Origin of the sequence: Streptomyces sp. NPDC098101, assembly GCF_044760185.1 — a bacterium.
Lineage (GTDB): Bacteria > Actinomycetota > Actinomycetes > Streptomycetales > Streptomycetaceae > Streptomyces.
Genome location: NZ_JBIWAS010000002.1, coordinates 334337 through 726064, shown reverse-complemented (window position 1 = coordinate 726064; position 391728 = coordinate 334337). Strand labels below are relative to the sequence as shown.

At 73.0% G+C, this 391728-nt stretch carries 328 protein-coding genes, 9 tRNA genes, 2 pseudogenes and 1 riboswitch; of the genes and pseudogenes, 147 read left to right on the top strand and 192 right to left on the bottom strand.

What is annotated here, in order from left to right; genetic code table 11:
• Positions 1 to 984: trypsin-like serine protease (locus ACIQVI_RS10325; RefSeq protein ID WP_403593549.1), on the bottom strand; the 984-nt coding region annotated here is incomplete at its 3' end.
• A gap of 153 nt (positions 985 to 1137) precedes the next feature.
• A complete protein-coding gene (locus ACIQVI_RS10320) occupies positions 1138 to 1644 on the bottom strand; it encodes a hypothetical protein (protein ID WP_403593546.1) in 507 nt (168 codons plus the stop codon).
• Positions 1645 to 2190: 546 nt separating this feature from the next.
• Here ACIQVI_RS10320 and ACIQVI_RS10315 point away from each other — a divergent pair.
• Together ACIQVI_RS10315 and ACIQVI_RS10310 are read left to right on the top strand one after the other, a co-directional pair.
• Positions 2191 to 5541: an ALF repeat-containing protein gene (locus ACIQVI_RS10315; protein ID WP_403593543.1), complete on the top strand. Its 3351-nt coding sequence runs from the start codon at positions 2191 to 2193 to the stop codon at positions 5539 to 5541.
• A 93-nt stretch (positions 5542 to 5634) separates the two neighbouring features.
• Positions 5635 to 5991 (top strand): hypothetical protein, encoded by a 357-nt coding sequence (locus ACIQVI_RS10310; protein ID WP_403593540.1) that lies wholly within the window; start codon positions 5635 to 5637, stop codon positions 5989 to 5991.
• A gap of 128 nt (positions 5992 to 6119) precedes the next feature.
• Here the strand turns inward: ACIQVI_RS10310 and ACIQVI_RS10305 are convergent, their stop codons facing one another.
• Positions 6120 to 6500 carry a hypothetical protein gene (locus ACIQVI_RS10305; RefSeq protein ID WP_403593537.1) on the bottom strand — a complete coding sequence of 127 codons (381 nt, stop codon included), beginning with the start codon at positions 6498 to 6500 and terminating at the stop codon, positions 6120 to 6122.
• A 92-nt stretch (positions 6501 to 6592) separates the two neighbouring features.
• On the opposite strand from ACIQVI_RS10305, the gene ACIQVI_RS10300 reads away from it, so the two are divergent.
• Positions 6593 to 7438 (top strand): hypothetical protein, encoded by an 846-nt coding sequence (locus ACIQVI_RS10300; protein WP_403593534.1) that lies wholly within the window; start codon positions 6593 to 6595, stop codon positions 7436 to 7438.
• Here the strand turns inward: ACIQVI_RS10300 and ACIQVI_RS10295 are convergent.
• Genes ACIQVI_RS10295 through ACIQVI_RS10285 form a run of 3 tightly spaced genes read right to left on the bottom strand, consistent with a single transcriptional unit; the run spans position 7416 to position 8939 of the window.
• Positions 7416 to 7826 (bottom strand): hypothetical protein, encoded by a 411-nt coding sequence (locus ACIQVI_RS10295; RefSeq protein ID WP_403593531.1) that lies wholly within the window; start codon positions 7824 to 7826, stop codon positions 7416 to 7418. The two genes, ACIQVI_RS10300 and ACIQVI_RS10295, sit on opposite strands and share 23 nt — an antisense overlap.
• A gap of 20 nt (positions 7827 to 7846) precedes the next feature.
• Positions 7847 to 8128 (bottom strand): DUF397 domain-containing protein, encoded by a 282-nt coding sequence (locus ACIQVI_RS10290; RefSeq protein ID WP_403593528.1) that lies wholly within the window; start codon positions 8126 to 8128, stop codon positions 7847 to 7849.
• Positions 8088 to 8939: a Scr1 family TA system antitoxin-like transcriptional regulator gene (locus tag ACIQVI_RS10285; RefSeq protein WP_403593525.1), complete on the bottom strand. Its 852-nt coding sequence runs from the start codon at positions 8937 to 8939 to the stop codon at positions 8088 to 8090. Before ACIQVI_RS10285 ends, ACIQVI_RS10290 begins: the two co-directional genes overlap by 41 nt.
• Before the next feature lie 135 nt (positions 8940 to 9074).
• Here ACIQVI_RS10285 and ACIQVI_RS10280 point away from each other — a divergent pair, with 135 nt between their 5' ends.
• Complete coding sequence (locus ACIQVI_RS10280) at positions 9075 to 9431, top strand: ATP-binding protein (protein WP_403593522.1); 357 nt, start codon at positions 9075 to 9077, stop codon at positions 9429 to 9431.
• A 46-nt stretch (positions 9432 to 9477) separates the two neighbouring features.
• On the top strand, positions 9478 to 10107 hold the full coding sequence (locus ACIQVI_RS10275) for a class I SAM-dependent methyltransferase (RefSeq protein ID WP_351973907.1): 630 nt from the start codon (positions 9478 to 9480) through the stop codon (positions 10105 to 10107).
• A 64-nt stretch (positions 10108 to 10171) separates the two neighbouring features.
• Here ACIQVI_RS10275 and ACIQVI_RS10270 read toward each other — a convergent pair whose 3' ends face one another.
• The gene (locus tag ACIQVI_RS10270; protein ID WP_403593519.1) at positions 10172 to 11836 is read right to left on the bottom strand and encodes a hypothetical protein; all 1665 of its coding nucleotides are present in this window, start codon (positions 11834 to 11836) and stop codon (positions 10172 to 10174) included.
• Between the two features lie 555 nt (positions 11837 to 12391).
• On the opposite strand from ACIQVI_RS10270, the gene ACIQVI_RS10265 reads away from it, so the two are divergent.
• On the top strand, positions 12392 to 13291 hold the full coding sequence (locus ACIQVI_RS10265; RefSeq protein WP_403593516.1) for an N-acetylmuramoyl-L-alanine amidase: 900 nt from the start codon (positions 12392 to 12394) through the stop codon (positions 13289 to 13291).
• A 114-nt stretch (positions 13292 to 13405) separates the two neighbouring features.
• Positions 13406 to 14254 (top strand): DUF5336 domain-containing protein, encoded by an 849-nt coding sequence (locus ACIQVI_RS10260; protein ID WP_351971847.1) that lies wholly within the window; start codon positions 13406 to 13408, stop codon positions 14252 to 14254.
• 74 nt (positions 14255 to 14328) lie between these two features.
• On the opposite strand, the gene ACIQVI_RS10255 is transcribed toward ACIQVI_RS10260, so the two are convergent.
• From ACIQVI_RS10255 to ACIQVI_RS10240, 4 genes are all read right to left on the bottom strand, one after another.
• Positions 14329 to 14889: a hypothetical protein gene (locus ACIQVI_RS10255; protein WP_403593513.1), complete on the bottom strand. Its 561-nt coding sequence runs from the start codon at positions 14887 to 14889 to the stop codon at positions 14329 to 14331.
• Positions 14890 to 14989: 100 nt separating this feature from the next.
• Positions 14990 to 16081 (bottom strand): prenyltransferase, encoded by a 1092-nt coding sequence (locus tag ACIQVI_RS10250; protein WP_351971845.1) that lies wholly within the window; start codon positions 16079 to 16081, stop codon positions 14990 to 14992.
• Positions 16078 to 16812: a class I SAM-dependent methyltransferase gene (locus ACIQVI_RS10245; protein WP_351971844.1), complete on the bottom strand. Its 735-nt coding sequence runs from the start codon at positions 16810 to 16812 to the stop codon at positions 16078 to 16080. Before ACIQVI_RS10245 ends, ACIQVI_RS10250 begins: the two co-directional genes overlap by 4 nt.
• A 67-nt stretch (positions 16813 to 16879) precedes the next feature.
• Positions 16880 to 18208: a glycosyltransferase family 4 protein gene (locus ACIQVI_RS10240; protein WP_351971843.1), complete on the bottom strand. Its 1329-nt coding sequence runs from the start codon at positions 18206 to 18208 to the stop codon at positions 16880 to 16882.
• 207 nt (positions 18209 to 18415) lie between these two features.
• On the opposite strand from ACIQVI_RS10240, the gene ACIQVI_RS10235 reads away from it, so the two are divergent.
• A complete protein-coding gene (locus ACIQVI_RS10235; RefSeq protein ID WP_403593509.1) occupies positions 18416 to 19042 on the top strand; it encodes a TetR family transcriptional regulator in 627 nt (208 codons plus the stop codon).
• A 115-nt stretch (positions 19043 to 19157) separates the two neighbouring features.
• On the opposite strand, the gene ACIQVI_RS10230 is transcribed toward ACIQVI_RS10235, so the two are convergent.
• On the bottom strand, positions 19158 to 19700 hold the full coding sequence (locus ACIQVI_RS10230; protein WP_403593506.1) for a hypothetical protein: 543 nt from the start codon (positions 19698 to 19700) through the stop codon (positions 19158 to 19160).
• A 221-nt stretch (positions 19701 to 19921) separates the two neighbouring features.
• Positions 19922 to 20001, top strand: a riboswitch (cobalamin riboswitch).
• A 92-nt stretch (positions 20002 to 20093) separates the two neighbouring features.
• Here ACIQVI_RS10230 and ACIQVI_RS10225 point away from each other — a divergent pair.
• From ACIQVI_RS10225 to ACIQVI_RS10190, 8 genes are all read left to right on the top strand, one after another.
• The gene (locus ACIQVI_RS10225) at positions 20094 to 21347 is read left to right on the top strand and encodes a prenyltransferase/squalene oxidase repeat-containing protein (RefSeq protein ID WP_403593503.1); all 1254 of its coding nucleotides are present in this window, start codon (positions 20094 to 20096) and stop codon (positions 21345 to 21347) included.
• Positions 21344 to 22024 carry an SCO2322 family protein gene (locus ACIQVI_RS10220; protein ID WP_403593500.1) on the top strand — a complete coding sequence of 227 codons (681 nt, stop codon included), beginning with the start codon at positions 21344 to 21346 and terminating at the stop codon, positions 22022 to 22024. The genes ACIQVI_RS10225 and ACIQVI_RS10220 overlap by 4 nt, the downstream gene beginning before the upstream one ends.
• Positions 22021 to 23148 carry an energy-coupling factor transporter transmembrane component T gene (locus ACIQVI_RS10215; RefSeq protein ID WP_403593496.1) on the top strand — a complete coding sequence of 376 codons (1128 nt, stop codon included), beginning with the start codon at positions 22021 to 22023 and terminating at the stop codon, positions 23146 to 23148. Before ACIQVI_RS10220 ends, ACIQVI_RS10215 begins: the two co-directional genes overlap by 4 nt.
• On the top strand, positions 23145 to 25088 hold the full coding sequence (locus ACIQVI_RS10210) for an ABC transporter ATP-binding protein (protein WP_403593493.1): 1944 nt from the start codon (positions 23145 to 23147) through the stop codon (positions 25086 to 25088). Before ACIQVI_RS10215 ends, ACIQVI_RS10210 begins: the two co-directional genes overlap by 4 nt.
• Positions 25085 to 25921 (top strand): ECF transporter S component, encoded by an 837-nt coding sequence (locus tag ACIQVI_RS10205; protein WP_403593490.1) that lies wholly within the window; start codon positions 25085 to 25087, stop codon positions 25919 to 25921. The genes ACIQVI_RS10210 and ACIQVI_RS10205 overlap by 4 nt, the downstream gene beginning before the upstream one ends.
• Positions 25922 to 26228: 307 nt before the next feature.
• Positions 26229 to 26630, top strand: coding sequence for a transglycosylase SLT domain-containing protein (locus tag ACIQVI_RS10200; protein WP_351972900.1), 402 nt, complete (start codon positions 26229 to 26231; stop codon positions 26628 to 26630).
• Positions 26631 to 26756: 126 nt separating this feature from the next.
• Positions 26757 to 27872 (top strand): DUF2330 domain-containing protein, encoded by a 1116-nt coding sequence (locus tag ACIQVI_RS10195; protein WP_403593486.1) that lies wholly within the window; start codon positions 26757 to 26759, stop codon positions 27870 to 27872.
• Positions 27869 to 28537 carry an O-methyltransferase gene (locus ACIQVI_RS10190; protein ID WP_403593483.1) on the top strand — a complete coding sequence of 223 codons (669 nt, stop codon included), beginning with the start codon at positions 27869 to 27871 and terminating at the stop codon, positions 28535 to 28537. The genes ACIQVI_RS10195 and ACIQVI_RS10190 overlap by 4 nt, the downstream gene beginning before the upstream one ends.
• Here the strand turns inward: ACIQVI_RS10190 and ACIQVI_RS10185 are convergent.
• A complete protein-coding gene (locus ACIQVI_RS10185; RefSeq protein ID WP_403593480.1) occupies positions 28534 to 29655 on the bottom strand; it encodes a serpin family protein in 1122 nt (373 codons plus the stop codon). The two genes, ACIQVI_RS10190 and ACIQVI_RS10185, sit on opposite strands and share 4 nt — an antisense overlap.
• Before the next feature lie 11 nt (positions 29656 to 29666).
• Here ACIQVI_RS10185 and ACIQVI_RS10180 point away from each other — a divergent pair, with 11 nt between their 5' ends.
• Genes ACIQVI_RS10180 through ACIQVI_RS10170 form a run of 3 tightly spaced genes read left to right on the top strand, consistent with a single transcriptional unit; the run spans position 29667 to position 31878 of the window.
• Complete coding sequence (locus ACIQVI_RS10180; protein WP_383415957.1) at positions 29667 to 29993, top strand: antibiotic biosynthesis monooxygenase family protein; 327 nt, start codon at positions 29667 to 29669, stop codon at positions 29991 to 29993.
• Between the two features lie 59 nt (positions 29994 to 30052).
• Entirely contained in the window at positions 30053 to 30556 is a 504-nt protein-coding gene (locus ACIQVI_RS10175; protein WP_403593476.1) for a GNAT family N-acetyltransferase, read from the top strand.
• A gap of 41 nt (positions 30557 to 30597) precedes the next feature.
• Positions 30598 to 31878 carry a hypothetical protein gene (locus ACIQVI_RS10170; protein WP_403593474.1) on the top strand — a complete coding sequence of 427 codons (1281 nt, stop codon included), beginning with the start codon at positions 30598 to 30600 and terminating at the stop codon, positions 31876 to 31878.
• A gap of 23 nt (positions 31879 to 31901) precedes the next feature.
• Here the strand turns inward: ACIQVI_RS10170 and ACIQVI_RS10165 are convergent, their stop codons facing one another.
• Positions 31902 to 33959, bottom strand: a complete 2058-nt coding sequence (locus ACIQVI_RS10165) for an MFS transporter (RefSeq protein ID WP_351972907.1) — start codon at positions 33957 to 33959, stop codon at positions 31902 to 31904.
• Between the two features lie 171 nt (positions 33960 to 34130).
• Here ACIQVI_RS10165 and ACIQVI_RS10160 point away from each other — a divergent pair, with 171 nt between their 5' ends.
• The 5 genes from ACIQVI_RS10160 (at position 34131) to ACIQVI_RS10140 (ending at position 39269) form a co-directional block, all read left to right on the top strand.
• A complete protein-coding gene (locus tag ACIQVI_RS10160) occupies positions 34131 to 35252 on the top strand; it encodes a peptidoglycan-binding protein (protein ID WP_403593471.1) in 1122 nt (373 codons plus the stop codon).
• A gap of 227 nt (positions 35253 to 35479) precedes the next feature.
• Positions 35480 to 36148, top strand: a complete 669-nt coding sequence (locus tag ACIQVI_RS10155) for an HAD-IA family hydrolase (RefSeq protein ID WP_403593468.1) — start codon at positions 35480 to 35482, stop codon at positions 36146 to 36148.
• A 724-nt stretch (positions 36149 to 36872) separates the two neighbouring features.
• Positions 36873 to 37523, top strand: coding sequence for an HNH endonuclease family protein (locus ACIQVI_RS10150; protein ID WP_351972643.1), 651 nt, complete (start codon positions 36873 to 36875; stop codon positions 37521 to 37523).
• Between the two features lie 183 nt (positions 37524 to 37706).
• Positions 37707 to 38288, top strand: a complete 582-nt coding sequence (locus ACIQVI_RS10145) for a DoxX family protein (protein WP_351972644.1) — start codon at positions 37707 to 37709, stop codon at positions 38286 to 38288.
• A gap of 345 nt (positions 38289 to 38633) precedes the next feature.
• A complete protein-coding gene (locus tag ACIQVI_RS10140; RefSeq protein ID WP_403593463.1) occupies positions 38634 to 39269 on the top strand; it encodes a DedA family protein in 636 nt (211 codons plus the stop codon).
• On the opposite strand, the gene ACIQVI_RS10135 is transcribed toward ACIQVI_RS10140, so the two are convergent.
• Positions 39229 to 39528, bottom strand: a complete 300-nt coding sequence (locus ACIQVI_RS10135) for a DUF2277 domain-containing protein (protein WP_351972645.1) — start codon at positions 39526 to 39528, stop codon at positions 39229 to 39231. The two genes, ACIQVI_RS10140 and ACIQVI_RS10135, sit on opposite strands and share 41 nt — an antisense overlap.
• 54 nt (positions 39529 to 39582) lie before the next feature.
• On the bottom strand, positions 39583 to 39816 hold the full coding sequence (locus ACIQVI_RS10130) for a hypothetical protein (RefSeq protein WP_351972646.1): 234 nt from the start codon (positions 39814 to 39816) through the stop codon (positions 39583 to 39585).
• 188 nt (positions 39817 to 40004) lie between these two features.
• On the opposite strand from ACIQVI_RS10130, the gene ACIQVI_RS10125 reads away from it, so the two are divergent.
• The gene (locus ACIQVI_RS10125; RefSeq protein ID WP_403593460.1) at positions 40005 to 40763 is read left to right on the top strand and encodes a GntR family transcriptional regulator; all 759 of its coding nucleotides are present in this window, start codon (positions 40005 to 40007) and stop codon (positions 40761 to 40763) included.
• A 72-nt stretch (positions 40764 to 40835) separates the two neighbouring features.
• Here the strand turns inward: ACIQVI_RS10125 and ACIQVI_RS10120 are convergent, their stop codons facing one another.
• The gene (locus ACIQVI_RS10120; RefSeq protein WP_403593457.1) at positions 40836 to 41639 is read right to left on the bottom strand and encodes an MBL fold metallo-hydrolase; all 804 of its coding nucleotides are present in this window, start codon (positions 41637 to 41639) and stop codon (positions 40836 to 40838) included.
• Positions 41640 to 41776: 137 nt separating this feature from the next.
• Here ACIQVI_RS10120 and ACIQVI_RS10115 point away from each other — a divergent pair, with 137 nt between their 5' ends.
• Positions 41777 to 42226 carry a lamin tail domain-containing protein gene (locus tag ACIQVI_RS10115; protein ID WP_351972648.1) on the top strand — a complete coding sequence of 150 codons (450 nt, stop codon included), beginning with the start codon at positions 41777 to 41779 and terminating at the stop codon, positions 42224 to 42226.
• A gap of 68 nt (positions 42227 to 42294) precedes the next feature.
• Here the strand turns inward: ACIQVI_RS10115 and ACIQVI_RS10110 are convergent, their stop codons facing one another.
• Positions 42295 to 42918, bottom strand: coding sequence for a DUF4231 domain-containing protein (locus ACIQVI_RS10110; protein WP_403593454.1), 624 nt, complete (start codon positions 42916 to 42918; stop codon positions 42295 to 42297).
• A gap of 275 nt (positions 42919 to 43193) precedes the next feature.
• Here ACIQVI_RS10110 and ACIQVI_RS10105 point away from each other — a divergent pair, with 275 nt between their 5' ends.
• The 3 genes from ACIQVI_RS10105 (at position 43194) to ACIQVI_RS10095 (ending at position 44625) form a co-directional block, all read left to right on the top strand.
• The gene (locus ACIQVI_RS10105; protein WP_403593452.1) at positions 43194 to 43601 is read left to right on the top strand and encodes a hypothetical protein; all 408 of its coding nucleotides are present in this window, start codon (positions 43194 to 43196) and stop codon (positions 43599 to 43601) included.
• Between the two features lie 62 nt (positions 43602 to 43663).
• Positions 43664 to 44146, top strand: coding sequence for a GNAT family N-acetyltransferase (locus tag ACIQVI_RS10100; RefSeq protein ID WP_403593449.1), 483 nt, complete (start codon positions 43664 to 43666; stop codon positions 44144 to 44146).
• A gap of 89 nt (positions 44147 to 44235) precedes the next feature.
• Positions 44236 to 44625, top strand: coding sequence for a GNAT family N-acetyltransferase (locus ACIQVI_RS10095; RefSeq protein ID WP_403593446.1), 390 nt, complete (start codon positions 44236 to 44238; stop codon positions 44623 to 44625).
• Between the two features lie 89 nt (positions 44626 to 44714).
• Here ACIQVI_RS10095 and ACIQVI_RS10090 read toward each other — a convergent pair whose 3' ends face one another.
• Together ACIQVI_RS10090 and ACIQVI_RS10085 are read right to left on the bottom strand one after the other, a co-directional pair.
• Positions 44715 to 44990 (bottom strand): hypothetical protein, encoded by a 276-nt coding sequence (locus tag ACIQVI_RS10090; protein ID WP_403593443.1) that lies wholly within the window; start codon positions 44988 to 44990, stop codon positions 44715 to 44717.
• 492 nt (positions 44991 to 45482) lie between these two features.
• Complete coding sequence (locus ACIQVI_RS10085; protein ID WP_403593440.1) at positions 45483 to 45701, bottom strand: hypothetical protein; 219 nt, start codon at positions 45699 to 45701, stop codon at positions 45483 to 45485.
• A gap of 310 nt (positions 45702 to 46011) precedes the next feature.
• Between ACIQVI_RS10085 and ACIQVI_RS10080 the strand changes: the two genes are divergently transcribed.
• Together ACIQVI_RS10080 and ACIQVI_RS10075 are read left to right on the top strand one after the other, a co-directional pair.
• Entirely contained in the window at positions 46012 to 46944 is a 933-nt protein-coding gene (locus tag ACIQVI_RS10080; protein ID WP_403593437.1) for a response regulator, read from the top strand.
• Positions 46945 to 47283: pseudogene (locus ACIQVI_RS10075) on the top strand (IS5/IS1182 family transposase); the annotation flags it as partial.
• 10 nt (positions 47284 to 47293) lie between these two features.
• Here the strand turns inward: ACIQVI_RS10075 and ACIQVI_RS10070 are convergent.
• Together ACIQVI_RS10070 and ACIQVI_RS10065 are read right to left on the bottom strand one after the other, a co-directional pair.
• On the bottom strand, positions 47294 to 47812 hold the full coding sequence (locus ACIQVI_RS10070; protein ID WP_403593434.1) for a hypothetical protein: 519 nt from the start codon (positions 47810 to 47812) through the stop codon (positions 47294 to 47296).
• 172 nt (positions 47813 to 47984) lie between these two features.
• Positions 47985 to 48056: transfer RNA gene (locus ACIQVI_RS10065), tRNA-Val, on the bottom strand.
• Between the two features lie 266 nt (positions 48057 to 48322).
• Here ACIQVI_RS10065 and ACIQVI_RS10060 point away from each other — a divergent pair.
• From ACIQVI_RS10060 to ACIQVI_RS10050, 3 genes are all read left to right on the top strand, one after another.
• The gene (locus ACIQVI_RS10060) at positions 48323 to 48985 is read left to right on the top strand and encodes a DUF4097 family beta strand repeat-containing protein (protein ID WP_403593431.1); all 663 of its coding nucleotides are present in this window, start codon (positions 48323 to 48325) and stop codon (positions 48983 to 48985) included.
• Between the two features lie 78 nt (positions 48986 to 49063).
• Entirely contained in the window at positions 49064 to 50425 is a 1362-nt protein-coding gene (locus tag ACIQVI_RS10055) for a hypothetical protein (RefSeq protein ID WP_403593428.1), read from the top strand.
• Between the two features lie 46 nt (positions 50426 to 50471).
• Complete coding sequence (locus tag ACIQVI_RS10050) at positions 50472 to 50690, top strand: zinc ribbon domain-containing protein (protein ID WP_403593424.1); 219 nt, start codon at positions 50472 to 50474, stop codon at positions 50688 to 50690.
• 17 nt (positions 50691 to 50707) lie between these two features.
• On the opposite strand, the gene ACIQVI_RS10045 is transcribed toward ACIQVI_RS10050, so the two are convergent.
• The 3 genes from ACIQVI_RS10045 to ACIQVI_RS10035 all read right to left on the bottom strand — a co-directional run bounded on the left by ACIQVI_RS10045 (position 50708) and on the right by ACIQVI_RS10035 (position 55305).
• Positions 50708 to 51505, bottom strand: coding sequence for an HAD family hydrolase (locus tag ACIQVI_RS10045; RefSeq protein WP_403594511.1), 798 nt, complete (start codon positions 51503 to 51505; stop codon positions 50708 to 50710).
• Positions 51506 to 51597: 92 nt separating this feature from the next.
• Positions 51598 to 54123: a phosphoribosyltransferase gene (locus ACIQVI_RS10040; protein ID WP_403593421.1), complete on the bottom strand. Its 2526-nt coding sequence runs from the start codon at positions 54121 to 54123 to the stop codon at positions 51598 to 51600.
• An 18-nt stretch (positions 54124 to 54141) separates the two neighbouring features.
• Positions 54142 to 55305, bottom strand: a complete 1164-nt coding sequence (locus ACIQVI_RS10035) for an HpcH/HpaI aldolase/citrate lyase family protein (RefSeq protein ID WP_351973580.1) — start codon at positions 55303 to 55305, stop codon at positions 54142 to 54144.
• 187 nt (positions 55306 to 55492) lie between these two features.
• Between ACIQVI_RS10035 and ACIQVI_RS10030 the strand changes: the two genes are divergently transcribed.
• On the top strand, positions 55493 to 56347 hold the full coding sequence (locus ACIQVI_RS10030; RefSeq protein ID WP_403593418.1) for a TerD family protein: 855 nt from the start codon (positions 55493 to 55495) through the stop codon (positions 56345 to 56347).
• A 21-nt stretch (positions 56348 to 56368) separates the two neighbouring features.
• Here ACIQVI_RS10030 and ACIQVI_RS10025 read toward each other — a convergent pair whose 3' ends face one another.
• From ACIQVI_RS10025 to ACIQVI_RS10000, 6 genes are all read right to left on the bottom strand, one after another.
• On the bottom strand, positions 56369 to 57106 hold the full coding sequence (locus tag ACIQVI_RS10025; protein WP_351973578.1) for a Tellurium resistance: 738 nt from the start codon (positions 57104 to 57106) through the stop codon (positions 56369 to 56371).
• A gap of 101 nt (positions 57107 to 57207) precedes the next feature.
• Entirely contained in the window at positions 57208 to 58347 is a 1140-nt protein-coding gene (locus tag ACIQVI_RS10020; protein ID WP_351973577.1) for a DUF475 domain-containing protein, read from the bottom strand.
• 29 nt (positions 58348 to 58376) lie between these two features.
• Positions 58377 to 58952, bottom strand: coding sequence for a TerD family protein (locus ACIQVI_RS10015; RefSeq protein ID WP_030210759.1), 576 nt, complete (start codon positions 58950 to 58952; stop codon positions 58377 to 58379).
• A gap of 84 nt (positions 58953 to 59036) precedes the next feature.
• Positions 59037 to 59612, bottom strand: a complete 576-nt coding sequence (locus ACIQVI_RS10010) for a TerD family protein (RefSeq protein WP_030210761.1) — start codon at positions 59610 to 59612, stop codon at positions 59037 to 59039.
• Between the two features lie 150 nt (positions 59613 to 59762).
• A complete protein-coding gene (locus ACIQVI_RS10005; protein ID WP_403593414.1) occupies positions 59763 to 60221 on the bottom strand; it encodes a peroxiredoxin in 459 nt (152 codons plus the stop codon).
• 144 nt (positions 60222 to 60365) lie between these two features.
• Positions 60366 to 60788, bottom strand: coding sequence for a DUF3052 domain-containing protein (locus ACIQVI_RS10000; RefSeq protein ID WP_121831117.1), 423 nt, complete (start codon positions 60786 to 60788; stop codon positions 60366 to 60368).
• Between the two features lie 415 nt (positions 60789 to 61203).
• Here ACIQVI_RS10000 and aceE point away from each other — a divergent pair, with 415 nt between their 5' ends.
• Positions 61204 to 63936: a pyruvate dehydrogenase (acetyl-transferring), homodimeric type gene (gene aceE, locus ACIQVI_RS09995; RefSeq protein WP_403593411.1), complete on the top strand. Its 2733-nt coding sequence runs from the start codon at positions 61204 to 61206 to the stop codon at positions 63934 to 63936.
• Between the two features lie 101 nt (positions 63937 to 64037).
• Here the strand turns inward: aceE and ACIQVI_RS09990 are convergent, their stop codons facing one another.
• Positions 64038 to 64478: a peptidase inhibitor family I36 protein gene (locus ACIQVI_RS09990; protein ID WP_403594509.1), complete on the bottom strand. Its 441-nt coding sequence runs from the start codon at positions 64476 to 64478 to the stop codon at positions 64038 to 64040.
• Positions 64479 to 64655: 177 nt separating this feature from the next.
• Positions 64656 to 66149, bottom strand: coding sequence for an MFS transporter (locus tag ACIQVI_RS09985; protein WP_403594507.1), 1494 nt, complete (start codon positions 66147 to 66149; stop codon positions 64656 to 64658).
• Positions 66150 to 66431: 282 nt separating this feature from the next.
• Here ACIQVI_RS09985 and ACIQVI_RS09980 point away from each other — a divergent pair, with 282 nt between their 5' ends.
• The 7 genes from ACIQVI_RS09980 to ACIQVI_RS09950 all read left to right on the top strand — a co-directional run bounded on the left by ACIQVI_RS09980 (position 66432) and on the right by ACIQVI_RS09950 (position 74562).
• Entirely contained in the window at positions 66432 to 67079 is a 648-nt protein-coding gene (locus ACIQVI_RS09980) for a TetR family transcriptional regulator (RefSeq protein WP_351974001.1), read from the top strand.
• Between the two features lie 424 nt (positions 67080 to 67503).
• Positions 67504 to 68724 carry an alpha/beta hydrolase gene (locus ACIQVI_RS09975; RefSeq protein ID WP_403593407.1) on the top strand — a complete coding sequence of 407 codons (1221 nt, stop codon included), beginning with the start codon at positions 67504 to 67506 and terminating at the stop codon, positions 68722 to 68724.
• Between the two features lie 56 nt (positions 68725 to 68780).
• Positions 68781 to 69734 carry a DUF4429 domain-containing protein gene (locus ACIQVI_RS09970; protein WP_403593404.1) on the top strand — a complete coding sequence of 318 codons (954 nt, stop codon included), beginning with the start codon at positions 68781 to 68783 and terminating at the stop codon, positions 69732 to 69734.
• A 391-nt stretch (positions 69735 to 70125) separates the two neighbouring features.
• Positions 70126 to 71505 (top strand): sensor histidine kinase, encoded by a 1380-nt coding sequence (locus ACIQVI_RS09965; RefSeq protein ID WP_403593401.1) that lies wholly within the window; start codon positions 70126 to 70128, stop codon positions 71503 to 71505.
• Entirely contained in the window at positions 71502 to 72182 is a 681-nt protein-coding gene (locus tag ACIQVI_RS09960) for a response regulator transcription factor (protein WP_121830555.1), read from the top strand. The genes ACIQVI_RS09965 and ACIQVI_RS09960 overlap by 4 nt, the downstream gene beginning before the upstream one ends.
• A gap of 188 nt (positions 72183 to 72370) precedes the next feature.
• Positions 72371 to 73351: an alpha/beta hydrolase gene (locus ACIQVI_RS09955; protein WP_403593398.1), complete on the top strand. Its 981-nt coding sequence runs from the start codon at positions 72371 to 72373 to the stop codon at positions 73349 to 73351.
• Positions 73348 to 74562, top strand: coding sequence for an acyltransferase (locus ACIQVI_RS09950; RefSeq protein ID WP_403593395.1), 1215 nt, complete (start codon positions 73348 to 73350; stop codon positions 74560 to 74562). The genes ACIQVI_RS09955 and ACIQVI_RS09950 overlap by 4 nt, the downstream gene beginning before the upstream one ends.
• Positions 74563 to 74579: 17 nt before the next feature.
• Here the strand turns inward: ACIQVI_RS09950 and ACIQVI_RS09945 are convergent, their stop codons facing one another.
• Together ACIQVI_RS09945 and ACIQVI_RS09940 are read right to left on the bottom strand one after the other, a co-directional pair.
• Positions 74580 to 75605, bottom strand: a complete 1026-nt coding sequence (locus ACIQVI_RS09945) for an aldo/keto reductase (RefSeq protein ID WP_403593392.1) — start codon at positions 75603 to 75605, stop codon at positions 74580 to 74582.
• On the bottom strand, positions 75602 to 76006 hold the full coding sequence (locus tag ACIQVI_RS09940; protein ID WP_351971387.1) for a MerR family transcriptional regulator: 405 nt from the start codon (positions 76004 to 76006) through the stop codon (positions 75602 to 75604). Before ACIQVI_RS09940 ends, ACIQVI_RS09945 begins: the two co-directional genes overlap by 4 nt.
• 60 nt (positions 76007 to 76066) lie before the next feature.
• Here ACIQVI_RS09940 and ACIQVI_RS09935 point away from each other — a divergent pair, with 60 nt between their 5' ends.
• Positions 76067 to 76897 carry a serine hydrolase domain-containing protein gene (locus tag ACIQVI_RS09935; protein ID WP_402441778.1) on the top strand — a complete coding sequence of 277 codons (831 nt, stop codon included), beginning with the start codon at positions 76067 to 76069 and terminating at the stop codon, positions 76895 to 76897.
• Positions 76898 to 76947: 50 nt separating this feature from the next.
• A complete protein-coding gene (locus tag ACIQVI_RS09930) occupies positions 76948 to 77220 on the top strand; it encodes a hypothetical protein (protein WP_121830561.1) in 273 nt (90 codons plus the stop codon).
• Between the two features lie 4 nt (positions 77221 to 77224).
• Here the strand turns inward: ACIQVI_RS09930 and ACIQVI_RS09925 are convergent, their stop codons facing one another.
• The 5 genes from ACIQVI_RS09925 to ACIQVI_RS09905 all read right to left on the bottom strand — a co-directional run bounded on the left by ACIQVI_RS09925 (position 77225) and on the right by ACIQVI_RS09905 (position 83210).
• Positions 77225 to 77830, bottom strand: coding sequence for a hypothetical protein (locus ACIQVI_RS09925; protein WP_403593387.1), 606 nt, complete (start codon positions 77828 to 77830; stop codon positions 77225 to 77227).
• On the bottom strand, positions 77827 to 79323 hold the full coding sequence (locus ACIQVI_RS09920; protein WP_403593384.1) for an ATP-binding protein: 1497 nt from the start codon (positions 79321 to 79323) through the stop codon (positions 77827 to 77829). The genes ACIQVI_RS09925 and ACIQVI_RS09920 overlap by 4 nt, the downstream gene beginning before the upstream one ends.
• Positions 79320 to 80003 (bottom strand): response regulator, encoded by a 684-nt coding sequence (locus ACIQVI_RS09915; protein WP_403593381.1) that lies wholly within the window; start codon positions 80001 to 80003, stop codon positions 79320 to 79322. The genes ACIQVI_RS09920 and ACIQVI_RS09915 overlap by 4 nt, the downstream gene beginning before the upstream one ends.
• A gap of 31 nt (positions 80004 to 80034) precedes the next feature.
• On the bottom strand, positions 80035 to 81630 hold the full coding sequence (murJ, locus tag ACIQVI_RS09910; RefSeq protein ID WP_403593378.1) for a murein biosynthesis integral membrane protein MurJ: 1596 nt from the start codon (positions 81628 to 81630) through the stop codon (positions 80035 to 80037).
• Between the two features lie 401 nt (positions 81631 to 82031).
• Positions 82032 to 83210, bottom strand: a complete 1179-nt coding sequence (locus ACIQVI_RS09905; protein ID WP_351971392.1) for a peptidoglycan bridge formation glycyltransferase FemA/FemB family protein — start codon at positions 83208 to 83210, stop codon at positions 82032 to 82034.
• A gap of 205 nt (positions 83211 to 83415) precedes the next feature.
• Here ACIQVI_RS09905 and ACIQVI_RS09900 point away from each other — a divergent pair, with 205 nt between their 5' ends.
• From ACIQVI_RS09900 to ACIQVI_RS09875, 6 genes are all read left to right on the top strand, one after another.
• Entirely contained in the window at positions 83416 to 84576 is a 1161-nt protein-coding gene (locus ACIQVI_RS09900) for an Ig-like domain-containing protein (protein ID WP_403593375.1), read from the top strand.
• 123 nt (positions 84577 to 84699) lie between these two features.
• Positions 84700 to 85524, top strand: a complete 825-nt coding sequence (locus tag ACIQVI_RS09895; protein WP_351971394.1) for a DUF5753 domain-containing protein — start codon at positions 84700 to 84702, stop codon at positions 85522 to 85524.
• Complete coding sequence (locus ACIQVI_RS09890) at positions 85508 to 85702, top strand: DUF397 domain-containing protein (RefSeq protein ID WP_351971395.1); 195 nt, start codon at positions 85508 to 85510, stop codon at positions 85700 to 85702. The genes ACIQVI_RS09895 and ACIQVI_RS09890 overlap by 17 nt, the downstream gene beginning before the upstream one ends.
• Positions 85703 to 85788: 86 nt before the next feature.
• Positions 85789 to 86277, top strand: coding sequence for a hypothetical protein (locus ACIQVI_RS09885; protein WP_403593371.1), 489 nt, complete (start codon positions 85789 to 85791; stop codon positions 86275 to 86277).
• 124 nt (positions 86278 to 86401) lie between these two features.
• Positions 86402 to 86857, top strand: a complete 456-nt coding sequence (locus ACIQVI_RS09880) for a hypothetical protein (protein WP_403593368.1) — start codon at positions 86402 to 86404, stop codon at positions 86855 to 86857.
• Positions 86854 to 89628, top strand: a complete 2775-nt coding sequence (locus tag ACIQVI_RS09875) for a tetratricopeptide repeat protein (RefSeq protein ID WP_403593365.1) — start codon at positions 86854 to 86856, stop codon at positions 89626 to 89628. The genes ACIQVI_RS09880 and ACIQVI_RS09875 overlap by 4 nt, the downstream gene beginning before the upstream one ends.
• Before the next feature lie 75 nt (positions 89629 to 89703).
• Here the strand turns inward: ACIQVI_RS09875 and ACIQVI_RS09870 are convergent, their stop codons facing one another.
• On the bottom strand, positions 89704 to 90363 hold the full coding sequence (locus tag ACIQVI_RS09870) for a pirin family protein (RefSeq protein WP_403593362.1): 660 nt from the start codon (positions 90361 to 90363) through the stop codon (positions 89704 to 89706).
• 93 nt (positions 90364 to 90456) lie between these two features.
• On the opposite strand from ACIQVI_RS09870, the gene ACIQVI_RS09865 reads away from it, so the two are divergent.
• From ACIQVI_RS09865 to fabF, 5 genes are all read left to right on the top strand, one after another.
• Positions 90457 to 91638 carry a helix-turn-helix domain-containing protein gene (locus ACIQVI_RS09865; RefSeq protein WP_351971397.1) on the top strand — a complete coding sequence of 394 codons (1182 nt, stop codon included), beginning with the start codon at positions 90457 to 90459 and terminating at the stop codon, positions 91636 to 91638.
• Between the two features lie 89 nt (positions 91639 to 91727).
• The gene (locus tag ACIQVI_RS09860) at positions 91728 to 92648 is read left to right on the top strand and encodes an ACP S-malonyltransferase (protein ID WP_121830571.1); all 921 of its coding nucleotides are present in this window, start codon (positions 91728 to 91730) and stop codon (positions 92646 to 92648) included.
• Between the two features lie 18 nt (positions 92649 to 92666).
• Positions 92667 to 93698 (top strand): ketoacyl-ACP synthase III, encoded by a 1032-nt coding sequence (locus ACIQVI_RS09855; RefSeq protein ID WP_351971398.1) that lies wholly within the window; start codon positions 92667 to 92669, stop codon positions 93696 to 93698.
• A 55-nt stretch (positions 93699 to 93753) separates the two neighbouring features.
• A complete protein-coding gene (locus ACIQVI_RS09850; protein ID WP_121830573.1) occupies positions 93754 to 94002 on the top strand; it encodes an acyl carrier protein in 249 nt (82 codons plus the stop codon).
• A gap of 79 nt (positions 94003 to 94081) precedes the next feature.
• Positions 94082 to 95344, top strand: coding sequence for a beta-ketoacyl-ACP synthase II (gene fabF / locus ACIQVI_RS09845; protein ID WP_351971399.1), 1263 nt, complete (start codon positions 94082 to 94084; stop codon positions 95342 to 95344).
• A 72-nt stretch (positions 95345 to 95416) separates the two neighbouring features.
• On the opposite strand, the gene ACIQVI_RS09840 is transcribed toward fabF, so the two are convergent.
• A complete protein-coding gene (locus ACIQVI_RS09840; protein ID WP_351971400.1) occupies positions 95417 to 95911 on the bottom strand; it encodes a DUF3145 domain-containing protein in 495 nt (164 codons plus the stop codon).
• A 258-nt stretch (positions 95912 to 96169) separates the two neighbouring features.
• On the opposite strand from ACIQVI_RS09840, the gene ACIQVI_RS09835 reads away from it, so the two are divergent.
• A complete protein-coding gene (locus tag ACIQVI_RS09835; RefSeq protein ID WP_403594504.1) occupies positions 96170 to 97057 on the top strand; it encodes an SGNH/GDSL hydrolase family protein in 888 nt (295 codons plus the stop codon).
• Between the two features lie 66 nt (positions 97058 to 97123).
• Here the strand turns inward: ACIQVI_RS09835 and ACIQVI_RS09830 are convergent, their stop codons facing one another.
• Positions 97124 to 99685, bottom strand: coding sequence for a beta-glucosidase (locus ACIQVI_RS09830; protein WP_403593356.1), 2562 nt, complete (start codon positions 99683 to 99685; stop codon positions 97124 to 97126).
• Between the two features lie 141 nt (positions 99686 to 99826).
• On the opposite strand from ACIQVI_RS09830, the gene ACIQVI_RS09825 reads away from it, so the two are divergent.
• Together ACIQVI_RS09825 and ACIQVI_RS09820 are read left to right on the top strand one after the other, a co-directional pair.
• On the top strand, positions 99827 to 100402 hold the full coding sequence (locus ACIQVI_RS09825; protein WP_053647235.1) for a TetR/AcrR family transcriptional regulator: 576 nt from the start codon (positions 99827 to 99829) through the stop codon (positions 100400 to 100402).
• Between the two features lie 34 nt (positions 100403 to 100436).
• Positions 100437 to 101156, top strand: coding sequence for a carbon-nitrogen hydrolase family protein (locus ACIQVI_RS09820; RefSeq protein ID WP_403593353.1), 720 nt, complete (start codon positions 100437 to 100439; stop codon positions 101154 to 101156).
• An 81-nt stretch (positions 101157 to 101237) separates the two neighbouring features.
• On the opposite strand, the gene ACIQVI_RS09815 is transcribed toward ACIQVI_RS09820, so the two are convergent.
• Positions 101238 to 103448, bottom strand: a complete 2211-nt coding sequence (locus ACIQVI_RS09815; protein ID WP_403593350.1) for a M4 family metallopeptidase — start codon at positions 103446 to 103448, stop codon at positions 101238 to 101240.
• A gap of 226 nt (positions 103449 to 103674) precedes the next feature.
• Between ACIQVI_RS09815 and ACIQVI_RS09810 the strand changes: the two genes are divergently transcribed.
• Positions 103675 to 104682: a LysR family transcriptional regulator gene (locus ACIQVI_RS09810; protein ID WP_403593346.1), complete on the top strand. Its 1008-nt coding sequence runs from the start codon at positions 103675 to 103677 to the stop codon at positions 104680 to 104682.
• On the opposite strand, the gene ACIQVI_RS09805 is transcribed toward ACIQVI_RS09810, so the two are convergent.
• The 4 genes from ACIQVI_RS09805 to ACIQVI_RS09790 all read right to left on the bottom strand — a co-directional run bounded on the left by ACIQVI_RS09805 (position 104673) and on the right by ACIQVI_RS09790 (position 107983).
• On the bottom strand, positions 104673 to 105521 hold the full coding sequence (locus ACIQVI_RS09805; protein WP_403593343.1) for a pectate lyase: 849 nt from the start codon (positions 105519 to 105521) through the stop codon (positions 104673 to 104675). The two genes, ACIQVI_RS09810 and ACIQVI_RS09805, sit on opposite strands and share 10 nt — an antisense overlap.
• 12 nt (positions 105522 to 105533) lie before the next feature.
• Positions 105534 to 106373: an EI24 domain-containing protein gene (locus ACIQVI_RS09800; protein WP_403593340.1), complete on the bottom strand. Its 840-nt coding sequence runs from the start codon at positions 106371 to 106373 to the stop codon at positions 105534 to 105536.
• Between the two features lie 101 nt (positions 106374 to 106474).
• Positions 106475 to 106897 carry an organic hydroperoxide resistance protein gene (locus ACIQVI_RS09795; RefSeq protein ID WP_125665179.1) on the bottom strand — a complete coding sequence of 141 codons (423 nt, stop codon included), beginning with the start codon at positions 106895 to 106897 and terminating at the stop codon, positions 106475 to 106477.
• Between the two features lie 72 nt (positions 106898 to 106969).
• Positions 106970 to 107983, bottom strand: a complete 1014-nt coding sequence (locus ACIQVI_RS09790; protein ID WP_351972451.1) for an NADP-dependent oxidoreductase — start codon at positions 107981 to 107983, stop codon at positions 106970 to 106972.
• Positions 107984 to 108088: 105 nt separating this feature from the next.
• Here ACIQVI_RS09790 and ACIQVI_RS09785 point away from each other — a divergent pair, with 105 nt between their 5' ends.
• Positions 108089 to 108523, top strand: coding sequence for a MarR family transcriptional regulator (locus ACIQVI_RS09785; protein WP_351972452.1), 435 nt, complete (start codon positions 108089 to 108091; stop codon positions 108521 to 108523).
• A gap of 67 nt (positions 108524 to 108590) precedes the next feature.
• On the opposite strand, the gene ACIQVI_RS09780 is transcribed toward ACIQVI_RS09785, so the two are convergent.
• Complete coding sequence (locus ACIQVI_RS09780; RefSeq protein ID WP_403593335.1) at positions 108591 to 109475, bottom strand: hypothetical protein; 885 nt, start codon at positions 109473 to 109475, stop codon at positions 108591 to 108593.
• 437 nt (positions 109476 to 109912) lie between these two features.
• Between ACIQVI_RS09780 and ACIQVI_RS09775 the strand changes: the two genes are divergently transcribed.
• The 4 genes from ACIQVI_RS09775 (at position 109913) to ACIQVI_RS09760 (ending at position 115657) form a co-directional block, all read left to right on the top strand.
• Positions 109913 to 110986 (top strand): rod shape-determining protein, encoded by a 1074-nt coding sequence (locus ACIQVI_RS09775; RefSeq protein WP_351972454.1) that lies wholly within the window; start codon positions 109913 to 109915, stop codon positions 110984 to 110986.
• A 54-nt stretch (positions 110987 to 111040) separates the two neighbouring features.
• On the top strand, positions 111041 to 112654 hold the full coding sequence (locus tag ACIQVI_RS09770; protein WP_403593332.1) for a GAF domain-containing protein: 1614 nt from the start codon (positions 111041 to 111043) through the stop codon (positions 112652 to 112654).
• A 124-nt stretch (positions 112655 to 112778) separates the two neighbouring features.
• Entirely contained in the window at positions 112779 to 113963 is a 1185-nt protein-coding gene (locus tag ACIQVI_RS09765; protein WP_351972457.1) for a NarK/NasA family nitrate transporter, read from the top strand.
• A gap of 233 nt (positions 113964 to 114196) precedes the next feature.
• Positions 114197 to 115657 (top strand): acyl-CoA synthetase, encoded by a 1461-nt coding sequence (locus tag ACIQVI_RS09760; protein ID WP_403593329.1) that lies wholly within the window; start codon positions 114197 to 114199, stop codon positions 115655 to 115657.
• Between the two features lie 68 nt (positions 115658 to 115725).
• Here the strand turns inward: ACIQVI_RS09760 and ACIQVI_RS09755 are convergent, their stop codons facing one another.
• From ACIQVI_RS09755 to ACIQVI_RS09745, 3 genes are all read right to left on the bottom strand, one after another.
• Entirely contained in the window at positions 115726 to 119427 is a 3702-nt protein-coding gene (locus ACIQVI_RS09755) for a S8 family serine peptidase (protein ID WP_403593326.1), read from the bottom strand.
• Positions 119428 to 119619: 192 nt separating this feature from the next.
• Positions 119620 to 120876, bottom strand: coding sequence for an MFS transporter (locus ACIQVI_RS09750; protein ID WP_403593323.1), 1257 nt, complete (start codon positions 120874 to 120876; stop codon positions 119620 to 119622).
• Positions 120873 to 121325, bottom strand: a complete 453-nt coding sequence (locus tag ACIQVI_RS09745; RefSeq protein WP_351973358.1) for a GNAT family N-acetyltransferase — start codon at positions 121323 to 121325, stop codon at positions 120873 to 120875. Before ACIQVI_RS09745 ends, ACIQVI_RS09750 begins: the two co-directional genes overlap by 4 nt.
• Before the next feature lie 594 nt (positions 121326 to 121919).
• On the opposite strand from ACIQVI_RS09745, the gene ACIQVI_RS09740 reads away from it, so the two are divergent.
• Complete coding sequence (locus tag ACIQVI_RS09740; RefSeq protein WP_403593319.1) at positions 121920 to 122366, top strand: NUDIX domain-containing protein; 447 nt, start codon at positions 121920 to 121922, stop codon at positions 122364 to 122366.
• A 106-nt stretch (positions 122367 to 122472) separates the two neighbouring features.
• Positions 122473 to 124041, top strand: coding sequence for a prenyltransferase/squalene oxidase repeat-containing protein (locus tag ACIQVI_RS09735; RefSeq protein ID WP_403593317.1), 1569 nt, complete (start codon positions 122473 to 122475; stop codon positions 124039 to 124041).
• Here ACIQVI_RS09735 and ACIQVI_RS09730 read toward each other — a convergent pair.
• Complete coding sequence (locus ACIQVI_RS09730) at positions 124038 to 124571, bottom strand: MarR family winged helix-turn-helix transcriptional regulator (RefSeq protein WP_403593315.1); 534 nt, start codon at positions 124569 to 124571, stop codon at positions 124038 to 124040. The two genes, ACIQVI_RS09735 and ACIQVI_RS09730, sit on opposite strands and share 4 nt — an antisense overlap.
• Before the next feature lie 155 nt (positions 124572 to 124726).
• Here ACIQVI_RS09730 and ACIQVI_RS09725 point away from each other — a divergent pair, with 155 nt between their 5' ends.
• The gene (locus tag ACIQVI_RS09725) at positions 124727 to 125143 is read left to right on the top strand and encodes an organic hydroperoxide resistance protein (protein ID WP_403593312.1); all 417 of its coding nucleotides are present in this window, start codon (positions 124727 to 124729) and stop codon (positions 125141 to 125143) included.
• Between the two features lie 233 nt (positions 125144 to 125376).
• Complete coding sequence (locus tag ACIQVI_RS09720) at positions 125377 to 127431, top strand: phosphocholine-specific phospholipase C (RefSeq protein ID WP_403593309.1); 2055 nt, start codon at positions 125377 to 125379, stop codon at positions 127429 to 127431.
• Between the two features lie 886 nt (positions 127432 to 128317).
• Here the strand turns inward: ACIQVI_RS09720 and ACIQVI_RS09715 are convergent.
• From ACIQVI_RS09715 to ACIQVI_RS09705, 3 genes are all read right to left on the bottom strand, one after another.
• Positions 128318 to 128394, bottom strand: a tRNA-Ile gene (locus ACIQVI_RS09715).
• Positions 128395 to 128560: 166 nt separating this feature from the next.
• Positions 128561 to 128633, bottom strand: a tRNA-Asn gene (locus ACIQVI_RS09710).
• Between the two features lie 5 nt (positions 128634 to 128638).
• Positions 128639 to 128711: transfer RNA gene (locus ACIQVI_RS09705), tRNA-Asn, on the bottom strand.
• Between the two features lie 170 nt (positions 128712 to 128881).
• Between ACIQVI_RS09705 and ACIQVI_RS09700 the strand changes: the two genes are divergently transcribed.
• The 4 genes from ACIQVI_RS09700 (at position 128882) to ACIQVI_RS09685 (ending at position 134469) form a co-directional block, all read left to right on the top strand.
• Positions 128882 to 129193 (top strand): YtxH domain-containing protein, encoded by a 312-nt coding sequence (locus ACIQVI_RS09700; RefSeq protein WP_351970853.1) that lies wholly within the window; start codon positions 128882 to 128884, stop codon positions 129191 to 129193.
• Positions 129194 to 129220: 27 nt separating this feature from the next.
• Positions 129221 to 130660, top strand: coding sequence for an FGGY family carbohydrate kinase (locus ACIQVI_RS09695; protein WP_351970852.1), 1440 nt, complete (start codon positions 129221 to 129223; stop codon positions 130658 to 130660).
• A gap of 147 nt (positions 130661 to 130807) precedes the next feature.
• Positions 130808 to 132541 (top strand): ABC transporter ATP-binding protein, encoded by a 1734-nt coding sequence (locus tag ACIQVI_RS09690; protein WP_351970851.1) that lies wholly within the window; start codon positions 130808 to 130810, stop codon positions 132539 to 132541.
• On the top strand, positions 132541 to 134469 hold the full coding sequence (locus ACIQVI_RS09685; protein ID WP_403593305.1) for an ABC transporter ATP-binding protein: 1929 nt from the start codon (positions 132541 to 132543) through the stop codon (positions 134467 to 134469). Before ACIQVI_RS09690 ends, ACIQVI_RS09685 begins: the two co-directional genes overlap by 1 nt.
• Positions 134470 to 134511: 42 nt before the next feature.
• Here the strand turns inward: ACIQVI_RS09685 and fxsT (ACIQVI_RS09680) are convergent, their stop codons facing one another.
• The 8 genes from fxsT (ACIQVI_RS09680) to ACIQVI_RS09645 all read right to left on the bottom strand — a co-directional run bounded on the left by fxsT (ACIQVI_RS09680) (position 134512) and on the right by ACIQVI_RS09645 (position 146389).
• The gene (gene fxsT / locus ACIQVI_RS09680; protein ID WP_403593302.1) at positions 134512 to 137760 is read right to left on the bottom strand and encodes an FxSxx-COOH system tetratricopeptide repeat protein; all 3249 of its coding nucleotides are present in this window, start codon (positions 137758 to 137760) and stop codon (positions 134512 to 134514) included.
• A 5-nt stretch (positions 137761 to 137765) separates the two neighbouring features.
• The gene (locus ACIQVI_RS09675; protein ID WP_403593299.1) at positions 137766 to 138134 is read right to left on the bottom strand and encodes a trypco2 family protein; all 369 of its coding nucleotides are present in this window, start codon (positions 138132 to 138134) and stop codon (positions 137766 to 137768) included.
• A 95-nt stretch (positions 138135 to 138229) separates the two neighbouring features.
• Positions 138230 to 139321: an RNA polymerase sigma factor gene (locus ACIQVI_RS09670; RefSeq protein WP_403593296.1), complete on the bottom strand. Its 1092-nt coding sequence runs from the start codon at positions 139319 to 139321 to the stop codon at positions 138230 to 138232.
• 74 nt (positions 139322 to 139395) lie between these two features.
• Positions 139396 to 141285 carry a DNA primase gene (gene dnaG, locus ACIQVI_RS09665; RefSeq protein ID WP_403593293.1) on the bottom strand — a complete coding sequence of 630 codons (1890 nt, stop codon included), beginning with the start codon at positions 141283 to 141285 and terminating at the stop codon, positions 139396 to 139398.
• A gap of 26 nt (positions 141286 to 141311) precedes the next feature.
• On the bottom strand, positions 141312 to 142574 hold the full coding sequence (locus ACIQVI_RS09660) for an FAD-dependent oxidoreductase (protein WP_351970847.1): 1263 nt from the start codon (positions 142572 to 142574) through the stop codon (positions 141312 to 141314).
• A gap of 127 nt (positions 142575 to 142701) precedes the next feature.
• Positions 142702 to 144024, bottom strand: a complete 1323-nt coding sequence (locus ACIQVI_RS09655; RefSeq protein ID WP_403593289.1) for a deoxyguanosinetriphosphate triphosphohydrolase — start codon at positions 144022 to 144024, stop codon at positions 142702 to 142704.
• A gap of 36 nt (positions 144025 to 144060) precedes the next feature.
• Complete coding sequence (locus ACIQVI_RS09650; protein ID WP_403593286.1) at positions 144061 to 144873, bottom strand: sirohydrochlorin chelatase; 813 nt, start codon at positions 144871 to 144873, stop codon at positions 144061 to 144063.
• Positions 144874 to 145915: 1042 nt separating this feature from the next.
• Positions 145916 to 146389 (bottom strand): GNAT family N-acetyltransferase, encoded by a 474-nt coding sequence (locus ACIQVI_RS09645; protein ID WP_403593283.1) that lies wholly within the window; start codon positions 146387 to 146389, stop codon positions 145916 to 145918.
• Positions 146390 to 146465: 76 nt separating this feature from the next.
• Here ACIQVI_RS09645 and ACIQVI_RS09640 point away from each other — a divergent pair, with 76 nt between their 5' ends.
• The 3 genes from ACIQVI_RS09640 to ACIQVI_RS09630 all read left to right on the top strand — a co-directional run bounded on the left by ACIQVI_RS09640 (position 146466) and on the right by ACIQVI_RS09630 (position 150119).
• Positions 146466 to 147188 carry an aquaporin gene (locus ACIQVI_RS09640; protein ID WP_403593279.1) on the top strand — a complete coding sequence of 241 codons (723 nt, stop codon included), beginning with the start codon at positions 146466 to 146468 and terminating at the stop codon, positions 147186 to 147188.
• 34 nt (positions 147189 to 147222) lie between these two features.
• On the top strand, positions 147223 to 147912 hold the full coding sequence (locus ACIQVI_RS09635) for a vancomycin high temperature exclusion protein (RefSeq protein WP_403593276.1): 690 nt from the start codon (positions 147223 to 147225) through the stop codon (positions 147910 to 147912).
• A 104-nt stretch (positions 147913 to 148016) separates the two neighbouring features.
• Entirely contained in the window at positions 148017 to 150119 is a 2103-nt protein-coding gene (locus tag ACIQVI_RS09630) for a molybdopterin oxidoreductase family protein (protein WP_403593273.1), read from the top strand.
• Here the strand turns inward: ACIQVI_RS09630 and cutA are convergent.
• Genes cutA through ACIQVI_RS09610 form a run of 4 tightly spaced genes read right to left on the bottom strand, consistent with a single transcriptional unit; the run spans position 150106 to position 155053 of the window.
• On the bottom strand, positions 150106 to 150828 hold the full coding sequence (gene cutA / locus ACIQVI_RS09625; protein WP_403593270.1) for a divalent cation tolerance protein CutA: 723 nt from the start codon (positions 150826 to 150828) through the stop codon (positions 150106 to 150108). The genes ACIQVI_RS09630 and cutA overlap by 14 nt on opposite strands.
• A complete protein-coding gene (locus tag ACIQVI_RS09620) occupies positions 150825 to 152696 on the bottom strand; it encodes an ABC transporter ATP-binding protein (RefSeq protein WP_403593265.1) in 1872 nt (623 codons plus the stop codon). Before ACIQVI_RS09620 ends, cutA begins: the two co-directional genes overlap by 4 nt.
• The gene (locus ACIQVI_RS09615) at positions 152693 to 154426 is read right to left on the bottom strand and encodes an ABC transporter ATP-binding protein (protein ID WP_403593262.1); all 1734 of its coding nucleotides are present in this window, start codon (positions 154424 to 154426) and stop codon (positions 152693 to 152695) included. Before ACIQVI_RS09615 ends, ACIQVI_RS09620 begins: the two co-directional genes overlap by 4 nt.
• Before the next feature lie 12 nt (positions 154427 to 154438).
• Complete coding sequence (locus ACIQVI_RS09610; RefSeq protein WP_351970838.1) at positions 154439 to 155053, bottom strand: NAD(P)H-dependent oxidoreductase; 615 nt, start codon at positions 155051 to 155053, stop codon at positions 154439 to 154441.
• A 117-nt stretch (positions 155054 to 155170) separates the two neighbouring features.
• Here ACIQVI_RS09610 and ACIQVI_RS09605 point away from each other — a divergent pair, with 117 nt between their 5' ends.
• From ACIQVI_RS09605 to ACIQVI_RS09595, 3 genes are all read left to right on the top strand, one after another.
• Positions 155171 to 155980, top strand: a complete 810-nt coding sequence (locus ACIQVI_RS09605; RefSeq protein ID WP_403593258.1) for an aminotransferase class IV — start codon at positions 155171 to 155173, stop codon at positions 155978 to 155980.
• 265 nt (positions 155981 to 156245) lie between these two features.
• Entirely contained in the window at positions 156246 to 156758 is a 513-nt protein-coding gene (locus tag ACIQVI_RS09600; protein ID WP_402441829.1) for a hypothetical protein, read from the top strand.
• A gap of 176 nt (positions 156759 to 156934) precedes the next feature.
• Entirely contained in the window at positions 156935 to 157552 is a 618-nt protein-coding gene (locus ACIQVI_RS09595) for a class F sortase (protein ID WP_403593255.1), read from the top strand.
• A 30-nt stretch (positions 157553 to 157582) separates the two neighbouring features.
• On the opposite strand, the gene ACIQVI_RS09590 is transcribed toward ACIQVI_RS09595, so the two are convergent.
• From ACIQVI_RS09590 to ACIQVI_RS09580, 3 genes are read right to left on the bottom strand one after another with little or no spacing between them, the layout of a single operon-like run.
• The gene (locus ACIQVI_RS09590) at positions 157583 to 158368 is read right to left on the bottom strand and encodes a sulfite exporter TauE/SafE family protein (RefSeq protein WP_403593252.1); all 786 of its coding nucleotides are present in this window, start codon (positions 158366 to 158368) and stop codon (positions 157583 to 157585) included.
• A 37-nt stretch (positions 158369 to 158405) separates the two neighbouring features.
• On the bottom strand, positions 158406 to 158702 hold the full coding sequence (locus ACIQVI_RS09585; RefSeq protein WP_403593249.1) for a hypothetical protein: 297 nt from the start codon (positions 158700 to 158702) through the stop codon (positions 158406 to 158408).
• Positions 158695 to 160110: a ferric reductase-like transmembrane domain-containing protein gene (locus ACIQVI_RS09580; RefSeq protein ID WP_403593246.1), complete on the bottom strand. Its 1416-nt coding sequence runs from the start codon at positions 160108 to 160110 to the stop codon at positions 158695 to 158697. Before ACIQVI_RS09580 ends, ACIQVI_RS09585 begins: the two co-directional genes overlap by 8 nt.
• A gap of 271 nt (positions 160111 to 160381) precedes the next feature.
• Between ACIQVI_RS09580 and ACIQVI_RS09575 the strand changes: the two genes are divergently transcribed.
• The 5 genes from ACIQVI_RS09575 to ACIQVI_RS09555 all read left to right on the top strand — a co-directional run bounded on the left by ACIQVI_RS09575 (position 160382) and on the right by ACIQVI_RS09555 (position 166003).
• Positions 160382 to 161605 carry an NAD(P)/FAD-dependent oxidoreductase gene (locus ACIQVI_RS09575; RefSeq protein ID WP_403593243.1) on the top strand — a complete coding sequence of 408 codons (1224 nt, stop codon included), beginning with the start codon at positions 160382 to 160384 and terminating at the stop codon, positions 161603 to 161605.
• A gap of 1 nt (position 161606) precedes the next feature.
• Entirely contained in the window at positions 161607 to 164138 is a 2532-nt protein-coding gene (nirB, locus tag ACIQVI_RS09570; RefSeq protein ID WP_403593239.1) for a nitrite reductase large subunit NirB, read from the top strand.
• 89 nt (positions 164139 to 164227) lie between these two features.
• Entirely contained in the window at positions 164228 to 164518 is a 291-nt protein-coding gene (gene nirD, locus ACIQVI_RS09565; protein ID WP_373682719.1) for a nitrite reductase small subunit NirD, read from the top strand.
• Between the two features lie 37 nt (positions 164519 to 164555).
• Positions 164556 to 165140: a TetR/AcrR family transcriptional regulator gene (locus tag ACIQVI_RS09560; RefSeq protein ID WP_403593236.1), complete on the top strand. Its 585-nt coding sequence runs from the start codon at positions 164556 to 164558 to the stop codon at positions 165138 to 165140.
• A 98-nt stretch (positions 165141 to 165238) separates the two neighbouring features.
• Positions 165239 to 166003 carry an SDR family NAD(P)-dependent oxidoreductase gene (locus ACIQVI_RS09555; protein ID WP_403593233.1) on the top strand — a complete coding sequence of 255 codons (765 nt, stop codon included), beginning with the start codon at positions 165239 to 165241 and terminating at the stop codon, positions 166001 to 166003.
• A 16-nt stretch (positions 166004 to 166019) separates the two neighbouring features.
• Here the strand turns inward: ACIQVI_RS09555 and ACIQVI_RS09550 are convergent, their stop codons facing one another.
• Both ACIQVI_RS09550 and ACIQVI_RS09545 read right to left on the bottom strand, forming a co-directional pair.
• On the bottom strand, positions 166020 to 166433 hold the full coding sequence (locus ACIQVI_RS09550) for a VOC family protein (protein ID WP_403593230.1): 414 nt from the start codon (positions 166431 to 166433) through the stop codon (positions 166020 to 166022).
• A 136-nt stretch (positions 166434 to 166569) separates the two neighbouring features.
• Positions 166570 to 167025: a group III truncated hemoglobin gene (locus tag ACIQVI_RS09545; RefSeq protein WP_403593227.1), complete on the bottom strand. Its 456-nt coding sequence runs from the start codon at positions 167023 to 167025 to the stop codon at positions 166570 to 166572.
• A 303-nt stretch (positions 167026 to 167328) separates the two neighbouring features.
• Between ACIQVI_RS09545 and ACIQVI_RS09540 the strand changes: the two genes are divergently transcribed.
• Complete coding sequence (locus ACIQVI_RS09540) at positions 167329 to 168483, top strand: alkaline phosphatase PhoX (RefSeq protein WP_403593224.1); 1155 nt, start codon at positions 167329 to 167331, stop codon at positions 168481 to 168483.
• On the opposite strand, the gene ACIQVI_RS09535 is transcribed toward ACIQVI_RS09540, so the two are convergent.
• The 4 genes from ACIQVI_RS09535 to ACIQVI_RS09520 form a co-directional block, all read right to left on the bottom strand.
• Complete coding sequence (locus ACIQVI_RS09535; RefSeq protein ID WP_351972600.1) at positions 168453 to 169478, bottom strand: helix-turn-helix domain-containing protein; 1026 nt, start codon at positions 169476 to 169478, stop codon at positions 168453 to 168455. The genes ACIQVI_RS09540 and ACIQVI_RS09535 overlap by 31 nt on opposite strands.
• Before the next feature lie 635 nt (positions 169479 to 170113).
• Entirely contained in the window at positions 170114 to 172825 is a 2712-nt protein-coding gene (gene ppdK, locus ACIQVI_RS09530) for a pyruvate, phosphate dikinase (protein ID WP_351970916.1), read from the bottom strand.
• 368 nt (positions 172826 to 173193) lie between these two features.
• Complete coding sequence (gene dusB, locus ACIQVI_RS09525) at positions 173194 to 174330, bottom strand: tRNA dihydrouridine synthase DusB (protein ID WP_403593220.1); 1137 nt, start codon at positions 174328 to 174330, stop codon at positions 173194 to 173196.
• Between the two features lie 150 nt (positions 174331 to 174480).
• Positions 174481 to 174735 carry a DUF6243 family protein gene (locus ACIQVI_RS09520; protein WP_403593217.1) on the bottom strand — a complete coding sequence of 85 codons (255 nt, stop codon included), beginning with the start codon at positions 174733 to 174735 and terminating at the stop codon, positions 174481 to 174483.
• Positions 174736 to 174937: 202 nt separating this feature from the next.
• On the opposite strand from ACIQVI_RS09520, the gene ACIQVI_RS09515 reads away from it, so the two are divergent.
• On the top strand, positions 174938 to 175996 hold the full coding sequence (locus tag ACIQVI_RS09515) for an aldo/keto reductase (protein WP_403593214.1): 1059 nt from the start codon (positions 174938 to 174940) through the stop codon (positions 175994 to 175996).
• Between the two features lie 37 nt (positions 175997 to 176033).
• Positions 176034 to 176621: a TetR family transcriptional regulator gene (locus ACIQVI_RS09510; RefSeq protein ID WP_121829459.1), complete on the top strand. Its 588-nt coding sequence runs from the start codon at positions 176034 to 176036 to the stop codon at positions 176619 to 176621.
• Positions 176622 to 176716: 95 nt separating this feature from the next.
• Here the strand turns inward: ACIQVI_RS09510 and ACIQVI_RS09505 are convergent, their stop codons facing one another.
• A complete protein-coding gene (locus ACIQVI_RS09505; RefSeq protein ID WP_403593211.1) occupies positions 176717 to 178099 on the bottom strand; it encodes a glycine--tRNA ligase in 1383 nt (460 codons plus the stop codon).
• 176 nt (positions 178100 to 178275) lie between these two features.
• Here ACIQVI_RS09505 and ACIQVI_RS09500 point away from each other — a divergent pair, with 176 nt between their 5' ends.
• From ACIQVI_RS09500 to ACIQVI_RS09485, 4 genes are all read left to right on the top strand, one after another.
• Positions 178276 to 179283 carry a metal ABC transporter solute-binding protein, Zn/Mn family gene (locus tag ACIQVI_RS09500; RefSeq protein WP_351970920.1) on the top strand — a complete coding sequence of 336 codons (1008 nt, stop codon included), beginning with the start codon at positions 178276 to 178278 and terminating at the stop codon, positions 179281 to 179283.
• A gap of 26 nt (positions 179284 to 179309) precedes the next feature.
• Positions 179310 to 180113, top strand: coding sequence for a metal ABC transporter ATP-binding protein (locus tag ACIQVI_RS09495; RefSeq protein ID WP_351970921.1), 804 nt, complete (start codon positions 179310 to 179312; stop codon positions 180111 to 180113).
• Position 180114: 1 nt separating this feature from the next.
• Complete coding sequence (locus ACIQVI_RS09490; protein WP_351970922.1) at positions 180115 to 181017, top strand: metal ABC transporter permease; 903 nt, start codon at positions 180115 to 180117, stop codon at positions 181015 to 181017.
• A gap of 72 nt (positions 181018 to 181089) precedes the next feature.
• Positions 181090 to 181500 carry a Fur family transcriptional regulator gene (locus tag ACIQVI_RS09485; RefSeq protein ID WP_403593206.1) on the top strand — a complete coding sequence of 137 codons (411 nt, stop codon included), beginning with the start codon at positions 181090 to 181092 and terminating at the stop codon, positions 181498 to 181500.
• Between the two features lie 103 nt (positions 181501 to 181603).
• On the opposite strand, the gene ACIQVI_RS09480 is transcribed toward ACIQVI_RS09485, so the two are convergent.
• From ACIQVI_RS09480 to ACIQVI_RS09460, 5 genes are all read right to left on the bottom strand, one after another.
• On the bottom strand, positions 181604 to 182110 hold the full coding sequence (locus ACIQVI_RS09480) for a YcxB family protein (protein ID WP_351970924.1): 507 nt from the start codon (positions 182108 to 182110) through the stop codon (positions 181604 to 181606).
• A gap of 26 nt (positions 182111 to 182136) precedes the next feature.
• Positions 182137 to 182961, bottom strand: coding sequence for an isoprenyl transferase (locus tag ACIQVI_RS09475; RefSeq protein WP_351970935.1), 825 nt, complete (start codon positions 182959 to 182961; stop codon positions 182137 to 182139).
• Positions 182962 to 182984: 23 nt separating this feature from the next.
• A complete protein-coding gene (recO, locus tag ACIQVI_RS09470) occupies positions 182985 to 183734 on the bottom strand; it encodes a DNA repair protein RecO (RefSeq protein ID WP_121829452.1) in 750 nt (249 codons plus the stop codon).
• An 88-nt stretch (positions 183735 to 183822) separates the two neighbouring features.
• Positions 183823 to 184038, bottom strand: coding sequence for a hypothetical protein (locus tag ACIQVI_RS09465; protein ID WP_053646480.1), 216 nt, complete (start codon positions 184036 to 184038; stop codon positions 183823 to 183825).
• Positions 184035 to 184271, bottom strand: coding sequence for a hypothetical protein (locus ACIQVI_RS09460; protein ID WP_351970925.1), 237 nt, complete (start codon positions 184269 to 184271; stop codon positions 184035 to 184037). Before ACIQVI_RS09460 ends, ACIQVI_RS09465 begins: the two co-directional genes overlap by 4 nt.
• Before the next feature lie 117 nt (positions 184272 to 184388).
• On the opposite strand from ACIQVI_RS09460, the gene ACIQVI_RS09455 reads away from it, so the two are divergent.
• The 3 genes from ACIQVI_RS09455 (at position 184389) to ACIQVI_RS09445 (ending at position 186985) form a co-directional block, all read left to right on the top strand.
• A complete protein-coding gene (locus ACIQVI_RS09455) occupies positions 184389 to 185222 on the top strand; it encodes a Scr1 family TA system antitoxin-like transcriptional regulator (protein ID WP_403593201.1) in 834 nt (277 codons plus the stop codon).
• On the top strand, positions 185204 to 185470 hold the full coding sequence (locus ACIQVI_RS09450) for a DUF397 domain-containing protein (RefSeq protein ID WP_403593198.1): 267 nt from the start codon (positions 185204 to 185206) through the stop codon (positions 185468 to 185470). The genes ACIQVI_RS09455 and ACIQVI_RS09450 overlap by 19 nt, the downstream gene beginning before the upstream one ends.
• Positions 185471 to 185614: 144 nt before the next feature.
• Positions 185615 to 186985: an FAD-dependent oxidoreductase gene (locus tag ACIQVI_RS09445; protein WP_403593195.1), complete on the top strand. Its 1371-nt coding sequence runs from the start codon at positions 185615 to 185617 to the stop codon at positions 186983 to 186985.
• Positions 186986 to 187070: 85 nt separating this feature from the next.
• On the opposite strand, the gene ACIQVI_RS09440 is transcribed toward ACIQVI_RS09445, so the two are convergent.
• Together ACIQVI_RS09440 and leuA are read right to left on the bottom strand one after the other, a co-directional pair.
• Positions 187071 to 187763, bottom strand: a complete 693-nt coding sequence (locus ACIQVI_RS09440; protein WP_403593192.1) for a TerB family tellurite resistance protein — start codon at positions 187761 to 187763, stop codon at positions 187071 to 187073.
• A gap of 243 nt (positions 187764 to 188006) precedes the next feature.
• On the bottom strand, positions 188007 to 189770 hold the full coding sequence (leuA, locus tag ACIQVI_RS09435) for a 2-isopropylmalate synthase (RefSeq protein ID WP_403593189.1): 1764 nt from the start codon (positions 189768 to 189770) through the stop codon (positions 188007 to 188009).
• A 295-nt stretch (positions 189771 to 190065) separates the two neighbouring features.
• Here leuA and ACIQVI_RS09430 point away from each other — a divergent pair, with 295 nt between their 5' ends.
• Entirely contained in the window at positions 190066 to 191118 is a 1053-nt protein-coding gene (locus ACIQVI_RS09430; RefSeq protein ID WP_351970931.1) for a M4 family metallopeptidase, read from the top strand.
• A gap of 19 nt (positions 191119 to 191137) precedes the next feature.
• Positions 191138 to 191407: a protealysin inhibitor emfourin gene (locus tag ACIQVI_RS09425; protein ID WP_403593186.1), complete on the top strand. Its 270-nt coding sequence runs from the start codon at positions 191138 to 191140 to the stop codon at positions 191405 to 191407.
• A 14-nt stretch (positions 191408 to 191421) separates the two neighbouring features.
• Here ACIQVI_RS09425 and era read toward each other — a convergent pair whose 3' ends face one another.
• From era to ACIQVI_RS09410, 3 genes are all read right to left on the bottom strand, one after another.
• On the bottom strand, positions 191422 to 192372 hold the full coding sequence (gene era / locus ACIQVI_RS09420; protein WP_403593183.1) for a GTPase Era: 951 nt from the start codon (positions 192370 to 192372) through the stop codon (positions 191422 to 191424).
• 72 nt (positions 192373 to 192444) lie between these two features.
• Positions 192445 to 192807 (bottom strand): cytidine deaminase, encoded by a 363-nt coding sequence (locus tag ACIQVI_RS09415; protein ID WP_121829442.1) that lies wholly within the window; start codon positions 192805 to 192807, stop codon positions 192445 to 192447.
• 42 nt (positions 192808 to 192849) lie between these two features.
• The gene (locus tag ACIQVI_RS09410; RefSeq protein ID WP_351970936.1) at positions 192850 to 193668 is read right to left on the bottom strand and encodes a helix-turn-helix transcriptional regulator; all 819 of its coding nucleotides are present in this window, start codon (positions 193666 to 193668) and stop codon (positions 192850 to 192852) included.
• A 206-nt stretch (positions 193669 to 193874) separates the two neighbouring features.
• On the opposite strand from ACIQVI_RS09410, the gene ACIQVI_RS09405 reads away from it, so the two are divergent.
• On the top strand, positions 193875 to 195260 hold the full coding sequence (locus tag ACIQVI_RS09405; protein ID WP_351970934.1) for an MFS transporter: 1386 nt from the start codon (positions 193875 to 193877) through the stop codon (positions 195258 to 195260).
• A gap of 22 nt (positions 195261 to 195282) precedes the next feature.
• Here the strand turns inward: ACIQVI_RS09405 and ACIQVI_RS09400 are convergent, their stop codons facing one another.
• The 5 genes from ACIQVI_RS09400 to ACIQVI_RS09380 all read right to left on the bottom strand — a co-directional run bounded on the left by ACIQVI_RS09400 (position 195283) and on the right by ACIQVI_RS09380 (position 199812).
• Positions 195283 to 195636, bottom strand: coding sequence for an MmcQ/YjbR family DNA-binding protein (locus ACIQVI_RS09400; RefSeq protein ID WP_403593179.1), 354 nt, complete (start codon positions 195634 to 195636; stop codon positions 195283 to 195285).
• Positions 195637 to 195672: 36 nt separating this feature from the next.
• Entirely contained in the window at positions 195673 to 196977 is a 1305-nt protein-coding gene (locus tag ACIQVI_RS09395; RefSeq protein WP_403593176.1) for a hemolysin family protein, read from the bottom strand.
• A 5-nt stretch (positions 196978 to 196982) separates the two neighbouring features.
• Positions 196983 to 197480, bottom strand: a complete 498-nt coding sequence (ybeY, locus tag ACIQVI_RS09390) for an rRNA maturation RNase YbeY (RefSeq protein WP_030211030.1) — start codon at positions 197478 to 197480, stop codon at positions 196983 to 196985.
• 13 nt (positions 197481 to 197493) lie between these two features.
• Entirely contained in the window at positions 197494 to 198540 is a 1047-nt protein-coding gene (locus ACIQVI_RS09385; protein WP_351974104.1) for a PhoH family protein, read from the bottom strand.
• 153 nt (positions 198541 to 198693) lie between these two features.
• Positions 198694 to 199812 carry a carbohydrate kinase family protein gene (locus ACIQVI_RS09380; protein WP_351974105.1) on the bottom strand — a complete coding sequence of 373 codons (1119 nt, stop codon included), beginning with the start codon at positions 199810 to 199812 and terminating at the stop codon, positions 198694 to 198696.
• 259 nt (positions 199813 to 200071) lie between these two features.
• On the opposite strand from ACIQVI_RS09380, the gene ACIQVI_RS09375 reads away from it, so the two are divergent.
• Positions 200072 to 201403 (top strand): MFS transporter, encoded by a 1332-nt coding sequence (locus ACIQVI_RS09375; RefSeq protein WP_403593171.1) that lies wholly within the window; start codon positions 200072 to 200074, stop codon positions 201401 to 201403.
• A gap of 260 nt (positions 201404 to 201663) precedes the next feature.
• On the opposite strand, the gene ACIQVI_RS09370 is transcribed toward ACIQVI_RS09375, so the two are convergent.
• The 5 genes from ACIQVI_RS09370 to ACIQVI_RS09350 form a co-directional block, all read right to left on the bottom strand.
• The gene (locus tag ACIQVI_RS09370; protein ID WP_403593168.1) at positions 201664 to 202668 is read right to left on the bottom strand and encodes an adenosine deaminase; all 1005 of its coding nucleotides are present in this window, start codon (positions 202666 to 202668) and stop codon (positions 201664 to 201666) included.
• A 2-nt stretch (positions 202669 to 202670) separates the two neighbouring features.
• Positions 202671 to 203576: a ribonuclease Z gene (locus tag ACIQVI_RS09365; RefSeq protein ID WP_403593165.1), complete on the bottom strand. Its 906-nt coding sequence runs from the start codon at positions 203574 to 203576 to the stop codon at positions 202671 to 202673.
• 3 nt (positions 203577 to 203579) lie between these two features.
• Positions 203580 to 203939, bottom strand: coding sequence for a histidine triad nucleotide-binding protein (locus ACIQVI_RS09360; protein WP_403594499.1), 360 nt, complete (start codon positions 203937 to 203939; stop codon positions 203580 to 203582).
• 92 nt (positions 203940 to 204031) lie between these two features.
• Positions 204032 to 205156: a tetratricopeptide repeat protein gene (locus tag ACIQVI_RS09355; protein ID WP_403593162.1), complete on the bottom strand. Its 1125-nt coding sequence runs from the start codon at positions 205154 to 205156 to the stop codon at positions 204032 to 204034.
• Entirely contained in the window at positions 205153 to 206472 is a 1320-nt protein-coding gene (locus ACIQVI_RS09350; RefSeq protein ID WP_403593159.1) for an AAA family ATPase, read from the bottom strand. The genes ACIQVI_RS09355 and ACIQVI_RS09350 overlap by 4 nt, the downstream gene beginning before the upstream one ends.
• Before the next feature lie 88 nt (positions 206473 to 206560).
• On the opposite strand from ACIQVI_RS09350, the gene ACIQVI_RS09345 reads away from it, so the two are divergent.
• Positions 206561 to 206917 carry a hypothetical protein gene (locus ACIQVI_RS09345; protein WP_403593156.1) on the top strand — a complete coding sequence of 119 codons (357 nt, stop codon included), beginning with the start codon at positions 206561 to 206563 and terminating at the stop codon, positions 206915 to 206917.
• 29 nt (positions 206918 to 206946) lie between these two features.
• On the opposite strand, the gene ACIQVI_RS09340 is transcribed toward ACIQVI_RS09345, so the two are convergent.
• The 4 genes from ACIQVI_RS09340 to hrcA all read right to left on the bottom strand — a co-directional run bounded on the left by ACIQVI_RS09340 (position 206947) and on the right by hrcA (position 211027).
• Positions 206947 to 207690, bottom strand: coding sequence for a 16S rRNA (uracil(1498)-N(3))-methyltransferase (locus ACIQVI_RS09340; RefSeq protein WP_403593153.1), 744 nt, complete (start codon positions 207688 to 207690; stop codon positions 206947 to 206949).
• Entirely contained in the window at positions 207687 to 208769 is a 1083-nt protein-coding gene (locus tag ACIQVI_RS09335; RefSeq protein ID WP_403593150.1) for a nitronate monooxygenase, read from the bottom strand. The genes ACIQVI_RS09340 and ACIQVI_RS09335 overlap by 4 nt, the downstream gene beginning before the upstream one ends.
• Before the next feature lie 101 nt (positions 208770 to 208870).
• Positions 208871 to 210007 (bottom strand): molecular chaperone DnaJ, encoded by a 1137-nt coding sequence (gene dnaJ, locus ACIQVI_RS09330; protein WP_056559063.1) that lies wholly within the window; start codon positions 210005 to 210007, stop codon positions 208871 to 208873.
• Positions 210008 to 211027 (bottom strand): heat-inducible transcriptional repressor HrcA, encoded by a 1020-nt coding sequence (gene hrcA / locus ACIQVI_RS09325; RefSeq protein ID WP_403593146.1) that lies wholly within the window; start codon positions 211025 to 211027, stop codon positions 210008 to 210010. It lies immediately after the preceding gene.
• A gap of 147 nt (positions 211028 to 211174) precedes the next feature.
• On the opposite strand from hrcA, the gene ACIQVI_RS09320 reads away from it, so the two are divergent.
• Both ACIQVI_RS09320 and ACIQVI_RS09315 read left to right on the top strand, forming a co-directional pair.
• The gene (locus ACIQVI_RS09320; protein WP_351969096.1) at positions 211175 to 211903 is read left to right on the top strand and encodes an MBL fold metallo-hydrolase; all 729 of its coding nucleotides are present in this window, start codon (positions 211175 to 211177) and stop codon (positions 211901 to 211903) included.
• A 10-nt stretch (positions 211904 to 211913) separates the two neighbouring features.
• The gene (locus tag ACIQVI_RS09315; protein ID WP_351969097.1) at positions 211914 to 212714 is read left to right on the top strand and encodes a DUF3097 domain-containing protein; all 801 of its coding nucleotides are present in this window, start codon (positions 211914 to 211916) and stop codon (positions 212712 to 212714) included.
• Between the two features lie 40 nt (positions 212715 to 212754).
• Here ACIQVI_RS09315 and ACIQVI_RS09310 read toward each other — a convergent pair whose 3' ends face one another.
• Complete coding sequence (locus tag ACIQVI_RS09310) at positions 212755 to 212952, bottom strand: hypothetical protein (RefSeq protein ID WP_403593141.1); 198 nt, start codon at positions 212950 to 212952, stop codon at positions 212755 to 212757.
• Positions 212953 to 213081: 129 nt separating this feature from the next.
• Here ACIQVI_RS09310 and fxsT (ACIQVI_RS09305) point away from each other — a divergent pair, with 129 nt between their 5' ends.
• Positions 213082 to 216966 (top strand): FxSxx-COOH system tetratricopeptide repeat protein, encoded by a 3885-nt coding sequence (gene fxsT / locus ACIQVI_RS09305; RefSeq protein ID WP_403593138.1) that lies wholly within the window; start codon positions 213082 to 213084, stop codon positions 216964 to 216966.
• Positions 216967 to 217078: 112 nt separating this feature from the next.
• On the opposite strand, the gene hemW is transcribed toward fxsT (ACIQVI_RS09305), so the two are convergent.
• The 3 genes from hemW to lepA all read right to left on the bottom strand — a co-directional run bounded on the left by hemW (position 217079) and on the right by lepA (position 222384).
• Entirely contained in the window at positions 217079 to 218311 is a 1233-nt protein-coding gene (gene hemW / locus ACIQVI_RS09300; protein ID WP_351969100.1) for a radical SAM family heme chaperone HemW, read from the bottom strand.
• A gap of 89 nt (positions 218312 to 218400) precedes the next feature.
• Complete coding sequence (locus ACIQVI_RS09295; protein ID WP_351969101.1) at positions 218401 to 220278, bottom strand: long-chain fatty acid--CoA ligase; 1878 nt, start codon at positions 220276 to 220278, stop codon at positions 218401 to 218403.
• Positions 220279 to 220515: 237 nt separating this feature from the next.
• Positions 220516 to 222384 (bottom strand): translation elongation factor 4, encoded by a 1869-nt coding sequence (gene lepA, locus ACIQVI_RS09290; RefSeq protein WP_351969102.1) that lies wholly within the window; start codon positions 222382 to 222384, stop codon positions 220516 to 220518.
• 186 nt (positions 222385 to 222570) lie between these two features.
• On the opposite strand from lepA, the gene rpsT reads away from it, so the two are divergent.
• Together rpsT and ACIQVI_RS09280 are read left to right on the top strand one after the other, a co-directional pair.
• Positions 222571 to 222837 (top strand): 30S ribosomal protein S20, encoded by a 267-nt coding sequence (gene rpsT / locus ACIQVI_RS09285; RefSeq protein ID WP_053647457.1) that lies wholly within the window; start codon positions 222571 to 222573, stop codon positions 222835 to 222837.
• Positions 222838 to 223042: 205 nt separating this feature from the next.
• On the top strand, positions 223043 to 223357 hold the full coding sequence (locus tag ACIQVI_RS09280; RefSeq protein ID WP_403593131.1) for a hypothetical protein: 315 nt from the start codon (positions 223043 to 223045) through the stop codon (positions 223355 to 223357).
• A 51-nt stretch (positions 223358 to 223408) separates the two neighbouring features.
• Here ACIQVI_RS09280 and holA read toward each other — a convergent pair whose 3' ends face one another.
• Complete coding sequence (holA, locus tag ACIQVI_RS09275) at positions 223409 to 224401, bottom strand: DNA polymerase III subunit delta (RefSeq protein WP_121829326.1); 993 nt, start codon at positions 224399 to 224401, stop codon at positions 223409 to 223411.
• Between the two features lie 77 nt (positions 224402 to 224478).
• On the opposite strand from holA, the gene ACIQVI_RS09270 reads away from it, so the two are divergent.
• Positions 224479 to 224721: a hypothetical protein gene (locus ACIQVI_RS09270; protein WP_121829327.1), complete on the top strand. Its 243-nt coding sequence runs from the start codon at positions 224479 to 224481 to the stop codon at positions 224719 to 224721.
• Here ACIQVI_RS09270 and ACIQVI_RS09265 read toward each other — a convergent pair.
• The 8 genes from ACIQVI_RS09265 to ACIQVI_RS09230 all read right to left on the bottom strand — a co-directional run bounded on the left by ACIQVI_RS09265 (position 224718) and on the right by ACIQVI_RS09230 (position 235850).
• Positions 224718 to 225608, bottom strand: a complete 891-nt coding sequence (locus tag ACIQVI_RS09265) for a YceI family protein (RefSeq protein WP_403593126.1) — start codon at positions 225606 to 225608, stop codon at positions 224718 to 224720. The genes ACIQVI_RS09270 and ACIQVI_RS09265 overlap by 4 nt on opposite strands.
• A 99-nt stretch (positions 225609 to 225707) precedes the next feature.
• The gene (locus ACIQVI_RS09260; RefSeq protein WP_403593123.1) at positions 225708 to 226712 is read right to left on the bottom strand and encodes an arylamine N-acetyltransferase; all 1005 of its coding nucleotides are present in this window, start codon (positions 226710 to 226712) and stop codon (positions 225708 to 225710) included.
• Positions 226713 to 226787: 75 nt separating this feature from the next.
• On the bottom strand, positions 226788 to 229370 hold the full coding sequence (locus ACIQVI_RS09255; protein WP_403593120.1) for a ComEC/Rec2 family competence protein: 2583 nt from the start codon (positions 229368 to 229370) through the stop codon (positions 226788 to 226790).
• Between the two features lie 14 nt (positions 229371 to 229384).
• Entirely contained in the window at positions 229385 to 230131 is a 747-nt protein-coding gene (locus tag ACIQVI_RS09250) for a helix-hairpin-helix domain-containing protein (protein WP_403593117.1), read from the bottom strand.
• 519 nt (positions 230132 to 230650) lie between these two features.
• A complete protein-coding gene (locus tag ACIQVI_RS09245; RefSeq protein WP_351969107.1) occupies positions 230651 to 231496 on the bottom strand; it encodes a DegV family protein in 846 nt (281 codons plus the stop codon).
• Positions 231497 to 231647: 151 nt separating this feature from the next.
• Positions 231648 to 232406 carry a hypothetical protein gene (locus tag ACIQVI_RS09240; RefSeq protein ID WP_403593114.1) on the bottom strand — a complete coding sequence of 253 codons (759 nt, stop codon included), beginning with the start codon at positions 232404 to 232406 and terminating at the stop codon, positions 231648 to 231650.
• Between the two features lie 210 nt (positions 232407 to 232616).
• Positions 232617 to 235487, bottom strand: a complete 2871-nt coding sequence (gene leuS, locus ACIQVI_RS09235) for a leucine--tRNA ligase (protein WP_351969109.1) — start codon at positions 235485 to 235487, stop codon at positions 232617 to 232619.
• Positions 235488 to 235777: 290 nt separating this feature from the next.
• Positions 235778 to 235850: transfer RNA gene (locus tag ACIQVI_RS09230), tRNA-Ala, on the bottom strand.
• A 121-nt stretch (positions 235851 to 235971) separates the two neighbouring features.
• On the opposite strand from ACIQVI_RS09230, the gene ACIQVI_RS09225 reads away from it, so the two are divergent.
• Positions 235972 to 237321, top strand: a complete 1350-nt coding sequence (locus tag ACIQVI_RS09225) for a glycosyltransferase 87 family protein (protein ID WP_403593109.1) — start codon at positions 235972 to 235974, stop codon at positions 237319 to 237321.
• Here ACIQVI_RS09225 and ACIQVI_RS09220 read toward each other — a convergent pair.
• From ACIQVI_RS09220 to ACIQVI_RS09185, 8 genes are all read right to left on the bottom strand, one after another.
• On the bottom strand, positions 237300 to 237533 hold the full coding sequence (locus tag ACIQVI_RS09220) for a hypothetical protein (RefSeq protein WP_015033559.1): 234 nt from the start codon (positions 237531 to 237533) through the stop codon (positions 237300 to 237302). The genes ACIQVI_RS09225 and ACIQVI_RS09220 overlap by 22 nt on opposite strands.
• A gap of 230 nt (positions 237534 to 237763) precedes the next feature.
• Positions 237764 to 237836 (bottom strand) — tRNA-Ala (locus tag ACIQVI_RS09215).
• Positions 237837 to 237941: 105 nt separating this feature from the next.
• The gene (locus tag ACIQVI_RS09210) at positions 237942 to 238595 is read right to left on the bottom strand and encodes a histidine phosphatase family protein (protein WP_351969135.1); all 654 of its coding nucleotides are present in this window, start codon (positions 238593 to 238595) and stop codon (positions 237942 to 237944) included.
• A complete protein-coding gene (rsfS, locus tag ACIQVI_RS09205; RefSeq protein WP_053647475.1) occupies positions 238592 to 239059 on the bottom strand; it encodes a ribosome silencing factor in 468 nt (155 codons plus the stop codon). The genes ACIQVI_RS09210 and rsfS overlap by 4 nt, the downstream gene beginning before the upstream one ends.
• Before the next feature lie 83 nt (positions 239060 to 239142).
• The gene (locus ACIQVI_RS09200; RefSeq protein WP_403593104.1) at positions 239143 to 240954 is read right to left on the bottom strand and encodes an LCP family protein; all 1812 of its coding nucleotides are present in this window, start codon (positions 240952 to 240954) and stop codon (positions 239143 to 239145) included.
• Between the two features lie 19 nt (positions 240955 to 240973).
• The gene (nadD, locus tag ACIQVI_RS09195; protein WP_351969112.1) at positions 240974 to 241594 is read right to left on the bottom strand and encodes a nicotinate-nucleotide adenylyltransferase; all 621 of its coding nucleotides are present in this window, start codon (positions 241592 to 241594) and stop codon (positions 240974 to 240976) included.
• A gap of 51 nt (positions 241595 to 241645) precedes the next feature.
• Entirely contained in the window at positions 241646 to 241807 is a 162-nt protein-coding gene (locus tag ACIQVI_RS09190) for a hypothetical protein (RefSeq protein ID WP_163013787.1), read from the bottom strand.
• Positions 241808 to 241890: 83 nt separating this feature from the next.
• Positions 241891 to 242229: a hypothetical protein gene (locus ACIQVI_RS09185; RefSeq protein ID WP_403594564.1), complete on the bottom strand. Its 339-nt coding sequence runs from the start codon at positions 242227 to 242229 to the stop codon at positions 241891 to 241893.
• Between the two features lie 128 nt (positions 242230 to 242357).
• On the opposite strand from ACIQVI_RS09185, the gene ACIQVI_RS09180 reads away from it, so the two are divergent.
• Complete coding sequence (locus ACIQVI_RS09180; protein ID WP_403593100.1) at positions 242358 to 243536, top strand: M48 family metallopeptidase; 1179 nt, start codon at positions 242358 to 242360, stop codon at positions 243534 to 243536.
• Here ACIQVI_RS09180 and ACIQVI_RS09175 read toward each other — a convergent pair.
• The 7 genes from ACIQVI_RS09175 to ACIQVI_RS09145 all read right to left on the bottom strand — a co-directional run bounded on the left by ACIQVI_RS09175 (position 243521) and on the right by ACIQVI_RS09145 (position 250445).
• Positions 243521 to 244606 (bottom strand): hypothetical protein, encoded by a 1086-nt coding sequence (locus ACIQVI_RS09175; protein ID WP_403593097.1) that lies wholly within the window; start codon positions 244604 to 244606, stop codon positions 243521 to 243523. The genes ACIQVI_RS09180 and ACIQVI_RS09175 overlap by 16 nt on opposite strands.
• A gap of 172 nt (positions 244607 to 244778) precedes the next feature.
• The gene (locus ACIQVI_RS09170) at positions 244779 to 245336 is read right to left on the bottom strand and encodes a hypothetical protein (protein ID WP_351969115.1); all 558 of its coding nucleotides are present in this window, start codon (positions 245334 to 245336) and stop codon (positions 244779 to 244781) included.
• A 110-nt stretch (positions 245337 to 245446) separates the two neighbouring features.
• A complete protein-coding gene (locus ACIQVI_RS09165) occupies positions 245447 to 246730 on the bottom strand; it encodes a glutamate-5-semialdehyde dehydrogenase (RefSeq protein WP_403593095.1) in 1284 nt (427 codons plus the stop codon).
• Between the two features lie 112 nt (positions 246731 to 246842).
• Positions 246843 to 247364, bottom strand: coding sequence for a hypothetical protein (locus tag ACIQVI_RS09160; protein WP_053647490.1), 522 nt, complete (start codon positions 247362 to 247364; stop codon positions 246843 to 246845).
• Positions 247365 to 247592: 228 nt separating this feature from the next.
• Entirely contained in the window at positions 247593 to 248696 is a 1104-nt protein-coding gene (proB, locus tag ACIQVI_RS09155; RefSeq protein ID WP_351969136.1) for a glutamate 5-kinase, read from the bottom strand.
• Between the two features lie 124 nt (positions 248697 to 248820).
• A complete protein-coding gene (locus ACIQVI_RS09150; RefSeq protein ID WP_365538985.1) occupies positions 248821 to 249243 on the bottom strand; it encodes a GtrA family protein in 423 nt (140 codons plus the stop codon).
• Between the two features lie 206 nt (positions 249244 to 249449).
• Positions 249450 to 250445 carry a glycosyltransferase family 2 protein gene (locus ACIQVI_RS09145; protein WP_351969118.1) on the bottom strand — a complete coding sequence of 332 codons (996 nt, stop codon included), beginning with the start codon at positions 250443 to 250445 and terminating at the stop codon, positions 249450 to 249452.
• A 251-nt stretch (positions 250446 to 250696) separates the two neighbouring features.
• Between ACIQVI_RS09145 and ACIQVI_RS09140 the strand changes: the two genes are divergently transcribed.
• Positions 250697 to 252274 carry a DUF6056 family protein gene (locus tag ACIQVI_RS09140; protein ID WP_403593092.1) on the top strand — a complete coding sequence of 526 codons (1578 nt, stop codon included), beginning with the start codon at positions 250697 to 250699 and terminating at the stop codon, positions 252272 to 252274.
• A 129-nt stretch (positions 252275 to 252403) separates the two neighbouring features.
• Here the strand turns inward: ACIQVI_RS09140 and galE are convergent, their stop codons facing one another.
• The 27 genes from galE to ACIQVI_RS09005 form a co-directional block, all read right to left on the bottom strand.
• Positions 252404 to 253396 (bottom strand): UDP-glucose 4-epimerase GalE, encoded by a 993-nt coding sequence (galE, locus tag ACIQVI_RS09135; protein WP_403593089.1) that lies wholly within the window; start codon positions 253394 to 253396, stop codon positions 252404 to 252406.
• Between the two features lie 108 nt (positions 253397 to 253504).
• Positions 253505 to 254662, bottom strand: a complete 1158-nt coding sequence (locus ACIQVI_RS09130) for a glycosyltransferase (protein WP_403593086.1) — start codon at positions 254660 to 254662, stop codon at positions 253505 to 253507.
• Positions 254655 to 257438, bottom strand: coding sequence for a CDP-glycerol glycerophosphotransferase family protein (locus ACIQVI_RS09125; protein ID WP_351973833.1), 2784 nt, complete (start codon positions 257436 to 257438; stop codon positions 254655 to 254657). Before ACIQVI_RS09125 ends, ACIQVI_RS09130 begins: the two co-directional genes overlap by 8 nt.
• Positions 257439 to 257645: 207 nt before the next feature.
• A complete protein-coding gene (locus ACIQVI_RS09120) occupies positions 257646 to 259283 on the bottom strand; it encodes a glycosyltransferase (RefSeq protein WP_403593083.1) in 1638 nt (545 codons plus the stop codon).
• A 405-nt stretch (positions 259284 to 259688) separates the two neighbouring features.
• Positions 259689 to 261128 (bottom strand): GTPase ObgE, encoded by a 1440-nt coding sequence (gene obgE, locus ACIQVI_RS09115; protein WP_403593079.1) that lies wholly within the window; start codon positions 261126 to 261128, stop codon positions 259689 to 259691.
• Positions 261129 to 261243: 115 nt separating this feature from the next.
• Positions 261244 to 261498 (bottom strand): 50S ribosomal protein L27, encoded by a 255-nt coding sequence (gene rpmA, locus ACIQVI_RS09110; protein WP_010041940.1) that lies wholly within the window; start codon positions 261496 to 261498, stop codon positions 261244 to 261246.
• A gap of 13 nt (positions 261499 to 261511) precedes the next feature.
• Positions 261512 to 261832, bottom strand: coding sequence for a 50S ribosomal protein L21 (gene rplU / locus ACIQVI_RS09105; protein WP_015033583.1), 321 nt, complete (start codon positions 261830 to 261832; stop codon positions 261512 to 261514).
• 290 nt (positions 261833 to 262122) lie between these two features.
• Positions 262123 to 262620, bottom strand: a complete 498-nt coding sequence (locus tag ACIQVI_RS09100) for a hypothetical protein (RefSeq protein ID WP_403593076.1) — start codon at positions 262618 to 262620, stop codon at positions 262123 to 262125.
• 24 nt (positions 262621 to 262644) lie between these two features.
• Complete coding sequence (locus ACIQVI_RS09095; RefSeq protein WP_403593073.1) at positions 262645 to 269610, bottom strand: RHS repeat-associated core domain-containing protein; 6966 nt, start codon at positions 269608 to 269610, stop codon at positions 262645 to 262647.
• Between the two features lie 109 nt (positions 269611 to 269719).
• Positions 269720 to 273331, bottom strand: coding sequence for a LamG domain-containing protein (locus ACIQVI_RS09090; RefSeq protein ID WP_403593069.1), 3612 nt, complete (start codon positions 273329 to 273331; stop codon positions 269720 to 269722).
• Positions 273331 to 274866 carry an FG-GAP repeat protein gene (locus ACIQVI_RS09085; RefSeq protein ID WP_403593066.1) on the bottom strand — a complete coding sequence of 512 codons (1536 nt, stop codon included), beginning with the start codon at positions 274864 to 274866 and terminating at the stop codon, positions 273331 to 273333. The genes ACIQVI_RS09090 and ACIQVI_RS09085 overlap by 1 nt, the downstream gene beginning before the upstream one ends.
• 390 nt (positions 274867 to 275256) lie before the next feature.
• A complete protein-coding gene (locus ACIQVI_RS09080) occupies positions 275257 to 279177 on the bottom strand; it encodes an Rne/Rng family ribonuclease (protein WP_403593064.1) in 3921 nt (1306 codons plus the stop codon).
• A 233-nt stretch (positions 279178 to 279410) separates the two neighbouring features.
• Positions 279411 to 280202: a TIGR03936 family radical SAM-associated protein gene (locus tag ACIQVI_RS09075; protein ID WP_351972043.1), complete on the bottom strand. Its 792-nt coding sequence runs from the start codon at positions 280200 to 280202 to the stop codon at positions 279411 to 279413.
• Between the two features lie 123 nt (positions 280203 to 280325).
• Entirely contained in the window at positions 280326 to 281693 is a 1368-nt protein-coding gene (locus tag ACIQVI_RS09070) for a hypothetical protein (protein WP_403593060.1), read from the bottom strand.
• Positions 281694 to 281757: 64 nt separating this feature from the next.
• Positions 281758 to 283821, bottom strand: a complete 2064-nt coding sequence (locus ACIQVI_RS09065) for a restriction endonuclease (protein ID WP_403593057.1) — start codon at positions 283819 to 283821, stop codon at positions 281758 to 281760.
• 209 nt (positions 283822 to 284030) lie between these two features.
• Positions 284031 to 284492 carry a DUF2199 domain-containing protein gene (locus tag ACIQVI_RS09060; RefSeq protein WP_403594494.1) on the bottom strand — a complete coding sequence of 154 codons (462 nt, stop codon included), beginning with the start codon at positions 284490 to 284492 and terminating at the stop codon, positions 284031 to 284033.
• A gap of 276 nt (positions 284493 to 284768) precedes the next feature.
• Positions 284769 to 286697 carry a TIGR03960 family B12-binding radical SAM protein gene (locus ACIQVI_RS09055; RefSeq protein ID WP_403593054.1) on the bottom strand — a complete coding sequence of 643 codons (1929 nt, stop codon included), beginning with the start codon at positions 286695 to 286697 and terminating at the stop codon, positions 284769 to 284771.
• Positions 286698 to 286784: 87 nt separating this feature from the next.
• Positions 286785 to 288293, bottom strand: coding sequence for a CHAD domain-containing protein (locus tag ACIQVI_RS09050; protein WP_403593051.1), 1509 nt, complete (start codon positions 288291 to 288293; stop codon positions 286785 to 286787).
• 60 nt (positions 288294 to 288353) lie between these two features.
• Positions 288354 to 289553, bottom strand: a complete 1200-nt coding sequence (gene rodA, locus ACIQVI_RS09045; RefSeq protein ID WP_351972039.1) for a rod shape-determining protein RodA — start codon at positions 289551 to 289553, stop codon at positions 288354 to 288356.
• A 4-nt stretch (positions 289554 to 289557) separates the two neighbouring features.
• Positions 289558 to 291765 carry a penicillin-binding protein 2 gene (gene mrdA, locus ACIQVI_RS09040; RefSeq protein WP_351972038.1) on the bottom strand — a complete coding sequence of 736 codons (2208 nt, stop codon included), beginning with the start codon at positions 291763 to 291765 and terminating at the stop codon, positions 289558 to 289560.
• Positions 291766 to 291784: 19 nt separating this feature from the next.
• Complete coding sequence (gene mreD, locus ACIQVI_RS09035) at positions 291785 to 292453, bottom strand: rod shape-determining protein MreD (protein WP_121830243.1); 669 nt, start codon at positions 292451 to 292453, stop codon at positions 291785 to 291787.
• Positions 292450 to 293457 carry a rod shape-determining protein MreC gene (mreC, locus tag ACIQVI_RS09030; protein WP_403593045.1) on the bottom strand — a complete coding sequence of 336 codons (1008 nt, stop codon included), beginning with the start codon at positions 293455 to 293457 and terminating at the stop codon, positions 292450 to 292452. Before mreC ends, mreD begins: the two co-directional genes overlap by 4 nt.
• Before the next feature lie 111 nt (positions 293458 to 293568).
• Entirely contained in the window at positions 293569 to 294588 is a 1020-nt protein-coding gene (locus ACIQVI_RS09025; protein WP_053645475.1) for a rod shape-determining protein, read from the bottom strand.
• Between the two features lie 277 nt (positions 294589 to 294865).
• A complete protein-coding gene (ndk, locus tag ACIQVI_RS09020; protein ID WP_351972473.1) occupies positions 294866 to 295279 on the bottom strand; it encodes a nucleoside-diphosphate kinase in 414 nt (137 codons plus the stop codon).
• Positions 295280 to 295345: 66 nt separating this feature from the next.
• Entirely contained in the window at positions 295346 to 295708 is a 363-nt protein-coding gene (locus ACIQVI_RS09015; RefSeq protein ID WP_351972474.1) for a DUF4233 domain-containing protein, read from the bottom strand.
• Positions 295709 to 295713: 5 nt separating this feature from the next.
• A complete protein-coding gene (locus ACIQVI_RS09010; protein ID WP_403593040.1) occupies positions 295714 to 297282 on the bottom strand; it encodes a bifunctional folylpolyglutamate synthase/dihydrofolate synthase in 1569 nt (522 codons plus the stop codon).
• A 156-nt stretch (positions 297283 to 297438) separates the two neighbouring features.
• Positions 297439 to 298575 (bottom strand): ATP-binding protein, encoded by a 1137-nt coding sequence (locus ACIQVI_RS09005; protein WP_351972476.1) that lies wholly within the window; start codon positions 298573 to 298575, stop codon positions 297439 to 297441.
• A 101-nt stretch (positions 298576 to 298676) separates the two neighbouring features.
• Between ACIQVI_RS09005 and ACIQVI_RS09000 the strand changes: the two genes are divergently transcribed.
• From ACIQVI_RS09000 to ACIQVI_RS08985, 4 genes are all read left to right on the top strand, one after another.
• Entirely contained in the window at positions 298677 to 299819 is a 1143-nt protein-coding gene (locus ACIQVI_RS09000) for an ATP-binding protein (protein ID WP_403593036.1), read from the top strand.
• On the top strand, positions 299816 to 300541 hold the full coding sequence (locus ACIQVI_RS08995) for a response regulator transcription factor (protein WP_403593033.1): 726 nt from the start codon (positions 299816 to 299818) through the stop codon (positions 300539 to 300541). The genes ACIQVI_RS09000 and ACIQVI_RS08995 overlap by 4 nt, the downstream gene beginning before the upstream one ends.
• 168 nt (positions 300542 to 300709) lie before the next feature.
• Positions 300710 to 301885 (top strand): non-hydrolyzing UDP-N-acetylglucosamine 2-epimerase, encoded by a 1176-nt coding sequence (gene wecB / locus ACIQVI_RS08990; protein WP_403593030.1) that lies wholly within the window; start codon positions 300710 to 300712, stop codon positions 301883 to 301885.
• 43 nt (positions 301886 to 301928) lie between these two features.
• Positions 301929 to 303266 (top strand): glycosyltransferase family 2 protein, encoded by a 1338-nt coding sequence (locus ACIQVI_RS08985; RefSeq protein WP_403593027.1) that lies wholly within the window; start codon positions 301929 to 301931, stop codon positions 303264 to 303266.
• Between the two features lie 57 nt (positions 303267 to 303323).
• Here the strand turns inward: ACIQVI_RS08985 and ACIQVI_RS08980 are convergent, their stop codons facing one another.
• A complete protein-coding gene (locus tag ACIQVI_RS08980; protein WP_403593024.1) occupies positions 303324 to 305945 on the bottom strand; it encodes a valine--tRNA ligase in 2622 nt (873 codons plus the stop codon).
• Between the two features lie 138 nt (positions 305946 to 306083).
• Here ACIQVI_RS08980 and ACIQVI_RS08975 point away from each other — a divergent pair, with 138 nt between their 5' ends.
• Complete coding sequence (locus tag ACIQVI_RS08975; protein ID WP_403593021.1) at positions 306084 to 307022, top strand: hypothetical protein; 939 nt, start codon at positions 306084 to 306086, stop codon at positions 307020 to 307022.
• A gap of 71 nt (positions 307023 to 307093) precedes the next feature.
• Here the strand turns inward: ACIQVI_RS08975 and clpX are convergent, their stop codons facing one another.
• The 5 genes from clpX to ACIQVI_RS08950 all read right to left on the bottom strand — a co-directional run bounded on the left by clpX (position 307094) and on the right by ACIQVI_RS08950 (position 311759).
• Positions 307094 to 308377 (bottom strand): ATP-dependent Clp protease ATP-binding subunit ClpX, encoded by a 1284-nt coding sequence (clpX, locus tag ACIQVI_RS08970; protein ID WP_030210686.1) that lies wholly within the window; start codon positions 308375 to 308377, stop codon positions 307094 to 307096.
• A 157-nt stretch (positions 308378 to 308534) separates the two neighbouring features.
• Positions 308535 to 309194 carry an ATP-dependent Clp protease proteolytic subunit gene (locus ACIQVI_RS08965; RefSeq protein ID WP_121830265.1) on the bottom strand — a complete coding sequence of 220 codons (660 nt, stop codon included), beginning with the start codon at positions 309192 to 309194 and terminating at the stop codon, positions 308535 to 308537.
• Positions 309195 to 309256: 62 nt separating this feature from the next.
• A complete protein-coding gene (locus ACIQVI_RS08960; protein WP_053645462.1) occupies positions 309257 to 309874 on the bottom strand; it encodes an ATP-dependent Clp protease proteolytic subunit in 618 nt (205 codons plus the stop codon).
• A 255-nt stretch (positions 309875 to 310129) separates the two neighbouring features.
• Positions 310130 to 311512 carry a trigger factor gene (tig, locus tag ACIQVI_RS08955; RefSeq protein ID WP_383417841.1) on the bottom strand — a complete coding sequence of 461 codons (1383 nt, stop codon included), beginning with the start codon at positions 311510 to 311512 and terminating at the stop codon, positions 310130 to 310132.
• Positions 311513 to 311682: 170 nt separating this feature from the next.
• Positions 311683 to 311759 (bottom strand) — tRNA-Pro (locus tag ACIQVI_RS08950).
• A 133-nt stretch (positions 311760 to 311892) separates the two neighbouring features.
• On the opposite strand from ACIQVI_RS08950, the gene ACIQVI_RS08945 reads away from it, so the two are divergent.
• A tRNA-Gly gene (locus ACIQVI_RS08945) sits at positions 311893 to 311966 on the top strand.
• Positions 311967 to 312041: 75 nt separating this feature from the next.
• Here ACIQVI_RS08945 and ACIQVI_RS08940 read toward each other — a convergent pair.
• Both ACIQVI_RS08940 and ACIQVI_RS08935 read right to left on the bottom strand, forming a co-directional pair.
• On the bottom strand, positions 312042 to 312236 hold the full coding sequence (locus ACIQVI_RS08940; RefSeq protein WP_030210679.1) for a hypothetical protein: 195 nt from the start codon (positions 312234 to 312236) through the stop codon (positions 312042 to 312044).
• Positions 312237 to 312386: 150 nt separating this feature from the next.
• Entirely contained in the window at positions 312387 to 313532 is a 1146-nt protein-coding gene (locus ACIQVI_RS08935; RefSeq protein WP_351971473.1) for a PP2C family protein-serine/threonine phosphatase, read from the bottom strand.
• Positions 313533 to 313649: 117 nt separating this feature from the next.
• Between ACIQVI_RS08935 and ACIQVI_RS08930 the strand changes: the two genes are divergently transcribed.
• Entirely contained in the window at positions 313650 to 314879 is a 1230-nt protein-coding gene (locus ACIQVI_RS08930) for a GNAT family N-acetyltransferase (protein WP_403593015.1), read from the top strand.
• Between the two features lie 10 nt (positions 314880 to 314889).
• On the opposite strand, the gene ACIQVI_RS08925 is transcribed toward ACIQVI_RS08930, so the two are convergent.
• Both ACIQVI_RS08925 and ACIQVI_RS08920 read right to left on the bottom strand, forming a co-directional pair.
• Entirely contained in the window at positions 314890 to 315699 is an 810-nt protein-coding gene (locus ACIQVI_RS08925; RefSeq protein WP_403593012.1) for an Fpg/Nei family DNA glycosylase, read from the bottom strand.
• The gene (locus ACIQVI_RS08920) at positions 315699 to 316193 is read right to left on the bottom strand and encodes a ribose-5-phosphate isomerase (RefSeq protein ID WP_351971470.1); all 495 of its coding nucleotides are present in this window, start codon (positions 316191 to 316193) and stop codon (positions 315699 to 315701) included. Before ACIQVI_RS08920 ends, ACIQVI_RS08925 begins: the two co-directional genes overlap by 1 nt.
• Positions 316194 to 316389: 196 nt before the next feature.
• Here ACIQVI_RS08920 and ACIQVI_RS08915 point away from each other — a divergent pair, with 196 nt between their 5' ends.
• Entirely contained in the window at positions 316390 to 317826 is a 1437-nt protein-coding gene (locus ACIQVI_RS08915; RefSeq protein WP_403593009.1) for an amino acid permease, read from the top strand.
• 70 nt (positions 317827 to 317896) lie between these two features.
• Here ACIQVI_RS08915 and ACIQVI_RS08910 read toward each other — a convergent pair whose 3' ends face one another.
• Positions 317897 to 318487, bottom strand: a complete 591-nt coding sequence (locus tag ACIQVI_RS08910; RefSeq protein WP_351971468.1) for a biotin transporter BioY — start codon at positions 318485 to 318487, stop codon at positions 317897 to 317899.
• A 261-nt stretch (positions 318488 to 318748) separates the two neighbouring features.
• Here ACIQVI_RS08910 and ACIQVI_RS08905 point away from each other — a divergent pair, with 261 nt between their 5' ends.
• From ACIQVI_RS08905 to ACIQVI_RS08895, 3 genes are all read left to right on the top strand, one after another.
• Positions 318749 to 320155, top strand: coding sequence for an amino acid permease (locus ACIQVI_RS08905; RefSeq protein WP_403593006.1), 1407 nt, complete (start codon positions 318749 to 318751; stop codon positions 320153 to 320155).
• Between the two features lie 224 nt (positions 320156 to 320379).
• Positions 320380 to 321792: an amino acid permease gene (locus ACIQVI_RS08900; RefSeq protein ID WP_403593003.1), complete on the top strand. Its 1413-nt coding sequence runs from the start codon at positions 320380 to 320382 to the stop codon at positions 321790 to 321792.
• Between the two features lie 172 nt (positions 321793 to 321964).
• Entirely contained in the window at positions 321965 to 322609 is a 645-nt protein-coding gene (locus ACIQVI_RS08895) for a superoxide dismutase (RefSeq protein ID WP_351971465.1), read from the top strand.
• A gap of 124 nt (positions 322610 to 322733) precedes the next feature.
• Here the strand turns inward: ACIQVI_RS08895 and ACIQVI_RS08890 are convergent, their stop codons facing one another.
• Positions 322734 to 323369 (bottom strand): DsbA family protein, encoded by a 636-nt coding sequence (locus ACIQVI_RS08890; protein WP_403592998.1) that lies wholly within the window; start codon positions 323367 to 323369, stop codon positions 322734 to 322736.
• 146 nt (positions 323370 to 323515) lie between these two features.
• On the opposite strand from ACIQVI_RS08890, the gene pepN (ACIQVI_RS08885) reads away from it, so the two are divergent.
• Complete coding sequence (pepN, locus tag ACIQVI_RS08885; RefSeq protein WP_403592995.1) at positions 323516 to 326065, top strand: aminopeptidase N; 2550 nt, start codon at positions 323516 to 323518, stop codon at positions 326063 to 326065.
• 182 nt (positions 326066 to 326247) lie between these two features.
• Complete coding sequence (locus tag ACIQVI_RS08880; protein ID WP_403592992.1) at positions 326248 to 327258, top strand: hypothetical protein; 1011 nt, start codon at positions 326248 to 326250, stop codon at positions 327256 to 327258.
• Between the two features lies 1 nt (position 327259).
• Here the strand turns inward: ACIQVI_RS08880 and ACIQVI_RS08875 are convergent, their stop codons facing one another.
• From ACIQVI_RS08875 to ACIQVI_RS08865, 3 genes are all read right to left on the bottom strand, one after another.
• Positions 327260 to 328414 carry a serine hydrolase domain-containing protein gene (locus ACIQVI_RS08875; protein WP_403592989.1) on the bottom strand — a complete coding sequence of 385 codons (1155 nt, stop codon included), beginning with the start codon at positions 328412 to 328414 and terminating at the stop codon, positions 327260 to 327262.
• A gap of 110 nt (positions 328415 to 328524) precedes the next feature.
• Positions 328525 to 329013 carry an NUDIX hydrolase gene (locus ACIQVI_RS08870; RefSeq protein ID WP_403592986.1) on the bottom strand — a complete coding sequence of 163 codons (489 nt, stop codon included), beginning with the start codon at positions 329011 to 329013 and terminating at the stop codon, positions 328525 to 328527.
• 73 nt (positions 329014 to 329086) lie between these two features.
• On the bottom strand, positions 329087 to 329968 hold the full coding sequence (locus tag ACIQVI_RS08865; protein ID WP_403592983.1) for a pyridoxamine 5'-phosphate oxidase family protein: 882 nt from the start codon (positions 329966 to 329968) through the stop codon (positions 329087 to 329089).
• Positions 329969 to 330149: 181 nt separating this feature from the next.
• Here ACIQVI_RS08865 and ACIQVI_RS08860 point away from each other — a divergent pair, with 181 nt between their 5' ends.
• The gene (locus ACIQVI_RS08860) at positions 330150 to 330692 is read left to right on the top strand and encodes a CGNR zinc finger domain-containing protein (protein WP_403592980.1); all 543 of its coding nucleotides are present in this window, start codon (positions 330150 to 330152) and stop codon (positions 330690 to 330692) included.
• Between the two features lie 175 nt (positions 330693 to 330867).
• A complete protein-coding gene (locus ACIQVI_RS08855; RefSeq protein WP_403592977.1) occupies positions 330868 to 334188 on the top strand; it encodes a S8 family serine peptidase in 3321 nt (1106 codons plus the stop codon).
• Between the two features lie 65 nt (positions 334189 to 334253).
• On the opposite strand, the gene ACIQVI_RS08850 is transcribed toward ACIQVI_RS08855, so the two are convergent.
• The 5 genes from ACIQVI_RS08850 to ACIQVI_RS08830 all read right to left on the bottom strand — a co-directional run bounded on the left by ACIQVI_RS08850 (position 334254) and on the right by ACIQVI_RS08830 (position 337430).
• Entirely contained in the window at positions 334254 to 334628 is a 375-nt protein-coding gene (locus ACIQVI_RS08850) for a hypothetical protein (RefSeq protein WP_403592974.1), read from the bottom strand.
• A 2-nt stretch (positions 334629 to 334630) separates the two neighbouring features.
• Entirely contained in the window at positions 334631 to 335155 is a 525-nt protein-coding gene (locus ACIQVI_RS08845; RefSeq protein WP_403592972.1) for a hypothetical protein, read from the bottom strand.
• A 56-nt stretch (positions 335156 to 335211) separates the two neighbouring features.
• Entirely contained in the window at positions 335212 to 335943 is a 732-nt protein-coding gene (locus tag ACIQVI_RS08840) for a hypothetical protein (RefSeq protein ID WP_403592969.1), read from the bottom strand.
• Between the two features lie 207 nt (positions 335944 to 336150).
• Positions 336151 to 336903 (bottom strand): hypothetical protein, encoded by a 753-nt coding sequence (locus tag ACIQVI_RS08835; protein WP_403592967.1) that lies wholly within the window; start codon positions 336901 to 336903, stop codon positions 336151 to 336153.
• A gap of 2 nt (positions 336904 to 336905) precedes the next feature.
• A complete protein-coding gene (locus tag ACIQVI_RS08830) occupies positions 336906 to 337430 on the bottom strand; it encodes a sigma-70 family RNA polymerase sigma factor (RefSeq protein ID WP_403592964.1) in 525 nt (174 codons plus the stop codon).
• 174 nt (positions 337431 to 337604) lie between these two features.
• Here ACIQVI_RS08830 and ACIQVI_RS08825 point away from each other — a divergent pair, with 174 nt between their 5' ends.
• From ACIQVI_RS08825 to pepN (ACIQVI_RS08815), 3 genes are all read left to right on the top strand, one after another.
• Positions 337605 to 338621: an aspartate-semialdehyde dehydrogenase gene (locus tag ACIQVI_RS08825; RefSeq protein ID WP_403592961.1), complete on the top strand. Its 1017-nt coding sequence runs from the start codon at positions 337605 to 337607 to the stop codon at positions 338619 to 338621.
• 90 nt (positions 338622 to 338711) lie between these two features.
• Positions 338712 to 339953, top strand: coding sequence for a TerD family protein (locus ACIQVI_RS08820; protein ID WP_403592958.1), 1242 nt, complete (start codon positions 338712 to 338714; stop codon positions 339951 to 339953).
• Between the two features lie 53 nt (positions 339954 to 340006).
• Positions 340007 to 342583, top strand: a complete 2577-nt coding sequence (pepN, locus tag ACIQVI_RS08815) for an aminopeptidase N (RefSeq protein ID WP_351973441.1) — start codon at positions 340007 to 340009, stop codon at positions 342581 to 342583.
• A gap of 75 nt (positions 342584 to 342658) precedes the next feature.
• Here the strand turns inward: pepN (ACIQVI_RS08815) and alc are convergent, their stop codons facing one another.
• Genes alc through ACIQVI_RS08800 form a run of 3 tightly spaced genes read right to left on the bottom strand, consistent with a single transcriptional unit; the run spans position 342659 to position 345777 of the window.
• Positions 342659 to 343783, bottom strand: coding sequence for an allantoicase (gene alc / locus ACIQVI_RS08810; protein WP_403592955.1), 1125 nt, complete (start codon positions 343781 to 343783; stop codon positions 342659 to 342661).
• A gap of 59 nt (positions 343784 to 343842) precedes the next feature.
• Positions 343843 to 344769 carry a LysR family transcriptional regulator gene (locus ACIQVI_RS08805; RefSeq protein WP_403592952.1) on the bottom strand — a complete coding sequence of 309 codons (927 nt, stop codon included), beginning with the start codon at positions 344767 to 344769 and terminating at the stop codon, positions 343843 to 343845.
• 9 nt (positions 344770 to 344778) lie between these two features.
• A complete protein-coding gene (locus ACIQVI_RS08800; RefSeq protein ID WP_403592949.1) occupies positions 344779 to 345777 on the bottom strand; it encodes an EamA family transporter in 999 nt (332 codons plus the stop codon).
• A 143-nt stretch (positions 345778 to 345920) separates the two neighbouring features.
• Between ACIQVI_RS08800 and ACIQVI_RS08795 the strand changes: the two genes are divergently transcribed.
• Positions 345921 to 346439 carry a MarR family transcriptional regulator gene (locus ACIQVI_RS08795; protein WP_351973445.1) on the top strand — a complete coding sequence of 173 codons (519 nt, stop codon included), beginning with the start codon at positions 345921 to 345923 and terminating at the stop codon, positions 346437 to 346439.
• 99 nt (positions 346440 to 346538) lie between these two features.
• Here the strand turns inward: ACIQVI_RS08795 and ACIQVI_RS08790 are convergent, their stop codons facing one another.
• Genes ACIQVI_RS08790 through ACIQVI_RS08780 form a run of 3 tightly spaced genes read right to left on the bottom strand, consistent with a single transcriptional unit; the run spans position 346539 to position 349118 of the window.
• Positions 346539 to 346766, bottom strand: a complete 228-nt coding sequence (locus tag ACIQVI_RS08790; protein ID WP_121831297.1) for a hypothetical protein — start codon at positions 346764 to 346766, stop codon at positions 346539 to 346541.
• Positions 346767 to 346786: 20 nt separating this feature from the next.
• On the bottom strand, positions 346787 to 348919 hold the full coding sequence (gene malQ / locus ACIQVI_RS08785) for a 4-alpha-glucanotransferase (protein ID WP_403592945.1): 2133 nt from the start codon (positions 348917 to 348919) through the stop codon (positions 346787 to 346789).
• Position 348920: 1 nt separating this feature from the next.
• Entirely contained in the window at positions 348921 to 349118 is a 198-nt protein-coding gene (locus ACIQVI_RS08780; RefSeq protein ID WP_351968624.1) for a hypothetical protein, read from the bottom strand.
• Positions 349119 to 349352: 234 nt separating this feature from the next.
• Here ACIQVI_RS08780 and ACIQVI_RS08775 point away from each other — a divergent pair, with 234 nt between their 5' ends.
• Positions 349353 to 352511 (top strand): beta-N-acetylglucosaminidase domain-containing protein, encoded by a 3159-nt coding sequence (locus tag ACIQVI_RS08775; protein ID WP_403592943.1) that lies wholly within the window; start codon positions 349353 to 349355, stop codon positions 352509 to 352511.
• A 113-nt stretch (positions 352512 to 352624) separates the two neighbouring features.
• Here ACIQVI_RS08775 and ACIQVI_RS08770 read toward each other — a convergent pair whose 3' ends face one another.
• Complete coding sequence (locus ACIQVI_RS08770) at positions 352625 to 353188, bottom strand: HNH endonuclease (protein WP_403592940.1); 564 nt, start codon at positions 353186 to 353188, stop codon at positions 352625 to 352627.
• 243 nt (positions 353189 to 353431) lie between these two features.
• On the opposite strand from ACIQVI_RS08770, the gene ACIQVI_RS08765 reads away from it, so the two are divergent.
• The 18 genes and pseudogenes from ACIQVI_RS08765 (at position 353432) to ACIQVI_RS08680 (ending at position 380711) form a co-directional block, all read left to right on the top strand.
• A complete protein-coding gene (locus ACIQVI_RS08765; protein WP_403592937.1) occupies positions 353432 to 354508 on the top strand; it encodes a mechanosensitive ion channel family protein in 1077 nt (358 codons plus the stop codon).
• Between the two features lie 194 nt (positions 354509 to 354702).
• Positions 354703 to 355917 (top strand): ROK family transcriptional regulator, encoded by a 1215-nt coding sequence (locus ACIQVI_RS08760; RefSeq protein ID WP_403592934.1) that lies wholly within the window; start codon positions 354703 to 354705, stop codon positions 355915 to 355917.
• A gap of 39 nt (positions 355918 to 355956) precedes the next feature.
• Positions 355957 to 357303 carry an ABC transporter substrate-binding protein gene (locus tag ACIQVI_RS08755; RefSeq protein WP_351968627.1) on the top strand — a complete coding sequence of 449 codons (1347 nt, stop codon included), beginning with the start codon at positions 355957 to 355959 and terminating at the stop codon, positions 357301 to 357303.
• 16 nt (positions 357304 to 357319) lie between these two features.
• The gene (locus tag ACIQVI_RS08750) at positions 357320 to 358318 is read left to right on the top strand and encodes a carbohydrate ABC transporter permease (RefSeq protein ID WP_403592931.1); all 999 of its coding nucleotides are present in this window, start codon (positions 357320 to 357322) and stop codon (positions 358316 to 358318) included.
• 2 nt (positions 358319 to 358320) lie between these two features.
• On the top strand, positions 358321 to 359193 hold the full coding sequence (locus ACIQVI_RS08745; protein ID WP_403592928.1) for a carbohydrate ABC transporter permease: 873 nt from the start codon (positions 358321 to 358323) through the stop codon (positions 359191 to 359193).
• Between the two features lie 7 nt (positions 359194 to 359200).
• The gene (locus ACIQVI_RS08740) at positions 359201 to 360466 is read left to right on the top strand and encodes a 6-phospho-beta-glucosidase (protein ID WP_403592925.1); all 1266 of its coding nucleotides are present in this window, start codon (positions 359201 to 359203) and stop codon (positions 360464 to 360466) included.
• Positions 360457 to 361455: a BadF/BadG/BcrA/BcrD ATPase family protein gene (locus tag ACIQVI_RS08735; protein ID WP_351968631.1), complete on the top strand. Its 999-nt coding sequence runs from the start codon at positions 360457 to 360459 to the stop codon at positions 361453 to 361455. Before ACIQVI_RS08740 ends, ACIQVI_RS08735 begins: the two co-directional genes overlap by 10 nt.
• 328 nt (positions 361456 to 361783) lie before the next feature.
• Positions 361784 to 363211, top strand: coding sequence for a hypothetical protein (locus ACIQVI_RS08730; RefSeq protein WP_403592922.1), 1428 nt, complete (start codon positions 361784 to 361786; stop codon positions 363209 to 363211).
• 11 nt (positions 363212 to 363222) lie between these two features.
• The gene (locus tag ACIQVI_RS08725) at positions 363223 to 364266 is read left to right on the top strand and encodes a glutamate ABC transporter substrate-binding protein (protein WP_351968633.1); all 1044 of its coding nucleotides are present in this window, start codon (positions 363223 to 363225) and stop codon (positions 364264 to 364266) included.
• A 59-nt stretch (positions 364267 to 364325) separates the two neighbouring features.
• Complete coding sequence (locus ACIQVI_RS08720; protein WP_403592918.1) at positions 364326 to 365621, top strand: hypothetical protein; 1296 nt, start codon at positions 364326 to 364328, stop codon at positions 365619 to 365621.
• A 59-nt stretch (positions 365622 to 365680) separates the two neighbouring features.
• The gene (locus ACIQVI_RS08715; protein ID WP_403594491.1) at positions 365681 to 368215 is read left to right on the top strand and encodes a tetratricopeptide repeat protein; all 2535 of its coding nucleotides are present in this window, start codon (positions 365681 to 365683) and stop codon (positions 368213 to 368215) included.
• A 2-nt stretch (positions 368216 to 368217) separates the two neighbouring features.
• The gene (locus ACIQVI_RS08710; RefSeq protein WP_403592915.1) at positions 368218 to 369540 is read left to right on the top strand and encodes a PP2C family serine/threonine-protein phosphatase; all 1323 of its coding nucleotides are present in this window, start codon (positions 368218 to 368220) and stop codon (positions 369538 to 369540) included.
• 55 nt (positions 369541 to 369595) lie between these two features.
• The gene (locus tag ACIQVI_RS08705; RefSeq protein WP_403592912.1) at positions 369596 to 370924 is read left to right on the top strand and encodes a VWA domain-containing protein; all 1329 of its coding nucleotides are present in this window, start codon (positions 369596 to 369598) and stop codon (positions 370922 to 370924) included.
• Between the two features lie 533 nt (positions 370925 to 371457).
• A pseudogene (locus tag ACIQVI_RS08700) lies at positions 371458 to 372531 on the top strand (FHA domain-containing protein); the annotation flags it as partial.
• 72 nt (positions 372532 to 372603) lie between these two features.
• Positions 372604 to 373008, top strand: a complete 405-nt coding sequence (locus tag ACIQVI_RS08695) for a globin (RefSeq protein WP_403592909.1) — start codon at positions 372604 to 372606, stop codon at positions 373006 to 373008.
• A gap of 235 nt (positions 373009 to 373243) precedes the next feature.
• On the top strand, positions 373244 to 376588 hold the full coding sequence (locus tag ACIQVI_RS08690; RefSeq protein ID WP_403592906.1) for an FtsX-like permease family protein: 3345 nt from the start codon (positions 373244 to 373246) through the stop codon (positions 376586 to 376588).
• A gap of 308 nt (positions 376589 to 376896) precedes the next feature.
• Entirely contained in the window at positions 376897 to 379725 is a 2829-nt protein-coding gene (locus ACIQVI_RS08685; RefSeq protein WP_403594488.1) for an FtsX-like permease family protein, read from the top strand.
• On the top strand, positions 379722 to 380711 hold the full coding sequence (locus tag ACIQVI_RS08680; protein WP_403592903.1) for an ABC transporter ATP-binding protein: 990 nt from the start codon (positions 379722 to 379724) through the stop codon (positions 380709 to 380711). Before ACIQVI_RS08685 ends, ACIQVI_RS08680 begins: the two co-directional genes overlap by 4 nt.
• 23 nt (positions 380712 to 380734) lie before the next feature.
• Here ACIQVI_RS08680 and ACIQVI_RS08675 read toward each other — a convergent pair whose 3' ends face one another.
• The 7 genes from ACIQVI_RS08675 to ACIQVI_RS08645 all read right to left on the bottom strand — a co-directional run bounded on the left by ACIQVI_RS08675 (position 380735) and on the right by ACIQVI_RS08645 (position 389860).
• Positions 380735 to 381406 carry a hypothetical protein gene (locus ACIQVI_RS08675; protein WP_403592900.1) on the bottom strand — a complete coding sequence of 224 codons (672 nt, stop codon included), beginning with the start codon at positions 381404 to 381406 and terminating at the stop codon, positions 380735 to 380737.
• Positions 381403 to 381828, bottom strand: a complete 426-nt coding sequence (locus tag ACIQVI_RS08670) for a thioesterase family protein (protein WP_351968643.1) — start codon at positions 381826 to 381828, stop codon at positions 381403 to 381405. The genes ACIQVI_RS08675 and ACIQVI_RS08670 overlap by 4 nt, the downstream gene beginning before the upstream one ends.
• Before the next feature lie 7 nt (positions 381829 to 381835).
• A complete protein-coding gene (gene ettA / locus ACIQVI_RS08665) occupies positions 381836 to 383500 on the bottom strand; it encodes an energy-dependent translational throttle protein EttA (protein ID WP_053648792.1) in 1665 nt (554 codons plus the stop codon).
• 370 nt (positions 383501 to 383870) lie between these two features.
• The gene (locus ACIQVI_RS08660) at positions 383871 to 385343 is read right to left on the bottom strand and encodes an LAETG motif-containing sortase-dependent surface protein (protein WP_351968644.1); all 1473 of its coding nucleotides are present in this window, start codon (positions 385341 to 385343) and stop codon (positions 383871 to 383873) included.
• A 225-nt stretch (positions 385344 to 385568) separates the two neighbouring features.
• A complete protein-coding gene (locus tag ACIQVI_RS08655; RefSeq protein WP_403592895.1) occupies positions 385569 to 386135 on the bottom strand; it encodes a single-stranded DNA-binding protein in 567 nt (188 codons plus the stop codon).
• A gap of 190 nt (positions 386136 to 386325) precedes the next feature.
• Positions 386326 to 388248, bottom strand: a complete 1923-nt coding sequence (locus tag ACIQVI_RS08650; RefSeq protein WP_403592892.1) for a GTPase — start codon at positions 388246 to 388248, stop codon at positions 386326 to 386328.
• A 1-nt stretch (position 388249) separates the two neighbouring features.
• Positions 388250 to 389860, bottom strand: coding sequence for a dynamin family protein (locus ACIQVI_RS08645; RefSeq protein ID WP_351968646.1), 1611 nt, complete (start codon positions 389858 to 389860; stop codon positions 388250 to 388252).
• Between the two features lie 302 nt (positions 389861 to 390162).
• Between ACIQVI_RS08645 and ACIQVI_RS08640 the strand changes: the two genes are divergently transcribed.
• Positions 390163 to 390235: transfer RNA gene (locus tag ACIQVI_RS08640), tRNA-Arg, on the top strand.
• Between the two features lie 537 nt (positions 390236 to 390772).
• On the opposite strand, the gene ACIQVI_RS08635 is transcribed toward ACIQVI_RS08640, so the two are convergent.
• Positions 390773 to 391537 (bottom strand): TetR/AcrR family transcriptional regulator, encoded by a 765-nt coding sequence (locus ACIQVI_RS08635; RefSeq protein WP_403592887.1) that lies wholly within the window; start codon positions 391535 to 391537, stop codon positions 390773 to 390775.
• Positions 391538 to 391728: the final 191 nt, after the last annotated feature.

Here is a 391728-nt window from a genome sequence, read left to right as displayed (position 1 = left end):
CACCGCCACGTTGCCGTCCGTACCGTGGACGATCAGATCGGCCTTGCCGTCACCAGTGATGTCCGCGAAGTACAGGCGACCCATGTCGGTACCGGTCAGGAAGCGGCCCCAGCCGGTCGACATGACGGTGCCCGGACCGAAGGTGGTGCCGAGGTTGCGGTGGACGACGACGGAGCCGTCGATCCGCTGGAGGACGAGGTCGTCCTTGCCGTCGCCGTCGATGTCGGCGGGCGTGACCTTCTCGCGGCTGACGACCTCCTTCACCCATCCGGCCAGGTCGTCGACGCGGGTGTCGACCGCTCCCGTGCGGGTCTCGGCGGGGTCGATGCCGAGGCAGCCGCCCTGCCAGGACCGGGAAGTGACGCTCACGAGCTGGGGAACGCCGTTGACCGTGCGCAGGGTGGGCCCTCCGGCGTCGCCCTGGCACACCGTCGCGGTGTCGGAGCCGTCGAGGTTGACCGCCGTGCCCGTGGCGGAGGCCATGGTGAACTTGCCGGCGTGCAGCTTGTTGGGCACCCACTCGGTCTTGGTGCGCCCGAAGCCCGCCTTCGTCAACTGCTCGCCGTCCGCGGCGGGGGCGGAGGCGATCTGCACGGGCTTGACGGCCGTGCCGGCGATCCGGGTGCTGAGCCGGACGAGGACGAGGTCGCGGTCGGCGTGCGGGACCAGGGCGAGGGCCGGCTGCACGCTGCCGCCCGTCTGCGTCAGGTCCGTGCGGCCGACGGTGACCGTCGTGGCGAGTGCGGGCTTGCCGCTGGTGGAGATGCCGGCGGAGCTGAAACAGGACGCAGCGGTGAGGACCCACTGCTCGGCCACGAGCGAGCCGGTGCAGGCGGTCTTGTCCCCGACGTTGATCTTGGCGACGAAGTTCAGTCCGGTGGTGGCGTCGGCGCCGTTGAGGGCGTTCGCGGGAGCCGTGGTGAGGACGGCGGCGAACGCCGCCACCGCACTGGTGACCCACAAGGACTGCGAGCGCTTGGTCATGGTGAGTGTTCCTTCACAATGAGGCGTCCCGCGAAGAGGGAGCGTCTCGTCAAATGGGTTGGTGGGACCGGGAGTCGGCGCCGCGCGTCGGCATGGACGCCGGTCGGCGCCCGGCCGGCCGGCCCGGGTGTCGCCGGGTGTCGGTGAGGCCCGTCAGCGCTTCGCGGTGATCTCCACGAGGGCGTGGTCGCGGCCCTCGGGGTCGGTGGCCTCCCCGACGGAGGTCCAGGCGTTCTTGAGGAGGTCGAAGGACTTCTGCTCGGCGCCCACCGTCATGTCGACCGAGGTGCTGTAGTCGTTGCCCTTGATGGCGAAGACGGCCGGGATGTCCAGGCTGAGGAAGCCGCTGCTGCCGGTCACCTTGAAGCAGACCTTGTCGCGGTCACGCGCCCACACTTCGAGGAGATCGGTCCCGCTTCCGCACGGGGCGAGGAGGATGTGGCCGTCGCCGCGCTTCAGGGTGATGCCCTGCTCGGCCAGGATCTTCGCGGCGTCGGGGTAGGAGAACGTCTCCACCGCGTACCCCGGGGCTTCGTCGGCCACCGGCGTGACGCGGAGCTGATCGGCGGGCTCGGCACCGCCCACGGCACCGGTCGCGAACAGACCGAGAGCGGCTCCCACGGCCGCGGCCGCGACCACTGCGCGACGAATGAACTTCATGACTGTCTCGTTTCTTGAATTCCCGATGAATGCCGGAGGGAACTGAGCAGGCATGAACATCCTGAGACTCCCCCGGTGCCACGATAAGCGCATCGGCACACCCGCGCCCCCACGCGGTTAATTATGCCGGGATCCGGGCACTGGAAATTCTCCCAGAAACCGGATCGGGACCTTCTGCGGCCCGCCCATGAAAGCTTCGCAGGGCCACCCCCGTCCACTGATAGTTCGTCAAGTCGACCGCAAAGAAGCTCGTCAACCATGGTGATCTCCACCACAAGGCGTGATGGTTGTGGAGAATTTCGTGAAGATCTTGCGGAAGCACCGACTGCTTGGCGTGTACATTTACCTTTTGGGTGCCGATGTGAGCACTCCCCCCTTCGTCGCCTTCCCGACCTTTTGTTTCATGCGATTCCATTCCTTCCCTGGACCTGACATCGCTTGATTGAAATACCGGGGATCCGAACGTAGGTTGGGTGCGCCGAATCGCCAGACATGTGGCGGTCATTGTCATGGGCTCATATCGCGGCCCAGGGGGGCATTACCCATATGCAGAACACGTTTTGGAGCAGGCGACGCTTCGTCGGTGTCGCGACCGCCGTCGCGGCCGCCGCCGCCTCTCCCCTGTCGCTCGCACCCGTCGGTCACGCGGCCGACGGCGGGGCCGGTACGCCGGAGCCCCTCGCGCTGCCGGACACCGAGCGCGCCAAGGTGGTCAAGGCGTGGATGCTGGGAGGGCGGGCCGTCAAGGCAGCGGCGGCCGAGGCCCTCTACGGCTCGGACGCCGACGTGCAGGCCTTCCTCCTCCAGACGTTGCCGAAGGCGACCCAGCAGGACAACTACGTCGCCCTCTTCACCTACCTCGCGACCGCGGGCAAGGGACTGCGCCGCGAGGCGACCGCCGCCATCGACGGCGGCGACAGCGCCATCAACGCCTTCGTCGCCGGCGGGTTCAAGACCGCGGTCCTGGAGGACCTCCGGGTGGCGACGTCCACCGTGTCCAGCACCGGCGGCCGGGGAGTCAAGAGGGAGGCGTCCAAGGCCCTGGACGCCGACACCCGGACGGCGCTGGAGGCCTTCCTCACCGACGGCCAGTACACGGCGCACCTGGAGGACATGCGCGTCCAGGTCTCCACCCTGATGTTCAACGCCGGTCCGGAGGTACGGAAGTACGCGGACCGCGCCCTCAGCGGCACCGAGACGGACGTCCGCTGGTTCCTCGACACCGGTCAGCACATCGCCCGCGCCCGTGACCAGGAGTCGGCCACCATCGAGGAACTCGTGGCCGTGGTCCAGCGGGAGGGCAAGCGGGCCCAGGCCGAGACCAACCTGGCCGTGGAGGCCTCCGAGCGCGCCCAGACCGCGGCCGAGAAGGCGAAGACCGCCGCCCAGAACGCGGCGGCCGAGGCCGCGGCGGCCGGAACGGACGTGACCAAGGCCAAGGCCGCCGCCACCAAGGCCGCCAAGGCGGCCTCCGGTGCCGCCGACGCGGCCCGCAACGCCATCAGGGCCTCCCACGCCGCGGTGACAGCGTCCCGGCGCGCCTCCTGGGCCGCCACCGCCGCCTCCCAGGCGGCCGCCACCGCCGGACACGCCGCCTCGGTGGCCTACAGCTCGGCGATCGCCGCGTCGCAGGACGCGGGCAAGGCGCAGGCCGCGAAGAACGCCGCGGTCGCCGCACGCAATGCCGCGGCCCAGGCCCGGTCGGCCGCCCAGGCCGCCGACTACGCGGCGACCGCTTCGGCGCAGGCCGCCGGCGCGGGCTCCGCGGCCGCCTCCGCGGCCCGCAACGCGGCCGCCGCCGCCAATGCCTCCGCCCAGGCCGCCCAGGCCTCGGGCGTGGCCCAGAAGGAGGCCGCCGAGGCGAAGCGTCAGGCGCAGATCGCGAGCAACGCCGCCAACCTGGCCACCAACGCGGCCTCCACCTCCAAGGCCCTGGCCGAATCGGCCGCCACGGCCGCCCGCACGGCCCGTGACGCCGCCAACTCGGCCGCCACCCACGCGGAGAAGGCCGCGGCCGCCGCGGAAGAGGCGGCGAAGTACGCCGGTCAGGCGATCGACTTCGCCAACAAGTCCACCGCCCATGCCGCAGCGGCGGTCCAGGCGGCCAACGCCGCCACCAAGGCGGTCGAGCAGGCGATCGCGGTCGAACAGGCCGCCCGGAACGCGGAGTCGGCCCGCCTCAACGAGCAGAAGCAGCAGGGCTTGGAGGAGGCCCGGCTGCTCGCCCAGATCGAGGCGGAGGAGCAGGCCGAACTCGCGCGGAAGCGGACCCAGGCCCAGCAGACCGAGCAGGCGCTCCAGACCCTGATCACCCAGGCCGAGCAGGCCCTCGCGGGCAACGACCTGACGCTGGCCGTCACCCTCGGCCGCAAGGCCGCCGTCGGCCTGCTGAACGCGAAGGGGGCCTGGACCCGGGAGGCCGCGCAGTTCGCGCTGTGCGGCACGGAGGCGGACGTCCGGGCGTGGATCGACACCGACCGGGGCCTCGCCCAGGACCAGGACGACAGGGAGACCGCCCTCTACCTCGCCCAGGTGTCGGCCCCCGCGATCGGCACGGCGGCGCACCAGGCGCTGGCGAGCACCGACACCCGGGCGACGCGCGCCTTCCTGACCTCCGGTCTGCTCGAGGCCGCGGCGTCCGACAACCGGGTCCAGATCTCCCGGATCATCAGCCGTTCCCCCGGGAAGGCCGTGCGGGCGGCGGCCGAGGCCGCGCTCAACGCCGACACCTCGACGGCTCTCCAGGACTTCTTCGAGAACACCTACCCGGCCGCGGTGCGGGAGGACGACGCGGTCACCGCCGCGACCCTGCTCAGCGGCGGCGGCCAGTACACCAAGGCGTACGCGGAGGTGGCTCTCGAGGGCCCCACGTGGATGCGGCGGAACTTCATCGAGCTCCAGCGGCACAAGGCCTCACAGCTCGACCACGACTCCGTGGCCCACATCTCCGCGATCCGCGGGGCCATCGCGGCGGCCGCGAAGATCGCCCACAAGGCGCAGCAGAACGCGGCCCTGGCCTCGAAGGTGGCGGCGGAGGCCCGCAAGGCGGCCCAGGAGGCCTCGGAGTGGGCCGACAAGGCCCAGATCGCCGCCGACACCGCCGAGGCGTACGCGTCGCAGGCGAAGGCCCACGCCGACGCCGCGGACAAGTCCGCCGCGGACGCCAAGGCGTCGGCGGCGACGGCCGGCGCCGCCGCGCAGACCGCGCGCGGTGCCGCACGCTCGGCCAACTACTCCGCGAACAAGGCGGTCGACGCGGCACGCAGGGCCCTGAGCTCCTCGTACAGCGCCCAGTCCTCGGCGGCGAGCGCCCGCCAGTCCGCGCTCACCGCCGGCCAGAACGCCCAGGTGGCAGCCGCCGCCGCGACCGACGCCCGCCGGATCGCCAGCCAGAAGCGACAGGCCGAGATCGCGGAAGCCGCCCGGGTGGCCGCCGTCCAGGCCCAGCGGGACCGGGACAGGAACACCGACCCGGCCGACAGCCCCACGCACGACCAGGTCAACCCGAACGGCAGCAACACCGGCGGCGAGAAGTGGTACGAGGATGCCAAGTGGTGGGCCGACGCGGCCAACTACGTCAGCATCGGCACCGGCTTCCTCGCCGCCGGCCTCGGCATCGCGAGTCTGGTCGTCCCGCCGCTTGCCGTCGCCGCCACCGCCTTGAGCTACGTTTCCCTCGGTGCCGGTGCCCTCAGTGCCGTGTTCACCGGCATCGAGTACGGGTTCACCAGCGGCGAGTTCGCCGCCTCCGCCGGCAGTGCCGTCCTCGGCCTGCTGACGTTCGGCCAGTCCAAGTGGATCGGTGCGCTCGGAGGCAGCAAGGTCGCGACGAAGGTCACCCAGTTCGGCCACGATCTCGTGTCACCCATCATCGGTACGCTGAGCACATGGTTCTGACCTGGGCCGGAAAGTAGACGTGCCCGCGGGGGCCCGTGTTCCGCACGGGCCCCCGCATCCCGTCCCCCGCAGGTCGCGAAAGGAGAACCGCCCTTGTTCCCGTCCCTCGACGGCACGTGGTGGTGGCTGATCGCCGCGGCGGCGACCGTGATCCACTGTTCCGCGATGGCGGCGTGGATCCCCGTACGACGGTTCCGGCTCGTCTACCCGGCCGTCGTCATCGGGTGCGGGGTCCCCGTCGTGGCCGTGGCCGACCTGGCCCTGTACGCCTTCGCCCTGATCGGGCTGACGATCGGGCTCTTCCCGACGCGTACACGGCTCACCCGGTGGAGCCACGAGATCAACCGGGGAGTGACGCGCGAGCGGTACGACTGGCCGCCCTCCCACCTCGTCTTCTGCGTCGTCTGTGTCGTCGGCGCGATCCTCGCCGCGATGGCGTTGACTCACTGACGCCTGCCCGCCCTCCCGGCCCGCCTGTGCCCGGGGGCCGTCAGAACCCTCCTCAGCCGTCCAGCGCCTGCGGTTCGCCGCCGACGAACCTGTGCGGGGAGAAGTCCGTAGCCCACCGCCGGGAGCCCTCAGCCCCGGCCGAGGGCGCGGCGCAGGCGGCCCCGGGGCGGGGGTTCGGCGGGCGGGGGCTCGTGGGCGTGTTCCAGTACGGCGGCGGAGACGCGGACGTGGGTGGTCGTCGTGGCGGGGCGTCCGGTGGACTCGTCCCAGCGGGAGCGGGTGATCTCCACCAGCCGGCTCGTCTCCGAGACGCGGAAGACGCGGCGGCCCACGGCCTCGGGGTCGTCGGAGTCACCGCCGGAAGCGTCGCAGGTGCGGGCCAGTTCGGCCGCCCGCGCGAGGGCCCGGTCGCGGTCGCCGTCGACCGGGACCGTGCGGACGAGTTCCCATTCACGGTGGGTCCAGGTCGTCGTCTCGACCAGGATCCACCAGCTCCCGACACCGTCCACGCCGCCTCCCCCTCGTCGCGGCCGAGCGTAATCGACGGCCCCCGGGAACCCGAAGGCCGAAGCGGCCGACCGGAGTTCGTTACGCTCCCGGCATGGCGAGCATCCGAGGGGCCGGACCGTGGCGCGCGTCCGTCGTGGACCACCGGCGGACGGAGGGCCTGCCCCCGTACGAGGGGGCCCGGCCCGCCGGTGCGCCCCTCGCCCGCCGGGGCGGCCTCGCCGTCCACGGCTCCCCCGGATCGGTCGCCCTCCACGACGCCGACGGGCACACCCGCTGGACCCGTTCCTTCGCCGGGCGCCCCAACGCCGCCCACCTCTCCGGCGACCGCGTCCTCGTCACGACCAGCTCCCTGGAGTACACCCCGTGGGGCCTCCTCGGTCCCACGCTCCTCCTGGACCTCGCCGACGGCCGCCTCGTCGCCGAACTCCGCGGCGAGCGCGCCGCCGCGCGGGGCGGCGGACGGTTCGTCCTCGGCCTGGAGGGTTACGGGGAGTTCGTGACGCGCGCGTACGACCGCGAGGGCGCCGAGACCGACCACTGGCCCTCGTACGGGCACTATGTCGTCGGCACCGGGCTGCGCGTGGTCGAGGCCGACCGCCGGCTGCCGACCCAAGGCCGTGTCGTCCGGCTCCTCCCCGGCGGCACTGTCGTCCCCGGCCCCGCCCTGAGCGACCCCCAGCCCCCGAAGCCGGTCGTCCTCCCCGACGGAACGATCCTCCTCCTCGACGGGCCGGCCGTCCGCGCCGTCGACCGGGACCTCGACACGTACGTCCTCGCCGACCTCGGCCCCGCCGCCGGTCCGCGCACCGCCCCGACCGTACGGGCCCTGCGCCGCGACGGCGACGGCCTCGTGGCCGTGGTCGCGGAACAGCACGCCGCCGAACCGACCCGCTACACCGTCGACACCTGGACCCTCACCCTGCGCGCCTGCGCCTGACCGCGAACACGACGCTCGCGGCCGTCGCGCCGACGGCGGTCACCGCGAGGACGAGCAGCCCCGGGTTCACCCACCACGGCACGATCTCCGTCCCCCGGCACACCAGGCTGACGGGGAGCGCGCTGCTGGAGTCCGGGTGGACCTTCGCCCCCGCGTTGAACCAGCAGGCGTCCTCAGGAAAGAGGAACGGCATGTACGAGAGCCCGTACATGTACAGCGCGCCACCGGCCAGGTAGGCGGACGCGGCGATCCAGGCGGCCTTCTTCGCGCGCGTACGAGGGGGCCCCGGCAACCGGGGCGCGGGCAGTTCGTCGCCCCTGCGGGCCCGAACGAGGCCCACATACGTGATCCCCGCCCAGGTCGGCAGGACCAGGGCGAGGATCACCATTCCTATGAGGGTCGCCACCGTCAGCGGCCGACGCGCCCCTCGGCGGCGGCCGTCACGAAGGCCGTGAAGGCGGCCGGCGACGCGAGGAAGGCGGGGCCTTCGGGGTTCTTGGAGTCCCGCACGGCGACGTGGGCGGTGAGGTCGGCGACCTCGATGCACTGCCCGCCGGTGTCGCCGCTGTACGAGGACTTGCGCCAGGTGGCATTGCCGAGCGGAGCGCACTCGACGCACTGGCCACCGGTGTCCGAGCTGTACGAGGACTTACGCCAGCGCGCGCCCGTCAGATTCTGGTTGGTCCCCATACTGCTCCTCCAAGATGCGGGCGATCAGTTGAGCCGATTCCTCTACGGAGAGGGCAGCCGCTCGCAGGTGATCGTAACGGAGGAACCCCTCCCGGACGGCGGACGGATTGGCGGTCATGTGCCCCTGGACGAAGTCCTCGGTGTAGACGATGTCCGGGTCGTCGTCAAAGCGCAGCAAGTTGAAGGAGCCCGGCATCCCCGCGTGAGCACCGGCTGCGAACGGAAGGATCTGGATCTTCACCCACTCCTGCTCCTGCATACGCAAGAGATGGGCGAGTTGGGCTCGCATGACCTCGCGTCCGCCGACCTCCTGGCGGAGAACCGCCTCGGTCATCACCACCCAACACAACGGGGGCGTGTCACGCTCCAGCACTCGCTGCCGCTCGATGCGAGCGGCGACCTTGGCGTCAAGGTCCTCCCCCTCCGACCGAGTTCGCAGAACCTCCCGCGCGTACTCCGGTGTCTGGAGCAAGCCGTCCACCACACCGGCCTGGAAGGAGTAGATGTACGTCGCCCGCGCCTCCATGTCCGCATACGGCTGGAACCACGTAGGCAACTGACTCTTCAGCACGAGGCCCACCAGCCTCGTGAACGTCCCGCCCGTCATCAACGCGGCGTCGAGTTGTTCCGAGAACCGCCTCGTCGGGACCTTCTTGGCCGTCTCTATCTGGCCGATGAGCGAACCCGTGCAGTAGACGACGGCACCGAGCTGGGACTGGTTCAGCCCTGCGTCCTCCCTCAGACGGCGTAATTCCGCTCCGTAGTAGTCCAGCGGCGAAGCGCTGGGATCGAGGCTGCGGACGTTGACCACGACGAGGTCACCCCCAGATCGACGCGACGAGGCGTTGTATTCAGGCCGTAGCCGAGCGTAACGAAAAGCGTCCACTCTGGTGGCATGAATCAGGCAACAGACCTCTACCCTGCGGAACTTGCGTCGAGTTATCGCATGGGTTTCACCGTGGGTGAGCACTCGGCCGGTCACATGCGCCGCATCCTGCACATGTTCCTCACGCGGTGGGAACTCGTCCGATTGTCCGACCCCGCGTCCCTCGCGCTCACCGAGCTGGTCGCGAACGTCGTCCGGCACGTGCCGGGCCGCAGGTGTTCCGTGCTGATCCTGCGCGAGCCGCACGGGCTGCGGGTGGAGGTGGCGGACGGGGTGCCCGGGACCGTGGTCGCGAAGGCGGGCGGGCCGCTGGACGAGGGCGGGCGGGGGCTCGTCCTGGTGGAGGCCGTGACGGACCGGTGGGGGGTCGAGGAGCGGGCCGGCGGGAAGACGGTGTGGTTCGAGTGCGACGCGTAGGGCACGATGGGCGCCCGTACCGCCGTACCCGTCAGTAGGAGCCACCATGTCCGAGCCCAGCCCCGAGATCCTCGCCGCCTTCGAGGCCGCGAAGGGATTCATGCCCGCCGGGGAGGGGCTCGCGCTGTACGGGGCGGCCGCCGAGGCCGCGAAGCTGGGGCTCCCGCTCCTGGAGGTCGGGACGTACTGCGGGCGGTCCACGATCCTGCTCGCGGACGCGGCCCGGCGGGCGGGGACGGTCGCGGTCACCGTGGACCACCACCGGGGCAGCGAGGAGCAGCAGCCCGGGTGGGAGTACCACGACCCGACCGTGGTGGACCCCGAGGTGGGGCTCATGGACACGCTGCCGACCTTCCGGCGCACCCTGCGCAGGGCGGGCCTGGAGGAGCACGTGATCGCGGTCGTCGGGCGCTCGCCGCAGGTCGCGAAGGTGTGGGCCGGGCAGCTCGGGTTCGTGTTCATCGACGGCGGGCACACCGACGAGCACGCCGTGAACGACTACGAGGGCTGGGCCCCCAAGGTCGCCCCCGGCGGTCTGCTCGTCATCCACGACGTCTTCCCGGACCCGGAGGACGGCGGCCAGGCCCCGTACCGGATCTACCTCCGCGCCCTGGAGTCGGGCGACTTCGAGGAGGTCTCGGTCACCGATTCGCTGCGGGTGCTGCGCCGCCGCTGAGGCCGGAACGGCCGGTGGCCGCCCCCTCGTCCGAGGAGAGCGGCCACCGACCGGGAGGATCGGGTCAGAACCCCGACGTCACGTACAGGCAGTTCGTGTAGCTGTAGCCCGGTTCGATCTTCGCCTTGCTCGTCTTGGTGTCCCCCGCCGACGACGTGCCGGTGCCGGCCCGCTTCTGGAGGAAGTGGTAGTTGCCGGCGGGCAGCAGCAGGGTCGCCTTCGGATACTTGGAGGACGGGCCGGTGCACGCCTTGATCTTCTTCGAGCCCTCGAAGATCGGGTTCGGGTACTTGGTGCAGGTCGCGCACGCGTTGAGCGTGATCCTGCCCGTGGTCGGGCCCGTGTAGAGCAGCTCGACCGAGCCGGGACCGTCGTTGCTCACCACCATGACCATCCGGGAGCCGCCGGGGGCCTTCGCCGGGGGCAAGCTCTTGCCGGCCTCGGCCTCCTCGTCCGCGATCTCGGCGGCGATGGCGATCGAGCGCGCGTGCGCGGCCTTCGGGCTGCTCGGGTGGTCCTTGGCGAACTGCGTCATGGTCGTGACCGCGTCGTCGAAGTCCTTGCTCCTGAACTGCGAGGTCCCGCAGGCGAAGTCGCCCTTCTCGATGGCCGCCGAGGTCTCCCGCGCGGCACCGTCGAAGTCGGCGCCCGGCAGGGCGTTCACGGAGGTGCGGATCGTGCGCAGCTCCACGGCGGCTTCGCAGGGGGCGGCGCCGTCGACGGCGGTGGACCGGGTCTTGACCGCCGCCCGGACGGCCGGCTCGACGCGGGTCGCGTGGTCCGACTCCGGGAAGGTGTCGAGGAGCGCGTTCAGGCTCTTCTCGGCGGGCGGGTCGGCCGACTGCACACCGAGCGCGCCCGTCCCGCACTCGTAGAGCGACTCGGCCAGCGGCTCGTCCGTCTTGGCCGGGCGGGTGCCGAGCAGGCCCTTGTCGACCGCGCCCGACAGGCCACGCAGGTGCGTGAGCGGCGCGACCGCCCGGCAGTAGTCCTTCTTCGCGTACGGGGCGGAGAGCTGCTCGTAGTACGCGTCGAGGCGCGCGGGGACCAGCTTCCCGGCCCGCGACCCGGCGTGCTTCGTGCCGAGGTCCTGGTAGGTGGCGAGCGCCAGGCGGTAGAGCGGCTCGGCCCGCTCGAAGAGGAGGCCCTGGCCGGACTTCACCCGCTCGTCGGCGGTGGTGAGGCGGGCGAGCAGGGCCTGCTCCTTCGCCTCGTCGCGGGCCGCCCCGTACGCCAGGGAGCCCCCGGCGGGCACGGCGAGCAGCACCAGGGCGAGCGGCAGCGCCAGGCGCCGGAAGGCGGTGCCGATCCGGAGGGTGGCGCGCAGGCCGCGCCGGAAGCCGTCGGCGGCGGCCGCGAGCAGGAAGACGCCGTAGCCGACGAGGACGCCGAAGGGCACGCCGTCGACGTCGGCGGGCAGCGCGACCACGAGCAGGGCGGCGGTGGCGAGCCAGCAGAGCGCGGCGCCGATCCAGTTGCGCAGGAGCACGTACCCCAGGCCGAGGCCGGAGAGGTTGAGCAGGCCGATCGCGGCGGCCTGCGCCGGGTTCGCGGGGCCGGGCGGCTGGGCGGGGGGCTGCGCCCCGTAGCCGGGCGGCGGGCCGTAGCCGGGAGGTCCGTATCCCGGCGGTCCGTAGCCCGGCGGCGGGCCGTAGCCGGGCGCGGTCGCGGGGCCGGACTGCGGGTAGCCGTAGCTGTAGTCGGGCGTGGCGCCCGCCCCGACGGGCACCGCGCCGGAGGGCTCGCCCGGGGCCCGTCCCGGCTGCCGGCCGAACGGCTGTCCCGGGTTCTGCCCGGACGGCTGTCCGGCGGGCTGTCCGGACGCCTGCGGCGGCGGGCCGAAGGCGAGCGTGGGCGTGGCGGGCGGCTGCGCAGGCGGGGGCGGGGCCGCCGAGGTCCCCGGAGACCCCGGGGCCTCCGGGGCTCCGGGAGACCCCGGGGCCTCCGGGGCCCGGCCCGCCGGGGGCACGGGGGCCCAGGGCGGTGCCTCAGACGCCGGGGCCACGCGCGGGTCCGGGGCCGCCGGGCCCCGGTCCCGGGCCCGGTCCGGCCGGTTCGGTGCGTCCCCGCCCGGGATCCTGTCGGCCGGCTCGGGACGTGCGTCGTTCGGTTCTTCCCCCACCACGGTCCCCCTCGTGGGTCCATGCGCGGTGACACGCCACCGTCGCCTCTTGTGACTACCCTTCACCGTCCCCGCACACGCGTCCACCGTTCTCCGGAGGCGGTGACCAACCTGCGACGTACCCGTGCGGGTTTTCGCCGCGCGAAGGCCTAAAGTCGCGGGGTGCCGAACGACCACGGGAAGACCGCCCGCCGTACCCTCGCCCTCGTCCTCGCCGCCACGGGCTGCTGCGCCGCGCTCGCCGGGTGCGGGGCCGCCCCGGACCCGGCCGACCCGCCGTCCGGGAAGGGTCCGGAGCGGTCGGCGGCCCCCAGCACCCCGAGCACCCCGAGCACCCCGCGGCCGAGCCGTACCCCCTCCTCCCCCGCCCCCTCGGCTCCGGAGGGCCGGTCCCTCGCCGGGCGGACCGTCGTCGTCGACCCCGGGCACAACCCCGGGAACTTCCGGCACTCCAAGGAAATCAACCAGAAGGTGAACATCGGGACGAACCGCAAGGAGTGCGACACCACGGGCACGTCGACGAACGACGGGTACACCGAGGCCTCCTTCACCCTCGACGTCTCCCACCGGCTGCGGGACCTGCTCACCGCGCGCGGGGCGACGGTGGTGTTCACCCACGACGCCGACCGCCCCTGGGGTCCGTGCATCGACGAGCGGGCCCGGACCGGCAACGAGGCCCGCGCCGACGCCGTCGTCTCCGTCCACGCGGACGGTTCGGCCGCCGGGCACCGCGGATTCCATGTGATCCTCCCCGCACGCGTGCGGGAGGGCGCCGCCGACACCGCGAAGATCGTCGGACCCTCCCGTGAACTGGGCGAACGGATCGCGGACCGGTTCGCCCGCGCCACCGACACCGCGCCCTCCAACTACCTGGGAAACGGTACGGGGTTGGACGTACGGGACGATCTCGGCGGACTCAATCTCTCAACCGTCCCCAAGGTCTTCGTCGAATGCGGCAATATGCGTGATCCGAAGGACGCGCAGCTGCTCGCGTCGGCGGCGTGGCGGCAGAAGGCGGCGCAGGGGATCGCGGACGGCATCGCCACCTACCTCCAGGGGTAGAACCGGCGGGCGATAGATTCTCCGTACGATGGGGCCGCCCCCCTGCCAGGACTTGAGCGCCACCCCGACGCGACGACGACCGACGCGACGACGACCCGACGAAGGACTTCTCACGTGAATATCCGCTCCCTCACCCGAGGCGATGGCGTGCTGATCGGTGCAGCGGTGGTGCTGTTCATCGCCTCGTTCCTCGGCATCTCCGGCTGCGAGGGCCCCGCCTCGTTCTGCGACCAGTACAGCGCGCCGAACTCGTGGGAGGCGTCGCCGCTCGGCTGGGGCTCCTTCTTCCTCGGCATCGCCGGCGCCGGTCTCGTCATCGCCTCCCGCGCCCTGCCGCAGCAGCGCAAGGTGGCCGGTCTGGAGCTCGGCCAGGTCGGTGCCGCGTTCACCATCGCCTCCGCGTGGACCCTGCTCATGTGGATCTTCGAGGCGACCAACGCCGGTGCCGGTCTGATCCTCGGCCTGATCGCCTCCCTGGTCCTGGCCGCCGCCGCGGTCGCCGGTCCGCTGGTCCCGGCCCTCAAGGCCCCGCTGGTGGGCGCGCCGCGTCCGCAGGCCCCGCAGCCGTACGGCGTGCAGCCGGGCCAGCCCGGCCCGCAGGGCGTCCCCGGCGGCTACGGCTACCCGGGTGCGCAGCAGCAGCCGTACGGGGGCGCGCACGACGCCTCGCACGGCGGCCAGCCCTTCGGCGCGCAGGCGCCCGCCCCGCAGCCGCAGGCCCCGAAGCAGCCCGAGCCCCAGCAGGCCCCGGCGCAGCCGGCCTCGGACTTCGCCCCGTTCTGGTTCGCGGTCCCGGTCGCCCGTCCGCTGTACGCGGAGGACGGCGGACAGGCCCCGATCGCCGAGCTGGCGCCGGGCACCTGGTACCTGGCGGTCGAGCAGCGCGGCCAGGCCCTGGTCGCCCAGACGCAGGACGGGCGCCGCGGCGTCCTCCAGGACACCACCGGCATCCAGCGCGGCTGACCGGTCCCGTACACAGCGCGCGGCCCCCGTCCGGATCCTCGGTCCGGACGGGGGCCGTCGTCGTTCCCCGGCCGTCACCCTCCGAGCTGGGACGTGCTGGGCACCTGGTCCTTGACCTCCGCGCCCGCGCTCCTCCCCGCCTCCTTGACGCTGTTGATCACGCTCTCGAAGGCGCCGACGTCCCCCTCGCCGACCTCCCCCTTGCGGAACTTGGTGCCGAGGTCCTTGAGCGAGTCGATCCCGGCGGTGAGCGGCGCGACCGCCTTGGAGAGCAGCGGGTCGCCCTTGGCGTTGTCCGCCGCCGCCTTGAGCCGGTTGTAGGCGAACGCGCCCGCGAGACCGGCCTTCACCAGGGCGAAGGTGCGCCCGTCCGCGCCCTTCTTGAACGTGCCCGCGCGGTACGGCTTCACGATCCACTGGTACGTGGCGCCCGCGGCGAGACCGGCGTTGGCCACGAACCGGGTCTTGGCCAGTCTCTGCCGCTCGGCGCTGCCCGACGGGGCCGGGGACGCCGACGGGTTCGCGGAGGCGCTCGCGCTCCCCGCGTCGTCGTTCCCGCCGCAGGCGGCGGTGGTCAGGAGCAGGGCGCAGCACAGCGGCAGCGCCACGGCTCCGCGCGTAAGGGTTCCGGGCACGGCGGGACCTCCCTGGGGGCTGTGGCGCCAGCCTCGCCCCCGGGCCGTACGGGCGCCAGCGGGGCGACTCCGTACGGGTACCGGTCCTTCGGGGAGGGGGTCAGTCCCCGCAGCAGTCCGGCGCGAGGCCGACCGGGAGGCGTTCGCCGCCGAAGACGGCGACCGTGGCCTCCTCGCCGCCGAGCGCGGCCACCGCGAGCAGCAGGGACCCGGCGGTCCAGCTGGTCTGCTCCTCGGGCCACATCGCCTTGTCGGCGTCCGTGTCGCCCTCGAAGACGTACCCCGTCCAGTACATGCCGTTCGCGGCCCGCAGGTGCTGGACGTCCTGGAGGATCGTCAGGGCCCGGTCGGACTCCCCCACCGCCCAGAGGGCGAGGGCGAGTTCGCAGCTCTCGCCGCCGGTCACCCACGGGTTGGGGACCACGCAGCGCACGCCGAGGCCGGGCACGACGAACGCGTCCCAGGACGCGTCGATCCGGGCCCGCGCCTCCTCGCCGGTGACCGCGCCGCCGAGGACCGGGTAGTACCAGTCCATCGAGTAGCGGGACTTGTCGAGGAAGCGCTCGGGGTGGCGGCGGATCGCGTGGCCGAGGGCCCCGGCCGCCAGCTCCCAGTCCGGCTGCGGCTCCTCGCGGGCCTCGGCGATCGCGAGGGCGCAGCGCAGGGCCTGGTGGATCGAGGAGCTGCCGGTGAGGAGGGCGTCGGCGACGGGCTCGCCGGACGGCTCCCGCTTCCAGCCGATCTGGCCGCCGGACTGCTGGAGCCCGAGGACGAACTCCACGGCCGCGTAGACGACGGGCCACATGCGGTCGAGGAAGGCGTCGTCGCCGGTGGACAGGTGGTGGTGCCAGACGCCGACCGCCACGTACGCGACGAAGTTGGACTCCCGGCTCCGGTCGGTGACCCGCTCCGGGTCGCCGTCGTGGTAGGCCGCGTACCAGGAGCCGTCGCCGTTCTGGTGCCGGGCGAGCCACTCGTAGGCGCGGGCGGCGGCGGCGTGCTCGCCGGCCGCGTCCAGGGCCATGGCGGCCTCGATGTGGTCCCAGGGGTCGAGGTGGTGGCCGCGGAACCAGGGGATGGCGCCGTCCTCGCGCTGGACGGCGAGTATCCCGGCGACGGTCTCGGCGGCCTGCTCGGCGGTGAGCACCCCGGGCAGGACGAGGTGTTCCGCGATCCGCTCGGGGCTCGTCACTCGGCATCGGCCTTCGGGAGGTGCGGCTTGGTCGCGTACGCCACGAAGCTCTTGCCGACGACCGGGTTGAGCAGCTGCTCGGCGACCCGGGTCAGGGCGGGCTTCTTCATGATGTCCCAGACCAGGAGCTTGTGGTACGCCCGGACCGGCAGCGCCTTGTCGTTGTCGACGCCGAAGGCGCACTTGAGCCACCAGTACGGCGAGTGCAGCGCGTGCGCGTGGTGGGTGCCGTACGGCCTGAGGCCGGCCTGCCGGATCTTGCCGAGGAGCTCGTCGGCCTTGTAGATGCGGATGTGGCCGCCCTCGACCTCGTGGTACGCGTCGGAGAGCGTCCAGCAGACCTTCTCGGGGCCGTAGCGGGGGACGGTGACGGCGATCCGGCCGCCCGGCTTGAGGACGCGGACCATCTCGGCGAGGACGCCCTTGTCGTCCGGGATGTGCTCCATGACCTCGGAGATGATGACGACGTCGAAGGACGCGTCGGGGAAGGGCAGGTTGAGGGCGTCGCCCTCCATCGCGGTGGCGGTCGCGCCGGCGGGGGCCTCCCCGGCCTCCTTCATGGCCGCGAACCACTTGGCGACCTCGCGGATCTCCTCGGCGTTCCGGTCGAGGGCCACCACCCGGGCCCCGCGCCGGTAGCACTCGAAGGCGTGCCGGCCCGCACCGCAGCCCAGGTCGAGCACGCGGTCGCCGGGGGCGAGCGGGAAGCGGGTGAAGTCGACGGTCAGCACGAGGGCCTGCCTTCGCGGTCGGGACGGGGGCGGTGCGGGTGGAGGTGGTGCGGGGCGTGCGCGGTGGTCACCGGCGGGCGCGTGGGGAGGCGGCGCCCCGGCGGGCGATCGCCTCGCGGTAGAGCTCGGCGGTGCCCCGGGCCGCGCGGGCCCAGGTGAAGCGGTCCAGAACCCGGTCCCGTCCGGCGGCGCCGAGCCGGGCGCGCAGCTCCGGGTCGCCGAGGACCCGGCCGAGGGCGGCGGCGAGCGCGCCCGCGTCGCCGGGCGGCACCGCGAGGCAGGTCTCGCCGTCGGGGCCCGCGACCTCGGGGATCGCGCCGCCGGTGGTGGCGACGAGCGGGGTGCCGGTGGCCATGGCCTCGGCGGCGGGCAGCGAGAAGCCCTCGTAGAGCGAGGGGACGCAGGAGACCTGGGCGGAGCGGACGAGGTCGACGAGCTCGGCGTCGCTGATGCCCTTGACGAACTCGACGGCGCCTTCGAGGCCGTACCGCTCGATGGCCCGGGCGACCGGGCCGTCCTCGGCGCGCCTGCCGACGACGACGAGGTGCGCGTCGGGGTTCTCGGTGCGGAGCTTGGCGAGCGCCTCGATCAGGTGGATCAGGCCCTTGAGGGGGACGTCGGCGCTGGAGGTGGTGACGATCCGGCCGGGGACCTCGGCGACCGAGGGGTCCGGGGACCAGAGGGCGGTGTCGGCGCCGATGTGGACGACCCGGATGCGGTCCTCCCGTACGCCGAGGTGCTCGACGATCTCCTGGCGGGAGGTGCCGGAGACGGTGAGCACGGACGGCAGGCGGCGGGCGACCCGCTTCTGCATGGTGGTGAAGGCGTACCAGCGGCGGACCGAGAGGCGGCGCTTCCAGCCGTCGGCGGCGTCGAGTTCGAGGCCCCGGTCGACGGTGATGGGGTGGTGGATCGTGGTGACCAGGGGCGCGCCGAGCGCGCGGGGGCCGCCCAGGAGTCCGTACCCGAGGGTCTGGTTGTCGTGGACGACGTCGAAGTCGCCGCGGCGGGCGGCGAGCATCCGCCGGGCCCGCAGGGAGAAGGTGAGCGGCTCGGGGAAGCCGCCGGTCCACATGGTGGCGACTTCCAGGGCGTCGATCCAGTCGCGGTACTCGTCGCGCTTCGGGGTCCGGAAGGGGTCCGGGGAGCGGTAGAGGTCGAGGCTGGCGATCTCGGTGAGCGGCACGCCCTCGTCGAGGGTCGGGTACGGCTGGGAGCCGATGACCTCGACGGTGTGGCCGAGGCGGGCGAGCTCGCGGGAGAGGTGCCGGACGTAGACGCCCTGGCCTCCGCAGAAGGGGTTCCCCTTGTACGTGAGGAGAGCGATCCGCAACGGACCGTCACCGGGGTCGGTGACGGCCTGTCGGGGGCCTGCCTCTACGGCCTCGGCGGTCATGCGCGGCCCCCTTCGAGCGTGCGTTTCGCCGGAGCGTAACCGCTGGCGTTAATCTAGAACAAGTTACAGACTCGGCCGTCGTCAGGTCGTCCGGGAAGGACAGAATCTACCGGCAGGTAGCGCCGCGGTGAGATCCGGAGCGGGTGATTCGCGCCACGGCGACGACGCCGCCATACTGTCGCTCCCCACCGCACGGAACGGGACTCCATGACCGCAGACAACAGGGCGGAGCACGGCACCGCCGCGCCCCTCACGGAGCGCCAGGAGGCGCGGCGGCGGCGCATCCTGGACGCCAGCGCGCGGCTCGCGTCGCGGGGCGGGTTCGACGCCGTGCAGATGCGGGAGGTGGCCGAGGAGGCGGGCGTCGCGCTCGGCACGCTGTACCGCTACTTCCCGTCGAAGGTCCACCTGCTCGTCGCGGTGATGCAGGACCAGCTGCGACATCTGCACACCACCCTGCGCAAGCGGCCCCCGGCGGGCGCGGATCCGGCGGAGCGGGTCGCGGAGACCCTGATGCGGGCCTTCCGGGCGCTCCAGCGGGAGCCGCAGCTCGCCGACGCGATGGTGCGGGCGCTGATCTTCGCGGACCGGGGGGCGAGCGCCGAGGTGGACGAGGTCTCCCGGCTGACGACCGCGATCATCCTGGACGCGATGGGCGCCGGGCACCCGACGCCGGCCCGGCTCTCGGTGGTCCGGGTCATCGAGCACACCTGGCACTCGGCGCTGATCACGTGGCTGTCGGGGCGGTCCTCGATCGCGCAGGTGAAGATCGACATCGAGACGGTGTGCCGGTTGATCGGGATGGAAGCGGGGGCGGGGGTGGCCGCCGGCTGAGGGGTGAGGGGTGAGGGGTGGGCCCTCGGGCCGGGGCTTCCTTCCGGGGCTTCCTTCCGGGCCGGGCTTCCGGGCGCGCCCCGCACGAGCTGGTGGGGGCGCGCCCGGGGCCGGGTCAGGACTTCGTGTTCTTCTCGTTGTCGGCCTTGATGGCCGCCTCGCACTCGGGACCGGCGTCGGTGGCGACGAACATCACCAGCTTCATCGGACCGGCGGAGTGGTTGCTGGCCTGGAGCTGCCAGGTGCCGTTGGCCAGGGACTTGATCTCCGAGCCGTTCTGCTCGAAGGTCCGCGTCTCCTTCCAGCCGCCGCCCGTCAGGGTCCCGATCGTGTCCGCGAAGGACTTCTTCGGGTCCGCGGCCTTCGCGCCGTCGGCCGTCCAGGTGACCATGCACTCCTTGAGCCCGTCCGGTACGGCCTCGCCGGAGGAGTCCTGCGTGAAGCCGGCCCCCGTCGCCGCGTCGCCGATCGCCTTGCTCACGGCCGTCGCGTCCAGCTTCGCGCCGCCCGAGCCGCCGGACCCCGAACCGCCCGAGGCGCCCGAGGCGCCCGAACCCGCCGAGGACGAGCCGCCCTTGTCCGTACCGCCCCCACCGCCGCAACCGGCGACCAACAGCACCGCACCGGCGGCCGCGGCCACCCACTTCGCCTTGCGCACAACACTCCCCGTGTCCACGCACGGAGGCCCGTCGCCCCCGTGACCGAGGGCATAGTTTTGCACGCGGGAACGACAACTCCCGCCCTCCGCAGGGCCGTACGGCCGGTGCGGCGGGGCCGGGCCGGACCGGCGGCGGGCCCGGCGGTGTGAGCCGCCTCGCACCACCGTGAGCAGCGCGTACGGGCCGGTACAGTAAGCGGGTCGTCATCATGCCCGTACGGGGGGAAACCGGTGGAAATCCGGTACTGACCCGCAGCCGTGTACCCGCCTTCCTTCGCGAAGGCGGCACGTCGGAATGCCCCGGACGGGACGTGACCGCCGGCACCGTCGAGGAACACGGAGCCGGAGCCCGGTGCCTGAGGCGTGCCGTGCCCGGCCGCAGGAGAGGGCCCCATGAACACCGTCCGCCGCGCCGCCGCCGCCGCGCTCGCCGCCGTCGCCGTACTCGGCACCGGAGCAGCCGGGCAGGCCTCCGCCGCCCCCTCCCCGACCCCCTCCACCGGGAAGCTCCCGGCCGGTCTGTACGGCACGAAGGACCCAACCTACGACGGCGTCTGGCGCCAGTCGCTCTCCTTCCTCGCCCAGCGCGCCACCGGCTACCAGCCCGCCGACCAGGCCGTGGAGTGGCTCCTCGGCCAGCAGTGCGACGACGGCGCCTTCCCCTCCTACCGCGCCGACGCCGCCAAGGCGTGCGACGCGAAGACGATGCGGGACACCAACGCCACCGCCGCCGCCGTCCAGGCGCTCGCCGCCGTCCGCCGCCAGAGCGCCGCCCCCGAGAAGGCCGACCAGGCCGTCAAGGCCGGCACCGACTGGCTGAAGTCCGTACAGAACAAGGACGGCGGCTGGGGCTACAGCGCGGGCGGCGCCAGCGACGCCAACTCCACCTCCGTCGTCGTCGGCGCGCTCGCCGCGACCGGCGTGCGCCCCGGCGAGTTCACCTCCGCCGAGGGCCGCTCCCCCTACGACGCGCTCCTCGCCTTCGCGCTGCCCTGCACCGACAAGGAGGGCCCCGGCGCCTTCGCGTACCAGCCCGACAAGGCCGGGAAGCTGTTCGCCAACGCCGACGCGACCGCCGCCGCCACCCTCGCCGGGCTCGGCAAGAGCATGGTCGCCACCAAGGCCTCCCCCGACCAGGCGCCCGCCTGCACGGACCTGTCGAAGCCGACCCCCGAGCGGGCCGCCCTCAACGGCGCCTCCTACCTGGCGAAGACCCTCGCGAAGACCCACCACCTCGTCCAGCCGCCGATGCCGGGCGCCACCGACACCACCGAGCAGCCCGACTTCGGCAACACCGCCGACGCCGTCGTCGCCCTCTCCGCCGCCGGCGCCTCCAAGCAGGCCCTGCCCGCCCTGGAGTGGCTGGAGAAGAACTCCGCCTCCTGGGCGAAGGAGAGCGGCCCGGCCGCCTACGCCCAGCTGATCCTGGCCGCCCGCGCGACGGAGACCGACCCCCGCAAGTTCGGCTCGGTCGACCTGGTCGAGCAGCTCAACGCCGCCGGACCCGCGCCCAAGAGCCCCGACACCTCCGCCTCCTCCACCACCAGCGACGACGAGGACTCCGGCTTCGACGTCTGGTGGATCATCGGCATCGGCACGGTCGTCGGCGTCGGCATCGGCTTCCTCGTGAGCGGCCGCAAGAAGTGACCGCCACCGCCGTCAGGACCACCACCAGGGTCGCGGGCGCCGCGGCCGGGGCGCTGCTGACCCTCGCCGGGGTCGCGGCCGCCCCGGCGCACGCCGCCGGCTACCGCTACTGGTCGTACTGGGAGAGCGACGGCGGCAAGCCCTGGGCCTACGCCGCCCAGGGCCCGGCGACCGCCCGGCCCGCCGACGGCGACGCGGTCGGCTTCCGCTTCGCGGTCAGCCAGGAGGCCGACGACACCGCCAAACCCACCGCCGCCCCGGACTTCGCCCGGATCTGCGCGGACGTGGCGGCGAAGGACGACACGAAGCGGATCGCGGTCGTCATCGACTTCGGCGGCCCGGCCGACGCCCCGCCCGGCGAGACCCCGCCCGCGAAGCGGGTCACGACCGGCTGCGCGCAGGTCCGCCCCGACGCGACCGGCGCGGAGGCGCTCGCCGCCGTGGCGAAGCCGCTGCGGTACGGCAGCGGGGCCATGCTGTGCGGGATCGCGGGCTACCCGGCGCGGGGCTGCGGCGAGGAGGTGGGCGAGGAGCCCACGTCCACGGCCACGGCCTCCCCCACCGCCGCGAAGAAGCAGGACGACGGCGGCGGCCCGTCCGTCGGCGTGCTCGCCGGCGGGGCGGCCGTCCTGGCGCTCGGCGGGGCGGCGATCTGGAAGGCCCGCCACCGCGGATGAGCACCGCCCCCGCTCACCGTGCCTTCCGCAGCGCGCTCACGGCTCCCGTCGCGACCCGGGCCAACGCCCTGCACGCGGGGGCCTGGTGGCTGTGGGCGCTCGGCCTGGCCGTCGCCGCCTCCCGGACCACCAACCCGCTGCTGCTCGGCCTGATCGTCGGCGTCGCGGGCTATGTCGTCGCGGCCCGCCGCACGGACGCGCCCTGGGCCCGCTCGTACGGCGCGTTCGTGAAGCTGGGCCTGTTCGTGGTGGCCCTCCGCGTCGTCTTCTCCCTCCTCCTGGGCTCCCCGATCCCGGGCACCCACCTCCTCTTCACCCTGCCCGAGGTGCCGCTGCCCGAGTGGGCGCAGGGAGTGCGGATCGGGGGCCGGGTGACGGCCGAACAACTCCTCTTCGCGGTGTACGACGGCGCCAAGCTGGCGACCCTGCTGATCTGCGTGGGCGCCGCGAACGCGCTCGCCAACCCGGCCCGGCTGCTCAAGTCACTGCCGGGGGCGCTCTACGAGGCGGGGGTCGCCGTCGTCGTGGCGATGACCTTCGCGCCGAACATGGTCGCCGACGTGGTCCGGCTGCGGACCGCCCGCCGGCTGCGGGGCCGCCCCACGGGCGGGGTCCGGGCGGTGCTCCAGATCGGCCTGCCGGTCCTGGAGGGCGCCCTCGAACGCTCCGTCGCGGTGGCGGCCTCCATGGACGCGCGGGGCTACGGGCGGACGGCCCACGTCCCGGCGTCCGTACGCCGCACCACGAACGTCCTGACCCTCGGCGGGCTCCTCGGCATCTGCGCCGGTTCGTACGGGCTGCTCGCGGCGCAGGGCGCGGGGTACGGGCTCCCGCTGCTCGGCGCCGGGCTGCTCGCCGCCGTCGCCGGGCTCCGGCTCGGCGGACGCCGGACCGTACGGACCCGGTACCGGCCCGACCGCTGGGGCGCCCGGTCCTGGCTGGTGGCGGGGTCCGGGGTGGCGGTCGCGGTCCTGATGATCCGGGCGAACGCGTACGCCCCGGAGGCACTGCACCCCGGGGTGGTCCCCCTGCGGGCCCCCGAGCTGCCGCTGCTGCCCGCGCTGTCGATCCTGGTGGGCCTGGTGCCGGCGTTCGTGGCCCCCGTACCCGAGGAGAACCCGTGATCCGCTTCGAGAACGTCTCCGTGAGGTACGAGGAGGACGCCGAGCCGACCCTCCGGAACCTCGACCTCACGATCCCGGAGGGGGAGCTGGTCCTCCTGGTGGGCCCCTCGGGCGTCGGCAAGTCGACCCTCCTCAACGCGGTCTCCGGCCTGGTCCCCCACTTCACGGGCGGCACGCTGACCGGCCGGGTGACCGTCGACGGCCGGGACACCCGCACGCATCCGCCGCGCGAGCTGGCGGACGTGGTGGGGACGGTGGGGCAGGACCCGTCGGCCCACTTCGTCACCGACACCGTCGAGGACGAGCTCGCGTACGGGATGGAGTCCCTGGGGCTCGCGCCCGGCGTCATGCGGCGCCGCGTCGAGGAGACCCTCGACCTCCTCGGCCTCGCCGAACTCCGCGACCGTCCGATCGCGACGCTCTCCGGCGGGCAGCGCCAGCGGGTCGCGATCGGCTCCGTCCTCACCCCTCACCCCAAGGTCCTCGTCCTCGACGAGCCGACCTCCGCGCTCGACCCCTCGGCGGCGGAGGACGTCCTCGCGGTCCTCCAGCGCCTGGTCCACGACCTCGGCACGACGGTCCTCCTCGCCGAGCACCGCCTCGAACGCGTCGTCCAGTACGCCGACCAGGTCCTCCTCCTCCCGGACGCGGTCCTGGGCCCCCCGTCCACCATCATGTCCGTCTCCCCCATCCACCCCCCGGTCGTCACCCTGGGCCGCCTGGCGGGCTGGACCCCCCTCCCCCTCACGGTGCGGGACGCCCGACGCAGGGCGGGGGGCCTGAAGGAGCGCCTGGAACCCCTGGTCTCCACGGGGATCCCTGCGGGGCCCTTTCCCCACCCCGCCCCTTCCCACAACCGGGGCTCCGCCCCGGACCCCGGTCCTCAAACGCCGGACGGGCTGAAAGCGACGGCCACAGGGCCCACCCAGCCGCACGGGCGGACTACGGCCGAGAGCCACCCGACACCCCCCTCCGAGGACGAGACCCCCATCCCAGCCCCGCCGGCGTTTGAGGCGCGGGGGTCCGGGGGCGGAGCCCCCGTAAAGGGGGGTGCCAGGGGCGCAGCCCCTGCAAACCGGGGGTCCGGGGGCCCCGCCCCCGGTTTCGGGAAGGGGCGGGGTGGGGGATTCTCCCTCTTCTCGCGACGGCGGCGGCCGCAGGGCGAGGAGCACCCCACCACCCCCCTCGTCCTCACCGCCTCCCTCCACGTCCGCCGCGCCCGCGTAGAGGCCCTCCGCAAGATCGACCTCCGCGTCGACCCCGGCGAGACCGTCGCGCTCATGGGACGGAACGGCGCCGGGAAGTCGACCCTGCTGTCCGCCCTGGTCGGCATGATCGCCCCCACCTCCGGCACCGTCCGGATCGCGGGCCGGACCCCGCACGCCACCGACCCCCGGGAGCTGATCCGGCAGGTCGGCCTGGTGCCGCAGGAGCCGAGGGACCTGCTGTACGCGGACACCGTCGCCGCCGAGTGCGCGGCGGCCGACGCGGACGCGGGCGCGGCGGACGGCACCTGCCGGGCCCTGGTGTCCGAGCTGCTGCCGGGCGTCGCGGACGACACGCACCCCCGGGACCTGTCCGAGGGCCAGCGCCTCGCCCTCGCCCTGGCCGTCGTCCTGACCGGCCGCCCCCCGCTGCTGCTCCTGGACGAGCCGACCCGGGGCCTGGACTACGCGGCCAAGGCCCGTCTGGTCGAGCACCTGCGGAGCCTCGCGGCGGACGGGCACGCGATCGTGCTCGCCACGCACGACGTGGAGCTGGCGGCCGAGCTGGCCCACCGGGTGGTGATCGTCGCGGACGGCGAGGTGGTCGCGGACGGCCCGACGGCCGAGGTCGTGGTCTCCTCGCCCGCGTTCTCGCCGCAGGTGGCCAAGATCCTGGCCCCGCAGCCGTGGCTCACGGTCGAGCAGGTGGAGCGGGCCCTGGAGGCAGCGCCGTGAGCGCCCTCCGTCTCGGGCCCCGCTCCGTCGCCGCCCTCGCCCTCGTCTCCCTGATCGGGATCGGCGCCTTCTGCTGGCCCCTGTTCGCGGACGCCGGCTCGGCGGTGACGTCACACGCCGGTGACGCTCCGTGGCTGTTCGCGGCCCTGCTGCCGCTGCTCGTCGCGGTGGTGGTGGCGACGATCGCGGACTCCGGCATGGACGCGAAGGCGGTCGCGATGCTGGGGGTGCTCGCCGCCGTGGGCGCGGCGCTGCGCCCGCTGGGCGCGGGGACGGCCGGCCTGGAGCCGATGTTCTTCCTGATGGTGCTGAGCGGCCGGGTCCTGGGCCCGGGCTTCGGCTTCGTCCTCGGCGCGGTGACGATGTTCGCGTCCGCGCTGCTCACGGGCGGCGTGGGCCCCTGGATGCCGTTCCAGATGCTGGCGATGGGCTGGTTCACGATGGGGGCGGGGCTGCTGCCGGGGCAGCGGACGCTGCGCGGCCGGGCCGAGCTCCTGATGCTCTCGGCGTACGGCTTCGCGGCGGCGTTCGCGTACGGCACGATCATGAACCTCCAGGGCTGGGTCCTGCTCCAGGGCCTGAGCAGCGGGATCTCCTTCCAGCCGGGCGCCCCGCTCCAGGAGAACCTGGTCCGCTTCCTCGCCTACGTCACCGCCACCTCCCTCGGCTGGGACCTCGGCCGGGCCGTGCTCACCGTCGTCCTCACGCTCACGGTCGGCGGCACGCTCCTGAGGGCGCTGCGGCGGGCGACGCGGCGGGCGAACTTCGAGGCCCAGGTCACATTCGAGGGCCCGGAAGGGGCCTCCGCGAGTGAGGCGCCCCACAGGACCTAGGTCACGTACGAGCCGGAATAGTAGACGTACAGAACCGCCCAAAGGCCCCCTCAGGCCCCCATAACCTGCGGAAACGTACCCCGTCCCGACCCCGGGACGTTCCTCCCGGGTCCGAACCTTCCTCGTACAGGGGGTCGTTGCATCGGCGTTCCGGCCCTGCTTCTCTGGTGGACGTCGCCAGGCAGCCGGTGCTCACCGCAGCGCCTCAGGCAGACCGGTTCCCCCAGTCCCCGGGTCTCCCGGGCCCTGGTTCCGGCTTGCCGAAAACGCCCGGCGCGACCCCTGTCCCCGAAGTTAGGTAGAAACCTTGATCCGCTCGCTCACCACTCGTGTCGCCGCCCGCAAGAAGACCTTCGCCGCCTCCGCAGCCGTGCTGCTGGGTGCGTCGGGTGCGGTGCTCGGCACGACGGGCTCGGCCTCGGCCGCCAGCCCGCAGGATGTCGCGCGACAGATCGTTCCCGCCTCGCAGTACGCGTCCTTCAGCAAGATCGTGGCCCACGAGTCCGGCTGGAACCACAAGGCCACCAACTCCTCCAGCGGCGCCTACGGCCTGGTCCAGGCCCTGCCGGCCTCGAAGATGTCCTCGGCCGGTACCGACTGGAAGACGAACCCCGCCACCCAGATCAAGTGGGGTCTGAACTACATGAACGAGCGCTACGGCTCCCCGAACGCCGCCTGGGCGTTCTGGCAGGCCAACGGCTGGTACTAAGAGTCCCGCCACCGCACAGCGCGCACCACGCAAGGCCCCGCCCTCCTCACGGAGGGGCGGGGCCTGCGGCGTTCCCGGAGGTCCCGCCCGAGGAACCGGATCCTCCCCCCGGACGTCTGAGCTGCCATGCGGGGGACACACGGCATCCTGATCAGAAGAATCCTGACGGCCTTCGTCGCGCTGCTCGCGCTCCAGGCCGGCTCGCTCGTCGCACCGGCGTACGCCTGCGGCTGCGGCGCGATGATCCCGGACGCGTCGCGGCGGATCGGCGTCGACCGCGAGGAGTCGGCCGTCCGCTGGGACGGGCGCACCGAGACGATCGTGATGCGCTTCCGCGTGCACGGGGACGCGGAGCGGGCGGCCTGGATCATGCCGGTGCCGAGCCGGGCCGACGTCTCCCTCGGCGACCCGGAGCTGTTCGACGAGCTCGACCGGCTCTCCGCGCCCGAGCGGCGCGACCGCTCCTACTTCTGGCCGCGCGAGGACGACTGGCCGTTCGACACCGGTTACGGGGACGGGACGGCCGGGGCCGCGCCCGGCGGGGGCACGGGCGTCGGCGTCGTCGGGCGCGAGCGGCTCGGCCCCTTCGACGTGGCCCGGCTGACCGCCACCGACCCGGACGCGCTCGGCGACTGGCTGCGCACGAACGGCTTCGAGCTGCCCGACCGGCTGACCGGCGCGCTCCGGCCGTACGTCGAGCGGAAGTGGGAGTACGTCGCGGTCCGCCTCGCGCCCGAGAAGGAGGGCTCCGTCCTCCGGGGCGAGCTGACCCCGCTGCGGATCGCCTTCGCCTCGCCCGAGCTGGTCTACCCGATGCGGCTCTCGCGGCTCGCGCAGACGCCCCAGACCCTCGGCCTGTCCGTCCTCTCCGACCACCGGATGGAGCCCCGCTCCGCCATCGGCGGCGACCGGCCCGAGGTGACCTTCGCGGGGCGGATCGAGCGGCCCGGGGGCGCGGTGGCCGCGCTCGCGGGCGACCGGCCGGTGCATCTGACGGTCCTGGAGCAGGAGTTCCCGAACCCGGGGCGGATCGACGACGACCACCACCTGCGGCGGGTCGCGGACACCCCGTACCGCGAGGTGATCTACACCGACCGGCTGCTGACCGTCGCCGGGGGCGTCCCCGTCTGGCTCCTGACGGTGGGCGGCGGCCTCCTGCTCGCGGCGGTGGCGACGCTCCTGGCCGTACGGGCGTCACGACGCCGCCGGACCCCTGTGGCAGGTGTACGTTCGACCGCATGACCACCTCTGAATGGACCGACGTCGACGCCTACTTCACCGAACTGCTCGCCCCGGCCGACGAGGCGCTGTCCGCCGCGCTGACCGCCTCGACGGCGGCCGGACTGCCGGAGATCGCCGTCGCCCCCAACCAGGGCAAGCTGCTCCACCTCCTCGCCCGGGTGCAGGGCGCGCGGAACGTCCTGGAGATCGGCACCCTCGGCGGCTACAGCACGATCTGGCTGGCCCGCGCGCTGCCCGCCGACGGGCGCCTGGTCACCCTGGAGTACGACCCGGCGCACGCGGACGTCGCCCGCTCCAACATCGCCCGCGCCGGCCTCGACGGGGTCGTCGAGGTCCGCACGGGCGCGGCCCTGGACAGCCTGCCGAAGCTGGAGGCGGAGGGCGCCGGCCCCTTCGACTTCGTCTTCATCGACGCGGACAAGGTCAACAACCCGCGGTACGTGGAGTGGGCCCTGAAGCTCTCCCGGCCGGGCACGGTCGTCGTCGTCGACAACGTGGTGCGGGGCGGCAAGGTCGCCACCGACCACCCGGACGACCCGGCCGTCACCGGCACCCGCGAGATGTTCGACCTGGTCGCCCGCGAGCCGCGCCTGGACGCGACGGCGTTCCAGACGGTCGGCGCGAAGGGCTACGACGGCCTGCTGGTCGCCCGCGTGGTGTCCTAGCCCCCGGTGGACGGCGCAGTCCGCCGCCACCCCACGAAGAGCGGCAGCTCCCCTTCGGCGTCTTCGGTGTCTTCGGCGTCTTCGGCGTCTTCGGCGTCGAGGACGACGACGCCGAAGGGCCGGTCGAAGGCGATCCGCTCCACGGTCCCGTGACGGGGCGGGGCCGCGCTCCGGGCCATCCTGACCTGGGTGACGGCCGCCGCCTCGACGCCCTCCTCGGCGACCTCGACCAGCGCCTCCTGCACCACCTCGTCGACGAAGAGGTCCTCCGGGGAGAGGCCGGAGAAGTCGGCCCCGGGGCGCAGGGCCAGATCGAGGCCGAGCGCCGCCAGGTGCGCGGCGGCCTCGGTCTTCGTCCGGAGGGTGAAGCGCGGCAGGAGGAGGTCGACCGAGTCGGCGCCGAGCGGCTCCCGGTCCCCGGCCCAGGCGGCGGGCAGCACCTCGCCGGGCCCGGCCCCTTCCGCGCCGAGCACGAACCGCACCCGGGCGGCCCGCTCCCCCGCGCAGGCCAGTTCCACGACGGTGGTCCCGCCCACGGACCAGACCGAGGCGGACGGGATCCGCCGCCGCATGGTCGGCACGGACCGGGTGACGCCGTCCCCACCGGTGAAGGGTTCGTCACGGGTGAGGTGCCGGGGGAAGGCAACGGCCCAGGAGGCCTTCAGGGCAAGGGCGTTGAGCAGAACCAACTCCTCGGAGCCGTCGAGCCCGAGCGGCAGCCCGTCGATCCGCCCGCCGGTGGCCTCCCGCACCCACGCGTCGAGCTCCCCCTGGGCGCCCCCGCCCAGCTCCCCGAACCGCACGCCGGGCAGCCCCCGCCGGAACTCCTCGCGAACCGGCACCCGGGCCCACACCCCCGTGGCCACCGCGAGCCCGTCCGTCCCCGCGAGCCGCCGTCCGACCCCGGCCACGGCCCCGGCGGCCGCCTCCCCCTCCACCCCGAGCAGCCCCCGCAGCTCCTCACCGGTCCGCCCCCGCGCCCCGACCGCCACGGCCCCGAGCGCCAGCCACAGCCCGACCGGCGAGACGACGAAGTCCCCGTCCCCGAGGAGGGACAGCCAGCGCGCGGCCAGGGTCCGTACCGTGTCCGCCCGGAGAACGGGGGGAGTGCGGGTCATATCCTGCCTCCATGAGCATCGTGAAGATCAACGTCCTGACCGTGCCGGCCGAGCAGCGTGAGGTCCTGGAGCAGCGGTTCGCCTCGCGGGCCGGGGCCGTGGAGGGGTCCGACGGGTTCGAGTGGTTCGAGCTGCTGCGTCCCCTGGAGGGCACCGACCAGTACCTGGTGTACACCCGCTGGCGCAGCGAGGAGGACTTCCAGAACTGGATGAACGGTTCCATGCGGGCCGCCCACCAGGGTGGCGGCGAGGGCGGGGGCGAGCGGCCGAAGCCCGCCGCGTCCGGGTCGACCCTGTGGTCGTTCGAGGTCGTCCAGCAGGCCTCTCCGAAGGGCTGAGGCCCCAAGGGCCGGGGCCGGAGAAACCCGGGTGCGGCGGCGGTCGCGCGCGGCCCACAATGGCGCGCGTGACCTGGACCTTCTCCCCCGAGCGCGTCGACACCCCCGACGCCACCGCCCTGCGCCGCGACTACTACGACGAGGTCGCGAGCCGGTACTGGAAGCGGCCCGCGACGGCGGCCGAGATCGACGAGGGGCTGACGGACGACGGGGCCGTACTGCTCGCCCCGCCGACCGGGGACTTCCGGGTCGCCCGGTTCGGGGGCGAGCCGGCCGGATGCGGCGGGGTGCTCCTCCTCGAAGGGGACCGGGCCGAGCTGACCCGGATCTATCTGCGGCCCGCCTTCCGGGGCCGGGGCGGCGCCGCCCTCCTGCTGGACGCCCTGGAGGACGCGGCCCGCACGCTCGGCGCCCGCCGGATGGTCCTCAACACGCGCCTGGACCTGATCGAGGCGCGGACCGTGTACGTCCGGCACGGGTACACGGAGACACCGGCGTACTGCACCGGGCCGTACATGGACGTCTGGTACGGCAAGGAGCTGCTTCCGGCCGGGGCGGTGTGAAGGACAGGAGGCCCGGCCGTCGTGACGGGGGAAGGGGAGGCGTGGACGGGAATCCGCTCGTCGCAGCGGTGCTGAGCGGGGACGAGTGCCACGTCAGGAACCTGTTGGAGGACGGCGCGGACCCCGAGTCCGCCGACGAGCGGGGGACGTCCGTGCTCTGTCTGGCCGTCACGGGGTTCAAGTCGCTGGTCGCCGGGCAGCTGAAGTACGCCGGTGCGGACGCGCTCCGCAGGCTGGACGACGGGAGCACCCCGCTGCTGCGGGCCGTCGACAGCGGCTCCGTCGGTCTCGTCCTCAGCCTGCTCGACGCGTCCCTGCTCGACGGGGCCGCCCGCGCGGAACTGCTGGCCCGTGCCCGGGAGTGGCACGAGAGGGGTCCGGTCGCCGTGCTGCGGGAGCGGACCGGCTCTCCCGGCCCGGTGGAGACCGTGCGGGTCCGGGACGGGGAGTGGTTCACCGAGTACCACGAGATCCGGCTCGGCGGGACGACCGTCCGCGACGGCCACACGGGGGTCCTCACCCTCCTGGAGAAGCACTTCGGGCTGCGCCCGGGCTTCGACGAGCTGGCCGCACGCGCGTGCGCGCTCGACCACCCCGACGGCGAGTACGCCTCCTGGTGGGAGATCACCTCCACTCTCGCCGAGCGGCAGGACGAGCGGACGTGGGAGGCCGCGGCGGCGCTGCGGGCCCATCCCGATCCCCTGTACCGGCGCTTCGGCGCGGACGTCGTGGGTTTCCTCGGCACCTGGGACCAGGAGTCCGACGACCCGGCTCCTTTCGGGCGGCGCAATCTGGAGTTCTTCCTCGACTGGGCGGCGGAGGAGGAGCACCCGGAGGTCCTGGCGGAGGTCCTGGCCTGCCTGAGCGACCACGAGGACCCGAGGATCGAGCCCCTGGGACTCTCCCGCCTCGCGCACCCCGACCCGCGGGTGCGCCGCGCGGTGCCCAAGCTCCTGGAGCGCCGGGCTCCGGGCGACCGGGGCGAGTGGGCTCACGCCACTCCCGAGGGGCTGGACGCCATGCTCGTCCTGGCCCGGGACCCCGACTCCGCCGTCCGCGGGCTCGTCGCGCACGACCTCGCGACGGGCGGCGATACCGCGCCCGCCGTCGGGGACGCGCTGGCGGGGCTCGTCGGTGACGAGGAGCAGACGACCCGTATCTGGGCGGTCTTCGGGCTGGCCGTGCGGGACGATCCGCGCTGTGTCGACGGCGCCGCCCGTGTGGGGCCCGTCGCCGAGTACGCCGCCTGGTCGTGGATCCTCGACGCGCCCGACCGGTACGAACAGCGCAGGAGGGACCGGGCGGCGGCAGAGGCCGGGTGACGGGCGGCCACCGTGTCACGCGTTCACGCGTGGTGGTCGCGGGGCGGTTCCGACGTCCGGGGGCGTTCCGCGTCCGAGCCGCTGAGTTCGGCCGTCAGTTCCTCCACGAGTTTCACCAGGTCGGTGGGCCGTTCGGGTCCCCACCAGTCGCCGAGGAGTTCGGCGAGCGAGTCCTCCCGCGCCTTCGCGAGCCGGGTGGACACCCGTACGCCCTCCTCGGTGAGGATCAGCTGGAGGCCCTCGCGGGTGACCAGGTGCCGTTCCTCCACCTGGCGGGAGGCCTCGGTGATCGCCCGCAGCGGTACGGGGGTGGTCTCGGCCAGCCGGGCGGGCTCGACGGTGCCGTGCCGGCGGATGCGCAGCAGCAGCCAGCTCGCGGCGGGCAGCAGGTCGAGACCGGCGCGTTCGGTGATCTTCACGTAGACCGCCTTGCGGCCCTCGCGGGAGCCGAGGACGGACAGCGCGCGGGCGCACTCGTCGTACGAGGAGCGCTCGACCGGGTTGGAGGCCAGGGTCTGCGTGGTGTCGGGCGCGGTGACCGAGGTGCGGAGCCGGTCCTCCTTGAGGAACCAGGCGACGACGAAGGCGACGAGGACGACGGGCGACGCGTACAGGAAGACGTCGGTGATGGACGTGGCGTACGCGTGGAGCACGGAGGGGCGCAGTTCGGGCGGGAGCTGGGCGACGGCGCGCGGGTCGGCGGCGACCCGGTCGGGCCCGGTGCCCGGCGGGAGGGGTCCGGCGGCGGCGAAGACGTCCTCCAGTTTGGAGGTGAGCCGGTTGGTGAAAATCGTGCCGAAGACGGCGACGCCGAAGGACGCGCCGATGGAGCGGAAGAAGGTGGCTCCGGAGGTGGCGACGCCGAGGTCCTCGTAGGAGACGGCGTTCTGCACGACCAGGACGAGGACCTGCATGACCAGGCCGAGTCCGGCGCCGAAGACGAAGAAGTACGCGCTCATCTCCCAGGTGGAGCTGGTCTCCGTGAGCCGGTGGAGGAGGAGCAGGCCGATGGCGGTGAGGGCCGTTCCGGCGATGGGGAAGACCTTCCAGCGGCCGGTGCGGCTGACGACCTGGCCGGAGGCGGTCGAGGTGAGCAGCAGGCCGAGGACCATGGGCAGCATGTGGACGCCGGACATGGTCGGGGTGACGCCCTGCACCACCTGGAGGAAGGTCGGCAGGTAGGTCATCGCGCCGAACATCGCGAAGCCGACGACGAAGCTGATGACCGAGACGAGGGTGAAGGTCCGGATCCGGAACAGTTTGAGCGGCAGCACGGGCTCGGCCGCCCGCCGCTCCACCCGCACGAACCAGACGAGGAGTACGGCCCCGAGGACGGCGAGGCCGATGATCTGCGGCGAGCCCCAGGCCCAGGTGGTGCCGCCGAGGGAGGCGACGAGGACCAGGCAGGTGGCGACCGAGGCGATGAGGAAGGTGCCGAGGTAATCGATGGTGTGCTTCGTGGAGCGGACCGGGATGTGGAGCACGGCGGCGATCACGAAGAGGGCGACGACCCCGATCGGCAGGTTGATGTAGAAGACCCAGCGCCAGGAGAGGTGCTCGGTGAAGAGGCCGCCGAGGAGCGGGCCGAGGACGCTGGTGGCGCCGAAGACGGCGCCGAAGAGGCCCTGGTACTTGCCGCGCTCCCGGGGCGGAACGAGGTCGCCGACGATCGCCATGGACAGGACCATGAGCCCGCCGCCGCCGAGGCCCTGGACCGCGCGGAAGGCGATGAGCTGCGGCATGTTCTGGGCGATGCCGCAGAGGGCGGAGCCGATGAGGAAGATGACGATGGCCGCCTGGAAGAGCTTCTTGCGCCCGTACTGGTCGCCGAGCTTGCCCCAGAGGGGGGTGGCGGCGGTGGACGCCAGCATGTAGGCGGTGACCACCCAGGAGAGGTGCTCCATGCCGCCGAGCTCGCTGACGATGGTCGGCAGGGCGGTGGAGACGATGGTCTGGTCGAGCGCGGCGAGCAGCATCCCGAGCAGCAGCGCGCCGATCGCGACGAGGACGGTGCTGTGGCGCTGCCCGTCCCCGGGCGCGGGGGCGCCGCCGGGCGGGGACGGGCGGAGGTCCTGGGCCATGGGCGTCTCCTCGGCGGGTCGGGGGCCTGTCGGGCGGCTCTTCTCCTCGGGCAGCTTCTCCATCCTGATCCGAATGTCCGGTTATGGCCTGCGGAAGGGCACGTCTGTTCCCCCGCCGGGAGGGGGTGGGCTGCATAATCGCTCGCAGTTGTATCGGGGAGGGGACCCATCATGACCGGACACGTCTGTCCTGAATGCGGTGTACACAGACCTGGCTGCGCCTGCGCCCGGGCGGAACTGGCGGCGGCCGAGGACTTCGACCCGCTGCGGATCCGGCCGTACGTGACGCTGGACGCGGCGGAGGACGCGGACGTGTCGCAGCGGGGCACGGGGGCGGGGTCCTTCGGGACGGAGGGCTTCGGGACGGAGGGCTTCGGCGGGGGGCCGGGAGCGGGGGCGTACGGCGGGGGAACGGAAGCGGGGGCTTACGGCGCGGAGGCGGGGGCGTACGGCGCGGGGGGCGCCGACGCCGATCCGCCGACCGCCCGGCTGGCGGCGGTCCGCCCGGAGGAGCACCCCGGAGGCCGTCCGGAAGGCCACCCGTACGGGGCCGGTGCCGGGGGCGACCCGTCCGAGACGATGCCGCTGCTGCTGCGCGGGGTCGGCGAGGTGCCGCCCCCGCCCGGCGGGGGCCGGTCCCGGGGCCGCAGGCGCGGCGCGGCGATCGCGGCGGTGGCCGCCGTCGCCGTGGCAGGCACGGCGGCCCTGGCGGCGGCCGCCCTCGGCGGGAGCGGGACGGACGACCGGGCGGCCGTGCCCGAGGTGACGACCAGCGCGTCCCTGAACCTGTCCGTGTCCGAGGAGCCGTCCCCCTCCTCCACCGGGAGCCCGGAGCCGACGTCGTCGTCCCCGACCCCGCGCCGGACGTCCGCGTCGCCCTCGGCGTCCCCGTCCGCCACGGCCGACCCCTCCGCCTCGGCGTCCGAGACCACCGCGAGCCCCGGCGCGTCGACCGGTCCGGCCGCCCCGCCCTCCGTCACGACCTCCGCGTCGCCGACGACCGCGCCGCCGGCGACGAGCGCGGCGCCCTCACTGGCCCCGGAGGAGACGGAGGAGCCCGAGCCGGAGGTCACCACCCTCAGCTACGGCGACCGGGGGCCCGAGGTCGAGGACCTCCAGTGGCGACTGCGGGCCGCCTGGGTCTACTTCGGCCCCGTGGACGGCCGCTACAGCAACAGGGTCCGGGAGGCCGTGGAGGAGTTCCAGCGCTGGCGTTCGATCCAGGGCGATCCGCTGGGCGTGTACGGGCCGAGCACGCGCGCGGTACTGGAGCGGGAGCAGCCGGGGAACTGAGCGGAGGGGGGTCCGGGGCTGCGGGCCCGGTCGTACAGGCGGCGGGTCCGAGGGTCCGGGGGCCTGAACGGCTCCGGCGGCGGTCCCAGGATGCGGACGGGGAGCGGGCCGGTTGGCCAAGACCGCCCCCGGTTTTGTATCGTTGAAAAACAAAGTGGCCCCGCCCGCACTCCCTGACCGGTGGGCGGGTCCGCCTTGTTCTCCGCGCCACCCCTTCTGGAGACCCGATGCCTGCCACCACCCCGGCAACGCTCACCGCCCGCGCCCTCCTCCTCGACATGGACGGCACCCTCGTCAACTCGGACGCCGTCGTCGAACGCTGCTGGCGCCGCTGGGCCGAGCGGCAGGGTCTCGACGGGGACGCCGTGATCCAGGTGGTCCACGGCCGCCAGGGGTACGCGACGATGGCCGTGCTCCTCCCGGACCGCCCGATGGAGCAGAACTACGCCGACAACCGCGTCATGCTCGCCGAGGAGACCGCCGACCTCGACGGGGTCGTGCCCGTCTCCGGCGCCCCCGCCTTCATGGCCGCGATCGCGGACCTGCCGCACGCCCTGGTGACCTCGGCGGACGAGGCCCTCGCCCAGGCGCGCATGGGGGCGGCCGCGCTGCGCGTGCCGGAAACCCGGGTCACGGCCGAGAACGTCGGGGCGAGCAAGCCGGACCCGGAGGGCTTCCTGAAGGGCGCGGCCGCGCTGGGCTTCGCCCCGGCGGACTGCGTGGCCTTCGAGGACTCCGAGGCCGGCATCCAGGCGGGCCGCGCGGCCGGGATGCGCGTCGTGGGCGTGGGCCCGCGCGCGGCGGCCTTCGCACCGGACGCGTACGTGCCCGACCTCACCCACCTGCGGGTCGAGGCGGCACCGGACGGCACGATCACCCTGACGACCGTGCCGTAACCTCCCCCTCTCCACCACCCACAGCCCCGCTCGCGCGCGGCCGGAGTTCGTCATCCGGCCGCGCGCGAGCGCGTTAGGGGACGGGGCCGGCGGGGGGTACGGGGGGCGCCTTAGAGTTACGGGTCGGGGCGCAGGCACCTTGAGACACGGGGCCCGAGTGCGGACGCCCTGAAGTACGGGGCCGGAGTACGGACGCCCTGAAGTACGGGCCCAGAGCACGGGCACCCTGAGGTACGGGTCCGGAGCGCGGGCGCTTTGAGGCACAAGGCCGGAGTGCGGGCGTTCTGAAGTACGGGCCTGGGGCACGGGCACCCCAAAGCACTCCCTCGGCGCGGGCACCTTGCAGCACAGGCCCGCAGCACAGCCCCGCAGTACAGGCACCCTGAAGCACTGCCCCAGCACAGGCGCCTCGAAGCGCAGCCCCAGAGCCCGCCCCCGCAGCGCGGACAGTCCGGGACGCGGGCCCCCAAACCACCCCCCTCCCGCCTCCCCGCGCACGCAGCGCCCCGCACCCCCCGGGCGCACCGCCCCCCAACCCCCGACCGCCGAGCGGAATCTGGCGCTCCGTCAGTACACGCACACCCCTTGATGTGACGTGCCCATGTCGTCACCCTGTTACCTGGCGCACCCCGTACGGAAACCTGGCGCCGCCACGATGACCGGGCCGCCGCCCGGCGCCCCACGGGGACGGCCGCCAAGGTCCCCCCACGTCAAGGGAGTTCACATGACCGTCCGCAATGTCTACGCGCGTCGACTCGCCGTGCTCGCCACCTCGGCCGCCCTCACCGTCACCGGCCTCCTCGCCACCGCGCCCGCCGCCCAGGCCGCCATGCCCACCCCGGTCAGCGCCGCGACCGCGCGCACCTACCTGGCCGCCCTCACGGTGAAGGCGGAAGGTTCCACCTCGGGGTACAGCCGGGACCTCTTCCCGCACTGGATCACCCAGTCCGGCGCCTGCAACACGCGCGAGACCGTGCTCAAGCGGGACGGCAAGAACGTCGTCACGAACTCCAGCTGTGCGGCCACCAGCGGCAGCTGGTACTCCGAGTACGACGGCGCCACCTGGACCGCCGCCTCGGACGTCGACATCGACCACATGGTCCCGCTCGCCGAGGCCTGGCGCTCCGGCGCCAACTCCTGGACCACCGCCCAGCGCCAGTCCTTCGCCAACGACCTGACCCGGCCGCAGCTCATAGCCGTCACGGACAACGTCAACCAGGCCAAGGGCGACCTCGACCCGGCGAAGTGGATGCCCTCGCGGACGGCCTACCGCTGCACGTACGTCAGGGCCTGGGTGCACGTGAAGTACCACTGGAACCTCAGCGTCGACTCCGCCGAGAAGAGCGCCCTGCAGTCCGCCCTCAACGGCTGCTGACGCCACCACCCTTGAAGAGACGTCACACCAGGATTGCCGGGAAGTGAACATGTCCGCACACTTCCCGGTGGTCCGATGTTGAACTTGCAAGTACTAGTGAGGTAACCCTAACCTACGGTCTCATCGGTTCCGTCCCCCACCTCGTTCGCCGACGGACGAGGCCAGACCGAAGGAGTCCACCCCATGAGCACCACCAGCAATCCCGGCAACCCAGCCAAGACCGGAGAGACGGCCGCCCCGAGCACCGGCACCGGCACCGGCACCGGCACCGAGGGGACGGCCGGCCTCGTGGCCCGCCTGAACCAGGCCCAGCCGTACGCGCTCGGTCTCTTCCGGATAGTCGTCGGCCTGCTCTTCGCCTGCCACGGCGCCGCCTCGCTCTTCGGCGTCCTCGGCGGGGCCCACGGCGGCGGCACGGTCGAGGCGGGCACCTGGCCCAGCTGGTACGCGGCGGTGATCCAGCTCGTCGCGGGCGGCCTGGTCCTGCTCGGCCTCGGCACCCGCAGTGCCGCCTTCCTCGCCTCGGGCTCGATGGCGTACGCGTACTTCAAGGTCCACCAGCCGGAGTCCCTCTTCCCGCTGCAGAACGGCGGCGAGTCCTCGGCCCTGTTCTGCTGGGTCTTCCTGCTGCTCGTCTTCACCGGCCCGGGCGCGCTGGCCCTGGACCGGCTCTTCGGAGCCGGGGCCCGGAACGGCGCGGCCGTGACGGCGCGGGAGAAGAAGACCGAGGAGCGCGAGGAGCAGGCCACGCCGGTCACGGCCTGAGCCCCCGGCCCGGAAGGCGTCCCCGGGACACGGTCCCGGGAGACGGGTCCGGAAGGCGCCCCCGGGAGACGAGTCCGGGAACCGCATCCGGGAGACGTACAGGACCGGGAGGCTCCACAAGTCTCGGTGTCCTACCGGAAAGGACCGGTTTCCACAGCACGGATTCCGGCCTTTCCCGCGCGCGGCGCGCGTCCGGTGCCGACCCCCGTACCGGACGATTCCCTTCAGGTTCCCGCACGTTCCCGCACGTCCGAACACCGGCGCCGGACAGCCCCTCCGGGCGCCGGGGCCGGGCCGGGCACCCACCCGGCGGCGGGACCCCGATCCCGCGTAGGCTCTGGCCCTGTGAATCTGCTCGACAGCCTGGGCTCGCTGCGGTCGCTCACCGCCGGTCCATGGATCTACCCGGTGGTGGCGACGTCGATCCTGCTCGACGTCTTCCTGCCCGTGCTGCCGAGCGGCTTCCTGGTGATCACCGCGGCCACGGCGGCGACCGCCGCGACGGCCACCGCGGCCTCCCCGGACGTGCCGTCGCTCCTCCCCCTGCTGCTCTGCGCGGCCACGGCCTCGGTGCTCGGGGACTTCCTCGCGTACCGCCTGGCGCGCCGGGGCGGGGCCAGGCTGGACCGGGCGATAGCGCGCTCACGGCGCCTCACGGTGGCGCAGGAACGTCTCGGCACCGCGCTCGCCCGGGGCGGCGGGCTGCTCGTGGTCCTCGCGCGCTTCGCACCGGCGGGCCGCTCGGTGGTCTCGCTGGGCGCGGGCGCGGCGAAGCGGCGGAGCAAGGAGTTCCTGCCGTGGTCGGCGCTCGCGGGCGTCGTCTGGGCGTCGTACAGCGTGGGGCTCGGCTGGCTGGGCGGTCAGTGGCTGGGCGCGACCTGGTTCAGCGCGGGGGTGTCGACCCTGGCGCTCTTCCTGGCGGGCGGCCTCGCCGCGTACCTCATACGGCGTCCGGCCGCGGCTCCGGCGCCCGCTTCCTGACCACGGGCGCGCTCGCGGGCGCGGCGTGCGGGTGCGTCCCGCGCGGGTGCGCCCCGCGCACCTCCAGGCCGTCGAGGAGTCTCGCGGTGGCCCCGGCGATCTCGTCCACGGCCCGCTCGAAGACCTCGCGGTTGTGGGCGGCGGGGGCGCGGAAGCCCGAGATCTTGCGGACGTACTGGAGGGCGGCGGCGCGGATGTCGTCCTCGGTCGCCTCCTCGGGGAGCACGGGCGGGCGGAGCGTCTTGATGCTGCGGCACATGCCTCCAGTGTGGCGCGCGCCACTGACAATCGCGCCGGCCCCGTGGAGCGCCGCTTACGCCCCGACGCCGCCGAGCCCGCGTCTGCTCCGTGCGTTGATCTCGGCCGTACGGGCCCGCAGCTCGTGCAGGGGCGTGGCGAGCTGGACGTCGACGGGCTCGGCGTCCCATTCGGTGCCGCCGTGGACGGCGCGGATGCGGAAGCGCCCGGAGACGCTGTCCACATAGAACCCGACCCGCCCGGTGGCGGTGTCACGGACGAGGTCACCGACCTCGGGCAGTGGCTGCACGCGTCCCCTCCGTCCCGGAACCTGAAGCATGGGGACACTCAGGGAAGCGCGGCGACCCGGCCCTGTCAACGTATCTCTAGAGATGTCCCCCGATGGATGGATCGACCGGTCGGGACGGCGTACACGTGTGCTTCCGCGTCGAGGGGTGCGCCGTAGGGTGTCCCGCAGATGAAGGGAGTGGTCCACCCGTGACTGACCAGGACAGCGCTCGACGGCCCAAGTACCAGCGGATCGCGGACGAGTTGAGGGCCGCGATCCGTTCGGGCGCCTTCGCGCCGGGTGACCGGCTCCCCGGCGAGAACGACCTCATGACGACCTACGAGGTGGCCCGGATGACGGCCCGGCAGGCCCTCTCGGTCCTGCGGTCCGAGGGGCTCGCGGAGGCGCGCAAGGGCGCCGGGGTCTTCGTCCGCGTCTTCCGTCCGCTGCGCCGCCGGGGCATCCCGCGCCTGGCGGGCGACCACTGGGGCGCCGGCCGCTCGGTCTGGTCGGCGGACGTGGAGGACCGGGACCTGGTGGTCGACCGGATCGAGGTGGGCGAGGCGGAGGCCGGTGCCCGGGTCGCGGAGGCGCTGAACCTGCCGCCGGGCGCGCCCGTCTGCGTCCGGAGCCGCCGGTTCGTCCTGGACGACCGGCCGGTGCTGCTCTCCGTCTCGTACCTCTCCGCCGAACTGGTGCGCGGGACGCCGATCGCCGAACGGGACACGGGCCCGGGCGGCACGTACGCGCGCCTGGCGGAGCTGGGCCGGCGGCCGGTGCGCTTCCGGGAGGAGATCCGCTGCCGGATGCCGACGGCGGACGAGTCGGAGCGGCTGGCCCTGGAGTTCGGGACGCCGGTGGTCCTCATCGACCGCACGGCCTTCACGGAGGCGGGGGTGGCGGTGGAGCTGAACGAGATGACGCTGGACTCTTCGTCGTACGTCCTGGAGTACGACTTCGGCGCCTAGGGCCTGCCCGGCGGATCACGGCCGGGTGGGCCGCGGCGTCCGGCACGGGGCGGGACCGGCGGGCGGCGAGCGTCACGCGCCCGGCCGCGCGGGCGCCTCGATCCAGGCGTCCCGGTCCGCGCCGGGGACGAACCGCAGCCCGGGGTCGGCGTGGGCGGTCTCCCCGGGGTACTCGGCGGCGGCGAGGGCGAGGGCCTCGGCCGGTTCCGTACCGGGCCCCACGTGGGTGAGGACGAGACGGCCGGCCCGGGCCGCGGCGGCGCTCCGCCCGGCCTGCGCGGCCGCGTGGTGGCCGGGCCCCTCGCCATCGGCCTCGCAGAGGAACAGGTCGCAGTCGCGGGCGAGTTCGACGAGGGCGGGGCAGGGCTCGCAGTCCCCGGAGTAGACGAGCGAGCGCCCCCGCCCGTCCTCGACGCGCAGGGCGAAGGCGGGCGGGCCGCCGTGCTCGACGGCCCGGGAGCGGAGGGTGAGCCCGCCGATCCGGGTGACGTGCCCGTCGTACAGCTCCTCGACGGCGAAGGCCTTCTCGACGGGGCTGCGGACGGGCCCGTTGGTGAGGAAGCCGGCGAGGCGGTCGGCGGTGCCGGGCGGGCCGAGGAGCGGGAGGGGCAGGGGGAGGTCGAGCCCGGCGTACAGCAACGCGTAGTACGCGGTGAGGAGATCGGCGCTGTGGTCGGCGTGCAGGTGGGAGAGCCACACGGCGTCGAGGTCGCCGAGCCGGACGTACCGCTGGAGCTCCGCGAGGGTGCCGGTCCCGGCGTCGACCCACACCCGCGCGCCGCCGCCCTCGACGAGGAAGCCGGAGCAGGCGTTGCCCGGTCGGGGGTAGGGGGTGGCGGATCCGAGGACGGTGCACCGCAGGACGTCGCTGGCCATGCGGCGACCCTAGAACAGCCGTACCCCTCCTGCCTCCGCTTTCCCGCAAGTTGTGCGGATGGGGTGAAGGAGGTGCGTATCCTGTGTGCGCGCCGGGCCCCCATCGTCGGGGACCCGGCAGAAATCGAGGGACATCCATGCTTCGTGCACGCACGCTCGCGGCCGTGACCGCGGCCGCCGCCTCCGGCGTCCTCCTGCTGCCCGCGCAGGCCCAGGCCGCCGGCTCGGTCCACCTGTACAAGATCTGGTACGACAGCCCCGGCACGGACAACCGGTCCACCGCCAGCCTCAACGGCGAGTACGTGCAGATACGCAACACGACCGGCGCGGCGGTCAACCTGCGGGGCTGGACGCTCACGGACGCGGCCAACCACAAGTACACCTTCGGGAACTTCACCCTGGGCAAGGGCAAGATCGTGACGGTCCGCACGGGCCGCGGCACGAACACCGCCGCGAACGTGTACCAGAACCGCGGGGCGTACGTCTGGAACAACGACCGGGACACGGCGACGCTGCGCAAGTCGACCGGCGCGAGCGTCGACACCTGCTCGTACAACTCGACGCGGGTGGACTACAAGTGGTGCTGAGGCGCCACCGCGCCTGAGGGGCGGGGGCTCCGGAGACCGCCGGGGCCCGCGCCGCGAGCCCTCTCTATCTACTCGCCGCCCTCCCCGCTCCGGGCGCCCTCCCCGCTCCGGGAGCTCTCCACCTTCACGCTCTCGGCCCGAACGCTCTCGGCCCTGACGCTCTCCACGAGCACGCTCTCGGTGCGGGCGGCGGGAACCCCGGCCTGCACGTCGGAGTTGACCTGTCCGCCGAGCGTCATGACGTTCAGGGTGGCGGCGTTCTCGTTGGCGATGGCCTTCTCGACCCGGGCGACGAGGACGGAGAACGCCTCCCGCTTCGACAGGCCGCGATAGGGCCCCACCTTCGTCTCGAAGTAGACGCGCTCGTGCCCGAGGAGTTGCTCGGTCGAGCGGTAGTTCTTCCACTGCTCGCGGTACCGGTAGACGCTCTCCAGCGACACCGCGGCGACGACGACCACGCTCAGGACCGTGGCCGTGACCCGGGCGAAGCTCAGGTCCAGGTTCACGAACACCGGCACGAACGCCCCGCCGACGACGGACACGGTCCGCATCCGCAGGTGCATCGCCTTCATCCGGGTCGCCTTGGCGTCGTACCAGCCCTGGTACTGCTCGATCCGCGTCTCGATGTACCGCTGCGGCGTCATCTCGCCGCCCTGCGCGCCCTGTTCGGGCGCGTCCCCCACCTCAGCCATGCGGGGAGTAGACCCGCGCCCCGACGCCTCCGTCAACTCTTCACCCGTTCCCCCGGGCTCTCTCACCACGGCCGGCGAGCGGGAGACGGGCACGGTCAAGACGACGGTCGTGGCGTCGGCGGGCGACAAGAAGGCGGAAGTGATCAAAGCCTGACACCATGAACGTCCCCTCCCTCGCACAAAAGGCCCCGGACCGATCACGGTCCGGGGCTTTCTCATGCCGATCGGACCCGATCTTTAAAATGGACAGCCCACAAGAAAGGACATGACCTCGTATGCGCCCCCAGCGATTCAGCGACTTCGTCGTCGACATCGTGAAGAACAGCCCGACCGCCGACGGCGTGCGGACCCTCGCCGAGTCCGGCGACACCAAGCACCCCTTCGGCGTGGTCGTGACGGTGGGCACGACCGAGACCCGGTGGCAGTTCACCGGCCAGCTGCCCGAGGGCGCCAAACACGAGGGCTTCCTCGACGAACCGGTCACGGGCGCCCCGGTCCCCGCCGGTGAGCCGCCTCAGAAGACGGACTCCCCCGAGGCCTGGCTCGCCGCCGCCCTCGCCCAGGCCGCCTCCCCGGAGATCTCCTCCGTCGAACGCTGGTCCACCCAACCGGAAGCGGCCTCCCAACAGGGCCTGACCCTCACCTTCCACAACGGCGCCCGCGTCTTCGCCAGGGCCTTCTGACCTTCCCGGGCCGAACGACTACAGTCAGGGTCCGCTCTCCACCCCCGAACCCTGGAAGCACCATGTCGACCGGACAGCACCGCCCCGCCGTTCGCCCCGCGACCGGGAAGGACCTCGCCGACCTCCAGGCACTCGCGCGCCGCACGATCGACACCTGCTACCGCGGGTTCCTGGGCGACGAGGCGGTTGACCGGTTCATCGGCAGCGGCGCCTCGGACGCGCACGTGAAGACGCACCTGGAACAGGGCGAAGTGCACTGCCTCACCCAGAACAACCGGATCGTCGGCTTCTCCGTCCTCGACGGGCCCACGGTCGACCTGATGATGATCGACCCGGACCACCACCGCCGGGGACTGGGCCGCCTCCTGCTGCGGCACGCGGAGGAGACGCTCCTCGCCCGCTACCCGACCGTCCGGCTGGAGACCTTCCCGGAGAACACGAGGGCCGTGGCGTTCTACGAGGCCTGCGGCTGGACCTCCGGGGCCCGCTTGGAGGGCGAGGGCCCCACCAAGGCCGAGTACACCAAGAGCCGCACGACCGACTGAGGCCCCCGGACCGGAATGGACCGCCGTACGGTGCCGGAGCGCTCGACTCCGATGGTGCCCGGCTGGGCACGGAGGCGGACTGCTGCGAGATGGCTCCGGGGCTCACGGGGGAGGAGTTCGGCCGCATCGAGACGACCGACACGTTCGAGTCCTCCCCGGACCACCGGGCTTTCCTGTCGGTCGCCGCACATCCCGAGGAAGGCACGGCCGTCACGCACTGGGGGACGGTCCACCACCTCCAGACCCACCCCGGTTTTCGCTGCCGTGGTGTCGGCTCCGCTCTCATGCGGGAGCTGCGGACGGTAGCGCGTGACGAGCTGGGGCTCGAACAGCTGCGTCTCGCGGCCCGGGGAGAGGAAGGACTGGAGGACTTCTACGGCCGCCTGGGCTGGAGGGAGGTCGGCCGCTGGCCCAGCGCCCTGCGCTTCGCGCCCGACGACACCCGGGACGAGGTCCTGATGCTCCTCGCCCCTCTCTGAGCTTCGGCCGCAGATCGGACAGTTCGGCATCAACGGCTCGATCCGGCTCCCCATCGCGTCAGCGAGGGCCACTCGACGCTGCCCAAGCATCACGACCGAGGAGGAACGGAGACGACCTGCCAAGCGACCATGCCCGTGGCTCCGGCCTCCGCGGTGATGTCGACGGGCAGTCGCTCCGGGGCGCTCTCCACGCGCCGGGTCGCGGGCACCCCGTCGCACGACACGGGCCGCGGATCCCTGTCGTCGATCACGACCCGCACGCTCCCTGTCCCCACGCAGACCACGGAGAACTTGTAGGTTTTCCCCTTCATGAGCGGGGAGCGGTGGTGCACGCCTTCCCGTACCCGCTCCAGTCCGGATTCCACGAATTCCGGATCGTCCGGCGAGACCGTGTCAAGGGCAGCTTTGGCGCGCTTTCCCTGGTCTTCCTCGTTCTCCCCGTGGGATCCCCGCGTTCCCGTCGGTTTCCCCCGCCGCCGATGCCGACGGAGCGCTCGACGACTCGGTGCCGCCGGTACATCCGGCCGCCAGAAGGGATACGAGAGCGAGGGCCGCGGCCATAGCCGCAGTCGGCGGCCTGCGCGAGGCGGGCGACTGCGCGGTCTCGTTCTCGGGGGCGCCGGTCCCCCATGCCATAAAACGCATACTTCCCCCAGGTCGGAACTGATTGCCAAGCCGCCCGTCAGGTCGGTGAGGCGGCCTCGCACAAAGACCGTAGCCTTGTTCTCGGACGGCAGGGGAAACCAGGCATTCTTCTGAGCAAGAATTGAGAATGTCGGATTCCGGCCATCACGACGCCGGCAGCCCTACCCGGGGGGCGACCAGGAGACCGACCGCGACGCCGGTTCGTGACCGCTTCAGTCGCTTCGGTCTTCGTCTCGGTCTTCGTCTCGGTCTTCGTCCGTAGGCGTTCCGGGCGAGCAGCCGAGGCCGGTCCAGGTCGCGTAGAGCGTCGCGAGCCCGACCACGAGGGTGGCCACGGCGTCGGGCTGCACGCCTGCGCACACCAGGACCAGGCCGGTCGCGAACATCGAAGTCAGGGCGAACAAGTCGATCCGCCGTGGACGCGAACGCATCGCAGAGTACCTTTCTGTACGACCGTAGAGGCGCGGTGCGTTCACACTGCAGCGCGTCCAGGGCGTTGCAGAAGGCGCAACAGTGCTGCCAGAGCATTGGCAACAGGGGACCAGGGGCACGAAATTGGGCGAGTTACTTCCACTCTCAGAAAATCTCTCTCCGGAGTCCCTCAACCTGTGCACCGCGCTGAGGGACATATTCCAGAGCCTGGGGATATCGGTCCGCCGGTACGCAGCACGGCGCAGCCGGGACGCCGGGGCCGTCTCCCGCTACCTCAACGGGAACCGGACCCCACCGTGGGAGTTCGTGATGGATCTGTGCGCCGACGTCGCGGAACTCACGGGAAACGCCCCCACCCCGGAAGCACTGGGCGTCCTGAAGAACCTTCACCGCGACGCGCTGAAGTCCAGCAACGCCCCGACACACGCCATACAAATCCTGCAAGACCAACTGGCCGAGGCGGATCGGGATTCCCGTGCGGCCCAGATGGAACGCCAGGTCATCGTCGACGCCCTCCAGGAACGCCAACGCCGCGTCGCCGACCTTCAACTGCGCCTCGCCGAGTCGGAGATGCTCAGGAGCCGACAGATCCTCGAACTCTCGGCGGAAATCGAGCTGCACCAACCGAGGCTCACCGAGATCGAGGCGGAGCGCGAACGGCTGCACGCCACCATCCGGCACCTCGAAGAGCAACTCGACGACGCCAGGGGCCGGCACCTCGCGGCAGAACAGCGATGCGAGCTGCTCGAACGGCAGCTCGCCGCCATCGACGTACGCGCGGCGGACGGAGACTGGAGCGTCGACAAAACCTCGAAGATCCTGCTGGTGGACAGCCGACCGGAGAACATCCTCGTCCTGGAGGCGATCCTCTCGCCCATCGGCCAAGAGCTTCTGCCCGCCCGCTCCGGCGAAGAGGCCCTGAGGATCCTGCGCTCCACCAGCGGCGTCTCCCTCGTGATCCTCTCGGTCGAGATGACCGGCATGGACGGGTTCGAAATAGCCGCCCACGCCAAGAGGAGCAAGCAGACCCGCGACATCCCCATCATCTTCATCACCGCGATCAAGCACAGCCCCCACGACAACTTCCGCGGGTACGCCGCAGGAGCGGTCGACTACATCTCGAAGCCTTTCGACCCCTGGGTCCTGCGCGCCAAGGTGACTGTTTTCGTAAACCTGTACATGAAGGCCCGAAACCTCCGTGAATTCCCCGAACATCCCCGCAAGGAGACCCTCGGGACATAGAAGACAGTCCATGACCACCATCGCAGATGGCCCACAGAGGACACGTGGGAGCGTGCCCTACGGACGGCCCAGGCGGACGCCGACGCCGAGGGGCGGATCGGCTGAAGTGTGGCGAACGTGGATTCGACGGTGTGCCGCGCCCATCAGCGTGCTGCCGGAGCTCGTCACCGCGTTCCCCGGGCGTTGGGGCGTCGGCGCCGCCCGAACGAGCATCGCCTCGATGAGGCGCTCACCCGGTCACGGGGTGGCCTCACGACGGAAGTTCGTCCGGCAAGTAACGGGAGTTGCCGCCCATTGCCCGTTCAGATCGCTCCCGGACGATGGCGTGATGCACCGCAGTGTGGTTGCCTCAGTCGTCGGCGGCGACGACGAGTGTGATCCGTCCAGCCGAGCGGTCGACGAGCACGAACTCATGAAAGTAGTCGTGCACGCGTCCCCAGTCATGAATCGCCTCATTACCGAGCTCACCGAGATAATGGATTCCATCGGCCGCGGCCACGCGGGCGAACACCTCCCGCTGCAGATCTGCCTCCAGCTCGGTGGACACGCCCCAGAGCGAACCCACCCACTCCCGCAGGATCTGCACAGCCTCCTCCTGACTGATGGACTGATACAGGTCAGAAGTTATCGACTGCAGCCAATACGGACCGTGCCGAGATCCATCCGGCAGCACTCCGCCACCTGCGTAGTCGTCCCGGAACTGATCATGCCCAATCAGTGCGGCAAGCAGTTTTCCATCGTCCGCCGACTCCGCACAAAAGCGCAGCTGCTTGATGTCAACCCACCGAAACCCATGCTTCTTCAGATCCCGGACGTAGCGCCGAAAGTTGATGAAGGTGCTTTTCTCGTGAGTGAGCCCGTTATCCATGACGCCAGCCTAGAAGGCAAGGTCCCCTGCCGAATCACCGGACAGGCCCTAGGCACCCCGCCCGGCCACCACTGCCGGATCCCGGTCCGGCCCCGTGTGATCAGTGACGCCGGCCGTCCCCCGTGGACGACGAAGGCCCCGGACCATGAGCGGTCCGGGGCCTTCGTACCGGTGGGCGCGGACGGTTTCGAACCGCCGACATCTGCTTTGTAAGAGCAGCGCTCTACCCCTGAGCTACGCACCCGTGGAAGAGGCAACAGCCTACATGGCCCGTGGGTGGGTGCCGCAAACCGATGCGGCCGAGGGGGCGGGGGATAGCCCCACCCCCGGGACGGTGGGTCGCCGGATCGTGATCGGGGGTGTGCGGGGCGTAGCTTCGGGGGGTCGTCGGGTTTCTTCTGGGGGTTGGTCGTGGGTCGTCGGGGTCGGGTGCTGGTCGCTTCCTGTGGGGTTCTCGTGGGGCTGCTCGGGGTCGGGGGGTGCGGGACCGCCGATGCCGAGGGGGCGCCCGTGGAGAAGAGGAGCTTCGCCCTGGAGGGGGGCTCGCTCACCGTCGACTCCGACAACTCGCGGCTGGTGATCACGCCCGCCGACGTCGACGAGGTGCGGGTCGAGCGGCAGGTCGACGGGTGGGTGTTCATGGGGTCCGGGCCCGAGGCCGACTGGAAGCTGGTCGACGGGCGGCTGACGCTGCGGGTCGAGTGCGACGCGGTCGCCTCGAACTGCGCGGCCGTGCACCGGATCCAGGTGCCCCGGAAGGTCGCCGTCACCGTCGAGAGCGACAACGGGGACGTGACGGCCGAGGGGCTCGCCACGCCCCTGAAGGTGCGGACCGACAACGGCGACGTGCGGGTGCGGAAGGCCGGCGCGGCGCTCGACCTCGGCAGCGACAACGGGGACGTCACCGTCGACGCCGGCACCACGTCGACCGACCTGACCGTACGGACCGACAACGGGGACGTCCGGCTCGCCCTCGGAGCCGTACCCCGGAAGGTCGACGTCGCCACCGACAACGGGGGCGTCACCGTGGAGGTGCCGAAGGCCGAGTACGCCGTCGTCGGGAGCAGCGGGAACGGGGACGTGCGCCTCGACGTGCCCCGGAACGACGGGAGCGGGAACGGGGTGCGCGTGCGCAGCGAGAACGGCGACGTCACCGTCCGTACGGCGAACTGACCGGCCCGTGTGTTCGTCCTTACCTGGTGGGAGAATGGACCCGGACCGGGCACGGCGGACACAGCACGGGAGAGGTACGTGGCGGCGAGCGATACGAGGAGCGCGTCGGCGCCCAGGATTCCTTCCGCGTTCCGGCTGGCGCTCCTGCTGCCGCTGGTGGCGGGGGCGGTCCTTCCGGGGGCCTTCGCCGGGGGCGGCACCCGCCGCTGGTTCGGGGGCCGGGGCGAGGGCCAGCGGGCCGAGGCGCAGGCCGCGAAGGACGCCGCCGCGGCCGCGTTCTACGAGCTCGACACCGCCCAGCGCGGGCTGCGCATCTCGATAGAGACCATCACCGCCGTCGACGGCTCCCCCGAGGCGCGCGACGCCGTCGAGGGCTTCGAGGCCCTCGGGCGCCGCATCGACCAGGTCAGCCACGTGTACATCACCGCCGTCGACGCCCACGACCTCGACCGCGACGAGCTGGACGCCGCCACCGCCTCCCGGGCCCGCGCCGAACTCACCGGCGCCAAGGAGCAGCTGGACCGGGTCAAGGGCGAGCTCGACCGCTTCGAGGCGGGGCTCGCCCCGCTCCTCGGGCGCGCCGAGACCCAGCTCGCCCGGCTCGCGCCCGCCGTCGAGCGCGCCCGGCAGGCCCTGCGCGGCGCGAGCGGCGCCCTCGACGCCGTACGGGAGGGCGGGCTGCGTGCCGACGACCTCGCGCTGCGCCTCGCCCGGCTCGGGCCCGAGCTGACCCGGCTCAACGAGGGCGCGGGCCGGCACGGCGTCCCCGAGACCCTCCAGCGGGCCGACCGGGTGCTGCGCGACGCCGAGGCCGTACGGGCCGAGGCCGAGCGGCTGCCCGAGCGGGCCGCCGAGATCGACCGGCGGCTCGTCTCCCTCCGTACCCGCACCGAGGCGCTGACCACGCGTGCCGAAGGCGTCGAGCCCGTCCTGTCCGAGCTGCGGCGGCGGTTCTCCCTCGACTGCTGGCAGGACCTCCAGCAGGTGCCCGAGCAGGCCGCGACGAGCCTCCGGCAGGCCGGGGAGCGGCTCGCCGAGGCCGGGGCGGCGCGGGCCGAGCAGCGCTGGCCCGACGCGACCTCGCTGCTCTCCACCGTCCGCGCCCTCCTCGACTCGACCGACGAGGCCGTCTCGGCCGCCGGTGACCGGCTGCGCCGTCTGGAGGCCGTCGCGAAGGACCCGAACGCCGAGGTCGACCGCGCCCGGTTCGCCGTACGGGACGCCCAGCGGCTCGCCATGGACGGGCGGACCACCCCCGATCCCCGGCACGCCGCGCCCCTCGACCAGGCGGTCGCGCGCATCGACCGGGCCGTCGCCTCGCTGGAGGGCCGCCACCCCGACTACTGGCACTTCCTGACCGAGCTGGAGGACGTCCGCGCCGCCGCCGCCCGGGTCGTCGGGCAGATCCGGGAGGAGCGGGGAGGCGGCGCCGGTCACTGACCGGTAGGGCCGCCCGATTCGGCGGGGCAGCCTCTAACCTGTCCCCATGCCTCGTTACGAATACCGCTGCCGCACCTGTGGTGACACCTTCGAGCTCAGCCGCCCCATGGCCGAGTCCTCCGCTCCGGCCGCCTGTCCCGCCGGACACGACGACACCGTCAAGCTGCTCTCGGCCGTGGCCGTCGGCGGAAGCGGCACCGCCGCCCCCGCGCCGAGCGGCGGGGGCGGCGGTGGCGGTTGCTGCGGCGGGGGCTGCTGCGGCTGATCCTCCCGGAGGAGGGTTCAGCCCGCTGCCGCCGCCCTGAAGCGGCGCAGGATCTCCTCCCCCGCCGCGACCCCGCGCTCCGCGAGGACGTCGAGGTGGGGGGCGGTCCAGTCGCTGTCGGCCAGTTCGCCGTGGCCCGGGCGCCAGGCCCGGTCCGCGGCGAGCAGCAGGTCGGCGTCGAGCAGGGAGTCCCCGGCGGCCAGGGTGAGCGCGGCGCCGGTGCGGCGGGCGAGCTCGCGGACGGCCGCGCTCTTGGTGAGCGGCTTCGGCACCGCGTACACCTTGCGGCCCTGGAGGGAGACGGTCCAGCCGCGCTCCCCCGCCCAGTGGCCGAAGAGCTCCAGCCAGCCCTCGGGGAGCAGGTCCCGCTCGATGACCAGGTAGGTGAAGAGGTCCTCGGCGACCCGGTGCTTGCGCACCCAGGACTGGTCCGTGGTGGCGGAGAGGTACGCGCGGACCTCGGCGAGCGGCGCGCACTCGCCGGCCAGCCGGTCGAGGACGGAGGCGTGCCAGTCCCGGTCGGAGACGCCGTCGACGAGGATGTGCCCGCCGTTGGCGCAGATCGCGTACTTCGGCGCGGTGCCGGGGAGCTGGATGCGCTGGTACTGCTTGCGCGTCCGCGTCGTGGTGGGGACGAAGACGGTCTCGTCGGCCAGTCGCGCCAGGAGGGCCGCCGCGTCCTCGGTCATGTAGGAGAGCGGCTTCGACTCGTGGACCTCGACGCAGAGCAGCCGGGGCGCGAGGGCGTCCGGCATTCCGAGGGCGAGGGCGGCGGACGAGTAGATCAGGGTGCGGTCGAGGTCGCTCGCGACCAGGACCGGCGCCGGGGTCCGGACCGGGGCCGGGTCCTGGGCCCGGACCTGGGGGGACGCGGGGACCGGAGCCGGGTTCGTGCCCGTCGTCGTACTCACCGGGACGCCACCGCCTTGCCGTCGGCGCCCGTCGCGCCCCTGGTGTACTTGGGGTGGATCAGGCCCACGCAGCTGTACGGGAGGTCGTCGACCTCCTCGACCGGGACGCCGCGCTGTTCGGCGAGCAGGCGCACGTGCGCGAGGTCCGCGTCGGCGCCGCGCTTGGCGAGGATCTTCCAGGGGACGCGGCGGAGCAGGACGCGGGTGGTCTCGCCGACGCCCGGCTTGACCAGGTTGACGTCGTGGATGCCGTACTCCTCGCTGATCCGCTCCACGGCCGCCCAGCCCTCCCAGGTGGGGGCGCGGTCGGCGGTCAGGAGTTCCTTGACGTCCGTGTCGACGGTCGCGGCGACCTCGTCGAAGCGGGCGGCGACGGCGTCCAGGAAGGCGCCGGAGACGTCGGAGCCGGCCAGCTCGCGGTAGAACTTGGCGCCGTGGAAGTCGTCCGGTCCGACCAGGTCGGGGCGGAGCACGGTGCGGGAGATCAGGCCGGAGACCGTGGAGTTGAGGCAGGCGGAGGGGATGAGGAAGTCCTCGCGGGTGCCGTAGGTGCGGACGCAGGAGCCGGGGTCCGCGAGGACCGCGATGTCCGGGTCGAACCCGTCGAAGTCCTTGAGGGCCTCGGCGAGTTCGCGGGTGATGGCGCCCTTGCCGGTCCAGCCGTCGACGAAGACGACGTCGGCGGGGTCGTGGTGGGCGGCGAGCCAGCGCAGCGCGTTGGCGTCGATGCCCCGGCCGCGCACGATCGAGACGGCGTAGTGCGGGAGGTCGAGGCCGTGGCGGGCCCGCGCCCAGCGGCGCATGAGGACGCCGACGGGGGTGCCCGCGCGGGCGAGCGAGACGAGCACGGGGGTGCCGGGGCGCTCGGCGAGGACGGTCTCGGTGACGGTGCCGACCGCGCGGGCGATCCGGGCGGCGGAGCTCTCCAGGGCGGCGTGGAAGAGCTCCTGGTAGCGCTCGCTGGGCTGGTACTCGACGGGCAGCGACTCCGCGTAGTGGGCGCCGCCGCTCTGGATGGCCTCCTCGCGCTCCTCGGTGGGGGCTTCGAGTTCGACGTCCGAGAGGTCCTGGAGCAGCCAGCCGACCTCTTCGGGTGCGTAGGAGGAGAAGGCGGGGCCGCGGAGGGGCTCGGGCAGCATGGAGCTCCTTTCGGGAGCTTCGGTGAGGGTGTCGTCGGCGGTGTCTTCGTTGGCTCCGCCGTTCTCGACGGTGCGCGCGGTCCCGGCGGTTCCCGGCACGTACGAGGGGATCACCGCGAGCACCACGTGCGGCACGTGTTCCGCGAGCCGGGCCAGGAGGCCGTCCGGGGCGTGCAGGGCCGGGGTGTCGGCGGTGGAGTCGACGACGAGGACGACGGCGTCGAAGCCGCCGCCCGCCACGTTGTAGGCGTAGCGCTCGCCGGGGCCGTCGGCCGGGTCGTCGTGGGCGGGGAAGACGAGCCGGGTGCGGATCGCGTAGCCGGGGTCGTCGACGGCGAGGACGGGCGAGCGGGTGGTGGTGGAGTACCGGACGTCGTGTCCGGCCTCCTCCAGGGCGGTGCCGAGGCGCAGCGGCGCGTACATCAGCTCTTCGAAACCGAGGACGAGGACGCGGGGGGCTCCGGTGCCGGTATCGGTGCCGGTGTCGGTGCCGGTTCGCGGGGCCCGGGAGGTCTCCAGCGCCTCCGTCACCCCGGTCGCCAGGGACGGCAGGGCCTTCTCCAGGCGGTCGCGGTGCGCCGGTGCGAAGCCGTGGCGGCCGCCGTCGGGGAGGTCGCGGGGCCAGTCGAGGGCGGCCCGTACGACGTCGGGCGCCGGGGGCGCGGCCTTCGGTTCCGGTGCTGCCGTCTCGTACTCCGCCACCAGCGCCCGGCCCTTCTCCAGGACCCCGTCCGGGAGGCGCACGGTGCCGGCGGCGCGGGCGATCAGGTCTATGCGGGCGCCTGTCTTCTCCGCGAAGGCGTCCAGGCGGCCGAGGTCGGCGGGCGAGCGCATGTCGACGAGGGCGACGACGACGTACCGCTCGCGCGGGTAGCGCTCGTGGAGGTCCCCGATCGTGTTGAGGACGGTGTTGCCGGTGGAGAACTCGTCGTCGACCAGGACCAGGGGCCCGTCGTTCGCCAGCAGCCCGGGGTCCTCGGGGAGCAGCAGGTGGGAGGTGGCGTGGGAGTGGGACTCCTCGAAGCCGCCCGCGCGGGCGACGCCGGGCACCGGGCGGCGGGTGGAGTGGAGGTACGGGGCGAGGGCGAGGCCGTCGGCGACGGCGTGGCCCAGGGCGGTGGCGGTCTCCGCGTAGCCGAGGACGACGGCGCGGGCGGCCTCCTCGTCGCCGAGGAGCGCCCGCACCCGCCGGCCGAGGTCGAGGCCGGCGCCGTACACCACCGAGGGCCGCTGGGGCACGTGCTTGCCGAGCACGCCGGAGACGAGCAGGTGCGCGCGCTTGGGGTTGCGGCGCAGTGCGAGGCCCAACAGGTCGGGCAGCTCCTCGTCGCCGATCAGTTCGACGCCCAGTCGCTCCGCGACCCACGTTCCGGTCCACACCACGTCGTCGACGTCCCTTCGTCAGCCGGTCAGTCCGGCGGTGAGCAGCTCCACGAAGCCGACGTCCTCCTTGGCGACGCCGAAGACCTCGGCGCGCAGCAGGATGCGTTCGGCCCACGCGCGGTGCGGCTTCACTTCGTTCATCTTGTTCGTGTACGCGGAGCGGAGCACCCCGCCGCCGCCCCGTTCGGGCCGCAGGATGTCCTGGGCGTCGCTCCACTCCTCGTGGCTGACCACGGAGAGCGCGTGCACCGGCACCACGTGGGTGGGGTGGATGCAGGTCTTGCCGAGCAGGCCGTTGGTCCGGTCGAGTTCGATCTCGCGCAGCAGGCCGTCGAGGTCGTGCTCGATGAGGGCGGTGCGCAGGTCCTCGGCGCTGCCCTCCAGGAAGGGGCTGCGGCGCAGCTGGGGCTTGAACATGCGCTCGCCGGGCCGGAAGTACTCCCAGACGGGTCCGGTGATGGTGAAGCCGGTGCCGTCGGCGCGGCCGAGGACGTTGACGACGTCGGAGATGACGTGGGCGACGACCTTGACGTCGTACGCGGTCATCTCGGGCGAGCGGCGGAGTCCGTAGGCGGAGCAGAAGTCGGTGACGCCGAGGCGCAGGGCGAGGACGTGGTCGCGGTACTCGCCGGTGAGCGCGGCGATGCCGGCGAGGGTCTCGACCCGGGTCTCCAGGTGGAGGAGCTCGGGGGACTCCAGGACGGGCATGGCGAAGAGGCGCCGGCCGCTCGTCCGCTCGGCCTCGACGAGCGCTTCGAGGAAGGCGCGGCCGCGGTCCCCGGTGAATTTGGGCAGTACGAATCCGGACAGCAGACGAATCGTTTCACCGAGGCGGCTCGCGAGGTCGGTGATCTGGCCGGGTTCCCGCACTCGGATAAAGAGCAGGGGCACGTCCGTACCGCCGGCGGCGAGGTCCGCGAACTCCCGGACGAGGTTGTCCTCGCCGGCCTCGACGTCGGCGTCGCCGATGGAGTCCTCCAGGCAGAGCACCATGGAGACCACGCCGCGGGCGGCCTGCTTGCGCACGGCGTCGGCGAGCCGCGGCCGGGTGGCGGGGCTGTAGAGCGTGGCGCCCAGGGCCGTGGCGAGCGTGTGCGCGGGCGAGTCGGCCGTGAACTCGGCCGGCTCCCGGTGGAACAGCCCGGCCCGCTTCGCGGACGGGATGTGCCCGAAATGACGCATATGAGTATCCCGTCTGCCTCTCTGTGTCCCGGCGACACGTGGCCGGTAATAGTACGTAGACGCGAGTGTCCTCGGTTCCCCCAGCGTATGAAATTCAGGTAACCCGTCCACGTCCGTCGGTCTCGTCCCGGTCTCGGTACCGCCCCCGCGTTGTCCGCGGGTCGGGCGGGAGGGCAGGATTGCGGTCATGACGCACGCGATGCTGAAGGGCTCCAACGTCCCTCTCGACACCGCGGCCGTACGGGCCGTGCTCCGCTGGACCCCGGGCCCCGGGGTCCCCGACGTGGACGCCTCGGCCCTGCTGCTCGGGCCCTCCGGGCGCGTGCGGTCCGACGAGGACTTCGTCTTCTACAACCAGCCGCGCCACCCCTCGGGGCTCGTGCGGCGGCTGCCGAAGAAGCGGGACGCCGGGGGCCTGACGGACACCGTCGAGGCCGACCTCGGCGGTCTCGACGCCTCGGTCGACCGGGTGGTGGTCGCGGCCTCCTCCGACGGCGGCACCTTCCGCTCCGTCTCCGACCTGCGGATCCTGCTGTACGACGCCACCGGGCCGGAGCGCGAGCCGCTGGCCCTGTTCGAGGTGACGGCGGAGACCGGCGAGGAGACGGCGGTCATCTGCGGCGAGCTGTACCGGCGCGGGGACGGCTGGAAGTTCCGCGCGGTGGGGCAGGGCTATCCGACGGGCCTGGTCGGCCTCGCCACCGACTTCGGCATCTCGGTCGACGAGGACGCCCAGGAAGGCGCCCAGGAGGGCCGCGACGGCCTTCCCGGAGCCCCGGAGTCCGCGACGGCCCCGGAGGGCTCCCCGGCCCACGGCACGGCCTCGGCCGACCCCGACGCGACCGTGCTCCACCCTCCCGTGCCGCCGCAGCCCGCGGTGCCGCCCCGGCCGGACCGGGCGCCCGCCTACGGCTACCCCCAGCAGCCCGCGAACGGCCCGGCCCCCGCGTACGGCTATCCGCAGCCGGTGGGCGCCCCGGAGCAGAACCCGGCACCGGACTTCCGGATGCCTCCGATGGGTCCCCAGTTCGTCAGGTCCTGAGCGCACCGGCCGGGCCGCCGGCTACGTCTTGGTCTTGTAGCCGCGGCCCCACTGGAGCCCCCAGCCGTACAGCCGGTCCAGCTCCGCCTGGAAGCCGTACACGAACCGCACCTCGCGCCGGACCGTCAGGTCGCCCTTGACGTTCTCCAGGGAGAAGACCGCGCAGGAGCGGGCCTGCGGGGCGCGCTCGTCGAGTTCGATCTCGATCCGGGGGCCGTTGCTCGGGTAGAGCGTGACCTTGGCGTGGGTGCGGTCGAAGGCCGGCGTCTGGTCGTAGATGTAGACGAAGAACAGCAGCCGCTTGATCGCGTCGCGCTGGTCCAGATTGACGAAGATCGTCTCCCCGGAGGAGCCGCCGAAGCGGTCGTCCCCGCTCAGCTTCACGTACGGCGCCGCGTTCAGGTCGCCGAAGAAGTTGCCCAGCGGCTGCACCACGCCCTTGGAGCCGTCGGCGAGCTCGTAGAGGCAGCCGAGGTCGAGGTCGACGTTGACCATGCCCTGGGTGTGGGCCTGGACGACCTCCGGCTTGAAGAACTGGGCGGGGTTGCGCAGCAGCCGGCCGCTCTGGCGGGAGCGGCCCTCGATGTCGGAGGTCCGCATCCGCCAGGAGAGGTTCACCCGGAGGTTGCCGGTGGCGGCCCCCTGTTTGCTGAGCGAGACGGACGGGCGCCGTTTCGTCAGGTCGATCGCGTTCGACACGGCGTTGCCCGAGTCGAACTGGGCCGCCCTCCCCGCGAACAGGTTGTCCCAGAAGGCCATGCCGCCCCCACCCCCACCGCTCGTCTGCGTCCGCACATGCCCGCGGGGCGGCCGGGTGCTCCGGCCGCCCCGCAGTGAAGCGTTCCTCATTGTCGGGGGTGTCACACCCCCGACGTCACCTCTGTCTTGTCTCCGGAGGAGCCGCCCCCGGACGCCTCGAGCGCCTTGTTGCGGCGGACGGACGACCAGAAGGACAGGGCGATCAGGACGACGCCGATGGAACCGGTGATGAGCTCGCTGATCTCGTGCTGGATGGTGACGAGCAGGATGACGGCGAGCGCGCCGATCGCGTAGTGCGCGCCGTGCTCCAGGTAGACGTAGTCGTCCAGGGTGCCCTCGCGGACCAGGTAGACCGTGAGCGAACGGACGTACATGGCGCCGATGCCGAGGCCGAGCGCCATCCAGAAGATGTGGTTGGTGATGGCGAAGGCGCCGATGACGCCGTCGAAGGAGAACGAGGCGTCGAGGACTTCCAGGTACAGGAACAGGAAGAACGCGGCCTTTCCGGCGAGGCCGACCGCCGAGACGGGCTTGCCCGCGGCCTTGGCCTTCTCCTCCTCCTCGTGCTCGCGCTCCTCCTCTTCCTCCAGCTTGTTCTCGAAGAAGCCGGAGAGGCCGCCGACGATGAGGTAGGTGATCAGGCCGGCGACGCCGGAGAGCAGCACGGTCGTGGACTTGTCCACGTGGCCGACGCTGGTGTGCGCGTGCGTCGCGAAGGTCATCGCGGTGACGAGCAGGACGATCAGCGCGACGCAGACCGACAGCATGTCGACCTTGCCGAGCTTGGCCAGCGGGCGCTCCAGCCAGGCGAGCCACTTGTGGTCGCGGTCCTCGAAGATGAAGTCGAGGAAGATCATCAGCAGGAACATGCCGCCGAAGGCGGCGATCGCCGGGTGGGCGTCCGTGACGAGGGCCTCGTACCGCTCGGGCTCGTCCAGGGCGAGCTGGACGGCCTCGATCGGGCCGACCTTGGCGCTGATGGCGACGATCGCGACGGGGAAGACCAGCCGCATACCGAAGACCGCGATCAGGATGCCGATGGTGAGGAAGATCTTCTGCCAGAAGGCGTTCATCTTCTTCAGGATTCCGGCGTTGACGACCGCGTTGTCGAAGGACAGCGAGATCTCGAGGATCGACAGGATCAGAACGACCCCGAACGCCTCCCACCCCCACTGCCAAGCGGCGAAGGCCAGGCCGAGCGCCGTGATGGCGAACGACCAGCCGAAGGTTTTCAGAACCACTGTCTACCCCATCGTGAAATTACATGGCTTTACGAAACGTTGACCCCGAAGTCTAGAGCGATGCCCCGCAGCCCGGACGCGTACCCCTGACCGACCGCCCTGAACTTCCATTCGCCGTTGTAGCGGTAGAGCTCGCCGAAGATCATCGCGGTTTCGGTGGAGGCGTCCTCGGAGAGGTCGTAGCGGGCGAGTTCCTGGCCGTCCGTCTGGTTGACGACCCGGATGAAGGCATTGCTGACCTGGCCGAAGCTCTGGCCGCGGTTGTCGGCGTCGTGGATCGAGACCGGGAAGACGATCTTGTCGCAGTGGGCCGGCACCTTGGTGAGGTCCACGACGAGGGACTCGTCGTCGCCGTCGCCCTCGCCGGTGAGGTTGTCACCGGTGTGCTCGACGGAGCCCTCGGGGCTGCGGAGCTGGTTGTAGAAGACGAAGTACTCGTCCCCGAGCACCCGGCCGGCCTGGCAGAGCAGGGCGCTGGCGTCGAGGTCGAAGGGGGCTCCGGTGGTGGAGCGCGCGTCCCAGCCGAGCCCGACGAGGACCTGGGTGAGGTTGGGTGCGGCCTTGGAGAGGGAGACGTTGCCTCCCTTGGCGAGCGTGACGCCCATGATTCTGTTCCTCCCCGGTGGGTGATGAGGCACGTCCGGCGCCGCACTTCCGAGTGCGGCGCCGGACGGTTCGTGCGGTTCGGCTCAGACGTTGACGCCGAAGTCCTGCGCGATGCCGCGCAGGCCCGAGGCGTAGCCCTGGCCGACGGCGCGGAACTTCCACTCCGCGCCGTGGCGGTACAGCTCGCCGAAGACCATGGCGGTCTCGGTCGAGGCGTCCTCGGAGAGGTCGTACCGGGCGATCTCGGCGCCTCCGGCCTGGTTCACGACACGGATGAACGCGTTGCGCACCTGGCCGAAGGACTGCTGGCGGTTCTCGGCGTCGTAGATCGAGACCGGGAAGACGATCTTGGCCACGTCGGCCGGCACGCCCGCCAGGTTGACCTTGACCTGCTCGTCGTCGCCCTCGCCCTCGCCGGTGAGGTTGTCACCGGTGTGCTCGACGGAGCCGTCGGCGCTCTTCAGGTTGTTGAAGAAGACGAAGTCCTGGTCGTTGCGGACCTTGCCCTCCTCGCTCACCAGGATGGCGCTGGCGTCGAGGTCGAAGTCCGTACCGGTGGTGGTGCGGACGTCCCAGCCCAGACCGACGGTCACGGCGGTGAGGCCAGGGGCCTCCTTGGTCAGCGAGACGTTGCCGCCCTTGCTGAGGCTGACTCCCACGAGTCCCTCCATAGGTTTCCAGGGGCAGCGCCCCCAGTCGTGCGTTGGCATCGGATCAACGTCTGGATCCTAGTGACGGGTTCCCGGTCGAAACAGTCGATTCGCCCGGTGAATCCGGGGGTGTCGGCCCCGGAGCCTCCCGGAACCCCCTCAGAGGGCCTCCAGCGCCTTCACGTAGGCGGCGGCGTCGCGGGCGTCCGGCAGGGCGTTGACGACGCTCCAGCGGACGGTCCCCGTCTTGTCGACGACGAAGGTGCCGCGCACCGCGCAGCCCTTCTCCTCGTCGAAGACGCCGTAGGCCCGGGAGACCTCGCCGTGCGGCCAGAAGTCGGAGAGCAGCGGGAACTCCAGGTCCTCCTGGTCGCCGAAGACGCGCAGGGTGGGGACGGAGTCGGCGGAGACGGCGAGGAGCTGGGTGTCGTCGTTGACGAACGCCGGGAGGCGGGCGCGGAGCTCGCGCAGCTCGCCGGTGCAGACGCCGGTGAAGGCGAAGGGGTAGAAGAACAGCAGGACGTTCTTCTCGCCGCGGAAGCCGGCGAGCCGGACGGCGCGCCCGTGGTTGTCCTTGAGCTCGAAATCCGGGGCCTCGGTGCCGACCTCGATCGCCATCGCGTGCGCGTCCCTCTCGACGGGGCCCGGTCCCGGGCCGACGGAACCCGGGCCCTGGGCCGAAACGGTGGGACCCACCCTACGCCCGTGCGCGAAGGCCCCCGCCGGACCGGGTCCGGCGGGGGCCTCCCCGTACGGGGTGGTTCAGCGCTTCGGGGTCGCCAGGCGGGTGCCCGCCCAGTCCTTGGCGACGACGATGCTCTTGGTCTGGGAGAGACCAGCGGTCTGCGCGGCATCGTTGATGTCGCTCGGCTCGATGTAGCCGTCGCGGCCGGTCTTCGGCGTCAGCAGCCAGATCACGCCGCCGTCCTCCAGAAGACTGATGGCGTCCACCAGTGCGTCGGTGAGATCACCGTCCTCGTCGCGGAACCACAGGACGACGCCGTCGGCGACGTCGTCGTAGTCCTCGTCCACGAGCTCGGCCCCGATGATGGACTCGATGCCTTCACGGAGATCCTGGTCGACGTCTTCGTCGTAGCCGATCTCCTGGACCACCTGTCCGGGCTCGAACCCCAGCCTGGATGCCGGGTTGGTCCGCTCCTCCGCGTGGTCCGCGGTCGCGCTCACGGCTTGCCTCCTGCTCATTCGGAAAATGCTGTGGGCCGCGCGTGTGCGCGCGGCGCTGGCCGTAGTCCACACGTGCCGGGGCGGATCGCGCAAGTACCCGGCCCCGGAGACCGCCGAAACGGTGACGTTTGGGGCCGTCTCGCCGCAACTTCCGGCACTGTCGGACCCCCTCCGTGATCAGGTGCGAGCGATTCATCCGCTTTCGAGGACTTCTGAGTCTTCAGTCTGCCGAACGCCCGGACGAAACGCATGTGCGGGTTGGGCGTAAGGTTGCGATTTGACCACACCCTGGCACCTGGAGGACGCCCCGGGGGTTACCCCTCGGTAAAGATGACGTCCGGTGTCGGCGGGGTACACGATGGAGATCCCGACCACACCGTGGCCCCGTGACCACCCCGAACAGCGAAGGAAGAGCGTGGCTCCCGGATCCGATCGCAACCCGATCATCATTGGCGGCCTTCCCAGCCAGGTCCCGGACTTCGATCCGGAAGAGACCCAGGAATGGCTCGACTCCCTCGACGCCGCAGTCGACGAGCGGGGCCGGGAGCGGGCCCGCTACCTCATGCTCCGCCTGATCGAGCGCGCCCGCGAGAAGCGCGTGGCCGTGCCCGAGATGCGCAGCTCGGACTACGTCAACACCATCGCCACCAAGGACGAGCCCTTCTTCCCCGGGAACGAGGAGATCGAGCGCAAGGTCCTCAACGCCACCCGGTGGAACGCGGCCGTGATGGTCTCGCGCGCCCAGCGCCCCGGCATCGGCGTCGGCGGTCACATCGCGACCTTCGCCTCCTCCGCCTCCCTCTACGATGTCGGCTTCAACCACTTCTTCCGCGGCAAGGACGAGGGCGACGGCGGCGACCAGATCTTCTTCCAGGGCCACGCCTCCCCCGGCATCTACGCCCGCGCGTATCTGCTGGACCGGCTGAACGAGGCCCAGCTCGACGGCTTCCGCCAGGAGAAGTCGAAGTTCCCCAACGGGCTCTCCTCCTACCCGCACCCGCGGCTGATGCCGGACTTCTGGGAGTTCCCGACGGTGTCGATGGGCCTCGGCCCGCTCGGCGCGATCTACCAGGCCCGGATGAACCGCTACATGGAGGCGCGCGGCATCGCCGACACCTCCAAGTCGCACGTCTGGGCGTTCCTCGGCGACGGCGAGATGGACGAGGTGGAGTCGCTCGGCCAGCTGTCCATCGCGGCCCGCGAGGGCCTGGACAACCTCACCTTCGTCGTCAACTGCAACCTCCAGCGGCTCGACGGCCCGGTGCGCGGCAACGGCAAGATCATCCAGGAGCTGGAGTCGATCTTCCGGGGCAACGGCTGGAACGTCATCAAGCTGATCTGGGACCGCTCCTGGGACCCGCTGCTCGCGCAGGACCGGGACGGCATCCTGGTCAACAAGCTGAACACCACCCCGGACGGCCAGTTCCAGACGTACGCCACGGAGACCGGCGGCTACATCCGGGACCACTTCTTCGGCGGCGACCACCGGCTGCGGGCCATGGTCGAGGGCATGTCGGACCAGCAGGTCCTGCACCTGGGCCGCGGCGGCCACGACCACCGGAAGATCTACGCGGCCTACGCGGCGGCGAAGGCCCACGCCGGCCAGCCGACCGTGATCCTCGCGCAGACCGTCAAGGGCTGGACGCTCGGCCCGAACTTCGAGGGCCGCAACGCGACCCACCAGATGAAGAAGCTGACGGTCGACGACCTCAAGCGCTTCCGCGACCGGCTGCACATCCCGGTCACGGACAAGCAGCTGGAGGAGGGCCTGCCCCCGTACTACCACCCGGGCCGGGACTCCGAGGAGATCCAGTACATGCACGACCGCCGCACGGCGCTCGGCGGGTACGTGCCGACGCGGGTCGTGCGGGCGCAGCCGCTGGAGCTGCCCGACGACAAGGCCTACGCGGCGGCCAAGAAGGGCTCGGGCCAGCAGTCGATCGCCACCACCATGGCCTTCGTCCGCATCCTGAAGGACCTCATGCGGGACAAGGAGATCGGCAAGCGCTTCGTGCTGATCGCCCCCGACGAGTACCGCACCTTCGGCATGGACGCGTTCTTCCCGAGCGCCAAGATCTACAACCCGCTGGGCCAGCAGTACGAGGCGGTGGACCGCGAACTCCTCCTCGCCTACAAGGAGTCGCCGACCGGCCAGATGCTGCACGACGGCATCTCCGAGGCCGGCTGCACGGCCTCGCTGATCGCCGCCGGTTCCGCGTACGCCACGCACGGCGAGCCGCTGATCCCGGTGTACGTCTTCTACTCGATGTTCGGCTTCCAGCGGACCGGCGACCAGTTCTGGCAGATGGCCGACCAGCTGGCGCGCGGCTTCGTCCTCGGCGCCACCGCCGGCCGCACGACGCTGACCGGCGAGGGCCTCCAGCACGCGGACGGACACTCCCACCTCCTCGCTTCCACGAACCCCTCCTGCATCGCCTACGACCCGGCGTTCGGCTTCGAGATCGCGCACATCGTCAAGGACGGCCTGCGCCGGATGTACGGCCCCGAGGCCGAGGACGTCTTCTACTACCTGACCGTCTACAACGAGCCGATCCAGCACCCGGCCGAGCCGGAGGACGTGGACGTGGAGGGCATCCTCCAGGGCATCCACCGCTTCAAGCCGGCCGAGTCGGGCGCGATCCCCGCGCAGATCCTGGCCTCCGGCGTCGGCGTGCCGTGGGCGATCGAGGCGCAGCGGATCCTCGCCGAGGAGTGGAACGTGCGGGCCGACGTCTGGTCCGCCACCTCCTGGACCGAGCTGCGCCGCGAGGCCGTGGCCGTCGAGGAGCACAACCTGCTCCACCCGGACGAGGAGCAGCGCGTCCCGTACGTGACGCGCAAGCTCCAGGGCGCCGAGGGCCCGTTCGTGGCGGTCTCGGACTGGATGCGGGCGGTGCCGGACCAGATCTCCCGCTGGGTCCCCGGCACGTACACCTCGCTGGGCGCGGACGGCTTCGGCTTCGCGGACACGCGCGGCGCGGCCCGTCGCTACTTCCACATCGACGCCCAGTCGATCGTCCTCGCCGTGCTGACCGAGCTGGCCCGCGAGGGCAAGGTCGAGCGGTCGGTCCTGAAGCAGGCCGTGGACCGCTACCAGCTGCTCGACGTGGCGGCGGCGGACCCGGGCGCGGCGGGCGGCGACGCGTAGCCGCACCCCGCAGGACGTGTCAGCCCGTACCCCGTGAGGGGAGCCGAGGGGCGGTGGGACCGGTGGTTCCGCCGCCCCTCGGCGTTTTCCGAGGCCCCGCCCTACCGCTCCCAGATCTTGAACGCTCTGATCTCGTGGGGCGACTGCGGCACCCAGGTCCCCTTCCCCGGGTAGGTGTCGAACTCGCCCGTCTCCGCGCACTCGGCGGACTGGTAGGTGGTGACCGGCCGCCCGGTGCGGTTCGCGAGGGACTGGGCCGAGGTGCCGGCCGGCAGGGCGACGCAGCTGTCGACGTCGGTCGTGGCCAGCTCGTGGGTCTGGACCCGGCCCTTGAAGTCGGGCTTGGACCAGAGGCAGAGCCGGCCGGGACCGCAGGGGCCGAGCTTCGTCCCCGGGGCGGCGGCCCCGGCGGTCCCGGCGGCGGTCCCGGCGGCGGCCTTGCCGGTCGGCTCGCCGGTCGCCGTGGCGGTCGCCGCGCCCGGCAGGGCGGTGAGGAGCAGGACCGCCAGGACGGCGGTCGTCAGCAGTCGCTTCGTACGCAGGTCACTCAAGGTTCTCAACCCCCGGTTTCGTCACTCTCTGTGATCAGAACTCTGCCGGAGGTCACCCCCTGTTGAGAAGGGGGCCAAAGCTTCTTCACCCGAACGGGCGACGGCCCCTGCCGGACCTGGTCCGGCAGGGGCCGTACGAAAAACGCGCGCGGGACGAGAACCCGCAGGTCAGATGTGGGCTCCGCCCATGCCCGCCTCCGCGTTCTCGCCGCGCTTGGTCAGCAGGGCGACGACCGCCGCGACGACCGCGACGACACCGGCGACGGTGAAGGCCAGGCCCATGCCGTCCAGGAAGGTGTCGTGGATGACGCCGGTGATCGTCTGGGCGAGGTCGGGGGTCATGCCCGGCGCCTGGGCAAGCCCAGGCGGGACCATGCCGAACTCGGCGGCCTGCTCCAGCTGCGGGTTGGGCGGGGCCGGGATGCCGGCCGCCTTCCAGTTCTCCTCGAAGACGTCCGACACCTTGGAGGACATGACGGCGCCGAGGACCGCCGTGCCGAGCGCGCCGCCGACCTGCATGGCGGCCTGCTGCAGACCGCCGGCCACGCCGGAGAGCTCCAGCGGCGCGTTGCCGACGATGACCTCGGTGGCGCCGACCATGACCGGGGCGAGGCCCAGGCCGAGGAGGGCGAACCAGAGGGACATGGCGAGGGTGCCGGTGCCGGCGGAGAGCGTGATCATGCCGAACATCGCGACGGCCGTGCAGACCATGCCGCCGACGAGCGGCACGCGCGGGCCGAACTTGGTGATCAGCGCGCCGGCCAGCGGCGAGGAGACGATCATCATCGCGGTCAGCGGCAGCAGGTGCAGACCACTGTCGACCGGGCTGAGCCCCTGCACGCCCTGGAGGTAGAAGGTCACGAAGAACAGGCCGCCCATGAAGGCGAAGGCCATCAGGACCATCAGGACCACGCCGGCCGAGAGCGGCACGGAGCGGAACATGCCCAGCGGGACGAGCGGCTCCTTGACCTTGGTCTCCCAGACGGCGAAGAGCACAAAGAGGAGCACCGCGCCGAGCAGGCAGGCCCACGTCTTGCCGCCGCCCCAGCCCCAGGACTCGCCGGCCTTGATGAGGCCCCAGACCAGGGTGCCCATGGCGCCGGAGAGCAGCAGGATGCCGAGGATGTCGAAGGAGCGCGGCGCGTTCTCCGCGCGGTGGTCCTTGAGGATCACCAGGCCGAGGAGGAGCGCGACGACGCCGACCGGCACGTTGATGAAGAAGACGGACTGCCAGCTGACGTGCTCGACGAGCAGGCCGCCGACGATCGGGCCGCCGGCCGTCGAGGCGCCGATGACCATGCCCCAGATGCCGATGGCCATGTTCAGCTTCTCGGCGGGGAAGGTGGCGCGCAGCAGGCCGAGGGCGGCCGGCATCAGCAGGGCGCCGAAGAGGCCCTGGAGGATGCGGAAGGCGATCACGGCCCCGATGGAGTGGGAGAGGCCGATCGCGCCGGAGGCGGCGGCGAAGCCCGCGATGCCGATGATGAAGGTCTGGCGGTGGCCGAAGCGGTCACCGAGCTTGCCGGCGGTGATCAGGGCGACGGCGAGCGCGAGCAGGTAGCCGTTGGTGATCCACTGGACCTGGGCGAGCGTGGCGTCGAGGTCGGCCTTGATGGCGGGGTTGGCGATCGCGACGATCGTGCCGTCGAGCGCGACCATCATCACGCCCACGGCCACGGCGAACAGGGTCAGCCAGGGATGGCCGCGCAGTCCCTTCGCCGGACCCGGTACGGGTCCCGGGGTGCCCCCCTGGCCCTGCGGGGCCTTTTCCACGGTGGTCTGACTAGTCATACCCGGAGGCTAGTGACAGTCGCTGACAATTGACAAAGCGATTCACGCGTCGGTAACTGTCACGTAGCTCACAGGTACCCTGAGCTGGACCAAATGGAGTGAAAACTCCCGTAAAACGCCCGAAGAGAAAACGGCTGAGAAGAGGACTCCGAGGTGACCCTGCCCGGTCTGCGCGAGCGGAAGAAGCAGCGGACGCGTGACGCGCTGATCCGGGTGGCCCTGGAGCTCTTCACCGCCCAGGGGTACGAGCGGACCACGGTCGACGAGATCGTCGAGGCCGTCGAGGTCTCCCAGCGCACCTTCTTCCGCTACTTCTCCTCCAAGGAGGAGGTCGCCTTCGCCGTCCAGCAGATGGTGGAGGAGCGCTTCGTCCGCTCCCTCGGGCAGCGGCCCCCGGCCGAGGGCCCCCTCGACGCGCTGCGCAACGCCGTCCTCTCCTCCTGGGACACGATCGGCGAGGCCATCACCGAGGTCGTCCCGGTCGGGCTGTACCTGCGCACCTTCCAGTTGATCGAGTCGACGCCCGCGCTGCTCGCCGTCCATCTGCGCCGCTCCACCGAGATGGAGGAGACGATCGCCCGGATCATCGCCGAGCGCGAGGGCGTCGACGTGGACGAGGACCCGCGGCCCCGGATCGCGGTGGCCGCGTTCAGCGGGGTGATGCGAGTGACCGGGCAGATGTGGGGCCGGGGCACGGACCAGAGCCTGGAGGCCATCCGCGCGCTCACCGAGGACTACCTCGACCACCTCGGCCCGGCCCTGGCCCCGCACTGGCGGGGCGGATGCGGGGGCGCACCCTAGGGCCCAGGGCCGCCTTCGGGGCCCCGGGCCCGTGACACCGAGGCACCGCCCGGCACCGCCTGGCACCGCCTGGCACCGAGGCAATGCCCCCTGGCCCCCGCCGGAACCGCCCCCCGGGACCCGCTCCCGGGGCCGCCTCGGAATCCCGTCCCCGGGCCCCCGCCGGAACCCCCGAGTCCCCTGCCGGGGTCACCTCAGGCCCCTCCGGAACCGCCCCCCGGGTCCTGCCGGTGATCCCCCAGGGCCCCTGCCGGGGCCGCCCCGGGGTCCCGGAGCCTCCCGCCTGGGCCCCGCCCCCGGAATCCCCCGTTCCCGTGGTCGCCGGAGCCGCCTCCGGGGCCCCCGCATCGTGGATCACGCGGAGGCGTGACCTCCGTCCCACCTGGTACGGAACCGGTGCCACCGCCCCGTAGGGTGGCGGCCCGTGAACCCTGTCGACAGCGCGCCCGCGCCCCTCGCCGCGCGTGCGCTGCTCGCGCTCGTCGTCGTGCTCGTGCTCCTGGCGACCACCGGGTGGACCACGGTCCGGCACCAGCCCCCGCCGGGGCCCTCCCGCGAGGCCGCGCTCGCGGCTTGGGCGCGCGACCGCGTCGACGGCCGCCCGCTGCCCGGACCGGCGGCCCCGCCCCGTACCGTCGCGGCGTTCTTCGCCGGGATCGGCCCGACGGGCGGGGCGCGGCTCGCCGCCCGGCACCCGTTCGTCGTCGGGAACCTCAACGGCGCCCCGGTCGCCCTCCGCTACCGCGCCAACCGGACCACGCTCACCCGCGCGTACGACGCCGAGCGCGGCCGGGTCCACGACCCCCGGCTCTCCCCCGAGGGCCGCCACGAGGCGCAGCGCCGGATCGACCGCTTCGCCTCGCTGCTGCGGCCGGGCCGCCGGATCCTCGCGTTCGACCCGACGGGGACGGGGCGGGCCGCCGAGGTCCTCGGGGACCTGGAGCGGGCCCGGCGCGTCTCGGTGGTCGTGCCCGGCGTCGACACCAACCTCCTCACCTTCCAGCGGACCCACGGCCGCTACGGGGCCCCCGCCGGCATGGCGCGGGCCCTCTACGACGCCGAGCGGCGGGCCGCGCCCGGCGCCCGGGTCGCGGTGATCGCCTGGGCCGACTACACCGCGCCCGCCGGGATCGGCATCGACGCGCTGACCGGCCGGCTCGCCGAGTCGGGTGCCGCACGGCTCGTCGGACTGGCCGAATCGCTCCCCGGCGACTCCCGGGTGGCGCTCTTCTGCCACAGCTACGGCTCCGTGCTCTGCGGGGTCGCCGCGCCCCGGCTGCCCGCCCGCGTGACGGACGTGGCCGTCTCCGGAAGCCCCGGGATGCGGGTGGAGCGGGCCGCCGACCTCGCCACCCCGGCCCGGATCTGGGCGATGCGGGACGCGGACGACTGGATCGCCGACGTGCCGCACCTGGAGGTGGGCGGGCTCGGACACGGAGCGGACCCGGTGGCGCCCGAGTTCGGCGCGCGGCTGCTCTCGGCGGGCGGGGCCGCCGGGCACAGCGGCTATTTCGCGCCGGGGACGGTGAGCCTCGGCAACTTCGCCGCGATAGGCGTCGGGGCCTACCCGCGGCTGGTCTGCGCACGTGCCGGCAGCGCTTGCCACGACGGAATATCCGGCGCGGAAGGGTCGCGACGCGCGTAGATCCCATAATTTCGGGACCTTTCACAGGGGCGACGCCGGAGCGGGCGCCGCTTACGATGAGGCGTATGGGTGATGTGCTGGCCGGAATTCATGCCGCCTGGGAGTTCGAGAGCGACGCCCTCGTCATCCGCTTCGAACGGGGGATCCGCGCGCCGAAGCTGTTCCAGGTGCTGCGCGAACGCCGCGTACCGTACGAAGCGCTGGCGTCCGTGACGCTCACGCCCGGGAAACGGAACACCGTCGTGCTCCACGCCGTGCCGAGACCGGGCGCCGATCCGCTGATGGAGGCGGCCGCGGGGCAGCTCAAGGAGAGCTCCGATCCGTACCGGCTGGTGCTCCCGGCGGACCGGGAGACGCTCGCCGAGTACTACCGGGACGAACTGCGGGCGCTCCTGCCGCCGGAGCCGGGGGCCGCGGGGGCCGCCGGACACGGCGGGGGCGGCCTGTACGACGAACTCGACGGGTTCGACGGGCCGGAGGAGGCCTACGGGCCTGGCGGGATCGTGACGCCCGCCGAGCGGTTCCTCGTGGCGCCGCCCCCGGGACCGCTGTCCTTCAAGGCGTACGACGGGAAGGCGTCCTTCGACGGCCGGGCGGAGGTCTCGTTCCGCTGGTTCTGGACGGGGGCCTCCTCGGAGAAGTGGAAGGCGGGCGACCAGACCTTCTCGGTGCGGGACCTGTGCGGGATCGAGTGGCGCTCGCCCGACGTCTTCGACGGGCACCTGCGGCTGGTGCCCCGGGACGGCGAGCCCCGGCCGACCCAGCCCGACCACGACCCCGCGTCCGTCGTCTTCGGCCTCGGGTACGGGCTCGTCCACGAGTCCCTCCCCTTCGCCGCGGCCGTCCTCGCGGCGATCCGGGCCTCGGACCGGGCCCCCGTGCCCGTCGGGTCCCGTACCCCCGGCGCGGTGGCCGAAAGGATTCGCCACCTGGGCGAGCTGCACCGTGCGGGGCTGGTGACGGACGAGGAGTTCTCCGCGAAGAAGGCGGAGCTGCTCGCGGAACTCTGAGCCCTCCGGGTCCTGAACCTCCGGGGCCTGCACATCTGGGCCCTGAGCTCCCGGGTCCTGCACCTCCGGGTCCGAGCCCCTGGCCCCCGGGCCCCGGCTTCCGGGCTCCGCACCCCAGGTCTTGAGCCCCCGGGTACCCGAGCCTCCGGGCCCCGAGACCCCCGGCCTTGAACCCCCGGCTCGGAACCCTGAGTTCGGAGCCCCGGACCCGAAACCCCGAAACCCCGGGCCTGAAACCCCGAGTCCCAGGGGCAGGGAACCCCGAGACCCCGAAGCGGAGACCCCCAAGACCCCACGGCGGGGAACCCCGGGTCATACCCCGGTATCAGACCGCGCCCCGGTCCCCGGTATGACGCCGGGTGCCGGGGCCGCTGCCTACGCTGGGCGGGCCATGACCACCGCACCGCGGCCCGAGCCGCCCACCCCGCCCCGGCCCGACGACCCGTCGTCCACGGCCCCCCGGTCCGCCCCCGTCCCCGCCCGGGCCGGGGTCCGGCGGGCGGCCGTCCGGGCGCGCGGGGCGTTCCAGGGGTTCGGGGCCGCGCTCACCACCCCGACCGCCCCCGGGGCGCCCCTCCTCGCCGACGCCTCCTCCCGCTGGGTGCGGCTCCTGCCGTACGTCGTCGCGCTCGCCTTCACCGCCTCGCTGCTCCCCACCACCGTCCTCCTCCTCACCGACGACTACGGCCTCAACGGCGCCCTCGCCGGAGCGGTCGGCACCGCGCAGACCGCCCCGCTGCTGCTCGCCGTCACCCGCCCCCTCCAGGCCTGGTGGGTGGTCTTCGCCGCCGACGTGATCGGCGCGCTCCTGCTGCTCGCCGCCGACGGCACCCGCGCCCACCTGTGGCCCTGGCCCCCGCCGCTCGTCATCGGCTACTGCGCGCTGATGCTCGCGCTCGGCCTGCGCGAGTCCCGCCGGGCGCTGTTCGGCGTCTGGCTGGCGACGGGCGCCGCCGGATACGTCCTGGAGGCGTTCCGGCCCGCCGGGTACACCAGCGTCCACACCCTGCTGTTCGTCCTGAGCGGGGTGCTGCTCCTGCTCACCTCTGCGGTGCGCGCGCGGGGCGACGCCCAGCGGCGGCTCGCGGAGCAGGAGACCATCAGCGAGGCCGAGCGGTCCCGCCGCACGCTCCTGGAGGAGCGGGCCAGGATCGCGCGCGAACTGCACGACGTCGTGGCCCACCACATGTCCGTGATCACCGTGCAGGCCGACTCGGCGCCGTACCGCCTCCCGGGGCTTCCCGACGCGGCCCGCGAGGAGTTCGGCTCGATCGCGGCGAGCGCGCGCGAGTCCCTCGCCGAGATGCGCCGGCTGCTCTCCGTGCTGCGCAGCGACGGCGGCGGGGGCGAGCTGGCCCCGCAGCCGGGGCTCGACCGGGTCCAGCAGCTGGTGGAGGCGACCGTACGGGCCGGGGTGCCGGCCGAGCTGCGGCTCGCCGCCGGCCTCGGGGACGTCCCGCAGGCCGTGGACCTGTCCGCGTACCGGATCGTGCAGGAGGCCCTCGCGAACGTCGTCCGGCACGCGCCCGGCGCCCCGACCCGGGTCTCGGTCCGGGCGGACGGGGAATGGCTGACGGTCCTCGTCGTCAACGGGCCCTCCCTGGAGGACGGTTCGTCCGTCGAGAGGGGCGCCCCCGGCACCGGGCACGGGCTCGTCGGGATGCGGGAGCGCGTACGGTTGACCGGCGGCTCGCTGGACACCGGGCCGCTGCCCGACGGCGGCTTCCGGGTCGCGGCCCGGCTTCCCCTGCGCACGGAGGACCCCGCGTGACCATCCGCGTCATCATCGTCGACGACCAGGCCATGGTGCGGGCCGGTTTCGCCGCGCTGCTCGCCGCGCAGCCCGACATCGACGTCGTCGGGGAGGCCCCGGACGGGCGGCGGGGCGTGGAGGTGGCACGGTCGGCGCACCCGGACGTGGTCCTCATGGACGTGCGGATGCCCGAGCTGGACGGGCTCGCGGCGGCCCGCGAGATCCTGCACCCGCCGGCCGGGGTCACGCACCGGCCGAAGGTCCTGATGCTGACCACCTTCGACGTGGACGACTACGTGTACGAGGCGCTGCGCGCGGGCGCGTCCGGCTTCCTCCTCAAGGACGCGCCCCCGGCCGACCTGATCGCGGCGGTGCGGGTGGTGGCGGCGGGCGAGGCGCTGCTCGCGCCGTCCGTGACCCGGCGCCTGATCGCGGACTTCGCCGCCTCCCGCCCGGCCCCGCGCCGGGACACCGCGGCGCTGCGCCTGAACGGCCTCACCCCGCGCGAGACGGAGGTCCTGGAGCTGATCGCCCGGGGCCTGTCGAACCAGGAGATCGCGGAGAGCCTGGTCCTCGCCGAGCAGACGGTGAAGACCCACATCGGCCGGGTCCTGGCCAAGCTGGACCTGCGCGACCGGGCCCAGGCGGTGGTCTTCGCCTACGAGTCGGGGCTCGTGACGCCGGGCACGGCCTGACACCCGGACGGGACCGGGGGAAAACCCCACCCCTTCCCGGGGGTCCGCCGCTCCTCCACCCCCTACCCCGGTATCACGGGGCGGTTGGCCCCCCGGTGTGACGTGCCGTCACCCACTCCCTTCCTACCTTCCTCCCGTCGCCGGACGACCGGCGGACGAGCGAGAAGCCGGAGAGGGAGGGCGGGCCCATGCGCCGCACGTCGAGGACCCTGATCACCGTGGCCCTGGCGGCCTTCGCGGTCGCCGGGACGGCCGGGTGGGCGTCGGGGAACGCCCAGGAGGCCGTGACCGGGGCGCCGGTCGGGAGCGGGGCGTGGGTGGGTGCGGGGTTGCCGGACCCGGAGGGGTGGGAGCCGGCCGGGGCCGCGCGATTCTTCGCGGGACTCGATCCCGTACAGAAGGAAAGGCTGGTGCGGGATCATCCCGGTGTCGTCGGGAACCTCGACGGGGCTCCTCTGGAGCTGCGGTACGAGGCCAACGCGCTGACGACGAAGGGGCGGTTCGGGGAGGCGCGGGTGCTCGCGCACGATCCGCGCGGCCGGGGGCAGGTGGCGCTGGTGTACGGGGACCTGGCGCGGGCCGCGCACGTGGCGGTGATCGTGCCCGGCTCCGACGTCGACGCCGGGCACGTCCAACCGCTCGCGGACATGGCGGCCGCGCTGCGCCGGGCCACCGGGGACCGCACGGCCGTGGTCGCCTGGGCCGGGTACACCACCCCCGTCGGCGTGGGCCTGGACGCGGCCACCGGCCGGCTGGCCGAGGCCGGGGCCGAGCGGCTCGCCCGGTTCGCGGACGGCCTGGCGGCCGTCGGGGCGGCCGAGCCCTCGGTGTTCTGCCACAGCTACGGCTCGGTGGTCTGCGGGCTCGCCGCCCACGAGCTGAAGGCGAAGGACCTGGTGGTCTTCGGCTCGCCGGGGATGCGCGCCGGGAACGTCGCCGAACTCGGCACCTCCGCGCGGGTGTGGGCGGCGAAGGACCCCACCGACTGGATCGACCGCGTCCCGAACGTGTCGTTCGCGGGCCTCGGGCACGGCGCCGACCCCACCGGGCCGTCCTTCGGGGCGCGCCGGATCCCGGCGGAGGACGCGGCCGGGCACGGCGGCTACTTCGCGGCCGGGACCTCGTCGCTGCGCGCGTTCGCCGCGATCGCCGAGGGGGACGTGCGATGAGCGCCCTCGCCCTGATGGGCCGTACGGCCCGGCGGATCGAGGCCGCCACCCCCGCCCACCGCGACCGGGCGGTCGACGGGCTGCGGGCCCTCGCCCTGCTCGCCGTGCCCACCGGTCACTGGCTGCTCGGCGGCTTCACGCTCTCCGCCGACGGCGCGCTCCACAACGCCAGCCCGCTCGGCGCCTTCCCCGAGTTCGCGCCGGTCAGCTGGGTCCTCCAGATGCTGGGGATCTTCTTCCTGGTCGGCGGGTACGCGTCCGCCCTCTCGTACCGGCGCCGGAAGGGCTCCACGCGTGCGTGGCTCGGGGGGCGGCTCGCCCGGCTCGGGCGGCCGGTCCTCGGGGTCACCGCCGTGTGGGCGCTGCTCCTGCCCCTGCTCCGCTTCGGGCTCGGGGTGCCCGTGGACACCCTGCGGACGGCGTCCACGCTGGTGGTCCAGCCGCTGTGGTTCGTCGGGGTCTACGCGGTGGTCACCGCCCTCACCCCGTTCTGCGTGCGGGCCGCCCGGCGGTTCGGGGCGTGGGCGGCGGCCCCGCTGCTCGGCTCGGTCGCCGTCGTCGACCTCCTGCGCTACGGGCCGTACGCCGACGCCGTGCCGTCCTGGCTGAGCCTGCTGAACATCCTGCCCGGCTGGCTCTTCGCCTATCAGCTCGGCGTCTCGTGGGGCGAGGGCCGGGTGACCCGGCGCCACGCGTGGGGCCTGCTCCTCGGCGGGGCCGCCCTCTTCGCCGCGCTGCTGCTTCTCTTCGGCTACCCGGCGTCGATGGTCGGCGTCCCGGGCGAGGCCCGCACCAACTCGCATCCGCCGTCGCTGCTCGTCCTCGCCCTCGCCGCCGCGCAGAGCGGCGCCGCGGTCCTGCTCCGCGACCGGCTCGGCGCGCTCCTGCGGCGGCCCGCGCTCTGGGCGCCGGTCGTGGTCGTCAACCTCTCGGCGATGACGATCCTGTGCTGGCACCAGACGGCGATGCTCGCCGCCGCGGTCCCCGCCGCGTACGCCGGGGAGGTCGCGGGCCTGGTCGGCGCGCCCGACTCGGCGGGCTGGGTCCTGGCCCGGCTCGCCTGGATGCCGGTCTTCGCCGGGCTCCTCGTCCTGATCGGGCGGTACGCGCGGGGCTTCGAGTCCCCGTGGACGGAGGCCGGGCCCGCCCGCCGCGCCCTGGCGGGACTGCTCGCGGCGGGCTTCGGGCTCTTCGCCCTGGGGCTCGGGTGAACCCTTCCGAGGGGTGCTCAGACCTCCCGGCTCACCGACGTGAAGCTCATGTCCGGGTAGCGGTCGCCCGCCACCAGGCCCGCGATCGGCTCCAGCTCCGCCAGTTCGGCGTCGGTCAGGGTGATGCGGGTGGCGGCCGCGTTCTCCAGGAGGCGGGAGCGCTTGCGGGTGCCGGGGATCGGGACGACCGTGAGGCCGTGCACCGAGGCCCGCTGCTGGACCCAGGCGAGGGCGATCTGCGCCGGGGTCGCCCCGTGGGCGGCGGCGATCTTGCGGACCGGGTCGAGCAGGGCGGCGTTCCGCTCCGCGTTCTCGCCGGTGAACCGGGGCTGGTACTTGCGGAAGTCGCCGCCCGACAGGTCCCTGGCGGCGTCCGCGAACGCCCCGGTCAGGAAGCCCCGGCCGAGCGGCGAGTACGGCACGAGGGTCACGCCGAGGTCGGCGGCGGCGCCGACGGCGCTGCGCTCCACGTCCCGGGAGAAGAGCGACCACTCCGACTGGAGGGCGGCGATCGGGTGCACGGCGTGGGCCTCGCGCAGTTCGGGCCCGGTGACCTCGCTCAGGCCCAGGAAGCGGACCTTGCCCTCCCGGACGAGTTCGGCCATCGCGCCGACGGACTCGGCGAACGGGACCTGCGGGTCGCGGCGGTGCATGTAGTAGAGGTCGATGGTCTCGACGCCGAGGCGGCGCAGACTGTTCTCGACGGCGCTCCTGATGTACGCGGGGTCGTTGCGGATGCCCCGGTAGGCGGGGTCGTCGGCGCGCCGCTCGATGGCGAACTTGGTGGCGAGCACGACCTCGTCGCGGTGGGCGGCGAGGAAGGGCGCGAGGAACTCCTCGTTGGCCCCGCTGCCGTAGATGTCGGCGGTGTCGATCAGGGTGACGCCGGCCTCCAGGGCCGCGTCGAGGGTGTCGCGGGCGGCGGCCTCGTCGGTCGCGCCGTAGAACTCGCTGATGCCCATGGCACCGAAGCCCTGGACGCCGACCTCCGGGCCGTCCTGGCCCCCGAGGCGCACGGTGTCGATCCTGGTCACGCTGGTCATGAAGGTGTTCCTCCGCATACGGTCCCGTAGTGGGCGATCTTGACGTCGAGCACGGCGAGCGTGTCCTGGAGCTCGGTGACCCGGGCGAGGACGTCCCGCCGGGTGGCCTCCAGGAGCGCGCGGCGTTCCTCACGGGTGTGGTCCCCGGCCCGCACCATCTCGGCGTACCGGACCATGTCGGCGACCGGCATCCCGGTCAGCCGCAGCTTGCCGACGAAGGCCAGCCAGTCCAGGTCGCGCGGGGTGAAGCGGCGCTGCCCCGTGTGCGAACGGTCGACGTGCGGCATGAGGCCGATCCGCTCGTACCAGCGCAGGGTGTGCGCCGTGAGACCGGTCAGGGCGGCGACCTCGCTGATGGTGTAGTGCTCCCGGGTACCGCTCGTGCTCGCGATCACGCTCATGCCCCCACGCTAAAACCCTGGAGTGCACTCCAGGCAAGTGCGCCCAGTAGGCTCGGGCCCATGGAGAGCAGCCTGCCGAGCCTGGCGTCGATCGAGAACTGGCCCGTCCCCACCGCGGCCGCCGCCGTGGTCCGCGCGGACGGCACCCTCGCCGGGGCCCACGGCCCCACCGGGCGGCGCTTCCCGCTCGCCTCGGTGACCAAGCCGCTGGCGGCGTACGCGGTGCTCGTCGCGTACGAGGAGGGGGCGGTCGACCTGGACGAGCCGGCCGGGCCCGAGGGCTCGACCGTCCGCCACCTCCTCGCCCATACTTCGGGCCTGGCCTTCGACGAGAACCGGGTCCAGGCCGCGCCGGGCACCCGCCGGATCTACTCCAACACCGGCTTCGAGGCCCTGGGCGACCACATCGCCAAGGCCACCGACATCCCCTTCGCCGAGTACCTGCACCAGGCGGTCCTGGAGCCGCTCGGCATGACCTCCACGACCCTGGAGGGCTCGCCCGCCAAGGACGGCGTGTCGACCGTCGACGACCTGGTGCGGTTCGCCGCCGAGGTGCAGGCGCCCCGGCTCCTGGACGCCCGGACCGTCCTGGACGCGATGACCGTCACGTACCCGGGGCTGACCGGCATCCTGCCCGGCTACGGGCACCAGCGGCCGAACGACTGGGGGCTCGGCTTCGAGATCCGCGACGGGAAGTCCCCGCACTGGACCGGCGCCGGCTCCTCGCCGCGCACCTTCGGGCACTTCGGGCAGTCCGGCACCTTCCTGTGGATCGACCCGGACGCGCGGGCCGCGTGCGTGGCGCTCACCGACCGGCCCTTCGGGCCGTGGGCGGTCGAGGCCTGGCCGGCGTTCACGGACGCGGTCCTGGCGGACCTGCGGGCGGCATAACCGGCCCGCAGGGGCCGTTTGTCGCGGCCGACGCGGGCAAAACGGAGTCCATGAGAGGCATCGACTCCGTCATAAGAACCGTGGCCCACGTCCTCGCGGGAATCCTGGTCGTCTGGATCCTCCTGGACCTGTTCGACGCGAACCGGGCGAACACCGTCGTCGACTGGTTCCACACCGCCGCCGACTGGCTCGCCGGCTGGTCGATCGGGCTCTTCGACGTGTCCGAGCACGTCGTTCAGGTGCTGCTCGACTACGGCATCCCCGCGGTCGTCTACGTGGCGATCGCCAACCTCGTCTCCCGCAGGACGTTCGCCCGGCGGTGAGCCGTCAGTCCTCGCAGCGGGCGGCGGGCAGCGTCCCGTCGGGGCCGGTGACCGTCACCGGGGCGCGGGCCGCCGGGTGTTCCGCGTGGGCGGCCGTGCAGACGAGCTGGCGGACGGCCGCCGCCGGGAGGTCCCTGACGGGGAAGGGGGTCCGGAGCCGGAGTGCCGAGGCGGATCCGGACGGGTCCGCCTCCACGAGCGGTGCCTGGCCTCCTCCCGCCGGCAGGGCGGTGGTGACGCCGGTCGCGGCCTCGTGGGGCCTCGGGCCGGCCAGCAGCGCGGCGAGGACCTTGTCGGTGGGGACCCGTCCGCCGCGCGTGTCGTCGGCGGAGACCTCGTACCCCGGGCCGAACCCGTCGTACGGGACCCGGTCGGCCTCCGCGCCGTCCGCCGGGCGGGTGGGGGACGGCAGCGCGTGCGGCCCGACGTCCCGGACCATCGGCAGCGACTGCCCGTCGGGGCCGAGGAAGTAGAGCACCATCCGCTCCTCGGGGACCGGCTGGACGACGACGGTCGCGGCCTCGCCCGCCTCGACCACGTCGGTCCGCTGTATGCCGCAGCCGGCCAGGGCGAGCAGCGAGAGCAGGGCGGCGCCGGCCCGGCGCCTCACAGCGGCGTCCGTACGGTGAACACGGCCCCGCCCTCCGGCCGGTTGGCGGCCGTGACGGTGCCGCCGTGGAGCCGTACGTTCTCCAGGGCGATGGCGAGGCCGAGGCCGCTGCCCGCCGAGCGGGTCCTGGCCCGGTCCGCCTTGTAGAAGCGGTCGAAGACGTGCGGCAGGACCTCCGGGTCGATGCCCGGGCCCCGGTCGGACACCTCCGTCACCAGCACGTCCCCCTCCGCGTACAGCCGGACCGTGACCGGCGCCTCGCCGTGCCGCAGGGCGTTGCCGACGAGGTTGGCGACGACGACGTCGAAGCGGCGCGGGTCGAGCCGGGCCCTGATCCCCTCCGCGAGCCGCGGGACGACCTGCGCGGGATCGTTCCAGTGGCGGTGCTGGAGGGTCTTGCGGACGCAGTCGGCGGCGTCGACCTCGTCCGTGTGGAGCTCGGCGGCGCGCGCGTCGAAGCGGGAGATCTCCATCAGGTCCTCGACCAGCACGGCGAGCTTCCCGGTCTCGGCGCTGATCAGGCGGACCGCGCGGGCGGTGTCGCTGTCCAGGCTCCCGGCGTCCTCGTCGAGGACCTCGGTGACGGCGAGCATCCCGGCGAGCGGGGTGCGCAGTTCGTGCGAGACGTCGGAGGCGAAGCGGCGGGCGCGGGCCTCGGCGCCGCGGAGTTCGGCGACGGAGCGTTCGAGCGCGGCGGCCGACTCGTTGAAGGTGCGGGCGAGGTCAGAGAGTTCGTCGCTGCCCTTGGCGTGGATGCGGGTGTCGAGGCGGCCCTGCCCCATGTGGTGGGCGGCGTGCCGCAGTTCCCGCACGGGCCGCAGGACGCCCCGGGCGGCGAGGAGCGCGGGGATCAGGGCGACGGCGAGGGCGGGCAGGGCGCCGTCGCGGGCGGCGGTGACCATGGCCTCGACGTTGGCCTCCTCCTCGTTCAGCTCCATGACGGCGTAGAGGACGAGGCCGGTGGGCCGGGCGGTTCCCTCGGTGGGGTGGGACCGGAAGACGGCGGGGACGGCGATGGTCAGGTAGGGGGTGCCGCCCTTCACGACCCGCTGGAAGCCGGCGTGCGGGGAGGCGTCCCCGGCCCGGGCGCGGGCCCGCAGCTCGGGGGTGATGACGGAGGAGGCGGGCCGGTCGGTGGAGGAGACCCGGACGGTGCCGTACTCGGCGTAGACGCGCCAGGGGCGGGGTTTGCCCTGGCGGGCGATCCGGAGGAGGTCGGTCCGCAGGCTGTCGGGGTCGACGGGCAGGGTGACGTAGAGCGCGTCGACCTGCTCGCGGAAGGCGGAGACGGCGGTGTTCTGGGTCTGTTCCAGGATGGCGTTGCGGGCGGCCCGGTAGGTGAGGGCGGCGGTGGTGCCGCAGCCGACGGCGGCGACGAGCAGGAAGGCGAGGACGAGGCGGGTCCGCAGCCCGAAGGGGTGCGGCCGGAGGCGGGGAGCCCGTCCCCTGCGGCGGCTCCCGGAGGGGAAGCCCGTGATCCTGCGGAGCTTCACAGCGGTCCGAAGCGGTAGCCGAAGCCGCGCAGGGTCTGGATGTAGCGGGGTTCGCCGGGGACGTCCTCGATCTTGTTGCGGAGTCGGCGGACGCAGGCGTCGACCAGCCGGGCGTCCCCGTGGTAGCTGTGCTCCCAGACGTGTTCGAGGAGCTGCTGCCGGCTGAAGACCTGCTCGGGGGCGGCGGAGAGGTGGAGCAGCAGCTTCATCTCGGAGGGGGCGAGGGCGATCCGCTCGCCCGCCTTGGCGACGGTGAGCCCGGCCCGGTCGATGGCGAGCGCCCCGTGGGACTCGACGGCGGACCGTCCGGAGCCGGGCTCCTCGATGCGCCGGAGCACGGCCCGTATCCGCGCCTCGATGACCTCGGTGCGGGCGGGCTTGACGATGTAGTCGTCGGCTCCGGCCTCCAGGCCGACGACGACGTCGAAGTCGTCGCCCCGGGCGGTCAGCATGATGATCGGCAGCTGGCTGTCCTCCCGCACCCGCCGGCAGACCTGGACGCCGTTCATGCCGGGCAGCATCAGGTCGAGCAGGAGCAGGTCCGGCCGGAACTCGCCGAGCGCGGCGAGCCCCGCCTCGCCGGTGGGGGCGGTCCGCACCTCGTGCCCGCGCCGCCGCAGCCCGAGTTCGACGCCCTCGCGGACGGAGGGGTCGTCTTCTATCAGGAGCACGCGGGGCATGTGTGGAGTATCCCAAGGTCGTCGGAGGGGGTCACGCGCGGCGGACGGGGGGCCGGAGCCGTCCCAGCAGCTCCCGCAGTTCGGTGAGGCGCAGGGGCCGGGCCAGGACGGCGAAGACGGCGAGGATCGTGAGCGCCCCGGCGGCACCGGCGGGGACGGGCCCGGCCGGGCCGGTCAGGTCGGTGACGAGGAGGCCGTACCCGGCGGCGGGCACGGCGGCGACGAGCAGCCGCGCGAGCCCGGCGACGGAGCCCCCGGGCCCCTCGCGCTTCCCGGAGCCGTCCGCGCTCCCCGGGCTCCCCGGGCTCCCGGGAGCGTCGAGCCGTCGCCGCAGCGCGTACGCCGTCACGGCCCAGCCCGCCCAGAGCGCCAGCGAGTACGCCCCCGCCATGCCCGCGACGGTCCAGCGGGCGGGGAGCAGGAGGTACGCGGCGAAGGAGAGGCCCGCGTTCAGCCCGGCGATCACCAGGTTGAGCAGGAAGGGGGTGCGGGTGTCGCGCAGGGCGTAGAAGGCGCGGGTGCACACGTACTGGCCGGAGAGGGCGATCAGGCCGGGCGCGAGGGCCATCAGGATCCAGGACATCGCGCGGATGTCGTCGTCGCCCGTCGCCCCGTACCGGAAGACCACCGTCATCAGGGGGACGGCGAGCGCGAGGAGCGCGCAGGCGGCGGGGACGACGGCGGCCGAGCTGGTCCGCAGCGCGTACGAGACGTCCCGCCGGACCCCGGCGAGGTCGCCGTCGGCCGCCGAGCCGCTCATCCGGGGCAGCAGCGCGGTCACCAGGGAGACGGTGACGATGCCGTGCGGGACGGCCCACAGCAGATAGGCGTTGTTGTACCCGGCGAGGCCCGACCCGCCGCCGGCCGCCGAGCCGCCCGCCGAGGTGGCGATCCAGGTGGTCACCCAGTAGGCGCCCTGGTTGGTGAGGACGAGCAGGACCAGCCAGCCGGCCGACCGCAGCGGGGCCGTGAGGCCGCTGCCGCGCCAGTCGAAGCGGGGCCGCCAGCGGAACCCCGCGGCGCGCAGCGAGGGGACGAGGGCGAGGGCCTGGAGCGCGATCCCGGCGGTGGTGCCCCAGCCGAGGAGCGCGGTCTCCCCGGCGCTGAGCGCGCCCCCGTCGCTCACCACCAGAAAGAGGCCGAAGACCGCGACCACGACCACGTTGTTGAGGACGGGCGTCCACATCATGGCGCCGAACCGGCCCCGGGCGTTGAGGACCTGCCCGAGGAGCGTGAAGAGCCCGAGGAAGAGGATCTGCGGGAGGCAGGTCCGGGCGAAGGCCACGGTCATGTCCCGCTGCGCGCCCGTGTAGTCGGTGTACGTGTCGACGATGACGGGCGCGGCGAGCACGGCGGCGGCGGTGAGCGCGACGAGGGCGAGCGCGCACAGCGTGAGGAGCCGGTCGGTGTAGGCGACGCCGCCGTCCTCGTGCTCCTTGGCGGCCTTGACCAGCTCGGGGACGAAGACGGCGTTGAGGGCGCCGCCGAGGAGCAGCGTGTAGACGATGGTGGGGACGGAGTTCCCGACCGCGTAGCCGTCGGCGACGACGGCCGCGCCGAGCGCGGCGGCGACGACGGAGGCACGGACGAATCCGGTGGCACGGGAGACGAGCGACCCGGCCGCCATGAGAACGCCACTACGCAGAACGGAAACGGCTTTCGACTCCGGGGCGGGGGTGGCTGACGCGGGCGGGGCGGTTGGGGCGGCCTGCGCGGGCGGCGTGGGCGGGCTGGTCCGAGCGGCCAGGCCGGTCGGGGCAGACGGGCTGGTCGGAGCGGCCGGACCGGTCGGCGCAGTCAGGCCGGTCGGCGCAGTCAGGCCGGTCGAAACAGTCGGCACAGGCGGGCCGGCCTGCGCGGTCGACGCAGTCGGGCCGGGCGGCGCAGACGGAACGGTCGGCACGGTCGGGCCGGGCGGCGCGGGCGGTGCGGTCGGGCCGGGCAGCACAGGCGGACCGGCCTGCGCGGGCGGACTGGTCGGCGCGGGCGATGCGGTCGGGCCGGGCGGCGCGGTCGGTGCGGTGTCCGTCATCGGCGGGCCAGGTAGGCCCGGAAGGCGCGGTAGAGCGCCTGGTTGGTCGTGCCCCGCATCGGTGTCTCCCACTCCCCCAGCGTTTCGACGACCCGCCCGCCCGTGCCGAGCTTCCAGCGGAGGAGGCCGTGGGCGCGGTCGTCCGGGTCGAGGGTGGAGGGTACCCCGCGCAGGTCGTAGACGGCGGCGCCGAGGGCGTGGGCGTCGAGCACCATGCGCCACTGGAGGGCGTTGGAGGGCCGGACCTCGCGGCGGTGGTCGGCGGAGGCGCCGGTCTGGTACCAGACCCGCCCGCCCACGGTGACCATGGTGTGCGCGGCGAGGACCTCGCCCTCGTGGCGGGCCAGGTACAGCTTCATCCGGCCCGGCTCCTCGGCGTTGAGGGCCGCGTACTGGCGCTCGTAGTACGCGAGGGAGCGGCCGAGCCGGAAGCCGTCCCGCTCCTCCGTGACGCGGAGCAACCGGTAGAACTCGGGCAGATCGGCGGCAGATCCGACGGTGACCTCGACGCCGGCCTTCCGCGCCTTCCGCACGTTCCTCCGCCACTCCTGGTTGAGCCCGGACCACAGGTCGTCGGTGGTGCGGCCGGTCAGCGGGACCTGGAAGACGTGCCGGGGCTGGGCGTCGGCGCCGTCCTCGGAGTCGCCGCCGCAGCGGTGCCACCCCCGGGCCCTGAGGCGTTCGGCGACGGCGGTTCCGAGCGGGTCGACCTCGTCGGCGAGGACGTCGGAGAGCCGCCGTCCGGGCCCGGTGGCGGCCTTGACGGTGGCGGCGTCCCAGCGGCGGTGGGCGGGGGTGGGCCCGATGCGCACGGCGAAGGCCCCGGAGGCCGTCAAGTGCGCGAGGAGCGGCCCGAGCCAGCCGTCCAGGTCGGGGTCGGCCCAGTCGGCGACGGGCCCTTCGGGGAGGTAGGCGAAGTACTTGCGGGTCCCGGGGAAGGGCCGCAGCAGCACCAGCGCGACGCCCGTGAGCCCGCCTCCCCCGGGCCCCCACCCCACCAGTTGGTGGCACCAGCCCTCCTTCACCCCGGCCCAGGAGGGCACTTGGAGGAAGCTGGGGCCGTCCGCTCCCCCGCGGGTCGCGAGGAACGCCCGGTACGCCTCGGGGGTCACGGGGCCGAGCCGGAAGGGAGCGGGTCGTTCGACGGACGCGGCCGTCACGAGCAGCGCTGACACAACGAGGGCCTCCTGGTTCCGCCCCTCGGTGGTGGGGCGCACAGCAGGCTCACAGCCGAATGCGACCGGGCCGCGCGGCGTGTGTGACCGGACGATGACCGTTCCGTCGCAGCCCATGTCACACGGATGTTCGGAAACCTCCGGGCCGTTCCGCCCGTCCTACAGTCCGGAACAACCCACCCTTCCCCACTCGCGGAGGCCTTCCGTGCTGCCGATACGCACATCCCGTCCCACCCTCGCGGCCGTCGCCCTGGCCGTCTCGCTCACGGCCTGCTCGGCCCAGGCGGCGGACAAGAATCCGGCGGAACGGTCCTCGGCGCCACCGGCGAAGGTGACGGTCGTGGACAAGGCGGCGGGCAAGCCGGTGACGGTGACGGCCGCGAACGGCACGCTGGCCTCGGTGAAGATCACGGACGCGAAGGGCGGGACGCTCCCCGGCCGCACGGACGCGAGCGGCACGCGCTGGACGTCGGACCGCAAGGCGGCCCCGGGCACCACGTACACGGCGGAGATCACCTCCCGCGGCGCCGACGACAAGGAGACGACGACCCGTTCGTCCTTCTCCACCCCGGAGCCCGAGAAGGTCAACAAGCTGACCCTGGCGCCGGGCAAGAACACGACCGTGGGCATCGCCCACCCCCTCTCGATCGTCTTCGACTTCCCGGTGACGAAGAAGGCGGACGTCGAGAAGCAGCTCAAGGTGGCGACCTCGAACGACACCGAGGGCTCCTGGGGCTGGGTCAAGGACTGGTCGGGCCGCGACCGGGCCGACTGGCGGCCGAAGGAGTACTGGAAGCCCGGCACGAAGGTCACCCTGAAGGCCGACCTCAACGGTACGGACTCGGGCAGCGGCTGGTTCGTACGGGACTACGCCACGGGCTTCACGGTGGGCGACGCCCAGGTGGTGAAGGTGGACCTGGACAGCCACCAGCTGACGGTGCGGAAGAACGGCAGCACCGTCCGCACGATCCCGGTCTCCGGCGGCACGCCCGGCGGCGACAAGCGCTCCTGGCGGGGCACGGCCGTCCTGATGGCGAAGGAGGGCACCATCAACATGAACTCGGAGACCGTCGGCCTCGGCGACGCCTACGACAAGATGGTCGACTACTCGATGCGGCTGACCTGGTCGGGCATGTACGCCCACGCGGCCCCGTGGAACGCCCGCTACTTCGGCAACTCCAACCACAGCTCGGGCTGCATCGGCATGAGCGACGAGAACGCGGCCGCCCTCTACGCCCTGGTGAAGCCGGGCGACCCCTTCGAGATCAAGGGCGCCGACACCAAGGGCACGGTGGCCGAGGGCAACGGCTACGGCGCGTGGAACGTGAGCTGGGCGGACTGGAAGGCGAAGAGCGCGCTGAGCTGAGCCCCGGCCCCCAACAGGCCCACCCACAAGGGTGGTTTACGCGATACGCACCTCCGGCCCGCGACTCCCTGACTACGCTCGGCGACGCAGCGACAGGAACGCCGTAGGCCGGAGGTACTGACCGTGGTCAACATCCAGGAACTCGATCCCAACGCTTCCCCTCTGGACTACTACGGCTGGGAACTCCGCCGCCGACGGGAGGAACACCGGCTCACGCAGCAGCAGCTCGGGGACGCCATCTTCTGCACGGGCTCCCTCGTCGGCCAGATCGAGACGGCGAGGAAGCTCCCCACCCGCGAGTTCTCGGAGCGGGTGGACGCGGCCCTCGGCACGGGCGGGACGTTCTCCCGGCTGATCGGCCTGGTGCTGCGCAGCCGGCTGCCCTCCTGGTTCCAACCGGTCGCGGAGTTGGAGGCCCGCGCCACGTACATCTCCACGTTCCAGACGCAGGTCGTGTACGGCCTGTTGCAGACGCCGGAGTACGCGCGGGCGCTGCTCGCCGTCGAGTATCCGGACAAGGCCGAGGAGATGACGGCGGCCCGGCTGGAACGCCAGCGCTCCCTGGAGCGCACCGATCCGCCCGCCCTGTGGGTCGTCCTGAGCGAGGCCGTACTGCGGCAGGAGGTGGGCGACCGCGAGGTCATGCGCGGGCAGTTGACACACCTGCTGACGTTCCGCGACAACCCGTGGGTGCAGATCCAGGTGCTGCCGTTCAGCGCCGGTGAGCACACGGGACTGATGGGGTCGTTCACCCTCTTCAGGTTCGACGACGACCCCGACATCTTCTACACCGACGGTTACGACCAGGGTCACATGACCGCCAATCCGCCCGTGATCAAGGAACGTTCCGTCGGCTACGCTCGACTGCAAGCCACGGCCCTCTCTGTCGAGGACTCGGCGGCACTGATCACCCGCGTGATGGAGGAATGCTATGGAGACCCGTCCTGACCTGACCGGAGCGCGGTGGCGGAAGTCGTCGTACAGCGGCACCAACGGCGGCGAGTGCGTCGAGGTCGCCGACGGCTTCCCCGGCGCCGTCCCGGTCCGCGACAGCAAGAACCCGGCGGGCCCGTCCCTGGTCATGGGCCCCGAGGCGTGGCAGACGTTCGTGGACGGCCTCCGCTAGGACGTCGTACCCGGCACGGAACGACGGATCGTTGTTGCCCGTGCGCGGCAATGACCGAACGACACGCGCCGTGTCAGTCTGCGCCCATGAACGAGGAGAGGCTGCCGACGGGAAAGAAGTGGGCGGCGCGGGCGGTGGTGCTCCTGGCGGGGGCGTTCGTCATGGTGTTCGCGGTCCTGGCGACCGTGCGGGGGTGGGAGGAGTCCGGGGTCGCCCTGGGCCTCGACGGCGCGCCGGGCCGGTTCACCGCCACGGCCTGCGAGGTCGAGTCCGGCGGACGGGGCGGGGCGAGGACCGCCTGTACGGGGACGTTCAGCTCCGACGACGGCCGCACGGTCGCGCCGACCCGGCTGAAGTGGTCCGGTACGGACGGCATGGCGGTCGGCGGCTCCGCCGAGGTGCGGTGCGACGCCGACGGCACCTGCCTGTTCGCCGGGGCGACGGACACGGCGTCGGCGGTCGCGACCACCGCGGCCATGACCGCGGGCACGGCGCTCGTCCCCCTCGCCGCCTTTCTGCTGGCCCGGCGCATCGGCCGCCCCGCGACGACCGGGGGCACATGGTCGCCGGAATGATCTCGGTGAACCGGCCGCCGTACGGCGGGGCCTCGGGCCGGCGGGCAGGGCAGACAACCTTCCTCGCCACCCTCGCGTCACTTACTGTGAGTTTCCTCTTACACAAGGCCAAGGATGGTGGATCATGGATCCGGTATCGATAGGGCTTCTGGCAGCACTGGCCGGTGGCGTCGGTGGTGAGCTCGGCCGACAGAGCTGGGCGGGGCTGAGCGCCCTGGTTCGGCGTCCGTTCTCCCGAGGAGCCGGGGAACAGGCTCCCGCGGTCAGCACCGGGGAGGTGGAACTGGTGCGCCTGTCCGAGGAACCGGACGACCAGGGGCGCGCGCAGGAGCTGAGCACGGCGTTGGCGCTCCGGGCGGCCGTCGACGCCGACTTCCGTGCCGGTCTCGCGGCATGGCAGCAGCAGGCCGCCGCACTGCGGGATCAGGACGGTGTGGTGCTGAACTCGATCACGGGCGGGACACTGAACGGTCCGGTCCTGCAGGGCAAGGACTTCTCCGGCAGCTTCACCTTCGGCGCGCCTCCCGCCCCGCCCGCTTCCCCGACCTCCGGAGGCGGTCCCGCCAACCCCACGCCGTGACCGGCACGGGCGAGGCCCGCGAGGGCGGTGCAACCGTCAACACGGTCAGCGGTGGGGTCTTCTTCCACGCCGTCGTCCAGGGCCGGGACATCACCGTACAGCTGCCGCCCGCCGTCACCCCGGCGCTGTCCGGTCTGCCTCCCCGGGCACCGGCCTTCACCGGCCGGGACCGGCACGTCGAGCAGCTCCTCGCAGACCTCGCCCCCCTCCCCGCCCCCGTCCTCGATGACGACGGGGGCGGGGCACCGCAACGCGCGGTCCTGGTGAGCGCGGTGTCGGGGCTGGCCGGCATCGGCAAGACCGAACTCGCCGTCCAGACCGCCGCCCTCGCCCTCCGGCAACCCGGCTGGTTCCCCGGCGGCGTGCTGTTCACCGACCTCGCCGGATACGACTCCGAACGCCGTCTCTCCCCCGAACGTGCCCTGGAAGGCCTGCTGCGCGCCCTGGCCGTGCCCGGCGAGCACATCCCCCACAGCCTGGAAGACCGGCAGCGGCTCTACCGGAGCGTCCTGGCCGCCTACGCCGCCGAAGGCCGACGCGTCCTCGTCGTCATCGACAACGCCTCCACCACCGGCCAAGCCTCCCCCCTGCTGCCCACCGACGGGATCACCGCCGCCCTGGTCACCTCCCGCCACACGCTCGACGGCCTCGACGCGCGCCTCCACGACCTCGACACCCTCGACGAGGGCGCCGCCACCGACCTGCTCGACCTCGCCGTGCGCCACGCACGCGGAAACGACGACACCCGCGTCACCGACGATCCCGCGTCAGCCGTCCTGATCGCCCGCCTGTGCGCCGGCCTCCCGCTCGCACTCCGCATTGCCGCCGCCACGCTGGCCGCCACACCCACCCGACCCGTCGCCTCCCTGGCCACCGATCTTCGGGCCGAGCACAGCCGGCTGGACAAGCTGGCCCGCCCCGACCGCGCGGTCCGCGCCGCCTTCGACCTGTCCTACCGGCTCCTGCCCGACGACCAGGCCCGGCTCTTTCGCCTCCTGCCCCTCAACCCCGGCCCCGCCCTCTCCACCGAAGCCGCGGCCCACCTCGCCGACGCCGCCCCCGACCAGGTCGAAGAACTCCTGCGGCACCTCGCCGACGCCCACCTCATCGAACTCGGCGCCGTCTGGGGCCGCTGGCGTATGCACGACCTGGTCCGCCTCCACGCCGCCGAACACGGCCTCGCCCAAGCAGCCCCCGATCAACGCGACGCCGCCCGCGCCCGCCTGTTCGCCCACTACGAGGACACCGCCAAAGCCGCCGGCACCCACCTGGTCCATCCGTTCGGCCCTCCCGCCGAACACTTCCCGGACCGGGTCGCCGCCTTCGCGTGGCTGGACGCCGAACGCGACAATCTGATCGCCACCGCCACCGTCGCCCCGGCCTTCGGACACGCCGCCACCGTTCCCCACCTCGTGCTCAGCATCGCCCCGTACCTTGACGACCGCCGCTACTTCGACGACTGGATCGCACTCGTCAACACCGCCCTGCCCATCTGCCGCGACCGAGGCGACCGCGACAACGAAGGCGGATTGCTGAACAGCCTGGGCAACGCGTTGTGGAAGGTGCGACGGTTCGAAGAGGCCATCGACACCTACGTCGAGTGCCTGGCGATCTGGGACGAAGTCGAGGACCGCGCCGGCGAAGCCCAGACACTGAACAACCTCGGCACCGTGCTCGGAGAGGTGCGGCAGTTCGACAAGGCCGTCGAAGCCCACACCCGGAGCCTGGCGATCCAGCGGGCCCTCGGCGATCGCCACGGTGAAGCCGAAGCGCTGGACGGCCTCGGCACCAACCTCGGTGCGTCGGGACGCCTCGAGGAGGCCGTCGACGCCCATACCCGGGCGGCCGTCATCTTCCGGGAGCTGCGCGACCGCCACGGCGAAGCACGAGTCCTGGACAACCGCGGCAGCTCCCTCCAGGCAGTGGAGCGGTTCGAGGAGGCCATCGAAGCCCACACCGGGGCGGTCACCCTCTTCCGGGAGCTGCACGACCGCCACCGTGAAGCCTGGGCACGGGACAACCGCGCCCTCGCCCTGCAAGCGGTGGGGCGCGTCGAAGAGGCCGTCGACGCCCACACCCGGGCGGCGGCCACGTTCCGCGAGCTCGGCGACCTCCACAGCGAGGGCAGGGCGCTGGACAATCTCGGGACCGCGCTCCGCGAAGCGAAGCAGTTCGAGCAAGCCGTGGACGTCCACACCCAGGCGGTCACTATCTTCCGGAAGCTGGGCGACCGACACCTCGAAGGCCAAGCCCTGGGCAACCTCGGCACCTCGCTGATCGCGTTGGACCGTCCGGAGGCGGCCATCGACGCCCACACCCGGGAGCTGGCCATCCGTCAGGAGGCGGGCGACCGGCGCGGAGAGGCCCGGGCACTGCTCAGCCTCGGCGACGCGCTCGGCGAAACAGAGCGGCTCGAAGAGGCGATCAGCCACCTCACCCTGTCGGTCGCCGCCTTCCGCGAGGTCCACGACCGCCCCGCGGAAGGCAGGGCGCTGTTCCGCCTGGGATTCGCGCAGTACCAAGCGGGGCGGTTCGAGGAGGCCATCAAGGCCTTCACGCCGGCGGTCACCGTCTTCCGCGAGCACGACGACCGCTTCAACGAGGGCTCGGCTCTGGGCAACACAGGTATCGCGCTCAACGATCTGGGCCGGTTCGAGGAGGCCATGATCGTCCTCGACCAAGCGGTCACGGTCTTCCGTGAACTCGGGCAACAGGAGGAAGCGGAAGAATTGATGACCTATTGGACCATTGCGCACGATTCCGCCGGATAAGACCGGGGGGCTCCGCCGGGAGAACGGGTACTCCGTGGAGCCGCCCTTCCGGCGTGACGATGCCGCACCACCGCTTCAAGCAGCCGCGCGCCGCATCTCCCACACCAGGACCTCCGCGTCGCCGGTCGCGAGCAGGGCGAGGTCCTTCTCGTCGGTGAGGCGGGCCGCGTCGCCGGGGGTGAGGTGCTCGGTGCCGACGCGGATCGTGCCGCGCGTCACGTGGACGTAGACGAAGTCGGCGTCCGGGAGGGGTGACCGTTCGTCGTTCCCCAGGCGGTGGACGCGGAGGGTCGCGCCGGGGACCTCGTACGCGAGGTTTTCTCCCGTGCCCCGGACCACCTCGTACGACGGCTTCCCGTCGAACGAGGGCGGGGCGAGCCACATCTGTACGAAGACCAGTGGGGCGTCGCCGTCGTTGCGTTCGACGTGGCGGACGCCGGACGCCGCGCTCAGGTGCTGGAGGTCGCCCGCGCGGACGAGCGTCGCGCGGCCCGTCGAGTCGCGGTGGGTGAGCTCGCCCGACACGACCCAGGTGACGATCTCGGTGTGACTGTGCGGGTGCTCGTCGAACCCGGCCCCCGGTGCGAGCCGCTCCTCGTTGCAGGCGACCAGCGAACCGAAGCGGAGGTTGTCGGGGTCGTAGTGCGGGCCGAAGGAGAAGGCGTGCCGGGTCTCGACGCCGGTCGCCGGGTCGCCCCCGGGGTACCGCTCGCCCGCGCGCTGGATGCGTATCACGTGCCCCACCGTAACCACCCCGTCCCGCCCGCGCCGGAGGCGATCCCGCCCCGCCCCCGCACGCCGGCGTCCGGATAAGGCAGTCTTGTCCCCGTGCCTGAACCCGTGAACGCCTCCCACCCGCACTCCGCGACCCTGAAGCGCCTCGAACAGTCCTCCGGGCGGCTCGCCGCCGGTGCCATCGCGCGCATGGACGAGACGCTGCCGTGGTACCGCGCGATGCCGCCCGAGAACCGGTCGTGGATCGGTCTGGTCGCCCAGGCCGGCATCGCCGCGTTCACGGAGTGGTTCCGGCACCCGGAGACCCCGCAGGCGATCTCCACGGACGTCTTCGGCACCGCGCCCCGCGAGCTGACCCGGGCGATCACCCTGCGCCAGACCGTGGAGATGGTCCGGACCACCATCGAGGTCATGGAGTCGGCGATCGAGGAGGTCGCCGCCCCCGGCGACGAGTCGGTGCTCCGCGAGGCGCTCCTCGTCTACGCCCGGGAGATCGCCTTCGCCACCGCCCAGGTGTACGCGCAGGCGGCCGAGGCCCGGGGCGCGTGGGACGCGCGCCTGGAGTCACTCGTGGTGAACGCCGTGCTGTCCGGCGAGGCGGACGAGGGCGCGGTCTCGCGGGCCGCCGCACTCGGCTGGAACTCCCCGGACCACGTGTGCGTGCTGCTCGGCACGGCCCCGGACGGGGACAGCGAGCTGACGGTGGAGGCCATCCGCAGGGCCGCCCGGCACGCCAAGCTCCAGGTCCTCACCGGGGTCCTCGGAAACCGGCTCGTCGTGATCGCCGGCGGCAACGACAACCCCCTCGCGGTGGCGAAGGCCCTGATCGGACCGTACGCGGCGGGTCCGGTGGTGGCCGGTCCGGTGGTCCCCGACCTGCTGGCGGCGACCCGTTCCGCGCAGGCCGCCGCGGCCGGTCTCAAGGCCTGCTCGGCCTGGCAGGACGCCCCCCGCCCGGTCCTCGCGGACGATCTCCTGCCGGAGCGCGCGATCGCCTCGGACCCGTCGGCGCGCGAGCAGTTGGTGGAGGAGATCTACAGACCGCTGGAAGAAGCCGGGTCGGCGCTTCTGGAAACTCTCAGTGTGTACCTGGAGCAGGCGAGCAGCCTGGAAGGCGCGGCGCGGATGCTCTTCGTCCACCCGAACACCGTGCGCTACCGGCTTCGACGTGTGACCGACGTCACCGGTTGGTCACCCTCCGACGTCCGTTCCGCCTTCACCCTGCGGATCGCGCTCATCCTGGGACGCTTGGCCGACGGGGAGACGCAGTCCTAGACTTTTGTCGAACACCAACAATTCCCCCGACGGTTCTTCGTCCTTGTCCCCACGGGCGCTCGGAGCCGTCCCCAAGAGAGAGTGTGAGGGTGCTCGTACTCGTCGCTCCCGGCCAAGGCGCCCAGACGCCCGGCTTCCTGACCCCCTGGCTCGAACTCCCCGGCGCCGCCGACCGCGTGGCGGCCTGGTCCGACGCCATCGGGCTCGACCTCGCCCACTACGGCACGAAGGCGGACGCGGACGAGATCCGTGACACCGCCGTGGCGCAGCCCCTGCTCGTCGCCGCCGGTCTGCTCTCCGCCGCCGCGCTCGGCGACGACCTGGCGCCCGGCGTGGTCGCCGGTCACAGCGTCGGCGAGTTCACCGCGGCCGCGTTCGCGGGCGTCCTCGACGACACGGCGGCGCTGCGCCTCGTGCGGACCCGCGGACTCGCGATGGCCGAGGCCGCCGCGATCACGGCGACCGGCATGTCCGCGCTGCTCGGCGGTGACCCCGAGGTGACCGTCCCGCACCTGGAGAAGCTCGGCCTGACGGCCGCGAACGTGAACGGCGCGGGCCAGATCGTGGCCGCCGGCACCCTGGAGCAGCTGGCCGCCCTGGAGGCGGACAAGCCCGAGGGCGTCCGCCGGGTCGTGGCGCTCAAGGTCGCCGGCGCCTTCCACACCCACCACATGGCCCCGGCGGTGGCGAAGCTGGAGGAGGCGGCGGCCCTGCTGTCGCCGTCCGCCCCGACCACCCGCTACGTCTCCAACAAGGACGGCCAGGTCGTCATGGACGGCGCCGAGGTGGTGTCCCGTCTGGTCGGCCAGGTGGCGAACCCGGTCCGCTGGGACCTGTGCATGGAGACCTTCCGCGACCTGGGCGCGACGGCGCTGATCGAGGTCTGCCCCGGCGGCACCCTGACCGGCATCGCCAAGCGGGCCCTGCCGGATGTGGCCACGGTCGCCCTGAAGACTCCCGACGACCTCGACGCGGCCCGTACGCTCGTCGCCGAGCACGCGGCCGTCTGACTAGGAGTGTCGAGAAGCATGTCGAAGATCAAGCCCAGCAAGGGCGCCCCGTACGCGCGGATCCTCGGCGTGGGCGGCTACCGTCCCACCCGGGTCGTGCCGAACGAGGTGATCCTCGAGAAGATCGACTCGTCCGACGAGTGGATCCGCTCGCGCTCCGGCATCGCCACCCGTCACTGGGCCTCTCCGGAGGAGACCGTCGCCGCGATGTCGGTGGAGGCCTCCGGCAAGGCCATCGCGGACGCCGGGATCCGCCCGGAGCAGATCGGCGCCGTGGTCGTCTCCACGGTGTCGCACTTCCACCAGACCCCGGCGATCGCGACGGAGATCGCGGACCGCATCGGCGCCGGCAAGCCCGCCGCGTTCGACATCTCCGCCGGCTGCGCGGGCTTCGGCTACGGCCTGACGCTCGCCAAGGGCATGATCGTCGAGGGTTCCGCGGAGTACGTGCTCGTCATCGGCGTCGAGCGGCTCAGCGACCTGACGGACCTGGAGGACCGCGCGACGGCCTTCCTGTTCGGCGACGGCGCCGGTGCCGTGGTCGTCGGTCCGTCGGACGAGCCGCACATCGGCCCCACGGTCTGGGGTTCCGAGGGCGACAAGGCGACGACGATCAAGCAGACCGTCCCGTGGGACGCGTTCCACGGGGGCGACGCCTCGAACCTGCCGCTCGACTCGCAGGGCGAGATCAAGTTCCCCGCCATCACGCAGGAGGGTCAGGCGGTCTTCCGCTGGGCCGTCTTCGAGATGGCGAAGGTCGCCCAGCAGGCCCTGGACGCCGCCGGCATCTCGGCGGACGACCTGGACGTCTTCATCCCGCACCAGGCGAACATGCGGATCATCGACTCGATGGTGAAGACTCTGAAGCTGCCGGAGCACGTCACGGTCGCCCGTGACGTGGAGACCACCGGCAACACCTCGGCCGCCTCGATCCCGCTCGCCATGGAGCGGCTCCTGGCGACCGGGAAGGCGAAGAGCGGCGACACCGCGCTCGTCATCGGCTTCGGGGCGGGTCTCGTCTACGCCGCGACGGTCGTTACCCTCCCCTAGGCACCCGGATCTCCCGGAAGCCCCTTACCGAAGCAATCACAGAAGGAGCGCCACCATGGCCTTCACCCAGGAGCAGATCGTCGAAGGTCTCGCCGAGATCGTCAACGAGATCGCCGGCATCCCGACCGAGGACGTCCAGCTGGACAAGTCCTTCACCGACGACCTGGACGTCGACTCGCTGTCCATGGTCGAGGTCGTCGTCGCCGCCGAGGAGCGGTTCGAGGTCAAGATCCCGGACGAGGACGTCAAGAACCTCAAGACCGTGGGCGACGCCGTCGACTACATCCTGAAGAACCAGGGCTGATCCGGCCCTCGCTGTTCCGGTCAGCCACCCGGCGGTGGCGCCGCATTCCGACCATCACACACATGGAGAACGAATTCCTGTGAGCTCGACCAATCGCACCGTGGTCGTCACCGGTATCGGCGCAACCACACCGCTGGGTGGCGACTCCGCATCGACCTGGGAAGGTCTGATCGCGGGGCGCTCCGGCGTCCGTCCGCTCGAGGGCGAACGTTTCGCCGAGCTGCCCGTCAAGATCGCCGCGACGGCCGCCGTCGACCCCGGCGAGGTCCTTCCCCGTCCGCTGGCCCGCAAGCTGGACCGCTCGGCGCAGTTCGCCGTGATCGCGGCCCGCGAGGCGTGGGCCGACGCGGGCTACACCGCTCCCGCCGGCGAGGACGAGAAGATCGCGCCCGAGCGGCTCGGTTCCGTCATCGCCTCCGGCATCGGCGGCGTCACCACGCTGCTCGACCAGTACGACGTGCTGAAGGAGAAGGGCGTCCGTCGCGTCTCCCCGCACACCGTCCCCATGCTCATGCCCAACAGCCCCTCGGCGAACGTGGGTCTGGAGGTGAACGCCCGGGCGGGCGTCCACACCCCGGTCTCCGCGTGCGCGTCGGGCGCCGAGGCGATCGGCTACGCCGTCGAGATGATCCGCACCGGCCGTGCGGACGTCGTCGTCGCCGGTGGCACCGAGGCCGCGATCCACCCGCTGCCGATCGCCGCCTTCGCCAACATGATGGCGATGTCCAAGAGCAACGACGAGCCCGAGAAGGCCTCGCGCCCGTACGACACCGGCCGTGACGGCTTCGTGCTCGGCGAGGGCGCGGGCGTCGTGGTCCTGGAGTCCGAGGAGCACGCGAAGGCGCGCGGCGCGCGCGTCTACTGCGAGGTCCTGGGCCAGGGCCTGTCGGCCGACAGCCACCACATCGCGCAGCCCGAGCCGACCGGCCGGGGCATCGCGGCCGCGATGCGGAACCTGCTGGACTCGACGGACCTGAAGCCGTCGGAGGTCGTGCACCTGAACGCGCACGCCACGTCGACGCCGCAGGGCGACACCGCCGAGATCAAGGCGCTGCGGAATGTCCTGGGCGACGACCTGGACCACGTCGCGATCTCCGCGACGAAGTCGATGACGGGTCACCTCCTGGGCGGCGCGGGCGGCATCGAGACCGTCGCGACGGTCCTGGCGCTGTACCACCGCCTCGCCCCGCCGACCATCAACGTCGACGAGCTGGACCCGGAGATCGACGCGGACATCGTCCGCGGCGAGGCCCGCCCCCTCCCGGAGGGCACGGTCGCCGCGATCAACAACAGCTTCGGCTTCGGCGGCCACAACGTGGTTCTGGCGTTCCGTACGGTCTGATCCGGTCGGTACGGACGCACCGGAGGCCCGCTCCCCGATCGGGGGGCGGGCCTCCGGCGTGTCGCGGGGGTGTCAGACGACCTGGTGGAGCCAGCGGACCGGGGCGCCCTCGCCCGCGTAGCGGAAGGGTTCCAGTTCGTCGTCCCAGGGCTTGCCGAGGAGTTTGGCGATCTCGGCCTCCAGGGGGGTCTCGCCCTGCGCGGAGCGCGCCAGGGCGGCCCGGAGGCGGTCCTCGGGGACCAGGATGTCGCCGTGCATTCCGGTGACGGCGTGGAAGATGCCCAGGTCGGGGGTGGCGCTGTAGCGCTCGCCCTCGGCCGTGGGGCAGGGCTCAGCCGTGACCTCGAAGCGGAGCATCCGCCAGCCCCGGAGGGCGGAGGCGATCCGGGAGGCCGTGCCGGTCTCGCCCTTCCAGGAGAGTTCGGCTCTCCAGGTGCCGGGGGACGCCGGCTGGCGGATCCAGTCGAGCTGGACCCTCGCACCGAGGACGCCCGCCACCGCCCATTCGACGTGCGGGCAGAGCGCGCGCGGTGCGGAGTGTACGTACAGGACTCCACGTGTCGTCACCGGGACCTCCAGTGTGGGACGAGGTTCGCCTTTCCCAGCGGCCTCAGTAAACATCATCGGGAGCTGATCTTCACAAACCCTCAAAAAGGGGACAGGTTGTGACGTGATGTAATTTACCGGAGCCGGTCGGCGAGGGCGCCTCTGGTTCGACGGGGGAAAAGCTACCGTGCCGCACCGTCGTCGGGGTGACGTACGGTCGGACCGATGACCGTGCACACGAAGCTTTCACCCGCGAGGACGCCGAAGGAGGGGCCGGGGATGCTCGGCCGACGCCGTTTCCGCACCGCCGTCGCCACCGCGACGGCCGCGCTGCTGTGCGCCGGGGCGCTGGCCGGATGCTCGTCCGGGACCCCGGAGAAGGCGGCCCCCGCCAGGAGCACGCCGACTCCCGCCCCCACGCCCACCTCCTCCTGGAACGCCTCCCCCTCCTCCCTCGCCGCCGTCGGCGACTCCGTCACCCGCGCCTTCGACGCCTGCTCGCTCCTCTCGGACTGCCCGGAGGCCTCCTGGGCGACGGGGACCGACACGGCCGTCAACAGCCTGGCGCTGCGCCTCCTGGGCCCGGAGAAGGCGGCCGGCCGCAGCTGGAACCTGGCGCGGACGGGGGCGCGGATGGCCGAGCTCCCGGAGCAGATGACCGCCGCGGCGGCCCGGAAGCCGGAGCTGGTGACGGTGATGATGGGCGCGAACGACGCCTGCCGGCCGACCCCGGCCCTGATGACCCCGGTCGCGGACTTCCGCGCCTCGTTCACGGCGGCGCTCGCCCGGCTGCGGGCGGCGGCGCCGAAGGCGCAGGTGTACGTGGCGAGCGTGCCGGACCTGAAGCACCTGTGGTCGACGGGACGGCTCGGCGGCGCGGCGGGCGTGTGGGACCTGGGCATCTGCGGCGCGATGCTGGCGGACGCGACGAACCTCGGGCCCGAGGCCGAGCGGCGGCGCACGACGGTGGCGGAGCGGGTGGACGCGTACAACGGGGTCCTCGCGGAGGTCTGCGCGAAGGACGAGCGCTGCCGGTACGACGGCGGGGCGGTCCACCGGTTCCGCTTCGACGGCGCCCAGTTGAGCCCCTGGGACTGGTTCCATCCGAGCCGGGACGGTCAGGCGCGGCTCGCGGAGCTGGCGTACCGGCGGATCACGGCGGAGTGAGGACCCCGGGGCGGATGTCAGGTTCCGCCCCGGGGCCCGGTCTCTCCGCGGGGCCGCGCCGGAGGGTCAGTCGACCTCCAGGACGGCCGTCAGGCGCACGTCGTCGAGGGAGTGGGCGGCCCTGACCTCGTATGCCCCGGGGACGAAGGTCCAGTCGTCCCGCTCCTCGTCCCAGATCTCGAAGGCGCGGCGGGAGAGCGCGATCACGGCCTCGACGGTCTCGCCGGGCCCCGCCCCGACGCTCGCGAAGCCCGCGAGGAGGCGGGCCGGGCGCTCGGCGGCGCCGGAGGAGGGGGCGGGCGCCAGATAGACCTGGACGGTCTCGCGGCCCGGCCGGTCGCCGGTGTTGGTGAGCCGGACGGTGGCCGTGTCGGGGCCCGCGACCAGGGAGTCGTACGACCAGGTGGTGTAGCCGAGGCCGTGGCCGAAGGCGTACGCGGGGGTCCGGCCGTCCCGGTCCCAGGCACGGTGGCCGATGAAGGGGCCCTCGGCGTAGACGAGTTCCCCGTCGACGGGGACGACGTCGGTGACGGGGGCGTCGGCGAGGACGGCGGGCCAGGTGGTGGGGAGGCGGCCGCCGGGCTCCTCGGCGCCGGTGAGGACGTCGGCGAGGGCGGCGCCGCCCTCCTGGCCGGGGAACCAGGTGAGCAGGACCGCGGCCACGTCCTCGCGCCAGGGCATCTCGACCGGGGAGCCGGCGTTGACCACGACCACGGTGTTCGGGTTGGCGGCGGCGACGGCCCGTACGAGGTCGTCCTGGCGGCCGGGGAGCGCGAGGTCCGCGCGGTCGAAGCCCTCGGACTCGACGCGTTCGGTGGTGGCGACGACCACGACGGCGGTGTCGGCGGCGCGGGCGGCCCCGACGGCTTCGGCGATCAGTTCGTCGGGGTCGCGGCGCGGACCGAGGTGGACGAGGGAGAAGGCGACGGCCGGCAGCGGGGCCGCGAACTCCTTGTCGAGGGTGTGGAGCAGGGAGACCTCGACGGTCGCTCCGGCGGTGAGCGGGACCTCGCCGCGCACGACCGGGGAGCCGAAGAAGGCCTCGAAGGGGTCGGTCTCGGAGCCCATGGCCTGGACGCCGTCGAAGACGGTCTCGCCGTCGACCGTGAGGACGAAGGCGCCGAGGCCGCGGGTGCCGAAGGAGTGCGCGCCGGTCTCGCGCGGGGTGAAGGTGCCGACGACCTCGACGGAGGCGAGGGCCTCGTGGGTGACGCCGTCGGGCAGGTCGCCGCCGATCCACTGGACCTGGCCGCTGGGCAGGGAGCCCTCGCCGAGGAGGTTCCCGGCGGCGTCGCGACAGCGGGCGCGGAGGGCGAAGCCCTGCCCGGCGGGGGCGGGTTCGTCGCTGGGGTCGGCGCCGACCGCGTACGTCAGGGCCCCTGCGGGCAGGGCGGCGGCGAGGCCGTCGAGCGGGGAGACGACGTGGTCGGGGAAGACCTGGGCGGAACCGCCGCCGAGGACACGGGCGTCACGTGCGGCGGCGCCGGAGAGGGCGACGGTGGTGTTGGGGGCGAGGGGGAGGACGGGGGTCCCGGTGCGTACGGCGGCGGGTTCGTCCCGTACGGCAGCGGGCTCGTTGCGTACGGCGGCAGGCTCGTTGTGTACGGCAGCGGGTTCGTTGCGGAGCAGGACGAAGCCGCGGTGGGCGAGTTCGCGGGCCAGGGCGGGGCCGTCGATCGGGGCGGGGGGTGCGGTGACGGCCGGCGGGGCGCCTTCGAGGGCGCCGACGCGGGCGGCGAGCCGCAGGACGCGGCGTACGGCGGTGTCGACGGCGGACTCGTCCGCCTCACCGGCGCGGACGGCGGCGGCCAGGGCCTCGCCGTAGACGGTGACCGGGCCCGGCATGGCGAGGTCGAGGCCGCCCCGGAGCGCCCCGGCGGTGGAGCGGGCGGCCATCCAGTCGGAGACGTTGACGCCGTCGAAGCCCCACTCGCCGCGCAGAACCTCGTTCACCAGGTGGTGGTGTTCGGTCATGGTCACGCCGTTGACCTGGTTGTACGCGGTCATGATCCCCCAGGGCCGGGCGTTCTTGACGATGGCCTCGAAGGGGGCGAGGTAGAGCTCGCGGAGGGGCCGGGGGGCGACGCGGTTGTCGACGGTGAAGCGGTCGGTCTCGGCGTCGTTGGCGACGAAGTGCTTGACGGTGGTGCCGACCCCGCCGTCCTGGACGCCCAGGACGTAGCCGGTGCCGATCGCGCCGGTGAGGAGCGGGTCCTCGGAGCAGGCCTCGAAGTGGCGGCCGCCGAGGGGGCTGCGGTGCAGGTTGACGGTGGGGGCGAGCAGGACGTGGACGCCCTTGCGGCGGGCCTCCTGGGCGAGGAGCCGGCCGGCCCGGCGGGCGAGCGCGGGGTCCCAGGCGGCGGCGAGCGCGGTCGGGGAGGGCAGGGCGACGGAGGGGTCGTCGGCGGTCCAGCGGACGCCCCGGACGCCGACGGGGCCGTCGGACAGGACCAGGGACGCGAGGCCGATCTCCGGCAGGGGGTGCAGGCTCCACATGTCCCGGCCGCCGAGCAGCCGGGCCTTGGCGTCCAGGTCGAGCTTGCCGAGCGCCGCCTCGACGGCCGCCTCCCGGGCGGCCTCCCCCGCCGCGTCCGTCTCCGTGCCCGCGCCCGTACCCGTCTCCGCCATGGCCGTACCTCCTCGTCGACGTACCGATGGCCCCATCGTGCACCGATCTCCCTGTAAGGAGGTAGGTGATGTGATGATTCTGTTACTTGTATGAAGAGGTACGGTCCTGTCCGGACGGACTTTCGGAAGGGAGCCCCGGGGATGGTGCGGGCCAGGAGCGAGGAGCGGCGCGCGGTCATCGTGCGCGCCGCCCTCGAAGTGATCGCCGAGCGCGGCTACCGGGGCGCGACCCTCGCCGCCGTCGCCGAGCGCGTCGGGCTGACCCAGCAGGGGCTGCTGCACTACTTCCCGACCAAGGAGGCCCTGCTCGTCGCGGTCCTGGAGGAGCGGGACCACTGGGACACCAGCGGCGGCGGGGGCCGCGAGGGCTGGCGCCTCGACCTGGTCGACTCCCTCGTCGAGTACAACGCGATGCGCCCCGGGATCGTGCAGACCTTCTCCGCGCTGCTCGGCGAGAGCGTCACGGACGGGCATCCGGCGCGGGAGTTCTTCACCGAGCGGTACGCCCAGGTCCGGGCGCACATGGCCGAGGTGCTGCGCCTGGAGTTCGGCGAGCGGCTGCCCGGCGGCCTCACCCCGGAGCGCGCGGCGCCGCTGCTCACGGCGGTGATGGACGGCCTCCAGTACCAGTGGCTCCTGGACCCGTCGGCGGTCGACATGCCGGGCGCCTTCCGGGACTTCGTACGGCTGCTGTACGGCGGCGAGGACCCTTCCTGACCCGCGCCGGTCCACGGGCGGGATGATGGGGGTCATGATCGTCGCAGCCACCCAGTTCGCCCCGGTCGCCGGGGACATCGACGCCAACGCGCGGACCGTCGCCGGTCTGGTCCGGGAGGCCGGGGAGGCGGGGGCCCGCGTGGTCGTCTTCGCCGAGCTCTGCCTCAGCGGGTACGAGCCCTCGTTGGTACGGGACTCCCCCGGCCTGGTCCTCGCCGAGGACGATCCCCGGCTCGACCCCGTCCGGGAGGCGTGCCGCGCGGTGTCGGCGGCGGCCGTGGTCAACGGGCCGGTGCGGACGGCGGACGGGCGGCCCGGCATCACCTCGCTGGTGATCGGCCCGGACGGCGGGCTCCTCGCCCGCTACGACAAGCGGCACCTGTACGGCGTCGAGCGGGAGGTCTTCGCGGCGGGCGCGGAGGACGGGCGGTTCGCGCTCGACGGGGTCCGGTTCGCGACGGCCACCTGCTACGACAACCGCTTCCCGGACCTGGCCGAGCGGGCGGCGGCCGACGGCTGCGCGGTCTACCTGGCGAGTTCGGTGCTGACCGGGGGCAACGACTCGTTCACCGAGGTGTATCCGGTGCGGGCCCGGGACTTCGGCCTGTACGTGGTGCTCGGCAACGTCCTCGGGGCCAACGAGGACGGGGTGGGGCGGGGCGGCGCCGGGGTCTGGGGCCCGGACGGGGAGCGGCTCGCGGACGCGGGCCCGGACCGGCCGGGCTTCGTCCTCGCCGAGGTCGGGGCGGGCTGAGGGGTCCCGGGCGCGCGGACGCCGGGCGGCCGTTCGGGTCGGCCGCCCGGCGCGGGACCCCGTGATGGGACCCCCGGCCCGCTACGGGGCGCTCAGACCCAGCGTGTAGGCACCGGAGCCGCTGTACGCGTGGACCACGTACCGGTAGTAGCCGGCGGTGCCGTAGTAGCTGGTGTTCTCGTCGGCGGTCGCCGTGCCGCCCACGGCCACGTCGGTCCAGCCGTACCCGTTCCACTTCTGCAGGTACAGGTCGTAGTCCTGCCCGGCCGGGCCGCGCAGGCAGCCCGTGTGGGTGCCGGACGCCGCCGCGTAGTAGTACGAGCCGTCGGGCTGGATCGCGGTCTGGCCGGACGTCAGGCTGCCCTGGTAGGTGCGCTGGGCGTTGGCGCAGCCGGTGGGCGGGGTCGTCGTGCCGACCGTCAGCTGGTAGGTGACGGTGTGGGTGGCGGAGCCCGTGCCGGTGACGGTGATCGGGTACGTGCCGTTGGCGGTGCCCGCCGCGACCTGGACGGTCATCGTGGAGGAGTTCCCGGAGGTCACCGAGGTGGGGCTGAAGGAGACGGTGACGCCGCTCGGGGCGCCGCTCGCGGAGAGCTGGACGGTCTGCGCGTTGCCGCCGACGGTGCTGGTGTTGACCGTGGAGGTGACGGAGGCGCCCGGCTGGACCGAACCCGAGGACGGGTTCAGGGCGAGCGAGAAGTCCGGGTTGGTGGAGCCGCCGCAGTCGGTCTCACCGGACTGGGCGGGGACGCCGACCGCGTTCCAGGCGGCCTTCACCGCGTTGCACTCGGCGCTGCCGTAGGTGTTCTTGGCGCTGGTCAGGGTCGCCCTGCGGGCGGCCAGGTGGTTCCAGGACGAGGTCTTCATGAGCAGGGCGCCCATGAAGACCTTGCCGGCCTTCTGGATGCCGATGCCGGTCACGGAGGAGGGGCCGCCGGAACATATGGGGCTGTTGGGCTTGCCGCCGCCCGGGTTGGAGCCCTCGGCGAGGAGGTAGAACCAGTGGTTCTGGGGTCCGGCCGCCGCGTGCACCTCGGTGCCCGAGGTCAGCTGGGTGTAGCAGTTGGGGTCGTTGTTGATCAGCGACGGGTTGTACATGTTGCGGATCGGCTGGTTGTTGCCGGTGAAGTTCAGCTTCTCGCCGACCGTGTAGTCCGGGGTGTCGTTGGGGTTGTTGGCGTAGTGCTCGGTGAGCGCGCCGAAGATGTCTCCGGTGGACTCGTTGAGGCCGCCGTTCTCGTTGGAGGAGCCGGCGCTGCCCGGGGTGCGGTCGAAGATCTCGTGGCCGTACTCGTGGGCCACGACGTCGATGCCGGTGAGCTGGTTGGTGCCGTTCCGGTTGCGGCCGTAGGTGGTCTTCGTACCGTCGTAGTACGCGTTGACCTCGCTCAGTCCGGCGCGGGCCGGGACCATGCCGCCCTGTCCGTTCTGGCCGTTGTAGCCGAACCACTCCTTGAGCATGGAGTGTTCCTTCTGCGCCGCGTACATGATGTCGACGCAGGCGGTGACCAGGTCGTTGGCGCCGTTGTTGCCCCAGGGCGGGGTGCCCGTGTAGGCGCTGCCGTTCTGGCCGCCGCACTTGAAGGAGCCGCGGGTGGTGTCGGTCATCGAGCTCGCGGCGGTGTCGATGGTGACGTTGCCGTTGTGGTAGCCGCGGCCGTCGGCGTGCAGGATCTTCTCGGTCGACTGCGCGACGGCCCCGGTGCGGGCGTCGACGTGGGTGTCGAGGGAGCTGGGGGCGCCCTTCGCGGTGCGGCCGACGACCAGGGTGTGCCAGGTCAGGACGGGCTTTCCGGCCTTGAGGAGCACGGTCAGTTCGGGGGTGCTCGCGGACTCGACGGAGGCGAGCTGCTTGCGGGCGGTGGCGAGCGCCGTGCCCGCGGGGACCTTGGCGGTGGTGGTGGCGAGCCTGATCGCGGGGGCCTTGACGCCGGTGACCTCGCGGACCGCGCCCGTGGAGTCGGTGAGGACGACCGCGTCGCCGCCGCCGGCGACCGGGAGGCCCTTGTAGGTGCGCTCGTAGGCGGCGTAGTACAGACCGTTCGCCCAGGGGGTGACGGAGGTGCGGACGAGCTCCTCGTCGGTGCCGTGCCGCAGTTCGTCGAGGCCGCTCTCGGCGGCGGTGTCGGCGGCGGCCAGGGCGAGGGACCTGCCGTGGCCGGGCGGGACGGGCTGGGACTGCGGGCCGGACGGGGCCTGGGGGGCGGCGGTGGCGGGGCCGGCGAGGGCGGTCGCGAGGCTCGCCGAGAGCGCCAGGGCGGCCACGGCCGCCGTGAGTCTGAAGGGGTGCACGGGTGCTCCGTTCGAGGTGGGGGATCCGGGGTGGGGATTCCGGGTCGGTGATCCGGGGTGTGGGATCGGGGCGGGGATCCGGAGTGGGGGTCCGGAGTGCGATCCGGAGTGGGGAAGTCGGATCGTCGCGCCGAGTATGGGCGTGGACACGACCACTCCGGGACATCCCATGCGGCATAAGACGCGGGTTATGGTGCGGCCGCCCGGTGCTGCGTACGCTGCTGAAATGCAGCTGGAGTTGAGGCATCTGGAGGCCGTCTGCCGGATAGCGGAAGCGGGCAGTCTGGGGCGCGCGGCGGTGCGTCTCGGGGTCTCGCAGCCGGCTCTCTCGGCGCAGTTGCGGCGGATCGAGCGGGTCGCGGGCGGGGAGCTGTTCCTGCGCGGCCGCAGCGGTGTGGAGCCCACGCCGCTCGGCGAGTTCGTGCTCGCCAAGGCGCGTCTGGTGCTCGGCGAGATGGACGCGCTGGCGGCCGGGGCGCGGGCCGTCGCGCCGGACGCCCCGCTGCGGCTCGGCTGCATCCTGCTCGTCCTGGTGGACCGGCTGATGGAGCGGCTCGAAGAGGTGCTCGTGGGGCGGGAGATCGCGGTGACCGTGGAGCACTCGGTGACCACGCTGACCCGGCAGCTGGGCGCGGGCCGGTACGACGCCGTGCTGTACGGGGAGGTCAACGACCACGAGGTCCCGCTGCCGGAGGGCGCGACGGCCCGGACGCTGGTCCCCAGGGAGCCGTTCTGCGTGCGTCTTTCGGCGGACCACCCGCTGGCCGCGAAGGAGCGGATCGCGCTCGCGGAGCTGGCGGGCGAGTCCTGGATGACGCTGGTGGAGGACGACGACGGCGGCCCGGAGGCGCTGACGGCGGCCTGTGCGCGGGCCGGGTTCGCCCCGCTGCTCCGGCACCGGGTGGCCGACCGCAAGATGCACTACGACCTGATCGCGGCGGGCCGGGCGATCTCGCTGAGCCAGCCGACGGCGCCGCCGGCCGCCGGGACGGTGCTGCGGCCGCTGGAGGGTGATCCGGTGAACGGGCGGATCCGGCTGGCCTGGAACAGGGCGGCGGTGCCCGCCCGGCACGCGGAGCTGCTGTACCGGGCGGCGGCCGAGGCCTACGTGGCGAACGTGCGGACCAACGCCTTCCACCGGGAGTGGTGGGAGGCCCGGCCGGAGCTGCACCCGGCCCTGGAGGAGGCGCGGGGAGGACCGGGCGCGTCCGACGGGCTACCGGGTCACTCGTAGGAGAGGTCTCCGGCCGAGTAGCGGCAGGTGGTGCCGTCGGGTCCGGCGCCGGTCTTCTTCGGCTCCTTGCCGGTGCTGTTGCCGGTGAACCGGACGCACGGCTCGATCTTCTTCTTGGCGTCGCCGTGGATCCGTACGTTCCGCAGGGCGGCGGTGTCGCCGTAGTTGGCGTTGACGCCGACGATCGACGTGCCGGGGGCGGTGACGTCGACGTCGTTGAGGATGATCGAGCGGGGGTACTGCTTCTTGCAGTTGCCGCAGGAGCGGACGAGCTTGCCGAAGTCGGAGACCTGGAACCTGGTCACGACCAGTTTGCCCGCGCCGTTGAACTGGAAGACCTTGTCGGAGGCGCCCTTGGCTCCGCCGCCGTGGACCGTGTAGACGGACTGCGGCGAGGTGCCCTTGAAGGTGGCGGCGTCCTCGCCGACGTTCTCCCACCAGACGTTCCGGAGGGTGCAACTGCCCAGGCAGTGGACGCCGTCGGCGGCGGGGGTGCCGAGGATCACGTTCTTGAGGACCGCGCCGTCCTTGAGGACGAAGACCGGCTTCTGGCTCTCGTCCTGGCCGTCGGAGCCGAGGGCGCCGGTGCCGTGGAAGCGCTTGAGTCCGCCGTCGTACGTGCCCGAGACCTCGATGGTGGTGGCGACCGGCTCGCTGCCCGTGGCCCGGGGCCAGGCGCCCGTCGCCGCGCCCGCCGGGGCGAGCAGGGTGCTGGTGACGACGGCGGCGCCGGTGAGGCCGAGGGCGCTCAGTCCGCCGATGAGGGCGCGGCGGCGGCCGGTCCTGCGCCGGTGGCCGGTCCCGGACCGGTGGGAGGTCCTGCGCTGGTGGGAGGTCATCGTGCTCCTTCGTCAGTGGGGGAGGTGGTGCACCCCCTGGTCGCCGCCGGACGGAGGAAGGTTGCCGTCGTGCCGCCGGTTTTCCGGAGACGTGTCGTCCCGGTCCTCGTCGGAGGTCTCGCCGCGCAGGTCGCGGGCCATCAGGGTGGCGCCGGCGACGGCTCCGGGCATCAGGAACACGGCGACGAAGGGCACGAGGAAGGCGAGGGTCAGCGGAACTCCGAAGCCCAGGACGGCGGTCCGGCGGCCGCGGAGCAGGCTCAGCCGCTCCTTGAACTCGACGCCCCGGCGCTGGAGGGCGACGGAGGTCAGCTCCTCGGTGAGGAAGAAGCCGGAGACGCAGAAGCCGACGACGGGGACGACGGTCTGGCCGACCACCGGGATGAAGCCGCAGGCGAAGAGCAGGATGCCGTAGAACGCGACCCGCAGCAGGATCCGCAGGCTGTCCCGGGCCGAGATCCACAGCTCGCGCCAGAGCGGGAGCCCGGACTCGGGCACCTCGCCGCCCTCACCGCGGTCGACCGCCTCGGAGAGCGACTCGTAGAAGGGCTGGCCGACGAGGAGGGTGACGGCGGTGAAGGTGATGACGGCGAGGAAGAGCCCGAAGACGAAGACGAGGGCCGTCAGGGTGCCGCGCAGGACGTCGAGCCAGGGCGAGGTCCAGTCGTCGGCGAACGGGGTCGCCCAGGCGGCCAGGTCGTCGGCGCCGTAGCCGAGTCCGACGAGGGCGCCCGCGTAGAGGACGAGGGTCACGAGTCCGGGCAACAGCCCGAATCCGAACCACCGACCGTGCTTGGCCACCCACTTCTGGCCCTTGACCAGGTAACCGAAACCCACCCCGAGATCACGCATGGGGGTCACCCTATCGGGGGCGGTCGGGGGGCTTGGTTGCGGCGAGGACCGCACCCCGGTCGGCCGGGGTGCGGTCCTCGTACGACGGTGCGCGTCCGGGGTCAGACCGCGAGTTCCACCGTGATGTTGCCGCGGGTCGCCTTGGAGTACGGGCAGACCTGGTGGGCCTTCTCGATGAGGCTCTTGGCGGTCTCGGCGTCCACGTTCGGGATGGTCGCCGAGATCTTGACGATGATGCCGAAGCCGTCGTCGTTCTTGCCGATGCCGACCTCGGCGGTGACCGTCGAGCCGGAGACGTCGGCGTTCTCGTTGCGGGCGACGACCCCGAGGGCGCCCTGGAAGCAGGCGCTGTAGCCGGCCGCGAAGAGCTGCTCGGGGTTGGTGCCCTCGCCGGAGCCGCCCATGGCCTTGGGCGGGTTGACGACGACGTCGAGCTTGCCGTCGTCGGTGGCGACGCGTCCGTCACGCCCGTTCTCGGCGGTGGCGACCGCGGTGTAGAGGACGTCGGAGTGCTGGATGGACATGCTGGGTACTTCCTTCTGCGGTTCGCCGCGACTCGCGCCCACGATCGCGACGGCTGGGGGAAGCCTAGCGGGTCACACCGAGACGATCATCTTCCCGGTGTTGTCGCCGCGCAGCAGGCCGAGGAAGGCGTCCACGCCGTTCTCGATGCCTTCGGCGAAGGTCTCGCGGTGCTTCAGCTCGCCGGCGGCGAGCCAGCCGCCGACCTCGCGGACGAACTGCTCCTGGAGGTCGTAGTGGTCGCCGACGAGGACGCCCTGGAGGCGCAGCCGCTTGCCGATGATCAGCGCCATGTTGCGCGGGCCGGGGACCGGCTCGGTGTCGTTGTACTGGGCGATCATGCCGCAGATGGTGGCGCGGCCGTGCACGTTGAGCGAGGAGATCGCGGCTTCGAGGTGGTCCCCGCCGACGTTGTCGAAGTAGACGTCGATGCCGTCCGGGGCGGCCTCGCGGAGCTGGTCCCTGACCGGGCCGTTCTTGTAGTTGAAGGCGGCGTCGAAGCCGAGCTCCTCGACCAGCCACTTGACCTTCTCGTCGGAGCCGGCCGAGCCGATGACCCGGGAGGCGCCCTTGAGCCGGGCCATCTGGCCGACCTGGCTGCCGACGGCGCCGGCCGCGCCGGAGACGAAGACGGCGTCGCCCTCCTTGAAGGAGGCGACCTCGAAGAGGCCGGCGTAGGCCGTGAGGCCGGTCATGCCGAGCACGCCGAGGTAGGCGGAGAGGGGCGCGAGGTCCGGGTCGACCTTGGTCGCGTGCCGGGCGGGCACGTCGGCGTACTCGCGCCAGCCCAGGCCGTGCAGGACGTGGTCGCCGACGGCGAAGCCCTCGGCGTTCGACGCGACGACCTCGCCGACCGCGCCGCCGTCCATGGGGTGGTCGAGCTTGAACGGCGGGATGTACGACTTCACGTCGTTCATCCGGCCGCGCATGTACGGGTCGACGGAGAAGTGCAGGTTGCGCACGAGGATCCGGCCCTCGGCGGGCTCGGTGACCGGGGTCTCGCGCAGGGCGAAGTCCGCGGGGACGGGCCAGCCGTGCGGACGGGCGACGAGGTGCCACTCGCGGCTGGACGCGGGAAGAGCGGACATGGGCACGGCCTCCAGAAAAGCTTCAGATCAACAAAGGTTCACTGCCTGAAACAACCATGCGCCTTGATATTTCATGTTGTCAAGTATCCGGGTAGGATGGACCCCATGGCCACCTCACGCACGGACCCCCTGACCCTCGAAGTCGTCGAGCTGATCGGCACGGTCGTGGCGCGCTACTACGAGGAGTACGAGCAGGCGGCCGCGCAGCACGCGCTGACCGGTGCCCAGGCCCGGGTCCTCGGCCTGCTCTCGCTCGAACCGCTGCCGATGCGCCGCATCGCCCAGAAGCTGAAGTGCGAGCCGTCCAACATCACCGGGATAGTCGACCGCCTGGAGGCGCGCGGCCTCGTGGAGCGGCGGCCCGCCCCGGACGACCGGCGGGTCAAGCTGGCCGTGCCCACGGAGGAGGGCCGGGCCGTCGCCCGCAGGCTGCGCGAGTCGCTCGACTTCGCGCGCGAGCCGCTCGGCGAGCTGACCGAGGTCGAGCGGGCCCTGCTTCGGGACCTGCTGAAGCGGATGCTGGGCGTGGACCCGGCGTAAGGCGCGGGCCGGGGCTCTGCGGCCGCCCCCGTTCCTGGACTCCTCGTTCCCGCACTTCCTGCGCTTCCTACACGCACCACCAGAGGAAGCGGGTGCAGGTGGGGGTCGGTTCCGGGGACGGGGTGGCGCTCGGCGTCGGGGTGGTGGCCGGGGCCGTGGGCCTTCCGGGCTTTCCGGGGTCCCCGGACCCTCCCGGCTCGGAGGGCGTCGGGTCGCCCTCGGAGGGGGTCGCGTCGGGCGAGCCGGAAGGAGGGGCCGGCTCCGTGGCGTCCGGCGATCGCGGCGGGGTGCCGCCGTCGCCCTGACCGGTGGCCGGGCCGGGGCCGGAGCCGGATCCACCGGAGCCGTAGCCGGGCGCGGCACCGGAGCCGGTGCCCGTTCCCTTGCCCGTCCCCCGTCCCGTACCGACGCCCGCGCTCGATCCCGTACCGGCCCCGGCGGTGGAGTCCGCGCCGACCTGACGGGGGCGGGTGGAGGCGGCGTCCGGCGCGTCCGTCACCGGGGCCGGGCCGGAGCCGTCCGGCATTCCGGTGCTCTCGACGGGGTCGGGCGGCAGCGGGGTCTCGGTGACCTCCAACTCCTGGACGGCCGTGGCGACGCCGCCCGGCGGCGCCGGCTCCAGGGCCAGCTTCGCCAGGCTCAGGGTGCCGGCCGCGAGCACCAGTCCGGCCGTCGCCAGCAGGACCGTACGGCCCCGGCGCGTCCGTGACCGCCTCCCCCGGCGCGCGGAACGGCCCCGCGCGGCGGCGCGGGCGGCGCGGCGGCCTCCGGCGGGCGGGCGGGGCGGCTCGACGACGTCCAGTTCGTAGACGTGCTCGGGCGCGGCGGCCGGGGTCGGCCGGGGAGCGGCGGCGCGGGGGGTCTCGTACCGCAGCTCCTCCACGGGGGTCCCGCACCCGGCGCAGGCGAGGGCCCCGTTGAGATGCCGCCGGCACGCGTGGCAGTAGTCCATGGGGCCCGCAGGCTATGCGGCCCGGCACGCCGTCAGATAGCCGCGAACGTGAGGATCCTGTGAGGAAACCGCAGGTCGACGGCGGTGCGTCGCGATTCTCCCGCTTCGGGAAGGATCGCCTCCGGATCCCTGACGGATGCCTGACTGGTCTCTGACTGGGCTTTGGCGGATCCCCGCCGGATCTCTTCGGACCCTCCGGAGCCGGACGGCTGCGGACGGTTCCGGAAGGGTCGGCCGCGGACGGTGTCGGGGGGCGGCCGCGGACGGTTTCGGAAAGGCGGCTGCGGACGGTTCCGGAAGGGTCCGCCCACCGTGGGGGCGTCCCCACCCCCCTCCCGGCGCAGCCCAGCGCGCGCCCGGGGCCGGACGGTCGGACGATGCGAAGAGGACCGCGCACCACCTCGCACGTGCCGGCACCGCACTCCGGAGGATCCGCCATGACCGTCAGCCTCGAGCAGCTGCGCCGCTGCCATGTCGCCGTCGACCTGGGTGCCTCCCGCACCCGGGTCTTCGTCAAGGGGGCCGGACTCGTCGTCGACGAGCCGAGCGTCGCCGCCGTCAACGTCCGCACCGGCGCGCTGATCGCCGTGGGCGAGCTCGCCGAGAAGATGACCGGCCGCACCCCCGACTACATCCGGGTCGTGCGCCCGGTCTCGGGCGGCACGGTCGTCGACATCGAGATGGCGCAGCGGATGCTCCGTCACCTCCTGGGCGAGAAGCTGCGCCGGCAGCTGCGCCGCAAGCCCCGGCTGCGCGCCGCCGCGTGCACCCCGCACGGCAGCGACCCGCTGGCGCAGCGCGCCACCGTGGAGACCCTGGTGGGGCTCGGGGCGCGCCGGGTGGAGCTGGTCGACACCCTGATCGCGGCGGCCGTGGGCTGCGGGCTGCCCGTCGAGCAGCCGACCGCGACCATGATCATGGTCTGTGGGGCGGCGACCACGCAGGTCGCGGTGCTCTCGCTGGGCGCGATCGTCACGGCGGAGCGGATGCCGATCGGCGGTGACGCCATCGACCACGCGATCATCCAGCACCTGCGCCACCACCACGAGCTGATGCTGCCGAGCCAGTCGGTGCGGCCGCTGCAACTGGCCCTCAGGGGCAACGGCCTGACGCCCCAGGGCCCGGCCTGGACCGAGATCCACGGGCGGGACGTCGCCACGGGCCTGGCCCGTTCGGTGACCGTCGACACCGCCGCCGTGCGGGAGGCCATCCACACCCCGCTGACGGCGGTCCTCGACGGCATCGGGAAGGTGCTGCGGGACTGCCCGCCGGACCTGGTGGCCGACCTCGCGGACCGGGGGATCATGATGGTCGGCGGCTCCGCCCTGCTGCCGGGCCTCGACCAGATGCTGCGCGAGGCGACCGGGATGCCGGTGCACATCGCCGAACGGCCCGACGTGTGCGCGGTCCTGGGCCTCGGCGCGATGCTGGAGGGCAAGGTCGAGCCGATGGTCCTGGACCCGCTGTCGGTGCGGGACCCCTTCGCCGACGACGACGACGAGGAGGAGTGACCCTCCGGCGTACCCGAAACGCCGAAAAGGCCCCATTCATACGACAATGGGGCCATGACGCTCATGGATGAGGACAGGGACGAGGGTTCCTCCGGAGGCCCGGACGCGGACCCGCCCCGTCTTCCCCTGCTGCTCGAAGCGGTCCTCGGCGTCGGTACGGACCTCGAACTGCGCGCCACGCTCCAGCACGTCGTGGACTCCGCCACCGAGCTGATCGGCGCCCGCTACGGCGCGCTCGGGGTCGTCGACCCCGAGCGCCGGCGGCTCACCGAACTCTTCACCGCCGGCCTGACGGAGGAGGAGCGGCGGCGCGTCGGCCGCCTCCCCGACGGCTTCACCGGACTGACCGGCCTCCTCGTCGAGGACCCCCGGCCGCTGCGGATCGACGACCTGACGGCCGATCCGCGCTCCTCCGGCGTGCCCGAGGGGCACCCGGAGATGCACAGCTTCCTGGGCGTCCCGATCCGGGTCCACACCGAGGTCTTCGGCAACCTCTACCTCACCGAGAAGCGCGCGGGCCGCTTCACCGAGGAGGACCTCGCCCTGCTCCGGGTCCTCGCCTCGCAGGCCGGGATCGCCATCGGCAACGCCCGTCTGTACGAGACGGCCCGGCAGCGGGAACGCTGGATCGAGGGCGCGGCCGCGGTGACCACGGCCCTGCTCACCGGCGCGTCCGCCGAGAACGCCCTGACGACCGTCGCCGAGCGGGCCCGCGTCCTGGCCGGCGCCTCGGCCGGGGTGGTCCTCCAGCCCACCGCCGAGGGCGGGATGGAGATCGTCGCCGCCTCGACCCCGGACGACCCGGGGGACCTGATCGGGACGACGATCGCGCCCGGCTCCCCCGTCCTCGTCCAGCTCCTGGGCGGGGAGCCCGTCTTCGTCGAGGACTCGGCGACCGACCCTCGGATGACCACCCACGTCCGGTCCCGTTTCGGCCCGTCGATGATGCTGCCGCTGCGGAGCGGCGGGAAGCTCATCGGCACCCTCGCCCTCCCCCGGCGGCGCGGCGACCCGCCGTACTCGGCGGTGGACCGGCTGCTCGCCTCGCAGTTCGCCTCCCAGGCGGCGCTCGCGCTCGTCCTCGCGGACGCGCGCCACGACCGGGAGCGGCTCGCGGTGTACGAGGACCGGGACCGGATCGCCCGTGACCTGCACGACCTGGTCGTCCAGCGCCTGTTCGCCACGGAGATGATGCTGGAGTCGACCCGGCGGCGGGCGGCGGCCTCCTCCACGGATCCGGCTGCGGACCCGTCCCCGGGCTCCCCCGAAGACCCTTCCTCGGAACCCTCCGAGGAGAGCGTGCTGCTGGGCCGGGCGGTGGACGAGCTGGACTCCACGATCCAGGAGGTCCGCACGGCCATCTTCGCGCTCCAGCAGCCGCCGGCGGACGCGCCGACGACCTTCCGGGGGCGGGTGCTGCGCGAGACCGGCGGGGCGGCGGCCCTGCTCGGATTCCAGCCGTCCGTGCACTTCTCCGGCGCGGTCGACGCCCTCGTCGACGAGGAGACGGAGGGAAGGCTGCTCGGCGTCCTGCGCGGGGCGCTCGCGGCGGCGCACCGGCGGTCCGGGATCGGGGCGATCACCGTCCGGGTGACGGCCGGGGACGGGGGCGTCCGGCTGCGGATCGAGGACGACGGGACCCCGCCGACCGTGGTGACCTGGCCGTGAGGCGCGTACGGGGGCTTCCCCGTACGGAGCAGTCCGGCGCGCCGTGTCCCCGGCCGGGATCTTGACTGGAGGCGTGGACACCGAGACCAAGCCCCCGACCGCGGCGGCCTACCGCAACCTGGTGATGGCCACCATCGGCTTCACGCTCACCTTCTGGGCGTGGAACCTGATCGCACCGCTCGCGAGCTGGTACGGCGACCGGCTCGGCCTCAGCTCCTTCCAGCAGTCGCTGCTCGTCGCGGTGCCCGTCCTGGTCGGCTCGCTCGGCCGCGTCCCGGCCGGCGCGCTGACGGACCGGTACGGGGCGAAGACGATGTTCCCGCTGTTCGCGGCGCTGACGATCGTCCCCGTGCTGCTCCTGACCGTGGTCAAGGACAGCTACGGCCTGATGCTGGTCGTCGGTTTCCTCCTGGGCCTGGGCGGCACCACGTTCGCGATCGGCATCCCGCTGGTCAACTCCTGGTTCCCGCCCGCCAAGCGCGGTCTGGCGCTCGGGGTGTTCGGCATGGGCATGGGCGGCGTGGCGCTCTCCGGCTACTTCACGCCCCGGATCGCGAAGCACGGCGAGAACCTGCCGTTCCTCGTGGTGGCGATCGCGCTCGCCGTGTACGCGGTGCTCGCCTTCTTCCTCATCACCGACCGGCCCGACCGGCCCGTGCCCACCGCCTCGCTCGCGACCCGGCTGGGCTCGGCGGCGCGGCTGCGGGTGACGTGGGAGCTGTCGGCGCTGTACGCGATCGGCTTCGGCGGCATCGTCGCGTTCGGCGTGTACCTGCCGACGTACCTGAAGACCTGGTACGAGCTGGACCCGACGGACGCGGGCACCAAGGCGGCCGGTTTCGCCCTGGTCACCGTCATCTTCCGGCCGATCGGCGGCTGGCTCTCGGACCGGTTCCACCCGGCGCTCGTGACGGCCGCCGCGCTCGGCACGGCCGCCCTGTTCGCGATCGTCCAGGCCTTCGACCCGCCGCTGAACCCGGGCGGCACGATCGCCCTCCTGGTGATGGCGGCCGGGCTCGGCACGTCGAGCGGCTCGGTCTTCGCGCTGGTCTCCCAGGTCACCCCGCAGGCCAAGGTCGGCAGCGTGACCGGCATCGTCGGCGCGATGGGCGGCCTGGGCGGCTTCCTGCCGCCGCTGGTGATGGGCGCGATCTACAGCGCCAAGGACTCGTACTCGATCGGGTTCATGCTCCTCTCCGACCTGGCGCTCGCGGGCTGTGTGTACGCGTACGGGCGGATGCGCGGGATCCGGCCGGGCGGCGAGGAGCCGGAGCCCGAGCCGGCGAGGACGACGGCGGGCCGCTCCTGAGAGGCCGACCACCGGCCGCCCCTGAGGCGCTCCCGGCGGGCCGCTCTTGAGGAGCCGCCGGCCCCCGGCCGCCGGCCGTCCCTGAGGGGGCGTCGGGGAAACCTCTGAGACGGCGTCGGGGAAACCTCGGGGGAAGGTCGGGGCAAGCGCCCGGGAAAGCCTTCGGCGGGCGGGCAGAATTCCTCCGGTGACTCTGGCGAGACCCCTCGCCCCCGACCCGAGGAGGACGACCGGTGAGCGCACTCTTTCCCGCCGTCGCTGCCCGTTCCGACCGGCCCGCGCTGCGCTGCGGCGCGGACGCGCTGACGTACGGGGAGCTGGCGCGGACCGCCGGCGCCCTGGCCGCCCGGCTCGACGGCCTGGAGCGGGTCGCGGTCTGGGCGACGCCGGACGCGCGCACGGCGGTCGCGGTGGTCGCCGCCCTCCTCGCGGGCGTCCCCGCCGTGCCGCTCAATCCGCGCACGGGCGAGCGGGAGCTGGCGCACATCCTCGGGGACAGCGCGCCCGGCGCGGTGCTCGCGGGCCCGGGGGACGCGCTGCCGGCGGGGCTCGCGGCGCTCCCCCGGATCGACGTGGGGCTCGACGCCCCGGACGCCCTCCCGGAGGGCGGGGAGAGAGAGGCCGATCCCGAGTCCCCCGCCCTGATCGTCTACACCTCCGGGACCACGGGGCCGCCGAAGGGCGTCCTGCTCTCCCGCCGGGCGGTCGCCGCCTCGCTGGACGCGCTCGCCGAGGCCTGGGCGTGGACGTCCGACGACGTCCTCGTGCACGCGCTGCCGCTGTTCCACGTGCACGGGCTCGTCCTGGGGATCCTGGGCCCGCTGCGGCGGGGCGGCGAGGTCCGGCACCTGGGCGCGTTCTCGGTGGAGGGCGTGGCGCGGGAGCTGGGCGCCGGGGGCGGCACGGTGTTGTTCGGCGTGCCGACCATGTACCACCGGCTCGCGGACGCGCTCTCCGGGGACGAGGGGCTGGTCCGGGCGCTGGCCGGGGCGCGGCTGCTCGTCTCGGGCTCGGCGGCGCTGCCGGTCCACGACCACGAGCGGATCGCGGCGGCGACGGGCCGGACGGTCGTGGAGCGGTACGGGATGACCGAGACCCTGATGAACACCAGCGTGCGGCCGGGCGGGGAGCCCCGGCCGGGGACGGTGGGCACCCCGCTGCCGGGCGTGGACCTGCGGCTCGTGGACGAGGACGGCTCGGTGCTCGGCGCGCGGGACGGGGAGACGGTCGGGGAGGTGCAGGTGCGCGGTCCGAACCTGTTCTCCGGCTATCTGAACCGGCCGGAGGCGACGGCGGCGGCCTTCGACGGGGACTGGTTCCGCACCGGCGACATGGCGGTGCGGGAGGCCGACGGGACGGTGCGTCTGGTGGGGCGCCGGGCGACCGACCTGATCAAGAGCGGCGGCTACAAGATCGGGGCGGGCGAGATCGAGAACGCGCTCCTGGACCACCCGGGGGTGCGGGAGGCGGCCGTCACCGGCGAGCCCGATCCGGACCTGGGCGAGCGGATCGTGGCCTGGGTGGTGCCCGCGGACGCTTCGGCGCCCCCGGCGGGGGCCGAGCTCGCGGACCACGTGGCCGGGCTGCTCGCCCCGCACAAGCGGCCCCGGACGGTGCGCTATCTGGAGGCGCTTCCCCGCAACGACATGGGGAAGATCCTGAAGAAGGCGCTGTCCGAGGCGGGGTCGGGGTGAGCGGAGGAGGGCCGGGCCCCCGCGCGGGGGCCCGGCCCGGTGTTCCGTCCGGTGTTGCGTCCGGGTGCCTACTTCACGCCCACCGCCCGGATCAGCTCCTGCGTGACCGAGCCGCCCCGGTCGTCGCTCGCGCCGGCCCGCAGCGAGACGGAGCCGGCGCCGCGCGGGATCCGCAGCTCACCGGTCCAGGAGGCGGTGCGCCGGTCCTTCTTGAGGGCGACCTTCTGCCAGGTCTTCCCCTCGTCGTAGGAGGCCTCCAGGGTGCCGGTGCGGAGGGTGCCGGTGCCGGTCGCGCCCTTCACGTACTCGGCGAAGATCCCGACGGGCAGCCGCGTCCCGGCGCGGACGTCGCCGTTCAGGTCGGTGTCCAGGTCGAAGCCGAGGTTGAGCATCGGCAGGTAGGTGACCCGGTCGGACGGGGTCTCGGCGGAGCGGAAGGTCCACTCGCTGCGGCCCTCGGTGCCGAGCCGCCAGCGGTCCCGGTCGAGTGCCGTCTCGGTGACGACCCTGTACTCCGCCTCGCGGGCCGGGGCGTCCCAGGCGTAGGCGCCGGAGCTCATCTTGCGGTCGACGCGGACGCCGTCGACGTACACCTCGGTGTACTGGGTCATCGAGTCGTCGTTCCACACGTTGCCGAAGCCGGTGTGGTCGGTGCCGGAGTCGCCCCAGCCGGGGGTGTTGAACCGCAGGTCGTTGCCGGTGCGCTGCTGGCCCCAGCCGAGGCCGGTGCCCAGCCACGGGTGCCAGACGGGGCCGAACCAGTCGAGGTCGACGCGGCTGCCGCCCTCGTACACGGACCGGCCGCCGCGCTGCTCCAGGGAGTCGCCGAGGTCGACGGACTCGTGCCAGTACTGGCCGGTGCCGGTGGAGACGTACTCGGTGCGCTGGGCCGGGAAGGCGACGTACTCCTTGAAGCCGAAGCCGATCGGGAAGGTGTCGGTGATCGAGTACCGGAACTCGCCGCCCAGTTCCTCGCGCTTGGTCGGCGCGTGGAAGGTGGCGGAGATCGTGGCCAGGTCCTCGCGGCCGGGCCGGAGGACGAGGTCCTTGCCGATGGCGCCGGGGTGCCCTTCGGAGAGGTCGTAGGTGTACGGGGTGAAGCGGGTGCCGGTGAGGTCGACGCGCTTGCCGCGGGCGGCGGCGGTGGCGAGCTTCTTGGCGTCGGCCGTGTTCACGGTGGCGACGGCGAGCGGGCGGTCCTGGTAGTCGGCGGTGCCGAACCACTTCATCAGGCGGCCGGGAGCGCTGTCGGTGACGAACAGGGCCCTGGCGCCCGCGTCCTGGGCGGTCTGGGCGAGCCGGACGGGGTCGGCGCCGCCGGTGAGGCGGACGAGGACGGCCTTGCCGGTGACGTTCCTGCCGGTGTACGCGCCGGGGCTGCCGTCGCCCGCGTCGACGAGGCCGAGACGGTGGCCGCCTTCGAGGAGGGTGGCGCCGGCCTGCGGGGTGGCGCCGGAGAGGCGGGCGCCGTCGACGGAGGCCTCCAGGAGCGGCTTGCCGAGGCGCCAGACGGTCCGGTACTCGAAGGTGCCGGTGGCGGGCTTCCGGGTGGGCGCGGCGAAGATCGAGTCGTAGGTCGCGGGGACCTGGACGGCTCCGCCGTAGGAGGCGCCGTTCGCCTTCCGGTCGAACTCCATGAGGAGCTGGCGGGTCTCGGTCCGCTTGTCGACCTCGGCGCGGATCTCGCGCAGCCGCCGTCCGTCGAGGGTGATCTCGCGGTCCCGGTCGAGGACGATCTCGGGCGCGGTGAGGAAGCCGAGGCCGAGGGAGTCGGGGCCGTGGGAGCCGCGCACGTCGAGGAAGGTGTCGACGGTGTACGTGCCGGGCTTCAGGCGGAGTTCGAGGGTGCCGGACTCGCCGACGGCGGCCGGGAACGGGTCGACGTCCGGGGCGAGCCGCTGCACGCCGAGGGAGGCGGGGGCGGGGGCGCCGTCGCGGTCCTTGACGTGGACGGTGAGGGTGTGGCGCTCCTCCTCCTTGACCAGGCCGAGGGCGGTGCGGGCGACGGGCGCGCCGCCCGCGGTGGCGGTGATCCGGCCGGAGGACTGCCCGACGGGGGCCTTGGTGCCGTCACCGGTGACGGTGGTGGAGGCGGTGCCGCGGGCGGGGACGGTGAGGGTGGTGTCGGCGAGGGCGGCGACCCCGGCGGGCATCCCTTCGACGGCGAGGCTCAACTCGACGGGGACGTCGGAGGAGTTGGTGTAGGTGACGGTCTTCGTGACCGGCTCGTTCTCCTCGTACGGCCAGGAGGTGAAGCCGAGGTCGGCGGAGCCGGTGGCGGTGACGCCCGCGGAGATCGCGGCGGGCACGTCGACCCGGCCGGCGCCGAGCGCGTAGGCGGTGGCGTCGAGCGGCTTCGCGGAGGACATCAGGGCGTCCTTGAGGCGGGCGCCGGTCCAGTCGGGGTGCCGTTCGGCGAGGAGCGCGGCGACGCCGGCGACGTGCGGGGTCGCCATGGAGGTGCCGTTCATCGAGGTGTAGAGGCCGCTGCCGGAGGTGAGCTGGGAGCGGGCGGCGAGGATGCCGACGCCGGGGGCCGACAGGTCGGGCTTGAGGGCCTGGTCGCCGTGGCGGGGGCCCTGGCTGGTGAAGTACGCGGCGCGGTCGTCGGAGTCGACGGCGCCGACGGTGAGCGCGGAGTCGGCGGCGCCGGGCGAGCCGATGGAGCCGGGGGCGCCGGAGTTGCCGGCGGCGATGACGAAGAGGGCGCCGGTCTCGGCGGAGAGGGCGTCGACGGCCCGGGCCATCGGGTCGGTGCCGTCGCTGGGTTCGCGGGAGCCGAGGCTCATCGAGACGATCTTGGCGTCGACGTCCTTGGCGGCCCACTCCATGCCGGCGATGATCTGCGACTCGGTGCCGGAGCCCTCGTCGCTGAGGACCTTGCCGACGGCGAGGACGGCGCCGGGGGCGACGCCCTTCTCCTTGCCGTCGGAGCCGGCGCCGCTGCCGCCGACGGTGGAGGCGACGTGGGTGCCGTGGCCGTTGCGGTCGGCGACCTCCTCGCCCTCGATGAAGGACTTGGACTCGGAGACCCGGCCCGCGAGGTCGGGGTGGGCGAGGTCGGCGCCGGTGTCGAGGACGGCGACCTTGACGCCCTTGCCGGTGAGCCCGGCCTCCCAGGCCTTCGGGGTGCCGATCTGGGCGTTGGAGTCGGCCATGGCGGCCCGCACCCGGCCGTCGAGCCAGACCTTGGCGGGGGCGGCGGTGCTCCGGGCGGCCGGGGCGGTGAAGGCCTGCCAGAAGGCGGCGGGGGCGGTGGCCGTGACGGCGGCGCCGCCGATGCTGGGCAGGGGGCGGACGGTCTCGGCGCCGCGCGGGGCGGCGGCCGGGCTCCGGGTGCTCCTGCCGCCGTACGTGACGATCAGGGGGAGCGCGTCGGTGACGCCCTGCTCGACGAGGCCGGTGACGTCGAAGAGGCGCGGGTCGAGCGCGCCGGAGGCGAGGTGGGGGCGGGCCTCGTCGGGGATCACGGTGATCCGGCCGTTGGAGGTCCGGGTGCGTATCGCCCCGGTGGCGCCCTTCGCCCGGTCGACGGTGACGGTCCGCCGCCCGTCGCCGAGCGCGGTGAGGGTGACGCGGTCGCCGGTGACGAGGGTGACGGTGCTGCTCGTCGTGGACGCCCCGGAGGCGTCCGCCGGGGCGGAGGCGGCCCCGGCGGGGGTACCGGCGGCGGTGTTCCCGGCGGCGGCGGTCTGCCCGGCCGAGAGCATCACGAGGGAGACGCCCGCGGCGAGCAGCCCGGCCCTTCCTCTGGCGATGGGTGTGGACATCGGCGGAGTACTCCTCGCGGCCCCGGGGTCGGGGGTGTTTCCGGGTGCCGCGAGGAGTCTTGGCTCATCGCACGGGGGTTGACTCCTGTCGCTCCTGGCGGTTATGCGCCGTGGCGGCCAACCGCCAGGACAGCCGGGGTCGTTCGGGGAGATTGCTCGCGGAGCTCGCAGAACTCGCCGAACCCGCGCAACTCATGGCGCCGGGTCCAGGGCGTCGTAGCGGCGGAATCCGCGTCCGTACAGGGCGAGCAGGCCGACGGCGACGACGCAGGCGATCCCGCCGCCGGTGATCGCGACGGCCGGGGAGGTCAGGTCCGCGGCGGAGCCCGCGAGGAAGTCCCCGAGCCGGGGTCCGCCCGCGACGACCACGATGAAGACGCCCTGGAGCCGGCCGCGCATCTCGTCCGGGGCGGCGACCTGCATCATCGTGTTCCGGAAGATCATCGAGACGGTGTCGGAGTAGCCGGCGAGGGCGAGGAACAGCAGCCCGAGCCAGAGGTTCCGGGTCAGTCCGAAGACGGCGATGGCGGTGCCCCAGCAGGCGACGGCGATCAGGATCGCCTGCCCGTGGTGGCGGATCCGGCCCTGCCAGCCGGACAGGACGCCGCCGAGGAGCGCCCCGAACGCGGGCGCGGCGACGAGGAGTCCGGCGGTCTTCGCGTCCCCGCCGTACCAGAGCACGGCGACGGCCGGGAACAAGGCGCGGGGATGGGCGAGGATCATCGCGCAGAAGTCCGAGAAGAACGTCATGCGCAGGTTGGGCCGGGTGGCGAGGAAGCGCAGCCCGTCGAGGACCGAGGCCCGCTCGGTCCCCTTGCGGTCGGGGAGCATCGACGGCAGCCGCCACATCGCGTACAGGCTCGCGGTGAAGGCGACGGCGTCGACGAGGTAGGCGGTCTGATAGCCGGCGAGCCCGACGATCAGACCGCCGAGGCTGGGCCCGACGAGGGTGCCGAAGGTCATGACCATCGAGTTGAGCGCGTTGGCGGCGCGCAGCTGCTCGGGCGGCAGGAGCCGGGGGATCATCGCGCTGCGGGCGGGCGAGTTGAGCGCGGCGCACACGGCCTGGAGGGCGACGATCGCGTACAGGAACCAGACGCGGTGGAAACCGGCGAACGCGGCGCCCGCCAGGGCGACGGAGAGCACGGCGGAGCCGGTCGCGCTGGCGAGGCCGAGCTTGCGGCGGTCGACGGTGTCGGCGATCGCGCCGCCGTACAGGCCGAAGACGACGAGCGGGACGAGGGAGAAGAGCCCGACGAGCCCCACGGAGAAGGGCGAGCCGGTGATGTCGTACACCTGGAGGGAGATCGCGAGGGCGGTCATGCCCTGCCCGACCCAGGAGACGGTGCTCCCGAACCAGAGGCGGCGGTAGTGGACGGAGGTGCGCAGCGGGGTGAGGTCCGCGAAGAGCCGCCGGCGCTCCCCCTCGCGTGCGTCGGTGGCGGTCACGCGACGTCGTACCGCAGCTCGGGGCGCTCCCAGTGGATGCGGCCGGAGGGCGGGACGGCCCCGGTGCGGACGGCGCCGGTGCGCAGGTAGAACTCCTCGGCGGGCGGGTGCGCGACGACCTTGACGGAGTCGAGTCCGGCGGCCCTGGCCTGCCCGGTCATGTGCTCCATGAGCAGCCGCCCGATGCCGAGCCCCTGGGACCCGTCGGCGACGAACGCGAGGTCGAGCTCGGCCTCCTCGACGAGCAGCGCGTAGAACCCGAGCACCCTGCCGTCCCCGCCCCCGTCGGCGGCGACGAAGACGGGATGGTGCTCGATGTACGGGCCGCCGACCTGGTACCCCTCGACCATGACGGCGTAGTCGCCCCGGTAGGCCCGGGAGCCCCGGACGAGCCGGGTGAGCCGCCGGGAGTCGTCGGCGGTGGCACGCCGGATGGTGATGTCGGACATGGGGCGAGTATAGGGGCGAGGGTGGAGTGGGCTCCTTACAGTTTGATGAACGGAGGGACGAGGGGGCGGAAGCCCCGGACCCCGGGGCTCGAACGGGTGGCCGAGCAGAGGGTTCGGCAGCGGGTTCGAGAGGTGACCCGGGAGGGGTGCGGGAGGAGGGTGAAGATCGCCATCGGGTTTACGATGCGTCATCATGCAAGCACGACACGTCACCCTCGGCGCGCCTCCGGCCCCCCTTCGCGGGGGCGCCGCGCGGGCGTCCGGAGCATCCCTCCTCGGCCTCTCCCCCCGGGCGACACCCCTGCCCGGTGACGGGACGCCGGCCGCCGGGCCGGGGGTTACGCGTCTCCCCGGGCGGACGTGAGCGCGCAGGCCCCGGAGCCGTGCGCCCCCGGCGCGCGGACCTCCCCCGCACACCCCTCTCCGGCACCTTCCCCGCTCGAACGCGCCTCCTCCGCACGTCCCTCCTCCGCAGACCTCTCCCCCGCACGTCCCTCCTCCGCAGACCTCTCCCCCGCACGTCCCTCCTCCGCACGCCCTTCCTCCGCACGTCCCTCCGAGCGGGTCGACTACGTCGATCCCCGGGACCGGGTGGTGGCGCAGGGCGGGCGGTCCGGCGGGGCGCCGGACGGGCTCCTGAAGCGGTACGCGGCGACCGTCTGCGCCGACCGCGCCGGACGGGTCCTGCTCTACCGGCGCACCTCCTCGGCCCCGGTCTATCCGGACCACTACGACGTCCTGATCGGCGGCGCGGTCCGGACCGGCGAGGACTACCGGGCGGCCGCGCTCCGTGAACTCCGCGAGGAGCTGGGCTGGGCGGACGCGCCCGGCCTGACGGAGGCGTACCGGATCCGCGTGGACGATCCGCACGGCGCGGCCTTCCTGACCGTCCACCGCTGGACGGCGGACCGGCCGCCCCGGCCCGATCCGCGCGAGGTCGCCTGGTGCGGTTTCGTCGCGCCGCTGACGGTTGTGACGGGCGGCTACACCCCGCTGGTCCCGGCCGGCACGGAGGCCGTGCGGCGCCTCTTCCCCCTCTGAACGACTCCCTCCGCCCGAACGGCTCCCTCCGCGAACCCCTCTACGCCCCCTCCCCGGCCTCCCCACGGCCCCTCCCCCTACGGCCCCACCAAGGACACCCCTCACCATGACGTACTGCGCGCTGCCCTTACCCGGCGTCTCCCTCGCCGTCCCCCCGCCCGCCCGGCCGGCTTCCGGCACGGACCGGATCGACCGGGCCCGGGCCCGGCTCGCCGCCCGGCTCACGGCCGCCGCCGGGCCCGACGGCCTGCTGCGGGCGCCGTGCGACAGCCGGATGCTGGAGTCCGCCCTGGCCCTGCGGCTGCTGACGGTGACGGACGTGGACCCGGACGCGCGGGAGCGGCTCACCCGGCGCCTGAAGACAGGCCTGGACGAGGGCGCCCCCGACCCCGTCCAGGAGGCGGCGGCCCGCGCGGCCCTCGGCGAGTACGCGGACGGGCGGGGCGCGCTGGCCCGGCTGCTCGGCGGCTTCGACCACTTCACCGCCGGGCGCAAGCACCTGATGTTCCGGACGGTCCTGGCGGAACTGGGCGCCGACGCGTTCCCCGAACTCCCCGACCCCGGCTCCGCCTTCGAGGCGCGCGGCCAGCAGCGCTGGCTGATCACGGAGATGGCCGCCCTGAAGGTCCTGCACGCCTTCGGCACGCGTGCGCCCGGCCGCGTCACCGAGGACGACTGGCGGGTCCTGGAGCCCTGCGCACTCCCCGGCCCGCCCCCGTACGGCAATCATCTCGCCCGGATCCTCGCGCTGCTGGCGCTGCGGCTGCGGCCCCGGTACGCGGCGGCCGTCCGGGCGCGGGCGCGGGAGCTGCGGGACGTGCTGCGCGGGGACGGCGGGCTGCCGTTCCTCACGGGCATGGACGTGTTCGCGACGGCGACGGGCGGCCTCGCCCTGACCGGCGCGGGGGCGCCCGCGTCCACCCTGCGGGCGCTCGCGACGGCCCTGACGGGACATCAGAATCCGGACGGGGGATGGGGTTTCGACCGGGGGGTCGGGCAGAGCGACGTGGACGACACGGCGTACTGCGTGGAGTTCCTGCGGGCGGTGGCCCCGGAGCGGTGCGGGGCCGGGGTGGCGGCCGGCGAGCGGTACCTGCTCGCCCGGCAGGGCGCGGACGGCGGCTTCCCGACGTTCGAGCGGGGGACGGTTTCGGAGGTGGCGATAACGGCGGCGGCGGTGAACGCGCTGGCGCCCGAGCCCGCGCACCGCGCGGCGGTCGCGGCCGCCGTCCGGTTCGTCACGGCCCGGCAGGAGGCGGCGGGCCCGTTCGAGCGCAGCTGGAGCCTCAACGAGAGCAACGCCCTGTTCCGCACGGTCCTCGCCCACGACTCCTTCCTGGCGGCGGCGCCCGGGGCCGCGCGGGCCCGGGCGCGGGCGGTGGCCCGGCTGCTCGCCACCCAGAACCCGGACGGCGGCTGGGGGCACGTGCCGGCGGACCCGAGCGATCCGATCAGTACGGCGTACGCGCTGATCGCCGTGGCGCGCACGCCGGGCGCGCGGGCCGCGACCGTACGGGCGGTGCGGCACCTGCTCGCGCGGCAACGGCCGGACGGCGGCTTCACGTCGCGCCCGGACCAGGCGGGCCCCCGGCCGCTCGCGTACCACGTCCCGCTCCTGACGGACGTCTGCGTCCTGCTGGGCCTGAACCACGCGCGCGCGGGGCTGGCCTCCTAGCGACAGCCCGAAAGGTCCTCGGGGTCGACGGCGTCGAGCCGGACGGCCAGCGCGTGGAGGCGTTCGCGCAGGTCACCGATCTCCGCGAGGTCCAGGCCGGTGGCGGCGGCGATCCGGCGCGGCACGCCGAGGGCCTTCTCGCGCAGTGCCGTCCCCGCCCCCGTGAGGCGCACGGTGACGGACCGCTCGTCCTCGGGGCTGCGCCGCCGCTCGACGTATCCGGCCGCCTCCAGCCGCTTGAGCAGCGGCGACAGGGTGCCGGAGTCGAGGCGCACCCGCTCCCCGATGCCCTTCACGGACAGCTCGCGGTGCTCCCAGAGCACGAGCATCACGAGGTACTGGGGGTAGGTGAGCCCGAGTTCCTTGAGGGCCTCGCGGTAGACGCCGTTGAAGGCGCGGGTCGCCGCGTGCAGCGAGAAGCAGATCTGCCGGTCGAGGCGGAGGAAGTCCCCGTCGGGGAGACCGGCGAGGTCGCCGGGAGGACCGTCGGGGCCGTCGGGGCCGTCGGGCAGGGTGTCGGGCGTCTCCATGCCCCCAGGATACGCGAGGACGCATCACACCCGATTGAGTTGCGCACAACTAAATAGCGCGCTACAAATGAAGGGCCACCGCATCCCAGGGCGGCACCAGGCACCCCCGGACAGCACCGGCACCCCGGAACAGCACCAGGACGGAAGAGGAACCCATGGACGCGATCTACACCGCCGTCGCCACCGCCAGCGGCCGCGAGGGCCGCGCCGTCAGCTCCGACGGCCACATCGACCTCCCCCTCGCCCACCCGCAGGCCCTCGGCGGCAACGGACAGGGCACCAACCCCGAGCAGCTCTTCGCCGCCGGCTACGCGGCCTGCTTCGCCAGCGCGATGGGCGTGGTCGCCCGCCAGGAGAAGATCGACATCTCGGACGCCTCCGTCACCGCCGAGGTCTCCATCGGCAAGGACCCCGCCGACGGCGGCTTCGGCCTCGCGGTCGTCATGCGCGCCGAGTTCCCCGACCACCTCCAGGGCGAGGCGGGCCTGGCCCTCCTGAAGAAGACCCACGCCTTCTGCCCGTACTCCAAGGCCACCCGCGGCAACATCGAGGTCGAGCTGGTCGTCGAGTGACCGGCCGCCCCCTCCCGTAGGAGCCGTACGAAGGTCCCGGTGCCGCCCGCGCGCACCGGGACCTTCGCACGAACGGCACGGGGGGTTCGTCCGCCGTACGGCGGGCAGCCATGGGACGGCCGCCGGGCGGTGGCCCGCGGGCGCTGTCCTTGGGGCGCCCGCCGGGCAGGAGCCCGGCCGCCGCACGCACGCCCCCACCCGTGCCCGCCCCCACCCCGGAGGAGAACTCCCCCATGGCCGACCTCGACCGCCGCCGGTTCCTTCAGCTGACCGGCGGCGCCGCCGCGTTCACACTGCTCTCGGAGAGCATCGCCCGCGCCGCCGCGATACCGGCGCAGGGCTCCACCGGCACCCTCCAGGACGTCGAGCACATCGTGGTCCTGATGCAGGAGAACCGTTCCTTCGACCACTACTTCGGCGCGATGAAGGGGGTGCGCGGCTTCGGCGACCCCCGGCCGGTGACCCTGCCCAGCGGCAAGTCCGTCTGGAACCAGTCCGACGGCTCCAAGGTGACCCTGCCGTTCCGGCCGGAGAGCGCCCGCCTCGGCATGGAGTTCCTCCAGGGCCTCAACCACGACTGGGCGGGCGGCCAGAAGGCCTTCGCGCAGGGCCGGTACGACCAGTGGATCCCGGCCAAGACCAAGGCCACGATGGCGTACCTGACCCGCGAGGACATCCCGTTCCACTACGCGCTCGCCGACGCGTTCACGATCTGCGACGCGTACCACTGCTCGGTCATCGGCTCCACCGACCCGAACCGCTACTACCTGTGGAGCGGTCACACCGGGAACGACGGCACGGGCGGCGGCCCGGTCCTCAACAACGCGGAGGCCGGGTACGGCTGGAAGACGTACCCGGAGCGCCTGGAGGCGGCCGGGGTCTCCTGGCGGATCTACCAGGACGTCGGCGACGGCCTGGACGCGGCGGGGCACTGGGGCTGGATCAACGACGCGTACCGGGGGAACTACGGCGACAACTCCCTGCTCTACTTCAACAGCTACCGGAACGCCCAGCCCGGCAACCCGCTGTACGACAAGGCCCGCACCGGCACGAACGCCAAGAACGGCGAGGGACTCTTCGACCGGCTGCGCGCCGACGTCCAGGGCGGACGGCTGCCCAAGGTCTCCTGGATCGCGGCCCCCGAGGCCTTCTCGGAGCACTCCAACTGGCCCGCCAACTACGGCGCCTGGTACATCGCGCAGGTCCTGGACGCGCTGACCTCGAACCCGGACGTGTGGGCCCGTACGGCCCTGTTCATCACGTACGACGAGAACGACGGCTTCTTCGACCACGTGGTCCCGCCGTACGTCCCGGCGTCGGCGGCGCAGGGCCTCTCCACGGTCGCGACCGCCCTGGACCACTTCCCCGGCAAGTCCGGTTACGTCGCCGGGCCCTACGGACTCGGCCCGCGCGTCCCGATGATCGTCGTCTCGCCCTGGTCGAAGGGCGGCTACACCTGCTCCGAGACCTTCGACCACACCTCCGTCATCCGCTTCATGGAGGCGCGCTTCGGCGTCCGTGAACCGCAGATCTCCCCCTGGCGGCGGGCCGTCTGCGGCGATCTGACCTCGGCCTTCGACTTCACGCGCACGGACGCCCGGCCGGCCGCGCTGCCGCCGACCGGCGGCTACTACCCGCCGGACCGGAACCGCCACCCCGACTTCCCCGCCACCGCGCCCGCGACGGGCACCATGCCCCGCCAGGAGCGCGGCGCGAAGCCGACCCGCCCGCTGAAGTACGCGCCGTACGTGGACGGCGCCGCCGACACGACGGCCGGGACCTACCGCCTGACCTTCGGCGCGGGCCCCGGCGCGGGCGCGCAGTTCTACATCACCTCGGCCAACCGCACGGACGCGCCCTGGACGTACACGGCGGAGGCGGGCAAGTCGATCGCGGACACCTGGAACACCAGGTACTCCGGCGGCGTCACCGACCTGACGGTCCACGGCCCCAACGGCTTCCTGCGCCGCTTCCGCTCCCCCGGGAAGACGGCCGTCCCCGAGGTCGCCGCCCGCCACGACCGGGCCACGGGCCGCCTGGACCTGACCTTCACCAACCCGGGCGCGACCACGACGGTGACGGTCACCGACGCCTACGGGGCCGCCCCGAAGACCCTGACGGTCCCCCGGGGCGCCACGACCGCCCACACGGTCGTCCCGGCCGCCGGCCACCGCTGGTACGACGTCACGGTCACCTCGCCCGCCTCCCCCGACTACCTCCGCCGCCTGGCGGGCCACGTGGAGACGGGCGCCCCGGACGTCTCGGACCCGGGGATCCTGACGTACTGAGCCGCGTCCGCGCCGATGCCCGTTCCGGCGCCCGAGGGTGCCGAGACGGGTGTCGGTCCACAGCTCGTCGTCCCGGTGGGCGCAGGGGACGGCGGCCGCCCGAACGAAGGGGATTCAGCAGCACCGACGTGCCCCTTCGGAACCGTTCTCGACGCGCGGCCGACGCTGCACCACGAGAGACGCCGCGTCCACGTCGGGGGCAGCCTCCGCGACCAGCCGGCCCACGTGCCGGAACCCGGTCCACTCCCGCCGAAGTCCCTCTGCGGTCGAAGTCACGGGACTCGGTCTACGGATCCGGCCACAACACGGTCCGAACCGCCGCTGTCACCCCGCTGTCAGGTCCGGCCGGACGCGGAGGAGTGGGGGGCCATGGGCAGACCGCGGGGCGGAACCGTCCGCCGCCGATTCACGCTCCTGCACACGGGGGGGCGTTCCGCTGGAACCGAGCCGGTCTCCGCACCCGCCCGTCGCCCTCCCTGCCGCCGCGAAGGCCCCCGGAGACAAGCCGCCCGGCCCGTTCGCCACCGCCGGTGACCGTCTGCGAGCCTTCATCGGCTGCACCGGTGCCTCTTCCGAGGAACCCCGCGTGATCACCGGTGGCACCCGAACCGATCGCGGGATCGCCTCCGTCGCCGGCATCAGCGGCGCTCGTCTTCGAGAGCGCGGATATTCGATCCGGTGTGCGGCGTGTCACACCCAGGAACCGCGAGGCCGCCGTGGGATCATCTTCATGGCCTCAGCCTCACGCTTCACCGAAAACCCAGCCCAAGAGGGCCTCAACCCGGCGAGGCCGACCGGAGAAGCCCGTTTCGCCACACCGATGGGGGGCGATCGCCCCACGCAGAAGCACCCCAAGGGCGTTTCCGCAGGTCAGAACGTTTTTCTTTGGTGGGGCGGGTGGGACTCGAACCCACGGCCGACGGATTATGAGTCCGCTGCTCTAACCGGCTGAGCTACCGCCCCGTTCGGTGAGGCGCGTACATGTGTGCGCGCCGTCTGCCGCAGCATAGCCGCTCATACGATCTCCTGCTCCGGAAGATCGGCTCTGCTCGACCATGAAGACCGCACCGCGCCCCGCGCGGTTCCCCGGGACGCGAAAAAGGACCCCGAAGGGTCCTCTTCCGTTCCGCTCCCCCGGCTGGACTCGAACCAGCAACCCTCCGGTTAACAGCCGAATGCTCTGCCAATTGAGCTACAGGGGATCGCGCTCCCCCGACTGGACTCGAACCAGTAACCTGCCGGTTAACAGCCGGCTGCTCTGCCAATTGAGCTACAGGGGATTGCTGCGTTGCACCGAACGGATCCACCTCGGACCTTCCCGGGCGGCGCGCGTTCGCTGCGACACATACATTAGCGCAAGCAGGGGGGTGCTCCGCCAATCGGTATCGCCGTGGCACCGCCGTGGGCACCAGCGATGCATCAAGGAAGCTCTCCAGGGAAGGTGGTGGCCATGCGATACAAGCTGACGTTCGTCACAGGACTCGCCCTCGGTTACGTCATCGGCACGCGGGCCGGACGCGAGCAGTACGAGAAGTTGAAGAAGTCCGCCAAGGAGTTCAGCGAGAACCCGGCCGTGCGCAACGCCGCCGAGTCCGCCGCCCAGACCGGGCGGCAGGTCGCCGGGAAGGCCGCGCACGTCGTGGGCGACAAGGTGGGCGACCACCTGCCGCCCGCCGTGGCCGACAAGGTCCACGCGCTGCGCGAGCGCGGCCAGAGCAACGGGAAGGTCGACAACGAGGAGTGGGGCACCAGCAACACCTGAGGCCCCGCGTGCGGCAGAATCTCTGTCATGGGGATAGTCGCCGGACTGGACAGCTCTGCTGATTCCACACGCATCGTCGTCTGTGACACCGACACGGGTGCCGTACTGCGGCAGGGGTACGCCGCGCATCCCGGCGAGCCGAAGGCCGTGGACGTCGATCCGCAGACCTGGCTCCTCTCGCTGGGGGAGGCCGCCACCGGCGGACTCCTGGAGGGCGTGGAGGCCATCGGCGTCTCCGCGCAGCAGCACGGGCTCGTGCCGCTCGACGCGCAGGGCGGCCTCGTGCGGCCCGCGCTCGTGCGCAACGACAAGCGGGCGCAGGTCGCCGCCGCCGACCTCGTCGACGCGCTCGGCGGCCGGCACGCCTGGGCCGAGGCCGTCGGCAGCGTGCCCGCCGCCGGACAGCCGGTCGCCAAGCTGCGCTGGCTGGCCCGCACCGAGCCCGAGCACGCCCGGCGGACCGCCCTCGTCCTCCAGCCGCACGACTGGCTGGTCTGGCAGCTCCTCGGCCGCCCCGCGCGCCGCACCACCGACCGGGGCGCCGCCTCCGCCACCGGCTACTGGTCCGCCGGCACCGGCGCGTACCGCCCCGACCTGGTCGAGCTCGCGCTCGGGCACCGGGCCGCGCTCCCCGAGGTCCTCGGGCCCTCCGACGCCGCCGGCACCACCCCCGAGGGGCTGCTGATCTCCGCCGGCACCGGCGAGACCATGGCCGCCGCGCTCGGCCTCGGGCTCGGTCCCGGCGACGCGGTCGTCTCCCTCGGCGCCTCCGGCTCCGTGATGGCCGTCCACCACGAGGCCCTCGCCGACCCCGGCGGCATGATCACCTCCTTCGCCGACGCCACCGGGATGCACCTGCCGGTCGTCTCCACCTCCAACGCGGTGCGGGCGCTGCGCGGCACCGCCGAGATGCTGGGCCTCGACTCGCTCGACGAGCTCTCCGCGCTCGCCCTGAAGTCGACCCCGGGCGCCTCCGGGCTCGTCCTGCTGCCCTACCTGGAGGGCGAGCGGACCCCGAACCTGCCGCACGCGGCGGGCACCCTCAGCGGGCTGCGGCGCGAGTCGATGAAGCCCGAACACCTCGCGCGGGCGGCCTTCGAGGGGATGCTCTGCGCGCTCACCGACGCCCTGGACGTGCTGCGCGGGCGGGGCGTGGAGGTGCGGCGGGTCTTCCTGCTCGGCGCCGCCGCCGCGCTGCACGCGGTACAGGCGCTCGCGCCGGCCCTCCTCGGCGCGCAGGTCCTCGTCCCCCAGCCGGCCGACTACGCGGCGCTCGGCGCGGCCCGGCAGGCCGCCTGGGCCCTCGGGGTCGCGCGGGGCACCCTGTCGCCCGCCGCTCCCCCGGCCTGGCAGGGCGCCGCCACGCAGGTCCTGGAGCCGGGGGACGAGCTGGCGGCCGGGCAGGCCGTGCGGCAGCAGTACACGGCGACGCGGGAGCAGATCCACCCGGGCGCGTTCGGCGGCTGACCGCCGCCGTTCCGGGGCGGTGCACGGGGGGGGCCGCGGGGCCGCCGTTCGGGGGGCCGCGGGGTCGTTCGTAAAGACTTCCCCAGGCTTTCCACCGCCCCGGAAACCGGTCGTAACGGTCCCGGGCCGGGGGCGATAGTAAGTCCCGTGCTCATAAGACTTCTCCGGACCCACCTGCGCCCTTACCGAAAACCCATCGCGCTGCTCGTGCTGCTCCAGTTCCTGCAGACCTGCGCGAGTCTCTACCTGCCGACCCTGAACGCCGACATCATCGACAACGGTGTCGTGCACGGGGACACCGGCTACATCCTCCGGTTCGGCGCCCTGATGGTCGGCGTCTCCGTCGTCCAGGTCGTCTGCAACGTCGGGGCCGTGTACTACGGCGCGCGGACCGCCTCCGCCCTCGGCCGGGACGTGCGCGGCGCCGTCTTCGACCGGGTGCAGTCCTTCTCCGCCCGGGAGCTGGGGCACTTCGGCGCGCCCTCCCTGATCACCCGTACGACCAACGACGTGCAGCAGATCCAGATGCTGGTCCTGATGGCGTTCACGCTGATGGTCTCCGCGCCCATCATGTGCGTCGGCGGCATCGTGATGGCGCTCGGCCAGGACGTGCCGCTGTCGGGCGTGCTGCTCGCGGTGGTGCCGGTGCTCGGCGTCTCCGTCTCGCTGATCGTGCGGCGGATGCGGCCGCTCTTCCGGACCATGCAGACGCGCCTCGACACGGTGAACCGGGTGCTGCGCGAGCAGATCACCGGCAACCGCGTCATCCGCGCCTTCGTGAAGGACGGGTACGAGGAGGAGCGCTTCCGGGGGGCCAACGCCGAGCTGACCGACGTGTCGCTGGCGACCGGCCGGCTGATGGCGCTGATGTTCCCGACGGTGATGACCGTGGTGAACGTGTCCAGCGTGGCCGTGGTCTGGTTCGGCGCGCGCCGCATCGACGGCGGCGACATGGAGATCGGCGCGCTGACCGCCTTCCTCGCCTATCTGATGCAGATCGTGATGGCCGTCATGATGGCCACCTTCATGTTCATGATGGTGCCGCGCGCCGAGGTGTGCGCCGAGCGCGTCGAGGAGGTCCTCTCGACCGACTCCAGCGTGGTGCCGCCGGCCGAGCCGGTGACGGCGCTCGACCGGCGCGGGCACCTGGAGGTCAGGGGCGCGGAGTTCCGCTACCCGGGCGCGGAGGAGCCGGTCCTCAAGGACGTCGGGCTCGTCGCCCGGCCCGGCGAGACCACCGCGATCATCGGCTCGACGGGCAGCGGCAAGTCCACCCTGCTCGGGCTCGTCCCCCGGCTCTTCGACGCGACCGGCGGCGAGGTCCTCGTGGACGGCGTGGACGTCCGCGCCCTCGACCCCGCCCTCATGGCGAGGACCGTCGGGCTCGTGCCCCAGAAGCCGTACCTCTTCTCGGGGACGGTGGCGACGAACCTGCGGTACGGGAAGCCCGACGCGACCGACGAGGAGCTGTGGCACGCCCTGGAGGTCGCCCAGGCCGCCGACTTCGTACGGAACCTGGAGAACGGCCTGAACGCGCCGATCTCGCAGGGCGGCACCAACGTCTCCGGCGGACAGCGGCAGCGGCTCGCCATCGCGCGGACGCTCGTGCAGCGGCCGGAGATCTACCTGTTCGACGACTCGTTCTCCGCGCTCGACTACGAGACGGACGCCCTGCTGCGGGCCGCGCTCGCCGAGGAGACGGCCGACTCGACCGTGGTGATCGTCGCCCAGCGGGTGTCGACCATCCGGGACGCCGACCGGATCGTCGTCCTCGACGAGGGCCGGGTCGTGGGCACCGGACGGCACCGGGAACTGATGGCGGACAACGAGACGTACCGGGAGATCGTGCTCTCCCAGCTGACCGAGGCGGAGGCAGCCTGATGGCCGGTCCTGGCGGACGGATGATGGCCGGTGGCGGCCCCGACCAGCGGTCGATGGACTTCAAGGGCTCGGGCAAGCGGCTGCTGAAGCAGCTCGCGCCGGAGCGCGGGGCGCTCTGGGTGATGCTGGTCGCCTGTGTGCTCTCGGTGGCGGCCTCCGTGATCGGGCCGAAGATCCTGGGCCGGGCGACGGACCTGATCTTCGCCGGGGTGGTCGGGCGGCAGACGGACCCGGGCGCCACGAAGGCGGAGACCCTGGCGGGGCTGCGCGCCGACGGGCAGGACGGCATGGCGGACATGCTGTCCGGGGTCGACTTCACCCCGGGGCAGGGGATCGACTTCTCCGCCGTGGGCCGGGTGCTGCTCCTGGTCCTCGCGGTGTACGTGGCGGCGGGCCTGCTGATGCTGGTGGCCACCCGGCTTTCGATCACGGTGATCAACCGGACGGTCTACCGGATGCGGGAGGACGTCCAGACGAAGCTGGCGCGGCTGCCGCTTTCGTACTTCGACAAGGCCAAGCGCGGCGAGGTGCTGTCCCGGGCGACCAACGACGTCGACAACGTCTCGCAGACGCTCCAGCAGTCGATGGGCCAGCTCATCAACTCGCTGCTCACGATCGTCGGCGTGCTCGCGATGATGTTCTGGATCTCGCCGCTGCTCGCCCTGGTGGCCCTGGTGACGGTGCCGGTGTCGGTGTTCGTGGCGGCGCGGATCGGCAAGCGCTCGCAGCCGCACTTCGTGCAGCAGTGGAAGTCCACGGGCACGCTGAACGCGCACGTCGAGGAGATGTACACCGGGCACGCCCTGGTGAAGGTCTTCGGGCGGCAGGAGGAGTCCGCGCAGGACTTCCGCGAGCAGAACGAGGCGCTGTACGAGGCCGGGTTCAAGGCGCAGTTCAACTCCGGCGTGATGCAGCCGGTGATGTTCTTCATCTCGAACATCAACTACGTCCTGGTGGCCGTGGTCGGCGGTCTGCGGGTGGCGAGCGGCACGCTCTCCATCGGTGACGTGCAGGCCTTCATCCAGTACTCGCGCCAGTTCTCGATGCCGCTGACGCAGGTGGCGTCGATGGCGAACCTGGTGCAGTCGGGCGTGGCCTCGGCCGAGCGGATCTTCGAGCTGCTCGACGCGGAGGAGCAGGAGCCGGACGCCCCGACGGGCGAGAAGCCCCTGGAGTCGCGGGGGCGGGTCGCCCTGGAGCACGTCTCCTTCCGCTACGAGGAGGACAAGCCGCTCATCGAGGACCTCTCCCTGACCGTCGAGCCGGGACAGACGGTCGCGATCGTCGGACCGACGGGCGCGGGCAAGACGACCCTGGTGAACCTGCTCATGCGGTTCTACGAGGTGACGGGCGGCCGGATCACCCTGGACGGGGTGGACGTGGCGAAGATGTCCCGCGAGCGGCTGCGGAGCGGGGTCGGGATGGTCCTCCAGGACACCTGGCTCTTCGGCGGGACGATCGCGGACAACATCGCGTACGGCGCGACGCGTCCGGTGACCCGGGAGGAGGTCGAGGAGGCGGCACGGGCCGCGCACGCCGACCGCTTCGTCCGGACCCTGCCCGACGGGTACGACACGGTCCTCGACGACGAGGGGGCGGGGGTGAGCGCGGGCGAGAAGCAGCTGATCACCATCGCGCGCGCCTTCCTCTCCGACCCGGTGATCCTCGTCCTCGACGAGGCCACCAGCTCGGTCGACACCCGCACCGAGGTCCTGATCCAGAAGGCGATGGCCCGCCTCGCCCACGGCCGCACCTCCTTCGTCATCGCCCACCGCCTCTCCACGATCCGCGACGCGGACGTGATCCTGGTGATGGAACACGGCTCGATCGTGGAACAGGGCACCCACGAGGAGCTCTTGGCATCGGGTGGCGCCTACTCCCGCCTGTATGCGGCGCAGTTCGCGCAGGCGGTGGTGGAGGTGGACTGAGGGGATGAGTGGGGCGGTGGCCCGTTCCGCACTCGGTGCGGGTCACCGGTCGTTCCGGGTCTCTCCAGCGGGGCCCGGGGCGTCCCCTCCGTCCGGCAGGCGTTTTCGCCAGTGGGTGAGGTGGCCACGGGTGATCGACACATTGGGGTGGTCGGAACCGAGCACACGCAACTGATCGGCGAGCAGTTCCTCGAAAGCGACGACCCCCGCAGGATCACCCGCCAGGCCAAGGGAATTCGCGAGATTGTTTCGAACGGCCAGCGTGTTGGGGTGGTTGGGACCGAAAACGCGCAGAAACTCACCGAGCAGTTCCTCGTAGGCGACGACCGCTCCAGCGGGGTCACCCGCCAGACCACGACAGTTCGCGAGGTTGCTGCGGGCGGTCAACGTGTTGGGGTGGTTGGGACCGAAAACGCGCAGAAACTCACCGAGCAGTTCCTCGTAGGCGACGACCGCTCCCGCAGGATCACCCGCTTCACCACGCCAGTTCGCGAGGTTCCCACGGACGACCAACGTGTCGGGATGATCGGGATCCAGCACACGCAACCGATCGACCAGCAACTCCTCGGAAACGGTGACCGCCCTGGCAAGATCACCCGATACGCCGCACCAATTCGCGAGGGCAGTACGGGTGATCAACGTGTTGGGGTGGTCTGGACCGAGCACACGCAACCGATCGACCAGCAACTCCTCGTAGGCCACGACCGCTCCCGCAGGATCACCCGCTTTACCACGCCAGTTCGCGAGGCTGCCACGGACGGTCAACGTGTCAGGATGGTCAGGACCGAGCACACGCAACCGATCGGCCAGCAGTTCCTCGGAAGCAACGACTGCTCCCTCGAGATCACCCGCCAGACCACGGCAGTTGGCGAGATTGCCACGAGTGATCAATGTGTCGCGATGATCGGGTCCCAGCACACGCAACTGGTCGACCAGCAACTCCGCGAAGGAGGCGGCCGCCCCAGCGGGATCACCCGCCTCACCACGCCAGTGCGCAAGGTTGTTACGGGTGGTCAATGTATGGGGGTGATCGGGTCCCAGCACACGCAACCGGTCGACCAACAACTCCGCGAGAGAGGCGGCCGCCCCAGCGGGATCACCTGTCTCACCGAGCCAGCTGGCACGATTACTACGGGTGGTCAACGTATCGGGGTGGTCGGGGCCGAACAGCTCGCGGGCCGCGCCCTCCAGATCGGCGAAGAAGCTCTGGGCAGCGGTGAACTGTCCGGTTCTGCCGAGGGTGTTGCCGGCCTGGAAGAGGACGGAGTGCAAAGAGTCGTCGGCCGCGTTCCGGGGGAGCGCATGTCCTCTCAGGACAGTGGTGTTGTCCCGGAGCGCCGGACCGAGCGGGTCTTCCGACCGAGGCCAGGCCTCCAAGAGCCCGTCGGCCGCCGCCCGGCTGATTCGTTGCCGGGTGTCCTCCGTGAGCGGCTCGCGGACGGCCCGTTGGAGGAGCTGGTGGACGCGGACCACCTCGTGGGGGCCGGTTCCATCGATGTCGGCGAGGTTCAGGCGGTGCAGGACACGCAGGGCCCTGGTGACGTCCCGGTCGTCCGGCGGCGCAGAGTCGGGCTCGTGCTCGTGCAGGAACTTCCGTACTGCGGCGGTCTTCAGGACCGGGGCCGGGATGCCGCTGGGGTCGAGCAGGGAGCAGAGGCGCAGGAGCGGGGTCGCCAGGGCGCGGGGGCGGAGGGTGTCCGCGTACTCGACGGACAGGGTCCAGGCGGCGGCGACCGTGTGGCGCTGGTCGTCCGGCAGGCCGTTGATGTCGGGGAGGACGTCTTCGAGGGTGTTGCGGCGGTCGGCGAGTTCGGTGCGGTACTCGGGGACGGTGAGCCGGTTCTCGATCATGTACGAGGCGGCCTGCGCCAGGGCGAGGGGGAGGTGGCCCAAGTCCTCGGCCAGGGCCTGGAGGTCTTCGGGCGGTGGCTCCTGTTCCCGCGAGGCCAGGCGGGTGGTCAGGTAGTGGACGGACTCCGCCTCCGTGAACAGGCCGACGACGACCTCGTGGCGGTCGTCGGTGAGGCCCGCGTCCCGGTTGCGGGTGGTCAGGAGGGTGCGGCCCGCCCGGGTCTCGGGGGGCCACCAGCCGCGCAGGGTCCCGGCGTCGGGGACGTCGTCGAGGACGATCAGCCAGGGCCTGGTGGTGGTCTGCAGCCAGGTGAGGAACGCGTGGGCGGCGGCCTCCTGGTCCTCGCGGGCCGTCTCGTGGAACGGCAGGACGTCCTTGATCGCCGCCGCGGCCTGGGCGTACGCGGCCACGACGGCCTGGGTCGTGGACGCCTGGACCCATACCAGGAGGTCCACGGACGCCACCGGTACGGACCAGGGGCGGTCGCCGCCGTCCGAAGTGGTGACCGGGGCCGGCCAGCCGGAGGCGGCGCGGACGGTGTGGGCGTAGTGGACGGCTAGCTGGGTCTTGCCGACCCCGCCGATGCCGGTGACCACCCCGGCGGCGTGCGGCGGGAGGACCGAGCGGACGACGGTGTCGCCGTCGGCGAGGGCCTGGGCCAGGCCGGTGACGGCGTCGCGGTGCTGGAAGGCGCGGGCGAGCGGCGGCAGGACGCCGACCTGGCGCGGCCAGTCCGGGGCGTCGCCCGACGCGGCGGTCACCGGGTCCGCCCGGTCGCCCGTGCCGGGGTGGCCGTGCCGGGTGATCAGGGCGGCGAAGCCCGATGAGGCCAGCGCGTGGTGGATCGGGACGGCGTGCAGGCGGCGCCAGTCCATCCGCCGGTCGTCCTCGACGGCGACGCCGACGAGCCGCCCGTGGCAGAACACCGCCGAGCCCGACGCGCCCGCCCACGGGCGTTCCCCGTCGCCCTCCGCCGGCCAGACGGGGCAGTCCAGAACCCAGCCGGGCTCGGCCGTGGAGACCGGCGGCAGTTCGCCGCGCAGGTACTCGAACCGGTCCCCGTCGTCCTCCGGGTCGGCGGCGAAGGCCGGGAAGCCCGCGCCCTCGAACGGCAGGGGCGTCCGGCCGTCCGGCCGCCCCCAGCGGACGGGGCCGCCGTCGGTGGTCACCGGCGCGTCCAGCCACAGCAGGGCGACGTCGAGCGCCGTGCCCGGTGGGACGCCGTGGCGGGGGTCGGGCCAGCACACCTGTGCCTCCCGGTGGACCGCTCCCGCTCCGTACCGCGGGTGCCCCACCCGTACGGAGGCGCGCGACGCCCAGCGGCCGTCGTGCAGCACCACGTGCAGGGCCGTGAGGACGAGTTGGGGGCCGATCAGGTACCCCGACCCCGAGCCGTCCGGACCGTCCGTCCGCACCAGGGCCAGTCGCCGCGGATCCACTCCGGTCAGTCCCAGGGCCGGGCGGCGGAGCCGTCGGCCGCCGGTGCCGGGGCGTCCCCGGGAGCGGGAACGGGCCGCCCGTCGCCCCTCCGGCGGACCCTGACGCGCTCGCCTCCCCGCGCCTCGTCCTTCACCTGGAGCGTCAGGGTCAGCGTCTGCCGACTCGTACGGCCCGCGGCCCCGCCCGCCTCCACGCCGCCGAGCGGGCCGACCTCGACCTTCACCCCGCCGTTGCCGTCCTGGCGGAACTCGACCTCGAGCGCCAGCTCCGCCTGTTCGATCTCGAAGCGGAACTGCTGCCCCGCGCCCTCGTCCTGCGCCGCGTACAGCTCACGCCGCAGCTCGGCCAGTGCCTTGGCCAGTGGAATCCCCACGTCGCACCCTTCCTCCGCGTGCCGCGCTCCCCGGCGGACGCGCCCTGACCGCAGTCTGGCCGACCCGGCCGCCCCTCCGCAGCCGCTTTCGGCGACTAGTCCAGGTAGCCCCTGAGCTGGTCCGCGTAGGCGTGGTCGCGGAGTTTGCCGAGGGTCTTGGACTCGATCTGGCGGATGCGTTCGCGGGTGACGCCGAAGAGTTGGCCTATCTCCTCCAGGGTGCGGGGGCGGCCGTCGTCGAGGCCGTAGCGGAGCTGGACGACCTTGCGTTCGCGTTCGCCCAGGGTGGAGAGGACGTCCTCCAGGTGGCGGCGCAGGAGGAGGAAGGCGGCGGACTCGACCGGGGAGGTGGCGTCGCCGTCCTCGATGAGGTCGCCGAGGGCGACGTCCTCCTCCTCGCCGACGGGGGTGTGCAGGGAGACCGGTTCCTGGGCGAGGCGGAGGACCTCCCCGATGCGCTCGGGGGGCAGGTCGAGCTGGGCGGCGACCTCTTCGGGGGTGGGCTCGTAGCCGCGTTCCTGGAGCATCCGGCGCTGGACGCGGACGACCCGGTTGATGAGCTCCACGACGTGGACGGGGACGCGGATGGTGCGGGCCTGGTCGGCGAGGGCCCGGGACATGGCCTGGCGGATCCACCAGGTGGCGTACGTGGAGAACTTGTAGCCGCGCGCGTAGTCGAACTTCTCGACGGCCCGGATGAGGCCCAGGTTGCCCTCCTGGACCAGGTCGAGCATGGTCAGGCCCCGGCCCACGTACCGCTTGGCGACGGAGACGACGAGGCGGAGGTTGGCCTCGATGAGCCGGCGCTTCGCGATCCTGCCGAGGACGACGAGGCGGTCCAGGTCGCCCGCGAGGCGGGTGTCCAGGTCCGGGGTGCCGGCCAGTTTCTCCTCGGCGAAGAGGCCGGCCTCGACGCGGCGGGCCAGTTCGACCTCCTCCTCGGCGGTGAGGAGCGGGATGCGGCCGATCTCGCGCAGGTACTGCCGGAAGAGGTCGGAGGAGGGTCCGTTGCCTCCGGGGTCCGGGCGGCCGCGCCGGGGCGCCGGGACCGCGGGCTCCTCCGCGTCCTCCACGCCGTTCACGTCCTCGACGGACTCTGCCCGGTCCTGCTGGTCCTGCTGGTCCTGCGGCACGGTCTGGGTCTGCACGGCGGGCGACCTCCAGGAGGAGCGGAACGGCACCGTCATCCAGTGTGGGGTACGACACATCGCCGCCACGAGGGGCGTGCGGTGACTTTTTGAGTCCGCCGGGTGACCGAGCGTCAGAGCGCGGCGGCGCCGTCGTTCCGCAGGGACTGTCCGTACTGGGTGAGCACCCACAGTTCGTTCTGCACGGCCGCGACCTTCTCCGGGTCGCCGTTCGGGCCGAGGCGGGCCAGGGCGCCCTGGACGTCGCGGATGCGGCGGTCGACGGCCCGCAGGCGGACCTGGACGAGCTGGGCGCCCGCGTAGACCTCGTCGATCGTCTTGGCGAAGATCGTCTCGACGGCGAGTTCGGTGACGAGGGCGCGGACGGCGTCGTCGGGGGCGGCCGCGCGGACCGCGTCGAGGTAGTCGGCGGGGGCGCCGGTGGCGCCGCCCGCGTCCTGGACGCACTGGCGGACGGCCGCGTAGGGCGGGGCGGTGAACTCGTCGATGCCGTAGGCGTCGAAGGCCGGGGAGACCAGTTCGGGCCGCTGGAGGGCGAGTTTGAGGAGTTCGCGCTCGGTGCGGTGGGCGGGGCTGCGCAGGTTGAGCGCGGGGCCCGGCGGTGCCACGGGGGCCTGGATGCGGGGCGCCTCGCGGCGCGGCCGGCCGTCCGACTGGCCCCGGCCGCCGCGGTCCCGCTGCCAGTGGGCGATCTGGCTGACCCGCTGCACGACGAACCGCTCGTCCATGATCCCGAGCATTCCGGCGAGTTGGACGGCGACGCCGTGCCGCACGGCCAGGTTCTTGAGCTTGGCGACGATCGGGGCGGCCTCGTCGAGGGCGGCGGCCCGGCCCGCCGGGGTCTCCAGGTCGTAGCGCCGGACGATCTGGCGGAGGGCGAACTCGAAGAGCGGGGTGCGGGGTTCGACCAGGTCCGCGACGGCCTCGTCGCCCTTGGCGAGCCGCAGGTCGCAGGGGTCCATGCCCTCGGGGGCGACCGCGATGTACGTCTCGGCGGCGAACTTCTGGTCGTCCTCGAAGGCGCGCAGGGCGGCCTTCTGGCCGGCGGCGTCGCCGTCGAAGGTGAAGATGACGCGGGCCGAGCCGTTGTCCATGAGGAGGCGGCGGAGGATCTTGACGTGGTCGCCGCCGAAGGCGGTGCCGCAGGTGGCGATGGCGGTGGTGACCCCGGCGAGGTGGCAGGCCATGACGTCGGTGTAGCCCTCGACGACGACGGCCCGGCTGGCCTTGGCGATGTCCTTCTTGGCGAGGTCGATGCCGTAGAGGACCTGGGACTTCTTGTAGATCGGCGTCTCGGGGGTGTTGAGGTACTTGGGCCCGTTGTCGTCGTCGCGGAGCTTGCGCGCGCCGAAGCCGACGATCTCGCCGCCGACGTCCTTGATCGGCCACATGAGCCGGCCGCGGAAGCGGTCGATGGGGCCCCGGCGGCCGTCCTGGGAGAGCCCGGAGAGGATCAGCTCCTTGTCGGAGAAGCCCTTGCCGCGCAGGAAGCGGGTGAGGTGGTCCCAGCCGGCCGGGGAGTAGCCGACGCCGAAGTGCTCGGCGGCGGCCTGGTCGAAGCCGCGCTCGGCGAGGAACTTCCGGCCGATCTCGGCCTCGGCGGAGCCGAGCTGCTCGGCGTAGAAGCGGGCGGCGACCTGGTGGGCCTCGATCAGCCGGATGCGTTCCCCGCGCTGGTGGCCGGGGTTGTAGCCGCCCTCCTCGTACCGCAGCGTGATGCCCGCCTTGGCGGCGAGGCGCTCGACCGTCTCCGAGAAGGAGAGGTGGTCGATCTTCATCACGAAGGCGATGGTGTCGCCGCCCTCCTGGCAGCCGAAGCAGTGGAAGAGTCCCTTGCTCGGGCTGACCTGGAAGGAGGGCGACTTCTCGTCGTGGAAGGGGCACAGCCCCTTGAGGTTCCCGCCGCCCGCGTTGCGCAGCTGGAGGTATTCGGACACGACGGCGTCGATCGGGACCGCGTCCCGTACCGCCTTCACGTCGTCGTCGTTGATCCTGCCTGCCACGCGTGAAGTCTACGGGGAGGGAGTGACTACGGGAGCAGGCTCTCCAGGGGTACGGAGGGGTCCGCGAGGGCCTCGGGGTCCACCGGCGTCCGGGAACGGATGAGGTTCTGGATCGGCTCTGTGACGTCCCACACGTTCACGTTCATCCCGGCGAGGACGCGCCCCTCCTTGAGCCAGAAGGCGATGAACTCGCGCTTGCCGGTGTCGCCGCGGACCACGACCTGGTCGTACGAGCCGGGGGGCGCCCAGCCCGAGTACTCCATGCCCAGGTCGTACTGGTCGGAGAAGAAGTAGGGCACCCGGTCGTACGAGACGGGCTTGCCGAGCATGGCGCGGGCGGCGGCGGGGCCGCCGTTGAGCGCGTTGGCCCAGTGCTCGACGCGGAGCCGGGTGCGGAGCAGCGGGTGGTGGGCGGCGGCCACGTCCCCGGCGGCGAAGACGTCCGGGTCGGAGGTGCGCAGGGACTCGTCGACGGCGACGCCGCCGCCGTCGGCCCGGTCGACGAGGGCGAGCCCGGAGTTCTCGGCGAGGGCGGTGCGGGGGGCGGCGCCGATCGCGGCGAGGACGGCGTGCGCCGGGTGCTCCTCGCCGTCGTCGGTGCGGACGGCGAGGACCAGGCCGTCCTGGCCGACGATCTCGGTGAGCCGGGCGCCGAAGTGGAAGCGGACGCCGTGGTCGCCGTGGAGGTCGGCGAAGAGCTGGCCCAGCTCGGGGCCGAGGACCCGGTGGAGCGGGGTGGGGTCGGCCTCGACGACGGTGACCTCGGCGCCGTAGCCGCGGGCGGCGGCGGCGACCTCCAGGCCGATCCAGCCGCCGCCGGCGATCACCAGGTGCCCGTTGTCCCGGCCGAGGCCGGCGAGGACCTGGCGGAGCCGGTCGGCGTGGGCGAGCCGGCGCAGGTGGTGGACGCCGGTGAGGTCGGTGCCGGGCACGTCGAGGCGGCGGGGCTCGGAGCCGGTGGCCAGGAGCAGCTTGTCGTAGCGGATGACGGTGCCGTCGCCGAGGCGGACCGTGCGGGCCTCGCGGTCGATCGCGGTGACGGCCTGCCCGAGGTGCAGCTCGACGTCGTTCGCCGCGTACCAGGCGGGCTCGTGGACGAAGGCGGCGTCGCGCTCCTTGTCCCCGGTCAGGTAGCCCTTGGAGAGGGGTGGGCGCTCGTAGGGGTGGTCGCGTTCGTCTCCGATGAGGATCACCCGGCCGTTGAACCCCTCGGCGCGCAGGGTCTCCGCCGCTTTGGCCCCTGCCAGGCCCCCGCCGACGATGACAAAGGTCTGATCTGCGTCGACCACGTCGTTTCCTCCTCGTTGCGACCGGTTCCAACCTACGCCCCCGGGCGTTCTTCGGGCCGTACCGCCCCGGGGCCGCTGTGAGCGTCCCGCACGGAGGGGAGCGGCGGAAGAGGGCCGTACGGGTCCCTCACCGCACCGGCGGGTGGTGCAGGCGGGCGTGGAGGGCGCGGGCGGAGGCGTCGGTGAGGGAGGCGATCTGGTCGACGATCACGCGCTTGCGGGCCCGGTCGTCGGGGGCCGTGTCGAAGGCGGCGCGGAACTGCGGTTCGAGTCCGTCGGGGGCGCGGGCGACGAGGGCCTCGGCGAGTTCGGCGACGATGATCCGCTGGTCGGCGCGGAGGGCCTCCTGCTCGGCGCGCTGCATCACGTACCGGACGGCGACGGCCTTGAGGACGGCGCACTCGTTGCGGGTCTCGCGGGGGACGACCAGCTCGGCGCCGTAGCGGGTGAGGCGGCCGGAGCCGTACGCCTGCCGCGTGGCGCCCTCGGCGGCGAGGCAGAAGCGGCCGATGAGCTGGCTGGTGGCGTCCTTGAGGCGGGCCTGGGCGACGGCCGAGCCGTCGTAGCCGTGCGGCCACCACTCCTGGTCGACGAGCCGGTCCAGGGCCTCGGCCAGCTCCTGCGGGTCGGTGTCCTCGGGGACGTAGCGGCCGATCGCGACCTGCCAGATGTCGGCGCGCTCGGGCTCGGCGAGGAGGAGGTTGGGGTCGATGTGCCCGGCGTGCAGGCCGTCCTCGAAGTCGTGGACCGAGTAGGCCACGTCGTCGGACCAGTCCATGACCTGGGCCTCGAAGCACTTGCGGTGGGCGGGGGCGCCCCGCCGGACCCACTCGAAGACGGGCAGGTCGTCCTCGTAGACGCCGAACTTGGGCGAGCCGGGGTCCTGGGGGTGGCCGCCGCGTCCCCAGGGGTACTTGGTGGCGGCGTCGAGGGCGGCCCGGGTGAGGTTGAGGCCGACGCTGACGAGGTCGCCGTCGGCGTCCTTGACGAAGCGCTTGGGCTCGATGCGGGTGAGGAGGCGGAGCGACTGGGCGTTGCCCTCGAAGCCGCCGCAGTCCTTGGCGACGTCGTTGAGGGCCTGTTCGCCGTTGTGCCCGAAGGGCGGGTGGCCCATGTCGTGGGAGAGGCAGGCGGCCTCGACCAGGTCGGGGTCGCAGCCGAGGGCGGCGCCGAGCTCGCGGCCGACCTGGGCGCACTCCAGGGAGTGGGTGAGCCGGGTGCGGGGGCTGGCGTCCCAGGCGTGGCTCCTGGTGCCGGGGGTGACGACCTGGGTCTTGCCCGCGAGGCGGCGGAGCGCGGCGGAGTGCAGCACGCGGGCGCGGTCGCGCTGGAAGGCGGTGCGGCCCGGCTGCTTGTCGGGCTCGGGGTCCCAGCGCTCGGTCGCGGCGGAGTCGTACCCGGGGATCTCGGGGGTGTCGGTGCTGTCCTTGGTGTCCTTGATGCCTTCCATGTCCCCGAAGGTAACCGGAGGGGCCGACAGAAGCGCTCAGACGGCGGCGAGTTCCCGCCCGCGGGCGGTGGCGGTGGCGAGGGCGCGGTCGTGGCGGTGGAGGACCAGGCGGGCGAGAGCCGGGTGGGCGCCGAGCGGCGCGGCCGCGATCCCGGGGGCGTGGGCGGCGGCGCGGGCGGCGAAGAGGCCGGGGGCGGTGAAGCAGGAGGCGACCGCGATCCGGTGGCGGCCCCGGGCGGCGAGGGCGGCGACGGCCTCGGGGACGGTGGGGGCGGCGGCGGAGGCGTACGCGGGGACGACGGGGACGCCGAGGCGCTCGCCGAGGAGGGCGGCGATGCGGCGGGTCTCGGCGCCGGAGCGGGGGTCGCGGGAGCCGGCGGCGGCGAGGACGACGCCGGCGGTGCGGCGGTCGTGCGCGCCGGGCCGCCCGTCCGGGGTCCAGCCCGCTTCGGCGAGGCGGCCGGCGAGGGCCTCGGCGAGGAGCGGGTGGGCGCCGAGGGGGTCGGCGACGCGGGCCCGGAGGCCGGGTGCGGCGGCGACGGCGGCGGGCAGGTCGTGGGTGACGTGGTGGCCGGGGGCGAAGAGGAGGGGGACGAGGACCGCCTCCCGGCCCTCGGCGGCGAGGGCGGCGAGGGTCTCGTCGAGGAGGGGGGCGTTCAGCTCGATGTGGGCGAGGCGGACGTCGAGCCCGGGGCGGAGCTCGCGGACCCGGTCGAGGAGCCGGAGCAGGGTGGCGCGGGCGCGCGGGTCGCGGCTGCCGTGACCGACGGCGACGAGGGTCGCCTGGCGGCGACCGGGGGCGGGGACGGGGGCGGGGCGGTGGTGCGCGGGGGCGGTGCGGTGGTGCATGGCGGGTGTACCTCCTCATGGGGCTTCCCCTGCGGGCGCCCGTACGGACGCACCCGGCCGGATCCCTCCGGGGGGCGGCCCCGGGGCGGGGCGGCCGCGCTCGGCGTAGTGGGCGAGTCGCCCGACGTGGTGGGCGAGTCGCCCGGCGTCGGCGGCGGGGTGCCCGGGGTGGTCGGCGGGGTGCCCGAAGCGGTCGGTGGGGTGCCCGGGGTGGTCGGCGGGGCTGTGCCCGGTGGAGTGGGCGGTGCTGTGCCCGGAGTGGTCGGCGGGGCTGTGTCGGGTGGCGTGGGCGGTGCTGTGCCCGGCGTCGGTGACGGGTCCGCGCCCGGCGTCGTCGGCGGGCGGGTGCCGGGCGGGGGCGCCCAGGACTCCGGCGGACGGGCGCCGGGCGGAGGGGTCCGTCCCTCCGGTGCTCGGGGCTCCGGTGACCGTTCCTCCGGGGCCCGGGACTTCGGTGTCCAGGTCTCCGGTGGCTGGGGTCCCAGGGCCCGGGGTTCGAGGGCCCGGGATTCCGAGGTCCGGGTCTCCGGGGCCCAGGTTTCCGAGGCCCAGGGTTCCGGCGTCCGGCGCTCCAGGGCCCAAGATTCCGGGGTCCAGGTCTCCAGCGTCCGGGCCTCCGGGGCCCAGGGTTCCGGCGTCCGGGTCTCCAGGGCCCGAGATTCCAGGGTCCGGGTCTCCAGGGCCCGAGGTTCCGGGGTCCGGGACTTCGGTGTCCAAGTCTCCGGTGGCTGGGGTCCCAGGGCCCGGGGCTCCGAAGTCCGGGACTTCGGCGTCCAGGTCTCCGGTGTCCGGGGTTCCGGGGTCCGGCTCTCCGGCGCCCGGGGCTCCGGGCACCGTGTCCCCAGGCGGCGGGGGCCGTGCGGGTGGAGTTCGCGCAGTCGGTCGCCGAGGTGTTCGGTGATTCTGGTGAGCAGTTCGGCGGTGGTGTCGAACGTGCTGTCCGGCTCCGTCATGGACCGATCCTGCGGGTCCCGCGTTGCCTGCCCGTTGCGCGGGGGTCACGGCTGTTTTCCGTGACCTCACCGGCGCCGGGCGCGCGCTGTCAGGACGTTTCCGGGTGCCACGCGTACCGGACGTCCGGCTCGCGTTCCTCGTTGCGCGCGCCGTCGGTGTGCTCGGCGGCGACGAATCCGTGCCGCTCGTAGAAGCGCCGCGCCGGGGCGTTGACCTGGAACGTCCAGAGCTCCAGGCCGTCCGGGCGGCGCCGCTTGGCCAGGTCCACGAGCCGGTCGCCGACGCCCCGGCCGCGCCACGGCGGGTCGACGTAGAGCTGGTCCAGCTCGCCGCCGTCCAGGACCATCACGGCGACGACCGCGTCCCCGGCCGCCGCCACCCAGGTCTCCCGGTGGGGGACGAGCAGCTCCCGGAACCAGGCCCCGACCTCGTCGTCGGTGTGCGCCCGGCGCACGTCCGGGAGCGCCGCCGCGTAGGAGCGCAGCCAGACCCCGGCCGCCTCGGCGGCGTCGGAGCCGGTCGCGCGGCGGAGGACGGGGGCGTCGGTCTTCGTGCTCTTCACGGTCCGGATCGTACGGACCCCGCACCCCTCCCCTCCCCCCTTTTTTCCTTCCGAATCACGGAATATCTTTTCCACCATGAGAATGTCCCCCGCGTCGCTCCCCCGGCGCGCCGCCGCCGAGTTCATCGGCACCGCCGCCCTCGTCGCCGTCGTCGTCGGCTCCGGCATCCGCGCCGACTCCCTCAGCCAGGACACCGGCGTCCGGCTGCTGGCCAACGCCTCCGCCTCCGCGCTCGGCCTCGGGCTGCTCATCGCCCTCATCGGCCCGCTCTCCGGGGCCCACTTCAACCCCGTCGTGACGCTCTCCGAGTGGTGGTCCCGGCGCCCCGGGAGCGGAGGGCGCGAGGCCCTCGCCTACATCGCCGCCCAGCTCGCGGGGGCCGTCGCGGGCGCCCTGCTCGCCGAGGCGATGTTCGGCCGGGCGCCCGGCGCCTGGGCCACCGAGCCCCGCTCGGGGCTCCATCTGCTGCTCGGCGAGGCCGTCGCCACCGCCGGGCTCGTCCTGGTCGTCCAGGGGCTGCGCCACACCGGCCGCCCCGGCCTCGCCCCGGTCGCCGTGGCGGGCTACATCGGCGCGGCGATCTGGTTCACCTCCTCCGGCTCCTTCGCCAATCCGGCGGCCACCGTCGGCCGTTCCCTCTCCGACTCCTTCACCGGGATCGCCCCCGCCTCGGTGCCCGCCTTCGCCGCCGCGCAGCTCCTCGGGATGCTGGGCGGCCTGGTCCTGGCGGGTGTGCTGTACGGAACAGACCGGGCGTCCGGTGAACCGAACCCGGCCGAAGCGCGTCGGACGGGGTGACAGCACACCCGTTCCCGTCCACGGAGGTTCCCGCATGTCGGCACGGTTCACCCGGTGGCTCCCCCGCACCGTCCGGGCCCGCCGCCGCGCCGTCCAGGCCGTGATGGCGGGCGCCGTCCTCGCCCTCCTGCCCGCGACCTGGATGCACACGGCCGCCGCCGGGAAGCTCCGCACCACCGCGGACGTGCCCGCCCGGGACGTCGCCGTCGTCTTCGGCGCCGGCCTGTGGAACGGGCGCCCCACCCCGTACCTCGCGCACCGGCTCGACACCGCCGCCGAGCTGTACCGCACGGGCAAGGTGCGGGTCCTGCTCGTCACCGGCGACAACAGCCGGACCGCGTACGACGAGCCCAGCGCCATGCGCGCGTACCTCACCGAGCGCGGGGTGCCGGACGGGCGGATCGTCAGCGACTACGCGGGCTTCGACACCTGGGACTCCTGCGTCCGGGCCCGGAAGGTCTTCGGCGTCGACCGGGCCGTCCTCGTCACCCAGGACTTCCACGTCAAGCGGGCCGTCGCGCTGTGCGGCCGGGCGGGCGTCGACGCGTACGGCGTCGGGGTTGCCGAGCCCCACGACCGCACCTGGTACTACGGCACCACCCGCGAGGTGTTCGCGGCGGGCAAGGCCGCCCTCGACGCCGGTCTGCGGCCCGATCCGCACTTCCTCGGCCCGGAGGAGAAGGGCGTCACGGAGGCGCTGGCCTCCCCGGACCCGACCCGCTGAGACGGGACCCCTCACCCTCCGCCGCCCGCCGGGCGGAGGGCATGGCACCGCGCCCGTAATACGCCGCGCCGCCCCGCGTAACACTCCCGTCCCACGCTGACGGCATGTCCGACGCCACCGCCGTCCCCACCCACTGCCCCTACTGCGCCCTCCAGTGCGGGATGTCGCTGCGTCCCACCGGTGCTCCGGAGGCGCCCGCCGAGGTGGTCGAGCGGACCGATTTCCCCGTCAACCGGGGCGCCCTGTGCGGCAAGGGCCGCACCGCCCCCTCCGTACTCTCCTCCCGGGTCCGGCTCACCGGGCCCCTGGTCCGAAGCCCTGACACGGGGGCCCTGGTGCCCGCGTCCTGGGAGGAGGCACTCGCCGCCGTCGCCGACGGGCTGCGCCGGACCCGCGCCGACCACGGACCCGATGCCGTGGGGGTCTTCGGCGGCGGCGGCCTCACCAACGAGAAGGCGTACTCCCTGGGGAAGTTCGCCCGGGTCGTCCTCGGCACCTCGCAGATCGACTACAACGGGCGCTTCTGCATGTCGTCGGCGGCCGCCGCGCACCAGCGGGCCTTCGGCCTCGACCGGGGCCTCCCCTTCCCCCTGGAGGACGTCCCGCGGACCGGGTGCGTGATCCTCGTCGGCTCCAACCTCGCCGAGACCATGCCGCCCGCCCTGCGCTACCTCACCGAACTGCGGGAGAACGGCGGGAAGCTGATCGTCGTCGACCCGCGCCGCACCCGCACCGCCGAGCAGGCCGACCTGCACCTGGCGCCGCGCCCCGGCACCGACCTCGCGCTCGCCCTCGGCCTGCTGCACCTCGTGGTGGCCGAAGGACGGGTGGACGAGGAGTTCGTCCGGGAGCGGACCGCCGGCTGGGCGGAGGCCCGCGCCGGGGCCATGTCCCACTGGCCCGAGCAGGTCGAGCGGATCACCGGCGTGTCCGTGCCGCTGCTGCGCGAGGCCGTCGCCCTGTTCTGCGACGCGCCCGCCGGCATGGTCCTCACCGCGCGCGGCCCCGAGCAGCAGTCCAAGGGCACCGACACCGTCGGCGCCTGGATCAACCTCTGCCTGGCCACCGGCCGGGCGGGCAGGCCGCTGAGCGGGTACGGCTGCCTCACCGGCCAGGGCAACGGCCAGGGCGGCCGCGAGCACGGCCAGAAGGCCGACCAGCTGCCCGGCTACCGCAAGCTCGACGACCCGGCCGCACGCGCGCACGTGGCCGGGGTGTGGGGCGTCGACCCGGAGTCGCTGCCGGGGCCGGGCCGGAGCGCGTACGAACTCCTCGACGCGCTCGGCGGGGACGTCAGGGCCCTGCTCCTGATGGGCTCCAACCCGGTGGTGTCCGCGCCGCGCGCCGCGCACGTCGAGGGGCGGCTGCGGTCGCTCGACTTCCTCGCCGTCGCGGACGTGGTGCTCTCCGAGACCGCCGCCCTCGCCGACGTCGTCCTGCCCGTCACCCAGTGGGCGGAGGAGACCGGCACCCTGACCAATCTGGAGGGGCGCGTCCTGCTCCGCCGCCGGGCCCTCGACCCGCCCGCCGGGGTGCGGAGCGACCTGGAGGTGCTGCACGGGCTCGCGGAGCTCCTCGGACACGGGAAGGGCTTCCCGACCGATCCCGAGGAGGTCTTCGAGGAGCTGCGCCGGGCCTCGGCGGGCGGTCCCGCCGACTACGCGGGCATCGGCTACCGCCGCATCGAGGAGGAGCGGGGCGTCTTCTGGCCCTGCCCCGACGCGGAGCACCCCGGGACGCCCCGGCTGTTCCTGGACCGGTTCGCCACGCCCGACGGACGGGCCCGGTTCGTGCCGGTGACGCACCGGGCGGCGGCCGAGGAGACGGACGCCGAGTACCCGGTCGTCCTGACCACGGGCCGGGTGGTGTCCCAGTACCAGTCGGGGGCGCAGACCCGGCGGGTGGACGAGCTGAACGCGGCGGCGCCCGGCCCCTTCGTGGAGCTGCACCCCCGGCTGGCCGAGCGGATCGGGGTGGCCGAGGGCGAGCGGATCACGGTGGTCTCGCGGCGCGGCCGGGCCGTCGCGCCGGCCCGGATCACCGCGTCGATCCGGCCGGACACCGTCTTCATGCCGTTCCACTGGGCGGGCGAGGGCCGGGCCAACACGCTGGTCAACCCGGCGCTCGACCCGGTCTCCCGGATGCCGGAGTTCAAGGTGTGCGCGGTGCGCCTGGAGCGCGCGGGGAACGCCGCTACGGGCGGTTGAACCAGTCCCCGCTCTCGATGACCGGGCCCAGGGGCGCGTCCGGGCCCGCCAGGAAGACCCAGGCGGCCACCCGCGCCCCGTCCCCGGTCCGTACGACGTCCTTCGCCACCCGCTCGTAGCCGACGGGCAGCTCCAGGCGGTCGAGGAGGCCGAACAGCTCGCCGTAGGCGCCGGGCGCGGGCGTGAGCAGCGTCCCGACCACCCGCCCCTTCTCGGCCGGGACGACGTACGGATAGCCGGGCCCGTCGTACAGGACCGCGCCGTCGAGCACGGCGTCCGCCTCGGCGCCGATCCGGCCCGCGAGGAACCGGTCGTGGTTGTACGCGCCCGGGCGGAGCGTCCCGTACACGAAGAACGGCAGCTCGTCGGAGACCACCGGGCCCTCGACCGCCGGGTCCCGCGAGGTCTCCCGCTCGACCCAGCGGGCGTACCCCTCGCTCGCCCGGACGGTCCGGGCGGCGAGGATCTCGGGGGTCTCGTAGTCGTGGGCGGCGAGGAGGTGGGCCTCCAGGGCCGGGTAGCGGGCCTCGGTGGTCTTGAACTCCACCTGCCACTCCTCGGTGGTCTCGATCGCGCCCCGCCAGTGGTAGACGGAGGCGACGGGCCCCGAGACCTGCGCGCAGGCGGCGAGCCGGGCCTCGACGGCGCCGCGCGCCAGGGCGTCGGCCTTGGCGCGCGCGTCGGTGGTGGTGCGGACGGTGACGATCACGTCTCCACCGTACGGGCGAACTGGGCCGCGTGCAGCCGGGCGTAGGCCCCTCCGGCGGCGAGCAGCTCCTCGTGGCCGCCCTGCTCGGCGATCGCGCCGCGCTCCATCACCAGGATGGTGTCGGCGTCCCGGATCGTGGAGAGCCGGTGGGCGACGACGAAGCTGGTGCGGCCCGCGCGCAGCGAGGACATGGCCCGCTGGACGAGGAGTTCGGTGCGGGTGTCGACGGAGCTGGTGGCCTCGTCGAGGACGAGGATCACCGGGTCGGAGAGGAAGGCGCGGGCGAGGGTGACCAGCTGCTTCTCGCCGGCGCTGAGGCCGCCGCCGTCCTCGTCCAGGACGGTGTCGTAGCCGTCGGGCAGGGTGCGGACGAACCGGTCGGCGTGGGCGGCCCGCGCCGCCGCGACGATCCGCTCGCGGGAGACCTCGCCGGGGACCCCGTAGGCGATGTTCTCGGCGATGGTGCCGCCGAAGAGCCAGGTGTCCTGGAGGACCATGCCGGTGCGGGAGCGCAGCTCCTCGCGGGTCATCGCGGCCGTGTCGACGCCGTCGAGGGTGATCCGGCCGCCGGTCGGCTCGTGGAAGCGCATCAGCAGGTTGACCAGGGTCGTCTTGCCGGCGCCCGTGGGGCCGACGACGGCGACGGTCCGGCCGGGCTCGACGGTCAGGGAGAGGTCCTCGATCAGTGGCCGGTCGGGGTCGTGGCGGAAGGAGACCTCCTCGAAGGAGACCCGGCCGCGCAGCGGTTCGGGGCGCAGGGGCTCGGCCGGGTCGGGGGTCTCCTCCTCGGCGTCGAGGAGGTCGAAGACCCGCTCGGCGGAGGCCACCCCGGACTGGAGCAGGTTGGCCATGGCGGCGATCTGGGTGACGGGGCCGTTGAACTCGTACGAGTACTGGACGAAGGCCTGCACGTCCCCGACGGTGAGCGTGCCGCTCGCCACCCGCAGGCCGCCGACCACGGCGACGGCCACGTAGTTCAGGTTCCCGACGAAGGTCAAGGCGGGCTGGATGAAGCCGGAGACGAACTGGGCGCGGAAGCTCGCCCGGTACAGCTCCTCGCCCAGCTCGTCGAAGCGGCGCACGGCCTCCTCGCGCCGTCCGAAGGCGACGACCTCGGTGTGGCCGGTGACCATCTCCTCGACGTGGCCGCCGAGCCTGCCGGTGACCGCCCACTGCTTCACGAACTGCGGCTGGGCGCGCCGTCCGACGAGGGCGGCGACGGCGAGGGAGACGGGCACGGTGGCGAGGGCGACGAGGGCGAGCAGCGGGGAGATCCAGAACATCATCGCGAGGACGCCGACCAGGGTGAGCAGGGCGCGCACCATCTGGCTGAAGGCCTGCTGGAGGGTCTGGGTGATGTTGTCGATGTCGTTGGTGGTGCGGGAGAGGACCTCGCCGCGCGGCTGCCGGTCGAGGTGGGAGAGGGGCAGCCGGGCCAGCTTGTGCTGGGCCCGCTCGCGCAGCCGGTGTCCGGCCCGCTGGACGACGGCGGTGGCGATCCGCTGCTGGATCCAGAGGAAGACGGACGAGCCGAGGACGACGGCGGCGGAGAGGGCGAGGACCCGGGCGACGGCCGTGAAGTCGACCCCGGCGGGGCGGGTGACGCCGGTGACGACGAGGTCGGTGGCGCGGCCGAGGAGGAAGGGGCCGAGGACGGAGAGGGCGACGCCGGTGGCGCCGGCGGCGACCAGGGCGACCAGCCGGGCCCGGTCGGGGGCGAGGGTGCGCAGCAGGCGCAGGCCGGAGGCGCGGAAGGAGAGGGAGCGTTCGAGGGAGGGGACGGCGAGGCCGGGGCCGCGCTGGGGCGGGGGGCCGGTGCGGGCGGGCGCCGCGCTCCGGGGGGTGCGGGGCTTCGTGGTGGTGCTCACGCGGCTTCCTCCTCGGTGAGCTGGGAGAGGACGATCTCCCGGTAGGTGGGGTCGTCCCGCAGGAGGGAGGCGTGGGTGCCGGTGGCGACGACCCGGCCCCGGTCGAGGACGACGATCCGGTCGGCGTGGCGGACGGTGGAGACGCGCTGGGCGACGACGACCACGGTGGAGCCGGCCGTCTCCCGGGCGAGCGCGGCCCGCAGCAGGGCGTCGGTGCGGGGGTCGAGGGCGGAGAAGGAGTCGTCGAAGAGGTAGAGGCGGGGGCGGGCGACGAGGACGCGGGCGATGGCGAGCCGCTGGCGCTGGCCGCCGGAGAAGTTGGCGCCGCCCTGGGAGACGGGCGCGTCGAGCCCTTCGCCGAGTTCCCGGACGAAGTCGGCGGCCTGGGCGGTCTCCAGGGCGTGCCACAGCTCCTCGTCGGTGGCGTCGGGCCTCCCGTAGCGGAGGGTGGAGGCGATCGTGCCCGAGAAGAGGTACGGCTTCTGGGGGACGAGTCCGACGGTCCTCGCCGTGAGGGCGGGGTCGAGGGTGCGGACGTCGGCGCCGTCGACGAGGATGCGGCCCTCGGTGGCGTCGAAGAGGCGGGGCACGAGCCCGAGGAGGGTCGACTTGCCGCTGCCGGTGGAGCCGACGATCGCGGTGGTCTCGCCGGGCCGGGCGACGAGCCCGACGCCGTGCAGGACGGGTTCCTCCGCGCCGGGGTAGCGGAAGCCGACGCCGTCGAGTTCGAGCCGGCCGGGGCCGTGGAGCTCGCGGACCGGGTGCTCGGGCGGGACGACGGAGGAGCGGGTGTCGAGGACCTCGCGGACGCGCTCGGCGCCGGCCTCGGCGCGCGGCATGTGCATCAGGAGGAAGAGGGTCATCATCACGGACATGGCGGTCTGGAGCAGATAGCCGAGGAAGGCGACGAGCCCGCCCGGCTGGAGGGCGCCGGAGTCGATGCGGTGGGCGCCGACGTACACCAGGGCGACCGTGGTCAGCTCCCAGATCACCAGGACGACGGGGAACATGAGGGCCTGTAACCGGCCGGCCCGCAGGCCGACGGCGAACAGCTCGTCGTTGGCGGCGGCGAACCGTTTCCGCTCGTGCCGGTCGCGGACGAAGGCGCGGACGACCCGGACGCCGGTGATCTGTTCGCGCAGGATCCGGTTGGTCAGGTCGACGCGGAGCTGCATCCCCCGGAAGAGGGGCCTCATGCGCAGCACGACGGTGCCGACGGCCCCGGTCATGACGGGCACGAAGAGGACCAGGACGAGGGCGAGCGGCACGTCCTGGCGCAGGGCCATGGCGATCCCGCCGACGCACAGGAGCGGGGCGGCGACCAGCATCGTCAGGACGAGGACGGCGAACGTCTGGATCTGCTGGACGTCGTTGGTGGTGCGGGTGATGAGGGAGGCGGCGCCGAAGCGGCCCCGCTCCCGGGCGGAGAAGTCCTGGACGCGGCGGAAGACCTCGGAGCGCAGGTCGCGGGCGACGCCCATGGCGATCCGGGCGCCGACGTAGGTGGCGGCGGCGGCCGCCGCCACCTGGAGGAGGGTGACGGCGGCCATCCGGGCGCCCCCGGAGAGGATCCGGCCGGTGTCGCCGCGCAGGACGCCGTGGTCGATGACGCCGGCGTTGAGGGCGGGCAGGGCGAGGGAGGCCAGGGTCTGGACGAGCTGGAGGGCGACGAGGAGGACGAGGAGGGGCCGGTACGGCCGGAGGCGGGGAAGCAGGAGCCGGAAGAGCACGGTGCCGCCTCCTCACGCGCCGTACGGGCGGACGGACTTGGCGTCCCTGAGGGCGTGGCCCCACCAGGCGAGCTGGTCGAGGAGGGTCTTGGCCGCGCCCTCGGCGCCGTCCGGGTCCTTGTGCCGCCCGTCCTCGTCGAACTGGCCGTGGGCGTGGTGGAAGGAGACGGTGTCGCGGACGGTGACGGCGTGCATCTCGGCGAAGACCTGGCGGAGCTGCTCGACGGCCCGCAGACCGCCGGAGATCCCGCCGTAGGAGACGAAGCCGACGGGCTTGGCCTGCCACTCGGTGTAGTGCCGGTCGATCAGGTTCTTGAGGGAGGCGGGGAAGGAGTGGTTGTACTCGGGGGTGAGGACGACGAAGGCGTCGGCGGCTTCGAGGACCGGGGTGACCTTGGCGAGTTCGGCCCGGACGGCCGGGGAGGGCTCGTACGAGAGGGAGGTGGGGAGGTCGACCCCGGCGAGGTCGACGACCGTGACGGCGAAGTCCTCGCGCCCGGCGAGGCGGGCGAGGAACCAGTCGGCGAGGACGGGGGCGAACCGGCCTTCGCGGTCGCTGGCGACGACGAGGGCGAGGGAGAGGGGGGCGGAAGGGACGGAGGGCCGTGTGGCGTTCGTGAGGTCCATGTCGATGATCGTGGTACCTCAAGTTTGGTTGAGGTCAAGCGGTTGCCGGGGGCGGGGTCTTCCGGGCCGCACGAAGCCGCGCGAAGGGGCCGGGTCGGGGCCCCTACGGTGGGAAACATGACGCCCCCTCCGATCCCTCCCACGCCCCCCGTCTCCCCCGCTGACGACCGCGTCCACGTCGAGGCCGACGGCGTCCCGGTGGCCGGTCCGGAGCTCCTCGGCGCCCTCATGAGCGGCTACGGCCACTTCACGGCGATGCAGGTGCGGGACGGCCGCGTGAAGGGGCTCGGGCTCCACCTGGAACGGCTCGACCGCTCGACCCGCGAGCTCTTCGGCCGGGGACTCGACGGCGGCCGGGTCCGTGAGCTGGTGGCCGGGGCCCTGGAGGCCGCCGGGCGGCGGGACGCCTCGGTCAGGGTGTACGTGTACGAGGGACCCCGCACGGTCGTGACCGTCCGCGCCCCGGCCCCGGACGGCCCCGGCGCCCCGCAGCGCCTGAAGAGCGTGGCGTACGGGCGTCCGGCCGCGCACCTCAAGCACCTGGGCGGCTTCGGGCAGCGGTACCACGGCGAGGCGGCCCGGCGCGCGGGGTACGACGAGGCCCTGCTGACCTCCCCGGCCGGGGAGGTCTCCGAGGGCGCGGTCTCCAACATCGCCTTCTGGGACGGGACTTCGCTGGTATGGCCGTCGGCGCCCTGCCTCCTCGGCATCACCATGACCCTCCTGGAGCCGCGCCTGGGGTCGGTCCGGCGGCCGGTCCTCCTGGCCGACCTGCCCCGCTACCGGGCCGCGTTCACGACCAGCTCGCGGACGATCGCGCCCGTGACGGCGGTCGACGGGGTGGCGTTCGCGGTGGACGGGGAGCTGATGGAACGGGTGCAGGCGGCGTACGGGAGCGTGCCGCCGGAGGAACTGCGGGCCGGGTAGCCCCGGCGGCGCGGGCCCGGTCCCGGCCCCTCGCCGTCACCCGTTCGGCACGACTCGCCCGGCGGCGTCACGAAACCGCCCTCCACCTGCGCAAACGTCCGGAATCCAGTCGACACGCCGTGCCGTAGGGGTCTTTTCTGATGCCTCATCAGCAGGCGGCGGGCGGGCGGGGGGCTTTGGCTCGGTCGCAGAAGGTCCGGATCCGGGAAGTCCCTCCCGGGAGGACCGCCCCGGCATGACCGTTCGCGCGCTCCGGAGGACCCCCATGCGCACCACTGCCCGTCTGCTCACCGGTACCGCGCTGACGGTCGCCGCGATCGGGGCGTTCGCCGTCCCGGCGGCGCACGCCGGTGACGAGTGGAACGAATCCCTCGAAATCTATCCGTCGTCCGCGTCCCCGGGCACCACGGTCACCGTGAACACCCTCGCCTGCGGCAAGAACGGGCGGGGCGTCGGCGACGCGAACTCGCTCGGCGCGGGCGACTTCCACCTGAAGCCGAGCACGCACAAGGAGGTCGTGGTCGGCCAGTTCACCGTGCCCCAGCACGCCAAGGCGGGCACGTACGGCATCAGCGTGGCCTGCGACAACGGCAAGACGGCCCGGGGCGACCTGACCGTCACGCACCGGCGTCCCAGCGGCCACGTCCAGACGGGTGTCGGGGGCAGCGTCGGCCCCGACACCACCCAGGTCGCGGCGGGCGCGGCGGTGCTGGCCGCGACCGCCGTCGGTGGTGCCTGGTTCCTGCGCCGCCGGGCGAGCGGCGCGCGGGGACACTGAGGCACCGCCCCGTCCTGCCCCCGCCGCACGCCCGTACGGGCCCGGCGGGGGCAGGACCACATCCCGGCGCGTTCCGGCGGCGCGCCGGAGAGCGGCACGCCGGAGAGCGGCGCATCGCGAAGACGTGTCGCGAAGACGTGTCGCGAAGACGCATCGAGAAGGCGGAAGGGATCCAGGTGAGCAACAGGAGCAAGGGCTGGGCCTTGGCGGTGGCCGCCTGCGTGGGTCTCTGGCTCGTCCAGAACGGCTCGGAGAGCGTCACCCCGCCCGTGCCGTCCGCCGCCCAGGCCTTCGCCGCCGGTCCGAGCGTCCACACCGACGCCGCCGCCGACCCGCTGCCGCCCTCGGCCCCCGTACGGCTGCGCATCCCCGAGACCGACGTGGACACCCCGATGACGGGGCTGGGCCTGGCGGCGGACGGCACCCTCGAAGTGCCGCCGGCCGGGGACCGGAACCTGGCGGGCTGGTACGAGGGCGGCACCACGCCCGGCGCGAAGGGCACGGCGGTCGTCGCGGGCCACGTCGACAACGCGGACGGCCCCGCCGTCTTCTACACCCTCGGGGCGCTCAAGAAGGGCCACCGGATCGAGGTGGACCGGGAGGACGGGCGCACCGCCGTGTTCACCGTCGACGCGGTCGAGGTGTACGAGAACGACGCCTTCCCGAGCGGCAAGGTGTACGGCGAGGCGGACCGGGCCGAGATCCGGGTGATCACCTGCGGCGGCGGCTTCTCGAAGAAGAACGGCTACCAGGGGAACGTGGTCGCCTTCGGACACCTCATCGGCGTCAAGTAGCCCCCCACACACACCGGCCGGACCGGCGCCTCACGCCCACTGGTCGAAGGCGAGCTTCGCGACCAGGGAGAGCACGACCACGAGCAGCACGCCCCGGACGAACTCCGCGCCCTTGCTCAGCGCCATCCGGGCGCCGACCGTCCCGCCGACCAGGTTGAAGACCGCCATGACGGCGGCGAGCTGCCAGTAGACCGTGCCCTGGTACGCGAACATCGCGAGGGCGCCCGCGTTGGTGCAGACGTTGACGATCTTGGCGGTGGCGGAGGCGGTCACCAGGTCGAGGTGGAGTACGGCGGTCAGGGCGAGGACCAGGAAGGTGCCGGTGCCCGGCCCGAACAGGCCGTCGTAGAAGCCGATCCCGCCGCCGACGACCACGATCGCGGTGACGATCCGGGCCCGGGTCAGCGGCGCCCGCTCCTCCCCCTCGGCCCGTACGCCGAAGGAGGGCCGGAGCATCACGAAGGCCGCCACCCCGAGCAGCACCACCATGATCACCGGGCGCAGCACGTCGCTGCTGATCCCGGCGGCGAAGAAGGCGCCCGCCATGGAGCCGGCGAGGGCCGCGAGGCCGATCCGCACCGCCGTCCGGACCTGGACGGGCGCCCTGCGGACGTAGGTGACGGCGGCCCCGGTGGTGCCGACGATGGCGACGGCCTTGTTCGTGCCGAGGACCTGCGCGGCCGGGACGTGCGGGAGCCCGAGCAGCAGGGCGGGCAGCAGGAGCAGCCCGCCGCCGCCCACCACGGCGTCGATCCAGCCCGCGACGAGCGCGGCGAGGCAGAGCAGGACGAGCGTGGTCAGCGATATCTCGGGCATGACCGTGAGCCTAGGGACGAGATCGTTGGCCCGTCCATCAATCCCGGGAGAGTTGAGCTACGTCAGAGCTTGCGGTGCCCGGCGGGCGGTCGGGCGCGGGCGGGGCGGCCGGGGTGACGGCGGCGGTGAGCAGGGTCGCGGCGAGCGCCCCGGCGCCGAGCAGCCCGGCGGCGAGGCGTCGCCGGGCCCGCTCCACCGGGGAGGGCGGGGCGCCGTGCCTGGCCGAGGCCGAAGCCCTGCCAGGAGTCCTGACCGGAGTCCTGACCGGAGTCCTGACCGGAGTCCTGACCGGGGTCCTGACCGGAGTCTTGGTCACGTTCGTGGGTCTACGCATGGTCGAAGTCCTCGCTGTGGATGCGGGAGGCCGGCACCCCGGCCCGGCGCAGGGAGGCGGTCGCGGCCCGGGCCATCGCGGGCGGGCCGCACAGGTACACGTCGTGGGCGGCGAGTTCGGGCACGAGGTTGCGCAGGGCGCGCGGGGCGAGCGGGTCGAAGGAGCCGTCGGAGGGGCCGAGGAGGAAGTGCAGGGCGGCCCGCCGTTCGCGGGCGATGGACTCCAGCTCCTCGCGCAGGACGACGGCGGAGGCGTCCGACGCGCGGTAGAGGAGGGTGACGTCGCCGGGCCCGCCGGGCAGCGTCTCGAAGAGGGCCCGCAGCGGGGTGATGCCGACCCCGCCCGCGAGCAGCAGGACCTTGCGGCGGGTGCGGCGATGGGCGGTGAGCGCCCCGAAGGGCCCGGAGGCGAGGACGCGGGTGCCGGGGCGGAGCCGCCGGACCCGGCGGGTGTGGTCGCCGAGCGCCTTGACGGTGATCCGCAGGGTGTCGTCGCGGACGGGCGCGGAGAGCGAGAAGGGGAGGGCGGTGGCCCACAGGCCGCGCCGCAGGAAGCGCCAGCGGAAGAACTGGCCGGGTTCGGCGCGCAGTTGGTCCACCCCCTTGCCCCGGACCAGGACCGAGACGACCCCGGGGCCCTCGTCGCGGACCTCGGCGACCCGCAGGTCGTGGCGGAGCGCGGCGCGGGCGGGGACGACGATCCGGTACCAGAGGAGGAGGACGGCGACGGTGGCGTGCGCCATGGACCAGAGCCAGCGGGTGAGCAGGCCGCCGGCGATGTCGGGGCCCGCGAGCTGGTGGACGAAGCCGAGCGCGGCGGCGAGCAGGGCGCCGAGGTGGACGGCCCGCCAGGTCTCGTGCCGGAGCCTGCGGCGTACGGAACGGGCGGAGGTGATTCCGACGGCGGCGAACAGGGCGGTCCCAGCGGTGGCGGCGGCGACGGCCCCGTACGACAGCAGGTCCCCGGTGGCGGTGACCAGGTCGGCGTGGGTGTGGACGGCGTGGCCGCAGAGGGCGAGGACGGCGTGGGCGGCGATCAGGCCGAGGACGTACCGGCCGCCGAGGGCGTGCCAGCGGGCGAGCCGGTCGGCGCCGACGCCGTGCTCGACGGCCGGGACCCGGGCCATGAGCAGCAGCAGGACGAGGACGCCGTATCCGCCGAGGAGGCCGGTGAGGTGGGCGCCGGAGGCGAAGAGGACGTCGAGCCGGGCGGAGGGCCGGGCCTGGAGGCCCCAGAGGAGGCCGACGGCCCCGGCCCCGGCGACGATGCCGGTCCGCAGCCGCCCGGGGGCGAGCCGGAGGGCGGGGACGGGCGGGGCCGGAGGACGCCGGCGGCGGGGCCCGGCGGTCTGCGGCACGGTGAGGGGTACGTAGAGAGGGTGGCTGGCCTCGGTGGTCACATCCGGCACCCTAGGTCCGCCCGTATACGGGAATCCGCAGCTCAGCCGCGTCCGTCCGATCCTTAAGGCGGGCTTGAGGCGAGGCTGACCACGGGTTAACCCGGGGACGGGGCCTGCGGCACCTCATAGCGGCCGGGGCGGGCCCGGCGGCACCCCGCAGCGGCCGGAGGCGGTTCCCCCGGCCCCTCACAGCGGCCGGGGCCGGGGGCGGAGATCAGCGTTCCGTACGGGAAACAGACGGGATGCCGTCGGGTAACACCGGCCGCGCACGCTTCCGGTCATGAGTACACGGATCGTGGTGGTCGGGGGCGGGACGGCGGGCGCCCGGCTCGCCCGGCGCCTGCCCGTCACCCTCCTCGGCGAGGAGCCGCACGCACCGTACAACAGGGTGCTGCTCGCCGACGTCCTCGCCGGGCGGTACGCCCCCGAGGTGATCGCGCTGCCCGGGACCCGCGGGCCGGCCCGGCTCGGGACCCGGGCGGTGCGGATCGACCGGGCGGCACGGACGGTGGAGTGCGCGGACGGCTCGCGCGTCGGCTACGACCGCCTGGTCCTGGCGACGGGCTCGAACCCGGTGCTGCCGCCGCTGCGCGGACTGCGCGGGGCGGCGCTCCCGGCGGGCGTCCACCCCTTCCGTACGCTCGACGACTGCCTGGCGCTGCGCGCGGCGGTACGGCCCGGGGTGCGGGCCGTGGTCGTCGGCGGCGGGCTCCTCGGGGTGTCGGCGGCCCGGGCGCTCGCGGCGCTCGGCGCGGACGTGGTCCTCGCCCAGCAGGGCGAGCGCCTGATGGAGCGCCAGCTCGACGCCCACGCCTCGGCGCTGCTCCGGGAGCACGTCGAGTCCCTCGGGGTCGAGGTGCACACCGAGTGCCGGGTCGGCGGGCTGCGGCAGCGGGACGGGGCGGTCACGGCGGTCGAACTCGCCGACGGCTTCGTGCTCGACGCGGGGGTCGTGGTCCTGGCCTGCGGGGTGCGGCCCCGGGTGGCCCTGGCCCGGGAGGCGGGGCTCGACGTCGCCACCGGGATCGTGGTCGACGACGAGCTGCGGACCTCCGACCCGCTGGTCCACGCGGTGGGCGACTGCGCGGAGCACGCGGGCCGGGTCTACGGCCTCGCGGGCCCGGCCCTCGAACAGGCCGACGCGCTGGCGGAGGTGCTGGCGCGGGAGACCGGGACCGGGGCCTCCGACGCGCCCGCGCCCACGGCACCGGCCGCCTACACCGGCACCCGCTCCCTCACCCGGCTCACCCTCACCGGTCCGCGCCCCCTCGACCTGGCCGCCTTCGGCGAGGTCACCGCGCGGCCGGGCGACGACACCGTCCAGCTCACCGACCCCACCCGGGGCGCGTACCGCAAGGTCGTCGTCCGGGGCGACCGGCTCGTCGGGGGCGTCCTCCTCGGCGACCTGGCCGCGGTCGGCACGCTCGCCCGGGCCTGGGAGGGCGACGAGGCCCTCCCCGAGGCCCCCCTGCTCCACCTGCTCACCCACGACGGAGGCTCCTGACATGAGCGCTGACGCTGACACCACCGCGCACGCCCCGACGATCGTCCTGGTCGGCCACGGAATGGTCGGCCAGCGGTTCCTGGAGGCGCTCGCCGACCGGGGCCTGACCGGGCGGGCCCGGATCGTGGTCCTCTGCGAGGAGCCGCGCCCGGCCTACGACCGCGTCCAGCTCACCTCGTACTTCTCCGGGAAGACCCCCGACGACCTGTCGATGGTCGGGGCGGGCTTCATGGCGGAGCACGGCATCGAGCTGTACGTGGGCGACGCGGCCGCGTCGGTGGACCGGGAGGCCCGGACGGTGACCGCCCGTTCGGGGCGGGTCTTCGCGTACGACACGCTCGTCCTGGCCACCGGCTCGTACCCCTTCGTCCCGCCGGTGCCCGGCAAGGACGCCCGGGGCTGTTTCGTCTACCGCACGATCGAGGACCTGCTGGCGATCGAGGAGTACGCGAAGACGGCGACGACCGGCGCGGTGGTCGGCGGCGGGCTGCTCGGCCTGGAGGCGGCGGGCGCGCTCAAGGGCCTCGGACTCGACACGCACGTGGTGGAGTTCGCGCCGCGCCTGATGCCGGTGCAGGTGGACGAGGGCGGCGGCGCGGCCCTGCTGCGCACGATCGAGCGGATGGGCCTGACCGTCCACACGGGGACGGGCACGCAGGAGGTCGTGACGGCGGACGGCGCCGTGACGGGCATGAGGCTGTCGGACGGCTCCGAGCTGGCCACCGACATGGTCGTCTTCTCGGCGGGCGTACGGCCCCGGGACCGGCTGGCCCGGGACTGCGGCCTGGCCGTGGGCGAGCGCGGCGGCATCGCCGTCGACGAGCTGTGCCGGACCTCGGACCCGGCGGTCTTCGCGATCGGGGAGTGCGCGCTCGCGGTCGACGGGCGGGTCTACGGCCTGGTGGCGCCGGGCTACGAGATGGCGCAGACGGTGGCGGCGGTCCTCGCGGAAGAGGCCGGTGGCGGCTTCACGGGCGCCGACATGTCGACCAAGCTGAAGCTGCTCGGCGTGGACGTGGCCTCCTTCGGCGACGCGCACGGCACGGCCGAGGGCTGCCTCGACGTCGTGTACTCCGACTCCCGCTCGGGCGTCTACAAGAAGCTGGTGGTGGACGGCGAGGGCGTGCTGCTCGGCGGCGTCCTGGTCGGTGACGCCGACTCGTACGGGCTGCTGCGGCCGCTGACCGGCACGGTCCCGCCGGTCTCCCCCGAGCAGCTGGTCCTCCCGGCGGGCGCGGGCGCGCCGGTGGCGCTCGGCCCCTCGGCGCTGCCGGACGACGCGGTGATCTGCTCCTGCCACAACGTCACGAAGCACGCGATCGGCCAGTGCTCCTCGCTCGCCGAGGTGAAGAAGTGCACCAAGGCCGGGACGGGCTGCGGCAGTTGCGTGAAGGTGATCGAAAAGCTGCTGCCGGCCGCCGCCGACCAGGGGCTCTGCGGCTGCTTCCCGTACGGCAGGAGCGAGCTGTACGAGATCGCCCGCACCCTGCGTCTGACCTCGTTCGCCGCGCTGCTCGACTCGCACGGGCGGCCGGAGGCGCGGGGCGGCGAGGGCTGCGAGGTCTGCAAGCCGACCGTGGGCTCGATCCTGGCCTCGCTCAACAACGGCTACATCCTGGACGGCGAGCAGGCCTCCCTCCAGGACACCAACGACCACTTTCTCGCCAACATGCAGCGCAACGGCTCCTATTCGGTGGTGCCGCGCATCCCCGGCGGGGAGATCACCCCGGACAAGCTGATCGTGATCGGTGAGGTGGCCCGCGACTACGGCCTCTACACGAAGATCACCGGCGGGCAGCGGATCGACCTCTTCGGCGCCCGGGTGGACCAGCTCCCCGCGATCTGGACCCGGCTGGTCGACGCGGGCTTCGAGTCGGGGCACGCGTACGGCAAGTCGCTGCGCACGGTGAAGTCCTGCGTCGGGCAGACCTGGTGCCGGTACGGCGTGCAGGACTCGGTGAAGATGGCGATCCACCTCGAACTGCGCTACCGGGGCCTGCGCGCCCCGCACAAGCTGAAGTCGGCGGTCTCGGGCTGCGCCCGCGAGTGCGCCGAGGCGCAGTCGAAGGACTTCGGGATCATCGCGACGGCGAACGGCTGGAACCTGTACGTCGGCGGGAACGGCGGCGCGACCCCGCGCCACGCGGACCTGCTCGCCCAGGACCTGTCGGACGCCGAACTGATCCGGCTGATCGACCGGTTCCTGATGTTCTACATCCGGACGGCGGACCGGCTCGAGCGGACGTCGACCTGGCTGGAGCGCCTGGAGGGCGGGCTCGACCACCTCAAGGACGTGGTGGTGCACGACTCGCTCGGGCTCTGCGACGAGCTGGAGGCGCTGATGGCGGCGCACGTCGACGCGTACCAGGACGAGTGGGCGCAGACCCTCGACGACCCGGAGCGGCTGCGGCGCTTCGTCTCCTTCGTGAACGCCCCGGACGCGCCGGACCCCTCGGTCCGGTTCGTGCCGGAGCGCGACCAGATCAAGCCGGACCTCACGTTCCTCACCCTGGAAGGGGTTGCCTCCCGATGACGACGCCCGAACCGTTGACGAAGCTCGAACCGCCGAAGACGCCCGAACCGCTGAAGACGCTCGAACTGTCCCTCTCCCCCGAGTCCTGGATGGCCGTCTGCGAGGAGTCCCGGCTGACCCCGGGGCGCGGCGTGGCCGCGCTGCTGCCGGACGGCCGGCAGGCGGCGGTCTTCCGGGACCGGTCGGGCCGGACGTACGCGATCGACAACCGCGACCCGTTCACGGGGGCGCAGGTGCTCTCCCGGGGCCTGGTCGGCTCGGCGGGCGGGCGCCCGTTCGTGGCCTCGCCGCTCCTGAAGCAGCGGTTCGACCTGGAGACGGGCCGCTGCCTGGACGACGACGGGGTCGCGGTGGCGGTGTATCCCGTACGCTCCCTGTGACTTGACCGCTCGTTCCAGAAAAGCCTAGGGTCGGGGCGTGGCCAGGACCAAGGAATTCGATCCGGACGCCGCGCTCCGGGCAGCCCTCGAACTGTTCTGGGCGCGCGGCTACGAGGCGACGACGATGGCGGACCTCGTGGAGCACCTCGGGGTGGGCCGCGCCAGCATCTACGCGACCTTCGGGAACAAGCACGAGCTGTACCTGAAGGCGCTGGACCGGTACGCCGAGAGCCAGGACCCCCGGCTCGTCGAGGAGCTGTCCGCGCCGGGCCCCGCCCTGCCGGCCGTCCGGGCGCTCGTCCGCCGCTTCGCCGCCGAGGCGGCGACCGAGGGCGAGCGCCTGAACGGCTGTTTCGTCACCAACTCGGCGGCGGAGCTGGGGCCGCACGACACGGCGGTGGCCCGCCGGGTCGAGTTGAACTGGGAGCAGCTGGAGACGCTGCTGCACGCGGCGCTGGTCCGGGCCCGCGCCGGGGGCGAGCTCCCGGCCGGCCGTGACCCGCGGGCGCTGGCCCGGATGCTCCTGGTCCTGCTCCAGGGCGTCCGGGTGGTCGGCAAGGCGTCGAGCGACCCGGCCAGGGTGCGGGACGCGGCGGAACAGGCGCTGACCCTGCTGGACTGAACGATCCGGGGACGGGCGCCCGCGAGGGTGCCCTTTCTTCGGCCCGAATATTGGAACGTACGGTCAAGAATGTACCGTCACGACAGAAGGAGCCCCTCGTGTCCGCACGCTTCACCGACCGCGTCGTCCTCGTCACCGGAGCCGGTTCCGGTCTCGGCCGGGCCGTCGCGCTCGCCTTCGCCGCCGAGGGCGCGAAGGTCGTCGCCGCCGGACGCACGGCGGAGACCCTGGAGGAGACGGTCGCCCTGATCGGGGCCGCCGGGGGCACCGCGGCGGCGGTCACCGCCGACGTGACCGACGCCGCCTCCACCCGGGAGCTGGTCCGGCGCACGGTCGAGCGCTTCGGCGGCCTGGACGTCGCCGTGAACAACGCGGGGATCTTCCGGGGCGGCGGCCACCGCGCCGCCGACCTGCCCCTGGAGGACTGGCAGGCACTGCTCGACGTCAACGTCACCGGGGTCCTGCACGCCCTGCAGGCCGAGGTGGCGCACATGCGGGCGCACGGCGGCGGGGCGATCGTGAACGTCTCGTCCAACCTGGGCCCGCACGTCCGGTTCCCCGGCGTCTTCGGCTACCAGGTCTCCAAGGCGGCGGTGTCGGCGCTGACCAGGGCGGCCGCCCTGGACCACATCGGCGACGGGGTCCGGATCAACGCGGTCAGCCCCGGCGCCTCGGAGTCCACGATGTCGCTGCGGCCCGGCGAGACCGAGGCCGAGCGGGAGGTCCGGATGAAGGGCGAATCGCCGCTCGGCCGGATCTCGTCCGCCGCGGAGATCGCGGCGGCGGTCCTCTACCTCGCCTCGGACGCGGCCGGCTCCGCCGTCGGCACCGACCTGGTGGTCGACGGCGGGGTGGCGGCCTGAGTCTCCGTCCGCCGGATCAGCCCTGGGAGGCGGCCGGGTCCATCCAGAAGACCTCCCAGTGGTGGCCGTCCAGGTCGGTGAAGGAGCGGCCGTACATGAAGCCCATGTCCATCGGCTCCTTCGCCGGGGTGCCGCCGGCGGCGAGGGCCGCGTCGGCCAGCTCGTCCGCCTTCTCGCGGCTCTCGGCGCTCAGGGTGATCAGGACCTCGGTGGCCTTCGTGGCGTCGGAGATCTCCTTGCCCGGGGCGGTGAACTCCCCGAACTTCTTCTCGGTGAGCAGCATCGCGAAGATCGTGTCGCTGATGACGAGACAGGCGGCGGTGTCGTCGCTGAACTGCGGGTTGAAGGAGTAGCCGAGCTTCTCGAAGAAGGCCTTGCTGGCGTCGAGGTCCTTCACGGGCAGGTTCACGAAGATCATCTGCGGGGCCATGGCGTTCTCTCTTCCTCGGTCGGCCGGGCCGCTCGGTGCGTTCCGGCGCTTTCGAGAGGTAAGACGGGGGCGCCGCCCGGAACTCATCGCCGCTCGGGAAAGAATTTTTCCACCCGGCCCGTCCGGCCCGCCGGGGTCAGGCCACGGTGCGCAGCCGGAGGGCCGCGAGGGGCACGAACCCGCCGCCCGCGCCTTCGGCTTCGGTGGACGCGTCCGTTCCGGCGAGCCGCCGCAGCATGGCCAGGGCGATCCGCTCCCCCTGCGCCTTGGCCCGCTCGGCCCTCGGCCCCCGGTGGAGCCCGTCGACGGAGGCGCGCCAGAGCTGGACCCAGCGCCCGAAGTGGGCGGCGGTGAGCGGCCGGGCGGAGTGGAGGGCGGCGTGCGGGGCGAAGGCGTCCCGCCCGTAGGAGGCGGTGCGGAACAGGGCGCGCTCCCAGAAGTCGGTGATCCCCGGCAGGTGGGCCTCCAGGTCGGTCCCGGCGACCTCCGTGAAGAAGGGCCCGATGAGCGGATCGGCGAAGGCCTCGGTGTAGAAGCGGCGCAGCAGCACGTCGAGGTCGGCGCGGTCGCTGATGTCCCGGGTGGCAGGCATGTCCCCAGTCTCCCCCGCGCCGCCCCGCCCGCCCAGTGCCGAAGGTCCCCGGAGGGACCCGCCGTCCGGAAGGCGCCGGACCCGCGCGGGGCCGCGACCCGGCCCCTCCCCCGTAACCCCTCCCTCGTAATCCCTCCCTCGTACCCGCCTCCCTCGTACCCCCTCCCCCATACCCCCGCCCGCCGTCTCCCGGTCACCGTTCGTTGACGCTCCGTCAATCCCCCGCTCCTAGGTTCCGGAGACGCGCGACCCCGTCGCCGACCGGTGCGACGGGGCGTTCACCATCCTTCTCGGGAGTGAGACGTGGAGCGACGCGGTTTCCTGCGCGGAGCGGTCATCGGTACCTCGGCCGCCGCCTTCGGCGGCAGCCTGTGGCACGGTGCGGCCTTCGCCGCCCCTGCCCAGCCCGGCGCCGGCCCCTACGGGGCGCTCGGCACGGCCGACGCGAACGGCATCCAGCTGCCGGCCGGGTTCACCAGCCGGGTGATCGCCCGGTCCGGCCAGACGGTCACCGGCACCTCGTACACCTGGCACAACGCCCCCGACGGCGGCGCCTGCTTCGTCGACGGAACCGGCTGGATCTACGTCTCGAACTCGGAGATCAACCCCAGCGGCGGCGCGAGCGCGGTCAGGTTCAACGCGTCGGGCACGATCACCGGCGCGTACCGGATCCTCTCCGGCACCCGGCAGAACTGCGCGGGCGGCGCCACCCCGTGGAACACCTGGCTGTCCTGCGAGGAGGTGTCCCTGGGGTACGTCTACGAGTCGAACCCGTGGGGCGGCACGGCGTACCGCCGGGACGCGATGGGCCGCTTCAAGCACGAGGCGGCGGCCGCCGACCCGGTCCGGAAGGCGATCTACCTGACCGAGGACGAGTCGGACGGCTGCTTCTACCGCTTCCTGCCCACCACCTGGGGCAACCTCTCCTCCGGCACCCTCCAGGTCTTCAAGGCGTCCACGGCCACGTCCGGCACCTTCACCTGGCAGAACGTGCCGGACCCGGACGGCTCCCCGACCGTCACCCGCAACCAGGTCTCCGGCGCCAAGCGCTTCAACGGCGGCGAGGGCTGCTACTACGCGAACGACACGGTCTGGTTCACCACCAAGGGCGACAACCGGGTCTGGCAGGTGAACCTCGCCGCCGGCACGTACGAGCTGGCCTACGACGACTCGCTGGTCTCCGGCGGCGCCCCGCTCACCGGCGTCGACAACGTCACCGGCACCTCCTCCGGCGACCTGTACGTCGCCGAGGACGGCGGCAACATGGAGATCTGCGTCATCACCCCGGACGACGTCGTCGCCCCGTTCCTGCGGATCAACGGCCAGTCCGGCTCGGAGATCACCGGACCGGCCTTCTCCCCCGACGGCAGGCGGCTGTACTTCTCCAGCCAGCGGGGCACGAGCGGCAGTTCCTCGGGCGGCATCACCTACGAGGTGACGGGCCCGTTCCGCGCGTAGCAGCGCAGGTCCACCTTCTTCTGCTGGGCGCCGCCGAGGAGGGCGGCGCCCAGCGGCGTCAGGGTGTGCAGGACCGCGTTGCCGTGGCGCAGGGTCGCGATGAGCCCGGCCTCGCGCAGGACGCCCGCGTGCTGGCTGGCCGAGGCGAGCGACACCCCGGCGCGGCGCGCGAGCTCGCTGGTCGTGCCGCCGTCCCCGATGGCGTGCAGCACCGTGGAGCGGGTCTGCCCGACGAGCTTGGCGAGCGAGGAGCCGCCCGGCGCGCGGACGGTCGGCGCCTCGCCGTGGGTGACGGGGTAGACGAGGACCGGCGGCAGCGCGGGGTCGCGCAGCACGACGGGCGTCCCCCGGCAGAAGTACGAGGGCTGGAGCAGCAGCCCGCGCCCGTCGAGGTGGACGTCCCGGTCCACCGGGTAGTCCGCCTCCAGGACGGGCGCGCGCCAGCGCAGCATCGGCGGCAGCGAGGCGAGCAGTTCCTCGGCGCCGCCGTCCAGGAGGGCCCGGCCCCGGCGGGCCCGGTCGGCCTCGACGCGGGCCCGGATGTGCGGCCAGTACGGCTCGACGACGGCCCGGTGGTAGCCGCGCAGGGCCCCCACGAGCCGGTCGAAGGGCTCCGCTCCCCCGTCGGCGAGGGCGCGCAGCGAGTGGGGCACGGTCCGTCCGCCGGAGCGGTCGGCGGCGAGCAGCGAGAGCTCTCCGCGGAGCCGGCCGGGGTCGGTCGCGCGGATCGCCTGGAGGCCCTCGTCGAGGCCGTTGACCCCCTCGGCGGGCGTCAGGAAGTCGGGGAAATAGCCCCTGCTGGGGACGAGGGCGGCGAGGATCCGGGTCTCACCGCCGAGCCGCGCCCGCGCCTCCGAGCGCCATTCTCCGTAGACGACCGGACCGCGTCGGTCCCTTAACCGGTGAAAGCTCAGAATCGTTTCCCACAGAACATCCGGCCGGGCCGCCGTCCGCACCCCCGCCAAGTCGTTTCCGGTGAAATGAATCCGCAGCATGAGGTCCCCACCTGTGCACTCGCAACCACCCCCGACGACGAGTATGCACAGCATCACTGCACGTTACCAGGGTGTTTCAGCCACAGTTGAAAAGCATCGCGGCGAACGGGGCGGAACCGAAAAGCTGTACGGGTCGGGCAGGAAACCTTCTGGACCGAGGTGACGTGGTGAAGACCGTGGGGGGCTTTGCCCGTCCGGCGGCGGTCGGCGAGGGTTGCGGCTCACCTGCCCGGCATCGGTAAAGGGCGTGGCCTCCGGGTGGGGATCCGGGGGCCGCGCCCGCCCCGCTCTTTGCGGCACGGAAACAGAAAAGTTCAATGGCCAATAATTCAATCGGCCGTAATTGAACACGAATCCACATCTGATCGACGGCCCGGCGAAATGAGCGGCCGCGCCCCGGGGAGAAAAACGACGGGACGGACACCTCCGCACAAAGGTGTCCGTCCCGTCCCTGTGAATCCGGAGCCGCCGCCCGCCGGTGAGGGTGGAGAAGAGGACCGGCGACGGCCCCGGGGGTTCGGTGAATCCGCTGCTGAACGGGGGTTCAGCAGGGATCGGGGCCCGCTCCTGAACCGGGGTTCAGGAGCGGTCGGGGCCTCCGGCCGGACCGGAGCCCGGCGGAGGCCCGTACCGCCTCAGCGGCTGTCGCTGCCCTTCGACTCGGCCGCCGCGCGGCCCGCCTCCAGACGCGCCACCGGGATCCGGAAGGGCGAGCAGGAGACGTAGTCGAGGCCCACCTCGTGGAAGAAGTGCACCGACTCCGGGTCGCCGCCGTGCTCGCCGCAGACGCCGAGCTTGATGTCGGGGCGGGTGGCGCGGCCGGCCTCGACGGCGCTGCGGACCAGAGCGCCCACGCCGTCCTTGTCGATGGTCTCGAAGGGGCTGACGCCGAAGATGCCCTTCTCCAGGTACGCGGTGAAGAAGCTGGCCTCCACGTCGTCGCGGGAGAAGCCCCAGACCGTCTGCGTCAGGTCGTTGGTGCCGAAGGAGAAGAACTCGGCGGCCTCGGCGATCTGACCGGCGGTCACGGCGGCGCGCGGCAGCTCGATCATGGTGCCGAGCGCCAGCCTGAGGTCGACGCCGGTCTGCGCCCGGACCTCCTCGATGACCTGCTCGGCCTCCTCGCGGACGATCTCCAGCTCCTGGACGGTGCCGACGAGCGGGATCATGATCTCGGCGCGCGGGTCGCCCTTGGCGTCGATCCGCTGGGCGGCGGCCTCCGCGATGGCCCGGACCTGCATGGTGAACAGGCCGGGGATGACCAGGCCGAGGCGGACGCCGCGCAGACCCAGCATCGGGTTCTGCTCGTGCAGCCGGTGCACGGCCTGGAGCAGGCGCAGCTCGTTCTCGTGCGGCTCCTTGCGGGACTCCGCGAGGGCGACGCGGACCGACAGCTCGGTGATGTCGGGCAGGAACTCGTGCAGCGGCGGGTCGAGCAGCCGGACCGTGACGGGCAGCCCGTCCATGGCCTCGAAGAGCTCCACGAAGTCCTGCTTCTGGAGCGGCAGGAGGGCCTTGAGGGCGTCCTCGCGCTCGGCGTCGGTGTCCGCGAGGATCAGGCGCTCGACGTACTGGCGGCGCTCGCCGAGGAACATGTGCTCGGTGCGGCACAGGCCGATGCCCTGGGCGCCGAAGCGGCGGGCGCGCGAGGCGTCCTCGGCGTTGTCGGCGTTGGCGCGCACCCGCAGGCGGCGGACGCGGTCGGCGTAGGCCATGATCCGGTGGACGGCCTGGACCAGCTCGTCGGCGTCGTCGGCGCCCGCGTGCATCCGGCCCTCGAAGTACTCGACGACCGGGGACGGTACGACGGGTACCTCGCCGAGGTACACCTTGCCGGTGGAGCCGTCGATGGAGACGACGTCGCCCTCCTCGACCACCTGGCCGTCGGAGGTGGTCATCCGGCGGCGCTTGGTGTCGACCTCCAGCTCCTCGGCGCCGCAGACGCAGGTCTTGCCCATGCCCCGGGCGACGACGGCGGCGTGCGAGGTCTTGCCGCCGCGCGAGGTGAGGATGCCCTCGGCGGCGATCATGCCGTCCAGGTCGTCGGGGTTGGTCTCGCGGCGGATCAGGATGACCTTCTCGCCCGAGCGGGACCACTTGACGGCCGTGTACGAGTCGAAGACGGCCTTGCCGACGGCCGCGCCCGGGGAGGCGGCGATGCCGCGCCCGATCTGCTCGACCTTGGCGCCGTCGTCGAACTTGGGGAACATCAGCTGGGCGAGCTGCGCTCCGTTGACGCGCTGGAGCGCCTCGGCCTCGTCGATCAGGCCCTGGTCCACGAGCTGGGTGGCGATGCGGAAGGCGGCACCGGCGGTGCGCTTGCCGACGCGGGTCTGGAGCATCCAGAGCTGCCCGCGCTCGATGGTGAACTCGATGTCGCAGAGATCCTTGTAGTGGGTCTCCAGGGTCTCCATGATGTGCATGAGCTGGTCGTACGACGTCTTGTCGATCGACTCCAGGTCGGCCAGCGGCACCGTGTTGCGGATGCCGGCGACGACGTCCTCGCCCTGCGCGTTCTGGAGGTAGTCGCCGTAGACGCCCTGGTGGCCGGAGGCGGGGTCGCGGGTGAAGGCGACGCCGGTGCCGGAGTCCGGGCCGAGGTTGCCGAAGACCATCGAACAGACGTTGACGGCGGTGCCGAGGTCGCCCGGGATGCGCTCCTGGCGGCGGTACAGCTTGGCGCGGTCCGTGTTCCAGGAGTTGAAGACGGCCTCGATGGCGAGGTCCATCTGCTCGCGCGGGTCCTGCGGGAAGTCGCGGCCGGTCGCGGTCTTCACGATCGCCTTGAACCGCTCGACGACCTTCTTGAGGTCGGCGGCGTCCAGGTCGGTGTCGCTGGCGACCTTCTTGGCGGCCTTGGCCTCGTCGAGCGCGTCCTCGAAGAGCTCGCCGTCGACGTCCAGGACGGTCTTGCCGAACATCTGGATGAGCCGGCGGTACGAGTCCCACGCGAAGCGCTCGTTGTCGGCCTGGCGCGCGAGGCCCGTGACGGACTCGTCGGAGAGGCCGATGTTCAGCACGGTGTCCATCATGCCGGGCATCGAGAACTTCGCGCCGGAGCGGACGGAGACGAGCAGCGGGTCGTCGGCCTGGCCGAGCTTCTTGCCCATCTTCCGCTCCAGGGCGTCGAGGTGCGCGCTGACCTCGTCGCGGAGCGCGGCCGGCTCGGAGCCGCTTTCGAGGTAGACCTTGCACGCCTCGGTGGTGATCGTGAAGCCGGGAGGGACCGGCAGACCGAGGTTGGTCATCTCGGCCAGGTTCGCGCCCTTGCCACCGAGCAGGTCCTTCAGGTCCCTGTTGCCCTCGGTGAAGTCGTAGACGAACTTCTGATCATTGTTTTCCGACACGGGCCACGACTCCTCGACGACTCGGTTGGCTGCCCTGACGGCGAGGAACATACCCAGATCGAAGGCTTCTAGGGAGGTACGCCTAGCGGTCAGCTGGTCTTAACCACCCATCCGCCAGCGCTTTGAAAGTAACCAAGAGGTTGCTTCCGTTTTCAGGTTCCGAAGTTTCCATGACCCAAAACAGAGCTGGATCGCTCATGTGAGCATCCATCCCGGCACTTGCGTTCAACTTGTGAACGCAAAAAGGGTGGCACCGGGTGCCACCCTTCAGGCGGTGCAGTCGCCCGTAACCTGCTCATGTGAGCACCTACCCCCTCAAGGGTGGCGAGGATCACTCCCCGGGAAAGGCCGGATCTCAGCCGCCGGACTCACCCGCCGGACGTGTCCAGCTCCGCGTCCTCGCTCACGCCGGAGCAGTCGTAGGGGTCCTTCAACCAGCCGTCCGGCAGGACGACTCGGTTGTTTCCGGACGTACGGCCCCGGGGGCCGTCCGCGCCGACGGGCCACGACTGGTCCAGGTCGAGCTCGCTCAACTGAGCGCTCAGCTCGTCCAGGGACGAGGTGATCGCCAGCTTCTTGCGCATCTCCGAGCCGACCGCGAAGCCCTTCAGGTACCAGGCCACGTGCTTGCGGAAGTCGATGACACCGCGTGCCTCGTCCCCGAGCCACTCGCCGAGCAGCCGGGCGTGGCGGACCATCGCGTCCGCGACCTCCCGCAGCGGGGGCTGCGCGTAGGCGCCCGTGCCCTCGAAGCCCGCCACGAGGTCCCCGAACAGCCAGGGGCGGCCCAGGCAGCCGCGCCCGACGACCACGCCGTCGCAGCCGGTCTCGCGCATCATCCGCAGGGCGTCGTCGGCCGACCAGATGTCGCCGTTGCCGAGGACCGGGATCTCCGGCACGTGCTCCTTGAGGCGCGCGATGGCGTCCCAGTCGGCCGTGCCGCCGTAGTGCTGGGCCGCCGTCCGCCCGTGCAGGGCGATCGCCGTGACGCCCTCCTCGACCGCGATCCGGCCCGCGTCCAGGAAGGTGATGTGGTCGTCGTCGATGCCCTTGCGCATCTTCATGGTGACCGGCAGGTCGCCCGCGTTGGTCACGGCCTCGTGCAGGATCGCCCGCAGCAGCGGCCGCTTGTAGGGCAGGGCCGAGCCGCCGCCCTTCCGGGTCACCTTGGGGACCGGGCAGCCGAAGTTCAGGTCGATGTGGTCGGCCAGGTCCTCGTCGACGATCATCCGGACGGCCTTGCCGACCGTCACCGGGTCCACCCCGTAGAGCTGGATCGAGCGCGGCTTCTCCGTCTCGTCGAACCGGATGAGCTGCATCGTCTTCTCGTTGCGCTCGACCAGGGCGCGCGTCGTGATCATCTCGCTCACGAACAGCCCCTTGCCGCCGGAGTACTCGCGGCAGAGGGTGCGGAAGGGAGCGTTGGTGATGCCGGCCATCGGGGCGAGCACCACCGGGGGCTGCACGATGTGCGGCCCGATGGCGAGGGGGGTGAACGCGGTCATCCGCCCATTGTCGCGCACGGCGGCGGTCGCCGGTCGGCCGCGCTGCCCGAACATGCCCGAGGTCACATCCGGGCGGGCGGACACGGGGGTACGAGGGAGGGGCCGGGGCGCGTACGTGCGCGCTTCCGGCCCCTCCGTCGCTTGTCGTGCCTACCCCTGGGCGGCGCCCTCGGGGGCGGCGCTCCGAGCGCCCTGGGCGTCCTGGACGTCCTGGGAGTCGTGGGAGTCGTGGGCGCCCTCGGCTCCTCCGGCGCGCTCGCGCATCTTCTTCAGCAGGTCCTGCTTCCGGTCGTCGGCCGTGCGCCGGTCGTCGGCGCGGCCCCGGGTGGTGGCCTGCTGGTCGGCGCGGGACAGCTTCTTGCGCTGTCCGCCGACGCCGAGGAGGTTGTTGCGGCCCTTCGCCATGGGGTTCTCCCGTCAGTGGTGAGGTGGTCGGTGGTCGGGCTCGGTCAGCCCCGGCGCTGAGCGCTCACTCGTAGATCTGGAAGAACGAGGACATGCCGGGGACGCTACCCCGGCCCCCTCCCGGCGGCACCCGATTTTCCCCGCACCACTCGAAGGAATGACAGATATTGAAATCTGTCATCGCCCGTGCCAAGGTTGAACCATGACCACGACACAGAGCACCTCCCCCACCCCCGACCGCGTCCCCACCCGCCCGCTCGGCGCCACCGGCCCCCGGGTCTCCGCCCTGGGCCTCGGCTGCATGGGCATGTCCGCGCTGTACGGCGAGAGCGACCGCGCCGAGTCGATCGCGACGATCCACGCCGCCCTGGACGCCGGGGTGACCCTCCTGGACACCGGCGACTTCTACGGGATGGGGCACAACGAACTGCTGATCGCGGAGGCGCTGCGGACCGCGCCCGCCGCCGCCCGCGAGCAGGCCCTCACCAGCGTGAAGTTCGGCGCGCTCCGCACGGTCGAGGGCGGCTTCACCGGCTACGACGGCCGGCCGGCCGCCGTGAAGAACTTCGCGGCGTACTCGCTCCAGCGGCTGGGCGCGGACCACATCGACATCTACCGGATCGCCCGCGTCGACCCGGACGTGCCGATCGAGGAGACCGTCGGCGCCATCGCCGAGCTGGTCGAGGCGGGACACGTGCGGCACGTCGGGCTCTCCGAGGTCGGCGCGGACACCCTGCGCCGGGCGGCGGCCGTGACCCCGATCGCGGACCTCCAGATCGAGTACTCGCTGATCTCCCGGTCCATCGAGGAGAAGATCCTGCCCACCGCCCGCGAGCTGGGCATCGGCGTCACGGCCTACGGGGTCCTGTCGCGCGGTCTGATCAGCGGCCACTTCACCCGGGACCGGGAGCTGGCGCCGGGCGACTTCCGGGGCATGAGCCCGCGCTTCCAGGGCGAGAACCTCCGGCGGAACCTGGACCTGGTGGAGCGGCTGCGGGCGCTCGCCGAGGCCAAGGGCGTGTCGGTCGCGCAGATCGCCGTCGCCTGGGTGCTGGCCCAGGGCGAGCGGTGGGGCGCGGACATCGTGCCGCTGGTCGGCGCCCGGCGCCGGGACCGGCTGGCGGAGGCGCTCGGCGCCCTGGACGTCGTGCTCGACGCCGCCGACCTGGCCGCGATCGAGGAGGCCGTCCCGGCGGGCGCGGCGGCCGGCGAGCGCTACCCGGCGGCGCAGATGGCGCACCTGGACAGCGAGCGGTCGTGAGCGCCGGCGGGTTCCGGCCGAAAGGTACTGTCCTTCCATGGCCGCCACCGAGACCCTGACCGCAGAGCGCATCCTCGAAGCCACCGAGGAGGTGCTCCGGCGCTACGGTCCGGCGAAGGCGACCGTGGTGGACGTGGCCCGGGTCCTCGGCGTCAGCCACGGCAGCGTCTACCGCCACTTCCGCACCAAGGCGGCGCTGCGCGAGGCGGTGACCGAGCGGTGGCTCTCGCGCACCGAGACCGCCCTCGCGGAGCTGACCGCGGCCCCGGACCGGCCGGCGCCGGAGAAGCTCCACGCCTGGTTCTCCCACCTCTTCGAGGCCAAGCGGCACAAGGCGGGCGACGACCCCGAGCTGTTCGCCACGTACAACGTGCTGATCGACGAGAGCAGCGGGGTGGTCGAGCAGCACATCGGCGTCCTGATCGACCAGGTGCGGTCGATCGTGGAGGAGGGCGCCCGGGAGGCGGAGTTCACCGCCCCCGATCCGGACGCGACGGCCCGCGCGCTGTTCGACGCGACCTCCCGCTTCCACGACCCGGCCTACGCGCCGGAGTGGCGGCGCCCCACGATCGAGACCGAGTTCGAGGCCGTGGTGGGGCTGCTGCTGCGCGGCCTGCGCGCCTGACGCCCGACGGGCCCCGGACGAACGGGAAAGCCCCCGGTTCCGTGGTCCGGAACCGGGGGCTTCGCCGTACTGCCGTACTACAGGGGTGGTGCGGTTCAGCAGCCGAGGAGGCGGCTGCCCAGGTAGCCCTGGATCTGGTCGAGGGAGACGCGCTCCTGCTTCATGGTGTCGCGCTCGCGCACGGTCACCGCGTTGTCCTCGAGGGTGTCGAAGTCGACGGTCACGCAGAACGGGGTGCCGATCTCGTCCTGGCGGCGGTAGCGGCGGCCGATGGCGCCGGCGTCGTCGAACTCGATGTTCCAGTTCTGGCGCAGGTCCGCCGCCAGGCCCTTGGCCTTCGGGGAGAGCTGCGGGTTGCGGGAGAGCGGCAGGACCGCGGCCTTGACCGGAGCCAGGCGGTGGTCGAGGCGCAGCACGACGCGCTTCTCCATGACGCCCTTGGCGTTGGGGGCCTCGTCCTCGGTGTACGCGTCGAGCAGGAAGGCCAGCATGGCGCGGCCGACACCGGCGGCGGGCTCGATGACGAACGGCGTGTACGACTCGCCGGTCTCCTGGTTCAGGTAGGAGAGGTTGGCGCCGGAGGCCTTGGAGTGGGCGCTCAGGTCGTAGTCCGTGCGGTTGGCGACGCCCTCCAGCTCGCCCCACTCGCTGCCGCCGAAGGAGAAGCGGTACTCGATGTCGGCGGTGCGCTTGGAGTAGTGGGAGAGCTTCTCCTGCGGGTGCTCGAACCAGCGCATGTTCTCTTCGCGCATCCCGAGGCCGGTGTACCAGTTCCAGCGCTGCTGCATCCAGTACTCCTGCCACTCCTCGTCCTCGCCCGGCTTGACGAAGAACTCCATCTCCATCTGCTCGAACTCGCGGGTGCGGAAGATGAAGTTGCCCGGAGTGATCTCGTTCCGGAAGGACTTGCCCATCTGCGCGATGCCGAACGGGGGCTTCTTGCGCGCGGTGGTCTTCACCTGGGCGAAGTTGGTGAAGATGCCCTGGGCGGTCTCGGGGCGCAGGTAGGCGACGGAGCCGGAGTCCTGGGTCGGGCCGAGGTGCGTGGCGAGCAGGCCGGAGAAGTTCTTGGGCTCGGTGAAGGTGCCCTTGTTGCCGCAGTTGGGGCAGTTGAGCTCGGCGAGGCCGTTCTCGGGGAGGCGGCCGTGCTTCTCCTCGTACGCCTCCTCCAGGTGGTCCGCGCGGAAGCGCTTGTGGCAGGAGGTGCACTCGGTCAGCGGGTCGGTGAAGGTGGCGACGTGACCGGACGCCTCCCAGACCTCGGTGGCCAGGATGACCGACGAGTCGATGCCGACGACGTCCTCGCGCGCGGTGACCATGTAACGCCACCACTGGCGCTTGATGTTCTCCTTCAGCTCGACACCCAGCGGCCCGTAGTCCCAGGCGGCCTTCTGGCCGCCGTAGATCTCGCTGCAGGGGTAGACGAAGCCACGGCGCTTGCTCAGGCTGACGATGGTGTCGATCTTGTCGGCGGCCACGGTGCTCTCTTCATTACGACGACGAAGTGCGAATGCCACAGGTTACCGGCGCCCGTACCCCCCGCATCAAATCGGTTCCGCGCGAGGAGGGGGCGCGGGACGCCGGGAGGTCGCGTGGGCCGGACCACACGGAAGGCAATTGACAACCGTTTCCAATTTTGTTGAAAATGAGTGTCATGAACGTACGTCGCCTGATACCCACCACCGCCCTCGCCGGAGCCGTCGCGCTCGGCCTCGTCTCCCTCTCCGCCTGCGCCGGGACCTCCGACGCCGCCGACGGGGGGAAGGGCGGCAAGCTGGACGTGGTGGCGTCGTTCTATCCGATGCAGTACCTGGCCGAGCGGATAGGCGGCGGCCACGTCTCCGTCGAGACGCTCACCAAGCCCGGCGTCGAGCCCCACGACCTGGAGCTCAAGCCGAAGCAGATCGGCGCGCTCGGCGAGGCCGACGTCATCCTCTACCTCAAGGGCATCCAGCCCGCCGTCGACGAGGCCATCGCCCAGGCCGGCGTCAAGAACACGGTCGACGCCGCCACCCTCACCAAGCTCGAAGCCCACGGCACCGGGGCCGGTCACGACCACGACCACGGTCACGGCGAAGAGGGCCACGAGCACGCCGACGAGCACGGGGCGGAAGAGGGCCACGACCACGGCTCCGAGGCCGGCACCGACCCCCACGTCTGGCTCGACCCCGTGAAGTACGCCGAGGTCGCCAAGGGCGTCGGCAGCGCCTTCGAGAAGGCCGACCCGGACCACGCGGCCGACTACAAGAAGAACACCGACGCCCTGGTGAAGAAGCTCGGCGACCTGAACACCGAGTTCGAGACGGGCCTGAAGAACACCGCGACCCGCACCTTCATCACCACCCACTCCGCCTTCGGCTACCTCGCCGAGCGCTACCACCTGGAGCAGGAGGGCATCGCCGGCGTCGACCCCGAGTCCGAGCCGAGCCCCGCCCGCATCAAGGAGCTCCAGGAGATCGCGGCCAAGGACAAGGTCACCACGGTCTTCTTCGAGACCCTGGCGAGCGACAGGACCGCGAAGACCCTCGCGGGCGACACCGGTCTGAAGACCGACGTGCTCGACCCGCTGGAGGGCATCACGGACAAGTCCCGGGGCAGCGACTACGTCGAGGTCATGCGTTCCAACCTCACCGCGCTGAAGAAGGCCCTCGGCGCCAAGTGACCACAGCACAGCAGGAGGTACGGCCCATGGCACAGGGAACCCCCGCCGAAGCCGCCGACACCACCGAGGCCCCCGAAGCCGTCGTCTCCGTCCGCGGGGCCACGGCGGCCCTCGGCGGCCGGCCCGTCCTCCGGGGCGTCGACCTCACCGTCCACCGCGGTGAGGTCGTCGCGCTGCTCGGCGCCAACGGCTCCGGCAAGTCCACCGCCGTCCGCTCCGTCATCGGCCAGGTGCCGCTGACCAGCGGCACGATCGAGCTGTTCGGCACCGAGCGGAGGCGGTTCCGCGACTGGGCCCGCGTCGGCTACGTGCCGCAGCGCACCACCGCCGCGAGCGGCGTCCCCGCCACCATCCGCGAGGTCGTCACCTCGGGCCGCCTCTCCCGCCGCCGCTTCGGCCGGCTCTCCCGGGCCGACCGGGCCGCCGTCGAGCGGGCCATCGCCCTCGTCGGCCTCGCCGACCGCGCCGGGGACTCCGTGGACGCCCTCTCCGGCGGCCAGCACCAGCGGGTCCTGATCGCCCGCGCCCTCGCCTCCGAGCCCGAGCTCCTGATCATGGACGAGCCGATGGCGGGCGTGGACCTGGCCAGCCAGGAGATCCTGGCCGCGACCCTGCGCGAGCAGGTCGCGGGCGGCGCCACCGTCCTCCTCGTCCTGCACGAGCTGGGCCCCCTGGAGCCGCTGATCGACCGGGCCGTGGTCCTGCGCGACGGCTGCGTCGTCCACGACGGGCCGCCGCCCGAGGCCGTCGGACAGCACGCCCTGCCCGGCCACGACCACGTACATCCGCACGCGGCCGGAGAGCCGCTCCGCACGGGACTGCTGACCTGACATGGAATTCCTCGAACCCGCCTTCATGCAGCGGGCGCTGATCGCCGCCCTCCTGGTCGGGATCACCGCCCCCGCCGTCGGCGTCTACCTCGTCCAGCGCCGCCAGGCGCTGATGGGCGACGGCATCGGCCACGTCGCCATGACCGGCGTCGGCCTGGGCTTCCTGCTGAACTCCAGCCCGGTCTGGATGGCGACCCTCGTCGCCGTCGCCGGATCGGTCGCGATGGAGCTGATCCGGGCGTACGGCAAGACCCGCGGCGACCTGGCGCTCGCGCTGCTCTTCTACGGCGGCATGGCGGGCGGCGTCCTGCTGATCAACCTCTCGCCGACCGGCTCCAACGCCAACCTCACCTCGTACCTCTTCGGCTCGCTGACCACCGTCTCGCCGGAGGACATCACCGCGATCTCGGTCCTGGCGGCCTTCGTGGTCCTGGTCACGGTCGGGCTGCGCCGCCGGCTCTTCGCGGTCAGCCAGGACGAGGAGTTCGCCCGGGTCACCGGCCTGCCGGTGCGCGCCCTGAACCTGCTGATCGCGGTCACGGCCGCGGTGACCGTCACCGTCGCCATGCGGGTCGTGGGCCTGCTCCTGGTCAGCGCGCTCATGGTGGTCCCGGTCGCGGCGGCCCAGCAGCTCACCCGCTCCTTCCGGGCCACTTTCATCGGCGCGGTCCTCATCGGCGTCGCCGTCTCCCTGTCGGGCACGATCACCACGTACTACGTGGAGGCCCCGCCCGGCGCAACGATCGTGCTGTACGCGATCGGGGTCTTCGTCCTGCTCACGGTCCTCGCCACGCCGCTCGCGAGGCGGCGGGCCCGGGCGGCCGAGGCGGAGGCGGCGGACCCGGCGGCCTGTGACGTACGGGTCCCGGCCGGGCGGCGGCCGGGCGACGACGCGAAGGTGTGAGCCGCGGCAGATCCCGGGGGCGCGGGGGGCTGGCAGAATGGCGGGGGCAGACAAGCATCCAAGGAGGCCCCCGTGGTGACGGCAGGACCCCCCGTACGCGGCCGCTCGACCAAGCAGCGGGCCGCCGTGTCGGCGGCACTGAACGAGGTGGACGAGTTCCGCAGCGCCCAGGAGCTGCACGACATGCTCAAGCACCGCGGCGACTCGGTCGGCCTCACCACCGTCTACCGCACGCTCCAGTCCCTCGCGGACGCGGGCGAGGTCGACGCGCTGCGCACCAGTGACGGCGAGACGGTCTACCGCCGCTGCTCGACCGGCGACCACCACCACCACCTGGTGTGCCGTCTCTGCGGCAAGGCCGTCGAGGTGGAGGGCCCGATGGTGGAGCAGTGGGCCGAGGCCGTTGCCGCGGAGCACGGCTTCGTGAACGTGGCGCACACGGTGGAGATCTTCGGCACGTGCGCGGAGTGCGCCCGGAAGTGAGCCGAGAAGTGAGCCGATGAGTGACCTGACACACCTGGGACACGCGGGAGGGCCCGCACCGGACGGTTCCGGTGCGGGCCCTCCCGCGTGCCGTGCCCGTACGTCACGCCCGTGCGGTGCCCCGGTCCAGGAGCGCCCGCAGCCGGTCGGTGTCGGCCGCGTCGGCGAGCCCCCGCTTGGGCAGGTAGGCGAAGCCGGTGCCGGACGCCCGGTCGGTGAAGAGGACGAAGAGCCGGGGCGTCTCCGCGTACCGGGAGAGCAGGGTCCACCGGATCGCGGTGTCGGTGTCCCGGGAGGTCCATCGCGCCCCGTCCTCGTCCACGAGGGCCCTGACCTCGCCCTGGGCGCCGATCAGCCGGTAGAGGCTCCGGGCGGTCGCCCACGGGACCAGCTCGGCGCACGCCACGGCCACCGCCCCGAGGACGGCCAGCGCGGCGGCCGTGCCGGGCTCCGGAGCGGGCGGCAGCAAAGCCAGGACGGCGACGAGGAGGGCGACCGCGCAGCCCCCGTAGGCGGCCCACCGCAGCAGCCGCCACCGCCGGGTGGCCCGCAGCCGGGCCCGTACCGCCTCGTGCAGCTCGCCGAAGTCCGGCGCGTAGACCAGTTCCATCCGTCCCCCTCCCCCGTCTCCGCGTCTCAGCGCTTGTCGAGGACGGCCAGGTCGGCCGGGTCGACGCCGCCGAAGCGGCGGTCGCGGGAGGCGTACTCGACGCAGGCGCGCCACAGGTCGCGGCGGTCGAAGTCCGGCCACAGCACGTCCTGGAAGATCATCTCGGCGTAGCTGCTCTGCCAGATGAGGTAGTTCGAGGTGCGCTGCTCGCCGCTCGGGCGCAGGAAGAGGTCGACATCCGGCATGTCCGGGTAGTACAGGTACTTCTGGAAGGTCTTCTCGTTGACCTTCGACGGGTCCAGCTTCCCGGCCGCCACGTCCCGGGCGATGGCCTGCGCCGCGTCCGCGATCTCGGCGCGGCCGCCGTAGTTGACGCAGAAGTACAGGGTCATGGCGTCGTTGCCGACGGTCTGCTCCTGGGCGATCTGGAGCTCCTGGACGACCGACTTCCACATCTTGGGCATCCGGCCGACCCAGCGGATGCGGATGCCCAGCTCGTCCATCTCGTCGCGGCGGCGGCGGATGACGTCCCGGTTGAAGTTCATGAGGAAGCGGACCTCGTCGGGCGAGCGCTTCCAGTTCTCGGTGGAGAAGGCGTAGAGCGAGAGGTTCTTGACGCCCATCTCCAGGCAGCCCTTGAGCACGTCCAGGACGACGCCCTCGCCGACCTTGTGGCCCTCGGTGCGCGGCAGGCCCCGCTCCTTGGCCCAGCGGCCGTTCCCGTCCATCACGCAGGCCACGTGGTTCGGCACCAGCTCGGCCGGGAGCTTCGGCGGGCGGGCACCGGACGGGTGCGGCTCGGGAAGCTTGTACTCCCGGCGCTGGCGCCCGAGGATTCCGCGTCGTGCGATGGCCATGGCGATGGATCTCCTACCTAGGTCTTCTCTACGTATCGCAGGGAGCGCAGGCCACGCTCCAGGTGCCAGTGCAGGTAGGCGGAGACGAGTCCGCTGCCCTCCCTGACGTGACGCGGCTCGCACGCGTCCGCCGTCGCCCAGTCGCCGGTGAGGAGCGCGCTGAGCAGGCCGATGGCCTCCGCAGAGGGTACGACGCTTCCGGGCACCCGGCAGTCGCCGCATATGACTCCGCCCGCCGCGACCGAGAAGAACCGGTTCGGCCCCTGGAGTCCGCATTTGGCGCAGTCCTCGAAGCTCGGCGCGTAGCCGTTCACCGCGAGGGAGCGCAGCAGGAAGGCGTCCAGGATGAGATGGGGGGCGTGCTCGCCCCGGGCGAGGGTCCGCAGCCCCCCGACGAGCAGGAGGTACTGCTGGACGGCCGGCTCGCCCTCGTGGTCGGTGAACCGCTCGGCCGTCTCCAGCATGGCCGTGCCGGCCGTGTAGCGGGCGTAGTCGGTGACGATCCCGCCGCCGTACGCGGCGATCGTCTCGCTCTGCGTGCAGAGCGGCAGGCCGCGCCCGATCAGCTCGCTCCCCCGGGCGAAGAACTGCACGTCCACGTGCGAGAAGGGTTCGAGCCGGGCCCCGAACTTCGACTTCGTGCGCCGCACGCCCCGCGCCACGGCGCGTACGCGTCCGTGACCGCGCGTGAGGATCGTGATGATGCGGTCCGCTTCACCCAGCTTCTGGGTGCGCAGCACGATGCCGTCGTCGCGGAACAGACTCATGCGGCCCATTCTCCCGTACGGCACCGACACCCGGGTCCGGGGCCGGGTGCCGGTGCCGTACGGGAGCGCTACGGGGCCCCGCCGCCGCTCAAGGCACCTCGCCCCGGCTGCGGGCGTTGACGTGCGCGGTGGACGCGCTCAGCCGCTCGGCCGAGGTCGCCTCCCGCACCCCCTCGGGGTCCACGTCCCACTCGCGCCCTCCGCCGAGCGCGCGGATCTGGACGTAGGGGCCCTCGTGCCCCATGACCCTCCCGACCCGTCCGGTGCGGATCTCGACGACGTACGACCCGATGGGCAGCGTCACGATCGACTCTCCTCCCTCGGCAGTACGGCGGCGGCGAGGAGCCGGGCCGTTTCCACCGTGCAGCATCCCAATTCCACGAGCGGCCTCGGGGGATCGGCGGCGAGGGTGACGACGTCGAGACCGAGCGAGGGAAGGGTGATTCCCGCGCTCGCGAGTGCCTCGCGCAATTCCGCCACCGCCGCCTGCGCGGCTCCGATCGTCCCCGTGGACGCCTTCGTGATGTCTTCCTTCACCAACGTATGCCTTTCTGAATCCATTTCCCGCTTCGCCTCTCCAGGGTGACCCCTGATCCGTAGAATCGGCAGCTGCGCATGCCGTACAACTGCGGGGTAGGGCAGGGGAGTTAAGCCATGGCCAGAGGCAAGCGGCAGGACGTGTGGGAGTTCTTCGGGGACCTCCTGAAGGAACGCAGGGAGGGGGCGGGGCTCTCGCAGAGCGAACTGGGCGGACGGGTGTTCGTCTCGGGCGCCTACATCGGCCTGTTCGAGCAGGGAATTCGAAAACCCCAACTGGACGTCGCGAAAAGAATCGACGAGGTCCTACAAACCGGCGGTATTTTCGAACGCACCTGGCGCAAGCTCATCGACAAGTCGCCGTACGCGTCCTATTTTCACGCGGTCGCGGAGCTGGAGGCCGTGGCGACGAAGATCTGCGAGTTCGCGCCGACGGTCATCCCGGGTCTGATGCAGACGGGGGCGTACGCGCGGGCGGTGACGCTGGCGGTTCACCCCTTCGCGGCAGAGGCTTACGTCGAGGAGAAGGTCACCTCTCGGCTGGACCGAGCCCAGATCCTGCAGAGCACTACAAGGCCCGAGTATTGGGTGATCCTGCACGAGAACGCGATTCTCACCCCGGTCGGCGGCCCGGCAGCCATGGCGGAACAGCTCGACCACATCGCGACCCTGATCCGGAACCGGTGGGCGTTGGTGACCGTCCTGCCGCGCGAGGCCGGCGCACACGCGCACATGACCGGCACGCTCAAGCTCATGGAGTTCGAGGACCAGCCGCCAACGGCCTATACAGAGACGGAGTTTTCGGGGACTCTCCTCGACGATCCGGCGGTGGTGAAGCAGGCACAGCGCGCCTACGATCTGCTCAGGGTCGTCACGCTGTCGCCGGAGGCGTCCCTCGCACTGATCGAGTCGGCGGCGGAGGACTACAGACGATGCGCGAGTACGACCTGACCCACGCCAACTGGTTCAAGAGCTCCTACAGCAACGGTTCGGGCGGCGACTGCGTCGAAGTCTCGTACGACTTCACGAGCGCCGCCTGGCGCAAGAGCAGCTACAGCAACGGCGACGGCGGCAACTGCGTCGAGGTCCTGGACGACGTCCCCGGTGTCGTCCCCGTCCGGGACAGCAAGAACCCCGGCCCCGTCCTCGTCGTGCGGGCCGACGCCTGGGCGGCTTTCGTGGGGCACCTGGCCGGATGACCCCCAAGGCCCCCCTTGGGAAGTCATAAGTCCGCCTTATGACCTCATAGACAGGGGCGGGGTACCGCTCCGGGTCGTGCATTATTTAGGGTGACCTAAGTGTCGGCGGCTTCGCCGCCATGTCGCTGCGAAGGGAACCCAGTCATGCCCCGCCCCCTCCGGGTCGCGATCGTCGGCGCCGGCCCCGCCGGAATCTACGCCGCCGATGCGCTGCTGAAGTCCGAGGCCGCCGCCGAACCGGGCGTGTCGATCGACATCTTCGAGCGGATGCCGGCGCCCTTCGGCCTCATCCGCTACGGCGTCGCCCCCGACCACCCGCGCATCAAGGGCATCATCACCGCGCTGCACCAGGTGCTCGACAAGCCGCAGGTCCGCCTGTTCGGCAACGTCGACTACGGCACCGACGTGCACCTGGACGACCTGCGCTCCTTCTACGACGCCGTGGTCTTCTCGACCGGCGCCATGGCGGACCGCGAGCTGAAGATCCCCGGCGTGGAGCTGGACGGCTGCCTCGGCGCCGCCGACTTCGCCTCCTGGTACGACGGCCACCCGGACGTCCCGCGCACCTGGGACCTGTCCGCCGAGAAGGTCGCCGTCCTCGGCGTCGGCAACGTGGCGCTCGACATCGCCCGCATCCTGGCGAAGACGGCGGACGAGCTGCTGCCGACCGAGATCCCGGCCAACGTCTACGAGGGCCTGAAGGCCAACAAGGCCCTGGAAGTCCACGTCTTCGGCCGTCGCGGCCCGGCGCAGGCGAAGTTCAGCCCCATGGAGCTGCGCGAGCTGGACCACTCCCCCAACATCGAGGTCATCGTCAACCCCGAGGACATCGACTACGACGAGGGCTCGATCGCGGACCGCCGCAAGAACAAGCAGACCGACATGGTCGCGAAGACCCTGGAGAACTGGGCGATCCGCGACATCGGCGACCGCCCGCACAAGCTCTTCCTGCACTTCTTCGAGTCCCCGGTCGAGGTCCTCGGCGAGGACGGCAAGGTCGTCGGCCTGCGCACCGAGCGCACCGAGCTGGACGGCACCGGCAACGTCAAGGGCACCGGACAGACCACCGACTGGGACGTCCAGGCCGTCTACCGCGCGGTCGGCTACCTCTCGGACGAGCTGCCCAAGCTCCCCTGGGACGCCGTCAGCGGCACCGTCCCGGACGAGGGCGGCCGGGTGATCCAGGAGAACGGCGAGCACCTGGCGTCGACCTACGTCACCGGCTGGATCCGGCGCGGCCCGGTCGGCCTCATCGGCCACACCAAGGGCGACGCCAACGAGACCGTGGCGAACCTCCTGGACGACTTCGCGAACGGGCGCCTGCTCGCCCCGGCCACCCCGGAGACGGACGCCGTCGTGTCCTTCCTGGAGGGCAAGGGCATCACGTACACGACGTGGGAGGGCTGGTACGCCCTGGACGCCGCCGAGAAGGCGCTCGGCGAGCCGCAGGGCCGCGAGCGCGTGAAGATCGTGGAGCGCGAGGACATGCTGCGCGCGAGCGGCGCCATCCAGTAACCGTCGTCGCGCCGGTACGTCGACCGCGAGGGCTCGGAGCGGATCCGGGTCCTCGCGGAGCCGTTCCCCCCGGCCCCTCCCGGGATCAGGAGACGGTCCGCGCGGAGGCGAGGAGCCGGACGGTGTCGTCCGGGGGCAGCGAGAGCGCGTTGCCGACGGTGCCGAGGACCTCCATCTCGGCCGGGCTGTAGGCGCCGTCGGCCAGGGCGATCCGGGCGGCCTGGACGAGGATCGACTCCCGCCCGGAGGGGGCCAGGTGCGGGGCGAGCGGCTCCAGGGCCTCGTGGATCTCGATCGCGAGGAGCGTGCCCTCGGGGTTCACCTCGGGCATGAAGCGGCCCGTGTCGGCCTCCAGGGCCTCGACCAGGTCCACGAGCTGGACGGCCGTGCACTCCGCGAACCCGGCGGACCTGACGGCGCTGACGGCCCGGTCCAGGACGGCGCGGGAGCCGGTGCCGCCGGCCGCGAGGACGGCCAGGGCGACGGTGTGCACCCCGTCCCGCAGCATCGCGGAGAAACGGCTGGTCGTCGGGCGGTCGAGCACCTCCGTACCGAAGTGCGTGTGACAGGCCGCGCATTCGATCACGGGGCCCGTACAGCCCCGGGGCAGGACGGGGACGCCCAGGACGGCGAACCTGCGACGGCCGGTGCGCCGCCGGTAGTTGCGGTCGCCCCCGCACTCCTCGCAGAAGAACTCCCCGTCCCCGACGGTGTTCCAGGAGGTGCGAACCCCGCAGATGCCCATTTTCCCACCACGTGAATTCCGGGCAGACCGCATACGCACCTCCTCGACGCCCCGGCTGCACTGCCGGCGTGGGCGTGATGTTAGCCACATCCGTGATGTGGCGTCAGCACCCCGGAAGCAGTTCACCGTGGAGATGGCCGAGACACGTCACCGTTCGAACGCCGGGACATCACTCTCCGGAGTGGTCCCGCGCGCCCCCTCACGCCCTCCCCCGTTCGGGACGCGGCGCTGCCCCGCGCCCTCCGGGAGGGTGCGGGGCAGCGGGGTCGGGGCAGGTCAGCGGGCGGAGCGGTTGACCGCCGAGATGACCGCCTTCAGGGAGGCGCGGGTGGTGTTGGCGTCGATGCCGATGCCCCACAGGACCTTGCCGTCGATGGCGCACTCGATGTACGAGGCGGCCTGCGCGGAGGCGCCCTCGCTCATCGTGTGCTCCTGGTAGTCCAGCAGGCGGGCGTCCACGCCGACGGCCTGGAGCGCGGCGAAGAAGGCCGAGATCGGTCCGTTCCCGGAACCGGTCAGGACGGTGTCGACGCCGTCCACGACCGCCTCGACGGTCAGCGTGTCCGTGCCGTCGGTGTCGGAGGTGGTCTGGCCGGAGCGCAGCTGGATGCGCCCCCAGGCGTTGTCCGGGTTGGGCAGGTACTCGTCCTGGAAGACGGACCAGATCGCGGCCGGCGTGACCTCGCCGCCCTCGGAGTCGGTCTTCTGCTGGATGATCCGGGAGAACTCGATCTGCATCCGGCGGGGCAGGTCCAGCTTGTGGTCGTTCTTCAGGACGTACGCGATGCCGCCCTTGCCGGACTGCGAGTTGACCCGGATGACGGCCTCGTAGGAGCGGCCGACGTCCTTCGGGTCGATCGGCAGGTACGGGACCGCCCACTCGATGTCGTCCACGGTCTTGCCCCGGGCGGCCGCGTCGGCCTCCATGGCGTCGAAGCCCTTCTTGATGGCGTCCTGGTGGGAGCCGGAGAAGGCGGTGTAGACCAGGTCGCCCGCGTAGGGGTGGCGCGGGTGGACCTCCATCTGGTTGCAGTACTCGCTGGTGCGGCGGATCTCGTCGATCTGCGAGAAGTCGATCTGCGGATCGACGCCCTGGCTGAACAGGTTCATGCCCAGGGTCACCAGGTCGACGTTGCCGGTGCGCTCGCCCTGGCCGAACAGGCAGCCCTCGACGCGGTCGGCGCCGGCCATGACGGCCAGCTCGGCCGCCGCCACGGCCGTACCCCGGTCGTTGTGCGGGTGGGCGGACAGGCAGACGTACGCGCGGCGGGTCAGGTTCCGGGACATCCACTCGAACCGGTCCGCGTGCGTGGACGGCGTCGAACGCTCCACGGTGGCGGGCAGGTTGAGGATGATCTCGCGGCCCGGCCCCGGCTGCCAGACGTCGCAGACGGCCTCGCAGACCTCCAGGGCGAAGTCCAGCTCGGTGTCGGTGAAGATCTCGGGGCTGTACTGGTAGCCGAAGGTGGTCTCCGGGCCCAGCAGCTTCTCCGCGTACTCCATCACCAGGCGGGTGCCGTCCACGGCGATCTGCTTGATGTCCTCCTTCGAGCCCCGGAAGACGACCCGGCGGAAGGTGGGCGCGGTGGCGTTGTACAGGTGGACGGTGGCGCGCCTGGCGCCGACCAGGGACTCCACGGTCCGCTCGATCAGGTCCTCGCGGGCCTGGGTCAGGACGGAGATGGTGACGTCGTCCGGGATCGCGCCCTCTTCGATGATGGAGCGCACGAACGCGAAGTCGGTCTCGCCGGAGGACGGGAAGCCGACCTCGATCTCCTTGTAGCCCATGCGTACGAGCAGGTCGAACATCTCGCGCTTGCGGGCCGGGGACATCGGGTCGATCAGGGCCTGGTTGCCGTCGCGCAGGTCGGTGGACAGCCAGCGGGGCGCCTTGGTGATGCGCCGGTCGGGCCAGGTGCGGTCGGGGATCTCGACGGCCTCGTACCGGCCGTACTTGTGGATCGGCATCCCGGACGGCTTCTGCAGCGGCGTCTCGTTGGTGACGGGCGTGGGGCGGCCGATGAACGGGGACTGCGACATTGCGTAGGGCTCCTCGGGTCCAGCGGAGAGAAGGACGGCCGACTGTCGAACGCAACACCAGGTCCCGCGGGGAGGGGGTCGGCCTACGACTACAGGCCCTCGCCGCGGCAGCTAAGGAGAAGCAGCCCGAAACGCATGATGTGCCGCAGCTTAGCCCAGGGACGTGGAAGCGGACGTCCCGTTCCAGTATGCGGGACGCCCCGGGAATCAAACTCGAACAGTGACGGATCACTCCATTTCGCCAATCCTCGTCTCTCCTGGTGACAGTGCCATCACTCACTGCCACATTGCTGGAATGACCGCTCACACGCCCGTCTTCTGTTCGATCGTGCCGCCGCACCTCCTGGAGCACCTGGCGCACTCCTCCAACGCCGCCGTGGCCGCCACCGCCCGCCGGACCCTGGCCGCGGACGCCTCGGCCCGCACGTTCCGGGTGCTGCCGCTGCCCGGCTCCGCCCCGACGGTCGCCGCCCGCGACGCCGCCAAGCCCCACCGGACCGTCCACGACTGCCGGCAGGGCACCGACCTGCCGGGCGAGAAGGTCCGCTCCGAGGGCGAGGAGGCGACCGGCGACGCCTCCGTCAACCGCGCGTACGCGGGCCTCGGCGCCACCTTCGACCTCTTCCTGAACGCCTTCGGGCGCGACTCGATCGACGGCTCCGGGCTGCCGCTGCTCGCCTCCGTCCACTACGACCGGAACTACGGCAACGCCTTCTGGAACGGCGAGCAGATGGTGTTCGGGGACGGCGACGACGAGATCTTCCTCGACTTCACGCTGCCCGTGGACGTCATCGGCCACGAACTGGCCCACGGCTTCACCCAGTACACGGCGAACCTGGAGTACTTCAGCCAGTCCGGCGCCCTCAACGAGTCCGTCTCGGACGTCTTCGGCTCCCTCGTGAAGCAGTACGCGCTCGGGCAGAGCGCCGAGGCGGCGGACTGGCTCATCGGGGAGGGCCTCTTCCACCCGGACGTGGAGGGCAGGGCCCTGCGCTCCATGAAGGCGCCGGGCACCGCGTACGACGACGACGTCCTCGGCAAGGACCCGCAGCCCGCGCACATGGACGACTACGTCCGCACGGGCCGCGACAACGGCGGGGTGCACATCAACTCCGGCATCCCCAACCACGCCTTCTACCTGGCGGCGACCGAGCTGGGCGGCAACGCGTGGGAGCGGGCCGGGCAGATCTGGTACGACGTGATGACCGGCGGGACCCTCGCCCCCGAGACCCGGTTCGCCGAGTTCGCGGCGGCCACGGTGAAGGCGGCGAAGGACCGGTACGGCGACGGGGCCGAGATCCAGGCCGTACTGAAGTCCTGGGCGGCGGTGGGCGTGCCGACGGACTGAGCCGGGGTAGACAGGGCCCATGCGGATTCGAGTACGGCGCACGGGCGGTTTCGCGGGCATCGAGCGGTCGGCGGAGGTGGACACCTCGGGCCGCCCCGACGCCGGGGAGTGGACCGCCCTGGCGGGGGCGGTCCTCGCGGCGACCGGCGGCGACGGCGCCCGCTCCCGCGTCCCGGACGGCTTCTCGTACGAGATCACGGTCGACGGGCGCACGGTCCACTGCGGCGACCCCCACCTGACGGAAGCGCAGAGGACCCTCATCACGAGGGTCCTCAAGGAAGGCGCGTAGTTCTTCTACCGGCTCTAGAAGCCGAGCTTCCGCAGCTGCTTCGGGTCCCGCTGCCAGTCCTTCGCGACCTTGACGTGGAGGTCGAGGAAGACCGGGGTGCCGAGGAGGGCCTCGATGTGCTTGCGGGACTTCATGCCGACCTCCTTCAGGCGGCTGCCCTTGGGGCCGATGATGATGCCCTTCTGGCTGGGGCGCTCGATGTACACGTTGGCGTGGATGTCGAGCAGCGGCCGGTCCGCCGGGCGGTTCTCGCGGGGGATCATCTCCTCCACGACCACCGCGATGGAGTGCGGCAGCTCGTCCCGCACGCCTTCGAGCGCGGCCTCGCGGATCAGCTCCGCGACCATGACCTGCTCGGGCTCGTCCGTGAGGTCGCCCTCCGGGTAGAGCGGCGGGGACTCCGGGAGCAGCGGGATGAGCAGGTCCGCGACGAGCTGGACCTGCTTGTCGCCGACGGCCGAGACCGGGACGATCTGCTGCCATTCGAAGCCCAGCTCCTTGCCGAGCTGGTCGACGGCGATGAGCTGTTCGGCGAGGGTCTTGGAGTCGACCAGGTCGGTCTTGGTGACGATCGCGACCTTGGGGGTCTTCTTGATCTCCGCCAGTTCCTTGGCGATGAACCGGTCGCCGGGGCCGAGCTTCTGGTCGGCGGGCAGGCAGAAGCCGATCACGTCGACCTCGGCCCAGGTGGTGCGCACGACGTCGTTGAGCCGCTCGCCCAGGAGGGTGCGCGGCTTGTGGAGGCCGGGGGTGTCGACCAGGATCAGCTGCGCGTCCGGGCGGTGCACGATGCCCCGGACGGTGTGCCGGGTGGTCTGCGGCCGGTTCGAGGTGATGGCCACCTTCTGGCCGACCAGAGCGTTCGTGAGGGTGGACTTGCCCGCGTTGGGGCGGCCGACGAAGCAGGCGAAGCCGGCCCGGTGGACGGCTTCGGTTTCTTGGTTGCGAGCGCTCATGGGGGCCATTGTCCCCGATGAGCGCCCGCGTCACGCACCCAGAGCCCCCGGAGGCCCCGGGGAGGGCCCCGGCGGCGCGCCTCAGCCCGCCGTGACCGCCTGCCGCAGCCGGCCGTCCGGGCCCGCGAGCAGGACCGGGGTCTCCGGGCCGCCGAGGTCCCGCACGGCCGCGCGGTCCTCGTCCGAGGCCGTCTCGGCGGTCGTCACGACGGCCGCCGCCTCCAGGGACTCGGCGCCGCTGGCCACCGCCATCGCGACGGCGGTCCGCAGCGCGCTCAGCCGGAGCGAGTCGAGGGCCACGGTCCCGGCCACGTACGTCCGGCCGGTCTCGTCGCGGACGGCCGCGCCCTCGGCCACGCCGTTGCGGGCCCGTGCGCTCCGGGCGAGGGTGATGATCTTGAGGTCCTCGGCGCCGAGGTCGCCGTGCTCGCTGCTGAGTGTCATGGACCGAGCATAGGCGGGGGCCCGCACGCCCCGGACGGGACCTCAGCCCGCCAGCGGGTACATCGCCCCGCGCCGGCCCTCCGGGGAGACCAGCCACTCCAGCTTCGCCGCCGTGTCGGCCTCCGGGAGCGGGGTGTGCATCACGATGACCAGGTCGGGACGGGCCGGGATGCGGAGCTGGGTCGCCTCGACGACCAGCGTGCCGACCAGCGGGTGCTCCATCTCCTTGCGGTGCTGGCCGCCCGGCAGGATGTCCCGCCGCTCCCACAGCTCCGCGAACTCCGCGCTCCGCTCCCCGGCCTCCTCGACCACCGCCCGGAAGCCCTCGTCGTCGGGGCACTCCGAGCAGGCCGAGCGGAACTGCGCGACCACCCGGGGCGCCAGCTCCTCCCAGTGGCTCATCCGGGAGCGGTACAGCGGGTCGGTGAAGAAGGCGATCAGGCAGTTCTGGGAGATGTCCGGCCGCATCCCGAGCACGATCGACGCCGCCTCGTTGTACAGGACCGTGTTCCAGTACGCGTCCATGATGTGCGCGGGGAACGGCATCCACGCGTCGATCAGCCGCCGCAGCCCCTGGCACATGTCCCGGTCCTCCGGGGCCGCCTCCGGGGCCGGCGGGTTCAGGCCCGCCAGGACGTACAGGTGGCGCCGCTCGGCCGGGCTGAGCCGCAGCACCCGCGCCACCGAGTCCAGGACCTGGGGCGAGACCGTGATGTCCCTGCCCTGCTCCAGCCACTGGTACCAGGAGACCCCGACGCCCGCGAGGACGGCGACCTCCTCGCGGCGCAGGCCCGGGGTGCGGCGGCGGCCGCCGTCCGGGAGGCCCGCCTCGGCCGGGCGGACCCGGGCCCGACGGCTCATCAGGAACTCGCGCAGTTCACCGAGGCGGCGCCGCTTCGCGTCGGTGCCCTCGGCAGCGGTGGTCACGTGTGCTTCCTCCCCCTGGACGCCTGGTGGTACGAGCGGCCGGACGCCCGGTGGTGCCCGGGTGCCCGTCGCCTGGTGGTGCGACCAACAGGATAAGTACCCGCTCCCCAGGCTTGTTCCCGCGCGCCGAGGGTGGGGCCATGACGACCCTGACCCCTTCCTCCGCCGCTCCCCCGGCCCTCGGCCGGCGCGACCGGCTCGTCCTCTTCGTGCTGTGCGCCGCCCAGTTCATGGTGGCGCTCGACTTCTCCGTCCTGAACGTGGCGCTGCCCGTCCTCGGCGCCGACCTCGGCCTCGACCGGTCGGCCCTCCAGTGGGCCGTGACCGCCTTCGCCCTGCCCTCCGGCGGCTTCCTGCTGCTCTTCGGGCGGATCGGCGACCTCTACGGGCGCAAGCGGCTCTTCCTCGCCGGGCTCGCCGTCTTCGGCGCCGCCTCGCTGCTCGCCGCCTTCGCCTGGAACCCGGCCGCCTTCCTCACCGGGCGGGCCCTCCAGGGCCTCGGCGCCGCCGCGATCGTGCCCACCGGCATGTCCCTCCTGACCACCACCTTCCCGGAGGGGCCGCTGCGGGACCGGGCGCTCGGCATCTCCGGCACCCTGCTCTCGCTGGGCTTCACCATCGGCATGGTGCTCGGCGGGGTCATGACCGACACCCTCGGCTGGCGCTCCACGATGGGCCTGCTCGCCGTCTTCACCCTGGTCGTGCTGCCGCTGGCGCCCGGCCTGCTGCCCGAGTCCCGCACCCCGGACCGGCCCCGGCTCGACGTGCCCGGCGCGGTCACCGTCACCGGCGGTCTGCTGGCCCTGATCTACGCCCTGACGACGGCGGCCGAGCACGGCTTCGGCGGCGCGGACGTGCGGATCGCCCTGGTGGCGGGCGTGCTGCTGCTCGCGGTCTTCGTGCGGGTCGAGTCCCGGCACCCGGCCCCGCTGGTCTCGCTGCCGATGCTGCGGCGGGGCACGATCGCCTTCGGCAACCTGGGCGGGCTCGTCACCTTCTCGATGATGTCGACCGTCATCTTCGTGCTGACCCTGTACCTCCAGGACACCCTGGGCCTCTCGGCCTTCGCGACCGGTCTGGTCTTCGGGGCGCAGGGCGCGCTCTCGGTCGTCGCCGGGACGTTCGCGCCGAAGCTGATCGGGCGGATCGGCGCCCGCCGCACCCTGGTGGCCTCGCTCGCCGGCCAGGGCCTCCTGACGGCCGCGCTGCTCGGCGTGTCCGAGGGCTCGGGCGCGGTCCTGGCGACGGTCGCGGTCTCGCTGGCCTCCATGTGCCACCTGGGCGCGATCATCTCGTACGGCCTGACCGTCACCTCCGGCGTGCCCGACGGGGAGCAGGGCCTGGCGACGGGACTCGTGACCACGACCCAGCAGGTCGGCCTCACGGTCGGGATCCCGCTGCTCGGGGTGCTCGCCACGACGGGCGGGGACCTGTACGGGGGCGTCCGCACGGTCCTCGCCCTGGACGCGGCGATCGTGCTCGGCACGGCGCTGCTCGTCGGCCTCGGCCTGCGGCGCCGGGCCTGAGGACCGGGGCGGCGGCCCCGGGTCAGGGGCGGTCGAGGCGGAGCCGTACCGCCTTCGGGAGACCGGCGACGACCAGGTCGTACGAGTCCTCGACCAGCTCCCGGACCGTCCGGTCCGGGAGCTGGTCGAGGGTCACGGTGTTCCAGTGCCGCTTGTTCATGTGGTAGCCGGGGGCGATCGCCGGGTGCTCCTCGCGGAGCCGTACGGCCTCGTCCGGGTCGCACTTGAGGTTGACCTTCAGCGGCTCGGAGTCGAGCGCCGAGAGCGCGAAGAGCTTTCCGGCGACCTTGAAGACGGAGGTCTCCGGGCCGAAGGGGAACTCCTCCGTGGCGTCGTTGAACTCCAGGCAGAGGGCACGCAGCTCGTCGGGGGTCACTCGGGCTCCTCGGGGGTCACTCGGGGTCGGCGGGGGTCACTCGGATTCCTTCTCCGCTCCGACCGGTTCCACCGGCTCCACGAGCACCGTGACGATCTTGTTCCGGCGGCCGGCCGGGGACTCGGCGGTCAGCCGGAGGGAGCGCCCGTCGGGCAGCTCCACCACGGACTTCGCGCCCGAGATCGGGACCCGGCCGAGGGCCTTGGCGAGGAGACCGCCGACGGTCTCCACGTCCTCGTCGTCGTACTCGTCGGGACCCAGGCCGTACAGCTCGCCGAGGTCCCCGATGTCGAGGCGGGCGGTGACCCGGTAGCGGTCCCCGCCGAGCTCCTGGACCGGCGGCAGCTCCCGGTCGTACTCGTCGGTGATCTCGCCGACGATCTCCTCCAGGATGTCCTCGATGGTGACGATCCCGGCCGTGCCGCCGTACTCGTCGACGACGACGGCCACGTGGTTGCGCTCCTGCTGCATCTCGCGCAGCAGGTCACCGGCGTTCTTGGTGTCCGGGACGAAGGTGGCGGGCCGCATCGCGGTCGACACCAGGTCGGACTCCGACTCCCGGTTGACGTGGGTCCGGCGGGCCAGGTCCTTCAGGTAGACGATGCCGACGATGTCGTCCTCGTTCTCCCCGGTGACCGGGATCCGGGAGAAGCCGGAGCGCAGCGCGAGGGTGAGGGCCTGGCGGACGGTCTTGTACCGCTCGATGCAGATCAGGTCGGTGCGGGGCACCATCACCTCGCGCACGAGGGTGTCGCCCAGCTCGAAGACGGAGTGCACCATGCGGCGCTCGTCGTCCTCGATCAGGGACTCCTGCTCGGCGAGGTCGACCAGGGCCCGCAGCTCGGCCTCGGAGGCGAAGGGGCCCTTGCGGAAGCCCTTGCCGGGGGTGAGCGCGTTGCCGATGAGGATCAGGAGCTGCGGGATCGGGCCCATGATCCGGGCGAGCGGCACCAGGACGTACGCGGCGGCGGTCGCCGTGTTCAGCGGGTGCTGGCGGCCGATGGTGCGCGGCGAGACGCCGACGGCCACGTACGAGACGAGGACCATGACGGCGATGGCGACGAGGAGCGCCTCCCAGGTCTCCGGGAAGGCCTCCAGGCAGGCGTACGTGACGAGGACGCCGGCCGCCATCTCGCAGGCGACGCGGACGAGCAGCGCCACGTTGAGGTAGCGGGTGGGGTCGGAGGCGACCTGGGCGAGCTTCTCGGCTCCGCGCCGCCCGGACCGTACGGCCTCGGCGGCGCGGAAGCTGGAGATCCGGGCGAGGCCCGCCTCGGCGCAGGCGGCCAGCCAGGCCACGACGACGAGCGCGACCGCCCCGAGGATCAGCGAGACGTCCATCGGGGTCAGGAGACGGTCGGCGCCGGCGAGGGGCCGGTGAGGCCCTTCTCCGCGCGCCAGCCGTCGACGATCGCCGCCTGGAGGCCGAACATCTCGGCCTTCTCGTCGGGCTCCTCGTGGTCGTACCCGAGGAGGTGCAGCACTCCGTGGACGGTGAGGAGCTGGAGCTCCTCGTCCATGGAGTGCTGCGTCGGCGCGTCCTTGCCCTGCTGGGTGGCGACCTCGGGGCAGAGCACGATGTCGCCGAGGAGCCCCTGCGGGGGCTCCGCGTCGTCCTTCGCCGGCGGACGCAGCTCGTCCATCGGGAAGGACATGACGTCCGTGGGGCCGGGCAGGTCCATCCACTGGATGTGGAGCTGCTCCATCGCCTCCGCGTCCACGACGATCACCGACAGCTCGGAGAGGGGGTGGATGCGCATCCGCGCGAGCGCGTAGCGGGCGATGTCGAGGATCGACTGCTCGTCGACCTCGGTGCCGGACTCGTTGTTGACGTCGATCGACATGGTGGTTCTGTGACTACTTCCCGTTGCGGCCGTTGCGGCTGTCGTACTGCTCGTACGCGTCGACGATACGGCCGACGAGCTTGTGCCGGACGACATCCTGCGACGTGAGCGTGGAGAAGTGGACGTCCTGGACCCCGTCGAGGATGTCGCGGACCTGCCGCAGACCGCTCTTCGTCCCGTTCGGCAGGTCGACCTGGGTGACGTCACCGGTGATGACGATCTTCGAGTCGAAGCCGAGGCGGGTGAGGAACATCTTCATCTGCTCGGGGTTCGTGTTCTGCGCCTCGTCCAGGATGATGAACGCGTCGTTCAGGGTGCGGCCCCGCATGTACGCCAGGGGCGCGACCTCGATCGTCCCGCTCGCCATGAGCTTGGGGATGGAGTCCGGGTCGAGCATGTCGTGCAGGGCGTCGTAGAGCGGGCGCAGGTACGGGTCGATCTTCTCGTAGAGCGTGCCCGGCAGGAAGCCGAGCCGCTCGCCCGCCTCGACGGCGGGTCTGGTCAGGATGATCCGGTTGACCTGCTTGGACTGCAGGGCCTGGACCGCCTTGGCCATGGCGAGATAGGTCTTGCCGGTGCCCGCGGGGCCGATGCCGAAGACGATCGTGTGCTTGTCGATGGCGTCGACGTACCGCTTCTGGTTGAGCGTCTTGGGACGGATCGTGCGTCCCCGGCTGGAGAGGATGTTCTGCGTGAGCACCTCGGCGGGAGTCTCCTCGCCGCCCTCCGCCGATCCGTTCTCGCTCGCCCTGAGCATGGCGATCGAGCGTTCCACTGCGTCCTCCGTCATCGGCTGACCGGTGCGGAGCACCAGCATCATCTCGTCGAACAGGCGCTGGATCAGGGCGACTTCCGCCGCGTCTCCGACCGCGCTGACCTGGTTGCCCCGGACGTGGATGTCGGCGCCCGGGAACGAGCGCTCGATCACGCGGAGCAGGGAGTCCCCGGAGCCGAGCAGGGTCACCATCGGGTGCTTGGCGGGGACGGTGAAGTGGGCGCGGGCCTGTCCGTGCGCCTCGTCGCGGGGCGCTCCGTCGTGGGCTGTGGGTGTGTGAGTCATGGGCCGGCACTGTGGCCTGCGCATACCTCCCGTCGCAGGGTTCTCGCTGCTCGACAACCTCCGGATCACCAAGCCTACGACTTGGCACCGACAAGGCCTAAGGGGTTTACGGAGAGCCGTTCGAGCGCGGCGCGTCCTTCCGGGCGGGGCGTCCTACGAGGCGGCCGCGCGGAAGCCGATCGTGGGGACCGCCCTGCGCAGCGGCCAGGGGCGGGCGGGGGCGGGCAGGAGGCGCTCCAGGAAGGCGTAGCGGCCGCGCAGGGCCTCGGGGTCCTGCCGGGCGTCGCCCTGCGCCCGCTGCCACCAGGCGGCGATCTCGTCCCAGGTGGGGGCGGAGAGGGAGCCGCCGAACTCCTGGACGGAGAGGGCGGCGGTGAGGCCCGCGAAGGCGAGCCGGTCGGCGAGCGGCCAGTCGGCGAGGGTGCCGGTGACGAAACCGGCGACGAAGACGTCCCCGGCGCCGGTCGGGTCGAGGGCGGAGACCTGGATGGCGGGGACCTCGGCGGTCTCGCCGGTGGCGCCGTCGACCGCGTAGGCGCCCTCGGCACCGAGGGTGACCACGGCGTAGCGGACCTTGTCGGCGAGGGCGCGGGCGGCGGCCCGGGGGCAGTCGGCGCGGGTGTAGCGCATCGCCTCGGCCGCGTTGGGCAGGAACGCCTCGCAGTGCTCCAGGTCGGGCAGGGCCGCCAGGTCCCAGCGGCCGGTGTCGTCCCAGCCGACGTCGGCGAAGACCTTGGCCCCGGCACGGGCGGCCTGGGCGACCCACTCCTCGGGGCGGCCGGGGGCGAGCGAGGCGACGGCCGCGCGCGCGTGCGGCGGATAGGCGGGCAGGGCGTCGTCGGGCGGCGGGGCCGCGTGGCCGTGGGAGACCATCGTGCGCTCACCCTCGTAGGCCATGGAGACGGTGACCGGGGAGTGCCAGCCGGGGACGGTGCGGGAGAAGGAGAGGTCGATGCCCTCGCCCTGCTCCAGGGCGTCCCAGCAGTACTCGCCGTAGTGGTCGTCGCCGAAGGCGGCGGCGAGGGAGGTGCGCAGGCCGAGGCGGGCGAGGGCGGTCGCCATGTTGGCGACGCCGCCGGGGCTGGAGCCCATGCCGCGGGCCCAGGACTCGGTGCCGCGGACGGGGGCGCTGTCGAGTCCGGTGAAGATGATGTCCAGGAAGACCGTGCCGGTCAGGAAGACGTCGCAGGCGGGATCGGTGGGCTCGCGCAGGCGCTCCAACGGGTCGATCTCGGCGTCGTGTTGCGGCTGCTCTCCCCTGGGTGTGGTCACGGCGGGCTCCCCGGTCGCGGTGCGGATCCGCCCAGTGTGCCCGATGGGGGGTGGGAGACGGGTGGGACGCACGAGGAGAACGGCCCTTTACCCGGAAACCGCCCCGCCAAACCAAGAGTGTCACGGATCACATCGCGTACCGGTGGAAACCGTCTTCTCCCACCCCGCGCCCGCTTGATACACATGGTCCCGCGACCCCGTGCCTCTCGCGCACCACCGGGCGCTCCACCCCCTCCCCTCCTTGTTCCTGGGAACGCCCATGTCGTCGCGGTCTCGCGGCGCGGGGGCCCTCGTCGCCCTCGTCGCACTCTTCACGGCCGGTTACCTGGCCCCGTACCTCCTGCCGACCGTCGTCGGACGGCTCTCCGCCGGGCTCGGCCTCACCCCCGCGCAGGCGGGTCTGGTCGGCTCCGTGCTGCTGCTCGGCTCCTCGTCCGCCGGTTTCGCGCTCGCCGCGCGCGGGGAGCGGATCGGGCCGCGCCGGGCGGCCCGCGCGGGCCTGCTCGCCATGCTCGTCGGATACGGCTCCGCCGCCGCGACCGGCACCGTGCCGCTGGTGGTCGCGGGCGCCGTCCTCGGCGGCCTCGGCTCGGGCACGGCGACGGCGGTGGCCGCCGCCGGGATCGCCGGGCGGCCGGACCCGCACCGGGCCTCGGCCCTCGGCCTGCTCTCCGTCTCGGCCACGGCCGGCGCGCTCTACCTGACGCTCCCCCACCTGGGCGGGGGCCACGCGCCGCCGCTGCTCGCGATCGCCTGCGCGGCGGCCCTGGTGTGGCCGGTGACGGGCCGTCTGCCGGGCGGTACGCGAGCGCGTGCGCGTACGGACGCGGTGACGGGCCCGCTGCCGTACCGGCGGGCGGGGGCCGTCCTCGCGGGCGGCATCCTGTGCTGGTCCCTCGCGCAGAACGCGCTGTGGGGCGTGAGCGGCCGCATCGGGCTCACCCAGGCCGGGCTCTCCGAGGTCACCGTCGGCGCGGTCTTCGCGGTGGCGCTCGGCGCGGGGCTCGCCGGGGTCACGGCGGCGGGGGCGCTCGGCTCGCGCCTGGGCCGCGCGGTGCCGATCGGGGCCGGCACGGTCCTCATCGCGGGCTGCGTGCTGCTCAGTTCGGCCGCCGGGGACCTGCTCTCCTTCGCGACCGGCGAGATCCTGTGGAACGCCGTCTACCCGGTCGTCCTGTCGTACCTCCTGGGCCTGGCCGCCTCCCTCGACCCGCGCGGCCGCTGGGCCGTCCTCGTCGGCTCGGCGTCCTCCCTCGGCGTGGCCTGCGGCCCGGTGACCGGCAGCCTCCTCTCCGAGGGCGTCGGCTATCCGGGCATGGGCGCGGTCCTCTGCGCCCTGCTCCTCCTGGTCGCCGCCCCCATGACGGCCGTGGCCCGCCACGTCTCCGGCCGCCCCCTGGTCCCCGGCTCGATCCGCCGCCGCGGGGGCGCGCCCGCGGCCGTCCTCGCCGGCACCGCCTCGGCCACGCCGTCCCTGGTCCCCCAGGTGGGGGCGCCGGAGCAGCCGGTGGCTTCGATCCGGGTGCCGGGCGCCCGCCGCCGGTTGACGAGGGCGGCGGTCGGGTTGGCGGGGGTGAGGGGGCGGGAGTAGGGGGGGTGGGGGGCGGGGGCCGCTGCGCGGGGCTTGTTCCCCACCCCGCCCCTTCCCGAAACCGGGGGCGAGCCCCCGGACCCCGTACGGCCTTCGGGCGTGTCCTCAAACGCCGGACGGGCTGAAAATCCAGCCCCGCCGGCGTTTGAGGCGCGGGGTCCGGGGCGGAGCCCCGGTTACGGGAAGGGGCGGGGTGGGGAAGAGGCCCGCCGCAGGCGCCCGGCCCGCACCCGAACGCGCCCCGCACCCACCCCACCCGTCTACGCCCCCTCGTCCCCGAACTCGTACGCCTCCACCTCCGCCAAATACCTCCCCCTCCGCTCCTCCTCGTCCTCCAGGAACGACGCCAGGAAGGAGTTCCGGGCCAGCTCCCGGAGCTGGTCGTTCGTGAGGGCGAGGGCGGTGCGGACGCCGTCGTAGTTGTCGCCCGCGTAGCCGCCGAAGTAGGCGGGGTCGTCGGAGTTGACGGTGACGAGGAGGCCGGCGGACATCATGGCGCGGAGGGGGTGGTCGGCGAGGGTGTCGATGACGCGGAGGCGGACGTTCGACAGGGGGCAGAGGGTGAGCGGGACCCGTTCGCGGGCGAGGCGGGCGACGAGGTCGGGGTCGTCCATGCAGCGCAGGCCGTGGTCGATCCGCTCGACGCCGAGGACGTCGAGGGCCTCGCGGACGTACGCCGCGGGCCCCTCCTCGCCCGCGTGCGCGACGCGGCGCAGGCCGAGCGCGGCGGCGGCCTCGTACACCTCGCGGAACTTGGCCGGCGGGTGGCCGACCTCGGCCGAGTCGAGGCCGATGCCGGTGATCCGGTCCAGGTAGGGCTTCGCGGACTCCAGGGTGGCGAGGGCCGACTCGGCGGACTCGTCGCGCAGGAAGCACATGATGAGCCGGGTGGAGATCCCGTACCGCTCCTCGGCGCGGTCGAGGGAGGCGGTCAGGCCCTCGATCACGGTGCCGATCGGGACGCCGCGGGCGGTGTGCGCCTGCGGGTCGAAGAAGATCTCGGCGTGCCGGACGCCCTGGGCGGCGGCCCGCTCCAGATAGGCGTCGGCGAGTTCGGTGAAGTCCCCGGCGGTGCGCAGGACCGCCATCAGGCCGTAGTACAGGTCGAGGAAGGACTGGAGGTCGCTGAAGCGGTACGCCTCGCGGAGGGCGTCGGTGTCCGCGTACGGCAGGGTGACGCCGTTGCGCGCGGCGAGCGCGAAGGCCAGCTCGGGTTCGAGGGTGCCTTCGATGTGGAGGTGCAGTTCCGCCTTGGGTACGGGCATGTTCACGTTCGTTTCGGTACGGGGACCCTCATGAGGTCCTGGGCAATGCTCAGCTCGCCGTCGAACCCGGCCGCCCGCGCCTGCCGTTCGAACTCGGCGGGGTCGTGGTAGCGCTGCGAGAAGTGGGTGAGGACGAGGTGCCGCACGCCCGCGTCGCGGGCGACCGCGGCGGCCTGTCCGGCCGTGAGGTGGCCGTGGTCGACGGCGAGGCGGACGTCCTCGTCGAGGAAGGTCGACTCGATGACGAGCATGTCGGCGCCCTCGGCGAGGGCGTGGACGCCGTCGCAGAGCCGGGTGTCCATGACGAAGGCGAAGCGCTGTCCGCGCCGGACCTCGCTGACCTGGTCGAGGGTGACGCCGTTCAGGACGCCGTCGCGCTGGATGCGGCCCACGTCGGGGCCCCGGATGCCGTGCTCGGCGAGCTTCCCGGGCAGGATGCGGCGCCCGTCGGGCTCGATCAGCCGGTAGCCGTAGGACTCGACGGGGTGGGAGAGCCGGCGCGCTTCCAGGGTGAACGCGTCGGTGACGGCGAGCGGCCCGTCGGCGGCGACGGGCACCTCGACCAGCTTCACGGTCTCGCGGTAGGCGGTGGCGTACCGCAGCCGCTCGAAGAAGTGCCGTCCGCTCGCCGGGTAGTGGGCGGTGACCGGGTGCGGGACCTGGTCGAGGTTGATCCGCTGGATCACCCCGGCCAGGCCGAGCGAGTGGTCGCCGTGGAAGTGCGTGACGCAGATCCGGTCGAGGTCGTGCGCCGCGACCCCGGCCCGCAGCATCTGGCGCTGGGTGCCCTCGCCGGGGTCGAACATGATGCCCCGGCCGTCCCAGCGCAGCAGGTAGCCGTTGTGGTTGCGGTGCCGGGTCGGGACCTGGCTGGCGGTCCCGAGGACGACCAGTTCGCGTACGGACACGGTTTATCCGGGGGGCCAGTTGAGGCCGCGGCCGCCCAGGACGTGCGCGTGGGTGTGGAAGACGGTCTGGCCCGCGCCCGCGCCGGTGTTGAGGACGATCCGGTAGCCGGTGCCGTCGGTCTTCTCCTGGGCGGCGACCTCGCCGGCCTCGCGCAGCAGGTCGGCGGCGACGTCCGGCGCGCCGGCCGCGAGGGAGGCGGCGTCCGGGTAGTGCACGCGCGGGATCACCAGGACGTGGGTCGGCGCCTGCGGGTTGATGTCGCGGAACGCGACGGTCGTCTCGCTCTCGCGCACGATCGTCGCGGGCACCTCCCCCGCCACGATCTTGCAGAACAGGCAGTCGCTCTGCGGCTCTCCGGCCATGGTCCGGGCCTCCTCGCCTCCGTCGGTCACTACACGCGCATGGTATCCGCCGCCGCCGACAAGATCGGATCCGGTTTTCCCGGAGAGGCCGGTCAGTCCTTGGGCGCGCGCCGGTTCAGGAACGAGCGGCTCACCCAGTACGTGATGATCACGCCCCAGAACAGCACTCCGCCGAGCGCGCCGGGCACGCCCGCGTCGAAGGACCAGAGGGCCATGGTCAGGACCGAGTAGAGCCCGAGCAGCCCGACGGCCGTCGCCATGGCGATCACCGGCCGGCAGCCGCGCGCGACGAGCAGCAGCGGGCGGCGCAGCCGGGGCGGCAGCCGGCGGCTCATCCACAGGGCCCAGCCGCCCCAGGCGCCGACGAGGACGGCCGCGCCGACCAGGAACGGGACGACCGCCCCGGCCCCGGTCGCGCCGCTCCGGACGGGGGCGACGCCGAACGCGGAGGCCACGAAGCCGAGCAGGGCGACCCAGCGGGCCCCGGCGGCGGTGTTCCAGGCCATGGCCTCCAGGTTGTAGCGGGCCTTGCGGTCCTGGAGGTCGAGCGCGGCGGAGGCGACGAACCCCTCGGCGGCCTGCGTCCACGCCCCGCGCCGGCACCAGCGGCGGCGCAGCCGGAGCAGCGAGAGGTTGTTGTGGGCCTCGCTGCTCTGCGGGTTGAGCCGCAGCGCCGTCTCGTACGCGCGCTGCGCGGTGGCGTGGTCCCTCCGGCGCTGGGCGGTGAGGCCGACCAGGAAGTGGGCCGCGTCCTCCTCGGGCGCGAGGTTCACGGCGGTCCGGGCCGTCTCGTACGCCTCGACGGTACGCGCGTGTGCGAGGAAGCGCTCGCCGTGCTCGCCGTGCTCCGCGAGGGCGGTGCCGAGCGCGTAGTGGGTGCCCCAGTGGTGCGGGGCGAGCGCGACGGCGTGCCGGGCGGTGGACTCGGCCTCCTGGAACCGCCTCTGGGAGAGGAGGACCTGGACGCGCATCAGCCAGGCGCCGAGCAGTTCGGGCTCGGCCCGCAGCGCCTGGTCCACGGCGGCCAGGGCGGCGGGGTGGCGGCCGCCCCGGTGGTGGCAGCGGGCGAGCAGGACGAGGGCCTCGGCGTCCTCGGGCTCGGTCGCCAGGTGCTGGGCGGCGAGCTCCCCGGCCCGCTCGTACCGTCCGGCCTCGTACAGCGCCTCGGCGCGCCGCAGCGCGGTGCCGTGGGCGCCCCGGGCCTCCGCCTCGCTCACAGCTTGCGCTTCCGCTTGAGGTGGGCGAGGAGGTCGTCGTAGAGGCCGCCCTCGTTGGCGAACATGGCGACGTTCCGGGCGGCGGCGAACCACGGTTCCGTGGACGGCTTGATCTGCTTGGCCGCGCCGAGCAGGTCCTTGGTGGTGATCAGGCGTACAGAGCCGCTGCGGGCGGAGTCGAGGAGCGCGGCCTCGGCGGCCGTCTCGCAGACGTGGGCGAGGTCGGCGCCGGAGAAGTCCTCGGTGGCCTTGACGAGCTTGCCGAGGTCGACGGCCTCGATGGGGCGCTCGCGCAGGTGGTAGCGGAGGATCGCCTCGCGGGCGGCGGCGTCGGGCGGCAGCACGAGCAGGGTGCGGTCGAGGCGGCCGGGGCGGCGCAGCGCGATGTCGACGTCCCAGGGGACGTTGGTGGCGGCGAGCACGAAGACGCCCTCGTTGCCCGCGCCGCTCGCGATGCCGTCGAGTTCGGTGAGGAGCTGGTTGACGACGTTGCGCAGGCCGCTGTGGTGGGTGCGGGAGCGCTTGGCGCCGAGGGCGTCCAGCTCGTCGAGGAAGACGACGCAGGGGGCCTGGCGGCGGGCGGTCTCGAAGATGTCGTGGATGTTCTTCTCGGAGGCGCCGATCCACATGTCGAGGACGTCGGAGAGCGAGACGGTGAGGAAGCTCGCGCCGAGTTCGCCCGCGACGGCCCGGGCGATGAAGGTCTTGCCGCAGCCGGGCGGTCCGTAGAGGAGCAGGCCGCCGCGCAGCGACTTGCCGTACAGCCTGCGCAGTTCGGGGTTGCGCATGGGGGCGAGGAAGGCGGCCTCCAGGCGGTCCTTGACCTCCTCCATGCCGCCGACGTCGGCGAGGCGCACGGAGCCGGGGGCGTCGACGTCCCAGGCGGCCGCGTCCCCGGCGGTGCCGTCGCCGTCGGCGGCCTGCGGCTCCTCCAGGAAGCGGGGGCCGACGAGGTCCTGGACCTGCTGCTCGGCGGCGTTCCAGTCGAAGGAGGGGGTGGGGGCGTCCGGTGCGGGCTCGTCCGGGGCCGGAGTCGGGACGGGGGCTTCCGGTGCGGGCGGGGTCGCGGCCTGAGGCGTGGGCGGGGCCGGGGGCGTGGCCGGAGGCGTGGGCAGGCCCATCGCGCGGACCATCAGGGCGCGGGCGTCCGCGTCCCCGGGCGCGTGCTGGAGGGCGACGGCCGCCTCGGTGACGGCCTCGTCGTTCCGCCCCTCCGCGAGGAGGAGCTCGGCGAAGTGGAGACGCAGGGGCACGTCGCCGGGGGCGGCGGCCACGGCGGCACGGAGACTGCGGATCAGGGGGGACTCGTCGGCCATGCGGCCACCCTAAGGAGCCCCCGGGGGCGGCCGTCCACCGGGTTGGCCCCCTCTTCCTCCGTCGTGCCTCCTTCGTACACTGCGCCGCATGAGACGGGACGGGGCCCCGCGCGGGCTGACGGTGGACGGCACGGTCTGGCTCTGGAACGTCCGGCACCGGCACCCCGGCTGCCGGACCGTGCTCGCCCTGCGCCGCGCCGGACGCCCGCACGCCCTGCTCCGGCTGGTCTTCCGGGAGGCGCCGGGCCGCGCGGTGGCCGGTTTCCCGATGGGCCGGCACGAGGTGCTCGCCGCCGGGGGCGGCCGGCTCAACCTGGACGAGCCCGGGGTCGCCCGCCGGTTCCTCGACGCGGCGCTGGCCTGCGGCCTCGTCCCCGTCGCGGACGGGACGCGGGAGGAGGACGGCTGGCCGCTCTTCGACGCGCTGACGGCCGACGGACCCTGATTCCCCGTCCCTGTCGTGCCGGACGGCTCCTAGCTCCAGCGGCCCGTCCGGCCCAGGACCAGGGCCGTCGCCGCCGTGCCCGCCGTGGAGGTGCGCAGCACGCTGCGGCCCAGCCGGTACGGCTTCGCCCCGGCCGCCTCGAAGGCGGCGAGCTCCTCCGGGGATACCCCGCCCTCGGGGCCGACGACGAGGACGACCGAGCCCTTCGCGGGGAGGCCGGCGGTGGCGAGCGCGCCGCTGGGGTGGTCGCGGTCCTCGTGCAGGACGGCCGCGAAGTCGGCCCCCGCGAGGAGGGCGGCGACCTGCTTGGTCGTCATGAGGTCCGCGACCTCGGGGAAGCGGGTGCGGCGCGACTGCTTGCCGGCCTCGCGCGCGGTGGACCGCCACTTGGCGAGCGCCTTGAGGCCCCGGTCGCCCTTCCACTGGGTGATGCAGCGGGAGGCGGCCCACGGGACGATCGCGTCGACGCCGGTCTCCGTCATGGTCTCGACGGCCAGCTCGCCCCGGTCGCCCTTGGGGAGCGCCTGGACGACGGTGATCCGGGGCTCGTCCTCGGGGTCCTCGTGGACCTCGGCGACCCGCACGGTGAGGTGGTCCTTGCCCTCGGCGGCCAGCACCTCGCAGGCGGCCCAGCGGCCCCGGCCGTCGACCAGGACGAGTTCCTCGCCCTCCCGCAGCCGCTTCACGGAGACGGCGTGGCGGCCCTCGGGGCCGTCCAGGAGGAAGGTCCCGGCGCCGGGGACGGCGTCGACGACGAAGACGGGTGCGGTCACGAAGTGCTCCTGTGGGCCAGTTCCGAGAGGGCGGTGTCGAGTTCGGCGGCGAGGACCCCGACCAGCTGCCCGGCGGGGAGCGCGCGGGCGAGGCGGTGGCCCTGGCCGGCCCAGAGGGCCATGCCCTGGGCGTCCCCGGCGGTGGCGGCGGCCTTGCGCAGCGGGGCGGTGAGGTGGTGGACCTCGGGATAGGCGGCGGGGGCGTACGGGCCGTGCTCGCGCATGAAGCGGTTGACGAGGCCGCGCGCCGGGCGCCCCGAGAAGGCCCGGGTGAGGGCGGTGCGGGTGAACAGCGGATCGGTCAGGGCCCGCTTGTGCAGCGGGTGGGCGCCGGACTCGGGACAGCCGAGGAAGGCGGTGCCGAGCTGGGCGGCCCCGGCCCCGGCGGCGAGGACGGCGGCGATCTGGGCGCCGCGCATGATCCCGCCCGCGGCGACGATCGGGAGGCGGGTGCTCTCGCGGACCTGGGTGACGAGGGCGAGCAGGCCGGTGCCGGGCGCGCCGTCCTCGTCCGGGTCGTCGCGGTACGTGCCCTGGTGCCCGCCGGCCTCGACGCCCTGGACGCAGACGGCGTCGGCCCCGGCGCGCTCGGCGGCCAGGGCCTCCTCGGCGGAGGTGACGGTGACCATCGTGTACGTGCCGGCGCGGGCGAAGGCGGCGAGGGCGTCGGGCGCGGGGCAGCCGAAGGTGAAGGAGACGACGGGGACCGGGTCCTCCAGGAGGATGGCCAGCTTGGCGTCGTAGGCGTCGTCGCGGGAGTCGTCGGTCTCGCCGAGCGGGGTCCGGTACCAGTCGGCCTCTCCGGCGAGCTGGTGCCGGTAGACCTCGACGGCGGCCGGGTCGGCGGGCCGTCCGGTCTGCGGCACGAAGAGGTTGACGCCGAAGGGGCGCGCGGTGAGCCCGCGCACCTGCTTGACCTCCTGGTACAGGCCTCCGGCCGTCTTGTAGCCGCCGGCCAGGAAGCCGAGCGCCCCGGCCTCGCAGACGGCTCCGGCCAGCTCGGGACAGGAGGCGCCACCCGCCATGGGGGCCTGCACGATCGGGAACCGAGAGAGATCGTTCAGTGCGGTGGTGGACATATGGGCATCGTGTCATGCCACGGGGAGGGGTATGGAAAGGGGCGGTATCCATGTATGGACACCGCCCCTCCCCATGCGTACGGGATGCGTACGGGCTCGGCCTACCGCCCGTTGAAGGCGTCCTTCAGGCGCGAGAACAGGCCCTGCTGCCCCGGCTGGAACTGTCCCGTGGGGCGTTCCTCGCCGCGCAGCTTGGCGAGCTCGCGCAGGAGGCGCTCCTGCTCCGCGTCGAGCTTGCCCGGGGTCTGGACCTCGACGTGCACGATCAGGTCGCCCCGGCCGTTGCCGCGCAGGTGGGTGACGCCGCGGCCGTGCAGCGGGATCGACTGGCCGGACTGGGTGCCCGGACGGACGTCGATCTCTTCGAGGCCGTCGAGGGTCTGCAACTGGACCTTGGTGCCCAGCGCGGCCGCCGTCATCGGGAGGGTGACCGTGCAGTGCAGGTCGTCGCCGCGCCGCTGGAACGTCTCGTGCGGGGTCTCGTGGATCTCGACGTACAGGTCTCCGGCGGGGCCGCCGCCGGGGCCGACCTCGCCCTCGCCCGCGAGCTGGATGCGGGTGCCGTTGTCGACGCCGGCCGGGATCTTGACCGTGAGGGTGCGGCGGGAGCGGACCCGTCCGTCGCCCGCGCACTCGGGGCACGGGGTCGGGACGACGGTGCCGAAGCCCTGGCACTGCGGGCAGGGCCGGGAGGTCATGACCTGGCCCAGGAAGGACCGGGTGACCTGGGAGACCTCGCCCCGGCCGCGGCACATGTCGCAGGTCTGCGCGGAGGTGCCGGGCGCGGCGCCCTCGCCGGAGCAGGTCGTGCAGACGACCGCCGTGTCGACCTGGATGTCCTTGGTGGTGCCGAAGGCCGCCTCGTTGAGGTCGATCTCCAGGCGGATCATGGCGTCCTGGCCGCGGCGGGTGCGCGAGCGCGGGCCGCGCTGCGAGGCCGTGCCGAAGAAGGCGTCCATGATGTCGGAGAAGTTGCCGAAGCCACCGGCTCCGAAGCCGCCCGCGCCGCCTCCGCCGGAGGCCGAGAGCGGGTCGCCGCCGAGGTCGTAGACCTGCTTCTTCTGCGGGTCCGAGAGGACCTCGTAGGCGGCGTTGATCTCCTTGAAGCGCTCCTGCGTCTTCGGATCGGGATTGACGTCCGGGTGCAGCTCGCGCGCGAGCCTCCGGAACGCCTTCTTGATCTCGTCCTGGGAAGCGTCGCGGCGCACGCCGAGTACGGCGTAGTAGTCCGTGGCCACTTACGACTCCGCCAGGATCTGTCCGACGTAACGTGCCACTGCGCGTACCGCTCCCATCGTTCCGGGGTAGTCCATGCGGGTCGGTCCGACCACGCCGAGTTTGGCGACTGCCTCGCCGCCCGAACCGTAGCCGACCGAGACGACGGACGTGGAGCTCAGCCCCTCGTGGGCGTTCTCGTGCCCGATCCGTACGGTCATGCCCGATTCCTTGGCCTCGCCGAGCAGCTTGAGGAGGACGACCTGCTCCTCCAGAGCTTCCAGGACGGGCCTGATCATCAGGGGGAAGTCGTGTCCGAAGCGGGTGAGGTTGGCGGTGCCGCCGATCATCAGCCGCTCCTCGTGTTCCTCCACGAGCGTTTCGAGGAGGGTCGCGAGCACGGTCGAGACCGTGGCGCGGTCCTCGGTCTCCTCGAAGGACTCGGGGAGGTCCTGCACCAGCTGCGGCACGTCGGCGAACCGGCGGCCGACGACCCGGCTGTTGAGCCGGGCCCGCAGGTCGGCGAGCGAGGTGTCGCCGAAGGGCGCGGGGCAGTCCACGACCCGCTGCTCGACCCGGCCGGTGTCGGTGATGAGGACGAGCATCAGGCGGGCCGGGGCCAGCGAGAGCAGTTCCACGTGCCGGACGGTCGAACGGGTCAGCGAGGGGTACTGGACGACTGCGACCTGCCGGGTCAGCTGCGCGAGCAGCCGGACCGTGCGGCCGACGACGTCGTCCAGGTCGACCGCGCCGTCGAGGAAGTTGTGGATGGCCCGCCGCTCGGGCGTCGACAGCGGCTTGACCCCCGCGAGCCGGTCGACGAAGAGCCGGTAGCCCTTGTCCGTCGGGATGCGGCCCGCGCTGGTGTGGGGCTGGGCGATGTAGCCCTCCTCCTCGAGGACGGCCATGTCGTTGCGCACGGTGGCGGGCGACACGCCGAGCTTGTGGCGCTCCGTGAGCGCCTTGGAGCCGACGGGCTCCTCCGTCCCGACATAGTCCTGGACGATGGCGCGCAGCACTTCGAGTCTGCGTTCGCTGAGCATCGTGCGCACCTCCAGCTGGCGTCGGTCGTTCCGGTTGCTCCGCTTTTGGCACTCGCCCTGTCCGAGTGCCAGCGATCCCGGGCCAGTGTACGGCGGCACACGTCGCTCCTGGCAAGGAGGCGACGCCCCACCGGTTAGCGTCGGGGCATGGACGTCGACTGGGAAGCACGGGGATGGGAACGGCTCGCGGACGGGGTGGGCCGGCGCCGGCTGCCCGTCTGGGACGCCACGGTGGGGCTCGTCGTGGGCGAACGGGCGGTGCTGCTGTACGACACGGGGTCGTCCCTCGCGGAGGGCGCGGAGCTGCGGGCGGAGGTGGCGGAACTCACGGGCGGCCGGAGGGTGACGCACATCGCACTGAGCCATCCGCACTTCGACCACGTGTTCGGCACGGCGGCCTTCGCGGGTGCGGAGGTCTTCGGCGCGGTCGGTACGGAGGAGCTGCTCGCCCGGGAGCCGGACCGGGAGGAGCTGCGGGCGGACGGGGTGGCGCAGGGCCTCGACCCGGCGGCGGCCGCCGAGGCGGCGGACGTCCTCGTGGCCCCCCGGCACGTGGTCTCCGGCGAGTGGACGCTCGACCTGGGCGGCCGGCAGGTGCTCCTGGCCAACGTCGGCCCCGGGCACACCGGCCACGATCTGGCGCTCCTGGTGCCCGGCCCGCCGGAGGTGGTCTTCTGCGGGGACCTGGTGGAGGAGTCGGGCGAGCCGCAGGCGGGCCCGGACGCGATCCCGTCCCGCTGGCCGGACGCCCTGGACCGCCTCCTGTCGCTCGGCGGCGGGGACGCGGTGTACGTGCCGGGGCACGGTGCGGTGGTGGACGCGGCGTTCGTACGACGCCAGCGCGAGGAACTGGCGACGCGCTTCTCCGTCGCATAACGTCGCCCGAATGCGCAGCTACAACCCGGACTTGACGCCCCCCTGGAAGCGCTCGGCGCCCGTTCCCGAGGTTCCGGCCGACCGGGACCTCGTCGTGGAGGAGGTGGCGACGGGGTTCTGCGGGGCGGTGATCCGCTGCGAGGCGGGGACGGTGACCCTGGAGGACCGCTTCGGCAAGCACCGGGTCTTCCCGCTGGAGCCGCGCGGCTTCCTCCTGGAGGGGAAGGTCGTGACCCTGGTCCGCCCGGCCTCGGGACCGGCCCGCCCGACCCGTACGGCCTCCGGATCGGTCGCGGTGCCGGGCGCACGCGCGCGCGTGGCGCGGGCGGGCCGGATCTACGTCGAGGGCCGCCACGACGCCGAGCTGGTCGAGCGGGTCTGGGGCGACGACCTGCGGATCGAGGGCGTGGTCGTGGAGTACCTGGAGGGCGTCGACGACCTGCCGGCGATCGTCGCGGAGTTCGGTCCGGCGCCCGACGCCCGCCTCGGCGTCCTGGTGGACCACCTGGTCCCGGGCTCCAAGGAGTCCCGGATCGCCGCGCGGGTGACCTCGCCGGACGTGCTGGTCGTCGGCCACCCGTACATCGACGTCTGGGAGGCGGTGAAGCCGTCCTCGCTCGGCATCCCGGCCTGGCCGGCGGTCCCGCGCGGCCAGGACTGGAAGACGGGCGTCTGCCGGGCCCTGGGCTGGCCGGACAACACGGGCGCGGCCTGGCAGCACATCCTGTCGCGGGTCACCTCGTACAAGGACCTGGAACCGGCGCTCCTGGGGCGGGTCGAGGAGCTGATCGACTTCGTGACGGCGCCGTAGCCCTCCGGCGCGGCGCCGTCCCCGTACGCCCCCGGCCCGGTCAGGGGCCGTCCGTGGCGCCCTTGAGGAGCCAGGCCACCACGGCCCGTACGGCGCCGGAGACGGCCGCGCCCGCCAGCGCGAGCGCCACCTTGAGGGAGGTCCGGTCCTTCGCCGTCTCCTCGGGGGAGGTCCTGTCCGTCGTCGCCTCGGAAGGGGCGCGGTCCGTCGTCGCCTCGGGAAGGGGCCTGCGCGTCATCGTCGTCGCCTTTCGGGAGTGACCGGTCGGTGCGTCAACTCTCCGCAGGGCGGAACGTGTTGCGCCAAGCTCTACGTGTTGCGGATGCTGTGGGACACGGTCCGGGCACGACCCCGAGGAGCGGCACGGGTGGACGAACGACACCACGACGAGGACGGCGGCGCGCCGGTCACGGGTGAACTCGTCCCCTTGGACGACGCGGCGAAGGCCCTGCTCATGGGCCTGCGCCCGATCCCCGACGAGGTCGTGGGCGAGCGCCGGGAGCTGGCCGAGGCGCTGCGCCGCTGCTTCTCCGAGCTCAAGGTCTCCGTGCGCAGGTACGCCGTGCTGCGCCGCTACAGCGCGAGCAGCGTCAGCCGCTACCTGAGCGGCGAGACCGTCGCCCCGGACCACTTCGTCAACGCACTGGTGGAGGACGTCGGCAAGGAGCTGGGGCGACCGATGTCCCCGCAGGCGCGGCTCCTCCTGACCCGTACGCAGCGCGCGGCCCTCAAGTCGGGCAACACCCGCGCCTGGCGGATCCAGGAACTGGAGGACCTGCTGGCCACCGCCCTCCAGGAGAAGGCCCTCGCCAGGACGATGGCCGACGCGGTGGCCACCTCCCTGCTGGAACACCAGGAGCGCGTCGTGGCCCTGGAGGCCGAACGGCAGGCGCTCACGCGGGAGGCGGCCGCCCACCGGGCCGCCGGGGTCGAGCTGAGCCTGTTGCGCGCGGAGCAACACCGCGTGCTCACCGACCACGAGGCGCTGCGGCGGCGGGTCGCCGAGCTGGAGGCGGCCCTCGAAGCGGCCGAGCGGCGCGTCGCGCTGGCCGAGCAACGCTGTGCCGACCTGGAGCACACCCTGCTGGCGGCCGACGCGGCGGCGGCCGCCGAGGAGGCGGCGGAGAACCGGGAGGCCGAGGAGAGGGCGGCCCGGAGCCAGGACGAACTGGCCGCGCTGCGCGCGGAAGTGGAGGCGCTCAGGGCGGGCGCGTACCGGGCGCCTCCCGAGATCCCGTACGACCCGGATTCCGGAAAGCCGGTCCGGCCGGTCCCCAGGGGCGCCGCGTCGGCCGTCACCGTCGTCTTCCCCGGCCGTCAACAGCCCTGGGCGGCGTGGATCGGCCGCCGGCTGGAGGACAACGGCCTGTCCCCCACCCTCCTGCGCTGGGACCCCGACCCCGGGATGTCGCTCGACGAGGTCTTCGGCGACCTGCTGCTCTTCCCGGGCCGGGTCCTCCTCGTCCTCGACGCGTCGTTCTTCGAGCCGGGTCTCCGGCCCGCCGGCGAGTGGAACGAGGTCCTGCGCGGCTTCGTCGCCGCCCACGCCGACCGGTTCGCCGCCGTCACCCTCACCAGCGGCGTCCTGCCCCCCGCGGCCTCGGTGCTGGAACCGGTGGCCATCTGGGGCACCGAGGAGAAGGAGGCCGAGGCCCGGCTGCTCGACAGGCTCGGCATCACGCCCCGCGTCGTGATCCACCGGCCCCCTCCGGGCGGCCCCGCCCGCCATCCGGAGACCCCGCCGGGCATCTGGGGCACGGTCCCCCAGCGCAACCACAGGTTCACCGGCCGCGACGACGTCCTCGGTGCGCTCCACGAACGGCTGATGGGCTCCGGGCACGGCGACACCGCCTGCGCCCTGGTCGGCGCGCCCGGCATCGGCAAGACCCAGATCGCCGCCGAGTACGCCCACCGCTTCAGTTCCTCCTACGACGTCGTCTGGTGGGTCCGCTCCGAGGACTCCCGCGCCCGGCGCGTCCGCTTCGGCAAGCTCGCCGCCGCCCTGGACCTTCCGGTGAGGGGCGGGCCCGACGAGTGGGTCGCGGCCGTGCTGGAGGCCCTGCGCCGCGGTGAGCCGCGTTCCCGCTGGCTCGTGGTCTTCGACGGCTGGGACGCCGTCGAGGACGTCGACGCGATGCTTCCGCACGGACCCGGCCACGTCCTGATCACCTCCCGCCACCATGCCTGGCGGAAGCACACCGACGTCCTGGAGGTCCCCGCCTTCGACCGTGCCGAGTCCATCGGCTATCTGATGCGCCACGCCCCACAGCTCAAGGCGGTCGAGGCCGACGAGGTCGCCGCCGAGGTCGGCGACGTACCCCTGCCGGTCGTACAGGCCGCCGCCTGGCTCGGCGATTCCGGGATGACGGTCCCCGCATATCTGGACATGGTCGGGGAAAGGCCCCCTTCCGGCGCCGACGAGTCCCCGGCGGGCGACGATTCGTCCCCCGCGTTCCTCGCCTCCCTGCCGCCCCTCCTCGACCGGCTCCGCCCCACGGAGCCGCGGGCCGTCGACCTCCTCGTCCTGTGCGCCTCCTTCGCCCCCGGCCGCATCCCGCTCGGCCTGATCCGCGCCTGCCCGGAGGACCGGCTGCCGGAGGACCTACGCTGGACGGCCACGGACCCGGCCGCCTGGACCCGCGCGCTCGACACCCTCGTCGGCCGCTCCCTCCTCACCCGCGCGCCCGCCGACGAGGACACGCCCTTCGGGGAGGCGGTCCACATGCGCCGCCACGTGCACGAAGCCGTCTCCCGGCTCACCGACGGCGCGCACCGCGAGGCCCACCGCGAAACCGTCCGCGCCCTGCTCGCCGGGGCCGACCCCGGCGACCCCTCCGACAGTCGGCAGTGGGCCCGGTACGCCGCGCTCCTGCCGCACCTCGAACCCTCCGGGGCCCTGCGCAGCACCGACCCCCGCGTCCAGGCCACCGTCCTGAACTGCCTGCGCTCCTGCGAGCGCGGCGGCGACCACGCGACCGGCCTCCGGTTCGCCGGGCGCGTCCGGGAGAGCTGGAGCGAGTTCATGGACCCGGTCCACGGGCCGATGCCCGCCCTGGCCCTCCTGGAAGGCGACCTCCTCCGCGCCGCCGGCCGCTTCCGCGAGGCGCACGAGAAGAACCTCCTCGCGCTCGCCCGGCTGGAGGAGGCCGGCGCCGACGACGGGCCGGCCGGGCCGGCGGCCAGGGGCGCGGTGGCCGGCGGCCTGCGCCGCCTGGGCCGGTACGAGGACGCGTACCGGCTCCAGCAGGAGGTGCTCGACGACGTCATCCGGCTCGACGGCGCGGACGACGCCCCCGTGCTCGCCGCCCGGCACGACATCGCGGCCACGCTCCGCGCCCTGGGCCGCTACCGGGAGGCCCACGAGTACGACACGGCGACCCTGACCTGGTGGGGGGACATCGCGGGACCGGACCACGTCGCCACCCTCGCCTCGGCCGACTCCCTCACGCACGACCAGCGGCTCCTCGGCCTCCACGGCCTCGCGCTCGCCCGTCAGGAGGAGGTCGCCCACCGCCACGCGCGGGTGCTCGGGGCGCGCCACCCGCAGACCCTGGACGCCGAGATCCAGCTCGCCCTGTGCCACCGCCACAGCGCCGACCGGCCGCACGACGAGGAGCGGGCCTCGCTCGCCTCGCTCCTGGAACGGGCCGTGGAGCTGCACGGCCCCGAGCACCCCGTCGCCCTCCGGTGCCGGGTCCACTACGCCGACTTCCTGCGCGAGCACGGCGACCTCGACCGGGCCGGGGAGCTCGCCACCGAGGCGGAGTCCGGCTACCGGGCCCTCCTGGGCCCCGCCCACCCCGTCTCCGCCGGCGCCCTCGTCGGCACGGCCCTCGTCATGGGGGCCGCCGGGGAGCGGGCGACGGCCCTGACCGTGCTGGAGTCCGCGCTGACCGGACTCACCACGACGCTCGGGCACGACCACCCCTGGGTGCTCGGCTGCGCCCTCGACACCGCCGCCGCCCGCAGCGCCCACGGGCGCGTGGACGAGGCCGTCACGCTCGGCCGCGACACCCTGCGCCGGGCCCGCCGCGTCCTCGGGGAGGAGCACCCGCTGACCCTCTCCTGCCGGCTGTCGCTCGCCGAGGACCTGTCCGGCCTGGGCAGCCTGACCGAGTCCGTCAACGCCAACGCGCTGCGTGCGGAGACCCTGCTCGCCCTCACCAGGGTCTACGGCGCCGATCACCCCCGTACGGTCGCGGCCCACCGGCGCGAACGCCCGTCCTGGGGCTTCGAGCCGTACCTGGACTGACCGGTGCCCACCCGGCGGACCGGTCGGCCGGGGGCTCTCCGGCAGATCACGGCCGGAGGCTTCCCGACGGATCACAGCCGGGGGCGCGGCCCCGGTCCGCCGGACCGGTCGGCTAGTCCACCAGGTCCCGCACCACCGCGTCCGCGAGCAGCCGTCCCCGCAGGGTCAGGACCGCCCGCCCCTCCCCGTACGGCCCGGGGTCGAGCAGGCCGTCCGCCAGGGCCTTTCCGGCGGCGGCCAGACCGGCCGGCCGGAGCAGGTCCAGGGGGCAGCCCTCCCGGAGCCGCAGTTCGAGGAGGACGCGCTCCACCCGCCGGTCCTCCTCGGAGAGGAGCTCGCGCCCGGCCCCGGGCGTCCGGCCGGCCGCGAGGGCCGCCGCGTACGTGCCGGGGTGCTTCACGTTCCACCAGCGGACCCCGCCCACGTGGCTGTGCGCGCCGGGCCCCGCGCCCCACCAGTCGGCGCCGCGCCAGTACAGCTCGTTGTGGAGGCAGCGCCCGGCCTCCGAGGTGGCCCAGTTGGACACCTCGTACCACTCGAAACCGGCCCCGGACAGCACCTCCTCGGTGATCAGGTACCGGTCGGCGTGCACGTCGTCGTCGGTCATCGGCACCTCGCCGCGCCGGATCCGGCGGGCCAGCTGGGTGCCCTCCTCGACGATCAGGGCGTAGGCGCTGACGTGGTCGGGTCCGGCGCCGATCGCCGCGTCGAGCGAGGCCCGCCAGTCGTCGTCGGACTCGCCGGGCGTGCCGTAGATCAGGTCGAGGTTGACGTGGTCGAACCCGGCGGCCCGCGCCTCGGCGACGCACGCCTCGGGGCGGCCGGGGGTGTGGGTGCGGTCGAGGACCTTCAGGACGTGCTGCCGGGCGCTCTGCATCCCGAAGGAGATCCGGTTGAAGCCGCCCTCGCGCAGCTCCGCCAGATAGGCCGGGTCCACCGACTCCGGGTTCGCCTCGGTCGTGACCTCGGCGTCGTCCGCGAGCCCGAACTCGTCGCGGATCGCCCCCAGCATCCGTACGAGGTCGCCGGCGGCGAGCAGGGTGGGCGTGCCGCCGCCGACGAAGACGGTCCGGACCGGCCGGGGGTCGTCGCCGAGGACCTTCCGGGCGAGCCGGATCTCCTCGGCGACCTGCTCGGCGTAGTTGTCCCGGGAGGCGAGCACGCCCCCCGTGCCGCGCAGCTCGCTCGCCGTGTAGGTGTTGAAGTCGCAGTACCCGCAGCGCGTCGCGCAGTACGGCACGTGCAGGTAGAACCCGAGCGGGCGCTCCCCGGCCCCTTCCAGGGCGTGCGGGGGCAGCGCCCCGTCCTCGGGAACGGTCTCACCATCGGGCAGTACGGAAGGCATGAGCCCATTGTCCCGTACTGCCCGGGGTGGGCCGGCTGCCTGTGGACAACCGGCTCCCGTGCTGGTCGGCCCCGGTGCGGGGCCGCCGGTCAGGCCTCGCGCGAGCCCGCGTACATCTCCTCGATGAGGTGCTTGTACTCGCGCTCCACGACCGGCCGCTTCAGCTTCAGGGACGGGGTCAGCTCGCCGTGCTCGATGTCGAGGTCGCGCGGCAGCAGGCGGAACTTCTTGATCGTCTGCCAGCGCTGGAGGCCCTCGTTGAGCCGGTCCACGTACCCCTGGATCAGCTTCTCGGTCTGCGGGGCGGCGACGACCTCGGCGTACGGCTTGCCCGCGAGGCCGTGCTCGGCGGCCCAGCCGAGGATGGAGGGCTCGTCGAGGGCGATCAGGGCGGTGCAGAAGTTCCGGTCGGCGCCGTGGACCAGGATGTTCGAGACGAACGGGCAGACGGCCTTGAACTGGCCCTCGACCTCGGCCGGCGCGATGTACTTGCCGCCGGACGTCTTGATCAGGTCCTTCTTGCGGTCGGTGATCCGCAGGTAGCCGTCGGCGGACAGCTCGCCGATGTCGCCGGTGTGGAACCAGCCGTCGGACTCCAGGACCTCGGCGGTCTTCTCCGGCAGGCCGTGGTAGCCCTCCATGACGCCGGGGCCGCGCATCAGGATCTCGCCGTCGTCGGCGATGCGGACCTCGGTGCCGGGGAGCGGCTTGCCGACGGTGCCGGTGCGGTAGGCCTCGCCGGGGTTGACGAAGGAGGCGGCGGAGGTCTCGGTGAGGCCGTACCCCTCCAGGATGTGGATGCCCGCGCCGGAGAAGAAGTAGCCGATCTCGGGGGCGAGGGCGGCGGAGCCGGAGATGCACGCGCGCAGGTTGCCGCCGAAGGCCTCGCGGATCTTGCCGTAGACGAGGGCGTCGGCGACCTTGTGCTTGACGCCCAGACCGAAGGGCGCGGAGGCGGTGCCGGTGCGGCGGAAGTTGTCCTGGGTGGTCTTCGCGTACTCGCGGGAGACCTCGGCCGCCCACTGGAAGATCTTGTACTTGGCTCCGCCGGCGGCGCGGGCCTTGGCGGCGACCCCGTTGTAGACCTTCTCGAAGATGCGGGGCACGGCCGCCATGTAGGTCGGCTGGACCACCGGCAGGTTCTCGATGATCTTGTCGACGCGGCCGTCGACGGCGGTGACGTGGCCGACCTCGATCTGGCCCGAGGTGAGGACCTTGCCGAAGACGTGGGCGAGCGGCAGCCACAGGTACTGGACGTCGTCCCGGGTGACGAGGCCGGTGGCGGCGATGGCCTTGGCCATGTACGACCAGTTGTCGTGCGGGAGGCGGACGCCCTTGGGGCGGCCGGTGGTGCCCGAGGTGTAGATCAAGGTGGCGAGCTGCGTGGAGGTGATCGCGGAGACCCGCTCCTTGACCGCCTCGGGGTGCGTCTCCAGGTACGCCCGGCCGCGCTCCTCCAGCTCCGCGAGGGTGAGGACCCAGTCGCCGTCGCTCTCGACGCCGGTGGCGTCCACGACGACCACGTGGCGGAGGTTCGGCAGGTCGGCGCGGCGCTCGACGGCCTTGGCCAGCTGGGCCGCGTCCTCGGCGATGAGGACCTTGGACTCGGAGTCCGAAAGGATGAACGCCGACTCCTCGGCGTTGGTCTGCGGGTAGACCGTGGTGGTCGCGGCGCCCGCGCACATCACGCCGAGGTCCGCGAGGATCCACTCGACCCGGGTGGAGGAGGCGAGGGCGACCCGCTCCTCGGACCGCACGCCGAGGTCGACCAGGCCGGCGGCGATCGCGTAGACCCGCTCGGCGGCCTGCCCCCAGCTGAGTGACTTCCAGTCGTCCGGGCCGCTGCCGGACGCGGCGGGGACCGGGTAGCGGTAGGCCTCCGCGTCGGGAGTCCGCTCGACTCGCTCAAGGAAGAGGGTCGCCACGGAGGGCGGCCGGTTCTCGATCTGGGTCTGTGTGTCGCTCACGACGTCCTCCGGGCGGCGGCGGTGCCTTCTGGTGGTTCGTAACTAACTGGCGAGTAACCTTCGAGCCGGGATCAGACTAAAGGCCCGAGGTCCGGCGCGTAAGGCCTTGCAGTGCGTCGCTTCATAACGAACGGGTCCACGCGCGTGGTGCGCGTGGACCCGTTCGTGCCGCCCGTGGGACGGGGGGCGCGCCTCGCGGCCCCGCCCCCCGTCACGCCCCCGATCGCCCGGGGACGGCTACTTCTTGCCCTTGCCGGAGGACTCGTCGCTCGACAGGACGGCGATGAAGGCCTCCTGGGGCACCTCCACCGAGCCGACCATCTTCATGCGCTTCTTGCCTTCCTTCTGCTTCTCCAGGAGCTTCCGCTTCCGGGAGATGTCACCGCCGTAGCACTTGGCGAGGACGTCCTTGCGGATGGCGCGGATGGTCTCGCGGGCGATGACCCGGGAGCCGATCGCGGCCTGGATCGGCACCTCGAAGGCCTGCCGGGGGATGAGCTCGCGCAGCTTGGCAACGAGCCGCACCCCGTAGGCGTACGCGGCGTCCTTGTGGGTGACGGCGGAGAAGGCGTCCACCTTGTCGCCGTGCAGCAGGATGTCGACCTTGACCAGGCTGGACGCCTGCTCGCCCGTGGGCTCGTAGTCGAGGGAGGCGTACCCGCGCGTCTTGGACTTCAGCTGGTCGAAGAAGTCGAAGACGATCTCGGCGAGGGGCAGGGTGTAGCGGATCTCGACCCGGTCCTCGGAGAGGTAGTCCATGCCGATCAGGGTGCCGCGCCGGTTCTGGCAGAGCTCCATGATCGCGCCGATGAACTCGCTGGGCGCGAGGATCGTGGCGCGGACGACCGGCTCGTACACCTCGTCGATCTTGCCCTCGGGGAACTCGCTCGGGTTCGTGACCGTGTGCTCGGCGCCGTCCTCCATGACCACGCGGTAGACCACGTTGGGTGCGGTGGCGATCAGATCGAGGCCGAACTCGCGCTCCAGGCGCTCGCGGATCACGTCCAGGTGGAGCAGGCCGAGGAAGCCGACGCGGAAGCCGAAGCCGAGCGCGGCCGAGGTCTCCGGCTCGTAGACGAGCGCGGCGTCGTTGAGCTGGAGCTTGTCGAGGGCCTCGCGCAGGTCGGGGTACTCCGAGCCGTCCAGCGGGTAGAGCCCCGAGAAGACCATCGGCTTCGGGTCCTTGTAGCCGCCGAGCGCCTCGGTGGCGCCCTTGGCCTGCGAGGTGATCGTGTCACCGACCTTGGACTGGCGGACGTCCTTCACGCCGGTGATGAGGTAGCCCACCTCGCCGACGCCGAGGCCGTCGGACGGCGTCATCTCCGGGGAGGAGACGCCGATCTCCAGCAGCTCGTGGGTGGCGCCGGTCGACATCATCCTGATGCGCTCGCGCTTGTTGAGCTGCCCGTCGACGACACGGACGTACGTCACGACGCCCCGGTACGAGTCGTACACGGAGTCGAAGATCATCGCGCGGGCGGGGGCGTCGGCGACGCCGACCGGCGCCGGGACGTCCCGGACGACGCGGTCGAGCAGCGCCTCGACGCCCAGGCCGGTCTTCGCGGAGACCTTGAGCACGTCCTCCGGCTGGCAGCCGATGAGGTTGGCCAGCTCCTCGGCGAACTTCTCCGGCTGCGCGGCCGGCAGGTCGATCTTGTTGAGGACCGGGACGATGGTGAGGTCGTTCTCCATCGCCAGGTAGAGGTTGGCGAGGGTCTGCGCCTCGATGCCCTGCGCCGCGTCCACCAGGAGGATCGTGCCCTCGCAGGCCGCGAGGGACCGCGAGACCTCGTAGGTGAAGTCGACGTGCCCGGGGGTGTCGATCATGTTCAGGATGTGCGTGCGCCCCTGCTCCGGCCCCTCGGTGGGAGCCCACGGCAGACGGACGGCCTGGGACTTGATCGTGATGCCGCGCTCACGCTCGATGTCCATCCGGTCGAGGTACTGGGCGCGCATCTGCCGCTGGTCGACCACACCGGTGAGCTGGAGCATCCGGTCGGCGAGCGTGGACTTGCCGTGGTCGATGTGCGCGATGATGCAGAAGTTGCGGATCAGAGCCGGGTCGGTACGGCTCGGCTCGGGCACGTTGGTAGGAGTCGCGGGCACGCAGGCTTCTCGTCTCGGGCGATGTTCTGAACGGATACGTAGGCTCCATGGTCCCATGCCCGGCGGCCGACGCCCGGTTTGGGCGGTCGCGGGGGCGGCTGATACCGTGGACAGCTGTGTCTCGTCTGCCCTCTCAGCTCACGAGGCACTTCCAGAAGGAACATCGAACCTGTAAAGGCTCTTTTCGTGGCGAACATCAAGTCCCAGATCAAGCGGAACAAGACGAACGAGAAGGCGCGCCTGCGCAACAAGGCCGTCAAGTCCTCGCTCAAGACCGCGATCCGCAAGGCCCGCGAGGCCGTCGCCGCCGGCGACTTCGAGAAGGCCACCGTCGCCACTCGTGCCGCCTCGCGTCAGCTCGACAAGGCTGTCTCGAAGGGCGTCATCCACAAGAACGCCGCCGCCAACAAGAAGTCGGCGCTGGCGATCAAGGTTGCCTCCCTCCAGGGCTGAGCTCTGATGTGAACGGCCGTACGGGATCCAGCGGGCCCTCTCTCCCGCTCCCGCCCGGCCACCCCGGGCTCGTGCGCGGACGCGTTCGCCACGCGGGTGCGAGCCCACTTGCTCGAACGACGAAGGCCCCGCCGCCTCCTTCCCCGGGAGACGGCGGGGCCTTCGTCCGTCGTACGGGGCCATCGGGGGTCCGTACCCTCGCCCCATGGACGACTACCTGCCGCTGTTCGTGATCGGGGCCGCGCTCGCCGGGACGGTGGGCCTGCTGGCCCGGCTCGCGGTCGTGGTGCGCCGCCGGGGAACGGCGGGCGCGGCGATCGGCGCGGCGATGGCGGCGCACGACGAGGCCTTCCGGGTCACGGCGCACGAGTCGTACCACGAGATCAGGGCCCAGGCGGAGCGCAAGGCCCCCGTACTGTCCCCGGACGGCCCGTGGGGCGGCACCGAACCCCTCCCCCGGCACCGCGACGGACACCGGCCGCGCCGCGCCCGCTTCTTCGGGCGCCTGCGACGCGGCTGAACGGAAACGGGGCTCCGGGGCCCTGGATCAGTCGGGCCCGGCCCGAACCGGTCAGTCGGCCCGGCGCATCCTCGCCGCCCGGGCCACCGCGACGACCGCCTTCTCCAGGGCGTACTCGGGGTCGTCGCCCCCGCCCTTCACGCCCGCGTCCGCCTCGGCGACCGCGCGCAGGGCCAGCGAGACCCCGTCCGGGGTCCAGCCGCGCATCTGCTGCCGCACGCGGTCGATCTTCCAGGGCGGCATCCCCAGCTCCCGCGCGAGGTCGGCGGGGCGGCCGCCCCGGGCCGAGGAGAGCTTGCCGATGGCCCGCACGCCCTGGGCGAGCGCGCTGGTGATGAGCACGGGCGCGACCCCGGTCGAGAGCGACCAGCGCAGGGCCTCCAGGGCCTCGGCCGCCCGCCCCTCGACGGCGCGGTCGGCGACGTTGAAGGAGGAGGCCTCCGCGCGGCCCGTGTAGTACCGCCCGACGACGGCCTCGTCGATCGTCCCGTCCACGTCGGAGGTCAGCTGCGCGACGGCGGACGCCAGCTCCCGCAGATCGCTGCCGATCGAGTCGACCAGGGCCTGGCAGGCCTCCGGTGTGGCCGAGCGCCCGAGCGCCCGGAACTCCTGCCGCACGAACGTCAGCCGCTCCGCCGGCTTGGTCGTCTTCGGGCAGGCCACCTCCCGCGCCCCCGCCTTGCGCGCGGCGTCGAGCAGGCCCTTGCCCTTGGCCCCGCCCGCGTGGAGCAGGACGAGGGAGATGTCCTCGACCGGATCGCCCAGGTAGGCCTTGACGTCCTTGACCGTGTCGGCGGAGAGGTCCTGCGCGTTCCGCACGATCAGGACCTTGCGCTCGGCGAAGAGCGAGGGGCTGGTGAGCTCCACGAGCGTCCCGGGCTGGAGCTGGTCGGAGGTGAGGTCGCGCACGTCCGTGTCGGCGTCGGCGGCGCGGGCGGCCGCCACCACCTCCTGGACGGCGCGGTCGAGGAGCAGGTCCTCCTGCCCCACGGCGAGCGTCACGGGGCCGAGGAGGTCGTCGGGGGAAGTCTTTCTGGTGGCCATCGCGGTCCAGCATCCCACGGGCCACCGACAGCGGGGGACGTCACGGGCCACCGTCGGCCGTGCCCGAGAATGGCGGGGTGAGTGAACGACACGTACTGGTGCTCCCCGACCGCGACGCCGCCGAGGAGGTCGCCGAGGAGCTTCCCGACCGCTTCGGCCTGGCCGAGGAACCGCAGCTCGTGCGGGACGCCCTGGCCGGGGAGGACGACGCCGAGGACGCGCAGTGGCTGGTGGTCGTCGAGGACCCGGACGGCCGGCTCGACCCGGCGGCCCTCGACGGCCTCGCCGCCGAGTACGAGGGCTGGCTGGAAGCCCCTTAGCCCCCGGCCTTCTTGGGCACGATCTGGACGTCGAGGTCGATGCCGATGCTGGACCCGACGGCCGCGATGCCGCGCGCGAGCAGCGTCTGCCAGGTGAGGGTGAAGTCCTCGCGGTGGAGCTCGGTGGTGGCCCGGCAGGCGCCCCGGGTCTCGCCCTCCAGACCGCTCCCCAGGCCCAGGTACTGGGTGTCGAGGGTCACCGTGCGGCTCACCCCGTGGAGGGTGAGCGCCCCGGTGACGGCCCAGCGGCTGCCGCCCCGGTGGGTGAAGCGCTCGCTGTAGAACTCCAGCGTCGGGTACGTGCCGACGTCGAGGAAGTCGGCCGAGCGCAGGTGGTCGTCGCGCATCCGGACCCCGGTGTCGATGGAGGCGGCGTCGATGACGACGTGCATCGCGGAGTGCTCCATGCGGTCGGCGATCCGGACCGCGCCCGCGAAGTCGTTGAACCGGCCGTGGATCCGGGCCAGTCCGATGTGGCGCGCCGTGAACCCGATCTGCGAGTGCGCCGGGTCGATCTCCCAGTCGCCCGGCTCCGGGAGCGGGGCCTGCGGGGCGACCTGGAGCAGGACGTCGCCGAGGCCGGTGTGGACGCCCTCGGCGACGACGGCGCTGCCGTGGTGCGGCGTGTAGCCCTCGGCGGTGACCGCGAGCCGGTACTCGCCGGCCGGCACGGTCGCGAGCGCGGTGCCGTACGGGTCGGTCTCCCCGGCCAGCACCTTGCGCCCCGCCGCGTCGCTGACGACGAACTCGGCCTGCCGGACGGGCTCGTGCACGGGGTCGAGCACCCGGCAGCTCAGCACTCCCGCCGAGGACGGGACGGTGAGCCCGGCGAGCGGCCCGCCCCGCGCGGCGTTCCCTCCGCGCTTCCCGAAGAGACGATCGAACATTCTTCACGCACCCCCGTGCGACTCGTTCACTATGCAACGAAGTCGCATTCGATCACCCTTGAGGCGTTCGAGGCAAACCGGAGCAAGTGTCGGCAAGTGTTACCGGGAGTCCGAATTGACGTCCTCCTTCCGCGCGGGAGGCCGCGCCACGACGGGCAGCGCGTCGAGCTCGATGCCGAACAGCTCCCGGTACGCCTCCCGCACCTCGTCGTCCCCGCCGAGGATCCGCTCGTCGCGCTCGCCGTGGGCGCGGGTGATCAGCTTCCTGCCGCTGAGGCTGATCCGGCCCTCCTCGGTGAGCCGGGAGCAGATGAGGGAGCGCGGGAAGTGCGAGTCGGGCGAGGTCCGGTGGTACCAGGCCCCGGCCGCGAAGTCGGCGAGCTCGCGCGGCCGGGTCTCCATCAGGTACTGGGACTTCCCGTCCCGCAGCACGTCCAGATCGCCGTCGGCGGTCTCCACGATCCGGAAGACACCGCCCGGGTCCTCCTGGTCGTCGCGCGCGTCGAAGGCCAGCGGGAAGTGGCTGTGGTCGCCGAACCCGACGTCGGCCAACCACCGCTCCCCCTCCACCGTCTCCACCCGCAACGCCATGTGGTCGTACGGGATGCCCAGCTTCCCGCCCTCCCCGACGACCCGCGCCTGGAGCAGCTCGACCCCGTACCCGAGCCCCCTCAGCAGGACCGCGAACGCGGTGTTGATCTCGTAGCAGAAGCCGCCCCTGCGCGCGCCCACCACCTTGTCCAGGAGGGCCTTCTCGTCCAGGACGACGGGCTCCCCGAGGTGGATCGAGAGGTTCTCGAAGGGCACGGTCCGCAGATGGAGCAGGTGCAGTTCGCGCAGCGCGGCGGCGTCCGCGCGCACCGGCCGCTCCGCCCCGATCCGCCGCAGATACGCCTCGACCTCGGCCGGCGCGGGAACGAAGGGCACGGACGGAGCGAAGGAGCCCCGCGACGCCGGGGACTGGTCCTGGGCCTGGGCCTGGGGCTGAGCCTGCTTCTGGGCCTGGGCCCGGTCCTGGGGCTCGGACTCGGACTGGGGCTGGGGCTCGGACTCGGACTGGGGCTGGGGCTGGGGCTGGACAGCGGGTGTCGGCTGTGTGGTCATACGGACAGTCTGCCGGGCCGATAGCCCGACCCTCCTCTCCTCACGATCACCGATTCCCCTCCCCTGCCAGGGAGTTCACTCCCCCTTCGGCACGGCCACGAGCCCCCTCCCCGCCCCCACCACCGCGATCGCCCCGTCCCGATCGGTCCGCAGCACCCGCGCCCCGCCGCCCCGCAGCGCCTCCAGCGTCCGGGGCGAGGGATGTCCGTACGGGTTGTCCCGGCCCGCCGACACCAGCGCGAGCCTCGGCCGCACGGCCCGTATCAACGCCGGGTCCTGGTGCGCGGAACCGTGGTGGGCGACCTTGAGGACGTCCACCGGCGCGAGCCCCGGATGGGCCCGCAACAGCGCGCGCTGCGCCGGTGGCTCCAAGTCCCCGAGGAGCAGCAGGCTCAGCCCTCCGGCGGCCCGGACGAACAACGTGACACTGGCGTCGTTGGGCCCCTCGAACGACCCCCCGGCCCCCGGGACCGGCTCGGCCCCCGCGATACGTCCGGTCGTCGGCCACGGCCAGAGCACCCGCCACTCCAGGGCCCCGATCCTCCGCGTCTCCCCCGGCTCGGCACCGACGAGCGGCACCCGGGCCGCGGCCGCCGTCCGCCGCACGAACGCGGCCTGGGCGGGCGGTTCTTCGAGCCCCGTCGTCTGGATCGCCCCCACCGACCGTCCCCGCAACACCCCTGGAAGCCCGGCCACGTGGTCCGCGTGGAAGTGGGTGAGCACCAGCAACGGCACGCGCTTCACCCCGAGTTCGCGCAGACAGCGGTCCACCGGCACGGGGTCGGGGCCCGCGTCCACCACGACGGCGGAGTCCCCGCCCGCCGCGAGCACGGTCGCGTCCCCCTGGCCCACCTGGCACATCGCGAACGCCCAGCCCGGCGGCGGCCATCCGGTGGCCCACCGGGTCAGCGGCGCCGGCCGCACCACGGCGAGCAGGAGCAGAGCGGCGGCGAGCGCGCCGACCGCACCCCGGTACGGCAGTCTGCGCGCCCCGAGGACCACGGTCGCGGTGAGCAGCGCGAGGGCCAGCCCGCCCCACCACCCGCCGGGCCAGGCCAACTCCGCTCCCGGCAGCGCGCTCCCGGTGCGGGCCACCCAAGCGATCCACCCGGCCGGCCGGCCCGCCACCCACGCCAGACCCTCCGCCGCCGGCATCCAGAGCGCCGCCAGGGCCAGCGCGCCGAACCCGCACACCGTCGCGGGCGCCACGGCGAGTTCGGCGAAGAGGTTCGCCGGGATCGCGACCAGGCTGACCCGGGCCGCGAACACCGCCACGACCGGAGCACACACCGCCTGCGCCGCCAGGGCCGCTGCCAGCGCCTCCGCCAACCGGCCTGGCACCCGGCGCCTGCGCAGCGCGTCGCTCCACCGGGGAGCGATCGTCAACAGCGCCCCGGTGGCCAGGACCGAGAGCAGGAACCCGTAGCTCCGCGCGAGCCAGGGGTCGTAGAGCACCAGCACGAGGACGGCGGCGGCCAGCGCGGGGATCAGCGACCTCCTGCGTCCCGTGCCGATCGCGAGCAGCGCGACGCATCCGCAGGCGGCGGCACGCAGCACGCTCGGATCGGGCCGGCAGACGACCACGAAGGCGAGCGTCAGACCTCCCCCGGCCACCGCGGTGACCCGCAGCGACAGCCCGATCCGGGGCGCGAGCCCACCCCGCTCCGCCCGGTGCGCCCGCCCGGGACGCCCGATCAGCAGGAGCAGCACAATGGTCAAGTTGCTGCCGGAAACCGCCAAAAGATGGGTGAGATCGGTGGCTTCGAAGGCGTCCCTCAGCTCGGGGCCGATCCGGGAGGTGTCCCCGACGACCAGCCCGGGCAGCAGGGCCCGCGCGTCGGGGGCCAGCCCCTCGGTCGCCCTCCGCAGGCCCGCGCGCAGTTCCCCCGCCGTCCGTTGCAGCGCGTTCGGCCGGCCCACAATCAGGGGCGGGTCCGATCCGTCGACCTTGAGCACCGCCGCGAACGGTTCGCCCGGGTGCGACGGCGGCGCGAGCCGGCCGCCGACCCGCAGCCGGGTGGAGGGCAGGAGTCGCAGCCACTCCTCGCGCCCCTCCCCCGGTGACACGAGCACCAGGACCGGCGTCCGGGTCCGCCGGACCGCACCGTCCGACCGCTCGACCCGGGTGACCTCGCCGTCCAGGACGACCGAGACCGGCGCCATGGCGTTGCCCCGCACCTTGGGCCGGGTGAGCCTCGGGTCGGAGGTCACCACCACCTCCAGGCGCGCCCGCGCGTACTCCTCGGCCAGGACCGGCACGGGCCCGCGTCGCAGGTCCGCCGCGTGCAGCCCCGCCGAGGCGGCCCCGGCCGCGGCGCACAACAGGACCCCGGCCCACGCGGTGGCCCGCAACCGCCGCCCTGCCCCGACTCCCGGCGGAGCCGCACCGCGCCCCCTCCGCCGGGCCGCCCCACGGCTCCCCTCGGCCCCGGGGTCTGCGCGCCGCCGCACCGCGCCCCGCACCAGCAGGACCGCCGCCCCCACCAGGCAGACCGCGACACCGGTCACCGTCCACCACCCGGTGACGCCCACGGCGCAGGCCGCGGCCGCCCAAGCCGCCGCCGCGAGGGGAACGAGCCGCAGATCGGCCGGCCCTTCCCACCGGCCCGACACCCGCGCCGCTGTTCCCGACTCCTCCGTCTCCGTCTCCTCGGCCACTCCCCCGTCCCGCTTCACGGCCGGACCAGGGGTTCGAGGTCGGCGAACCGTCGCTGGCCGATGCCGCTGACCTCCCGCAGCTCGCCCACCGACCGGAAGCCGCCGTGTTCCGTGCGGTGGTCGATGATGTGCTGGGCGAGGACCGGTCCGACGCCCGGGAGGGTGTCGAGCTGTTCCACCGTGGCCGTGTTGAGGCTCACCGGGGTCCCCGGCGCCCCTCCGCCCGCTGTGCCTCCCGCGCCTCCGCCGCTCCCGGGGCCGGGCCCGGATCCGCCCGCCGGTGCCCCCGGCACGTCGACCAGGACCTGTTCGCCGTCGGCCAGGACCCGGGCCCGGTTGATGCCGGTGAGATCGGCGCCGGACCGCACCCCGCCCGCCGCCCGCAGGGCGTCCGCCACCCGCGAACCCGCGGGCAGGGTCAGCACCCCCGGCCTGCGCACCTTCCCGCCGACGTCGACGACGACCTCGGCGCCGGAGGGAGCGGGCGACACGGGTGGGACGGGCGGTGGTCCCGCCTCCTGCCGGGCCTCCTGCTCCGGCCCGGTCCGCCCTGCGGGCACGGCCGTCACGGGTGCGGCCGTCGCAGGCGCAGCATGGACGAGCTCGGGAGCGCGCACCGGCTCCGGCCGCCCCGTCCAGAAGTAACCGGCCGCGAGCCCCACGGCCACGACCAGGACCATGGCCAGCGCGGTCAGCGTCCTCGGTTCCAGTCCGCAGCGGGTCTGCACCCACAGCGGTGTCCGGTCCCGGATCCCCGCCACCAGCCGTTCCCGCACCCCGGGCGGAGGGACCGGCGATGTGACCCGTTCCGGCGCCTCCGGCAGCTCCTCCGCCCCGGGCGCCGCCACCCCGGCGGACGGCTCCGGCGGGAACGCCGTCGGGAACAGCGCGTCCCCCCGTCGCCGTACGACACCTCCGGGCACGTCGACGGACCGCCCTCCGACCCGGGCGCGCGGTCGCCCCCGCCCGGGAGGCGAACCGCGCCCTCCCGGGCGACCGCGCCCGTCCGAACCGGCCGCCCGGCCGGGCCCACTGGTCGAACCGCCGGTGGCCCTCACGGCCCCCGTCGTCCTCGCGGCTCCGGGAACAGCCGTGTCCGTGGTTCCGGCGACGGCGGTGGTCGATGCGATGCGTGTACGAAGCGTCATGCCTGTGACCGTAGAGATCACGAATGCCCCGTGCCGGTCTCCCTCACGGTCCGTGGACAGCGGCCCCGCTGTGGAAAACTCCGTCACCCCCATGGGGACGACCAGCACGTGACCGGTACGTGCAGGCGGCCCTCAGCGCGGTGAGACGACGACCGCGAGGAGCCCGGGGCCCGTGTGGGCGCCGATGACCGCGCCCACCTCGCTGACGTGGAACTCCCCGATCCCCGGGATCCGCTCCCGGAGCCGGTCCGCGAGCGTGGCGGCGCGCTCCGGCGCGGACAGGTGGTGCACGGCGATGTCGACCGGCCCGGAGCCGGCCCGCTCCACCGCGATCTCCTCCAGGCGTGCGATGGCCTTCGAGGCCGTCCGCACCTTCTCCCGCAGCTCGATCCGCCCGCCGTCGAGTTCGAGGAGCGGCTTCACCGCGAACGCGGAGCCCAGCAGCGCCTGCGCGGTGCCGATGCGCCCGCCCCGGCGCAGGTAGTCCAGGGTGTCGACGTAGAAGAAGGCGGAGGTCCCGGAGGCGCGCTTCTCGGCCGCCGCGACGGCCTCGTCGAGCGAGCCTCCGGCCTCCACGGTCCGCGCCGCCTCCAGGGCACAGAAGCCCAGTGCCATCCCCATCATGCGGGTGTCCACCACGCGCACGGGCACGGGGGCGTCCTTCGCGGCGAGCACGGCCGCGTCGTAGGTCCCGGAGACCTCGGCGGACAGGTGGAGCGAGACGATGCCCCGCGCACCGGCTTCGGCTGCCTGGCGGTAGGTCTCGGCGAAGACCTCGGGGCTGGGCCGGGAGGTGGTGACGGGCCGCCGCTTCTGGAGGGCCTGGGCGAGGGCTTCGGCCGAGATCTCCGTGCCCTCCTCCAGGGCGCGGTCGCCGATGACGACGGTCAGCGGGACCGTGGTGACGGCGTGCCGCTCCCTCGTCTGGCGTGGCAGGTAGGCCGTGGAATCGGTGACGATCGCGACATGCCGGGACATGAGCGGGAGGTTACCCGCCGGGACCGCCGCACGGCAGCCCGGCCCCCCACCGGATCACCGGGCGTCGGCGAACACTCCGCCTCCCGACCGGATCACCGGATCACCGAATCACCGGACATCGGGCAAGCACCCGTCCCGATCGGCCCTGCCGTCAGGTCGTGGTCTCCGGGCGGGCCGACTTCTCCCAGGGGTAGGAGGTCAGCCGGGGGTCGGGCCCCGTGATGGCGGACGGCTCGCTCCCGGCCCCGGCACCCGCCGTCCGGCCGTGGGCCCCCGTGCCCGCCGTCCGGCCGCCGGCCCCGGCGGCACGCCCCCGCTCCTCCGCACCGGCCGTACCGGTGGCGGCGCCCGGCGCGGGCTCCGGGTCGGCCCAGTGGCGCAGGGCTCCGGCCTCGACGTCGATCTGGGCGCTGAGCGTCGACAGGTCGTCCTCGGCGAACCGCACGGCCCGGTCCCGGGCGGCGCGGCGCAGCGCGTCGGCCGAGCTGGTGATCCGCTCGGTCCGCGCGGTGAGTTCGGGGAGCTGTCCGGCCACCCACGCCCGGTCGGGCTCCCGCTCCAGGCGCTTGAGGTCCGCGTCGAGTTCGAGGCCGTGTCCGCTGAGCCGGTTGAACAGGTCGAGCGACTCCTTCAGCGAGGCGTCCTGCCCGACGCCCGCCTGCAGCGCCTCCTGCGTGGCGCGCATCGAGGTGCGCAGCGAGAGCCGCAGCCGGGCCAGCTCGCCCGCCGCCCCGGCCTGGCCGAAGCTCTTGGCCCGCAGCGTGGTGTCCTCGACCGTGCGCCGGGCCTGGTCCAGGGTGCGGTCGACACCGCGCTTGGCGGCCTTGGTCACCTTCACGGTGGCGTACACCCCGAGCGCCACGAAGGCGACGAAGAGCAGCGCCAGGATCGTGAGAATCGTGGCTTCCATGGGCGCCCCTCCGGCATCGGTCGACTCACCACACGGTTGTGGTCCCTCCACGGTAAACGGAACGGGCAGGCCGAGGGTTCCATCGGAACCCCCAACCTGCCCGTAGGGGAAACCCCTATGCGCGGCCGGTCACCGGTCGCGCATCAGCCGCCGTGCACCGGCTGTCGCACGTCGGCGGTCGCGCCTCACCGGCCGCGCGCCGGCGATCCGCTAGCCCGCGACGATGTTGACCAGCTTCGGCGCGCGCACGATCACCTTGCGGATCTCGGCACCGCCCAGCGCCGCGACCACGTGCGCGTCGGCCAGGGCCAGCGCCTCCAGCTCCGCGTCCGTGATCGACGGGGAGACCTCCAGGCGGGCCTTGACCTTGCCCTTGATCTGCACGACGCAGGTCACGGTCTCGTCGACGACGTACGCCGGGTCGGCGACCGGGAAGTCCTGGTGGACGACCGACTCGGCGTGGCCCAGCCTGCGCCACAGCTCCTCGGCGATGTGCGGCGCCAGCGGGGCGACCAGCAGCACCAGCTGCTCGGCGACCGTGCGGGACAGCGCGCCACCGGACTTGGTCAGGTGGTTGTTCAGCTCGGTGATCTTGGCGATGGCGGTGTTGAAGCGCATCGCGGCCATGTCCTGGGCGACGCCGTCGATCGCCTTGTGCAGGGCGCGCAGCGTGTCCTCGTCGGGCGCGGCGTCGACGACGGTGACCTCGCCGGTCGCCTCGTCGACGATGTTGCGCCACAGCCGCTGCAGCAGCCGGTACTGGCCGACCACCGCGCGCGTGTCCCAGGGGCGCGACACGTCCAGCGGGCCCATCGCCATCTCGTACAGGCGCAGGGTGTCGGCGCCGTACTCGGCGCAGATCTCGTCCGGCGTCACGGCGTTCTTCAGGGACTTGCCCATCTTGCCCAGGACGCGGGAGACCTTCTCGCCCTGGTACCAGAAGCCGCCGTCGCGCTCCTCGACCTCGGCCGCCGGCACGGCGATCCCGCGCGCGTCCCGGTAGACGAAGGCCTGGATCATGCCCTGGTTGTACAGCTTGTGGAAGGGCTCGGCCGAGGAGACGTGGCCCAGGTCGAACAGGACCTTGGACCAGAAGCGCGCGTACAGCAGGTGCAGCACGGCGTGCTCGGCGCCGCCGACGTACAGGTCGACGCCACCGGTCGGCATCCCCTCGCGGGGGCCCATCCAGTACTGCTCGACGGCCGGGTCGACCAGCTTCTCGGAGTTGTGCGGGTCCAGGTAGCGCAGCTCGTACCAGCAGGAACCGGCCCAGTTGGGCATGGTGTTGGTCTCGCGGCGGTACTTCTTCGGCCCGTCGCCCAGGTCCAGGGTGACGTTCACCCAGTCCTCGTTGCGGGACAGCGGGGTCTCCGGGCGGGTGTCCGCGTCGTCCGGGTCGAAGGTGCGCGGCGAGTAGTCCTCGACCTCGGGCAGCTCCAGCGGCAGCATCGACGCGGGCAGCGCGTGGGCGACGCCGTCCTCGTCGTAGACGATCGGGAAGGGCTCGCCCCAGTACCGCTGGCGGCTGAACAGCCAGTCGCGCAGCCGGAAGTTGACGGTGCCCTCGCCGATGCCGCGGTCGGCCAGCCAGGAGGTGATCCGGGCCTTGGCGTCGACGACGCCCAGGCCGTCCAGGGAGATCTCGTCGTTGGCGGAGTTGACCAGCTTCGCCTCGTAGGAGGAGAAGGCGTCGTCCCAGGTGGACGGGTCGGTGCCGCGGTCGTCCGAGGGCTCGACGACGCAGCGCATCGGCAGCTCGAAGGCGCGCGCGAAGGCGAAGTCGCGGCTGTCGTGCGCGGGGACGGCCATGATGGCGCCGGTGCCGTAGCCCATCAGGACGTAGTCGGCGATGAAGACGGGGACCCGCTCGCCGCTGACCGGGTTGGTCGCGTACGCGCCGGTGAAGACGCCGGTCTTGTCCTTGGCCTCGGCCTGGCGCTCCACGTCGGACTTGGAGGCGGCCTGCTTGCGGTAGGCGCCGACGGCCTCGGCGGGGGTGGCGTGACCGCCGGTCCACACGTCGTGGGTGCCCTCGGGCCAGGCGGCCGGGACGATCTCCTCGACCAGCTCGTGCTCGGGCGCCAGGACCATGTAGGTGGCGCCGAACAGGGTGTCCTGGCGGGTGGTGAAGACCGTGATGGCACCGGCGTCGCCGACCCGGAAGTCGACGCGGGCGCCCTCGGAGCGGCCGATCCAGTTCCGCTGCTGCAGCTTGATGGCCTCGGGCCAGTCCAGCGCGTCCAGGTCGTCCAGCAGGCGGTCCGCGTAGGCGGTGATCCGCATGTTCCACTGGCGCAGCTTGGACTTGAAGACGGGGAAGTTGCCGCGCTCGGAGCGTCCGTCGGCGGTGACCTCCTCGTTGGCCAGGACGGTGCCCAGGCCGGGACACCAGTTGACGGGCGCGTCGGAGGCGTACGCCAGGCGGTACTCGCCCAGGACGTCGGCGCGCTCGGTGGCGCTCAGCTCGCTCCACGCGCGCGTGGTGCCGGGGATCTCACGCGTGCCGTTCTCGAACCGCTCGATCAGCTCGGCGATCGGACGGGCCTTCCCGGCCTCGTCGTCGTACCAGGAGTTGAAGATCTGCAGGAAGATCCACTGGGTCCACTTGTAGTACTCCGGGTCGATCGTGGCGAACGACCGGCGCTTGTCGTGGCCCAGGCCCAGCCGGCGCAGCTGGACCTTCATGTTCTCCATGTTGGCCTCGGTGGACACGCGCGGGTGCGTGCCCGTCTGCACGGCGTACTGCTCGGCCGGCAGGCCGAAGGCGTCGAAGCCCAGGGTGTGCAGCACGTTGTGGCCGCTCATGCGCGCGTGGCGGGCGAAGACGTCCGTCGCGATGTAGCCCAGCGGGTGGCCGACGTGCAGTCCCGCGCCCGAGGGGTACGGGAACATGTCCATGATGAACTTCTTGGGGCGTGCGGCGACCGCGGGGTCGCCCGCCAGGTCACCGGTGGGGTTCGGGGCCTCGTACGTGCCCTCGGCGTCCCAGAAGTCCTGCCAGCGTGCCTCGATGTCGGCGGCCATGGCCGCCGTGTAGCGATGCGGGGCCGCCGTCTCGGCGGCCGTATTGATCTCGGTCATGGTCCTTGAAGCTCCATCGATCGTCTCTGCCCACGGCCACTGACTGCCCGAAATGAAAAATCCCCTCGCACAGGAGGGGATGCCGCGCCGACTCCGACGGAATGATCTGTCACCCGTCGGGACTGGTCAGCGCGGCTCGGTAAGCAGGAGGCGTACGGCACGCATGGCGCCAGGGTACCGCAGCGGCCGCACGGGCCGCACCGGCGTTCCGGGGACCGGGACACGAGAAAGCGGGCCACCCGATCCGGGTGACCCGCTTTCCCTTCCACGAGGCTTCCGTGGAGTTTCTGTGGAGCTAAGGAGAATTGAACTCCTGACCTCCTGCATGCCATGCAGGCGCTCTACCAACTGAGCTATAGCCCCTTGCTTTCCGTCTCCGCTGCGGTTTCCCTCGCGGCGACAGACAGAACATTAACCGGCCTCCCGGCAGATCTCCAAATCGATTCCCGGGGCCCTTCCGGGCCGCCGGGTAGGGTCGCCGACTGTGTCCGTCTCCGTGCTCTCGAAAACCCGTGCCCGGCCGTGGCCCCTGGTCACCGCCGCGGCGGTCTGTCTGCTCTCGTTCGCGGCCTTCTGGGTGGCGCAACGCCTCGCCCACGTGAACATGCTCGACGTGATGGTCTACCGGGCCGAGGGCGAGACGGTCCGGGCGGGCGGCGACCTGTACGCGATGCGCGCCACCTCGGCGAACCTCGGCATGACGTATCCCCCCTTCGCCGCCCTGCTGTTCGTGCCGCTGACCCTGGTGGGCGTCCCGCTGATGCGGACGCTCGCCACCGGGGGGAACCTGCTCCTGGTGGTCGCCCTGGTCCAGCTGTCGGTCCAGCTGGTGCGCCCGTCGCTGTCCCGCGCGGACCTGTGGCGCGCCACGTTCTGGATCGCCGCGGTCGTGGTCTGGTGCGAGCCGGTGTGGACGACCCTGCGATACGGCCAGATCAACCTGCTCATAGCCGTGGCGGTGCTCTGGGACCTCACCCGGCGCGAGGGGAGCCGCTGGGCCGGCCTCGGCACCGGTCTGGCGACCGCGGTGAAACTCACACCGGGGCTCTTCGTGGTCCTGCTGCTCGTCGCGGGCGTGCTGCTGTGGCGCCGGGACCGGTCCTGGAACCAGTGGCTGCGGACGGCGGCGACGGCGACCGGGGTGTTCCTCGGGACGACACTGGCCGTGGCCCTCGCACTGCCCGCGGACTCGAAGAAGTTCTGGACGGAGACCCTGTTCGAGACGGGCCGGGTCGGCTTCGCCGAAGAGACCGCCAACCAGTCGATCCGCGGCGTCCTGGCCCGGCTGATGCACACCGACGACCCGGGCATGTGGTGGGCGGTGTCGGCGGCCCTCCTGGGCGGCGTCGCGATGGTCGTGGCGGTACGGGCCGCACTGCGCGGCGACAAGGCGGTGGCGGTGGTCGTCTGCGCGTTCACGGCGCTGATGATCAGTCCGATCTCGTGGTCCCACCACTGGGTCTGGTGCGTGCCGCTGCTGATCCTGCTCGCGGACCGGGCCACGCACGCGTGGCGGGTGACGGGGCCGGTGGCCCTGGTGTTCGCGTCGTTCGCGCTGTGGTGGGTCCCGCACGACCCGGGCCGTCCCGAACTGGACCAGAACGCGGGCCAGATGCTGCTCTCGGCCGTCTATCCGCTGACGACGGCGGCGCTGTTGGCGGGGTACGTACTGGCCCGGCGGAGGTCGCTACCGGCTCGACGGAGGCCTCGCGGGGCGGATACCGGCCACGGGACGGAGGTCGCCACGGCGGCGGAACCGCTCCTGGAGGCCGTACCGGAGCAGGAGCGTCCGATGGCGCCGGAGCGGGAGCGTCAGGCCGTGGCGAAGGAGTAGAACCGCTTGAGGGTGCAGTGCTCGTCGAGGAGCCGACCGTAGATCGGCTCCCCCTCCAGCTCGCGGTAGGTCTCGATCGGGTCGCCTTTTATGATCAGCGCCCGCGCGCACTCCTCGCACCAATACTGGAACCCGGGGTTGACGGGGTCCATGTCGCGCACGATGGGCGTGCCGCTGCCGCACCAGTCGCACTTCCGCCTGTGTGCACCCATCAGTCAGCTCCAGCTGTGGCCGCGGGTCGCGCGCCCCGTCGTGCACCTGGTCGTGCACCGACAGGACACCCTGCCGTTGTCGCCGAGCACGTGGGCCACCCTCCCGTCCGGATCCTGTCCCCCTCCGGCCGTCCGATTCTGCCATGGCCCCGCAAGGGGGTCGGCGTACTCGGCGCAACGGGACGAAACGACGAATCCCGCCCCCTGATGGGGACGGGATTCGGTGACTGTGGAGCTAAGGAGAATTGAACTCCTGACCTCCTGCATGCCATGCAGGCGCTCTACCAACTGAGCTATAGCCCCTCGTGTTCTTCGCGCTCCGCGCTGCGAACAAGAAGAACTCTAGCCTGTGACCTGCCGGAAAGTGAAATCCGGGTCCGGCGGGCCCGTCACGGGGCCCGGTGGGGCTCAGTCGTCGTCGCCGAGGACCGGCTCGGGCAGCGTGCCGGCGTTGTGCTCCAGCAGGCGCCAGCCGCGCGCGCCCTCGCCGAGGACGGACCAGCAGCAGTTCGAGAGCCCGCCCAGGCTCTCCCAGTGCCGGGACTCCAGGCCCAGGAGCCGGCCGATGGTGGTGCGGATGGTGCCGCCGTGGCTGACCACGACGAGCGTGCCGTTCTCCGGGAGCTTGTCGGCGTGCTCCAGGACCACGGGGGCGGCCCGGTCGGCCACCTCGGTCTCCAGCTCGCCGCCGCCCCGGCGCACGGGCTCGCCGCGCTTCCACGCGGCGTACTGCTCGCCGTAGCGCGCCACGATCTCGTCGTGGGTCAGCCCCTGCCACTCCCCCGCGTACGTCTCGCGCAGCGCGGCGTCGTGGGCGACGTCGTGGCCGGTGAGCGCGGCGAGCTCGGCGGCGGTGGCCGCCGCCCGCTTCAGGTCGGAGGCCACGACGGCGTCCGGTTCGAGGGCGGCGAGCAGCCGTGCGGCCCGGCGCGCCTGGGCGACGCCGGTCTCCGTCAGCTCGATGTCCGTCGAGCCCTGGAAGCGGCGCTCCAGGTTCCAGGAGGTCTGGCCGTGGCGCCAGAGGACGATGCGGCGGCCGGTGCCGCCCCTGGTGGTGCTCAGCTCAGCTCACCGTCCGGTCCGTCGGGCAGGCCGGAGGCGTGGCCCGCGGTGTCGACGCCGGTCAGGGCGGCGTGCTCGGCGCCCTTGCCGCGGGTCTTCAGGGCGTCCTCGGGCAGCTCCAGCTCGGGGCAGTCCTTCCACAGCCGCTCCAGGGCGTAGAAGACCCTCTCCTCGCTGTGCTGGACGTGGACGACGATGTCGACGTAGTCCAGCAGGATCCAGCGCGCGTCGCGGTCGCCCTCGCGGCGGACCGGCTTGGCGCCGAGCTCCTTGAGCAGCCGCTCCTCGATCTCGTCGACGATCGACTTGACCTGGCGGTCGTTGGGCGCGGAGGCGAGCAGGAAGGCGTCGGTGATCGACAGCACGTCGCTGACGTCGTACGCGATGATGTCGTGCGCGAGCCGGTCGGCGGCCGCCTGGGCGGCGGTCTTGACGAGCTCGATGGAACGGTCCGTGGCGGTCACAAGCAGGCTTTCGTCGGCGGTCCAGTACCCCTCCAGGGTCTCACGGACCGCCGACGACGCCGTCGGCCTTTTCCGGAGCGCCGCTAGCGGGCCCCCGGAACCTTGTAGTCCTGCCCCAGGACGACGGTGACGGCGGCCGCTCCCGCCGTGTCGCCCTTGCGGACCGAGCCGGCCGGCAGGCCCAGCGTCTTGGCCACCTCGGCGGCCGCCGCCTTCTGGGCGTCGTCGCCGTAGAGGACCTGCGACTTGTCCTGGTCCGGTGCCACGGCGGCGCCCACGATGGCGTAGCCGCCGTTGGCGAGCACGATCCGGGCCGCCTCGGTGGCGTTCTTGCCGGAGCCGTCCCGCAGGGAGACCCGGGTGATCCCGTCCGCCTCGGGGGCGGTGACCTTGCCGCCGAGAATGTCCTTCACGACGCTGTCGCTCGCGCCGCCGGTCAGCGCCCCGTCCTCCTCCACCGGGAGCAGGGCCGTCTTGTAGGCGCCGAGCTTGGCGTGCTCGGCGAGCTTGGCCAGGGAGGCGCCGAGGTCCTTCTCCGGGAGCGAGGGGTCGAGGATCTGCTGGAGCGTCTCGATGGTGACCGTGGCGGCCGCCGGGTCGTCGGAGATCTTCCGCAGCACCCCGTACAGGACCTGGCCGAAGCGCTGGAGCTGCTTGGCGTCGGCCTCGCCGGGGGCCCGGTAGGTGGCGTAGGCGACCGCGGCGCGGCCGTTCAGCGTCTGCTTCTCGCCCTTCCTGACGAGCGGCTCGGCGCCGTCCTTGGGGGCGGGCACGTCGGTGTCGGTGTCGGTCTCGATGCCGCTGACGACCTCGACGAGGTTCTCCAGGTACGGGGTGTCCAGGCGCCAGGTTCCGGTGATCTTCGCGCCGAGGAGGTTGCCGATCGACTCCCGGGTGCCGCTGGAGCCGTCGTCCTCGACCGACTTGCCGAGGGTGGTCGCGGAGCCCTCGGCGTCGGCGACGACGACGGAGTTGGGGAGCAGGACCGTGGTGCCCTGGCGGGTGGTCGCGTTCTCCACGAGCAGGGCGGTGGAGGTGCCGCCGTTCGTGGTGTCGTGGAGGTGGACCACGATGGTGTCGCGCTTCTGGGGACCGGTCGTGGCGGCCCCGTTCCGCTCCGGCGCGGAGGTGCCGGGGAGCAGGCCCGCGGACCACAGGTAGCCGACGCCGCCGACGACGGCGAGCACGAGGACGACGACGAGCGCGACGATCCGGTTGCGGCCCCGGCGCCTGGCCTCCTCGCGCCGCTCCGAACGGCTCTCGGTGAACTTGAGCCAGTCGATGACGTCCTCGGAGTCCTCGTCGGGCTCCTCGATGAACGAGAACTGCTCGGTGCGGTACTCGCGGTCGTCGCCGTCCGTACGGGACGGAGCGGGGCGCCCGGAGGCCGGCCGGCCGGGGACGGGCCGCTCGGAGGCGGGACGCTGGCCGGGGACGCCGGGCGGGGCGGTGACGGGCGCGGCCGGGGCCTCGGGGACCGGCCGGACGGACTCGGGCCGGGCCTGCGACTGCGCCTGGGGCTGCGGGGCCTGCGGGGCCTGCGACTGCTGGGCCCGGGGCTGGACGGCCCACTCCTGCCCGGTGTCGTACTGCTGACCCGTTTCGTACTGCTGGCCGGTGTCGTAGGAGGGGTAGGCGTAGCCCTGCTGACCGTACGGGTCGTACGGGGGCTGCGCCTGCGGCTGCTGCTCCTGGGACGGCTGCTGCTGGGCATAGGGGTCGTAGCCGTACGTCTGCTGCGACGGCTGTTGCCGCTGACCGCCGTACGGGTCGTAGTGCTGCGCGGGCTGCTGCTGCGCCTGCGGCTGCTGGTACACCGGCTGCCCGTACTCGTCGTAGCCGATGATCTGCGGCTGCGGTCGATACGGATCGTACGGGTGCTGCTGATCGTTCACCGGTGCCCCTCCCCGAAGCTCACTCGCCGCGGTACAGCTGGCGCTTGTCGATGTAGCGCACCACGCCGTCCGGGACCAGATACCAGACGGGGTCCCCCTTCGCGACCCTCGCCCGGCAGTCGGTGGAGGAGATGGCGAGCGCGGGGATCTCGACGAGCGAGACCCCGCCCTTGGGCAGGCCGTCGTCGGTGAGGTCGTGGCCGGGGCGGGTGACGCCGATGAAGTGGGCGAGCGAGAAGAGTTCCTCCGCGTCGCGCCAGGTGAGGATCTGCGACAGCGCGTCGGCCCCGGTGATGAAGAAGAGGTCCGCGTCGCCGTTGAGGGAGTGCAGGTCCCTCAGGGTGTCGATGGTGTAGGTCGCGCCGCCGCGGTCGATGTCGATCCGGCTGACCGAGAACTGCGGGTTGGACGCCGTGGCGATGACCGTCATCAGATAGCGGTCCTCGGGCGCGGACACGGCCTTGTGGCTCTTCTGCCACGGCTGCCCGGTCGGCACGAACACCACCTCGTCGAGGTGGAACAGGGCGGCGACCTCGCTGGCCGCCACCAGGTGTCCGTGGTGGATCGGGTCGAAGGTTCCGCCCATCACACCGAGTCGGCGCTTGCCGCGCCCGCCAGTAGGCACTTCCTGCTCTCCCATGCGTGCAGAGCCTACTGGCACGGCAGCGGCCGCCGGATCAGCGGTGTCGGTTCAGCGGTCGCGGTTGAAGCGGGTGGTGATCCACAGCAGCAGCATGAGGGCACCGAAGGCGCCGAAGCCGGTGAGGTAGGGGCTGAGGCTTTCGTGGTTGCCGCCGTGCTCGGCGCCCTCGGCGAGGGTGACCAGGTGGGCGGCGGCGCTGTGGAGGCTCATCTTCGGCAGACCTATCGATCGGGGATGGGAGCGGAGACTTCGCGCACATCGTATGCGGGCCGTCCGGAGGCGCTCACGCCGACTCAGGCGTTCGCGTCGCGCTCCGCGTTGCCGTCCGCCCGGCCGGTACCGCCCGGCGCACCGACACCGTCAGTCCCGCCGATGCCGCCCGCCCCGCCGGCACCGTCCGTACCGCTCGCGCCGTCCGTACCGCTCGCGCCCGGCGCGTCACCCACGTCACCCACGTCGCCCGTGTCGCCCGTGTCCTCCGTGCGGTAGCCGCGCAGCAGGAACCAGGCGAGTAGGACTCCGCCCACGAGCGAGGCGAGCAGCACGATCCGGAGGGTGTCGCCGAGGCCTTGGCCCGCGGGGGCGGCGAGCAGCGCGGCAGCGGCGTCGGCGGTGGCGGCGGTGTCCGGCATGTCGGTCGTGCCCTTCGGTCGTCCTCGGTGCCCGAGTTATCCACAGGCCCCGCCACACGGTAGCGCCAGCGCCTAGGCTGGGTGCAGTCAGGGGGACGAGCACCGACTCGTACGAACAGGGGGCATCCATGACCGAGAACGACCACGGGAGCGCGCCGAGCAGGCAGCGGCGGCGGTTCCCCGGCATCTCCTCGCGGGCCTACGAGCATCCGGCCGACCGCTCGGCGCTGGTGGCGCTGCGCAAGCTCAGCGGCTTCGACACGGCCTTCAAGGCGCTCAGCGGGCTGCTGCCGGAGCGCAGTCTGCGACTCCTCTACCTCTCGGACTCCGTCCGGGTGAGCGACGCCCAGTTCAGCCACCTCAACGACATGCTGCGGGACGCCTGTTACATCCTGGACCTGGAGAAGGTCCCGCCGATGTACGTGACGCAGGACCCGAAGCCCAACGCGATGTGCATCGGCCTGGACGAGCCGATCATCGTGCTCACCACCGGTCTGGTGGAGCTCCTCGACGAGGAGGAGATGCGGGCGGTCGTCGGCCACGAGGTCGGACACGCCCTCTCCGGGCACGCCGTGTACCGCACGGTCCTGCTGTTCCTCACGAACCTGGCGCTCAAGATCGCGTGGATCCCGCTGGGGACGGTCGCGATCACGGCCATCGTGACGGCGCTGCGCGAGTGGTTCCGCAAGTCGGAGCTCTCCGCCGACCGGGCCGGGCTCCTCGTCGGGCAGGACGTGCGGGCCTCGATGCGCGGCCTGATGAAGATCGCCGGAGGCAACCACCTGCACGAGATGAACGTGGACGCGTTCCTCGCCCAGGCCGACGAGTACGAGAAGGCCGGGGACCTGCGGGACTCGGTCCTGAAGATCCTCAACGTGCTGCCGCGCTCGCACCCCTTCACCGCCGTCCGCGCGGCGGAGCTGAAGAAGTGGTCGGAGAGCCGCGACTTCCAGCGGATCATGGACGGGCACTACCCGAAGCGCTCGGAGGACAAGGACACCTCGGTCTCGGACTCCTTCCGCGAGTCGGCAGGGCACTACGCCGAGACCGTGCGGACCAGCAAGGATCCCCTCTTCAAGCTGGTCGGGGACATAGCCGGCGGCGCCGGTGACCTGGCGGGCGACCTGGGCGGCCGGCTGCGCAACCGGTTCGGCGGCCAGGGCTCCCCGAAGGCGGACGGCGGCGCGGCCGGGGACGGCGGGACGACCGGGGGCAAGGACTCGGGCGCCAAAGACTCCGGCGGCAAGGCCTCGGCCGGGGACGACGACGCGCGGGGCGACGCCGGGGACGGTCAGAGCGAGGGCTGAGCCTTCGGCGCCAGCGCTCCGCACAGCGAGGGGGCGGCGGGCCGGTCGGTGGCGTACGGGTCGGTGACCGCCGGGCCGTCGTCCGCCCCGGGGGCCCGCGCTCCCGCCAGGAGCGGCTTCAGGACGCCCGTGGTGTCCGTGTCACAGGCCTGCGGTCCGGCCTCCGAGGTGCTGCTCAGGAGCTCGGCGCGGTGCGCCCGCAGGTCCTCGCGGTCGAAGCGGAAGTGCACCACGCGGTGGACGGTGAAGAGGGACGCCGCGGCGACCGGCCCGGTGCCCCGGACGGCCGGACGGAGCGCGTAGGTATACGTGTGGTCCGCCGTGACGTCCAGGGTGTCGGGACCGGTCTCCTCGAAGCGGAGGGTGCCCCGCACCCGGGCGGCGGGGTCCGCGAGGGCGACCTCCCGGGGGTCGAAGCGGACGAGCCAGGCGGCGGAGGCGTGCCGGCCGTCGTCGGCGGGCGACTCGACGCTCCGGTCGAACTGCTCCAGCTGGTCGGGGTCGAGCAGCAGGCGCACGGGCCGCACGGTGGCCCCGGTCAGGACGTCGGGCTCCAGGGAGGAGGCCACCAGGTAGTCCTTGGCGATGCCGAGGGCGGCGACGACCTGGCTCTCGGCGAAGTGCAGGGTGCGCCCGGCGACCGGCAGGTCGATGCCGGCGGCCCCGGCGCGGTACTCGGCGGCCGGGCTGTGGGCGAAGAGCCGCGCGGGCTCGCCGCCGGGGACGGGGTCCCGGGGGGCGAGCCGGACCACGGTGGTCCGCAGGGGTTCGGCGCGCTGGTCGACGGGGGGCTGGTACGGGTTGCGGACGCCCAGGTAGATGGCGGTGCCGAAGGCGAGGAGGACCAGCAGGACCAGCAGGACGGCCTGGCGGGAGCCGCTCCGGACCGTCCCGGAGGGGAGGCTGCGGACGGCCTGGGCGTGCTCGCCCATCCGTTCCCGGGCGGAGAACTCCTGGAGGCGGGCAGCACGGACGAACGCCTCGTCGAAGACGACGGATCGGTACTCGTCCTCACCACCGCCGGGGAACCCCTCGGGTGTCCCCTCAGGCGGGTCGCCACGCCCTGCCATACCTTCAGGGTAGGTCTGCGGGGGCTTCGGTAAACGCCCAGGTACACGACAAGTTCCGAAGAATTCCGCCATCGGTGCGACGGGGACCCGGGACGGCCCCGGCACGCTCCCGGTCGGGAGCCGATTCCGGGTCCGATTCGGGTCCGATTCGGGTCCGGGAGGCCGGTGGGGGCTATCCGGGGGACGTGGAGCGTGCGGCAGGGGCGTGGGCCGCGGGCGGGGCCGGGTTCGGGCTCGGCGCGTCGACCCCGGTGGTGGCCGGCGGCGGGACCTGGTCCTGGCGGTTGGCGGAGGCGCCCCGGTAGACGGCGCTGAAGGCGAGGGCGACCATGCCGACCCCCATGACGAGGGCGAGGACCCAGGCGACGGGCCGGTGCCAGCGGGCGCTGCCCCGGTAGGGGCGCAGGGCGCCGCCGTGGGGGCCGTAGGGGCTGTCGTCGTCACCGATGTCGTCGGGCTCGTAGGTGACCAGCGGGTCGTGGCCGTCCCCGTAGGGGTCGTCGTCGGCCGGTCCGCCGCCCGCGCGGGCGCGGGCCGCCTCGGCCTCGGCACGGGCCTGGGCGGCGGCGAGGAGCCGCTCGACCGCGGTCGGCTCGTGGACGGCGGCGGCCCGGACGAACTCCTCGTCGAAGACCACGGCGGCGTGGACCTCGTCAGCGCCTCCGCGGTCGACAGAGTCCTCGGGGTCTCCGCCGTTCTGGAACGGCCTGCCCCCCACGTCGTCCGGCACGGATTCAGAGTAGACCCGGAAGGGGGTTTTGGGCAGGGAGAGTGCGAACCCTCCCCGTCCGTACCGAAAGACCGTCCGTACCGAAAACCGACCCGTACGGGAAGGGGGTGTTACCGCACGTGACCGTCGCCGGTGACGATGTACTTGGTCGAGGTCAGCTCGGGAAGGCCCATGGGGCCCCTGGCGTGCAGCTTCTGGGTGGAGATGCCGATCTCGGCGCCGAAGCCGAACTGGCCGCCGTCCGTGAACCGGGTGGAGGCGTTCACGGCGACCGTGGTGGAGTCGACCAGCTGGGTGAAGCGGCGGGCCGCGGCCTGCGAGGTGGTGACGATCGCCTCGGTGTGGCCGGAGGACCACGCCCGGATGTGCTCGACGGCCTTGTCGAGGGAGTCGACGACGGCGGCGGCGATGTCGTACGAGAGGTACTCGGTCTCCCAGTCCTCCGGCGTGGCCGGGACGACGGTGGCCTTGGAGCCCTCGGCGAGGGCGAGGGTCCGCTCGTCGGCGTGGACGGTGACGCCGGCCTCGGCGAGGGCGTCGAGGGCCCGGGGCAGGAAGGCCTCGGCGACGTCCTGGTGGACGAGGAGGGTCTCGGCGGCGTTGCAGACGCTGACCCGGTGGGCCTTGGAGTTGATCAGGACGTCCACGGCCATGTCGAGGTCGGTGTCGGCGTCGACGTAGACGTGGCAGTTGCCGGTGCCTGTCTCGATGACCGGGACGGTGGACTCCTCGACGACGGTCCTGATCAGGGAGGCGCCGCCGCGCGGGATGAGGACGTCGACGAGGCCGCGGGCGCGCATCAGCTCGCGGACCGACTCGCGGGACTCACCGGGGACGAGCTGGATCGCGTCGGCGGGCAGCCCGGCGCCCCCGACGGCGTCGCGCAGCACGGTCACCAGGGCGGTGTTGGAGGCGTACGCGGAGGAGGAGCCGCGGAGGAGGACGGCGTTGCCGGACTTGAGGCAGAGGGCGGCGGCGTCGACGGTGACGTTCGGGCGGGCCTCGTAGATGATGCCGACGACGCCGAGGGGGACGCGGACCTGGCGCAGGTCGATGCCGTTGGGGAGGGTCGAGCCCCGGACGACCTCGCCGACGGGGTCGGGCAGCGCGGCCACGTCGCGGACGTCGGCGGCGATGGCCCGGACGCGCTCCGGGGTGAGGGTGAGCCGGTCGACGATGGCCTCGCTGGTCCCGGCCTCGCGGGCCTTGGCGATGTCCACGGCGTTGGCCTCGACGATCTCGGCGGTGCGCACTTCGAGGGCGTCCGCGATCGCGAGGAGGGCCTCGTCCTTGACCGCGCGCGGGAGTGGCGCGATTTCGGCGGCGGCGCCACGGGCGAGGCGGGCGGCCCGGGTGACCGGGGAGAGGTTGTCGAGGGGCGTGAGCGAGGTCATGTCCGCAGGGTACTGGCACCCCTGCGGACATCCCTCACGTATCCCGCACTCCGAGACGTGCCCCCGGACTCGTCCAGGGGCACGTCGTGGTCGTTCCCGGCGGGTCCGCCCCTCAGTAGGGGTGGACGCCGACCGGGGCGGCGGGCGGCGGGCCGTAGCCCTCCGCGATCCGCTGGTGGTAGGTCTCGCGGTCGATGACCTCCAGGCCCACGATCTCCCAGGGCGGCAGCTTGGCGGTCTGCCGGTGCTCGCCCCACAGGCGCAGGGCGACGGCCGCCGCGTCGTGCAGGTCGCGGGCCTCCTCCCAGTACCGGATCTCGGCGTGATCGTTGGCGTAACGGCTGGTCAGCAGGAAAGGATGGTCGTGGGCCAGCTGTTCCAGCCCCCGGCGCACCTCCTTCAGCGGCGACTCCACGCCCGACACGCTGAGGGTGATGTGCCAGAGCTTGGACACGGGCCGCTCCTCGGCGCGTGCCTCACGTGTCTCGCGTACCTCGCGTGTGTCGGTGGTGGTCTCGGTCTTCCTGTCCGTGGACCTGTCCCGTGCCTCGTCGAAGTCGGCTCCGGCCTCGACACTGGTCAGGGCGCGTTCGGCAGTCCCACGGGGCGGCGCCCCTGGGCGCGCTCGTCTCACCGGCGGCCTCCTGTGTGATGCGTGTGGTGCTGTACCCCGCCTTGCTCATAACCCCCGGGACAAAGTTGACCAGTCCGAGGGGGTACTTGGGGCGGTTTTGGTGAACGTCCCTTCCGGATGGCCGCAGTTTCAGCCGTTTCGGCGGGTGGTGTTCGACGGATGGCGTACGGTGCCCGGCGTACGGCCGGTGACGCGTCCGGCACGGGACGCGTACGGCCGGTGACGCGTTCAGGCGATGACCACCAGGTCGTCGCGGTGGACGATCTCGCGCTCGTACTCCGGGCCCAGTTCCTTGGCGAGCTCGTGGGTGGAGCGGCCGAGCATCCGGGGGATCTCCTTGGCGTCGAAGTTGACGAGGCCACGGGCGACGGCCCGGCCTGCGGCGTCGCGCAGCTCGACCGGGTCACCGGCCACGAAGTCGCCCTCGACGCCCGCGAGACCGGCCGCGAGCAGGGACTTCTTGCCCTCGACGACGGCGCGGACGGCCCCGTCGTCGAGGGTGAGGGAGCCCTGCGGGGTGGAGGCGTGGGCGAGCCAGAGGAGCCGGTCGGCGGAGCGGCGGCCGGTGCGGTGGAAGTACGTGCCGGTGTCCCGGCCCGCGAGGGCGTCGGCGGCGCGGCTCGCAGAGGTGAGGACGACGGGGATGCCGGCGGCGGCGGCGATCCGGGCCGCCTCGACCTTGGTGACCATGCCGCCGGTGCCGACGCCCGCCTTGCCGGCCGAGCCGATCTCGACGTGGGCGATGTCCTCGGGGCCCGCGACCTCGGCGATCCTCGACGTGCCGGGCTTGGCCGGGTCGCCGTCGTAGAGCCCGTCGACGTCGGAGAGCAGCACGAGCAGGTCGGCGCGGACGAGGTGGGCGACGAGGGCGGCGAGCCGGTCGTTGTCGCCGAAGCGGATCTCGTCGGTGGCGACGGTGTCGTTCTCGTTGACGACGGGCAGCGCGCCCATGGTGAGGAGCTGGTCCAGGGTCCGGTACGCGTTGCGGTAGTGGGCGCGCCGGCTGGTGTCGTCGGTGGTGAGGAGGACCTGGCCGACGCGGACGCCGTAGCGGGCGAAGGAGGCGGTGTAGCGGGCGACGAGCAGGCCTTGGCCGACGCTGGCGGCGGCCTGCTGGCGGGCCAGGTCCTTGGGGCGGCGGGTGAGGCCGAGCGGGGCGAGGCCCGCGGCGATGGCGCCGGAGGAGACGAGGACGATCTCCTTCTCGCCGCCGCTGCGGACCTTGGCGAGCACGTCCACGAGGGCGTCGACCCGGTCGGCGTCGAGGCCTCCGGAGGCGGTGGTGAGGGAGGAGGAGCCGACCTTGACGACGATCCTGCGGGCCTCCGTCACGTACTGCCTCGACCCGTACTGCCTCGACCCGTCCGTCTGACCCGTCACCTGCGTCGTCACCTGCGTCGTCCTCACTCGGCCGTTCCTGCGGGCCGCGCGCTCGACGCCGCGGCTGCCAGGCAATCTACGCGAGCCGGGAGGGCTGCCGCTCGTCCGTTTCGCTCCCCGGACCGGCCGCGCCGGGGCCCCGGCCGGTGCCCCGGGGCACCAGGATCCGCTGGGAGATCAGATAGGTGAAGGGGATCGCGACGACGGCCGCCACGAGTGGCGCGATCCGGTCGTCCATTCCGGCCCAGGTGACGAGCGCGTACAGGCCGACGCTCTGCACCAGGTAGTTGGTGACGTTGGTGAGCGGGAAGAGCGCGAACTTCTTCCAGGTGGGGCGGGTGCGGTAGGTGAAGTAGGTGTTGAGGAAGAAGGAGCCGACCATGCTGAGGAGGAAGGCGAGGGAGTACGCGGCGAAGTACGGCATCCACGGGTGGAGGAGCAGGTAACAGCCGAAGAACGTGCCGGTGTTGACGCCGCCGACCAGGGCGAAGCGGAAGATCTCCGCGAGCCGCGCCCGCCGTCCGACCGCCCTTCCCGACTTCTCGGCCGCCCCTCCCGGCTCCCCGGCCGCCCCTCCCGGCTCCCCGACCGCCCTTCCCGAATCCCCGGCGGCCCTTTCCGACTCCCCGACCACCCCTCCCGACTTCCCGGCCGCCCTTCCCGGCCCCCCAGCCGCTCCTCCGGAGCGATCGCCCCCCGCCCCCATCAGCGCTCCCTCTCCGCCGTGGTGACCCGGATGCGTTCGGCGGCGGCGCGTTCGGCGGCCGCGCGGCCGAAGGAGCGGTGGGTCTCCTTCACGAGGAAGTGCGGCCGGCGCTTGGTCTCGTAGTAGATGCGCCCGATGTACTCGCCGATCAGCCCCAGCATCACCATCTGCACGCCCCCGAGCCCCACGATGATCGCGACCAGGGTGACGTAACCGGGGGCGGTGACGCCCTGGGAGAGGGCCGCGGCAGTCACCCAGACCGCGTACACGGCGGCGAGTCCGGTCAGCATCATGCCGAGCCAGAGGGCGATGCGCAGCGGACGGTTGTTGAAGGAGATCAGGCCGTCCATGCCGTAGTTGACCAGGGAGCTGAACTTCCACTTCGTCTCGCCGCCCTCGCGCGCGGCGTTCTGGTAGTCGAAGGTGACGGTGTCGAAGCCGATCCAGGAGAACAGCCCCTTGGAGAAGCGGTTGTACTCGGGCAGCGACAGCAGGGCGTCGACGGCGGGGCGGGAGAGCAGCCGGAAGTCCCCGACGCCGTCGGTGAGTTCCACGTCCACCCAGCGGTTCACGGCCCGGTAGTAGACGCGGCTGAGGGCGGTGCGGACCTTCTTGTCCCCGTCGCGGGTGCGCCGCGCCATCACCTGGTCGTGGCCCTGGTGGTAGAGGTCCAGCATCCGTCCGAGCAGCTCGGGCGGGTGCTGGAGGTCGGCGTCCATGATGACCACCGCGTCGCCCGCGGACTTGCGCAGGCCCGCGAGCATGGCGGCCTCCTTGCCGAAGTTGCGGCTGAAGGAGGCGTACTGGGTGCGGTGCGGGTGCCGGGCGGCGATCTCCCGCAGCTTGCCCAGCGTTCCGTCGGAGCTTCCGTCGTCCACGTAACAGATCTCGTAGCCGACCGGGAGGGCGTCGAGCACCTGGCGCATCCGCGCGTCGAACCGCTCGACGACGTCCTCCTCGTTGAAGCAGGGGACGACGACGGAAAGCCTGGTCATGGAACGGTCACTCCAGAGGGATGGGCAAGCGTACGTCCTGAAGGACCACCACCGAACTCGCCTTCGAGCAGCGGGGCCACGGTACGGAGCGACGGTGGCGATCCGGCGTCCTCCGAGTGGCCGCCCCCGGTCGGCATGTCGTCCATGCAGCAAAGCATGGGGGCAAGATATTGGTATACGCGGCATTTTCACTCGCCGGTCACCCATAGGGGCGACCGGGGGCCACCTCGGGCCAGGGGGATCGATCACCGGTGAGCAGGACGACCATCTCGGAGCGCGGCGAGGCACCCGTGCCGGAGGACGGAGCGGGGGACGGCGCCGCCGGAAGCGCCGGGAAGGGCGGCCTCTCCCGGGCCCCGGGCGCGGTCGCGCTCGTCGTCGCCGCCGGTTCGGCGGCGCTGCTCTCGGTCGGCGCCTTCCTCGGCCTCTACGTGCGCCCCACGTCCGACGACTGGTGCGCCCTCTGGAAGGCGCGGGACATGGGCGTCCCCGGGATCACCGAGGACTTCTACCTCACCCAGAACGGCCGCGTCACCAACGCCTTCCTGACCGGCCTGGTCTACTCCGACGGCATGAGGGGGCCGAAGCTGCTGCCCGCCTTCCTCGTGGTCGCCCTCGGGGCCGCCCTCTTCCTCCTCGCCCGCGCGGCGCTGCGCGCCCTGCGGCTGCGCGCGGAGCCGCCCGCGGTGCTGCTCGTGGCCGCCGTGGCGCTCGTCGAGGCGCTGCTGTTCTTCGCCGGCACGCGCACGTACCAGGTGTTGCTCTGGGCCCCGGCCACCATCTCCCACACCCTGCCGGGCGTGATCGGCCTCTGGGCCGTGCTCGGCGCGGTCCTCGCGGCCCGCGCCCGGCGCCCGTGGGCCCGCAGCGCCGCCGTGGCCACGGCGGCGCTGACCGGCCTGGCGTGCGGGATGCTCAGCGAGCCGTTCAGCATCGTGGCCGGACTGTTCGCGGCCGCCGTCGGGACCCTCTGCCTGCCCCGCCTCGGACGGGCGAGGGACCGGTACGTCTCCACCTGGTGCGCCGCGGCCTGCCTCGGGCTCGCCGGGGGCCTCGTCCTCCTGTACACCTCCCCCGGCGCGCGGTGGCGGCGCGCCCAGCATCCCCGGGAGCCGATGTCGTTCGCGGAGCTCGGGGAGACGTTCCACGACTGGTGGCGCGTCTGGCAGACGATCGGCGGCCAGTGGGCGTACGCGGGGGCCCTCGCCGTGGGCGTCCTCCTGGGCCTGGCCCTCGCCCGCTCCGGCCCGTCCGGGGACCGCGCCCCCGCCGGAAGCGCCGCCGGTGAGGAGCGCCCGCGCCGGACGCCGTGGGTCGCGGCGCTCCTGCCGCTGCCGCTGCTCGCCCTCGCGAGCCTGGGCGTCACGTACGGCCTGCGCAGCGGCTACGGGGTGGAGGGCTGGACGTTCGGCCGCACCTGGACGAACTTCCTCCTCCCCCTGCTGCTGCTCCTCTGCGCGTACGGCACGTGGGGCGGGTACCGGCTGGGGCTCCTGCTCCTGTCCGCCGGGCGCCCCTCCGCCCGGGCCGCCGCGCTGGTCGCGGCGGGCGCGGTCGCCGTCGGGAGCACGACCGCCCTGGTGCGGCCGGTGTACGCGCTGACCACGAGCACGGTGGTGCGGAGCGTCGCCTGGGACCGCCAGGACTCCCGGATCAGGGCCGAGGCGGCGGCGGGCGCCCGGAACGTCGCGTACCGGCCGCTGCTCATCGGCGGCCTCAGCGAGCCGCTGTTCGCCTCGTCGTACGAGCGGGACTGGGCGGCGCGGTGCGCGGCCACGTACTACGGGGTGAGCCGGATCCACCGGCCCACGGACGCGCGGAGGCCCTGAAGCGCGGAGGCATGAAGCACGGAGGCCCTGAAGCCAACAGGGAGGAGGGGCGCCCCGGGAAGCCCGGGACACCCCTCCTCTCGTCCTCTCGGCGGTTCGCCGAACGTGTCGGCCGTCGGCCGTCAGCCGTCAGCCGTCGGCGCGGGCCGCGCGGTTCGCGCCCCAGCCCTCCCAGGCGGAGCTGATCATGGAGCGGACGTCGTGCTGCGCCTTCCAGCCCAGCTCCGAGCCGATGCGCTCGGCGGACGCCACCACGCGGGCCGGGTCGCCCGGGCGGCGCGGGGTGACGACGGGCTCGACGTCGTGCCCGGTGATCTCGTTGATCAGGTTCACCATCTCGCGCACCGACACGCCCTCGCCGCGCCCGATGTTCAGGGTCAGCGTGGCCGTCTCGCCCGCCTCGCCGGCGGCGGCGAGGGCGCGGGCGGCCGCCACGTGGGCGTCCGCGATGTCGGCGACGTGGATGTAGTCGCGGATGCAGGTGCCGTCCGGCGTCGGGTAGTCGTCGCCGAAGATGCGCGGGGACTCCCCGGCGTCGAGCCGCTCGAAGACCATCGGCACCAGGTTGAAGACGCCGGTGTCGGCGAGCTCGGGGGCCGCCGCGCCCGCCACGTTGAAGTAGCGCAGGGAGGCGGTGGACAGGCCGTGGGCCTGGCCGGTCGCGCGGGCCATCCACTCGCCGACGAGCTTGGTCTCGCCGTACGGGCTGAGGGGCAGGCACCGGGTGTCCTCGGTGACGAGGTCCACGTCGGGCATCCCGTACACGGAGGCGGAGGACGAGAAGAGGAAGCTCTTCACGCCGGCGGCGACGGCCGCGTCGAGGATGACCTGCAGCCCCGTCACGTTCTCGTGGTAGTAGTACAGCGGCTTCTCGACCGACTCGCCGACCTGCTTCTTGCCGGCCAGGTGCACGATGCCCGTGACCTCGTACTCCCGCAGGACCCGGTCGAGGAACGCGCGGTCGAGGACCGTGCCGCGCTCCAGGACGACGCCCTCGGGCAGGCGCGCCGGGTTGCCGGTGCTGAGGTCGTCGACCACGACGACGCGCTCGCCGCCCTCGGTCATTGCCTTGACGACGTGGGAACCGATGTAACCGGCACCGCCGGTGATGAGCCAGGTCATTCCGACAGTGTAGCCACCCCCTCCGGAACGCCCCGGGGGACGGGGAAGCCCCCGGCAGGACGCGAGGTCCTGCCGGGGGCTTCCCCCATCGGCGCCGTTTCGGTGCGGCTAGCGCTCGATCTCCTCGAACGCCGACTCCCACCGGTCCAGGACGTGCGGCAGCGCCAGGTGCGCGACGTGCTCCCGTCCGGCCCTGCCGTACCGCTGCCGCAGCTCGGCGTCGTCCATGAGCTCGCCGAGCGCGACGGCGAGCCCCGGCACGTCGGCCGGCGGCACCAGGGTGCCGGTGACGCCGTCCGCGACGAGCTCCCGGACACCGCCGGACACGTCGAAGCTCACGCACGGCACGCCGCAGGCGGCGGCCTCGGCCAGCGCCATCGGGCGGCCCTCGCGCTCGCTGCTGAGCGCGACGACGGACAGCTCGCGGTAGGCGGAGGCCATGTCCTTGGCGGTGCCCCGGAAGACGACCTGCTCGGCGACGCCGAGGTCCTCGGCCTTCATCCGCAGCTCGGTCTCCAGCGGACCCTCGCCGAAGAGGTGCAGCTCCCAGCCGTCACGGCCCTTGTGGGCCTGCGCGAAGGCCTCGATCATCCGGTCGTACCGCTTGATCGGGTCGAGCCGGCCGACCGCGCCGATCCTGCGGGTGTCGAGCGGCGCGGGCTCGTCCGGGTAGAACGGCAGCGGGTTCGGCATGACCCGCACGTTCGGCACGCGCTGGTTCACGAACTCGACCGCGTCGCCCTCGGAGAGGACCAGGGTCTGCTCGAGCGCCGGGTAGTGACGCCGGATCAGCCCCAGGTTGGCGCTGCGCTTCGCCTGCGCGAAGGACTCGTGGTACTGCCCGATGCCCTTGAGGTGACGCCACTTCAGCGGCATCACCCAGTCCACCGCCCACGGCGAACCGAAGACGATGTAGCCGTCCTCGACCGCCTCCAGCTTCCGCTGCATCTCCGCCCGCGCGTTGTCGCGGTCGGACCGGGCCCGCCGGGCGTCGGCGCGCCGCGCCAGGCTCAGCCGGTCGCCGACCGTGCGGACGGGCGGCTTCGGCTCGGAGGGGGCCGGGTAGAGCGTCGAGTGCAGGTACGAGCGCGTGGCGTTGTACGGGAAGGGCTCGGGGCTGGGGCGGATGCCGATCAGCTCGACCCGGTGACCGCGCTCCCCCATCCCCTGGGCGAGGGTGTGCAGCACCCGCTGGGAACCGCCCATCGAGTCCACGTCGATGCCGACGAAGAACACGTTCTTGCGGGCAGGGGAGGCCTCAGTCATCGGTGCCGCCTTCGAAAAAAGCGTCGACCACCATCTTGCTGGCGTGGCCGGTCTCGTACGAGCAGAACATTTCCTGGAAGCGCGCGTACTGCTGCGCGTGCCGCTCCTGGACGCCCTCCAGGTCCCGCACGGCGGCGGCGAGGTCCTCGGTGGTCGTCAGCATCGGACCGGGCGCGATGTCCTCGAGGTCGTAGTACGTGCCGCGGTCGCCGCCCTTGTACGCCTCGTAGTCGTCCGTGTAGAGCAGGATCGGACGGCCGGTGTTGGCATAGTCGAACATCAGCGACGAGTAGTCCGTGAGGACCGCGTCCGAGGCCAGCATCACGTCGTTGATGTCGGCGTAGGCCGAGCCGTCCCGCAGGAAGTGCCCCAGCTCGGGAACGATCTTGAACCGGTCGTACGGGTGGGTGCGCACCACGACGACCCACTCGTCGGACAGCTGCGGGGCCAGCGCTTCGAGGTCGACCCGGACCGACTGGCCCGTGCGGCGGCCCGCGTCGCGGAAGGTCGGGGCGTAGAGCAGGACCTTCTTGTCGGCCGGGATGCGCAGGGCCTCCCGGACGGCGGCGGCCCGCGCCTGCTGCTCGGGCTCCGCCCAGCGCACGAGCACGTCGTTGCGCGGGTAGCCGGAGCGGATCAGGTCGGCCGAGACCTCGAAGGCCGGGACGAAGGTCCGCTCGAACTCGGCGCTCGGGCAGACGAGCGCGTCCCAGCGGCTCACGGCGGCGCGGAAGCGCCCCTTCTCGATCTCGGAGGCACCGCGCAGCGAGGGGACGTCGAAGCCCATCGCCTTGAAGGTCTGGCCGTGCCAGGTCTGCAGGTACCGGGTGCCCTTCGGCTTCGGGTACAGGTACGGCAGGTTGTGCGAGTCCACCCAGTAGGCGGCCCGGGCCAGCGCGCGGCCGTAGGCGAAGCTGCCGCGCCGGACGAGCTTGACGTCCTCGGGGAACGACGAACGATCGCCGGAGTACGCCCAGACCACGTCGATCGGGAGGTTGCGGCGCTTCAGCTCCTCGTAGATGTAGCGCGGGCTGTCCGCGTAGCCGCGGCCCTCCATCGCCTCGAAGACGGCGAGGCTGCGCTTGCGCGGCAGCTTGGAGACGGCGTCGTACGCGGTGGCCTTGCCCTCGTTGCCGACGAGGATCTTGCGGACCTTGCCCACCCGGCCCTTGGCCTTGCGGGCGTAGGGGCCGAGCGGCTCCAGGGACCGCAGGACGCCGGAGCGCCGCCAGACCACCTCGAGGCGTCCGGCGCCCTTCTGCTCCGCCTTGACGCTCAGGTGGTGGACGCCGAACTTGTGGTAGACGACGGTGGCCCGGAACTCGGGCTGGTCGTACTCGGCGAGCAGGATGTCCGTGCGGTGGGCGCCGTCCCGCTCCAGGGAGACCACCGGGTGGCGGCGGGTCGCCACGCCGACCTTGCCGACGGGCACCTTGTGGAGGTCCAGCTCGGCCGTGGAGACGTACTGGCCCCCGCCCTCCGGGCGGAGCACCAGCGGCACCGAGAGCGGCACCTTGTGCGCGGCCAGCTTGACCGAGGCCTTGGTGTCCTCGGTGATCAGGCCGGCGGGGTCGTACGTGCGGATCTCCAGGCGCAGGACCGAGCCGCGCAGCGACACCGAGGTGAGCTCGTGGCGGAGGCGGCCGGTGGCGAGCACCTGGTCGCGCATGTACCACTCGCTGATGTCCAGCTCGGAGCGGCTGGCGTCGTCGGCCGGGGCGACGGCGCCCCAGTAGGTGACGCCGTCCTGCTCGGTGGCGAAGCGGGGGGCGAGGACCGGGCGGCCCAGCTGGCGCGCGGCGACCCGGAGCTCCTCCAGGCGGCCGGTGCGCAGCAGGTGGATGCAGACGCGCTCCTCGCGGGAGAGGCGCGCGTAGGTCTCGTCGGCGATCTCGTCCAGGTAGGGGTTGACCACCTCCGCGAACTCGGCGATCCACTCCAGGTCGCGGAACGGCAGGTCGCCCAGGTACAGCCGGAAGTCGTGGCGGAGGAACTTGTAGTCCTTCTCCGCGCGCAGCTCCGCGCGGCCGTTCTCCTCGAACCAGGCGTCGATGAGCCGGGCCACGCCGATGCGGTCCGCGACGTTCTGGATCTTGTGGCGGCTGGAGGAGATGGAGACGCTCTCCGGGGCGAGGCGCCAGGTGTAGACCGACCACGGGACGACGGCGAAGGACTCCGCGAGCGTGAACGCCTGCGCGGAGAACAGCTGGTCCTCGTAGTGGATGCCCTCGGGGAAGGTGAGGGCGTTGTCCCGGATGAAGGAGGTCCGGTAGAGCTTGTTCGTCGACAGGTGGTCGAAGAAGTACTCGGGGCGCTCGGCGATGCCGTGGACGACCCGCTTCTCGGTGAAGAGGTGCGGGTACCAGAGGCCGGTGGTGTTCGACTCCTCGAAGAGGCGGGTGACCTCTCCGGTGACGAAGTCGACGCCGGTCTCCTCTGCGACGAGCAGCAGGCTCTTGCAGGCGTGCCGGGGCAGCTCGTCGTCACTGTCCAGGAACATGACGTACGGCGCGCGCGCGACCGCGATGCCGCGGTTGCGCGGGGCGCTGCAGCCGCCGCTGTTCTGTTCGAGGCGCACGTAGCGCACGCGCGGGTCGGATGCCTCCAGGGCGCGCGCGACCCCCTCGGTGCCATCGGTCGAACAGTCGTCGGCGATGATCACTTCGAGGTTGTTCAGGGTCTGGTCGAGCAGGGACCGGACCGCTCGCGGGAGCCGTTCCTCATCGTTGTAGACGATGACGACGACGCTCACATCAGGGACGTCGCTAGTCGGCATCCAAGTCCTCTCACAAGTGCGGGCGGCAACGGTTGGCACGCGTCTCGGCCGGGGCGTCGCCTGCCTGCGCCGCGGTCAACGGCGCGTTGCTGCCTTCAGGGGTGGAGGGTGTCGCCGCACACGTGCGAGGGCGTCACCCAGCGACCGGAAAGCCTACCCGGCAGGAGAAAGTGTTCCATACCCGATCTCCCGCCCCTCGGGTGATGTTCACCGCATCGCAAACACCCTCTTGAGCCGCCCGGAGACCACTCTACGGGCTCCCACCGAGCCGCCCGCGAACCGCAGGACGAGGCCCCGTCGCGCCGAGGCGACCACCTGGACGAGCAGCACCCGGCCCAGTCGGCCGAGGACCACGCCGCGCCGGCCCGCGAACCCCTCCGGGGCCCTGACCTCGGCGGTTCCCGTCGATCCGTCGGCGTAGCGCAGCTCGGCCAGGAGCGTCCAGGAGGCGAGCCGGCCCGCACGGAGCAGCTTCGCGGTCGGCACCCGTACGGTCGCGGTCCAGGAGCCGTCCCCCGGCAGCAGCGGCGCCTCGGCCGCCAGCTCGGCGTCCGAGTGCCGCTCGGTGAAGACGGCCCGGACGGCGACGGGGGCCAGCGCTCCGACACGCCCGTAGAGGTCGTGGACGGTCAGGGTCAGCCGGGTGGACGCGCCGACGGCCACGGAGCCGTCCACGGCGACGGGCAGCCCGTCGGGCGCCAGCTCCGCGAGACCGTCCAGGGGTACGTCGGCGGGCGCGGCGGCGAGGACGGGGGCGCCGTCCCCGGCGCGCGGGTACGGGGGGACGAGCCGGGGGCGGGGGGACGCCAGTTCGACGAACCGGTTCAGCTCCCGGCCCTCGGGCACGGCGGGGAGCGCCGCGAGCGCGGCGTGCAGCCAGCGGGACGGCGCCCGGGCGGCGTCGACCGCGGCGGCGTCGAAGCCGGCCAGGTGGGCGCGGGTCGCCGTCCACCAGCCGGCCCGGTAGGCGGCGCTGCGCTGCGGCAGCTCGCGCAGGTACATGGGGAGGTCGTAGTCGAGGAACTTGGTCTGCGCGGCAAGGACGAGCGCGGGCCGGCCGGCCGCGCGGAACACCTCGACGACGGCGGAGTGCGCGGCGACCCGGTGCTCCCAGTTCGCGAGCGAGGCGCGGCGCAGCGAGATCGACAGGGTGGCGGCCTGCCGCCGCACGTGCCAGACGTACACGGGGACGTCGGTGACGGCGAGCCGGGGTTCGGCGGCCTGGACGCGGGCGCTGAAGACGAAGTCCTCGTAGTGGAAGGCCCCGTCGGGGAAGCGGATCGCGTGCCGGTCGAGGAAGTCGCGCCGGTAGAGCTTGTTGACGGAGAGGGTGTCGAGGACGAACTCGGGGTGCTCCCCGATGCCGTCGAGGACGGTGCCGGGGAGGGTGGCGCCCCGGGAGACGTCGTACAGCGAGGGCGCCCAGACGGTCTCGCGGCCCTCGGGGACCTCGCGCCGGACGCAGACGCCGGCGACGACGTCCGCGCGGTGCCCGGTGGCGACGGCGAGCAGTCCGTCGACGGCGCCGGGCAGCAGCAGGTCGTCGCTGTCCAGGAAGAGGACGTACGGGTGGACGGCGGCGTCGATCCCGTCGTTGCGGGGGGTGCCGCAGCCGCCGCTGTTGTCCTTGCGGATCAGCGGCCGCACCCGCGGCTCGTCGGCGAACCCGGCGAGCACCCCGGGCGTGTCGTCCCCCGAGGCGTCGTCGACCACGACGACCTCACCGACCGCGTCGCCCTGCGCGAGGGCGGAACGGATCGCGTCGCCGACGTGGGCCGCGTCGTTGTAGGCGATGACGACGACACTGACACGGGCCCGGTCCTGCTGCCGGAGGGTCTCACTCACGCGTGAATCCTACGGGAGCGCTTTCCGCCACCCGGCGGACGCCCGGACGCCGCTCGGCGGACGCCCCGAGCCGGCCGGGAGGCACCTGGTGGACGTGCCGGGGACCGGCCGACGGACGCCCTGAGCTGCCCGGAGGCGCCTGGCGGTCGTACCGGGGACAGCCCGGAGGCGCTTTGGCGGTACGTGCCGGGGACCGCCCGGAGGCACGTGACGGTACGCCGCCGGGGACCGGCCCGGCAGGCACCCGGAACGGCCCGGCAGGTACCCGGAACGGCCCGGAGGCACTTGGCGGTACGCGACCGAACCCGCCCGGCAGGCGCCCGGAACCGCCCGCCCGGCGTTGCGGAAGCGGCCGGGCCGCCGCCACGGTTTCGCGTGGCGGCGGCCCGGTGTCGACCGCACCCGTCAGAACGGGTTGAACTCGTCGAACTCGCGCTGCGGGTCCGAGCGCTCGGCGTCGCGGTCGCGGCGGCGCTGGGCCGCGGGGCGCGGGGCCTCCAGGCGGTGGTCCTCGCCGCGGCGGCCGAGCATCTCGGCGCCGGCCATCATGCTGGGCTCCCAGTCGAAGACGACCGCGTTCTCCTCGGAGCCGATCGCGACGCCGTCGCCCGCGCGGGCGCCCGCCTTCATCAGGGCGTCCTCGACGCCGAGGCGGTTGAGGCGGTCGGCCAGGTAGCCCACGGCCTCGTCGTTGTTGAAGTCGGTCTGGCGGACCCAGCGCTCCGGCTTCTCGCCGCGCACCCGGTACACCTCCTCGGTCTCGTCGTACGTGACCGTGAAGCCGCTCTCGTCGACGGCCTTCGGGCGGATGACGATCCGGGTCGCCTCCTCCTTCGGCTTGGCCGCGCGCGCCTCGGCCACGATGCCGGCGAGGGCGAAGGAGAGCTCCTTCAGACCGGTGCGGGCCACGGCGGAGACCTCGAACACCTGGTAGCCGCGCTCCTCCAGGTCCGGGCGGATCATGTCCGCGAGGTCCTGGCCGTCCGGGATGTCGATCTTGTTGAGGACGACGATCCGGGGCCGGTCCTCCAGGCCGCCGTACTGCCTCAGCTCCTCCTCGATGATGTCGAGGTCGGAGACCGGGTCGCGGTCGGACTCCAGCGTCGCCGTGTCCAGGACGTGGACGAGGACCGAGCAGCGCTCCACGTGGCGGAGGAACTCCAGGCCCAGGCCGCGGCCCTGGCTGGCGCCCGGGATCAGACCCGGGACGTCGGCGATGGTGTAGACGGTCGAACCGGCGGTGACGACGCCCAGGTTCGGGACGAGCGTGGTGAAGGGGTAGTCCGCGATCTTCGGCTTGGCGGCCGACAGGACCGAGATCAGCGAGGACTTGCCGGCGCTCGGGTAGCCGACGAGGGCCACGTCGGCGACGGTCTTGAGCTCCAGGACGACGTCCCGGGCCTCGCCGGGCTCGCCGAGGAGCGCGAAGCCGGGGGCCTTGCGGCGCGCGGAGGACAGCGCCGCGTTGCCGAGGCCGCCGCGGCCGCCCTGGCCCGCGACGAAGGTGGTGCCCTGGCCGACCAGGTCCGCGAGGACGTTGCCCTGCTTGTCGAGGACGACGGTGCCGTCGGGCACGGTCAGGACCAGGTCCTGGCCGTCCTTGCCGGAGCGGTTGTCACCGGCGCCGGGCTGGCCGTTGGTGGCCTTGCGGTGCGGGGAGTGGTGGTAGTCGAGGAGCGTGGTGACCGCCTGGTCGACGACCAGGATCACGTCGCCGCCGCGACCGCCGTTGCCGCCGTCGGGTCCGCCGAGCGGCTTGAACTTCTCCCGGTGAACGGAGGCGCAGCCGTGGCCTCCGTTACCCGCGGCGACGTGCAGCTCGACGCGGTCCACGAAGGTGGTCATGGGGGTGCCTCCATTGATGACGTTTATTACGTACGGAATGTCTATCTAGTAACACGCGAAAGGCGGACCCGCTTCCCTTGCCGGGAAGTGAGGTCCGCCTCCGCGAAAGATCCGATCAGGCGACCGGAACGATGTTCACGACCTTGCGGCCACGGTGGGTGCCGAACTGCACCGAACCGGCCTGCAGGGCGAACAGCGTGTCGTCGCCGCCACGGCCGACGCCCGCGCCGGGGTGGAAGTGGGTGCCGCGCTGGCGGACCAGGATCTCACCCGCGTTGACGACCTGACCGCCGAAGCGCTTCACGCCGAGCCGCTGGGCATTGGAGTCGCGCCCGTTCCGGGTGGACGATGCGCCCTTCTTGTGTGCCATGTCTCAGTCCCTCTTACTTCGCAGCCGCGGGGATACCGGTGACCTTGATCGCCGTGTACTGCTGACGGTGACCCTGGCGACGGCGGTAGCCGGTCTTGTTCTTGTAGCGCAGGATGTCGATCTTGGCGCCCTTGTGGTGGTCCACGACCTCGGCCGTGACCTTGATGCCGGCCAGGACCCACGGGTCGCTGGTCACGGCGTCGCCGTCGACAACGAGCAGGGTCGAGAGCTCGACCGTGTCGCCAACCTTGGCAGTGGAAATCTTGTCAACCTCAACGATGTCGCCGACAGCAACCTTGTGCTGGCGACCACCGCTGCGCACGATGGCGTACACGCGGATCTCTCTCTCACTCGGGAACGAACCCCTGACGCCAGCCGCTCGACGGGCCGGGGCCCGTGCCGATCCGGAAGTGGACGAGCGGCCTCTCCCGGCGGACCGGGAGGGGGGTGCTCAGGGGTGCGACGGGTCGTAGGACACGTCGAGGGTCAAGGGTACGGGTCCCGGCTCGACACGGTCAAACCGGGACCCGTACAGCGAAGGTGCGCACGACCAAGCCGTCCGCACGGAGCTCCGGACGCTTCGCGCCTGCGGTCGAGGTGGAGACGCGGGGGGCACGGGTTCGATCACCGGATACGCGCGCATTCCTCACTCAGGCGTACCGCAGTATTGAAATCCCGCCTGTAACTCCACTCCTCCTTGGGGAAGGTTTCCAGCACCGAACCGAAGAAATCGACCGCCCCCGACAGCAGGCCTTCCAGGACATCCTTCTCCCGCCCCAGGGCGGTACGCCTCTCCTCCTGGTCCTCGAATTTCACCACGACATTTCCGCCGGGAATTCGCTTCAGGCCGAGTACATATCTACGCTCAGGGAACCTGAGGGCCCCCTCCCCGCCTTCCAGGAAATCTTCCAGGAAGGCGAGGAGCAGGGACCAGAGCGCGTCAATCGTGTCAGAATTCTCGCGCCCAAGGATCAGGACCCCGCCGACACGGATCTCGACGAACCCCTGAACGCGGCGATCTCTAGCGAAATCGAGGTGACACTCTCCAACCTCTACGGGTTCTTCTGATTCAGAGATGACAAAAGTCTTCACTTCCGTCCCCGCCGGGCTTCTGAATGTCATGCCACTCCTCCGGTCCGATCGCCCCTATGGAACCGGATAGAACTGACCGATCACGCCTTCCCCGAATCCGAGAACGTAGGAGCGCCCTTGATACTCTCCGTACACCTTATCCCACTTTCCTTGAGAGTACTCCGCGCCACCTAGCTTGCCCTGATTCTGCCTCATGACGGCAGATATCGCGTTCTGCACGTCTTCTATGCTCATGCGCTTGTCGAACAAGGTGTTCTTTCCCGTGTTCCCGCGAAGGTAGGAAGGATGGTGACCTTCGAGGATATGAGTGAAATCACTCTTCCTCAACAGGAATGAATTACCTCCGAAATCGAAGCTTTGACTTTGCCATTTCTTGAGGGCGCTGCCGACTCCGCAGTTCGCGTTGTGGACGAGCAGGGGAACCGTGTCCGCCAGCACGTAGTACGCGTGGACGCCCTCGATCGTGAGGTCGTGCGTTCGCTGGCGTTCCGTGAAGGAGCGGACGGACGTCACCGGCAGGGTGTCGCCCTCCGGCGTGCGCAGGTGCATACCGGGCTTCAGGTCGCCGGCCTCGACGAAGCGCTTCTCGTCCTCGACCCAGAAGGGGTGGGTGACGGTCGAGACCAGGGAGGAGTCGGTGCCGTCCTCCGTGGTCACGGTGAGATCGACGAAGTCCTTGTCGTCCTCGGTGACGATGGTGCCGACCACCGTCCGCGTGACCTTCTCACCCGTCGACGGATCCGTCGTGGTGATCTCGTCGCCGACCCGGACGTCCTCGATCTTCTTCGTACGTCCGTCGGCGAGGAGTACCTCGGTGCCCGGCAGGAAGCTGTGCGGCGACGGGCACGTGCCCTTCAGTTTCTTCTTCGCCGCTTCCAGCGCGCCCTTGGCCTTCTTGACCTTGTCCGAGGCGTCCCACCAGGCCTTGGCGCCGTCGACCAGGTCCTTCCCGAGGCCGACCAGGCGCTTGATCAGCGCGCCCGCCTTCATCCAGTTCCACGGCCCGCCGTACTTGACGATCACCTTGCCCGCCAGGCCGCCGACAAAGCTGCCCGCGATGTTGAGCACGGTCTCGCCGCACGCCCCCAGATCACCGCTGGAGAAACAGTCGAGCGCGGCGTCGACGCCGAGCTCCTGCAGCATGATCTTGGTGAGCTCCTTGGCCGCGGTCTTGACCTTCTCCTTGGCTCCGGAGACTTCGCCCTCGGCCTGGGCGACGTCGTTCTGGGCCTTGTTGACGTCGCTCTGGCCGCCGTCGTCCGGCGTCGGCGCGGGCTTCGGCTTGCTGGAGTTGACCCTTCCGCCGGTGCACTTGGACGGGTTCTTCTGGCACCAAGCCCGCTCGTCCGGGTCGTACAGACCCGTCGGGTCGCTCGCCGAGACCGGGCGGTTGTGCGCGTACGCGTACGCGTTGAGCTGCTGGGCGTCGTTGACGTCGACGACCGGGTCCGGGGTGATGAACTTGCCCAGGAACGAGTCGTACTCGCGGGCGCCGATCGTCGTCAGGCCGGTCGACGCGTCGATCGTGCCGCCGACGAAGCCCTTCTCCCCCGGCCAGGTGCCCTGCGGGGTGCCGCGGTCGTTGCCGTACGGGTCCATGCGGCGCTGCGTGATCGCGCCGGTCACCGCGTCGATCGCCAGTTCGCCCGTACCGTGGTGGTCCGAGGCGAGGAAGGACAGCTTGTCCGCGGTGCGGATCGCGATGCCCTGGCCGGCGAACGCGTAGTACCGGGTGGCCTTCGCCTCCGTCGCCCCGGCGTCCAGCCGCAGTTCCATACCCGGCAGGTAGACCGTGGTGCCGGTCGCGTCCTTGCGCTGGACGCGGCTGCCGTCGGGCCCGTAGAGGAAGGTCGTCTCCGACGCCTCGTTCTTGTCGGGGGTGGTGACGTCGTCCGGAAGGCTGTTCCTGACCACCTTGCCGAAGGCGTCGTACTCCAGGGTCTGGGTGTCGCCTCCGATGGTGCGGGTGGTGGTGTTGCCCGTGGCGTCGTAGCCGTAGCCGTACTGCCGGTCGCCGGTCGGGGTCTTCTCCAGGACGCTCAGGACCCGGTGCGTCCCCGCCTTGTAGGTGAGGGTGCGCTTGACGTCCTTCGCCGCGTCCAGACCGGTGTGGTGCGCGGTCTCGGACATGCGGTTGCCGACCGCGTCGAAGGTGTACGAGTTCCAGTACGGCGCCGGGCCGCCGAGGGCGGTGGTGCCGGGAGCCTGCGCGCACGCGGCGGGGCCGGAGCCCGAGACAGGGACCTGGCTGCCGACCGTGCCGGCCGCGCCGGCCGCCGCCTTGGTGGTCGCCGGGGTCCAGGACTCCGTCATCCGGCTCTGGTAGTCGTACGCGAAGCACTGCAGGTCGGGCGCGCCCGATCCGGCCGTGTCGGCGATGGAGCGGACGTTGCCGATCTGGTCGTACGAGTAGTTCGAGGCCTTGGCCGGGCCCGTGGTGGAGCCGTAGACGTCCACCGTCGACCGCATGAGGCGGTCCGTGCCCGTCTCGTACTGGAACGTCTGCCAGGTCTGCTTGCCGCCGCTGTTCAGTTCGAGCTGCTGGAGCAGGGTGCGTCCGGACCAGATGGCGTTAGTGACGTACGGCGTCGTGCCCGTCATGCTCGTGGGGCGCTGGATGTCGTCGTACCCGTAGGCCAGCGTCTCGGCGGTGAGCCCGCCGGCCGCCGGGAACGAGTCGCTCTGCTTGGTGCCGTCCCGGTTGTAGGCGCTGCCGTAGACGTAGGTGCCGGCCAGGCCCGCGCCCGAGGAGGCGGGGACCGAGTAGGCCGTCTTCATCGGCTGGTAGAAGTCGTCCATCGCCTGGACGACCGTGGCGAAGTACTCCGTCGCGTTGACGTAGCGGAGCGAGGCCCATCCCTTGCCGAGCCAGCCCGCCTTGTCGTACATCTGCTCGGTGAGCTTGGTACCGGTGCCGACCGCGCCGTCCCACGTCGTCAGGACCCGGCCGAGCTTGTCGTAGGCCGTCGAGACGGTCTCGGTCAGGGCGTTCGTGACGGAGGTCGGCCGGTCGACCGCGTCGTACGTCATCGTCCGCTTGCCGGAGTCCGGGTCGACGGCCTCCTTCAGGCGTCCGAGCTGGTCGTAGGTGTAGGTCCACTCATTGCCGGCGGCGTCGGTCAGCCGGCTCAGGTCGCCCGCCGGGGTGTAGATGTACTTCGTGGCGTCGTAGCCCGACGCCGGTCCCGTCGGGGCCGGGGAGGCGCCCTTGTAGTGGCGTACCTCCGTGGTCCGGTCCTGCGCGTCCGTCAGCGTCGTGGTCGGCGTGCCGCCGACCGGCGGGTCGATGTGGACGCGGTCGCCGCCGTGGACGTACGTCGTGCGCCACTGCTCGCCGCCGGACACCGCGAAGATCTCGGCGGTGGTCCGGCCCAGGCCGTCGTACTCGTACAGGGTCTGCGCGCCGACGTCGCCGTTGCGGACGACCAGCAGGTCCCGCGAGGGGGCTCCGGCCGCGTTGTACGTGGTGTTGACCTTCTCGATCTTGCTCGACGGCGTGTAGAAGGTGTCGGCCACCATACGGGTGCCGGCGGGACCCTCCGTCTGCAGCTGCCGGGGGCGCATCAGACTGTCGTACAGCTGGTACTCGGTGCCGTACGAGCCGTCGATCTCGATCTTCTCGGTCTTGACGGCGGTCGGCTTGTCGAGGCTGAGGTCGTAGCTGTACTTGATGCTCGGCGTCTGGCCGGCGGCCTTGGAACGGTCGGGCATCCACACCGAGACGAGCCGCCCGAGCGGGTCCAGTTCGAGGTCGCTGCGCTTGCCGTTCGGATCGGTCTGGCCCCTCGACTGGCCCCAGGCGGGGGCGTAGTCGGTGGTGGTGACGTGACCGAGGGCGTTGGTGACCTTGGTCTGCGAGATCAGGCCGTTGACGTCGGTGTACGCCATCTTGGTCTCGGCGTCCGACGCGTCCTTCTGGGAGGTCGGCCGGCCGAAGCCGTCGTACGCGGTCGTGCCGGTGACCTGGTAGGTGGCGGTGGTCCCATTGTGGGAGGTCATCCGCTCGGTCTTGGTGGCGTTGCCCACGGTGGGCGCGGCGCCGAAGGCGAGGCCGTCGTAGGAGGTGCGCTCGTCGGAGATCACCTGGGTCTTGCGGTCGGGCACGACTCCGCACCTGACGGAGACCGTCTCGATCCGGGAGGCCAGGCCGAGGATGTTGGCCGTCGTGTTGTCCGCGTACGTCGTACGGGTGCAGGAGTCGTCGGTGGCGGTGGACAGGTCGCCGAGGTCCTCGGAGGTGAGGACCCGCCCGGTGCCGTTGGCCAGGTCGTACGTGGTGTTCGTCTCGGTCTCGCGGCGCCCGTCGCCGCCCTCGATCGCCGTGTAGCCGAGGGACTTGGAAGTCTTGACGATCGTGGCGTGGCTGGTGCCCCAGGTGTTGGTGTCCGTGGCGGTGTGGTGCCGCATGGGAACCTTGATGGCCTTGGAGACGAGCTTGTCGCCGTCGTAGGTCGCGACCTCCAGCTCGTGCCCGGTGAACTCCTTGTGGTCGGTGTACTTGCCGCCCTCGGAGTCGGTGACCTCGACCGAACGGGCCGTACCGTCCGGCTTCTTGTCGCCGTTCATGCCCTGGAGGTAGGTGTAGTCGATCCGCGTCCGCCGGTCGTTCGCGGCGCCGCTGGTCACCTTGACCTTGCCGTAGCCCTGCCAGCCGCCCCAGGTGAGGTACTTGGCCTCGGTGATGCCGTCGGGCTCGGCCTTACGCCAGGCCGCGGGGCCCTGGTAGTCGTACTGGGTGACCTGTTCGGGGCTGTCGCCGGTCCGGTCGGTCTCGACGACCTGGAAGACGACGTACTTGTGGAACCAGTCGGTGATGGGGTCGAGGTACCCGGGCGGGGACCAGACGACCGGGTAGCAGCGCGAGGTGGACTCGCCCGGCTTGGGCAGGGTCGCCTTGGTGCACTGGGCCGGGGCGTAGAGGACGTCCAGCTGGGCGCCGGTCTCGCTCAGGACGGTGGAGAGGCGGAAGCGGTGGAAGGGGGCGATGCTCTCGCCGACGGCGTCCACCCGGTTGGCCAGCTGGGTGCCGAGGAGTTCGACCGAGGGGACCTTGGCGACGCCGCCCTTGCGGCCCTCGTGGTCGATCTTGGACAGCCAGAGGGTCTTCGACTGGTCGCCGTTGTCGGTGAACGTGTGGGTGAAGGACCAGGCCTCCACGTCCTCGTAGTTCGTGGCGTCCTTGCGGATCTGAGTGGTGACGGCGGTCAGCCGCTGCCGGGTCCAGAAGGTCGCGGCGACCTGCGTGGCGTTGCACTTGGTGCCCGCGGCGCAGTACCGGTCCATCGGCACGTCGGGCCAGCGGGCGGCGTTCGCCGTCTTGAAGTCGGCCGGGAGGCACTTGAAGGTGCTGTCCGGCAGGCAGCGCTCCTGCGTGGTGAACACGACCCGGGCCGGGGCCTTCGCCGTGTAGACGTTCGCCTCGCGCTGGCCGTAGTCGACGCGCTTGACCCAGCCGCCGGCGGTGTACGGGGTGCCGTTGACGTCGGTCTTGCCGTTCAGGGCGTAGTGGTTCGTCTCCTTGCCGTAGAAGTACGACATGACGTTGCCCTGGCGGTCCTTGACGTAGTCGAGGTTCCAGCGCCAGGCCTGCTGGCACCACGCGTTCGCGAACGTCGCGTTGTAGCAGGGCTCGCCCGTGTTGTTGCCGAAGACCGGGACGGTCCAGACGGAGGAGGTCTCCTCCTTGCCCGCCGCCCAGCCCGGGAGCTGGTGCTTGCCGAAGTAGTACTCGGTGCCGTCGGTGGTGGTGATCCGCCAGTACTCGCCGTCGTTGTCCCCGTTGGGGGCGCCGGTGAGCCGGTCGACCTTGGAGCCGTCGTCGGACGCGAACCGCCACTTGCCGTCGGTGTCGTCCTTGATCAGCTCGGTGGACATGCCGTTGAGCATCACGGTGGCGTTCTCGAAGGCCCAGCACTGTTCGGCGGAGGTCTTCTGGCCGTCCTGCGCACAGGGCTTGTAGCGGCGCTCGATGTAGCCGGCCTCGTACGAGAAGCCCTCGCCGATCCAGGAGCCCTGGTTGTTGGTGTCGGAGGTCCGTCCGTCCGCGGTCTGCGAGGAGTAGCCGAGGCCGACCGTCGGAACCAGACCGCCGGGGGTCGGCGGGGTGCGCAGGGGGTACGACCAGGAGAAGTCGCCCGAGGAGGCGGACACGTTCCACTTGGCCGAGGGGGCGAGCGGGGTCGCCGCGTAGGTGCCCTGGGCGGAGGAGGTGCCGGACGCGAGGGCGACCATCGCGCCGCTCGTGGCCGCGCCGGCCGCAGCCGCGGACGCGCCCTGCGGGCGCGCCGGGACGGTGAGGTCTGCAGAGACCGTCCTGCTGCGCGCGTCGTTGACCGTCTTCAGCGGCTTGGGCAGCTCGGGACAGGCGGCTGTACCGGGTGCGGCGACCGCCGCGCAGGCCGGGAGCTGGACGAGGGCCAGGCGGGAGCCGTAGCTGCCGCCGAAGCCCTCGGCGAAGGCGGAGTAGTCGACGTTCAGCCGGACCTGGCCGCCGCCGGTGGCGAGGTCGGCCCGCTGGACGCGCAGCAGCGCGCCGGCGCCGAGCTCGGTGGCCCGCTGACGGGGCATGACGTCGACCCGGACCTTGGCGGGCCGTTCGACCCGGGCGGCCGCGGCCGAACGGGCGGAGGAAGAGGAGGCCGCGGCCGTGCGGGGCGCGGCCTCCTTCGGGGCGGTGACGCTGACGGGCAGGCCGCCCACCTTCACCCGGGCCGGGGTGGTCCCGGTGGCCGGGACGGCCAGTTCGGCGCTGCCGCCGCCGGGCCACAGGGGCGTGTCGAGCTTCTTGACGGCGGCCTTGGCCGTCGCGTTCACCGGGCGCTTCTTGGCCTTGGCGACGGTTCCCTCGACAGGGTCGCCGAAGTCCTGGACGCCCGGTCGCTGGGTGGTTCCGGCAGGGGCCTCGGGCAGGGCCTGTGCCTGGACGGTCGAAGCGGAAAGGGTCAGGACCAGTCCGAAGACGATCGAGCCCAGGGTCCGTTGGGGTATGCGCCGATGGAGCAATCGGCCGCGTAGAGACATCGGTAGGACTCCGCAGAAAGAGGTGGAAAGGGAAGGAGCCGTGGGGCAGGTGCGTCCGCCCGCGCGGAGCGGACGCACCTGCCCGTGGGAGAAGCAGGGCGACCCGGGGCTAGCGGTCGGTCAGCTCTCCAGTGGCGGCGAGCTGCACGATCGACGTCGGATCGAGGGCGCCGTTGTACGCGCGGACCTCGTCGACGACTCCGGCGAAGTACTCGGCGGCGCCGACGGCCGAGCGGCCGACCTGGAGACCGCCGGTGGCGGCCCAGGTGGTGTTGTCCGGGCCCTTGGCCGAGTCGGCCAGCTGGGCGTCCACGTACAGCAGGATCTGGCCGGCGAAGGCGTCGTAGACGACGGCCAGATGCTGGCCGACCGAGTTGGTGTCCGGCAGGTCCTGGTCGTCGGACCAGACCTTGGGCTTGACACCGGCCGTGTCGGTGGCGGCCACGGCCAGTTCCCAGCGCTTGTTCGAGGCCTGGTAGCGGACCTGCACCCGGTTGGCGTTCCGACCGGGCAGCGAGAACACCGTCTGCGAGGTGGTGGCGTCGAGCGAGCTCAGCTGGACCCGCGCCGAGAGCGTGAAGCTCGACGCTCCGGTCACCGGGGCCGTCGCCGTCGTGGCGTACTGCCCGGCGCCGTCCAGAACCAGGTGTCCGGCTCCCACCATGGCGGCGGTGGCGAGGACGTCCTCCGGGTTCGGGATGTACAGGGACGCGTTGCCCGCCAGCGTCAGCGGCTGACCGCCGGCGATCTCCCCGACGGCGCCGGCCTCCTGCGCGTTCATCTGCCAGTAGCCCCGGCGCTCGGGCCTGACCAGGCTGATCTCGGTGATCTGGGCCGGCAGGAGCGCCCTGTTGAATGCCCGGACCTCGGCGAGGTCGCCGACGAAGGAGTCCTCGTACCCCGTCTTGTCGATGTGGCGGCCGATCTGGAACGCCCCGTGCGACTTCCAGGCGGAGCGGCGGATCGTCTCCGCCCTGAGCACCTTGTTCACGTACAGCTGGAGCTTGCGGCTGGTGCGGTCGTACACACCGGTCAGCAGTACCCAGTCGCCGACGACCGGGGCGGTTCCGGTGGCCACGGCCTTCCACTCGCCGAGACTCTCCACGTCGGCGGCCGGGACGGAGAACTTCCAGTTCTTGGCCACCGCGTCGTAGCCGAGGACGAAGCCCGGCTCACCGGTGCCGTCCTGGCTGACCACCGTCATGTTGCGGCTCAGGTCGGTGGGACGGGCCCAGGCGCTGACGCTGAAGCCGTTGAAGGTGTCCAGCACGGTGCTGCGGGCTTCGACCCAGCTGTCGGCGGTGCCGTCGAAGCGCGCCGCCGAGTCGATGGCGCCGCCCGGTCCGGGAACGCCGAAGGTGACGCCGGAGCCGAAGGCCGCCGGATACTTTTCCTGTTCCTCGAAGACGCCCTCACTGCCCGGCTCGTCGGCGAGGTTCCACTGCGCGGCCGCGATCGCGCCGGAGGTCACCTTGAAGCTGTACCGGGTGAGGACGCTGGGGTGCGCCGCCTTGTCGACCGCGACGACGTCGACCCAGTGCGGGCCGGGTCGGGTGGGCGTCCAGCTCACGGAGGCGGGACCGCCGCCGGTGGTGTTGGCGACCTCCTTGTTGGGCTCCCCGTCGAAGGAGTAGCGGTACTTGATCACGTCCTTGTCGAAAGCGGCGTTCTTACCGCTGGGCGCGAAGGTGAACGTGCCCGGAGCTCCGACGCCGTCGTGGTAGAAGTCGTCGCTCGGGTACTGCAAGGTGGTGACGGTGGGCTGGCTGGGAGACGTCTTGTCGTACATGAACTCGCACTTGCCGCTCCACGGACCCCAGCCGTCCCCGTCGTGCGCGACGACGCTCCAGGAGATGGGCGTGAGTTCGGGGATCACCGACCTGACCTTGTGGTTGAACGAGGTCGTGGAGGTCGGCGCCTTGTAGACCGTGTCCTCCTCGTAGGACTTGGCCGCACCGGCCGCGTCCTTCCACTCGACCCTGAAGCGGACCTTGACCTGGTCGCCCTTGTCGGCGTCGTTGGCGTAGACCTTGAACGTCGGCGGCACGTCGGTGTAAGGCCGGTTCGCGCCCGTCACACAGGCGCCGCCGGGGTTCGCCGACATGGCGCCCGCCTCGATCTTGCCCGGCAGCGTGTTGTAGCTGATGGACAGGTAGGCGTTGCCGCAGACCCGCTTCCAGCCGCCGAAGGTGCTCTCGTCCTGGGCCTTCAGGCCGAGGACCATCGAGTTCCAGCCCTCCTGGGCCGCAGTACGCACGCTGTTGCTGAGGCCGCCGTTCGGCGCTGACTTGATGTTCAGGTTCGCCTGGGACTCGCAGTTCGAGGGCTGGATCTTCTGGTCGAGCGTCTCCAGCGTGGTGAGGGTGACGTTCTGCGTGTTGCTCCAGTTGCTGCTGGAGTCGATGCGGGCCGTGCTGCCCGCCACCCGGTACAGCTGGACGGGTTCCGCGCGGGCATCGGCCCAGTACACGTGCTGGACGCGCGCCGCGAAGTTCGCGCTCAGGATCTGCTTGTTCTTGTAGAAGGACAGCGGGAACGTGAACATCACGCGGCGCACGCCGACACCGGCGCAGGACGCGGCGTTGTAGTCGGTCGGGCACTTGCCGACTCCCGCGCTGCCCGAGTACTGCCACTCGCCCACCGTGGGCTTGCCGGACATGACGGCGGTCCAGCCGGTGCGGTCGGTGGTCTTCTGGATGGGGTCGATGACCACCGGGAAGACCGTGGAGCCGGAACGCAGCATCGTCTGGTCGGGGACCAGGGTCATCTTCCCCTGGGACAGTTCGACACCGAGCGGAACGGCCTTGCCACCGCCGCCCGGTCCTTCCAGGGCGGGAACGGGGGCCGTGTCGGCGGTCCGCGCCGCCGGAGCGGCGTCCGCGCGCGCCGCGGTCAGCGACTTGGCGACGGCCGCCGGCCCCTGGGCGCGGGCGGCGTCCTCGAGGGAGGCGGCCGAGTCCCACATGCTCGGGGCACCGGACTGGAAGACCGTGCCGCCGACCACGCTGTCCTCGGCGGTGACCGCGCCGTTGGCATCCTTCTTGTACGTCAGCCCCTTGGTCTTCAGGCCTAGGTCCAGCTTCAGCAGTCGCGGGTCCGCGGCCGCCTCCGGGGTCTTGACCACCAGCAGGTGACCGAAGCCGTTCGCCTCGGCCCGCACCTTGAGGTCGACCCCCGGCAGGGCGTCGGGGTAGGTCGCGGAGTCGCCGTCGATCACGGGCGCGGCGAGCTTGCCGTGGGGCCAGGTCAGCGCCATCTCACGGGTGCCGCGGCGCATGGTGACGAAGGGCTTGCCCGCCTCGCCGTCGGAGAAGGTCAGGCCGACGGTGACCGCCTTCGGACCGACGCTGCCGTCCGCGCGCCTGACCAGGGTCTTGTCGATGTCGACCCACTTGCCGTTCTGCACGGCTCGGATCGGCTCGGTGTATTCCCGTGCCGTGTACGTGCCGTCCGGCGCGGCGAAGATCTCGCGCCGCTCGGTGCGCAGACCGAGGACCTCGACCTGCTTGCCGCTCTTACGGGCCGTGGCCAGGGCCTCGGTCTCCGTCCGGGCGGGGGCGTCGGCGGCGACGGGCTCCGCGGCCGTGGCGGGCCCGGTGCCCGCCCCCGTGCCGGGGAGGACCGTGGTGGCGGCGAGGGCTCCGGCGAGGAGGGCCGCCAGGGAGACGCGGCGCAGCGTGGTGCGTTCCGCGGGGGTGTGACGGTTCGGGTGACGGAACATCAGCGGACCACCGTTCCGAAGGTCTTGTGCTCGGCGGGCAGCCCGCCTTCACCCGGCCTGAACGTGCTGCTGGGGGTGTCGCGCCAGGTGGTCGCCCCCCTGCTGGCGGGCCACGCGTAGACGTGGACGGCGTGGCCCTCGGGCGGGCCGTAGGGCAGGCCCACGTACAGTCCGTTCGCACCGTCGCCGATGTTCAGGCCGGTGTACAGACGGGGTCCGGCCGGGGCCGGGATCTCCACGCCCGGCTCCAGGAGCCGGTCGGAGGTCCCCGGGGCGCTGTAGGCCGTGAATATCTGCACGGCTCCGCGGTCGACGACACCGTCGACGTCCTGCCCCGGAACACCGACCGCGAGGTGGATCAAGTTGGGACCGGGTTCCGTGTGGGCCACGATGCTCCGGCCGAAGTAGTCGCCGGCCTCCACCTTGTCCTCGACGTCGGCGCTGTCCTGGTCGATCCAGTTCTCCTCCGTGTACGCGCCCGCGCTGTCGATCGAGAAGACCTGGACGGCGCCGCCGTCGACGGCGAGGTACTCGGTGGAGAGGCCGACGTCGGCGGTGAGGTCCTCGCCGGGGATGCCGACGGCGAGGAGCAGCTTGGGCCCGACGGCAGCGCTGGTGAAGGGGGTGACCGCCGCGAGCGCCGTGCCGAAGCCGTCGTCGAACTCACAGCCACCGTTGACGTTCGGGCTGTCCTGGGTGATCGCGTTCAGCGGCTTGGGCACGTTGGAGGTGAGGGCGTGGTTGAAGATCGTCACCGCTCCCGCCTCCTCCAGGGTCCCCTGGGCCTCGCCCGGGGAACTGGCGGCCAGGTAGTGCGGGGTCGCCACGAGGACCTCGCCGAAGCGGTCGTACGACTCCACGGCGTCCGGCACGGCTCCGGCGGTGGTGCTCACGTCCTGGTTGACGACACCGGCCGTCACGGTGGTGGAGCCGGAGAAGTAGACGAAGGCTCCGGCGTCGATGCCCGTGCCGATGTCCTCGCCGGGCATACCGGCGGCCATGAACGGCACTCCCCCCGCGGTCTTCCCGGCCGTGACGGAGTAGCCGAACCAGTCGTAGGCCTCGGCCGCGATGGCCGCCAGCGGGGCGGTCTGCTGGACGTACTCGGTGGTCGTCCGGCCCGCGCCCAGGCCGGCCGGCGCACCGTAGACGACGACGACCCGGCCCGAGTCGACCTGCGTGCCGACGTCCTCGTACGGCGTGCCGATCGCCAGATCGGCGCATCCGTCGAGGTCGGCGTCGTAGACGGCCAGCGCGTGGCCGAAGGCGTCGTCCGCCTCGGAGGGGCCGGCCTTGGCCGCCTCCTGCGTCAGTTCGAGCGTGCCCGCACCGCCGCCGTACACGATGTGCACGACTCCGGCCTTGGCGATGCCGTTGACGGTGGCCTGCGGGTCGGCGACGGCCGTGTCCCGGAACCCGTCACCGTTGAAGTCCGATCCTGCTCCGGAACATCCGGGGGCCGCGACGGCCGCGTTCCCCAGCGGCTCCGGCCCGGCCGAGAGGGCTATCGCGAGGGCGGCGGCCGAAACGGCCACCACCCCCCTGGCGGTGCGCCGCCAGACCGCGCCACGTGGCGCGGAACTGGTGCTTCTTCTCACGAGCTTGTGTCCATCTCCGTCGTGCGCGCGATGCGCTTGGGCAGCGGTCTACGCCGCAGGAGACAGACGGAACGCGCGTACAGCAGCAAAAGAGAAGGCGGGTGCGTCGTACGCAGACCCGCCCTTGTTCCCCCGATGTCGGAATCCCCACCCACGACAACCGCAAAAGAGCTATGTCGATACTGTGCACTTCCTGTGAGGGGAGAGCAACGGGCGATGTCCGACATCGAATGATCTTCGCCAAAAAATTGTCGGGCACATGCAGAAGCCCCGCTCGACACCGGGGGTTCCGGTGCCGAGCGGGGCTCTGGTGAATCTTCCCGCCGGTCAGTCCTGGGCCGGGGCGGAGGTCTTCTCCGCCGCCTTCTTGGCCGTGGTCTTCTTGGCGGTCGTCGTCTTCTTCGCCGCGGTCTTCTTGGTCGCCGCCGTCTTCTTGGTGGCGGCCTTCTTGGCCGTGGCCTTCTTCGCCGTGGTCTTGCGCGCCGCCGTCTTCTTGGCGGGGGCGGGCTCGGCCTCGGTGTCGGCGACCTCGGTCTCCGCGGCCGGGGTCGCGGCGACCACCACGACGGCGGCCTCCTCGGCGCCCGCGGGCGAACCGGCCGGGGCGGTGGCCTTGCGGACCACCCGGCGGCGGGCGCGCGGCGGGGCGGCCACGGGGGCCTCCTCGGCGGCGGGTTCCTCGGTCACGACGGGCTCCGGCTCCGCGACCGGTGCCGCGACGGCCTCGGTCTCCACGACGGTGACCGGCTCGGCCGGCTCCGTGGTCGAGACGACCAGGGAGGTCGCCCGGCGGGTGGCACGGCGGCGGCCGCGCGGGGCCGGGGCGGCCGGCTCCTCGGCCACGGTCTCCACCGCGGTCCCGGTCTCCGCCACGGGAGCGGGCTCGGGCTCGACGGCCTCGGGACCGGCGGCCGGCTCGGCCACGGGTTCGGTCACGACGACCGGGGCCGGGGCGACCGGCGTCGGGGCGACGGGCGTCGAGGCGACCGGGGCGGTCACCCGGCGGGTCGCGCGACGGCGGCCACGGCCGCGCGTGGCGGCCGCCTCCGCCTCGGCGACGGAGCCGTACAGCTCCTCGTCCGGGGCGATCGGCACCGGCACGGCCACCGGGGCGGCCAGCTCCGCGGCGACCTCGGCCTCGGTCTCGGTCTCCTGGGCCTCGGCGTCGACGCCGGACTCCACGGCCTCGGCGTGCTCGTGCTCGTGGACGTGTCCGTCCCCGCCGCGGCCGCGCTTCTTCGCGCGCTTGCCGCCGCCACCGCCGCCGGAGGTGGTCGGCTGCTCCATGTGGACGATGACGCCGCGCCCGTTGCAGTGGACGCAGGTCTCGGAGAAGGACTCCAGGAGGCCCTGGCCGACCCGCTTGCGGGTCATCTGGACCAGGCCGAGCGAGGTGACCTCGGCCACCTGGTGCTTGGTCCGGTCCCGGCCCAGGCACTCCAGGAGGCGGCGCAGCACCAGGTCGCGGTTGGACTCCAGGACCATGTCGATGAAGTCGATGACGACGATGCCGCCGAGGTCGCGCAGCCGCAGCTGGCGCACGATCTCCTCGGCCGCCTCCAGGTTGTTCCTGGTGACGGTCTCCTCCAGGTTGCCGCCCTGGCCGGTGAACTTGCCGGTGTTGACGTCGACGACGATCATCGCCTCGGTCTTGTCGATCACCAGCGAGCCGCCGGACGGCAGCCAGACCTTGCGGTCGAGCGCCTTCATCAGCTGCTCGTCGATGCGGTACGTCGCGAAGACGTCGACCTCGCTCGTCCACTTGGACAGGCGGTCGGTCAGGTCCGGGGCGACGTGGCCGACGTACCCGTGGATGGTCTCCCACGCGTCGTCGCCGCTGACGATGACCTTGGAGAAGTCCTCGTTGAAGATGTCGCGGACGACCCGGACGGTCATGTCCGGCTCGCCGTAGAGCAGCGTCGGGGCGTTGCCGCTCCTCGCCTTCTTCTGGATGTCCTCCCACTGCGCCTGCAGGCGCTCGACGTCGCGGCGCAGCTCGTCCTCGCTCGCGCCCTCGGCGGCGGTGCGCACGATGACGCCCGCGTCCTCGGGGACGATCTTCTTGAGGATGGTCTTCAGGCGCGCGCGCTCGGTGTCGGGGAGCTTGCGGCTGATGCCGGTCATCGAGCCCTCGGGCACGTACACGAGGTAGCGGCCGGGCAGGGAGACCTGGCTGGTCAGACGGGCGCCCTTGTGGCCGATCGGGTCCTTCGTGACCTGGACGAGGACCGACTGGCCGGACTTGAGGGCGGACTCGATGCGGCGCGGGCCGTGGCCCATGCCGAGCGCCTCGAAGTTGACCTCGCCGGCGTACAGGACGGCGTTGCGGCCCTTGCCGATGTCGACGAAGGCGGCCTCCATGGACGGCAGGACGTTCTGGACCTTGCCCAGGTAGACGTTGCCGACGTACGAGGTGGCCTGCTCCTTGTTGACGTAGTGCTCGACGAGCACGTTGTCTTCGAGGACGCCGATCTGGGTGCGCTCGCCGCTCTGGCGGACGACCATGACGCGCTCGACGGCCTCGCGGCGGGCGAGGAACTCGGCCTCGGTGATGATCGGGACGCGGCGGCGGCCCTGCTCGCGGCCTTCGCGGCGGCGCTGCTTCTTGGCCTCCAGGCGGGTCGAGCCCTTGATGGACTGGACCTCGTCGGCGCCGGTGCCGGGCTCGGCCTTCTCGCGGGCCGGGCGGGGCTCGCGGACCTTGACGACCGTACGGACGCCGTCCTCGTCGCCCGCCTCGGCGGCGTCGGCGGAGGCGTCCCCGCTGCGACGGCGGCGACGGCGACGACGGCGGGAGCTGCTGGAGCCTCCGGCGAGGCCCTCGGCGTCCTCGGACTCCTCCTCGCCGTCCTCGGACTCCTCGGACTCGTCCTCGGCGTGCGGCTCCTCGCCCTCCTCGGACTCCTCGGCCTCGGCGAGCTCACCGCGACGGCGGCGGCGGCCGCCACGGCGACGGCGGCGGGAGGGACGGTCCTCGTACTCGTCCGTCTCCTCGGCCTCCTCCGTCTCCTCGACCTCGTCGGCGGCGGCCTCGACCTCGGGCTCGTCGGCCACGGTGGCCGGGACGGGCTCGACGGCGACGGGCTCGCCGCGACGGCGGCGACGGCGGCGGGAGCCGGTCTCGGCGGCGGCCGGGGCGGCCTCGGGGGTCTCCTCGGCCTCGACCGTCTCGACGGTCTCCTCCGTCTCCTCGACCTCGTCGGCCTCCGGCTCCGCGGGCACGGCGGCGGCGGCCGCGGCGGCCGTCTCCGGGGTCTGGAACATCGGCTCGGCGAACACCGGGGCCTGGAAGACGGCGACGGCGGGGCGCGCGGCGCGGCGCGGCTCGCGGGCCGGGGCCGGCTCGGAGGTGAACTGCGGCGAGGAGACGCGGCGGCGGCCGCGACCGCGCGTGGCGGCGGTCTCGGCGGCGGCGACCTCGGTCTCGTCGGCGGCGATCTGCGCGACGGCGGCCTCGGGCAGCGACTCACCGGCGACGGGCGTCTCGACGGCCGCCTCGGCGGCCTGCGTCTCGGCGACCGGCTCGGGAGAGGTGGCCTTGCGGGTGGCGCGACGGCGGGTGCGCGGCGCGGGGGCGGCCTCGGCTTCGACCGGGGCGGCCTCGGGCGCGGAAGGCGCGGCGGCCTCGGCGACCGGCTCGGCGGCCTCCTCCGGGGAGGTCACCGGAGCGGTGGCCTTACGGGTGGCACGGCGGCGGGTACGGGCCGGCGGAGCGGCCTCCTCGACGGCCGGCTCGGCGGCGGGCGCGGCGGTCACCGGCTCGGCGGCCTCGGGCGCGGAAGGCGCGGCGGCAGCGGGGGCCTCGGCGGTCTCCGCCGGGGAGGTCACCGGAGCGGTGGCCTTGCGGGTGGCGCGGCGACGGGCCGGGCGGGCCGGAGCGGCCTCGGGGGCCTCGGGGGCCTCCTCGGCGGCCTCGGGCGCGGTCTCCGCGACCGGCTCGGGCGTCTGCGCCGGGGCCTCGGCCGGCTGCGTCGGCTCCGCCGTCTCCGCGGCGGGCGCGGTGGCCTTGCGGGTGGCCCGGCGGCGGGTGCGCGGCGCGGGGGCGGCCTCGGCTTCGACCGGCGCGGTCTCGGCGGCCGGCTCGGGGGCCGACCGGGTGACCTCGGCGGACTCCGGCGCGTCGGCGGCCGGGGTCTCGGCGGTCGCGCCCGTCACCGGCGGACCGGCGGGGCGGGAAGCGGCGCGGCGCCTGCGGCGCGGCGGCAGCTTGTCACCGGGGGCATTGGTGTCTTCGTTGGACTCGGGCATCCGGGGTTCTCCCGTCACGCTCCCGGGCGCCGCGTCTGGTTCCGGTCCGGCGGCACGGTCACGCCTGGGGCGAGGTGCCGCCGTCCGGGGCGCGGGCGCCGCACGGGAGCTGTATGTCTGGCTCGCCGGTTCCGTACGCCCTGTGCGGACGGCCTGGCGAAAGTCTTCTGGTCAGTGCGCGGCCCGACCCAGGTGGCTCCCGAGTGCCAGGGCTGCGCTGCGACGACCGCTCCCTACGCGGTGTCCGTACCCGGCGCCGTCGCCGGGGCGGTCGCGGCGGCCGTGGGTGAAGCGGCCGTGACTGCCTCGCGGTCGGGCGCGAGCGGGTCGGTCACCGTGCCGGACTCCTCGTCGAAGGGCCCCTGCGCCAGCCTGGTCACCGCGGCGGGGACCGGCGGCGCCAGGTCGGCCACGGCTCGGAGACCGGACAGGACGTCGTCGGGTCGTACGGCAGGTGTCACGTGCCGAACAACCAGCCGCAGTATCGCACAGGCGCTGTCCAGCGGCCCATCTTCCCGGGGGTCGCCCTGGGGACGGACGGCCGTCAGCTCGGTGACCGCGGAACGGGTGTCGAAGGTGCGGACGCCGTTCTTCGTCTTGCGCTGTACTTCCACGGTCTCGGCCGCGAGAAACGCCTCGACGGCCTTCTCCGCCGCCTCGGGGGCGACGCCTTCGAGGCGCAGCTCCCAGACGGAGGCGGTGAGCCGGTCGGCGAGGCCCGAGGTGCGGGCCTCGACGGCGTCGGTGATGTCGAGGCCGGCGGGGAGGGACTCGTCGAGCAGGGCCCGCAGGGTCTCCGGGTCGCGCGCCTCGGTGAGGGCGATCTCCAGGTACTCGGCCTCGGAGCCGGTCCCGGTCGGGGCGGCGTTGGCGTACGACACCTTGGGGTGGGGGGTGAAGCCGGCCGAGTACGCCATGGGCACCTCGGCGCGGCGCAGGGCGCGCTCGAAGGCGCGCTGGAAGTCGCGGTGGCTGGTGAACCGGAGGCGGCCGCGCTTGGTGTAGCGCAGTCGGATGCGCTGCACCGCCGGTGCGGGCGGCGGGCCTTCGGGCTGTCGCTTGCCCAGTGGTTCTTCTCCTCGTTGCGGGGCGGCGCGGGCGTGCGCCGTCCACGAGATGTGCGGGTCGCTTCGGGGGGTCCGCCCGGTTCACCCCCGCTTCCGCAGGGAGATCTCGGGGGCGGGCACCGCGCCGGAGACGTTCGTTGTACTACCCAGAGTACGCGCCCGGGCCGCCTCCGGTTCCCGGGGCTCGACCGGCCGGGCCGCGCCGACGAGCGCGCGCCAGGCGTCCCGGCGGGCCTCCCGGACGGTGGCGCGGGCGGAGACGAGCGCTTCCTTCGCGGCGCGTCCCGCCTCGACGGCGACCCGGCGCGCCGGGGCCCAGACGCCGTCCCGGACCCAGCGCCCGGCCGGCCGGACGACGGCCGCCCACACCAGGGCGACGGGCCGCGCGACGAGGTGCCGACCGCACCAGCGGAGCCCGCGCCATGCCCGGGCCAGGGGCCGCGCGACGAGATGCCGGCCGCACCACCGGAGCCCCTGCCAGACCCGGACCAGGGGCCGTCCGAGCAGGTTCCACGCGAGCCACTTGAGTCCCCGGCCGACGGCCCGCGACACGAATCCGGCGACCCGCCAGCACAGGGCGAGCGCGTCCCGCACCTCCCGCCCGACGGGCACGAGGACCCGGGTCCAGAGCCAGACGGCGGGGACGGCGATCCCGTACCGGGCGACGGGCGCGACCACGTACCGCCACAGCCCGGCCCACGGCCACACGAACAGCGCCCGGCCCAGCCGGGGAAGGAACCACCCGAGCCCCCGTCCGGCCTGCCGGAAGCACCGTCCCAGGCCCCGCCCCAGCGGGGTGAGCACGTGCCGGCCGAGCCAGAGCGCGGGGACGGCGACCCCGTACCGGAGCAGGGGGACCAGGACGTACCGGAAGAGCGCGACGAAGGGGACGAGGAGGAGTTTCTCCAGGAGGAACAGGCAGCCGGTGCCGAGCGGGGAGAGGACCCGGCGGTACAGCCACACGGCCGGGACGGCGATCCCGTACCGGGCCACCGGCACGACCACGTACCGCCACAGCCCCACCCACGGCCACACGAACACCGCCCGGCCCAGCCGGGGAAGGAACCACCCGAGCCCCTCCCCCGCCACCGCGAGCCCCCGGAGCAGCCCCCGCCCGGCCGGGCGCAGGAGCGTCCGGTACAGCCACACGGCCGGGACGGCGACCCCGTACCGGGCCACCGGCACCACCACGTACCGCCACAGCGCCACCCACGGCCACACCAACACCGCCCCGAGCAGCCACACCAGTCCCCGGCCCGCCGGTGCGAGGGCCTTTCGCCACAGCCACTCCAGGCCACGGCCCGCCGGGCGGAGCAGGGTCCGGTCGAGGAGGCGGCCCGTGGCGGTGAGGGCGTCCCAGGCCATGCGGACCGGCAGGACGGCCACGAGCACGACGATCCGGACCGGGATGCGGATCAGCGCAGGTGACGTCGGGTGTTCCATGCTCATGCCGAACATGACGCGACGGCCCGGCGGAGGGTTCACCCCTCGCGCCGGGCCGTCGCCCGGGGCCCTACGTGACGACCGTGATGCCGTAGTCCCGGACGAGCTGCCCCAGCCCTCCCGTGTACCCCTTGCCGCCCAGTACGAAGTCCCAGTCGCCGTTGTCCCTGCGCCGGAAGGAACCGAGCACCAGGGCGGTCTCCCGAGGGCGCCCGTCGGACACCGCGAGTCCGGCGAGTTCCGTCATGGACGGATCGAGCAGGCGGATGCGCGCATCCGTGAACCCGGCCAGATCCGCGTCGGGGTCGACCTCCGGGGCGATCGCGACCGCCAGGACGACCCGGTCGGCGGCATCCGGCAACGAGTCGAACGAGACGCGGATCGCCGCCTTGTCCGGCACCACGGCCGGGAGCAGGCGCACGGAGCCGTCCGGGCTCCGAACGTTGTTGTAGAAGACGAAGTGATCGTCGCCGAGGACCCGGCCGCCCGAGCAGACGAGCGCGCAGACGTCCAGGGCGACGTCGCCGGACCAGGACACGCCGAGCACGTTGTGGTCGTCGGGCGGGGTCGCCGGGCCCGGGGGCGACGGCGGGGGCGTCGGTGCCGCCCGGCCGCCCTCTCCCAGGCGTCCGCGCAGTCCGTGCCGGTGGAGCAGGTCGATGAGCTCACCGCCCGAGACGAGTTCCAGGGGCTTGCCGTGGGCGAACGCGTGCGAGCCGGGGCCGAACCCCGCCGTGGTCACCAGGACGCCCTTGTTGGCGCCCGCGTCCTGCATCGTGCCGTACAGGTCGCGGACGGCCGTGGGCGGCACGGTGGCGCGGTAGCGCTTCACCTGTACGACGATCTTGCCGCCGCGGATCGGAGCGGGGTCGACGGCATCGACGTCCACACCGCCGTCGTTCGAGCGCTGGGTCGTCACGGCCCGCATTCCCATGGCCCGGAAGAGCTCGGCGACGAGCGCCTCGAAGGCGACGGGGTCCATCGCGTACAGATCCGGTTCCTCGTCGTCGCCGTGGGTGACCACGTGGTCTCCGACGTCCTGCGGCACGCGGGCGGGACGCACGGGGTCGAGTCGGTCCGGCCGGGACGAGAGCTGTCCCCGCAGCCCGTCGGTCAGGCAGCTCACCGCGTCCACCTGTTCCAGGCGCAGCCCGTTGAACGCCGGTCGTCGTGTCATGACGGTCGCCAGGAAGATGCGCGCCCGCCGGCCCGTCACCGGGTCGTGATCGTCCACGAATCCGTTCAGCGCCACGGATTCGAGCACGTCGAACTCGTCCGCCGCGAACAGGTCGTGCAGGACCAGCAACACGCACTGCGCGAGAACCTCGCGGTACAGCGCACGGCGTTGGCCCTCCGGACGTGGCGTCTCCTTGTCCTGGTCGAGGGTCGGCACGTACCGCACCGACTTCGCCTCGGGAACGATTCCGTACCCCGGCAGCTCCCAGTCGAGCACCAGCTGTCGTGCCGCCGTGTCGTAAGCCGCCGCGACCTGCCGGGGGAACCCTTCGGGCCGTGCCGGGGACGCGTGGAGGGCCGTCGTGAAGTACTCGACGACGGCGTCGGGCTCTCCTCGCCGGACCTCTTCGAGCATCCTGGTGACGCCCGCGTTGTGCCGACGCGCCTCCGATCGTCGCGCTTCCGCCCACCGGTCGTACTCGCGCCGCTGGACCGCCACGTGCTGCTGCCGCCGGGCCTCCTCGGCCTGGGCCGCCTGCAGGTCGCGCTCGAAGCAGGCACGTGCCTCGGCCCGCGCGCGCGTCCGCCGCATCGAGGTCCATCCGGTCCGGGCCCGGTACTCGTCCGGGTCCGGCAGGGGAACCGGCGCCGCCAACGGTCCGGGCGAGAAAGGGCGGACCTCTTCGGAACGCAGCAGCGAAACCGCTCTGAAGGCAGGAACCCGGCAGCCGGTGGAGAGCACCTCCCGCAGCGACGCGACCCGCGCCTCCAACTCTGCCGTGCGCCGTCGGGCCTCCGCCTGCCGTTGCTCCCGGTGAGCCTGCGCGGCACGCCGTTGGCGGGCCCGTTCCTGCCGCTCTTGTTCCCGCTGCTGTCTGGCCTCGGCCTCCAGCCGACGCTGCTGTTGGCGCTGCGCCTCGGCCCAAGCGCCGGCGAAACCACCAGTACGACGACTCATGCGCCGTCAACCCTCTTCCGGACGTCGGCACTGCCGGCCCGACCGCCTCCACGGCCAGGAGTGACGAGACGGCCGCATCAGGCGGCGTCCGTCTCGTACGTGGGCTTGCCAAAGACAACCCGCTCAGTCCGTTTCCGCAGGTCACCGTCCTTACAGGGTAGCCAAGGACGCATCGGACGGCATCGCGAGACCGATGTCGGAAGGGCCGGTCAGCGGCCCTTCCCATCGCCGTGGAGGACGGCTTCGGCGATCTCACGGACGCGGTCGAGACCGATGCCCGTGCGCTGCTCGACCGCGAGAGGATGATCGGTGGGTTCGAGCTCGATGTAAGGGCGTCGGCCGACCGGGCGGGTGTGGGCGTTCGTCTTCAGGTGGGTGGTACCGGGCGAGTAGACCGGCAGTTCGGTGGTCAGCCAGCCGAAGTACGGCTTCTCGTCTTCACGGCCGGGCGTGTTCCACATGTCCGCGGCCCGGGAGAAGTTGTCCCGGCTGAGGGAGACCCAGACGCCCCACGAGAACACCTCGTCACTGCCGATGACGGGTATCTCGATCAACCCCTTGATGAAGTAGTGCCGGGCCTTGATGACGCACTGGTCCGACGAGAGCAGGCTGTCGGACCGTCCTTCGAAGCGCGCGTCCCAGACGTCGGGGGCCGCAGCGCTGTAGCCCATCGGAAGTTCCGCGTGGTACTCGCCGCAGCATGAGCAGGTGTAACCGAGACGGTCGATCATGCGCGGAAGCCTAGCTTCGCCGCGAAGCGCCACGACGAGGCGTCTCGGGCTCGATCTTCCGGGACGACGTCCGGTCCCCGGCTCCGAGCCGGCCGCCCTCGGGGGCGAAGGCGAGCCGTGGGGGTTCTTCCTGAACAGGCCCCGAGAACGCCGAGAGGCGCCCGGACCGGATCGTCCGAACGCCTCTCTTCCGCGCCGGGCCGTCGCCCGGAGGTCCTACTTGACGACCGTCAGCGGCAGCAGCTTCTTGCCGGTGGGGCCGATCTGGATGTGGGTGTCCATCTGGGGGCAGACGCCGCAGTCGAAGCACGGGGTCCAGCGGCAGTCCTCGACCTCGGTCTCGTCAAGGGCGTCCTGCCAGTCCTCCCAGAGCCAGTCCTTGTCGAGGCCGGAGTCCAGGTGGTCCCAGGGCAGGACCTCCTCGTAGGTGCGCTCGCGGGTGGTGTACCAGGCGACGTCCACGCCGTACTCGGGGAGCGTCTTCTCGGCGCAGGCCATCCAGCGGTCGTACGAGAAGTGCTCGCGCCAGCCGTCGAAGCGGCCGCCGTCCTCGTACACGGCGCGGATGACGCTGCCGAGGCGCCGGTCGCCGCGCGAGAGGAGGCCCTCGACGATGCCGGGCTTGCCGTCGTGGTAGCGGAAGCCGATCGAGCGGCCGTACTTCTTGTCGCCGCGGATCTTGTCGCGGAGCTTGCGCAGGCGCTCGTCCGTCTCCTCGGCCGAGAGCTGCGGGGCCCACTGGAAGGGGGTGTGCGGCTTGGGCACGAAGCCGCCGATGGAGACGGTGCAGCGGATGTCGTTCTGGCCGGAGACCTTGCGGCCCTCGGCGATCACGTTCATCGCCATGTCGGCGATCTGGAGGACGTCCTCGTCGGTCTCCGTCGGCAGGCCGCACATGAAGTACAGCTTCACCTGGCGCCAGCCGTTGCCGTACGCGGTGGAGACGGTCCGGATGAGGTCCTCCTCCGAGACCATCTTGTTGATGACCTTGCGCATCCGCTCGGAGCCGCCCTCGGGGGCGAAGGTGAGGCCGGAGCGGCGGCCGTTCCTGGTCAGCTCGTTGGCCAGGTCGACGTTGAAGGCGTCCACGCGGGTCGAGGGGAGGGACAGGCCCACCTTGTCCTCGGTGTAGCGGTCCGCGAGGCCCTTGGCGATCTCGCCGATCTCGGTGTGGTCCGCCGAGGAGAGGGAGAGGAGGCCGACCTCCTCGAAGCCCGTCGCCTTGAGGCCCTTCTCGACCATCTCGCCGATGCCGGTGATGCTTCGCTCCCGCACGGGGCGCGTGATCATGCCGGCCTGGCAGAAGCGGCAGCCGCGGGTGCAGCCGCGGAAGATCTCGACGGACATGCGCTCGTGGACGGTCTCCGCGAGCGGGACGAGGGGCTGCTTGGGGTACGGCCACTCGTCGAGGTCCATGACGGTGTGCTTGGAGACGCGCCACGGCACGCCGGACCGGTTGGGCACGACGCGGCCGATGCGGCCGTCCGGGAGGTACTCGACGTCGTAGAAGCGCGGGACGTAGATGTTGCCGGTCCTCGCGAGGCGGAAGAGGAGCTCTTCGCGGCCGCCCGGCCTGCCCTCCGCCTTCCAGGCGCGGATGATCGCGGTCATGTCGAGGACGGCCTGCTCGCCGTCGCCGATGACCGCCGCGTCGATGAACTCCGCGATCGGCTCGGGGTTGAACGCGGCGTGGCCGCCGGCGAGCACGATCGGGTGGTCGACGGTCCTGTCCGCGGCGGTCAGCGGGATGCCCGCGAGGTCCAGCGCGGTGAGCATGTTGGTGTAGCCCAGCTCCGTGGAGAAGGACAGGCCGAACACGTCGAAGGCACCGACCGGGCGGTGGCTGTCGACCGTGAACTGCGGCACCTCGTGCTCGCGCATCAGCTCTTCGAGGTCCGGCCACACGCTGTAGGTGCGCTCGGCGAGGACGCCCTCGCGCTCGTTCAGTACCTCGTAGAGGATCATGACGCCCTGGTTGGGCAGGCCGACCTCGTACGCGTCCGGGTACATCAGCGCCCAGCGGACGTCGCACTCGTCCCAGGGCTTGACCGTGGAGTTCAGCTCTCCGCCGACGTACTGGATCGGCTTCTGCACGTGCGGGAGCAGGGCTTCGAGCTGCGGGAAGACAGACTCGGCAGCAGACATCTCGAACCTTCGTGAGCGGGCAGGGGGGCGACTCTCAAGCGTACCCCGGTGCCCGGTGGCCCCGAGCCGCCCCGCGAGGCTCCGGGGTCAGGGGGACGCGGCCTCCGCCCAGACCTCCGGCAGCGCGCGCTCGGCCGCGTCCGCCGCCGCCTCCTCCCTGCCGTACAGGAGTCCCCAGGTGAAGGCGGTCTCGCCGGCCGCGTGGGCCTGGGCGGCGAGGTCGCGGAGGGTGGCGCGGGCGACCACGCCGTCCTGGTGCTCGCCGAGCAGGGACTGCACCTTCTTCACACGTTTGGAGAGTTTCTTGGCGGACTTGCCGAGGGTGGGGCGGGCCGCGTCGGCGGCGTAGCGGGCGCGCTTGGCGGCCTTGCGGGCCTCGTGGAGGGCGAGGTCGCGCTCGTGGCCGGGGGCGAGGGAGAGCGCGCGGTCGACGCGGGCGGCGAGCCGGGCGCGGTCCTCGCGGACGGCGCGGGCGAGGACCTTCGCGGCGTCCCGGGAGGCGGCCTTCCGCAGGGGCGGGTCGGCGAGCAGGGCGTCGAGCCGGTCGAGGAGGGCGAGGTGGCGGTCGGAGTCGAGGGCGGCGAGGGCCCTGCGGCGGGCCGCCTTGGTGCGGGCGGTGTCCCAGATCCGCAGCCGGGCCTTCACGGGGCCCCGGCGCAGGGGCCGGGGGACGTCGTCGAGCCGGGCGCGGAGGCGGGCGGCGAGCACCTCCTGGTCGCGGGCGACGCCCAGTTCGCCCGCGAGCCACTTGAGTTCGGCGCCGAGGGGGTCGGTGGCCCTCCGGTCGAGGACGGAGCGGTACGTCTTGAGGGCGCTGCGCAGGCGGCGGCAGGCGACGCGGAGTTGGTGCACGGCGTCGGGCAGGTCGCGGCGGACGGCGGGGTCGAGCGCGACGATCGCCTCGGCCTGTTTCCGTACGTAGGCGAGGACGGCGGCTCCGGCGGTGCCGGGTGCGGCGGGCGGCGGGGCGTCGGGACGGTCGTCGGCGTCGTGGTCGTCCGGGGCGGTCTCCGCGAGGGCCCTGGCCAGTTTGGAGGGGGCGTGCGCGGGGCGGACGCCCGCCTTCTTCAGGCGCTTCTCGACGGCGTCGAGGATGCCGGGGTCCGCGTCGTCGGCGGCCTCGACCTCGATCTCGGTCCAGGAGGCCCGGGGGCCTCCGGGCAGGCGCCGGGCGCGGACGGTGTCGACGGAGAGTTCGGCGAGGAGGCCGCCGTCGGCGTCGAGGAGCCGGCGGACGTCGCGGGCGGAGCGGAGCCGGACGACGGGCACGACCTCGGCGCCCCGGACGCGGGAGCGCAGCAGGGCGGCCAGGTCGGGCGGGAGGGCGTCGGAGAGCGGGGTGCGGATCTCGTCGCGGACGCCGGCGGCGACGGGGAACTTCAGGTGCCAGCCCTCGTCGGAGCCGCCGGTGCGGCGGCGCAGGGTGATCGAGTCGGCGGCCAGGCGCAGGTCGGGGGTGTCGTGGTAGGTGGCGTCGAGTTCCACGACGCCGTCGTCGACGACGGTCGCGACGTCCGGGACCCGGGTGAGGTCCGGGACGCCGCTTCCCGTCGTGGCTTCGTACTTCCGCTCGATCTCGCGCTTCGTCTCGGCCATACCCCGCTTCTAACCGCCGACGGGCCCGCGTACTCGGGCGAACGGGCGGAAAGGCCGGTATCAGGCCGTCATCGGGCGCTGGACGCGGATCGACTGGAGGAGTCCGATCGCCACCCACACCGCGAACATCGACGAGCCGCCGTACGAGACGAACGGCAGGGGCAGGCCCGCGACCGGCATGATGCCGAGGGTCATGCCGATGTTCTCGAAGGACTGGAAGGCGAACCAGGCGATGATCCCGGCGGCGACGACCGTGCCGTAGAGCTCGGTGGTCTCGCGGGCGATCCGGCAGGCGCGCCAGAGGACGATCCCGAGGAGGACGAGGATGAGGCCGGCGCCGACGAAGCCCAGCTCCTCCCCCGCGACGGTGAAGATGAAGTCGGTCTGCTGCTCGGGCACGAACTGGCCGCTGGTCTGGTGCCCCTGGAAGAGGCCGGTGCCGTAGAGGCCTCCGGAGCCGATGGCGATGCGGGCCTGGTTGGTGTTGTAGCCGACGCCCGCCGGGTCGAGGTCGGGGTTGGCGAAGGCCGCGAAGCGGTTGATCTGGTACTCGTCGAGCATTCCGAGCGCGGTGACGAGGAACGCGCCGAGGACGCCCGCGCCGATCAGGCCGAGGACCCAGCGGTTGGACGCGCCGGAGGCGAGCAGCACACCGAGGACGATGACCGCCATCACCATGACCGAGCCGAGGTCGGGCATCAGCATGACGATGCCCATGGGCAGGGCGGCGAGGACGAGGGCCTTGGCGACGGTCCCGTGGTCGGGGTGGAGCTGGTCCCCCGCGTCGACCTTGGCCGCGAGCAGCATCGCCATGATCAGGATGATCGTGATCTTGACGAACTCGCTGGGCTGGAGGGAGAAGCCGCCGCCGATCACGATCCACGCGTGGGCGCCGTTGATGGTGGCGCCGAGCGGGGTGAGGACGGCGAGGATCAGCACGATCGAGATGCCGTAGAGGACCGGCACCGCGCCGCGCAGGGTGCGGTGGCCGAGCCAGATCGTGCCGACCATCAGGGCGAGGCCGATGCCGGTGTTGAGGAGGTGCCGGAAGAGGAAGTAGTACGGGTCTCCCTGGTTGAGCTGGGTGCGGCCCCGGGTGGCCGACCAGACGAGCAGGGCGCCCAGCAGGGAGAGGGTGAGCGCCGAGAGCAGCATCGGCCAGTCGAGGCGGCGCAGCACGGAGTCGCGGGCGGTGAGCTTCAGGAGCGGCCCGCGCTGGGGGGCGTAGCGGGAGACGGAGAAGCTGGTGCGGGTCGTCATCGGGTCAGTCCCTCCGGCCGGGCGGCGGCCCCGCCAGGGGCGGCTGTCCGTCGTTCTCCCCCGTGGGCTCGCCGTCCCCCGCGGGGACGGGCTTCTGCTTCGCGGGGTCGTACGGCTTGATCGCGGGGGCGTCGATGGTGCCGTAGCGGTTGATCTTCGGCAGGGCCTTCTGCGGCTGGGGCAGCAGGGCCCGCTTGAGGTCCTGGTTGCCCTCGCCGTCGAGGCCGTAGAGGGCGTCGTAGATGTTGCGCACGGCGGGGCCTGAGGCGCCGGAGCCGGTGCCGCCCTGGGAGATCGTCATGACGATGGTGAAGTCGTCGGTGTAGGTGGCCAGCCAGGAGGTGGTCTGCTTGCCGTACACCTGGGCGGTGCCCGTCTTGGCCCGCATCGGGATCTTGTCCTGGGGCCAGCCGCCGAACCGCCAGGCGGCGGTGCCGCCGGGCTCGACGACGGAGCGCAGGCCCTTGTCGAGGTCGTTGATGGTCTGGGCGTTGACCGGGAGCTTGCCGTGGGAGGTGGGCTTGATCTCCCGGACGCTCTTGCCGTCGGGGCTGATGACGGCCTTGCCGACGGTGGGGTCGTAGAGGGTGCCGCCGTTGGAGATGGCGGCGTAGATGGTGGCCATCTGGATGGGGGTGACGAGGACGTCGCCCTGGCCGATGGCGAAGTTGATGCTGTCGTAGGCCTTCAGTTGGTTGCCTTCGAGGCAGCTCTCGTAGGCGATCTGCTGGACGTAGGTGCCGCCCTTCTTGCCCTGCTTGCACCAGACGTCCTTGTTGGCCGCCCAGAAGTCCTGCTTCCACTTGCGGTCGGGGACGCGGCCGGTCACCTCGTTCGGCAGGTCGATGCCGGTCTCGGCGCCGAGCCCGAAGTCGCGGGCGGTGCGGTAGAACCAGTCCTTCGCGTCCTTCTTGGGCGTGATGCCGCCGTCGCGCTGCCACTCCTGGTGGCCGAGGGCGTAGAAGACGGTGTTGCAGGAGTACTTGAGGGCCTCGCCGAGGGTGATGGGGCCGTGCCCCTGGGACTCGAAGTTGGCGAAGCTGCGGCTGCCGAGGCTGTACGAGCTGCTGCAGTTGTACTTGTCGTTGAAGTCGTGGCCGGCCCGCACAGCGGCGCTCGCCGAGATCACCTTGAAGATGGAGCCGGCGGCGGCCTGGCCCTGGATGGCGCGGTTGAGCAGCGGGTAGTTGGAGGCCTTGCTGGTCAGGGTGGAGTAGTCCTTGGCGGAGATGCCGCCGACCCAGGCGTTGGGGTCGTAGTCGGGCTGGGAGGCCATCGCGACGACGCGGCCGGTCTTGGTCTCCATGACGACGACGGCGCCCGCGTCGGCCTCGTACTTCCGGCCGGTGATCTTGTCGGTCTCCTTCCGGACCTCCTTCATCGCCGCGTGGAGCTCGTACTCGGCGACGGCCTGCACGCGGGCGTCGATGCTGGTGACGAGGGTGGAGCCGGCGACCCCGGGGTCGGCCTTGGCCTGGCCCATGACGCGGCCGAGGTTGTCGACCTCGTAGCGGGTGACGCCCGCCTTGCCCCGCAGCTCCTTGTCGTAGGTGCGCTCGATGCCGGAGCGGCCGACCTGGTCGGAGCGGAGGAACGGCGAGTCGGTGTCCTTGGCCTTCTCGATCTCGGAGTCGGTGACGGGCGAGAGGTAGCCGAGGACCTGCGCGGTGCGGGCCTTGCCGGGGGCCGGGTAGCGGCGGACGGCGGTGGGCTCGGCGGTGATGCCGGGGAAGTCCTCGGAGCTCTCGCGGATCGTCAGCGCCTGCTGCGTGGTGGCCTCGTCCGTGACCGGGATCGGCTGGTACGGGGAGCCGTTCCAGCAGGGCTTGGGGGTCTTGGAGTCGCAGAGCCGGATCGCGTTGACGACGTCCTCGGGCTTCATCCCGAGGACCCCGGCGAGCCGGGTGAGGACGGCCTTGCCGTCGTCCTTCATCTTCATCAGCTCGGTGCGGGACGCGGAGACCACGAGCCGGGTCTCGTTGTCGGCGAGCGGGACGCCGCGGGCGTCCAGGATCGAGCCGCGGACGGCGGGCTGGACGACCTGCTGGACGTGGTTGTTCTTGGCCTCGTCCGTGTACTCCTTGCCGTTGCGGATCTGGAGGTACCAGAGCCGTCCCCCCAGGGTGAGGAGCAGGGAGAAGACGAGGATCTGGATGACGACGAGCCGGATCTGGACCCGGGGGGTCCGGCCGGTCTCGGGGATGTTGCTCATGCTGCCGTGGCCCCCTCGTTCACAGTCGCTTGACTCCCTTGATGCGTCCGGCGCGCGCGGCCCGGTTCCGGGCGGCCTTCACGCGCAGGCCGCCGCGCTGGGCACCGATGCTCAGGCCGGTGCCGGAGGCGAGCCAGCCGGAGGCGACGTCGGTGCCGGCACCCCCGCCGGCGTCGGCGAGCGGATCGTTCTCGGCGCGGCGGGCCAGGGCCATGACGAGCGGCACCACGAAGGGCGCGAGGAGCAGGTCGTACAGGGCCGCGGTGAACAGCAGGAAGCCCAGGCCGACGTGGCGGGCGGCGGTGTCGCCGACGAGGGCGCCGACGCCCGCGTAGAGGAGCGTGGAGCCGACGGCCGCGGCGACGACGACGGCCATGGGGCCGGCCGCGGAGGTCAGCCGGCCGTTCTCCGGGCGGGCCAGGCCGACGAGGTAGCCGATGACGCAGAGCACGAGGGCGTAGCGGCCGGCGGCGTGGTCGGCGGGCGGGGCCAGGTCGGCGAGGAGTCCGGCGGTGAAGCCGATGAGGGCGCCGCTGACGTGTCCGTAGACGAGGGCGAGGCCGACGACGGTGAGGAGGACGAGGTCGGGGACGGCGCCGGGGAGCTGGAGGCGGGCGAGGACGGAGACCTGGACGACCAGGGCGACCACGATCAGGGCGGCGGAGAGGAGGATCCGGTTGAACTTCACGGTGTCGTGTCCCCCTGGTTCTGGTTCTGACCGGCCTGGTTCTGTCCGGCCTGGTTCTGACCGGCCTGGTTCGGGTCCTGCCCCGTCTGTTGTCCGTCCGCCGGTTTCGGCGTGACGGTGACGGTGACGGTCGGCGCGGGCTTCGGCTTCTGCGGCAGGACCGCGTCGCGCGGGTCGGAGCGCGGGGCCTGGACGACGACGCCGACGATGTCGAGCTTGGTGAAGCCGACGTACGGGCGGACGTAGACGTTGCGGGTGAGGCCCCCGCCCGCCGGGTCGACGCGGACGATCTCGCCGACCGGGACGCCGGGCACGAAGGGCTTGTCGGCGCGCGAGCCGAAGGTGACGAGCCGGTCGCCGGGCTTGACCTCGGCCTTGCCGTTGAGGAGCTGGACGCGCAGCGGGCTGTTGCCCTGGCCGGTGGCGAAGCCGAGCTCGTCGCTCTTCTCCATGCGGGTGCCGACGGTGAAGTCGGGGTCGTTGGCGAGGAGGACCGTGGAGGTGGAGGGGCCGACGGTGGTGACGCGGCCGACGAGTCCGGCGCCGTTGAGCACCGTCATGTCCCGGCGGATGCCGTCGCGGGCGCCGACGTCGATGGTGACGGTCCAGGAGAAGCCCTGGGCCGCTCCTATGGCGACGACCTGGGCGCCCTTGATGCCGTACTGGCCGGCTCCGGCGGTCTTGAGCAGGGTGTCCAGCTCGTTCAGCCGGTTGCGGTTGCGGTCGTCGCTGCCGAGCTTCGCCTTCAGCTCGGCGTTCTCCTTCTCCAGGGCGGCGAGCCGGGTGTGCCGCTCGCCGGAGTCCCGTACCGCGCCTATGGCGTTGCCTACGGGGTCGACGGCGGCGGCCACACCGTTCTCGACCGGCCCGAAGACCGCCGCCGCGGCCTGCCGGGCACCGTCGACGGGTGACTCCTGGCCGCCGCGGATGTCCACCGTGATCAGCGCGAACGCGATGGCGATCAGCAGTACCAGGAGCAGCCGGCTCTCTCGTGTGTCCCTCACGTGCGGCGGCCGTGCCTTTCCTCGTGGTTCGTCTGTTCCGTTGTTCCGTGGTGTGCCGGGTGTGCCGGGGGTCGGTGCGGTAGTTCTACCGCACCGACCCGGTCCGTGGTGCTAGCGGCGCGGCTGGGCGTCGAGGACCTGCTGGAGGGCCTCGAACTCCTCGACGCACTTGCCGGAGCCGAGCGCCACCGAGTCCAGCGGGTCCTCGGCGATGTGGATCGGCATCCCGGTCTCGTGGCGGAGGCGCTCGTCGAGGCCGCGCAGCAGGGCGCCGCCACCGGTGAGAACGATGCCGCGGTCCATGACGTCACCGGAGAGCTCCGGGGGGCACTTGTCGAGGGTGGTCTTCACCGCGTCGACGATCGCGTTGACCGGTTCCTCGATGGCCTTGCGGACCTCGGCGGCGGAGATGACCACGGTCTTGGGCAGACCGGAGACGAGGTCGCGGCCGCGGATCTCGGTGTGCTCGTCCTTCTCCAGGTCGTAGGCGGAGCCGATGGTGATCTTGATCTGCTCGGCCGTGCGCTCACCGAGGAGGAGCGAGTACTCCTTCTTGATGTGCTGGATGATCGCGTTGTCCAGCTCGTCGCCGGCCACCCGGATGGACTGTGCCGTGACGATTCCGCCGAGGGAGATGACGGCGACCTCGGTGGTGCCGCCGCCGATGTCCACGACCATGTTGCCGGTGGCCTCGTGGACGGGGAGGCCCGAGCCGATGGCCGCCGCCATGGGCTCCTCGATGATGTGCACCTGGCGGGCGCCGGCCTGGGTCGAGGCCTCGATGACGGCGCGGCGCTCGACTCCGGTGATGCCGGAGGGCACGCAGACGACGACCCGGGGGCGGGCCAGGTAGCGGCGCTTGTGGATCTTGAGGATGAAGTAGCGGAGCATCCGCTCGGTGATCTCGAAGTCGGCGATGACGCCGTCCTTGAGGGGGCGGACGGCGACGATGTTGCCGGGGGTCCGGCCGATCATCTTCTTCGCCTCGGCGCCGACCGCGAGGATGCCGCCGGTGTTGGTGTTGATGGCGACGACGGACGGCTCGTTCAGAACGATGCCTCGACCCCTGACGTACACCAGCGTGTTGGCGGTCCCGAGGTCGACAGCCATGTCACGGCCGATGAACGACATTGAGTTCCCCTTGATTTCCCATGGCTGAGAGGTGGTGCGGCGTGGAGTTTTCCATCGTAGTGCTGCCCGCCGGAATGCCGCGCGGTGGTCCGCCTCTGTACAGGTGACGGCAGGATGCGGCGATCCGTTCCCGGGATTGTCGTTCATATACCCGGGGGCGACCGAAATTCCTTCGGTCGCCCCAGCGGGATGGTGCGTTCGGCTGACGCCGGATCAGACGGGGCCCGGTCCGCACGAGAACCGGATCGGACGACAGCCGGATCGGACGACAGCCGGATCAGACGAGGCCCGGGAAGAAGATCTTCAGTTCGCGGAGCGCCGACTCCTCGGAGTCCGAGGCGTGGATCAGGTTCTCACGGACGATGGTGCCGAAGTCGCCCCGGACGGAGCCCGGCGCGGCGGCGATCGGGTCGGTCGGGCCGGCGAGCTGCCGGACGCCCTCGATGACCCGCTCGCCCTCGACGACGAGCGCGACGACGGGGCCGGAGGACATGAAGCCCATCAGCGGCTCGTAGAAGGGCTTGCCCTTGTGCTCGCCGTAGTGCTGCTCCAGCGTCTCCTGGTCCAGCTCGCGCAGCTCCAGGGCCGCGAGCGTCCAGCCGGCCTTGCGCTCGATGCGGCCGATGATCTCGCCGACCAGGCCGCGGCGGACGGCGTCGGGCTTGAGCAGGACGAGCGTGCGCTGGCTCACGGGAGGACTCCTTCGGGAAAAGCGGTGTGCGGGCCTCCGAGGCTACAGGGCCCGCACGTGCTCCGATTACGCAGCGTCAGGCTCTGCCGGGCCCTGGGCGTTCTGCGCCGCCCAGCGCGCCTTGACCGCGTCGACCTGCCGGCCGTAGTGCACGGAGGCCCACCACAGGGCGGCGAAGGCCGCGCCGAGGAAGAACATGACCGGGACGAAGAAGCCGCTGGCGATCAGGCCGATCTGGAGCGCCCAGCCGAGCTGGACGCCGCCGGGCCGGGTGATCATCCCGCACAGCAGCACCGAGAGGACCATCCCGATCCCGCAGACCCACCAGACGGTGGACGTCGCCAGGGTGTCGTCCTTCATGGCGACGAGCCCGGCGAAGCCGATGACGAAGAACTCGCCGATGAGCGTCGAGGAACAGAGCGTGCGCATGGGATTCAGCCCCTCTTGAGCAGCAGCCGGGCGTCGCCGACCGTGAAGATCGAACCGGTCACGAGGACGCCCGCGCCGCCGTACTCGGCCTCTTCCTCCGCGAGGGTGATGGCCGCCTCGATGGCGTCGGGAAGCCGTGGCTCGACGACGACCCGGTCCTCGCCGAAGACCTCGACCGCGATCGCGGCGAGCGCGTCCACGTCGGTGGCCCGCGGGTTGGAGTTCGTGGTGATCACGACCTCCGCGAGGATCGGCTCGAAGGCCTCCAGGACCCCCCTGGCGTCCTTGTCGGCGCTGGTGGAGAGCACGCCGACGAGCCGGGAGAAGCCGAAGGCCTCGCTGATGCCCTCGGCGGTGGCCCTCGCTCCGTGCGGGTTGTGCGCGGCGTCCAGGACGACCGTCGGGGAGGAGCGGACGATCTCCAGGCGGCCGGGCGAGGCCACCCGCGCGAACGCCTGGCGGACCGTGTCCACGTCCAGGGTGCGGGCGTGCTGCGCGCCGATCCCGAAGAAGGCCTCGACGGCGGCGAGCGCCACGGCCGCGTTGTGCGCCTGGTAGGCGCCGTGCAGCGGCAGGAAGACGTCCTCGTACTCGCCGCCGAGTCCGCGCAGGGTGAGGAGCTGGCCGCCGACCGCGACCTCGCGGGAGGCGACGCCGAACTCCATGCCCTCGCGGGCCACGGTGGCGTCGGCCTCGACGGCCTTCCTCAGGAGGACCTGGGCGGCGTCGACCGGCTGCTGGGCCAGGATGACGGTCGCGCCGGGCTTGATGATCCCGGACTTCTCGGCCGCGATCTCGGCGGGCGTCCCGCCCAGCCGGTCGGTGTGGTCGAGGTCGATGGGGGTGACGACGGCGACGGAGGCGTCGATGACGTTGGTGGCGTCCCAGGTGCCGCCCATGCCGACCTCGACGACGGCCACGTCGACCGGGGCGTCGGCGAAGGCCGCGTAGGCCATGCCGGTGAGGACCTCGAAGAAGGAGAGCCGGTACTCCTCGCGGGCGTCGACGAGGTCCACGTACGGCGCGATGTCCCGGTACGTCTCGATGAACCGCTCGGCGGAGATCGGGGCGCCGTCGAGGCTGATCCGCTCGGTGATGGTCTGCACGTGCGGCGAGGTGTACCGGCCGGTGCGCAGCTCGAAGGCGCCGAGCAGGGCCTCGATCATGCGGGCCGTCGACGTCTTGCCGTTGGTGCCGGTGATGTGGATGGTCGGGTACGCGCGCTGCGGCTCGCCGAGGACGTCCATCAGGGCCGCGATCCGGGTGACCGAGGGCTCCAGCTTGGTCTCGCCCCAGCGGGTGGACAGCTCGGTCTCGACCTCGCGCAGCGCCTCGTCCAGCTCCGGGTCCTCGGGGCGGCTCGGCACGGGGTCGCCCTGGGGCGGCCCGGCCTGCGCGCGCAGGGTGCGGCTGCCGGCCTCGATCACCGCCAGGTCGGGAGTGGGGGTCCCCCCTGATCGAGCGGAGTCGAGATCTTGGGGGAGGGTGGTCTCGTTGTCGACGATCTCGTCGAAGGCGTCGGGGGCGCCGGACGGGTCGTCGGGCGTGTCGGACGGGTCGCGGGGCTCACTCACGGGGCCAGTCTACGGAGAGCCGTGCCGCCCGCTTGACGGACCTGCCCATCGGGCTCCGGGCAGATGGAGGGCCCCAGGCAGGTAGAGGGCTCCGGGCAGGCGGAGGGCCCCGGCGCGGGCGGGCGAGGGAGCCGCGCGAGTCGGACGGGTCGGGTCCTAGCGGAGCGGCCCCGCCGGAAGCGTCGCCCTCACCACGTACTCCCCCGCCTCCGGTCCCGCCGTCAGCGTGCCGCCCATGCTGGTGACCCGTTCCTCCATGGAGAGCAGGCCGGTGCCGGCCGAGACGGGGGCCCGGTCCGGGGGCGCGGACGGCAGCGGGTTGCGCACCTCGATCCGCAGGTCGGTCCCCTCCACCGCGATCACGACCGTCACGGGCAGGCCGGGCGCGTGCTTGGCCGCGTTCGTCAGGCACTCCCGGACGACCCGGTGGACGGCCGTCTGCCGGAGCGGGGACAGCGCCTTCGCCTCCTCGGCGACCGTCAGCTCCACCGGGGAGCCCATCCGCCCGCTCTCCCGGGCGAGGACGGCGAGCCCGTCGAGGCCGGTGGTGGCCGGGTCCCGGTCGGCGCGCCGCACGATCGTCTCGTTGAGCATCCGGTGGGCGCGCCGGGCGGTGTCCGCCAGCTCCTCGAAGTCCTGCCGGTGGGCCTCGCCCCGGGCCCGCGCGGCAAGCACCTCGGCCCGGACCGCGAGGACGGTGAGCTCGCGGCCGACCAGGTCGTGGACGTCCCGGCCGACGGAGATCCGCTCCTCCTGGACGGCCTGCCGGGCGGCGGCCTCGCGGCGCTCGGTCTCCAGGGCGCGGACGAGGTCGTGGCGGTACGCGGCGATGCCGACGCCCGCCGCGAGGACCCCGATCGGGACGACGACGCTCAGGAAGTCGCTCAGGGTGTAGCCGTGGAGGTGCCGGCCGGGCGTCTGGAAGAGGGCGTACGCGACGGCGACGTACAGCACGGTCGCGGCGACGGCGGCCCGCCGGCCCCGGAAGCGGCCGATCGAGTACAGCGCGAACTGGATCATGGTCAGCTCGTGCAGCCAGCCCATCAGGGCGAGCGCCACCAGGTACGGGAGCCACGGCAGCCGGCGCCGGAGGACCAGCGTGGCCGCGCCGGCCGCCAGGACCAGGGTGGCGGTGACGCCGGTGAGGGAGTTGTCCTCGCGGGCGAGGCCCGGCACGTCCAGGACCATGAGGCCGAAGGCGCTGAGCGCGGCGACGGCGTCGAGGGCGCGGGGCGAGCCCGTCCACCGCTCCGCGCGACGGCGCAGCGCGGGGACGGCGGGGAGACGGACCATGCCTTCCATCATCCAGGGTCCCGGGCCCCGGCGCCGGACCCCGGAGAACCGTTTCCTCCACAAAAGAGCGTTTCACCCGCATTGCTGTTTGAATCGCCCCTGTGGACCAGGTCTCCCGGGAACAGCTCTCCTTCGCCGCCGCCCTCCTCGACGCGCTCCCCCAGGCGGCGCTGCTCCTCGGCCGCGACCTGCGCGTCGTCCGGGTCAACCGCCGCTTCACCGCGCTCCTGCGCCTGCCCGAGGGCCTCGACGTCTCCCCCGGCACCCCCAGGGAACGGGTGGTGGACCACCTGGCCGGGCTGCTCGACCGCCCCGAGGAGCGTCAGCGGCTCCTGGCGGAGAGCGAGACGCACGGCCCGGTGACCCGCACCGCCGACTACCACCTGCGGGACGGGCGGATCCTGCGCCGCCGCCGCTCCCCCGTCCGCGAGGGCGACCGGCTCGTCGGACACCTGTGGCTGGTCGAGGACGTGACCCGGCGGCGCGACGCGGAGGAGAACCTCTACGCGCAGGTGCGGAAGCTGGCGGCGCTCGCCGAGGAGCGGGCCGCGTTCGCGAGCCGGACCCTGCACGAGCTGCGGACCCCGCTCGCCACCGTCCTGAGCTTCGCCGAACTGCTCCTCGAACCGGCCGGCGGACCGCTGGGCCGGGAGCAGGCCTCGTACGTGGAAGCCATCCGCCGCAGCGCGCTGCGGATGCGGACGGCCGCCGAGAACCTGCCGAGGGCGGCCGCCGGGGGACCGGCCGCCGAGCCGCGCCCCGGCCGGGTCCTCGTCCACGAGCTGATCGAACGGGTGGTCCTCGAAGCGCTCCAGCGGGACGGGGGCACCGGGCCGTACGTGGCCGCCGAGTGCCCGCCCGACGGGCCGCCCCTGGTGGCCGACGCCGGGATGCTGACGGGCGCCCTGGAGGAGCTGGTCGCCAACGCGCTCCGCTTCACCCCCGACAGCGGGCTCGTCGAGGTCGTCGGCAGGCCCGCCGCCGACCACTGGACGATCGAGGTCCGCGACGACGGCATCGGGGTGCCGCCGGAGTACCGGGAGGAGGTCTTCGTCCCCTTCGTCCGCGCGCCCAACGCCCGGCGCGGCGGCTTCCCCGGCACCGGCCTCGGCCTGGCGGGCGCCCTGGACGCCGTACGGCTGCACGGCGGGACCATCGAGGTCCGCGACCGCGAGGGGCCCGGCGCCGTCTTCACGGTCCGGCTGCCGCTCGCCGGCCGCCGTCCGGCAGGGCCGCGCCCGTGACCCGGCTCCTGGTCGTGGAGGACGACCCGGACCTGGCGCTCGCCCTGCGGGTCCTGCTCGCCCGGCGCGGGTACGAGGTGTCCGTCGCCGCCGACGGCCGCGAGGGGCTCCGGCTGCTCTTCGCCGAGCGCCCGGCCCTGATGCTCCTCGACCTGCTGCTGCCCGGCCTCGACGGCTGGGAGGTCCTGGACCGCACCCGGGACATGAGCGACCTGCCCGTCCTCGTCCTGTCCGGCCTCGGCGACGTCGACGACCGGGTCCGGGCGCTGCGCTCCGGCGCCGACGACTACCTGGTCAAGCCCTTCGCCCACGCGGAGCTGCTGGCCCGCGTCGAGGCGCTGCTCCGCAGGTCGGGCCCCCGGCAGTGGGCGGGCGAACCGGCCGGGGACGACCTCCTGCTCGTCCCGGAGCGGCGCGCCGCGCTCTGGCACGGCACCGAGATCCGGCTCAGCGACATCGAGTACCGGCTGCTCCAGGTCCTGGTCCGCAACCGGGGCCGGGTCGTCACCACCGAGCAGCTCCTGGAGCGGGTGTGGGACGACACGACGGCGCTCGGCCGGGACCGCGTGAAGTTCGCGGTCCTCCGCCTGCGCCGCAAGCTCCGCGCGGCGGGCGGGCCCTCGGCCCACGATCCCCTGGAGGCGGTACGGGGCCTGGGCTACCGCTACGAGAGCGCGCCGGCCCGCACGACGGGGGCCTCCGACCGGGGCGCGAACGCCTGAGGCCCCCACCCGCCACCCCGCTCCCCGCTCCCCGGGACCAAAGTCCCCCGCACCCGGGGCCCGGGGACCCGGCCGGAAGTCCCCGGACGTACCGCCCGCCCCCACGGCAACCGTCGCGCAACCGTGCGCCACCGGACCGCACGACCGTCACCCGGCACCGTCGTCTGCATGAAGAACCTCCCCGCCCGCAGCGTCGCCGTCGTCCTCGGCACCCGTCCCGAGCTGGTCAAGCTCGCCGAGCTGATCCGGACCCTCGGCCCGGCCGCCCGGGTCCTGCACACCGGCCAGCACTACGACGACGACCTCTCCGGAAGCTTCCTGGACGAGCTCGGACTGCCCGAGCCCGAGTACCTGACCGGGGTCGGCGGGCGGCCCCGCGCCCTCCAGGTCGCGAACGCGCTCGCCGGCCTCGACGAGCGGTTCGCCACCGAGCCGCCGCTCGCCGTCGTGGTCCAGGGCGACACCAACGCCGCCCTCGCCGGCGCCCTCGCCGCCAACGCGCGGGACCTGCCGCTCGTCCACGTGGAGGCGGGGCTCCGCAGCCACGACCGGGCCATGCCCGAGGAGCACAACCGGGTGCTGATCGACCGGCTCGCCGACGTCCTGTGCGCGGCCACCCCCGACAACCGGGAGCTGCTGCTCGCCGAGGGCGTGCCGGCGGAGCGGATCGCCGTCACCGGCAACACCGTCGTGGAGGCCGTCCACGACCACCTGCCGCCGCCGGAGGAGCGGGCCGGGCTCCTCGCCCTCGGCGGCCTGGTCCCCGACGGCTACGTCCTGGCGACCGTGCACCGCCCGGAGAACACCGACGACCCGGCCGCCCTCACCGCCGTACTGGAGGAACTCGCCGCGCTCGCCCGCGAGCTGCCCGTCGTCCTCCCGCTGCACCCCCGCGCCCGGGCCCGGATCGAGGCGGCCGGACTGCTGCCGCTGCTCGACGGCCTGACGGTGCTGCCTCCGGCCGGCTACGGCACCTTCCTGGCCCTGGCCCGGCACGCGGCGCTGATCGTCTCCGACTCCGGCGGCGTCCAGGAGGAGACCACGGTCCTCGGCCGCCCGCTGCTCGTGGTCCGGCGCTCCACCGAACGCCCCGAATCGCTCGCCGACTTCGCGGACCTCGTCGCGCCCGGCCCCGGGATCGGCGCGGCGGCCCGCCGCCGGCTGGCCGAGGGCGCGTCCGGACTGCGCCGGCTCGCCGCGCTCCCCAGCCCGTACGGCGACGGCACCGCCTCCCACCGGATCGCGGCCCTGATCGAGGAACTGGCCGCCGGCCGGAGCACCGCGACCCCGGCCGCCCGCCCCGCCGCCGCCGCGCCGTCCCGGGTCCCCGCGTACGCGGCCTGATCCGGCCCCGCCCCGGCCCGCTCCCCCACTCCCGGAGACCCCGATGAGCCTCCACCTCCTGCTGTACGTCTTCCCCTTCCTCCTCCTCGCCTGCTTCCTCCTCTACTGGGCGGGCTCCCGCCACGCGTACGCCCGCCGGAAGCCCGCCGGGACCGGCGACCCCACCGCGTACGACTGGCACTTCTTCGTGCCCTGCCGGGACGAGGAGGCGGTGGTCGCGACCACGGTGACCCGGCTGCGGACCGACTTCCCCGCCGGTCACGTCTGGGTGATCGACGACGCGAGCGACGACCTCACCGCCCCGATCACGGCCGCGCTCGCCGGGCGCGACCCGCACGTGCACCTGGTCTCGCGCCGCCGCCCCGACGCCCGGGTGGGGAAGGGCGCCGCGCTGAACGCGGCCTACGCGGAGCTGAACGCGCACCTGGGCGACGCGGCGGACCGCGCCCGGGTGATCGTCTGCGTCGTCGACGCCGACGGGCAGCTGTCCCCGGACGCCCTCGCGCACGTCAGCGGCCCGGACGCCTTCGGGGACCCGGACACGGGCGGGGTGCAGATCGGGGTCCGGATGCGGAACGTGGAGGACGAGCGCCCGCTGGAGCACGGCGGCCGCCTCGCCAACGCGTACGCCCGGCTCCTGATCCGTATGCAGGACGCCGAGTTCGCCGTCTCCAACACCGGGATGCAGTTGCTGCGCCGCCGCACCGGCTCCGTCGGCCTCGGCGGCAACGGGCAGTTCACCCGGCTCACCGCGCTCGACCGGATCGCGGCGGCCGAACGCCGCCCGTGGCAGCACGACGCGCTCCTGGAGGACTACGAACTGGGCCTGCACATGCGGTTGGCCGGTTATCGCGTCACCCACGTGGCCGACACCTGGGTGACCCAGGAGGCCCTTCCGTACACCCGCCGGTTCCTGACCCAGCGGACCCGCTGGGCGCAGGGGAACATCGCCTGCGTCCGGTACGCGGGCCGGATCGTCTCCTCCCGGCACTACCGGGCCCGGGGCGTCCTGGAGTCGCTCTACACGTTCTTCCAGCCGATCGCCCATCTGGCGACCCTGCTGCTGACCGTCGCCATGACGGCCGCGCTCCTGGTGGGCGGCGGCGTGCTGCTCGCCGCGTGGCCGCCGGCGCTCGCCCTGGCCGTGGTCTCGATCGTGCCCTTCCTGCTCTGGGGCCCGGTCTACCGGCGCGAGTTCGCCCCGGACCGCTCCCGGCTCAAGGGCCTGCTGTGGGGGTTCGCGCTCTGGCTCTACGCGTACCACCTGTTCATCGTCTCCGCGCGCGGCTTCGTCCGGCTGCTGCGCGGCCGCACGGGCTGGGCGAAGACCCGCCGCAACGCCGAGACGGCGGGCGTCGGCCCGGTGGCCATGGAGGCGTGAGGGGTACGGGAAGGGGCCCGGAACCGCATCGGTTCCGGGCCCCTTCCGTCGTGCGTCCTAGGCCTGCGGCAGGTTCGCCAACTGGGCCTGGATGCGGGCGATGTCCTCGTCCGCCTTGGCGAGGCGGGTGCGGATCTTCTCGACCACGTTGTCCGGGGCCTTCGCCAGGAACGCCTCGTTGCCCAGCTTGCCGTTCGCCTGGGCCTTCTCCTTCTCGGCCGCCGCGAGGTCCTTCGTGAGGCGCTTGCGCTCCGCCTCCACGTCGATCGTGCCCGACAGGTCGAGCGCGACGGTGGCCCCGGCGACCGGCAGGGAGGCGGTGGCGGAGAAGCCCTCGCCCTCCGGCTGGAGGCGGAGCAGCTGACGGATCGCCGCTTCGTGCGCGGCGAGCGCGGTGCCGCCGAGCTCCAGTCGGGCCGGGACCTTCTGGCCGGGCTGGAGGCCCTGGTCGGCGCGGAAGCGGCGGACCTCGGTGACGACCTGCTGGAGGTTCTCGATCTCCGCCTCGGCGGCCGCGTCCCGGAAGCCCGAGTCCTTCGGCCAGTCGGCGATCACGACGGACTCGCGCCCGGTCAGCGTGGTCCACAGGGCCTCGGTGACGAACGGGACGATCGGGTGCAGCAGCCGCAGCATGACGTCCAGGACCTCGCCGAGGACCCGGCCGGAGACCTTGGCCTGCTCGCCGCCCGCGAAGAACGTCGTCTTCGACAGCTCGACGTACCAGTCGAAGACCTCGTCCCACGCGAAGTGGTAGAGCGCGTCGCTGAGCTTCGCGAACTGGTAGTCCTCGTAGAGCGCGTCGACCTGCGCCACCGTCGCGTTGAGCCGGGACAGGATCCAGCGGTCGGTCGCCGACATCTCCGAGGCGTCCGGCAGCGGGCCCTCGATCGTCGCGCCGTTCATCAGCGCGAAGCGGGTCGCGTTCCAGATCTTGTTGGCGAAGTTCCGGGAGGCCTTGACCCAGTCCTCGCCGATCGGGACGTCGACGCCCGGGTTGGCGCCGTTGGCCAGGGTGAAGCGGACGGCGTCGGAGCCGTACTCGTCCATCCAGTCCAGCGGGTTGACCACGTTGCCGAAGGACTTCGACATCTTCTTGCCGTTCTGGTCACGGACCATGCCGTGCAGGGCGATGGTGTGGAACGGCGGGGTGCCGTCCATCGCGTACAGACCGAACATCATCATCCGGGCGACCCAGAAGAAGAGGATGTCGTAGCCGGTGACCAGGACGGAGTTCGGATAGAACTTCTCCAGGCTCTCGGTCCGCTCCGGCCAGCCGAGCGTGGAGAACGGCCACAGGCCGGAGGAGAACCAGGTGTCCAGGACGTCGGTGTCCTGGTGCCAGCCCTCGCCGGCCGGCGGCTGCTCGTCGGGTCCGACGCAGACGACCTCACCGTTCGGGCCGTACCAGACGGGGATGCGGTGGCCCCACCACAGCTGGCGCGAGATGCACCAGTCGTGCAGGTTGTCGACCCAGTCGAAGTACCGCTTCTCCATCTCCTGCGGGTGGATCTTGACCTTGCCGTCGCGGACCGCGTCGCCGGCGGCCTTCGCCAGCGGGCCGACCTTGACCCACCACTGCATCGACAGACGCGGCTCGATGGTGGTCTTGCAGCGCGAGCAGTGGCCGACGGAGTGGACGTACGGACGCTTCTCCGCGACGATCCGGCCCTCGGCGCGCAGCGCGGCGACGATGGCGGAGCGGGCCTCCAGGCGGTCCAGGCCCTGGAAGGGGCCGTGCGCGGTGATGACCGCGCGCTCGTCCATGACGGCGAGGTTCGGCAGGCCGTGGCGCTGGCCGATCTCGAAGTCGTTCGGGTCGTGCGCCGGGGTCACCTTGACGGCGCCGGTGCCGAACTCGGGGTCGACGTGCTCGTCGGCGACGACCGGGATGCGGCGGCCGGTCAGCGGCAGCTCGATCTCGGTGCCGACGAGGTGCCTGTAGCGCTCGTCGTCCGGGTGGACGGCGACGGCGGTGTCGCCGAGCATCGTCTCGGCGCGGGTGGTGGCGACGACGATCTCCGCGTCACCGGAGCCGTACCGGATGGAGACGAGCTCGCCGTCGTCGTCCTGGTACTCCACCTCGATGTCCGAGATGGCGGTCAGGCAGCGCGGACACCAGTTGATGATGCGCTCGGCGCGGTAGATCAGCTCGTCGTCGTAGAGCTTCTTGAAGATGGTCTGGACGGCCTGGGACAGGCCCTCGTCCATGGTGAACCGCTCGCGGGACCAGGCGACGCCGTCGCCCAGGCGCTTCATCTGGCCGGAGATCTGGCCCCCGGACTCGGCCTTCCACTGCCAGACGCGCTCGACGAACGCCTCGCGGCCCAGGTCGTGGCGGGACTTGCCCTCCTTGGCGAGCTCGCGCTCGACGACGTTCTGGGTGGCGATGCCGGCGTGGTCCATGCCCGGCTGCCACAGCGTCTCGTAGCCCTGCATCCGCTTGCGGCGGGTGAGGGCGTCGATCAGCGTGTGCTCGAAGGCGTGGCCCAGGTGGAGCGAACCGGTGACGTTCGGCGGCGGAATGACGATCGTGTACGGCGGCTTCTCGCTCTTCGCGTCCGCCTCGAAGTACCCGCGCTCCACCCAGCGCTCGTACAGCGGCCCCTCTACCTCGGCCGGCGCGTACTGGGTCGGCAGTTCGGTGGTGGGCGCTGTCTGCTGCTGAGTGTTCTCGGTCACGGGGCCAGTTTAGAGGTGTCGCGACCCTGTACTGAAACGCTTTGGTTCGGTAACGGTGTGGCCCCCGCCGCACCGAGTGTCCGACGGTTCCGCCAGGATGTTCGGCAGGCATAAACATCCTGTGAGGGGAACCTGTCCATGAGCTACAACCAGCCGGGCCCGTACGGCGGCCAGCCGCCCCAGCAGCCCGGGCCCTACGGCCAGCCGGGCCCCTACGGCCAGCAGCCGCAGCAGCCGGGGCCGTACGGTGCCCAGCCCGGCTACGGGTACCCCCAGCAGGCCCCGCAGGGCGTCCCGCCGCAGCAGCAGCCGTACGGCTACCCGCAGCAGCCCGGCCCGTACGGCCAGCAGCCCCCGTACGGCGGCCCCCAGGGTCCCGGCGGCTTCCCGCCGCCCCCGCCGGCCCCGAAGAAGTCCAAGGCGGGCTGGATCGTCGGCGCGGTGGCCGTGGTCGCGGCGATCGCCGTGGGCGCGTACTTCGTGATCGGCGGCGGCGGTTCCTCGGTCGCGGACGACGGTCCGCACAAGCTGATCACCCCGGAGACGGTGCTCGGCGAGTACAAGAAGGACGCCGCCGGCGGCAAGTCGAGCGGCGAGGACTCCCTCAAGGAGGCCCAGCAGAACGGCGTCAAGAACGCCCAGCAGGTCAGCGCCTCGTACAAGGTGGAGAACAAGGCGAACCCGCTGGCGGGCAAGCTCATCTCCTTCAACGGCCTCTACGGCGAGATCGAGGACCCCGAGAAGGTCGTCGACACCATCTTCGCCGCCGCCAAGGCCGAGTCCGTCAAGGACGCGGACAAGGCCGGCACGCCCCAGCTGGAGGGCAGCCCGCAGGAGTACGAGCCGGCGGAGCTCGACGGCGCGGTCCTGAAGTGCCAGCAGGCCAAGACGAAGGCCGACACCGCCAACGGCACGCCCGCGTTCGCCATCACCATGTGCGTCTGGGCCGACCACAGCACCGTGGGCTTCGTGGTCCCGGCCGACATGGCCTCCATGATGACCGGCGCGGGCGGCTCGGCCGAGGAGGCCGCCTCCATCACCGCCAAGCTCCGCAAGGAAGTTCGCGTCAAGCTCTGACCGGACGGCCCGCACACGCGTGAGGGGGTCCCGCCCGAAGGCGGGACCCCCTCACCGTCGTTCGTCCGGCGTCAGGCCGACTTCTCGTGCCTGCCGTCGTTCTTCACGATCCGCGGGACCAGCGTCGGGTTGACGTTGTCGCGGACCACGTCGGCCGTGATGACGACCCGGGCCACGTCCTTGCGGGACGGGACCTCGTACATCACCGACTGGAGGACCTCCTCCATGATGGCGCGCAGGCCGCGCGCGCCGGTGCCGCGGAGGATCGCCTGGTCGGCGATGGCCTCCAGGGCCGGGCGGTCGAAGTCCAGCTCCACGCCGTCGAGTTCGAAGAGGCGCTGGTACTGCTTCACCAGCGCGTTGCGCGGCTCGACCAGGATCTGGAGGAGCGCCTCGCGGTCCAGGTTGTGGACGGAGGTGAGGACGGGGAGACGGCCGATGAACTCGGGGATCATCCCGAACTTCACCAGGTCCTCCGGCATGACCTCCTGGAACTGGTCGCTCGCCTCGATCTCGCGCTTGGAGCGGATGGTCGCCCCGAAGCCGATGCCCTTGGCGCCCGCCCGCGACTCGATGATCTTCTCCAGGCCGGCGAAGGCGCCGCCCACGATGAAGAGCACGTTCGTCGTGTCGATCTGGATGAACTCCTGGTGCGGGTGCTTCCGGCCGCCCTGCGGCGGGACGGAGGCGGTGGTGCCCTCCAGGATCTTCAGGAGGGCCTGCTGCACGCCCTCGCCGGAGACGTCGCGCGTGATCGACGGGTTCTCGCTCTTGCGGGCGACCTTGTCGATCTCGTCGATGTAGATGATCCCGGTCTCGGCCTTCTTGACGTCGTAGTCGGCCGCCTGGATCAGCTTCAGCAGGATGTTCTCGACGTCCTCGCCGACGTAGCCGGCCTCCGTGAGCGCCGTCGCGTCGGCGATGGCGAACGGGACGTTGAGCATCCGGGCCAGGGTCTGCGCGAGGAGCGTCTTCCCGGAGCCCGTGGGGCCGAGCAGCAGAATGTTGGACTTCGCCAGCTCGATGGCATCGTCACGGCCCTGCGCGCCGCCGTTCTCGCCGGCCTGGACGCGCTTGTAGTGGTTGTACACCGCGACCGAGAGGGCCTTCTTCGCGGGCTCCTGCCCGACGACGTAGCCCTCGAGGAACTCGTAGATCTCGCGGGGCTTGGGGAGTTCCTCCCAGCGCACCTCGCTCGTCTCCGCGAGTTCTTCCTCGATGATCTCGTTGCAGAGGTCGATGCACTCGTCGCAGATGTACACACCGGGTCCCGCGATGAGCTTCTTCACCTGCTTCTGGCTCTTTCCGCAGAACGAGCACTTGAGCAGGTCGCCGCCATCACCGATGCGTGCCACGAGGTGCTTCCCCTTCGCCTGGGAGCCGCGTGGTTCAGCGACTCCTGGTGCCTCATATTCGACGGTACCTTGCCGGGCCCCCCGTTCGGGCCCCCCTTGGCACGGTTCACATGGTCGCGATTCGGCCACGCGGACCGTGCCAGGGGAAGGTCGAGCGTCAGACCGCGGCGGCCGTGCTCTTGCGGGTCGAGACGATCTGGTCGACCAGACCGTACGCGAGGGCGTCCTCTGCGGTCAGGATCTTGTCGCGCTCGATGTCGTCGCGGATCTTCTCGATCGGGGTCGAGGAGTGCTTGGCCAGCATCTCTTCGAGCTGGCTGCGCATCCGCAGGATCTCGTTGGCCGCGATCTCCAGGTCGGAGAGCTGCTCGCGGCCGGTGCCGCCGGAGGGCTGGTGGATCAGCACGCGGGCGTTCGGCAGGGCCATCCGCTTGCCGGGGGTGCCGGCGGCGAGCAGCACGGCCGCGGCGGAGGCCGCCTGGCCCATGCAGACCGTCTGGATGTCCGGCTTCACGAACTGCATCGTGTCGTAGATCGCCGTGAGCGCGGTGAAGGAACCGCCGGGGCTGTTGATGTAGATCGAGATGTCGCGGTCCGGGTCCATCGACTCCAGGCACAGGAGCTGCGCCATGACGTCGTTGGCGGAGGCGTCGTCGATCTGCACGCCGAGGAAGATCACGCGCTCCTCGAACAGCTTCGCGTACGGGTCGTACTCGCGCACGCCCTGCGAGGTGCGCTCCACGAAGCGCGGCACGACGTAGCGGTTGTCCATCGGCGCGCCGGTGTAGAGGCCGCTCGGGGAGAGGTTGTTCTGCATCTGGGTGTTCACCGTCCTGGTGGCGTTCGGTGGGCTGGGGCTCTTGAGCGGGCCGGCGGGGCTCAGGCGCCCGTGCCGCCGCCGCCCGGAACGCCCGAGGCGGCAGAGATGATCTCGTCGATGAGGCCGTACTCCTTGGCCTCCTCCGCGGTGAACCAGCGGTCGCGGTCGCCGTCGCGGATGATCGCCTCGACGGTCTGGCCGGAGTGGTGCGCGGTGATCTCGGCCATGCGCTTCTTGGTGCGCAGGAGGTACTCGGCCTGGATCTTGATGTCCGAGGCGGTACCGCCGATGCCGGCGGAGCCCTGGTGCATCAGGATGTCGGTGTTCGGCAGGGCGAAGCGCTTGCCGGCGGTGCCGCCGGTCAGCAGGAACTGCCCCATGGAGGCCGCCATGCCCATGCCGATGGTGACGACGTCGTTCGGGATGTACTGCATGGTGTCGTAGACGGCCATGCCGGCCGTCACCGAGCCACCGGGGCTGTTGATGTAGAGGTAGATGTCCTTGTCCGGCTCGGCGGCCAGGAGGAGCATCTGGGCGGTGATCTTGTTGGCGATGTCGTCGTCGACCTGCTGGCCGAGGAAGACGATGCGCTCGCCGAGCAGCCGGTTGTAGACATGGTCGCCGAGGCCGCCACCGATGGACGGCTCACCCGCGGCGTAAGGCTTCAGATTCGTCACGTATCCACCTGCTCGTCTCCGACGGCCCCGGGCCGTCTCCGCGTCTCGTTCGGAAGGCACTGCCCTCGTATTCATGGACCCTAACGCGCAGGTGGGACAACGCCATCCCGGTTCCCGAACTGTTCGCTGGGAGCGCAAGGTAGTTGGGGGCGCGTAAGGGGGTCCCGGTACGCCCACGGGCCCGTGCGCACAGCTGTGCGCACGGGCCCGTGGAGGGGTGCGGCGCGGGGGTCCGGCCCCCGCGCCGCTCCGGACTCACTTCTCCTCGGAGACCTCGGCCGCGTCGCCCTCGGCCGCCTCGACGGCGGTCTCGGCGGCCTCGTCCTCGTCGTCGGAGAGGTCGACGGGCTCGCCGTTGGTGTCGACGACCTTGGCGGCCTCGACGACGACCGCGAGGGCCTTGCCGCGGGCGACCTCGCCGACGAGCATCGGCACCTGGCCACCCTGGGCCACGGCCTGGGCGAACTGGTCGGGGCTCATGCCGGAGGAGGCGGCACGGCGGAACAGGTGCTCGGTGAGCTCCTCGCGGGAGACGTCGAGCTTCTCCCGGTTGACCAGCTCGTCGAGGATGAACTGGGTCTTGATGCCCTTCTCGGCCTGCTCCTTGGTCTCGGCCAGGAACTCCTCCTCGGTCTTGCCCTGGATCTCCAGGTACTTCGCGAGGTCGAGGCCCATCTGGCCGAGCTGGTGGTGCTCCAGGTTGTGCTTGCGGGTGTTGATCTCGTCCTCGAGGAGCTTCTCGGGCATCGGGACCTCGACCAGCTTGAGGAGCTCGTCGAGGACGCGCTCCTGGGCCTGGGTGGCCTGGTCGAACTGCTTCATGTTCTCGAGGCGCTTGCGGCTGTCGGCCTTGAGCTCGTCGAGGGTGTCGAACTCCGACGCCAGCTGCGCGAAGTCGTCGTCCAGCTCGGGGAGCTCGCGGGCGGCGACGGCGGTGACCTTGACGGTGACCTCCGCGTCCTTGCCCTCGGCGGAGCCGCCCTTCAGCTGCGAGGTGAAGGTGGCCTCGCCGCCGGCCTCCAGGCCCTTGACGGCCTCGTCGATGCCGTCGAGCAGCTCGCCGGAGCCGATGGTGTACGAGACGTCGCTGGCGACGCCGTCGGGGAGGACCTCGCCCTCGACCTTGGCCTCCAGGTCGATGGTGACGACGTCGCCGTCCTGGGCGGCGCGCTCGACCGGGGAGGTCGAGGCGAAGCGCTCGCGGAGCTGCTCCACGGACTTCTCGACGTCCTCGTCGGTGACCTCGACCGCGTCGACGGTGACCTCGATGCCGGAGTAGTCCGGGATCTCGATCGTCGGGCGGATGTCGACCTCGGCGGTGAAGGCCAGCAGCTCGCCGTCCTTCAGCTCGGTGATGTCGACCTCGGGCTGGCCGAGCGGGTTGACCTCGGCCTCGTTGACGGCCTCGGTGTAGAACTTCGGGAGCGCGTCGTTGACGGCCTCTTCCAGCACGGCGCCGCGGCCGAACCGCTGGTCGATCACGCGAGCCGGGATCTTGCCCTTGCGGAAGCCCTTGACCGTGACCTGCTGGTTGATCTTCTTGTACGCCGCGTCGAGGCTGTCCTTGAGCTCCTCGAAGGGCACCTCGACAGTGAGCCGAACCCGGGTCGGGTTCAGGGTCTCCACGGCGCTCTTCACGGTTCGGTCTCCTTGTGGCTGATTCCTGGATGCAGCCGGACCGCGCGGGGCGGGTCCGGCCGATCGGCCCGGTCAGAGAGACACACGGGCACGCAGCTTGCATAGTAACCGCAAGCGGGAGGACGCCCACAACATGATCAAGAACGCCCGGGACGGGCACGTGATCGTCATGGTCGGGGTGGCGGGATTTGAACCCACGGCCTTCCGCTCCCAAAGCGGACGCGCTACCAAGCTGCGCCACACCCCGTCGGTGCGACACGTAGGGTACATGGGCGGGGACTCTGCGGCGCCCCTCTTTTCACGGGGTGTGCGAAGAGGGCCGCGGACCCGGTACCATGCTCTTCGTGCCGCGGTCCTCGTGACCTGCGGCGCGATGCTGTGCGGGTGTAGCTCAATGGTAGAGCACTAGTCTTCCAAACTAGCTACGCGGGTTCGATTCCCGTCACCCGCTCCACATGACCCGGGGCCCGGACCGCGAGAAGCGGTCCGGGCCCCGGGTCGTTCGCCGTGTCTCCCGGCGTGGGCGTCCTCAGAACTTGATGGACGCGACGGTCTGCGTGATCGAGTCCAGGAAGCGCTGGATGTCGTCGGCCATGCCGGTGGAGGCGAGGAAGAAGCCGAAGAGGACCGCGACGACGGCGGGCCCCGCCTTGAGGCTCCCCCCGCGGATCAGCACCACCATGATGATTGCCAGGAGCAACACCACAGACAGCGAAATGGCCACAACTGATCACACCCTCGGTCGGTCCCGCCCAGCCCACCGGGGAGCGTGTTCCGGACACCCCCCGCTGTCTCCATCGTGCCACCAACCCCCATGCCCTCGCTGCCCGGTGACGAATCGTCGTGCGGAAGATCACGTCCGCCCGGCCGGGCGTCAGGTGCGGCGGCTGATCAGGAGCAGGGCGCGGTCGTCGTTGACGTCCTTGGCGACGGCCTCGATGAGGTCCCAGGCGACGCCGTCGAAGCCGTCGGTGACGCAGCGGTCGGCCTCGCCGGTGAGCCGGTCGATGCCCTCGGCGATGTCCCGGTCGGCGGCCTCGACGAGGCCGTCGGTGAAGAGCATCAGGACGTCGCCGGGGCGCAGGGAGCCCTTGGCCGGGTGGAACTCGGCGCCGTCGTAGACGCCGAGGAGGGGCCCTTCGGCCTCCTTCTCCTCCCAGCGGCCGTTGCCCGCGTGGAGTTGGAGGGCGGGCAGGTGGCCGGCCGAGTAGAGCTCGTAGTCGCCGGACTCCAGGTCGAGGACGAGGTGGATGGAGGTGGCGAAGCCCTCGTCCCAGTTCTGGCGCAGCAGATAGCCGTTGGCGGCGGGCAGGAAGCCGTGCGGCGGGAGCGAGCCGAGGAGGCCGCCGAAGGCGCCGGAGAGCAGCAGGGAGCGGGAGGCGGCGTCCATGCCCTTGCCGGAGACGTCGGTGAGGACGACCTCCAGGGTGCGGCCGCCGTGGGTGCGGGCGGCGACGACGAAGTCCCCGGAGAAGGACTGGCCGCCGGCCGGGCGCAGCGCCATCTCGCGGTGCCAGCCCTGCGGGAGCCGGGGCAGGGCGCTCTGCACCCGGATGCGCTCGCGCAGGTCGAAGAGCATGGTGCCGCCGCGCCGCCAGGGCACGCCGACCCGGGCCCGGAACTGGGCGATGAGGAGCCCGAAGAGGCCGCAGGCGGCGACGACCAGGACGGTGCCGGGGGTGACCCGGGCGGGGCCCTGGGTGTACGGGCCGAGGACGACGGACTCGACGATGAGGGCGCCCGCGGCGGCCGCGTACAGACCGAGCAGGCTGGCGGGGCGGAGCAGCAGGCCGCCGGCCACGATGGGCAGGGCGAGCGCGGTGGGCGCGCACCAGACGGGGTCGACCAGGGTGCCGAAGGCGATGGCCGGAATCATCAGGAGGAGTCCGGCGAAGGCGATCCAGTCGGCGCCGTCCCCGCGGAAGTAGTCGACGCCGGATTTGCGCAGCGCGACGCGGGCCCGGCGCACGCGCCTGCGTGTCCGGGCCGCGTACGCGTTCACTCCGCCGCGGTGTCCCATGGCCCGGACCCTATCCATCCCGTCCGGCGCCGTGCAGGGGTACCCCGGTGACAATGTGCGCGAAACCGGGTCGCCCCGGGCGCGGGCCGCTGATATCGATGGCATATGACTTGGCATATGACTACGGAGCTGCGGGTTCTCGACCCGCTCGAATGGGACCGCTGGTACGGAGTGCTCGAGCTGGCGTTCGGAGGGGTGGCCGAGTCCCCGGAGGAGCGACGGCTGTGGCGGGACCTGACCGAGTTCGACCGTTCCCTGGGGGCCTGGGACGGCGAGCTGTGCGTGGGGACGGCGGGGTCGTTCTCCTTCCGGCTCACGGTTCCGGGCGGGGCGTCGGTGCCGGCGGCCGGGGTGACGATGGTGAGCGTGGCGGGGACGCACCGGCGGCGCGGGATCCTGACCTCGATGATGCGGCGGCAGCTGGACGACCTGCGGGCGGCGGGCGAGTTCCTCGCGGTGCTCACGGCCTCGGAGCCGGGGATCTACGGGCGGTTCGGCTACGGGATCGCCTCGTACTCGCTGCGGGCGGTGATCGACACGAACCGGGTGCGGCTGGCGGTGCCGGAGGGCACGGACGGGGTGGTGCTGCGCCAGGCGGACCCGCTGGAGTCCTCGGCGGCGTGCGAGGCGGTGTACGCGCGCCTGGTGTCCGCGCGGCCGGGGATGATCGCCCGGGGGCCGGGCTGGGAGCGGCTGCCGCTGCTCGATCCGGAGGGCGAGCGGGGCGGGGCGTCGCCGCGGCTGTGCGTGCTCGCGGAGCGGGACGGGGAGGTCGTGGGGTTCGCGCACTACGCGGTCAAGCCGGACTGGTCGCCCGCCGGGGCCGACGGGTCGGTGCACGTGCACGAGCTGCTGGGGCTCGATCCTGCGGCGGAGGCGGCGCTGTGGCGCTTCCTGTGGTCGGTGGACCTGACGGCGTCGGTACGGCTCCAGGGGCGGCCGGTCGACGACGGCTGGCAGCACCTGGTGAGCGACGTGCGGCGGTGCGCGCCGACCCTGCGGGACGCGCTGCACGTGCGCCTGGTGGAGGTGGGTCCGGCCCTGGAGGCGCGGACGTACCAGGCGCCGGTGGACGTGGTGTTGGAGGTCGAGGACGCGTTCTGCCCGTGGAACGAGGGGCGTTGGCGGCTGACCGGGGACGCGAAGGGCGCGGTGTGCGTCCGGACCTCGGACCCGGCCGACCTGTCGCTCTCGGTGCGGGAGTTGGGGGCCGCGTACCTGGGCGGCGTCCCGCTGGCGTCCCTGGCGGCGGCCGGCCGGGTGCGGGAGCTGCGGGAGGGCGCGCTGGTGGAGGCGTCGGTGGCGTTCGGCTCGCCGGTCGCGCCGTGGCTGCCGCACGGGTTCTAGAGGAGAACCCCTAGCGGGTCTGGCAGCCCGGGCACCAGAAGAGGTTGCGGGCGGCCAGGTCCGCCGTGCGGATGTCGGTGCCGCAGACGTGGCAGGCCATCCGGGCGCGCCGGTAGACGTACACCTCGCCGCCGTGGTCGTCGACGCGCGGCGGGCGGCCCATGGCCTCGGGGGTGTGCTCGGGCCGTACGGTGTCGATGCGGCCCCGCCGTACGCCCTCGCGCATGAGGAGGACCAGGTCGGCCCAGATCGCGTTCCACTCCTCCTCGGTGAGGTCCTTGCCGGCGCGGTACGGGTCGATGCCGTGCCGGAAGAGGACCTCGGCGCGGTAGACGTTGCCGACGCCGGCGACGACCTTCTGGTCCATGAGGAGGGCGGCGACGGTGGTGCGGGACGTGGAGATCCGGCGCCAGGCCCGGTCGGGGTCGTCGCCGTCGCGCAGCGGGTCGGGGCCGAGCCGGTCGTGTATCGCCCGCTTCTCGGCGTCCGTGACGAGGGCGCAGGTGGTGGGGCCGCGCAGGTCGACGTACGCCTCGGGGTTCGCCAGGCGCAGCCGGACCGTGTCGGTGGGCGGCGGGGCGGGGGCGCCGCCGAAGGTCACCTTGCCGAAGAGGCCGAGGTGGATGTGGATCCAGCCCTGGCCGGCGAAGCCCAGGAAGAGGTGCTTGCCGTGGGCCTCGGCGGTCTCCAGGACGGTGCCGTCGAGCAGGGCGGCCGAGTCGGTGAACCTGCCCTGCGGGCTGGAGACGCGCACGGGCCGGCCGCCGAACCGCTCGCGGTGGTCGGCGGCCAGCCGGTGGATGGTGTGCCCCTCGGGCATCAGGCGGTCGGCTCCTGCGGGTGGTGGGCCGGGATCGGGGGGAGCTCGCCGGTGTTCTCGTAGGCGGTGAGCATGTCGATCCGGCGGGTGTGACGCTCGTCACCGGAGTACGGGGTGTTGAGGAAGATCTCGACGAACTTGGTCGCCTCTTCCCGCGTGTGCATCCGGCCGCCGACGGAGATCACGTTGGCGTTGTTGTGCTCGCGGCCGAGAGCGGCGGTCTGCTCGCTCCAGGCGAGGGCGGCGCGCACCCCCTTCACCTTGTTCGCGGCGATCTGCTCGCCGTTGCCGGAGCCGCCGATGACGATGCCGAGGGCGTCCGGGTCCGCGGCCGTCCTCTCGGCGGCGCGCAGGCAGAACGGCGGGTAGTCGTCGAGGGCGTCGTAGACGTGGGGGCCGCAGTCGACGGGCTCGTGGCCGTGGGCCTTCAGCCACTCGACGAGGTGGTTCTTGAGTTCGTAGCCGGCGTGGTCGGAACCGATGTAGACGCGCATGGTGCCGAGTGTGGCACGTGCGGACCGGGGTAGTGGGCAGCGGGGTCGGGACCTTCGTCCGGCCTGGTACGGACCTTCGGCCCTCGCGCGTCCGTCCGTACAACGATCCGGAATAGGGTCTTCCGATCCGCCCTGCCGACAGGGTTGAATGCCCGGGCTCGCGACCCGAGCACCCCCCACACCCGAGGAAGCGTCCATGAACACGCAACCGACCCTGACGAAGGACGACGGCTCGACCGGCACCACCGGGACGCCCGAATCCTCCGACGGTCTCAAGGCCGGTCTCAAGAACCGCCACCTCTCCATGATCGCGATCGGCGGCGTCATCGGCGCCGGCCTCTTCGTCGGCTCCGGCTCCGGCATCGCCGCGGCCGGCCCCGCGATCCTGCTCTCGTACGCGCTCGTCGGCACCATGGTCGTCTTCGTGATGCGGATGCTGGGCGAGATGGCCGCCGCCCGGCCGTCCTCCGGCTCCTTCTCGGCCTACGCGGACCAGGCCCTCGGCCGCTGGGCCGGCTTCAGCATCGGCTGGCTGTACTGGTTCTTCTGGGTCGTCGTGCTCGCCGTCGAGGCGACCGCGGGCGCGGTGATCCTGGAGAGCTGGATCCCGGCCGTCCCGCAGTGGGCCTGGGCGCTCATCGTGATGGTGGTGCTCACCGCCACCAACCTCGCCTCGGTCGCCTCCTACGGCGAGTTCGAGTTCTGGTTCGCCGGCATCAAGGTCGTCGCCATCGGCGCCTTCGTCGTCATCGGCCTGCTCGCGGTCTTCGGCGTGCTGCCCGGCTCGGACAACCCGGGCGCCGGGTTCGCGCACCTCACCGACGCCGGGGGCTTCCTCCCGATGGGCGCGGGCGCCATCCTCACCGGCGTGCTGATGGTCGTCTTCTCCTTCATGGGCAGCGAGATCGTCACCCTGGCCGCCGGAGAGTCGGAGGACCCGCAGCGCGCGGTCACCAAGGCCACCAACAGCGTGATCTGGCGGATCGGCGTCTTCTACCTGGGCTCGATCTTCGTGGTCCTGACGCTGCTGCCGTGGAACGACAAGTCGATCGTCGAGAAGGGCTCGTACGTCGCCGCCCTCGACTCCATCGGCATCCCGCACGCCGGCCAGGTCATGAACGTGATCGTCCTGACGGCCGTCCTGTCCTGCCTGAACTCGGGCCTCTACACCGCCTCCCGGATGGCCTTCTCGCTCGGGCAGCGCGGCGACGCCCCGAAGGCCTTCGCCCGCACCAGCGAGCGGGGCGTGCCGCGGGCGGCGATCCTCGGCTCGGTCGTCTTCGGCTTCGTCGCGGTCTTCTTCAACTACAAGTGGCCGGACACCGTCTTCGCCTTCCTGCTGAACTCCTCCGGCGCGGTGGCGCTCTTCGTCTGGCTGGTCATCTGCGTGACCCAGCTGCGGATGCGCGGCATCATCCTGCGCGAGTCCCCGGAGAAGCTGGTCGTGCGGATGTGGCTCTTCCCGTACCTGACCTGGGCGACGATCGGCATGATCGTCTTCGTCCTCGGCTACATGATCTACGACGGCGGCAGCGCCCGGGAGCAGGTCGTGCTCTCGCTCCTGGTGGCCGCCCTCGTGGTCGCGGTCGCGCTGGTCCGCGAGCGGATCGGCAGGTCGTCCGCGAAGCTCTGACCGCTTCCGTACGCACGTGAAAGGGGCCCCGGCGGAGTGCGCCGGGGCCCCTTCGCGTGCCGTGCGGGGCTCAGCCCTTGCGGCCGACGAGCTTCCAGGCGGCCGGGAGGACGCCCATCGCGAGGGCGGCCTTGAGGGCGTCGCCGATGAGGAACGGGGTGAGGCCGGCGGCGACGGCCTGGCCGAAGGTCATGCCGGTGGCGAGGGCCAGGTAGGGCACGCCGACGGCGTAGATGATCACGGAGCCGAGCGCCATCGCGCCGGCCGTGCGGAGCACCGAGCGGTCGGCGCCGCGGCGGGCGAGGGCGCCGACGACGGTGGCGGCCAGGAGCATCCCGAGGACGTACCCGAAGGACGGCATCCCGTAGCCGGAGGTGGCCTGGGCGAACCAGGGCACGCCCGCCGCGCCCGCCACCGCGTACAGGGCGAGGGCGAGGAAGCCCCGGCGGGCGCCGAGGGCGGTGCCGACGAGCAGGGCGGCGAAGGTCTGGCCGGAGACCGGGACCGGGGAGCCGGGGACCGGGACCGAGAGCTGCGCGGCGAGGCCGGTGAGGGCGGCGCCGCCGACGACGAGGGCGAGGTCGCGGGCGCGACTGGCCGGGACCAGGTCGGCGAGGACGACGCCCGGTCGGAGGGAGCGGGCGGGGGCGGCGATGCTCATCGGTACTCCGCGGGGGTGAGGGTGGAGGGACAGGTTGACGCTATGCCAGGGGTGAACGCCCGATCACCGTCAGCAGCCGACAAAGCCGGAGCCAGCCGCTTCATGGAGTTCTGACAAAGGACGGTTTTCATGCCGTGCGCCACGTGACCCTTGTCACTGGCAACTCGCTGGGAGACGCCCCTTTTGCGCCGGAGGGAGGTCAGCGGAGAGACTGTGGAGTCTCCATAAAGCGCCACCTCCCGAGAGCACGAGCCCCTCACCATGCCCGACGCCCCGCCGCCCTCTCCGCTCACCGAACCGGAGCCCCTCTCCCACGGTCTGAAACAGCGTCACCTGACGATGCTGGGGCTCGGCGGGGTGATCGGCGCGGGGCTCTTCGTGGGCTCGGGGGCCGGGATCGCCGTCGCCGGTCCGGCCATCGTGCTCTCGTACCTGATCGCGGGCGCGCTCGCGATGCTGGTGATGCGGATGCTGGGCGAGATGTCGGCGGCGATGCCCGCGTCGGGCGCCTTCTCGGTGCACGCGGAGCGGGCGCTCGGCCGCTGGGCGGGCTTCTCGGTGGGCTGGCTGTACTGGTTCCTGCTGGTCGTGGTCCTCGCCGTGGAGGCGACGGGCGCGGCCCGGATCGCGCACGGCTGGGTGCCGGGGGTCCCGCAGTGGGGCTGGGTGCTCGTCTTCATGGTCGTGTTCACCCTGGCCAACCTGGCGGCGGTGAAGAACTTCGGCGAGTTCGAGTTCTGGTTCGCCGCGCTCAAGGTCGGCGCGATCGTCCTCTTCCTGGTCCTGGGCGTCCTCGCGATCGCCGGCTGGCTCCCGGACACCGATCCGGTCGGCCTCGCGAACCTCACCGGGCAGGGCGGTTTCCTGCCGAACGGCTGGTCGGGGGTGGTGTCGGGGGTGCTCGCCGTCGTCTTCGCCTTCGGCGGCCTGGAGGTCGTCACGATCGCGGCGGCCGAGTCGGACGACCCGGCGCGGAACGTGGCGCGGGCGGTGCGCAGCGCCGTGTGGCGGATCCTCCTCTTCTACGTGGGCTCGATGCTGGTGATCGTGACCCTGCTGCCCTGGACGTCGATGGAGCCGGGCGAGTCGCCGTACGTGGCGGTCCTGGACGCGATCGGGGTCCCGGCGGCGGGCCAGATCATGAACGTGGTGGTGTTCGTGGCGCTGCTCTCGGCGCTCAACGCGAACCTGTACGGCTCCTCGCGGATGGTGTTCTCGCTGGCCGAGCGCGGGGAGGCGCCGAAGGGGCTCCTGAAGGTCTCGGGCGGCGGGGTGCCGCGCCGGGCGGTGCTCGCCTCGGTGGCCTTCGGCTTCGTCTCCGTCCTGCTCAATCTGAAGTGGCCGGATTCCGTCTTCCTCTACATGCTCAACGCGGTCGGCGCGGTGCTGCTCTTCGTGTGGGGCCTGATCGCGGTCTCGGAGCTGCGGCTGCGCCGCCGGATCGAGCGCGAGGCGCCCGAGACGCTGACGCTGCGGATGTGGGGCTTCCCCTGGCTGACCTGGGTGGCCCTCGCGGCGATGGGCGCGGTGCTGGTCCTGATGCTGTACGACGAGGGGGCGCGGCCGCAGGTGCTGTGGTCGGCGGCGGCGACCGGGGCGGTGCTGCTGGTGGCGTGGGTGCGGGAGCTGCGGGCGGGCCGGGACCGGGCGCGGGGCGGGTCCGCGTAGAACCCGTACGGGCTTCACGCGCGGGAGCCCGTACGAGCTTCACGTGCGGGCGTCGCCGGGCGTCGCGTACGCGCTTCACGCGCGGGAGCCGCGTACGAAACGGAACCGGATCTTCACCTTGTGTGAACCCCGTGCCCGTATAGCGGACATCGGTTCCCTCTCAGCGGTGCGCCCGCCCAGACTGTGGCCCGTTCCCCCGTCCCAGCCAGTGAACAGGGCGGCCCATGTCCCGGACCACCGCGCCCGCGCCCGTCGACCGCGAGGACGACGGCGCGGCCCCCGCCGAGGGGCTCTCCCACGGCCTCAAGCAGCGCCACCTCTCGATGATCGCCCTCGGCGGCGTCATCGGCGCCGGCCTCTTCGTCGGCTCCGGCGCCGGCATCGCCGCCGCCGGCCCCTCCATCGTCGTCGCCTACGCCCTCTCCGGCATCCTCGTGATGCTGGTGATGCGGATGCTCGGCGAGATGTCGGCCGCGAACCCCGCCTCGGGCTCCTTCTCCGTCCACGCCGAGCGCGCCTTCGGCTCCTGGGCGGGCTTCACCTCGGGCTGGGCCTTCTGGTTCCTGCTCTGCGTCGCCGTCGGCCTGGAGGGCATCGGCGCGGCGAAGATCATGACCGGCTGGTTCCCCGGCAGCCCCGAGTGGGCCTGGGTCGCGCTCTTCATGCTGGTCTTCTGCGTCACCAACCTGGCGGCCGTGAAGAACTTCGGCGAGTTCGAGTTCTGGTTCGCCGCGCTCAAGGTCGGCGCCATCGTCCTCTTCCTGGGCATCGGCGTGCTGGCGATCACCGGTCTGCTGCCCGGCTCGGACGCCCCCGGCACCGCCAACCTCACCGGCGACGGCGGGTTCTTCCCGCACGGCTCCGAGGGCCTGATCGTGGGCCTGCTCGCCTCGGTCTTCGCGTACGGAGGCCTGGAGACGGTCACCATCGCGGCGGCCGAGTCGGAGCACCCGGTGCGGGGCGTCGCCAAGGCCGTCCGTACGGCGATGTGGCGGATCGCGCTCTTCTACATCGGCTCCATGGCGGTCATCGTCACCCTGGTGCCGTGGGAGGACCCGGCGGTCGTCGAGAAGGGCCCGTACGTCGCCACCCTCGACCACCTGGGCATCCCGGCCGCCGGCCAGATCATGAACGTGGTCGTGCTCGTCGCCCTGCTCTCCGCGATGAACGCCAACGTCTACGGCGCCTCCCGCATGGCCGCCTCGCTCGTCGCGCGCGGCCAGGGCCCGAAGGCGCTCGGCCGCACCTCCGGCGGCGTCCCCCGCCCGGCCGTGCTCGCCTCCTCCGTCTTCGGCTTCGGCTGCGTGCTGCTGAGCTACTGGCGGCCGGACGACATCTTCGTCTGGCTGCTCAACACCATCGGCGCCATCATCCTGGTCGTCTGGTTCTTCATCGCCGCCTCCCAGCTGGTGCTGCGCCGCCGCACCGAGCGCGAGGCGCCCGAGAAGCTGGTCGTGCGGATGTGGGCCTTCCCGTTCCTGACCTGGGTGGCGCTGGCCGGGATGGCGGTGGTCTTCGTCCTGATGGCCCGTGAGGAGGGCACCCGCGTCCAGCTGTACTGGACGGGCGGCCTGACCCTGCTGCTCGCCGGCATCGGCCTCGTGCGCCAGAAGTCGGCGGGGAAGCGCGCTTCCTGACCGCGCCTCCGCACCGACGGGAAACCCCCGGACCGTTCACCGGTCCGGGGGTTTCTCCATGCCGGGACACGGGACCTAGGACGAAGGGCTGATCACGTGGAGATCGCACCTGCTGTTAGCCTGCACCTGCATACAGGTTGCAATAAGCAGGAGCAGTCGAAGGGCCGGGCACATGCCGATCTACACACTTCCCGAGCTGCCGTACGACTACGCGGCGCTGGAGCCGGTGATCAATCCGCAGATCATCGAGCTGCACCACGACAAGCACCACGCGGCTTACGTCAAGGGTGCGAACGACACCCTGGAGCAGCTGGAGGAAGCCCGCGACAAGGACCAGTGGGGGTCCGTCAACGGGCTGGAGAAGAACCTCGCGTTCCACCTCTCCGGCCACATCCTCCACTCCATCTACTGGAACAACATGAACAGCCCGAAGGACGGGGGCGGCGGCGAGCCGCTGGCCGCCGACGGCGTCGGTGACCTCGCGGACGCGATCACCGAGTCCTTCGGGTCCTTCGCGAAGTTCAAGGCCCAGCTGACCAAGGCCTCCGCGACCACCCAGGGCTCCGGCTGGGGCGTCCTCGCGTACGAGCCGATCAGCGGCCGCCTCATCGTCGAGCAGGTCTACGACCACCAGGGCAACGTCGGCCAGGGCTCGGTCCCGATCCTGGTCTTCGACGCCTGGGAGCACGCCTTCTACCTGCAGTACAAGAACCAGAAGGTCGACTTCATCGAGGCCATGTGGCAGGTCGTCAACTGGCAGGACGTGAACAAGCGGTACCACGCCGCCAAGGCCTCGGTCCCGCTGATCTCCTTCTGACCGGCGACCCACCGTCGTCCCACTCGTGATCGTCTTCTCAACCTTCACGTGCGGGCGGAATGAGGAAGAACCCCCGCGATGACGTGAATCGCGGGGGTTCTTCTGTCTCCGGGGAACGCGGTGGCTACTCGAAGCTCGGCGCCGCCGTCCGGGTGCGCTTGATCTCGTAGAAGCCCGGCGTCGCCGCCACCAGCAGCGTGCCGTCCCACAGCCGGGCCGCCGCCTCGCCGCGCGGGGTCGGGGTGACGACCGGGCCGAAGAAGGCGACCTCCTCGCCGTCCGGGCCGGGCACCGCGATCACCGGGGTGCCGACGTCCTGGCCGACCTTGTCGATGCCCTCCTGGTGGGAGGCGCGCAGCTCGGTGTCGTAGGTGTCCTTGTCGGCGTACTCCACCAGGTCCTCGGGCAGGCCGACGTCCTTCAGGGCCCCGGCGATCGCCTCGCGGGTCGGGCCCTCGCCGTTGTTGTGGAAGCGGGTGCCGAGCGCGGTGTAGAGATCGCCGACGACCTCGTCGCCGTGCAGCTGCTGGGCGGCGATGACGACCCGGACCGGGCCCCAGGCCTTGGTCCGCAGCATCTCCTGGTACTCCTCGGGGAGCTCGTCGATCCGGTCCTCGTTGAGCACGGCCAGGCTCATCACCTTCCAGCGCACGTCGACCGGGCGCACCTTCTCCACTTCGAGGATCCAGCGGGAGGTCATCCAGGCCCAGGGGCACAGCGGGTCGAAGTAGAAGTCTGCGGTGGTCCTGCTCTCGGACATGTCACTCCTCGGTACGGCCACGGGAAGGAAGGCGGTGCGCCGAAAGGGGAGAACGCCACGGACCCGGATGGGCATTCCCGTGTACCGGGCGACAGGGGCACATGGGAGGATCGGTGCTGTTTCGAACGCGCCACGAAGGAGTGACCGTGCCCGGTGAGAATCTGTCCCGCGACGAGGCCCACGAGCGGGCCGCGCTGCTGTCCGTCGACGGGTACGAGGTCGCCCTCGACCTGCGCTCGGCGGTCGGCGCGTCCGACGAGGCGGTGCGCACCTTCCGCTCGGTGACGACGATCCGCTTCCGCCGCACGGGGACGGGGACGAGCACCTTCGCGGACCTGATCGCCCCCTCGGTGAACGCGGTCACCCTGAACGGGCGCTCCCTGGACCCGGCCGAGGTCTTCGACGGCGCGCGGATCGCGCTCGACGGCCTGGCGGACGAGAACACCCTGGTGGTGGACGCGCAGTGCGCCTACAGCCGGACCGGCGAGGGGATGCACCGCTTCGTCGACCCGGAGGACGGCGAGGTCTACCTCTACACGCAGTACGAGCCGGCCGACGCACGCCGGGTGTACGCGAACTTCGAGCAGCCCGACCTGAAGGCCCCGTACCGCTTCTCGGTGACGGCGCCGGAGGAGTGGACGGTCTGGTCGAACGGCGCCGGGGAGCGGGACGCCGAGGGGGTGTGGCGGTTCGCGGAGACGGCGCCGATCTCCACGTACATCACCTGCGTGGTCGCCGGTCCGTACCACTACGTCACCGACACCTACCGGCGCGGGGACCTGGAGATCCCGCTCGGGGCGATGTGCCGCAAGGGCCTCGCGAAGCACTTCGACGCGGACGACGTCTTCCTGATCACCAAGCAGGGCTTCGACTTCTTCCACGACAACTTCGACTTCCCCTACCCCTTCGGGAAGTACGACCAGGCCTTCGTCCCCGAGTACAACCTCGGCGCGATGGAGAACCCGGGCATGGTGACCTTCCGCGAGGAGTACGTCTTCCGGGGCAAGGTCACGCAGGCCTCGTACGAGGCGCGGGCCAACGTCATCCTGCACGAGATGGCGCACATGTGGTTCGGCGACCTGGTCACCATGGTGTGGTGGGACGACCTGTGGCTGAAGGAGTCCTTCGCGGACTTCATGGGGTCCTTCGTGAACGCCGAGGCGACCCGCTTCACGAACAGCTGGGTGACCTTCGCCAACAACCGCAAGTCCTGGGCGTACCGCGCCGACCAGCTGCCGTCCACCCACCCGATCACGGCCGACATCCGTGACCTGGAGGACGCCAAGCTGAACTTCGACGGCATCACGTACGCCAAGGGCGCGTCGGTGCTCAAGCAGCTCGTGGCGTACGCCGGGCGGGACGCGTTCCTGGAGGGGGCGCGCCGCTACTTCAAGCGCCACGCGTACGGGAACACGCGCCTGGGCGACCTGCTCGCGATCCTGGAGGAGACCTCCGGGCGCGACATGAAGGGCTGGGCGAAGTCCTGGCTCCAGACCTCGGGCGTGAACGTCCTGGCGCCGGACGTCACCTACGACGCCGAGGGCCGGATCACCGAGCTCGCCGTCCTCCAGGAGGGCGACGAGCTCCGTCCGCACCGGACGGCCGTGGGCCTCTACCGGCTGGACGCGGACGGCGCGCTCACCCGGTACGCGCGGGCCGAGGCGGACGTCACCGGCGTCCGCACGGTCGTGGCCGGGCTCGCGGGCGAGGAGCGGCCGGACCTGGTGCTCGTCAACGACGACGACCTCACCTACTGCAAGATGCGCTTCGACGAGGGCTCCCTCGCCACCCTGCGGGAGCACCTGGGCGACGTCACCGATCCGCTGGCCCGCGCGCTGTGCTGGTCGGCGCTGTGGAACCTGACCCGCGACGGGCTGATGCCGGCCCGGGACTTCGTCGCCGTCGTCCTCGCCTTCGCGGGCCGCGAGACGGAGATCGGCGTCCTCCAGATGGTGCACGCCTGGACGAAGTCGGCCGCCACGCTGTACGCGGCGCCGGAGTGGCGCGAGGAGGGCGGCCGGCTGCTCGCCGAGGGCGGGCTGCGCGAGCTGCGGGCGGCCGAGCCGGGCAGCGAGCACCAGCTGACCTGGGCGCGGTTCTTCGCGGCGACGGCCTCCACCGACGCCGACCTCCAGCTCCTGGAGGGGCTGCTCGACGGCACGGCGCGGATCGACGGCCTGGACGTCGACCAGGAGCTGCGCTGGGCGCTGCTCTCGCCGCTCGCGGCGCACGGGCGGGCGGACGAGGCGCGGATCGGCGAGGAGCTGGCCCGGGACGACACGGCGACGGGCAAGCGCCACCAGGTGCGGCTGCTCGCCTCCCGTCCCTCGGCGGCGGTCAAGGCGCAGGCCTGGGCGCAGGTCGTCGAGTCGGACGCCCTGTCGAACGCGCTGGTCGAGGCGACGATCGCGGGCTTCGCGCAGCCCTCGCAGCGCGAGCTGATCGCCCCGTACGCGGAGAAGTACTTCGCGGCGATCGAGCGCCTGTGGGCCGAGCGGTCGATCCAGATCGGCATGGACGTGGTCCGGGGCCTGTTCCCGGGGCTCCAGGACGACGCGGCGACGCTGGCCGCCACGGACGCCTGGCTGTCGGCGCACGAGTCGGCCGCGCCGGCCCTGCGGCGGCTGGTCCTGGAGGCCCGGGACGACCTGGCGCGGGCGCTGCGCGCGCAGGAGTGCGACCGCGCGGCGGAGTGACGACCGGCTGAACGCGGCGGGGGTCACGGGCTTCGGCCCGGGGCCCCCGCCGCCGTGTCGGCGCGCGGGCGCCGCACCCCATCGGCACTCGAACGCACGTACTTTAGGGCGAGCTTGTCCCCAATTGTCGACGAGCGTGTAACAGGGGTTAGGGGAGCCTTCGGAAGCGGAAGACCCCCGGCATGAACCACAACGCCCCCCTCACCCCCCGCTCCCTCCCCCTCTCCTCCCGCACCGGCCGCACCCAACGCCTCGCCACCTCGGCCCAGTTGAGGGCGCGGGGCGTTTCCGCCGCCGACGTCGCCGCGCAGTGCCGGCCGGGCGGCTGGCAGCAGGTGCTGCCCGGCGTCTTCCTGCTCCGCCCCGGGCCGCCCACCAGCGAGGACCGGCTGCACGCCGCGCTGCTCTACGCCCGCAGGCCCGGGACCCTGCCGCAGCAGGGGCCGGAGGCGATGATCACCGGGCTCGCCGCCCTCACCCTGCACCGCTTCTCCTCCGCTCCCCCGCTCACCGCCCTGGAGCGGATCGACGTCCTGGTGCCGCGCACCCGACGGCTGCGCTCGACCGGCTGGGTGCGGGTGGTGCGCGCCCCTCAGGCGCCGGAGCCGGTGCAGCTCACGGGCGTCCCCGTCGCCCCGGTCGCCCGCGCCGTCGCCGACGCGGTGGCGGGCCTCCCGGAGGCGGAGGCGGAGGCGGTCCGCGCGCTGCTCACCGAGGCGGTGCGCGGCGGCCACTGCGAACCGGCCGCCCTCGTACGGGAGCTGAGCCGGGCCCGGATCCTCTCCCGGCCGCACGTGGTGGACGCGGTGGACGCGCTGCTCACCGAGGGGCGCGCGCTGTCCGAGGAGCGGCTGTACGAGCTGGTGCGGGAGTTCGGCCTTCCGGACCCGCTGTGGAACGTGGACCTGCGGCTGCCGGGCGGCCCGCACCTGGGCGGGGTGGACGCCTACTGGCCCGACCAGGCGGTGGCCGTCGAGCTGGACACCCGGGCGCCCCGGCAGGACGACGACGCGCTGTGGTCCGAGTACACCCGCAAGCGCGAGCACCTGGAGCGGCTCGGCATCACGGTCGTGCACCTCACCCCGCGCAAGCTGCGCGAGGCGAGGGACCAGCAGGCCACCGTGGTCCGTACGGCCCTGATGGCCGCGCCGGACCGGCATCCCGCCGCGTACGTCGTCGTCCTGCCCCGCTGACTCAGCCGCGGGGAGGGGCGCCGCAGAACTCGGCCTCCAGGACGGCGCCGCCGTCGCCCGTCCAGTCGGCGTTGAGGTTCAGGGCGAGGGAGTGCTCGCCGTCGCGGGTGACGCGGCCCTCGGTGGCGGAGCCGTGGATGCCGCCGGCGTGACCCCAGATCTCCTTGCCGCAGCTCAGCTTCTGCCACATGATCCCGAGCCCGTACCGGATCTGCGGGACCTCCGGGGAGACCTGGACGGTGGTGGTCAGCTCCCGCATCTCCGCCTTCGGCAGCAGCCGGCCCTTGAGGAGGGCGCGGTAGAAGGTCTGGAGGTCGTTCGAGTCGGAGATGATCTCGCCCGCCGCCCCGGCCATGGACGGGTTGAGCCGGGAGACGTCGTGGACGGGCGCGTCCGGGTCGGCGGAGAGCTTGGACCAGGCCGGGCTGCTGGGCCTCGGCATCGACGGGCGGGTGCCGGGGACGCTGGTGGCGCGGAGCTTCAGGGGCTTGATGATCCGGTTCTCGACGGCCTTTCCGTAGGGGCGGCCGGTGACCTTCTCGATGATCATGCCGGCGAGGACGTAGTTGGTGTTGGAGTAGCTCCAGCTCGTGCCGGGCGGGAAGTCGGCGGGGTGGGCCAGGGCGACGTCGACGAGCTCGCGCGGGGTCCAGGTGTCGTAGCGGTGCTCCAGGAAGCCGGGGCCGAAGACCTTCTCCTGGAAGGCGGGGTCGGAGGTGACGTCGTAGACGCCGCTGGTGTGGTTGAGCAGCTGGCGGACGGTGATCCGCCGGCCGTCGTGGCCGTTGCCCCGGACGACGCCGGGCAGCCACTTCTCGACCGGGTCGTCGAGGTCGATCCGGCGCTCGGCCTGGAGCTGGAGGAGGACGGTGGAGACGAAGGTCTTGGTGAGGGAGCCGACCCGGTAGCGGTCGTCGCCCCCGCGCTCGCCGGCGGTGCCGGTCCAGTTCCCCCGGCCGTCGCGGGCCTGCGCGACGGCCCCGGGCACGCCCGCGTCGACCTGGGCCCGGAGCGCCCGCTGCGTGGCCTCGTGGCCCCACTGCCGGGATTCGGGGGCCGCGAGGGCGGGGGTGGCGAGGGCGGTGGCGGTGAGGCCCGCCGCGAGGACGGCGGCGACGGCGGTGCGGACGGTACGGGTGGTGCGGACGGCTGACATGCGGGCTCCCCTGGACTCTGCGCGGCGCGCTCCGGGTGTACTGCGGTCGGCGGGCAGGACTCGGCGGGGTGCCGGGAGGGTTGAGCGGGTCGGGGACGGTTGAGCCGTTTTCAGCCGTTCGGCGGCAGGGCGGGGTCGAACGGCGCACCGAGCCGGGAACGGCCGGTCGGGGGCCGCTCGCGCCACAGGTCGAGGGCGATGTCGACGAGTTCGACGCGGGGCAGGCCGGGGACGGCGGAGAGCGGGTGCCAGGCCGCCAGGTCGGTGGAGCCTCCGGTCTCGTGGCGCAGTTCGCCGCCGGTGATCCGGGCCTCGTAGACGATCCGGATGCCGTGGAGGTCGCCGGGCCGCTCGAAGCGGCGCGGCCGGCCGCTCAGGCGGATGGAGTCGATGCCGAGGAGGGCGGTGGGTTCGGCGGTGTACCCGGTCTCCTCCTCGACCTCCCGGACCATCGTCCGGGCGGGCTCCTCGCCGTGGTCCATGCCGCCGCCCGGCAGGGTCCAGCGCCTGGTGCCGTCGCCCGCCACCCAGCGGGCGAGCAGCATCTCGTCGTCCCGGACGCACACGGCGTAGGCCGCCACCCTCAAGTGCCGCTTCATGGAACGAGGTTAGGGCCGGTGCGCGGGCGCGGGCGAGAAGGCCGAGAAACGACCAGGGGGGCGGGTCCCGGTGTCAGGGCGCGGGCGGGTTGGCCGGGGAGTACTCCGGGGGCGACCAGCGCAGGGGGCTGGCGCCGGGGGTCTCCACCACCCGGTCGGCGCGGAAGCGGACCACCCGGTCCTCCGGGCCGTACTCGGTGTGCGCCCGGCCGGTGAGCTGGAGGGTCGTGCCGGTCTCCCAGTCCGGGAGGAGCAGGCCCGCGCGGCCGTCCGCCTCCAGGTTGCCCAGGGTCAGGAACATCGCGTTGCCCGGGTAGTCCCGCCAGCTCAGCTCCCGGGGCCCGTCGACCCGGACGAAGCCGGGGTCGCCGCCCCGGTGGCTCGCGTCGACGCCGGCGGGGGCGGCGGTGGCCACGAAGAAGGTGTCCGCCGCACGGACGCGGGCCGCCTGGGCGGGGGTGAGCGCCTCGCCGTGATGCGGGGTGCCGGTCCCGGGGCCCGCGAGCTCGGAGTCGTACCGCTCTCTCCTCTGGAGGTACTTGGGGCAGTTGGAGAAGACCCGTTCCGCCTCGACGGTGAAGCCGCGGCGGCTGGGGCGGGCGGTGCCGTTGAGGCGCATACGGCGGCGGGTGCCGGGGTCGAGGGCGAGGGTGCCGACGGGGGTGCCGGCCGGGGTGATCGCCCCGGCGAGCGGGTCGCGGGCGGGGACGCCGCCGGCGACGGAGACGGTGGCCGGGCCGGTGGCGCGGACGAAGCCGGGCGCGCCGGTGAGCAGGCTCGCCCAGACGCGCCCGTCCGCGTCCGCCGCGCCGATCACCAGCATCGGCCGGGCCTCCAGGAAGGCGGCGGCGACCGGCCGGATGCCGGCGCCGATGGAGCGGCCCACGTGCTCGGCGAGGTCGCGGACGCCGACGCGCTCCTGCACGGCGAGCGATCCGGGGTGGTAGGCGCCCATGGGGTCCTCCGGGGTCCGTCCGGGCGGCCTCCGGAAGAAGCCGCGGGTGGGAGCGGTTCCCTCCTGAGCGGGCCACCTCGGCCAATCTAACTCTCTCCTGCGACTTTAAGGGTTAGACAGAGGGCGCGTCAACCGGTCACGTACTCTTGAGGGGTTAGTTCATCGAGGAGGACGCCCGCCCATGACCGCCATCGACCCCCGGCCGCTCACCGGCGAGCCCCTCTCCCTCGACCTGCTCAACACCCGCTGGGTCGAGGAGGGCGCCCGCCGGGACCTGCTCACCGGTGTCGAGGGGCTCGCCGTCTGGCTCGCCGCCAACGGCCTGGAGGGGCGGTTCGCCGCCGACGCCACCACTCTGCGCCACACTCTCGCCGCCCGGGACGCGCTCGCCGCGCTCGTCGACCGGCCCGGCGACCCCGACGCCACCGCCCGCGTCGACGCCGTCCTCGGCCACGGCCGCGTCCGGGCCACGCTCACCGCCGAAGGCCCCGGCGAGGAGGCCGAGTTCGCGGATCCGGCGTGGGGGCCGGGCTGGACCGCCGCCCGCGCCCACCTCGACCTGCTGCGCACCGCGCCCGACCGGATCCGGGCCTGCGCCCACGAGGCGTGCGTCCTGCACTTCTTCGACACCTCGCGCAACGGCACCCGCCGCTGGTGCTCGATGGCGGTCTGCGGCAACCGGGCCAAGGCCTCCCGGCACTACGCCCGCACCAAGGAGGCGTAACACCCCGGTTGGGACCGTTTCACCCCCCGTGGCGCATCGGGCACACTGGCGGGTTCATGCCACGAAGCACACCTCCTCCCCGTCAACTCTCCCCAAAACCCTGTCATTCGCGAAAGGCTGAGCGGTCATCCGGAACCGATATCCGGACCCTCTCCTTCACAGACAGGGATCTACATTGGCCACCCCCCAGACTCCGGGCTCCATAGCCCGGCCCTCGGCGCCCGGACGGAGACGGGCGGCCCGTCTCGCGGCCGCCACCGGTCTCGTCGCCGCGCTCGTCGCGACCGGCACCGTGCCCGCGTTCGCCTCCGCCGACCCGGGGACCACTCCCCCGGTCAAGGCCTCGGACTCCGCGGACAAGCTCGGCGCCGTCGACGCCCAGCGCCTCACCGAGGCCCAGGCGACCGGCGAGAAGAACGTCACCGTCCTCGTCGCCACCGCCCCCGGCGCCACCGAGCAGGTCGCCGCCCAGCTGGACGCCGTCGCCGGCGCCTCGGTCGGCAAGCAGCAGGACGCGCTCGGCTACGTCCGCGCCACCCTGCCGACCGCCAAGGCCGAGGCCGCCATCCGGGCCGCCACCGCGCTCTCCTCGGTCCAGGCCGTCGACCTCCAGGCGGAGATCCCGCTGGACGACCCGCGTCCGGACACGGGCGGCGCGACGGGCCCCGTCGAGGGCACCACCGTCAAGAAGACGTACCCGGCGCCCGGCAAGAAGACCCCGGCGAGGAACCCGTACAACCCCTCCCACGAGACGGGCGCGGTCGACTTCGTCGAGAGCCACCCCAAGGCCGACGGCCGCGGCGTGACCATCGGCATCCTGGACTCCGGCGTCGACCTCGGCCACCCGGCCCTGCAGAAGACCACCACCGGCGAGCGCAAGATCGTCGACTGGGTCACCGCCACGGACCCGCTGACCGAGGGCGACGCCACCTGGCAGCCGCAGATCACCGCGGTCTCCGGCCCCGTCTTCAGCGCCGCCACGCAGAGCTGGAAGGCCCCGGAGGGCTCGTACCGGTTCAGCCGCTTCACCGAGTCGATCACCGCGGGCGGCGACCCGGCCGGCGACATCAACCGGGACGGCGACACCACCGACGTCTTCGGCCTGCTGTACGACCCGGTCGCCGGGACCGTCCGCGTGGACACCGACCAGAACAACGACTTCACGGACAACGCGCCGATGAAGCCGTACAAGGACGGGTTCCAGATCGGGTACTTCGGTACCGACAACCCGGCCACCGAGGTCGTCGAGAAGACCCCGTTCGTCGTGGAGATCCGCAAGGACGTCCCGATGGACCCGGCCGGCGGCACCTGGGTCGGCAAGAAGCTCGACTTCGTCAACGTCGGCCTCGTCGAGTCCTCGCACGGCACCCACGTCGCCGGCATCACCGCCGCCCACGGGCTCTTCGGCGGCAGGATGAACGGCGCGGCGCCCGGCGCGAAGATCGTCTCCTCGCGCGCGTGCACCTGGACCGGCGGCTGCACCAACACCGCCCTCACCGAGGGCATGACGGACCTCGTCGTCAACCGCGGCGTCGACATCGTCAACATGTCGATCGGCGGCCTGCCGCAGCAGAACGACGGCGACAACGTCCGCGCCCGCCTCTACACCCGTCTGATCGACCAGTACGGCGTGCAGCTGGTCATCTCGGCCGGCAACTCGGGCCCCGGCATCAACACGATCGGCGACCCCGGCCTGGCCGACAAGGTCCTCTCGGTCGGCGCGGCCGTCTCCAAGGACACCTGGGCCGCCAACTACGGCTCGGCCGTCACCAAGAAGTACGCCATGTTCCCCTTCTCCTCGCGCGGCCCGCGCGAGGACGGCGGCTTCACCCCGACGATCACCGCCCCCGGCTCGGCCGTGAACACCATCCCGACCTGGCTGCCGGGCGCAGGCCTCGCCGAGTCGGGCTACGCGCTGCCCGCCGGCTACGGGATGCTCAACGGCACCTCGATGTCCTCGCCGCAGGCGGCGGGCGCGAGCGCGCTGCTGCTCTCGGCCGCCAAGCAGAAGGGCATCGCGCTCTCCCCGCTGACCCTGCGCACCGCGCTGACCTCCACCGCGCAGCGGATCCCCGGGGTCGCCGCGCACGAGCAGGGCGCCGGCCGCATCGACATCGAAGAGGCCTGGGAGTCCATCAAGGACGGCGCCACGGCCCACGACTACAAGGTGCAGGCCCCGGTCGACACCCTGATCTTCCCGGCCCCGCGCGCGGGCACCGGCGTCTACGACCGCGAGGGCGACCTCAAGGTCGGCCAGAAGCGGATCTACGACGTCACCCTCACCCGCACCAGCGGCCCGGACCGCCCGGTCCGGCACGACCTGGACCTCAAGTACAACGACGGCACCTTCCGCATCGTCGGTGACGACCGGATCTACCTGCCGCTGAACAAGCCGGTCACCGTCAAGCTCCAGGCCAAGGCCTCCACCGCAGGCGTGCACAGCGTCATCCTGGAGGCCGACGACGAGCGCACCGAGGGCGTCGACAAGCAGATCCTCGCCACCTCGGTCGTCGCGCACGACCTGGTCGCCCCGGGCTACAAGTACACCGCCCAGGGCTCCGTGCAGCGCAACAGCACCACGTCCTACTTCGTCACCGTGCCCCAGGGCGCCAAGACGCTGGAGGTGGCGCTGTCCGGTCTGAAGGCGAAGAGCCAGACCCGGTTCATCGCGATCCACCCGGTCGGCGTCCCGGTCGACCCGACCGCGACCACGGGCTGCTACCCGCACTACAACCCGGCCAACACCTGCCGCCCCGACCTGCGTTCGTACGCGAACCCGACGCCGGGCGTCTGGGAGGTCGAGGTCGAGGCCCGCCGCACGTCGCCGGACCTGGACAACCCGTACACCCTGGCCGTCTCGGCCCTCGGCGTCGACTTCGACCCGGCCGTCCAGACCGTCCCCGAGGCGAAGGTCGGCACCCCGGCCCCCGTCCAGTGGAAGGTCACCAACCGCTTCGCGGGCATCGAGGGCACCCTCAAGGGCGGCTCCCTCGGCTCGCAGAAGACCGAGACGCCGACCATCCTGCACAAGCAGAAGCACACCCGGACCGTCACCATCGGCGAGGGCGTCGAGCGGCTCGACATCGCGATCGGCAACACCTCCGACCGGGCCGCCGACCTCGACCTGACCGTGTCCTTCAACGGCAAGCAGGTCGCGCAGGCCGCCGACGGCGACTCGGAGGAGGCCGTCTCCCTGGTGAAGCCGGCCGCGGGCACGTACACCGTCGTGATCGACGGCTACTCGGTCCAGGCCGAGGGCGGCACCACGTACGACTACAAGGACGTGTACTACTCGTCCGCGCTCGGCACCGTGAAGGTCGACGGCTCGAAGCCGGCCGCCCTGCCCAACGGCGGGTCCGCCACGGTGACGGCCGAGGTCCTGGTCGCCGGCGCCGCTCCTGAGGGCCGCCAGTTCTTCGGCGAGGTCCAGCTGGTCAACGCCCGCGGCACCGTCGCGGGCGCCGGCAGCGTCCTGATCGGCGCGGTCACTCCGTAACACCGCACGACGAAGAAGGGGCGGGCGCCGGTTCCGGCGTCCGCCCCTTCCGCGTCTCCGTGCCGTCAGGCCCTGATGCCGCCGATGTTGATCTCGGGGCAGACCCGCTCGATGAACTCGCCGACCCGGTAACTGGACTTGCGGGCCGCCTCCTCGTCGCCGTGTCCCGGCTTCGCGTACCACGAGAGGAGCCGGTCGAAGTCCTCGGAGACGTCCTCCGGGGCCATCCGGCCGAGGTCTTCGATCACGTGCTGCCGGGTGTGGGAGTCGAGCTCCTCGGTCTTGCGCAGGTCCAGCGGAGCCGCCTCGTCGCAGAACCGCGCGCTCCGCGCGGACTTCTTGAACGCCTCCTCCTCCGAGTCCCGGGTGACCAGGAATCCGGTGGCGGTGAGCGCGAGGGCGGCCACCGCGGCACCCGCCGCGACGATGCTCCTCCTCATGGTCACGTCCCCGCCTTGATCGCGTTCAGATCGTGCTGGTCGTAGCGCGTCGGCCAGATCTCGATGCGCATACAGGAGTTGTTGTCCGAGTCGGTCGACTTGTACCGGTGACCGAGGTCCGCGGTGTGGCCGAACTCGTGGCAGCCGAGGCTCTTCCACTGAGACGCCGTCTTGGAGTACGACTGGTTCAACCGCACGCGGATGATGTCGCACGAGGTCCACAGGGCGTTCCAGTCGGTGCAGTCGGTGCGGCCGTGCCATCCCGTGTCGCCGTAGGTGGAGTCGTACACCTCGATGTCTCCGCCTCCCCACGAGGTCGTGATGACGCTGCGTTCCAGTTCGGCCTTGCCGTGGTTCATCGCGCTGGTGCCGTTGGACGTGAGGCTGAAGCCCTTCACGGCCTGGTTGCGGTTGTCGGGGTCGGTTCCGCTGTCGTCGTGGCCGGCCTGGGCGGCCGAGGGAACGGCCAGGACGAGGGCGGCCGTCACGGCGAGGAGCGCCATGACTCTGGGCGAAGAGGGCAGCACGGGAGGTCGCTTCCTGGGAGGAGGTGGGCCGGATCTGTCGTCGAGTGCCACGGGGCTCAGGTCGAGGACGGGTACGGAGTCGGCTCCGAACCGTCGTCGGTGGAGTCGTCGGGAATGGGCTCCTCGGTCTCCTCTCCGGGCGCGGGCGTGCTCGCCGCGTCACCGGTGACGACTTCGGGCTCCGCGTGCGGCTGGGGCAGGTCCGTCGGCGGCTTCTTCGTGTCGGTGAGGCGCTTGAGCTCGACTTCGAGGTCGAGCGCGTCCATCCAGATGGAGGAGGCGAAGGGGGACGTCGGATCGGCGGACAGTTCGAGCCGGCCGTTCTTGTCGAGCATCCGGCCCTGGTTGCTCACCAGGCGCCACCGGCCGGGGGCGTCGCTCGGCTTGAGGAAGTAGTAGCCCTTGTGGCCGATTTCGCTCCAGGTGACGTTCTCCACCTGGTAGCCGTTTCCGTCACCGTCCCAGCCCCATTCCTCCAGGACGATCGTCTGGGGCACCGTCGGAAAACGCTTGTAGGACGTCGTGACGGAAAGCGTGACATCACGCGCCTGATCCAGTCCGCCTTCGTCCGCGGAACCGATCGTCCGCCCCGGCTGGATTCCCACGACTTCCGCCTTGACGATGACACTGGAAGTCGAGGTTATTTCTGCAAGGTTCTTGAAGTCGAACACCTCGCGCCCGGAAACAATGCGTTCGGGCCGCTCGTCCCGGTGCGCCGAAGTGGCCTCCGCACCCACGTTCGCCCAGGCTGTGGCGCCGATTGCAGTCGCCGCGACCGCCAGTGCCACGGCGACTCTGCCCATTATGGGCATTTTCCTTCTACTCACCTGATACCCCCCACTCGAACTGCCGATGAAAATCTTGCTGAAATCGAGCAGGGGTAATCTAGGTCTCGGCTCCGCAGGGGTCAACGAGTTTTCAATCGAATGCCCACCGGCCGCTCCGTCCCGGTTTCCGGACCGGCCGGTTCCGATCGGTATTCGATGGTCATAAATTCACCCATTGGCCTCGCATTTCAGGCCGGCGGCCTCCGGCAGGGCGGATTCAAGCCATTTCCGGCCGTACTCCAGCTCGTCCCGCACCGGGCCGACGTCCTCTCCCTCCTCGCCCGGCGGGGGCGCCCCCTCCCGGAAGGTGAGCGCGGACTGTCCCGGAGAGGCCGGGACGAGGACGAGGACGCGGGTGCCCGGCCGGAAGTACGGCTCGCCGGCCTCCGTACCGGAACCGGCCGAGTCGAAGGTGAGCCGCCGCGGGCCGTCCGCCGGCTTGTACGTACGGTCCACCCGGAGCACCACCCGGAACTCCCCGGTCCCGGGCAGCGGCTCCACGCGGGTCACCGTCCCCTCCGCGACGTCCGTGGAGCAGGCGACGACGCCGGCGGGGGTGGGCTTCGCCTCGTCGCCGTCGGTGTCACCGCCGTGGGCCGCCAGGTAGGCACCGCCGACGCCGAGCGCCGCCACCGCCACCGAGGCGGCGAGCGTCCACGCGAGGAGCTGCCCCCGACGCGACCGGATCCGGGCGGGAGCGGGCGACGGGTCCTGACCGGGGGGAGCGGGCGGGGGGGCCTGGTCGGCCGGAGCGGGCCGGGGGTCCTGGCCCGCCAGGACCCGGCCGACGAGCGCGAGCTGTTCGCGCAGGACGGCCACGTCGGCCAGGGCCCTCGCGACCTCCGGATCGCTCGCCGCCCCCTCCGGCAGGGGCTCGTCCGACAGGGCCAGCATCAGGGGGTCCGCGTCCTCGTTCCTCACCCTCACACCTCCTCGTTCGTGTGGAGCCGCTCCCGCATCGCGCGCACGGCCGCGTGCAGTCGGCTCTTGACCGTTCCTTCGGGGACCCCGAGCTCCTCGGCGATCCTCGCCATCGGCAGGTCCGCGTAGAACCGCAGCACCAGGACCTGCCTCTGCTTGTACGACAGGCGTTCGAGGCCGTCGGCCACCGTGAGCGCCAGGACGCGCGCCTCCTCGCCGCCCACGCGGTCCGCGCTCCCCGGCCACATCGAGGTCAGTCGCTCGCCGAGCCGTTCCTCCCGGCGCCGCGCCCGGTGCCAGTCCACCGCGACGTTCGAGGCCACGACGGCGCACCAGGCCGCGACGGAACGCGGCGGGCCGGTCTTGGCCCTGGCTTCGAGCAGCCGCAGCCGCACCTGCTGCACCCCGTCCTGGAGCTCCGCGTGCGGCACCCCGCCCAGCGCCAGAATCGCGCGCACCCGGTCCACGAGCGCCGCGTCCATCAGCCCGTCGTCGTCCTCCGGGCCCCTCCTCCGTGCCGCCACCACGCCTCCTCCCCTGTCTGTGTCCCCCCTGTGACGCCGCGGCCGGTCGAAACGTTCGGTCGCCGTCCCGCTCCGTCCCGTCTGCTGGACAATGGATTGGACAAGGTCGCCGTGGTCGCCCGCATCATGGAAGGGCAGCACCCCGCCCATACGTCCCCAGAGCACGGAGGAGTCCCCGTGAAGGTCGGAATCGTCGGAGCCACCGGTCAGGTCGGCACAGTCATGCGCAGCATCCTGACCGAGCGCGCGTTCCCGCTCGACGAGCTGCGGCTCTTCGCCTCCGCCCGTTCCGCCGGGACCGTCGTGGACGGCATCACGGTCGAGGACGCCTCCACCGCCGACTACACCGGCCTGGACATCGTGCTCTTCTCCGCCGGCGGCGCCACCTCCAAGGCCCTCGCCGAGAAGGTCGCCTCCCAGGGCGCCGTCGTGATCGACAACTCCTCCGCCTGGCGCCGCGACCCCGAGGTCCCCCTCGTGGTCTCCGAGGTGAACCCGCACGCGGTCAAGGACCGCCCCAAGGGGATCATCGCCAACCCGAACTGCACCACGATGGCCGCGATGCCGGTCCTCAAGCCGCTCCACGAGGAGGCCGGTCTGGTCGCCCTCGTCGCCACCACCTACCAGGCCGTCTCCGGCTCGGGCGTGGCCGGCGTCGCCGAGCTGGACGGGCAGGTCAAGGCCGTCGCCGAGGGCGCCGCCGCGCTCGCCCACGACGGCGGGGCCGTCGAGTTCCCCGAGCCCGGCGTCTACAAGCGCCCGATCGCCTTCAACGTGCTGCCGCTCGCCGGTTCGATCGTCGACGACGGCTCCTTCGAGACCGACGAGGAGCAGAAGCTCCGCAACGAGTCCCGCAAGATCCTGGAGATCCCCGGCCTGAAGGTCTCCGGCACCTGCGTGCGCGTCCCGGTCTTCTCCGGCCACTCCCTCCAGGTCAACGCCCGCTTCGAGCGCCCGATCGGCGTCGAGCGCGCCCACGAGCTGCTCAAGGGCGCCGAGGGCGTCGAGCTGTCCGAGATCCCGACCCCCCTCCAGGCCGCCGGCAAGGACGCCTCCTACGTCGGCCGCATCCGCGTGGACGAGACCGTCGAGAACGGCCTCGCGCTCTTCGTCTCCAACGACAACCTGCGCAAGGGCGCGGCGCTGAACGCCGTGCAGATCGCGGAGCTGGTCGCGGCCGAGCTCAAGGGCTGACGACCCCGCGGGGCGCGTACGAGCGGAGGGGCGGTCTCCCTTTACGGGGAGCCGCCCCTCCGGCGCGTCCGGCCGTGCCAGAGTGCCCCCATGAACCGGATACCCGAGGGGGACGGCGTCCCGGTCCCCGCGCAGGCGCTCCACGTGGCGGTCGGCTGGCTGACCGGGCACGGGGTGCCCGACGCGGACGTGTCGGCGCTGCTCCTGGACGCCGCGGGGCGGGTGCGGGGCGACGCCGACCTGGTCTTCTACAACCACGCCGAGCACCCCTCGGGGGCCGTGCGGCACCTGGGCCGGTCGGCCCCCGGCGCGCCCGGCAGCCCGGCCGCGGACTGGCTGTGGCTGGACCTCGCGCGCGTGGAGCCGGACGTGGGGCGGATCGTGGTCGCCGCCTCCGCCGACGGGGGCGCCTTCGGACGGGTGCCCGGCCTCGACGTGCGGATCACGGACGCGGCCGGGACGCCCGTCGCGTACCGGGTGATCGGGGACGCGACGACGGAGACCGCCTTCGTCTTCGGCGAGTTCCACCGGTGGGGCGGCGGCTGGCGCTTCCGTACGGCCGTCCGGGGGTACGCCTCCGGGCTCGCCGGGCTCGCGACGGACTTCGGCATCGTGGTCGAGCCCCCGCCCCCGCCGATCCCGGGACCGGGGTACGTGCCTCCGGCGGCGCCCCCGGTGTACGCGCCTCCGGTGTACGCGCCGCCGGTGTACGCGTCTCCGGTGTACGCGCCGCCCGCCCCGGTGCGGGCGGCCCCCGCGCCCGTCCCCCGCGGCGTGGAGTTCCCGCCCGCCGTGTACCGGGGGCGCGGCAAGGAGACCGTGCACTGCGACCCGCACCTGCCGGGGGGCGGCTGGGTGCTCCTGGAGGTGGAGTCGTACCACTCGCTCCTCACCACGGTGGAGTCCTGCGACGCGTACGGGCGGGCCGAGGACTCCCTGCTCATGGCGTACGAGGACGACGTCCGGGCCCGGACCGTCGCCCTGGTCCCGCGCTCCCGCCCGCTGACCCTGCGGGTGGACGCCGACGCCCCCTGGACGCTGCGGGTCCTGCCGCTCTCCCACGCGCGCCGCTTCGACAGCCACGTCGAGGGGATCGCGCACGACCTCGTGGTCTACGACGGGCCGCCCGGGGTCCTCGACTTCCTGCACCAGGGGGAGGGCCGCTTCGCCGTGCACCGGCACGCCCCGCCGGAGGACCCGCTGCACGACGACGAGGAGCGGACCCAGCTGGTCGACGAGATCGGCGAGGTCCGGGCGAGCGCCCCCGTGGCGGGTCCCGGACTGCTGCGGATCAGCGGCGACGGGCCGTGGAAATGTGCCGTGCGTCGCTGAGCCGCCCCGTGGAAGGATGGGCCCCATCGTCATGAAACAGAGGAGTTGACCGGGTGCCTGGCACGAACCTGACCCGTGAAGAGGCTCGGCAGCGGGCGGCGCTGCTGACCGTGGACGCGTACGAGGTCGAACTCGACCTCTCCGGCGCGCAGGAGGGCGGCACCTACCGGTCCGTCACCACCGTCCGCTTCGATTCCGCCGAGGCCGGCGCCGAGAGCTTCATCGACCTCGTCGCCCCCGCCGTCCACGAGGCCGTCCTGAACGGGCACGCCCTGGACGTCGCCGCCGTCTTCCGCGACTCGCGGATCGCCCTGCCGCACCTGCGGGAGGGCCGCAACGAGCTCAAGGTCGTCGCCGACTGCGCGTACACCAACACCGGTGAGGGCCTGCACCGCTTCGTCGACCCGGTCGACGACCAGGCCTACCTCTACACCCAGTTCGAGGTGCCGGACGCGCGGCGCGTGTTCGCCTCCTTCGAGCAGCCCGACCTCAAGGCGACCTTCCAGTTCACCGTGAAGGCCCCGGCCGGGTGGAAGGTCATCTCGAACTCTCCGACCCCGGAGCCCGAGAACGACGTGTGGGTCTTCGAGCCCACGCCCCGGATCTCGACGTACATCACGGCCCTGATCGTCGGCCCGTACCACTCGGTGCACTCGACGTACGAGAAGGACGGGCAGACCGTCCCGCTCGGCATCTACTGCCGTCCGTCGCTGGCCGAGTTCCTGGACGCGGACCACATCTTCGACGTCACGCGCCAGGGCTTCGACTGGTTCCAGGAGAAGTTCGCCTACGACTACCCGTTCGCCAAGTACGACCAGCTGTTCGTGCCGGAGTTCAACGCGGGCGCGATGGAGAACGCGGGCGCGGTCACCATCCGCGACCAGTACGTCTTCCGCTCGAAGGTGACGGACGCGGCGTACGAGCGGCGGGCCGAGACCATCCTGCACGAGCTCGCCCACATGTGGTTCGGCGACCTCGTGACCATGGAGTGGTGGAACGACCTGTGGCTGAACGAGTCGTTCGCCACCTACACCTCGGTCGCCTGCCAGGCCGCCGTGCCCGGCACCCGCTGGCCGAACGCCTGGACCACCTTCGCCAACGCGGAGAAGACCTGGGCCTACCGCCAGGACCAGCTGCCCTCCACGCACCCGATCATGGCCGAGATCAACGACCTGGAGGACGTGCTCGTCAACTTCGACGGCATCACGTACGCCAAGGGCGCCTCGGTCCTCAAGCAGCTCGTCGCCTACGTCGGCCAGGACGAGTTCTTCAAGGGCGTGCAGGCGTACTTCAAGGCGCACGCCTTCGGCAACACGCGCCTGTCGGACCTGCTCGGCGCCCTGGAGAAGACCTCCGGCCGCGACCTGACGTCCTGGTCGAAGGCGTGGCTGGAGACGGCCGGCATCAACATCCTGCGCCCGGAGATCGAGACCGACGCCGACGGCGTCATCACCTCCTTCGCGGTCCTCCAGGAGGCCCCGGCGCTGCCCGCCGGCGCCAAGGGCGAGGCCGTCCTGCGGCCGCACCGGATCGCGATCGGCTTCTACGAGCTGGACGAGACCGGCCGCCTGGTCCGCACCGACCGCCTGGAGCTGGACATCGCGGCGTCCGGGCGGACCGAGGTGCCGCAGCTCGCCGGCAAGGGCCGCCCGGCCGTCGTCCTCCTGAACGACGACGACCTGTCGTACGCCAAGGTCCGGCTCGACGACGTGTCCCTGGCCAACGTCACCGAGCACCTGGGCGACTTCGCCGAGTCGCTGCCGCGCGCCCTGTGCTGGGCCTCGGCCTGGGACATGACCCGCGACGGCGAGCTGGCCACCCGCGACTACCTGGAGCTGGTGCTGTCGGGCATCGCCAAGGAGTCCGACATCGGCGTGGTGCAGTCGCTCCAGGGCCAGGTCAAGGCGGCCCTCGACCTGTACGCGGCGCCGCAGTGGCGCGAGACCGGGCTCTCCCGCTGGACCGAGGCGACGCTGGCGCACCTGCGCGCGGCCGAGCCGGCGAGCGACCACCAGCTGGCGTGGGCGCGCGCCTTCGCGGCGACCGCCCGCACCCCGCAGCAGCTCGACCTGCTCGCGGCCCTCCTGGAGGGGCGCGAGACGATCGAGGGCCTGGCGGTCGACACCGAGCTGCGCTGGGCGTTCGTGCAGCGGCTCGCGGCGACCGGGGACTACGACGAGGCGGAGATCGCGGCCGAGCTGGAGCGCGACCGCACGGCGGCGGGCGAGCGCCACGCGGCGACCGCGCGGGCGGCCCGTCCGACGGAGGAGGCCAAGGCCGAGGCCTGGGCGTCGGTCGTCGAGGACGACAAGCTGGCGAACGCCGTGCAGGAGGCCGTCATCGGCGGTTTCGTCCGGTCCGACCAGCGCGAGCTGCTCGCCCCGTACACCGCGAAGTACTTCGCGGCGATCAAGGGCGTCTCGGAGACCCGCAGCCACGAGATGATCCAGCAGATCGTGGTCGGCCTCTACCCGACGCTCCAGGTCTCGCAGGAGACCCTGGACGCGACGGACGCGTGGCTGGAGGAGCACCGGCCGGCTCCGGCGCTGCGGCGTCTGGTGACGGAGTGCCGCGCGGGCGTCGAGCGCGCCCTGAAGGCGCAGGCGGCGGACGCGGCGGCGGCGGTCTGAGACCGCCGGTAGGCCGTACGTGAGAAGGGGCGCCCTCCCCTGTGGGGCGCCCCTTTTCCGTGCCCTGCCGGGACGTCAGCCGCCGAGCTCGGTGAACCGGGCGCGCAGGTCGGCCGCGCCCCGCTCCGTCAGCGTGCCGTGGAGCCGCATCCGGGCGACGCCGCCGTCCGGGAAGGCGTCCAGGCGCACATGGGTGACGACGGCCCGGGCGGGCAGCTTGAAGCGGTGGAGGGTGTCGGGCTGGAGCCGGGTCCTGGGGATGATCTCGAACCACTCGCCGCTCTCGCCGTTGCGGCCCTGGAGGGCGATCCAGCCCGCCGAGTTGCCCTTGAGGTAGGCGGTGTCGATCTCGACGGCGCGGACGGCACCCTGGGCGGCGAGCCGGAAGCGGACCCAGTCGTGGGTGTCGCGGACCCGGCGGCGTCGGTTCTCCCAGCCGTCGTCCATCTTGCGGGAGGTGCCGGGCAGGATGATCTGGGTGGGCGAGGAGTAGAACCGGTCGGAGGCGTCCTCGTACGTGCCGCCGTTGAGTACGGAGACCAGGTCGAGGGTGCCGAGGAGCTCCAGCCACTCGGGGTCGGGCACGACCTCGCCGTGGACGCGGAGCCGGGCGACGCCGCCGTCGGGGTGCTGGCGGAGGCGGACGTGGGTGAAGCGGCGCCCGGCGTCGATCGCGAAGCCGTTGGCGGCGTGGCCCCGGACGGGGGTGGGCGGGACGAGCTCCTCCCACGTCGCGTCGAGGAGTTCGGCCGGGCTCGGGCTGCCCTCGACGGCGGTGGCCTGGACCGACACCTTCTGCGGGTAGTTGCCCCGGAAGTGGGCGGTGTCGACGACGATCCCCCGGACGACGCCGGGGGCGCCGAGGCGGACGATCGCCCAGTCGTGGTCCTCGGGGGCGGGGAAGACGTTCCCGGCGTCGGCGCCCCGGCGGCGGCGGGTCTCCCAGCCGTCCATGATCTTGCCCTTGTGGCCGAAGCGCTCGGGGTCGAAGACGGCGCGCTCGCGGACGAGGAGGTTCTCCCGCTCGGCGAAGAACTCGTCGTTGGCGGCGACGACCCCGGCGCCGAGGCGGCGGTCGGCGAGGTCGACCAGCTCGGTGAAGGGGAAGTCCCCGGTGCGGTAGTCGGCGTAGGGGTCTCCGCCGGAGTAGGGGGCGGCGTCGTTGGCGTGCGGGTCCTGGTTCTCGTCGAAGCTGCTCATGGACCGACCTTCCCGCGCCCGCCCCTTCCAGGTCCATCGAATGTTTTCGACGGTTCCTTTCAGTTCCGCTGAACGGTTTCCCGTTCGGCCGCGGCCTGCCGGAGCGCGGCCAGGACCCGGGCGACCGCCGGGCCCTCCTCCGCCCCGCCGCGCACCGCCGCGACGACGTGGCGGCGCGGCTGGTCGGCGGAGAGGACGCGCATGACGACCCCGGTGCCGCTCCGGCGTTCGGCGGAGGCCATGCGGGGCACCAGCGCGATCCCCATCCCGGCCTCGACCATGGCGAGGATCGCGGTCCAGCCCGAGGCGCTGTGGGCCTGCTCGGGCACGAAGCCGGCGGCCTCGCAGGCGGCGGTGGTGATCTCGGACCAGGGTCCGGACCCGCCGTAGATCCAGGGTTCGGCGGCGAGGTCGGCGAGCCGCAGGCCGGGCGCGCCGGCGAGCGGGTGCCCGGCGGGCAGGGCCACGTCGAGCGGGTCGGCGAGCAGCGGCACCCGGCTGAACTTGGGGTCGCGGGCGGAGGGCGCGTGGGCGGCGAGCGAGAGGGCGAGGTCGACCTCGCCGGCCGTGAGCAGTTCGTACGCCTCCGCCGCCTCGGCCTCCCGGACGCGGACGTCGAGCCGGGGGTGCGCGGTGCGCAGGCGGCGCACGGCGGGGACGACGAGCGCGGGCACGGAGGTGGAGAAGGCGGCCAGCCGGACCCGTCCCGCCTCGCCCCGGAGGTAGCCGTCGAGTTCGGCGTCGGCGCGCTCCAGCTGGGCGAAGACCGCCTCCGCGTGCCGCAGGACCAGGTGGGCGGCGTCGGTGAGGCGGACCCGGCGGCCCTGGGCCTCCAGGAGCCGGACGCCGAGCTGCTTGGCGAGGTTGGTGAGCTGCTGCGAGACGGCCGAGGGGGTCATGAGCAGGGCCTCCGCGGTCGCGGTGACGGTGCCGCGGTCGCGGAGGGTGCGGAGGATCCGGAGCTTCTTGATGTCCCACTCGGTCATGGGCGCAACCTATCGGGGCGCTTCGGAGGCCTCCGGCTCGGCCGGAGCCTCCCGCTCCCTCCGTTCGGGCGCGCTGAAGGTTTCGGCCGGGACCTCGGTCGGGGTAGCGGTCGGGACCTCGGTCGGGGTCGCGGGCTTGCGGGGGTTCAGCTGGCCCACCAGGGTGGCGCCGAGGGCGATCGCCATGCCGAGGAGCTGGACCGGGCCGAGCGCCTGGCCGAGGGCCGCCCAGCCGATGATCGCGGCGGTGACCGGTGAGAGGGGGCCGAGGAGGGTGACCGAGGAGGCGCTCAGCCGCTCGATGCCGCGGAACCAGAGGACGTACGAGATCGCGGTGTTGCCGAAGGCCAGGTAGGCGTAGCCGGCCAGGTTCGTGCCGGTCAGGGCCGGTGGGGCGCCCTCGACCAGGAGGGCGATCGGCAGGATGACCAGGCCGCCCGCGGTGAGCTGCCAGCCGGTGGCGGCGAGGGCGCCGACGCCCTCGGGGCGGCCCCAGCGCTTGGTGAGGACGACGCCCGCCGACATGGAGAGGGCGGAGAGCAGTCCGGCGACCACGCCGACGAGGTCGAGCGCGGCCCCGGCCTGGAGGACCACGAGGCTGACGCCGAAGGCGGCGGCGACGGCGGTGACCAGGGCCCGGACGGTGGGCCGGTCGCCCAGGAGGAGGGCGGCGAGGCCGACGACGAAGAGCGGGCCGACGGAGCCGACCACGGCGGCGACCCCGCCGGGGAGCCGGTAGGCGGCGAGGAAGAGCAGCGGGAAGAAGGCGCCGATGTTGAGGGCGCCGAGGACGGCGGCCTTCCCCCACCAGGCGCCCTTCGGGAGCGTGCGGGTGAGCGCCAGGAGCAGGAGTCCGGCGGGCAGGGCGCGCATCAGGCCGGTGAAGAGGGGCCGGTCGGGCGGCAGGAACTCGGTGGTGACGTAGTAGGTGGAGCCCCAGGAGATCGGGGCGAGGGCGGTCAGCGCGACGAACGCGGCCCTGCGGGACGTGGCGGTCGGGTGGGACATGCGGGTTCCCCCTGGAGACGAGTGCCGGTGCGCGGGGTGCGGAGACCCCGGTTTCGCTTGGCGTTGATTAACTTAGCACTAAGCTACTTACGCACAAGTGGCTTTCTTGCCGTCGAGTCGTACGGAAGGGGAGACTGGAACCCATGGACACGAAGACCCCCGGCCCGGGCCCCGCCCACGACGCCGTCGACGCCATCACCGACCAGTGGGCGGTCGTCCGGCCCGACCTGGACACGGTGCCGATGGCCGTCTTCGGCCGGATCTACCGGCTGGCGAACGCCATGCGCGGCCGGGTGGACAAGGCGTACTCGCCCTACGGCCTGGCGCTCGGGGAGTTCGACGTGCTCGCGACCCTGCGCAGGTCCGGGGAGCCGTACACGCTCTCGCCGCGCGAGCTGTCCGCCACCCTGATGATCACCACGGGGGGCATGACGGGCCGTCTCGACCGGCTGGAGAAGGCCGGGCTGCTCCGCCGCAGCCCCGACCCGAACGACCGGCGCGGGCTGCGGGTCACCCTCAGCGAGCGCGGCCGGGAGCTGGTGGACCTGGCGGTCGCGGACGGCCTCGCGGAGCAGCGGACGGCCCTGGAGTCGGCGCTCGACGCGGAGGAGACGGAACAGCTGGCCGGGCTGCTGCGCAAGCTGCTCGCGGCCACGGCCTGACGAAGGCGGAGGCGGAGGCGCGCGAAGGCGCCGCACGGTACCGACGTACCGTGCGGCGCCTTCGCCGGAGCCGGAGGAAGGGGGCGCGCCTCCTCGGAGTTACGCCTTCTTGGACTTGTCGAGCACCATCACCAGGCCGGCGATGACCAGGAACAGCACCAGCGGGGCGGCCACGAACAGGCCGAGGGTCTCGACGACCTCCAGCTTGGGGGCCGGGTCGTCACCGTCGTCGCGGGTGAGCGCGAGCGCGGGGGACGACATGAGCAGCATCATCAGCGTCGTACCGGCCGCGACGGCGCCGGCGCGCAGGGCGTTCTTCTTGTCCACGGTGCAAACGTAGCGAACGCCTAAACGCGCCGCGCGCCCGGGGGTGCCGTACGGGCGTGCAGCTCGCTCAGGAGGGCGTGCGCCCGGGGCGAGGCGGCCAGCGCCTCCAGGGTGAGCGGCTGCCCGTCGGGACCCGCGACCGGCAGCCGCCAGTTGGGGTACTCGTCCCAGGTGCCCGGCAGGTTCTGCGGTCTGCGGTCGCCCACGGCGTCCGGCAGCCACACCCCGACCATCCGGGCCGGGGTGGCGAGCAGGTACCGGTGGACGGCCCGGATCTCGGCCTCCTCCCCCGGCCCCTCCGGGAGCAGCCCGAGCCGCTCGAACAGGCCGCGCCACTCGGCGGTCTCGGCCCGGTCCGCCACCCGCTCGCGCTCCAGGTCGCCGGGGAGCAGCCCGAGCCGGTGCCGCAGCACGACGTGGTCGCCGGAGAGCCGGGCGGCGGTGGAGGGCAGGTCGTGGGTGGTGGCGGTGGCGACGCACTCGGCGCGCCACTCCTCCGGGGGCAGCGGGCGGCCGGTGCCCGCCCAGTCCCGCTCGAACCAGAGCACGGAGGTCCCGAAGACCCCGCGCCGGGCCAGCTCCTCCCGTACGCCCGGCTCGACCGTGCCGAGGTCCTCGCCGATGACCAGGGCCCCGGCGCGGTGCGCCTCCAGGACCAGGACGGCGAGCATCGCGTCGGCGTCGTACCGGACGTACGTGCCCTCGGTGGGATCGCGGCCCTCCGGCACCCACCAGAGCCGGAAGAGGCCCATCACGTGGTCGATGCGCAGCGCGCCCGCGTGCCGCAGGAGTTCGCGCAGGAGTCCCCGGTACGGGGCGTAGCCCGCGGCGGCGAGGGCGTCGGGCCGCCAGGGCGGCAGGCCCCAGTCCTGGCCCCGGGAGTTGAAGGCGTCGGGCGGGGCGCCGACCGACATCCCGGCGGCGAAGGCCTCCTGGCCGGCCCAGGCGTCCGAGCCCTCCGGGTGGACGCCGACCGCCAGGTCGTGGACGATCCCGATCTCCATACCGGCCTCGCGGGCGGCCCCGGCGGCGTCGGCCAGCTGCCGGTCCGTCAGCCAGGCGAGCCGGCAGTGGAAGTCGACCCGGGCGGCCAGGGCGGGGTCGGCGCGCACGGCCGCCTCCGCCGCGCGCGGGGTGCGCAGCGCGTCGGGCCAGGCGCGCCAGTGGTGGCCGTGCCGCTCGGCGAGGGCCTGGTAGGTGGCGTGGTCCTCCAGGGCGCGGCCCCGCCCGGCCAGGAAGTCGTGGAAGTCGGCGCGCCTCCCGGGGCCGGGCTCCACGCTCGTGAGGAGCAGTTCGAGGGCCCGCCGCTTGACCTCCCAGACCGCGTCCCGGTCGATCAGGGCCCCCTTGCCGAGGACCCGTTCGCGCAGCTCGGCCGCGTCGGCGAGGATCCGGTCCAGCTCCTCGCGGCGCTCGGGGCCGATCAGGGCGTACTCGGGGATCTCCTCGATCCGCAGGTGGACGGGGTCGGGGAAGCGGCGCGAGGAGGGGCGGTACGGGGAGGGGTCGGTGGGCGCGCCGGGCACGCCCGCGTGGAGCGGGTTGACCTGGACGAACCCGGCGCCGTGCCGTCGGCCCGCCCAGGTGACCAGTTCGCGCAGGTCGCCGAGGTCGCCCATGCCCCAGGAGCGGGTGGAGAGCAGCGAGTAGAGCTGGACGAGGAGGCCGTACGCGCGCCGCTCCGGTCCGGGCACGCGCGCGGGGCTCACGATCAGGGTGCCGGTGGCCGTGCGTCCGTCGGGGGCCTCGGCCTCGACCGTGTGGACGCCGAGGGGCAGTTCCGACCAGTCGTCGCCGAGGACGACGGCGCCGTCCTCGGTGGTGACCTGGAGGCGGGTGCCGGGCGGGAGGTGGCCCGGGGGGCGGAGCGGGGGTTCGCCGGCCGGGTCCGTCCGCCCGCGCGGGCCGGTGCCGGGCCCCTGACCCCCGTCCCCGGTCCGCCAGTGGACCAGGGTCGGGGGCAACAGGCGCTCCCGGTCGGCACGTTCCGCCGCGGCGAGGGCGGCCGCGACCGCCTCCGGCGTGGACGCGTCCACGCCCAGGGCGGCGAGGACGGCCACCACGGTGGCCTCCGGCACGGGCACGTCGGCGCCGTCGGCGGGGCTGTGGACGGTGGCGACGCCGTGACGGGCGGCGAGACGGGCCAGGGTCACTTCACACTCCGGGGGACTCCGGGCCGCCCGCGTGGACGGGGGCGGTGGGTTCGCTGGTCAGATGGGCCTCCGCGGTCAGCGGGGGCTCGCTGGTGAGGGGGGACGCGTCGGGCAGGGGCGGTTCGCTGGTGAGCGGTTCGCCGACGGGTGCCGACTGCTGCGGAATCCGTATCCGTCCGTGGCGGGCGGTCGTGGTCACGGGGGTCTCCCGGTTCGTCTCGACAGGTGGGACCTGGACAACTACAGAGGCCTACCCACCGCACCTCGTTTTACCGGCGGGACGTGACGAAATGGCGTCACCTCGCCGTCGGCCCGCCGGGCAAAGCCGACACATCGGCCATGTGCATTGACACTTGCGTGCGACGGGTGGTGGGCTCGTGACCGACTCGTGACCAACCGGCGGAGCGGCCGGCCCCGCCGAAGGGAGACCCCCGTGCACCTCGGGCGCAGGAAGCGCACCGCGACGGCCGTCGCCGCCGCGGTCATCGGCGGCCTCCTCGGAGGGGCCTCCCCGGGCACGGCACAGACGCTGCCGAAGGCGCCGACGATCCCCGCGTTCCCCGCGACTCACGCGTTCCCCGCCGCTCCCGCGTCTCCTACGGCCCCCACGCCCCCTGCGGCTCCGGCCGCCACCCGGGCCCCCGCGCCCCCGGCCTCCGCGCGCGTGCCCGCCGTCTGGCCCCGGCCGCAGTCCCTGGCGGCCGCCGGGCCCTCCGTACGGCTCGGGGACGAGGTGACGCTGCTCGCGGACGCCGACGCCGATCCGTACGCCCTGGAGGCCCTGCGCGAGCTGCTGCGGGCGGCCGGGGTGCGGACCGTGCACACCGGACTCCCGGGCCGGGGCCCGGTGATCCGGGCCGCCGGACCCGCCGGGGAGGGCGCCGAGGAGGCGCTGACCGCCCTGGGCGTGCCCGAGCGCCTCGACCTGCCGCGCGGCGGCTACCGGCTCGCCACCGGCCGGTTCCGGGGCCGGGAGACCGTCGTCCTGGACGGGGTCGGCGGGGACGGCCTGTTCCACGCCGTGCAGACGCTGCGCCAACTCCTCGGCTCCGGCCGGGAGGTACCCGGGGTCGTCGTCCGCGACTGGCCCGGCACCGCCGAGCGCGGCATCACCGAGGGCTTCTACGGGCGCCCGTGGACCCCGGAACAGCGGCTCGCCCAGCTCGACTTCCTCGGCCGGACCAAGCAGAACCGCTATCTGTACGCGCCCGGGGACGACCCGTACCGCCAGATCCAGTGGCGGGAGCCCTACCCGGCCGCGCAGCGGACGGAGTTCCGCGCGCTCGCCGAGCGGGCCCGCGCGAACCACGTGACGCTCGGCTGGGCCGTGTCGCCCGCCCAGTCCATGTGCCTGGCCTCGTCCGCCGACGTGGCGGCGCTGACCCGGAAGCTCGACGACATGTGGGCGCTCGGGGTGCGCTTCTTCCAGCTCCAGTTCCAGGACGCCTCCTACGACGAGTGGCACTGCTCCCGGGACGCCGACGCCTTCGGGCGCGGTCCCGAGGCCGCGGCCGCCGCCCACGCGCGCGTGGCGAACACGGTCGCCCGGCACCTGGCCGGGCGGCACCCGGGCGGCGAGCCGCTGACGGTGATGCCGACGGAGTACTACCAGGACGGATCGACCGCGTACCGGGCGACGTTCGCCGGGGCGCTCGACGCGGACGTGCGGGTGGCCTGGACCGGCGTCGGCGTCGTGCCGCGCACGATCACCGGCGGCGAACTGGCGGGCGCCCGCGCGGCGCTGGACCACCCGCTGGTCACCATGGACAACTACCCGGTCAACGACTACGCGCAGGACCGGCTGTTCCTCGGCCCCGCGACGGGCCGGGAGCCGGCCGTGGCCGCCGGTTCCGCCGCCTATCTCGCCCACGCCATGGAGCAGGCGGCGGCCTCCCGCGTCCCGCTCTTCACCACCGCCGACTACGCCTGGAACCCGAAGGGCTACCGGCCCGACGCGTCCTGGCGGGCCGCCGTCGACGACCTCGCGGGCCCGGACCCGGCCGCCCGCGAGGCGCTGCGGGCGCTCGCCGGGAACGGCGCCTCCTCGATCCTCGCCCCGGCGGACGAATCGGCCTATCTGAAGCCGCTCCTGGCCGCCTTCTGGGAGGCCCGCACGGCCCCGGACAAGAGCGCGCGGGAGCGGACGGCGCGCGAGCTGCGGGACGCGTTCACCGTGATGCGGCAGGCCCCCGAGCGGCTGACGGCCACCGCGGGCGGCGCCCTCGACGACGCGAACGAGACGGGGCCGTGGCTGGAGCGGCTCTCCCGGTACGGCCTGGCGGGCGAGCGGGCGGTCGACATGCTGCTCGCCCAGGGGCGCGGCGACGGCGCGGCGGCCTGGCGGGCGCAGGGTGAGCTCGAAGGGCTGCGGAAGGCCCTGGGCGGCGGCCGGGTGACGGTCGGCGCGGGGGTCCTCGACCCGTTCCTCACGCGCGCGGTGACGGAGGCGGCGGCCTGGACCGGGACCGACCGGGCCCCGGCGGCGCCGGCCGAGCGGGCCACCGGCTCGTACACCGTGCGGCTCGACCGGGCGCGGCCCGTGGAGACCCTGACGGTGCTCGCCGAGCCGGGCCCGGAGGGCGGGCGCGCGGGCACGGACGCGCGCGTGGAGGCGTACGTGCCCGGCGAGGGCTGGCGGCCGCTCGGCCCCCTGTCGCCGTCGGGGTGGACCCAGACCGATCTGAAGGGGCTGCGGGCCGAGGCGCTGCGGGTCGCCTGGAGCGAGGGGACGCCGGCCCCCGGGGTGCGGTCCCTGGTGCCGTGGTTCGCGGACGGGCCGCGCGCCGGCGTCGCCCTCTCCCGCGCGGAGACGGACGCGGAGATCGGCGGCCCGGCGCAGCGGGTGGACGTGGAGCTGACGGGCCGGCGGGCGGGCGAGGTGCGCGGGCCGCTGACGGCGAGGGCCCCGAAGGGGATCGCGGTCCGGCTGCCGGGGCAGGCCTCGGTGGAGCGCGGCGCCCGGACGCGCGTCCCCCTGGAGGTGTCGGTGGCGGCGGACGTGCCGGCCGGCGCGTACCGGGTGCCGGTGTCCTTCGCGGGCGAGGAGCGAGTCCTGACGGTCCGGGCCTTCCCCCGTACGGCGGGCCCCGACCTGGCCCGGACGGCGACGGCCTCCTCGTCGGGCGACGAGACCCCCGACTTCCCGGCCTCCTCGGCGGCGGACGGCGACCCGGCCACCCGCTGGTCCTCCCCGGCGGAGGACGGCGCCTGGTGGCAGCTGGAGCTGCCCGCGCCGGCCCGGATAGGGCAGGTGGTGCTGCACTGGCAGGACGCGTACGCCTCCCGCTACCGCGTCCAGGTCTCGGCGGACGGCCGGGTGTGGCGCACGGCGGCGACGGTCGCGGAGGGCAGGGGCGGCCGGGAGTCGGTCCGGATGGACGCGGCGGACACGCGCTTCCTGCGGGTGCAGGGCGAGAAGCGGGCGACCCGCTTCGGCTACTCGCTCTGGTCGGTGGAGACCTACGCGGTGGCGCCGGAGAAGCCGAAGGCCCCCGAGGGGCCCGGCAAGGGCCGGCCGGAGCAGCCCGCGACGCCTCCGGAAGCCTCCGGGACCGCGCCCCCGGGCGTGCCGGAGGAGCGGCCCGCCCCCTAGGGGTGCGCCGCTCCGTGCCGCAGGCCGTACCGCAGGCCGTGAGGCCGTGCCGCGGGTCGTGAGGCCGTGCCGCGGGTCGTACCGAAGGCCTCCGCGTACGCGAAAGGCCCGGCTCAACCCGTCGTGAGCGCCCCCACGGGGGTCTCGGCGACGGAGTCGATCCGGGCCATCACGTCCTCGGCGCCGTACGGCCGCAAGTACGGCAGCCAACGGGGGTCCCGGTGGCCGGTTCCGATGATCCGCCAGGCCAGGCCGGTCGGCGGGGCCGGTTGGTGGCGCAGCCGCCAGCCGAGCTCGCGCAGGTGCCGGTCGGCCTTGACGTGGTTGCAGCGGCGGCAGGCCGCCACCACGTTCTCCCAGGCGTGCGTGCCCCCGCGGCTGCGCGGCACGACGTGGTCGACGCTGGTCGCGACGCCCCCGCAGTACGCGCAGCGCCCGCCGTCGCGGGCGAAGAGGGCCCGGCGGGTCAAGGGAACGGGCCCCCGGTAGGGGACCCGCACGAAGCGCTTCAGTCGCACCACGCTGGGCGCGGGGACGACTTGGGTCTCGCTGTGCAGGAAGGCGCCGGACTCCTCGAGGCAGAGGGCCTTGTTCTCCAGGACGAGGACGAGTGCGCGGCGGAGCGGTACGACGCCGAGCGGCTCGTACGACGCGTTGAGGACCAGGACATGCGGCACGGATGCCTCCTATGACGCCGGCGGCGCGTGGCTCGCGCCGGGACGAACTGCTCTCAGTCTCTCCTCATGCCTGGTCGGAGCGCCACCACGTATCGGAATCGGGGTGACGGGCCCGGAGTGTTCTCGACCACACCGGCCGCACCGGTCTCCCTCCTCCCTCCCCTGGTGAGGTCCGTCTCTCCCCCGATCGGGACAACGGGACCACGTCCGGCGCCCCGTTACTGTGGATGGCCTGCGTACGCGATGCCTGGAGGTTGTCCCGTGTCCTGGTCCGCCCTGGCGGCTGCCACCGAACCCGAACCCATGCCGGTGACCCTGGACGAGGCCGCGGAGCGGGCCACGAACGCCGCCACCTGGGTGGAGGAGAACTGGTCCACCTGGCTGAACACCGGCCTGCGCATCCTCCTCATCCTGGTCGTCGCGCTGCTCCTGCGGATGGCCGTCCGCCGGGCCCTGACGAAGCTGATCGAGCGGATGAACCGCTCGGCGCAGGCGGTGGAGGGGACGGCCCTGGGCGGTCTCCTCGTCAACACCGAGCGGCGGCGGCAGCGCTCGGAGGCGATCGGGTCCGTGCTGCGCTCGGTGGCGTCCTTCCTGATCCTGGGCACGGCCGGGCTGATGATCCTCGGCGCCTTCAAGATCGACCTGGCGCCGCTGCTCGCCTCGGCCGGTGTGGCCGGTGTGGCGATCGGTTTCGGCGCCCGGAACCTGGTGACCGACTTCCTGTCCGGCGTCTTCATGATCCTGGAGGACCAGTACGGCGTCGGCGACTCGATCGACGCGGGCGTGGCCTCCGGCGAGGTCGTCGAGGTGGGCCTGCGGGTGACCAAGCTGCGCGGGGTGGACGGCGAGATCTGGTACGTGCGCAACGGCGAGATCAAGCGGATAGGGAACCTCAGCCAGGGCTGGGCGACGGCGGCCGTGGACGTGACGGTCCGGCCGACGGAGGACCTGGACCGGGTGCGGTCGGTGATCACCGAGGCGGCCGAGGCCATGGCGAAGGAAGAGCCGTGGAACGAGCGCCTGTGGGGCCCGGTGGAGGTGCTCGGCCTGAACGAGGTGCTGCTCGACTCGATGACGGTCCGGGTCGCGGCGAAGACGATGCCGGGCAAGGCCCTCGGCGTGGAGCGCGAGCTGCGCTGGCGGATCAAGCGGGGCCTGGACGAGGCCGGCATCCGGATCGTGGGCGGGCTCCCGGCCCCGGCCGAGGAGGCGGCGGCCGACCCGACGGCGGGCATGGCGGCCCCCTCGGTCTTCGCCAGCACGACCTCGCCGCAGTCGGCGGCGGCGACGCCGCTGCCGAAGGACCTCTCCAAGTAGGTCCCGGCGCTATCTGTTCGAAGCACCTATCCGCTTCGAATCCCCCGTCTGTTCGAAGCCCCCGCAGGCAACGGAAGCGTTGCCTGCGGGGGCTTCGTGCGTTCACGGGTATTGACGGGCCGGTGACGGGCGATTTATTTTCCTTCCACCCAATAGGAAACTTTCCTAACAGTGCAAGGGCAGGTGCGCACCCGATGGCCGGTACGACTCCGGGGACCCCCGGCACGCCCCGCGTGCTGCGGGCCATGAACGACCGGGCCGCCCTGGACCTGCTCCTGGAGCACGGCCCCCTCTCGCGGACCCGGATCGGCAAGCTCACCGGCCTGTCCAAGCCGACCGCCTCGCAGTTGCTCGCCCGCCTGGAGGCGGCCGGCCTCGTCGTCGCCACCGGCACCACCGAGGGCCGCCCCGGACCGAACGCGCAGCTCTACTCGGTGAACGCGCGCGCCGCGTACGCCGCCGGACTCGACGTCACCACCCGCCGCATCCGCGCCGCCGTCGCCGACGTCACCGGCGAGATCGTCGGCGAGTCCGAGCTGCCCACCCCCGGCCGGTCCGCCGCCGGGGTCGTCGGCCAGGTCACCGAGGTCCTCGACGGGGCCGTGAAGGCGGCCGGGATCGCCCGCGCGGACGTGCGGCGCCTGGTCATCGGCACCCCCGGCGCCTTCGACCCGGCCACCGGGCGCCTGCGGTACGCCTCCCACCTGCCCGGCTGGCACTCCCCCACGCTCCTGGAGGAGCTGGCCGCCGCCCTGCCGATGCCGTTCGAGTACGAGAACGACGTCAACCTCGTCGCCCTCGCCGAGCAGCGCCTGGGCGCCGCCCGGGGCCACACCGACTTCGCCCTGCTCTGGAACGAGGAGGGCATCGGCGCCGCCCTCGTCCTCGGCGGGCGGCTGCACCGGGGCTTCACCGGCGGCGCCGGAGAGCTCGGCTTCATGCCCGTGCCCGGCACCCCGCTCGTGCGCCAGGTCACCAAGGCCAACTCGGGCGGCTACCAGGAGCTCGCCGGGGTCCAGTCCGTGCCCCGGATCGCCCGCGCCCTCGGCATCGACACCCCCGAGCAGCCGTACGTGCCGGTGGCGTCCGGGCTCCTCGCGCACGCCGCCGGGGCGGCGGACGAGGACCCCCGTCACGCGGCCCTGCTCGACCAGTACGCCGAGCGGGTCGCCATCGGCCTCTCCTCCGTCGTCGCCGTCCTCGACCCCGAGCTGATCGTGCTCTCCGGCGAGGTCCTCGTCGCGGGCGGCGAGCCCCTGCGCGCCCGCGTGCAGTCCGCGCTCGCCGACCTCGCCGCCTCCCGGCCGCGCCTGGTCACCGCCGCCGTCCTCCGGCGCCCCGTCCTGCGCGGAGCCCTCGAAAGCGCCCTCGCCGCCACGCGCGACGAGGTCTTCGACACGTCCCGCTGACCCCCGCTTCCCCTCCGCCCCGCCCCAGGGAGAACCGTCATGCCCGTACGCCCGCGCAGAGCCGCCGTCGCGCTCGCCGCCACCGCCTCGATCGCCCTCCTCGCCTCCGCCTGTACCGGCTCCGCGGACAGCGCGGCCGCCGACGACCCGAACGCGAAGACGACGATCACCTTCTGGCACGGCTGGTCGGCGCCCGCCGAGGTCAAGGCGATCGAGGCCAACGTCGACCGCTTCGAGAAGGCCCACCCGAACATCACGGTGAAGGTCGTCGGCAACATCAACGACGACAAGCTCGGCCAGGCCCTGCGCGCGGGCGGCTCGAACGGCCCGGACGTCGTCTCCTCGTTCACCACGTCCAACGTCGGCAAGTTCTGCGCGTCGGGCGCCCTCGCGGACCTGAAGCCCTTCATAGAGAAGTCGAAGCTGGACCTGGACAAGACCTTCCCGAAGGTCCTCCAGGACTACACGCAGTTCGAGGGCCGGCGGTGCAGCCTGCCGCTGCTCTCCGACGCGTACGGGCTCTACTACAACAAGGACGCCTTCCGGCAGGCCGGGCTCGACCCCGAGGCCCCGCCGAAGACCTGGTCCGAGTTCACCGAGGTCGCCAAGAAGCTGACGAAGACCAGGGGCGACTCGTACGAGCGGCTCGGCTTCATGCCGACCTACCTCGGCTACGAGACGGTCGTCTCGCACTACATGTCGCAGTGGAAGCACGGCGGTTACTTCGACGAGGACGGCAGGTCGACCGTCGCGAAGGACCCGGCGTTCGCCGAGATGATGACCTACCAGAAGTCCCTGGTGGACGCCCTCGGCGGGTTCCGGAAGCTCGACAAGTACCGCACCACCTTCGGTGACGAGTGGGGCCCCAAGCACCCCTTCCACACCGGTCAGGTCGCCATGCAGCTCGACGGCGAGTGGCGGCTGAAGTTCGCCGAGGAGGCGAAGCCCGGCTTCGAGATCGGGGTCGCGCCGCTGCCGGTCGCGGACGACGAGGCGGCCGAGTACGGCAAGGGCTACCTCTCCGGCACGATCATGGGCATCGCGCCGCAGAGCAGGAAGCAGAACGCGGCCTGGGAGCTGGTGAAGTACATGACCACGGACACCGACGCCGTGGTCGCCTTCGCCAACGACATCGGCAACGTGCCCTCCACCCTGGAGGCGCTGAAGTCCCCGAAGCTGAACTTCGACCCGCGCTTCAAGACCTTCCTGGACATCGCCCGGCACCCCGCCTCCACCACCTCGGACGGCGCGGTCAACGGCTCCGCCTACCAGGACACCCTCCAGAAGTTCTCCCAGCAGTACGAGAAGGGGCAGGTCACCGACCTGAAGAAGGGCCTCGCCGACACCGCCGCCCAGATCGACCGCGACATCGCCGCGGCGAAGTGACGGCCGGACACCGCCCATGAGCACGGACACCCTGCCCGCGAAGGAGGCGGCCGGCCCGGCCGCCCCCTCCCCCGGAGGACGGAACACGCTGCGGTCCCGGCGCCGGCGCGACGCGCTGCGCACCCTGGCGTTCCTGTCGCCCTGGCTGATCGGATTCGGCGTCTTCTTCGTCTATCCGCTCGTCTCCACCGTCTACTTCTCCTTCATGCGCTACGACGGCCTCAACCCGCCCGAGTGGCGGGGCCTCGACAACTGGGCGTACGTCTTCGGCGACTTCCCGCAGTTCTGGCCGGCCCTGCGCAACACCCTCTGGCTCTGTGTCGTCATGGTGACCTGCCGGGTCGTCTTCGGCCTCGGCATCGGCCTGCTGATCACGAAGATCAAGACGGGCACCGGGGTCTTCCGGACCCTCTTCTACCTGCCCTACCTGGCCCCGCCGGTGGCCGCCACGCTCGCCTTCGTCTTCCTGCTCAACCCCGGCACCGGACCGGTCAACTCGCTCCTGGAGGCGGTCGGCCTGCCGGCCCCCGCCTGGTTCACCGACCCCGCCTGGTCCAAGCCGGCCCTCACGGTCCTCGCCGTGTGGGGCGTCGGCGACCTCATGGTCATCTTCATGGCCGCGCTGCTCGACGTGCCGAAGGAGCAGTACGAGGCCGCCGAACTGGACGGCGCCTCCGCCCTCCAGCGGTTCCGCCACATCACGCTGCCCAACATCACGCCGATCGTCCTGTTCGCCGTGGTCACCGGGATCATCGGCGCGATGCAGTACTACACCCAGCCGATCGTGGCCTCCAAGGTCGCCTCGGGGGTGTTGGGCGGCTCCGGCGTCACCTTCGTCCCCGGCTACCCGGAGGACTCCACGCTCACCCTGCCGCAGCTCGTCTACAGCCTCGGCTTCAGCCAGTTCAACTACGGCGCCTCCTGCGTGGTCGCGCTGGTGCTCTTCGCCTTCTCCATGGCCTTCACCGCGCTCCTGATGCGCCGGCGCGGCGGCCTGATCGGCTCGGGTGACTGACCATGACCTCCACGACCACCGCCCCCGCCCCCGCCCTGAAGCGGGCCCGCCGCACGGCGCTGCTGCACTGGATCGCCGTGCACGCGCTCGGCGTCGCCGCCGCCCTGTTCTTCGTCCTGCCGTTCGTCTTCGTGTTCCTGACCTCCCTGATGAGCGACCAGCAGGCGCTCACCCGGGACCTGACGCCGAACTCCTGGCACTGGGACAACTACGTCCGGGTCTTCGAGACCGAGGGCTTCCTCACCTGGTGGCGCAACTCCCTGCTGTACGCCGGGCTCGGCACCGTCCTCGTCGTGGTGTCCTCGGTCCCCGTCGCGTACGCGCTCGCCAAGTTCCGCTTCCGGGGACGGCACCTGTCGATGCTGCTCGTCATCTCGATGATGATGCTGCCGCCGCAGGTCGTGATCATCCCCATGTACCTGTTCTGGGCGAAGCAGATGGACCTCTCCGGCACCCTGTGGCCGCTGATCGTCCCGATGGCGTTCGGCGACGCCTTCGCCGTCTTCCTGCTGCGCCAGTTCCTCCTCACGATCCCCGACGAGTACGTGGAGGCCGCCCGGATCGACGGCTGCGGCGAACTGCGCACCCTGCTGAGGATCGTCGTCCCGATGGCCAGGCCGGGCATCGCGGCCGTCGCCCTCTTCCAATTCTTCTCCTGCTGGAACGACTACTTCGGACCGCAGATCTACGCCTCCGAGAACCCCGGCGCCTGGACCCTGAGCTACGGCCTGGAGTCCTTCAAGGGCGCGCACCACACCGACTGGAATCTGACCATGGCCGCGACCGTCCTGGTCATGGCCCCCGTGATCCTCGTCTTCTTCTTCGCCCAGAAGGCGTTCGTCGAGGGAGTCACACTGACCGGAGTGAAGGGCTGAACCACACATGAAGCTCACTGTCGTGGGGGGCGGTTCCACCTACACCCCCGAACTGATCGACGGCTTCGCGCGGCTGCGCGACACCCTGCCGATCACCGAACTCGTCCTCGTCGACCCGGCGGCCGACCGGCTCGACCTGGTCGGCGGGCTCGCCCGCCGGATCTTCGCCAGGCAGGGGCACGACGGCAGGATCACCACCACCTCCGACCTGGACGCCGGGGTCGAGGGCGCCGACGCCGTCCTGCTCCAGCTGCGGGTCGGCGGACAGGCCGCCCGCGAGAAGGACGAGACCTGGCCGCTGGAGTGCGGCTGCGTCGGCCAGGAGACCACCGGCGCCGGCGGCCTCGCCAAGGCGCTGCGCACGGTCCCGGTGGTCCTGGACATCGCGGAGCGGGTCCGGCGGACCAACCCGGACGCCTGGATCATCGACTTCACCAACCCCGTCGGCATCGTGACGCGGGCGCTGCTCCAGGCCGGGCACAAGGCCGTCGGCCTGTGCAACGTGGCCATCGGCTTCCAGCGCAAGTTCGCCGCGCTCCTGGACGTGGCCCCGTCGGACGTGCACCTGGACCACGTCGGGCTCAACCACCTGACGTGGGAGCGGGCGGTGCGGATCGGGGGCCCCGGGGGCGAGAACGTGCTGCCCCGGCTGCTCGCCGAGCACGGCGACGCGATAGCGGACGACCTGCGGCTGCCGCGCCCGGTCCTGGACCGGCTCGGCGTCGTCCCCTCGTACTACCTGCGCTACTTCTACGCGCACGACGAGGTCGTGCGGGAGCTGGGCGAGAAGCCCTCGCGGGCCGCCGAGGTCGCCGCGATGGAGAAGGAACTCCTGGAGATGTACGGGGACCCGGCGCTCGACGAGAAGCCGGCCCTGCTCGCCAAGCGCGGCGGCGCCTTCTACTCGGAGGCGGCCGTGGACCTGGCGGCGGCGCTGCTTGGCGGCGGCGGTTCGCCGTACCAGGTGGTGAACACGTACAACCGCGGCACGCTGCCGTTCCTGCCGGACGACGCCGTGATCGAGACGCAGGCGGCGGTCGGCCCGCAGGGCGCGGTGCCGCTCGCGGTCGCGCCGGTGGACCCGCTGTACGCCGGGCTGGTCGCGAACGTGACGGCCTACGAGGACCTGGCCCTGGAGGCGGCGCTGCGCGGCGGCCGGGACCGGGTCTTCAAGGCGCTGCTCGCGCACCCGCTGATCGGGCAGTACGCGTACGCCGACGGCCTCACCGACCGGCTGATCGCGCACAACCGGGAGCACCTCGCGTGGGCGTGAACGGGACCCCCCTCGCGGTGGACGCGGGGACGCTCCTCGCGGTCGACGCGGGGAACAGCAAGACCGACGTCGCGGTCCTTTCCGGGGACGGCGCCGTCCTCGGGACGGCCCGCGGCGGCGGGTTCCAGCCCCCGCTGGTGGGGGTGGCGACGGCGGTGGACGGGCTCGCGGAGATCGTGGCGCGGGCCTGTGCCGACGCCGGGGTGCCGGCGGAGTTCGCGCACGTCACGGCCTGTCTCGCCAACGCCGACCTGCCGGTGGAGGAGACCGCGCTCCGGGACGAGGTGCTCTCCCGGGGCTGGAGCCGGTCCGTGCGGGTGCACAACGACACCTTCGCCATCCTGCGGGCCGGGATCGACGAGCCCCGGGGCGTGGCGGTGGTGTGCGGGGCCGGGATCAACTGCGTCGGGATGGTCCCGGACGGGCGGACCGCGCGCTTCCCCGCGATCGGGAAGCTGTCCGGGGACTGGGGCGGCGGCAGCGGCATGGCCGAGGAGGCGCTGTGGTGCGCGGCGCGCGGCGAGGACGGGCGCGGCGAGCCGACCGAGCTGTCGCGGGCGCTGCCCGCGCACTTCGGCCTGGGGACGATGTACGCGCTGATCGAGGCGCTGCACCTGGGCCGGATCCCGATGGAGCGGCGGCACGAACTGGCGCCCGTGCTCTTCCGGGTGAGCGCGGCGGGCGACCCGGTGGCGCTGTCGCTCGTGCACCGGCTGGCGGAGGAGGTCGTGGCCATGGCGTCGGTGGCGCTCGGGCGGCTGGGGCTGCTGGACGAGCCGGCGCCGGTGCTGCTCGGCGGCAGCGTGCTCGCCGCGCGCCACCCGCAGCTGGAGGAGCGGCTGCGGGCCCTGCTCGCGGAGCGGGCGCCGAAGGCGACGGTCGGCTTCGTGACGGCGCCGCCGGTCCTGGGGGCGGGCCTGCTCGCCCTGGACGAGGTGGCGGCGGAGCCGTCGGCCGCGGCCCGGCTGCGGGAGCACTACGGGGTGTGAGAGGGGTGCGGGTGCGGGGCGTTCACGCCGGTCCGGCGGGGGGCGCCCCGCACGCGCGTTCCACCGGACTCGCACCTGTGTTCACCCGTTCGAGCGATGTCCGGTGCGGAACCGATCGCGGACCGGGGACGTATTCAAGGTGAGGGGATTCTCCTGCGGACGCGTGGGGGGCGTGGGGCACGATAGGAGCCGTCAGGAACAAGATCCAGTCAATCCCGGTGTGCGGAAGGGCCCGTGCGGCCATACTGCTCGCCGGGTGGTCCTCCACCGGAGCCGGTCCGCCGGCACCCGGGACGGACCGTTCGTCAACGACCGAGGGGGAGGTCAAGTGACACACCCGCCGCACCCGTCCGCCGCACCGGCGGCGCGGAGCACGGCCCCGGCGCCCGCGCGCCCGGCCGGCGTGCCCGCGCAGCCTTCGCCGGCGCCTCCCGCCGCGCCGCCCGCGGGGCGCGGGGCCTGGGCCGTGGGGCGGGAGCGGCTGCGGACGGCCACGACGACCGAGCCGGGCCGGCTCCAGATCCTCGGGGCCGTACTGGCGCTGCTCGTCGTCGCGTTCGGGGCCGTCACCGCCCTGGAGGTCACCGGCCGGGCCTCCGCCGCCGACGACGTCGTGGGCCGCAGCCAGCCGCTGAGCGCCGACGCCGCCGCCCTCTACCGCTCCCTCGCGGACGCCGACACCACCGCCGCCAGCGGCTTCCTGGCCGGCACCCTGGAGCCGGCCGGGTCGCGCGAGCGGTACGCGAAGGACATCTCCACCGCCTCCCGGCTCCTGGTCAAGGCCGCGGCGCACACGGACGGTTCGCCGGAGTCGGCCCGCGAGATCACCGTCCTCGGCGAGCAGCTCCCGCGCTACACGGGCCTCGTGGAGCGCGCCCGGGCCGCCAACCGGCAGGGCCTGCCGCTGGGCGGCGCCTATCTGCGGTACGCCAACCAGCAGATGACCACCGTCCTGCTGCCCGCCGCCGAGCGGCTGTACGCGGCGGAGACGGAGCGGCTCCACCGGGACGACGACGCGGCCCGCGCCTGGCCGTACGTGTCGCTCGCGCTCGGCCTGGTCGCCCTCGCCGCCCTCGGGTGGGCCCAGCGCCGCACCTACGTCCGCACCCACCGGGTCTTCAACCACGGGCTGCTCGCCGCCACCGCCGCCACGGGCGTCGTGCTGCTCTGGCTCGTCGCCGCGCACACCGTCGCCCGGGCCGAGCTGGACAACGCGCGGGCGCACGGGCAGGAGTCGCTCCAGGTCCTCAACACGGCCCGGATCAGCTCGCTCACCGCCCGCGCCAACGAGAACCTGACCCTGGTCGCCCGGGGCGCCGTCCTCACCGAGGACGGCAAGAACGACAAGTACGAGGCCGACTACACCGCGAGCATGGGCGCCCTGACGGAGGCGCTCGCCTCGGCGCGGAAGCTCGCCGACGACGACGCCGGCCGGGGTCCCGTCGAGGAGTCCGCCGCCCGCACGGGCGAGTGGCGCCAGCGCCACAAGGAGGCGCGGGCGAAGGACGACGCCGGCGACTACGAGGGCGCCCTCGACCGGATCGTCGGCGCGAAGGGCTCCACCGGGGAGACCTTCGACCGGGTCGACGCGGCCCTGGAGCGGGCCCTCGCGCACGAGCAGGCCGAGTTCACCCGCTCCGCCGGGGACGCCCGGGGCGCGCTGACGGGGCTGCCCGCGGGCGCGGCGGCCCTCGGGATCCTGGGGGCGGCGGGCGCCGTCCTCGGCATCAACCGCAGACTGTCGGAGTACCGGTGAGAGGGGGAGGGATGTCCGAGGGCACGGAGCCGCTGGGGCGGCGGGCGGCGAAGCGGCTGCGCGGCTGGGGCGGAGTGGCGGCCATGGCCGTGGCCTGCGGGCTCACCGCCTCGCTCACCCTGCTCCCGCTGGCCCGGGAGGGCGGTGGCGCGGCGGCCGCGCCCGGCCCGGACCGGACGGCCGGATCCGGCGCGGACACCGGCACGGACATCCGGGTCAGGGCGGACACCTGCCGGAACCCGGAGGCCTCCCTCACGCCCTCCACGGAGGACGGCCCGTCGATCCGGGCCATCAAGGAGCGCGGAAAGCTGGTCGTCGGCGTCGACCAGTCCAGCTACCGCTGGGGCTACCGGAATCCGGAGAAGGGCGTCCTGGAGGGCTTCGACATCGCCCTCGCCCGGGCCGTCGCCAAGGGCGTCCTCGGCGACGAGAACGCCGTCATCTTCCGCGCGATCCCCACCAACCAGCGGATCGCCGCCCTGGACAGCGGCAAGGTCGACCTCGTCGTGCGCACCATGACGATCAACTGCAGGCGGATCGAGCAGGTCGCCTTCTCCACCGCCTACTTCCAGGCCGGGCAGCAGGTCCTGGCGCCCAAGCGCTCCGACATCACCGGCTACGACCCCTCGCTGCGCGGCAAGCGGGTCTGCACCGCCGAGGGCTCCACGGCCCACGAGGCCCTGGAGGAGAACTCCTTCGGCGCCGTCTTCAAGGACGAGGGCGACGGCACCAAGGACGACGCGGACCTGCTGACCGTCCCCAACCAGCTGGACTGCCTGGCCCGGCTCCAGCTCGGCGAGGTGGACGCCGTCGTCACCGACAACGCCCTCGCGGCCGGCCAGGCCGCGCAGGACCCGGCGGTCGAGCTGAAGGGGAAGCCGTTCACGAAGGAGTACTACGGCGTGGCGGCCAAGCTGGGCAACGACGACCTGGTGCGCCGGGTCAACCACGTCCTGGTGGGGTACCGGCAGGGCCCCTGGCAGGCGGCGTACAGACAGTGGCTGGAGAAGGACCTGCCCGGGATATCCGGGCCGCCCGCTCCCCTGTACAAGTAGCCGCCACGAGCAGTTCCCGCACACAAGACTCCTTGCACACATGGCGGAAGAGGTGACCGATGGGCGTCACGGGACCCCCTGGGCCGGTGATGGACCGGGACGAGGTGGACCGTGCGCTGGCGCGGCTCGGCGCCGAGCACAAGGCGGTCGAGGACTCGCTCCTCGCGCTCCAGGACCACGCGGGCCGCAGGCTCCTCGAAGGGGCCGACCTGACCGGCACGACCCGGGAGCGCTGGGCGGTGGCCGAGCGGACCATCACCCTGCTCTGGACCTGCTTCGACGTGTACACCGACGCGCTGCGGGAGGCCCGTGAGGTGCGGGCGCGGCGCCGCTGGCCCGGCCGGGAGGAGCTGGTGGAGCTGACCGACCGGCTGCGCGGCGAGAGCGTCCTCGTCCCGGGCGGGGCCGGGGAGGAGGCGCTGCTCTCCGAGCGCTTCACCCTGGAGGGCCTGGTCCGGCGGATGAACGAGCTGTACGCCTCCTCGCTCGACCTGGTCGTCACCGCCGACGCGGTCTGGTCGGCGCTGCCCGCCCGGATAGACCTGCTCGCCGCCGAGCTGGGCCGGACCCGGTCCCTGGCGCACTCGGTGGGCGTGCGGCCCGGCGAGCACCCGGCCGGGGACGAGCTGGAGGAGATCACGGCCGAGCTCGGCCTGCTGCGCTCCCAGGTGATCACGGACCCGCTGGCCTTCTGGCGTCCGGCGGCGGGGAGTTCGGCGCCCGGCGGGGGCCGCCCCGACACCGGGCGGTACGACCGGGCCGCCCTGGCCCTGGAGGACGTGCGGCGCGAGATCGAGGCCGTCCTCGCGGTCCGGCAGGACTCCGAGGACCGGCTGCTGCGGCTGCGGGACCTGCTCTCGCGGGCGGACCGGACGCTCGCCGAGGCGCGGGCCGCGCGCGGCGAGGTCCTGGCGAAGATCGCCGCCTCCGAGGTGCCGGCCGTCAGCGGCCCGCCGACGGCGCTCCAGGAGCGGCTCGTGGCCGCCGCCGAGTACCGCAGGCACGCCCAGTGGCACCGACTCTCCCCGCTCCTGGACTCCCTGGAGCGGGAGGCGGAGGAGGAACTGCTGCGGGCCCGCGAGTCGTTGACGGCGGTCACCGCGCCGCTCGCGGTCCGGGCGGAGCTGCGCGGCCGGCTCGACGCGTACAAGGCGAAGGTGGCGCGGCTCGGCGCGGCGGAGGACCCGCTCCTGATCGAGCGGTACGACGCGGCCCGGCGGATGCTGTGGAGCGCGCCCTGCGACCTGCGGGTCGCGGAGGAGGCGGTGCTGCGCTACCAGCGGGCGGCGGCGGAGGTGCTGTCCGCGCCCGGGGGCGCGGGGAGCGCGGAAGGTGCGGGAGGACGACAGTGGTGAGCGGGGAGACGGGTGTGGGGAGCTGCCAGCGTCCCTCGTGCGGGGGCGCGTACGAGGACATGGGCGGCGGCGAGCTGTACTGCGACACCTGCGGGCTCGCGCCGGTCGTCGCGCCGGGCGGGATGATCGGCTCGTCGCCGACCGGGGTGGCCGTGCCCGGCCGCTCCTCCCGCACGGGCACGGGCGTCGGCGGGCCGGACTCCGGCTCGTCCCGGAGCGGTTCGCGGGCTTCCTCGCGGTCCTCGTCCCGCTCCTCGACCTCGCGCCGGTCGGTCTCGGGGCGCCTGTCGCGCTCGCTCTCCGGGCGGGCCACGGGCCGTTCGGTGTCGGTGCGCAGCTCGGGCTCGTCGACCGGGCAGTCCGCCCGGAACCGGCTGGGCGCGGGCCTGGTCACGATCCCGGAGGTGCCGCGCCCCGACCCGCGGGGCGCGGTGATGGAGAACCCGGAGGTCCCCGAGCGGAAGCGGTTCTGCTCCCGCTCCGACTGCGGGGCGCCGGTGGGCCGGGCGCGGGGCGACCGGCCGGGCCGCACGGAGGGCTTCTGCACCAGCTGCGGGCACCCGTACTCCTTCGTGCCGAAGCTGCGCTCCGGGGACATCGTCCACGGGCAGTACGAGGTGGCGGGCTGTCTCGCGCACGGCGGCCTCGGCTGGGTCTACCTCGCCGTCGACCGGGCCGTCTCGGACCGGTGGGTCGTCCTCAAGGGCCTGCTCGACACCGGCGACCAGGACGCCATGGCGGCGGCGATCTCCGAGCGCCGGTTCCTCGCGGAGATCGAGCACTCCAACATCGTCCGGATCTACAACTTCGTCGAACACCTCGACCAGCGGACCGGCTCCCTGGACGGCTACATCGTCATGGAGTACGTCGGCGGCAAGTCGCTCAAGGAGATCGCCAACGGGCGGCGGACACCGGACGGGCGGCGCGACCCGCTGCCGGTGGAGCAGGCCTGCGCGTACGGGATCGAGGCCCTGGAGGCGCTCGGGCACCTGCACAGCCGGAACCTGCTGTACTGCGACTTCAAGGTCGACAACGCCATACAGACCGAGGACCAGCTGAAGCTCATCGACATGGGCGCGGTCCGGCGGATGGACGACGACGAGTCGGCGATCTACGGCACCGTGGGCTACCAGGCGCCGGAGGTGGCCGAGGTCGGCCCGTCGGTGGCGAGCGACCTGTACACGGTGGCGCGCACGCTCGCCGTGATGACCTTCGACTTCCAGGGCTACACGAACGTCTTCGTGGACTCGCTGCCCGACCCGGAGAACATCGCGGTCTTCCGGACGTACGAGTCGTTCTACCGCTTCCTGGTCCGCGCCACCGACCCGGACCCGGCGCGCCGGTTCGCCTCCGCGCAGGAGATGGCCGAGCAGCTGACGGGCGTGCTGCGGGAGGTGGTGGCGGTCCAGTCGGGGCGGCCGCGGCCGGCGCTGTCGACGCTGTTCGGCACGGAGGTGCGGGTCACGGACACGGAGCTGTTCGCCGAACTCGCCCAGGACGTCTCCCTGCTGGGGGCCCGGCGGGTCCGGGGCGGCCGGAAGGCGCGCCCGGGGGCGGGGACCGCCGCCGGTGCAAGTGCCGGTGTCGGCGCCGGTGCCGTGGTTCCGCCGCGAGCCGGTGCCGGTGCCGACGGCGTGGTTCCGCCGGGGGCCGGGCTCGGGGGGCTGCTCGCGCCGCTCGACGCGCCCGCCACCGCGCTCGCGCTGCCCGTGCCGCACGTCTCCCCGGGCGACCCCAACGCCGGTTTCCTCGCCGGGCTCGCGGCCGCCGCGCCGGGCGAACTGCTCGGGGCGCTCCAGGCCGCGCCCGCGCCCTCCGTCGAGCTGCGGCTCCGCACCCTGCGGGCCGAGCTGGAGCTGCGCGACCTGCCGGCCGCCGCCCGTACCCTCGCCGGTCTGGAGGAGCGGGACCCGGACGACTGGCGGGTCGTCTGGTACCGGGGCATCGCCTCCCTGGTGACCGGGGACCACGAGCACGCGGCGCTCGCCTTCGACGCGGTGTACGACGCCTTCCCCGGCGAGCCCGCGCCGAAGCTGGCCCTGGGGATCTGCGCCGAGGTCCTCGGCCAGCTGGACAACGCCGCCGAGTACTACCGCCTGGTGTGGACGACCGACCCCGGCTTCGTCAGCGCGGCCTTCGGACTCGCCCGGGTGCGGCTGGCGGCGGGCGACCGCGCCGGAGCCGTACGGACCCTGGAGTCCGTGCCCGAGGCGTCGATCCACTACACGGCGGCCCGGGTCGCGGCCGTGCGGGCGCGGCTGCGGCGGCGCCCGCCGTCCGAGCCGCTCGGCGACGACCTGACGGCGGCCGCCGCGCAGGTCTCGGCGCTCCGGGGCTTCGGTCTGGACGCGGTGCGCCGGGAGCGGTTGTCGACGGAGGTCCTCGGAACGGCCCTGGACTGGGTACTCTCCGGGAGTCCCGGTGCGGCACCGGGCGGCGGCGCGCTGCTGCTCGGGAGCGAACTGGACGAGCGCGGACTGCGCTTCGGCCTCGAACGCTCGTACCGGGTGCTGGCCCGGCTCGCCCAGCAGGGCGGGGAAAGGATCGAACTGGTGGAGCGGGCGAACCGCTTCCGCCCCCGGACGTGGGTGTGAGGATGTCCCAGAAGCCGAAGCCGTCGCACGGACTCGCCGCCTGCCCGGGCTGCGCGGAGCCGCTGGAGTCGGGTGACCGGTTCTGCGGGGCGTGCGGCTACGACCTGTCGGCCGTCCCGGCCGCCGAGACCGGTCCCGACCGCCCGACCGTGGCGATCGGCACCCCGGTGAACTGGCCGGACGCCCCGCCCCGCGAGGCCGGTTCGCTCTCGACCATGACCCAGCACCCCGGCGACCTGCCGGGCACCGACTCCGGCGGGCACGACCTGCCGGCGGACCCGGCTCCCGCCCCCGGCGGAGACTTCGAGCTGGCCGCGCCCGACCCCCGGGCCGCCGTACGGGTCGACGACCCGGCACCGGCCCCCGTACCGGCACCGGCGGCGCAGGCCACCGGGGCGGTCCCGGAGGGGGCGCACGCCGACGGGCTCTGCGTGGCCTGCCGGGCCGGGCGGGTCGACACCGACGGGTACTGCGAGAACTGCGGGCACGCGCAGCCCCGCGAGCGCGACCACATGGAGCGGGAGCTCGGCGGCCTGGCGGCCGTCAGCGACCGGGGGCTGCGCCACCACCGCAACGAGGACGCGTTCGCCGTCTCCGCGACCACCCTGCCGGACGGCTCCCCCGCCACCGTCGCCGTCGTCTGCGACGGCGTCTCCTCGGCGACCCGCCCCGACGAGGCCTCCGCCGCCGCCGCCGAGGCGGCCGGGGCCGCGCTGCTCGCCGCGCTGCCCCGGGGCACCCACCCGCAGCAGGCCATGCACGAGGCGATCGTCGCCGCCTCCGAGGCCGTCAACTCCCTGGCGGAGAAGGCGGCGGACGGCGATCCCCACCGCAACGCGCCCGCGTGCACCATCGTCGGCTCCGTCGTCGCGGACGGCCTGCTCGTCGTGGGCTGGGTCGGCGACAGCCGCGCCTACTGGGTGCCCGACGACCGCGCCGCCCCGGCCGCCCGGCTCACCGAGGACGACTCGTGGGCCGCGCAGATGGTCGCGGCGGGCCTGATGAGCGAGGCCGAGGCGTACGCGGACGAGCGCGCCCACGCGATCACCGGCTGGCTCGGCGCCGACGCGTACGAACTGGACCCGCACACGGTCGCGTTCAAGCCGGACCGGTCCGGCGTGGTCGTGGTCTGCACGGACGGCCTGTGGAACTACGCGGAGGGCCCCGAGGACATGGCCCGGGTCGTTCCGCCCGACGCGGCGGAGCGCCCGCTGCACGGCGCCCGGGTCCTGGTCGGGCACGCCCTGGACGGCGGCGGCCACGACAACATCACGGTCGCGCTCGTCCCGTTCGCCGCACCTCCCCAGGGGGCGGGGCCCGCCTGAGCGGCCGCCGGTCCCGTCCCGCCACCCCACCGCCGTTGTCCGAGGAGCCGAACAGATGGCGAACTTCTCCAAGTCGACCGTGCCCCAGTTCTCGGTGGACGTGTACCAGAACGAGTTCCTGCCGGAGGGCGGCAGGGACGTCAGCGCGATCGTCACGGTCACCTCGACCGGCGGCGGCACCAGCGGCGCGACCGGGATCGCGGGCGTCCCCGGCGCGGCCGGCGTCGTGATCATGGTCGACTGCTCCGGCTCGATGGACTACCCCGCCGCCAAGATGCGCGGGGCGCGGGAGGCGACCGCCGCCGCCGTCGACACCCTGCGCGACGGCACCTCCTTCGCCGTCGTGGCCGGCACGCACGTGGCCAAGGAGGTCTACCCGGGGAACGGGCGGCTCGCCGTCGCCGACGCCCGCACCCGGGGCGAGGCCAAGGAGGCGCTGCGCCGGCTCTCGGCGGGCGGCGGCACGGCGATCGGCACCTGGCTGCGCCTCGCGGACCGGCTGCTCTCCTCCGCCGACCTCGCCATCCGGCACGGCATCCTGCTCACCGACGGGCGCAACGAGCACGAGTCCCCCGAGGAGCTGCGGGCCGCGCTGGACGCCTGCGCGGGCCGCTTCACCTGCGACGCGCGCGGGGTCGGCACCGACTGGGAGGTCAAGGAGGTGACCGGGATCGCCTCGGCGCTCCTGGGCACCGCCGACATCGTCGCCGACCCGGCCGGTCTCGCGGCCGACTTCACGGCGATGATGGAGCAGGCGATGGGCAAGGGCGTGGCCGACGTCGCGCTGCGGCTGTGGACCCCGGTCGGGGTGGAGATCGCCTTCGTGAAGCAGGTGGCGCCGACGGTCGAGGACCTCACCGGGCGGCGCACGGAGGCGGGGCCGCGCGCCGGGGACTACCCGACGGGCTCGTGGGGCGACGAGTCCCGCGACTACCACGTGAGCGTGCGGGTGCCGCGGGCGGCGGTCGGCCAGGAGATGCTGGCCGCCCGGGTCTCCCTGATCGCCCCGGACCCGGCGGGCGGCGACGCCCGCCCGCTGTCTCAAGGGCTGGTACGGGCGGTGTGGACGGACGACCTGGCGATGTCGACGTCGATCAACCCCCAGGTGGCGCACTACACGGGCCAGGCCGAGCTGGCGGACGCCATCCAGGCGGGTCTGGATGCCCGCAAATCGGGCGATCACGACGGCGCGACGGCCAAACTGGGGCGTGCCGTGCAGCTCGCGGCGGCCTCCGGCAACGCGGATACGGCGAAACTGCTTTCGAAGGTGGTCGACGTGGTCGACGCGGTGGCGGGTACTGTGCGTTTGAAGGCGAAGGTCGCCGAAGCGGACGAGATGACACTCGAGACCCGCTCCACGAAGACCGTTCGCGTCAAGAGGTAGCCCGGCCAGCGGGCCGGACGACGAGAGGGGGAAGCACCGACATGCCGACCTGCCCGAACGGACACCAGTCGGTTTCCGACGACTGGTGCGAGGTCTGCGGCCATCGCATGGCCGGGGCGGGTGCGCCGACGGGTGCCGTACCGCCGCCTCCCCCGCCGCCGCCCCCCGCGTACGGATATCCCGGTCCCGGCGGGCCGGGCGGTCCCGGTGGCTCCGGTGGCCCCGGTGGCCCCGGTCAGCCTCCGGCGGGTCCTCCGCCGGGCGGCCCGGGCGGCCATGGTGGTCCGGGTGGCCACGGTGGTCCCAACGGGCCGGGTGCTTTCGACGGCCCCGGTGCTCACGGCGGCCCGAACGGCCCCGGCGGCCAGAGCGGTCCCAACGGGCCCGGTGCTTTCGACGGTCCCGGCGGCCAGGGCGGCCCGAACGGACCGGGTGCTTTCGACCGCCCCGGCGCTCCGGGCGGCCCGAACGGTCCCGGCGCCTTCGACCGCCCCGGTGGCCAGGGCGGTCCGAACGGGCCCGGTGCCTTCGACCGACCCGGTGCGTACGGCGGTCCTGCCGGTCCCGGCGGCCCCGCCGCTCCCGGTGGCTTCGGTCCCGGTGGTGATCCGAACGCCACGGCCCAGGCGGAGCTGTGCCCGCAGTGCCGTACGCCGCGCGAGCACATGGCGCCGTTCTGCGAGGAGTGCCGCTGGAACTTCCTCACGAACACGGCGACCTCGTACACGCCGGTGGCCCCCTCCAACATCCCGCCGCGCCAGCCCGGGCCGCCGCCCGGCCTGAACCTGCCGCCGGGCTTCCAGACCCCGCCGCCGGGACCCCCGCAGCAGCAGGACCCGTTCGGCTACCAGGGCTCGCGGCCCTCCCAGGTGAACCGGCCGGCGGAGCCGCTGGGCGCCGAGCCCACCCACCACCAGGCCCCGCCGCAGCGCCCGCAGGCACAGCAGCAGCCCCCGGCGCCCCCGCAGCACCAGCAGCAGGAGCCCCCCTCGTACCGCCAGGCGCCCGCCCAGGCCCCGCCGCCGCCCGCGCCGCCGCAGCCGCGCGCGGACGACGACTGGCTCCTGCCGCCGCCGTCGCAGCACCAGCCGCCGCAGGCACCTCCGCAGCAGGCGCCTCCGCAGCACCAGGGCCCGCCGCCGCAACAGCAGCACCAGGCCCCCCAGCCGCCCCCGCAGCAGTTCCAGCCGCCGCAGGCGCCGCGGAGCTGGAGCGCGGTCGTCGGTCCGGACCGCGAGTACTTCATGGCGATGATGCAGCGCAGCGGCCCGGAGGCCACGGGCCTCAACCTGCCCGCGTACTCCCCGGACAAGCACCTGCCGCTCCAGGGCAACCAGATCTCCATCGGCCGCCGCCGGCACTCCACCGGCGAGTCCCCCGACATCGACCTGTCGGTGCCGCCGGAGGACCCGGGCGTCTCGCACCAGCACGCGGTCCTGGTGCAGCAGCCGGACGGCTCGTGGGCGGTGGTGGACCAGAACTCCACCAACGGCACCACGATCAACGGCGGCGAGGAGCCGATCCAGCCCTACGTCCCCGTCCAGCTCCAGGACGGCGACCGGGTGCACGTCGGCGCCTGGACCACGATCACGATCCGCGTGGGCTGACCCCGCGAGGGGACCGGGGGCCGGAGTCCTGGACCTCCGGTCCTCGGCCGGGGCATCTGAGACGATGGAGCGGTGAGCGAGATTCCCGGGGACACGACACAGGAGCAGACCTTCTACGAGCAGGTCGGCGGCGAGGAGACGTTCCGCCGTCTCGTCCACCGCTTCTACGAGGGCGTCGCGGAGGATCCGCTGCTGCGCCCGATGTACCCCGAGGAGGACCTCGGCCCCGCCGAGGAGCGCTTCGCCCTCTTCCTGATCCAGTACTGGGGCGGGCCCCGCACCTACAGCGACCGCCGGGGCCACCCCCGCCTCCGGATGCGCCACGCCCCCTTCACCGTGGATCGGGCCGCCCACGACGCCTGGCTCCGCCACATGCGGACCGCCCTGGACGAGCTCGGCCTCGCGCCCGCGCACGAGGCGGAACTCTGGCGGTACTTCACCTACGCCGCCGCCTCGATGGTGAACACGGCGGGCTGACCCCGCCCCCGCGTCACGTCCGTTCGGGCAGGTTCCGGGGTGCTTCCGGGCAGCCCCTCCGTACGGAGGGGCACATTCCGGAGCCCGGACACCGGATAACGGTCACGATCCCATCAAGGTGGGCCCGCAAGCGGTTTCCAGCCGTGCGTGCACTCTGAAAGCATCCGGAGGGGGTCCGGGGGCGTTCGGAAGGCGTTCGACGCACGGACCGTGATCAGGGTGGCCAGGGGGACGGGTGACGGGGTTCGTATTTCTGCGCGTCAGGGCGCACCGACTGCTGCTCGCCGCCGCGCTGCTCTCCGTCCTCCTGACCACCTCGGTGCTCGCCACCCTCGCCGCCTTCTCCGGCGCGATCGGGGACGCCGCGCTCCAGGCGGGCCTGCGCGGCCGGTCCGCGGCCGCCGCCTCGCTCCTCGTCGGCGGCCAGGTGCCCCCCGAGAAGCGGGCCGGTGCCGACGCCGCCGTCCGCGACGGGATGCGGGCGTCCTTCGACGGACTGCCGGTGACCGTGCGGCGGCTCGAACGCTCGGGGGCGTACGCCCTGCCCCGGAGCCTCCGGTCCGACGCCGCCCGCGAGGGCGACCCCGACCTCACCCACTTCGCCGCGCTCGACCGCTCGCGGCTCTCCCTCGTGCGCGGCTCCTGGCCCTCGGCCGCCCGGAGCGGCGGCACGGTCGAGACGGCGCTGCCCGAGGAGGCCGCCCGGCGCCTGAAGGCCGGCCCCGGCACCGTGCTCGACCTCACCGACCGGCTCACCGAGAAGCGGGTGAGGGCCCGGATCACCGGCGTCTACCGGCCCGTCGACACCACCGACCCGTACTGGCGGCTGGATCCGCTCGGCGGCCGGGGCGTGCGGACGGTCGCGTTCACGACGTACGGGCCGCTGCTCGCCGACCCGGCCGTCCTCGCCTCCGGGGCGCTGAGCCACGGCGACACCTCCTGGCTCGGCACCGCCGACTTCTCCGGCCTCACCACGGACCGGATGGACGCCCTGCGCGCCGCCGCGACCGAGGGCCCGGAGGCGCTGGCCGGGAACCGGGCCGCGTTCGGCGCGACGGTCTCGGCGACCACCGCGCTGCCGGCCGTCCTCGACCAGACCGGGCGGGCCCTGCTGGTCTCCCGCTCCACCCTGCTGATCGTCGCCGTGCAGCTGGTGCTGCTCGCCGCGTACGCGCTGCTGCTCGTCGCCCGGCTGCTCAGCACCGAGCGCTCCGGCGAGACGGCCCTGCTGCGGGCGCGCGGCGCCTCGCGGCGCCGGATCGCCGGGCTCGCCGCCACCGAGGCGCTGCTGCTCGCCCTGCCCGCGGCGCTCGCGGCGCCCCTCCTGTCCGGGCCGCTGACCGGGCTCTTCGCCGAGCGGTCCGCGCTCTCCTCGCTCGGGGTGCGGCTCGACACCTCGCCCTCGCCCCAGGTGTGGCTGGTCGCCGCCGTGGTGGCGCTGTGCTGCGCGGCGGCCGTCGTGGCGCCCGCGCTCGCCGCCGGGGACGGCGCGGCCGTCTCGCTGCGCAAGGCCCGCTCGTCCTCGCTGCCCGGTCCGGTGCGGGCCGGGGCGGACCTCGGGCTGCTCGCCGTCGCCGCCGTCGCGTACTGGCAGCTCCAGCGGCCCGCCGCCGCGGGCGGCACCCTCGGCGGGGGCTCGATCGACCCGGTGCTCGTCGCCGCGCCCGCCCTGGCCCTGCTCGCCGGGACCGTCCTGACGCTGCGGCTGCTGCCGCCCGCCGCCAAGCTGGCCGAGCGGCGCGCGGCCGGCGGGCGCGGGCTCTCCGCCGCCCTCGCGGGCTGGCAGTTCAGCCGCCGGCCACTGCGGGGCGCGGGTCCCGTCCTGCTGCTCGTCCTGGCCGTGGCGATGGGCATGTTGGCCATCGGGCAGAGCGGCTCGTGGGAGCGTTCGCAGCGCGACCAGGCCGACTTCCGGACCGGGACGGACGTCCGCGTCCTGAGCCCCGGGCCCGGCGAGCCCACGCAGACCGAGCGGCTGGGGGCCGTGCCGGGCGTCGAGGCCGTGGCGCCCGTGCACCGCACCACCCTGGACGTGTCCGGCAGGAACGCCACGGTCCTCGCCGTGGACACCCGCCAGGCCGCGGGCGGCCTGCTGCTGCGCCCCGACCTCGCCGGGACCACGGCCCGCTCCCTGCTCGCCCCGCTGACCCCGGCGGCAGGCCCCCGCCCCGGGCTCGCGCTGCCCGCCGGGACCCGGACGCTCGCCGTGGACCTGCGGGCCGCCGCGCCGGAGGGCAGCGGGGCCTCCCGGGTCACGGCCGTCCTGGAGGACCCGAGCGGCGTCCCGTACCGGCAGACCCTGGGAGCGCTGCCCTCCGACGGCCGCGTCCACCGGCTGGTCCTCGACCTCGGCGCGCTCACCGCCGTGCCCGGCGGCGACGGCGGTCCCGGCTCCGGCGGCCTGCTCACCCTGACCGGCCTGGAGCTCGACGGACAGATCGCGGAGGAGCCGCACCACATCCGCACCGTCCGCGTCGAAGGCCTCGCCGCCACCGGGGCGGACGGCGGCACGCGGACGCACTCCCCCGCGAAGGTCCTCGCCGGCTGGTCGTTCGGCTTCGAGCAGACCGAGAGCGAAGGGGGAAAGAGGAGCGGCACGGCGGGCGGCGGCCCGGGCCCGGCCGGAGCGGCCGGCTCCGCCCCGTACACCGTCTCGTTCGGGGTCGACGGAGCCCATCCCACCAATGAGCACGCGGCGCCGGAGGAGTACGCCCTGCGGATGGCGGCCCCCGCGCCGAAGCCGCCCGAGCGGCTGCCCGCCGTGGCCACCGCGGCCTTCATGGCGGCGTCCGGCGCCGAGCCCGGCGACACCGTCGAGGTCGCCCTCGACGGCCTGCGGGTCCCCGTCGTCGTCGACCGGGTCGTCGAGGAGCTGCCGACCACCGGGCCGGTCGCGCCGACGGCCACCGGCCCGTCCGTGACCGCCCCGGCGGACGGCGGCACGGTCCTCCTCGACCTGGTGACCGTCAACCGGTACCTGGCCGGGTCCGGCGACGGGACCCTGTCCGTGCCGGCCACCGAGTGGTGGCTGACCACCGCCCCCGGGAAGACCGCCGAGGCCGCCGCCGCGCTGCGGGCCCGCCCCGACGCGGACCCGGCGCAGGTCCTCGTACGCGACGAGATCGCCGCCGAGCTCCTCGGCGATCCGCTCGGCGCGGGGCCCAACGCGGCCCTGATGGCGGTGGCCGCGGCCGCCGCCGCGCTCGCCGCCGTCGGCTTCGCGGTCGGCTCGGCCGGTGCCATGCGGGAACGTTCCGCCGAGTTCGGGGTGCTGCGGGCCCTCGGCACGCCGCAGCGGCGCCTCGCCCGGCTGATCGCCGCCGAACAGGGGCTGCTCATCGGCATCGGCCTGCTCGTCGGCATCGGACTCGGCACCGTCCTGGCCCGTGCCGTCGTCCCGCTCGTCGTCCTCACCGGGCAGGCCGCCCGGCCCGTCCCCCCGGTCCTGGTCGAACTCCCCCTCGGCCAGGTCGCCCTGCTGATCGCCGGGGTCGCCGCCCTCCCCCTGGCCATCGTCGCCACGATCGCCCTCCGCCGCACGGACCCGGTCGTCACCCTGCGCCACCAGGCGGCGAGCTGATGACACCGGACGACCCCCACGAGACGCCGACCGACCTCCCCGGCCCCGCCCCGGACGGGGCTCCCGGGCGGACACCGGACGGAACCCCCGGCCCGGACGGGACCCCGGACACCGACGAAGCCCCCGGCCCGGACCGGGCCCCGAACACCGGCGGAACCCCCGACCTGGACCGGACCCCGGACACCGGCGGAACCCCCGACCCGGACGGGACCCCGGACACCGGCGGAGCCCTCCGTCCGGACCGTACGCCCGCCGCCCCGGACGGGGGCGCCCCCGACAAGCCCGACGCACGCAGGAAGGCCCCCGACATGCCCCGGTCCCGGTCCTCGCGGCCCGACCAGCCTTCCGGGTCCGGCAGGACCTCCCGTACCGTCGCGCCCTGGGTGCGGACCCGGCTGCGGACCGCGCCCTGGGCCGCCGCGTCGCTCGCGCTCCTCGTGCTGGTCACCGCCTACCTCGCGGCGGCGCTGCCGCGCGCCGTCGACCGGTACGAGACGGAGGGCCTCCGGCACGACATCGCGTCCGCCGCGCCCCGCGACAGCGTCCTCGAAGTGACCGCGCCGCTGGCCATCGGCACCCCGGCCCAGTACAAGGGCGTCCTGGCCCCCGCCGCCCTCCGGAAGCGGAGCGACGCGCTGCGGGCCCTGCTGCCCGACCCGATCAAGACCGACCCGGCGCAGGGCGTCCACGGCGTCCGTACCGTCAGCCGGGTCGAGGGGCTCGACCCCTGGCTGCCCCGGCCCGACGGGCTCTCCCCGGAGTTCGTGCTCTCCTCCCCGTCCGACCTGACCCGGCACGCGACGCTCCGGCAGGGCCGGCCCGCCGGGGGCGACCTCCTCCGCCCGGAGGCGGTGGTGACCTCGAAGACCGCCGCGTCCCTGCGTCTGGAGCCCGGTTCGGTCGTGCACGTGCCGAGCCGGAGCGGCGGCGAGCGGGTGGCGGTCACGATCACCGGCATCGTCGAGCCGCGCGGCCCCGAGACCGCCTACTGGTCGGTGGAGCCGCTGCTGCGGACCCCCGCGCTCGCCCCGCTGGTCGAGGACGAGGTGAAGTACTACTGGCAGGCGGCCCTGCTCCTCTCCCCCGCCTCGGCGGCCTCGATGGTCGGCACCGCCGGCGAGCAGGAGGCCTTCTTCCGGTTCGTGCCCACGTCCGGGCACCTCACCGGGCGGGACACCGACCGGCTCTCCGCCGCCCTCGCCTCCGCGGGCGGCGGCCCCGACCTGGTCAAGCTGCGCAAGGCCATGGGCGGCGTCGGCGCCCTCACCACCGGTCTCGACGAGATCGTCGACTCGTACCGCTCGACCCGCGACGCCATCGGCCCGGTCGTGGCCGTCGGCGTCTTCGGGATCGGCGCGATCACCGCCGTCGTCCTCGCCATGACCGGCGGTCTCTTCGTCGCCCGCCGCGACGGCGAACTGGCGCTGCTGCGCTCCCGGGGCGCCTCCCTCACCGGCATCGGTCTGCGGCTGCTCGGCGAGACCTCGGCGGTCGCCGTGCCCGCCGCCGCGCTCGCCCTGGGCCTCGCGGTCGTGACGGTCCGCCCGCCCGGCGGGCCGGGGGCAGCCGCCGGGATCCCCCTCGCCCCCTCCCTGCTCGCCGCCTCCGTCGTCGCCCTGGCCGCGATGCTCGTCCTGCCGCTGCGGGCGGTCGTGCTCCACCGGCGCCCCCGGCTGCACGGCGGCCGCGACGACCTGCTGACCGCGCGCCCCTCCCGGCGCCGCACGGTCCTCGAACTCACCCTGCTCGTCCTGGCCGTGGGCGCGGTCGTCTCGCTGCGGCTGCGCGGCGCGGGCGACTCCGGCGACCACCTGGTGAGCGCCGCCCCCGTGCTGGTCGGCCTGATCGCCGCCACGGTGCTCGTACGGGTCTATCCGCTGCCGCTGCGGTGGCTGGGCCGCCCGGCCCTCCGGCTGCGCGGGGTGGTCGGCCCGCTGGCCCTGGCCCGCGCCGGGCGCGCGTCCTCGACGGGCACGCTCCCGCTGCTCGCGCTCGTCCTCGCGCTGACCACGGCCGCCTTCGGCGGTTCCGTCCTCGCCGGCGTCGCCGACGCCCGCGACCGGGCCGCGCTCCTGGCGACCGGCGCGGACGCCCGGATCGACGGCGCGGTCGAGTGGACCCCGCTGCCGGCGGGCCTCGACCGGGCCGTGTGGGGCACGGCGGGGGTGCGGGACCTGGCGCCGGTGCAGATCGAGTACGGGGTGGAGCTGCCGTCCCACGAGGGCACCTCCGCCAAGGCGATGAGCGCGCCGCTCGTGGGCGTCGACCCCGCCTCGTACACCCGGCTTGCGAAGCGGACCGGCTTCGGCGCGTTCCCGGCGGAGCTGCTCGCCCCGACGGGGAAGGGCGGGGCGGGCGCCGTGGCCGACACCGGGCGGGTGCTGCCCGCGATCGCCTCGCCGTCGGTGGCCGAGCGGCTCGGCCGCGAGCCGCTGGAGGTCGTGGCGGCGGCCGGGACGTTCCGGGTGGAGGTGGTCGGCGTCCGGTCGGCCACCCCGGCGCTGCCCGGGGAGGACTTCCTCCTCGTCAACGGCGCCGACCTCACCCGCCGGGCGGCCACCGCCCTGCTCGTCACGGGGCCGGTGGACGGGGCGGCGCTGCGGAGCGCCGTCGAGGAGAGGTCGAAGGCCCTCGCGGTGACGCTGCGGTCCGAGGAGCGGGCCACCTATGTGGACTCGCCGCTCCAGTCGGGAGCCGAGCGGATCTACCTGGGCGCGATCGGCGCGGGCGCCGGTTACGCCGTGGTGGCCGTGCTGCTCTCCCTCGCACAGAGCGCGCCGGAGCGGAACGCGCTGCTCGCCCGGCTGCGGACGATGGGCCTGACCAGGAAGCAGGGGCGGCGGCTGCTCGGTCTCGAAGCGCTGCCGCAGGCGGTCCTCGCGGCGCTCGGCGGCGCGCTCGCGGGCTGGGCGACGGTGCCGCTGCTCGCGCCGGGCATCGACCTGTTCCGGCTGGCGCTCGCGACGGCCCCGGGGCTCGCCCGGCTCGACGGCGCCCCGCTGCGGGCGGACCCGTGGTCGCTGCTCGTCCCCGCGCTCGCCGTCGTGCTCCTGACGGCGCTCGCGGCGGCCGGGCAGGCCTGGTGGGCGGGGCGCAGGGGCTCGATCAAGGAACTCAGGGCAGGAGACGCACGATGACGGAGACCGGGATCCGGGCCGGGGCGGGGACGGGGGCGGGAGCGGGGTCCACGAGCCTCGAAGAGCTGGAGCGGCGGGCGACGGCGCGGCGCGACCGGCCCTCGTACGGGCACGACGCGCTCATCGCCTGCGACCGGCTGGTCCGCATCTTCACCACGGACGGGGTGGAGGTGCAGGCGCTCCAGGGCCTCGACCTCCTCGTGAAGGAGGGCGAGCTGATGGCCCTGGTCGGCGCGTCGGGCTCCGGCAAGTCGACGCTGATGAACATCCTGGCGGGCCTGGACGTGCCGACCGCGGGCGCGGCCCGGGTCGGGGGGTGCGACCTGCTCGCGATGGACGGGAAGGCGCGGCTGCGCTACCGGCGCGAGGTCGTCGGCTTCGTCTGGCAGCAGACCGCCCGCAACCTGTTCCCCTATCTGACGGCCGCCCAGAACGTGGCGCTGCCGATGCAGTTGCGGGGCCGGTCGAAGGCGCGGCAGAAGGCGGAGCGGGCGGAGGAGCTGCTCGCGATGCTGGGCATCGCGGAGATCCGCGACCGGCGGCCGCACCAGCTCTCCGGCGGCCAGCAGCAGCGGGTGGCCATCGCGGTGGCACTGGCCAACGATCCGGCCGTGCTCCTCGCCGACGAGCCGACGGGCGAGCTGGACTCGGCCACCGGCGAGCAGGTCTTCGCGGCCTTCCGCCGTGCCAACGAGGAGCTGGGCACGACGATCGTGATCGTCACCCACGACCAGGCCGTCGCCTCCGAGGTGCGCCGCACGGTCGCCATCCGCGACGGCCGGACCTCCTCGGAGGTGCTGCGCCGCACGGAGGTCGACGACCAGGGCCAGGAGTCGCTCGTGGCCCGGGAGTACGCGATGCTCGACCGCGCGGGCCGGCTCCAGCTCCCGGCGGAGTACACCAAGGCGCTCGGCATGGAGCACCGGGTGGCGCTGGAGCTGGAGCAGGACCACATCGGGGTCTGGCCGGACGACGCGGACCGCTGAGAAGCCCTCCGGGGGTGCCGGGGTCAGCGCCCCGGGGCCACCGGCAGCGCCATCGGTACGGTACGGAGGGCGACGGAGCCGTACGGCGTGCGCAGCCGCAGCCACGGGCCCGAGGCGAACAGCGCGACCGGGCCCTCCTCCGTCCCGGCGGGCGGCAGGAAGCCGAGGGACTGGGCGGCGTGGACGGCCCGCAGGGGCAGTCCGGTGCCGCCGAGGGTCCTGGACCAGATCTCGCGGCCGATCCGCTCGCGCTCGGTCCGGGTGCGCCGCTCCTCGGGCAGTTCCTCGTCCCGCGCGCGGAACTCGGCGACGGCCGCCGCGACCGCGCCCCGCATCTCGGCGGCGCCGGGGAGCCCCTCGACCGGCCGCCAGCCGGAGCGCGGCGGCAGCACGCCCGCCCAGGGCGGCCCGGTCACGGCGCCGGGGACGGCCGCCTTGCCCGCCGTCTCCTCAATGCCGTCGAGGAGTTCGCCGGCGGAGACGGTGACGTCGAGGTCCACGGCGTCGACGAGCCGGGCCGTGCGGATCGCGAGCACCTCGAACGACGGCGGCCGTCCGAAGACGGCCAGCGCCCCGCCGCCCGCCTGGAGGCGGACGGCGGCGGCCCGGTCGTAGTGCACGAGCCGGGTGAGGAAGGCGGCGAGGGCCGCCGCCTCCCGGGCGTCGGCGAAGTGCAGCGGCGCGAGGACGGTCATGCGGCGGCGGTCATCCCGTCGTCCACGTACTCCTCCAGGAAGGCGCGCTCCTCGGCGCTGATCCGCCGGGGCCGCTGCGCCTCCAGGTCGAAGGGCACGACGACCGTGGACGCCCGTACGTAGACGGTGTCGGGGTCCTTGATCTCGTACGCGATCGTCAGCGACGCCGCGCCTATCTTCGTGACCCACGACTCGACGGTCACCGGCTCGTGCCGGTGGACCAGCGGCCGCACGTAGTCGATCTCGTGCCGGGCCACGACGGACCCGCCGGAGAACGAGGGGGAGCCGTTCCCCGGCGCCAGGCGGAACATGAAGTCGATCCGCGCCTCTTCCAGGTACCGCAGGAAGACGACGTTGTTGACGTGCCCGAAGGCGTCCATGTCCGACCAGCGCAGGGGGCAGCTGTAGATGTGCCTCGCCATGGGTCCGTCAGCCCCGGGTCAGCTTCTTGTGGGTGGCGCGGTGCGGACGGGTCGCGTCCGGGCCGAGCCGCTCGACCTTGTTCTTCTCGTACGACTCGAAGTTGCCCTCGAACCAGAACCACTTGGAGTCGCCCTCGTACGCCAGGATGTGCGTGGCGACCCGGTCGAGGAACCAGCGGTCGTGGGAGACGACCACGGCGCAGCCGGGGAAGTCGAGGAGCGCGTTCTCCAGGGAGGACAGGGTCTCGACGTCGAGGTCGTTGGTGGGCTCGTCGAGGAGCAGCAGGTTGCCGCCCTGCTTGAGGGTGAGCGCGAGGTTGAGGCGGTTGCGCTCGCCGCCGGAGAGCACGCCGGCCGGCTTCTGCTGGTCCGGGCCCTTGAAGCCGAACGCGGAGACGTAGGCGCGGGACGGCATCTCGACCTGGCCGACGTTGATGTAGTCGAGCTCGTCGGAGACGACGGCCCACAGCGTCTTCTTCGGGTCGATGTTGGAGCGGCCCTGGTCGACGTAGGAGATCTTGACGGTCTCGCCGACGCGGATGTCTCCGGAGTCGGGCTTCTCGAAGCCCTGGATCATCTTGAAGAGCGTGGTCTTGCCGGCGCCGTTCGGGCCGATGATGCCGACGATGCCGTTGCGCGGCAGGGTGAAGCTGAGGTCGTCGATGAGGACCTTGTCGCCGAAGGCCTTGGAGAGGTTGTTGACCTCGACGACGACGGAGCCCAGGCGCGGGCCCGGCGGGATCTGGATCTCCTCGAAGTCCAGCTTCCGCATCTTGTCGGCCTCGGCGGCCATCTCCTCGTAGCGGGCGAGGCGGGCCTTGGACTTGGCCTGGCGGCCCTTGGCGTTGGAGCGGACCCACTCCAGCTCTTCCTTGAGGCGCTTCTGGCGCTTCTCGTCCTTGCGGCCCTCGACCTTGAGGCGCTCGGCCTTCTTCTCCAGGTAGGTCGAGTAGTTGCCCTCGTAGGGGTGGGCGCGGCCGCGGTCGAGCTCCAGGATCCACTCGGCGACGTTGTCGAGGAAGTACCGGTCGTGGGTGATGGCCACGACGGTGCCCTTGTACTGGGCCAGGTGCTGCTCCAGCCAGTTCACGGACTCGGCGTCGAGGTGGTTGGTGGGCTCGTCGAGCAGCAGGAGGTCGGGGGCCTCCAGGAGCAGCTTGCAGAGCGCGACGCGGCGCTTCTCGCCACCGGAGAGGTTGCCGACGGGCCAGTCGCCGGGCGGGCAGCCCAGGGCGTCCATGGCCTGCTCCAGCTGGGCGTCGAGGTCCCACGCGTTGGCGTGGTCCAGGTCGTCCTGGAGCTTGCCCATCTCCTCCATGAGCTCGTCGGTGTAGTTCGTCGCCATCTCCTCGGCGATCGCGTTGAACCGGTTGAGCTTGCCCTTGACCTCGGCGACGCCGTCCTCGACGTTCTCCAGGACGGTCTTGGACTCGTCGAGCTTCGGCTCCTGCATGAGGATGCCGACGGAGTATCCGGGCGACAGGAAGGCATCGCCGTTGGAGGGCTGCTCCAGGCCGGCCATGATCTTCAGCACGGTGGACTTACCGGCGCCGTTCGGGCCGACCACACCGATCTTCGCACCGGGCAGGAAGCTCAGCGTCACGTCATCGAGGATGACCTTGTCGCCGTGCGCCTTGCGCGTCTTGCGCATGGTGTAGATGTACTCAGCCAAGAGAAACCGTCCGGCAAAGAGTGAGTGGGCAGATACACCCCATCTTGCCTGACCGCCACCCCCTGGCGGAAACCGGTAAGCCCGGCGGGCGGGTGCGCGGGGGCGCGGATCCGGTGCGGCGGGGCCGGTGCGGGGCCCTCGCGGGGCCGGTCCGGGGCCGGGGACGGGATCGGGGCGGGGGCTTTCGGGGGCCGGGCGCGGTCCCGGACGTGCGGCTCGGACGTGCGGCCCGGACGCGCGACGACCCCGGACGCGGGTGCGGTCCGGGGTCGTGCGGGGTTCACGGGGAGGGCGTCGTGTGACGCACCTCACTCCGCGGGTGGTGCTTCGGGCCGGGGCCGGGCGCGAGGCCCGGCACCCGTACCTCGGCTCAGTGGCCGGTGGCCTTCTTCTTGCGGAGGAAGAACACCGCGCCGCCGCCGATCACGACGAGCGCGGCGGCGATGCCGGCGATCATCGGGGTGGCGTTGGAGCTGCCGGTCTCGGCGAGGTCGCCGCCGCCGGTGGTGCCGGTGGTGCCGCCCGTGGTGTCGCCACCGGTGGTGCCGCCGGTGGTGGTGTCACCGGTGGTGCCGTCCGTGGTGGACGGGGAGGGAGAGGCCGGGGTGGAGGGCTCCGTGGTGGGGGTGGTCTCGGAAGGCGTCGGGCCGGGGGTGGCCGTCTCGCAGTCCAGGACGCCCTCGAAGGTCTGCTCGAAGCCGTTCGGGCCGGTGATGGTGAAGTTGTACGCCTCGTCCTCGGCGAGCTTGACCGAGATGGTCTTGGTCTCGCCACCGGCGACGGTGTAGGAGGTGCCCTTCAGGTCGAAGGTCCAGTCCTCGTCGCCCTCGTTGGAGGCGATGACCTCCAGGCCGCCCTTGGCGCAGTCCTTGGCGACCGTGACGGCCGGGACGGCACCCTTCTTGGCCCAGGTGGCGGCGGCCTTGGCGGTCACGGTGGACTCGCTGGAGCCGGCCAGGATCAGGGTCTGCGACGGGCCGTCGATGGAGACGAAGGCGCGGCCCAGCTGAACCTTGGTGGTGGCCTCGGCGGCCAGCTCGGCGGTGCCGTCGGCGGTGCCGGCCGGAACGTCGAGGAAGAGCTCGTCGCCGTTGGCGGCGGTGGTGACCGCGGCGCCGGTCTTGTCGACGACCTTGACGCCCTCGGGGGCGCCCGGGACGACGGAGACCTTGACGTCCTTGGCGTTGGTGTTGACCGTGACCGGGCCGAGCTTCTCGCCGGCCTTGCCCGCGACGGAGGACGGGGAGAGGCTCAGGGAGGCCTTGGGCTCCTCGAGCTTCGTCGCGTTCTCCAGCAGGTACTGGGTCAGCTTCCGGGCGTCCGCGTCCTTCGGCTTGGCCGTGACGTCGTCCGAGAGGGTCCAGATCGCGGCCTGGGTGCCGGCGGCGGCCTCGCTCTTGGAGAGGTCCACGCCGAGCTTCTCACCGAGGTCCTTGGTGGAGAGCTTCGGGTAGCCGTTCTCCAGGATCCAGAGGATCTTGCCCGCGTTGTCGTTGTTGTGGAGGGACGACTGGTCCCAGCCGACCTCCTTGTAGTCGAAGTCGTGCTTCGCCGGGGTGCGGAGGTCGATGCAGTACGTCGACAGGGCGCCGCCGCCCTCGACCTGCATGTTGAAGAGACCGCCCCGAACGGACCACGTGGAGCCGTTCTTCTCGGAGATCTCGACGCTGCCGGACTCCTCCTTGGACAGGCTGCCGAGCTTCGCCTTGACGCCACCGGCGCCCGGGGCGTCATCGGCCAGCGCCGGACCGGCCATCGCTATCGTGCCGGCGGCGACGAGCCCCGAGACGAGGGTGGCGGCGGCGAGGCGACGCGCGGTGCCCCGCCCACGAACTGAAAACATTGGATTCCCCTCCGGGCGAGCCACTCCGCGAACAGCGTTGTTCCGCGTGGGGGGAGCGCACGCCAACAGACTCACAGACTCGATGGGCTCACGTGCCACATGAGTACCCGGGAATCCTAGGGATGCGGAACCCCCCGGTGCCCGGCCATACGGTCAGATAACCATTCCGTCTCGGAATCGTTATCACGTGCGGTGAGTTGGTCGACAAATCGCCACGACGCAAGGTCAGGACGCGGTTACCAGCCGGTGTTCCGGACTCGTCCGCTCGTCCTTTCCTCCGCTTTCCTCCCGCGAAACGCCCGTTTCCTCCATCGATGCCGCCCCCGCGAGCCCTTCCACCACCGCCGTCGTCCACGGATCGTCCTCCGGGGCCGGGCCGGGCACGGGCCCGGCGGCGGAGGGCGGTTCCCGGTCCGGCAGCGCCCGGGACTCGGCCCGCGCCGCGCGCCGGAAGGCGGCCGTCCCCCGGGTCAGGTCGTGGCCCACGGCCAGCGCGTCCACGTCCACGAAGGTCTTGCGCTGCCCCTCGCGCTCGTCCTCCCGCACCTTCAACCGGCCGTGCACCACCAGCGGTTCCCCGACCGAGACCGAGGCCGCGAGATTGGCCCCCAGGGAGCGCCAGGCCGACACCGTGTAGAAGCTGGTGTTCCCGTCGGACCAGAGGCCCCGCTCCCGGTCCCAGCGGCGCGCGGTCACCGCGAACCGGAACCGGGCCACCCCGCCGGCCGCCGTCTCCCGGTACTCCACCGCCGTCGCCACGTTGCCGACGAGCGTCACGGTCGTGTCGTTCATGGTCCCGCCCCCATCCGTTCCACCGGACGCCCTTCGGCCGGGCGCCCTTTCGACCTCATGGTGGGGCGAATCCGAAAATCCCGCCGGAGCCTGTGGAAAACCCCGTAACAGTGGACAACTCCCTTACCCGGGAGGGTGAGGACGGACGGGGGAAGCGGGGCGGGCACACCCTCCCCGCCCGGGCTTCCGCCTACCTCCCCCGCGCCCCCGCGCGGGTGGCGCCCAGGCGCCTCGTACCGGAGCGGTGTCCGCCCACGACGCGGGCCGGTGCGCGGGAGCCCACCACCGTCGCGTACTGCTCGCGCACCTCCCGGTAGCGCACCAGCTCGGCCGCCACCGGGTCGAGCACCCGGGCCCGGCCGCAGGCGGCGGCCGCCTCGCGCAGACGGCGCTCGGCCTCCTGCCCGTACCGGCGCGCCGGGCCCTTCACCGCGCCCTCGCAGGCCCATTCGACGAGCGGGCCGCCCACGATCCCGGCGAGCATCACGAGGACCGGCGGGAGCAGTCCGGGCTCCACGACGCCGAGGATCTGCCCCACCAGCCAGAGCGCGCCGAAGACCTGGAGGAGTGTCATCACGACCTGGGCGAGGACGGCGGCGGGCCACCAGGCGGGCCGGGGCGGGCGGGCCGCCGGGTCGCCGAGGGAGACGGTCAGTTCGTCCAGGGCCTCGGGGAGGCCGTCCGCGCCGCGCGTCGCCGCCTCGCGGACGGCCTGCGCCCACGGGGCGGGGAGCCCGCGCGAGGCGTCGTCGGCGACGATCCGCACGGCCTGCTCCACGCGCTGGCGCGCCGTCAGCTCCTCCTCGGCCGGGGGCGTGGGGTGCGGGTCGGTGGAGCCGTGCTCGCGCTTGCGCTCGTACCAGCGGTAGAGCCGCAGCCAGGGGGTGCCGCAGGCGCGGATGGCGCCCCGGCGCCAGACCCGCTCGGCGGCCTCGCCGGCGGCCTGGGCGCCGACGGCGGCCGCGAGGCGGTCCGTGAAGGCGTCCCGGGAGCGTTCGCCGAGCCCCGCGCGCCCGTCGGCGACGTAGGCGGGGCGGAGCCTGGCGGCGGCGGCGTCGATGTCGGCGGAGAGGCGGCGCTCGGGGGCGGTCTTCTCCTGGACGAGGCGGGCGACGAGTTCGCGCAGTTCGGGGACGCCCTCGCCGGTGAGGGCGGAGAGGGCGAGGACGGTGGCGCCGGGTTCGCCGTGCTCGCCGAGGGCCACGCCGTCCTCGTCGAGGAGGCGGCGCAGGTCGTCGAGGACGAGGTCGGCGGCCTCGGTGCCGAGCCGGTCGATCTGGTTGAGGACGACGAAGGTGACCTCGGCGTGCCCGGCGAGGGGGCGGAGGTAGCGCTCGTGGAGGGCGGCGTCGGCGTACTTCTCGGGGTCGACGACCCAGATGACGGCGTCGACCAGGCCGAGGACCCGGTCGACCTGGTCGCGGTGGGCGGTGACGGCCGAGTCGTGGTCGGGCAGGTCGACGAGGACGAGGCCCTGGAGTCCGGTGTCGCCCGCGCCGCCCGCGAGGGGCCTGCGGCGCAGCCGGTTGGGGATGGCGAGCCGGTCGAGGAGTCCGGCGGCGCCCTCGGACCAGCTGAGCGCGATGGGCGCGGCGGTGGTGGGGCGGCGCAGGCCGGTCTCGGAGACGGCGACGCCGGCGAGGGCGTTGAAGAGGGTGGACTTGCCGCTTCCGGTGGGTCCGGCGAGGGCGATGACGGTGTGCCGGGAGGAGAGCCGCTGGCGGGCGGCGGCCTCGTCCAGGACGCGCCCGGCCTCGGCGAGGGCGTCGCTCTCCACGCGCGCGCGGGAGAGGCCGACGAGTTCGTGGAGGGCGTCGAGGCGGTTGCGGAGGGGGCGGCCGTAGTGTCCGCCGAAGGAACCCGGCGCGTCCTCGTCGGGACCCGCCCCGCCGCCCTCGGAGCCTCCCTCGAAGTCGCCCGTGAAGCCGCCCCGGGGCCCGTCCTGGAGGGCGGCGGCGCGTTCGCTCGCGCGACGGGCGATCAGCCCGTCGTCCCAGCGCCCGCGCTCGGGCTCACGGTCGCGCTCGGGCTCACGGTCGCGGTCCCGGTCGCTCTCGAACGCGCGGTCGTGGTCGGGGCGGGAGCCTCTCTTGCGGTCGTCTTCCAGCTGCACGTCACTTCTCCTTCTGCAGTACGGAGAGCGCGGCGATCAGCTCCGCCTGCGGCTCGGGGGTCACGTCGAGCGCGTCGAGGGGGGCGAGGCGCCGGTCGCGTTCGGCGTGCAGGACGCGGTCGACGTACGCGAGGACCAGTGCGCCGCCCTTGTCGCGCAGCCGCAGGGCGACCTGGGCGCCGAGGAGTTCGGCGAGGCGCTCGCCGGCGGGGCGGGTGCGGCGGCCGCCGAGGAGGGAGGCGGCGAGGAGGGCGGCCACGGTGTCGGCCTCGGGCAGGGCGCCGCGGGCGCCGGCGGGGCGCTCCACGGTCCGTACCTCCTCGTCGGCCAGTTCCTCGAGTTCGCGGCGCCAGCGGCGCACCTCCAGGCCGATCCGCTCGCCGGTCTCCCGGTCGGCGCAGGTCGGCACGGGGCCGAGGGCCTCGGCGGCGGGCTCGTGGCGCCAGCCGTCCCGCACCCGCTCCTCGGCGGCGGAGACCGCGCAGTGGAGGAGGGCGGCGAGGGACTCGGCGAGGGCGTCCAGGAGTTCGTCGGCGGTGCTGTCGCGGGGGTAGGCGCGCCAGCGGGTGCGGGCGTCGCCGGCGAGGACGGCGCCGCGGCTGAGCTGTTTGCGCACCCGGCCGCCCTGCTCGTGGTAGGCGGCCTCGACGACGCCGCCGAGGCGGACGGCGGCGGCGTACTGGGCGGAGACCGCGCCGGCCAGCTCGGGCAGTCGGGTGTCGAGGGAGTCGATGACGCCGAAGGCGGTCCGGTCGGCGGCCTGCTGGTGGGCGGCGGGGTCCTCGGCGCGGTGGGCGAGCCAGCCGCGGAGGGGGGCGACGGCGCTGTCGGGCAGCAGTCCGCTGCCGCCGCCGGTCGACTCGGGCAGCTCGGGGATGGTGAAGCGGGGCACGTCGCCGAGCCCGGCCCGGTCGAGCAGGGCGCCGTACTGGCGGGAGACCTCGCCGATGACCTGGTGGGGGACGCGGTCGAGGACGGTGACGAGGGTGGCGTCGTACTCCTTGGCGGTGCGGAGCAGGTGCCAGGGGACGGCGTCGGCGTACCGGGAGGCGGTGGTGACCATGACCCAGATGTCGGCGGCGCAGATCAACTCGGCGGCGAGGAGGCGGTTCTCGACGACGAGGGAGTCGATGTCGGGGGCGTCGAGCAGGGCGAGGCCCCGGGGCAGGGAGGAGGAGGTCTCGACGCGGAGGGCGTTGTCCTCGGGGGCGGGCTCGTCGACGGGGTGGTCCTCGTCGGCCTGGGGCAGCCAGACGCGGGTGAGCTGCGGGAGGACGCGCATCCCGGCGAACCAGTGGTGGTCCTCGGGGTGGCAGACGAGGACGGGGGTGCGGGTGGTGGGCCTGAGCACACCGGCCTCGCTGACGCGCCGCCCCACAAGGGAGTTGACGAGCGTGGACTTCCCGGCCCCTGTGGAGCCGCCGACGACGGCGAGGAGCGGGGCGTCGGGGTCCTTCAGCCGCGGCACCAGGTAGTCGTCGAGCTGGGCGAGCAGCTCGACCCGGTTCTGGCGGGCGCGGTCGGCGCCGGGAAGGGGGAGTGGGAGACGCACGGCGGCGACACGGTCGCGCAGGGCGGAGAGTGCGTCGATCAGCTGAGGCCGTTCGTCCAAGGTCACCACATGCGAAGAATGCCCAATTTATGAGTGTTTTTGAAGCGTATGGGGGCCCTGCGCGCCGAAGAAAAGGGCGGTGACCGGAAGACGGGGCATAACGAGTGCACAACACCCGCCCCGAGCGATGCGAAAAGCGCTGCGCGAATCGCACCTGCCTGCGATTATCGTTCCGCTTCACCGAACCTACACATCGTGCCACGCAGGTGAAGCAACCGGGCCAAGGCGATCGGAGCCCTATCCTTGTCCCGGCAGGCCACACCCCACCCACCAGGGGCTCCTGGCCACACGGCCACCACCCGGCCCCCGTAGCTCAGTGGATAGAGCAGGTGCCTTCTAAGCACTTGGCCGCAGGTTCGAGTCCTGCCGGGGGCGCTTTTCTTCGTACGGCTTTGCCGTGCGGTCCTGACCCTCCTTCGGGAGGGTCTTTTCGCTGGTCAGGGAGGATTTTCGGCCAGCGGTCGAGAAGTCTGGAAGCGGCAGTCGGCCGGCTCGGGAGGTTCGGTCGGCGGAGGGGTTCGGGGGGCGATCGGTCCGAAGGGGGCACGATGCTCGGGCTGTCCGCCGGGGCTGGATACCGGGCTCGTACGCCGCGAGGAGGCGCCGGTCCTGGCCTGGCGTCGGCTCGAACCGGTCGACGCGGCGCCGAGCCGGGGCCGGTACGGTTCCGTGGCCGCCCCAACAGCGATCTGCGGAACGTCCGTTCCCGCCGAGCCGTGCGGAACGCCGCTGCCGAAGGTGGCGCGCCGCAGGTGCGGGCCCGGCGACGGCCTCGGGCCGGACTTGTCGGCCGGGCCCGTACACGCATCTCGCCAAGCTCCCCCGGACGCCACCACCGGTTGTGCGGCGATCCGCGCGGTACGGCACCGGTCGGCCGGCCAAGGCTTCATGCGGTCGGACGGCCCTCCGGCGTCACCCCCGCCCGGCAGGGCGCAGTTCGCGGGTGAGGGCGGTGAGGGCGAAGGCGTGGGGGGAGGCGTGCTGCCAGCGGGAGCGGCCGAACATGACGTCCTCGGAGAGGCCGCTCAGCATGGCCACCGCCCGGACGACGAACTCCGGGATGTCCACGTCGGCGAAGTGCCCCAGGTCGCGGCCCTCGCGGAGGATGGCCTCCAGGCGCTCGTCCCAGCCGTCCAGCAGTTCGGTGAGGATCCGCCGGCCCGCCTCGTCGTGGCGTTGCGCCAGTACCTGGGTCCACAGCGCGTAGCGCTCGTCGCCCCGGTGGCGGGGCAGGTAGAAGCGGACGAACAGGTCCAGCTTCTCGGCGGGGGACGCCGCCCGGTCGGCGGCCTCCTGGAACCGGGCCCAGAGGTCGGTCTGGCTCCATGCAAGGACTTCGAGCAGGAGCCGGTCCTTCTTCCCGAAGTGGTAGAGGATGTGGCCGGTGCTCATGCCGGCCCGCTCGGCGATGTCCGCCATCCGCAGGGCGGCCGCGCCCTTCTCCGCGATGACGCCGACGGCGGCCCGCATGGCCCGCTCCCGTGCCTCGTCCCCGCTGGGCTGGCGCTTCCTGTCGATCGGGATCCGGGGCGCGGGCCGCGAGACGGCGCCGGCCCCGCCGTCCACCGGCCCGGCCCCGTCGTCCGTCGGCCCGACCCCACCGTCCGCCGGTCCGCCCGCGCCGTTCGGCGGCGGAAGGCGGCGGGGCGGCTCGGGCCCGGTCTCTGACATCGGCATGAACTCACTCCCGGCTCCGGAAATCCAGGCTGCCAGTCTAGATTTCGGCAACCTAGACTTTTACTCTAGTCTGAAAATCTAGACTGGAAATCTAGTGAGATCGACGGGGGCGCGACCGACCCCCGTGGCCCGTCTGTCCTCCTCCTCCTCCTCCTCCTGGGGCGCGCCGCGGCGGGGGGGGGGCGGGCGCG

Coding starts and splice junctions, on each gene's coding strand:
- ACIQVI_RS10320 (WP_403593546.1), bottom strand. CDS start 1,644: ATGAAGTTCATTCGTCGCGCAGTGGTCGCGGCCGCGGCCGTGGGAGCC.
- ACIQVI_RS10315 (WP_403593543.1), top strand. CDS start 2,191: ATGCAGAACACGTTTTGGAGCAGGCGACGCTTCGTCGGTGTCGCGACC.
- ACIQVI_RS10300 (WP_403593534.1), top strand. CDS start 6,593: ATGGCGAGCATCCGAGGGGCCGGACCGTGGCGCGCGTCCGTCGTGGAC.
- ACIQVI_RS10295 (WP_403593531.1), bottom strand. CDS start 7,826: ATGGTGATCCTCGCCCTGGTCCTGCCGACCTGGGCGGGGATCACGTAT.
- ACIQVI_RS10290 (WP_403593528.1), bottom strand. CDS start 8,128: ATGGGGACCAACCAGAATCTGACGGGCGCGCGCTGGCGTAAGTCCTCG.
- ACIQVI_RS10280 (WP_403593522.1), top strand. CDS start 9,075: ATGGGTTTCACCGTGGGTGAGCACTCGGCCGGTCACATGCGCCGCATC.
- ACIQVI_RS10275 (WP_351973907.1), top strand. CDS start 9,478: ATGTCCGAGCCCAGCCCCGAGATCCTCGCCGCCTTCGAGGCCGCGAAG.
- ACIQVI_RS10240 (WP_351971843.1), bottom strand. CDS start 18,208: ATGACCGCCGAGGCCGTAGAGGCAGGCCCCCGACAGGCCGTCACCGAC.
- ACIQVI_RS10235 (WP_403593509.1), top strand. CDS start 18,416: ATGACCGCAGACAACAGGGCGGAGCACGGCACCGCCGCGCCCCTCACG.
- ACIQVI_RS10225 (WP_403593503.1), top strand. CDS start 20,094: ATGAACACCGTCCGCCGCGCCGCCGCCGCCGCGCTCGCCGCCGTCGCC.
- ACIQVI_RS10215 (WP_403593496.1), top strand. CDS start 22,021: ATGAGCACCGCCCCCGCTCACCGTGCCTTCCGCAGCGCGCTCACGGCT.
- ACIQVI_RS10195 (WP_403593486.1), top strand. CDS start 26,757: ATGCGGGGGACACACGGCATCCTGATCAGAAGAATCCTGACGGCCTTC.
- ACIQVI_RS10190 (WP_403593483.1), top strand. CDS start 27,869: ATGACCACCTCTGAATGGACCGACGTCGACGCCTACTTCACCGAACTG.
- ACIQVI_RS10185 (WP_403593480.1), bottom strand. CDS start 29,655: ATGACCCGCACTCCCCCCGTTCTCCGGGCGGACACGGTACGGACCCTG.
- ACIQVI_RS10180 (WP_383415957.1), top strand. CDS start 29,667: ATGAGCATCGTGAAGATCAACGTCCTGACCGTGCCGGCCGAGCAGCGT.
- ACIQVI_RS10175 (WP_403593476.1), top strand. CDS start 30,053: ATGGCGCGCGTGACCTGGACCTTCTCCCCCGAGCGCGTCGACACCCCC.
- ACIQVI_RS10165 (WP_351972907.1), bottom strand. CDS start 33,959: ATGGCCCAGGACCTCCGCCCGTCCCCGCCCGGCGGCGCCCCCGCGCCC.
- ACIQVI_RS10160 (WP_403593471.1), top strand. CDS start 34,131: ATGACCGGACACGTCTGTCCTGAATGCGGTGTACACAGACCTGGCTGC.
- ACIQVI_RS10155 (WP_403593468.1), top strand. CDS start 35,480: ATGCCTGCCACCACCCCGGCAACGCTCACCGCCCGCGCCCTCCTCCTC.
- ACIQVI_RS10150 (WP_351972643.1), top strand. CDS start 36,873: ATGACCGTCCGCAATGTCTACGCGCGTCGACTCGCCGTGCTCGCCACC.
- ACIQVI_RS10145 (WP_351972644.1), top strand. CDS start 37,707: ATGAGCACCACCAGCAATCCCGGCAACCCAGCCAAGACCGGAGAGACG.
- ACIQVI_RS10135 (WP_351972645.1), bottom strand. CDS start 39,528: ATGTGCCGCAGCATCAAGACGCTCCGCCCGCCCGTGCTCCCCGAGGAG.
- ACIQVI_RS10120 (WP_403593457.1), bottom strand. CDS start 41,639: ATGGCCAGCGACGTCCTGCGGTGCACCGTCCTCGGATCCGCCACCCCC.
- ACIQVI_RS10115 (WP_351972648.1), top strand. CDS start 41,777: ATGCTTCGTGCACGCACGCTCGCGGCCGTGACCGCGGCCGCCGCCTCC.
- ACIQVI_RS10110 (WP_403593454.1), bottom strand. CDS start 42,918: ATGGCTGAGGTGGGGGACGCGCCCGAACAGGGCGCGCAGGGCGGCGAG.
- ACIQVI_RS10105 (WP_403593452.1), top strand. CDS start 43,194: ATGCGCCCCCAGCGATTCAGCGACTTCGTCGTCGACATCGTGAAGAAC.
- ACIQVI_RS10100 (WP_403593449.1), top strand. CDS start 43,664: ATGTCGACCGGACAGCACCGCCCCGCCGTTCGCCCCGCGACCGGGAAG.
- ACIQVI_RS10095 (WP_403593446.1), top strand. CDS start 44,236: ATGGCTCCGGGGCTCACGGGGGAGGAGTTCGGCCGCATCGAGACGACC.
- ACIQVI_RS10085 (WP_403593440.1), bottom strand. CDS start 45,701: ATGCGTTCGCGTCCACGGCGGATCGACTTGTTCGCCCTGACTTCGATG.
- ACIQVI_RS10080 (WP_403593437.1), top strand. CDS start 46,012: ATGGATCTGTGCGCCGACGTCGCGGAACTCACGGGAAACGCCCCCACC.
- ACIQVI_RS10070 (WP_403593434.1), bottom strand. CDS start 47,812: ATGGATAACGGGCTCACTCACGAGAAAAGCACCTTCATCAACTTTCGG.
- ACIQVI_RS10050 (WP_403593424.1), top strand. CDS start 50,472: ATGCCTCGTTACGAATACCGCTGCCGCACCTGTGGTGACACCTTCGAG.
- ACIQVI_RS10035 (WP_351973580.1), bottom strand. CDS start 55,305: ATGCGTCATTTCGGGCACATCCCGTCCGCGAAGCGGGCCGGGCTGTTC.
- ACIQVI_RS10030 (WP_403593418.1), top strand. CDS start 55,493: ATGACGCACGCGATGCTGAAGGGCTCCAACGTCCCTCTCGACACCGCG.
- ACIQVI_RS10025 (WP_351973578.1), bottom strand. CDS start 57,106: ATGGCCTTCTGGGACAACCTGTTCGCGGGGAGGGCGGCCCAGTTCGAC.
- ACIQVI_RS10015 (WP_030210759.1), bottom strand. CDS start 58,952: ATGGGCGTCACGCTCGCCAAGGGAGGCAACGTCTCCCTCTCCAAGGCC.
- ACIQVI_RS10005 (WP_403593414.1), bottom strand. CDS start 60,221: ATGGCGATCGAGGTCGGCACCGAGGCCCCGGATTTCGAGCTCAAGGAC.
- ACIQVI_RS09985 (WP_403594507.1), bottom strand. CDS start 66,149: ATGATGGTCGCGCTCGACGGCACGATCGTCGCGATCGCCAACCCCGCC.
- ACIQVI_RS09970 (WP_403593404.1), top strand. CDS start 68,781: ATGAGGCGTATGGGTGATGTGCTGGCCGGAATTCATGCCGCCTGGGAG.
- ACIQVI_RS09965 (WP_403593401.1), top strand. CDS start 70,126: ATGACCACCGCACCGCGGCCCGAGCCGCCCACCCCGCCCCGGCCCGAC.
- ACIQVI_RS09955 (WP_403593398.1), top strand. CDS start 72,371: ATGCGCCGCACGTCGAGGACCCTGATCACCGTGGCCCTGGCGGCCTTC.
- ACIQVI_RS09950 (WP_403593395.1), top strand. CDS start 73,348: ATGAGCGCCCTCGCCCTGATGGGCCGTACGGCCCGGCGGATCGAGGCC.
- ACIQVI_RS09945 (WP_403593392.1), bottom strand. CDS start 75,605: ATGACCAGCGTGACCAGGATCGACACCGTGCGCCTCGGGGGCCAGGAC.
- ACIQVI_RS09940 (WP_351971387.1), bottom strand. CDS start 76,006: ATGAGCGTGATCGCGAGCACGAGCGGTACCCGGGAGCACTACACCATC.
- ACIQVI_RS09935 (WP_402441778.1), top strand. CDS start 76,067: ATGGAGAGCAGCCTGCCGAGCCTGGCGTCGATCGAGAACTGGCCCGTC.
- ACIQVI_RS09930 (WP_121830561.1), top strand. CDS start 76,948: ATGAGAGGCATCGACTCCGTCATAAGAACCGTGGCCCACGTCCTCGCG.
- ACIQVI_RS09915 (WP_403593381.1), bottom strand. CDS start 80,003: ATGCCCCGCGTGCTCCTGATAGAAGACGACCCCTCCGTCCGCGAGGGC.
- murJ (WP_403593378.1), bottom strand. CDS start 81,630: ATGGCGGCCGGGTCGCTCGTCTCCCGTGCCACCGGATTCGTCCGTGCC.
- ACIQVI_RS09890 (WP_351971395.1), top strand. CDS start 85,508: ATGGAGACCCGTCCTGACCTGACCGGAGCGCGGTGGCGGAAGTCGTCG.
- ACIQVI_RS09885 (WP_403593371.1), top strand. CDS start 85,789: ATGAACGAGGAGAGGCTGCCGACGGGAAAGAAGTGGGCGGCGCGGGCG.
- ACIQVI_RS09880 (WP_403593368.1), top strand. CDS start 86,402: ATGGATCCGGTATCGATAGGGCTTCTGGCAGCACTGGCCGGTGGCGTC.
- ACIQVI_RS09855 (WP_351971398.1), top strand. CDS start 92,667: ATGTCGAAGATCAAGCCCAGCAAGGGCGCCCCGTACGCGCGGATCCTC.
- ACIQVI_RS09850 (WP_121830573.1), top strand. CDS start 93,754: ATGGCCTTCACCCAGGAGCAGATCGTCGAAGGTCTCGCCGAGATCGTC.
- ACIQVI_RS09835 (WP_403594504.1), top strand. CDS start 96,170: ATGCTCGGCCGACGCCGTTTCCGCACCGCCGTCGCCACCGCGACGGCC.
- ACIQVI_RS09830 (WP_403593356.1), bottom strand. CDS start 99,685: ATGGCGGAGACGGGTACGGGCGCGGGCACGGAGACGGACGCGGCGGGG.
- ACIQVI_RS09825 (WP_053647235.1), top strand. CDS start 99,827: ATGGTGCGGGCCAGGAGCGAGGAGCGGCGCGCGGTCATCGTGCGCGCC.
- ACIQVI_RS09820 (WP_403593353.1), top strand. CDS start 100,437: ATGATCGTCGCAGCCACCCAGTTCGCCCCGGTCGCCGGGGACATCGAC.
- ACIQVI_RS09810 (WP_403593346.1), top strand. CDS start 103,675: ATGCAGCTGGAGTTGAGGCATCTGGAGGCCGTCTGCCGGATAGCGGAA.
- ACIQVI_RS09805 (WP_403593343.1), bottom strand. CDS start 105,521: ATGACCTCCCACCAGCGCAGGACCTCCCACCGGTCCGGGACCGGCCAC.
- ACIQVI_RS09800 (WP_403593340.1), bottom strand. CDS start 106,373: ATGCGTGATCTCGGGGTGGGTTTCGGTTACCTGGTCAAGGGCCAGAAG.
- ACIQVI_RS09795 (WP_125665179.1), bottom strand. CDS start 106,897: ATGTCCATCCAGCACTCCGACGTCCTCTACACCGCGGTCGCCACCGCC.
- ACIQVI_RS09790 (WP_351972451.1), bottom strand. CDS start 107,983: ATGTCCGCTCTTCCCGCGTCCAGCCGCGAGTGGCACCTCGTCGCCCGT.
- ACIQVI_RS09785 (WP_351972452.1), top strand. CDS start 108,089: ATGGCCACCTCACGCACGGACCCCCTGACCCTCGAAGTCGTCGAGCTG.
- ACIQVI_RS09780 (WP_403593335.1), bottom strand. CDS start 109,475: ATGGACTACTGCCACGCGTGCCGGCGGCATCTCAACGGGGCCCTCGCC.
- ACIQVI_RS09775 (WP_351972454.1), top strand. CDS start 109,913: ATGACCGTCAGCCTCGAGCAGCTGCGCCGCTGCCATGTCGCCGTCGAC.
- ACIQVI_RS09770 (WP_403593332.1), top strand. CDS start 111,041: ATGACGCTCATGGATGAGGACAGGGACGAGGGTTCCTCCGGAGGCCCG.
- ACIQVI_RS09765 (WP_351972457.1), top strand. CDS start 112,779: ATGGCCACCATCGGCTTCACGCTCACCTTCTGGGCGTGGAACCTGATC.
- ACIQVI_RS09755 (WP_403593326.1), bottom strand. CDS start 119,427: ATGTCCACACCCATCGCCAGAGGAAGGGCCGGGCTGCTCGCCGCGGGC.
- ACIQVI_RS09745 (WP_351973358.1), bottom strand. CDS start 121,325: ATGTCCGACATCACCATCCGGCGTGCCACCGCCGACGACTCCCGGCGG.
- ACIQVI_RS09735 (WP_403593317.1), top strand. CDS start 122,473: ATGACGTACTGCGCGCTGCCCTTACCCGGCGTCTCCCTCGCCGTCCCC.
- ACIQVI_RS09730 (WP_403593315.1), bottom strand. CDS start 124,571: ATGGAGACGCCCGACACCCTGCCCGACGGCCCCGACGGCCCCGACGGT.
- ACIQVI_RS09725 (WP_403593312.1), top strand. CDS start 124,727: ATGGACGCGATCTACACCGCCGTCGCCACCGCCAGCGGCCGCGAGGGC.
- ACIQVI_RS09720 (WP_403593309.1), top strand. CDS start 125,377: ATGGCCGACCTCGACCGCCGCCGGTTCCTTCAGCTGACCGGCGGCGCC.
- ACIQVI_RS09700 (WP_351970853.1), top strand. CDS start 128,882: ATGCGATACAAGCTGACGTTCGTCACAGGACTCGCCCTCGGTTACGTC.
- ACIQVI_RS09695 (WP_351970852.1), top strand. CDS start 129,221: ATGGGGATAGTCGCCGGACTGGACAGCTCTGCTGATTCCACACGCATC.
- ACIQVI_RS09685 (WP_403593305.1), top strand. CDS start 132,541: ATGGCCGGTCCTGGCGGACGGATGATGGCCGGTGGCGGCCCCGACCAG.
- ACIQVI_RS09670 (WP_403593296.1), bottom strand. CDS start 139,321: ATGACGGTGCCGTTCCGCTCCTCCTGGAGGTCGCCCGCCGTGCAGACC.
- ACIQVI_RS09655 (WP_403593289.1), bottom strand. CDS start 144,024: ATGGAAGGCATCAAGGACACCAAGGACAGCACCGACACCCCCGAGATC.
- ACIQVI_RS09650 (WP_403593286.1), bottom strand. CDS start 144,873: ATGCACCACCGCACCGCCCCCGCGCACCACCGCCCCGCCCCCGTCCCC.
- ACIQVI_RS09640 (WP_403593279.1), top strand. CDS start 146,466: ATGAGAATGTCCCCCGCGTCGCTCCCCCGGCGCGCCGCCGCCGAGTTC.
- ACIQVI_RS09635 (WP_403593276.1), top strand. CDS start 147,223: ATGTCGGCACGGTTCACCCGGTGGCTCCCCCGCACCGTCCGGGCCCGC.
- ACIQVI_RS09630 (WP_403593273.1), top strand. CDS start 148,017: ATGTCCGACGCCACCGCCGTCCCCACCCACTGCCCCTACTGCGCCCTC.
- ACIQVI_RS09610 (WP_351970838.1), bottom strand. CDS start 155,053: ATGGACCTCACGAACGCCACACGGCCCTCCGTCCCTTCCGCCCCCCTC.
- ACIQVI_RS09605 (WP_403593258.1), top strand. CDS start 155,171: ATGACGCCCCCTCCGATCCCTCCCACGCCCCCCGTCTCCCCCGCTGAC.
- ACIQVI_RS09600 (WP_402441829.1), top strand. CDS start 156,246: ATGCGCACCACTGCCCGTCTGCTCACCGGTACCGCGCTGACGGTCGCC.
- ACIQVI_RS09590 (WP_403593252.1), bottom strand. CDS start 158,368: ATGCCCGAGATATCGCTGACCACGCTCGTCCTGCTCTGCCTCGCCGCG.
- ACIQVI_RS09585 (WP_403593249.1), bottom strand. CDS start 158,702: ATGCGTAGACCCACGAACGTGACCAAGACTCCGGTCAGGACCCCGGTC.
- ACIQVI_RS09575 (WP_403593243.1), top strand. CDS start 160,382: ATGAGTACACGGATCGTGGTGGTCGGGGGCGGGACGGCGGGCGCCCGG.
- nirB (WP_403593239.1), top strand. CDS start 161,607: ATGAGCGCTGACGCTGACACCACCGCGCACGCCCCGACGATCGTCCTG.
- nirD (WP_373682719.1), top strand. CDS start 164,228: ATGGCCGTCTGCGAGGAGTCCCGGCTGACCCCGGGGCGCGGCGTGGCC.
- ACIQVI_RS09550 (WP_403593230.1), bottom strand. CDS start 166,433: ATGGCCCCGCAGATGATCTTCGTGAACCTGCCCGTGAAGGACCTCGAC.
- ACIQVI_RS09545 (WP_403593227.1), bottom strand. CDS start 167,025: ATGCCTGCCACCCGGGACATCAGCGACCGCGCCGACCTCGACGTGCTG.
- ACIQVI_RS09535 (WP_351972600.1), bottom strand. CDS start 169,478: ATGCTGCGGATTCATTTCACCGGAAACGACTTGGCGGGGGTGCGGACG.
- dusB (WP_403593220.1), bottom strand. CDS start 174,330: ATGACCGCGTTCACCCCCCTCGCCATCGGGCCGCACATCGTGCAGCCC.
- ACIQVI_RS09520 (WP_403593217.1), bottom strand. CDS start 174,735: ATGGCGAAGGGCCGCAACAACCTCCTCGGCGTCGGCGGACAGCGCAAG.
- ACIQVI_RS09515 (WP_403593214.1), top strand. CDS start 174,938: ATGACCACGACACAGAGCACCTCCCCCACCCCCGACCGCGTCCCCACC.
- ACIQVI_RS09510 (WP_121829459.1), top strand. CDS start 176,034: ATGGCCGCCACCGAGACCCTGACCGCAGAGCGCATCCTCGAAGCCACC.
- ACIQVI_RS09500 (WP_351970920.1), top strand. CDS start 178,276: ATGAACGTACGTCGCCTGATACCCACCACCGCCCTCGCCGGAGCCGTC.
- ACIQVI_RS09495 (WP_351970921.1), top strand. CDS start 179,310: ATGGCACAGGGAACCCCCGCCGAAGCCGCCGACACCACCGAGGCCCCC.
- ACIQVI_RS09490 (WP_351970922.1), top strand. CDS start 180,115: ATGGAATTCCTCGAACCCGCCTTCATGCAGCGGGCGCTGATCGCCGCC.
- ACIQVI_RS09480 (WP_351970924.1), bottom strand. CDS start 182,110: ATGGAACTGGTCTACGCGCCGGACTTCGGCGAGCTGCACGAGGCGGTA.
- recO (WP_121829452.1), bottom strand. CDS start 183,734: ATGAGTCTGTTCCGCGACGACGGCATCGTGCTGCGCACCCAGAAGCTG.
- ACIQVI_RS09455 (WP_403593201.1), top strand. CDS start 184,389: ATGGCCAGAGGCAAGCGGCAGGACGTGTGGGAGTTCTTCGGGGACCTC.
- ACIQVI_RS09450 (WP_403593198.1), top strand. CDS start 185,204: ATGCGCGAGTACGACCTGACCCACGCCAACTGGTTCAAGAGCTCCTAC.
- ACIQVI_RS09445 (WP_403593195.1), top strand. CDS start 185,615: ATGCCCCGCCCCCTCCGGGTCGCGATCGTCGGCGCCGGCCCCGCCGGA.
- ACIQVI_RS09440 (WP_403593192.1), bottom strand. CDS start 187,763: ATGCGGTCTGCCCGGAATTCACGTGGTGGGAAAATGGGCATCTGCGGG.
- leuA (WP_403593189.1), bottom strand. CDS start 189,770: ATGTCGCAGTCCCCGTTCATCGGCCGCCCCACGCCCGTCACCAACGAG.
- ACIQVI_RS09430 (WP_351970931.1), top strand. CDS start 190,066: ATGACCGCTCACACGCCCGTCTTCTGTTCGATCGTGCCGCCGCACCTC.
- ACIQVI_RS09425 (WP_403593186.1), top strand. CDS start 191,138: ATGCGGATTCGAGTACGGCGCACGGGCGGTTTCGCGGGCATCGAGCGG.
- era (WP_403593183.1), bottom strand. CDS start 192,372: ATGGCCCCCATGAGCGCTCGCAACCAAGAAACCGAAGCCGTCCACCGG.
- ACIQVI_RS09415 (WP_121829442.1), bottom strand. CDS start 192,807: ATGACACTCAGCAGCGAGCACGGCGACCTCGGCGCCGAGGACCTCAAG.
- ACIQVI_RS09410 (WP_351970936.1), bottom strand. CDS start 193,668: ATGAGCCGTCGGGCCCGGGTCCGCCCGGCCGAGGCGGGCCTCCCGGAC.
- ACIQVI_RS09405 (WP_351970934.1), top strand. CDS start 193,875: ATGACGACCCTGACCCCTTCCTCCGCCGCTCCCCCGGCCCTCGGCCGG.
- ACIQVI_RS09395 (WP_403593176.1), bottom strand. CDS start 196,977: ATGGACGTCTCGCTGATCCTCGGGGCGGTCGCGCTCGTCGTCGTGGCC.
- ybeY (WP_030211030.1), bottom strand. CDS start 197,480: ATGTCGATCGACGTCAACAACGAGTCCGGCACCGAGGTCGACGAGCAG.
- ACIQVI_RS09385 (WP_351974104.1), bottom strand. CDS start 198,540: ATGACTCACACACCCACAGCCCACGACGGAGCGCCCCGCGACGAGGCG.
- ACIQVI_RS09375 (WP_403593171.1), top strand. CDS start 200,072: ATGTCGTCGCGGTCTCGCGGCGCGGGGGCCCTCGTCGCCCTCGTCGCA.
- ACIQVI_RS09370 (WP_403593168.1), bottom strand. CDS start 202,668: ATGCCCGTACCCAAGGCGGAACTGCACCTCCACATCGAAGGCACCCTC.
- ACIQVI_RS09360 (WP_403594499.1), bottom strand. CDS start 203,939: ATGGCCGGAGAGCCGCAGAGCGACTGCCTGTTCTGCAAGATCGTGGCG.
- ACIQVI_RS09350 (WP_403593159.1), bottom strand. CDS start 206,472: ATGGCCGACGAGTCCCCCCTGATCCGCAGTCTCCGTGCCGCCGTGGCC.
- ACIQVI_RS09345 (WP_403593156.1), top strand. CDS start 206,561: ATGAGACGGGACGGGGCCCCGCGCGGGCTGACGGTGGACGGCACGGTC.
- ACIQVI_RS09335 (WP_403593150.1), bottom strand. CDS start 208,769: ATGTCCACCACCGCACTGAACGATCTCTCTCGGTTCCCGATCGTGCAG.
- hrcA (WP_403593146.1), bottom strand. CDS start 211,027: ATGCTCAGCGAACGCAGACTCGAAGTGCTGCGCGCCATCGTCCAGGAC.
- ACIQVI_RS09320 (WP_351969096.1), top strand. CDS start 211,175: ATGGACGTCGACTGGGAAGCACGGGGATGGGAACGGCTCGCGGACGGG.
- ACIQVI_RS09315 (WP_351969097.1), top strand. CDS start 211,914: ATGCGCAGCTACAACCCGGACTTGACGCCCCCCTGGAAGCGCTCGGCG.
- ACIQVI_RS09310 (WP_403593141.1), bottom strand. CDS start 212,952: ATGACGCGCAGGCCCCTTCCCGAGGCGACGACGGACCGCGCCCCTTCC.
- hemW (WP_351969100.1), bottom strand. CDS start 218,311: ATGCCTTCCGTACTGCCCGATGGTGAGACCGTTCCCGAGGACGGGGCG.
- ACIQVI_RS09280 (WP_403593131.1), top strand. CDS start 223,043: ATGGACGACTACCTGCCGCTGTTCGTGATCGGGGCCGCGCTCGCCGGG.
- holA (WP_121829326.1), bottom strand. CDS start 224,401: ATGGCCACCAGAAAGACTTCCCCCGACGACCTCCTCGGCCCCGTGACG.
- ACIQVI_RS09265 (WP_403593126.1), bottom strand. CDS start 225,608: ATGTTCGATCGTCTCTTCGGGAAGCGCGGAGGGAACGCCGCGCGGGGC.
- ACIQVI_RS09260 (WP_403593123.1), bottom strand. CDS start 226,712: ATGACCACACAGCCGACACCCGCTGTCCAGCCCCAGCCCCAGCCCCAG.
- ACIQVI_RS09245 (WP_351969107.1), bottom strand. CDS start 231,496: ATGTCCCGGCATGTCGCGATCGTCACCGATTCCACGGCCTACCTGCCA.
- ACIQVI_RS09240 (WP_403593114.1), bottom strand. CDS start 232,406: ATGGAAGCCACGATTCTCACGATCCTGGCGCTGCTCTTCGTCGCCTTC.
- leuS (WP_351969109.1), bottom strand. CDS start 235,487: ATGACCGAGATCAATACGGCCGCCGAGACGGCGGCCCCGCATCGCTAC.
- ACIQVI_RS09220 (WP_015033559.1), bottom strand. CDS start 237,533: ATGGGTGCACACAGGCGGAAGTGCGACTGGTGCGGCAGCGGCACGCCC.
- nadD (WP_351969112.1), bottom strand. CDS start 241,594: ATGGGAGAGCAGGAAGTGCCTACTGGCGGGCGCGGCAAGCGCCGACTC.
- ACIQVI_RS09190 (WP_163013787.1), bottom strand. CDS start 241,807: ATGAGCCTCCACAGCGCCGCCGCCCACCTGGTCACCCTCGCCGAGGGC.
- ACIQVI_RS09185 (WP_403594564.1), bottom strand. CDS start 242,229: ATGCCGGACACCGCCGCCACCGCCGACGCCGCTGCCGCGCTGCTCGCC.
- ACIQVI_RS09180 (WP_403593100.1), top strand. CDS start 242,358: ATGACCGAGAACGACCACGGGAGCGCGCCGAGCAGGCAGCGGCGGCGG.
- ACIQVI_RS09175 (WP_403593097.1), bottom strand. CDS start 244,606: ATGGCAGGGCGTGGCGACCCGCCTGAGGGGACACCCGAGGGGTTCCCC.
- ACIQVI_RS09165 (WP_403593095.1), bottom strand. CDS start 246,730: ATGACCTCGCTCACGCCCCTCGACAACCTCTCCCCGGTCACCCGGGCC.
- ACIQVI_RS09145 (WP_351969118.1), bottom strand. CDS start 250,445: ATGACCAGGCTTTCCGTCGTCGTCCCCTGCTTCAACGAGGAGGACGTC.
- galE (WP_403593089.1), bottom strand. CDS start 253,396: ATGACCTGGCTCATCACCGGCGGTGCCGGTTACATCGGTTCCCACGTC.
- ACIQVI_RS09130 (WP_403593086.1), bottom strand. CDS start 254,662: ATGACTGAGGCCTCCCCTGCCCGCAAGAACGTGTTCTTCGTCGGCATC.
- ACIQVI_RS09125 (WP_351973833.1), bottom strand. CDS start 257,438: ATGCCGACTAGCGACGTCCCTGATGTGAGCGTCGTCGTCATCGTCTAC.
- obgE (WP_403593079.1), bottom strand. CDS start 261,128: ATGACCACCTTCGTGGACCGCGTCGAGCTGCACGTCGCCGCGGGTAAC.
- rpmA (WP_010041940.1), bottom strand. CDS start 261,498: ATGGCACACAAGAAGGGCGCATCGTCCACCCGGAACGGGCGCGACTCC.
- ACIQVI_RS09100 (WP_403593076.1), bottom strand. CDS start 262,620: ATGACATTCAGAAGCCCGGCGGGGACGGAAGTGAAGACTTTTGTCATC.
- ACIQVI_RS09095 (WP_403593073.1), bottom strand. CDS start 269,610: ATGTCTCTACGCGGCCGATTGCTCCATCGGCGCATACCCCAACGGACC.
- ACIQVI_RS09090 (WP_403593069.1), bottom strand. CDS start 273,331: ATGTTCCGTCACCCGAACCGTCACACCCCCGCGGAACGCACCACGCTG.
- ACIQVI_RS09080 (WP_403593064.1), bottom strand. CDS start 279,177: ATGCCCGAGTCCAACGAAGACACCAATGCCCCCGGTGACAAGCTGCCG.
- ACIQVI_RS09070 (WP_403593060.1), bottom strand. CDS start 281,693: ATGAGCATGGAACACCCGACGTCACCTGCGCTGATCCGCATCCCGGTC.
- ACIQVI_RS09065 (WP_403593057.1), bottom strand. CDS start 283,821: ATGAGTCGTCGTACTGGTGGTTTCGCCGGCGCTTGGGCCGAGGCGCAG.
- ACIQVI_RS09060 (WP_403594494.1), bottom strand. CDS start 284,492: ATGGGCTACAGCGCTGCGGCCCCCGACGTCTGGGACGCGCGCTTCGAA.
- ACIQVI_RS09055 (WP_403593054.1), bottom strand. CDS start 286,697: ATGTCTGCTGCCGAGTCTGTCTTCCCGCAGCTCGAAGCCCTGCTCCCG.
- ACIQVI_RS09050 (WP_403593051.1), bottom strand. CDS start 288,293: ATGGCCGAGACGAAGCGCGAGATCGAGCGGAAGTACGAAGCCACGACG.
- rodA (WP_351972039.1), bottom strand. CDS start 289,553: ATGACGACCCGCACCAGCTTCTCCGTCTCCCGCTACGCCCCCCAGCGC.
- mrdA (WP_351972038.1), bottom strand. CDS start 291,765: ATGAGCAACATCCCCGAGACCGGCCGGACCCCCCGGGTCCAGATCCGG.
- ACIQVI_RS09025 (WP_053645475.1), bottom strand. CDS start 294,588: ATGTCGTTCATCGGCCGTGACATGGCTGTCGACCTCGGGACCGCCAAC.
- ACIQVI_RS09015 (WP_351972474.1), bottom strand. CDS start 295,708: ATGCGCACGCTCTGTTCCTCGACGCTCATCGGCGAGTTCTTCGTCATC.
- ACIQVI_RS09005 (WP_351972476.1), bottom strand. CDS start 298,575: ATGGTCCGTCTCCCCGCCGTCCCCGCGCTGCGCCGTCGCGCGGAGCGG.
- wecB (WP_403593030.1), top strand. CDS start 300,710: ATGAAGAACCTCCCCGCCCGCAGCGTCGCCGTCGTCCTCGGCACCCGT.
- ACIQVI_RS08985 (WP_403593027.1), top strand. CDS start 301,929: ATGAGCCTCCACCTCCTGCTGTACGTCTTCCCCTTCCTCCTCCTCGCC.
- ACIQVI_RS08975 (WP_403593021.1), top strand. CDS start 306,084: ATGAGCTACAACCAGCCGGGCCCGTACGGCGGCCAGCCGCCCCAGCAG.
- ACIQVI_RS08965 (WP_121830265.1), bottom strand. CDS start 309,194: ATGCAGAACAACCTCTCCCCGAGCGGCCTCTACACCGGCGCGCCGATG.
- ACIQVI_RS08935 (WP_351971473.1), bottom strand. CDS start 313,532: ATGGGACACCGCGGCGGAGTGAACGCGTACGCGGCCCGGACACGCAGG.
- ACIQVI_RS08930 (WP_403593015.1), top strand. CDS start 313,650: ATGACTACGGAGCTGCGGGTTCTCGACCCGCTCGAATGGGACCGCTGG.
- ACIQVI_RS08925 (WP_403593012.1), bottom strand. CDS start 315,699: ATGCCCGAGGGGCACACCATCCACCGGCTGGCCGCCGACCACCGCGAG.
- ACIQVI_RS08920 (WP_351971470.1), bottom strand. CDS start 316,193: ATGCGCGTCTACATCGGTTCCGACCACGCCGGCTACGAACTCAAGAAC.
- ACIQVI_RS08915 (WP_403593009.1), top strand. CDS start 316,390: ATGAACACGCAACCGACCCTGACGAAGGACGACGGCTCGACCGGCACC.
- ACIQVI_RS08910 (WP_351971468.1), bottom strand. CDS start 318,487: ATGAGCATCGCCGCCCCCGCCCGCTCCCTCCGACCGGGCGTCGTCCTC.
- ACIQVI_RS08905 (WP_403593006.1), top strand. CDS start 318,749: ATGCCCGACGCCCCGCCGCCCTCTCCGCTCACCGAACCGGAGCCCCTC.
- ACIQVI_RS08900 (WP_403593003.1), top strand. CDS start 320,380: ATGTCCCGGACCACCGCGCCCGCGCCCGTCGACCGCGAGGACGACGGC.
- ACIQVI_RS08895 (WP_351971465.1), top strand. CDS start 321,965: ATGCCGATCTACACACTTCCCGAGCTGCCGTACGACTACGCGGCGCTG.
- ACIQVI_RS08890 (WP_403592998.1), bottom strand. CDS start 323,369: ATGTCCGAGAGCAGGACCACCGCAGACTTCTACTTCGACCCGCTGTGC.
- ACIQVI_RS08880 (WP_403592992.1), top strand. CDS start 326,248: ATGAACCACAACGCCCCCCTCACCCCCCGCTCCCTCCCCCTCTCCTCC.
- ACIQVI_RS08875 (WP_403592989.1), bottom strand. CDS start 328,414: ATGTCAGCCGTCCGCACCACCCGTACCGTCCGCACCGCCGTCGCCGCC.
- ACIQVI_RS08870 (WP_403592986.1), bottom strand. CDS start 329,013: ATGAAGCGGCACTTGAGGGTGGCGGCCTACGCCGTGTGCGTCCGGGAC.
- ACIQVI_RS08865 (WP_403592983.1), bottom strand. CDS start 329,968: ATGGGCGCCTACCACCCCGGATCGCTCGCCGTGCAGGAGCGCGTCGGC.
- ACIQVI_RS08860 (WP_403592980.1), top strand. CDS start 330,150: ATGACCGCCATCGACCCCCGGCCGCTCACCGGCGAGCCCCTCTCCCTC.
- ACIQVI_RS08850 (WP_403592974.1), bottom strand. CDS start 334,628: ATGAGGAGGAGCATCGTCGCGGCGGGTGCCGCGGTGGCCGCCCTCGCG.
- ACIQVI_RS08820 (WP_403592958.1), top strand. CDS start 338,712: ATGAACCGGATACCCGAGGGGGACGGCGTCCCGGTCCCCGCGCAGGCG.
- alc (WP_403592955.1), bottom strand. CDS start 343,783: ATGAGCAGCTTCGACGAGAACCAGGACCCGCACGCCAACGACGCCGCC.
- ACIQVI_RS08805 (WP_403592952.1), bottom strand. CDS start 344,769: ATGACCGAGTGGGACATCAAGAAGCTCCGGATCCTCCGCACCCTCCGC.
- ACIQVI_RS08800 (WP_403592949.1), bottom strand. CDS start 345,777: ATGTCCCACCCGACCGCCACGTCCCGCAGGGCCGCGTTCGTCGCGCTG.
- ACIQVI_RS08795 (WP_351973445.1), top strand. CDS start 345,921: ATGGACACGAAGACCCCCGGCCCGGGCCCCGCCCACGACGCCGTCGAC.
- ACIQVI_RS08765 (WP_403592937.1), top strand. CDS start 353,432: ATGCCTGGAGGTTGTCCCGTGTCCTGGTCCGCCCTGGCGGCTGCCACC.
- ACIQVI_RS08760 (WP_403592934.1), top strand. CDS start 354,703: ATGGCCGGTACGACTCCGGGGACCCCCGGCACGCCCCGCGTGCTGCGG.
- ACIQVI_RS08755 (WP_351968627.1), top strand. CDS start 355,957: ATGCCCGTACGCCCGCGCAGAGCCGCCGTCGCGCTCGCCGCCACCGCC.
- ACIQVI_RS08750 (WP_403592931.1), top strand. CDS start 357,320: ATGAGCACGGACACCCTGCCCGCGAAGGAGGCGGCCGGCCCGGCCGCC.
- ACIQVI_RS08745 (WP_403592928.1), top strand. CDS start 358,321: ATGACCTCCACGACCACCGCCCCCGCCCCCGCCCTGAAGCGGGCCCGC.
- ACIQVI_RS08740 (WP_403592925.1), top strand. CDS start 359,201: ATGAAGCTCACTGTCGTGGGGGGCGGTTCCACCTACACCCCCGAACTG.
- ACIQVI_RS08725 (WP_351968633.1), top strand. CDS start 363,223: ATGTCCGAGGGCACGGAGCCGCTGGGGCGGCGGGCGGCGAAGCGGCTG.
- ACIQVI_RS08720 (WP_403592918.1), top strand. CDS start 364,326: ATGGGCGTCACGGGACCCCCTGGGCCGGTGATGGACCGGGACGAGGTG.
- ACIQVI_RS08715 (WP_403594491.1), top strand. CDS start 365,681: ATGGGCGGCGGCGAGCTGTACTGCGACACCTGCGGGCTCGCGCCGGTC.
- ACIQVI_RS08710 (WP_403592915.1), top strand. CDS start 368,218: ATGTCCCAGAAGCCGAAGCCGTCGCACGGACTCGCCGCCTGCCCGGGC.
- ACIQVI_RS08705 (WP_403592912.1), top strand. CDS start 369,596: ATGGCGAACTTCTCCAAGTCGACCGTGCCCCAGTTCTCGGTGGACGTG.
- ACIQVI_RS08685 (WP_403594488.1), top strand. CDS start 376,897: ATGCCCCGGTCCCGGTCCTCGCGGCCCGACCAGCCTTCCGGGTCCGGC.
- ACIQVI_RS08680 (WP_403592903.1), top strand. CDS start 379,722: ATGACGGAGACCGGGATCCGGGCCGGGGCGGGGACGGGGGCGGGAGCG.
- ACIQVI_RS08675 (WP_403592900.1), bottom strand. CDS start 381,406: ATGACCGTCCTCGCGCCGCTGCACTTCGCCGACGCCCGGGAGGCGGCG.
- ACIQVI_RS08670 (WP_351968643.1), bottom strand. CDS start 381,828: ATGGCGAGGCACATCTACAGCTGCCCCCTGCGCTGGTCGGACATGGAC.
- ACIQVI_RS08660 (WP_351968644.1), bottom strand. CDS start 385,343: ATGTTTTCAGTTCGTGGGCGGGGCACCGCGCGTCGCCTCGCCGCCGCC.
- ACIQVI_RS08655 (WP_403592895.1), bottom strand. CDS start 386,135: ATGAACGACACGACCGTGACGCTCGTCGGCAACGTGGCGACGGCGGTG.
- ACIQVI_RS08635 (WP_403592887.1), bottom strand. CDS start 391,537: ATGCCGATGTCAGAGACCGGGCCCGAGCCGCCCCGCCGCCTTCCGCCG.